Origin of the sequence: Blastococcus brunescens (assembly GCF_035320885.1) — a bacterium.
In the GTDB taxonomy this organism is placed as follows: domain Bacteria; phylum Actinomycetota; class Actinomycetes; order Mycobacteriales; family Geodermatophilaceae; genus Blastococcus_B; species Blastococcus_B brunescens.
The window spans coordinates 2,841,835-3,274,207 of record NZ_CP141261.1 but is presented as its reverse complement, the minus strand read 5'-3'; the positions used below and the strand labels follow the sequence as shown (position 1 = coordinate 3,274,207).

Below are 432,373 nucleotides of genomic sequence, written 5' to 3'. Positions count from 1 at the left end.
CCGGCCCGAGGACGGACCCCACGAGGGTCACGGGGACGACGAGGTCCGGCGAGCCGTCGGGGACGAGGTAGCCGACGTGCTCGCCGTCCGCGCGGCGGCGCACGGGGTGCCAGTCGGTCGGGATCACCGGGACCGGGTACCAGGCCGACCTGCCCCGCGTCGCAGGATTTCCGGGGCAGGGGCAGCCGCGCGAGCGGGGTGCGTGCTTTCATGGTCGCGATGCACACCGTCGGCACGATCATCATCAGCTAGCGCGCAGTTCACTCCCCGACTGCGCGCAGACCTCCCGTACCCGGGGGTCTTTTTCGTGTTCGCGCCGGATCACCGCTCCAGGAGTCCCCATGACCAGCACCGACTTCCACGTCTTCGACACCACGCTCCGCGACGGTGCGCAACGGGAGGGCGTGAGCTACTCCGTCGCCGACAAGCTGGCCGTGGCCCGCCTGCTCGACGAGATCGGTGTGGGCTTCATCGAGGGCGGGTGGCCCGGTGCGCTGCCGAAGGACACGGAGTTCTTCGCCCGGGCGCGCACCGAGCTCACGCTGCGGCACGCGCAGCTCGTCGCGTTCGGCGCCACCCGCAAGGCCGGCGTGCGGGTGGAGGAGGACCGTCAGGTCCGCGCGCTGCTCGACGCGGGGACGCCGGTCGTCTGCCTGGTCGCGAAGTCCGACGTCCGGCACGTCCGCGAGGCGCTGCGGACGACGCTGGAGGAGAACCTGGCGATGGTGGCCGACACGGTCGCCTTCTTCGTCGCCCACGGACGGCGTGTGTTCCTCGACTGCGAGCACTTCTTCGACGGCTACGCGGCCGACCCCGACTACGGGGTGCGGGTGCTGCAGGCGGCGTTCGACGCCGGTGCCGAGGTGGGGGTCCTGTGCGACACCAACGGCGGCATGCTGCCCATGGGGGTGGGCCGGGTCGTCGCCGACGTCCGCTCGCGGGTGTCGGGCCGGCTCGGCATCCACTGCCAGGACGACACCGGGTGCGCCGTCGCCAACTCCCTCGTCGCCGTCGAGGCCGGCGTCACGCACGTGCAGGGGACCGCGAACGGCTACGGCGAGCGGGCCGGCAACGCCGACACCTTCGCGCTCATCGGCAACCTTATGACCAAGATGGGGCTGCCCGTCGTGCCCGCGGAGTGCCTCTCCGAACTGCAGCGCGTCAGCCATGCCATCGCCGAGCTCGCCAACATCGCGCCGGACGACCACCAGCCCTTCGTGGGGGCATCGGCCTTCGCGCACAAGGCCGGCCTGCACGCCAGCGCGATCAAGGTCAGCCCGGAGCTGTACAACCACCTGGACCCCACCGTCGTCGGCAACGACATGCGCATCCTGGTCACCGAGATGGCCGGGCGGGCATCGGTGGAGCTCAAGGGGCGCGAGCTCGGCGTGGACCTCGCCGGTCAGGGCGACGCCATCGGCCGGGTCGTCGACCAGGTGAAGGTGCTCGAGGCCGACGGCTGGTCGTTCGAGGCGGCAGACGCCTCCTTCGAGCTGCTGCTCCGGGCCCAGCTGCCCGGTGCGCCGCCGCCATTGTTCGAGCTGGAGAGCTACCGGACCTCCGTCGAGCACTGGGGGAACGGCGTGGTGGTCAGCGAGGCGACCGTGAAGGTGCACGTCGTCGACGAGCACGGCAGGAGCGAGCGGATCATCACCACCGCCGAGGGCAACGGCCCGGTCAACGCCCTGGACAACGCGCTGCGCCAGGCGCTGGTCAGCCGGCACCCGGAGCTGGCGGAGGTCTCCCTCGCCGACTACAAGGTCCGCATCCTCGGCTGGAAGGGTGGCACGAGCGCCACCACGCGCGTGCTGATCAGCACGACGGACGGCGCGCGGGAGTGGACCACCGTGGGGGTGCACGACAACATCGTCGAGGCGTCCTGGCACGCCCTGGTGGATGCGCTCACCTACGCCGTGGTGAGCGGGCCGGCACCCGCGGGGTGACGCTCCGGAACCGTCCGTGAACGCCGGGGCGAGCGTTCGTCACGGTGTCATCACGCCCGTTTGACGTGACCTGGCGCACGAAATAGGTTCATAACGAGAACAAATGTTCGCGCTGCGAACATTCCGCTCGTCGTCGCTCGGCAAAAGGAGCCCCTCGATGCGTCGCCTGCTCAGCCCGCTCGCCGTCCTGGCGCTGCTGACCCCGATCGCTGCCTGCGGCAGCGACGACTCCTCCGGCGACGGCGGGGGTGGGGAGGCGGCGAGGAGGTCCGAGAGCTCCGCGTCGGCGTGATCCCGATCGTCGACGTCGCCCCCATCTACCTCGGTGTGGAGCAGGGCTTCTTCGAGGAGCGGGGCATGGACGTCGAGCTGGTCCCCGGCTCGGGCGGTGCCGCGGCCGTGCCGGGTGTCGTGTCCGGCGACTACGACTTCTCCTTCGGCAACGTGACCTCGATCCTGCTCGCCGGCTCCGAGGGCCTGCCGCTGCGGATGGTGGCCAACGGCGTCGCCACGACCGGTGATCCGGAGACGGACTTCTCCGGGGTGGTCGTGCCCGGGGACAGCGCCATCCAGGACGCCTCCGGCCTCCAGGGTCAGACCGTCGCGGTGAACAACCTGAAGAACATCGGCGAGGTGACGATCCGGAAGGCGATCGAGGACGCCGGTGGCGACCCGTCCGACGTCAACTTCGTCGAGCTGCCCTTCCCGGAGATGCCCGCCGCCCTGCAGGCCGGCAACATCGACGCGGCCTGGGTGGTCGAGCCCTTCCTCACCGTGTCCCGGAACCAGGGTGCGCGGTCGGTCCTGGCGCCGTTCGCCGAGCCCATCGAGGACCTGACGGTCGCCGTCTACTTCACCACCGAGCAGCTGCTGCAGGAGGAGCCGGAGCTGGTCGACGAGTTCCAGGCCGCCATGGAGGAGTCCCTGACCTACGCGCAGGAGAACCCCGACGAGGTCCGGCGGATCATCCTCACCTACACGCAGGTCCCGCCGGAGGCCGCCGAGGCGATCGCCCTGCCCGCCTTCCCGCAGGAGATCAACGTGGAGTCGGTGGAGACCGTCGCCGAGCTGATGGCCGAGTTCGGGATCACCCCGAGCCGGCCGACGTCGACTCGCTGATCGCGACCGACTGACCGGTGCCCGACGCCACGACCCCGAGGCAGGGGCGGACGTCGCCGGGGCGGCACCGACGGTCCGCGAGGCCACGCTGGACACGTTCCGGAGCCTGGGGCTGACCACGAATCTTCGCCAACCCGGGTTCCACGGAGGTGCCGTTCCTCACGGGCCTCCCGGACGACATCCGGTTCGTCCTGGCACTGCACGAGGGGTCCGTCGTCGGTATCGCGACCGGCTGGGCGATCGCCAACGAGCGCCCGGCACTGGTCAACCTGCACACGACGGCCGGGCTGGGCAATGCCGTGGGCGCTCTGGCCACCGCCCGGGTGAACCGGGCGCCCCTGGTCGTGGTGGTCGGGCAGCAGGACCGCCGGCACCTGGCCCTCGAGCCGTTCCTGACGGGGCGGCTCGAGGGCCTGGCCGGCGACTACCCGGTCTGGGTCAACCAGCCAGCCACCGCCCAGGACGTCCCGGGTGCGATCGCCCGCGGCTACCACGAGGCGGTCACCGCCCGCGGTCCGGCGATCGTGATCGTCCCCATGGACGACTGGGGCCGGCCCATGACCGGCGCCGGGCCGGCTGCCGCCCCCGCGCAGGTGCGGCGTCCCGCCGGGGTCGACGGGCCGACCGTCGACGAGGTCAGTGCCCTGCTGGACGGCGCGCGCTCACCGCTGCTCGTCGTCGGAGCGGGCGCCGACACCACGGACACCCGTGCGGCCCTGGTGACCCTGTCGGAGAAGCTCGACGCACCCGTGCGCCAGGAGGCGTTCGGCGCCCGCGCCGGCTTCCCCAGGACCATCCGAACTACCAGGGACTGCTCCCCGCCGCCCGGAGCCGGCTGCGCGGCGCCCTCGAGGGCACGACGTCGTGCTCGTCGTCGGGGCGCCGGTGTTCCGGCAGTACCCGTTCGAGCCCGGTCCCTTCGTCGCCGACGGCGTCCGCGTCGTCGAGGTGAGCCAGGACCCCGCCGAGGTGCACCGCAGCTCGGCCGACCTCGCCGTGCTGACCGACCCGGGGGTCTTCTGCGCCGCCCTGGCCGCGCGGGTCGCGCGCCGCGAACCCTCCGGCCGCCCGCCGCGCGTGGTGCCGACCGTGCCGCCGCCGGCAGCGGGCGAGCCGATGCGGGCGCCGCACGTGTTCGCGCTCCTGGCCGAGCGGACCGACCGCGACACCGTCGTGGTGGAGGAGACGCCGTCCACCCGGCAGGTGCTCGAGGAGATGCTGCCGTCGAGGGAGCCGCTGGGGTACCTGGGCGTGGCCATGGGTGGGCTGGGCTTCGGCATGCCCGCCGCGATCGGGGTCCGGATGGCCCGCCCGGACCGCCCGGTGATCGCGATCCTCGGGGACGGCTCCTCGATTTACGCCGTCCAGTCGCTGTGGACCGCGGCGAACTACGGCGTCGGGGCGCTGTTCATCGTGTTCGCCAACGGCGGTTACGCGATCATGGACAAGCTGGCCGAGCGGGCCGGGGGCAAGGCTCCGTGGCCCGGCTTCCCGAGGTGCGGCTGTCCGCCCTGGCCACGGCGCTGGGCTGCCCCGCCGAGCGGATCAGCAGCTACGAGCAGCTGCTGGAGACCTTCGACGACGTCCTCCCGCGCCTGCGCGGCCTGGACCGGCCGCTCCTCCTCGACATCGACGTCGCCCCCGAGCGGGAGTCCAACCCCTGAGCGGTCGGCCTCGGGCCGGATCTCGCCCATGGGTCCCCAGCCGGGGACGTCCGCGGCGTCGACGTGGATGATCTGCGGCTGCGCGGCCGCCTTACATGAGCCGCTGCGTCGCGCCTGCGCGGAACCCTCCGGGCTCCACTCGGCACGACCCTGCCGTCGTCCGTCACAGCGGGTCCAGGCGCCGGCGCAGCAGGCAGAACTCGTTGCCCTCCGGGTCGGCGAGCACGTGCCAGCCCTCGTCCCCGGTCTGGCCGACGTCCGCGAAGGTAGCGCCGAGGCCGAGCAGCCGCTCGAGCTCCGCGTCCTGGTCGCGGTCGGTGGCGTTGACGTCGATGTGTAGCCGGCGCTTGCCGGGCGTGGGGTCGTTGACCGGGCCGAACACCAGGGTGGGCGCGGCGCCGCCGAACCCGGCCTCGGAGCCGATCTCCACCGACCCGTCCTCCTCCCGGCCGAGGACCCGGTAGTCCAGGACGGCGGCCCAGAAGGCGGCGAGGGCCTCGGGGTCGCGGCTGTCGACGACGAGTTCGGAGAAGCGGCAGGCCATGGGCGCAACCGTAGGGCCGCCCGTGGCCGACTAGCCTCGGCCCGTGCGCATCGTTCGTTTCGCCTCCCCCAGGGCATGTCCTTCGGCGTCCTCGACGGAGACGGCCAGGTGGCCCAGATCGAGGGCCATCCCTTCGGCCGGATCTCCTTCACCGGCGCCCGGTTCGCGCAGGCGGACATCCGCCTGCTGTCGCCGATCCTGCCGAGCAAGGTGGTGTGCGTCGGCAAGAACTACGCCGCGCACATCGAGGAGATGAAGGGGCTCACCGGCGACGCGCCGACGGAGCCCCTGCTGTTCCTGAAGCCGTCGACATCGGTCGTCGGACCGGGGGACGCGATCCGCATCCCGCCGGGCAGCACGAACGTGCACCACGAGGCGGAGCTCGCCGTCGTCATCGGTGCCCGCGGCGCCCGCAACGTGACGCCGGAGCAGGCCGGCGCCAGCATCTTCGGCTACACGATCGGCAACGACGTCACCGAGCGGGACATGCAGAAGAGCGACGGGCAGTGGACCCGCGCCAAGGGCTTCGACTCGTTCTGCCCGATCGGCCCCTGGATCGAGACCGACCTCGGCGGGCTGGGTCTGGACCCGACCGACCTGGAGGTCACCTGCACCGTCGACGGCGAGCCGCGGCAGCAGGGCCGCACCAGCCAGCTCATCTTCGACGTCCCGACCCTCATCTCCTACATCTCGCAGGTGATGACGCTGCTGCCCGGCGACGTGGTCCTCACGGGCACCCCTCCGGGGTCGGCCCGATCCGGCCCGGCCAGCAGGTCGAGGTGACGATCCAGGGCCTGGGCTCGCTGACCAACAGCGTCGCGGCCGCCGAAGGCGTCTCCACGGCAGGCGGCGCCCGATGAGTGGTCGATCGACCCCGCCCGCCACGCCGACGACGATCCGCACCCGTTTCTGCCCCTCACCGACCGGCCTGGTGCACGTCGGTCTGATCCGCACGGCGCTGTTCAACTGGGCGCACGCGCGGCATGCCGGTGGCACCTTCGTCTTCCGGATCGAGGACACCGACGCCTCGCGCGACTCCGAGGAGTCCTACCGGCACCTGCTGGACAGCCTGCGCTGGCTCGGCCTCGACTGGGACGAGGGGCCCGAGGTCGGCGGACCGAACGGGCCCTACCGGCAGTCGGAGCGGCACGACGTCTACCGCGAGGTGGCCGCGAAGCTGCTCGCGTCCGGCCATGCCTACGAGTCCTTCTCCACCAACGACGAGGTCGACGCCCGTCGCCGGGCGGCCGGTCAGGATCCCAAGCTCGGGTACGACAACCACGACCGGTTCCTCACCGACGCGCAGAAGGCCGCCTTCCGCGACGAGGGCCGCACACCCGTCCTGCGCCTGCGGATGCCCGACGAGGACCTCACCTGGACCGACCTGGTCCGCGGCGAGGTGCGCTTCGCCGCCGGTGCCGTGCCGGACTTCGTGCTGGTGCGCGGGAACGGTGCGCCGCTCTACCCGTTCGTGAACCCCGTCGACGACGCCCTCATGGGCATCACCGACGTGCTGCGCGGGGAGGACCTGCTGCCCTCGACGCCGCGACAGCTCGCGCTGTACGCGGCGCTCACCGACATCGGCGTCGCCCAGGGCACTCCCGCTTCGGGCACCTGCCGCTGGTCACCGGCGAGGGGACGAAGAAGCTCTCGAAGCGCGACCCCACGTCCAACCTCGACGTGTACCGCGAACGCGGCTTCCTCCCCGAGGGCCTGGTCAACTACCTGGCACTGCTGGGCTGGTCGATCGCGGAGGACCGCGACATCTTCTCGACCGCCGAGCTGGTCGAGGCCTTCGACGTCGGCCGGGTCAGTGCCAACCCCGCGCGCTTCGACCTCAAGAAGGCCGAGGCGATCAACGCCACCCACCTGCGCGCCCTGCCGGTCGAGGCGTTCGTCGAGCGGATCACGCCGTACCTGGCCGGTGCCGGGCTGGTCGAGGAGCCGCCGACCGCGGAGCAGCAGTCCGTCCTGCAGGCCATCGCCCCGATGGCCCAGGAGCGGATGATCGTGCTCTCCGAGGCCGTGGGCCTGCTGCGGTTCCTCTTCGTCGAGGACGTCGAGATCGAGCCGGCGGCCGCCGAGAAGCAGCTGGCCGGAGCCGACGCCGCCGAGGTGCTGGACGCCGCGACGAGTGCGCTCAGCGTGCTGGCCGACTGGTCGACGGCTCGGATCGAGGACGCGCTGAAGGCGGCGCTGGTCGACGGGCTCGGACGCAAGCCGCGCCAGGCGTTCGGCCCGGTGCGGGTCGCCGTCAGCGGGCGCACCGTCTCGCCGCCGCTGTACGAGTCGCTCGAGATCCTCGGACGGGAGCGGACGCTGGCCCGGCTCGCCGCCGCCCGCGCCGTGGCCGGGACCGCCGGCGGGCCGACCGCCGGATGAGCGGACCGGACCGCGAGCCCGTCGTCGACGGGTACTCCGGGCCGCCGCCGACGCGCCGCCCCGAACCCTGGCAGCTCGGTCCCGTCGCCCCGCCCTGGGGCGGTCCCCCATGACGCCCGGTCCCTGGGGGCGCCACCCGGGCCGCCACCGGGGCCGCTCCCGTGGGGACCCCCGTCGGAGCCGCCGCCGGAGTGGGCGCTCGCGCGGTGGGGGCCGCAGGCCTGGGGGCCGGCCCCGGGTCCGTGGGCACCTGTTCCCTGGACGCCGCAAGCGCCGCCGGTGGTCCGGTGGGCACCGCCCCCGGCACACCGCCGCACGACCAGCCGACGACGTTCCTGCGGGCCATGCGCTCCCGCGACTGGGCGTGGTGGCGGCCCGTGCTGGGGTGCTCCTGCTCGCCGTGGTCTACGCGGCCCTCGCCGTGATGACCGCGGTGGCCGGGGTGCTCGGTCTGCTCGCCTCGGGCAGCGACCTCGGCACGCTCCCGGACATGGGCCTCGAGGAGTTCAGCGACCCCTGGGTGCTGCTGTTCCTCAACGCGTCCCTGATCGTCGCCATCCCGTCCGTCTGGATGGTCTGGGTTGTCGCCCACGGCATGCCCCGCGGATGGTCCTCGTCGGTGCTGGGGCGGCTGCGCAGGCGGTTGCTGCTGCCGTACACGCTCCTCGCGCTGGCCACCCTGGGCGTCGGCATCGGGCTGGCCGTGCTGCTCACCTTCACGGTGGGCGACGAGGAGATGACCGGGCCGGTGTCCTCCTACGGCTGGCTCCTGGTCGTCGTGCTGCTGACGACGCCACTCCAGTCGGCCGCCGAGGAGTACGTCTTCCGCGGGTACCTCAGCCAGGCGATCGCCGGCTGGATCCGCTCGCCGCGGGCCGGCGCGCTGGTCGCGGCGCTGCTGACGGCCGCCTTGTTCGCGGCGGCGCACGGTCCCCAGGACGTCCTGACGTTCCTCGACCGGTTCGCATTCGGCCTGGCCGCCTCGGCGGTCGTCTGGCTGACCGGCGGGCTGGAGGCGGCGATCGTGCTGCACGCGGTCAACAACGTCCTGGTGTTCGTGCTGGCCGGCACCCTGGGTGACGGTGTGGCGACCGCGGAGGTCCCCGCGGGGATCGGTCTCCTCTTCGCCGCGGTCAGCCTCGCGTCGATGGCCGCCTACGTCACCCTGGTCGCCCGGTCGCGACACCGGCTGCTCCCCGAGACGTGGACAGCCGCCGTCGACCTGCGGATGCCGGGCCCCGTGGCGCTCCCAGCCCGCTGACAGCGGACCACCCTTCCCTCACGGTCACCGCGCGCTCCGGAAGGATGGCCGTTCCGGTCCGCCACCGGGGGTGGTGCCACCCCGGCCGGACACGTCGGGTATCGTCTTCTGCGGCGCCGCGAGGTGCCACCCATGGGGTATGGGGTAATTGGCAGCCCGACGGTTTCTGGTTCCGTTAGTCTAGGTTCGAGTCCTGGTACCCCAGCGAGGACGCATCATCTCCTGGAGATGCACCTCTGCAGCACCGCACGGCCCCGTCGTCTAGCGGCCCAGGACGCCGCCCTCTCACGGCGGTAGCGAGGGTTCGAATCCCTTCGGGGCTACAGCGCACGAGAGCCCCCGGCCTTCCGGCCGGGGGCTCTCGCCGTCTCCAGGACATCCACCGCCACGCGCACGGTCGCGTCCTCCCTCAGCTGCGAGCGTCCTGATCCGAAAATGACTGGGGTAGGGCGAACGGGACCGTCGGCTCGGGGTAGGGCTGCGCCGAGTCGGGGACGGGCGAACGGTTGTGGGTCAGGCGGCCGGGGTGAGGGTGACGGTGTAGCCGAGCGCTTGGAGTTGGTGAACGTAGGCGCGGCGGCGGCGGTCGGGGTCGGTGCGTTTGGCGTGGAAGTCCGAGCCGAGGTCGATGAAGTGTGCGTCGGGATCGGACAGCAGATGCCAGATGATCACCAGCATGGAGCGGCCGACGGCGACGACGGCCCTCTTCCCTCCTCGGCGGCGGGCCAGGCGGCGATATCGCTCACCGAGGAAGGTGTCGGTCTTCGCCGCGCCAGCGACGGCCTCGCCGATGACCTTGGCCAGATAGCGGTTGCCGTGGCCGGTGCTGCCCGGTCCCTTCTTCTTGCCGGCCGATTCCTTGGTGGCCGGAGCGAAACGGGCCCAGGCGCACAGGTGTCCGGGGTGGGGAACCTGCCCATGTCCAAGCCGATCTCGGCCACGATCGCGCTGGCGGCGGCGCGGCCGATGCCCGGAATCTCATCCAGCTTCGCCACCGCGTGGCCGAAAGGGGCGACCATCTCCTCGATCATCGCCTCGAGCCCAGCAATATCGGCGGTCAGACCGTCGATGCGAGCCAGCATCGTGGTCAGCAGCCGCGCGTGGTGATCGGTGAAGTAGCCGGTGAACGCCTCTTCCAGATCGGTGAGCTTGCCCCGCATCCGCCCCCGGGCCAGCTGGGCCAGCACCTTGGGGTCCCGCTGCCCGCCGATCAGCGCGGCGAGCATGTCTCGCCCGGAGACGCCGAAGATGTCGCTGACCACCACCGACAGCTTGATCTGGGCGTCTTCGAGCAGCTTCTCCACCCGCTGCTTCTCCGCGGTACGCACCTCGACGAGATCGGCCCGGTACCGGGTGACATCCCGCAGCCGGCGGATCGGCGGCGGCGGCACGAAGCTGGGCCGCAGCATGCCGCGCTCGGCGAGCTTGCACAGCCACACCGCGTCCAGCTTGTCGGTCTTGGGCCGCCCGGGCAGGTGCTTGACGTCGCGGGCGTTGACCAGTTCAGGGTTCAGCCCGTGGGCCTCCAGCAGATAGAACGGAGGCTTCCAGTAGTCGCTGGTGGCCTCCATGACCACCTCGGTGACACCCAGCTCGGTCAGCCGGTCGACCATGACCAGCAGTGAGCGGGTCATCGTGCGGTAGGTGACCACCTCTTGCATCCGCCTGCCCGCGCGTTGCGGATGCGGCACTCGCACGCAGCACACCAGCTCGGCCTTGCCGATATCGAGCGCCGCGACCCGGGCGACGATCTCCTCGACCTGTTCGTCCTCGTTCAGCACCACGGCCTCCTCACCGGCGCCACCGTCACGGCGTCACCCGCGAGGACCGCTGGGCAAGAACTGCAATCTGATCCGCGTGCTCGAAGCGACAAGGAAGCGCCCACGACGCGGCCCTCGGCACCCTGCTCCCTCACGACCTCCCACGATCAAGGACAACCGGCGTCAGCGGGTGACCGACACATTTTCAGCGCGGAACGCGCGGCCGCCAAGGCCACCGATGCTCCCTCACCGTGGAGGCCGGGGGAGGATGCGCGATGATCAGGTTCCCTCGTCCCGGCCGTCCGGGGGCTGCGCAGCGGCTCGCGCCGCCGTGGCAGAATGGCTGCGCACCACGGCGCACGGCCCCGTCGTCTAGCGGCCTAGGACGCCGCCCTCTCACGGCGGTAGCGAGGGTTCGAATCCCTTCGGGGCTACACCGCGCGCGAGCCCCCGACCTGCACGGTCGGGGGCTCTCGCCGTTTCGGTGGACCTCCGCCCCGAACTGGCCGGTGATCGCGCAGCGGACTAGCTTCGGTGCGGCCCTCCGCGCCTGTGCGACGGCCGACTGGAGGGATGGGCAGCAGTGATCCGCACGAGCCGTCGCCTGGCCGACGGCCGGGAGATCCTCTACTTCGACCGGGAACCCACCCCGCGCGACGCCGCGGACACCCGCGATCTCCCTGCGGTCTCCAACCGGTCCCAGCTGCGCTACGACGCCCTCCTCGGCGAGTGGGTCGCCATCGCCTCGCACCGGCAGACGCGCACCTTCCTGCCGCCGGCCGACGAGTGCCCGCTGGATCCCTCGGGTCCGGGACGGCCCACGGAGATCCCGGAGAGCGGCTACGAGGTCGTCGTCTTCGAGAACCGGTTCCCGTCGCTGGCCACCGGCGTCGAGCGCGACGTGCCGCCCACCGCTCCCGGGGCTCCGCTGGCCGAGTTGCGGCCGGGGTTCGGTCGCGCGGAGGTCGTGTGCTTCACCGACGACCACGACCGGGTCTTCGCCGACCTGGGCCCCGACCGGGCCCGCCTTGTGGTGGACGTGTGGGCCGACCGGACCGAGACGCTGAGTGCGCTCGAGGGCATCGAGTACGTCTTCCCGTTCGAGAACCACGGCGAGGAGATCGGGGTGACGCTGTCCCACCCGCACGGGCAGATCTACGCCTACCCCTACCTCCCGCCGCGGGTGGAGCGGATCCAGGCCTCGGTCGCACGCCACCGCGAAGCGACCGGCGGCGACCTGTTCGCCGAGGTCCTGGCAGCGGAGCGGTCGGGTCCGCGGGTGGTCACCGCCAACGAGCACTGGACGGCGTTCGTCCCGGCCGCCACGCGCTGGCCCTACGAGGTGCAGCTGTTCCCGACCCGGCGGGTGCCCGACATCCCGGCGCTCACCGACGAGGAGCGCGACGCCTTCGTCGACGTCTACCTCGACGTGCTGGGCCGCTTCGCCCGCATGATGGACACGCCGATGCCCTACATCGCCTCGTGGAACCAGGCCCCGGTGCGCGCCGGGCGCGAGGACTGGTGGCTGCACCTGCAGGTGTTCTCGTTCCGCCGGGCGCCGGGAAGCTGAAGTACCTCGCCGGGTCGGAGTCGGGCATGGGCGCATTCATCACCGACACGAATCCCGAGGACATCGCCGAGCAGCTGCGGACCGTCGACGGAGTGGTCGAGGCGTGACCGACGACGACCAGGCGGCCGTTCGGGCGGCGGAGGCCTTCCGCGAACGGTACGGCCGGGACCCCGAGGGCGTCTGGGCAGCACCCGGACGGGTCAACGTCATCGGCGAGCACACCGACTACAACGACGGCTACGTGCTGCCCGTGGCCCTGCCGCACACCACGCGGGCCGCGGTCGGCCGGCGCACCGACGGCCGGCTGGCACTGGCCTCGCTGCAGGGCGACGGCGCCGTGGTCGAGCTGGCGATGGACGAGCTCGCCCCGGCCGTCCCGACGGCTGGGCCGGCTACCCCGCAGGCGTGGTGGCGGGCCTCCGGGACCGGCTCGGCGGCGGCCTGGACGTCCTGGTCGACACCGACGTCCCGGTCGGCGCCGGGTTGTCGTCGTCGGCGGCGCTGACCTGCTCGGTCGCCCTGGGGCTGGCGGACCTCGTGGCGCCCGAGCTGAGCCGCACCGACCTCGTCGAGCTGGCCCGCCGGTCGGAGAACGACTTCGTCGGGGCCCCCACCGGGATCCTCGACCAGTCCGCCTCGCTGCTGTGCACCTCCGGGAACGCGCTGTTCCTCGACACCCGGGAGCGTCGGACCGAGCAGGTGCCGTTGGACCTCGCCGCCGTGGGGCTGGAGCTCCTGGTCGTCGACACCGGCACGTCGCACACCCACGCGGACGGCGGCTACGGCGACCGGCGCCGCGAGTGCGAGCAGGCCGCGGAGCGGCTCGGGGTGCCGGCGCTGCGGGACGTCGCCGACGTCGCCGGGCTGGCCGCCCTGGACGACGACGTGCTGCTGCGGCGCGCCCGGCACATCGTCACCGAGAACGCGCGCGTCCTCGAGGTGGTCGCCGTCCTGCGCGCGGACGCCGACCCCGCGGCATCGGCCGGGTGCTGACCGCCGGGCACGCCTCGCTCCGCGACGACTTCCAGATCTCCACCGTCGAGCTCGACGCCTGCGTCGACGCCGCGGTCGAGGCCGGGGCGCACGGTGCCCGCATGGTCGGCGGTGGCTTCGGTGGCAGCGCCGTGCTGCTGGTCGACCGCGTCCGCGCCCGGGCCGTCGCCGACGCCGTCCGCGAGCGGTTCGCCCGCGAGGGCTTCGCCGCACCGCGCACGTTCGACGTCGTGCCGTCGGCCGGCGCCCGACGGATCGCCTGACATCCCGGAAGGAGCGTCGTGGAGGACTCCCTGAGGCTGGACGCCTCGTTCATCGACTACGCGCTGGTCGCCGTCTACTTCGCCGTCGTCCTGGGGATCGGGCTCGCCGCCCGCCGGCGGGTGTCGGACAGCCTCGACTTCTTCCTGTCCGGCCGCTCGCTGCCGGCCTGGGTGACCGGCCTGGCGTTCATCTCGGCCAACCTCGGCGCGGTCGAGATCATCGGCATGTCGGCCAACGGCGCGCAGTACGGCATGGCCACGATGCACTACTTCTGGATCGGCGCCGTCCCCGCGATGCTGTTCCTGGGCATCGTGATGATGCCCTTCTACTACGGCTCGAAGGTCCGCAGCGTCCCGGAGTTCATGCGCCGCCGGTTCGGCACCGGCGCCCACCTGGTCAACGCGATCAGCTTCGCCGTCGCGCAGGTGCTCATCGCCGGGATCAACCTCTACCTGCTGGCCACGATCGTCGGCTCGCTGCTGGGTTGGCCGCTGTGGGTGTCGCTGATCCTCGCCGCGGTCATCGTGCTCAGCTACATCACCCTGGGCGGGCTGTCGGCGGCGATCTACAACGAGGTCCTGCAGTTCTTCGTCATCGTCGCCGCGCTGCTGCCGCTGACCCTCATCGGGCTGAACAAGGTGGGCGGCGTCGGCGGGCTGATCGACGCCGTCCGGGAGTCGCCGGGGGTGAGGAGCAGCTGTCCTCGTGGCCGGCCACCGAGCTGTCCGGCTTCGAGAACCCCATCTGGTCGGTCATCGGCATCGTGTTCGGGCTCGGCTTCGTGCTGTCCTTCGGGTACTGGACGACGAACTTCGTCGAGGTGCAGCGGGCGATGGCGACCAAGTCGATGTCCGCGGCGCGGAGCACCCCGATCATCGGTGCGTTCCCGAAGATGTTCGTGCCGTTCATCGTCGTGATCCCCGGCATGATCGCCGGCGTCCTGGTCAGCGAGATGGTCGCCTTCAAGGCCGATCCCGCGGAGGGCGGCGACATCGACTACAACGACGCGATCCTGCTGCTGATCCGCGACGTACTGCCCAACGGCCTGCTCGGCATCGCGATCGCCGGGCTGCTCGCGGCGTTCATGGCCGGCATGGCGGCCAACATCTCCTCGTTCAACACCGTCTTCAGCTACGACCTGTGGCAGCAGTACGTGAAGAAGGACCGCCCCGACGACTACTACCTCCGGGTCGGCCGGTGGGCGACGGTCGGCGCCACGGCGGCCGCGGTCGGGACGGCGCTGATCGCCGCCGGCTACGACAACCTGATGGACTACCTGCAGACGCTGTTCGGCTTCTTCAACGCGCCGCTGTTCGCCACGTTCATCCTCGGCATGTTCTGGAAGCGCATGACGCCGACCGCCGGCTGGGTGGGGCTGGTGTCCGGCACGGCCGCGGCGATCACCGTGGACCGGCTGGTGGCCGCAGGGGTGTTCGACCTGCCGGGTCAGGGCGGCGCCTTCGTGGCCGCCGCCGCCGCGTTCGTCGTCGACATCGTGGTGAGCGTCGCGGTCACCCAGGTGACGGCACCGAAGCCGGTCGCCGAGCTGGCGGGGCTGGTCTACTCGGAGACGCCGAAGGAGCAGCGCACCGATCCGGAGGCGCACCGCCTGCCCTGGTACCAGTCGCCGGTGCCGCTCGCCGGCATCGCGCTGGCCCTGGTCGTCGCCCTGAACGTCATCTTCAGCTGAGTCAGGAGCACATCGGATGAGCACCGGGAAGCAGCCAGGCACGAAGCAGGCGGCAGGGGCGTTCGACGTCCGCAACGTCATCGCCGGCCTGATCGGGTTCTACGGCGTCGTCCTCGTGATCGTGGGGATCGTCGACCGGTCGGAGGAGGCACTGGCGAAGGCCGGCGGGGTGAACGCCAACCTGTGGGCCGGGATCGCGATGGTCGCCGTCGCCGTCGGGTTCGCGCTCTGGTCGCGGATGCGCCCGATCGTCGTGGAGACACCGGAGGAGCCCCGGGAGGACTAGGCCGGCAGCACCGTGACGGGGACCCGCTGGACGAGGTTGTTCGCCATGCCCTGGCGGTTCCACTCCTGCTCGACCGGCTGGGTGCCGTCCTCGTCGGTGGCCCGGACCAGCAGCTCCTGCGCGCCGGCGGACGCGGTCCAGTCGTAGCGCCAGGCCCGCCAGGCGAACGGGTGCCCCGGATCGACCGGGGCGACGGTGGCGTCGTCCCACGTCCGGCCGCCGTCGGTGCTCACCTCGACGCGCGTGACGGGCGCGCGGCCGGACCACGCCCGCCCGGACAGCGGCACGGCGCCGGCGCGGACGAACCGCTCCCGCGTCATGAAGTCCGGCCACCCGGGCGGGGCCACCAGCGCCCGTGGCCGGATCCGCGTGACCGGCTCGCCGGCCTCGTGGGCGTCCACCTTCAGCCGGTAGGCGGTGGCGTTCTGGTAGCCGGTGAACGCCTCGGTCAGGACGTCGATGCGGGTCAGCCACTTCACGTGCGCCATGCCGTACCAGCCGGGGATCACCAGCCGGAGCGGTGCGCCGTGCTGCGGCGGGAGCGGCTGCCCGTTCATCGCCCAGACCAGCAGGGCGTCCGGGCGCAGGGCCTCGGCCAACGGCAGCCCGCGGGCGTAGTCCTGCTCGACGCCGCGCTCCACGCCGTGGTCGGCACCGGTGAAGATGACGTCGACGGCGTCGGGGAGAGGCCCGCCTCCTCCAGCAGCGGCGCCAGCGGCGTGCCGGTCCACTCCGCCGTCCCGACGGCCTCCAGCAGCCACGGCTGGCTGACCGGGCGCGGCTCGAGGCGTGCCCGGCCGTTCCCGGCGCACTCGAGCAGCACGCGCGAGGTGACGGCGGGGCGGCGCACCACATCGTCCATCCCCAGGGTGAGCGGCCGGTCGACGGCGCCGTCGATGCGCAGCTCCCAGGTCGCGGCGTCGGCGGCGGGGATGTCGAAGTGGGTGAGGACGTAGTGCAGGCCCGGCGGGGTCACGTCGTACCGGAGGGCCTCCAACGGCAGGCCGTGGTTGCGGGTGGCCAGGGCGAGCTCGTCCAGGCCGATGCCCTCGCCGGGTCCGGCGACGCGGGCCCGTCCGGCCTGGGCGAGTTCGACCGGGGCGACGTCGGCAGTCATGCCGCGAGTGTGGCCCGGCGGACCGTTCGGGACCAGGGCCCTCAGCGGGCTGCGCGGGAGATGGCAGCCGCCGCGTCGAGCACCGCACCGACGATCTCGGGGCTGGGGCGGCGGCCCAGCCGCTCCACCGGGCCGGAGATGGAGACGGCGCCCAGGACCGTCCCGGAGCCGTCGCGCACCGGGGCGGACAGCGACGCGACCCCGGCTCGCGTTCGGCCACGCTGTGCGCCCAGCCGCGCCGGCGGACGTCGAGCAGGGTCCGGGCGGTGAAGCTGGCCGACGGCAGCAGGCGGGTGACCTCGTCGGCCGGCGTGAAGGCGAGCAGCGCATGAGCGGCCGACCCCGCCGTCATGGGCAGCCGCGCGCCGACGGGGACGGTGTCGCGCAGCCCGCTGGTGCGCTCGGCCGCGGCGACGCAGACGCGCGTTGCGCCGTCGCGGACGTAGAACTGGGCGCTCTCCCGCTGGCGTCGCGCAGGACGACCAGGTGCCGTCCGGCCAGATCGGCGAGGTCGGCACCGCCGCGGCCGAGCTCGACCAGGGCCGGCCCGGGAGCCCAGGCGCCCTCCTGGGTGCGCCGGACGAGGCGGTGCCCTCCAGGGCGACGGCGAGGCGGTGGGCGGTGGCGCGGGGCAGGCCGGTGCGGCTGACCAGCTCGGCGAGGGTCGCCGGCTCGTCGGCCACCGCGCGGAGGATGGTCACCGCTTTGTCCAAGACGGCGACGGGGTTAGGCTGTCCCATACAGCAATACTTGCATCCCAAACAGTGAGACGGCTAGTCCAGCGGGGTGCGAGCACTACCTCGGAAGGATCCACCGTGCCGAAGACCCTGGCGGAGAAGGTCTACGAGGCTCACGTGGTGCGCAGCGCCGCGGGCGAGCCCGACCTGCTCTACATCGACCTGCACCTCGTGCACGAGGTGACCAGCCCGCAGGCCTTCGACGGGCTCCGCGCGGCGGGCCGCACGGTGCGCCGTCCCGACCTGACGATGGCGACCGAGGACCACAACGTCCCGACCCTCGACATCCTGGCTCCCATCGCAGACCCGGTGAGCCGGGCGCAGATCGAGGCGCTGCGCACGAACGCCGCCGAGTTCGGCATCCGGCTGGCCCCGATGGGCGACCGCGACCAGGGCATCGTGCACGTCATCGGCCCGCAGCTGGGGATGACCCAGCCGGGGATGACGATCGTGTGCGGTGACAGCCACACCTCCACGCACGGGGCGTTCGGAGCGCTGGCGTTCGGGATCGGCACCAGCGAGGTCGAGCACGTGCTCGCCACCCAGACCCTGCCGCAGTACAAGCCCAAGCAGATGGCGGTGACGGTGGACGGGCAGCTGCCCCCGGGCGTCTCGTCGAAGGACGTCATCCTGGCGGTCATCGCCCAGATCGGGACCAACGGAGCCCAGGGGCACGTCATCGAGTACCGCGGCAGCGCGATCGAGGCGCTGTCGATGGAGGCCCGGATGACGATCTGCAACATGTCGATCGAGGCCGGCGCCAAGGCCGGGCTCATCGCTCCCGACCAGGTGACCCTCGACTTCCTCCGGGGCCGGCCCCATGCACCCGCAGGGGCCGACTGGAACGCCGCCGTGGAGTACTGGTCGACGCTGCGCACCGACGAGGGCGCCGTCTTCGACCGCGAGGTGGTGCTCGACGCCTCGACCCTGACCCCTTCGTCACCTGGGGCACCAACCCCGGGCAGGGCCTGCCGATCGACGGCATCGTCCCCGACCCGGCGGACATCGCCGACGAGGGCGAGCGCCGGGCCGCGCAGCAGGCGCTGGCCTACATGGGCCTCGAACCCGGGACGCCCCTGCGCGAGATCGAGGTCGACACCGTCTTCCTGGGCTCCTGCACGAACGGCCGCATCGAGGACCTCCGCATCGCCGCCGAGCTGCTGCGCGGCAAGCGGATCGACGCCGACACCCGGATGCTGGTCGTCCCCGGCTCGGTGGGCGTCAAGGCGCAGGCCGAGGCCGAGGGCCTGGACCGGGTGTTCCTGGACGCCGGTGCCGAGTGGCGGGGCGCGGGCTGCTCGATGTGCCTGGGCATGAACCCCGACCAGCTCAAGCCCGGCGAGCGCTCGGCCTCCACCAGCAACCGCAACTTCCAAGGCCGGCAGGGCAAGGGCGGGCGCACCCACCTGGTGTCGCCCTCCGTCGCCGCCGCCACCGCTCTCACGGGGAAGCTGACCGCCCCGGCCGACCTCACCCCTCCCAGCCGGCTGTCGTCTGAGACTGGAGCTCGTGACCATGGACGCCTTCACCACCCACACCGGCACCGCGGCCCCGCTGCGCCGGTCGAACGTCGACACCGACCAGATCATCCCGGCCGAGTACCTCAAGCGAATCACCCGCACCGGCTTCGCCGACGGCCTGTTCACGGCCTGGCGGACCAACGAGCCGGACTTCGTGCTCAACCAGCCGCAGTACGCCGATGCCTCGGTGCTGGTCGCCGGCCCGGACTTCGGCACCGGCTCTTCCCGCGAGCACGCGGTGTGGGCGCTCAAGGACGGCGGCTTCCGCGTCGTGATCAGCTCGCGGTTCGCCGACATCTTCCGCAACAACTCGACCAAGGACGGGCTGCTCACCGTCGTCCTCCCGCAGGCCGACGTCGAGGCGTTGTGGGCGGCGATCGAGGCCGATCCGACCACCCAGGTGACCGTCGACCTGCAGGCGAAGCAGGTCACGTACGGCGCCGTCACGGTGGCCTTCGACGTCGACGACTACACGCGCTGGCGGCTGCTCGAGGGCCTGGACGACGTCGGTCTCACCGAGCGCAACCTCGACGACGTCGAAACCTTCGAGGGCCGCCGCCCGGCCTGGCTTCCCCGGGCTCTCCCCGCCCTCCCCACGCGCTGAGCCACGGCCCAGGCATAGGTACCTATACATGCGTTCTCCGCCGCGAAACGCACGTATAGGTACCTATGCCGGGCCTGGGGCGTCGGGGTCCCCTGGGTAGCTATGCCGGGCCTGGGGCGTCGGGGTCGGGGTCGAAGTTCCGGAAGTAGTCGGCGCTCAACGCCCCCGGCCGCCCGCCCAGCACCCAGACGCTGCCCTTCGCGGCCGGCGGGTGCACGCGGACGCCCTCGACGTGCACGCCCAGGGCCAGGAGCACCGAGGGGATCGCCCCGCCCTGGCTGCAGATGACGGTCACGCCGGGCGCGGGCCGCGGGGCCAGGAGACGCTCGACCACGGCCAGGCCGGCCTGCGGATCGTCGGCGAACTCCTCCTCGCCGAGCTCCGTCACCGGCTCCACGGGCACGCCGATCCGCTCGGCGAGCGGGGCCACGGTCTCCTCGCAGCGCGTGCGCCTGGCCGAGAGCACCGCCGTCGGCGCGAACACCGGCAGGACCTCGGCCAGCCGGGCCGCCTCGCGCCGTCCGCGTCCGTCGAGCGGGCGGAGCTCGTCCGGGCCGTCCCAGTCGCTGCGGCTGCCGGCGTGCCCGTGCCGGACCAGCACCAGGGTGGGCATCCGCGGGGCGTCGTCCCGGAGCAGGTCGGCGACCACGGCGCGGTCGTGGTCGTGCGTGCAGAGTCCGGCCGCCTCCTGCGGGGGAGCCAGCGGAGGTCGTCGACCTCGTCGTTGGGCTCGAACTCGCCGCCGACCGCCTGCATCACCCAGTAGTCGACCCGCTTGAGCCCCTCGACGACCGGATAGCTGGTGCGAAGGGTGCGCCGGCCGACCACGACCGCGAGGCCGGTCTCCTCGCCCACCTCCCGCACGGCGGCGGTCAGCGGGTGCTCACCGCGGTCGAGCTTGCCCTTGGGCAGCGACCAGTCGTCGTAGCGCGGCCGGTGCGCGACGGCGACCTCCGGCCCACCGCCGTCCTCCCGTGGGCGCCAGACCACGCCACCGGCGGCGATGACGGTGTGGCGGGGCTCAGCCAGCGTGCTCACCGACCTGCGCCAGGCGCTGTGCCTGGTAGTCGGTCTCGCCGGTGCGGGTCCAGCCCCCGTCCCCGCCGAGCTGCCAGCTGCGGACATCGGAGGCCATGGCGTCGTCGAACATCCGGGCGAGCTGGCGGCGCGCGCCCTCGTCGCAGATCCGCAGCAGGACCTCGACGCGACGGTCCAGGTTGCGGTGCATGAGGTCGGCGCTGCCCAGCCACCACTCCCGGTCGCCGTCGTTCTCGAACGCCATGACCCGCGAGTGCTCGAGGAACCGGCCCACGATCGAGCGCGCCCTGATCGTCTCGGAGAGGCCGGGGACGCCCGGACGCAGCGCGCAGATGCCGCGGATGAAGAGCTCGACCGGCACACCCGCGGCGGACGCCTCGTAGAGCGCGTCGATGATCCGCTCGTCGACCAGGGAGTTGAGCTTGAACCGGATGCCGGACGGCCTGCCCTCGGCGGCGTGCCGGGCCTCCCGGCGGATCTTCTCGATCAGCCCCGCCCGGATGCCGTGCGGGGCGACCATGAGCATCCGGTAGTTGGTCTGCCGCGAGTACCCGGTCAGGGTGTTGAACAGGTCGGTCAGGTCGGCCCCGACGCGCGGGTCGGCGGTGAGGATGCCGAGGTCCTCGTAGATGCGGGCGGTCTTCGGGTTGTAGTTGCCCGTCCCGATGTGGCAGTACCGGCGCAGCACACCGTGCTCCCGGCGGACCACCAGAGCCGTCTTGCAGTGCGTCTTCAGGCCCACCAGCCCGTACACGACGTGGCAGCCGGCCCGCTCCAGCGACCGGGCCCAGGTGATGTTGGCCTCCTCGTCGAAGCGGGCCTTGATCTCCACGAGCACGACGACCTGCTTGCCGGCCTCGGCAGCCTCGATGAGGGCGTGCACGATCGGCGAGTCGCCGGAGGTGCGGTAGAGGGTCTGCTTGATCGCCAGGACGTTCGGATCCGCGGCCGCCTGCTCGATGAACCGCTGCACGCTGGTCGCGAACGAGTCGTAGGGGTGGTGGACGAGGACGTCGCCCTCGCGCAGGGTGGCGAAGACGCTCTTGGGCGTCTCGCCCTCCGACAGCCGCGGATGCGTGGCCGGCACGAACGGCTCGTCCTTGAGCTCCGGCTTGTCCAGGTCGTACAGCGCGATGAACGCCGCGAGGTCCAGCGGCCCGGGGACGGTGACCACGTCCTCCGTGCTGATCTCGAGCTCGGAGATCAGCACCTCCAGGATCTGCGGGTCCATGGAGTCGGTGACCTCCAGGCGCACCGCCGGGCCGAACCGGCGGCGGGCCAGTTCGCGCTCGAGTGCCTGCAGGAGGTCCTCGTCGCGGTCCTCCTCGACCTCGAGGTCGGCGTTGCGGGTGACCCGGAACAGGTGGTGGTCCAGGACGTCCAGGCCGGGGAAGAGCTGCGGCAGGTGCGCGGAGATGAGGTCCTCGAGCAGGAGGAACGTCGTCGTGCCGGCGGCGCCGACCGGGATGAACCGGGGCACGTTGTTGGGCACCTTGAGCCGGGCGAAGCGTGGGTTGCCGGTGTCGGGATCGCGCACCGAGACGGCGAGGTTGAGCGACAGCCCGCTGATGTAGGGGAAGGGGTGTGCGGGGTCGACCGCCAGCGGGGTGAGGACCGGGAACACCTGGTCGCGGAAGTACTCCCGCAGCCGTCGGGCGTCGTCGTCGGCGAGGTCGGCCCAGTGCACGATCCGGACGCCGACGTCCTCCAGCCGCGGGGCGACGTCCTTGATGAAGACGTCGGCGTGCCGCTGGACGAGCTCCTGGGTCCGCTCGGTGATCAGTTCCAGCTGCTCGCGGATCGTGAGGCCGTCGGGGGACCGGACGGAGAGCCCGGTCGTCTGCCGGCGCTTGAGCCCGGCGATGCGGACCATGAAGAACTCGTCGAGGTTGCTGGCGAAGATGGCGAGGAACTTCACCCGCTCCAGCAGCGGCGGTTCCGTGTCCTCGGCGAGTTCGAGCACCCGTGCGTTGAAGTCCAGCCAGGAGAGCTCCCGGTTGAGGAAGCGGTCGGAGGGCAGGGCTCGGGGCGGGCTCTCGGAGGGCACGGGGCCATCGTGCCGCACCGACGTGAACGGCGAGTGGTCAACTGCGGCCGCGGCCGGGGTCAGCGCGTCAGGCGCTGCACGACGGCCGTGGTGCGCGGCCCGGCGCCGAGACCGAGGGCCGCCCGCAGGTCGGCCTCGGTGTCCACGTCGCGCACCAGCCCGGGCCAGCTGCCCGCCAGCGCGACCGCCCCGCCGGTGCGGTGTGCCTCGGCCGAGCCGGGGCCGAAACGAGGCCGCAGGTCGGTGCCGACAGCGGTCAGCAACGTCGTCCCGGTGCCCTGGGCGTCGGCGACGAACGCGCGAGCCGTACCCGCCGCGGCGTCCAGCGCGGCGGCGAGCTCATCGGGCCGCAGCGCCGGCAGGTCGGAGGAGAGTGCTGCGACCGCCGGTCCCGGGACCGTGCGTGCCCCGTGCTCGAGCGCGGGGTTGAGCCCGCGGTCGGGCTCGTCGGCGACGGTCGTGGCACCGAGCGCGCGGACCACGTCGGTCGCGTCCGGGTCGTCGGTGACCACCACGACCGCCTCGACCACGGAGCACGCGATCGCCGCGTCGACCGTGTCGGCCAGCAGCGCCAGGACCAGCTCGCGGTGGGCGGCTCCCGCATCGTGCCGCTCCGCGGTCAGCGGACGCAGCCGCGTCTTGGCGACGTCGAGCCGCTTGGCGGGGACGACGACGGACCAGGGGGCACGGACCCATGTCAGCACACCTGGTCCGGCCCGCCGCCCACACGGGGGACCCCGGTGCGCGTCGGGGGACGTGGAGGGTCGATCATGGGCAGGATCACAGGGATGACGGGAGGCCAGCCGGTGGGGGAGCAGACGTCCTCGGGCCAGGCGGGAGCGCGGGCTTCCGCGGTCGCGCGGCGCGTCCGGACGCACCCGGCGAAGTGGCGCACCCGCGGGCGGCTGACGTACGGCATGGTCGCCGCCATCGTCGTGATCTACCCGGTGTCCTCGCTCATGTTCCGGCTGCGCTACCGCCACGGCGGCCGGTTGCCGGCGAACGGCCCCGTCCTGCTCGTCGCGAACCACATCTCGATCCTCGACCCGCTCGCCTGCGCGCGGCTGGTGTTCGACAACGGGCGGCTGCCGCACTTCCTGGCCAAGGAGTCGGTGTTCACCGGCTTCGCCGGCACCCTGCTGCGCAGCGCGGGCCAGATCCCCGTCGCGCGCTTCTCCGATTCGGCGCACGAGGCGCTGGAGGCGGCGACGGCCGACCTGGACGCCGGCAACGTCGTCGTGATCTACCCGGAGGGCTCGGTCACCCGGGATCCGGACTGGTGGCCCATGCAGTCCCGCACGGGTGTTGCCAGGCTGGCCCTGACCACCGACGCGGTCGTCCTCCCGGTGGCCCAGTGGGGCCCCCAGGAGGTGCACGACTACCACCGCCGGCAGCTGCGGCTGCGCTTCCGGGCGCCCGCCGACTACCTGGTCGGCGAGCCGGTGGACCTCGCCGACCAACGGTCCCGCGTGCGGGCCGGGCATCCGCTGACCGCCGAACTGCTGAGGGAGACGACCGACCTGATCATGACCCGCGTGCGCGAGGGACTGGCCGAGCTCCGGGACGAGCCCGCACCGCCGACCTTCCACCCACGTCCGCGCCGCGAGCTGCCCGGCGACGTCTCCGGGAGCGCGGCATGACGCGCGCCGCGGTCCTCGGGGCCGGGTCGTGGGGGACGACGTTCGCGAAGGTCCTCGCCGACGCCGGGTGCGACGTGGCGCTGCACGCGCGGCGCCCGGAGCTGGCGAAGGCCATCACGGAGGACGGCGAGAACCGGGACTACCTGCCCGGTGTGCGGCTGCCGACCGCGGTCCGCGCGACGGCGGATCCGGCCGAGGCGCTGCTCGACGCCGACGTCGTCGTCCTCGCCGTCCCCTCGCAGTCGCTGCGCGGGAACCTCACCGACTGGGGTCCGCTGCTGCCCGGCGACGCCACGCTGCTCTCGCTGATGAAGGGCATCGAGTTGGGGACCACCAAGCGGATGAGCGAGGTGATCTGCGAGGTCACCGGGGCCGGCACCGACCGCGTCGCGGTGCTCTCCGGCCCGAACCTGGCCCGGGAGATCGCCGAGGAGCAGCCCGCCGCGACCGTCATCGCCTGCCCCGACGCCGAGCGGGCCGGCCGGCTCCAGGCCGCCTGTCACACGCCCTACTTCCGGCCGTACACCAACCCCGACATGGTGGGCTGCGAGCTCGGCGGGGCGGTCAAGAACGTCATCGCCCTTGCCTGCGGGATCGCGGAGGGGCTCGGCTTCGGCGACAACACCCGCGCCTCCCTGATCACCCGCGGGCTGGCCGAGACGGCGCGGCTGGGCATGGCGCTCGGCGCGGAGCTGACCACGTTCGCCGGGCTCGCCGGGCTGGGCGACCTGGTGGCCACCTGCAGCTCGCCGCTGTCCCGCAACCGAACCTTCGGGGAGAAGCTGGGCCGTGGGATGTCGGTCGTCGAGGTGCAGGAGAGCACCCGGCAGACGGCGGAGGGCGTGAAGAGCTGCCGCTCGGTGCTCGACCTCGCCCGGGCCCACGGCATCGACGTGCCGATCACCGAGGCCGTCGTGCGCGTCTGCCACGAGGGTGAGGCCCCGGGGCAGATGGTGCGGGAAATCATGTCCCGCGAGGCGAAGCCGGAATGAGGTCGTCCGCCTCCTGGGGCGACGGGACCCGGTCGGTCCGGGCCGGGGAGGGAGAACCGGTCGCCGGGGCCCCGCTGCGGCCCTCGCCGGTGTTCGCCGCGCCTTTCCACCTCGCCGACCTGCCGCCGAGAGCGGGTGGTGCGGACGCCTACGCCCGCACCGAGCAGCCGACGCTGCGCGACTTCGAGTCCGCCGTCGGCGAGCTGGACGGCGGCCGGTGCCTGTCCTTCGCCACCGGGATGGCCGCGCTCACGGCCGCCGTGCTCTCCTGCGCCGGCTCCGGGGACCGGGTGGTGCTGCCGTCGGACGGCTACTACACGACCCGTCTGCTCGGAGGCGAGGAGCTCGCGCGGTTCGGGATCGACGTCGAGTACGTGCCGACGACCGGCGTCGAGGCGTTCGCCGCCGACGGCGGGCTGGACGGCGTCCGGCTGATCCTGCTGGAGACCCCCAGCAATCCGCAGCTCGACGTCTGCGACATCGCCGCGGTGGCCCGCGCGGCCCGCACCGAGGGCACGTTGGTGGCGGTCGACAACACGACCGCCACGCCGCTCGGGCAGCGCCCGCTGGAGCTGGGCGCGCACATGACCGTCGGCAGCGACACCAAGGCGCTCACCGGGCACAGCGACCTGCTCCTCGGCCACGTCACCACGGCCGACGAGGAGCTCTTCGCGCGGGTCAAGGGCTTCCGCGACCGGACGGGCAGCACGCCCGGCCCCTTCGAGGCGTGGCTGGGCCACCGCTCGATGAGCACGCTGGACCTGCGGCTGGCCCGTCAGGCCACCAACGCGGCCGCGGTCGCGGAGGTGCTGGCCGGCGCCCCGGCGGTCACCGGCGTCCGGTGGCCGTGGCGGGCGGCGGACCCGTCGTTCGAGCTCGCCTCCCGGCAGATGCTGCGCCCCAACGGTGTGGTCTCCGCCGAGCTGCCCGACGCCGACGCGGTGGCCCGGCTGCTCGCCGGAACCCGGCTCTGGACGGCGGCCACCAGCTTCGGCGGCGTGCACAGCTCGATCGACCGGCGGGCGCAGTGGGGCGCGGACGCGGTCGCTCCCGGCTTCGTGCGGCTTTCGTGCGGCATCGAGGACACCGCCGACCTGGTCGAGGACCTGTCAGTCGCCCTGGCTGCCCTCGACTGAGCGGGCCACCCGGCGGGCGTGCGCGCCACGGGCCGTCATCCACAGGCTGAGCCCGTAGTAGTAGGCGATGTAGCCCAGGGACAGCCCGATCACCCAGGGGTTCGGGTCGGGCAGCTGGACGACGAGGACCGCGTAGGTGACCAGCCAGACGAGGGTGAGGGTGAGCGTCAGGCCCTGCAGGGCCCGCGTGCGGGAGGGTACAGGTAGCGGATCGGCACGAAGACCAGGACCGCGAAGACGACGATCGTGACCCCGGTCACCAGATCGCTGACGTCGAGCACGATCACGTAGAACGCGACGATGTTCCAGTAGCTGGGAAACCCCAGGAAGAAGTGGTCGGACGTCTTCGCGTCCACCCGGCAGAACTGGTAGCACGACGCCAGGAGCGGCAGGGACGCGAGGACCCAGCCGAGCGCACCTCCGGGGAAGTAGCCGGTGGTCCACAGCAGGACGACCGGGGCGAAGACGTAGGTGAGGTAGTCGACGATGTCGTCCATTCGGGCGCCGTCGAACCAGGGGATCGTCTCCTTCACGCGGAACCGGCGAGCCAGCATCCCGTCGGTGCCGTCGATGAACAACGTGGCCAGGCCGAGCCAGAGGGCCGCCTCCACGTCGCCCTCGAAGGCCGCCAGGACGATCAGCAGGCCCAGGACGGAGCCACTGGCGGTGTAGAGGTGCACGGCCGCGCCCGCCAGCCGCAGTCCCACGGGGAACCGGGGGGCGACGCGTCGGTCTCCGTCGCCACGGCGTTCTCGTGCACGCGACGAGGTTGTCACACCCGCTCCACTAGGGTCGCGGTGATGAGCGGGATGGCGGGGCAGGGATCGGACGGCGCGGGGTCGGGCAAGCTGCGGATCGCGGTCGTGTTCGGGGCCGCAGCGCCGAGCACGCGATCTCCTGCGTCTCGGCGGGGAGCGTGATCGCCGCCCTCGACACCGAGCGCTACGAGGTCGTGCGGGTCGGCATCACCCCGGACGGCGGCTGGGTGCTGGCCGATCCCGACCAGCGCCTGGCGATCGCCGACGGGAAGCTGCCCGAGGTCACCGGCGGCACCGCCGTCTCCCTCGTCGGCGACCCGGCCGCCCGGGGGCTCGCGGTGCTCGACCCCGGAACCGCGGTGGGGCCGGCGCTCACCGGCGTCGACGTCGTCTTCCCGGTGCTGCACGGCGCCTACGGCGAGGACGGGACGATCCAGGGCCTGCTCGAGATGGCCGGGCTGCCCTACGTCGGGTCCGGTGTGTTCGCCAGCGCCGCCTCGATGGACAAGGAGTTCACCAAGAAGCTGCTGGCCGCGGCCGGGCTGCCGCAGGGGACCACGTCGTCCTGCGGGACGCCACCGGGGCGATCAGCGCCGACCCCGGGCTGCTGGACGAGGTGGCCCGGGAGTGGCTGGGCCTGCCGGTCTTCGTGAAGCCCTCGCGGGCCGGGTCGAGCATCGGCATCACGAAGGTCACCGACTGGGCGCAGTTCCCCGAGGCGGTCGCCACGGCCGCGGCCGTCGATCCGAAGGTGATCGTGGAGGCCTCCGTCCCCGGCCGGGAGATCGAGTGCGGCGTGCTCGCCGGCGCGGGCGGCGGCCTGCCGGAGGCCAGCCTCCCGGCCGAGATCCGGCTGCGTCCGGGTGTCGACTGGTACGACTTCTCGGCCAAGTACCTCGACGATTCCGTGGATTTCGACGTCCCGGCCGAGCTGACCCCGGAGCAGACCGCCGCGGTGCAGGAGGCATCGGTGCGGGCCTACCAGGCGATGGACTGCCAAGGGCTGGCGCGGGTCGACTTCTTCCTGGGCACCGCCCCGACGGCGCGGAGCGCCTGGTCATCAACGAGGTGAACACGATGCCCGGCTTCACCCCGATCTCGATGTTCCCGCGCATGTGGGCGGCCAGCGGCGTCGCCTACCCCGAGCTCGTGGACCGGCTGGTGCGGTCCGCAGTGGACGGCGGCTCCCGGATCGCTCGGTGATCCCCGGGCGGCGGCCCCGGCTCCGCCGGGGAGCCGTCCTGCTCGCCGTGCTGCCGTGCGTCCTGACCCTGACGGGCTGCACCCGCGCGGTCGACGGCGTGCCCACGGCCGGAGCGGCGCAGGCGCTCCCGGCGTCCCCGAGGAGCTGGAACCGCTGCTCGTGACCGAGGTGCCCTCCGGTCTGACCCGGCTCGCGGACGACGCGCTCGAGCCACCGGCCGGGGCCAAGCGCGTCGAGGACGTCGCGGCCTATGCCGACGACCCGGTGCGCGAGCGCGAGGTGCTCGAGGACTACGGCTACCGGTTCGGCTGGGAGCGGTTCTGGGGTGCCGGCCCGGCCGTCATGACCGGCGTCTTCGTGGACCAGTTCGAGACGAGGTCCGGGGCGTCGGCCTACGCCGAGGACCTCGCCCGCAACGACGCGGCCCACTACGCGGGCACCCTCGACGAGGACCCGCGTGGCCTGCCGGGAGGCTGCCGGCTGCTGTCGGTGGAGGATCCGGAGACGGGGCGCGGGCTGACGGGCCCGGCCAGCTTCGTCTGGTGCGGCCACGGGGTGTTCAGCGTGGGGGTGACCGCCGTGGCCGATTCGGTCGAGGCCGCCGAGGAGGAGGTGCGTGCCGTCCTGGCCGAGCAGCTCGACCGGCTGCCGCCGACGTGAGGCACGCATCACTCTGCGGGGTCGGGCTCCTGGTACGGCAGCGCCGCGGCGATCTGCGGCGTGAGCGCGGTGACCGGGGCGCTGTCCACGGCCGGCGGCAGGGTGATCTCCACGTACACCGGGCGGTCGACGGTCGTCCACACCGTCGCATCGGGGTCGGAGGTGTCCACGTACCACTGGACCCCGTTGATCTGGATCGCGGAGACGCCGGCGACGAAGCCGGCGGGACGGTCGACACCGCAGACCAGGACGATCGCCGGGTCGCCCCAGGCGTAGGCGTAGGGCGTGTCCGAGTCCACCCGCCGGGACGGTTCACCGGCCAGCTCCAGCGGCAGGGTCCCCATCAGGGCGGGGCAGTTGGCGTCCGCCTCGGGGGTCGCCGGCGGCACCTCGACGGGGAGGACGGGGAGGTCCTCCCGCTGCGCCGGGGCACCGCCGTCGATGGCCGCCGGGCGGTCGTCGTCGCCGCCGAGGACGTTCGCCAGCACGACCAACGCGACGACGACGGGCACCAGGACGGCGGTCGCGATCAGCGCGATCCGCCGCAACGGGTCCTCCGGCGGGGCCCCGGGGGTGGGACGTCGTCGGTCAGGGAGCTGCCTCAGGAGGCACTCAGATGTTCACGACCGGACAGGTGAGCGTCCGGGTGATGCCGTCGACCGACTGGACGCGGGCCACGACCAGGCGGCCGAGCTCGTCGACCGACTCGGCCTCGGCCCGGACGATCACGTCGTACGGGCCGGTGACATCCTCGGCCTTGGTCACCCCGACGATCTCGCCGATCGTCGCTGCTACCTGGGCGGCCTTGCCGACTTCGGTCTGGATGAGGATGTAGGCGTGGACCACGGGAGACCCCTTCTCGGGCAACACTGCCTCGGGCAACACTGCCGGTTCGTCGTCCCCGCCGGGTGGCGGTCAGTTCGGGAACCTACCTCAGCACCGGAAGGGAACCGATGACTCGCCCCCGCCCGCTCGTTCCCAAGGGCGACCCCGCCGACACCGTGAAGGTGGTCGGGGAGTTCGGGGTGATCGACCGCGTGCTCGCCCAGGCCGGTACCGCGCGCGTCGCCCAGGTGGGCCCCGGGGACGACGCCGCCGTCCTCCGCACCCCGGACCGGCGGGTGGTCGCGACCACCGACGTCCTCGTGGAGGGCCGGCACTTCCGGCGCGACTGGTCCTCGGCCGAGGACATCGGGCACAAGGCGGCGGCAGCCAACCTGGCCGACGTGGCGGCCATGGGCGGGGTGGCGACGGCGCTGCTGGTCGGCCTCGCGTGCCCCTCGTCCACGCAGACGGCCTGGCTGGAGGGCGTGGCGGCCGGGCTGGCGGCGGAGTGCGCCCCGCTGGGCGCGGCGGTCGTGGGCGGTGACCTGGTCGCCTCGGCCGCCGACAGCGCGTCGGTCGTCCTCTCCGTGACCGCGCTGGGCGACCTCGGGGGCGTGCCCCGGTTCTGCGTTCGGGCGCACGGGCGGGGGACGTCGTCGCGCTGGCCGGCCGTCTGGGCTGGTCGGCCAGCGGTCTCGCCGTCCTGCGCCGGGGGTTCAGCAGCCCGATCGCGGTGGTGGCGGCGCACCGGCGGCCGACCCCGCCGTACGCGGCCGGCCCCGGCGCGGCCGAGGCCGGGGCCACGGCGATGTGCGACGTCAGCGACGGCCTGCTCGCCGACCTCGGGCACATCGCCTCCGCCAGCACGGTGGTCATCGACATCGACCGGGCCGCGCTCGTCCGCGCCTGCCTGGACGACGCCGCGCCGCTGCAGCAGGTCGGCTCGGCGCTGGGGGTCGACCCGCTGGCCTGGGTGCTCACCGGTGGTGAGGACCATGCCCTGGTGGCCACCTTCCCGGCCCGGGCCGCCCTGCCCGTGGGGTGGACCCCCATCGGTCGGGTGCGCAAGGGGCGGGCGGCCGGTGTCCTGGTCGACGGGCAGCCCGCCGGGGACGTCGCCCGCGCGGTCGGTGCGGAAGGATCGGGGCATGTGCACTTCGGCTAACCGGGCGGCTCCGGCACACGGGGGCACGAGCGGCGAACGGCCCGCCCGGAGCGAGGGGGTGCTGCGGGACGGGACGGTGGCGACGCTGCGCGCGCTGCCCTACGACGACCCGCTGGCCCAGTACCTGGTGGAGGCCGTCCAGCAGGAGTACGTGCAGCGCTACGGCGGCCGGGACGCCTCCGTGGTGGACCCCGCGGAGTTCCTGCCGCCGCGGGGCATCTTCCTGGTCGTCGAGGTGGACGGCGTCCCCGCCGGGTGCGGTGCGTGGCGGGCGCTGCCGGCGGGCGTGGCCGAGATGAAGCGGGTGTACGTCGAGCCGGCCTTCCGGCGGCGCGGCGTGGCCCGGCTGGTGGTCGCGGCCCTGGAGCAGGGCGCCGCCGCGGCGGGCTACCCGCAGATGGTCCTCAACTCGGGCCAGGAGCAGCCCGAGGCGCTCAGGCTGTACGCCGGACTGGGCTACCGCCCGGTGCCCGGGTACGGCGTCTACGCGTGCGCACCCGAGGCCGTCTTCCTGGGCCGGTCGCTGACCACCCGGGACGAGGACGAGGAGCCGTCGTGGGCGTCGTGACCATCTCGGCTGCCTACGGGGCGGCCGGGGCCGAGGTGGCGCCGGCCGTGGCGCGCCTGCTGGGCCTGCCCTTCCACGACCGGGCGATCCCCGCCCAGGTCGCGGGGCGGCTCGGCGTACCGGTCGAGGAGGCCGAGGCCAACGACGAGACCGTGGTGCGGGGCATCTGGCGCCTGGTGGCGTCGCTGGGCACCATGCCGGACCCGGTAGGGGAGTCCTGCCGACCTCGGCCCTGCCGGACGCGCGGGCCTACCGGGAGCAGACCGAGCGCGTGCTGTCCGACATCGCCTCCGGCGACGGGGGAGTGGTCCTGGGCCGGGCCGGCGCGATGGTGCTGCGCGACCGCCCCGACGTCCTGCACGTGCGCCTCGACGGACCTCGCGAGCGACGGTTCGAGGCGGCCGTCGCGCGGTCGGGGCGCTCGCCGGAGGAGGTGCTGCGCGAGATGGAGGCCAACGACCGCTCCCGGGAGGCCTACGTGCGGCACTTCTACCGCTGCGATCCGGCCGATGCGCGGCACTACCACCTGGTGGTCGACGGAACGGCGCTGCCGGTGCAGACCGTCGTCGACCTCGTGGTGACCGCGGCACGGGCGCGGGGGATCGGCGCGGTCGGGACCTGAGTCGTCGCTGCACAGTCCCCCGCTCCGGTCCCGCCGTCCTCACCCCTGGAGTCGCGTCCTCACGGTGCAGCGCAAGGATGGCGAGCCGACGGTGAGTCCGGCGCAGGCGTCTCCGCCTCGTGCGCACACGAAGAAGCCCGGAGGTCGGTGACCTCCGGGCTTCTCTGGTTCAGCGCACGCCTGGATCAGGCGCGCACGACCTTGCCGGCGCGGATGCACGAGGTGCACGCGTTGATCCGGCGACGGTTGCCGGGGCGATCAGCGCCCGCACGGACTGGATGTTCGGGTTCCACCGGCGCGGCGTGCGGCGGTGCGAGTGCGACACCGACATACCGAAACCGGGGCCCTTGCCACACACATCGCACACGGCAGCCACGGTTGAATCACTCCCAGAGAATCGTTCACAGACGGCGGGGCAAGGCAGCACCCGCAGCAAGACCGTCCAGCAGTCTAACCGCTCGCGGCCGCCCGTGTTGCCGGCCCCTCCCGGAGCGTCCCGGACGGGTGTCCTCTCCCGTCTGACGCCCGATCCTGTCCCTTCCCACAGGTACCCTCCGGCCGTGGTGGAGGCGCTGGACGACGCCGCGGTCGGGCAGTGGCACCGGACCGCGGTCGAGGTCCTGTCCGAGGCCCGCGGCCGGCTGGACGACCTCAACGTCTTCCCCGTGCCCGACGGCGACACGGGCACCAACCTCCTCCTCACCGCCCAGGCCGCCGTCGCGGCGCTCGATGCGGAGGCTCTGCGCACGACCGAGTCCGCCTGGTCGGTCCTCGCCCGGGGAGCGGTCCTCGGTGCACGGGGCAACTCCGGCACCATCCTGGCCCAGCTCCTGCGCGGCCTGGCCGACCAGCTCGCCGGGCAGTCCCCTGCTGACGGTCCGGCCTTCGCGGCCGCGCTGCAGAAGGCCGCCGACTCCGCGTACGGCGCGGTGGCCGATCCCGAGGAAGGCACCTTCCTCACCGTCGCGCGCGCCGCGGGCGAGGCGGCCGTCGCGGCGGTCGACGCGGGGCGGACGGAGCTCGCCGACGTCGTCGGTGCCGCTGCCGACGGGGCGTGGGCAGCCCTCGAGGCCACCCCCGGCCAGTTGGCGGTCCTGCGCGAGGCCGGGGTGGTCGACGCCGGTGGCGCCGGCCTCTGCCTGGTCCTCGATGCCCTGGTGACGACGGTGACCGGCGTCGAGCCGGCCCGCCCCCGCTGGCCCGCCGCGACCACGGCCACACGCGGGGCCATGCGCACTCCGGGGAGCACCTCCCGCACGCGCCGCCGGCCGGCCCGGGCAGCGAGGTGCAGTTCCTGCTCGCCGACGCCGACGAGGACGCCGTGGCCCGGCTGCACGAGCGGCTGGCAGCTCTCGGCGACAGCCTCGTCGTCGTCGGCGTCGACACCCCGACCGGCCGGGAGTGGAACGTCCACGTGCACTGCGCCGACGTCGGCGCAGCGATCGAGGCAGGCATCGAGGCGGGGCGCCCGCACCGCATCTCGGTGACCCCGCTCGCTCCCGTCCAGCCGACGGCTCCTCGCCCGGGCACCCGTGCGGTGGTGGCCGTCGTCTCCAGCGAGGGGCTGGCTGCCCTGTTCGGCGGCGAGGGCGTCCGGGTGGTCACCTGCGGCCCCGAGGGCGTGCAGGAGGACGACGTCCTGGAGGGGTGCTCGGCTCGACCGCCCACGAGGTCGTCGTGCTGCCCAACGACGCCGCGCTCCTCCCCGTCGCGGCACGGGCGGCCACCCGTGCCCGTGAGGCCGGCCGGGAGGTCGGCGTGGTCCCCACCCGGTCCCCGGTCCAGGGCCTGGCCGCCATCGCGGTGTCCGACCCGGCGCGCCGGTTCGGCGACGACGTCATCGCCATGGCCGAGGCCGCGGCAGCGACCCGCTGGGCCGAGGTCACCGTCGCCGAGCAGGAGGCCCTGACGTCGGCGGGCCGGTGCCAGCCCGGCGACGCGCTCGGTTCCGCCGAGGGCGACGTCGTCGTCATCGGCAGCGAGCTGGCCGGCGTCGCGTGCGAGCTGCTCGACCGCCTGCTGTCCGCGGGCGGCGAACTGGCCACGCTGCTCGTGGGCGAGGACGCCGAGCTCGGCGACACCGTCTGCCGGCACCTGGCCCGGGCCCACCCCACCATCGAGGTGAGCCGGTACGGGGCGGCCCCGTGCACGTCCCCCTGCAGATCGGGGTCGAGTAGCGCCATGCGGGTGAACACATGGCGGTGACCCTCGAGACCCCGCTCTCCCGGGTGCTCGGCCCGAAGACGGCGACGAGCATGGCCGAGCAGCTCGCCCTGCACACGGTCCGCGACCTGCTGCGCCACTACCCCCGCCGCTACGCCAGCCGCGGCGAGCAGGCAGATCTCGCCGACGTCCAGGTCGGCGACCGCGTCACGGTCCTGGCGCAGGTCCGCAGCGTCACCACCCGCCCGATGCGCAACCGCCGGGGCAGCCTCACCGAGGTCGTCGTCGGTGACGGCAGCGGCCGGATGAAGTTGGTCTTCTTCAACCACCGGCACGCCGCGCTCAAGGTCGACGCCTGGGGGATGTTCGCCGGGACGGTGGGGAGTACCGCGGCGAGAAGCAGTTCGCCCACCCGGACTTGCACCTGCTGGACGGCGACAGCGGCGAGGACGACTGGGCCCGCGCGCTCATCCCGATCTACCCGGCGAGCAAGGACGTCTCCAGCTGGGTCATCCAGAAGTCGGTGAAGCTGCTGCTGGGTCCCGCCGGCAACCTCGCCGGCCTGGTCGAGGACCCGTTGCCGGAGGAGATGCGCAGGCGGCACGGGATCCTCCCGCTGGCCGCGGCCCTCCTCGACATCCACCGCCCCACCACCATGGACGACGTCGAGCGCGCGGCACACCGGCTGAAGTGGGACGAGGCGCTGATCCTCCAGCTCACCCTCGCGGCCCGTCGTCGCGCTGCGGCACTCGAGCCGGGCCGGGCCCGGCCGCGGCGCACCGGCGGCCTGCTCGACGCGGTCGACGCCGCCCTGCCCTTCGCGCTGACCGACGGCCAGCGCGCGGTGGGGATGAGCTGGCCGCGGAGCTGGACCGCGATCAGCCGATGCACCGGTTGCTGCAGGGGAGGTCGGCTCCGGCAAGACGGTCGTCGCGCTGCGCGCCATGGCCCAGGTCGTCGACGCCGGCGGCCAGGCCGCGCTGCTGGCGCCCACCGAGGTGCTGGCCGCTCAGCACGCCCGCGGCATCCGGCAGCTGCTCGGTCCGCTGGGCCGGGCCGGGGAGATCGACGGCGACCCGGCCGGCACCCGGGTCACGCTGCTCACCGGCTCGCTCAAGGCGGCCGCGAAGCGGGAGGCCCGCGCGGAGGTGGCCGAGGGCCGCGCCGGCATCGTCATCGGGACGCACGCGCTGCTGCAGGAGGGGTGGACTTCGCCGATCTCGGTCTGGTGGTGGTCGACGAGCAGCACCGCTTCGGCGTGGAGCAGCGCGACGCCCTGCGCGCCAAGGGCGCCCGCCCGCCGCACGTCCTGGTCATGACGGCCACGCCGATCCCGCGGACCGTCGCGATGACGGTCTACGGCGACCTCGAGATCTCGACCCTCCGCCAGCTGCCCAGCGGCCGTGGCGGGGTGTCGAGCTCGGTGGTGCCGGTGAGGGAGAAGCGGGCGTGGCTCGACCGCGCCTGGGAGCGGCTGCGCGAGGAGGTCGCCGCCGGCCGCCAGGCCTACGTGGTCTGCCCGCGGATCGGCGAGGAGGCCGGCGCCGACGACGAACCCGAGGACGTCGACGGCGCCCCCGAGGACGAGCCGACGAGCGACCGGCGCCCGCCCTGGCCGTCCTCGACATCGCCGAGCTGCTGCGCAGCGGCCCGCTGGCGGGGCTCCGGCTCGACGTGCTGCACGGCCGGCTGACGCCGGAGGAGAAGGACGCCCGCATGCGCGCCTTCGCCGACCGCGAGATCGACGTCCTGGTGGCGACCACGGTGGTCGAGGTCGGCGTGGACGTCCCCAACGCCACGGTCATGGTCGTCATGGACGCCGACCGTTTCGGCGTCAGCCAGCTGCACCAGCTGCGCGGCCGGGTCGCCCGCGGCCGGCACGCCGGGCTCTGCCTGCTGGTCACCGATGCGCCCTCCGCCTCGCCGACCGGTCAGCGACTCGCCGCCGTCGCCGCGACCTCGGACGGCTTCGAGCTGGCCCGGCTGGACCTGGAGACCCGGCGCGAGGGGACATCCTCGGCGCCGCCCAGTCGGGACGACGCTCGGGTGTGCGGATGCTGTCGCTGCTGGAGGACGAGGAGCTGATCGCCGCCGCCCGGGCCGAGGCCACGGCGCTGCTGGAGACCGAACGCGGTCTGGCCGACCACCCCGGTCTCGCCGCCGAGGTCGCCCGGCTGGCCACCGACGAACGTGCCGACTACCTGGAGAAGGCGTGAGAAAGGACCACCCTTCCCCCACGCCTCGCAGGCTCGGCGCGGGCCCCTGGAGGATGGCCGTTCCATCCGGTCGGGCAGCCTCTGGACGGGGCCATGACGAGACTCATCTCGGGGACCGCCGGTGGACGTCGGCTCAAGGTCCCGAAAGCCGGTGTCCGGCCCACCGGCGACAAGGCGCGCGAGGCGCTGTTCAACGCGCTCGGGCACCTGACCGACCTCCGCGGCGCCGCCGTCCTGGACCTCTACGCGGGCACCGGGGCGCTGGGCCTCGAAGCACTCTCCCGCGGGGCCGGGACCGTCGTCTTCGTCGAGTCCTCCCCGGCGGTGCTGCCCGTCCTCAAGGAGAACCTGGCGGCCGTGGGGCTGCCGGGCGGACGGGTGGTGAAGGGTTCCGTGCCCACGGTCGTGGCAGGCACGCCGCCTGCGGCGTTCGACGTCGTCCTGGCCGACCCGCCCTACGACACCCCGGTCGACGAGGTGCTCACCGTGCTCGGAGCGCTGGTGAGCGGCGGGTGGCTGGCGCCCGAGGCCGTCGTCGTGGTCGAGCGCAGCAGCCGCGAGGAGCCCTGGGAGTGGCCGACACCGCTGATCGGGTTGCGCGACCGCCGCTACGGGGAGGCCCAGCTCCGGTACGGTCGCTCCCCGTGAGACGTGCTGTGTGCCCGGGCTCCTTCGACCCGGTGACCAACGGGCACGTCGACGTCATCACCCGGGCCGCAGGCCTCTACGACGAGCTCGTCGTCGCCGTCCTGGTCAACCCCGGCAAGGCCGGGCTGTTCTCCGTCACCGAGCGCATGGAGCTCCTGCGCGAGTCGGTCGCCGACCTGCCCAACGTGACCGTCGACAGCTTCGAGGGCCTGCTCGTCGACTACTGCCGCGCCCACGACATCCCGGTGATCGTCAAGGGGCTGCGCGCGGTGAGCGACTTCGAGTACGAGCTGCAGATGGCCCAGATGAACCGTGAGCTGGCCGCGGTGGAGACGCTGTTCGTCCCCACCGCCCCGCAGGTCGGCCACCTGTCGTCGAGCCTGGTCAAGCAGATCGCGACGTTCGGCGGCGACGTCTCCCGGCTGGTGCCCAAGGTCGTCGACGACCGGCTCCGCGAGCGCACGCGGCGAGAGGGCCCCCGTGACCGAGGTGGTCTACCGGCTGTACGAGACCGTCGACGAGCTGACGACGGTCATCGAGAACGCCCGCAGCGTCCCGATGTCGGGCTCGTGCATGGTGCCGCGCGACCACCTGCTGGACCTGCTCGACGACCTGCGCGAGTCGTTGCCCGAGGACGTGCAGGCCGCCGGCGCGATCGTCGAGCAGCGCACCGAGATCCTCCAGCAGGCCCAGGCCGAGGCGGAGCGGCTCACCGGCCGGACCCGGGGAGAGCGAGCAGCTGCTGGACTCTGCGCGGCGGCAGCGCGACGAACTGCTCGGCACCGCACGCCGCCAGCGCGACGAGCTGCTCGCCGCAGCCCAGGCCGACGCCGACGACATCCTCGCCGAGGCCGAGGCGGAGGCCGAGCGGCTGGTCGCGGAGGGCATGGCCCACCGAGAGGCGCTGCTGGGCGACGCCCAGGCGCAGCACGCCCAGATCATCGCGGCCGCGCACGCCGAGCACGAGCGGCTGATCACCGAGACCGAGGTATACCGCGGCGCCGTGTCCCGCGCCGACGAGCTGGGCGCCCAGGCGCACGCCGACGCCGCGCGCACGCGCGCCGAGGTCGACCAGTACGTCGACAGCCGCCTCGCGGACTTCGAGACGACCCTCGAGCACATGCTCCTCTCGGTGGAGAAGGCCCGGACGACGCTGCGCGAACCCTGAGCCGGGACTGGCCCCGCTGAGCCGCTGCGCTCCCCGACGGCCCGATCCGCTCATCGGGTAGTCTCGATCCCTGGTCCGGCCGCCGCTCGTTCCATCGCACGTGGTCCCGGCCGCCCTTTCCCCACTGCCTACCGCGAGTACTGACATGTCTGCCGCTCCTCCGCTCCGCTCAGGCGCCGCGTCCTCCGGCCTCCGGCCGCACGACGCCCGGCGTCCCGCAGCCAACCCCTGGCGCGTGGACCTCCGCGAGCTCGGTCGTCGCGCGGGATCGATGCAGGAACTCGACCGCACGGCCCCCGCGCCCGAGGACTGGCGGGTGGAGCTGATCGGCGTCCCCGCCGGACACGACGTGCACCTGCGGCTGCGGCTGGAGTCGGTCATGGAGGGCGTGCTCGTCAGCGGTGAGATCGACGCACCGGTCACCGGCTCCTGCGCCCGCTGCCTCGAGCCGATCGAGGACACCATCTCCCTCGACGTCCAGGAGCTGTACGCCTACGAGGGCAGCACCACCGAGGCGACCAGCGAGGAGGACGAGGTCCGCCGCATCGAGGGCGACTACCTCGACCTCGAGCCGCTCGCCCGGGACACCATCGTCCTGGCGCTGCCCCTGGCGCCGGTCTGCACCGAGGACTGCGCCGGCCTGTGCGCCGGATGCGGCCAGCGGCTCGACGACCTGCCCGACGACCACGCGCACGAGATCGTCGACGCCCGCTGGGCCGGTCTCGCCGCGAAGTTCGGCACCCCCACGTCCTCGCCGGGCGCCCCGGCGAGAGCCCCACCACCGAGGAGAACTGACCGTGGCTGTCCCGAAGCGGAAGATGTCCCGCGCCAACACCCGTTCGCGCCGTTCGATGTGGAAGGCGACCGCGCCGACCCTGTCGCCGTGCCCGAACCGCGCCTGCGGCGAGCTCAAGCCCCCGCACCAGGCGTGCCCGACCTGCGGCCAGTACGACGGCCGCCAGGTTCTCTCGGTCTGATCGCGGCGATCCACGGTGGGCACGGTCGCCGGGGCGCGCTCCTCCGGGAGCGTGGCTGACGGCCGTCCACCGGGCGGTCCCGAGCACGCCGAGCGGTCCGCGGCCTGGCTCCGCGACGCGCTCGGCGTCGAGCTGCCCGACGGGCTGCTCGGACTGGCGCTCACCCACCGGTCCTTCGCGTACGAGAACGGCGGGCTGCCGACCAACGAACGCCTGGAGTTCCTGGGCGACTCGGTGCTCGGGCTGGTCGTCACCGACGAGCTCTACCGCAGCCAGCCGGACCTCCCCGAGGGCCAGCTGGCCAAGCTGCGTGCCTCGGTGGTCAACATGACCTCCTCGCCGGCGTCGCCCGACGGCTCGGCGACGGTGGCGTGGGGCCCCATCTGCTGCTCGGCCGGGGCGAGGAGACCACCGGCGGCCGGGAGAAGGACTCGATCCTCGCCGACGCCGTCGAGGCCCTCATCGGAGCCGTACACCTCGGCTGCGGCCTGGACAGCGCCGCCGCCATCGTCCACCGGCTCTTCGACCCCATGCTGGTCGAGGCCGCGACCCGCGGCGCCGGCCTGGACTGGAAGACCAGCCTCCAGGAGCTGGGCGCCGCCCGCGGACTGGGTGCGCCCAGCTACCAGGTGGTGGACGAGGGTCCCGACCACGCCAAGACCTTCGCCGCCTCGGTGCTCCTCGCGGGCACCGTCTACGGAAGGGCAGCGGCCGGACCAAGAAGGCCGCCGAACAGGAGGCCGCCGAGGCGGCCTGGCGGGCGCTCACGACGGAGGTCTGACGACGTGCCGGAGCTTCCCGAGGTCGAGGTGGTGCGGCGGGGCCTGGAGCAGTGGGTGGCCGGGCGCACGGTCGCCACGGTCGAGGTGCATCACCCGCGGGCGGTCCGCCGGCACCTCGAGGGCGCCGACCACTTCGTCGCGGCGCTGACCGGGCGCACGCTCACCGCCGCACACCGTCGCGGCAAGTACCTGTGGCTGCCGGTGGCCGAGCCGGACGGGGCGCCGTCAGGCCGCTCGCTGGTCGCCCACCTGGGCATGAGCGGGCAACTGCTGGTGGAGAAGCGCACCCAGCCGGACGAGACGCACCTGCGCGCCCGCTTCACCTTCACCGACGGCGGCCGCGAGCTGCGCTTCGTGGACCAGCGCACCTTCGGCGGGCTGGCCGTGGAGGAGAGCGGGCCGGACGGGGTCATCCCGCCTCGCCTGGCACACATCGCCATCGACCCCTCGATGAGGCGTTCGACGTAGAGGCCTTCACCGCGGCCCTCCGACGGCGGCGCACCGAGGTCAAGCGGGCGCTGCTGGACCAGACGCTCATCGGGGGCGTCGGCAACATCTACGCCGACGAGGCGCTGTGGCGGGCCCGGCTGCACGGTGCCCGCCCGACGGACAAGCTGACCCGCGCCCAGGTCGCCGACCTCCTCGACGGCGTCCGCGACGTGCTGGGGAGGCGCTGGCGCAGGGCGGTACGTCGTTCGACTCGCTCTACGTGGACGTCAACGGGCAGAGCGGCTACTTCTCCCGCTTCCTCGCCGTCTACGGGCAGTCCGACCGGCCCTGTCCCCGCTGCGGGACCTCCATCCGCCGGGAGTCGTTCATGAACCGCTCCAGCTACAGCTGCCCGCAGTGCCAGCCACGCCCGCGAGCGCGGCGGGCATGAGCCGCCGGGCGGTGGCCCTGGTCTCGGGGCACGTGCAGGGGTGGGCTACCGCTGGTTCGTCCGGGGGCTGGCCGGCGACGCGGATCTGGCGGGCTACGCGCGCAATCTGCCCGACGGCCGCGTCGAGGTGGCGCTCGACGGCGACGACGACGCGGTGGCCGCTGTCCTGGCCGCGCTCGACGGTCCCCGCGCCCCCGGTGCCGTGGCCGCCGTGGACGTGCGGGACGAGCCGGTTCGAGGTGGATCGACGTTCACCACGGAGTGACGAACGCGACATCCACCCGACACGGGGAGTAGGCACACTTCGCGTTGACCTGCGTGTCGGGGCCTGTCACCCTGGGGATACCACAGCTCGCGCCGACCGTCACCCGGGGCGCCGGGCTCACCTCCTCGCTCGGAAAGGCCCGTGCAGTCATGGCCAAGGCCCTGTTCGGTCACGTCGTAGCACCCGCGGAACTCCGAGTGGTCGAGGAGAACGCGATCCTGCGGGCCAAGGTGCGACGGCTGGAGCGGGAACTCGAGGAGCTGCGCGCGCAGCGCGACGCCGCCATCGCCCACGAGCTGCTGTCGATGGCCGGCGAGAACGCCGAGCCCGCGCTCGCCTAACTAGCGGGTCCCGGTACCGAACCCCTCCGTCACACCGGCACCAATACCCGGCGGATCCCGGATCCGGGGCTTTTCCTGGGCTAGGGTCCCCGTTCTGTGCACCTCTCCAGCCTGACGCTCAAGGGCTTCAAGTCCTTCGCGTCCGCCACCACGTTGCGGCTGGAGCCCGGTATCACCGCCGTCGTCGGCCCCAACGGGTCCGGCAAGTCCAACGTCGTCGACGCGATCGCCTGGGTCCTGGGCGAGCAGGGCGCGAAGAGCCTGCGCGGCGGCAAGATGGAGGACGTCATCTTCGCCGGCACCGCCGGCCGCCCCGCCCTGGGCCGGGCCGAGGTGACGCTGACGATCGACAACTCCGACGGCGCGCTGCCGATCGAGTACACCGAGGTCTCGATCACCCGCCGCATGTACCGCTCCGGTGAGAGCGAGTACGAGATCAACGGCGACAAGGTCCGGCTGCTCGACGTCCAGGAGCTGCTCAGCGACTCCGGCATCGGCCGCGAGATGCACGTCATCGTCGGCCAGGGCCAGCTCGATGCCGTCCTCTCGGGCCGCCCCGAGGACCGCCGCGCCTTCATCGAGGAGGCCGCCGGCGTCCTCAAGCACCGCAAGCGCAAGGAGAAGGCCCTCCGCAAGCTCGAGGGGATGACGCACAACCTCGACCGGCTCGGCGACCTCACCGTCGAGCTCCGGCGTCAGCTCAAGCCGCTGGGCCGGCAGGCCGAGGTGGCCCGCCGCGCCGCGGGAGTGCAGGCCGACCTCCGCGATGCCCGCCTCCGGCTGCTGGCCGACGACCTCGTCCAGCTCCGCGACTCCCTCGACAAGGACGTCGCCGACGAGACGGCTGCCCGCGAACGGAGAGCCGTCGTGGAACGGGACCTCTCCGGGGTCTCCCGCCGGGAGGCCGAGCTGGAGGCGTCGCTCGCCGCGAGCGCCCCGCGGCTGCAGGCCGCCTCGGACACCTGGTACCGGCTCTCCGCACTCGGAGAACGCTTCCGCGGGGTGGCCTCGCTCGCGGCCGAACGGCACCGTCACCTGTCGGCCGAAGCGCCGGCGTCGGCACCCGGTCGCGACCCCGACCAGCTCGACGCGGAGGCCGACCGGGTCGCCGCGACGGAGACCGAGCTCGCCGCCGGGCTGGAGACCGAGCGGGCACGCCTGGCCGCCGTCGTCGCCCAGCGCGCCGAGCTGGAGACGGCGCTGGCGGCGGAGGAGCGCGCCTGGGTCGCCGCGGCCCGGGCGCTGGCCGACCGTCGCGAAGGCCTGGCGCGACTGTCCGGTGAGGTCGCCGCGGCGCGGTCCCGCGTCACGGCCGGGCAGGCCGAGATCGAGCGGCTCACCCTGGCCGCCGGCGAGGCCGCCGACCGTGCCGAGGTCGCCGCGGACCGGCTCGCCGAGCGTCGCGACTCGGTGTCCGATCAGGCGGACGGCGACCTGGCCCTGGAGACCGCCCACCAGGAGGCCGTCGCCGCCCACGCGGCCGCCGCCCGCCTGGTCACCGAGCTGACCGGAGCCGAGCGCGCCGCTGAGCGGGACCGGGCCTCCTGGCAGGCGCGCAGGGATGCCCTCGCCCAGGGCCTCACCCCGGTGGACGGGGCGGCCGCCGTGCTCGCCTCGGGTCTGGCCGGCGTGCTCGGTCCGGTGGCCGACCGGCTGACCGTGCGCCCCGGCGACGAGCTGGCGGTCGCCGCCGCCCTGGGCGGGATGGCCGACGCCGTCGTGGTCTCCGGGGTCGTCGAGGCCGCCGCCGCACTCGCCCACCTGAAGGGCGCCGACGGAGGGCGGGCCGGTCTCCTGGTCACGGGCGGTCTGCCGCCGGTGCCGCGGGACGGCTGGCCGGTCCTCCCGGAGGACGCGCGATGGGCGCTCGACGTCGTCGAGGCCCCCGAGGAGCTGCGTCCGGCGCTGGCGCGCGCACTGGAACGGGTCGCGGTGGTGCACGACCTGGAGGCCGCCGTCGCACTGGTCGGTGCGCATCCCCGGGTGCGCGCCGTGACCGCCGCCGGTGATCTCGTGGGTGCCGACTGGGCGGTCGGCGGGCAGACCGACGCGCCCTCGAACCTCGTCGTCCGGGCGCGCGTCGACGAGGCGGCGGCGGAGCTCCGAGCCGCCGAGGCGCGGGCGACGTCGCTCGCCGAGGAGCTCGCCGCCGCGCGCGAGGCCGCCACGCTGCGCTCGTCCGACGTCGATGCGGCGCTCGTCGCCCGTCAGGCGTCGGACCGCTCGCGCTCGGCGGTGGCGGCCGAGCTCGCCGAGCTGGGCGCCGCCGCGCGGTCCGCCGAAGCCGAGGCGCAGCGGTCACTCGCCGCCCGGGTCCGTGCCGAGCAGGCCCTGGAGCAGGTGCTGTCCGAGCTGGCGGGGCTCGAGCAGCGGCTGGCCGAGGCCGAGGCCGCCCCGGTGGAGGAGGAGCCCTCGACCGAGGTCCGCGACCGCCTGCGGGCCGACGTCGCCGCGGCCCGGCAGGCGGAGACCGAGGCCCGGCTGGCGGTCCGGACCGCCGAGGAGCGGGCGCGGGCCCTGCACGGACGGGCGGAGTCGCTGCGCCGGCAGGCCCGGCAGGAACGAGCCGCCCGGGAACGGGCGGCCGCGGCCCGGGTGGCCCGGGAACGGGGGCGTCGGTGGCCGCCCGCGTGCGCGACGACGCCGCCACGGCGCTCGAGGTGCTGGCGACCTCGCTGACCCGGGCAGCGTCCGAGCGCGACGAGCTGGCCGGATCCCGCGCCGCCGCCGAGGCCGAGCTCCTCGAGGTGCGGGCCCGCGTCCGCGCGGCCACCGCCGAGCTGGATCGCCTGACCGACGAGGTGCACCGTGACGAGGTCGCCCGCGCCGAGCAGCGCCTGCGCATCGAGGCCCTCGAGGGACGGGCCGCCGAGGAGTACGGCGTCGACCTGCCGACCCTGCTCGGGGAGTACGGCCCCACGGCGCCGGTGCCGCCCACGCCGCAGCAGGTCGCCGCCGCCGAGACGGCCGGGGAGCCCGAGCCCGATCCGTTGCCCTACGACCGCGCCGTCCAGGAACGCCGGGCCGCCCAGGCCGAGCGCGACCTCGCCACCCTCGGCAAGGTCAACCCGCTGGCTCTGGAGGAGTTCGCGGCCCTGGAGGAGCGGCACGGCTTCCTGGCCACCCAGCTCGAGGACCTCAAGAACACCCGCCGGGACCTGCTCACCGTCGTCCGCGAGGTCGACGAGCGGATCCACGACGTCTTCGCCGCCGCGTTCGCCGACGTCGCCCGCGAGTTCGAGGGCGTCTTCGCGACGCTGTTCCCCGGCGGCCAGGGCCGGTTGGTGCTCACCGAGCCCGACAGCATGCTCACGACCGGCATCGAGGTGGAGGCGAGGCCGCCCGGCAAGAAGGTCAAGCGGCTGTCGCTGCTGTCCGGTGGGGAACGCTCGCTGACCGCCGTCGCGCTGCTCGTCGCGATCTTCCGGGCACGGCCGTCGCCGTTCTACGTCCTCGACGAGGTCGAGGCCGCACTCGACGACATCAACCTCGGCCGGTTGCTCACCCTGATCGAGCAGCTGCGGTCGACGTCGCAGCTGATCGTCATCACCCACCAGAAGCGCACGATGGAGATCGCCGACGCCCTCTACGGGGTGAGCATGCGCGGCGACGGCATCACCGGCGTGATCAGCCAGCGGCTCCGGGAGCTCGAGGCATCCTGACCCGAGGGCCGCCCGGCGGCCGCTTCGACGAGCCGGTAGCCCGTCGCGGTACCAGAGTGGACCCGTGGGCCGCGACGATCACTCTGGTGCACGGCGTCCGCTGACGACGACCGAGCGGGCGCTGCTCGACGCGCTGCTCGACCACGAGTTCGACGGCGTGGAGGAGCTCCGGGCGCAGGCGCGGCGAGCGACGGCCTCGACCGGCTGCGAGTGCGGGTGCGTCACCATCGACCTGCACGTGCCCGAGGACGTCCCCGGCTCGTCCGCCGTCGGCCCGACGCCGGTCGAGGGCGCCGTCGTCGACGCGGCGGGCGAGCCGATCGGCGGGGTGCTGCTGTTCATCCGGCACGGCCGGCTATCGGGCCTGGAGGTCCACTCCTCGACGAGCCACTGCCGATGCCCGCGCCCGAGCGGATCAGCTGGGAGGCCTGGGACGCCCCGTCGGCCGACGAGCGCCCGTCGTGGTGGCGACGCCTCCGCTCGGGATGACGCCGGTCGCTCCCTAGCTAGACGCCGGAGGTGACGCGCATGTCGACCATGAACGGCAGGTGGTCCGAGGCCCCGTCGGCGTCCAGCACCTGGGCCGAGGCGACGGCGATGCCCGAGGACACCCAGGCCTGGTCGATGCGCCGGTGCGGCGAGCGCGCCGGGTGGGTGTGCCCTCGTCGCGCTGCCAGAAGCGCCAGCCGGCCTGGTCCCCGCGGTCCTCGGCCAGCTCCCAGGCGTCGGTGAACCGCTCGCGGAGCGGGTGCAGCTCCGGCGCGTCGGGGCGGGCGTTGAAGTCACCCACGAGGACGCCGGCGGCCATGTCGTCGGTGTGCAGCGCGGCCAGCGCCGCGACCTGGTCGGCCCGCTCCTGCGGCGACCGGGTGGTCAGGTGCGTGGCGGTGACCCACAGCGTCCCGCCATCGAGCTCGAGCATCGTCCGCAGGGCGCTGCGCGGTTCACCGCTGCCGGGCAGCGGGTGCACGTCGCTGACCAGGATCGGCAGGCGGGAGAGCAACGCGTTGCCGTACTGGCGCGGGGGCTGGTCGCCCGGGCGCGGTTCGTCGATGGCGGGGCCCCACGCCAGTTGCATGTCCAGGGCGCGGGAGAGCAGCAGCGCCTGGTCGACGTCCTCGCTGCGGTCGCCGAAGTGCCGGTCCACCTCCTGGAGGCAGATCACGTCGGCGTCGGCCGAGGCCAGGAGCGTGGCCAGCCGCGGCAGGTCGTGCCGGGCGTCCTCACCGACCCCGTGGTGGGTGTTGAACGTGACCAGCCGCACCGGGATGGGGGCTGGTCGGGACCAGGGGCGGGCCGCACCCCGTGCGCACCAGTCATGCGTCCAGCCTGTCACCCGTCCGACAACGGGCTGTCGAGCACCTGCCGCAGGTGCTCGTCGCCCTTCTCCGACACCGACAGCAGGAAGCGGGCCTCCCGGCCGTGCAGCACCAGCTCCCCGATCTGGTTGCCGAAGAACGGTCCGGCCTGCTTGTCCCACTCCAACGCGGTCGAGTCGGCCTGGACCCACCGGGCCAGTCGCTCGGTCAGCCGTCGTGCCCTCCTGCTCCAGCCGATCTTGAAGCCGAGGCGGATGGGGTGCGGCGCCTGGTTGTGCAGCGGGGAGACGGTGAGCTGGTGCACGCGGCTGATCAGATCGCCGGGCTGCACCAGTTCCGCGGCGTAGGCGTGGTGGACGTCGCCGGAGAGCACCAGGGTCGTGGACGGTGCCCGGCCGTGCTCTCCCGCGCCACCCGCGTGACCGCCTCGCCCAGTCGTTCGAAGGAGTGCCCGAACGCCGCCCAGTGCTCGAGATCGGATGCCTGGCGCACGACCTCGGAGATCCGCCCACGCCACCGGCCGTGGTGTCGCACGTTGAGGGTCTCGTTCCACCGCTCCAGGTTGTGGATCGCGTGCGGCAGCAGCCAGGGCAGCGAGGTGCCGAGGATCAGGTGCTCGACACCCTCGTCCACCGCGCGGCGCATCGCCGCCTCCACCCAGGCGAACTCGTCCTCGTCGAGCATCCGGCGGTGCTGCTCTTCCAGGACCCGGCCGGCCCTGGTGTCGACCATGATCAGCCGCGCGTCACCCCAGTGCCGCACGTAGCTCCACCGGATCGTCGCCGGTTCGGCGTCGGCCAGCTCGGCCATCTCGCGCAGCATCGGCTCGGCGTCCCGGGTGGCGTCGTCGGCAGCCATGCCCTGGATCGCCTGCCACGTCTTGTTCGCCGCCAGCTCCTGCGGGCTGAGGTTGCCCAGGTGCTGGTAGACCCAGTAGCTGACCAGGCCGCCGATGATCCGCCCGGACCACCACGGCTGCTGCGACGCCGTGGCCCGCCAGGCCGCCGAGGTGTTCCAGTCGTCGATCATCTCGTGGTCGTCGAAGATCATCGACGACGGGATGGTGGACAGCAGCCACCGCACCTGCGGGTCCTGCCAGGACTCGTAGTACAGCCGGGTGTACTCCTCGAAGTCCACCACCTGGTCGTCCATCGTCCTGTCCCCTCCGGTCCGGTCCCGTCGGCGGTGCAGCAGCGACTTCGTCTGCTTCGTGAGCTCGTCGGCGTAGACCTGGTCGCCCAGGAGGACCAGCGCGTCGGGCCACCGGTCCTCCGGCAGGGACGCCACCTGGCTGGCGTACAGGTCCAGGGCGTCGGGCGGGATCCCCTCGGAGGCCTCGACGGTGCCCGGGCTGGCGTAGCGGCAGGAGCCGAAGGCCAACCGGAACGCCCCGGACCACCCGGCGTCCGGATCCGGCTGGCCGGGAACGTCGAGTCCTCGGGCGGCCACACCCGGACGTCGTCCAGGCGCACCTCGTACGGCGTCGTGCTGCCGGGTTCGAGGTCCTCCACCACGACCAGCGCGTAGTGGTGGTCCCCGACGCAGAAGGTGCGCGCGCTCCGGCCCAGGACGTCGACCGTGCACGGCCGGTCGGTCTCGACCCAGACCGTGGCGGAGACCGGGTCGACGTGCCGCAGCAGGGGGCCGAGCAGGAGTGCCGGTGAGGACCGGTCGGGGGCGGGCATGCCCCCAGCCTGACCCATCGGGCTGTGCGCCGCCGCAGCGTCGGCTGTGAGGTCGGCTGTGAGGTCCGGTGTGAGGTCGGGGTCAGGACTGGGAGACTCCCACCATGGAATTCGTCCTGATCGCCCTCGCGATCCTCGTCGTCGCACTCATCGCCGGGGTCGGCCTGCTGGTCGGCAAGGGCCGCCGGACCACCCGTCTGGACGACGACGCGGCAGCCGGGACGACGCTCACCCGGCCGCGCCCCCGGCGGAGCGACCCGCTCCTGTCGTCGACCAGCCCGACGCCGTCCAGCCCGAGTCGCCCGCCGAGGTCGAGCTGCCCCCGGCCGAGCCGGAACCCGGTCTGGTCTTCGAGACGCCCCCGCCGTCGGCGGGCCGGCTCGTGCGGCTGCGCTCGCGGCTCGCCCGCTCGCAGTCCTCGCTCGGCCGCGGGCTGCTCACGGTGCTCGCGCGCGAGAAGCTCACCGAGGACGACTGGGAGGAGGTCGAGGAGACCCTCCTCGCCGCAGACGTCGGCCTCGCGGCGACGACCCAGATCGTGGAGCGGCTGCGCACCCAGACGATGGTGCTGGCGACCGCGTCGGGGCCCCAACTGCGCGAGCTGCTCGTCCGCGAACTGACCGCCGTCCTCGGGCCGGACATGGACCGCACGCTGGGCACGACACGGCACGAGGGACGGCCCGGGGTCGTCCTCGTCGTCGGCGTCAACGGCGCCGGCAAGACGACCACGGTCGGCAAGATCGCGCGCGTGCTCGTGGGAGACGGCAAGAGCGTCGTCCTCGGTGCGGCGGACACCTTCCGCGCTGCGGCGGCCGACCAGTTGGAGACCTGGGGGAGCGGGTCGGCGTGCTGACCGTGCGGGGCCGCGAGGGCGGCGACCCGGCCTCGGTCGCCTTCGAGGCGGTGCGCACCGGCGTCGAGGGGAGGTCGACGCAGTCCTCGTCGACACCGCTGGCCGGCTGCACACCAAGTCGGGCCTGATGGACGAGCTGGGCAAGGTCAAGCGGGTCGTCGAGAAGGTGTCGCCGGTGACCGAGGTGCTGCTCGTGCTCGACGCGACGACCGGCCAGAACGGCGTCGTGCAGGCGCGGGTGTTCACCGAGGCCGTCACCGTCACCGGCATCGTGCTCACCAAGCTCGACGGGACGGCCAAGGGCGGCATCGTGGTCTCCGTCCAGCGCGAGCTGGGCATCCCGGTGAAGCTGATCGGGCTCGGCGAGGGTCCGGACGATCTGGCGCCCTTCGAGCCGCGCGCGTTCGCGGAGGGGCTCGTCGGCGGCGAGGAGTCCGCGGCCGCCTGAGGTCCTGCGTCAGGCGCGCGTGGGGTCGAAGCCGTAGGGCAGCTCCAGCCGGTGCCGGCCGAGCAGTTCGGTGTCGGCCAGGAGCTCGCGGGTGGGCGCGTCGGCGACCACCACACCGCCGTCGAGGACCACCGACCGCGGGCACAGCTGCAGGGCGTAGGGCAGGTCGTGGGTGACCATCAGCAGGGTCACCGGCAGGGCCTGGAGCACCTCGGCCAGCTCGCGGCGCCCGGCGGGGTCGAGGTTCGAGGAGGGTTCGTCGAGCACCAGGATCTCGGGGTGCATCGACAGCACCGTCGCGACCGCGACCCGGCGGCGCTGCCCGAAGGACAGGTGGTGCGGCGGCCGGTCGCCGCACCACGACATCCCCACCTGCTCGAGCGCCTCGGCGACGCGGGCGGCCACCTCGTCCTCGGGCAGCCCGAGGTTGCGCGGACCGAACGCCACGTCCTCGCCGACCGTCGGCATGAACAGCTGGTCGTCGGGGTCCTGGAAGACGATCCCCACCCGCCGCCGGACCTCCTGCAGGGAGGACTTCGTCACGGGGAGGCCGGCGACTGCGACCCGGCCCCGGCCGGCGCGCAGGATGCCGTTGAGGTGCAGCACCAGGGTGGTCTTGCCGGCCCCGTTGGGGCCGAGCAGGGCGACCCGCTCGCCGCGGCCGATGCGCAGGTCGACACCGAACAGCGCCTGGTGCCCGTCGGGGTAGGCGAACGCCAGGTCCTCGACCAGCAGGGACGGCGGGGTGCTCACGCGATCGCCACGGACAGCAGCAGGAGCCCGGCGGTCAGCGGCAGGGCTGCCCCGTCGCCCACTGCCGGCCGCCGGGGGCGCTGCTCGCGCCCTGCGGCAATCGGCCGGTGTAGCCGCGGGACAGCATCGCCAGGTGCACCCGCTCGCCGCGTTCGTAGGACCGCACGAACAGCGCACCGGCCGCCGGGCCCAGCACCCGCAGGGCGCCCACGTGTCGCGCCCGGAACCCGCGCGACTCCCGGGCGACGCGCATGCGCTGCAGCTCGCCACCGACGACGTCGGCGTAGCGGATCATGAACATCAGGATCTGGACCAGCAGCTGCGGGAGCCGGAGCCGCTCCAGCCCACGGAGCAGCTCGCGGGGCTCGGTCGTGGCGGCCAGCACCGTCGCGGCGAGCACGGCGACGGTGGCCTTGGCCAGGATGCCCCCGCCCGTGGCCAGCCCGTTCTCGGACAGGGACAGCCCGAGCACCTCCACCCGCGGCCCGCGGGCCACGAAGGGCAGCAGGAGGGCGAAGGCCACGAACGGGATCTCGACCACGAGCCCGCGGGCGAGCCGGCCGGTCGCGATGCCGGCCGTGGCGGCGACCGCGAGGACCAGCAGCAGGTCACCGGCGTAGACCACCGGCGCCCACGGCGCGTGCACCGGGGTGGCGACGACGACCAGGGCGAAGGCCAGCACGGCGACGAGCTTCACCTGTGGCGCGAGCCGGTGGACGGGGCTGGTGCCGGCGACGTACCGGGCGCTCAGGGCCCCGCAGGGGCGGCGGCCACGTCAGTCGCGGACCGGGGCGGTGGGACGTCCGCGGCGACGGACCACCAGCGCCAGGCCCCCGCGAGCACGAGGGTCACGACGACCCCGATGACTCCCGCGGCCCCGCCGGACAACGCGCCGTCCTGGCCACCGAGGGCGTAGTCGGCCAGGGGTGACCCGGCCACAGCGCTGTCCTCGGCGGTGTGCCCGAACCCGGCGTCCTCGGCGGCCCGCTCCAGGCCGTCGGGGAGGAGCTGGCGAAGCCGCTCAGGACGGCCGCGACCAGCAGGGTCACCACGATGCCGGCGACCCAGAACCAGCGACGGCGGCTCATCGGGCGGCCCCGCCGGCTGGAGCCCGGGACGGCGGTCCAGAGCGGCGTCCTTCCGGAGGTGACCCGCGGCGTGCACGAGGTCGGGCCGGGCGGCGAGCACGGCACCCAGGACGGCCACGGTGATCGCCGCCTCGCCCAGGCCGATGAGCAGGTGCACGCCGGTCATCGCCCCCGCCACGGTGCCCAGCGGGACGTCGGCGACCCCGCCGAGGCCGAACAGGCCCACGAAGGCCAGGGCGGCCACCGGGACCGACAGGAAGGCGCCGATCCCGGCGGCGCCCAGCAGCGAGGTGCGGGTGCGCGGCAGGACGGCGGTGAGCGCCCGGACGATGCCGTAGCCGACCACCACCGCGACCACGCCGAGCAGCGTGACGTTGGTGCCCAGCGCGGTGAGCCCGCCGTCGGCGAAGAGCACCGCCTGGACGAGCAGGACGACGGTCATGCTCAGCACCGCCGTCCACGGGCCCACCAGCAGCGCCGTCAGCGCGCCGCCGATGAGGTGGCCGCTGGTGCCGGCCGCGACCGGGAAGTTCACCATCTGCACCGCGAAGACGAAGGCGGCGGTGAGGCCGGCCATGGGCGCGGTGCGGTCGTCGAGCTCCTCGCGCGCCTTGCGCAGCGCGACGGCGACGGCTCCGGCGGCGAGGACGCCGGTCGCCACGGAGGTGGGGGCGTCGAGGAACCCGTCGGGAACGTGCACGGTGCCTCCTGGGCGGTTGAGCGTCGGTGGACGCACGGTCGTCGGAGGCCGGCGTTGCAGGCCGTCCGCCACGAGCACCTTATTGCACATCGTTCGCAACTGGCTCGCCCGGGCGGTGCCCGCGGCGTGCAGCGGCTCACCCGGACGAGCGTCGGCAACACGGCCGCAACGCGGGGGCGGGACACGCGGCGCGGAGTTCACCGCGCCGAAACGCGACGACGAACGCCCCGGAAACACGACGACGGCACGGTGAACGCCACGTCGCCGCTCGTCCGAGCGTCGGATTCCCGCACCGGCCGCAGGCCGACGACCCACTCAGGAGGTTGCCGTGGTCAACACCGGCGACACCGCCTGGATCCTCACCAGCGCGGCCCTCGTGCTGCTGATGACGCCAGGTCTCGCGCTCTTCTACGGCGGCATGGTCCGCGCGAAGAGCGTGCTGAACATGATGATGATGAGCTTCGGGGCGCTGGCACTGATCAGCGTCCTGTGGGTTCTCTACGGCTACTCCATGGCCTTCGGTGACGACGTCGGCCTCGGTCTGCTCGGGAACCCCGGCGAGTTCTTCGGGCTGAACGGCCTGATGGAGGACACCACCAGTGAGGAGGGCGGCCTGCCCGTCATGGCGTTCGTCGGCTTCCAGGCCGTCTTCGCCATCATCACCGTCGCCCTCATCTCCGGTGCGATCGCCGACCGCGCCAAGTTCGGCGCCTGGATGGTCTTCGCCGGCGTCTGGGCGACGGTCGTGTACTTCCCGGTCGCCCACTGGGTGTTCGCCTTCGACGGTGACGACGTGGTCGGCGGCTGGATCGCCAACGACCTGCTGGCCCTGGACTTCGCCGGCGGCACCGCGGTGCACATCAACGCCGGTGCGGCCGGTCTGGCGCTGGCCTTCGTGCTCGGCAAGCGTCGCGGGTTCGGCCGCGAGGCCATGCGGCCGCACAACCTGCCGCTGGTCATGATCGGCGCCGGGCTGCTGTGGTTCGGCTGGTTCGGCTTCAACGCCGGCTCGGCGCTGGCCGCCAACAACACCGCGTCGGTCGCCTGGGTGAACACGCTCGCCGCCACGGCCGCCGCCGTCCTGGGCTGGCTGATCGTCGAGAAGTTCCGCGACGGCCACTCGACGTCGCTGGGCGCGGCCTCCGGTGTCGTCGCCGGCCTGGTCGCCATCACCCCGGCCTGCAACGCGGTCTCGCCCATCGGGGCGATCATCCTCGGCGCGATCGCCGGTGTGCTGTGCGCCCTGGCCGTGGGCCTGAAGTACACGCTGGGCTACGACGACTCGCTCGACGTCGTCGGCGTCCACCTCGTCGGCGGGCTCTGGGGCACCATCGCCATCGGCTTCCTCGGCTCGGCGGCCTCCCCGGCGGGTGTCGACGGACTCTTCTACGGCGGCGGCGTCGACCAGCTGTGGCGCCAGGTCGTCGGGGCGGTCGCCGTCCTGGCCTTCTCCTTCATCCTTACGCTGGTGATCGGCATCGTCATCCAGAAGACGATGGGCTTCCGCATCACCGAGGAGGACGAGGTCGCCGGCATCGACAACGTCGTGCACGCAGAGTCGGGCTACGACTTCGCCTCGCTCGGCAGCAGCGGTTCCACTGCACCACTGGCCGGCCAGGCTCGCGCCGAGGCCCGTAGCACGGAAGGAAGCCGGGCATGAAGCTCGTCACCGCGATCGTCAAGCCGTTCAAGCTCGACGACGTCAAGAACGCCCTCGAGCTGATCGGCGTGGCCGGTCTCACCGTGAGCGAGGTCCAGGGCTTCGGCCGTCAGCGTGGCCACACCGAGGTCTACCGGGGCGCGGAGTACCAGGTGGACTTCGTCCCGAAGGTGCGCATCGAGGTCGTCGTCAGCGAGCTCGACGCCGCCCGGGTCGTGGATGCGGTCGTCGAGGCCGCCTCGACGGGCCAGATCGGCGACGGCAAGGTGTGGGTGACGACGATCGACGAGATCGTCCGGGTCCGCACCGGTGAGCGCGGCGACGACGCGCTCTAGGCGCGGGGCCGTCGAGTTCCCGCACTGATCACTCCGTCGGCCGGGGTGGTGGCATCCACCGCCACCCCGGTCGACGCCGTTCCGAGGGGCGTCCGTGCTCGACCTCGAGGCACTGCCCGGTCTGACCCGCTCGGAGCGGGTCCGGGCCATCGACACCTGGCTGGGCGGTCTGCTCGCCGACGCGGTCGCAGGCACGCCCCCGCCGAAGGCGCGCCGGGGCGGACCCCACCGCTGACCGGGACCGACGGCGTGGCGCTGGTCGCGGTGGGCAGCCTCGGCCGGCGGGAGCTCCCGCCGCAGGGAGACCTCGACCTCGTGCTCGTCCACGAGGGCCGGCCGGAGATCGCCGCCATCGCCGACGCGCTCTGGTACCCCGTCTGGGACACCGGCCTGCGCCTGGACCACTCGGTGCGCTCGGTGTCCGAGGCGATCGCGGTCGCCTCCACCGACGTCAAGGCCGGTCTGGGCCTCCTCGACGCCCGCCTCGTGGCCGGTGACGCGGACCTGGCCGCACGGCTGCGCACCGCGACCCTGGCCAGCTGGCGGCAGTCGGCGTCGAAGCTGCTGCCGCAGTTGCGCGACCTGCGCCGCGAGCGCGCACGTCAGGTGGGAGAGCTGGCGTTCCTGCTCGAGCCCGACCTCAAGGAGGCCTACGGCGGGCTCCGGGAGGGGCAGGTCCTGCGTGCGGTCGCCGCCGCCCAGCTCGGGGACGAGCCGGGACCGGAGCTGGAGCGGGCGTACGCGTTCCTGCTCGACGTGCGCGACGAGCTCCGCCGGCGCACCGGCCGGCCGCACGACCTCCTGGTCCGGCAGGAGCAGCGCCCGGTCTCGGTGGCCCTCGGCCTGCCCGACGAGGATGCGCTCCTGCGCGAGGTCAGCCTCGCCGGGCGACGACTGGCCTTCGTCGCCGACGAGACGTGGCGCCGGGTGGAGGCCACGCTGGTCCGCCGTCCCCGCGGCCGGTACCGGCGGGTGCGGCGCGAGCCGCTCGCCGAGGGTGTCGTCCGGCAGGGGGACGAGGTCGTGCTGGCGCAGGGTGCCCGGCCGGCCGCCGACCCGGGCCTGCTGCTGCGCGCCGCCGCCGCCGCGGCGCGGGCCGACCTGCTGCTCTCGCCCTACACGCTGAAGGTGCTGGCGGTGCACACCCCGCCGGTGCCCGAGCCGTGGCCCGCCGAGGTCCGCTGGTCCTTCCTGCGGCTCCTGGCCAGCGGGCGGTCCGCCGTCCCGGTCCTCGAGCAGCTGGACCAGGAGGGGCTGCTCGCGCGACTGATCCCGGAGTGGGACCGCGTCCGCTCCCTGCCGCAGCGGCATCCGTGGCACCGCTTCACGGTGGACCGGCACCTGGTCGAGGCAGCCGCGGCCGCAGCAGAGCTCACCCGCGACGTCGACCGTCCCGACTTGCTCCTCGTCGCGGCGCTGCTCCACGACATCGGCAAGGGCTGGCCTGGCGACCACAGCGAGGTCGGCGAGCCCATCGCGGCGGAGATCGCCGGGCGGATGGGCTTCTCCGAGTCCGACGTCGCCGTGGTGGCCATCCTCGTGCGCCACCACCTGCTCCTCCCGGCGACGGCCACGCGGCGGGACATCGACGACCCCGCGACGATCGACCGGGTGGCGGTGACCATCGGCTCCGACCCCGCCGTCCTCCAGCTGCTGCACGCCCTCGCCCAGGCCGACGGCGCAGCCACCAGTGCGTCGGCCTGGTCCCCCTGGAAGGCCCACCTGGTCGCCGCCCTGGTCGCGCGTGTCCAGGGGCGCCTGCGCGGGACCGCCGGTCCGGAGCCGGAACCGGTGCTGCACCCCAGCGAGGCCCAGGTGACCGCGCGCCCGTTGAGCACCGCCGGGGCGGAGGGATCGGTGACGGTCGGCATCGAGGACGTCGCCGACGGCCAGCAGGTGACCATCGGGGCCCCCGACCGACCGGGGCTGCTCAGCACGTGCGCGGGGTGCTGGCGCTGAACCAGCTCGACGTCCGCGCGGCCAAGATGTCGGTGGCCGACGGCTACGGCACCGGTGTCTTCGCCGTCCGCCCGCGCTTCGGCCGTGCTCCGGTGCCGGAGATCCTCGCCGACGCCGTCCGGGCGGCCCTCGAGGGGACGCTGCCGCTCGCCGACCGGCTGCGGCAGCGCGAGGCCGACTACCGGCAGGACGGCAGCCGGAGCGCGCCCCCGCGCATCTCCTGGCACAACAGCGAGGTCAGCGGCGCGGCGACCGGCATCGTCGAGGTGCGGGCCAGCGACCGCGCGGGTCTGCTCTACCGGCTCACCTCGGCGATCACGCAGGAGGGGCTGGACGTGACCTCCGCCCGGATCGAGACCCTGGGCGCCGATGCGGTCGACTGCTTCTACGTGTGCAACCCCTCGGGCTCTCCGGTCGAACCCGAGCAGCGCCGGCGGGTCGACGACGCGCTCGTCTCCGCGACGGTCGGAGGAGGAGTTGCCGGCGAGTCCCGCAAGGCCGACACGCCGGGTCGGTTCCGGTGAACTGTCGGTAGGGCGTGCGACGGTCGAGCGGACGGGGACGGAACGGTCCCCCTGCCGAGAGGAGCCCACGTGGACAGCCGGCTGTGGCCCTGCCCCCGTGCGGGGAGCTGACCGTGTTCGTGCAGCCCCCGTGCGCCGACGGGCACACCGACGACGGCGGCGACTGCCCCGAGTGGGCGTGCGTCGACTGCGGCTCGGCCGTGGTGCTGGGCGAGCTGTCCGTGGTGAGCCACGTCGTGCGCACCCGCATCGCGGCGTAGCAGCAGTCGATACCCTGGGGTCAGGTGGCGCGGGTCTCCCGCGCCCGTGACAACTGCTGAGGACGTGCTGTGTTCGAGACCCTCTCCGACCGCCTGGACAAGGTCTTCACCGGCCTGCGTGGCAAGGGTCGGCTCACCGACGCCGACATCGACGCCACCGCGCGCGAGATCCGCATCGCGCTGCTGGAGGCCGACGTCGCGCTGCCCGTCGTCCGGGCCTTCATCGAGTCCGTCAAGGAGCGCGCGCGGGGCGCCGAGGTCTCCGGCGCCCTGAACCCGGCCCAGCAGGTCATCAAGGTCGTCAACGAGGAGCTCATCGGCATCCTCGGCGGCGAGACCCGCCGGATCCGCCTGGCCAAGCAGTCGCCGACGGTGATCATGCTCGCCGGCCTGCAGGGCTCCGGAAAGACGACGCTGGCCGGGAAGCTCGGGCGCTGGCTGAAGGAGCAGGGGCACGCCCCGCTGCTCGTTGCCTGCGACCTGCAGCGCCCCAACGCCGTCAACCAGCTCTCGATCGTGGCCGGGCAGGCCGGGGTGGACGTGTACGCCCCGAGCCGGGCAACGGCGTCGGTGACCCGATCCGGGTCGCCGCCGACTCCATCGAGCACGCCCGCCGGACGATGCACGACGTCGTCGTCGTCGACACCGCCGGCCGCCTCGGCATCGACGCCGAGCTGATGGCCCAGGCCGCCGGCATCCGCGACGCCGTGCAGCCCGACGAGACGCTGTTCGTGGTCGACGCGATGATCGGTCAGGACGCCGTGAACACCGCGACGGCGTTCCAGGAGGGCGTCGGCTTCAGCGGCGTCGTCCTGACCAAGCTCGACGGCGACGCCCGTGGTGGTGCGGCGCTGTCGGTCCGGTACGTGACCGGCCAGCCGATCATGTTCGCGTCGACCGGCGAGAAGCTCACCGACTTCGACGTCTTCCACCCCGAGCGGATGGCCTCGCGCATCCTCGGCATGGGCGACGTGCTGACGCTGATCGAGCAGGCCGAGAAGACGTTCGACGCCGACCAGGCCGAGCGCATGGCCGGCAAGCTGGCCTCCCGGGAGGGCTTCACCCTCGAGGACTTCCTCGAGCAGATGATGGCCATCCGCAAGATGGGCCCCATCGCCAACCTGCTCGGCATGCTCCCCGGCGCGGGGGCGATGAAGGAGCAGCTCAAGCAGGTCGATGACCGCGACCTCGACCGGACCGCGGCGATCATCCAGTCGATGACCCCGGCCGAGCGGGCCAACTCGAAGATCATCAACGCGTCGCGGCGGGTCCGGATCGCCAACGGCTCCGGCGTCAGCGTGACCGACGTCAACCAGCTGCTGGAGCGCTTCGTCCAGGCGCAGAAGATGATGAGCCAGATGGCCGGCAGCATGGGCCTGCCGGGCGTGGGCCCCATGTCGAAGAAGCAGCGTGGCCGTCAGATGCAGGCCCAGTCCAAGAAGGGCAAGAAGGGCAAGGGCGGCAAGGCCAAGGGTGGGCCCGCGCGGCGGCCCGCCGGCGCCCCGGGGTTACCTCCGGGCGCCGGCTTCCCGGGTGGCGGCCTGCCCGGCGGGATGCCCCAGCTGCCGCCCGGCATGGGTCAGGGGATGCCCGACCTGACCAAGCTGAACTTCGACCAGTTCAAGGACGACCGGCCCGGCCGGTGAGCGCGCAGCCGCTCCACCTCGCCGGCGTGGTGCTCCCCGAGGGGAGTACCACGACGTCTGGGTGCGCGAGGGGCGGTTCACCTTCGAGCCGGTGCCCGGCGCCGAGACGGTCAGCACCGGGGCTGGCTGCTCCCGGGCCTGGTCGACGCCCACTGCCACGTCGGCATCGGGGCCGGCGGGGCGCACGTCACCGACCTCGAGGGGTTGCGGGAGCAGGCGCTCGCCGAGCGGGCGGCGGGAGTGCTGGCGCTGCGCGACTGCGGCTCGCCGGTCGACACCCGGGCCCTGGACGACGAACCGGACCTGCCCCGCATCATCCGGGCGGGGCGGCACATCGCCCGCCCCCGGCGCTACATCCCCGGCCTCGGCGTCGAGCTCGAGCCCGAGGACCTGGCCGCGGAGGTCCGCGTGCAGGCCGGTCGGGGCGACGGCTGGGTGAAGCTCGTGGGTGACTGGATCGACCGGTCCGTGGGCGACCTCGCACCGGAGTGGCCGCGCGAGGCCCTGGAGGCCGCGATCGGCGCCGCGCACGAGGCGGGTGCCCGGGTCACCGCGCACACCTTCGGCACCGACGCGCTGCCGGACCTGATCCGGGCCGGCATCGACTGCATCGAGCACGGCACCGGCCTGACCGAGGAGCTCGTCGGCGAGATGGCCGCCCGCGGCACCGCCGTCGTCCCGACGCTGGTCAACGTCGAGAACTTCCCGGGCTTCGCCGACGCAGGGGAGAAGAAGTTCCCCGCCTACGCCAGCACGATGCGGCGGCTCTACGCCGACGCCGGCGCCGTCGTGCGGGCGGCGTACGAGGCCGGCGTCCCGGTGTTCGCCGGTACCGACGCGGGCGGAGGGATCGAGCACGGCCGGATCGCCGACGAGATCAGGGCGCTCCACCAGGCCGGCCTCCCGGCAGCGGCGGCGCTCGCCGCGGCCTCCTGGTCCGCGCGGGCCTGGCTCGGACTGCCCTGCATCGAGGAGGGCGCACCGGCCGACCTGGTCGTCTTCGACGCCGACCCGCTCGCCGACCTCGACGTCCTCTCCCGGCCCGGCCTCACGATCCTCGGCGGCCGCATCCTCGGCTGAGACCCCTGATGATCAGGTTCCCTGATCACCAGGGGTCCTCCCTCGCGGTCGACCGTGGGGAGGACCCGAAACCGTGAGGGACGACGGTGTTCTCCTGGGCCCCGTAGGTCCTGCTGCGGCCTCCTGGGACACTCCTGCCGTGCTGTTGCGGATGTCGACCCTGTTCCTGCGGACCCTGCGTGACGACCCGGCCGACGCCGAGGTCCCGAGCCACCGCCTGCTCGCGCGCGGCGGCTACATCCGCCGCGCCGCGCCCGGCGGGTTCACCTGGCTGCCGCTGGGTTTCCGGGTGTTCCGCAACGTCGAGCGCATCGTCCGCGAGGAGATGGACGCGATGGGCGCGCAGGAGGTGCACTTCCCCGCGCTGCTGCCCCGCGAGCCCTACGAGGCGACCAACCGGTGGACCGAGTACGGGCCCAACCTGTTCCGGCTCAAGGACCGCCGCGGCAACGACTTCCTGCTCGGCCCCACGCACGAGGAGATGTTCACGCTCCTGGTGAAGGACCTCTACGGCTCCTACAAGGACCTGCCGCTCTCCCTGTACCAGATCCAGACGAAGTACCGGGACGAGGCGCGGCCCCGGGCGGGCCTGTTCCGCGGCCGCGAGTTCACGATGAAGGACAGCTACTCCTTCGACGTCGACGACGCCGGCCTGGACCGTTCCTATGCCGCGCACCGGGCCGCCTACATCAAGATCTTCGACCGGCTGGGGCTGGAGTACGTCATCGTCTCGGCGATGTCGGGCGCCATGGGTGGCTCGAAGAGCGAGGAGTTCCTGCACCCCACGTCGATCGGGGAGGACACCTTCGTCCGGTCGGCCGGCGGCTACGCGGCCAACGTCGAGGCGGTGTCGACCGTCGTCCCCGACGCGATCCCGCTCGGGGGCTGCCCGAGGCGCACGTCGAGGACACCCCGACACCCCGACCATCGAGACGCTGGTCGCCGTCGCGCAGCAGATGTTCCCCGATGCCGGGTACACCGCCGCGTCGACGCTGAAGAACGTCGTCGTCACGCTCGTGCACCCCGACGGCAGCCGGGAGCCGCTGGTCATCGGCTTGCCGGGCGACCGGGAGGTCGACGCCAAGCGGCTCGAGGCGCAGGTCGCCCCCGCCGAGGTCGAGCCGTTCACCGATTTCGCCGGGAACCCGGGGCTGGTCAAGGGTACATCGGCCCCCAGGTGCTCGGCGCGGATGCTGAGTCGAAGATCCGCTACCTCGTCGACCCACGCGTGGTGCCCGGCAGTCGCTGGATCACCGGCGCCAACGAGCCCGGCAAGCACGTGTTCGACCTCGTGGCCGGGCGTGACTTCACCTGGGACGGCGTCATCGAGGCCGCCGAGGTGCTGGCCGGCGACCCCGCGCCCGACGGGTCCGGCCCGCTGGAGCTCGCCCGAGGCGTGGAGATGGGGCACATCTTCCAGCTGGGCCGCAAGTACGCCGAGGCGCTCGACCTCAAGGTGCTCGACGAGAACGGCAAACTCGTCACCGTCACCATGGGCTCGTACGGCATCGGGGTCTCCCGGGCCGTGGCCGCGATCGCCGAGTCCACCCACGACGAGCTGGGCCTCGTCTGGCCGCGCGAGGTGGCACCCGCCGACGTGCACCTCGTCGCCACCGGCAAGGACGCGGCCGTGTTCGAGGCGGCCGAGGCGCTGGCCGCCGAGCTGGTCGCCGCCGGGCTCACCGTGCTCTACGACGACCGGCCCAAGGTCTCACCGGGGGTGAAGTTCAAGGACGCCGAGCTGCTCGGCATGCCGACGATCGTCACGGTCGGCCGCGGCCTGGCCGAGGGCGTCATCGAGGTGCGCGACCGGAGGACCGGCGAGCGCGAGGAGGTGCCGGTCGCCGACGCCGGCGCCCGCGTGCTGGCGGCGGTCAAAGGCTGAGCAGAGGCCCGTCCGTCCGTCTGGCACAATGGCGGGTCGAACACGGCGGGCGCGGCCCTCTCACCGTTTCCGACCGTGTCCATCGCTCCGCCCCGGCGTAACCCCACACGTCGCCCGGCGAGCAACCACACAGCGTTCGAGGAGTACACCACCCACCGTGGCCACCAAGATCAAGCTCATGCGCCTGGGCAAGATGCGCGCGCCGTACTACCGCATCGTCGTCGCCGACGCCCGGACCAAGCGTGACGGTCGTTCGATCGAGACGATCGGGAAGTACCACCCGAAGGAGGACCCTCCTTCATCGAGGTCGACGCCGAGCGCGCCGCCTACTGGCTCGGCGTCGGCGCCCAGCCGACCGAGGCCGTGGCCGCCATCCTCCGGGTGACCGGTGACTGGCAGAAGTTCAAGGGCGAGCCGGCTCCCGCCCCGATGCGGGTCGCCGAGCCCAAGCCGGACAAGAAGGCCCTCTACGAGGCCGCCGTCCGCGCGGGCATGGACGAGCCGACGACGGACGCGACCACCGCCAAGAAGAAGGCCGCCCCCAAGAAGGCCGCTCCTGCCGACGAGGCGCCGGCTGCCGAGGCCCCCGCCGCTGAGGCTGCGACCGAGGCTCCCGCCGCGGACGCTCCCGCAGAGACGCCTGCCGAGTAAGACGTGCTCGAAGACGCGCTCGAGCACCTGGTCAAGGGCATCGTCGACCACCCGGAGGAGGTGACCGTCGATCTGCTCGCCAACCGCCGCGGCAAGACCCTCGAGATCCGGGTGCACCCCGACGATCTCGGGAAGGTCATCGGCCGCGGCGGGCGCACCGCCAAGGCGCTGCGCCAGGTGATGACCGGCGTCGGCGGGCGCGGCCTGCGGGTCGACGTCGTCGACACCGACGGGCGCTGAGCACGACTCCCTTGCCGGGATCCCCGCACGACACCGACACCGTGGTGGTCGGCCGCATCGGCCGACCCCACGGTGTCCGTGGCCTGGCCACCGTCGAGGTGCGCACGGACGACCCCGACGACCGGTTCGCCCCGGGCAACGTGCTGATCACCGATCCGCCGAAGCGCGGTCCGCTCACCGTCGTGGACAAGCGCTGGCACAGCGGCACACTGCTGCTGCAGGTCGCCGCGCCGACCGGTGACGTCTACGGCACCCGCGAGGACGTCGACGCCCTGCGCAACACCCTCCTGCTGGTGCCGGTGGCCGATCTCCCGGAGATCGACGAACCCGACTCCTACTACGACCACCAGCTCGTGGGCCTGTCCGCGCGGCTGGCCGACGGCTCGGTGGTCGGCGAGGTGACCGCGGTCCGGCACGAGGCCCAGGACCTGCTGGTCCTGCGCCGCACGGACGGCGGCGAGGCGCTGGTGCCCTTCGTATCGGCGATCGTCCCCACGGTCGACCTCGCCGGGGGCTTCGTGCTCCTCGACCCGCCCGAGGGACTCCTGGAGCTGTGAGCGACCCGGTGGCACAGCGCGCGCCTTTCCGCGTCGACGTCGTCACGATCTTCCCCGAGTACCTCGCCCCGCTGGGCCAGTCGCTGCTGGGCAAGGCCGCCGAACGTGGCCTGGTGTCCATCGGAGTGCACGACCTGCGGCAGTGGACCGACGACGTGCACCGCACCGTGGACGACGCCCCGTACGGCGGCGGCCCGGGCATGGTCATGAAGCCGGAGCCCTGGGCGCTGGCGCTCGAGGCGGTGCGCCTGCCGGGGACGCGGCTGGTCGTGCCCACGCCCGCGGGCCGCCCGTTCACGCAGACGACGGCCGCGGAGTGGGCCGCCGAACCGGGGCTCGTCTTCGCCTGCGGCCGCTACGAGGGCATCGACCAGCGGGTGGCCGACTGGGCCGCCGACGCCGGCCCCGTGTCGGAGGTCTCGATCGGCGACTACGTGCTGGCCGGCGGTGAGTCCGCGGTCCTGGTGATGGTCGAGGCGGTCACCCGGCTGCTGCCCGGCGTCGTGGGCAACCGCGAGTCCGTCGAATTCGACTCGCACGCCGACGGGCTGCTGGAGGGCCCCTCCTACACCCGCCCCGCGTCCTGGCGCGGCCACGACGTGCCCCCGTCCTGCTCTCGGGCGACCACGCCGCGATCGCCCGGTGGCGGCGCGCGGAGTCGCTGCGGCGCACGGCCGCCCGGCGTCCCGACCTGCTCTCCCCGGCCGCCCTCACCGACGCCGACCGGACCCTGCTCGACGGTGCCTGACCGGGCGTGGGTCCGGCCGACCGCCCGGGTCGTGGTCCTCGACCCGGCGGGGCGGGTGCTCCTGCTCGGCGCCCGCCTCACCGACCCCGCCGTGCCGCCCGGGGACGTCCTGTTCTGGTACACGCCCGGCGGGGAGTGGAGGACGGCGAGAGCCTGCACCAGGCCGCCGTCCGGGAGCTCGAGGAGGAGATCGGCCTGCTCGTGGGCCCGGCCGACCTCGAGGGGCCGGTGTGGTTGCGCCGCCACGTGGGGGCCTTCGCGGGGATCGACATCGATTCCCGGGAGACCTTCTTCGTCCTGCGCGACGTCGTCCACGAGGTGGACCCCCGGGGGCGCACGGAGCTCGAGCTGCTGGGTGAGGAACCGCACCGCTGGTGGTCGGCCGCCGAGATCGCCACGAGCGAGGAGGCGTTCGCGCCGGGCGACCTCGCCGATCGGCTGCCGGAGCTGCTCGCGGGCCCGTGGACGGGGCCGCCGCGCATCGTCGCCTGAAGATGTGGCACAGTAGAGAGCTGCTGCAGACCTCCGGCGCCGCCGGTGGGAGCTCCTCCGCAGGAGCCGCAGCTCCCCGGGACCGGACAGCCGGGGCGTTCCGCTGTCCGCACCGAGAACGAGCCATCTGAGACTGAGGACTGCCGAGATGAACACCCTGGACGCACTCGACGCCGACTCGTTGCGCGACGACATCCCCGATTTCCGCCCGGGTGACTCCGTCAAGGTGCACGTGCGCGTCGTCGAGGGCACCCGCTCGCGTATCCAGGTCTTCCAGGGCGTGGTCATCCGGCGCCAGGGCGGCGGCATCCGCGAGACCTTCACCGTGCGCAAGGTGAGCTTCGGCGTCGGCGTCGAGCGCACCTTCCCGGTACACACCCCGGTGGTCGAGAAGATCGAGGTCCTGACCCGCGGCGACGTGCGCCGCGCCAAGCTGTACTACCTCCGTGAACTGCGCGGCAAGGCTGCCAAGATCAAGGAGAAGCGCGACGCGGTCGCTCGCTGAGTGACCGTGCGCTGACACGCTGACAGCCGGTCACGACCGGCTGTGCTCGCGGCGGGTCCGCCGGGCCGTAGGCTGCTCCCTGATGAGCAGCGATCGGACCGGGGGCCCGCCGGCGTCGTTCCGGGCGACGACCACGGGGACGACGACTCCACGACCCACGAGGCGGCCGGCCGGGGCTCGCGCCGCGCGCGTCGCGAGAAGCCCGCGAAGAAGGGCTCCCTGCTGCGCGAGCTGCCGGTGCTCCTGCTGATCGCGTTCGTGCTCGCGCTGATCGTCAAGACCTTCTTCGTCCAGGCCTTCTTCATCCCGTCGGGGTCGATGGAGCAGACGCTGCACGGCTGCACGGGGTGCACCGGTGACCGCGTGCTGGTGAACAAGGTGCCGTACTGGTTCGGCGAGCCCGAGCCCGGCGACATCGTCGTCTTCAAAGGCCCTGACACCTGGACGCCGGAGGTCTCGGTCGCGGAGCCGACCACCTGGTTCTCCGGGGCGATGCTCTGGCTCGGGCGCACCGTGGGCGTGGCGCCGCCGAGCGAGGACGACTTCGTCAAGCGGGTCATCGCCGTCGAGGGCCAGACCGTCCAGTGCTGCGATCCCGAGGGCCGGCTGACCGTCGACGGCGAACCGCTGGACGAGCCCTACATCTTCGAGAACACACCCATCGAGGACCGGGCCTTCGGTCCGGTGACCGTGCCGGAGGACCGGCTCTGGGTGATGGGTGACCACCGCTCCGCCTCGGCCGACTCCCGGTCGCACGTGAGCGACCAGTACGGCGGCACGATCGGCGTCGACGACGTCATCGGCAAGGCATCGGTCATCGTCTGGCCGGTGAGCCGGTTCGGACTGCTCGATTCGCCCGACATCCAGGCCGCGGAGGCTGCCGCGGCCGAACGGGCCGGTCTGACCGGGTCGACGGTGACCCCGTCGGCCGTGGCGCCGTGGGCCATCGGGGTGGCCGGCGCCCTCCCGATCACCGCGTGGTTGCACCGGCGTCGAGCCGGCGCGGCCTGACTGCCGCCATTCCCTGCCTGCTCCTGACGGACCCCGGCGCCGCCCTGACCAGGGCGGCGCCTTTCCGTCGTGCGACTGCTGCGCGTCGTGCTGTTACGCGTGGGACGGCGACTGGACCATTGCTCGCTTCCCAGTAGCAATCAAGAAAAGATCGAAAAAGTATTCAAGCAACCGTTTCACCCTTCCGATGGAGACATTGCAAGTTCCCGGAGTCGAAACGGAGTCAGTTGTGTCTGCACCTATGGCGAGCAATGTCCGCGGGGTCACCCGTGTGCTCCTCCTCGCTGATGCGCCCGTCCTGCGCCGCGGTCTGGTCAGCATGATCAACGAGACCGCCGGCATGCAGTCGGTGGGGACGCCCGGCGAGTTGCGCCGCGCCCTGACGCTGGCCGAGTCGGCCCGTCCGGACGCCGTCGTCGTGGAGCTCGGCTCCGGTCTGGCCGCCACCCTCAACGCCTGCCGCGACCTGCGCCGCCGCTTCCCCGTGTCGCGATCGTCGCCCTCGCCACCTCCGAGGACCCTCGGTCGTGAACGAGGCCCTCGCTGCCGGCGTCCGCGGCTACCTCATGCTCAACACCTCGCCGACGCTGCTCGGCTGGGCGATCCTGGCCGCCCGTGCCGGCCGGACCGTCGTCGATCCGCAGATCCGTCGGGTCGAGCCGTCGGCCATCCCGCCGGCGAAGCCCTTCACGCCCGAGGTGCCCTTGACCCGGCGCGAGTCCGACGTGCTCGACGAGCTGCTGCTCGGCCAGTCCAACCGGCAGATCGGGCGGAACCTCTTCATCAGCGAGGACACCGTCAAGTCCCACGTCAAGGCAATCCTGCGCAAGCTGGGTGCCCGCGACCGGGCCCACGCGGTCTCCCTGGTGCTGTCCAACCGGCAGCCCGGCTGCACCTGCGGTGCCCACGGTCTGTCCTCGGCCGCCCAGGCCGAGACTGACCTGTCCAGCCCCGACATGGGGCTCGCCGAGATCTGATCTCGACTCTTCCTCCGGCAGAACGGGCCGGCCCCACCCGGGGCCGGCCCGTTCTGCCGTTCCGGCCGGTGTCGGCGACCGGAGCGTCGCGGTGTCGTCGTAGTGTCGGACGGCGATGGCCCCCGACCCACGCGCCCCACGCACTCGACCTCGAGTGCGGCCGTGCGCGCCCGGCGCTCGATCGCCGAGGATGAGCGTCCCGACGCGCTGTGGGACATGGAGCGTTCGTTGCGCCGGCGCGGGTTCGAGGTGGTGGCCGGGGCCGACGAGGCCGGCCGAGGGGCCTGTGCCGGTCCGCTGGTGGCCGCCGCCTGCGTCCTCCCGTCCGGTCGACGCGGCCGGGTGCCCGGCCTGGCCGACTCCAAGCTCCTGACGGCGGCCGCCCGCGAGCGGGTCTACGCAGAGGTCGTCGAGCGGGCGCTCACCTGGTCGGTCGTCGTGATCCCGGTCGGTGAGCTGGACGCCCGGGGCATGCACGTGACCAACATCGAGGCGCTGCGGCGCGCGGTCAGCGCCCTGGACCCCTCCCCGGACTACGTCCTCACCGACGGCTTCCCCGTGCCCGGTCTGACCCGTCCGGGCCTGGCGGTCTGGAAGGGCGACCGGGTGGCCGCGTGCGTCGCGGCCGCCTCCGTGCTGGCGAAGGTCACCCGCGACCGGATGATGCTCGAGCTGCACGAGAAGTGGCCGCAGTACGACTTCGCCGGCCACAAGGGCTACATCACCGACGTGCACAGCGCCGCCCTGGAGCGGCACGGACCGTGCCCCGAGCACCGGATGCGGTTCGTCAACGTCCGCAGCGCGCGCGACTCCTTCGCCGCGCGGGCGGCCCGGCTGACCGGCGTGGCCGCGATGGTCGATGATGGGGCCATGCCCTTCTCGCCGTCCCCAGCGCTGGGCCCCGTCCCCGGAGAGGTTCGATGAGCACCGAGGACCTCGAGAAGTACGAGACCGAGATGGAGCTGCAGCTCTATCGTGAGTACCGGGACATCGTCCGCCAGTTCACCTACGTGGTGGAGACCGAGCGGCGGTTCTACCTCGCCAACTCCGTCGACCTCCAGGTTCGTGAGGCCGGGGGCGAGGTCTACTTCGAGCTGAAGCTCTCCGACGCGTGGGTCTGGGACATGTACCGGCCGGCCCGCTTCGTGCGCAACGTGCGGGTGCTGACGTTCAAGGACGTCAACGTCGAGGAACTCGACAAGCCCGACCTCGAGCTGCCGGAGAACCCGCGGATCACCTGATCGGCCGCGCACGTGAGGCCGTTTCGTGCGCCGCGCAGCAGCTGATTGTCGGCATCCTGCGAGATCCCTACGGTCTGGGTTCCGGCCCGCGAATCGGAGGGAATCCCATGCGCGCAACACGAGTTCTGCTCGGTCTCACGATCGTCGTCGCACCCCTGGTGGCCGCGACACCGGCGATGGCCGCGTCGCCGGCGGTCCCGCCCGACTGCGCGGTGCCGCCTGATATCGACCTCAGCCAGTACAACGTGATCATCGGGACCAACGGCTCCGACGTCCTGCGGGGCACCAGCGGCCCCGACGCCATCTGCGGCCGGCTGGGCAACGACGTGATCCACGGCGGTTCCGGGGACGACCTGATCCTCGGTGACACGTCGACCTTCTTCGGCAACGTCGGCGCGGCGGGTGGCAACGACGTGATCGACGCCGGCTCCGGGAACGACGAGGTGCTGTCCGGCCCCGGGAACGACCGGGTGTCCGGAGGGTCCGGCGACGACTTCCTCGCGCTGGCCGTCGGCAACGATGTCGGCGACGGTGGCTCCGGGGACGACGTCATCCAGGGGGCTTCGGTCGCGACACGATCGATGCCGGCTCCGGGAACGACTTCGCAGCGGGCGGCTTCGACGCCGATGTGCTCCGGGGCGGCTCGGGGAACGACGCACTGTTCGGCGAGATCCCGCCCGACTCGCCGCCGCCGCCGCCGGGCGTGCCGCTGCCCGGGCCCGCACGCGACACCTGCCAGGGCGGTTCGGGAACCGACTCCGGCCTCGACTGCGACGTCAGCGACTCGATCGAGGCCTGATCGCCCGCAGGACCTCCTCACCTGGTCGTCCACAGGGCGATCCGCTCTCCACAGATCCGGTGGCCTCCTGCCCGGGGGCCACCGGACCGGTGAGGGTCGGTCCGTGTCCACCACTACCGAGCTCGGCCTCCGTGGCGAGCAGATCGCCGTCGCCTTCCTCATCGACCGCGGCCTCCGGGTGCTCGACCGCAACTGGCGCTGCCGCGAGGGTGAACTCGACATCGTCGCCCGCGACGGCGACGCCCTGGTCTTCTGCGAGGTGAAGACGCGGCGGGGCGTCGGCTTCGGCCATCCCGTGGAGGCGGTGACCCCCACCAAGCAGCGCCGGCTGCGCACCTGGCCCACCGCTGGCTCGCGGTCCACGACGAGCACGCCCCCGAGCTGCGCTTCGACGTCGTCGGCGTCCTGGTGCGCCCGGCGCGGCCGGCGCTCGTCACACACCTCCGGGCGGCCTTCCTGTGACGCTCGCCCGCACCTGGTCCGTCGGCCTCGCCGGCGTGCACGGCGCCATGGTGGAGGTCGAGGTGGACATGGCCAACGGCGTGCCCCACGTGGCGCTGGTCGGCCTTCCCGACGCGGTGGTGCGCCAGTCCGTCGACCGCGTCCGGGCCGCGGTGGTGAACGCGGGCGCGAGCTTTCCGCAGCGGCGGATCACGATCGGGCTCTCGCCGGCCTCGATGCCCAAGCAGGGAAGCGGGTTCGACCTGGCCCTGGCCGCGGCGGTCCTCGCGGCGTCCGGGACGGTCCCACCGGAGTCGGTCGACCGGCTCGTGCTCCTGGGTGAGCTGGGCCTCGACGGATCGGTGCGCGGCATCCGCGGGGTGCTGCCCGCCGTCCTCGCCGCAGCCCGGGCCGGTCATGCCCACGTGGTCGTACCCGCTGCCAATGCCGAGGAGGCTGCGCTGGTCGACAGCGTCGAGGTGCTCGCCGCGCGCACGCTCGGCGAGGTCCTCGCCCACCTCTCCGGGCGTGAGCGGCTGACCGCGCACGTCCGTGGCCCGCTGCCGGAGCTCCCACCGCCGCTCGACCTCGGTGACGTCGTCGGGCAGGCGGCGGGACGGCGGGCCGTCGAGGTGGCGGCCGCGGGCGGGCACCACCTGTACCTCGCCGGTCCTCCGGGGGCGGGGAAGACCATGCTCGCCGAGCGGCTGCCGGGTCTCCTCCCGCCCTCGATGAGCACGCGGCGCTCGAGGTGACCGCCATCCACTCGGTAGCCGGGACCCTGCCGCCGGGAGCGCCGCTGGTCACCCGGCCGACGTTCGAGGCGCCGCACCACTCCGCCACCATGGCCGCCCTCATCGGCGGTGGGTCGGGTCAGATCCGGCCCGGCGCCGTCTGCCGGGCCCACCGCGGGGTGCTCTTCCTGGACGAGGCGCCCGAGTTCCCCCGCGCTGTGCTCGACACGCTCCGGCAGCCGCTCGAGCGGGGACAGGTGACGATCCAGCGCGCGGCCGGCTCGGCCACGTTCCCCTGCCGCGCCCAGTTGGTGCTGGCCGCCAACCCCTGCCCCTGCGCGAGCGCTGCCGGCGACACCGCGTGCACCTGCAGCCCGCTGGAGCGGCGGCGCTACCGGTCCCGGTTGTCGGGGCCGTTGCTGGACCGGATCGACCTGCGGGTCGATCTGCCGCCGGTCACGCGCGCCGCCTGGCTCGACGGTCTCGCGACACCCGAGACGACGGCCGAGGTGGCCCGGAGGGTCGCCGCCGCCCGGGTCGCGGCGGGGAGCGGCTCGCAGGCACCGGCTTCTCGGTCAACAGCCAGGTGCCCGGCCGGCTGCTCCGGGAGCGCTGGGCGGTGCCGCGCTCGTCCCTCGGGTTGGCCGAGCGCGCGCTGGAGCGGGGCGCGCTCTCCGTCCGCGGGTTCGACCGGGTCCTGCGCGTCGCCTGGACCGTCGCCGACCTGGCGGGGCGCGCGGTCCCCTGTGCCGACGACGTCGCGGAGGCCCTGGGCATGCGGCTGCAGCGAGCGGCGGCATGACCAGCAATCCGCGGTCGCTGATGCGATCAGTGCTGGCTGTGTCCGTCCCGACAGATATCCGCCTCCACCTCCCCGCGTTCCGTGAGGACGAGGACCACGGGATCGGCGAGATCGCTCGGAACCCAGACGTCATACGTCTTCAGAACCGCCGGAACGTCGTGACGCTGGATCGGGACGAGCGTTGCCCCGTCGGACGAGGGCAAGGTGCCATCCCAGGCCCCGCGGTGAAGAGAAACCAGGTCCGCATCGACAAGGTCTCGGACCACCCGCTCAGCCAGTGCAAGGCGATCGCTGATCGCCATGTCGGGGAAGAGCCCGTTGGCGTGCCACCACGCCACCCAAACCCCGGCGAGGTCTTCGCATGCGTCGACCAGGACGGCGCACCTCAGGACGGAGAAGGGTTCGCTCATCCGCTCATGATGACCGTCCGCCGCGACGCCCAGGTGACACGCGGTGCAGGTCAACACCGGCGGAGTCGGGGAGGCCCGGCCAGGTGCAGACAGGAGGACTGCCGAACCGGTGTTCTGCGAGTCGCGTGGACGCTCGCCGACCTGGCGGGGCACGCGGTCCCCTGTGCCGACGACGTCGCGGAGGCCCTGGGCCTGCGGCTGCAGCGGGCGGCGGCATGAGCCTCGACGAGGACCTCGAGGAGGCCGCGGCCGCTGGCGCGGGTGCGCCGACGCCCGGCCTGCGTCGGGCCCGGGCGTGGCTGAGCCGCGCCGTCGAGCCGGGGACGATCGACGTCTGGCGCTACGTCGAGGACGTCGGCCCCGTCCAGGCCGTCCGCCGGATCCGCTCGGGCCGGGCCCCGGAGCGGATCCGATCGCTGGTCGGCGCGCGGGCCGAGCAGGACGCGACCCTGACCGACCTGATGCGCGCCGAGCGCTGCGGCGGCCGGCTCGTCGTCCCCGAGGACGACGAGTGGCCGGCGCTGCCGCTGCACGCGCTCACCCTCGCTCTGAGCGGCGAACCGGTCGAGCCGGCCGGGCAGTCGGACCGCACGAAGGCTCCTGTGCCGCCACTCGCCCTGTGGGTGCGCGGCACGGCACGCCTGGACGAGCTGGTCGACCGTTCGGTGGCGATCGTCGGGTCCCGTGCCTCCACCGCGTACGGCGAGCACGTGGCGGGCGAGCTCGGGCACCAGCTGGGGAACGGGGCTGGACGGTGGTCTCGGGCGGCGCCTTCGGGATCGACGGCGCAGCACACCGGGGAGCGCTGGCCGCGGAAGCCGCGACGCTCGCCGTCCTGGCCTGCGGGGTGGACCGGCCCTACCCGGCCGCCCACGGCGCGCTGTTCCACCGAATCGCCGAGACCGGCCTGCTGGTCAGCGAGTGGCCGCCCGGGTGTGCGCCGCTGCGGCACCGGTTCCTGGTCCGCAACCGGTTGATCGCCGCGCTGACGCGGGGAACCGTCGTCGTCGAGGCGGCCGCCCGATCCGGGGCCCAGGCGACGGCGCGTCGAGCGCAGGGTCTCGGTCGCCAGGTCCTGGTCGTGCCCGGACCGGTGACGTCGGCGATGAGCGTGGGATGCCACGAGCTGCTCCGCGACGAGGACCTGCGCGCAGTGCTCGTGACCTCGGCGGCGCAGGTCATCGAGGCCGTCGGGCGGATCGGCGACGACCTCGCTCCGCCGGTGTCGGGGCCGTCGTCGCCGCGGGACGGGCTCAGCGACCTCGCGGCCCGGGTGCTGGACGCCTGCCCGGTGCGCACGGGGGTCAGCCCGGAGCGGTTGGCCGCCATCGCCGGCTGCGACGCCCTGGAGGTGCTCCGCGTGCTCCCGGCCCTCGAACTGGCCGACCTGGTGGAGTGGACGGGCACCGGGTGGCGGCTGGCGGCACCTCCCGGGCGGTGGGGAGGTCCCGGCGCGGCGGCTTGACGGGTGGGGGTCGCCGTCGGACGGTTCCCGGGTGACCACGGGGACAGCGGAGGTGCGGGCGGCGCTGCCGTCCCCGCTGGCCGCGGCACTCGAGGGCTACGAGGCCCACCTGCGCACCCAGCGCGACCTGTCGGACCACACCGTCCGCGGGTACGTGACGGACGCAGTCGCCCTCCTCGACCATCTGTACCGGCGTGGGGAGCACAGGTGCACGACCTCGACCTGGCCACCCTGCGCAGCTGGCTGGCGCAGGGCGCGCCCGCGGGCACAGCCGCGCCACGACCGCCCGCCACGCGGCGTCGGCCCGGTCGTTCACGGCCTGGCTGCGCCGGGCCGGGCTCACCCCGGAAGACGTCGGACTGCGGTTGGTCAGCCCCAAGGCGCACCGCACGCTGCCGGGTGTGCTCGCCCCTGACCAGGCGCGTGCGGTCGTCGAGTCGACCTCCGGTGCCGACGAGCCGATCGGGCTGCGCGACGCGGTGGTGATGGAGCTGCTCTACGCCAGCGGGATCCGGGTCAGCGAGCTGGTCGGGCTGGACGTCGACGACGTGGACCGCGGCCGCCGGTTGCTGCGGGTCCTCGGCAAGGGGAACAAGCAGCGCAGCGTCCCCTACGGCGTCCCTGCCGAAGTCGCCCTCGACGCGTGGCTCACCCGCGGCCGGCCCGCACTCGCGACCCCGGACTCCGGGCCCGCGCTGCTGCTCGGCCGGCGTGGCCGCCGACTGGACGCCCGCGAGGTCCGGCGGACAGTCCACGCCGTGGTCGCCGGAACGGACGGCGCTCCGGACATCGGACCGCACGGCCTGCGGCACAGCGCGGCCACCCACGTGCTCGAGGGGGCGCGGACCTGCGGTCGGTCCAGGAGTTGCTCGGCCACGCTAGCCTCGCGACGACCCAGATCTACACGCACGTGACGGTCGAGCGGCTCCGTGCGGTGCATGCGCAAGCGCATCCCCGTGCCTGAGAGAGTGACTGCCAGCCGGGACGATCGGCGGCAGTCATGACGGGCAGGACCACATGGCAGGACCGACCACCAGTACCGAGGAGCGCGACCGTGCCTGAGGCCACCATCCACCGGCTGGACGAGTACGACGAGTCCCGCGAGGACACGGACGCGCTGCTCGTCCAGCTGTGGACCGACTACGTCGCCGGGCGGGACGCCGGGCTGCGGGACCGGCTGATCCTCCACTACGCACCGCTGGTGAAGTACGTCGCCGGCCGGGTCGGCAGCGGCCTGCCCGCGCACGTCGAGCAGGCCGACCTCGTCAGCTACGGCACCTTCGGTCTGATCGACGCGATCACCCGCTTCGAGCCGACCCGCGAGGTCAAGTTCGAGAGCTACGCGATGGCGCGCATCCGCGGCGCGATCATCGACGAGCTGCGCAACACCGACTGGATCCCGCGGTCGGTCCGCATGAAGGCCCGTCAGTTCGAGCGCACCGTGGCCGAGCTGGAGGCCAAGCTGCACCGAACCCCGACCGACGAAGAGGTCGCGGACGAGATGGACATGGATGTCGAGGACATCCGCAAGTTCCTCGGCCAGCTGTCCCTGGTCAACGTCGTCGCCCTCGACGAGCTGCTCACCGACGACGACGGGGTTCGCCCCGCCTCGGCGACACCCTCCAGGACTCCAGCGCCCTCGACCCCCAGGCCATGGCCGAGCACGGGGAGGCGCGCCAGCTGCTGGCCCGCGCCGTCGAGCAGCTGCCGGAGCGGGAGAAGGTCGTCGTCAGCCTCTACTACTTCGAGGGGCTCACCCTGGCCGACATCGGCCGGGTGCTGGGTGTGACCGAGAGCCGGATCTGTCAGCTGCACACCAAGGCCGTGCTGCACCTGCGCACGAAGCTGGCCGACATCGCCTGACGCCTGAGGTCGTCCGGAGGATCGACGACTGCGAGAGTTGCATCGCGTCCGAGCGCTATCATCGCCGCGTGACGATGAAATTGGCGGATCCAGGCGTTGCCCGGTCGGCATGCGACGAGACCGCTGCGTTGTCGGCGGCGGCATGCATGTTCCGCAGCCTCGGCGACCCCGCTCGCCTCGCGATCCTGCGCCACCTCGCACTGGGAGAGCACAAGGTCGCCGACCTGACCGCCCACCTGGGCCTGGCGCAGTCCACCGTCTCCGCGCACCTCGCCTGCCTGCGCGACTGCGGCCTGGCCATCTCCCGGCCCCGGGGGCGCGCGTCCATGTGGTCGCTGGCCACCGCCCTCACCTGCTCGACCTGCTCGCCGCCGCCGAGCGGCTGCTCGCGGTCACCGGTGACGCCGTCGTCCTCTGCCCTGCCTACGGCGAGGAGGCGGGGCGGTGACCGCCGTGCACGCGCACCCGACCCTGACGGCGTCCGAGCGCTCCCGGCTCGGCCGTCGCGCACGCCTGCTGGCCGGCGCGTCGGTCAGCTACAACGTCGTCGAGGCGATCATCGCGGTCACCGCCGGCGTCGCCGCGGGATCGGTCGCCCTGATCGGTTTCGGCCTCGACTCGGTCGTCGAGGTCTCCAGTGGGCTGATCATCCTGTGGCAGTTCCGGCACCGGCTTCCGGAGTCCCGGGAGCGGCAGGCGCTGCGGCTCATGGCCCTGTCGTTCTTCGCCCTCGCGGCCTACGTGACGGTGGAGTCCTTGCGAGCTCTCGTCCTCGGTGCTGACCCGGAGCCCTCGCCGGTCGGCATCGGCCTCGCGACCGCCTCGTTGCTCGTCATGCCTTTCCTGTCCTGGGCACAGCGGCGAACCGGCCGTGCTCTGGTCTCGCAGGCGGTCGTCGCCGACTCCACGCAGACGCTGCTCTGCACCTACCTCTCCGCGGTGCTCCTCGTCGGCCTCCTGCTCAACGCGACGCTGGGGTGGGGCTGGGCCGACCCGATCGCCGGGCTGATCATCGCCGCTGTGGCGGTCCGGGAGGGCGTCGAGGCGTGGAAGGGCGAGGGCTGCTGCGCGCCCGGCCACACCGACGACGCCCGGGGCGCCGACGACGGGTGCGGCTGCGCCGATGCCGGCTCGAACTCCTGCTGCGACCCCGAGGTCACGCCAGGACCGCAGACCGTCGACATCGCCCGGCCTCCGGGAACCCGCTGACGACGTCCGATCGGGTCGGCGCGGCTGCCGGGCGCAAGGCTTCACGCCGCTTCGCGACAGGGGGCCGGGTGTCTGCCACGTCGAAGCGGACCACCGGCCAGTTCTCGTCAGCTCTGGGCGGCCGGCCGGAGGGCTTCGCTGACGACCCGCCGCACGTCGTCGTCACTGACGCCGAGGAGCCGGGCGTGCCGCACGAACGCCTCGGCCTGTTCGCGCAGGCTGCGCCGCGCCTCCGCCGGTGACCGCCGGGCCGCCGACGCGGCCACGCGGGTGCCGCCGCCCCGGCGCGACGTCACGAGGCCGGCAGCCTCCAGTTCGCGATAGGTCCGTGCGACCGTTCCGAGGGCCAGGCCGAGGTCGGCAGCCAGTTGACGCAGCGGAGGCAGCCGGTCGTCCGGGCCGAGGACGCCGGATGCAATCAGCTCGGCGAGCTGTCGGCGGAGCTGTTCGTACGGCGGCGTCGGGTCGGTCGTCACGACCCGCAGGGACGGGGCGGTCACCGGGCCGCCGGACCGCGACCGACGGCGGCCGGCACCCCGGCGCGCGCCGGGAGCACCAGGACCGTGGCGCACCACGCGGCGAGCGCCCCCATGGCGGGGACGAGCAGCCCGAGCGCCACCGTGGGCACGCTCCACCAGCCCGGCGCGCAGTCGAGGTTGCCCAGGGCGTGCGCGGCGACGAAGGCGACCCCGCCCGACGGCACCGCGACCAGCAAGCCACAGCCCGCCGCCACGGCCTCGGCGGCCTGCCGGCGGAGCGCGTCGTCGGGCACGGTGTCGCCGCCGGAGCGGGGCGGTGCACCACCCACCGCAGCGCGAGCCCGGCCAGCAGCAATCCCGACAGGACGACCACGGCCAGGGGCACCGTGTAGAAGGACCCGGGCCAGGGCCCCACGGTCTGGCTCAGGACGGCGCTGCACTGGCGAGCGAGCGACCGACCGGCCCGCCTCAGGTCGTCGGGGGATCCGGCGAGGGTGGTGAGCGCCAGGAGTACCGCCAGCGTTCCGGTCGCCGCGAGCACCACGGCGCCGAGGCGCGGGGGACGTAGTCGCGGATCCGGCGGACCTCCAGCACGGCACTGCGCACGGGCTCCGACGGGGCGGTCACCCGCAGCTCGCCGATCACGACCCCACCCAGGAGGCACAGCGCGCCCAGGGGGCGGCGAGCAGCAGTCCGCGGCCCAGCGCGTCCTGCTGGGCGGACGCCACCGCCACCACGACGCCGCTCCCGAGCCCGGCCAGGCGCCACCGCATGGTCGTCAGCGCGGTGGCCCGCAACGGACCGGACGCCGGGACGCGGGGCTCGCGGCCCGCCCGGCGCAGCCGCACCCCTGCCGTCACCGCAGCGGCGGCGACTCCGAGGAACAGGAGGACGACGGCGGTCATGCGGACCCCTTGTGTCAGATGACTGGAACAAACGAACCATGACGCCGGAGCCCGCTTGTGTCAAGCACATGGAACAACTGGCGAGTCGGCGGCGGCCCTCGTCCGAGGTCCCGCCCGCCCTGACCGCCAGCCCCGTTGGACAGAACCGGCGTGCGGCCGCCCGGTCATCGGGCGGTCGGCGCCGAGGCGCTCTCCCGCTGCAGCACCGGCAGCAGCCGGACCCGCGGCGGTCGCAGGAGCAGCAGTGGATCGAGGTAGGTCTCGCCGCGGCGCAGGCCCCAGTGCAGGCAGGCCTCGCCGGGGCATCCGGCATGGCCGGTTCCCAGCGCGCCGATCGGGGAGCCGCGCGCCACCTGCTGCCCGGCACCCACCAAGGGGTCGACCGGCTCGTACGTCGTCCGCAGGCCACCGGAGTGGTCGATGCTCACGACCGGGCGGCCGGCGACCAGGCCGGCGAAGACGACCACTCCTGCACCCGCAGCCAGCACCGGCTGGCCCGGCCGGCCCGTCAGGTCCGCCCCGCGGTGCCCGGCGGCATAGGGATGGGGCAGCTGGTCGAAGGGGCGGGTCACCGCCAGGTCGCCCCGGAGGGGCGGCTCCCAGAGGCTCTCCGGGGCGGCCGGGGCGGCCGGGGCGGCCGGGGCGGAGGTCGGACGGGCCGGCCCGGCTGCCGCGGCTGCCGGCAGGAGGGCGAGGCCGGCGCAGAGCACGGCGAGGACGACGGCGCGGGGACGCATGCGGGGACCATGGACGGAGAACGCACGTGGGACCGCGGCTCCATCGCGGTTGTGGACGCCCGCCACCGTCGGGGAGAGCGCCGTCCCGCCTGGCGTATGCTGTCCGGTGCGACCCGTCGTGATGGGTCGACTTCGCGCGTCCTCTTCCCGCCGCATTCGGCGGGGCAGTCGCCACCTCGGTCCTGACGGGCAACCGTCGGGGGTGTGGCGCGGCCGGACGCCAGGGCGGTGCACCACCCGGTGCGCAGCGACAACCGAGACCAGCGCGGCTCCGGCCACGCGGACACAGAGAGGCTGCAATGGCAGTCGTCAGCATGAAGCAGCTGCTCGACAGCGGCGTGCACTTCGGGCACCAGACCCGCCGCTGGAACCCGAAGATGAAGCGATTCATCTTCACCGAGCGCAACGGCATCTACATCATCGACCTGCAGCAGACGCTGGGGTACATCGACAACGCCTACGAGTTCGTCAAGCAGACGGTCGCCCACGGCGGCTCGATCCTGTTCGTCGGCACCAAGCGCCAGGCGCAGGAAGTCGTCGCCGAGCAGGCCACCCGCGTCGGCATGCCCTACGTCAACCAGCGCTGGCTGGGCGGCATGCTCACCAACTTCCAGACCGTCTTCAAGCGGCTGGAGCGCCTCAAGGAGCTCGAGGACCTCGAGCAGACCGGCGCGCTGGTCAGCCTCTCCAAGAAGGAGCAGCTGGTCCTCAGCCGCGAGAAGGCGAAGCTCGAGCGCTCCCTCGGCGGTATCCGCGACATGAAGAAGGTGCCCAGCGCCATCTGGATCGTGGACACCAAGAAGGAGCACATCGCCGTCGGCGAGGCCCGCAAGCTGAACATCCCGGTGGTGGCGATCCTCGACACCAACTGCGACCCCGACGAGGTCGACTACAAGATCCCGGGCAACGACGACGCGATCCGCAGCATCACGGTGCTCACCCGGGTCATCGCCGACGCCGTCGCCGAGGGCCTCATGGCCCGCTCCGCGGCGCAGGCCGACGCCGGTCGCGGCGAGGCCGCCGAGCCCGCCGTCGGTGCCGGTGAGCCTCTCGCCGACTGGGAGCGCGAGCTCCTGACCGGTGGCGACGCCGCTGCTGCTCCCGCCGCTGCTGCTCCCGCCGCCGAGGCGGCCGCGCTGCCGGAGACCCCGGCGGAGGCCCCGACCGTCACCGCCGACGAGGTCGCCCCGGTCGAGGGCGTCCCCGCCACCAGCGGCGGCAAGGACGTCAACGCCGTCTGAGAAGGGACCCCGTCCAGAGGCTCGGGCCGAGCCTCTGGACGGGGCCGTCGATCGCGCTCTCCGCACCACCACACTCAGAAGGAAGTGACATGGCTGAGTTCACCGCAGCCGACGTCAAGCGTCTCCGCGACGCCACCGGCGCCGGCATGATGGACTGCAAGAAGGCCCTGACCGAGGCCGACGGCGACTACGACAAGGCCGTCGAGCTGCTGCGCGTCAAGGGCGCCAAGGACGTCGGCAAGCGCCTGGAGCGCTCCACGACCAACGGCATCGTCGTCAGCAAGGACGGCGCACTGCTCGAGCTCGACTGCGAGACCGACTTCGTCGCCAAGAACGCCGACTTCATCACGCTGGCCGAGCGCCTGCTCGAGATCGGGCTGCAGAGCAAGGCGGCCGACGCCGAGGCCCTGCTGGGCTCCGACGTCGACGGCCAGACCGTCGCCGCGCTCGTCGAGGGCGAGTCGGCCCGCATCGGCGAGAAGCTGGTGCTCAGCCGGTTCGCCGTCTTCGAGGGCACCACCGCCACCTACCTGCACAAGCGGGCCACCGACCTGCCCCCGGCCATCGGTGTTGCCGTGCAGTACAGCGGTGGCAGCGAGGACGCGGCCCGCAGCCTGGCGATGCACATCGCTGCCGCGCGCCCGCGCTACCTCACGCGCGAGGAGGTCCCGGCCGAGGCGGTCGAGACCGAGCGGCGCGTCGCCGAGCAGACGGCCAAGGAGGAGGGCAAGCCCGAGCAGGCGATCACCAAGATCGTCGAGGGCCGGGTCAACGCCTACTACAAGGACTTCGTCCTGCTCGAGCAGCCGTCGATCACCGAGCCCAAGCGCACGGTCAAGCAGATCGTCGACGAGGCCGGCATCACCGTCGAGCGGTTCGCCCGCTTCGAGGTCGGCCAGGCCTGAACAGAAGGACCACAGTGATGAACGGCCTCGTTCCCGTCAGGGAGCGGGGCCGTTCGTTCGTCCATGTGGGGCCACCCCGCCCATGCGGCAGGATCAGACAACCGAAGTCGAACGAGGGATGACGCGTTGACCGACACCACACCCCCGCTGTCCGCTCCCACCGCCTTCCAGCCGGCCGACGGCAGCGGCTACCAGCGGGTGCTGCTGAAGCTCTCGGGGAGACCTTCGGCGGCGGCAAGGTCGGCGTCGACGCCGACATCGTCCGCGGCATCGCCGAGCAGCTGGCCGAGGTGGTCGCCAAGGGCACCCAGGTCGCGGTGGTCATGGGCGGTGGCAACTTCTTCCGCGGCGCGGAGCTCAGCCAGGCCGGCATGGACCGCACCAAGGCCGACTACATGGGCATGCTCGGCACGGTGATGAACTGCCTCGCCCTGCAGGACTTCTGCGAGAAGGCCGGTCTGGAGACGCGCGTGCAGTCGGCGATCACGATGGGCCAGGTGGCCGAGCCCTACATCCCGCGCAAGGCGATCCGGCACCTGGAGAAGAACCGCCTGGTCATCTTCGGCGCCGGAGCCGGCATGCCCTACTTCTCCACCGACACCGTCGCCGCTCAGCGGGCGCTGGAGATCGAGTGCCAGGTGCTCCTCATGGGCAAGAACGGCGTCGACGGCGTCTACGACGACGACCCGCGCACCAACCCGGACGCGGTCATGTACGACGACCTCGACTACGCCACCGTGCTCGCCAAGCAGCTCAAGGTCGCCGACGCCACGGCGATCAGCCTGTGCATGGACAACCAGATGCCGATCGTGGTGTTCAACCTCCTGCGCGACGGCAACATCGCTCGGGCGACCGCAGGTGAGAAGATCGGCACGCTGATCAGCAACCCGGCCTGACCGTGGCAGGACGAACGACAGCGAAGACGATGACGGTGGGCGCCGACGCCCACCGCCGACGGAGGGAAGACCCGTGATCGACGACACCCTGCTCGATGCCGAGGAGCGGATGGACAAGGCCTTGTCCGTCGCCCGCGAGGACCTCGGCTCGGTGCGCACCGGCCGGGCGGCACCCTCGATGTTCAGCAAGATCATGGTCGACTACTACGGCGCCTACACGCCGGTGCCGCAGATGGCGTCGATCACCGTGCCCGAGGCCCGCATGGCGGTCATCAAGCCCTACGACATGAGCCAGCTGGCGGCCATCGAGAAGGCCATCCGCGACAGCGACCTAGGCGTCAACCCGACCAACGACGGCCAGATCCTGCGCGTGGTGTTCCCGCAGCTGACCGAGGAGCGGCGCCGCGACCTGGTGAAGCAGGCCCGCGCCAAGGGCGAGGACGCCAAGGTCGCGATCCGCAACATCCGCCGACGGGCCAAGGACGAGCTCGACCGCATCGCCAAGGACGGCGAGGCCGGCGAGGACGACGTGCGCCGCGCGGAGAAGGAGCTCGACCACCTCACCGAGCAGCACGTCCAGGGCATCGACGAGGCCATGAAGAACAAGGAGACCGAGCTGCTCGAGGTCTGACCCCGACGGCCCGTCACCCCATGACTGGTTCCTCATGACCGGACCCTCCGCCGCCGACCGTCCCGGGAAGTCCGGGCCGGGTACCGAGCCGTTGCCCCGCTACGGCTCGGCGGCCGCGCAGTCGGCGGACACCCTGGGCCGGTCCGCCTCCTCCTGGCCGCGCCGACCGCGGCAGGAGCAGCCCGGGGCGGGACCGACCGGTCGGGAGACGACACCGGCCCGGTGCCGATCGTCGGTGACCGTCCCGCGCCACCGGTGCGGCCCGCCGACGGAGCCCCGTCGGCGACCGAGGAGGTGCCCACGGCGACGGCGGCGCCGGCGCCGCCCGAGGTGCAGGAGCTGCCGACGACCGAGCGGCCCGCCGGAGGCCGCGCCGGACGCGACCTCCGGGCCGCGATCGGGGTCGGCGTCGGTCTCGTCGCCGTCATCGTCGCGTCGCTGTTCGTGTGGCGCCCCGCCTTCCTCGCCGTCCTCGTCACCGCGATCCTGGTCGCGGTCGCGGAGCTCACCCGGGCGCTGGGGGCCGGCCGGCTCGGTCCGCCGTTGGTCCCGCTGCTGGTCGGGACACTGGCCATGGAGGGCCTGGCCTGGAGTCGCGGGCCCACCGGGCTGGTCGTCGGCTTCCTGCTCACCGCGCTCGCCGTGCTCCTGTGGCGGCTGGGGCACGGGCCGGCCGGTTACCTCGAGGACGCCGCCGCCGGGGTGCTGGTCGCGCTCTACGTGCCCCTGCTCGCCGGCTTCGCCGTCCTGCTCCTGGTGCCGGACGACGGCGCCGTCCGCGTGCTGGCCTTCATCGCCACCGTCGTCGCCAGCGACGTGGGCGGGTACGCCGCGGGTGTCCTGTTCGGCAAGCACCCGATGGCGAAGTCGATCAGCCCCAAGAAGTCGTGGGAGGGCATGGTCGGCTCGGTGGTGGCCTGCATGCTCATGGCCACCCCGTTCCTCGTGCTGTGGCTGGACGCCCCGTGGTGGAGCGGTCTGGTCTTCGGCGCCGCGCTGGCAGTCTCGGCCACGGTCGGCGATCTGGGGAGTCGCTGATCAAGCGCGACCTGGGCATCAAGGACATGGGCAACCTGCTGCCCGGCCACGGCGGGATCATGGACCGCCTCGACTCGCTGCTGCCCTCCGCGGCGGTGGCCTACCTGCTCCTGTCGGTGCTCGCCCCGGTCTGAACCTAGGCGGGGCGGTCGACGCTCCACGTCGAGCCGATCGCCTCGAAGCCCCGCCGGGCGTACCAGTGCCGCGGCCAGTCGTCGGCCGCGGCCTCCAGCACGACCAGATCGCAGCCGGCCCGGCCGGCGAGGTCCAGGCATAGGGCGAGCACGGCGTCGCCGTGGCCGCGCCCTCGGGAGTCGGGCTCGGTCAGCACCGAGTCCACCGCGGCGGTCGCCCCGTCGACGCGCAGCTGGCCAGCGGCCACCACCCGGCCCTCCTCGCGGACGACGACGTCGCTGACGGAGACCACCCGGTCGTTGAGCTGCTCGCGACCGATCAGCTGCGCGACGACGTCGTCCAGGCGCTCACCGAGCTCGGCCAGGTCCCTGCGCCACGACCGGTCCCACAGCGGGTGCACCTCGCGCTGGTCGACCACGGCCGCGCCCTCCGCACCGGGCAGGGCGCCGGGACGACGGGCCATGAGCAGCAGCTCCTCCACCTCCCAGCCCGACCGCGCCAAGGCACCGGCCACCTCCGCCGCTCCCGGCCAGAGGAGGGCCACTGCCTGGTGCGGCCAGCCGGCGTTGCCGGCCACCTCGGCGGCCACGCTCGCGATCGTCGCGGCGTCCACCGGTTCGGTGAGGACCAGCCGGTTGTTGTCGCGGGAGTGCGGCACGTCGGGGTCGAGGACGGCGACCCTCCCGGGACGTCACCCACGCCGACGGCCCGCCGCACCGGTAGGGCGGCGTAGAAGGCCACCGCCCGGCCCAGCAGGTCGTCGGGGGCCGGGAGGAGCGGCGGCACCGGTGGCCGGTAGGGGACGGCGGCCACGACGGCGCTCACCGGCAGCGGTCCGTACAGGTGCGGGAAGAGCCGTCCACCGGGGTCCGCCGGTACACCCGGCTCGACGCGCACCGGGTCGGGGAGGCGCGCCGGGTCGACGACGAGCAGCACCAGGTCGCGCCGCCCCGGGTACAGCGCCTGCGCCGGGAGGTGGACCTGCTCCGGCGTCGACAGGTGGACGAACCCGGCGGAGCGCAGCGACGGGGGCGCACCGCGCCCTCGGTCAGGGCGGCCCGCCAGTCCCGGGGCTCGATGAGGTGGAGGAGGACGCCGCTGCGCACCCTGCGATCCTGCCCGCATGACCGACGACGACCGGACCCGGACCGTCCGGCAGTACCGCCGCTTCGCCGAGGTGGAGGCGGTCGACACCTCACCGCTGTACGCGGAGCTCGCGGCCGCCGTGGCCGGCGACGAGGAACTCCTGGACTTCCTGCTCGCGCTGCCGGCGCCGAAGCGCCAGCCGAACCTGCTCTTCGCCGCCGTCACGTTCCTGCACGGCACGCCCAGGGGACCGGCGGAGCTGCGGGGCCGGGTGCGGGACGACGGCGAGCGGGTCCGGGCCACGATGCTGGCCCGGTTCACCCAGACCAACGAGCCGGGGCGGTGCGCGGCGCTGGTGACGGCCCTCGGCGCGGTCGAGGGGCCGGTCGGCCTGATCGAGGTGGGATCCGCGGCCGGGCTGTGCCTCTACCCCGACCGGTACAGCTACGACTTCGACGGCCGGTTCGTCGGCCGTCGCAGCGCCGTCCACCTGACCTGCTCGACGACCGGCCCCGTGCCGGTCCCGGACGACGTCCCGGAGGTCGTGGCCCGGGTCGGGGTGGACCGCAATCCGCTCGACCCCGCCGACGCGGGCGACCAGGCCTGGCTGCGTGCCCTCATCTGGCCCGGGCCGAGCGAGGGCGCGCGGCTCGACCGTCTGGCCGCCGCGGCGGAGCTGGCCGCGCAGGAGCCACCGACCGTGCTGCGCGGGGATCTCGTGGACCGCCTGCCGGAGGCGCTCGCCCTGCTGCCGGCCGGGTGCACGCCGGTGGTGTTCCACACCGCCGTCCTCATGTACCTCGAGCGCGCCCGCCGAGAGGAGTTCGTCGCCCTGGTCCGGTCGCTGGAGGTGCGCTGGATCGCCCAGGAGATGCCGGGCGTCCTCCCGGGAGCGGCCGGGAGCGTCGGGGCGCCGGGCCGTTTCGTCCTCGCGCTCGACGGGCGGCCGCTGGCGGTGACCGCCCCGCACGGCGGGCGCATCGACTGGCTGACCGGTGGATGAGCCGGGTCAGGACAGCGGGGGTCCGCGTCGATGCCCCGTGCCCGCAGTGCTGTCTCGATCGCCGCGCAGACGGTGCGGACCACCTCGACGCGGGCCCACCACTTGTCCTCGCCCGCGACGACGTGCCAGCGGCCGCAGGCATGGTCGGTGCGCTCGAGCATCTCCTCCACGGCCGCTTCGTAGGCGCCGCGCTTCTCGCGGTTGCGCCAGTCCTCGTCGGTCAGCTTCCACGCCTTGTACGGGTCGGCCTGTCGGGACTCGAACCGCTGGAGCTGCTCCTCGGGGAGAGGTGCATCCAGAACTTGACCAGGATCGTGCCCTCGGCCGCCAGCGTCGTCTCCAGGTCGACGATCTCGGCGTAGGCCCGCTGCCAGTCCTCATCGCCGGCGAAGCCCTCGACCCGCTCGACCAGCACCCGCCCGTACCAGGTCCGGTCCAGGACGGTCATGCCTCCCCAGCCCGGCAGCACCGGCCAGAACCGCCAGAGGAAGTGGTGCCGCTTCTCGTCGTACGTGGGCGCGGCGAACTGGGCCACGCGGACGTGCCGCGGATCGAGGTGATCGACCAGGCGCTTGATCGCCCCTCCCTTGCCCGAGGCGTCCCACCCTCGAAGAGCACGCACAGCGGCGGTCCCAGCTCGCCTGGGCCGATCTGCCCACCGAGGAGCAGCCGGAGGTGGACCAGCCGGTCCTGGGCCTCCTTCAGCTGCGCCTTGCCGTCCTTCTTCGAGAGGCTGACGGAGAGGTCGACATCGGCGAGACGGCTCATGGTGGAGAGCCTCACCCAGCCATGCGGGTCTTGTCGCGCCGAGTGGTGCCTGGACGGTCGTCCGGAGGACGACGTCAGACAGCGTGCTGCCTGATCCAGGCGTGCATGGCGATGCCGGCCGCGACGCCGGCGTTGATCGACCGGGTGGACCCGAACTGGGCGATCGAGAGAACTCCGTCCGCGGCGTCGCGGGCCTCGTCGGAGAGCCCGGTGCCCTCCTGGCCGAAGAGCAGCACGCAGGCCCGCGGCAGCTCCGCGGTCTCCAGCGGCTCGGCCCCGGCGAGGTTGTCGACGGCCAGCAGCGGCAGCCCGTTCTCGCCGGCCCAGGCCACCAGCCCGGCGACGTCGGGATGGTGGCGCACGTGCTGGTAGCGGTCGGTCACCATCGCGCCGCGGCGGTTCCAGCGCTTCTTCCCGACGACGTGCACGGCCTCGGCGAGGAACGCGTTCGCCGTCCGGACGACGGTCCCGATGTTGAGGTCGTGCCGCCAGTTCTCGATGGCCACGTGGAAGGGATGACGGCGGGTGTCGAGGTCGGCGACGATCGCCTCGACCGTCCAGTAGCGGTAGCGGTCGACGACGTTGCGCCGGTCCCCGTGCTCCAGGAGCTCGGGGTCGAACCGGGGTCGGCCGGCCACGGCCCGCTCCACGGGCCGACCCCGACGGAGTCGAGGAGGGCCTCCGGCGGGGTGAGGTCCGTCTCGGGCTGGGTCACCCGGCGCACGGTAGTGGGACCATGGACGACGCCATGACTGCCCTTCCGCTCGTCTTCGACGCCCCCAAGCGGGGGATGCCCCGCGCCACCTCGCCGATCTCACCCGTGAGGAGGCGCGCGCAGCGGTCACCGAGCTGGGGCAGCCGGCCTTCCGCGCCGACCAGCTGGCCCGGCACTTCTACCGCGGGGTGACCGACCCGGCGCAGATGACCGACGTCCCGGCCGACGCGCGCGCGGCGCTCAGCGAGGCGCTCCTGCCCGGGCTGCTCACCGTCGTCCGGCACCAGACCGCCGACGACGGGCGCACCCGCAAGACCCTGTGGCGGCTGCACGACGGCGCGCTCGTGGAGAGCGTGCTCATGCGCTATCCCGGCCGCGCCACGGTCTGCATCTCCAGCCAGGCGGGGTGCGGCATGGCCTGTCCGTTCTGCGCGACCGGTCAACAGGGCCTGACCCGCAACCTGTCGGCCGCCGAGATCATCGGCCAGGCGGTGGCGGCGGCCGCCGCCATGGCGAACGGCGAGATCGACGGTGGGCCGGGCCGGCTGTCGAACGTCGTCTTCATGGGCATGGGGAGCCCCTGGCCAACTACGCCCGCGTCCGCAAGACCCTCGACGCGCTGCTGGCGCCGGCCCCGCACGGGCTCGGGCTCTCGCAGCGCTCGGTCACGGTGTCGACGGTGGGGCTCGTGCCGGCCATCCGTCGGCTCACCGAGGAGGGGCGCAACGTCACCCTCGCGGTCAGCCTGCACGCGCCGGACGACGAGCTGCGCGACACCCTGGTGCCGATCAACACCCGCTGGAAGGTCGGCGAGGTCGTCGACGCCGCCGACGCCTACGCGCGGAAGACCGGGCGGCGGTACTCCATCGAGTACGCGCTCATCCGCGACGTCAACGACCAGCCGTTCCGGGCCGACCTGCTGGGCAAGCTCCTGGCCGGCAAGCTCGCGCACGTCAACCTCATCCCGCTCAACCCCACGCCGGGCAGCAAGTGGGACGCCAGCCCGCTGCCGGCCCAGCGCGAGTTCGTGGCCCGGCTGCGCGCCGCGGGCGTCGCGACCACCGTGCGTGACACCCGGGGCCAGGACATCGACGGAGCCTGCGGTCAGCTGGCCGCGTCGGACAGCGTGAGCGTTCCGAGCGTCGCCCTGCCCGCGCCGTCGGTCGAGCCGCCGGTCGAACTGGGCGCCGAGGGCGACGAATGACCGCGGCCGTCCCCGAGGCGGAGGCGCACGAGCACAGCCACGCCGACGTCTCCGGCGGCTGGCTGCGGGCGGCGGTCTTCGGCGCCATGGACGGCCTGGTCACCAACACCGCGCTGGTCGCGGGCGTCGGCGGCGGCGGGGCGGCGCCGCGTGCCATCGTGCTCGCCGGCACCGCGAGCCTGGTAGCCGGTGCGATCTCCATGGCGCTCGGCGAGTACACCTCGGTGAAGACCCAGAACGAGCAGCTCGACCTCGAGGTCGAGAAGGAGCGCCGCGAGCTCGAACGCAATCCCGAAGGGAGCTCGCCGAGCTCACCGAGATGCTGCGGGTGCGCGGCGTGGACGACCGGCTCGCCCACCAGGTCGCCGTGCAGCTGTCTCGCGACCCGCAGACGGCTCTGCGCTTGCACGTCGTCGCCGAGCTCGGGCTGAGCCCGGAGGACAAGCCGTCGCCGATGACGGCGGCCGTCTCCTCGTTCCTCACGTTCGGTACCGGGGCCCTGCTGCCGCTGCTGCCCTACCTGCTCGGCTTCTCCGTGCTCTGGGCCGCGCTCCTCCTCGGCGGGCTCGGGCTCCTGGTGGCCGGCGCCCTGTCGTCGCGGTTCACCCCGCGCCCGTGGTGGTTCGCCGGTCTGCGGCAGCTGCTGTTCGGCGCCGCGGCAGCCGGCATCACCTACGCGATCGGCTCGGCGATCGGCGTCGCCGTCGCCTGAGCTCCGTCGGCCGGTGCCTCGTGCGAGGAGCGGCTTCGACGGCGGACGGCCACGACGGCGCCGGCACCCACCAGGACGACGCCGACGCCACCGAGCACGAGCAGCAGGGTGCGGTCCTCGTCCGCAGGCGCCGACGGGGCCGCGAGCTCGCGCACCTCGGCAGCGGCGAGCCGGAGTTCGACGACGTGGTCGCCGGTCACCGGACCCGAGAACGTGAGCGTGTGGGGGCCGGACTCCGCGTCGGCCGGCACCGTGATCTCCGCAGTCACGACGCCGGCCGCGTCGGCGATGAACGTGCCCAACTCGACGGGCGTCGACCGCATCACGACGGCGATCGGCTCACCCGGCTGGAAGCCCGCGTAGGCCAGGGTCAGCGCCTGGCCGGCCGTCACGGGCGCGCCGCCGGTCAGCGTCGCGCAGTCCGCGCAGCCCGGGGCTGCGCTCGGGGCGACGGGAACGGCCGCGGTCGTGGAGGTGGCGGACGTCGTCGCGGCCGCGGACGGGTCCGGGGCCGTAGTGCGTGGGGCGGTCGACGAGGGTGTCCGGGGTGCGGCCGTCGCGGCGGTCGACGGCGGAGCGACAGGGGCGGGGGCCGGCACCGGAGGCGGCACGGTCACCCACATCTTCGGGTAGTCGAAGATGACGCCGCTCGAGATCCGGCACCACGGCACGACCGAGAACATGCCCGGGTGCCAGCTCGGCGGCACCTGGACGGTGACGGACCAAGCGCCGCCGCTGGCCGCCGTCATCTCGACGGCCCCGGGTCCGCCCACGGTGGCGCCGGAGCTCGCGGTCCACTCGTACGGAAAGTGGACGTCTGGGTCGAAGTCGGGGTCCCAGCAACCGGTGCCGGAGACGGTGAAGGACTCGCCGGGCCGGACCGTCGAGGGAAAGACGGTGGCGGTGGGTGCGGCGGACGCGTCGGGGGCCTGTACCGACAAGATCGCTGCCGCGGCGGCGACCGTGAGGAGGACGGCGAACGGTCGGGGCATCGGATCTCCGTCTCGGCTGGGCCCGGACGACCCGAACCTGGACGAAGCGTGTCTACCCCGAGACCAGTCACACGTCATTGCAGCGGGTAATGACACGCCGTGCGAGACGCGCGGGTGAGACGTCTCGACGGCCCGCGCGGAGGGCGGACCGGATCAGCTCAGCGGCTGCGCCAGGCGTTCTTCCGACGGCGCATGTCCCACAGCAGGATCAGGACCATGACGAGGGCGATGCCGACGACCCAGAGGTCCTCCATCCGGCCCTCGTGGTTCCCGAGCACGTAGCTGAGCAGCGCCAGGACGGCGAACCAGGCGCCGATGCGGCCGGCCTTGCCGGTCTCGCCGTGCCAGCCCCAGTCCTCGGGCTGCTCGTGCTCGACAGGGTGGGCACCGACGCGGACGACGCCCTCTTCCCGGCCGGGCTGGTTGACCCGCTGCGTCTCGCTCACGCGTTTCTCCTCGCTGGCGCTCGTCGACCGCCGTGGCCGCACTGCTGTCTCCTCCGCCCGCGCGCTCGCGGGCACCGACATTCTGGCAGGCACCCGGGCACGACACCGGGCGAGGTGGCCCGGCGACGGCGCGCCGTCGTCTCAGGAAGGATGCTTCGCGTGAGTCCACCCCGTGAGGTCACGCTGCTCGGCTCTACCGGCTCCATCGGCCGGCAGGCGATCGCGGTCGCCCAGCAGAACCCCGAGCGCCTCCGGATCACCGGCCTGGCCGCCGGGGGAGGGACGTGGCCCGGCTGGCCGAGCAGGCGCTGGCCCTCGGCGTCCGCACCGTTGCCGTCGCGCGGGCGACCGCGGCGCAGGACCTGCAGCTGGCGTTCTACTCCGCGGCCTCGAAGCGCGGCTGGGCCAAGGGCGAGTACGCGCTCCCCGAGATCCTGGCCGGCCCGCGGGCGGCAGAGGAGCTGGCCGCCCGCCCCGCCGACGTCGTCCTCAACGGCATCACCGGCTCGATCGGGCTGCGGCCCACGTTGTCGGCGCTGCGGGCCGGCCGCACGGTGGCGCTGGCGAACAAGGAGTCGCTGATCGCCGGGGAGCGCTGGTCACGGAGGCTGCGGCGCCCGGACAGCTGGTCCCGGTGGACTCCGAGCACTCCGCGCTGGCCCAGTGCCTGCGCGGGGGGACCGCGACGAGGTGGCCCGGCTGGTCCTGACCGCCAGCGGGGACCGTTCCGCGGCCGCTCGGCCGAGCAGCTCGCCGACGTCACCGTCGAGCAGGCCATGGCCCACCCCACCTGGGACATGGGGCCGGTGATCACCATCAACTCCGCGACCCTGGTCAACAAGGGCCTGGAGCTCATCGAGGCGCACCTGCTGTTCGGCGTCCCGTACGCGGACATCGACGTCGTGGTGCACCCGCAGTCGATCGTGCACTCGATGGTCACGTTCGCCGACGGCGCGACGATCGCCCAGGCCAGCCCGCCGGACATGCGGCTGCCGATCGCGCTGGCGCTCGCCTGGCCCGACCGGCTCCCCGTCGTACAGCCGGCCCTGGACTGGTCGACGGCGAGCACCTGGGAGTTCGCCCCGCTCGACCAGGTGGCCTTCCCCGCGGTGCGCCTTGCCCGGCTGGCCGGGGAAACCGGTGGCGTCGCCCCGCCCTCTACAACGCCGCGAACGAGGAGGCGGTGGCCGCCTTCGTGGCGGGTCGACTCTCGTTCCGGGGCATCGTCGATCTCGTCGCGCGTACCCTCGACGACGCGCCGGACCTCGGCGCCCCCACCTGCGTCGAGGACGTGCTGGCGGCGGAGAAGTGGGCCCGGGAACACGCCCGGGTCGTCATCGCCGGAGGCGGACACTGAGCGGGATCCTGCTGAGCATCCTGGGGATCGTCGCCTTCGCGATCGGCCTGCTCTTCTCGATCGGCTTCCACGAGGCCGGCCACTTCTTCTGGGCGCGGAAGTTCGGCATGCGGGTGCCGCAGTTCATGGTCGGCTTCGGCCCGACCATCTGGTCGCGCACCCGGGGCGAGACCGAGTACGGCCTCAAGGGCATCCCGCTCGGCGGCTACATCCGCATCGTCGGGATGATCCCGCCGGCCGAGGAGGGCGAGAGCAAGCGCGCCACCCGGATGCGCAGCTTCATCGCCGAGGTCCGCGGCCAGGCTCTGAACGACGTCCTGCCCTCCGACGGCGACCGCGTCTTCTACAAGAAGCCGTGGTGGCAGCGCGTCATCGTCATGTTCGCCGGGCCGTTCAACAACCTGGTGCTCGCGGTCCTGTTCTTCACGATCGTGCTCACCGCGTTCGGCATCCCCGAGCCGTCGACGACGCTGGCCCGGGTGCCGGGTGCGTGCTGCCGGCCGGCGCCGACACCGCCACCCGCGAGGACGCCTGCGAGGTCCCGCTGGTGCAGAGCGGTGCCGACGCCGGGCAGGTCTGCGAGGAGGGGACGGCGAACTGCGCTCTCCCGCCCCGCAGCCCCGCGGCACGGGCCGGACTGCTGCCGGGCGACACGATCGTCGCCCTGGACGGCGAGCCGATCTCCCAGGAGACCGAGGTGGGTTGGACCGCCATCCAGCGGACCATCCAGCAGAGCCCCGACGAGCCGGTCGTCTTCACCGTCGAGCGCGAAGGCCAGCGGCGCGACCTGACCGTCACCCCGATCGAGAACGTCGTCTGGGCCGATCCCGAGGCCGGGACGACGCAGGTCGTCGGCTACGTCGGCATCGGCCCCGACCAGCCGTACGTGCAGCAGCCGGTCACGGCCGTTCCCGGGTTCCTCGGCGACTACGTCGTCCGGGCGGTCGACCGGCTCGTGGAGATCCCGGAGCGGATCCCGGCGCTGGCCCGGGCCGCCTTCCTGGGAGAGGAGCGCGACCCGAACGGCCCGATCGGTGTCGTGGGCGTGGGTCGGATCTCGGGGAGATCTTCGCGTTGGAGGACTTCACCACCACCGAGAAGATCAGCACGTTCTTCCAGCTGCTCGCCGGGGTGAACCTGGTGCTGTTCCTGTTCAACCTGCTGCCGATCTACCCCTCGACGGCGGGCACGTCGCCGGAGCGCTCTACGAGAAGGTTCGGTCGACCGTCGCGCGGCTGCGCGGGCGGCCCGATCCCGGCCCCTTCGACATCGCGCGGCTGATGCCGGTGGCCTACGTCGTGGCCGCACTCTTCCTGGCGCTGTCGGCCCTGCTGTTCATCGCCGACATCGTCAACCCGATCACGCTGGGCTGACCTCTCGGCGCACGCCCCCGTCACGGCCGCCGACATGCGCAAGGCCGCGTTCATCGCGTCCACATGCACGCCGGGATGCGGATGAGGGTGCATGCGACGCGCCGCTCGAGTGACGTCACAGTCGCCTCGGCGGCGCGGATCGGTGATCAGGGGATACTGGCTGTCATGGCGATCCCCGTCGGTCTCGGCATGCCGGCTGCACCCCTCCCGTTCTCGCCCCCGGCGGAAGACCCGACAGCTCGACGTCGGCGGTGTCGGGGTCGGCAGCGACTTCCCGGTCAGCGTGCAGTCGATGTGCACCACGAAGACGGCGGACATCAACGCGACCCTCCAGCAGATCGCCGAGCTGACCGCGTCCGGCTGCCAGATCGTGCGCGTGGCGGTGCCCGACACCGACGACGCCGAGGCACTGCCGGTCATCGCGAAGAAGTCGCAGATCCCGGTCATCGCCGACATCCACTTCCAGCCCCGCTACGTCTTCGCGGCGATCGAGGCCGGGTGCGCGGCTGTCCGCGTCAACCCGGGCAACATCAAGAAGTTCGACGACAAGGTCGGCGAGATCGCCCGGGCGGCCAAGGCGGCGGGCACCCCGATCCGGATCGGCGTCAACGCCGGCTCGCTGGACAAGCGGTTGCTGGCCAAGTACGGCAAGGCCACCCCGAGGCGCTGGTCGAGTCCGCGCTCTGGGAGTGCTCGCTCTTCGAGGAGCACGACTTCCGCGACATCAAGATCTCCGTGAAGCACAACGACCCGGTGATCATGGTGCGCGCCTACGAGCTGCTGGCCGCGCAGTGCGACTACCCCTGCACCTGGGCGTCACCGAGGCCGGCCCCGCCTTCCAGGGCACCATCAAGTCGGCGGTCGCCTTCGGTGCGCTGCTGTCCCAGGGCATCGGGGACACCATCCGCGTCTCGCTCTCCGCTCCGCCGGTGGAGGAGGTCAAGGTCGGCAACCAGATCCTGGAGTCGCTGAACCTGCGCCAGCGGGGCCTGGAGATCGTGAGCTGCCCGTCCTGCGGCCGGGCGCAGGTCGACGTCTACAAGCTCGCCGACGAGGTGACCGCCGGGCTCGAGGGCATGGAGGTCCCGCTGCGGGTCGCCGTCATGGGCTGCGTCGTCAACGGCCCGGGCGAGGCCCGCGAGGCCGACCTGGGCGTGGCCTCCGGCAACGGCAAGGGGCAGATCTTCGTCAAGGGCGAGGTCGTCAAGACCGTCCCGGAGTCGCAGATCGTGGAGACGCTGATCGAGGAGGCCATGCGCATCGCGGCGGAGCAGACCGCTGCCGGGACGCCGTCCGGCGCTCCCGTCGTCAGCGTCAGCTGACCCCGGCCCGTCCCGTGCTCCGAACGCCCACCGCCCGCGTCCTCGACGAGGGCGACGAGGCGGCCGTCCACCGGCTGCTGGCCAGCGACCCCGTCGCCGCGTGCGTCCTCGCCGGACGGGTGGAGACGTCGGGCACCGCGCCGTCCTCGCTCGGTGCGCCGCTGTGGGGTTTCGGTGCCGGCAGCGAGCTGGAGGCGGTCTGCCTCGCCGGTGCCAACCTCATCCCGTTCGCCGTCCCCGGCGCCGAGCACGCCGCGGCCGCGGCCTTCGCCGACCGGGCCCGCCGTGCCGGCCGGCGCTGCTCGACGATCGTGGGACCGGCGGCCTCGGTGGCCCCGCTCTGGGAGCTGCTGGCCCCGTACTGGGGCCCCGCCCGGGACCACCGGCCGCGTCAGCCGCTCATGGCCGTCGACGGACCCCGGCGGTGGCACCGGAACCACGGGTGCGCCCGGTCGTCCCGGCCGAGCTCGACACCCTGCTGCCGGCCGCCGTGGCGATGTTCACCGAGGAGGTCGGGGTCAGCCCGCTGCGCGTCGACGGGGGAGCCGGCTACCGGGCCCGTGTGGCGGAGCTGGTCCGTGCCGGGCAGTCCCTGGCGTGGATCGAACGGGGCGAGGTGCTGTTCAAGGCGGAGATCGGCGCCGTGTCCCGGTCGGCCTGCCAGGTCCAGGGCGTGTGGGTGGCGCCGGCGCACCGCGGGCGCGGGCTCGGGACGGCGGGAACGGCCGCGGTCGTGGAGTACGCGCGGTCCGCCATCGCGCCGGTGGTCAGCCTGTACGTCAACGACTTCAACACCGCGGCCCGCGCCGCCTATCGCCGGGTGGGCTTCCAGGAGGTCGGGCAGTACGCCAGCGTGCTGTTCTGACGGCCCCCGCAGCCTCGCGGCGAGCCCAGCGCGGCGCGAGAGGGCCGGGACCCCTCTCTGGAAAGCTGACCTGGTGCTGCAACGGGGACCCGCGCTCGCCACCGCGCTCCTGCTCCTGACCGCTCCGGTCCTGGCTGCCTGCTCCGGCACCGCCGAGGACGACGCCCGCGCCGCGGCCGAGGCGTTCCTGGACGACTGGTCCGGTGGCGACACCGCCGCGGCCGCCGGGGCGACGACCGACCCCGACGCAGCCACGGCCCTGCTCGAGCAGACGGCGGAGGACCTGCCCGGGGCCACCGTGGACGCCGAGCTGGGCGAGGTCACCGTCGAGGACGGCACCGCCTCGGTCGGCTGGACGGCGACGTGGGACCTGGTTGCTGCCCCCGAGTGGAGCTACGAGTCGACGCTGCGCCTGGAGGAGGGCGACGACGCGTGGCAGGTCGTCGCGGAGCCGGCCCTCGTGCACCCGGAGCTGGCCGACGGCCAGCACCTGGAGCTCACCCGCAGCCTGCCCGAACGCGCCCCCTCACCGATGCGGCCGGAGCGCCGCTGTTCACGCCCACGGAGGTCGTCAACGTCGGCATCGATCCCGGCCAGGTCACCGACCTGCCGGCGCTGGCCGCGGGGCTGTCCGCGGCCACCGACATCCCGGCGGAGGACATCGTCGCCGACGTCCAGGCCGAGACCCAGGGCCGGTTCGTCCCGGTGATCACCCTGCGCCGGCCGCAGTTCGAGGAGATCCGCGCCCAGGTCTTCGACCTGCCCGGCGCCGTCTTCCCCACGGCCACCCGGTTGCTCGCGCCCAGCCCCCGCTTCGCCGAGGCGCTGCTGGGCCGGGTCGGCGAGGCGACGGCCGAGGTCATCGAGGAGTCCCAGGACGACGGCGAGGTGCGCTACGCCGCCGGCGACCAGCTCGGGCTCTCGGGGTTGCAGCGCGCGCTGCAGGTGCAGCTCGCCGGGACCCCTGGCTTCACCGTGTCGGTCGTCAGCACCGACGAGACCACGGGGGACACGGGCGTGGAGATCGCCGCGGTGGCACCCGAGCCGGGGACACCGGCGCAGACGCCGCTGGTCCCGGCCCTGCAGAACGCCGCCGATGCCGCCGTGGCCACCCAGCAGCTGCCCACCCACCTGGTCGTCGTCCGTCCGGGCACCGGCGAGCTCCTGGCGGTGTCCTCCAACGAGGTGGCCGACGCGGGCAACGCGCTCACCGGCCAGTTCCCACCGGGGTCGAGCATGAAGGCGATCACCGCGACGGCGCTGCTGTCGGCGGGCGCCGTGACCCCGGCCACCGCGGTCGCCTGCCCCGGCACCACGGTCGTCGAGGGCCGGGAGTTCGAGAACCAGGACCAGTTCGACCTCGGCACCGTCCCGTTCACCGAGGCCTTCGCCCAGTCGTGCAACACGACCTTCATCGAGCTGGGGCTCGAGCTCCCCGACGAGGCGCTGGCCGAGGCGGCGACGTCCTACGGCGTCGGCACCGACTGGCAGCTCCCGGTCGGCGTCTTCGGCGGCAGCGTGCCGGCCGACAGCACCGGGACGACGAAGGCGGCGAACGCGATCGGCCAGGGCGAGGTCCTGATGAGCCCCGCGCAGCTGGCGCTGGTCGCTGCAGGCATCGCCAGCGGCACGCCGGCCGCGCCCGTCGAGGTGGTGGACGCCGAAGCCGCCGGTCCGGCTCCTGCCGGTCCGGCACCGGCGGTGCTGGACGCCCTGCGGCCGTTGATGCGCCAGGTGGTGCTGTCCGGCACGGCCACGGCGCTGTCGGACCGGGGGAGGTCTACGGCAAGACCGGGACGGCCGAGTACGGCAGCAACACCCCGCCGGACGCGCACGGCTGGTTCATGGGCTACCAGCTCGCCGGCCCACAGGGCGACATCGCGTTCGCGGTCCTCGTGGAAGGTGGGCAGTCCAGCAGCGCGGCGGTGGCCGTCACCGACGCCTTCCTCGGCAACCTCTGATCCGGCCCCGTCCAGGGGCCCGACCCGAGCTTGCGAGGGTTGGGGAGGACGGGGTCCTTTCTCAGGTGGCGGGGAGGCCGGGAAAGGGGCGGGTGACCGGGGTCTGACCTGCGGCGCCCCGCCAGCCCACCGCGCGCACCTCCGTGGCGCTGAGGATGCCGACCGCGAGTTCCCGGGTGGTCCGCTCGACGGACTGGTCCAGGACGCGCACCCACGCCGCCGCGACGCCGTCCTCCAGCACCACGGCCAGCGCGGCTGCATCGGTGGCGGAGAGCACCGGGAAGGGCAGCGAGTAGCCGCCCTCGGCGCCGACCGGCTCGGTGTCGCGCTCGGCGAGGAGGGTGAGGACGCGGTCGCGGGCGTCGCGATGGGCCACCTCGGACGCCGTGGCCAGGCCCTGGGCTTCCGCGGCGAGCGCGGCTCCGACGACGCCATATCCCCAGATCGCGGCGTGCTCGGCCGCCAGGGCCTCGGCCAGAGCGGCGTTCTCCGTGCGCAGGTTGAGCGCACCTGGGTCCGCTGCCTCGTCAGCCATGCCTGTTCTCCGTCATGCCAGTCTCCCGTCCTGCCCGGCGAGGCCCGCGGCGATCGATCCCAGGAGGGCCGCACGGGCACCGGACTGCCCGATGCACGCTGCGGCGTGGGAAGCGGCGGCTGCGGCGACCTGTCCGCGGAGCCAGGCGCGCGTCTCCGGCGCCGGCGGGGCGCCGCCGGACGGCGCGGCCGTGGACGTCGGGCTGCCGGGCGCCGCGGCTCGGAGACGGGTCAGCTGCGCGCCGGCCTGCTCGGCGAGAGCGGCCACCTCCCCGGCCAGCGCCGGATCGGCCGCACCCGCCGCGGCGAAAGCCGCCACCACGGTCTCCTGGACCGCGACCTGGGCGCTCAGCGCGTCGGCCTGCTGGCTGGTGACCTGCTCCCGCTCGTCCGCGGTCGTCGACGTGCACCCGGTCGCCAGGACTGCCAGCCCGGCGGCGGAGGCCGCCAGGAGGGTGCGCCTGGAGAAGCCCCGAGGGCAGGAGGGGAGGAGGGAGACATCGTGGCCATTCTCGCAGTCGGGACGCCGCGGGGCCGGTAGTGCACCCAGGCGCGTCCGGCCCGGTCCCGTCCGCCCCTCCCGTCCCCGGTGCCGGCCGCCGGTGCGTGGTCGGACGCCCCGCCGCGGGGCGGTAGCCTGACCTCTTCCCTCCACCCGGGCCCGACCTGCGCCGAAGGCCGGTCGGCGCCGGAGCGGCGGGGGATCGCGTTCCGCACCAGGCGGCCGCCCGAGCCCGAGGAGGAGACCGTGTCCACCTCTCACGGCACGCAGCGCACGGACCCGGCCACCGCCCGGCTGGCGGGCTGGATCGAGCCCGTCGTCGGCGCGGCCGGGTACGACCTGGAGGAGCTGGTCGTGACCCCGCAGGGCGGCGCAGCGTCGTCCGGGTCGTCGTCGACCGGGACCATGGCGTGACCCTCGACGACATCGCCGAGGTCAGCCGCGCGGTCTCGGAGGCGCTCGACCAGAACGACGACGGGATGGGACGCACCCCTACGTGCTCGAGGTGACCAGTCCTGGCGTGGACCGCCCGCTGACCGAGCAGCGGCACTGGCGCCGCAACACCGGTCGCCTGGTGACCGTCGCCGTCGGTCCGGCGGGCGCGGCGCAGGAGGTCACCGCCCGCATCACCGCCGTGGACGCGGCCGGTGTGACCCTCGCCGTCGAGGCGCAGGGCAGGCCCGGTGCCAAGAAGAAGGCGCCGACACCGCGGAACGTGCCGTGGGCGGAGCTCGGCAGCGGCCGGGTGCAGGTGGAGTTCGGCCGCCCCGGTCGCGACGACGGCGCCGCGCTCGACGACGGGTCCGGCGACGACGCGTCGCTGGACCACGTCGACGACGATCTGATGGACGACCCCGAGCTCGACGACAGCGAGCCCGGCACCGCGCCGCGGGCGCGAGGAGGAGCACAGTGAACATCGACGTCACCGCGCTCAAGGCGGTGGAGCGGGAGAAGGGCATTCCCGCCGACACGGTGATCGAGGCGATCGAGTCCGCGCTGGTGACGGCCTACCGGCACGCCGACGGGGCGGCCAAGCACGTGCGCGTCCACGTCGACCGCAAGAGCGGCGAGGTCGCCGTGCTGGCCCTGGAGCTGGGCCCCGACGGCGAGGTCGTCCGCGAGTGGGACGACACCCCCACCGACTTCGGTCGGATCGCGGCCAGCACCGCCAAGCAGGTCATCGTCCAGCGGCTGCGCGACGCCGAGCACGAGCAGACCTTCGGCGAGTACGCCGGCAAGGAGGGCGACATCGTCAGCGGCATCGTGCAGGCGCACGACCGCCGCAACGTGCAGGGCACGGTGCTCATCGACATCGGCAAGGTGGAGGCCGTCCTGCCCCAGGCCGAGCAGGTACCCGGGGAGGAGTACACGCACGGCAACCGGATCAAGGCCTATGTCGTGTCGGTCGCGCGCACCTTCCGCGGACCCCAGGTCACCGTGTCGAGGACCCACCCCCACCTGGTGCGCAAGCTCTTCGCCCTCGAGGTCCCCGAGATCGCCGACGGCAGCGTCGAGATCGTGGCCGTGGCCCGGGAGGCGGGGCACCGCTCGAAGATCGCCGTCCGGACGAAGGTCCCCGGGCTGAACGCCAAGGGCTCGTGCATCGGCCCGATGGGCCAGCGCGTGCGCAACGTCATGAGCGAGCTGCACGGCGAGAAGATCGACATCGTCGACTGGTCGGACGACCCGGCCACGTTCGTCGCCTCGGCGCTCAGCCCGGCGAGGGTCAACAGCGCACGGGTGGTCGACCCGCAGGCCAAGGCCGTCCGGGTGATCGTGCCGGACTTCCAGCTGTCGCTGGCGATCGGCAAGGAGGGGCAGAACGCCCGCCTGGCCGCGCGCCTGACCGGCTGCCGGATCGACATCCGCAGCGATGCCCAGCCCGACGACGACGCGGCGACTCCCTCTCCCGGGGTGGGTCGTCCGCCGCTGCGTTCCGGCGTTCCGGCGGGCTCCGAAGGTCGTCCAGGCGCCCAGCGACCCCCGGCGCACCGCCCACCGTCCCGACGCGCGGAACATCCGGGCTCCGCCACGCGCTAGAGTGCAGGGTGGTCGAAACGTCGAAACCGGTCCGCACCTGCGTGGGGTGCCGGAAACGCGCTCCGGCCGCTGATCTGCTGCGTGTCGTCGTGCGCTCCGGGGCCCTGGTCCCGGATCCGCGACGGCGGCTCCCCGGGAGGGGGCATCGGTGCACCCCACTCCGGGTGCCTGCATGCAGCGGAGCGACGCCGGGCCTTCGCCCGGGCGCTGCGCCTCCCCGGGGGCGGCAGCGGCCCGCTGGAGGTCGGTTCGCTCCGGGCCCATGTCCTCGGTTCCTCCCCGGAGGAGACGGAGCACGGTCCGGGAGCGGGCAGGTGACCGTGGTCCCGACCGCGCGAACCATCAGAAGTTCCACAGTCGGATCGGCAGCAGGCCGGTCCGCACGTCGACAGGACATCGTCGGATGACTCAGCCGTGAAGTTCTCACGATGACCATGCGCCACTAACGACGAGGTCGAGCGGGCAAGCCGCCGGCCTCACCCATGAGGAGACCCGTGCCAGGCAAAGCCCGCGTACACGAACTCGCCAAGGAGTTCGGTGTCGACAGCAAGACCGTGCTCGCCAAGCTCAAGGAGCAGGGCGAGTTCGTGAAGTCCGCGTCCTCCACCGTCGAGGCCCCCGTGGCCCGTCGGCTCCGGGAGGCTCTCGGCAACGAGTCCGGTAACGGTTCGGCGGCCCCCACGCCCGCCGCCCGCCCGAGCGCCCCTGCGGCTCCGGCGGCTCCGGCGCCCGCCGCTCCGGCCCCCGCCGTCCAGGCCCCGGCCGCACCCGCGTCCGCCGCTCCCGCGGCTCGCCCGGCCGCACCCGCCCCGGGACCGCGCCCGGCCGCGCCCGCTCCGCAGGCCCCTGCGGCGAGCGCACCGGCCCAGCCCGCCCCCGCCCGTCCGGCTGCGCCCCGTCCGGCACCTGCCGGCGGGTCGGCCCCGGCCGGCGCCGGTCCGCGCCCCGGACCGCGCCCCGCGCCCCGTCCGGGTAACAACCCGTTCAGCTCCCCGCGGCCGGCCGCGCCGCCGGCGGCTGCTCCCGGTGCCGGTCCCGGCGCCGGTCCCCGGCCTGGTCCGGCTGCACCCGGTGCGCGTCCCGCGCCCGGCGGGCCGCGGCCTGCTGCCGGTCCGGGCGGCCCCGTCCCGGTCCGGGTGGCCCGCGTCCGGCTCCCGGCGCCGGCGGACCCCGCCCGGCGGCCGGCCCCGGCGGGCCGCGCCCCAACCCGGGGATGATGCCGCAGCGCCCGTCGCCGGGCATGATGCCCGGCCGACCCGCAGGTGGCGGTCGCCCCGGCGGTGGACCCGGTGGTCGTTCGGGTGGTCCCGGCGGCGGTGGCCGTCCGGGAGGTCCCGGCGGTGGCGGTGGCTTCCGTCCCGGTGGCGGCGGCGGTGCCCCCGGTGCCGGCGCGCCTGCCGGTGGTGGCTTCCGTGGTGGCGGCGGTGGCCGCGGCCGTGGCCGTGGTGGCTCGGGTGCCGGCACCGCCGGTGCCTTCGGGCGTCCCGGCGGCCGCGGTCCGGTCCGTGGCCGCAAGAGCAAGAAGCAGCGGCGTCAGGAATTCGACTCGATGGCGGCGCCCAGCATGGGCGGCGTCTCGTTGCCGCGCGGCAACGGGCAGACCGTCCGGCTGCCCCGGGGCGCCTCGCTGACCGACCTGGCCGAGCGGATCAACGCCGAGCCGGCCGCGCTGGTCACCGCTCTGTTCCACCTGGGCGAGATGATCACCGCGACGCAGTCGGTCAACGACGACACGTTGCAGCTGCTCGGTGCCGAGATCGGCTGGGTCATCCAGGTCGTCAGCCCCGAGGACGAGGACCGCGAGCTGCTCGAGGACTTCGACCTCACCTTCGGTGACGAGGAGGGCGACGAGGAGGACTGGTCGTCCCGCCCGCCGGTGGTGACCGTCATGGGTCACGTCGACCACGGAAAGACCAAGCTGCTGGACGCCATCCGGCACGCCAACGTGGTCTCGAAGGAGGCCGGTGGGATCACCCAGCACATCGGCGCCTACCAGATCGTCACCGAGCTCGAGCACAACGAGCGGCCGATCACCTTCATCGACACCCCGGGTCACGAGTCGTTCACCGCGATGCGTGCCCGAGGGGCGAAGGTCACCGACATCGTCGTGCTGGTCGTGGCCGCCGACGACGGTGTCATGCCGCAGACGGTCGAGGCGCTCAACCACGCCCAGGCCGCCGAGGTGCCGATCGTGGTCGCGGTCAACAAGGTCGACAAGGAGGGGCCAACCCCGCCAAGATCCGCCAGCAGCTCACCGAGTACGGCCTGGTGGCCGAGGAGTACGGCGGCGACACCATGTTCGTCGACGTCTCCGCGATCAACCGCCAGGGCCTCGACGAGCTGCTGACGGCGATCCTGCTGACCGCCGATGCCTCGCTGGACCTGCGCGCGAACACCGAGCAGGACCCGCAGGGTGTGGTCATCGAGGGCAAGCTGGACAAGGGCCGGGGCCCCGTCGCCACGGTGCTGGTCCAGCGGGGAACCCTGCGCCAGGGCGACTCGATCGTGGCCGGCGACGCCTACGGTCGCGTCCGGTCGCTGCTCGACGAGCACGGCAACAAGCTCAAGGAAGCCCTGCCCGCGCGTCCGGTCCAGGTCGTCGGCCTGACCTCCGTGCCGCGTGCCGGGGACACCTTCCTCGTCGTCGAGGAGGACCGGGTGGCCCGGCAGATCGCCGACCGCCGCCAGGCCCGCATCCGCAACGCGCAGAACGCCTCCATGCGCAAGCGGATCAGCCTCGAGGACCTCGACGCAGCGCTCAAGGAGACCCGTCAGCTCAACCTGATCATCAAGGGCGACAACTCGGGCACCGTCGAGGCGCTCGAAGAGGCGCTCATGAAGATCGAGGTCGACGACGACATCTCGCTGCGGGTCATCCACCGCGGCGTCGGTGGGATCACCAAGAGCGACATCGACCTGGCGCTGGCCGACGACGTCATCGTCCTGGGCTTCAACGTCCGGGCCGAGGGCCAGGCCACCGAGCTGGCCAACCGCGAGGGCGTGGACGTCCGGTACTACACGGTCATCTACCAGGCCATCGACGAGATCGAGGCCGCGCTGAAGGGCATGCTCAAGCCCGTCTACGAGGAGGTCCAGCTCGGCACGGCGGAGGTCCGCGAGGTCTTCCGGGTGCCAAAGATCGGCAACGTCGCCGGTTCGCTGGTCCGCAGCGGCACGATCGTCCGCAACTCGAAGGCGCGGCTCATGCGTGACGGTGCCGTGGTCGCCGACAACCTGTCGGTGGAGTCCCTCCGCCGGTTCAAGGACGACGCGACCGAGGTCCGCGAGGGCTACGAGTGCGGTATCGGCCTGGGGTCGTTCAACGACATCAAGGTCGACGACGTGATCGAGACCTTCGAGATGCGCGAGATCCCGCGCACCTGAGTCGGCTCAGGTCCCCTGATGATCAGGTCTCCTGATCATCAGGGGACCTCCCTCACCGTCGACGGTGAGGGAGGACCCCATACGGCGAGGGAGGACGTCGACCGAGCGGATGTGGGACGGAGGCGAATGTTCACCGGAACCCTCACCGCCGACCTGCTGCTCGGCGACGTCCACTCGCTGAAGGGAAGCGCGCCGTGGTGCGGCCGATCGTGGCCGAGCTGCGACGGCGCTTCGCCGTGGCCGCCGCCGAGGTGGGTGACCAGGACCTGCACCGTCGCGCGCAGATCGGCGTCGCCACGGTCGCCGGTGATGCCGGCCAGGTGACCGACGTCCTCGACGCGTGCGAGCGGTTGCTGGCCGAGCGGCCGGAGGTGACGCTTCTGTCGGCGCATCGCCAGCTCGTCAGCGACACCGATTGAAGAAGGACCCCTCGCCCCCACCGCTCGCAGGCTCGCGGCGGGGCCCTGCGAGAGGGACGTTGCATCTAGTCACCTGGAGGTCCGATGGCCGATCCGGCCCGCGCACGCAAGCTGGCGGTGCGCATCCGTCAGATCGTCTCCGCCGCGATCGAGACGCAGATCAAGGACCCCGCCTGGGCATGGTGACGGTGACCGATGCCCGGGTCACCGGTGACCTCCGCGAGGCCACGGTGTTCTACACCGTGTACGGCGACGAGACGCAGATCGCCGACTCGGCCGCGGCGCTGACCAGCGCCACCGGTGTGCTCCGCTCCACCGTCGGCAAGCAGACCGGCATCAAGTTCGTGCCGACGCTGGCCTTCGTCGCCGACATCGTCCCGGACACCGCCCGGGAGCTGGAGGAGGCGCTGGAGCGGGCCCGGCACGCCGACGCGGAGCTGGCACGTGCCCGCGAGGGCGCGACGTACGCCGGGGAGGCCGACCCCTACAAGAAGCCGGCGGAGGACGAGGACGGCGAGGACGAGGACCTGCTCGCGTCCGACACTGCCGATGACACCTCCGACGATCCCGCAGCCACCAGGAGTGCGCCGTGAGCGAGAACGACCCGGACCCGTACGAGCCCGACGAGGGGCAGGGCACGTCGATGCTCGGTGGACGCCGTGCCCCGACGCCGGTGATCCGACCGACGGCGGGAAGCACGGCGAGCTGGGGATGCGCCGAGCATCACCTCCGACGAGCCCGACGACGGCTCCACCTACCCGGTGGGCGGGGGTCCGTCGACGAGGAGGAGAACGCCCCGCCGGTCGCCGACCCGGGCCCGGACGCCTGATCGACGTGGCGCTCACCTCACGAGGTGCGGCCGTCCCCGTGCGCCGCACCGCCGCTTCGGTGCTCGCCGAGGCCGCTGACAGGCGGGCCACCGTCGTCCTCTCCGGTCACGTGCAACCCGATGCGGACGCACTGGGCAGCACGCTGGCCCTGGCCGAGGGCCTGCGCCGCCGCGGCGCGCGCGTGCTGGTCACGTTCCCGGACCCCTTCACGCTGCCGGCGTCCCTCGGCTGGCTGCCCGGGGCCGAAGGGCTCGTCCCGTCGTCGGCCGTGCCGTCCTCACCCGACGTGTTCGTCAGCCTCGACGCCGCATCGCCCGGGCGTCTGGGCGAGCTGGCCGTGCTGCTCGACGCCGCCGGCACCTCCGTCGTCGTCGACCACCACGCCAGCAACCCCGGCTTCGGCGACGTCCGGCTGATCGACGGCGGGGCTCCGGCCACCGTCACGCTCGTCGCGGGCCTCCTCGACGAGCTCGGCGTGCCCCTGGACGCCCAGCTGGCGACCCTGCTCTACGCCGGCCTGGCCGCCGATACCGGCTCCTTCCGCTTCGGCAACACCCGGCCGGAGACCCACGAGCTCGCCGCTCGGCTGCTGGCGACCGGCATCGACCACTCCGACATCAGCCGGCGCCTGTTCGACACCGCCCCTTCGGCTGGCTGGGCCTGCTGTCGGTGGTCACCGGGCGCGCCGTTCTCGAGACCGATGTCGGCGCCGGGCTGGTGTGGACCTGGTCCAGTGCCGCAGAGGCCGCCGAGCACGACCTGCCCGCCGAACAGCTCGAGGCGCTGGTCGACGTGGTGCGGGCCACCGAGGAGGCCGACGTGGCCTGCGTCCTCAAGGGTCAGGACGACGGATCCTGGTCGGTGTCGCTCCGCTCACGGGGGCCACCGACCTCGCCCGCGTGGCCACGGCTCTCGGCGGCGGGGGACACGTCCTCGCCGCCGGCTACAGCTCCTACCTCGATCGCGACAAGACCATCGAGGCGTTGCGGGCCGAGCTGTCCGCCTGATCCCGTGACGCCTCCCGTCGCGCGGACACCGCGGTCCGTCCTCTCCCTCGCACTCCCGGCGCTGGTGGTGCTGGCCGCCGAGCCGCTGTACCTGCTCGTCGACACCGCCGTCGTCGGCAACCTCGGCACCGTCCCGCTCGGCGGGCTGGCGGTCGGCGGCGGGCTGCTCGCCTGGTCCGCGGCCCTGCTGAACTTCCTCGCGTACGGCACCACCGCCCGCGCCGCGCGCCGGGCCGGGGCCGGTGACCGGCCGGGCGCGGTCGCCGAGGGCGTCCAGGCCACCTGGCTCGCGCTCGCGCTGGGCCTCGCCGTGCTGCTGCTCTTCCAGCTCCTCGCCGGGCCCCTGACCCGCCTGCTGGCCGGCGGACCGGGGCCGGTCGCCGAGGCGGGGAGCAGTGGCTCCGCGTCGCTTCCCTGGGTGCGCCCCTGCTGCTGATCTCGCTGGCCGGCAACGGCTGGCTGCGTGGTGTGCAGGAGCTGCGGCGACCGGTGCGCTTCGTGCTGGCCGGCAGCCTGCTGAGCCTCGTGCTGTGCCCGCTGCTCGTGTACCCGGCCGGTCTCGGGCTCGTCGGTTCGGCGGTCGCGAACGTGGCCGGTCAGACGCTGACGGCGGCGCTGTTCGTCCGGGCGCTCACCCGGGAGGGAGTGGTCTGGCGGCCGCGGCCGACGGCGCTGCGCAACCAGTTGGTCATCGGCCGGGACCTCCTGCTGCGTGCCGCGGTGCTGCAGCTGTCCTTCCTCGCCGCGGCCGGGGTCGCCGCCCGCGCCGGCACCGCGTCGCTGGGGGCGCACCAGATCGCCCTCCAGCTCTTCTTCTTCCTCGCCCTGGTGCTCGACGCCTACGCCATCGCCGCACAGACCCTCGTCGGGCACGCACTCGGGAGGAACCATCCGGCCGAGGCGCGCGCCACCGCCACCCGCGTCGTCCTGTGGGGTCTGGGCACCGGAGTGCTGGTCGGGGCGGCGCTGCTCGCGCTGCGCGACGTGCTCCTCCCGCTGTTCACCGACGACCCCGCCGTCATCGGTCAGGCCGAGGTCGTGTGGTGGTTCCTGGCCGGGATGCAGCCCCTGGCCGGTGTCGTCTTCGCCCTCGACGGGGTGCTGATGGGAGCCGGGGACGTCGGTTACCTGCGCACCGTCACGATCGGGTCCGCGGTGGTCGGGTTCCTGCCGCTGTCGCTGCTGTCCGGCCCGCTCGATCTGGGGCTCGCCGGCGTGTGGACCGGGCTGTGCCTGTTCATCGGCCTGCGGCTGGCCGGCGTGCTGGTCCGGGTGGCGGGTGACCGCTGGCTGACGGCGCCTGCAACGGTGGGGACGTGAGCAACGCGAGAACGACGCCCGAGCGAGCATCGCCCCAGGCTGGGGGCGCTTCCCGCGTGCGGGGGACAGTGACCGAGGAGCGGAACGAGGGCGGAGTCGAGCAGTGAGTCGACGACCCGACGCCGACGTCCCGCCCGGTCTCCTGCTCGTCGACAAGGCGGGGGCATGACCTCGCACGACGTCGTCGCCCGGGCGCGGCGGGTGCTGTCGGTGCGGAAGGTCGGTCACGCCGGGACGCTCGACCCGATGGCCACAGGGTTGCTCGTGCTCGGCGTCGGCGCGGCCACCCGGCTGCTCGGGTACGTCGGCGGCCACGACAAGACCTACGAGGCGACCATCCGGCTCGGCCGGACGACGGTCACCGACGACCGCGAGGGCGACGAGCTGGCCACGACCTCGACCGCCCACCTCGACGACGACGCGGTCCGGACGGCCCTGACGGCCCAGACCGGTCCCCTGCAGCAGGTGCCCTCGTCGGTGAGCGCCGTCAAGGTCGAGGGACGCCGGTCCTACGACCGGGTGCGGGCGGGGAGGCGGTCGAGCTGGCGCCGCGCCCGGTCACCGTCCACCGGCTGGACGTGCACCGGATCGAGCGACCGACACCGGACCTGGTGGACGTCGCGGTGACGGTGTCGTGCACCGCCGGCACGTACATCCGGGCGATCGCCCGCGACGCGGGCGCGGCGCTCGGCGTGGGCGGCCACCTCACCGAGCTGCGCCGCACGGCCTCCGGTCCGTTCTCCGTCGAGCGCGCCGCGCCGGTCGAACAGGCCGGCGCCGCCCTGGCCGCCGGAGGAGGGGAGGGTTTCCTGCCGCTGACGCAGGCCGCCACCACCGTCTTCCCGGCGCGGATCGTCACCGCCGAGGAGTCGCGTGCGCTGGGGTACGGCCAGCGCATCCCCGCCACCGGCGCGCCCGGCCTGCACGCGGCCGTCGACCCCGAGGGACGGCTCGTCGCGCTCCTGGAGGACTCCGGGTCCACCGCGCGGGTGGCCGTCGGGTTTCCGTCGGCGTGAGAGCCTGCGCCAGGTGAGCACCCTCGACGCACGCATCTCGGCCCTGGAGGCCGAGTTCCGTCCCCTGAGCGGCGTGCTGGTGGCCTTCTCCGGCGGAGTCGACTCCGGCGTCGTCCTCGCGGCCGCCGTCCGGGTGCTCGGCACCGGTCGCGTGGTCGCGGCGACCGCCGTCTCCCCGAGCCTTCCGGCGTCCGAGCGGGACCAGGCGATCGCCTTCGCCGGGTCGCTGGACGTCCGCCACGAGCTGCCCCGCACCGATGAGCTGTCCCGTGACGGGTACCGGGCCAACGCCGGGAACCGGTGCGCCTTCTGCAAGACCGAGCTCGTCGAGGTCCTGACCCCGTTGGCCGCGTCCCTCGGCATCGGCGACGTCGTGACCGGGACCAACGCCGACGACCTGAAGGCGGGCTTCCGGCCCGGGATCCGGGCCGCCGCCGAGCGTGGGGCCTGGGCGCCCCTCGCCCGGGCCGGCATGACCAAGGACGACGTCCGGTCCACGGCCCATCGCTGGGAACTGCCCCTGGCCGACAAGCCGGCCGCCGCCTGCCTCGCGAGCCGGATCGCCTACGGAGTGCCCGTGTCCGCCGAAGGACTGGCACGGGTGGAGGCGGCCGAGGCGTCGCTGCTCGCCGCCCTGGACGACGCGGGCCTCGCGGTGCGCGACCTGCGGGTGCGCGACCTCGGCGACGACACGGCCCGGGTGGAGGTCGACGCCTCGCTGGTGGAGCGGATGGCGGGGCGGCGCGACCTGCTCGCCGCCGTCGTCGGCTTCGACCGGGTGGAGCTCGACCCGCGCGGGTTCCGGTCGGGGTCGATGAACGAGCTGCTGCCCGACCCGGTCCGCTACCGCTGACCCCTGGCCCCTACCGGTGGGCACCCCGCGCGATCCGGGCTGCGGCGACGCCGGCGCCGAATCCGTTGTCGATGTTCACCACCAGCACACCGGGCGCGCACGCGGTGAGCATCGTGAGCAGCGCGGCGAGGCCCTCGAAGGCGGCGCCGTAGCCCACGGAGGTGGGTACGGCGACGACGAGGCGGTCGGTCAGGCCGGCCACCACGCTCGGGAGCGCCCCGTCCATCCCCGCCACGACGACCACCACGTCGGCCGCCGCGATCTCCGGCGCCACCGCGAGCACGCGGTGCACCCCGGCCACGCCGACGTCGTCGACCCGCGTGCAGCCCACGCCGCTGGCGGCGAGCGTGGCCGCGACCTCGGCGGCGACCGCACCGTCCGAGGTCCCGGCGGTGAGGACCAGGACGTCGCCGACGGGGGCGGCAGCTCGCCCACGAAGGCGCACCGCGCCTCGGTGTCGACGACCGCGTCCGGCCACCGCTCGCCGATCGCCGCCGCCGTGGCGTCGTCCACCCGCGTCGCCCAGGCGAGTGCGGAGCCTCCGTCGAGCAGGGCGGCGAGGCAGGCGACGGTCTGGGCCGGCGTCTTCCCACCGGCGTAGACGACCTCGGGGGTGCCGGTGCGCTCCGCCCGGTCGAGGTCCAGCCGGGCGAAGCCCAGATCGGCGGTGCGCTGCGGACTCACGCCGTCCAGGGTGCCCCATCGGGTGGATTGACCGATGAGCGAGGCGGGAAGGGGTGGGCCATGAGCGTCGTGAAGATCAATGCGGTGACCGTCCCCCGGACAAGCAGGCGCGCTTCGAGGAGCGTTTCCGTGGCCGGGCCGGTGCGGTCGAGAAGACTCCCGGCTTCGAGTGGTTCGAACTGCTCCGCCCGCTGGAGGGCACCGACCAGTACCTGGTCTACACGCGGTGGAGCAGCGAGGAGGCCTACCGGGAGTGGCAGTCAGGGCAGGACTTCGACCGCGCCCACGACGGGGAGGGGACACCCTCGCGCCCGCGGCCGCCGGCTCCTCCCACCTCTGGTCCTACGAGGTGCTGGAGTCCGCCGGGCCGCACGCCGGCCAGGACCAGCAGGCCTGAGCCCACGCCGGGAGCGGTCGGCTCATGGCCGCCGCCCCCGGCGGGGATAGTGTGCAAACGGTCCCGGCGGTCGCCGGGGTCACCGGAGCACGTGCACTCGCAGGTGGGAGCCATGACCGACACGCTCGCCGACAGCCGTACCTCCTCGCGGATGTTCACCGAGGGTGTGCCGCTCGTGGTGGAGGACGTGACGCGTCGCCCGGCGGCCGAGCGCGCCGAGATGCTGGCCGACCCCGGCTTCGGCCGGTACTTCACCGACAGCATGTTCGTGGCGCGCTACCAGGCGGGGAAGGGCTGGTACGACGCCCGGCTGACCGCCTACGGCCCGCTGCAGATGGACCCGTCGACGGCGGCGCTGCACTACGCGCAGTCGATCTTCGAGGGCTTGAAGGCCTACGCCCAGCCCGACGGCAGCGTGGCCACGTTCCGCCCGGAGGCCAACGCCGCCCGGTTCGCCCGCGGCGCGAAGCGGCTGGCGATGCCGCCCGTCCCCGAGGACGCGTTCATCGCGGCCGTGGACGCGCTCGTCGACACCGACCGCGACTGGGTGCCGACCGGCCCCGACCAGACCCTCTACATCCGTCCGTACATGCTGGCGAGCGAACCGTTCCTCGGTGTGCGGCCGGCGTCGGAGTACCTGTTCCTGGTCATCGCCAGCCCGGCCGGGGCGTACTTCCCGCGTGGCGTCCACCCGGTCTCGGTCTACCTCTCCGAGGACTACATCCGGGCCGCCCCGGTGGCACCGGCGACGTGAAGTGCGCCGGCAACTACGCCGCCAGCCTGCTGGCCCAGGAGCAGGCCATCGCGGCCGGCTGCGACCAGGTGGTCTGGCTCGACGCGGTCGAGAAGCGCTACGTCGAGGAGATGGGCGGGATGAACCTGTTCTTCGTCCTCGGCTCCGGGGACGACGCCGAGCTGGTCACGCCGGAGCTCACCGGCACGCTCCTCCCCGGCATCACCCGCGACAGCCTGATCGAGGTCGCCCGAGCAACGGGGCACCGGGTCACGGAGCGGAAGTTCTCCGTGGACGAGTGGCGCCACGGCGTGGCCGACGGCACCGTCACCGAGACCTTCGCCTGCGGGACGGCCGCCGTGATCACACCGGTCGGTGAGGTCAAGGCGCGCACCGGCGACTTCGTCGTCGGCGACGGCACCCCGGACCGCTGACCATGGCGCTGCGCGAGTCGCTCCTGGACATCCAGCACGGGCGGGTGGCCGACACCCGCGGCTGGCTGCACCGGGTCGCCTGAGCGACGAGCTGTCGCGTGCTGCGCTGGCGGGGGCTGGAGGCCACCCCGGGTGATCTCGGGCGGACGGTGGTCACGATCGGGATGTACGACGGCGTCCACCGGGGGCACCAGAAGCTGATCGGCGCCGCCGTCGACCGGGCCCGGGCGATGCGCCGGCCGTCCCTGCTGCTGACCTTCGACCCGCATCCGGCCGAGGTCGTGCGCCCGGGCTCGCACCCGGCGATCCTCACCTCGCTGGACCGCAAGGCCGAGCTCGTGGCCGGCCTCGGCGTCGACGCCATGTGCGTGCTCCCGTTCACCGCGGAGTTCATGCGGCTCTCGTCGGAGACCTTCACCCACACGGTGCTGGTGGAGCACCTGCACGCGGCCCAGGTGGTGATCGGGCAGAACTTCACGTACGGCCACCGGGCCGCCGGCACGGTCGACTCGCTGATGGCCGAGGGGCGGCGGTTCGGCTTCGCGGTCGAGGGCGTGCCGCTGGCCAACGTGGGGCAGCGCGGGAACGGTGAGGAGGGTGACGGCCCGGTCCCGGGGAGGAGGACGTCACGATCTCCTCCACCTACATCCGGGCGTGCGTCGCCGCAGGGGACATGGACCCGGCGGCCCGCGCCCTCGGCCGCCCGCACCGGGTGGACGGCGTCGTCGTGCGCGGCGACCGGCGCGGCCGCGACCTCGGCTACCCGACCGCGAACGTGGAGTGCCCGCCGTTCACCGCCATCCCGGCCGACGGCGTGTACGCCGGGCACCTGGTGACCCGCGACCCCCGCAGCGGTGCGAGCAGGAGCGGTTCCCGGCGGCCATCTCGGTGGGCACCAACCCGACGTTCCAGGGCAGCCGCCGGACCGTCGAGGCCTTCGTCCTCGACTTCGAGGGCGATCTGTACGGCGAGCACGTCGGCGTCGAGTTCGCCCGCCGGCTCCGTCCGATGGCGGCTTTCCCCGACGTGGCCGCCCTCGTCGCGGCGATGGACACGGACGTGGCCGACACCCGCCGGATCCTCGGGCTGCAGGACTGAGTCGTCTCGCCGACGGGACTGGAAGGCCACTCGGCGCGACCACGATCACGCCGCTGGTAGCCTGGTTGCTTGCTGGGACAACCCGGCTGTGTGAGACCTGCCCTCGTGATTCAGACCGGGGCCACACGTGACCCGCCCCGGAGGCGAACCATGGCGCTCGACAGCGCGCTCAAGAAGCAGATCATGACCGAGTACGCCACGGTCGAGAACGACACCGGCTCGCCCGAGGTGCAGGTCGCGATGCTGACCAAGCGGATCAGCGACCTCACCGAGCACCTCAAGATGCACAAGCACGACCACCACAGCCGGCGGGGCCTGCTCCTGCTGGTGGGTCGTCGTCGCCGCCTGCTGAACTACCTGGCCAAGACCGACATCAGCCGCTACCGCTCGCTCATCGAGCGGCTGGGTCTGCGCCGCTAAGCACGACGAGGGGCCGCTCCGGGACATCCCGGACGGTCCCCTTCCTCGTGCGGCACCCGTCGTACGAGGAGAAACCGGCCCGCCGCCGGACGCGTCCCCGCAAGGGCCGGTCCTCGGTAGTGGCCCCCGGGCACGCATCGGTCGCCCCGCAACGGGGAACCGGATCCCGAGGGCTTCGATCGAGCACCGGTCGCCCCGGACGCAGGACGGCTCATCACCAGACGAGCGGGTCGTCAGAGGAGTCGCAGGTCGGCACGAGGCCGCTGCGACGAAGAAGAGAGAAGGACACGTGTCCGCACCCACCATCACCGCTGAGTTCGACGCCGAGGACGGCGTCACCACCGCCACGGCGGTCATCGACAACGGCAGCTTCGGCAGCCGTTCCATCACCTTCGAGACCGGCCGGCTCGCCCGTCAGGCCGCCGGCTCCGTCGTCGTCACCATGGGCGACACCATGCTGCTGTCGGCCACCACGGCCGGCCGTCAGCCGAAGGAGCAGTTCGACTTCTTCCCGCTGACCGTCGACGTCGAGGAGCGGATGTACGCCGCCGGGCGCATCCCCGGCTCGTTCTTCCGCCGCGAGGGCCGCCCCTCCGAGGACGCGATCCTCACCTGCCGGCTGATCGACCGCCCGCTGCGCCCGACGTTCGCCAAGGGCCTGCGCAACGAGGTCCAGGTCGTCATCACGGTCATGGCGCTGGACCCCCAGCACCTCTACGACGTGATCGCGATCAACGCCGCCTCGGCGTCCACCCAGCTGTCGGGTCTGCCGTTCTCCGGCCCGGTCGGTGCCACGCGCGTCGCGCTGATCAACGGTCAGTGGGTCGGCTTCCCGACAGAGACCGAGCTCGAGGACGCCGTCTTCGACATGGTCGTGGCCGGCCGCGTCCTCCCCGACGGCGACGTCGCGATCATGATGGTCGAGGCCGAGGCCACCGAGAAGACGATCGAGCTCGTGGCCGGCGGCGCTCCCGCCCCGACCGAGGAGGTCGTCGCCCAGGGCCTCGAGGCCGCCAAGCCCTTCATCAAGTCGCTCTGCGACGCCCAGGCCGCGATGGCCGAGAAGGCCGCCAAGCCGGTCGCGGAGTTCCCCGCTTCCTGGACTACCAGGACGACGTCTACGCCGCCGTCGAGGCCCACCTCGGCGACAAGCTGGCCCAGGCGCAGCAGATCGCCGGCAAGCACGAGCGCGAGGACGCCACCGACGCGCTCAAGGACGAGGTCAAGGCCGCGCTGGCCGGCCAGTTCGAGGGCCGCGAGAAGGAGATCTCCGGTGCCTTCCGCGCGCTGACCAAGAAGGTCGTCCGCCAGCGGATCCTGCGCGACAAGGTCCGCATCGACGGTCGCGGTCTCACCGACATCCGGCCGCTGTCGGCCGAGGTCGAGGTCATCCCGCGCGTGCACGGCTCGGCGCTGTTCGAGCGCGGCGAGACGCAGATCCTGGGCGTCACGACGCTGAACATGCTCCGCATGGAGCAGCAGCTGGACACGCTCTCCCCGGTGACCCGCAAGCGCTACATGCACAACTACAACTTCCCGCCGTACTCCACCGGCGAGACCGGGCGCGTGGGTTCGCCCAAGCGCCGCGAGATCGGCCACGGTGCGCTCGCCGAGCGCGCGCTGGTCCCGGTCCTGCCCAACCGCGAGGAGTTCCCTACGCGATCCGGCAGGTGTCGGAGGCGCTGGGCTCCAACGGCTCGACGTCCATGGGTTCGGTCTGCGCCTCGACGCTGGCCCTGCTCAACGCCGGTGTGCCCCTCAAGGCCCCCGTCGCGGGCATCGCCATGGGCCTGGTGTCCGACGAGGTCGACGGGAAGACCGAGTACGTCGCGCTGACCGACATCCTCGGCGCCGAGGACGCCTTCGGTGACATGGACTTCAAGGTCGCCGGCACCAAGGACTTCGTCACGGCCCTCCAGCTGGACACGAAGCTCGACGGCATCCCCTCCGACGTCCTCGCCGGTGCGCTGACCCAGGCCCGCGCGGCCCGGCTGCACATCCTCGATGTCATGGGCGAGGCCATCGACGGCCCCGACGAGATGAGCCCCTACGCCCCGCGGGTCACCACGGTGCGCATCCCGGTCGACAAGATCGGCGCGGTCATCGGCCCGAAGGGGCAGATGATCAACGCGATCCAGGACGAGACCGGCGCCGACATCACCATCGAGGACGACGGCACGATCTACGTCGGCGCGTCCGACGGCCCGTCGGCCCAGGCCGCGGTCGACCGGATCAACGCGATCGCCAACCCGACGCTGCCCAAGGTCGGCGAGCGCTTCCTCGGCACGGTCGTCAAGACCACGCCGTTCGGCGCCTTCGTCTCCCTGCTGCCCGGCCGCGACGGTCTGGTGCACATCAGCAAGCTCGGTGGGGGCAAGCGCATCGGCAAGGTCGAGGATGTCGCGAACGTCGGCGACAAGATGCAGGTGGAGATCACCGACATCGACGCCCGCGGCAAGATCAGCCTGGTGCCGGTCGCCGAGGGCGACACCGGCGGCGCGGCTGCCGAGGCGCCGGCCGAGGCCGCTGCACCCGCGGGTGAGTGATCACGTCTGACATCACGGGGACCGGGGCGGGTGCTGATGCACCCGTCCCGTTCCCCGTCGGGCAGACCGAGCTGCTCGACCTCGACGAGGTCGGCGGCCGGGTGGAGCGCACCGAGCTCCCGGGCGGCCTGCGGGTCCTCACCGAGACGATGCCTGGCGTCCTCTCGGCGACGCTGGGCATCTGGGTCGGCGTCGGCTCCCGGGACGAGAGCCCGGCGGTGGCCGGCTCGTCGCACTTCCTCGAGCACCTGCTGTTCAAGGGCACGGCGACCCGCAGCGCCCTGGAGATCGCGACGGCCATGGACGCCGTCGGCGGTGAGATGAACGCCTTCACCGCCAAGGAGCACACCTGCTTCTACGCGAACGTGCTGGCCTCGGACCTGCCGCTCGCGGTGACCCTGCTGTCGGACCTGGTGACCGAGGCGCGCAACACCGTCGAGGACCTGGAGTCCGAGCGCACGGTGGTGCTCGAGGAGATCGCCATGCGCGACGACGAGCCTTCCGATGCGGTGCACGACCTGTTCTCCGAGACGCTGTTCGGTGACACCCCGCTCGGCCGCTCGGTGCTCGGCACCGTGGAGTCGATCGAGGGACTGACCCGGGACGACGTCGACGGCTGGTACCGAGGGCGGTACACCGTGCCCTCGATCGTCGTCACGGCGGCGGGCCGGGTCGACCACCAGCAGGTGCTCGGTCTCGTCGAGGCGGCCTTCGCCGGTCGGCTCGGCGGGGACACCCGGCCGGCGCCGCTGCGCACGGGGAGGAGGGCGCGGTGCACAAGCCGGCCCGCTCCGCCGGCCTGATCGCCCGCAGGACGGAGCAGACCCACCTGCTGCTGGGCACACCGGCGATGGGGAGGCTCGACGAGCGCCGGTACGCCGGCGCCGTGCTCGACGCCGCGGTGGGCGGGGGATGAGCTCGCGGCTGTTCCAGGAGATCCGGGAGCAACGCGGTCTGGTCTACAGCGTGGGGTCGGCGCTGTCGCACTACGCCGGGGTCGGTTCCTTCTCGGTGTACGCCGGATGCTCCAAGAAGCGCGTGCCCGAGGTGCTGCGCCTGATCCGCGCCGAGCTCGACCGCGTGGCCGCCGACGGCATCACCGCCGAGGAGGTGGCGCGCAGCCGCGGTCAGCTCAAGGGCGGTGTGGTGCTCGGGCTCGAGGACACCGGATCCCGGATGAGCCGGCTCGGCAAGAGCGAGCTCTCCTACGGCGAGTACCTGCCGGTGCGAGAGGTGCTGGCGCGGCTGGACGCGGTGGACGAGGACCAGGTGCGCGGCGTGGCGGCCGAGCTGTTCGGCCAGGACACCTGTCTGGCCGTCGTCGGGCCCTACCGCGAGTCCGACCTCGACCGTCTCTGATCGACCGGTGCGCGATGCCCTGCAGGTGCACGGCGCCCTCTCGCGCGGGGTGCTCGCCGTCGTCGTCCTGGTCTCGCTGGCGGTCCTGTTCGCCCCGGCCTCCGACGTACCGAGTGCGCCCCGGGAGTCGACAAGCTCGTCCACGTGGCCCTCTTCGCGGCCCTGGCCCTCGCCGGACGCTGGGCCGGGCTCGGTGCCGGTGCGCTGGTGGTGCTGCTCCTCGGCTACGCCGTGGCCAGCGAGCTGATCCAGGGCTTCACGCCGCTGGCGCGCAGCGCCTCGCCGGCGGACGCGCTGGCCGACGCGCTCGGCGTCGGCATCGGACTGCTCGCCTGGGTCCCGATCGGCCGCCGGCTCCCGCCGGTCCCCTGATCCGGCGGCTTGCGGATGGGCGGCGGTGCGGGAAGCCTGGCGGCGTGACCACCAGCACCTCCACTCCCGACCAGCAGGATCCGACGACGGCGGCACCCGAGGTGCCGCTCCTCAACGTGGGGGTCCTCGGCGCCCGGGGCCGGATGGGCACGGAGGTGGTCAAGGCGGTCAACGCCGCCGACGACCTCGAGCTGGTCGCCATGGTCGACGACGGTGACTGGGTGTTCGACATCGCCAACGCCGGTGCGCAGGTGGTCGTGGACTTCACCCGCCCCGACGTCGTGATGGACAACATCCGGTTCTGCATCGACAACAACATCCACTGCGTCGTCGGGACGACGGGCTTCGACGAGGCCAAGCTCGCCACCATCGCGGAGTGGCTGGAGCCGAAGCCGGAGATCGGCGTGGTGATCGCTCCCAACTTCGGCATCGGGGCGGTGCTCCTGATGAAGTTCGCGCAGGAGGCGGCCCGCTTCTTCCCGTCGGTGGAGGTCGTCGAGCTCCACCACCCGAACAAGGTCGACGCGCCGTCGGGCACGGCGGTGCGGACGGCCCGTCTCGTGGCCGCGGCCCGTCGGGCGGCCGGCCTCCCGGCATCGCCGGACGCCACCACCGACTCCCTGCCGGGCGCGCGCGGTGCCGACGTCGAAGGGGTGGCCGTGCACGCGGTGCGGCTGACCGGCTTGGTCGCGCACCAGGAAGTCCTCATGGGGGCGGCGGGGAGACCCTGACCCTGCGCCACGACTCCTTCGACCGCGCTTCCTTCATGCCCGGAGTCCTGCTGGCGGTGCGCGAGATCGGCCGGCACCCGGGTCTGACGGTCGGGATCGAGAGCTTCCTGGGCCTGGAGTAGCGGCAGATCCGGCCCCGCCGGCGCCGTCCTCGAGCCCGGCGGGGGACCCCGTGCACGGCCTCCTGAGGTCGTGTATGGTTCTCCATGCGCCGCGCGGACCGGGAGGTCCGCCGGTCCAGGTGCCCCGCTGTGGCGGGGGCTGGAAACCGGCGTAGTGTTGGACATCCAGCCAGCAGGGAAGCCCGTGAGGGTGGAGTTGTTGCGCGTCCGCTCTTTGAGAACTCAACAGCGTGCCGAAAGTCAGTGCCAAGTATTACCCCGTGCCGGGGCCCTTCGGGTTCTGGTTTGGGATTCCTTTGGTTGATTGATATCGCGAGTGTCAGCTCGCGGTTCTCAGCCGGTTCAAATTCATCTACGGAGAGTTTGATCCTGGCTCAGGACGAACGCTGGCGGCGTGCTTAACACATGCAAGTCGAACGGTGAACTCCGCTTGCGGGGGATCAGTGGCGAACGGGTGAGTAACACGTGGGCAACCTGCCCTCAGCTCTGGGATAACTCCAAGAAATTGGGGCTAATACCGGATATGACTGCTGACCGCATGGTCTGGTGGTGGAAAGATTTATCGGCTGGGGATGGGCCCGCGGCCTATCAGCTTGTTGGTGGGGTAGTGGCCTACCAAGGCGACGACGGGTAGCCGGCCTGAGAGGGTGACCGGCCACACTGGGACTGAGACACGGCCCAGACTCCTACGGGAGGCAGCAGTGGGGAATATTGCGCAATGGGCGGAAGCCTGACGCAGCGACGCCGCGTGGGGGATGACGGCCTTCGGGTTGTAAACCTCTTTCAGTAGGGACGAAGCGGAAGTGACGGTACCTACAGAAGAAGCACCGGCCAACTACGTGCCAGCAGCCGCGGTAATACGTAGGGTGCAAGCGTTGTCCGGAATTATTGGGCGTAAAGAGCTCGTAGGCGGTTTGTTGCGTCGGCTGTGAAATCCCGAGGCTCAACCTCGGGTCTGCAGTCGATACGAGCAAACTAGAGTGTTGCAGGGGAGACTGGAATTCCTGGTGTAGCGGTGAAATGCGCAGATATCAGGAGGAACACCGGTGGCGAAGGCGGGTCTCTGGGCAACAACTGACGCTGAGGAGCGAAAGCGTGGGGAGCGAACAGGATTAGATACCCTGGTAGTCCACGCCGTAAACGTTGGGCGCTAGGTGTGGGGCTCATTCCACGAGTTCCGTGCCGCAGCTAACGCATTAAGCGCCCCGCCTGGGGAGTACGGCCGCAAGGCTAAAACTCAAAGGAATTGACGGGGGCCCGCACAAGCGGCGGAGCATGTTGCTTAATTCGATGCAACGCGAAGAACCTTACCTAGGCTTGACATGCACGGAAATCCTCCAGAGATGGTGGGTCCGTAAGGGTCGTGCACAGGTGGTGCATGGTTGTCGTCAGCTCGTGTCGTGAGATGTTGGGTTAAGTCCCGCAACGAGCGCAACCCTCGTCCTATGTTGCCAGCACGTGATGGTGGGGACTCATAGGAGACTGCCGGGGTCAACTCGGAGGAAGGTGGGGATGACGTCAAATCATCATGCCCCTTATGTCTAGGGCTGCAAACATGCTACAATGGCCGGTACAAAGGGCTGCGATACCGTGAGGTGGAGCGAATCCCAAAAGCCGGTCTCAGTTCGGATTGGGGTCTGCAACTCGACCCCATGAAGTTGGAGTCGCTAGTAATCGCAGATCAGCAACGCTGCGGTGAATACGTTCCCGGGCCTTGTACACACCGCCCGTCACGTCACGAAAGTCGGTAACGCCCGAAGCCGGTGGCCCAACCCTTGTGGAGGGAGCCGTCGAAGGCGGGATCGGCGATTGGGACGAAGTCGTAACAAGGTAGCCGTACCGGAAGGTGCGGCTGGATCACCTCCTTTCTAAGGAGCACTGGCCGCTCTCCTCGTGAGGGTGGTCCAGAGCCGCGCCCAGGACGCGATGGCCCGTCACTACCGATGGGTCGGGTGTTTCTGGGGTGGTGCTCGAGGGTGGAACGCTGACCAGTTCGGCCGCCGGCTTCGGTCGGTCCTCAGTACGGCGTCGCTTCGGTGGCGTGTGGAAGTGGATCGCGTGGAGTGCGGGGGTCGTAGGCGCGCTGTTGGGTCCTGAGGGAGCGGGCGACCGTTTGCTCATGTCGGGGCCGGTCTGCATCTCATACCGTCGTCGCCCTGTGGGGTGGTGGGTCTGGTGGGGTGGGGGTGATCGGTGTCTGGTCGTACGTTGAGAACTGCACAGTGGACGCGAGCATCTTTTGACTCTGATTAGCAGAGTTCTTGTAGGCCCGCCCGTCTTTGTTCCTTCCGGGGCAATGGTGGGTGGGATTTTTGTGTGGCCAAGTTGTTAAGGGCGCACGGTGGATGCCTTGGCACCAGGAGCCGATGAAGGACGTAGGAGGCTGCGATAAGCCTCGGGGAGCTGTCAACCGAGCGTTGATCCGAGGATTTCCGAATGGGGGAACCCCGCACCAGTCATGTGGTGTGACCCGCGCCTGAACACATAGGGCGTGTGGAGGGAACGTGGGAAGTGAAACATCTCAGTACCCACAGGAAGAGAAAACAACCGTGATTCCGTGAGTAGTGGCGAGCGAAAGCGGATGAGGCTAAACCGATCGCATGTGATAGCCGGCAGGCGTTGTGTGGTCGGGGTCGTGGGACCGTCTGGAGTGTTCTGCCGAGCACTCGGGGAGTGAGAAAACAGCGTCGTTAGTGGAAGGCCTCTGGAAGGGGTCGCCGTAGAGGGTGAGAGCCCCGTACACGAAAACGCGTTGTCTCCCTTGGGCGTGTTCCCAAGTAGCACCGAGCCCGTGAAATTCGGTGTGAATCTGGCGGGACCACCCGCTAAGCCTGAATACTCCCTGGTGACCGATAGCGGACAAGTACCGTGAGGGAAAGGTGAAAAGTACCCCGGGAGGGAGTGAAATAGTACCTGAAACCGTGTGCCTACAAGCCGTGAGAGCCTTATGTCGCTTCGTGCGATGGGGGTGATTGCGTGCCTTTTGAAGAATGAGCCTGCGAGTTAGTGGTACGTGGCGAGGTTAACCCGTGTGGGGTAGCCGTAGCGAAAGCGAGTCCGAACAGGGCGAGTCAGTCGCGTGCCCTAGACCCGAAGCCGAGTGATCTACCCATGGCCAGGTTGAAGCGCGGGTAAGACCGCGTGGAGGACCGAACCCACCAGGGTTGAAAACCTGGGGGATGAGCTGTGGGTAGGGGTGAAAGGCCAATCAAACTCGGTGATAGCTGGTTCTCCCCGAAATGCATTTAGGTGCAGCGTCACGTGTTTCTTGCCGGAGGTAGAGCACTGGATGGCTGAGGGGCCCCACAAGGTTACTGACGTCAACCAAACTCCGAATGCCGGTAAGTGAGAGCGTGGCAGTGAGACTGCGGGCGATAAGGTTCGTAGTCGAGAGGAAACAGCCCAGATCATCGGCTAAGGCCCCTAAGCGTGTGCTAAGTGGAAAAGGATGTGGAGTCGCAGAGACAACCAGGAGGTTGGCTTAGAAGCAGCCATCCTTGAAAGAGTGCGTAATAGCTCACTGGTCAAGTGATTCCGCGCCGACAATGTAGCGGGGCTCAAGCACACCGCCGAAGCCGTGGCATTCATGCAACAGCCTGTCGCCGGCCTCGAGCCGGCGGCCAGGTGTGTGGATGGGTAGGGGAGCGTCGTGTGGCGGTGGAAGCGGCGGAGTGATCCAGCCGTGGACGCCACGCGAGTGAGAATGCAGGCATGAGTAGCGAGAGGGGAGTGAGAACCTCCCCGCCGGAAGACCAAGGGTTCCTGGGCCAGGCTAATCCGCCCAGGGTGAGTCGGGACCTAAGGCGAGGCCGACAGGCGTAGTCGATGGACAACGGGTTGATATTCCCGTACCCGCGAAGGAACGCCCATGCTGAACCCAGCGATGCTAACCGCCCGAACGCCCGTGACCGATCCTTTCGAGGTGAGGCGTGGGTTCTAGCGCGGGACCCGGACTGGTAGTAGGCAAGCGATGGGGTGACGCAGGAAGGTAGTTCTACCGGTGAGTGGTAGTACCGGGGCAAGGGTGTGGCCCGCGACGTAGGTAAATCCGCGTCGCACGAGGGTGAGACCTGACGCATAGCCGAATGAGGCGAATTGGATGATCCTATGCTGCCGAGAAAAGCCTCTAGCGAGTTCCGAGCGGCCCGTACCCCAAACCAACTCAGGTGGTCAGGTAGAGAATACCGAGGCGATCGAGCGAACTGTGGTTAAGGAACTCGGCAAAATGCCCCCGTAACTTCGGGAGAAGGGGGCCACTTCCTGTCAACACCTTGACGGTGGGCAGCGGGGGTGGCCGCAGAGACCAGTGAGAAGCGACTGTTTACTAAAAACACAGGTCCGTGCGAAGTCGTAAGACGATGTATACGGACTGACGCCTGCCCGGTGCTGGAACGTTAAGGGGACGGGTTAGTCCTTCGGGGCGAAGCTCAGAACTCAAGCGCCAGTAAACGGCGGTGGTAACTATAACCATCCTAAGGTAGCGAAATTCCTTGTCGGGTAAGTTCCGACCTGCACGAATGGCGTAACGACTTCTCAGCTGTCTCAACCACAGGCTCGGCGAAATTGCACTACGAGTAAAGATGCTCGTTACGCGCGGCAGGACGGAAAGACCCCGGGACCTTTACTATAGCTTGATATTGGTGTTCGGTTCGGCTTGTGTAGGATAGGTGGGAGACTGTGAAGCGGGCACGCCAGTGTTCGTGGAGTCGCCGTTGAAATACCACTCTGGTCGAATTGGATGTCTAACCTCGGTCCGTGATCCGGATCAGGGACAGTGTCAGGTGGGTAGTTTAACTGGGGCGGTTGCCTCCCAAAATGTAACGGAGGCGCCCAAAGGTTCCCTCAGCCTGGTTGGCAATCAGGTGTCGAGTGCAAGTGCACAAGGGAGCTTGACTGTGAGACCGACGGGTCGAGCAGGAGCGAAAGCTGGGACTAGTGACCCGGCACCGGCATGTGGAAGCGGTGTCGCTCAACGGATAAAAGGTACCCCGGGGATAACAGGCTGATCTTCCCCAAGAGTCCATATCGACGGGATGGTTTGGCACCTCGATGTCGGCTCGTCGCATCCTGGGGCTGGAGTAGGTCCCAAGGGTTGGGCTGTTCGCCCATTAAAGCGGTACGCGAGCTGGGTTTAGAACGTCGTGAGACAGTTCGGTCCCTATCCGCCGTGCGCGTAAGAGACTTGAGAAGAGCTGTCCCTAGTACGAGAGGACCGGGACGGACGAACCTCTGGTGTGCCAGTTGTACCGCCAGGTGCACTGCTGGTTAGCTACGTTCGGCAGGGATAACCGCTGAAAGCATCTAAGCGGGAAGCTCGCTTCAAGATGAGGTCTCTCACCGGGTCAACCGGGTAAGGCCCCCGCCCAGACCAGCGGGTTGATAGGCCGGAAGTGGAAGCACCGCGAGGTGTGCAGCTGACCGGTACTAACAGGCCGAGGGCTTGACCACACACACCCCCTCTTTCTTCGACCGGGGGTGCGGGAACACTGGTCAGAGTCGTTTACGAAGATTGCTTCGCGTCCACTGTGCGGTTCTGAACGCACGACCACTCCGGTTTCCCCACCGGAGGTGTGGTCGGCAGCGTTCTTCCGGTTCCCCACCGGAGGTGCGTTGATATGTTCACAGAGTTACGGCGGCCATGGCGAGAGGGAAACGCCCGGCAACATTCCGAACCCGGAAGCTAAGCCTCTCAGCGCCGATGGTACTGCCCTGGAGACGGGGTGGGAGAGTAGGACGCCGCCGGACAACCATTCCCGAAGGGGCCCCAGCATTCATGCTGGGGCCCCTTCGTCATGCCCCGACCACATGTGCCCGTGCCGTGCGGACACAGTCTCCGCGGCAGGAGGACACGGGACGGCGCCGGGCCCTCCAGCGGGAGGCGCTCGTCAGCGGCGGCGGGGCTCCTTCGTCGTCGGCCCCACGTTGTCGTCCAGCCAGGCGTTCAGGACGACCAGGTCACGCCAGGCGCTCCGGACCTCGTCCAGGGCCCGGCGGGTGTGCAGCCACTCAGCCGGCTCCCATGTGCGGGTGGCGTGGAGGGCCTTGTGCTTGAGCAGGTCCATCCGTGCCGTGTCGGGGGCGAAGCCGGTGGGCGCGCGGATCAGGCGGTCCCCTTCGATGGTCCAGTCGGCGGCTGACAGGCGGTCCACCTCGGCCTGGAGCCGCGGTCCCTGCACGTCGTCGGCGACCGCCCGTCGGTACCGGGAGACCTGATCGCTCTCCAGGCGCCAGCACCCCCGGAGACCCGGAGGCCGTCCGCCGAGATCTGCACGTACCAGGCACCCGCCCGGCCTTCGGGATGGATGACCGCGCCCTGGTGCGTCTTGTACGGGGTCTTGTCGTGGCTGAAGCGGACGTCGCGGTAGGGACGGAAGACCTTGGGCGTGCCGAACTCGGGTGCGATCTCGGCCAGGAGCGCCTGCAGCGGGAAGCGCACGTGCTCGTCGTAGGCCGCCTTGTTGCGGCTCCAGTAGGTCTTCGAGTTGTCGGCTTCCAGCCCCTCGTAGAAGACCAGCCCTCGTCGGGGAACCCCTCGAAGGTCACCGTGCTCCTTCCGGCGTGTCGTCGAGCAGTGCGTGCCAGCGGATCTCCCGCAGCGGGTTCCCGCCCGTGTCCAGCGTCCGGGCCCAGCCGTCGGGCCCCCAGCCGGCCGACTCGTAGAAGGCCTGGCTCACCCGGTCCTCGTCGAGCAGCCACACCTGCAGGCGGGCGGTGCCGCCGGAGCGGGCCACGTCGCTGACCGCCGCCAGCAGCCGGCTGCCGTGGCCGCGCCGCCCCCAGCGGGGCTCTACGAGCAGGGTGCTCAGCTCGGTGGTCGGGCCGGCCGCGTCGGGCATCTCGCCGGGCGTCAGCTCGGCCGGCCCGAAGGCCGCGAAGCCCACGACGGTGTTCCGCTCCAGCGCGACGAGAACACCGTGCCCGGGAGTGGGGGAGACACGATGGCCGACGCCCAGCTGGCGGTCGCGGCATCGGCGTCCCAGTCGTCGAGCACCTCCGGCGGCAGGGCCGCGCGGTAGGCGGTGCGCCAGGTGACCAGCTGGACGCGCGCCACCTCGGCGGCGTCCTGCGGCACGGCCGGGCGGACGGACGCGTCCGCGGACCCGGTGATGCGCGGGAAGCCCGCCTCAGGATTCACCCGGGCAGCGTAAGCGTGGCCGTCCTCGCGACGGGCGTCGTACCTGCCGGGCAGGATCGAGGCCGTGAGTGCACCTGCGATCGACCGCCTGCCCGCCGGGCTGGCCCGCCGGATCGCCCTCGCGGCCCAGGGCTTCGCCGACCCCCGCCCGTCGGCCGACATCGGAGTCCGCCAGCTGCGCCGGGTCGTCGACCGGCTGGCCGTCGTCCAGATCGACTCGGTGAACGTGCTGTCCCGTGCCCACTACCTCCCAGCGTTCAGCCGGCTGGGGAGCTACCCACGCGCCGCGCTGGACGACCTGACCGCCCGGCGCCACGCGGTCTTCGAGTACTGGGCGCACGAGGCGTCGTTCCTGCCGGTACGGCTGCACCCGTACCTCCGCTGGCGGATGGCCGCGGCCGAGCAGCACGCCTGGGGCAACATGGTGCGGTTGCAGCGCGAGCGGTCCGGCTTCGTGGCCGAGGTGCTCGAGCGGGTCCGTGCAGAGGGGCCGCTCAAGGCCGGAGAGCTGCTCGAGGGCAGGCGTGAGCGCTCCGGCGAGATGTGGGACTGGCATGCGGGCAAGGTGGCCCTCGAGTGGCTCTTCTTCACCGGGGCGGTCACCGCGACGCACCGGACGACGAGCTTCGAGAAGGTCTACGACCTCACCGAGCGGGTGCTGCCGGCCGCGGTGCTGCAGGCACCCACGCCCGAGCCCGCCGACGCCGTCCGCGAGCTGGTCCGAACCGCCTCGCGGGCCCTCGGCGTCGCGACCGAACGGGATCTGCGCGACTACTTCCGGCTGAAACCCGCGGCGGCCCGGACGGCGGTGCAGGAACTGGCCGATGCAGGTGAGCTGGTCCCCGTCGAGGTCGCCGGCTGGGGGTCCCCGGCCTGGCTCGACCCGGAGGCGCGGCGGCCTCGTCGGATCCGGGCGCAGGCGCTGCTGAGCCCGTTCGACTCCCTCGTCTGGGAACGCCCCCGGGTCGAGCGGATCTTCGGTTTTCGCTACCGGCTGGAGATCTACACCCCCGCCGCCAAGCGGGTGCACGGGTACTACGTGCTGCCGTTCCTGCTCGGCGACCAGCTCGTCGCGCGTGCCGATCTCAAGGCCGACCGGAAGGCCGGCGTCCTGCGGGTGCAGTCGGTGCACGGGGAACCGGGCATCGACCGGCCCACGGTGGCGGCCGCATTGGCGGAGGAGCTGCGGCTCATGACCGAATGGCTGGAGCTCGACGAGGTCGGGGTCACCGGCGCCGGCGACCTGGCGTCCGACCTCGCCCGCGCGTCAGGGACCGCGCGGACCGACGTCGCGATCTGACCCCGCGGGCAGCCCGGCCAGCCGCCGGACCACCGCCAGCCCGGCCCCTCCGCCGGGCCACGCCCGCGACAGGGCTTCCTCGCCCGCTGCCCGCACCACCGAGCGCAGCGCCAGGGCCACCACGACGACGTCGTCCGCGTAGCCCAGGACCGGGACGACGTCGGGCACGAGATCCACGGGGAGAGCAGGTAGCCCAGCAGCAGCCAGAGCCGCACGCGGACACCGCGGGGAGCGACCGGTCGACGGCCAGCCGTCGCACCAGCCGGACCAGGTCGGGGAGCAGGCGCAGCGCCTCGCGCACGGTGAGCTCTGCCGGCCGGGCGCGCCAGAGCAGCACGAGCAGGACCGCCCAGAGCAGCAGGACGCCGCCCGCGACGGCGAGCACGGTCTGCCACCAGTCCACGCGAGGAGTCTGCCGGGAGCCGGTGGGCGCCTGGTGCGGGTGTGGTCCGGGCGCTCCCCGCGTCGGTGGCCGCACGTAGTCTCGGGCCCGTGGAAGGCGCACCGATCGACACCCAGTACGAGGACCTCCTCCGCCGCATCCTGGAGCAGGGAGCCCCCAAGGAGGACCGCACCGGCACCGGCACGGTGAGCCTCTTCGGGGAGCGGCTGCGGTACGACCTGTCCGAGCGCTTCCCGCTGGTGACGACGAAGAAGGTGCACTTCAAGTCGATCGCCGTCGAGTTGCTGTGGTTCCTGCGCGGCGACAGCAACGTCGGGTGGCTGCGCGAGAACGGCGTCACCATCTGGGACGAGTGGGCGTCCCCCGAGGGGGAGCTCGGACCGGTCTACGGCGTCCAGTGGCGGTCGTGGCCGACGCCCGACGGGCAGCAGATCGACCAGATCTCGAACGTCCTCTCCACGCTGCGATCCGACCCGGACTCCCGCCGGATGATCGTCTCGGCCTGGAACGTCGCCGCCCTGCCGGAGATGGCGCTGGCGCCCTGCCACGCGTTCTTCCAGTTCCACGTCGCCGACGGGCGGCTCTCCTGCCAGCTGTACCAGCGCAGCGCGGACATGTTCCTCGGCGTGCCGTTCAACATCGCCAGCTACGCGCTGCTGACCCGCATGGTCGCCGACCAGGTGGGCCTCGCGCCCGGTGACTTCATCTGGGTCGGGGGCGACTGCCACGTCTACAGCAACCACACCGAGCAGGTCCGCGAGCAGCTCTCCCGCGAGGTGCTGCCGTTCCCGACGCTGGAGCTGGCGCCGGCGCCGTCGCTGTTCGACTACACCTACGAGCACTTCACGGTGAACGACTACCGGCACCACCCGGCGATCCGGGCGGCCGTGGCGGTGTGAGCACCGTCGCGATGATCTGGGCACAGGCCCGCCACGGGGTCATCGGCGCCGGCGGAGGTCTTCCGTGGCACCTGCCCGAGGACCTGAAGCTCTTCCGCGCCCGCACCACGGGCTCGACGGTCGTCATGGGTCGGCGCACCTGGGAGTCGCTGCCCGAGCGGTTCCGCCCGCTGCCCGGTCGCACGAACGTCGTCCTCACCTCCGATCCGGACTGGACGGCCGAGGGGCGCGCCGCGCCGCGTCGGTCGCCGAGGCGCTCGGCGACCACGAGCCCCTCTGGGTGATCGGCGGCGGGGCGGTCTACGCCGCGTTCCTGCCGCACGCCGACCGGCTCGTGGTCACCGACGTCGACGTGGATGTCGAGGGCGACACCTGGGCGCCCGCGATCGGCCCCGCATGGCGCCGGGTCGGGCGGACGCCGCACGAGGGCTGGGACTGCTCGCCGTCGTCCGGGCTGCGCTACGCGGTGTCGGAGTACACGCGGGACCCCGTCGGTACCGCTGGGTAGATTCTCCCCATGACCAGTGACCCCGCTCGGCCCTTCGGGCGTGTGCTCACGGCGATGGTGACCCCGCTGGCCGAGGACGGTTCCATCGACCTCTCGGGTGCCCAGGAGCTGGCCGCGCACCTGGTCGACCGGCAGTCGCACGACGGGCTCGTCGTCTTCGGGACGACGGGGAGTCGCCGACGATCAGCGACGGCGAGCAGCACGCCGTCCTCGAGGCCGTGATGGACGCCGTGGGAGATCGGGCGACCGTGGTCGCGGGCGTCGGCACCAACGACACGGCGCACTCGATCGAGAAGGCGCAGTCGGCCGCCCGGCTGGGCGTGCACGGCCTCCTGGTCGTCACCCCGTACTACAACCGCCCACCGCAGGCAGGCCTGCTGCGGCACTTCACCGCGGTCGCCGACTCCACCGACCTGCCGGTGATGCTCTACGACATCCCGCCCCGGTCGTCGATCCCGATCGAGGTCGAGACGTTGGTCCGCGCGGCCGAGCACCCGCGGATCGTCGCGGTGAAGGACGCGAAGGCAGACCTGGGCGCGGTTGCGTGGACGCTCGCCCGCACCGACCTCGCCTACTACTCCGGCGAGGACATGCTCAACCTGCCGCTGCTCGCACTCGGCGCCGTCGGTGTGGTCAGCGTGGTCGGGCACGTGGTCGGCCCGCGGCTGGCGGAGCTGATCGCCGCTGTCGAGAACGGTGACCTGGCCACGGCGCGGCAGCTCAACGACAGCCTCCTCCCGGTCTACACCGGGATCTTCCGCACCCAGGGCGTGATCATGGTGAAGGCGGCGCTCAAGGAGCTCGGCCTCCCGGCCGGCCCCGTCCGTCCGCCGCTGGTGGACGCCACCCCCGAGCAGATCACCCAGCTGCGGGAGGACCTCGCCGCCGGAGGCATCGAGCTGTGAGCGGTCAGGTCACCCAGCCGCACCTGGAGTTGAAGGCCCCGCCGCCGCTGCCCGAGGGCGGGCTGCGCGTGATGGCGCTGGGCGGCCTCGGCGAGATCGGCCGCAACATGGCCGTCCTGGAGTTCGACGGCAGCCTGCTGGTCATCGACTGCGGTGTGCTGTTCCCCGAGGCCGAGCAGCCGGGCATCGACCTGATCCTCCCCGACTTCGGGGTCATCGAGCACCGCCTCGACGACATCACCGCCGTCGTCCTCACCCACGGGCACGAGGACCACATCGGAGCCATCCCGTACCTGCTGCGGCTGCGGGAGGACATCCCGCTGGTCGGCTCGCGGTTCACCCTCGCGCTGGTCGCGGCGAAGCTCCGGGAGCACCGCCTGGACCCGACGCTGGTCGAGGTGGCGGCGGGGAGGACCACCTGACCGGGCCGTTCCACTGCGAGTTCATCTCGGTCAACCACTCGATCCCCGACGCGCTCGCCGTCGCCGTGCACACCCCGGCCGGGGTCCTCGTGCACACCGGCGACTTCAAGATGGACCAGCTGCCGCTGGACGGCGTCCTGACCGACCTGGGCGCCTTCGCGCGGCTGGGCGCCACCGGCATCGACCTGCTGCTGTCTGACTCCACCAACGCCGAGGTGCCGGGCTTCGTCACTCCCGAGCGCAGCATCGGCCCGGTGCTCGACGACGTGTTCGCCCGGGCGTCGCAGCGGCTGATCGTGTCCAGTTTCGCCAGCCACGTGCACCGCATCCAGCAGGTGCTCGACTGCGCCGAGACGCACGGCCGGAAGGTCGCGCTCGTCGGCCGGTCGATGGTCCGCAACATGGGCGTCGCCCGCGACCTCGGGCTCCTCCGCGTGGCGCCCGGGCTGATGGTGTCCCTCGACGACGCCGCCGCGATGCCGCCCGAGCACGTGGTGCTGGTGAGTACCGGCTCCCAGGGCGAGCCGCTGTCGGCGCTCGGCCGCATGGCCCGCGGCGACCACCACCAGGTGACCATCGAGGCCGGCGACACCGTCGTCCTCGCGTCGTCGCTGGTGCCCGGCAACGAGACGGCCGTCTACAAGGTGATCAACGGCCTGGCCCGCCTGGGGGCCACCGTCGTGCACAAGGAGACCGCCCGCGTGCACGTCTCCGGCCACGCGCCGGCCGGCGAGCTGCGCACGCTGCTCAACGTCGCCAGGCCGCGGTACCTGATGCCGGTGCACGGGGAGTGGCGGCACCTGCGCGCCCACGCCGCACTGGCGGAGGAGACCGGGATGTCCGCCGACCGGGTGCTCCTGGCCGAGGACGGCGTGGTCGTGGACCTGGTCGACGGCAAGGCCGCGATCGTCGGCAGCGTGCCGATCGGGAACGTCTACGTCGACGGGCTCAACGTCGGCGACGTCGGCGAGGAGTCGCTGCAGGCGCGTCGGATCCTCGGCGACGAAGGCTTCGTGGCGCTCACCGTCGTCATCGAGCCCTCGACGAGGACGATCGTGCGTCCGGTGCACCTGCACACCAAGGGCTTCTCCGACGACCCGGCCGCTTTCGACGAGGTCCTCGCCATGGTCGAGGACAACCTCAAGCGCGCACTCCAGGACGACGAGGTCGACTCCCACCGGCTGTCGCAGATCGTCCGGCGGACCGTCGGCAAGTGGGTGTCGGACACCCACCGCCGCCGCCCGATGATCATCCCCACCGTCCTCGAGGTATAGCAGCAGCCGACGTGCTCCGGCCGGTCCGGGAGCCCGGGAGTTCGGGGTGTCTGCCGCCGGTCCTCCGCTCGGCGGGGGACGTCGATCAACCGTCTCCACGGACCGAACGCCCCTCGGGCCACGTGACTCATCGTGACTCCCCGATCGGCGACCGTGAGCACGCGCGCGGTTCCGGCCGGTGCGGCGCTGATCGTGCGCGAAAGCCGATCCGATCGTCGAACGGCCGGCCCGGAGCTGCGTATCTCCCAGCGTCCGGTGCTCGTCGGCCGGGCCCTTGGCATCCCTCGAGAAAGGGCAACTCATGCGCACCAGAACACTGGCCGGAGCCGGCGCGACTGCGCTGGCGCTCGGCGTGCTCACCAGCGGACCGGCACTGGCCCACGACGATCAGAAGCACCGCGTAGGCCAGAACAGCACCGAGGTCACGACCACGAAGGACACCGCCGACGTTGATCCGGCCGACGGGAAGTGCGCGGACGCATGGGGGCAGTGCTCGCTGCGGGCAGCGATCCAGCACGCCAACGCCTCCGGTGGCGGCACCATCGACCTCGACGGGGGCACCTACCACCTGAAGATCGCCGGTCGGGACGACGACAGCGGCGCGACGGGGGACCTCGATGTCGGCTCCCGCATCACGCTCGACGGCGACGGCGCGACCATCGACGCCCAGGGCGTCGACCGGGTCCTGCACGTGCTGGCCGGTGCCTCGCTCCGGCTCGACGAGCTCACGGTGACCGGCGGCGACGCGCAGGGGAGACAGCCTCCGGCGCCTCCGGCGGTGGCGTGCTCAACGCCGGAGAGCTCGACGTGGACCGCAGCACCGTCACGCACAACCGCGCGGTGCGGGCCGGCGGCGGCATCGAGGCCGAAGCCGGATCGCGGACGACGGTCGACCGGTCCACGTTGTCGGGGAACACCACCGGCGCGGGGCCCGGTAACGGCGGGGGTCTGCACCTCACCGGGGCGGGCACCGTGCACGTCGACCGGTCGCACGTCGTCCACAACATGGCTGCGGCCGAGGGTGGCGGCCTGTGGAACTCCTCGGCTGGGACGATGACGGTCACCCGCACCACGGTCTCGGGCAACACCGCCAGCGGTGACCAGGCGGAGAACGGGGGTGGCGGGCTCTACAACGACGGCGGCTCGTTGACCGTGGAACGCTCCAAGGTCGAGCACAACGTGGCCGACGGCGAGGCGGGCTCCGGCGGCGGGATCCTGAACAACGGCGGCACCCTGGTGGTCGAGCGCACCGCGCTGCGCGGCAACGACGCGCAGCGCGCCGGTGGCGGTATCGAGGCCGCCGCGGGGGACACGACGGTGAGCCGGTCGGACATCACCGGGAACGAGACCGGGCCCAACCCGGGCAACGGCGGTGGCGTCCACCTCGGTGGCGACGGGGTCGTGCGCTTGGACCGCAGCTCGGTCACGCGCAACCAGGCCGCCGGCGAGGGCGGCGGTCTGTGGAACTCCGAGGCGGGGACGTTCACGGTGACCCGCACCGACATCAGGAACAACTCCGCGCCGGTCGGGCCGGACGTCTACCAGGACGGGAACGGCGACGGCTTCACGATCGACAGGCAGACGGTGCCGGCCGCGGGGAGCTGATCGGGGAGCTCCGGCCGTCGTCCTGACCGGCGGGAGCTGAACAGGGACCTTCGGGCCCGGCCTCGGGAGGGCCGGGCCCGAAGGATGCTCAGAACCGCGAGACGAGCACGACCTCGCCAGCGGCATCGAGCACGGTGAAACCCACGGCATCCTCCCGGAGCACCGAGGAGTTCAGGTTGCAGTCCAGCTGGGCCGGTCCCACGCCCAGGAACTCCCCGGCCGGGACGGCGTCGCCGTCCCCGTCGGTGACCGTGACCCGATAGACCTCCCCGGCAGTGAATCCCTCACCGGAGAGCTTCACCTCGACGCCCCAGGTGTGGGCCACCAGGTCGGCGGTCGCCGCGATGTCCGCGTCGGCGATCTGGACGGGAACCGCCTCGAGCGGCACCGGATCGGGCACCGGCCGCGCCAGCCACCCCACGCCGAAGGCAGCCGCGGCGATGCCCACGGCGGCCGTGGCGGCCAGGGAGCGGCTCTCCGGCGGTGGATCGGCCGGGCCGGCCGGATCCGCTCCTGAGCCGCGATCCGGGCCAGGACGGCGTCGCCCAGGCCCGGCGGGACGGGTGGCACGTCATCCAGGTGGTCGGGGTTCACGCCCGACAGGCGTTCTCGCAGCGGGACCAGCGCGGCCAGCTCCGCGCGGCAGGCGGCGCAGCCGTCCAGATGGGCCCGGACGGCGGCCTGCTCCGCCGAGGTCCCGTGTCCCAGGGCGTAGACGCCCACCTGCTCACGCAGTTCGCGGTGGTCGTCCCGCGGAGGCTCGCTCACGGTTCCACCCCCATCTCCTCCATCGCCAGGCGAAGGGACTTCAACCCGTAGAAGACCCGGCTGCGCAGTGTGCCCACCGGGATGCCGAGCTCGGCCGCCACCTCGTCGTGCGGACGGCCGCGCAGGTGGGTCTGCACGATCGCGGTCCGGTGGTCGGCCCCGATCCGGCGCAGCGCCTCCTCGACCACCCACGCGTCGACGAGCTGTTCGTCGATGCCGTTCCCGGGGAGAGCTGCTCGGCCCGCGGCTCGGACAGCTGAGCCTGCCACGGGCGGACGGCCAGCCGGCGGACCTCGTCGACGACGACGTTCCGGGCGATCGCGAACAGCCAGGTGCGCAGACTGGCCAGCTGGGGGTCGAAGGAGTCGGCCGCGCGCCAGGCGCGGAGGAAGACCTCCTGGACGACGTCCTGTGCCGCTCCACCGTCCCCCAGTTGGCGCAGGGCGAAGCGGTACAGCTCGGGTCCGTGGGCGGCGTACGCCGCCCCACGTCGAGCTCGCCGCTCCGTGTGACACCGCGGCCTCGCCGCATCGGCGGTCCTCCCTGGACGGGTCCTCAGCAGGTGTACGGACGAGACCCTGGCCGCGTTCAGTGCGCGGAGGTGCCGGTGGTTCCCTGCCCTGACCGTCCGGCGCGGACGACATCGATCGGCTCGATTCCCTCCTCGGCGGGGAGCTCGAAGCCCCAGACCTGGGCGTAGAAGGACAGCTCGCCGTCCAGGGCGGCACGGATGTTCTCCGCCTTGCGGAAGCCGTGCTGCTCGCCGGCGAACAGCAGGTAGGCGTGCGGCACGCCCTTCTCCCGCAGCGCGGCGACGATCGCCTCGGCCTGGTCCGGCGGCACGACCGCGTCCTCGTCGCCCTGGAACACCGCCAGCGGGGTGTCCAGAGCATCGACGTGGTTGATGGGGAGCGCTCGGCGTACACGTCAGCGCCCGAGGGCCATGGTGCGACGAGCCCGTCGAGGTAGCGGGACTCGAACTTGTGGGTCTCCGCGGCGAGGGCGCCCAGATCGGCGACGCCGTAGTGGCTGGCGCCGGCGGTGAAGACCCCCGGGCGCATGGACAGCGCCGCGAGGGTGGTGTAGCCGCCTGCCGAGCCCCCGCGGATCGCCATCCGTGCCGGGTCGACGCGTCCGCTGTCGGCGAGGAAGCGCGCGCAGGCGACGACGTCGTCCAGGTCCACCACACCCCAGCGGCCCTGCAGCGCGTCGCGGTACCGGCGGCCGTAGCCCACGGAGCCGCGGTAGTCGACGTCGGCGACGCAGAAGCCGCGCGAGGTCCAGTACTGGATGTCCAGGTTCAGGACCGGGACGGCGGCCGCGGTCGGCCCACCGTGCACCACCACGAGCAGCGGGGGCAGGTCGCCGTCCGGGGCGCTCGCATCGAGATTGGTCGGCGGGTAGACCAGCGCGTGCGCCTCGCCGATCCCGGTGCCGGCGTCCTCGGTGGGGAACGTGATGTGCTCGGGGAGGAGAACCAGGCGGGCTCCAGCCCGAGGTCGCGCGCCGGGCGCAGCAGCTCCTGCTCCCCGCTGTCGACGTCGACCCGAAGCACCACCGGCTCGCTGGACGGGCTGCCGGCGACGCACACCACCGCCGTCCCCTGCGCGGTGACGTAGCGGTACGTGCCCCACGGCAGGTCCAGCTCGCGCAGAGCCCCGCCCTCGAGGACGGCGAGCCGGTCGGCCCCCGCACGGCCGTACGCCAAGACGATCCGCCCGTCGGACAGCAGCGCGTAGCGGCTCTGCCCGAACCGCCACTGCGGTCCACCGATGTCGCTGCCGACGTCGACGGCGAGTTCCACCTCGCCGTGCGGTCGCTTGCGGTACAGCGACCAGACGTCGGTGCGGTCGCAGAGGAACCAGAGGGTCCCGTCGGGTGCCCAGGTCGGCTGCACGACGGACTCACCGGGGCCGCCGGCGATCGCGTGCTCCCGACCGTCGGCGCCGCGGACGACGAGCCGTGCGGCGTCCCAGGGCATGTGCGGGTGGTCCCACTGCAGCCAGGCGAGCGCGTTCCCTTCGGGGAGAGGCGGGGGTCGGAGACGAAGTCCGGCCCGGAGACCAGCACCTCGGCGCCGTCGGGCCCCACCCGGACGAGCTCGTTCACCACCTCGGCCGCTCCGCCGGAGGCGGGGTGCGTCTCGCGGACCGCGACGGCGACCCCTCCCGGACCCGCAGGTCGGCGTGGCGGACGCCGGCCGGGACGGGGGCTCCGGCGTGACGGCGACCGGAGCGTCGCTGCCGGCGTCGAGCCGGTACAGCCGCTGGTCGGTGAACTCCGTGAACCACAGCGTGCCGGCCGACACCGTCCACGCGGCGCCGCCGTACTCGTGCACCCGGGTGCGGGCGTTCCAGGGTGGGGGAGGACGTCGGCGACCGTGCCGTCCGCCGCGCGCCGGACGATCACCTCCCGGCCTCCCTCGGCCGGCCGTGACTCCGACCACCAGACGTCCGCGTCATCACCGAGGCCGTCCACGACCACCTCACCGGGCCGCGCGGCCGCCCGGACGACGAGTTGCGAGGTGACGGGGGTCGGCCAGGAGCCGTGGGGAGGGGCGCGGAGACCATGCGTGTGACGTTAGGGCCCCGAGGCCGGGGAAGGGACACGTGCTCCGACCTGCCCCATGCGAGCCCGAAAGGCGATTACCGTCCGACGCATGCCTGCCCGCACCACGTCGACGCGTCGACCGGCGGGGACCTCCCGAGATCCCGCGCTGGTTCCGGTTCGACGGCTGCGAGCAAGAAGCGGCCGCCCGCCAAGCGCGGCTCCACCGCGAGCCGCCGTCCCGCCGCGAAGAAGAAGAGCTCACCCGGCCTCTGGGGGTCGTCGCCGGCGGCTGGAACCTGCTCGCCCGTGGCGCGGGAGGGCTCGCCCGGTCGGTCGCGAAGCCGGAGGAGGCCGAGCCGCTCGCCCCGGAGCACCGCAGGGACGGCGTGGGTCTCGCCGTCCTCGGTCTGGCGATCGTGCTGGGCGCCGCTGCCTGGAGCAACGGGATCGGCCCGGTCGGCGAGGCGCTGACCGCGGGTGTTCGCTGGGTCGTCGGCTCGCTGGTCATGGTCCTGCCGGTCGTCCTGTTCTTCGCGGCGATCCGTCTGCTGCGCCGTGGTCCGCGGCCCGAGGCGCGCGGCAGGCTGGCGATCGGATGGCTGTGCACGATCGCGGCGGTGCTCGGGATCGCCCAGGTGGTCGGCACCCCGCCGATCCCGCGGCGAAGGTGCCCGGCTCCGGTGGCCTGGTCGGCTGGGGCGTGGGTGTCCCGCTGGAGGCCGGCGTCGGCATGGCGGTGGCCATCGTCCTGCTGGTGCTCGTGACCTTCTTCGGCCTGCTGGTCATCACCGCCACTCCGGTCCACCAGATCCCCCAGCGTCTCGGCGACCTCGGCGACTGGCTGCTCGGCCGTGGCGAGGACTACGACGAGTACGACGACGAGGAGTACGAGGAGGAGCCCGAGGAGCCGCAGAGCCGGCGGTCCCGGCGCAAGTCGCTCTCGGAGGACCTGCTCACCACCGGGCCGATCGACCACGCCGCCTTCGAGGCCGCGGCCGAGGCCACCCTGACCACCGAGCCCGAGCACACGGAGCTGCGCCCCGCCCCGCCGCGCCCCCGGTCATCGACCGGACGCTGCCGGCCGACGACCTGCCGCCCATCACCGAGCCGCAGCAGCTGTCCATCCAGCCGGTCGAGGGCAACTACGTCCTGCCGGCGCTGTCCATGCTGCGACCGGGAGACCCGCCGCGGGCGCGGTCGAAGGCCAACGACGTCGCCATCGAGGCGATCAGCGGGGTCCTCGACCAGTTCAACATCGACGCCGCCGTCACCGGGTTCACCCGCGGTCCGACGGTCACCCGTTACGAGGTCGAGCTCGGGCAGGGCGTCAAGGTCGAGAAGATCACCCAGCTCACCAAGAACATGGCCTACGCGGTGGCCAACGACAACATCCGCATCCTCGCGCCGATCCCGGGCAAGTCCGCCGTCGGCATCGAGGTGCCCAACACCGACCGCGAGAAGGTCAGCCTGGGCGACGTCCTGCGGTCCGGGGCGGCCAAGCAGGACCCGCACCCGATGCTGGTCGGCCTGGGCAAGGACATCGAGGGCGGGTTCGTCTGCGCCAACCTCGCGAAGATGCCGCACCTGCTGGTCGCCGGCGCCACCGGTGCCGGTAAGTCCAGCTGCGTCAACTCGATCCTGACCTCGCTGCTGCTGCGGGCGACCCCGGACCAGCTGCGGATGATCCTGGTCGACCCGAAGATGGTCGAGCTGACGCCCTACGACGGCATCCCGCACCTGATCACGCCGATCATCACCGACCCGAAGAAGGCGGCCACCGCGCTGGCCTGGCTGGTCGAGGAGATGGAGCAGCGCTACCAGGACATGAAGTCCACCGGCGTCCGCCACATCGACGACTTCAACCGCAAGGTCGAGAAGGGCGAGATCACCGCCCCGCCCGGCAGCGAGCGGGTCTACCGCCCCTACCCGTACATCCTCGCGATCGTCGACGAGCTCGCCGACCTGATGATGGTGGCTCCCCGCGACGTCGAGGAGCACATCGTCCGCATCACGCAGAAGGCACGTGCGGCGGGCATCCACCTGATCCTGGCGACCCAGCGTCCGTCGGTCGACGTCGTCACCGGTCTGATCAAGGCCAACGTGCCCTCGCGGCTGGCGTTCTCCACCTCCAGCCTCACCGACAGCCGGGTCATCCTCGACCAGCCGGGCGCGGAGAAGCTCATCGGCATGGGTGACGCGCTCTTCATGCCCATCGGTGCCGGCAAGCCGATGCGCGTGCAGGGCGCCTTCGTCACCGACGCCGAGATCGAGGCGGTCGTCGAGTTCACCAAGCGGCAGGCCGAGCCGGAGTACCGGGAAGAGGTCTTCACCGCCGGTGGCGCGGGCGGCGAGAAGAAGGAGATCGACGAGGACATCGGCGGTGACCTCGACCTGCTCGTGCAGGCCGTCGAGCTCATCGTCACCAGCCAGTTCGGCTCGACGTCGATGCTGCAGCGCAAGCTCCGCGTCGGCTTCGCCAAGGCCGGTCGGCTCATGGACCTCATGGAGAGCCGCGGCATCGTCGGGCCCTCCGAGGGATCGAAGGCCCGCGACGTCCTCATCAAGCCCGACGAGCTGGAGTCGGTGCTGTTCACCCTTCGCGGCGGCGGCGGCTGAGCACGCCGACGGCCGCGCAGAGGGGCGAGGACGTCGCCCGGCTCACCTCCCGGGGTGGCGGCGGCGACTCCTGAGACAGCCGCCACGGCTTTCCGGCGGGCAGGGACCGTAGGGCCGACTACGATGGCCCGGTGACAGCTCTGCCCCGCCCTGCCCACGCCTCAGGGTCCGATCCCCGCGGGCGGACGGTGGCGGTGGTGACGCTCGGCTGCGCGCGCAACGAGGTCGACTCCGAGGAGCTCGCCGGGCGGCTGGCCGCCGAGGGCTACGAACTGGTCGACGACGCCGACGGTGCCGATGCGGTCCTCGTGAACACCTGCGGGTTCATCGAGACGGCGAAGAAGGACTCCGTCGACGCGATCCTGGCGGCCACCGACTCCGGCGCCTCCGTCGTCGCGGTCGGCTGCATGGCCGAGCGGTACGGGTCCGAGCTGGCGGGCGCGCTGCCCGAGGCGACCGTCCTGGGCTTCGACGACTACGGGGCCATCGGGGACCGGCTCGACGACGTCCTCGAGGGCCGCCCGCTCGTTCCGCACACCCCCGCGACCGTCGCACGCTGCTGCCGATCAGCCCCGTGCAGCGAACCGCCGCGACGGCGGCGGCGGACGCGCCGTCCATCCCCGGCCACGACTGGCTGCGCCGCAAGCGGCTGGCCTCGGGTCCCACCGCCGCCCTGAAGCTGGCGTCCGGCTGTGACCGCCGCTGCGCCTTCTGCGCCATCCCGACCTTCCGCGGCGCGTTCGTCTCCCGGCCTCCGGCCGAGGTGCTGGGCGAGGCGGAATGGCTGGCGTCACAGGGTGTCAGCGAGCTGGTGCTGGTCAGCGAGAACTCGACGTCCTACGGCAAGGACCTCGGTGACCTGCGTTCGCTGGAGAAGCTGCTGCCGCGGCTGGCTGCCGTCGAGGGCATTGCGCGGGTGCGGGTGGCCTACCTGCAGCCGGCCGAGCTGCGCCCCGGGCTGCTCGAGATCATCGCGGGGACCGACCGGGTGGCTCCGTACTTCGACCTCTCCTTCCAGCACTCCTCGCCGACCCTGCTGCGACGGATGCGTCGCTTCGGCGGGACCGACGACTTCCTGGGCCTGATCGCGCGGGCGCGCGACCTCGCTCCGACGGCGGGCTTCCGCACGAACGTCATCCTCGGCTTCCCGGCGAGACGGAGGCGGACGTCGCCGAGCTGGAGCGCTTCCTCGTGGAAGGTCGCCTCGATGCGGTCGGCGTCTTCGGCTACTCCGACGAGGAGGGCACCGAGGCGATGACGCTGGACGGCAAGCTCGACCAGGCCGAGATCGACGCGCGCGTCCGGCGGATCACCGACCTCGTCGAGGAGCTGACCGCCCAGCGCGCCGAGGACCGGATCGGGGAACGGGTCGAGGTGCTGCTGACCGAGGATCTCTCCGCGGAGGAGGGGCCCGGTGTGTGGTCCGGCCACGCCGCCCACCAGGACCCCGACGCCGACGGCACGACGACCGTGGCCGGCGTGCCCGCCGACGCGGTCGCCGGGCAGCTCCTGGCCGCCGAGGTGGTGGGCACGGAGGGCATCGACCTCGTCGCCCGGGCCCTGGCCCCCGCGTTGTCGACCGGCCCGGCCGGGCGGTGACCTCCGTGACCGACGTCGCCCCGGACCCCGCCGCCACCCCGCCCTCGTCGGTCAAGCTGGTGAACCTGCCGAACGCGCTCACGGTGCTCCGGCTGGCCGTGGTGCCGCTGCTCGCCGTCCTCCTGCTCCAGCACGGCGGGGTCGCCGACGCCGACCGGTACTGGGCGACGCTGGTCTTCGCGCTCGCGATCATCACCGACCGCTACGACGGGATGATCGCCCGCCGCACCGGTCAGGTCACCGAGTTCGGCAAGCTCGCCGATCCCATCGCCGACAAGGCACTGACCGGAACGGCGCTGATCGGGCTGTCGGTGCTCGAGCTGCTGCCGTGGTGGGTGACGGCGGTGATCCTGGTCCGCGAGGTGGGGGTCACCCTCCTGCGCTTCTGGGTGATCCGGCACGGCGTGATCGCGGCCAGTCGGGGCGGCAAGCTGAAGACCGTCGTCCAGTCGCTGGCGATCGGCCTCTACATCCTGCCGCTGACCGGGCTGCTCGCTTCCGGGCGCTGGTGGGTGATGGCCGCGGCGGTGCTGCTCACCCTGCTGACCGGGCTGGACTACGTGTACCGCGCGCTGACCCTGCGCCAGACCTCCGCTCGCGCGATGCGGGCGGCTGCCGCCCGGCGGGCAGCCGGCCCCAGCGGGGCCAGCGGGGCCCGGACCGACACCGCCGCCTGAACCACCTGACGGGTGCCGCCGCGAGCCTGCGGGTGGTGGGGCCAGGGGCGGTTCAGCCACCGCTGGCGAGCTCGCGATGGGCCTCTGGGCGGAGCCGGCCGGGACGGGGCCGCAGGGGCATGGGGACCGGCAGACGACGCCGGGACGCGGTCGCGACGGCGGTCAGCTCGGGGCTCGGCTCGACGCCGACCTCACGGCGCAGGATCCGGCGGAAGGCGTCGAACTGCTGCCGTGCCACCGCCCAGTTGCCGGCCGCCTGATGGGCCTCGATCAGCGCCCGCTGACCGCTCTCGCGCAGCGGCTCGGCCTGCACGGCGAGCTGCACCGCCTCGACCGCGGCGAAGTGACGGCCGGACCGCCGCAGCAGGAGGCTGAGCTCCTCCAGCGCGTGCACCCGGCGCAGGTGCACGCGCTCGCGCACGGTCAGCACCCAGTCGTCGTACCAGCCCGGGAGCAGCTCCTGGTCGGCGATCGGCCCGGGGTCGACGGCGAGGTCGGCGGGCGTGGCGTGCCCGGAGAGGACCCGGCCGGCCCAGGCCTCGAAGTGCGCGAGGTCGGTCTCGACGTGCTCCCGGAGGCCGAGCGTGGCATGGTCCGCGCGCACCAGGGGACAGCCGACCTGCTGCAGGCGCCACAGTGCCGAGCGCAGGTTCCCGGCGGCCCGGCCGTCCTCGACGGTGGGCCACAGCACGCCGGCCGCGCTGCGGCGGTCGACCCCGCGGGATGCAGCGCCAGGTAGGCGAGCAGGCGGTGGCTGCCTGCCGGGAGCGGGGTGCGCCGTCCGTCGTAGTGCACCGCCAGCCCGCCGATCAGCCGCACCAGCGGGATCGAGGGTTCGGTGTGGTGGTCCATGTCCGGCGCCTTCCGGGTGGGCGCTCAGGCTCCGGTGGCAGCCCGATGCGCACTCTAGGGAGGCGGGGCGGCGCCCGGTAGGTACAGCTGCGCGACCGTCCGGCCGGGAAGCCGGTTCGCTGCCCGGGTGTTACGCCATCAGCGGACGTGCGCCGGTCGGCCCGGCTCCGGTGGCGTGCGCCGCGTACCGTGAGCGCACGGCGCCCGCCGACGTGCCGCCCCAAAGAGTGCTATTGCCCCGCTCGCAGGACAGGAGACGGCCATGACGCTGCTGCGCACCCAGCTCGGGAACACGCTGCGTGGCCACCGGCTGCGTCAGCGCCGCACGCTGCGCGACGTGTCCGGAGCCGCCCGGGTCAGCCTCGGCTACCTGTCGGAGGTGGAGCGGGGCCAGAAGGAAGCGTCGTCGGAGCTGCTGGCGTCCATCTGCGACGCCCTCGACGTCGAGCTGGCGGACCTGCTGGCCGAGGTCAGCCTCGAGCTCCGGGTCGCCGGCGGTGCCGCCGTCCGCCCGCTGGCGCCCTCCGCCGACGTGCCGGCCGCCCAGGAGCAGCCGGCCGCCGAGCAGCCTGCGGTCGCCGCGCCGGTCGCCGAGCCGGCGCTCGCCCTCGTCGGCGCTCCGTCCCGCTCGTCCCTGCGTCGTGGCGAGGCGGTCACGCTCGCCGCCTGACGGGGCCGACACGCCGTCGGCCTTGACGGACCCGCAGGCCGGATGCGAGACAGGACCCATGCCCCCGTTCCTGGCCGGTCCGTCCGCAGCCCGTCAGGGTCCCGTCCACCTCCCGGGAGCGCACACGCGGAGCGGGAACGCGATGGGGCGGACCCGGCTCGGCCTGCTCGCCGGTGCGGCCCGGGCGTTCGCCGAGCACGGGCCCCGCCGCAGCACGATGCAGTCGATCGCGGCCGCGGCGGGGGTCGCGAAGGCGACCCTCTACAACCACTTCCGGACCAAGGACGAGGTCGTGGTGGCGTTGCTGGCGGCGGAGCTGGACCGGCTGACGGCCGTGGCTGCCGGACTGCCCCTGCCCGAGGCGCTGGCCGCGCTCTCCGACGAGCTCGGTGCGCACCCGGTGCTGCGGCGCCTCGCGGTCAGCGAGCCCGAGGTGCTCACGGCGTTGCTCGCCGTGGACGCGGACCGGTGGGCCGAACTGACCGGGCGCCTGGCGCAGGCACTGGCGGTCGACGACGACAGCGCCGAGCTGGCCGCCCGGTGGCTGCTCGGCGTCGTCCTGCAGCCTGGCCGGTCCACGACACGTCACCGGCACGCGGCCCGCCTGGCCGCCCTGCTCACCGATCCCTGAGGCCCTGCTCGGGTCGGGGCAGCGAACGGGTGTAGAGCACCCGGTCGGCACCCGGGCCGGCGTGTCCGGGCGAGGGAGCCTCGGAGGCGCCGACCCGCCGCGCCACGGCGCGCACGACGACGTCCCCGGGCGGGGCGGCCGCCTGCACGGCGTGGGCCCCACCGACGCCGCCACCGCGAGGAACCGCTCGACCAGCCGGACGGCGACGCCGCGCCCGCGCCATTCCGGCCGGACCGCGACCGCGTGCACGACGCCCAGCCGGTCGGCGCTCACCAGGCCCAGCAGGTAGGCGGCGTCCTCGCCGTCCGGCGTCCGTGCCACGGCGCCGAACCCCCGAGCTGGTGGAAGAAGAGCGGGTCGTGCAGTGCCCGGACGGCCTCGTCGTCGAGGCCCGAGCCGGACCAGAAGTGCGTCCGGTCGGCGAGCAGCCGGTCCCGGAGGGTGCCGGCCGCGAGCTCCTCGATACCGACCAGGCGCAGCTCCGCGGTCATCGGCGGCGGCGCGCGGCCTCGAGCTCCGCGCGCGTGGGCGGGTCGGCGCCGACCCGGGTGCAGTTCAGCGCGGCGACGAGCGCGGCGTCGTCCACCAGTGCGAGCAGCCGGTCGTCGGGGAGCGCCTCCAGGTGCGCACGCGTGGTGACGCCGGCGTCCAGCAGCCCGGTGAGCAGACCGGCGGCGAGCGAGTCGCCGGCCCCACGGTGTCGACGACGGTCACGGTGGGCGGCGTGCGGTGCAGCACGGGCCGGCCCGGTCGGGCGATCCGCAGCGGACCACCACCGTCGGTGAGCAGGACCAGCGACGGCCCGCGACGGGCCCAGTCCGTGGCGGCGGCGTCGAGCTCGCCCGCCCCGTCCAGCCAGGCGAGGTCCTCGGCGCTGACCTTGACGACGTCGGCCTGCTCGACCAGCCGGTGCAGACGTGCGCGGACGACGGACGCGGTGTTGCCGAGCACCCTGCCGACCGGACCGTCGGCCAGCATCGGGCGGATGTTCGGGTCGACGCTGATGAGCGTGCCGCCCTCGACGTGCAGCCGGGTGACGAGGCGGGCGATCGCGTCGGCCCCGGGGGCCGTCCAGCTGGAGATGGAGCCGACGTGCAGGACGCCGGTCCTCGGCGGGAGCACGCGGTCGAGCTCCGCGTCGGTCCACTGCCAGTCAGCGGCCCCGAGCACGTGGAACCCGTAGTCGGCTGAACCGTCGGGGCCCAGACCGACGACGGCCAGGCTCACCGGCTCGGTGGCGTCGACGAAGCCGGTGACGTCGACCCCGGCCAGCTCGGCGTGCCGGCGCAGGTTCACCGCCAGCGGCCCGGCGCCCAGGCGGGCCATGAGGCGGACCGGCGCACCCAGCCGGCCGGCCGCGACCGCGACGTTGAGGGCATTGCCGCCGGGGCGGGCCACGTACTGCGGTGCGGTCCCCTGGTCCCCGGAACCTGCTCCGGGAACGGGCAGGAGGTCGACCACCAGCTCGCCCAGCACGGCGAGCACGGGGGAGTCGGGCACGGGGAAACCCTAGCCGCGGGAGGGGACCGCGGCCCGCGTTGGCTCCGACGGTGCATCACCTGGGACGATGAGGCGACGTCGTCGAGATGCGGAGCATCACCGGGCCGGCCGCTGCGCCGGAGCAGGAGGACCCATGCCCAATCCGTTCGTGAAGCTGTGGAAGTACCTCACGGCGTCGGCCAACGCGCAGATCGACCAGCGGGCCGATCCCAAGATCCAGATCGCGCAGGCGATCGAGGCCGAGCAGCAGCGGCACCAGTCCCTGGCCAACCAGGCCGCCGCGGTCCTCGGCAACCAGCGCCAGCTGGAGATGCGGCTGAGCCGTCAGCTCGGCGAGGTGGAGAAGCTCCAGGCCTCCGCCCGGCAGGCGCTGACCCTCGCGGACAAGACCCGGACGGCCGGTGACGCGGCCAAGGCGACGGAGTACGAGAACGCCGCACAGGCCTTCGCCACCCAGCTGGTCGCCGCCGAGCAGTCCATGGAGGACCTCAAGCGCAGCCACGACGAGGCGCTGCAGGCGGCCGAGCAGGCGCGTGGTGCCGTCGAGCAGAGCCGCATGCGGCTGCAGACGACGCTGGCCGAGCGCACCAAGCTCATGTCCCAGCTGGAGCAGGCGAAGATGCAGGAGCACGTCGCCTCGTCCATGCGCCAGGTCAACGAGCTGTCCGCGCCGGGCAACACCCCCAGCCTCTCGGAGGTGCGCGACAAGATCGAGGCCCGGTACGCCAACGCGCTGGGGCAGGCGGAGCTCGCGCAGAGCTCGGTCGAGGGCCGGATGCTCGAGGTGGAGAAGGCCACCCTCGACGTGGCCGGGGCCTCGCGGCTGGACCAGATCCGGGCCTCGATGGGCGGCGGTGCGCCCGCGGTCGAGGGCGCGCAGCCGGCGCAGGCCATCGAGCAGGAGCGCCGTCGGCGACCCAGCCGGCGGTCGAGCAGCGCGAGGCGCAGCCCGCCGAGCGCCCCGACCAGCAGTAGGAGGGCCCTCCTGCCCCACCGCTCGCAGGCTCGCGGCGGGACCCTGCAGGAGGGCCGGAGGGGAGCGGCATGTCCGGCCCGGGCTACCCGCCTGACCGCTACACCGGTGGCGCCGGTGAGGTGAACGCCGCGCTGCGTCGCGCGGACACACCGGCCGAGCTCGCCCTCGGGGGCGGCGGCGCGGCGCACTACCTCGCGACCGGTCTCACCACCGGAGGTGCGTTCGGCCTCTACCGGTGGGAGATGGGCGCCACGCCGACCGGACCGGGTCCGCACTTCCACCGCGGCCTCACCGAGTCCTTCTACGTGCTCAGCGGCACGGTCAAGCTCTTCGACGGCGCGCGCTGGCTCGACGGGGAGCCCGGTGACTTCCTGCACGTACCCGAAGGCGGCATCCACGGCTTCCGCAACGAGTCGGGCGAGCCGGCGTCGATGCTGCTGCTGTTCACCCCTGGGGCACCCCGTGAGGACTACTTCGAGACCCTCGCCGACGCCGTGCGGCGGGACGCGATGACGCCGGAGGACTGGACGGAGTTCTTCCTCCGTCACGACACCTTCTGGGTGTGAGGCTCAGCGGTAGAGGGTCACCGGGGGCGGTCGGTCCGGCTCACCCGTGCGCGCCAGCGGGTCGATCGGGGACGCCGCCGCCTGGCACCGCGGACACCACCAGGTGACCCGTTCCTGGGTGGGCGGCCCCTGCTCGCCCAGCAGGATGGGCGTCCGGCACCGCAGGCAGGGCCGTCCCTTCCGCCCCGCCACCCAGTGGTCCCGACCTCGGCGGGTGTCGCCGGTGGTGCTCTGCTCCGGGTGGTGGCGGTTGGCCTGCATCAGTGTGCGAGCACGCTCGACGAGGGTCGCCAGGTCGGGCACGTCGGCGACCCGCGCCCAGGGGTGCACACCGACGAGGAACAGCGACTCGACCTTGTAGAGGTTGCCGATCCCGGCCAGGTTCCGCTGATCGAGTATGGCGACGCCGATCTGCTCGTCCGGGTCGGCGCGCAACCGGCGCAGGGCCTCCTCGAGATCCCAGTCGGGCCCCAGCACGTCGGGACCGAGGTGGCCGACCAGCTGCTCCTCGTCGGCCGTGGCGACGATGTCGACGTCGTGCAGCCGGTAGCCCACGCACTCCCAGTCGTCGGTCGCGAGGACGACGCGGATGTCGTAGGCGGGACCTCCTCGCCACCTCGCGCCCGGGCGGTAGATGTGCCAGCTGCCGTCCATGCGGAAGTGGGTGCGCAGCGTGCGTTCGTCGGCCAGGCGGATGAGCAGGTGCTTGCCGCGCGGGACGACCTCGCGGACCGTGGCGCCGCCCAGATCGAGGGCCGCCAACCGGGGAGCCGGAACTCGCCGCGGCGGAGGGTGGCGCCGGCCAGCGCGGTGTTCATCCGCTGTGCGGCGAGCCACACGGTGTCTCCCTCGGGCACGAGCCCAGTGTCCCCGTCCAGGGTCCGTCCTGCTCACGAGGTGTGAGACCACCGACAACCGGGATGACCGGCACGGCGTGACGCGCTGCAGTGCCCGTGAGCGTGCCCCTGCGACTGCGTGCCCGGTTCGGTGGCGACGACTCCTCGGCGCCGAATGCCGAGCCGGTCACTGTCACGGTGGCCCGCGTGGTCCGCCCGGACCAGCGCGAGGCCTTCGAGCGGGAGGCGACCGCCGCCCTGCGGATCGCCGCCGCCTTCCCGGGCAACCTGGGCGCGACCCTGCTGCGCCCGGGTCCCGACAGCTCCGAGTACCACCTGGTCTACCGGTTCGCCGATGATGAGTCGCTGGCCGCCTGGGAAGGCTCGGCCGAGCGCCGGGAGTTCCTGAGCCGCCTGCGGGGATCGTGGAGGACGAGCGCTACGCCCGGGTCACGGGGTTGGACAGTTTCTTCACCCGGCCGGCGACGCCGGGCCCGCGCTGGCGGCTGACCGTGCTCACCATCGCCGCGGTCTTCGCCGTCACCTCGTTGTTCCAGCTGCTGGTCGCGCCGCATCTGGCGGGCTGGCCGGTGGCGGCGCGGTCGCTGCTGTCGGCGTCGCTGGTCGTGGTGCTGCTCGGGCACGTCGTGATGCCGGCGCTGACGCGGGCGCTCGCCCGATGGCTGCGGCCCGCCGACGACTGAGGGCCCCGCGGGCGGCGTACGTCAGTAGTAGGCGTGCGGTGGCCCACGGTGATGTGCGGAGGCCAGCGCCACGCTGGCCGTGCCGGCGATGACCAGCATGCCGAGCAGCGACAGGACGAAGAGTTCCGGTACGGCCGCCCCGATAGTGACGAGTGCGACGCCGACGGCCAGCAGGACGAAGAGCAGTGTGCGCATGAGGGTGTGCCTCCTTGGTGCGCTCGTGTCCTCCACCATGCCCCTGGACGGTGATCGGTTCACCCGTCCGGGCGTATCGCCACGGGACCGTCACGTTGTGACGGAGGCTCGTCGGATGCCCGCACTCCGGTCGTGGTGAGGCGGTACCGCGCTCAGGAGCGCAGGCGCAGTCCGCGCGGCGTAGCGGCGAATCCGGCGGCCTGGAGAGCCGCGGAGAGCGGCGTGGACTCGTGCACGGACGCGCCGTCGGCCTTCTGCACCACCATGCGGCCCAGGGCCCCCGCCGACACCGCTCCGGAGAGGACGGTCGCCGCCTCCTTGAGCACCTGCTCCTCCTCGGTCCACGACAGCAGCGTCTTCCCGCCGCGCTCGACGTAGAGCACGAGCTCGCCGTCGACGAGCACCACGAGCGCGCCGGCCTTGCGGCCCGCGCGGTGCCCGGTCGCGGTCCTGCGCCCGGCTCCCGTGCCCTCCCCGACGTCGACCACCTCCGGCTCACCGGCTGTCGGCCGGTCCGGCCACGGCAGGGCGGCACCGTAGACGTTCGCCGGGTCGGTGGCGGCGAGGACGACGGCCCCGGCCGGCACCCGGTCCGGCGATGCGAAGGTGCGCAGCCGGTCGATCGAACCCGGCGTGCCGAACTGGGCTGCGCCGAGGGTCTCGACGAAGTAACCGCGGCGGGCCCGGCCGTTCTCCTCGAACGCCCGCAGCACCGGGTAGACCGCCGAGAAGCCCCCGTCACCTGTTCGGCCATGACCGCGCCGCGGGTGAGCACGCCGTGCCGCTCGAGCAGCGCCTCGGCCCGCGCCGTCGTGCGGCGGGTGCCGTTGGCCTCGCGGTCGGGCAGCCGCGACCAGCGCCCGGCGACGGTGGGCGGCCCGGTGCGGGTCGGCATGGCCGGGCGCCCGAGGCGCGCCCGCCCGTGTCTGCCGCGGTCGATCCGGGCGCGGGGCGCCTGCGGTCGGCTGCGATGGGTGCCGCTACCGCCGAGGCGGGTGCGCAGGGGCGCCAGCGTGTCGTTGGTGAGGATGCCCGCCCACACGAGGTCCCAGACGAGGTCGGCCATGGCGGTGTCGTCGGTGGCCCCCACCAGGTCGGACAGACCGCGGAAGAACAGGGCTTGGCCGCCGGCAAGCTGCTCCAGGACCGGGCCACCCTCGTCGGGCACGTCCAGCGGTTCCGGTAGCAGGAGGGGAGCGAGGTCGGCCGGCACCAGGCTCACCCAGCCGTCGCCGCCGGGCAGCCCGCCCGCACCGGCCCACAGGACCTCACCGGCGCTGGTGAGCTCGTCGAGCATGGCGGGGGAGTAGTCCCGGACGCGCGACGGCAGCACCAGGGACTCCAGCGCGCTGGCCGGCACGAGCGCGCCGGCGAGCTGTTCGACGACCGCGAGCACGCCGTCGGCCCCGCGCAGCCGCCCGCCGACACCCTGCCAGGACGGGGTGAAGCGGGCCAGCGTCGCGGTGGGGACCGGCTCCACCTCCTGCCGCAGCTTGGCGAGGCTGCGGCGGCGGATCGACCGCAGGACCTCCGCGTCGCACCATTCCTGACCGCTGCCGCCGGGCCGGAACTCCCCGCTGACCAGCCGGCCGGTGCTGGTCAGCCGGTGCAGGGTGGCGGTGACCACGGCGACGCCGAGCCCCAGCCGGGCCGCCGCCTCGGCCGGCTGGAAGGGACCGTGGGTGCGGGCGAAGCGGCCGATGAGGTCGCCGAGCGGATCGGCCACGGGCTCGGTGAACACCTCGGGGACGCCGACCGGCAGTGCGGTGCCCAGGGCATCGCGCAGCCGTCCGGCGTCCTCGATGGCGACGTGGCGCTCCTCGCCGGCGATCCGGACCTGCAGGGCGCGGCGGGTGGCGACGAGCTCGTCCAGCCACTCCGGGGGCACACCGCGCGCGGCCGCCTCCGCTGCGGTGAGGTCACCGATCCCGCGCAGCAGGTCTGACGCGCCGTCGACGTCACGGGGGTGGCGCTGCGCGGGCAGGCGCTGGAGCTCTGCCTCGATCTCGGCCATCGCATCGCCGTCGAGCAGTTCGCGCAGCTCGGTGCGCCCGAGCAGCTCGGCGAGCAGACCGGTGTCGAGGGCGAGCGCCTGCGCCCGGCGCTCGGCGAGCGGCGCGTCCCCTCGTAGAGGAACTGGCCGACGTACCCGAACAGCAGCGACTGGGCGAACGGGGAGGCGGAGTCGGTCTGCACGTCGACGACGCGCACCTTCCGGGAGCGGACATCGGTCATCAGCTCGACCAGCCCGGGCACGTCGTAGACGTCCTGCAGCACCTCGCGGGCGGCCTCGAGGGTGATCGGGAACGAGGAGAACTCGCTGGCCACCGAAAGGAGCTGGGCCGCCCGCTGCCGCTGCTGCCAGAGCGGCGTGCGGCGGCGTGGATCGCGTCGGGGAGCAGCAGGGCGCGGGCGGCGCACTCGCGGAACCGGCTGGCGAACAGCGCCGAACCGCCGACTTCCGCGGTCACCTCGCGTTCGACGTCGTCCGGGTCGAGGACGGCGAGGTCGGCCTCCGGTGGCTCACCGGTGGTGTCGGGCAGCCGCAGCACGATGCCGTCGTCGGAGTGCATCGAGGCGACATCCACGCCGTAGCGCTCGCGGAGCCGGGCCGCCAGGACGAGCGCCCAGGGGGCGTTGACCTGCGCACCGAAGGGGAGTGGACGACGAGCCGCCAGTCGCCCAGCTCGTCGCGGAACCGCTCGACCAGCAGCGTTCGGTCGTCCGGGAGGTGGCCGGTGGCCGCCTTCTGCTCGGCGAGGTAGGCCTGCAGGTTCGCCGCTCCCCACTCGTCGAGCCCGGCCGCCCGCGCCCGCTCCAGGCCGGCCTCCGGGGTGGCGGAGCCCACCTCGCGCAGGAAGGCGCCGAGCGCCCGGCCGAGCTCGAGCGGCCGCCCCGGGGCATCGCCGTGCCAGAACGGCATCTTCCCGGGCTGCCCGGGCGCCGGCGTGACGAGGACGCGGTCGTGGGTGATGTCCTCGATCCGCCAGGACGACGAGCCGAGCAGGAAGACATCTCCCACGCGGGACTCGTAGACCATCTCCTCGTCGAGCTCGCCGACCCGCCGTCCTCCTGTGCCCTCGGTGCCCACGAGGAAGACGCCGAACAGGCCACGATCGGGGATGGTGCCGCCGCTGGTGACCGCCAGCCGCTGCGCCCCGGCCCGGGCGGTGAGGGTGTCGGTGACCCGGTCCCAGGTGAGCCGCGGGCGGAGCTCGGCGAAGGCATCGGAGGGGTAGCGGCCGGCGAGCATGTCGAGCACTGCGTTCAGCGCCGAGTCCGGCAGCGACGAGAAGGCCGCCGACCGGCGCATCACCGCGGCGACCTCGTCGACCGTCCGCGGCCGCTCGGACACCATCGCGACGATCTGCTGCGCGAGGACGTCGAGCGGGTTGCGCAGGTAGCGGACCGACTCGATCGCGCCGGCCTTCATGCGCTCGGCGACCAGCGCGCACTGCACGAGGTCGCCGCGGTACTTGGGGAAGAGGACCCCCGGCTCACGGCGCCCACCTGGTGGCCGGCCCGGCCCACCCGCTGCAGGCCGCTGGCGACGGTCGGTGGTGACTCGACCTGGACGACGAGGTCGACCGCGCCCATGTCGATGCCGAGCTCGAGGCTGGAGGTGGCGACGACGGCGGGCAGCCGGCCCGATTTGAGGGCTTCCTCGACGATGGCGCGCTGCTCGCGGGAGACCGAGCCGTGGTGGGCCGCGGCGACCGGCTGGACGCCCTCCGGGACGCCGCCACCGGACCCGGCCTGGGCCATGAGCGCGGCGGCGTTGGTGCCCGGCGGTACCGGCTCGCCCGTCGCCCGCTCGTAAGCGAGCTCGTTCAGGCGGCTGGTGAGCCGTTCGGCCAGCCGTCGCGAGTTGGCGAAGACGATGGTGCTGCGGTGCGCTTGGACCAGGTCGAGCACCCGCTCCTCGACCGCCGGCCAGATCGACGTCCGGGGCTGGTTGCCGGCCGCGGACCCTCGAGCTCTCCGGTGGGCTGGCCGAGCTCGCTCATGTCCTCGACCGGGACGACCACCGAGAGGTCCCACTCCTTGGTCGAGGGCGGGGCGACGATCTGCACGGGCCGCCCGCCGGCGAGATAGGTGGCCACCTCCTCGATCGGCCGGACCGTCGCCGACAGCCCGATGCGCTGCGCGGGCCGCTCGAGCAGCTCGTCGAGCCGGTCGAGGGAGACCGCGAGGTGGGCGCCGCGCTTGGTGTCGGCCACCGCGTGCACCTCGTCGACGATCACCGTCTCGATGCCACGCAGCGCCTCGCGCGCGGCGCTGGTGAGCAGGAGGAAGAGCGACTCGGGAGTGGTGATGAGGATGTCGGTGGGCCGGCGGGTGAACGCCCGGCGCTCGTCGGCCGGGGTGTCGCCGGAGCGGATGCCGACACGGATCTCCGGGCGTTCCAGGCCGAGCCGGGCGGCGGCCTGTCCGATGCCGGTCAGCGGCGCGCGCAGGTTGCGCTCGACGTCCACGGCGAGGGCCTTGAGCGGCGACACGTAGAGGACGCGGCAGCGCAGCTGCTCCTCGGCGGGAGGCGGCACCGCGGCCAGCCGGTCGAGGGACCAGAGGAAGGCCGCCAGGGTCTTGCCCGACCCGGTGGGCGCCACGACGAGGGCGTGCTCACCGCTGCTGATCGCCTGCCACGCGCCTTCCTGGGCGGCGGTGGGCCGGACGAAGGCGCCGGTGAACCAGGCCCGGGTGGCCTCGGAGAACCGGTCGAGAGCGGACACGCAGCCAGTGTCCCCGGCAGGTACGACAGTCCGCCGGTCCGGGACGGGCGGCCGGGACGGGAACGCCCGTCCGTGGCGGCCGGTCGGGCAGACTGCGCCCGTGCAGCAGAGCTCGCCGACCGGGGTGGTCGGTCCCGGCGTGGCCCCCGAGGTGGTCCAGCGACGGACGGTCGCCGTCCTCAGCGGATCGGTGGCGCTCGCCGGCCTCGGCGTGACCGTGGGCATCACCGTCGGCGGGCTGCTCGCCCGCGACGTCGCGGGCACGGACACCGCCGCCGGCCTGGGACAGACGGCCGGGGTGCTGGGGGCCGCGGTGATCGCCGTGCCCTCGCCCGGATCAGCGACCGGGCCGGCCGCCGGGCCGGGCTGGCGACCGGGTACGTCGTCGCCGTCCTCGGCGCCGTGGTCAGCGTGGTGGCCGCCGTGCTCTCGAACCTCCCGCTGCTGCTCGCCGGGCTCTTCGCGTTCGGCGCGTCCACGGCGTGCGGGCTGCAGGCCCGCTACGCCGCGGCCGACCTCGCCGCCCCCGCCCGCCGCGGCCGCGACCTGTCGCTGGTCGTCTGGGCGACGACGGTCGGTTCCGTGCTCGGGCCCAACCTCGCCGAGCCCGGCGCGCACCTCGGCCGGGCACTCGGTCTCCCCGCCCTCGGCGGTGCCTTCGTCGTCTCGGCGGTGGCCTTCGCGGTGGTGGCCGCCGGACTGCTCCTGCTGCTCCGGCCCGATCCCCTGCTCCTGGCCCGGCGCCTCGGGGAGTGGTGACCGGCCCCCGGCCGCGCCGAGCGACGGCGGGCGCCGTCCGGGCGGTCTGGGCCTCCCCGGACGGCCGGCTCGGGCTGACCGCCGTCGTCGTCGCGCACTCGGTGATGGTCGGCGTCATGGTCATGACCCCGGTGCACATGGGGCACGCCGGCGGCTCCGAGGGCGCGACGCTCCGGGTCATCGGGCTGGTGATCAGCGTCCACGTGGCCGGGATGTACCTCTTCTCACCGCTGGTCGGGATGCTCGCCGACCGGGCCGGTCGGCGGGCGACGGTCGCGGTGGGCGGGCTGCTGCTGCTCGCTGCGGCCGGTCTCGCCGGTACCGCCGCGCCGGGCGCTGCGGTGCAGCTCGGCGTCGGGCTCCTGCTGCTGGGGGTGGGCTGGTCGTGCGGCCTGATCGCCGGGTCGACGCTGGTCACCGAGTCCGTCGGGGCGGACCTGCGTCCCACGGCGCAGGGCGGAACCGACCTCCTGATGGGCCTCGGCGCCGCCGTGGCCGGAGTCATCGGCGGCCCGCTGCTGGCCGTCGGCGGGTTCGGGCTCGTCGCCGCCGTGTCGGCCGCGCTCGTGCTGCCCCTGGCCGTCGTGTGGCTGGCGGGTGCCCGTCCCGTCAGCGGTCCCGGTAGTTCTTGATCATCAGGATGATCGCCACCAGCATCGCGAGCACGATCGCGAGCTGGAGGACGGCGTCCCAGCCCGCCGAGCCCGTACCTGGGATCATGCCGCCAGCCTAGGCCGGCTGCGGCGGGGGAGGTCGGGCACGGGTTAGCGTCGATCCGTGCGCCTGCAGGAGTTCTGGTCCCGTCTCGACCGTCAGTTCGGCCCCATGCGTGCCCAGAGCGTGGCCCGCGACCACGTGTTCTCCGCGCTCGGGGGCCGCAGTGCCGTCGACGCGATCGAGGCCGGCGTGTCGGTGCGCAAGGTGTGGCTGGCCATCTGCGAGGAGTACGAGGTGCCGCCGAAGGAGCGGTGACGCCCCGGCCCGGCACCGGCGGCGTGTCGCCCTGGCGATCGAACACCTGTTCGCCCTACAGTGGCGTCCACAGGCCGATCGGCTCTCCACAGCTCCGCTCGGAGACCAGAAACTGTCGGTGCCTCGTCCTAGCGTCGGTCCCGACCCGCTTCCCGCGAACCGAAGGTGTGCACCATGGCAACGCTTGACCGCGACAAGGCCCTCGACATGGCCCTCGCCCAGATCGACAAGCAGTTCGGCAAGGGCTCGGTCATGCGCCTGGGTGACAGTCCCGAGGTGGCCATGAAGGTCATCCCGACCGGCTCGATCGCCCTCGACATCGCCCTGGGCATCGGCGGACTGCCGCGCGGCCGGGTCGTGGAGGTCTACGGCCCGGAGTCCTCCGGTAAGACGACGGTCGCGCTGCACGCGGTGGCCAACGCGCAGGCCGCCGGCGGCATCGCCGCGTTCGTCGACGCCGAGCACGCGCTGGATCCGAGTACGCCCGAGCGATCGGCGTCGACACCGACGCGCTCCTGGTCAGCCAGCCCGACACCGGAGAGCAGGCGCTCGAGATCGCCGACATGCTGATCCGCTCCGGCGCCCTCGACATCATCGTCATCGACTCCGTGGCTGCCCTCGTGCCGCGCGCGGAGATCGAGGGCGAGATGGGCGACAGCCACGTCGGCCTCCAGGCGCGCCTGATGAGCCAGGCGCTGCGGAAGATCACCGGCGCCCTGAGCAACTCCGGGACGACGGCCATCTTCATCAACCAGCTGCGCGAGAAGGTCGGCGTCGTGTACGGCTCGCCCGAGGTCACCACCGGTGGGCGCGCTCTGAAGTTCTACTCGTCCGTCCGGCTCGACGTCCGTCGCATCGAGACCCTCAAGCAGGGCACCGACGCGGTCGGCAGCCGCACCCGCGTCAAGGTCGTCAAGAACAAGGTGGCCGCCCCGTTCAAGCAGGCGGAGCTGGACATCCTCTGGGGTCAGGGCTTCAGCCGCGAGGGCGGGCTCATCGACGTGGGTGTCGAGCAGGGCATGGTGAAGAAGTCCGGTGCTTGGTACACGTACGAGGGCGACCAGCTCGGTCAGGGCAAGGAGAACGCCCGCAACTTCCTGAAGGACAACCCCGACCTCGCCGACGAGATCGAGAAGCGCATCAAGGAGAAGCTGGGCATCGGGCCCACGCTCGATGCCCCCGTGGACGCCGTCCCCGCCGACTTCTGAGCCGGCCGGTGTCCGGCTTCCAGTCCACCCGCCGACGCGGCCCGGGTTCTCGCCCGGGCGCGCGTCGGTCGGGTAGCTCCTGGCACGACGATCCCGTGAACCCGGACGTCGTGGAGGGACCGCCGGAGGAGATGGACGACCCCGAGTCGGTGGCCCGGGGGATCTGCCTGCGGGCGCTGACCGGAGCACCGAAGACCCGGCAGCAGCTCGCCGACCTGCTCGCCGGGCGCGGTGTGCCCGACGATGCGGCAGAGACCGTGCTCGACCGCTTCACCGAGGTCGGCCTGATCGACGACGCCGCCTTCGCCCGCGCCTGGGTGAGCTCCCGGCAGGCCGGACGCGGCCTCGCCCGGCGGGCGCTCAGCGCGGAGCTGCGCGCCAAGGGCGTGGATCCCGAGGTCGCCGCCGAGGCGGTCGAGGAGGTCGACGACGAGGACGAGCGCGCCGCCGCCCGGCGGCTCGTGGAGCGTCGCGCCGGAGCGATGCGGCGGCTCGACCGTGCCACCGCCACCCGTCGACTGATGGGCATGCTGGCCCGCAAGGGCTACAGCGGCGGCCTTGCGGCGGCCGTCGTGCGGGAGGTGCTCGACGACGTCGCCGTGGACGACGCGGCCGGCGACGAGTTCGACGACCTCGACGTGGACAGCCTGCTGCCCTGAGCGCGCCGCAGGCCCGAGCGGAACGGTGCGTCGCACCCGAGAGGCCCGGAACCATGACGGTTCTGAGCCCCTCCGGCAGGCCTGCCCGGTGCAGGGGTCAGGGGACCTTTCTCAGGTGGGGTCGGGGTCGCGTGGGCCCTGCCGGGCCCCCGGTCGCCACCCGTGACGGCGTGGTCGACATAGGGCTCGTGCTTGCGGCCGGCATGCGCCTCCGCCTGGAGCCGGTCGACCAGATGCGGGTAGTGCGCCTCGAACGCCGGCCGCTCCGAGCGGATCTTCGGGATCTCGACGAAGTTGTGCCGCGGCGGCGGGGACGACGTCGCCCACTCCAGCGAATTGCCGGCGCCCCACGGGTCGTCCCGCGCCGCCAGCTGCCCATACGTCCACGAGCGCCGGATGTTGTAGAGGAACGGGATGATCGAGGCGCCGAGGACGAACGAGAAGATGGTGGAGACCACGTTCAGCGCCACGAACTCGTCGGTGGGCAGGTAGTCGACGTACCGGCGCGGCATGCCCTCACTGCCCAGCCAGTGCTGCACCAGGAACGTGCCGTGGAAGCCGACGAACGTCATCCAGAACTGCAGCTTCCCCAGTCGCTCGTCGAGCATCCGGCCGCACATCTTCGGGAACCAGAACGCGATGCCCGCGTTCGCCGCGAACACGACGGTGCCGAACACGACGTAGTGGAAGTGCGCCACCACGAAGTACGAGTCGGTGACGTGCCAGTCGAGCGGGGGCTGGCCAGCAGCACACCCGTGAGCCCGCCGAGCAGGAAGGTGACCATGAAGCCGATCGACCAGAGCATCGGCGTCTCGAACGTCAGCTGTCCGCGCCACATTGTGCCGATCCAGTTGAAGAACTTGAGCCCGGTGGGCACCGCAATCAGGTAGGTGAGGAAGGCGAAGAACGGCAGCAGAACCGCGCCGGTGGCGTACATGTGGTGCGCCCACACGGCCAGCGACAGGAAACCGATGGCCATCGTGGCGCCGACCATGCCCTTGTAGCCGAACAGCGGCTTGCGGCTGAACACCGGGATGATCTCGGTGACGATGCCGAAGAACGGCAGCGCGATGATGTAGACCTCCGGGTGGCCGAAGAACCAGAACAGGTGCTGCCACAGCATCGGCCCGCCCATCTCATCCGAGTAGATGAGGGCGCCGAGGTTGCGGTCGGCCAGCAGACCGAAGAGCGCGGCCGTCAGGATCGGGAACGCCAGCAGGATCAGCAGGCTGGTGATGAGAGCGTTCCAGACGAAGATCGGCATCCGGAACATCGTCATGCCGGGGGCGCGCAGGCAGATGATCGTGGTGATGAAGTTGACGCCACCGAGGATCGTGCCCAGGCCGCTCACTGCCAGGCCGCTGATCCAGAGGTTTCCACCCGGCCCGGGGAGTTCACACCGTTGGACAACGGCGTGTAGGCGGTCCACCCGAAGTCCGCCGGCCCGCCGGGGGTGAGGAAGCCCGACACCGCGATCAGGCTGCCGAAGAGGAACAGCCAGAACGAGAAGGCGTTCAGCCGCGGGAACGCGACGTCGGGGGCGCCGATCTGCAGCGGCATGATCAGGTTGCCGAAGGCGAAGAAGAGCGGCGTCGCGAACATCAGCAGCATGACCGTGCCGTGCATCGTGAACAGCTGGTTGTACTGCTCCGGCGACAGGAACTGCAGCTCCGGCTGGGCCAGCTCGGCTCGGATGAGCATGGCCATGATGCCGCCGGCGATGAAGAACGCGAACGACGTGGCCAGGTACATCAGGCCGATCGTCTTGTGGTCGGTGGTCCGCAGCAGGTTGGTCAGCCGGGAGCCCTTGGCCGGCGTGTGCGCGGGACTGGGCCGGCTGACGATCGGCTGCGGCGCGATGGCGGTCATGCCGCGCTCCGCTTCCGGCTCGTGCTCGGCCCGACGGACCCCGTCGGAGAACTCCCACGGTGCGGGACATGAGCGGCTCCCCGGTCGTCTGCGCTGGGCGCAGGCCTGCGATTCGCACGCCGCTCGCCGGCCCGGGAGCGACACCGCCATCGTGGCCCATCCGGAGGCAGAGGGAAACCCGGGAGGAAGTCCCTCGGCAGTCGACTTCGCGAGGGTGCCGGGCGGCCTGCGCGGGAAGGTGGCGCAGGGGCACGCCCCAGCCGGTCAGGCCGCGGCGAGCCAGGCGCTCAGGTCCACCGCGATGCCGTCGGGTGCGTCCGGATCGGTGACGAGCCAGGCGTCCTCGCGGCGCTGCCCGGCCTTCAGCCAGCGGCGGATCTGCCGGTCGAAGCCGTGCCGCGTCGGCGACCCGGGAAGCCCTGCGGAGCCGAGGAAGGTCACGTCCACCTCGGCCTCGTCGGCGTACCGCAGCACCAGGCGGCACCGGGCCCGGCGGTGGCGCGCCGGAGGGACCGCCTCCCGCACCACCGCGGACTCCGCACCCGCCGCCTCGGCGAAGTCGGCCGCGGCCGCACGCAGGCGCGCGACGAACTGCTGGGCGAGGTCGAGCTCACGAGGTCCGGGAACCTCCGGCCGCCGTCGCTCGGGCGCGCCGTCGTCCGTCCCGGCCGGTGCGGGCGCCGGGGTGCCGGTCGCCCCGCCGGTGGTGCCCTCCGTCAGCTCGTCCGCGCCCACCGTCCGCTGCTCGCCGGTCGTCAGATCGACGACGAAGCGCTCGGTGGGGGTGTCGGACTCCTCCTCCGCGACCGGGCCGTGGGGCGGCGCCGGGATCGGCTCCGCGGTCGTCCGGGGTACGGGCGGGAGGGTGCGCCGTCCGGCGGCGTGCATCGTCTCCATGGTGGAGGTCAGTCTCGCCCGGATTCCTTCGGCGTGTCGTACGCGGCGCGCCGCCAGTGGTGCGAGTGGGGCGGGTGCGCAGAACTGGTCCGCCCGTCCCGCCCGCAGGTGTCAGGCACCGCCGCCCACGGGAACGTTCGCGCCTGCATCCGTCGTGTCCGCCACGCGCGTCGCCGCCCGGCCCTGACGGCGCTGGACGTACTGCGCCAGCCGCCCGAGCAGGTAGTTGATCGCGATGTAGAGCAGCGCGATCACCGTGAACGTCTGGATCGGGTTGTCCAGGTTCCGCACGATGCTCTCGCCCTGGCTGAGCAGTTCGTCGTAGTTGGCCACGAAGGTCACCAGCGAGGTGTCCTTCAGCACGACCACGAGCTGGCTGATGATCGCCGGCAGCATGATGCGGAACGCCTGCGGTAGCAGGACGATGCGCATGGCCTGCCCGTTGGTGAGACCGGTCGCGAGCGCCGCCTCCCGCTGCCCGCGCGGCAGGGACGCGACCCCGCACGGACGACCTCCGCGAAGATCACCATGTTGTACGCCGTCAGCCCGATGATCAGGCCCCAGAACACCTGACCGCCGGGCCAGTCGCTCAGGTCGACGCCGACGTCGGGGAGCGCCCGCACGCACAGGTACACCAGGACGACGACCGGCAGACCCCGGAGTACCTCGACGAGCCCGATGAGCGGGATCCGCGCGAACCTGCCGAGGGAGAGGCGGGCGACGGCGATCAGCGTGCCGATCACCACCGACAGCGTCATCGCGATCAGCGCGGCCTTGATCGTGTTGACGATGCCTTCGCCGATGACGCCCCAGACGAGCTCGAAGGACTCGTTCCCGGGGTTGATGAGCGGCCCCCACAGCTCCATGGAGAACTGGTTCTGTTCGGCCAGGCGCAACACCACCACGACCGCGAGGCCGATCAGGAGCAGGACGGCGACGGCCGTGCCGATCGCCGTCCGGCGACGGGCCTTCGGCCCCTGCGCGTCGTAGAGCACGGTGTCCTGCTGGCTCATCGCGCGATCGCCACCTTCCGCTCGATGATCTGCAGGACTGCGCCGGCGGGAAGCGTGATGAGCAGGAATCCGATCGCCACGCCGATGAAGACCGGCAGCGTCTCGTACCCTCGCGCGCTGGTCAGCGTCTGGCCGGTGCTCCAGAGGTCGCCGCCCACGCCGAAGGCGCCGACCACGGCGGAGTTCTTGAACATCGCGATGATGACGCTGCCCAGCGGTGGCACCACCGTGCGCAGCGCCTGCGGCAGGACGACGAAGCGCAAGCCCTGGGTGAAGTTCAAGCCGATGGACCGGGCCGCCTCCGCCTGGCCCGCGGATACGGAGTTGATGCCCGACCGCACCGCCTCGCAGACGAACGCAGAGGTGTAGAGGATCAGGCCGAGGACGCCGAAGAAGTAGAAGGTCCGGTTGATTCCCAGTTCGGGCAGACCGAAGGCGCAGAAGAACAGCACCACCGACAGCGGGGTGTTGCGGAAGGTCGAGACCCAGAACGTGCCGAACGCGCGCAGCGGCGGAACCGGTGAGACCCGGCAGGCCGCGATCAGCAGCCCCAGCAGCAGAGAGCCGACCATCGCCACCACGATGATGCTCAGCGACGTCAGGAAGCCGTCGACGTACAGGTCGAAGTTCTCGAAGACCGGGTCCACGTGCCCCCTCAGTGCCGGCGGTGACGGTGCTTGCGGTGCTGCGCTGCGGCCGTCGGCGACCGGCCGGCCGTCGTGGCCGGCCGGTCGCTGTCGGGCAGGAAGATCAGACGCACTCGGCGGGCTCGGGGAGCTCGGGCGTCTGCGTGCCCTCGATCTGACCCGCGGTGGCCTCCCAGGCCGCCACGTAGGCGTCCTCGTTGTCCGCGAGGGTCTGGTTGATGAACTCGCAGAACTCGACGTCGCCCTTCTCGATGCCGATGCCGTACGGCTCCTCGGTGAACTGCTCACCCACGAGCTTGAACTCGCCGTCGGACTCCGAGACGAACCCCAGCAGGATCACGTTGTCGGTCGTCACGGCGTCGACCTGGCCGTTGGCCAGGAGTCGGCGCACTGCGAGTACTCGTCGAAGAGCGTCAGCTGGCTGCCGGGGTCGGCCAGGTACTGCCTGATCTGCTCCGACGGCGTCGAGCCGGTGACCGAGCAGACGGTGAGGTCCGGGTTCTCGGTGAACGACTCGGGGCCGGTGATCTCGTCGTTGTCGGCCGCGACCATGATCTGCTGGCCGGCTTCGTAGTACGGCCCGGCGAAGGTGATCCGCTCGGCCCGCTCGTCGTTGATCGTGTAGGTCGCGACGACCATGTCGACCTCGCCGCCCTCGATCACCTCCTCGCGCACCGCCGACGGGGTCTGCTCCCACTGGATGTCCTCGGGGGCGATGCCGAGCTCGGCGGCGATGATCTTGGCGACCTCGACGTCGAAGCCCTCCAGCTCGCCGTCCAGCGTCTCCAGGCCGAAGCCGGGCTGGTCGAACTTCGTGCCGATGGTGATCGAGCCAGATTCCGCGATCTCGGCCATCGTCGTGCCGGCCTCGAACTCGGGGGCGTCGGCGACCTCGGGCTCGGGCGCGGCGCTGTCGTCGCCGCCGCCGCAGGCAGCGGCGGTCAAGGCGACCACGGACAGGGTGGCCACCAGGGCGCTGCGTCGGAAACTCATGGAAGGGGTCCTCTCGCTTGACGGTCTCGTGTGATCAGTGGGTGAGGATCTTGGACAGGAAGTCCTTGGCGCGCTCCGACTTCGGAGCGGTGAAGAAGGTCTCGGGCTCGGCGGTCTCGACGATCCGGCCCTCGTCCATGAACACGACGCGGTTGGCCGCCCGGCGGGCGAAGCCCATCTCGTGCGTGACGACGACCATCGTCATGCCGTCCTTCGCCAGGCCGACCATGACGTCGAGGACCTCGTTGATCATCTCCGGGTCCAGCGCCGAGGTCGGCTCGTCGAACAGCATCACCTTGGGCTCCATCGCCAGCGCCCGCGCGATCGCGACGCGCTGCTGCTGGCCGCCGGAGAGCTGCGCGGGGTACTTGTCCACCTGGGCGCTGACGCCCACCCGGTCGAGCAGCTCGCGCGCACGCTTGTCCGCGTCGGCCTTGGACTGCTTGCGCACCTTGACCGGCCCGAGGGTGACGTTCTCGAGGATCGTCTTGTGCGCGAAGAGGTTGAAGCTCTGGAACACCATGCCGACGTCGGCTCGCAGGCGGGCCAGTTCCTTGCCCTCGTCGGGCAGGCGCACCCCGTCGATCGAGATCTCACCCTTCTCGATCGGCTCGAGGCGGTTGATCGCGCGGCACAGCGTCGACTTGCCCGACCCCGACGGGCCGATGACGACGACGACCTCCCCGCGGGCGATGTCCAGGTCGATGTCCTGCAGCACGTGCAGTTCGCCGAACCACTTGTTGACGCTGGACAGGCGGACGAGAGGCTCTCCGTTCGGACGGCTGGTCACCCCTGGGACCCTAGGGGCATGTGACACGGTGCGTGATCGAGTCGATCACGAAGGCGTAACGAAGCAGGAGAGCATCGTCGGGAACCGTGACTCCCCGTAGGCGGGCGAGTGGCGCCGTACCCTCGCTGCTGTCATGAGCAGCGCAACCGAGGTCCCCGCTCCGCGTACGTACCGCGTACGTACCTACGGGTGCCAGATGAACGTCCACGACTCCGAGCGGCTCTCGGGCCTCCTCGAGCAGGCGGGCTACACCGCGGCACCCGAGGACGGCGACGCCGACGTCGTCGTCCTCAACACCTGCGCGGTGCGGGAGAACGCCGACAACCGGCTCTACGGCAACCTCGGGCACCTCCGGCCGGTCAAGGACGCCCGTCCCGGCATGCAGATCGCGGTCGGCGGCTGCCTGGCGCAGAAGGACCGCGGCGAGATCGTGCGGCGGGCCCCTGGGTGGACGTCGTCTTCGGCACGCACAACGTCGGCTCGCTGCCGGCGCTGCTGGAGCGGGCCCGGCACAACGCCGAGGCCCAGGTGGAGATCGTCGAGTCCCTCGAGGTCTTCCCGTCGACGCTCCCGGCGAAGCGGGACTCCGCCTACGCCGGCTGGGTGTCGATCAGCGTGGGGTGCAACAACACGTGCACGTTCTGCATCGTCCCGGCGCTGCGCGGCAAGGAGAAGGACCGCCGGCCCGGCGAGATCCTGGCCGAGGTGCAGGCGCTCGTCGACCAGGGCGTCCTCGAGGTGACCCTGCTCGGGCAGAACGTCAACGCCTACGGCGTGGAGTTCCGCGACCGCGGCGCCTTCGCCGACCTCCTGCGCGCCACGGGGGCGATCGAGGGCCTGGAGCGGGTGCGCTTCACCAGCCCGCACCCGCGCGAGTTCACCGACGACGTCATCGAGGCCATGGCCGAGACGTCGGCGGTCTGCCAACAGCTGCACATGCCGCTGCAGTCCGGGTCGGACGACGTCCTGCGCCGGATGCGCCGCGGTTACCGGCAGGACCGCTACCTCGGGATCATCGACCGGGTCCGGACCGCCATGCCGGACGCGGCCATCACCACCGACATCATCGTCGGCTTCCCGGGGAGACCGAGGAGGACTTCCAGCAGACCCTGGACGTCGTCCGGCGGGCGCGCTTCGCCGGCGCCTTCACCTTCCAGTACCCAAGCGCCCCGGGACGCCGGCGGCGGAGATGGACGGGCAGCTCCCGAAGGACGTCGTCCAGGAGCGGTACCTCCGCCTGACGGCGCTGCAGGAGGAGATCAGCTGGTCGGAGAACCAGGCGCAGGTCGGCCGCCGCGTCGAGCTCCTGGTCGCCGCCGGCGAGGGCAGCAAGGACGCGGCCACCGGCCGGCTGTCCGGCCGCGCCCGCGACGGGCGCCTGGTGCACGTCACGGCCGCGCCGGGGTGCGTCCCGGGGACGTCGTCGAGACGGTCGTGACCGACGCGAAGCCGCACTTCCTCGTCGCCGACGGCGCGTTGCTGTCCCACCGACGCACCCGCGCCGGCGACGCCGGGGAGGCGGGGAGCCGGCCCACGACGCCCGGTGTGTCGCTCGGGATGCCGCAGATCGGCGTCCCGGACCCGCTCCCCGCCGTCACCGGCAGCTGCTGACGGACGTCGGCACGCGTGAGCCGGCCGGCCGCTCCAGGCCCACCAGGCCGGGCCGCGGATCGCACGCCGGACGGTCGACGAGCCGGTAACCGCCGAGCATCCGGCGGATGACCGCGTGGTCCCCGTCCGTGGCCCGGCGGATCCGCACGTCCGGCATGCGCCTGCTCCGGTGCGTCAGCGGCGGGCGGACTTCTCCGCCTCGGCCAGCCACTCGCGGCGGGTCGTCAGATTGGCCTTCGCCTCCGCGATCCGCTTGACGTCGCCGGCGGTCTCGGCCTTGGCCAGCTGTTCCTCTGCCTTGGTCACCGCCGCGCGCATCGAGGTGACCATCGGGTTCTCCGGCGTGGTCCGGATGCGGGTGGAGTCCGCCGCGCCGCGGACCTTCTGCTCCACGGCCTGCATGCGGTCCTCGAGCTGGCGCATGACGCCCCGCGGCACGTGGCCGATGGCGTCGTAGCGCTCCTGGATCTTGCGCAACGCGTTCTGGGCGCCCTTGAGATCGCTGGCGGGGTCGAGCTTCTCGGCCTGGGCGAGGAGCTCCTCCTTCTGCTGCTGGTTGGCCTGCTCCTCGCCGGTGCGCTTCTTGTCCGACTCGGCGCGGGCCGCGAAGAAGACGTCCTGGGCGCCGCGGAACTCCTTCCAGAGGTCGTCGTCGCCCTCCCGTCCGGTCCGCGGAACGGCCTTCCAGCGGTCCATCAGTGCTCGCATCGCCGCACTGGTGGGCCCCCACTCGGTCGAGCCGGCGAGCTTCCGGGCCTCCTCGATGAGCTCCTGCTTGGCGGCGCGTGCCTCGCCGCGCTGGGAGTCGAGAGAGGCGAAGTGGGCGCCGCGGCGCCGGCCGAAGGCGTCGCGGGCCGCGGCGAAGCGCGTCCACAGGGCGTCGTCGGTCTTGCGGTCGATGCCGCGGATGGTCTTCCACTCCTCGACGATGGCCTTCAGCCGGTCGCCGGCCGCCTTCCAGGACGTCGACTCGGCGGCGAGCTGCTCGGCCTCGGCGGCGAGCGCCTCCTTGCGGGCCACCTGTGCCGCGCGGGCGGCCGCCTTCTCCGCCCGGTACTCCGCAGCCGCGGAGTCGGCGGTCTCCACCATGGCTCGCGCGCGGGCGGCGAGGCCGTCGAGGTCTCCGACCGCCGCGGCGGTCGGGATGGTCTCGGCGAGGCCCTGTGCCTTGGTGCGGATCTCCGACGGATTGCCGGTGTGCGCCTTGAGACGCGCCTCCAGCAGGACCACCTCGGTGGCCAGGTCGTCGTAGCGACGCCCGTAGTGAGCGAGACCCTCGGCGGGCGCGCCCGCCTGCCAGGAACCGACGGCGCGTTCGCCGTCAGCCGTGCGCACGTAGACCGTGCCCTCCTCGTCGACGCGGCCCCACTGGCTGGGGTCGCTGGCGGGGACGGCGGGCACCTCGACGGCCGGCTCGGGCGTCGGGGCGGCCACCGCAGGCTGGGGCATGGGGCGCGGCACCGGACGGGGCGCCATGGGACGCGGCTTGGGCGGGGCGGGAACCGGTGCGTCGGCCGTCGGGTCGGCGACCGCGGCGTCGCCCGGCGTGGGCGCCTCCGGCGTCCCGGCCTCCGGGGTGACTGCCTCCGGGGTGACTGCCTCCGCGGCGCGGTCCCCGGGTACCTCCGGCTCGGGCGCCGTGATCTCCGACGCCGCGGCCGCAGGTGTCGCGGCCTCGGGTGTCGCGGCCTCGGGTGTCGCGCCGTCGGCCGGCGACGTCGACGGCTCCTGCGCCTCGGCCGCGACGGCCTCCGAGGCCTCCTCCGCCGGGGTGGCTCCCTCCGTTGGTTCGCTCACCGCCTCCGCGGGAAGGATCTCCGGGTTCTCCGCAATCGGCGAAGAGTCCTGCTGCGCCCCGTTGCCGGGGTTGTCCGTGCTCGACACGTCGGGCAGTGTCCCACGTCGCATCCGGGAGACTGACCGGCGTGATCGCCGTTCCCCCAGGGCCGCCCCGCCGGGCGCCCGCGCCTCGGTCGCCGTGGCCTTCTGTCCCGCGCCGCCGCTCCTGCTGCCCGCCGTCGAGGTGCGGGCGGACGCCGGCACGACCGCGCTCCGGGACGCTTGCGCGTCGGCCGTGACCGAGCTCCTCACCGCCCGACCCGAGGTCGTCGTCGTGGTCGGGGAGGCGACCGTGCCGGCTGAGCGCATCGGGGCCGGCGACGTCGGCACGCTGCGCGGCCTCGGCCTCGACCTCGAGATCCCGTTCCAGGGACGCGTGCGGCCCGGCAGCCGACGGGTACCGCTGCCGCTCGCGCTCGGCGCGTGGCTGCTCGAGGAGGCCGGCTTCGCCGGCACGCGCGTCGGCGTCGGACCGGCGGACCTCGCGCAGCTCGTCCGCGACCTGCCCGCGCCGCTGGGGATCCTGGCGATGGGCGACGGCTCGGCCCGTCGGAGCCTCAAGGCGCCGGGCTATCTCGACGAGGCGGCCGATCCGTTCGACTCCGCCGTGGCACGGGCGTTGTCCGACGGGGACGCCGCGGCTCTGGCTGCACTCGACCCGGCCGAGGGGAGCGACTCCTGGCCGCCGGGGTGCCGGTGTGGCGGGCGGTGGGCGCCGCCCTCGACGGCCGGACGATCACCGCGCGGCTGCACCACGAGGCGGCGCCGTTCGGGGTCGGCTACCTCGTCGCGACATGGGTGGCGGCGTGACCGCCCCGCCGGTGGTGGCGGTCGTGGGGCCGACGGCGACCGGCAAGACCGCCCTGGCCGTGGCGCTGGCCCACCGCCTCGGCGGGGAGGTGGTCAACGCCGACTCGATGCAGCTCTACCGCGGCATGGACATCGGCACCGCGAAGCCCGATCTCGCCGAGCGCGACGGCGTCCCGCACCACCTGCTCGACCTCTGGCACGTACGCGAGGCCGCGTCCGTCGCGGAGTACCGGGACCGGGCGCGCGCCGAGATCGACGACCTCCGCGCGGGAAACGTCGTCCCGCTGCTGGTGGGCGGATCGGGTCTCTACCTCCGCGCCGTCCTGGACGAGCTCGACTTCCCCGGAACCGACGCGGCCGTCCGCGCCCGGCTCGAGGAGGAGCTCACGGCAGTCGGCCCCGCTGCGCTGCACGAGCGGTTGGCCGTCGTCGACCCGGCGGCGGCCGCAGTTGTGCTGCCGAGCAACGGACGCCGGATCGTCCGTGCGCTCGAGGTCATCGAGCTGACCGGGGAACCGTTCCGCGCGCAGCTGCCCGAGCCCCGTCCGCACTACCGGGCTGTGGTCGTCGGCCTCGATCGGGAGCCGGCCGAGCTCGACCTGCGGGTGGCGGCGCGGGTGGACCGGATGTGGGCGGCCGGCTTCGTCGAGGAGGTGGCGCGCCTGGCCGAGGACGGCCTGCGGGACGGCCCCACCGCATCCCGTGCGCTCGGCTACGCCCAGGTGCTCGCCCAGTTCGACGGCGACCTGAGCGCCGCGGAGGCCCGGGAGCGCACGGTCACCACGACGCGGCGGTTCGTGCGCCGGCAGCGGTCCTGGTTCCGTCGTGACGCAACGATCAGCTGGTTCGACGCGGGGCGGGCGGACCTGGTCGACGCCGTCTCCGCGGTGATCACCGCCCGTACGATCGACCCGTGACTTCCCTGATCGCCCCCGGGTGCTCGTCGGGCACGGCACGGAGAACGACTTCGTGGTCCTGCCCGACCCGGACGGCAGCCTCTGGCCGGACGACCGGCTCGACGCCGCGCTCGTCCGCCGGTTGTGCGACCGGCGCGCCGGGCTCGGCGGCGACGGGGTGCTGCGCCTGGTGCGCAGCGTCCACGTGCCCGACGCCGCGGCCGTACTGGGCGGGCACCTGGGGAGCTGCGAGTGGTTCATGGACCACCGCAATGCCGACGGCACCACCGCCGAGATGTGCGGCAACGGGATCCGGCTCTTCCTCCACGCGCTGGTCGGCGAGGGGTTGCTGGACCGGGCCACCTGCGAGGCCGGCGTGCTGGTGGGCACGCGCGGTGGCCCGCGCCGGGTCGGCGCGACCGCTGACGGGAACTACTGGGTGGACATGGGGCCGGCCCGTGAGTTCGGCGCCGGGGAGACCCGGCTGGCCGGCCGGACGTTCGGCGGGATTGCCGTCTCGATGGGCAACCCCCACCTGGCCTGCCTCACCGACGCCGCCGTCGACACGCTGGACCTGACCGGGACGCCGGAGGTCGATGCGGTGCTGTTCCCGGACGGCGTCAACGTGGAACTCGTGAACGTGGTGGAGCCGGGTGCGCACGTCCGGCTGCGGGTCGTCGAGCGCGGCGTGGGGAGACGCGGTCCTGCGGCACCGGCGCCTGCGCGGCCGCCTACGCGGCGCTCACCGCCGAGGGACGGACCGAGGGGACGGTCCTCGTGGACGTCCCCGGGGGTCGCCTGTCGGTGCAGGTGACCCCGGCACGACCGTGCTCACCGGGCCCGCGGTGCTCGTGGCCGCCGGCGAGCTGTGCCCCGAGTGGCTGGCCGGCTGAGCTGACCGCCGACCGCTCAGGCGCGGTCCTCGTCCTCGGTCGGCGATTCCGGCATCATCGACTGGCCCTCGATGCCCGGCTGCGCGTCGGGTTCACCGCGCCCGCTGTCCTGGTCCGGGCCGCCGCCCATCGGGTTGCGCGGCGGTCCCCGAGCCCCTTGGGGTCGCGGCCCGGGTCGTCGATCTCGCTGTGCGAGCCGAGCCTGCTGGATCCTGTGTCGCTCATCCGAACCTCCTCGTCGCGTGGTTCCCTCGTCCGGCCCCTACCCGGGAACGGGTGGGATGCATGCGGCCCGCGCGAGCGTTGTACCGGGCGATGCGCACAGAGATGCAGACAACTCAGGTGACCCCGACGACGGGGCATGCCACATTGGAGACGATGACGACCGCTCCTGACGTCCCCTTCGACGACCAGACCCGACCCGCGCCCGCCGGGCAGTGGGACGCGCCCGACGACACCACCGGTTCCTACGCGCTCGAGGCGCGCGGAGCGCTGCGCCGCGTCGCCGGCCTGTCCACCGAGCTCGCCGACGTCACCGAGGTCGAGTACCGGCAGCTGCGCCTCGAGCGGGTCGTGCTCGTGGGGGTGTGGACCGAGGGCACCCAGGCCGACGCCGACCGGTCCCTCGCCGAGCTCGCCGCGTTGGCCGAGACGGCCGGCTCCCAGGTGCTGGAAGCGGTCAGCCAGCGGCGTGACAAGCCGGACGCCGCCACGTACGTCGGATCGGGCAAGGCCAACGAGATCCGCGACATCGTCGGCGCGACCGGCGCCGACACCGTCATCTGCGACGGTGAGCTCACGCCCGGTCAGCTCAACCAGCTGGAGAAGATCCTCAAGGTGAAGGTCGTCGACCGGACGGCGCTGATCCTCGACATCTTCGCCCAGCACGCCAGCAGCCGGGAGGGCAAGGCGCAGGTCGAGCTCGCCCAGATGCAGTACATGCTGCCGCGGCTGCGGGGTGGGGTGAGTCGCTGTCCCGGCAGGCGGGTGGCCGGGTCGCCGGCGGTGGCGGCATCGGAACCCGTGGTCCCGGTGAGACCAAGATCGAGACCGATCGACGACGCATCCGGGCGCGCGTGAGCAAGCTGCGCAAGGAGATCGCCGGCATGGCGACCGCCCGGGCCACCCAGCGGTCCGGCCGCGACCGGAACGCGACTCCGAGCGTGGCGATCGCCGGGTACACGAACGCCGGGAAGTCGAGCCTGCTGAACGCGCTCACCGGCGCCGGGGTGCTGGTGGAGGACGCGTTGTTCGCCACCCTGGACCCGACGGTTCGCCGCGCGGAGTCGCCCGACGGCCGGGAGTACACGCTCACCGACACGGTGGGGTTCGTCCGGCACCTGCCGCACCAGTTGGTCGACGCGTTCCGTTCCACGCTCGAGGAGGTGGCGGCGGCAGACCTGCTGCTGCACGTGGTGGACGGCTCCGATCCCGACCCGCTGGGCCAGATCGACGCCGTCCGGGTGGTCCTGGGGAGATCGATGCGGCATCCGTGCCGGAGGTCATCGTCGTCAACAAGGTCGACGCCATGACCGAGGACGACGTGCTGACCCTGCGGCGGGCGCTGCCCGGCGCGGTCTGGGTGTCGGCCCGGACCGGCGCCGGCATCCAGGGTCTCCGCGAGCTGATCGCCGGACGGTTGCCGCACCCGGACGTGGACGTCGACGTGCTGGTGCCCTACGACCGGGGTGACCTGGTCGCCCGGGTGCATCGCGACGGAGAGGTGCTCAGCGAGCGGCACGAGGACGCCGGGACCCGGTTGAGCGCCCGGGTGGACGGCGGACTCGCCGCGACGCTCGAGCAGTTCGCCGATCCGGTCGCCTGACCCCGGGGGCGAGGAACCGGCTCGTCCGGATCACGGACAGGTCACGGCCCGGTACGGTGACGGCGTGACGAGCGGCGTGGTGTGGGACGCCGGCGTGCCCGAGCAGACGCGTGTCGTCTCCATCGGCCGACCGCCATGGTGGCTGATGCTGCTCGCGTTCGTGGTGGGCGGCCTCATCACCGTCGACCTGCTCGCCGGCGGCGTCCTCGAACGGACCGACCTGCGCGTCTCGGAGATCATCGGTGGGTGGGGCCTGCGGGACTCGTCCGCCTACCCGGTCGTCTGGGCGATCACCCAGCTCGGCGGCCGCGCCACCATCCTCGTGGTGCTGGCGATCCTGGTCGGTTACCTGGCCTGGCGGCGGCGCACCTGGCTCCCCTGCTCCGCGTCCTGCTCGCCCTCGGCACGCTCACCGTCGGGGTGTACGCGCTGAAGTTCGGCACCGGCCGGACGGCGCCCGGACACCCCGACGAGCTGTTCTTCCACGCCGACGGCGCCTCGTTCCCGTCGGGTCACGTGGCCAACGCGGTGATCATGTGGGGCGTGGCGCGCTGGCTGGCCGTGGAGTTCGAGCTCCCCGCCCGTGTGCAGCGCGCGTTCTGGTGGCTGAGCCTCGCCGGGCCCGTCGCGACCGGCATCTCGATGGTGTCGCTGGACTTCCACTGGATCACCGACGCGATCGTCGGCGCCGCGGTGGGAATCGTCCTGTTGGGCGTGGTTCACCGACTCGATGCAATCGTTCTGTCACGCTGGGTACGTGCCCGAGGCCGGCAGACCGCGTAGCGGCGTGCGGGGACGGTTGCTGGTCGCCGGGGAGCCCTCGGGACCGGCCTCGTCCTCGGGTCCGCCCTGCCCGCGTACGCCGAGAACGGGGTCGCGACGACGGCCGTCCAGTGCCAGGTCAGTGACCCGCGGCTGGCGGAGATCTCCGGGATCGTGGCCGTCGACAGCGGCGTCCTGGCCATGAACGACGGCGGCGAGGAGCTGGCCGTGCACCTGCTGGACGCCTCGTGCCAGGTCGTCGACTCGCACACAGCCGCGCTGGACCCCTACGACCCCGAGGACATGGCGGTCGGTCCGGACGGGACCGTCTGGCTGGCCGACACGGGCGACAACAACGGCACGCGGACGACCGTGGCGCTGCTGGCCCTCCGGCCCGACGGTTCGACCGGCATCTTCCGGCTCACCTATCCGGACGGGCCCCACGACGCAGAGGCCCTCCTCCTCGCGCCGGACGGGACCCCGTACGTGGTGACCAAGGAGGTGCTCGGCGCGAGCGGGGTGTACAGCCCGACGACGGCCCTCGTGGACGGCGGCACCGTGGCGTTGGCGAAGGTCGCCGGCGTCTCCATGACGCTCACCGGGACGGCGGGCGGGCCCGTGGGCAGCGTCGGGCAGTTGCTGGTCACCGGCGGTGCGGTGTCAGCGGATGGTCAGCGCCTGGCCCTGCGCACGTACACAGATGCCTATGTCTGGCCGCTGACCGGCAGCGATGTCGTCGGCGCCCTCTCGGGCGAACCGTCGGTCATCCCGCTGCCGACCTCGCCCCAGGGCGAGGCGATCACCTTCGCGGCGGACGGGCAGAGCCTGCTGGTCACCAGCGAGGGGCTGCCCGCCGATCTCACCCGCGTCGCCCTCGCCCCGGCGACCGTCGAGGCCACGACGCCGGCCCCCGAGGGGGCGGTCCTGAGCTTCAGCGACCTGACCAGGTCGGGGATGTCGCCCTGGACCTCGGCGCTGATCGCGGCAGGCGTCGCGACGGTGGTCGTCTGGATCGGTGGGATGCTGCGCCGCCGGCCCTGAGGCGCGTGGCCCCGTCAGGAGGCTCACCGCGAGCGTGCGAGCGGTGAGCGGGACGGGGCCCGCTGTCAGACGCGGCGCAGGACGCTGACGACCCGGCCGAGGACGGTCGCGTCGTCGCCCGGGATGGGCTCGTAGGCAGGGTTGTGGGGCAGCAGCCAGACATGGCCGTCGCGTCGCTTGTAGGTCTTGACCGTGGCCTCGCCGTCGATCATCGCGGCGACGATCTCGCCGTTCTCGGCGGTCGGCTGCTGCCGGACCACCACCCAGTCCCCGTCGCAGATGGCGGCCTCGACCATCGAGTCGCCGACCACCTTCAGCATGAAGAGCGTTCCCTCGCCGACGAGCTCGCGCGGGAGGGGAAGACGTCCTCCACGGCCTGTTCGGCGAGCACCGGCCCACCGGCGGCGATGCGGCCGACCAGCGGGACGTACGTCGGGGCCGAGAGCTGCGCGTCGTCCCCTGGGTGAGCTCTGCGGCTGCCGGGAGGTGGTGCGGGGAGTCGCCGGGCAGCCGGACGTCGAGGGCGCGGGGCCGGTTGGGGTCGCGCCGCAGCCAGCCCTTCTTCTGCAGGACGGAGAGCTGGTGGGCGACCGAGGAGGCCGACGACAGGCCGACCGCCTCGCCGATCTCGCGGACCGAGGGGGATAGCCCCGCCGCTCGATCGAGTCGCGGATGACCTCCAGGACCCGGCGCTGGCGCTGGGTCAGGCCGTCGCCGTCGGCACCCCGGTCGGGGAACGAGCGGACCGCTGCCGTTCCCGCCGTCGCGCCGGCGTCCGCCCCCGCCTTGCGGCCGCCTGAGCTCCCGCTCTTCTCCGCCACGTCGCCTCCTCGTCCGCCGCTCGCGCAGCGCCTGTGTCCGTCCATCGGACGGTAGCGCTTCTCGCGGCATCGATCAAACACATGTTCGAAGTCGCAGGTCGTGTCCGGTGGCTTTCGTCGGACCCATGCGGTACACATCGAACAGTCGTTCGATTCGAACAGGCGTTCGACCAAAGGTCGAGCACGAGAGGTGAGGAGGACAGGTCATGGGAAGTGTCGCGCAGGCCGTGCTGGAGTTCGACGAGGAGGTCCAGGCGCCGTGGCGGCCCCGCCTCGTGGTGGTGCACGCCGGCGCCGGGGCCGTCGCCTCCTCGCGCGCCCCCTCGCCCGGCCCTCACGCCGCAGCCCGTCGCGCGTGGGTGTCTGCCGGCCTCCCTCACCCCGGCGCCTCCTGCGCGCCGGATCTCCGCGCCGCGGCCGGAGGGGATGACGGTCCGAGCAGCGGGGTCCGGCGGGGTCGCCCGGCGAACGGTCCCGACGAGGGCCCCTCGGTGGGCCTGCGGCTGACCCGTCGTGCCCGGCGGCTCGCCGTCGTGATGGCACTGGCTCTGGGCGTGGCGCTGGGCTCCTGGGTGGGTCCGCTCCTCGGTGGCGGATCCGACGGGTTGCGGCTGGCGGGGGAGCAGTGTCGTGGTGCAGCCGGGCGACACGTTGTGGTCGATCGCCTCCTCCCTCGAGGTCGACGGTGACGTGCGGTCGGTGATCGACCGGATCCAGGAGCTGAACGGCCTCCGGAGCGCCGACCTGGTGCCGGGGCAGGAGCTCCTCCTCCCGTGATGCAGGGTGTGCGCTCCGCTCGGCGTCTCCGCCTGGTCCGCTCTCCTGACCAGCACGAACGCTGGGCAGAGGTGGTTACGACACCTCTGGCCCGCCGCGGCGATCGCGCCACGGCAATAGGTCCACAACGTCGGGGCGCGACTTCGTCAACCCTCAGTGCGGGCGTCTTCACACTCAGTGGTCACTCCAGCGCTTACGGTCGTCCCGTGTCAGGCGCCATGGAGAACCGAGCAGCTGTGTTCACCAGTCAACCCCAGGCTGTCGAGGTGTATCAGGCAGGAACGTGGTGGGCGGGCGAGCTCCTCGGCTGGCGGCACGACGCCAGTGGCTCCTGCCAGGTGTGGGTGCGGGTCGTCCTGGGGGTGTCGAGGAGACGGCGTGGACCGATCTGGGGTCACTGCGCCTGCCGGAGCGGCACCTCGCCGTGGCGGCACGGCCCGAGCGTCGGGCGGCGTTCGGTCCCGGAACGCAGGAGATGTCCGTCGCGCGGCACCCGTCCGGCCGCCGTAGTCGCTCGGCAGATGCCGACGGAGCCGTCACGGCCGGACTGCCGATGGTGCGCGACCTCTCCGTCGTCCGGGATCTCCCGCCGGCCGGTGGGCGCCGGACCGCTGACGAGACGGCGCAGTTCGCCTCCGTGGGCCGCCGCCGGGCGCCGGAAGAGGCGGAGCAGCAGGCTACCGGGCGCCGCCGCGCCCCGAGACGGCTGAGTCCCCGGCGGTCGGGCGTCGGCGCGCACCGGAGACCGGCGAGGCTCCGGCCGTCGGCCGTCGGCGTGCTCCCGAAGGAACCCCGGCCCGTTCAGCGGCGCCGGCGGTTCCGGGCCGGCACCGTGCGGCCGGAGACCTCGGGCAGCAGCGGCCGGCCGACACGGGCCTGCGTCGGACCGCGTCCGAGGGCGCGTCGGCCACGGCTCGCGTGTCCGCCGGCCCCGTCGACGGTCCGTCGAGGTCGCGTCCGGCGGTTCGGCCGGAGGATTCCGCGCCGCGTGCCGGCTGGACGGCACCCGACGGTCTCGAGCCCGAGCTGCTGACGCGTCCGATGCGTCTCAGCGACCACGTGCCCCACGCCCGCCGTCCCCGCGTCGACGGGTCCGTCCGCGGCGTCTGATTTCCAGGTCTCGGCGCGTTCTCCTCGCGCGCCACGCCGGCTCCCGCCGGCGGACCTCGGGGCGCGGCGCGGCCCTCCTTCCCGCCTTCGGACGTGTGCCGACGGTCGGCTGCCGGCGAGCGACCGCGGGAGCGTCCGCGGTCGGCAGCGAGGCGCCGCACGGGTCGTGCTCTCCGGTCGCCGGAGCCGGAGTCGGTCCGACGGCGCCCGCATCCTGCGGAGGTGATCGGTGATCGCAGGCGAGCTTCCGGCGGCCTCGTCGTCGGGCCGACCCGACGCCCCGGCGCGTCCTCCCGGCGTGTCGTGTGACTCGTGGGGAGCGATGTCCTCCCTGGTGACAGCAGTGTCTGGACGGAACACGCCGAGCGTCGGATCGCTTGCACATCTTGTGTGGCTCGGCCTAGGGTTCCCCTACATCTAGTAGTTACAGAGTTGTAAGCCTGTCCACAGGCTGGTCCCCAGGTTCTCCCGGGACGTCCACCGGATGTCCCCAGGAGGGTCCACAGGACCGGCCGTCGGACGGCCCCGACTGGTCGGAAGGAGGTCTCCGCGATGCGCTGCCCGTTTTGCCACAACGCCGACAGCAGGGTCATCGACTCGCGGGAGGCCGACGAGGGAGCGACGACACGTCGTCGCCGCTCCTGCCCCACGTGCGGGCGCCGGTTCACCACGGTCGAGGAGGCCGTGCTCGCCGTCGTCAAGCGCAGCGGGGTGAGCGAGCCGTTCAACCGCTCCAAGGTGGTCGCGGGTGTCCGTCGCGCCTGCCAGGGGCGGCCGGTCGACGAGGACCAGTTGCAGAAACTCGCGCAGCAGGTCGAGGACGCCATCCGCGCCACCGGTGTCGCAGAGGTGCCCGCCAACGAAGTGGGGCTGGCCATCCTCCGGCCCCTGCGGGAGCTCGACGAGGTCGCCTACCTGCGCTTCGCCAGCGTCTACCGCTCCTTCACCTCGGTGGCCGACTTCGAGAAGGAGATCGCCGAGCTCAAGGCCCGGCAGCAGCAGGTCGCCGAGCCGCCCGGATCCGTCTCCTCGGGCACCCTCACCGGCGCCTGAGAACTGTCAGTACCACCAGCTAGACACGAGTTCGACGCAGAGCACCAGGACAGGCAGAGAACCAGCACCGAACGATCGCGGCTCTTCCCCGGCCCTCCGATCCACCCATCGCGCAGCACCGCACCGCGCACACGACACAGCGAATGACGATCAGGAGAGCTCCACACCATGACCGAGACCGACGACCGCTTGGCCGGCTCCCGCACCCGACGCACGGCCAAGGCGCCGAGCCGGGGCAAGGGCCTGAAGATCAAGCGAGTCTTCACCACCGCCGGTGTGCACCCCTACGACGAGGTGACCTGGGAGCGCCGCGACGTCGTCATGACCAACTGGCGGGACGGCTCGATCAACTTCGAGCAGCGCGGTGTGGAGTTCCCCGCCGAGTGGAGCATCAACGCCACCAACATCGTCACCACGAAGTACTTCCGTGGCGCCGTCGGCCAGCCCCAGCGGGAGAGCAGCCTGCGTCAGCTGATCGACCGGGTGGTGCTCACCTACGGCGCCGCCGGCCGCGAGCACGGCTACTTCGCCAGCGAGGGTGACGCCGAGATCTTCGAGCACGAGCTCACCTGGATGCTGCTGCACCAGGTGTTCAGCTTCAACTCCCCGGTGTGGTTCAACGTCGGCACGAGCGCCCCGCAGCAGGTCAGCGCGTGTTTCATCCTTGCCGTCGACGACGAGATGGACTCGATCCTGAACTGGTACCGCGAGGAGGGCCTGATCTTCAAGGGCGGCTCCGGTGCCGGCCTCAACCTCTCCCGCATCCGTTCCTCCAAGGAGCTGCTCTCCTCCGGTGGCACCGCCTCCGGACCGGTCAGCTTCATGCGCGGTGCCGACGCCTCGGCCGGCACCATCAAGTCCGGTGGCGCCACCGCCGCGCGGCGAAGATGGTCGTCCTCGACATCGACCACCCCGACATCGAGGAGTTCATCGAGACCAAGGCCCGCGAGGAGAACAAGATCCGCGCGCTGCGCGACGCCGGCTACGACATGGACCTCGGCGGCAAGGACATCACCAGCGTCCAGTACCAGAACGCCAACAACTCCGTGCGCGTCTCCGACGAGTTCATGCGCGCGGTGGACGAGGGCACCGAGTTCGGCCTGCGTGCCCGCATGGACGGGTCGGTCATCGAGACCGTCGACGCCAAGACGCTGTTCCGCAAGGTCACCCAGGCCGCCTGGGAGTGCGCCGACCCGGGCATCCAGTACGACGACACGATCAACGACTGGCACACCAACCCCGAGACCGGCCGGATCAACGCGTCCAACCCGTGCTCGGAGTACATGAGCCTGGACAACAGCTCGTGCAACCTGGCCTCGCTGAACCTCATGAAGTTCCTCAAGGCCGACGGCACGTTCGACGCGAAGACCTTCGTGAAGTCCGTCGAGCTGGTCATCACCGCGATGGACATCTCGATCTGCTTCGCCGACTTCCCGACCGCGCCGATCGGTGAGACCACTCGCGCCTACCGGCAGCTGGGCATCGGCTACGCCAACCTGGGCGCGCTGCTCATGGCGACCGGCCACGCCTACGACTCCCGCGGCGGTCAGACCCTCGCGGCGGCCATCACCTCGCTGATGACCGGCACGGCCTACCGCCGGTCGGCGGAACTCGCCGGCATCGTGGGTGCCTACGACGGGTTCGCCCGCAACGCGACGGCCCACGCCCGGGTCATGCGCAAGCACGCCGCGGCCAACGACGCCATCCGGCCGGTCGGCGCCGACGACGCCGACGTGCTGAAGGCGGCCACCCAGCAGTGGCAGGAGTGCCTGGAGATCGGCGCCGACAACGGCTGGCGCAACGCGCAGGCCTCGGTGCTGGCACCCACGGGCACCATCGGCTTCATGATGGACTGCGACACGACCGGCATCGAGCCGGACTTCTCGCTGGTCAAGTTCAAGAAGCTGGTCGGCGGCGGCTCCATGCAGATCGTCAACCAGACCGTGCCGCGGGCGCTCAAGAGCCTGGGCTACCAGGAGGAGCAGATCGAGGCGATCGTCGAGTACATCGCCGAGCACGGCCATGTCGTCAACGCGCCGACCCTGCGCCCGGAGCACTACGAGGTGTTCGACTGCGCGATGGGGGAGCGGGCCATCTCCCCGATGGGCCACGTGCGCATGATGGCCGCGGTGCAGCCGTTCATCTCCGGCGCGATCAGCAAGACGGTCAACATGCCCGAGTCGGCGACCATCGAGGACGTCGAGAAGATCTACTTCGAGGGCTGGAAGCTCGGCCTCAAGGCGCTGGCGATCTACCGCGACAACTGCAAGGTCGGCCAGCCGCTCTCTGGCGGCAAGGGCAAGAACGACGGCACCAAGGAGGAGGTCGCGGCCGAGGCCACCGCCCCGGGCGCGCTGTCCCACCCGGTCCGCAAGCGGCTGCCGAAGAAGCGGACGAGCGTCACCACGTCCTTCAGCGTCGCCGGCGCCGAGGGCTACATGACCGCCGGCATGTACGAGGACGGCAGCCTCGGCGAGGTCTTCCTCAAGCTCGGCAAGCAGGGCTCGACGCTGGCCGGCGTGATGGACGCCTTCTCCATCTCGCTGTCCATCGCGCTGCAGCACGGTGTGCCGCTGGAGACCTACATCCAGAAGTTCACCAACATGCGCTTCGAGCCGGCCGGCATGACCGACGACCCGGACATCCGGATCGCCCAGTCGGTGATGGACTACATCTTCCGTCGCCTGGCGCTGGACCACCTGCCCGTCGAGAAGCGTGCCGGACTGGGCATCTTCACCGCCGAGGAGCGCGCCGCGCAGGTCTCCGGCTACGGCACCTCCGCCTCGACCCCGACTGTCACCGAGGAGGAAGAGGTCGACCTGGAGCAGCTGCGCAACTCCGCGCCGATCGAGACCGCCAAGGTCGAGGAGAAGGTCACCCCGGAGGGCCCGCAGTCGGTCAAGGAGGCCCACTCCTCCGCCGAGCTCCTCGAGCTCGTCACCGGCACCGCCACCGACGCGCCGCTCTGCATGACCTGCGGCACGAAGATGCGCCCGGCCGGTAGCTGCTACGTCTGCGAGGGCTGCGGCTCCACCAGCGGCTGCAGCTGATGGCGAGGCTCGCCGGGATGTCAGCGGGATTCTCGCTGAATGTCCCGGCGGGCTTGCCGGAATGTCATCGCGGCTTGCGCTGACATTTCTTGCCAAGGTCGGCAACTCGCGCGAGCTTGGCAAGTCGCTTCCAGCCGCCCCGGCACTCTTCGGAGGGTCGGGGCGGCTCTGCATGGGACAGGAAAGGACAGGCGCGTGACCCAGCCCCCGTCACCGCCGCGGCGACCGCGCTCGGTCGCGGGTACGACGGCCGGCGCCCGACGCGCCCGCAGCGGCGGCCGGGTCGCCGGCACCGCGTACGCGCCGCCGTCGCCAGCCGACGCGGGCGCGGGCGCGCGGTTCCCGTACCGCGACTACTCCGGCGTCGAGCCGCGGTCGCTGCGCGAAAGCTACGAGTGGTGGCAGGACATCGCCCGCGACGTCGCCGACCGACGGCGGGCACGCCGGTGGGAGCAGAACGACGTCGCCGACGCCGCGCGCGTCTCGGTGAACACGGTGCAGCGCATCGAGCGGGGCCAGTGGACGGCGGTGCACAACCTGTTCGCCGTGTGCTCGGTGCTCGGCCTGCGCGTCGAGCAGATCGTCGACGTGACCGACCCGCGGTCGCCGGCACCGGCCGACCGGGCGGCCCGCCGCGCGCTGTCCCGGCCAGCGGCCTCCGACCGGGTCGCCACCCGGGAGGAGGTGATGGCCGGGCGCCGGATCGTGGCGGAGCTCGCAGCCCACCACCAGCTGCTCGAGCCGCGCATCGACCTCGACGGCACCGTGTACGTCCGGGCCGGCCGGCCCGGGTACGGGCCGCTGTGGCGGTTCGCCGCCGTGGTCTCTCAGACCCTGGGCGTGTGGGTGAACGTCTCCGGCGACGAGGCGGCCGCCATCCGCAACGAGGCGGACCTGCTGTGAGTGCCCCGCACGCGGTGGTCGGCAGCGTCATCCAGCTCGCACGCCGGTGGACGCTCGGACCGCAGATCGGCCAGGGCGGGTTTGGCGGGGTCTTCGCGGCCACCGCGGACGACGGGTCACCGGCGGCCGTCAAGCTGGTCCGGAAGGCGCCCGGCGCATCCCGCGAGCTCCTCCTCGTCGAGGGGTCGCCGGCGCCCGCAACATCGTCCCCGTGCTGGACTCCGGGAGACGGCAGATGCCTACGTCATCGTCATGCCGCTGGCCGAGGAGTCCTTGCAGGACCGGCTCGACGCCGCCGGCGGTCCGCTGCCGCTCGAGGACGCCTTGGCCGTGCTGACCGACGTCGCGACCGCGCTCGCGGACCTCGACGGACGGGTGGTCCACCGCGACCTCAAGCCGGCGAACGTCCTGCTCGTCGACGGCGCCTGGTGCCTCGCCGACTTCGGCATCTCCCGCTACGCCGATGCCACGACCGCGCCCGACACCCGCAGGATGGCGATGTCGCCGCCGTACGCGGCACCGGAGCGCTGGCGGGCCGCACGCGCCACCGCCGCTGCCGACGTCTACGCCGTGGGGGTGATGGCGTTCCAGCTGCTGAGCGGAGACCTTCCGTTCCCGGGTCCGGGATGGGAGGACTTCCACGACCAGCACCTGCACGCCGAGCCGCCGGCGCTGGCCACGGCGTCCCCCGGTTGGCCGCGCTCATCGAGGAGTGCCTGTACAAGGCCCCCGCGGCCCGGCCGGTGCCGGCGAACCTGCTCGCCCGGTTGCAGAAGGCCGCGGAGAGCACCCCGACGCCCGGCATGGCAGCCCTGGCCGGGGCCTACCAGCGCCACGCCGAGCAGCGTCGGGCTGACGAGGTCGCCGCATCGCGCGCGGAGACGGAGCAAGAGCGCCGTCGCCAGCTCGCCGACTCGGCTGGCCGGTCACTCCAGCGGACCTCCACCGCGATGCTCGAGACCGTCACCGACCTCGCCCCCGGCGCCGTCGTCCGGCGTCGCACCGAGGGTTGGAGCGTGGAACTCAACGGGGTGCAGGTCGGGCTGTCCACGTCGGTCCCGATCGACGATGTGAACTGGGGCCAGTGGCCTCCGCCGTTCGACATCATCGCCGCGGCGACCGTCTCTGTTGTCATCCCGGCTGACCGCAGTGGCTACGCGGGCCGCAGTCACTCGCTGTTCTACTGCGACGCTCAGCGGCCCGGGGTGTACGGCTGGTTCGAGACCGCCTTCATGGACACCCCGTTTAGGCGTCGGGTCGGTCCGGGCCAGGACCCGTTCGCTCTCCACCCCGCTGACCCCTACGGAACGGGGAAGCTGTCGGGAAGGCGCTGGCGAACGCGATCACCCACTACCAGGTCGCATGGCCCTTCACCGAGCTCGTCACCGGGGAGGCGGAGGAGTTCATCGACCGGTGGGTCGGCTGGTTCGCAGCCGGCCTGGAGGGGCAGCTGTCACGTCCCTCGACGATGCCGGAGCGCCCGCCGGCGGGGTCGTGGCGGCGGTCGTGATCGGGGTGTTCGGAGTCATCGCCACGCTCACCGGCGTTGCCCTCGGAGCCCCACTCGGTGCACGAACTGAGCAACGGCAGTGGGCCGCGCAGCGGAACGGCTCCGCCCGGTGAGCGGGGATGGCGGCGACCGTGACGAGTTCGAGGTGTGGGTCAACCGACAGCCAACCCGCCCGGGACACTTCGGCTACCGGACCGCGTGGCTGAAGGACGGGCCGCAGGTGGCCAAGACCGTCACCTACGCAGAGTTCGGTGACCCGACCAGCGGCGAAGTCAAGAACAGGGAGCTGCGCTTCCGGACGTCGCCGCGGCGGGCGGGCCAGTGGGACTTCGACACGCCCAACAAGACATGGGCGTGCCAGAACGACGAGCTGGACAAGCTACTGGCCTTCCTGCAAAGCGAAGTCGGCACTGGCCACTACCGGCTCGTCGACCGCGACAGCCCACAGGCCGCGCTGGTCGACCTGCTGTCGTCCGGCGACGTGGACGTCGACACGCTGGTCGCCGCGCTTGTGGCCGGCGGCAACGCCGTCGAGCTCGGGCTGGCGCTGGCCCGGTCGGCCGGCGGCCTGGTCGCCGCGGAGACGGCCGTGCTCGAGCAGCGCCGCGCGCTGATCGCCCGTCTTCGCGCGATGGCGGCGGACCCCAAGACGACCGAGACCAACATGCAGCACGTCATGGGTGACAGCTACTGGCTATTCGGCGGCCGGTACGTCGGCATCGCCGACCGGCGAAATCTCGTCCCGCTCGACCAGCACGACGTCCCGCTCGTCGGCGCCGACGGCACCCTGCACATCGTCGAGCTCAAGGGGCCGTCCGTGCCGCGCCTGGTGCGGCGCCACCGGAACCACCACATCGTCGGCAACGAGGTCCACGAGGCGACGTCGCAGGCCACCAACTACCTGGCCAACCTCGACAAGCACGGCGCCGCGCTGACCACCATGTACCGCGACAACTTCGGGCTCGAGTACGACATGCACAGGGTCTTCGCGACCGTGGTCATCGGCCACCCGGCGCACGTGGACGGCGTCACGGCCCGGCAGGTCGAGCAGACGCTGCGCACCTACAACTCCCACCTGTCCCGGGTCGAGGTCATGACCTGGGCGATGCTGCTGGACGCGGCCGAGCGCGCTCTCAACTTCGAGCAGGAGACCGTGGACGGCGAGCCAGGGCCACCGCCCGCCGAGCCGGATCCCTGGGCAACCCCGTCCACGCCAGGTGACGCGGACCCCTGGTCGGGGACGGCGACGTCCGCCTGGGACGACGACGAGCCGCCGTTCTGAGCTGAGTCCGCGGGAGGTCACGCATGAGGTTCAGCGAGCTCGTCTCCGTCGAGCACCGCGAGGACGACGACTGGTTCAACCCGGTCCTCACCGAGGACACCCCGCTCTACGTCGACCCGTTCCTGGTGTTCGAGGACGACGACACGCTGTTCGCCGGCGCGCAGGCCCAGATCGTCAGCTTCTTCGGCATCTGCCGGGACCTGGTCCGCCGGGCCGGCGGGGACACCGCCTCCCCGCACTGGAAGAAGGCGCTACGGCTGCTGACCTTCCCCGAGCCGAAGGAGTTCGCCCTCGGCCTGTCGATGGGCTCCCCGAACGGCGCCGGCACCGGTGGCGACCTGGCCGCGCTGATGGCCGACGCGCTGGAGGTGATGACCCGCGCCGTCGAGCGCGGCGTGAGCTATGTCGACGTGTTCGCGGTCTTCGTGCCCGGGCTCGGCGTCGACCGGATCAGCGACATGTTCTGCAACATCATGAAGGCCCGGTTCATCGCCTACACGCAGCGCATCTGCGCCGAGCGTGGCATCGGCACCGAGGTCATGACCGTCCGCAACGCCGCCTGGCAGGCGTCGGCCGGCCGCTGGTCGGACGCGCGGGTCGCGCTGCCCCGCAGCCCGGTCACCGGCGGCGGCGTGCTGCTCACCCCGGAGCGCTTCCTGCAGGACATCCCGCAGCGGGTGACCGCCAACGGGTTCTGGGACTGGGCCGACGCCCGCATCGGCATGGAGCTGCGCGCCGACCTCAACTACGCGATCGGCGAAGAGCTGTCCCGCGCGGAGAAGCGTGAGCTGGGGCGGCGCCTGGCCCGGCGCAGCCCGGACACCGCGTTCGAGTACGTCGACGCGGAGGCCGAGCGGGAGCACCAGCCGTACGACGTGCGCACCGACCCCGACCTGCTCGTCGGCTGGTTCGAACCCGGTCGCGCCGCCGCCCGCATCGACACCGCGGAGAACGGTGTCTTGCCGCAGCCGGCCGACGGCGAGTTCTGCACCTGGGTCGGCAACCTCATCGACCGGTTCACCCACGTCGTGGAGGACACCGACGTGTGGCGGGTGCTGTGGAACGACGACCTGACCAAGCCCCGGCAGGAGAAGATCGTGCAGGCCGTCGCCGCGGCGATGTGGATTGAGTCGTGCCGGGCCGCCGGAGTCGACTTCAGCCGAGAGACCAACGTCGGACGCGGCCCGGTGGACTTCAAGTTCTCGGCCGGCTGGCAGCAGCGGGCGTTGATCGAGGTCAAGCTCGCCCGCAGCACCAAGCTCATCCAGGGTGCTGCGGCTCAGCTGCCGCAGTACCTGCGCAGCGAGCAGATCCAGTGCGGCTACTACGTGTGCATCGGCTTCACCGACGACGAACTGTCCGAGGAGCGCATCGCCCGGGTCACCGAGACCTGCGAAACGCTGTCGGGGCAGACGCCGGGGTGGACGATGGCACCGCGGTTCATCGACGCCCGCCCGAAGAAGTCGGCGTCCAAGCTGTAGCGGAGACAGCTTGGGACGGCCCGGTCACCTGCCGCCGTGGGAGCAGATGGTCCTGTTGAGCCGGTTGTCGTCCTCGCGCCCCACACCGAAGGAGCCGCGGGCGTGGCCGGCGACGGCACCCGCACACCGGCGTCGACCGACTGAACGGTCGGGTCCGGCCGCTCCCAGTGCCCAGGGCACGTCGGTCATGGCTGCGTCTTCCGCTGCTCGTACCACTCCCAGATCGCGGCCAGGCCGAGGGAAGGCTGGTCGGCTGGGCAGGCGACCTGGGTCTCGGGACCGGGGATGCCGCTACGGACGACCACGAGGAACCACTGGTCGCCAGGGATGCGCTCGACTGCCGCGTTGTGGTCAACGAGCAGCGACAGGATGAGGTCGTCTACGAACGTGCGGTCGGTGACCTCGCGTGCCCTCAGCTCAGTGCTGCCGCGGGCCAGGCCAGCCTTGACGCGCTGGTAGAGGGCCTCGCCCGCGGCTGCCCGTTCGGGACCGCACGTGCACACCATTGGCAGGTGGTGCCGCTCGGCGGGGTCGCCGGTCCGGCTCATCGGGCCTCCTTACGGGGTCGGGTGCGGTCGCAGGGCCGCTCAGGGGCGTCAGCGGGGTTCCCGCTCCGGGGCGGCAGTCGGCGTGGACGCTGCAGGTTCGTGCGTCAGCGCGGCGATGGTGTTTCGCCGTCCGTATCGAGGCTGCGGTGCTCGTCGTGGGGCAGTGGCAGCAGGCACGGGGTGTCGTCGGCCAGCAGCACCGAGCACAGCCGCTGGACTGCCTCGGACTCTCCTGCCTGTTCGTGCCGGACACGTCGGGTGGCGCGGAGCGCGGCGAAGATCCGCATGGCCTCGTCGGCCTGCTCGAGGCTGAGTCCTTCCGCGAGGTGGATGTCGTACTGCTCGGCATCGTCCCGCTCCTCCCCACCCGGCCCCTGGGTAGTCATGGCTTCTCCTCGGTGGTCTCGTCGGACTCGGATCGTTCGGCGCGCTCGGACTGCAGGCGGGCTTGGCAGTCGCGCAGCTGCGCCTCGGCGTCGTGCAGCTCTTGGAGTTCGGCGTAGGCGTCCTGGGTGTCGGCGAGCAGTCCAGTGAGTGCGCGGTCGTCGAGCTGCAAGAAGTGCGGGCCGGGCGGCAGACCGCCGCGGACGACGCGGGGCCACTGGCGGGAGGTGAGCAGCTGCCGGAGCTCGTCGAGCGCGGCCCGGCCGTCGCGCGCCACCTCTGCCTGTCGTTCCGGGGATCCGGCGGTCGCGAAGGTCAGGCAGAGCTGTAGGACGTCGAGGAGCTCGGCCGCGCGGTCGCTCACGGCGTGCTCCGGGAGCGCCAGGCCGGCGCGGTGGCGAGCGGCCACGTCCGGCCCGTAGTTGCTGCATCGGTCAGGCGGTGCGTCATCGGTTCTCCTTGAGGCAGTCGGCGGGGATGCCGACGAGCGGTGAGGTCGTCACGGTGGGTCACAAGCCGTCCCAAGCAGGCGTGTTTCGTCGGTCCCGCGCATCGACGAAACGGAGACTGCGGCCGTGGGTCGTCGACGGGTGTGCGCGGGGTGCAAGGCTCCTCTGGAGCACGCTGGCACCGGCCGGCCCCGGGAGTTCTGCGGGCAGCGGTGCCGCCAGGCGGTGTGGGCCCGACGTCGTCGCACCGAGCAACGCCGGCAGACGGTGGCTGACCGGTCGCAGTGGTGGACTCCCGTGGAGATCCGCAAGCGCGTGCTCGACACCTGGGACATCGGCCTGGACTCCGCTGCGTGCAATGAGAGCGCGCTTGTCGACAACTGGCTCGGCCCAACGCACCCAGATCCGGAACGCCGGGATGCGCGCACGGTGGTGTGGGCCGACCTCGTCGAGCCGGGTGAGGTCGTCTACTGCAATGCGCCCTACTACCCGGCGAGGTTGCTCGGCCAGTTCCTCGAGCTCTGCGTGGACAGCGCACGCCGTGGCGTCGGGGTCACCGGGCTGATCCCAGCGTCGCCGTGCACCGGCTGGTGGGTGCGCTGGGTCGCCGACGGTGGCGCCGACGTCACCTATTTGCCCGGCCGCCTTGCCTATGCGGGTCCGTTCGCGGTGCAGGGCGGGGTGGCCCCTTCGGTGCGGCGCTGGTGCACTGGCCGGCGCAAGGCTGACCGGTGCGTCTGGAGCCGGACCCTCACGAGGGGTGCTCCTGTGTCAGCACTGCGCAGGCGCAGTCGACCAGGTCATCCCCGCTGCCTGACCAGCCGTTCTCGGTCAGCCGCGAGGCGACAGCGGCTGCTGCCGGCTCGTTCGCGAGTGCACGGAGCGCGTGGCCGAGTGCGTTCAACCGGTGGATCTGCCGGTCGCAAGTGTCGACCTGACGCGCGAGGCTGGCACGCAGACGTTGGCAGCCGGCCAGCATTTCCTCCACGTCGCGGATCTGCGGCACGACCTCGAACAGGTGGCCGTCCGCGGGGCCCTGGGTCACTGCGTCGCCTCTCGATTTGGGACGAGCAGGGACAGCGCGGCGTCGGGATGTAGCGCCAGGTCGCCGACGTCGTCGGTGGTGAGGATGCGGGCCCCGATGAGGGCCGCGGCGGCGACCTTGTCCGGGTTGGACTTCGCGAGCATGTGCGGGCCGCCGCGCCGGCTGGCCGGCTGGACTGCGCGGGTGAGCGCGGCGTGCACCAGTCGCGCCTGAGTGGTGTTCAGGCCGGTGCGGGCGGCGTCGTAGCGCATCACCGCCGCCAGGTCGTCGCCTGGCAGAGCGTCGGCCGCACGGACCAGCGACACCCGGTTCTGCAGTCGGTGCACGCGCAACCCCGCCGCCGGCGCGGTCTGCGCGAGCAACTGCAGGGCCGCGTCCAGTCGTGTCGCATCGAAGGACAGCACGTCGGCCAGCGCCTCGACCGACACGAGAACGCCCAGGGCGTGCAGCGCCGCACCGACCCGGCGCGCATCCTCGGCGATGCCGCTCCCCGGGCCGGCGTCTGCCGCACCGGCGTCGGTCATCCCACGGGTCGCAGGCTGCGCACCACGACCGGCCCGGGGAGCAGGTCGGCGAGGTCGAGCGCGAGCAGGTCGGCCAGGCGGAGCAGCAGGGCCAGAGGCTGCTCGCCGTGGTTCACGCCGGACTCCAGTCGACTGACCGTCGCGTTGGTGACGCCGAGGTTCTTGGCGACGTCGCGGCGCGACATGTGCCGCTCGATCCGGCGACGGCGCAGCAGTTCGACGTCGAGCAACGGGGAGTTGGGGGTGGGGTCACCGCCTGGTCGGTGGTGACGGGCGCATCGCCGGCGGAGGTCGTCATCGGCACGCCGGGCACCGGCTCTCCGATGCCTGTCACCGTGACGCCCCAGCGGCGCAGGGTGGTGGCTCCGCCGGGGGCTGTGCGTTCGACGAGCCTACTCGTGACGATCACGCCAAGCTCGGCCCGCGCTTGGGACAGCAGGCGGGCCAGCCCTTGTCGGTCAGCGGGGTGCCTGTGCTCTTGGCGAGCAGTGGGGCGGTTGGCGGTGTGCCTGTCGCCAGGCGCAGCAGCCGTTGGGCGGCGACGTACTCGGCGGCGTCGGGCTCGATCGCGACGGTGCGGCCGTCGACGATCACCGAAGTCCCGTCGGCGGCGGTGTCGGCGAGCGTCACTGCGCAGATAGGGGCGGCGCCGAGGCGGGCCGCGGCGAGCGCGCAGGCCGCGCCGCGGACCGGAAGGCGGTAGGCGCGCAGCCGCTGCCACACCTCGGGGGTGCGGCCGGACGCTGACGGCGCGGCCGAGGCCGTGCCCAGCAGCGCCGGGATGTCGACTTGCACCAGCAGCCCGCGCCACAGGCCGGCGATCTGCAGGCCGCGGACGTCGGTGAGGAACTGGGTGAGCGTGCCGGCGGTGTCGTAGCAGTCGAGCAGCCACTGCGCGACGCGGTCGGTGACCTCGCCGGGCGCGGGGCCGTCGGTCAGCGGTCGCAGGGAGTCGGCGACGGCTGCGCGCAGCCGCTCCTCAACCCAGGTCGCCTCGGCGGCTGACAGCAGCCGGCGGCAGGCGGCCAGCAGGGTGGTGGCGTCGACCAGGTGCAGGTTGCGCGGCTCGGCGGGCGGACTCTCGGCAGCGAGGTGCTGCCCGGGTGCTCCGCTGCGGGCAGCGGGGTCCGGACCGTCGGTGCTGAGACCAGGCCAGTGCGTCGCGGCCTCAGCCACGGTCACCTCAGCGGCGCACCAGTCGGCCAGCGTCGTGGTCAGTGACTCGGTGACCGGAGGAGTGGTCACCACCCAGAGTCGGGCGCCGGCCGCCGCCGCGAGCAGCATGAGGTCGGTCAGCATGCCCGGGGTGAGCGACTGGGCTCCGTCGACGAGAACGTCGGTGATGCGTCCGCCGATCAGTCGCACCGGCAGCAGTTGCAGGTTCTCGTCGGCGTTGCGGCCGCCGCCGGTGACGTCGAAGTCGACGCCGAGCGCGGCCAGCAGGTCCCTCGTCAGCCAGTCCACCCGGCGCATGCCCGGGCGGACCTGCACGGCGACGCGGCCGTGGGCGGGGTCGTTGGCGCGAACGGCGTGCAGGACGGCGTCGTCGTTGTTGACGACGTGCAGCACGGTGAAGCCGGTGTGCCGGGCCGGGGCCGTCGGCACCGGGGTGGGCGGGCTCATGCCGGCACCTCCCAGGCGTCGAATCCGGCGATCGCCACGGCGCTGCCGACGAGCTTGGTGGTCAGGGTGGAGTAGGTGTCCTTGCCCCGGTCACGCAGTTCCTGGTTGGCCTTCTGGGCGGCACGAACGAGGTTGGCCCAGTCGCGGAAGTTGCCCGCGCAGTAGCGGTCATCGACGCGCTGCAGCAGCTGTGGGTCGGCATCGCGGAGCAGCGGATGCCAGGCGCGCAGGGTCGCCAGGAGCTCGGCTCCCTGCAGGGGTGTGAACTGGGCGGTGCGACCCCGGAGTCGGCTGCGCACGCCGGGAACGCGGGCGACGGCGGAGGAAGCTCGCTGCCGATCAGGACGAGAGTCCACTCCGGCGCCGTCTCCTTCAGGAACACCAGCTGGTCCAGCCCCGGCTCTGCGCCCGGTGGGCCTCGTCGACGACGACCACCGGCGAGTGCTCCTCGAGAAGCTCGGCGAGGTCATCGGTGAGGTGATAGCCCTCGCCCGAGGGCCGGCCGCCGGTGAGCTTCTGCAGCAGCCGGACGGTCATCAGGGTGTGCGTGGCGGTGACGTCGGACTGCAGGAAGATCGCCCGTCGGCCGCTTGCCGCGACAGCGTCGAGGAAGGCAAGCGCGCAGAACGTCTTCCCGGTCCCCGGCTGGCCCAGCAGCGCGGCCAGCTCGTTGTCGGCGGCCGCGTGCCGCAGCATCATCGTCGCCCGCTGGAACGCCAGCGTGCGTACGTCGGCGGCGTCGGTGAGGCCGCGCAGGTGCCGGGCGATCACGGCAGCACCGCCGCGTCGGCCAGATCGTCGTCGGCGGCGGGAGCATCGAAGAGGTCGTCGACGTCGGCGCCGAGCTCGTCGCGGGCGTAGGTGGCGGCGTTCTGCCCGTAGGTGGTCTCGGCCCCGTCGGTGGCCCGGGTGCGGGCGGCGACGTCGCGGCGCATCCGTGCGCCTTCCTTCTCCGCGGTGCGCAGCAGCTCGTACTGACGGCGACGCGTGGCCAGCAGCGCGGTCCGCTGTTCGGCGGTGAGGGTGTGCGACGGGTAGGCGGTGCACACCCACTCGTCGCCGGCGAACACCTCGACGAACAGCCGCTCGAGCTCGAGGTTGGGCAGGTAGCGGACGCTGACCTTGCGGCCGACGAGCCGGTTGAGCTCGGCGGCGACGTAGTCGATGCCCTCGAACCGGATGCCGTTCTTGTTCACCGTCCGCAGGTGCTTGGTGCTCAGCATCGCCGGCATCAGCTGCTCGCGGGTGGCCTGGCGCAGCTGGTTGGTGTCGGCCGCCCAGCTGCGCAGCGGGGTCATGTCGAGCTTGCCGTGGACGCGGTTGGCGTTGTACTCCTCCAGCGCCCACTGCTCGCCTTGGGCGATGAGCAGTTCCTCGCTGAACAGGTGAGCGCCGCTGGTGTGGTCGCCCCAGTAGCGGTGACCGGTGAACGACGCCGGGCCCTCGGTGTAGCCGGGCATCGTGCTGTAGCACTCGTGCTGGCTGGTGGCGTGCCAGGACTCGATCTTGCCCTTCTCCCAGCCGGCGTACGGGGTCACAGCCGACCCCATGGTCGCCAGCGAGACGACCAGTGCGGTGACCAGTTCGGCGAGGTTGGACTTGGCGTTGTCCCACACGATCTCGTCGGGGATGCCGCCGACCCACACCTCCCGCCCGTCGAGCGAGTACGGCCGGCCCTCCACGCCGCGGGCGATGCACGCCGCCACGTCCTCCGCGCGCGGCGGGCCGGGGTGAACACCGTGGCCATCACCATCCGGTGCTTGGACTCGATGACGGTCGTCTGGTGCAGCTTGACCGGCTTCGTTCCCCGCGAGGGGACGACGAAGACCGGGACCTCCTGGCTGTCGAGCTCCCAGCGGGCGTTGCGCTCGCTCACCTCGACGGCCAGGTACATCCGCGAGCCGATGAGCGTCCGCGCACCGTCGCCCTTCACCGCGCGGGCGATGCCGTTGTCGGAGTAGTTGCGCAGGGCCGCGGTGAACGCCGGGTAGGAGGGCGTCGCCGGGTCTGTGTCGCGCAGCTGCTGCCACGCGCGCTTCAGCGTGCTGTTCGCGGTGATGACCGCGAGCACGCGCGGCGTCACCTCCCACCCTGTCCGCGGCTGCGGGTCCGGGATGTTCCGGGCGCCAGCGACCCCATCGGCGAGGTGCGGCGCGTGGGCCGTGACCCACCGCCGCACCTGCCGGGCGGTCACACCGGCAGCGGTGGCGGCGCGGCGGACCGCGTCCTCGGGCACGCTGCCGTCGGGCCGCCGGGCGGCGATGACGGTCGCCAGAGCGGCGCGGCGCTTCCAGCCGGCGGTCACCGGGTCACCCCGGTCGGCGCGCTCAGCTGGCCGCCGAGCGCAGTTCCGGCGAGCGGCTGCAGTCCCGTGCCCAGCACCTGCAGCAGCGAGGTGGTCGGCGCCGACAGCGCCAGCACCCGGACGCCGGCGAGGGCGACCCCGTGGGCCTGGGCCCACGAGGCCAGTTCGGACAGTCGCGAGGTGGTGTCGACGTCGACGAGCGGGTGGCTCGGGGAGCGGTCCGCACGACGTCGATGACGATGCTGTCGTCGGCGGTCGTCCAGGTCAGCGGTGCGCCGGGAGCCGGAAACGGGCTCAGTCGACAGGCGTCGGGCAGCCGGAAGAATCGGTCGTACACGCCGAGGAAGCCGGCCAGCTGCTGGCGGGCGGCGGCGTGCCGTGCGGGCATGCCGTGGACGGCGACGACTCGGCCGGCCAGCGCCAGGGCATCCGCAGCGCGAGCCCATGCGGGGCCGGAGCCGGGGACGGCTAGGTGCTCGGCGAGGGCGATCTCGCAGCGTTCGTTGAGGGCGGGGTGGAAGCCCCGGTAGCCCTGACCGGTGCCCTGCGAGCCGGGGCGGGGGCGGCCCGGGTGGGCTCGGCCGCGCGGGGGCGGTCGATGACGGCGTTCACGTTCGTGGTCCTCTCGGTTGCACGCATTGCCGGACGGCTCTGCGGATGAGGACCGTGCTCACGCCCCCGAGCACAGGCGGTCGTCATCCGCTACCGGTTGGCCCCCGAGGGAAATCGCTCGACGCGACGTTGGACCTACGTCCCCGCCGCCTCGGGCGTCGGAGCGCCACGAAGTCGATCAGGTGTTCGAACGCATGTTCGATCAAGATCGACAGAAGCGCAAGATCAAGAACAGCGGCCAGGTTGGCGGCGAGGACGGCGGGCGCTCCGTTCCGCCCGCCGGATGGGTGACGTCCCGCCCGGCGGTTCGCACGGTGAGCGGCATGGACCAGACGGCGACCGATGAGCGAACCTTCGGGTAGATGCTCGAGGCGGGCGCCGGTGGGCTCACCGGCGACCAGTGCACCGCGCTCATCCAGCTGGGCGCCTGCCACCGGTCCTCCGAGCCCGGGGTGAGGCGAAAGAGTGGGTTTTCCGCCTCGACTTGCCCGTCGGTGCCGTCCGAGCCGCGATGCGCGGGCTCGCGACACCACGACGGCGCGTCTACGCCGAACAGCGCTCCGGCTGTGCGGATTCAGGTGGTGGACTGTGAGGCGGCCGCCCGGCCGGTTGACCCCGCCGGCGCTGACCCCGCCGGCCGCGCAGGCCGGGCCGCCCGCAGGCTGGTACCCCGATCCGCACACGTCCGACCAGTGGCGCTGGTGGAACGGCGTCGAGTGGGCCGGCGATCTTCGTAGCGGCTGACAGGGGCGCTGCCGCTGCGTCGCCGATGACCTGCCGGGCGTGGTCGACCATCAGGTGCAGTACTGGCTGGGCGCGGCCACGAGTGCACGTACACGCCACCCTGGCACCATGCCCCGCGTGGTGAACGCGGATGACCAGGGTGCCGAGCCGGCGAAGCGGCGGGTCAGGAAGGAGCGGCCCGCCCGCAAGGGGCGCTGCTCAGAGAGCTGCCAGTCCTGCTGGTGATCGCCTTCGTCCTGGCGCTGTTGGTCAAGACGTTCCTGGTGCAGGCGTTCTTCATCCCCTCTGGGTCGATGGAGACGACGCTGCACGGCTGCACAGGCTGCACCGGTGACCGGGTGCTGGTGACCAAACCCCGTACTGGTTCTCCGACCCTCAGCCCGGGGACGTCGTCGTCTTCAAGGGCCCCGACACCTGGGCACCGGAAGTGCAGGGCACCGCGCCGTCGAACGCGTTCGCCGGTGCCCTGACCTGGGTCGGCCGCCAGATCGGCGTCGCCCCGCCGGCCGAGGACGACTTCGTCAAGCGCGTCATCGCCGTCGGCGGCCAGACGGTGGCCTGCTGCGATGCCCAGGGGCGCGTGACCGTGGACGGCGAGCCGTTGGATGAGCCGTACATCCACGAACCGAAACCCATCGAGACCCGCGCGTTCGGGCCGGTGACCGTGCCCGAGGGCCGGCTGTTCGTGATGGGCGACCACCGATCCGAGTCGGCGGACTCGACGGCGCACATCGACGATCAGTACCGCGGGACCATCGCCGTCGATGACGTGATCGGCAAGGCGTCCCTCATCGTGTGGCCGCTCAGCCGCTTCGGCACCATCGGCTCACCCGACATCCAGCAGTCGCCGTAGCGGTCATGAGATGCCCGCGCAGGTCCGCGGTCGATCGCCGAACAGCTGGGATACCGCAACCCCATCGCCAAGCGGCTGGCGCAGATCCGGAGGCAGCCGGCGGTCTTCTTCGACCTCGACGGTCAGTGAGTTCCGCAGCAAGCAGCGACCTGGGCTGTGGGCGTCCGCCCCGCGCTGGGCTGGGCGCAGGTCAAGGCGGCGGGGGCTCACAGGCCGCCGGTGACGAGGAGCTGTTGGAGGAGGTCCGGAGCCGAGACGAGCAGGAAGCCGACCAGCGCCGCGGGGACGGTGCAGCCAGCCACCAGTGTCAGCTGGCGCCACGAGCGGACTGTCACGGCGAGGACCGCAACGGCGGCGAGGGTCGCGAAGGTCACGACCACAGGGGCATCAGCCGGATAGTTGGTCGACCGTCGGTAGGCGTCGGCGACCAGCAGACCGATCACCGCGGCCGTGCCGGCCACACCGACGCCACCGGGACGCCCCGCCCAAGAGAAGGCCCACCCGAGGACGGCGCCGGCGACGACAGCCAGGACCAGCCACGTCATCAGCTCGGAGATGTTGATGGAGTACGGCATCCCGGGGTAGTCGACGCCGTACATGGTCTTCTTGCCGACGAAGAAGGCGATCACAGCGGCGGCCAGGGCCAAGCAGGCGTGCGCCATGGCTCGCCGAGGCTGCTGACCGGCGCTGAGCAGCGCCAGCATGGCGATCCACAGTCCGAAGGTGTGCGCGAGCGGACGGAGCTGGTCGTCGTAGTAGGCCCACGCCGCGAAGCCGCCCGTCAGCACCCCTGCGGCGAGCGCCACCACGGCACGGGACTTGCTCAGGAAAGCCTGGCCGCTCGCCGCTGCTTCCGGTACTCGGGTCGACAACACAGTCCCCTTCGGGTCGGACGAGCTCATCGCTACACCGGGCGCAGCGTTGCAGACCGGCGGCGACCAGGACAGATGCCGGCGGGAGCCGGACCTGGGCGGTTGGGTCTACGGCGGGATTCTCCAGCCGGGCACACCGCGCTGCGTGTACGGCACGTCGGACAGCCTGCACATCCTGTGCCGCCGGCGTCGACAGGTTCGCCGCCGGCGCCACCCGGTCGGACGACCCAGCTACGGCCGAGGGTGTCCGCAGGCCGCTCACCACGGGTCAACCGGTGCTACCGCGAATGTACGTGAGCGGCCCGTTTCGTCGACGACACGCGTCGACGAAACCCGGGTCGGACGGGAGCTCAGGCGCGGGGCAGCCAGGTCCACAGGGCGACATCGAGGACGCGCAGCGGCACCGCGTCGCAGCGCACCCCGTACGCGGTCTGCACCTGCTGGGTGAGCTCATCGAGCCGCTGAACGATGTCCGGCTCCCCGATCAGGAACGCGAACACCTGCCAGTCGACCCGGCGGGTTCCGTACCGCCGGATGGCGGTCCCGTACAGCCCCAATCCCTCGCAGACCACGCGGTCACGTACGGGGAACAGCCGAGGGCGCTTGCGGGTGCACAGCTTCGCCGAAGTCACCCACGGATTGGGTGCGGCCACCCACGGGTCGCAGCACCCGGCGTGGACCGCCTGCGCCAGTGCCTCCATCGCCTCGAACGTCGAGCGGTCCGCGGCGGCGAGGTCGACATCGGTCGGTAGCCCCGCCAAGGCCTCGTCGATGCCCGCTCGGATGGCGGAGTCGGACAGCAACCGGCGGGTGATCAGCGCCCCTACAGGCGCGTTGAGCACCGTCAGCGCGTGCAGATCAGCGGCGGTGATGGTGGACGGGTCGACCGGGGAAGTTCGAGGAACGTCGTGCCAGCGCCCCGCCTGGCCGGGTCGTAGTGCCCGGCGAGCCGCTCCGTGGCCGGGCGGGCGGTGTCATCGGAGAGCGCTTCGGTGGCCACCCGCCGCGCGTACTCCAGCTCACTGGGTTCCGGCCGCGGCCAGTCTTCGGGAACGTCGGGTGGGGAGGGGTGGTCACGGCGCCGGACCGTAGCGGGCCCACCAGGATGGTCCTGGGATGCGGGGCGGTCGGGGCGTCGGGGGCGGCAGGTGCGGCCGGTGGTGGACGATGCTGCGGTGATCGACTGGCCGGGGGTCTGGGCGGCGGTGGCGGCGCGGGTAGCGGCGCATCGGGCGGCCGGCCGCGGACACCTGCTGACCGAGGACACCGTGCGGCTGGAGACGGTGCTGGTGCTCGAGCAGTTCGGTGTTGCACCGGGCCGGCTGGCCGCCGAGGTGCCCGCGCCGGAGCTCGCCGGCGGCAAGCTCGACCTGGCCGTGGACTTTCCCGGCGGCGCCGTCGTGGAGCTGAAGTACCCGCAGGACAGTCGCACCGGCATCTCTCCGGACACGATGACCTTCGGGGAGCTGCTGCGAGACTTCCTGCGCGTGGCCGCCGTGCCGGCCGGTGACCGGTGGGTGGTGCAGCTGCTCAACGACCGGCTCGTCCGCTATGTGGCCAGCGCCGGCGTCCGGCACGGGCTCGGCTGGGCCGAGTCCGTGGGCGACACCGTGACGCTGCCTGCTGCGGTGCTGTCCGCGCTACCGGCGACGGCCGCCCGCGCGATCGGTACCGCCGCGGTGCCCGGCACCGTGACGGCCACCTGCGCCGTCCTCGCGCCCGTCGGCGACGGGCTGAGCCTGTACGCGTTCCGGGTCGACGGGCTACCCGTCGGCGAGCCGGTCGCCGGACCGGAGGGCTCCGTCGCGCCGCCTCCCGACGCGGTGGGCGCCGATGCCGCGCCCCGCGGTGCGACGCGGGACGGTGCGCGCGTGAAGATCCTCGCGGCCGCCCACGCCGTCGTAGCACGCAGCGGGCAAGCGGCCTTCACGATGCCGGAGGTCATCGCGGAGATGCGTCGCCGCGGCACCGGGTACGCAGACAGCACCATCCGGACGATGATCGCCGCCCACCTGTGCGCCGACGCCACCGGCGAGGGCGTCGCGGGCTACGCCGACTTCACCCGGGCAGGCCGGGGGCAGTACCGCTTCACCGGAACTCACGGGCGTGATGTCGGTGGTCGCTCGTAGCCTGCGCCCGTGACCGTCGAGCCGACCGCAGACGACGCCGAGCTTGCTCGGCGCATCGCTGCCACGGAGACGCTGATGCGCGCCGCCGGTCTCGTCCCCGAGGCGTTCTGGCCCGTCGATGAGGATGACGACGAGCAGGAGCAGCGGTGACAGGACCGCGCCGGCCAGCCGGTGACGACATCGGCACCGGCGTCATCGACGGCCTCGCCGCCACACTGCGAGAGCTCGCCGCCTCGCACGGGGACGGCGAGCAGCTGCTGGAGCAGGGACTGGCTGCGGTGGCCGAGCTGCAGCGGCAGCTAGGCGCGGCAGTCGCGTCGCTGCACACCGCGGAGGAGGTCGTGGTCCGGCAGAAGGCGCTGCTGGAGACCGCCACGGAGATGATCTCCGAGGCTCGCCGCTGGGCGCGGTCCCTGTGGGACGACGGGCCGGCGTCGGAGGAACCGGTGGTGCTCAACGAGCCGGAGTTCGCGCCGGCGTGGTTGACCGCCGACGGCCCCCGACACCCCGCCCGTCCGCCGGACACTCTCGGCGGCGTCGAGGCGGCCGCGGCCACGCACGAGCTGCGGCTTGCCGCGCTGGACCGGCTGATCGCCGACGTCGAGGAGGAGTGGGGCCCGATCACCGCGGAGGAGATCGCCACCGCGGCCGAGCGGCTGAGGATGCGAGCCCAGACGGAGGCCTGACGGGCGGTACCGGCGGGGCTGCCGGTGTGCGCGGTGCACCATCCCGCGGCTCCTACCCGAACCGGCCGGTGGCTACGGCTACCTTCGGCCCGTGCGGGGAGAGGGCTGCTTGCGGTGGCGGCCGTCTTGGTCGTCGTCGGGGCCTGCAACGACGACGACGCCGACTCCGAGCCAGCGGCCGAGAAGCGTTCGGTCTCGTCCACCTCGGCCCCGTCTGAGTCGCCGTCGGCAGAGTCAGCGCCGTCGCGCTCGCTCTCAGCGTCGGCCACTCCGACCCACTCGGCGGCCCCGAGGCCTTCGACACCGCCTCCTCCGCCGCCGGTGACCGTGCAGCCCTTCACGTTCGTGACCGATGTCGAAGACGAACCGCTCCAGGCCCCGCTGCCTGACCTGCCCACTACGCCGGGCGCATCCGCAACGCTGACCGTAAGCGCCGGCTGGACTGGTGGGCTGCAGACGTCGGGACCGCAGGCCGCTCCGTTCGTCCGGTGCCAGGTCATCCATGCGACTCCGCGGATGGGCGGTGACCGTCTCTGGTACGAGGTCAGCTCCGACGGGGAGTTCTCGCAGTTCGTCGATGTCGGCGAGTACTACGTGAGCATCGTCCGCCGTGCCGGCAGCGGGGACTGGCCCATCGCGACCGAGGTCAACCTCTGGAGTAGGACGGCCACCGACGAGCACTACGAGATGTGGGACAGCACCGGGGTCGTCGACCTCGACGAGCAGCAGATCTCCGTCTCATCCTCACCGGACAACCGCACGTTCGCCTTCTCGGCGGTCACGGTTCCCATGACCTACCACTGGACGATCGACCCGGACGCCGCGGTCACCTGGGCCCTGGTGCAGGGGACCGTGGGGTGCCCGGTATCGCCCGGCGCGATCCCAGGCGTCTAGCCGGGTGGGCTGGGTCGCTGTCCGGCGACGAGACAGATGCTGATGGAGGGTCTGAGGTGAGCTCAGCGGAGGAGGCCGCGCAGTGGTTCGTCGACGTCTGGGCTGACGAGGTCCGCGCGCGGGTTCGCGACGTACGGGAGGACCGCAAGCGGTTCGACGACCTCGACCGCGCCTACGAGCGCGGGAGTGGACCATCACGGAGCAGGACCTGCTGATGCGCGGGCAGCGGTTGTGGGTAGCGCAGCATCATCTCGTGTGGGCCACGAATCAGCTGGAGCAGTGGGTTCGCCGCCTGGCTCGCGAACAAGGCGGGCCGGAGCCGGAGCCTGACCCGGTGCTCACAGCACTCCGTGATGCCCTTGAGCACCTTGACGACGCGGTCCTCGACGAGGACATCGCATCAGCGGGCCCCGGCAAGGGGAACCGTGCCCTGCGCAAGCTGCCGGAGAGTCAGCTGTACATCGGCACCTTCGGCAGCCATCGCATGTTCGGCCTCGTCGACCCCGAAGACATCGAACGCCGAGCCCTCGCCATCGTCACGACCGCCGACCGCCTCGAGCAGCAGGCCGAGGACTACGTCCACGACCTGATGGCCCGCGGCGACTGGCCGCCGCGGGACGGCGACATCGACGAGGAGCCCTGACCCACCGGGGCGATCGGGCCAGTCAGCGGGTGTCGTCCCAGCGCGCCAGCAGCCTCCTCGCGGCGCCCAGCTCCTCCTCGAGCCTCATGAACGGTCCCGTCGACGGCCAGCATCGGGACAAGTCCGCCTCCGGAGCAGCTGTTCAGCCATCGGCTGGTGTTGTCCGGCGCCACCGCACCGGACGCTCGTCTCGAACGCGCACGAGGTAGTCCAGCTCCTCGAGGCGCTTCAGGATGTTGGTCGCGTTCGACGGCGTGTACCCCAGCGCCTGTGCAACCTCGCTGGCCGCCAGCCCGAGCTCCGCGCCCAAGCCGCCGAGACCGAGGACCGCCATCTGTCGCTCACCGAGCGGTTGGGCCCGCCGGATGTCGACCGGCGCCGCCCCCGGCGGCGCGGCCGCCCGGTCCGCGGCCTGCTCGCCCACGTGAAGTGCGCGCAGCCTCGCCGACAGCCGCATCAGCACGCGCGCGCCCTCGTCCAACGCGTCTGCGAACGCTGCATCCCGCTCACGGTCCGCCGGCGCGGCGCCCTTCCGGTCACTTGCCACACTTGCCAACATAGCCTGTTTTCTCGGCAAGTCGTGGGATCTTGGCAAGGAATGTCATCGGCAAGTCTCGGACTGACACTTGGACGAGTCTCGCCAGCTGAGCTCGCCGCCGGGTGTCAGGCCGCGAGGTCCCAGACTCTGGCGGTGCGATCTGAGCGATCTGTCATCGGAGGCCTCCGCGGTCCGCAACCGGTGACGGCGTAGTAGGAAGGGCGGGCGACCACATGGTCGCCCGCCCCTTCCGCTCGTTCGCAGGTGACCCGCGCTGTGGTGGTCCACGGCACCGCACGCCGCATAGGACATAGCAGGAAACGGTGGTCCCGGGCCCACTCGGGTCCGCCCACCGCCTGGGCCCGCGCCGCCGGCCGTGGAGCGGCGGCCGGGCATCGGTGCCCGTGGTCAGGCTTGCGGACGAGGCCGCGCCGACGATCCCTGGACCGCTCGCACGGGCGTTCGCCTGCCGCCAGCGACAGCGTGGGAAGCGGGCGACTACTCGTCGTCCGGGCCCACCTGGGCGTTGTCATAGGTCACGGTGACCCGGTCCGGCTCATCGACGACGATGGGCAGCACGTCGGTCTGCACGTTGAAGGTCGTCGCCCGGCAGTCGCGGCGGTCGAAGCAGATGGTGGTCACGACATACGGATCGCTCGCGGTGCCTGCGCCGCTGTTGACGAGCACGGGGACGGTTCCGTCGTCAGCGGCAGCCGCGTCCAGGTCCAGCTGACTCCAGAGCTCTTCCTGAGCGTTGCCCGCGGCCTCGGGGATGTAGGCGATACTGCCGGCCGCGACGATGTCGTCGGCCGCCTCTGCTGCCTCGTCCTCGTCCTCGGCCGGGGTGGACAGGGCGATGCTGAAGGTCAGGATGCCCAGGGCGGCCACGGCGCCGAGTGCACCGATCAGCCAGCGGTGTCGCGGGCTGCCGAGGAGGCCGTGGACGTGGTGGAACTCGGCCTCGTCGAGCACGCGGGTGATCGCCCCGTCGTACGTGGCCAGGTTCGCTTCCGCGATCGTCAGCTGATCCCGGATGAAGCGTTGCCGCTCGACGAGCTCCTCGGGGGCGGACGGCTGTGCGTCGGCGATATCGCGGGTGACCGTGGTCAGCTGCGTCTTGAGGGTCGGAACGGCGGTTCGGTAGTTCGCGTGGCGCGGCAGCAAGTCGGCCACGGTCCGCGCCCCGGCGGGGAGGTAACGGCTGCGTTCGGCGTCGATGGCGCGGACGAAGGTGGCGTCCAGGGTGGGCATGGTCAGACGAGCCGGTTGGAGCACTCGCGCGATGAGGATGATGAGCGCGACGTTGGCGACGACGCTCAGCGCGCCGCTGGCGAAGGCGACGACGAGTTGCGTCCGATGCTCGGGATCACCCCAGTCCAGCGCCGGCCGGAGGAGGAGCGGGCCCGCTCCGAAGATGGTGACCGTGGCGGCGGTCAGCGTGGTGATCAGCCACTTGGCGGTTTCGCGGGTCTCCTTCGTCGCCGCGATCGGCCGGGAACGGTCCTCGGCAGGCCCGCCGTCGGGCTCGTCCGGTGCTGCCGGATCGTCCGGCGCGGCAGGTTTGTCCGGTGCGGCAGGTTTGTCGGGTGCGGCAGGGGCGCCCGCACCTGCTCGAGGGCCGGCCATCAGCGGTCGACGTCACGGATGTCGTCGATCGCCTCCTTGTGCAGCGGTGGCCGACGGGCGTGATCCCGGTCGAACTCCAGCATGAGATTGCCGACCCACTGGCTCAGATTGGGGTCCCAGACCCAGTTGCGGCCACCGTGGCTCACGACCTGCCCGGCGACCCCTGCGTACGGTGGTTCATCGGCCATGTTGCCCTCCCGCGGAAACGGCTGCATCGCAGCACACCGGGTGGGGTCGCCGATGTGCGCGGGACGCGGGCGGGATGAACCATTGCGCTCCCTGACCGTGCGTAGAGGGTCCGTCACCACGAGCTGCTTCGCGACGGCACGACCGAGACGACCGGCACGGGGTTCGCCCCGGGCGCTCCGGGCGGTGGCGGTCAGGGGGCCGTCGACGTCAGCTCGGTGACGACGGAGGCCGAGCTCATCGCGCTGATCCAGGAGGCCTACGGCGACGGCAGCCTCGACCTGCACCGCGGGCACCAGCCGGTCCAGGACGTGCTCGACGAGGTGCTCGGGATCAGCCACGACGAACTGCACGTCCGCATGCAGGAGCAGGACCTGGCGACCGTCGCGACCGACATCGGGGTGGACCCGCAGACGCTGATCGACGCACTCGTCGAGTACTGGAGCCCCGCCATCGACACCGTGCTCGCCACCGGCGAGATCACCGAGACGGAGGGCGGGCAGTACCGGGAGGCGCTGGAGGAGGCGTTCGAGTTCCGCGTGACCTGGGACGGCCAGGAAGCCATGCCGACGTTCGCCGGCCTCAGCGCCTGACCCGGGACAGCGGCCCGCAGCCCCCGTGCGGACGCAGCGCCGGGGCCCCGGCCCAGGAACGTCCTGGGCCGGGGCCCCGGCGGCCGCGACGATCAGCGGCGGCCGCAGGCGGTGAGGTTCACCCGCAGCTGCTGGCCGCGGTCGATCACCACCGGCACCCGCTCGACGACGCGTCCGTCGCGCTCGCAGGTCAGCGTCCAGTTCTCGACCAGCCCAGGCACGGTCGAGGTCTCGGCGACGAACAGTGAGGCGGTCAGCGTCCAGCTGGGCGCCACCGAGGCGAAGTTGATCGCCCGCAGCACGTAGGTGCCCTGCTCGGGGTCCTGCAGCAGCACCCGCTCCTTCTCGCCGACGAAGTTCCCGGAGCTGCCCACCTGGGTCAGCGAGCCGTCCGCGGCCTTCCGGTACACCTCGAGATCCATGTCGTCGGGCGTCGGCCAATCGAGGACGACCTCGAACAGATCGGCGTCCTGGGCGATCGTGAACTCCTGGTCGGTGCTCTGCGTGGGCAGCGTGGTCCCGGTCCAGGACTCCTGCGCCACGGGCTCACCCGAGACCGTCTCGACCTGCCGGTCCATCACGACGGGACGGGTCGAGGGGTTGACGTGCCAGGTGTACCGGCCGTCGGGCCCGACGTTCATCGTGGTGTTCAGGGTGTCCTCGATGACGCCGTCCCAGGTCGGGGTGGCGAAGTTCTTCTGCAGCCGCAGGGTGGCGCCGGCCGGTGCCTTCCCGGTGAGCACCGAGTGCGTGGTCGGGTCGACGGCGTTCTCCAGGGCGAGCAGGTACGCCTCGCGGTTGCCCTTGCCGGCGTACTCGCCGGCGCCGAGGTACTCGTCGACCACCTCGGGGAACGGCGGGTGGAACTCGTGGGCGCCGATCTCGAAGGTGTAGCCGAAACCGCCGGTGGCGTTGTACGACCAGTCCTCCGTCGAGCCGGTGGTGTCGTAGAGCTCCCACGCGTGCTGGCTGGTGTAGCCGTTCTGTGCGGCCATCGCGTCGCCGAGCGCCTTCAGCGCCGCCTCGTCGTAGGGGTCGCCCAGCGGCACGCCCTCGCTGGACGGCACCAGGTCCGGAGCCGCGCCGTTCGGGCGCAGCACCAGGTTCGAGAAGGTGTGGTTGGTGATCAGCGTGGTCACGTGCCGCCCGCTCACCAGCTCGCGGATGTTCTGCGTCTCCGGCTCGGAGAACGCCGCCGCGCCCCGGTAGGTGGGGTCGGCCAACAGGTCCGAGGCCCCGGGGCCGCCCCAGTAGCCGCCGTAGTTGCGGTTGAGGTCGACGCCGGCGCCGTAGCCGCCGTTGCTGGTGGCGGCGAGGGCGCAGGTCCCGTCCGGGGTGTCCTGCCCGTCGACGAGCCGGCAGTTCTTGCGCATGTAGGCGCTGCCGGGCGTGCCGAGGATGGTCGCCGTGCCGCCGCGGTCGACCTCGCGCAGGTCGATCAGCCCGCCGTCGGTGCGGGACTTCTGGAAGCCGTCGACGTTGACGACCGGCACGACGACGACGCGGGAGCGGTTCACCAGGTCGGTGATCCGATCGTCGGTGCCGTAGTTCTTCACCAGGTCCACCGCGAACTCCATCGCGTGCTCCCCGGACGGCCACTCCCGCGCGTGGTGCACGCCGAGCATCAGGAACGTGGGCAGCCCGGTCTCGGGCCCGCGGACGTCCCGGCCGATCTCCACGCCGTGGATCTGCTTGCCGTCCAGCGACGCGTGCGGCAACGCGAAGCGCTCCACGAGGTCGGGGTGGTCGCGCTCGAGCGCGGCCATCTCGGCGTCGTAGTCGTCGAGCGTGCGGTAGCTGTCCCGGCCCGACGGCAGCGGGGAGGTGGCCGTGGCTTCCGCGTAGGCCTCGTTCACCTGGTTGTTCTCGGCCTCCCGCAGCAAGAGGTCGGGGATGCGGACGTCGAAGTCCAGCCCGGCACCGGTGAGGGCGGCGACGTCGGCGAGGCTGTGCAGCACCACCTCGACGTAGTCGTGGCCGGCGTGCTCGGTGAGGTCGAGGCCGAGGGTCTGCAGCAGCGCCTTGTCGGCGCGCGTGGGGGTGTCGACGGTGACCAGCTGCGGCTGGAAGAGGTCGGATTCCGCGCCGGCGGGCGGCGGAGCGCCGGTGGTGGTCAGGCCGACCAGCACGGCGGTGGTGACGCCGCACAGGGCGACGCGGGAGCGAAGGGAGCGGAGCATCGAGGAGCCTCTCCTGTCGGACCAGGGGTCGGTCAACTGCCGACGAGAACGAGCTCGCCGCCGAGAGGTCACGCCTCACCTGGGTGTTCTACGTCGACCGGCGGCCGTCCCCGGGACCACGCGTCACGGCCGGACGACGGTGGAGCAACTCCTCGACCGGCCGGCAGGTCACGCCGCCGTACCGCAGCGACACGACCCGTCCGCCGGCGTCCCGCTCGAGCGGGATCAGCTCGCCCGCCGGCCCGAAGCCCGGCTGCGCGGCGACCCGCAGCGTCGCGGCGTCCAGGACCTCGAGCTCCTCCACGGCCGGCAGGGGTCGGGCACGGTCGGCCGCACCAGCACCAGCCGCCCGCCGAGCTCGGCGACGTCGAGCACCCCCAGAGCGAAGCGAACCGGCCGGTGAAGGTGGCCAGGGGCGGCGTTCCCGCAGGCGGCGCCGCTACCTCCGCCCGCGGTTTCAGCGCGACGTCGATCAGCTTCATCAGGCCGACGGCGAGGTCCTCGGCCGGTCCGTCGATCGCGTTGGTGAGCACGCTGACGACGAGTGTCGCGGCCGGGTCGACCAGGGTCAGCGTGCTGTGGCCGGGGTAGCCGCCGCTGTGCCCGACGAGCTGCCGCTCACCCACGGTCTGCAGCGCCATGCCCATGCCGTACCGGCCGATCTCGCTGCCGTACGCCGTCACCACGGACTCCAGCCGCTGCATCAGCCGCTTGGAGTCGTCGGTGAGCAGCCGGTCGTCGCCCGGGCAGTGCGCCGACCCGTAGACGGTGAGCTCCTCGGCGGTCGAGTAGAAGCCGGTGGCGGGGGCCATCGCGCGGGTGTCGACGTGCCCGATCGTCCGCCGGGCGTCCTCGCCGAGCAGCAGCCCGGTGTGCCCGGCCGCGAACTCGACGGCCCGGGCCGGCTCGTACTCCGGCCCCGTCCGGGTCAGCCCCAGCGGCTCGAGGACGGCGGCGCGCACCTGCTCGGCGTAGGACCGGCCGGTGGCCGCCTCGATCGCCAGCCCGACCAGGGCGTAGCCGATGTTGGAGTACTTGAAGTGCTCGTTGCGCCGGTGGACGACGCCGCCGCGCAGCACCTCGGCCACCACGCCGTCCCGGTCCGGGAACGGCTGCTCCAGCTGCCAGAAGTCCGCGTGCTCGCCGTCGCGGACGACGCCGGACTGGTGCCCGAGCAGTTCCCGGAGCGTGGCGCGCGCGATCGGTGACCCACCGTCGGCGAGCTCGGGCACGTACTGCCCGATCGGGTCGTCCAGCCGCATCCGGCCGGCCTCGACCAGCTGCAGGACGACCGTCGCGGTGAACGTCTTGGAGTGGGAGGCGATGCGGAACAGGTGCTCGGGAGTGAGCAGCGTGCCCGCGTCGGCGTCCGCCACCCCGACCGCCGCGGAGAGCACCAGCTCGTCCCCGGAGCGGACGGCCACCTGCACACCCGGCACGCGCCGGTGCGCGGCCTGCGCCTCCACCCATGACCGCAGGTAGCCGGCGGCGGAGCGGATGGTGTCGGTCGCGCTGGTCACGGCCGGTCAGCCTAGGGAGCTCATCCTCCCGCCCTGGACGCGGCCGGGCCCTGGACGTGCGGACCGCCAGCCGGTAGACCCACGGGGTGACGACGTCTCTCAGCGACCTGGACATGCCCGTCGTGCTGCCGCGCTGGGTCTCCTCCGGCGCGGTCGAGGTCGTGTCGACGGGGAAGGGCCGGGCCGTCGCCGGCGGTCCCGAGTACTGGGACGACATCAGCATCGGGCCGGTCGGGCATCGCGGTGGTCCACGGCCGTGGACCGTGCGCACCCTCGCCCGCCGCGGCTGCCGTCCGCGATCCGACGGCCGCTGGACCGGCGACCCGTCCCTCGACCGCGCCGCAGCGACCGCCGTCGTCCAGTTGCTCCTGCAGCAGATCCCCTCCGGGCTGCCGGCGGAGTCGATCAGGCGACTGGTGAACGAGGCCGGTGATACCGGGGACAGGGTCGGCCGGCGGCTGATGGACCAGCGCACCTGGACGCGAGGCGAGGCCGACGTCGACGGTCACCCGTTCGTGCTGTGGCTGCACCGCCGTCCCGAGGGCTTCGCGGCCGTTGCCGACCTGGGTCTGTCCGTCCTCCTGGTGCACGGACAGGTGCCACCCGACGTCTGGGTGTTCGCCCTCCTGTGGCCGGAGCAGGCGCGAGCCGTCCTGGACAGGCAACGGCGCGCTGGACAAGGGGTCGGCCGTGCGTGACGCTCCCGGCATGACGGAGCAGCGCTACTCCATCCCGGTCGACGACCTCGTATCGAGCGCCCGGGTCCCGGTCGCCGAGCAGGTGGAGGTGCAGGCGGAACCGCAGCGCCCGGCGACCGACTGGTCGGCCGGCGTGCACCCGCACGGCGACGGCATGTCCGGCGACGCCGACGGCGACTGAGCGCCCGGTGGACGAGATGGTCGACGAGACCGACGACTGGGCCGCTCTCCTCGAACGGTGCTCCCGGAGGTGGCGGCTCTCCTGACGGCCGCCGACGAGCTGGTCCGGCGGACCGATCCCGAGGTCGTCCGCATCGTGTGGCCACACCAGAAGACGGTCGGTTACGGCGTGGGGCCGAGGAAGATGTCCGAGCACTACGCCTACCTGGCGTCCCACCCGCGGCACGTCAACCTGGGCTGCAACTACGGCGCCCGTCTCGACGGCGGCGGGCTGCTCGAGGGAACGGGGCAGAACATGCGGAAGACGACCCTGCGATCGGTCGACGACCTGGCCGACCCGCGCCTGGTCCCGCTGCTGCGCGCGGCCCGTCAGGAACGACTGACGGCCCTGGGCCGCGCCTGACGGGTCACCGCCCGCGGGGAAGCGCCGGGTCGTCCTTCCGCTTGTTCCAGCCGATCGCGGCGGTGGCCACGAAGAAGAGCAGACCGACCACGGTGAGCCAGAACAGCCCCTCGATCACGGCGCCGATGATGCTGACCGCCAGCCAGATGACCAGCAGCAGCCCGAGCAGGCGGAGCATCGCGATCTCCCTGGGTCGAGGTACGGGTACCGGCCCAGCCTAGAGGCGTCAGCAGCCGACGTCGGCGATATCGTCGTCCACCGCCCGTCCGGACGCCGTCGCGACGTCGTGGCCGGAGCAGAAGGAGAACGACAGGTGCGCGGCCCGGTCCGGCGTCACCGGCCGCCACGTCCCGGTGGCGTCGGCTCCAGGTAGGACAGCGACGTGCCGAGCAGGACGTCGTCGGCGGCCGGGTCGTGCTGCAGGTCCTTCGCCAGCCACGCCTGCGTGTAGACGCTCGACAGCGCCCACTTCCGGTTACCGTCGGTAACCCCTATCCGCCGGACGTCGTGGGGCGAGCACATCGGGGTTCATGGAGCTGCCCGGCGCCCGGCCTGCCCGGCGGGCCCCACGCCGACCGGGGACGATGCGGGCATGACGTACCGCGCGAGCGAGGCCCGCTACGACTCCATGACCTACCGCCGGACCGGCCGCAGCGGGCTGGACCTGCCCGCGATCAGCCTCGGCCTGTGGCACAACTTCGGCGACGACATGCCGTTCGACCGGCAGCGGGACATCCTGCGCCGCGCGTTCGACCTCGGCATCACGCACATCGACCTGGCCAACAACTACGGCCCGCCCTACGGCTCGGCGGAGACGAACTTCGGCCGCCACCTGGCCGACGACTTCGCGCCGTACCGCGACGAGCTGGTGATCTCCACCAAGGCGGGTTACGACATGTGGCCCGGCCCCTACGGGCAGGGCGGGGGCTCGCGGAAGTACCTGACGGCGAGCCTGGACCAGTCGCTGCGGCGGATGCGCCTGGACCACGTCGACATCTTCTACAGCCACCGGCCCGACCCGACGACGCCGCTCGAGGAGACGATGGGCGCCCTCGACACCGCCGTCCGCTCCGGCAAGGCGCTCTACGCCGGCATCTCGTCCTACTCGCCGCAGGACACCGCGAAGGCCGCCGCGATCCTCGCCGACCTCGGGACGCCGTTGCTGATCCACCAGCCGTCGTACTCGATGCTCAACCGCTGGATCGAGACCGAGGGGCTGCTCGACACCCTCGAGCACGTGGGCGCCGGCTGCATCGCGTTCTCGCCGCTGGCCCAGGGGATGCTCACCGGCAAGTACCTCGACGGCGTCCCGGAGGGTTCCCGCGCCACGCAGGGCAAGTCGTTGTCGGCCGACCTGCTCACCGGCGAGGCGCTGGACCACATCCGCGCGCTGGACGAGATCGCCAAGGGGCGCGGGCAGAGTCTCGCCCAGATGGCGCTGGCCTGGGCGCTGCGCGACCCCGGATGACCACGGTGCTGATCGGGGCCAGCAGCGTCGGCCAGCTCGAGCAGAACGTGGCGGCGCTGGACGCCCTGACCTTCGGCGACGACGAGCTCCGGGCCATCGACGAGCACGCGGTCGACAGCGGCATCGACCTCTGGGAAGGGCCTCGCACGGCATGACCGATGACTTCCAGGGACACCTCGACCGGTACCTCGGGGATCGAGACCCGGCCGCTCGCTACTCGTCGTTCGACTACTGCTTCAACTGGTTCCAGGGGCACCGCGAGGAGGGCCGGCTCGCAGAGCTGACCGAGCCGGCAGCTCTGCAGGTGACATGCCTCCACCTCGGCTTCTATCTCGCGAGCTGGGGGATGTATCGCGGTGGCGCACAACTGCTCCGGCACAGCGCCAAGTCCCTGGAGCCAGTCGTCCGTGCCGTCGTCGAGGCACCGCAGGAGATCTGGGACGTCGACCTGGACGGCTACAGCTCGGACGGGATGCGTCTCGTGCTTCGTGTCGGCGGCACCGTCCGTCAGTCCTTCCCGGGCCGGACGTCGGACACCCTGGTCACGAAGGCGATGCTGGGCGTGTTCGGCTGCGTGCCCGCCTACGACCGGTTCTTCCGTCAGGGGTTCGGGGTGTCCTCGTTCGGTCAGAAGTCGCTGCAGCGCCTCGGGCGGTTCTGGGCCGACCACCAGGACGTGATCGAGCGCAACCGTGTGAACACCCTGGACTTCGACAGTGGACGCGAGACTCGGCGCCGATACACCCGAGCCAAGGTCGTCGACATGCTCTTCTTCATGAAGGGCGGCGGCGGGCCGGCGGTCGCCGCCGCCACCTGATCGCGCCAGACTGAGGACCCTGCCGACGGATCAGTGGGGAGACGACATGCGGGCGGACGAGATCAGGGACGCATCGGGGCTGGCGCGGCTGACCCTGCGCGGCAGCACCACCCGCATCCACGAGCTGCACCGGGGCATCGCCGACCGCGCCTTCCGCTACGTCGGGCCCGCCGGGCGGCCGGTGCAGGTCGTGCACGACACGATCTCCGACGCGGCCTACTCCGGCGTCCGGTTGTCTCTCGGTGCGGGCGCCAGGGTCGCCGGCGAGGCGGCGGCCCTGCACGCCGGCGGGCGGGAGCTCGACGACGTCCGGGCGGGCCGGGTGGCGATCGCGATCCTCAACGGCGCCCACGGGGACCTGGTCCGCCGGGAGGCTCCGGCCCTGGCGCTGGAGATGGCCGTCCGGGTGGCCGGGCGGGCGGTGCCGGCCGAGCCCGGGGCGCTGCGGGAGGCGTTCCCGGGGGCGACCGGTCGGCTGGTGGTCTTCCTGCACGGCCTCACCGAGACCGAGGTGTCGTGGACCTACGGCGCCGAGCGCCGCGCCGAGCCCGGCGTCACCTACGGCACGCGGCTGCGCGAGGACCTCGGGCTCACCCCGGTGTACCTGCGCTACAACACCGGGCTGCACATCTCCGACAACGGGCGGGCCCTGGACACCCTGATGGCGGCCCTGGTCGACGCCTGGCCCGTGCCGGTCCAGGACGTCGTCCTCATCGGCCACTCGATGGGCGGGCTGGTCGCCCGCAGCGCGCTGCACCAGGCGCACGGCGGGACGGCGGAGGCGCGGGACTGGACCCATCTCGTGCGCGACACCCTCACCCTGGGCTCACCGCATCTCGGGGCGCCGTTGGAGCGCGGGGTCCACCGCCTGGCAGCGCAGCTGGCCCGGCTGCCCGAGACCCGGCCGCTGGCGCGACTGCTGTCGCTGCGCAGCGTCGGCATCAAGGACCTCCGGCACGGCACGCTGGTCGAGGCCGACTGGACCGACCGCGACCTCGACGCCCTGGGCGCGGCCCCGCACACCCACGTGCCGCTGCACGACGGCGCCCGGCACTTCGTCGTCCTGGCGACCCTGAGCCGCAACCCGTCGGGGCGCCTCGCGGACCTGCTCGGGGACTGTCTGGTGCCGCCACGCAGCGCCAGCGGCGACACCGGGGACGACGACCGGCTGGCATTTCCCCCGATCACGTGCACCGCCTCGGCGGCCTGCACCACTTCGACCTGCTGAACCACGCGCGCGTCTACGAACGCATCCGCAGTTGGCTCGTGGACCGCCCGGAGGGCCCCGTCCCTCGGCACCTGACGAGCGTCCGACGTCCTGACCAGGCACCCTGTCGCGGATCGCGCGTGACCCGGAGCACGTTCGGCCGTTGTCCTCCTGAAGACGAGGGAGATCCCGTGGCTGACGATGCCCAGCAGGACCAGAACATCCTCCAGCGACTGATCACGTGGCGGGTCGGAGCGGCGATGGAGCCGCAGCCGCCGAACGAGACGCTGCTGAAGGTGCAGCAGCCCTTCTACGACGTGCTGAACAAGTACTACTTCCGGCTCGAGGTCGACGGCTGGGACCGCGTGCCCGACGAGACCAGCCTGGTCGTCGGAGTGCACTCCGGTGGGGCACTGACGATGGACGCCTGGACGCTTGTCAACGCCTGGCACGTGCACTTCGAGGGAAGCGCCACCTGCGGGGCACGGCGCACGACGTCCTCATGGCCACGCCCGGCCTCGGCGACTACTTCCGGGCCGTCGGCGTCATCGCCGCGAACCGGAAGAGCGTCGGCGCGGCGCTCGCGCAGGGCGAGGACGTCGTCGTCTGGCCGGGTGGCGAGGTCGACGCGATGCGCAGCTGGCGCAAGCGCGACGTGGCCACCCTCGGCGGACGGACCGGTTACGTGAAGCAGGCCATCCGGTCCGGCGTCCCCATCCTGCCGGTTGCCACGGTCGGGGGCACGACACCGTCTTCGTGCTGTCGGAGGGCAAGTGGCTGGCCGACGCGGTGGACAAGCTGACCGGGCTGAAGAAGACCCTGCGCGGCGCGAACCTGCCGATCATCGCCGGCTTGCCGTTCCCCTCGCCGTCGAGATCCTGCCCGCGCACGTCCCGCTGCCGGCCAAGATCCGCACCGAGATCCTGGATCCGATCGAGGTGGACCACGACCCCGACCGGGCCGACGACGCCGCCTACGTGCAGAAGATCTACGACCAGGTGGCGGCCGACATCCAGGCCGGCATGGACCGGCTGGCCGCCAAGCGGACCCTGCCGATCCTTGGCTGAGACTCCTCCGCTCGACGCCGGACCCCGACCTTGGCAGGGTGGGCGGGGACGGCCGACGACGACGGACGGAGCGCAGCATGGCAGCCCGGTACGAGTACACGGTCGCGGAGATCCGCGAGGGCATGATCGGCGGCAAGATGTCCGGCGACAAGCTGGAGAAGGTGCTCAACCAGCACGCCCGCGAGGGTTGGCAACTCAAGGCCATCACGTCGGTCGAGGTCAAGGGCCGGATCGGGCCGGGCGGCGTCGAGGGCGTGCTGGTCACGTTCGAGCGACCCGTGGCGTGACCACCATCGCGCAGCTCAGCGACGAGGCGGCGGCCTCCTGGCTCGAGTCGCACCGCGACGGCGTCGGCGCGGAAGAGGCACTGGCCTTCTTCGACGGGCTCCCACCCGTGCCGGTGGGGGACATGCTCGGCCGCTGGCGCGGGAGCGGGCTGCCGACGGGTTCGCGACTGGACGGGCTGCTCGAGGCCTACGGCTGGTACGGCAAGGAGTTCCTGGGTGCCGAAGCCGTCCACCCGCTGCTCTTCCGGAGCCGCGGCGGACGGCCGCGGCCGGTCGATCCGGCGTGGATCCCGCTGCCGCTGCTGCGCGACCACTCCGGCCTCGCCCGCCTGTGGCCGGTGCGGACGGCGTTCGGCCGGATCAGGCCACTGCTGCACACCCACCGGCCCAGGCGCGGCTGCGCACCATCGAGCACCGGGGCGTGAGCACCGCGGCGATGGTCTACGACGCGCTGCCGGTCATCGACGTCTTCCGGCGGGTCGGCCCCGACGTCGTCGTCGGCGCGATGGACATGCGCGGGCTGCCCGCGCCGTTCTTCTTCCTGCTGGAGCGGGAGCCCGGCTAGCGGACGGGGACCTCGAGCTCGGCCAGCAGCCCGCGGATGCGCTGCTCGATGTCGTCCCTGATCGGCCGGACGGAGTCCACGCCCTTGCCGGCCGGGTCCTCCAGCTGCCAGTCGAGGTAGCGCTTGCCCGGGAAGATCGGGCAGGCGTCGCCGCAGCCCATGGTGATGACGACGTCGGAGGCCTCGACGGCGTCGGTCGTGAGGACCTTGGGCCGCTGGTCGGAGATGTCGATACCGACGTCGGCCATCGCCTGCACCGCGGACGGGTTGACCTGGTCGCCCGGCACGGAGCCGGCCGAGCGGACCTCGACGGCGTCCCCTGCCAGGTGCCGCAGCCAGCCGGCGGCCATCTGGGAGCGGCCGGCGTTGTGTACGCAGACGAACAGCACGCTGGGCTTGTCGGACACGGAGGGCCTCTCGATCAGGGGTCAGGCGGGGGCGGGCTGGAGCTCGGCGAGCAGCGCGCGGACCCGGGAGTCGATGTCGTCGCGGATGGAGCGCACCTCGCCGATGGTGAGGCCGGCGGGGTCGCGCACCTGCCAGTCGAGATAGCGCTTCCCCGGGTAGACCGGACAAGCGTCACCGCAGCCCATGGTGACGACGACGTCGGCGGCGCGGACGACGTCGTCGGTGAGCGGCTTCGGAAAGGCCTGGCCGAGGTCGACGCCGGCCTCGGCCATGGCGGCGACCACGGCGTCGTCCACGGAGGCGGCCGGCTGGGACCCGGCCGAGCGGACGTGCACCCGGTCGCCGCCGCGCAGCTGCAGGAGGCCGGCGGCCATCTGCGAGCGGCCGGCGTTCTGGACGCAGACGAAGAGGACCTCCGGCACGTCGTGCGCCACCGCTCCCTTCGCCTGGGCCAGCGCAGTGAGCCGCTCGGTGGCGAATCGGGTGGTGAGGGCCGGCAGGTGCGCGGTGACCCGCGCCGTGCGAGCGAGGGCGGTGTAGGACTCGAAGACGTACCGGTCGACGGTCTCCCGGGCGAAGACGCCGGCGAAGCGAGCGGCCAGGTCGTCGGCCAGCCGGTGCAACGAGGCCTCCGGCGTGAGCAGACCGGGCAGGGCACTGTCGTTCATCGCGCGCTCCGGGCGGGGACGGGAACGGTCGGGTCGCCGGGGAACCAGCGGCGGGCCGCCCAGAGGGACACGTAGACCAGTGCCACCAGCACCGGCACCTCGATCAGCGGCCCGACGACGCCGGCGAGTGCCTGCCCGCTGGTGACCCCGAAGGTTCCGATGGCGACGGCGATGGCCAGCTCGAAGTTGTTGCCGGCGGCGGTGAAGGCCAGCGTGGCCGTCTTGGCGTAGCCGAGCCGCAGTCGCATGCCGAGCAGGAACGAGCCGCCGAACATGAGCGCGAAGTAGGCCAGGAGCGGCAGCGCGATGCGGGCGACGTCCCAGGGCTGGGAGGTGATCGCCTCGCCCTGCAGCGCGAAGAGCATGACGATGGTGAACAGCAGCCCGTAGAGCGCGACGGGGCCGATGCGGGGAGGAAGCGCTCCTCGTACCAGGCCCGGCCCTTGCGGCGCTCGCCGAGAGTCCGGGTGAGGAAGCCGGCGACGAGCGGGATGCCGAGGAAGACGAGCACCGACACGACGATCGCCCAGAAGCTGAAGTCGGCCGAGGTGGTGGACAGGCCCAGCCAGCCGGGCAGCACCTGCAGGTAGAACCAGCCCAGCGCGGCGAACGCGACGATCTGGAACACGGAGTTGATCGCGACGAGGACGGCGCCGGCCTCGCGGTCGCCGCAGGACAGGTCGTTCCAGATCAGCACCATCGCGATGCAGCGGGCCAGGCCGACGATGATCAGGCCGGTCCGGTACTCGGGGAGGTCGGGCAGCAACAGCCAGGCGAGGGCGAACATGAGCGCCGGCCCGAGCACCCAGTTGAGCACCAGGCTCGCGCCCAGGAGCTTCCGATCGCCGGTGACCCGGTCGAGCTCGGAGTACCGGACCTTGGCCAGCACCGGGTACATCATCAGCAGCAGCCCGATCGCGATCGGCAGGCTGACGTTGCCGACCTCGACCGCGGACAGGGCGTCGTCCAGGCCGGGGACCCACCGGCCCAGCGCCAGCCCGAGCGCCATCGCGGCGATGATCCACACCGGCAGGAACCGGTCGAGCGTGGACAGCTTCTGCAGGACCGGCGCGTCGGCCGGGGCGCCGGGACGGGCGTACTCGTGAACCGTGTCGCTCATGCCGGCGTGAGGGTGAGCGCGGTGCGGCCCGTCGTGTCGAACAGGGTGGCGACGGCGGTCAGCGCCTCGGGCCTCACCGCGTAGTAGACCCACACGCCGCGCTTGTCGCGGTCGAGCAGCCCGGCCGAGTGCAGCACCTTGAGGTGGTGGCTGATGGTGGCCTGGGTGAGGTCGAAGGCGTCGTTGAGGTCGCACACGCAGGCCTCGCCGCCCGCGCTCGCCGCGATCAGGCTGACCAGACGCAGTCGCACCGGGTCGGCCAGCGCCTTCAGCAGCGGGGCGACCTGCTCGGCCTGCTCGGCGGACATCGGGGTGCCGGTCAGGGGGTGCAGCAGGCCAGACCTGGGTCGCTCATGGGGCTCTCCTCGCGTCGGACATCGTCGCCCATCGTAATGACGATCGTCGTATTGACAAGTGTCGATGTCCGGTGTTCATTCGGCGTTCAGACATCGACGTCCGTCGATGTCCCGATCGAAAGGGTGCTCACCATGTCCCGCGTCCAACTCGCCCTCCGCGTCGCCGACCTCGACGCCGCCGTCGACTTCTACTCCCGCCTCTTCGACGCCGTTCCCGCCAAGCGCCGTCCCGGGTACGCCAACTTCGCCATCGCCGAACCGCCGCTGAAGCTGGTCCTGCTCGAGGGCGGGGCCGGCGAGGCGACCCGCATGGACCACCTGGGCGTCGAGGTGCCCTCCACCGACGAGGTCACGGCGTCCACCAACCGGCTGGCAGAGGCCGGCCTCGCGACGCGCATCGAGGACAACACCACCTGCTGCTACGCCGTCCAGGACAAGGTCTGGGTGACCGGTCCGGGCGGAGAGCCGTGGGAGGTCTACACCGTCACCGGCGACGCCCGCCCCGACCTGGAGGGGAAGACGGACGCCGAGCTGTCCGCCGTCGCCGGCGACGGCACCTGCTGCAAGCAGGAGGGCTCCGACACCGACGCCCGAGTCGCCGCCTCCTGCTGCTGAGGAGCCCGAGTGCTACGAACTCGTGGTGATCAGGGGCTGATCACCACGAGTTCGTCGCAGTCGCGGAGGTGCGGGATGGATCTGGACGAGGTGGCCGACGAGCTCTACGCGGTGCCGCCGGACCAGTTCATCGAGCTCCGGAAGGCCCGGCAGGACGAGGCGAAGGCCGACGGCGACAAGGCGCTGGCCAAGGAGATCGGCGGGCTGCCCAAGCCGTCGGCCGCCGCCTGGGCGTGCAACCTGCTGGTGCGGGAGCAGCGCGCCGAGATCGAGGGCCTCGTCGAACTCGGGGACCTGCTGCGGGAGGCACAGGAGAACCTGGCCGGTGACCAGCTCCGGGCCCTCGACGTCCAGCGCCGTCAGCTGCTCACCGCCCTCACCCGGCAGGCCCGCTCGCTGGCCAACGGGGAAGGACACCCGGTCAGCACCTCGGTGGCCACCCAGATCGAGGAGACCCTGCGCGCCGCCATGTCCGACCCGGAGGCAGGACAGGCCCTGCTCACCGGCCGGCTCACCTCGCCGATGTCCTACAGCGGCATGGGGACGACGGTCGCCAAGCCCGACCTCCGGCTGGTGCACCCGCCGAAGCCGGCGCGCGACGAGAAGCCCGCGAGACCGGCGAGCACCGCCGCCCCGAAGAAGGCGACCGGGGAGTCGGCCGCCGAGCGACGGGCGCGCGAGCAGGAGGAGCGACGTCGGGCCGCGGAGGAGAAGCGGGCGCGCGAGCTGGCGCGTGCCCGGGAGGCGGCCGAGGCGGCCGTCGTCGCTGCCGAGGAGGCCGAGAACGCGGCCGAGGAGCAGCGCCGGGAGGTCGAGGGGCTGGAGGACCGGCGCACCGAGCTGCAGGAGCGGGTGGAGGAGCTGGCCGAGCAGCTCGCCGACGCCGAACGCGCCGCCGGGGACGTCGCCGCCACGCTGAAGCGCGCGCAGCGCCGGCTCACCGCCGCCCAGCACGAGGCCGACGAGGCGGCCGAGGCGCGGGACCGCGCCGTCGCGCACGCCGACTCCCTGGCCGAGGGGACTGACCTCGCCCGCCACTTGCCCCCGCGCCGGGTGAGGTCGACACTCGCGCCACCTGCCCCGATGCCCCACCTTCCGATGCTGTGGAGGACACCATGAGCTCACCCGAGGACGCGGACATCGAGCGCACGTCACCTGACCACTCCCGCAGCGGCGACGACATCGCCGAGGCGATCGAGGTCGCCGAGCGTGACAGCTCCGTCCAGGAGGTGCACGACCGCGGCACCGAGAACACCACCGGCGAGGCGCCCGTCGAGCAGCGGTACGGCGACCCGGAGATGACCGAGGGCCAGGTGGTGCTCGGCGACGGCGAGCCCGGTGGTCACCGATCCGTCGGGCTCGATCCCGAGGCGGGGTCCTCGGGTGCCGCCCAGTCGGAGCCCGGTGCCCGGATCTCCGACCGCGTCGCGGCCGGCGAGGAGCCACCACCGGACCCGTCGGCGAGCTGACCGCTCAGCTCCACAGCTCCACGCGGACGGTCGGCCGGGCGCGATCCTGGCGGGCCGGCCGGGACAGCAGGGCGCTCGTCGCGTCCGGCGTCGTCAGGAACCGCTGCAGGGCGCGCGCCGCGCTCGTCGCGCGCCCGTCGCCGGGGATCGTCGCCCACCACAGGCCGGAGACCGGCGTGCCCTCCACCGGCAACCGCACCAGGCTGCCCCGTCGGAGGTCGCCGGCGACGGCGTGACCCAGGGCGAGCTGGACCCCCGCCCCGGCGCGGACGGCGGTCAGCGCCACGGCCTCGCTCCCGTGCTGCTCGACGTCGGGCAGCAGGTCCACCCGGTCCGCCCAGCGCTCCTCCTCGCTGCCGGCCTCGATCCCGCCGGGACCGGTGTGCCACGAGCAGCCCGCCAGGTCGGTGACGCGCAGGCAGGTGCGCGCGGCCAGCGGATGCGCCGGTGCCGCGACCACGATCCGCTCGTACCGCAGGAAGGGCACCGAGTCCGGTACGGGACCGGCGGCGGGCCCGGGGCGGACGCCCAGCACGATGTCGGCGAGGTCGTCGTCCAGGGCGGTGCCCGCGCAGTCGCTCGTGCCCACCGTGAGGTCGACGGCGGTCCGGTTCACCCGCCGGGTGAACGCCGCCACCGCCGCGCCGGCCGCGTGCTCCGCGCAGGCCGCCGTCGCGAGCACGCGCAGCTGCCCGGTCGACGACGCCTGGCTCACCTCGCGCCGGGTGCGGTCGGCCAGCCGGACGAGCTCCCGGGCGCGCGTGGCCAGCGCCCGTCCGCCCGGGGTGAGGCTGATCCCGGCGCCGGTGCGCCGGAAGAGGGGTCGCCGAGGTCGGCCCGCAGGGCCGCGACGGCGGAGGACACGGCCGGTTCGCTCACCCCGAGTGCGGCCGCCGCTGCGCGCAGCGACCCCAGCTCGGCTACGAGCGCGAAGGTGCGGAGCTGGGTGAACGTCAACGTCGGAGCCCTCATAACCGGTCGGTTATGACGATGTTGACAGTGACCCAGGTCACGGACAAGGTCCTCGGCACCAGGTCCCCGACTGCGGGGTCCGTGGGAAGGGGTTCCCCGTGCAGGTACCGGCTCCGTTCGACTACGTGCGGGCGACCAGCGTGGAGCACGCGCTGGAGCTGCTCGACAGCCACGGCGAGGAGGCGCGGATCATCGCCGGCGGGCACAGCCTGCTGCCGATGATGAAGCTCCGGCTGGCCCGGCCCGACTGGATCATCGACATCAACGACGTCGCCGAGCTCGACCACGTCACCGAGGACGGCGACCGCCTGCGCATCGGCGCGCTCACCCGGCACGCGACCCTGCTCTCCTCGGAGCTGATCGGCCGGCTCTTCCCGATCGTGCACGACGCGGAACGGGTCATCGCCGACCCCGTGGTGCGCAACCGCGGCACCATCGGCGGCTCCCTGGGGCAGGCCGACCCGGCCGAGGACCTCACCACCGTCTGCGACGTCCTCGGCGCCGAGGTGGTCATCGCCAACCGGAGCGGCACCCGTGTCGTCGACATGGCCGAGTTCCACCGCGGCCCGTACGAGACCGCCTGCGCGCAGCACGAGCTGGTCACCGAGATCCGGCTGCCGATCCGGGCGGGCCAGGCCAGCGCCTACGAGAAGGTGGAGCGGCGGGTGGGTGACTGGGCGGTCGCCGCCGCCGGCGCCTCGCTCGTGCTGGCCGACGACGGCACGATCGCCGACGCCGCCATCGGGCTCACCGCCGTCGGTCTCGAGGGCCTCGCCGTCGAGGCCGCCGCGGTCCTGATCGGTCAGCTGCCGGGCGAGGAGATCTTCGCCGACGCCGGCCGGCTCGCCGCCGAGGCCAGCTCCCCGGTGGAGGACGGCCGCGGCCCCGTCGACTACAAGCGGCACCTCGCCGACGAGCTCACCCGCCGGGTCCTGCGCACCGCCGCCACGCGGGCCGGGGCCCTCGCCGACGTCTGAAGGAGAGCGACCATGCAGGTCACGATGACCGTCAACGGGGCCGAGGTCACCCGCGACGTCGAACCCCGGCAGCTGCTCGTGCACTTCCTCCGCGAGACCCTCGGGCTGACCGGCACCCACTGGGGCTGCGACACCAGCAACTGCGGCACCTGCGTGGTGCTCGTCGACGGGGAGCCGGTGAAGTCCTGCACCCAGCTGGCCGCGATGACCGCCGGGCACGAGGTCCGCACGGTCGAGGGCCTGGCCGACGGGCAGACCCTCGACCCCGTGCAGCAGGGCTTCATGGAGGAGCACGGACTGCAGTGCGGCTTCTGCACCCCCGGGATGATGCTGACCGCCCGGGCGCTCCTGGACCGCAGGCCCGATCCGGACGAGGGCGAGATCCGGGAGGCCATCTCCGGCCAGATCTGCCGGTGCACCGGCTACGCCACGATCGTCCGGTCGATCCAGTGGGCCGCCGCCCACCCGGCGGCCGCGACCACCGACCAGGAGGTGCGGGCATGACGACCGTCCAGGAACGCTCGCCCATGCCGCAGGAGCGCGAGCCGAACCCCGCCGCCTCGGCCACCGACCGGCCGATCGGCTACGGCCGGATCCAGCGCAAGGAAGACCCGCGCTTCATCCGCGGCAAGGGCCGCTACCTCGACGACATCGTGCTGCCGGGGATGCTGCACGGCGCGATCCTGCGCTCGCCCTCGCGCACGCCCGGTTGGTCTCCATCGACACCACCGAGGCCCTCGCGCACCCGAAGGTGCACGCCGTCATCACCGGCAAGGACCTCGAGGGGCTCAACCTCGCGTGGGCGCCGACGCTCTCTGCCGACGTCCAGGCCGTGCTGGCCACCGACAAGGTGCGCTTCCAGGGCCAGGAGGTCGCGTTCGTCGTCGCCGAGGACCGGTACTCCGCCCGCGACGCCCTCGAGCTGATCGACGTCGAGTACGAGGCCCTGCCCGTCGTCGTCGACGTCCGGAAGGCCATGGACCCCGGCGCCGCGGTGATCCGCGACGACAAGGAGGGGCAGACCGACAACCACATCTTCGACTGGGAGGCCGGGAACGCGGCCGAGACCGACGCCGTCTTCGCCCGCGCCGACGTCGTCGTCAGCGAGGAGGTGGTCTACCCCCGCGTGCACCCGGCGCCGATGGAGACCTGCGGCGCCATCGCCGACTACGACTCGATCGACGGCAAGCTGACGCTCTACGAGACCACGCAGGCCCCGCACGCCCACCGCACCCTGTTCGCGATGGTCGCCGGCATCCCCGAGCACAAGATCCGCGTCGTCTCGCCCGACATCGGGGAGGGTTCGGCAACAAAGTCGGCATCTACCCCGGCTACATCCTCGCCGTCGTCGGCTCGATCGTGACCGGGAAGCCGGTCAAGTGGGTCGAGGACCGGTCGGAGAACCTGATGTCGACGTCGTTCGCCCGCGACTACCTGATGCGCGGCGAGGTGGCGGCCACCAAGGACGGGAAGATCCTCGCCGTCCGCACGAAGGTGCTGGCCGATCACGGCGCCTTCAACGCCACCGCCCAGCCGACGAAGTACCCGGCCGGCTTCTTCTCCATCTTCACCGGCAGCTACGACCTCGAGGCCGCGCACTGCTCGGTGACCGGCGTCTACACCAACAAGGCGCCGGGCGGCGTCGCCTACGCCTGCTCGTTCCGGGTCACCGAGGCGGTCTACCTCGTCGAGCGGATGGTCGACGTCCTCGCCCAGAAGCTCGAGATGGACCCGATCGAGCTGCGGATCAGGAACTTCATCAAGCCCGAGCAGTTCCCGTACGCGAACAAGACCGGCTGGGAGTACGACTCCGGCGACTACGAGCCGGCCATGCGCATGGCCATGGACCAGATCGGCTACGCCGACCTGCGGCGGGAGCAGGCCGACAAGCGCGCCCGCGGCGAGCTCATGGGCATCGGGGTCTCGTTCTTCACCGAGACGGTCGGCGCCGGCCCCCGCAAGCACATGGACATCGTCGGCCTCGGCATGGCCGACGGCGCCGAGGTGCGGGTGCACCCCACCGGCAAGGCCGTCGTCCGGCTGTCGGTGCAGAGCCAGGGCCAGGGCCACGAGACGACGTTCGCCCAGATCCTGGCCGAGGAGCTGGGCATCCCGCCCGAGGACATCGACGTCGTCCACGGCGACACCGACAACACCCCGTTCGGCCTGGGCACCTACGGCAGCCGGTCCACGCCGGTCAGCGGGGAGCGGTCGCGCTGGCCGCCCGCAAGGTCAAGGACAAGGCGCGGGCGATCGCCGCGGCGATGCTCGAGACCCGGCCCGAGGACCTCGAGTGGGAGAAGGGCCGCTGGTACGTGACGGGTGACCCGAGCGTCGGCAAGACGATCGCGGAGATCGCGCTCGGGGCCCACGGCACCGTGGCGCTGCCCGAGGGCATCGACGGCAACCTCGACGCCGAGGTCACCTACGACCCGCCCAACCTGACCTTTCCCTTCGGCGCCTACATCTGCGTCGTCGACGTCGACCCCGGCACCGGCAAGGTGCACGTCCGCCGGTTCGTCGCGGTGGACGACTGCGGCACCCGGATCAACCCGATGATCGTCGAGGGGCAGATCCACGGCGGGCTGGCCGACGGCGTCGGCATGGCGCTCATGGAGTTCATCGGGTTCGACGAGCAGGGCAACTGCCTGGGCGGCTCGTTCATGGACTACCTGATCCCCACCGCGATGGAGGTCCCCGACTGGGAGACCGGCTACACGGTCACCCCGTCGCCGCACCACCCGATCGGCGCCAAGGGCATCGGGGAGTCGGCCACCGTCGGCTCGCCGCCGGCGGTGGTCAACGCCGTCGTCGACGCGCTCGCCCCCTTCGGCGTCACCCACATGGACATGCCGTGCACGCCGGCGCGGGTGTGGGAGGCCATGCAGGGCCGCGCCACCCCGCCGATCTAGGAGGTGCCGATGACGGTTCCCGACAAGGTGGCGGAGCTGACCCGGACGCGCGAGCCGTTCGTGCAGGCCACCGTCGTCCGGGCGCAGAAGCCGACCAGCGCGCATGCGGGCGACACCGCGCTGGTCCGTTCCGACGGCTCCATCGACGGGTTCGTCGGCGGCACCTGCGCCGAGGCGTCGGTGCGCGAGTACGGGTTGATGACGCTGTCGACCAACCAGCCGCTGCTGCTGCGGATCGTCCCGGGCGACGTGCGGCCGCAGAGTAGGGAGGAGGGGCGGTCACCGTGGCCAACCCGTGCCTGTCGGGGGAGCGGTGGAGATCTTCCTCGAGCCCCGCGTGCCGGCTCCGCGTCTGCTGGTGGTCGGTGACAGCCCGGTCGCCGAGGCGCTCGCCGAGCTCGGTCGGCCACTCGGTTTCGACGTCGAGCTCGTGGCCGGTGAGCAGGCGGCTCCGGCAGCGGACGACGCAGCCCTGGTGGTGGCCTCGCACGGGCGGGGCGAGGAGCCCGCGCTCACCGAGGCCCTGCGGCTCGGCGTCCCCTACGTCGGCCTGATCGCCAGCCGGATCCGGGGCGCCGGCGTGCTGGCCGCCCTCGACGTCCCTGACGAGCAGCGGGCCCGGGTGCACAGCCCGGCGGGGCTGGACATCGGCGGCCGGACGGCGGCGGAGATCGCGCTGTCGGTGCTCGCCGAGCTGGTGGCCGAGCGGCGCGCGGCGGAGAAGCACGCCCCGGCCGCTCCAGCGCCGGCGAGCGCCGTCGATCCGGTCTGCGGCATGACGGTGGCCGCCGTCGACACCACCCCGCACGTCGAGGTCGACGGGACGACGACGTGGTTCTGCTGCCCGGGATGCCGGACGGCGTTCGTGGCCGAGCCGGACCGGTATGCCCCCGCCACCTGACGGAGCGTCCGGCTCGGCCGCGCGGGTCGGGGCCGAGGACGACGTCCGGGCCCGGATCCCGGACGTCGAGTCGCTGGCCGCCGCCCTCGACGAGGTCGACTACCTGGCCGACCCAGGCCTGGCGACCGCGCTGTTCCTCGCCATGCGGCTGCCGCAGCCACTGCTGCTCGAGGGAGAGCCGGGCGTCGGCAAGACCGAGACCGCCAAAGCGCTCGCCCGCGTCCTGGACACCCCGCTGTACCGGCTGCAGTGCTTCGAGGGCATCGACGCCGCCGAGGCGCTCTACGAGTGGAACCATCCGCGTCAGCTGCTCGGCATCCGGCTGGCCGAGGCCCGCGGCGCCTCGCTGGCCGAGGACGACCTGTTCGGTGCCGACTACCTGCTCCGCCGGCCGCTGCTGCAGGCCATCGAGCACCCAGGCCCCCGCCCCGCGGTGCTGTTGCTCGACGAGATCGACCGCGCCGACGCCGAGTTCGAGGCGTTCACCTTCGAGGTGCTCGCCGAGGCCGCGGTCACCGTGCCGGAGCTGGGCACCCTCCGGGCACAGCACCCGCCGGTGGTCGTGCTCACCTCCAACCGCACCCGCGACCTGCACGACGCGCTCACCCGCCGCTGCCTCTACCACTGGATCGACTACCCCACGCCGGAACGGGTGGCCGAGATCGTGGCCCGGCGCGTGCCCGGGAGCGCCGAGCCGCTGGCGGTGTCCGCGGCCGCCGCGGTCGCCCGGCTGCGCTCGCTGGACATGGTCAAGCCCCGGGCATCGCCGAGGTCATCGACTGGGTGGCGGCGCTCGACCTGCTCGGCCTGACCCGGCTGGACGCGGCCGCGGTCGAGCGCACGTGGGGCACCGTGCTGAAGAACCGCGACGACCAGGAGCTGGCCCGCGCCCGAGGGGCGGCCTGGCTGGCCGGTGCCTGAGCTCGGGATGGGCGGGCAGGTCATGGTCGGGCCCGGCCCCTGGCCGTGGGGCTGACGACGGCACTGCACCGCGCCGGCCTGCCGGCGCCGCCGGAGCGGGCGGCCGGTCTCGCCCGGGCGCTGCAGCTGGTGCCGCCGCTCGACCGGCCGGCCCTGTACTGGACCTGCCGGATCGCGCTGGTCACCGACCGGGCGCAGCTGCCGGTGTTCGACGCGGTCTTCTCCGCGGTGTTCGACGGCCGGCTCGACCCCGCCGACAGCCGCGGCGAGCCGACCGCCCCGCCACCGATCGGCAGCGAGCCGCGCACCCGGCCTGCGCCCCCGGACGAGCGGCCGGCCGAGCCGGGGAGTCGGCGGCCTCGGCCGGGTCGGCAGGGGAGAGGACGAGGGGACGCCGGGCGAGCGCGAGGTGCTGCTCGCCGCGGCGTCCACCGAGGAGCGGCTGCGGCACACCTCCTTCGCCGACCTGGACGCCGACGAGCTGGCCGGGATGCGCGAACTGGTGCGGCGGCTCGTCCTCAGCACCCCCGTCCGGCGGAGCCGCCGCAGTCGCGCCTCCCGCCGGGCGGGAGACCGGCTGGACCTGCGGCGAACGGTCCGGGCGGCCCAGCGCACCGGCGGCGACCCGGTCCGGTTGGTGCACGCGGTCCGCCGGACGACGCCCCGCCGGCTGGTGCTGCTCTGCGACGTCTCCGGCTCGATGGAGCCCTACACGCGGATCTACCTGACCCTGCTGCAGGGCGCGGTCGCCGGGGCGCGGGCGGAGGCCTTCGTCTTCTCCACCGGCCTCACCCGGCTGACCCGCCAGCTCGCCGTCCGGGACCCCGACCAGGCGCTGGCCCGCGCCGGCGCGGCGTCGTCGGACTGGGCCGGCGGCACCCGGCTGGCCGAGGGGATCGGCCGGTTCGTCGCCGACCACGGCCGACGGGGGCTGGCTCGGGGTGCGGTCGTCGTCGTGCTGTCCGACGGGTGGGCCCAGGACGATCCCGACGACGTCGGCGACGCGATGCGGCGGCTGCGCCGGCTGGCCCACCGCATCGTCTGGGTGAACCCGCGCAAGGCCGCACCGGGGTACGCCCCGCTGGTCGGCGGGATGGCGGCCGCGCTGCCGTACTGCGACGCGTTCGTCAGCGGCCACAGCCTGGCCGCTCTGGAGCAGGTCGTCGCCGCCGTGCGCGGGGCCGCGCGCCGCTGACGGGGACGCGTCATCAGTGGACACCTCGGCGTCCCCTGACCGTCACACCCGGTGCCTAGCGTCCGATCCGTCGGCACGGCATGCGAGCAGTCGGTCGACCGGTTGCTCGACGGCCGCCTGGCCGCCCGACGGGCGGTCGGGCGTCACCGGCCGGACTTCCGGGGACCGTATCTCGATTCGGTTGCGGTCCCACGCGTGCTCTGGGTCACACCTTAGCGCTGAGGTAAATCTGTCCCCACTTCACCGATCCCGAGGATGGTGCCCGCTCATGCGATCTGCCCGACTCTCCGCAACCGCCCTCGGCGCCGCGATGCTGCTGACCCTCACTGCCTGCGGCGGGGAGGGTGACGCCGGCGGGAACGGGGCGGTGCCGCCGGCGGCGACGACGCGCCCCGGATCGCCGCCATCTTCTCCGGCACCACGACCGACGCCGACTACACCTTCCTCGGCCTGCAGGCCCTCGAGGCCGCCGAGGAGGAGCACGGCGCCGAGGTCACCTACCCGAGAGCGTCCAGGTGCCCGACGCGGAGCGGGTGCTGCGGGAGTACGTGGCCGACGGCTACACCGTCGTCTGGACGCACGGCAGCCAGTTCTACGACGCCACGGTCGCCGTCGCGGCCGAGAACCCCGACGTCGTCTTCATCGCCGAGCAGGACACCGAGCCCGAGGACGTGCCGGAGAACGTCTGGGTCCTGGACCGCAACTTCCACCTGGCCTTCTACCCGCTCGGCGTGCTGGCCGCGTCGGCGTCGCAGAGCGGCCAGATCGCCTACCTCGGCGGGGTCACCCTGCCGTTCTCCTACTCCGAGGTGCACGCCGTGGAGCAGGCCCTCGAGGACACCGGTTCCGACGCGACGCTGACGTCGGTGTGGACCGGTGACTTCAACGACCCGACGCGGGCGCAGCAGTTCACCAGCCAGCTGCTCGGCGCGGGCAACGACGTCATCCTGACCTCGCTCAACCTCGGCGTCGTCGGTGCCTTCGAGGCGATCAGCGACGGCCCCGCGGGCGCGCTCATGACCGCGAAGTACACCGACAAGTCGAACCTCTCGCCCGAGCACTACCTGACCTCCGTGCTCTACGACTTCGAGGTCATGCTCGACGAGATCCTCACCTCGATCGAGGCCGGCGAGACCGGCGGCTACCTCGGCATGGACTACGAGCAGGGCATCTCGCTGCAGACGCCGCAGAACGTCGACCAGGCCGTCATCGACGAGGTCAACCAGGTGGTCGAGCAGCTCGCCGCCGGCGAGATCGAGGTCGACCGCGACGTGACGCCGGTCGAATGAGCGATCCGGCAGCCGCCGGGCCGGTCGGGAGGCACTCATCCGAGGAGGCCCTCGACCAGGCCCGGCCGCTCACCATGACCGGCATCAGCAAGTCCTTCGGGCCGGTCCGGGCCCTCGTCGACGCCGACTTCGAGCTGGCGCGCGGCGAGGTGCACGGGCTGGTCGGCGGCAACGGCGCCGGCAAGACGACGCTGATGAACGTCCTGTACGGCCTCTACCGCCCCGACGCGGGCGAGATCCGGATCGACGGGCGCGAGGTGCACGTACGTTCGCCGCGCGACGCCATCGGCCTCGGGATCGGCATGGTGCACCAGCACCTGCTGCAGGTGTCGACCTACTCGGTCGTCGAGAACGTGGTGCTGGGCACGAGCGGGTCCTCCGGAGGGTTGCGCAACGCCGCCCGCCGGATCTCGGAGCTCTCCGACCGGTTCGGGCTCGCGGTCGACCCCCGTGCGCGGACCGACCGATTGTCGGTCGGCGCTCGGCAGCGGGTGGAGATCCTCAAGGTGCTCTACCGCGGCGCTCGGGTGCTGATCCTGGACGAGCCGACGACCAACCTGACCCCGCAGGAGGTGGAGGGGCTGTTCGCCTCGCTGCGCGAGATCGTCGCCGAGGGGACGAGCATCGTCTTCATCTCGCACAAGGTGCGCGAGGTGCTGGCCATCTGCGACCGCATCTCGGTGATGCGCGACGGGCGCCGGATGACCACCGTGCGCCGTGCCGAGACCGACGCGACCGGGCTGGCCTCGCTCATGGTGGGCGAGCTCGCGGAGCCGTCCTCCGACGTGGTCGCAGCGCTCGGGCTCGGGGCGGTCGGGGAGGTGGCGCGCGCCGAGGAGCGGGCCGTGGACGCGCCGGGGTCGAGCGCCCCCTGCTGGAGGTGTCCGGGCTCGTCGCGCGCAACGACCAGGGCGTGCCTGCCCTGCACGGCGTCGACCTGGCCGTCGGTGCGGGCGAGGTGCTGGGCGTCGCGGGCGTGGCCGGCAACGGCCAGGTGGAGCTGGCCGAGGTCCTGGCCGGCGTGCGGCCGGTCCACGCGGGGAACGTGGCGGTCGACGGTGCCGACCTGGCCGGACTGCCGACCCGGCAGTGGCTGGACACCGGGGTGGCGTACGTCCCGGAGGACCGGCACCGCGACGGCATCCTCGGTGCCGCCTCGGTCACCGACAACCTGCTGCTGGGGTCGCAGCGCGACAAGGCCCATCGCCGGGGCGGGCTGATCCAGTGGCGGCGGGTGCGGGAGCACGCAGTGGCGACGATCGACAGGTACACGATCAAGACGCCCGGTCCCGACGCGCCGGCCGGCAACCTCTCCGGCGGCAACATCCAGCGGCTGATCCTCGCGCGCGCGTTCGACCGCGAGCCGTCGGTCCTGGTCCTGCAGAACCCGACCCGCGGCCTCGACCTGCGATCGGCCCGGTTCGTCTACGAACGTGTCCAGGAGGCGCGCGACCGTGGCTGCGCGGTCGTGCTGATCTCCGAGGACCTCGACGAGCTCAGCCTGCTGGCCGACCGGATGGTGGTCCTCTACTCGGGCCGGATCGTCGGCGAGCGCCGGCGCGGCGACTACGACGCATACGCGCTGGGCCGTCTCATGGCCGGCGTCCAGGAGACCGCATGACGTCCCCCGTGCTCACCGAGCCCGACGCGGTCGCGCCGGCCGCGCCGAGCCTGGCCGCGCGACTGCTGCGCGGGCTGCTGCCCTACGTCCTCGCGCTCGTGGCCGCCTTCCTGGTCTCCGGCGTCGTCATCGCCGCGCTGGGCTACGACGTCGTCGGGGCGTTCCGGACCATCCTCACCACGTCGTTCCGGACCGGCTTCGGCTTCACCGAGACACTGACCAAGTGGGTGCCGCTCGCCCTGCTGGCCCTCGGCTTCACCATCCCCTTGGCGGTCGGCCGATTCAACATCGGCGGCGAGGGTCAGCTGCTGGTCGGTGCCACTGCGGCGGCCGGCGTCGGGATCGTCTACGCCGACCTCCCGATGGCCGCGCTGATGCCGCTGCTGATCGTCGCCGGTGTGCTGGCCGGCGTGGTCTGGGCCGGGATCGCCGCGTTCCTCATGGGCCGGTTCGGGGTCAACGAGATCCTCAGCACGGTGCTGCTGAACTTCGTGTCCTTCCAGGTCCTCGACTACGCGGCCACCGAGGTGTGGTCCGACCCGGCCGCCGGGGTCGCCGCGACCCAGCGGGTCGGAGAGGGCGCGGTGCTCCCCGATATCGGCGGGCCGCCCGGCGTGCACGCGGGCATCCTGCTGGCCGGCCTGGTGGCGCTGGCGACGATCGTGGTCACCCGGGGCACCGCGGCCGGCTTCGAGCTGCGGGCGGCCGGCACGAACCCGCGGGCGGCGGGGATCAACGGCATCCGCGTCGAGAAGGTCGCCGTCCTCGCGCTGATCGTCGGCGGCGCGCTCGGCGGCCTGGCCGGCGCCCTGGAAGTCGCCGGCGTGCACGGCCGGGCCCTCGAGGGCATGCAGTCCAACTTCCTGCTGCTCGGCATCATCATCGGGCTGATCGCGCGCGGCAGTGCCCTGTGGGTGCCCGTGGTGGCCTTCGGCATCGCCATCCTCGAGGTCGGAGCCAGCTCGATGCAGCGCACCGTCGGGGTCCCGGCCGAGATGGTCCTGATCATCGAAGCGCTGATCCTGATCTTCCTGCTGCTCTCCGACGTGATCGCAGCCCGGCTGACGAGGAGAGTCGCATGAGCGAGTTCACGTCCTTGGCCCAGCTCACGGTGGTCGCGATGGTCCCGTTCCTGCTGGCGTCCCTGGGGACCATGCTGGGCGGGCTGACCGGTGTCTTCAGCGTGTCCCAGGAGGGCGTCATGCTGCTGGGCGCCTCGGTCGGCTTCCTCATCAGCTTCTCCACCGACAGCAGCGCCCTGGGCATCCTGCTCGCCGCCGGCGTGGGCGCCGTCTTCGGGTTCGCGCTGGGGTGGGCGACGACCATCCTCCGGCTGGACCAGTTCGTGGTGGGTCTCGCGCTCTTCTTCGCCGCCACGGGACTGGCAGGCCTGCTGTACCGGGTGGTCATCGGGCAGTCCGCCACGACGCCGCGCACCGACACCCTGCCCCGGGTGGAGATCCCGCTGCTCAGCGACATCCCCGTCCTCGGCACCGTGCTGTTCTCGCACAACGTCCTGGTGTACTTCGCCGGCTTGCTCGCCGTCGGGCTGTACGTCTTCCTGTACCGCACGCGGGCAGGGCTGGACCTGCGCTCGGTGGGGAGAACCCCGGGCGGCCGACAGCCTCGGCATCAACGTCGTGCGCACCCGGCTCTGGACGACGGCGGCCGGTGGCGCGCTGATGGGCATGGCCGGGGCGTTCCTGCCCCTGGTGTTCACCGGCACCTTCACCGAGGGCATCGTCGGCGGCCGCGGGTGGCTGGCCATCGCGCTCACGTTCTTCGGCGGCTGGCGTCCGCAGTTCATCGCGGCGGGTGCGCTGTTCTTCGCGGCGATGGACGTGATCGCGCTCCGCACGGAGATCGCCGGCACGGACATCCCGGGTCAGGCACTGATCGTCATCCCCTACGTGGCGACGCTGATCGTGATGATCTTCGCGTTCCGGTGGGCACGGGTGCCGCAGTTCCTGGGCCGCAACTACGACAGGGAGAGCCGGACCGGGTGAGCGCCGCCGTCGCCGAGTCGGCCCCGTCCAGAGGCTCGCCCCGAGCTCGCGAGGGGTGAGGAGGACGGGGTCCTTACGCCATCGTCTTCTGACCGTCGAGGGACTCGCGGAGGATGTCGGCGTGCCCGGCGTGCTGCGCGGTCTCGGCCACGATGTGCAGGAACACCCGCCGGGCCGACCGGACAGCGCCCGGCTCGAACCACGGAGCCTCCGGCAGCGGGTGGGAGGCGTCGAGGTCGGGCAGCGTCCGGACCAGCTGGTCCGTGCGCTCCGCGACCTGCGCGTAGTGGGCCAGGACATCGGCGAGCGTCTCGTCGGGTCCCATGCGGAACTCCTCGGCCCACTTCTCGAAGCCGGCCGCGTCGGTGGGGGTCGCCATCGCCGACGGCCCTCGAGGACGAACCGCACCCAGCCCGCCTCCTGGTGCGCGACGTGCTTGACCAGCCCGCCCAGCGTGAGCTCGCTCGCGGTCGTTCGCTGCCGGGCCTGGTCGTCGGTCAGCCCCTGGACGGTGTGCCGGAGGAAGTGCCGGTGGGCAGCCAGGGTCTGGAGCAGGTCGGCCCGCTCGGCGGTGAGAGGGTGGTCGCGCTGGTCATGGGACTCGCCTTCCGTCGTCCGATCCGTCACGGACGACGCTAGCGACGATCGGTGCCACTTCCTGACCGCGATGAGGAAGAGTCTCGTCGCATGGCCGACTCGACCGCTCGCGCACTCCGCCTGCTCTCGATGCTGCAGAACCGCCGCTACTGGGGCGGCTCCGAGCTCGCCGACCGCCTGGGCATCTCGGTGCGCACGCTGCGACGCGACATCGACCGGCTGCGCGAACTGGGCTATCCCGTGCAGGCGCGCCCTGGTGTCGACGGCGGTTACGAGTTGTCACCCGGCGCGGTCCTGCCCCCACTGGTCCTGGACGACGACGAGGCGGTCGCGCTCACCGTCGGACTGCAGGCGGCGGCGCAGTCACCGGTCGCCGGGACGGCGGAGGCGTCGGTGCGGGCGCTGACCAAGATCGTGCAGGTCCTGCCGGCGCGGCTGCGACGGCGCGCGGAGGCGCTGCGCGCGGTCACCGTGCCGGCGGCCTGGACGCCGAGCCGCGCGGAGATCGACCCCGAGGCGCTCACCGCCGTCGCGCAGGCCTGCCGTGACACCGAGCGGCTACGCTTCCGTTACCGGACCGCCTCCGGGGAGGCGGCCGAACGGTTCGTCGAGCCCTTCCGGCTGGTCGCGCTGGGCCGGCGCTGGTACCTCGTGGCCTTCGACCTGGACCGCGGCGACTGGCGGAGCTTCCGGCTCGACCGGCTCAGCGACCTGCGGCCGACCGGTGCCCGGTTCGCCCCGCGCACGGTGCCGGGAGGGGATGCCGCGGAGTTCGTCCGGGCCGGCATCACCTCCCGCTACCCGACCCACCACGTGGAGGTGGAGGTACGGGCACCGGCGGACGACGTCCGGGCCCGCATCGGGCAGTGGTCGACCGTCGAACCGACAGCTGCCGGCAGCTGCCGCGTGCGGATGGAGGCCGACGACCTGGTCTGGCCGGCGCTGGCCCTCGGGATGGTCGGGGCAGAGTTCGCGGTCGTCTCCCGCCGGAGCTCGGTGAGCTGCTGGAGGAGTGGAGTCGGCGCTTCGGCCGCGCGACCGCCGAGCAGCCCTCGACCGTCGGCGGGTCCGCCGCGACATGACGCGGCGGTGCCGAGCGCCACGATGACGCCACCGGAGCTCCCGCGCACGGCCACCAACGTCCGTGGCCGGTACGCCTAGCGTGACCCCATGACCGAGAGCAGCGGACGCGTCGCCATCATCACCGGATCGGAGTCGGGGATCGGCCGGGCGACAGCGGTCGCCCTCGCCGAGCAGGGCTGCGATGTCGGCATCACCTGGTTCCGCGACGAGGCGGCGGGGAGGCGACCGCCGCGGAGGTGCGGGCACGAGGACGACGGGCGGAGGTGCGCCACCTGGACCTGACCGCGTTGCCGGACGCCGCCGACGTCGTGGACGAGCTGGCCGAGGCCCTCGGCGGCGTCGACGTCCTGGTGAACGATGCCGGCACCGGCCACATGACGCCGCTGCTCGACCTCGACCTCGGCACCTGGCGCGAGGTCCTGGCCACTGATCTGGACGGCGCGTTCCTCTGCCTGCAGCGTGCCGCCCGGCGCATGGTGGCCACCGGTCGCGGCGGGCGGATCGTGAACATCACCAGCGTCCACGAGCACCAGCCCCGCGTGGGCGCGGCCGCCTACTGCGCCGCCAAGGGCGGGCTGGGCCTGCTCACCCAGGTGGCGGCCATCGAGCTCGCCGAGCACGGCATCACCGTGAACGCCGTGGCGCCCGGCGAGATCGCGACGCCGATGACCGGCCAGGAGGACGAGGACCCCACCGCACCCGGGCACGAGCGGCCCGGGATCCCGCTCGGCCGTCCGGGCGACGCGCGCGAGGTGGCGGCCGTCGTCGCCTTCCTGGCCTCGCCCGCTGCCGGCTACGTCACCGGCGCGTCCTGGGCCGTCGACGGCGGCATGCTGCGGATGGGCCCCATGGCCGGCTCCCATCTGACGGCGGACGACTGGCGCCGTCCCTGACCGTCAGCCGGTGGTGCGACGGCTGTGCTTGCGCAGGTACAGGTCGGCATCGGCGCGGCCCAGTACGGCGGTCAACGTGTCGCCGGGCTGCGCGGTCGCGGTCCCGACCGTCCAGGCGAAGGCGTGGGTGGCGTCCAGCTGCTGCAGGATCTCCCGGGCGCCCTCGCTGTTGGTGGCGGGCAGGCACAGCACGAACTCGTCGCCGCCGTAGCGGCCGAGCAGGTCCGCCTGCCGCAGCCGCGCCGACCAGCCGGCCGCCAGGTCCTGCAGCAGGGCGTCGCCCGCGCCGTGCCCCTCGCGGTCGTTGACCTCCTTGAAGTCGTCGAGGTCGAGGATCGCGAAGCTCAGCGGCTCACCGGTGCGCGCCGCACGGGCCAGGTGCCGAGCTGCCTCCGCCTCCCACGCGCGTCGGTTCGCCACCCCGGTCAGCGGGTCGGTGGTCGCGGCCGTGCGCAGCGTGCGGGCGAGGCGGCCCTGCACCTCGGTGAACGCGACGATCGAGACCATGATCGCCGTCCAGGCGACGGCGAACTGGTCCGGCTCGGCCGCGACGGCTCCCGCCGTGCTCAGCACCACGAGCAGGCCGGCGTGCAGCCGGGCGGCCGTCAGGTCGAAGAAGTGCGCCGCGTAGAGGCCGATGGCGATCAGGGCGGGACCGAGTCCGACGACGCCGACCCGCGTCGCCGACTGCCAGGCCAGGACGGAGACGAGCACGCTGGCCATAGCCACCGCGGCGTGCATGCCCAAGGTGCTCAGCCGCCGGCGCAGGAGCCAGATGGCGGCGCCCCCGCCACCGCCGACCGCGCCGAGCGTCCACAGCAGCGGCATCGGCGTGTCGGGGTGCAGCGGCCAGATCGCCGTCGCCATGCACAGCGCCCCGCAGACGGCGTACAGCACCGCCAGCAGCAGGGCCGGGGTGCGCCGGTCGACGAGCATGGTGTCCATCCTGCATGGGAAACGACTCCGTCCGCGTTCGGTTGCCCCGATGGGATGGCGGGTCCAGCCTCCGGAGCGGGGTGCGGGGACGGCCCCACCGCCTACCGTCAGCAGCACGGCTGGCCATCAGCCGGCCCCGCGTCCGGGGAGGCCGGCGACCCCGCGTCGCCTCGCTGCACAGGAGCGCGTGTGGAGCTGGCCGACGGTACGGGGCCGCCGGGGACCGAGCGCCCGTCCGCCGGCGCGACGTTCGGCGTGGAGGAGGAGTTCCACCTCGTCGACCCGGCGACCTACCGGCTGACCCGCAGCCCCGCGCTGGCCGCGGCCGTGCTGCGGGAGGAATCGGGGCCGCACCTGCACGCGGAGATCACCACCACGCAGCTGGAATCGGCGACCGGGATCTGCTGCAGCCTCGAGGAGCTGCGCGCCGAGCTGGTGACCACGCGGGCCGAGGCGGCCGGCGCCGCCGCGCGGGCCGGGGTGCGGATCCTCGCGTCCTCCACCCATCCGTTCGACAGCTGGCAGCAGCAGGACATCACCCCGGCGCCGCGCTACGAGGCGATGGTCACCCGGTGGGCCGGCCTGGCGCAGCAGCAGGACATCGTCGGCTGCCACGTGCACGTCGGCGTGCCCGACCTGGGCGTGGCCGTCGCGATCATGGACCGGGCCCGCCCCTACCTCGCGGTGCTGCTCGCCATGACCGGCAGCTCGCCGTTCCACGACGGGGTCGACACCGGGCACGAGAGCTACCGCACCATGTGGTGGTCGCGCTGGCCGACGACCGGGCCACCGGAGTACCTCGGTGACGCCGAGCGCTTCAGCGCCGTCGTCGACGGGATGGTGGCGTCCGGCGTGATCGCGGACGCCTCGCACCTCTACTGGGACCTGCGGCCCTCGTCGCACCTGCCCACGCTGGAGTTCCGGCTGGCCGACGTGTGCACCGAGGTCGACGACGTCGTCCTGCACGCGGCGCTCGCGCGCTCGCTGGTCCGGGTCCTCGCCGGGCGGGCCGAACGCGAGGAGCCGTGTCCCCGGCCGCGCGCGGAACTGTTGCGGGCAGCGCGGTGGCGGGCGGCCCGGTTCGGCCTGGGAGGCGAGCTGTTCGATCCGCTGCGCTGCGAACTCGTGCCCGCCCGGGTCGCCGTCCGACGACTGCTGACCGAGCTCCGCGACGACCTGACCGAGCACGACGAGTGGACCGTCGTCGTCGATCTGGTGGAAGGCCTCTTCGAGCGGGGTACGTCGGCGTCCCGGCAGCGCGAGACGTGGGTGCGCAGCGGGAACTGGCGCGAGGTCGCTGCCCGGATCGTCCGGGAGGGCACCGCGCTGGAGAACAGCTGACCACGGGCGGGGAGGACCCATGACCAGTGACGACGACGTACGAGCCCTCGCCGGTCCGTTGCGGAGCGAGGCCCATCTCGACCCGCTCCTCGAGCGGATCGGGGACGCGCGCATCGTGGCCATCGGGGAGGCCAGCCACGGCACCCACGAGTACTACGCCTGGCGGGCAGCCCTCACCCGGCGGCTGGTCGAGGAGCGGGGCTTCCGGTTCGTGGCTGTCGAAGGCGACTGGCCCGACTGCTACCGGGTCAACCGCAGCGTGCGGCTCCGGCCGGGCGCGGACGAGGACCCGCGGGACGCCCTCGACGCCTTCGTGCGGTGGCCGACGTGGATGTGGGCCAACGACGACGTCGTGGACTTCTGCCGCTGGCTGCGCGGGGTCAACGCCGCCCGCCCGGAGCCGCAGCGGGTCGGGTTCTACGGCATCGACGTCTACAGCCTCTGGGACTCGATGCACGGCCTGGTCGAGTGGCTGCGCGAGCACGAGCCCCAGCACGTGCAGACCGCCGTGCAGGCGCTGCGGTGCTTCGAGCCGTTCGGGGAGGACGGCGCCGAGTACGCGTTCGCCAGCCGCTTCGCACCGACCTCGTGCGAGCAGGCGGCGGTCGACCTGCTGCGCACGCTCTGCGAGGAGCGCGGACGCCGGGAGTTCGAGGGCGACCCCGAGTCCCGGTTCTCGGCGGAGCAGAACGCCGCCGTCGTGGTCGACGCGGAGCGCTACTACCGCGCGATGATGGGCGGCTCGGCGCAGTCGTGGAACGTCCGGGACGTGCACATGGCCGACACGCTCGACCGGCTGCTCGCCCATGCCGGCGGCAAGGCGGTCGTGTGGAGCACAACACGCACATCGGTGACGCGCGGGCCACCGACATGGCCGGCTCCGGCATGACGAACGTCGGACAGCTGCTGCGCGAGCGGCACGGCAGCGACGACGTCGTCCTGGTGGGGTTCGGCGGGCACCGCGGCGCGGTGATCGCCGGGCAGAGCTGGGGCGCACAGATGGAGCGCATGCCGGTGCCGCCGGCCCCCGGGCAGCCTGGAGGACCTGCTGCACCGGGCGCTGGGGAGGACTCCTGCTGATCGTCCCGCGGGGCGAGCGGCCTGCCTGGCTCGACCACCGTCTCGACCACCGAGCGATCGGCGTCGTCTACCGGCCGGGTCGTGAGCGGTGGGGCAACTACGTGCCGACGGTCCTCGGTGAGCGGTACGACGCCTTCCTCCACCTCGAGGAGACGACCCCGCTGCAGCCGCTGCACCTCGAGCGCGCCGACGAGCATGTCCCCGTCGCGTCCGAGGCGGTGTGAGCGAGAGCCCCGCTTCCTCCCACTGCCCGCACGCCGGCGGCGGGATCCTGCACCGGGGCCGTCAGGCGGATTCGCGCCCGGTGAGGTCCTCGTCGACCGGAGCACCCTTGGGTCCGCCGGTCTTCGACGCCTCGAACTCCGGCCCGAGCTTCTCCAGGGCCAGTCGGCCGAAGACCTGCTGCTGGGTGGCAACCCGCTGCGACCGGCCGCGGCCCATGAAGCTGACCAGCCAGTGCAGGACGGTCGTGATCCGGCTCTTGAAGCCGACGATGTAGAAGAGGTGGATGACCAGCCAGATCATCCAGGCGAGGAAGCCCTCGAACTTGAACTTCCCGATGTCGGCCACCGCGTGGAACCGCGAGATGGTGGCCATCGAGCCCTTGTCGAAGTAGTGGAAGGGGCCCTCGGGCTCTTTGCCGGCCAGCCGTCGCTGGATCTGGTCGGCGGCGTAGCGGCCGCCCTGGATCGCGACCTGCGCGACGCCGGGCAGCTTGTCCAGCGCCATCATGTCGCCGACGACGTGCACCTCGGGGTGCCCGGGGAGGGTCAGGTCGGGCTGCACCGCCACGCGGCCCGCACGGTCGACCTCGGCGCCGGACTGCTCGCCCAGGGTGCGGCCGAGCTCGCTGGCCTGCACACCCGCCGCCCAGATCTTGGTGGCGGCGTTGAGCCGGCGGACCTGGCCGTCGGAGTCCTTGATGTCCAGGCCGTCGGCATCGACGTCGGTGACCATCGCCCCGAGCTGCACCTCGACGCCGATCTCGTTGAGCTGTCGCCGGGCGCGGCCACCGAGCTTCTCGCCGAACGCCGGGAGCATGGTCGGGGCGGCGTCGAGCAGGACGATGCGGCTGGTGCGGGGGTCGATGTTCCGGAAGTCCCTCTTCAACGTGCGGTGGGCGAGCTCGGCGATCTGCCCGGCCATCTCCACGCCGGTGGGGCCGGCCCCGACGACGACGAAGGTCATCAGCCGGTCGATCTCGGCCTGGTCGGTGGCGAGCTCGGCCAGCTCGAAGGCACCGAAGATCCGCCCGCGCAGCTCCAGGGCGTCGTCGATGCTCTTCATGCCGGGGGCGAACTCGGCGAAGCGGTCGTTGCCGAAGTAGGACTGGCCGGCACCGGCCGCGACGATCAGCTCGTCGTAGGGGTGCACCATCGTGCGGCCGAGCACGGTGGAGGTCACGGTGCGGGCGGCCAGGTCGATGTCGGTGACCTCGCCGAGCACCACGCGGGCGTTCTCCTGCCGGCGGAGGATCTCGCGGGTGGCCGGCGCGATCTCCCCTCGGAGAGGATGCCGGTCGCCACCTGGTAGAGCAGCGGCTGGAAGAGGTGGTGGCTGGTCTTGCCGATCAGGGTGACGTCGACGTCGGCCTTCCGTAGCCGCTGCGCCGCGAAGAGGCCACCGAAGCCGGAACCGATGATGACGACGCGCGGTCGGGCGCCGGGCGTCGCGTCGACGGCAGGGGCACTCGCTCGTGATGTCGTCATGATGACTTGATCCTTCCACTCCGGTCCGTGCCAGGCCCTCGGGGTCCCTCGGTGGTTCCGTGCGATCCACCACACTGTGCCCGCTGAGTCTTCGGCTCGCGGCTCGTCCGGGGGCCGGTAGACCGGTCGAGATGGCCCTGCCCCCTCCGGTTCGTCCTCGTACCCGGTCTCGGCCTGGACGAACGCTCCTCGCGCCGGGTTCGCGCCCGGGTCGCCGCCGCGGTCGTCCTCCTGCCCGGCATGGGGCTGGCGGAGCCGGTGCCGCCGCTGGATGAGCTGGCCGACCGGCTGCTCGGTGAGCTGGGCGACGGCCCGGTCGTCCTGGTCGGTCACTCGCAGAGCTGCCAGGTGGTCGCGGTGGCCGCGGCTCGGGACGCGCGCGTGGTCGGTGCCGTGCTCCTCGGGCCGACCACCGATCCCCGCCTGCGGTCGACCCCCGGTCTCGCGTGGCACTGGTTGCGGACGGCGCTGGCCGAGCCGTGGTGGCAGGTGCCCCTCGTCCTGGCCCAGTGGTGGCGGACCGGGCCCCGGGCGATGGCCGCGCTGTGGCGTACCGCTGCGCCCGACGACACCGACCGGAGGCTGCGCGACGTCGCCGTCCCGGTGACGGTGGTCCGGGGACGCGGGACCGGCTCTGCCCGCACGACTGGGCCGCCCGGCTCGCCGCGGCGGCGCCGAAGGGCCGGGCGGTCGAGCTGCCCGGTGCCGCGCACATGACGCCGATGACCCATCCCGACGCGGTGGCGGCGATCCTCCGCGAGCTGGTGACGTGATGGACCGGCCGGCCCCTGCAGGGGCCCGCCGCGAGCTGGTGACCAGAAGGACCCCGTCCCTCTCACCGCTCGCAAGCTCGCGGTGAGCCTCCGGACGGGGCCGTTACTGGCCGTCGGTGCGGCTGCGCACCTCCGCGTACCGCTCGCGCACGCCGGTCGCCGGGGCTGCCTCGAACGCCTCCAGCCCGGGCTGGGGCCACTCGGGCGGCTCCGCGGTGCCCGACAGCGCCCAGGCAGCCTGTCGTGCCGCCCCGTCGGCGACGTACTCGCCCGGGGGCGGCACCAGAACCGGGCGACCGAGGATCCCGGGGGCGAGCTGCTGGACGGCGGGGAGCGCGCCGCGCCGCCGATCAGCAGCACGCGGTCGACGGCGACGCCGTGCGCGACGACCGCCTCGATGCCGTCGGCGAGCCCGCAGAGCAGGCCCTCCACGGCGGCCCGGGCGAGGTGTGCGGGGGTGGCCGTCCGGAGGGTCAGCCCGTGCACGGCGCCTGTCGCGGAGGGAGGTTCGGCGTCCGCTCGCCCTCGAGGTAGGGGACCAGCACGAGGCCGTCCGCGCCGGAGGGGCCGAGATCGCGAGGTCCGACAGCGTCGCGTGGTCGACGCCGAGCATCGCCGCCGCCGCGTCGAGCACCCGCGCGGCGTTCATCGTCGCGACCAGCGGCAGGTGCCTGCCGGTCGCGTCGGCGAAACCGGCCACCGTGCCGGTGACGTCGGCGACGGCCGTGGTGGTGACGGCCGAGACCACGCCGGAGGTGCCGATCGAGACGATGACGTCGCCGGGGCGGGCGGCCAGGCCGAGCGCGGCGGCGGCGTTGTCGCCGGTGCCCGGACCGAGCGCTGCCGATCCGCCGGCGAGGACGCCGACCTGCTCGGCCGGCCCGGCGACGCGGGGAACGGCGGGCCGGCGGCCGCGCAGAGCCAGCTCCAGCAGGTCGAACCGGTACTCGCCGGTGCGGGCGGACCAGTAGGCGGTGCCGCTGGCGTCGCCGCGGTCGGTGACGAGGGTGTCCAGGCGGCGGTCGGCCGACAGCCGCCAGGTGAGCCAGTCGTGCGGGAGGCAGACGGCGGCGGTGCGGTCGGCGTTCTCCGGTTCGGCGTCGGCGAGCCAGCGGAGCTTGGTCGCGGTGAACGAGGCCACCGGCACGACGCCGACCGCGTCGGCCCAGGCCCGCCGACCGGCGGTGTCGTCGCCGTTCCCCAGCTCGGTGATCAGGTCGGCCGCCGCGCCGGCGGAGCGGACGTCGTTCCAGAGCAAGGCGTCGCGGACGACGGCGCCGTGCTCGTCGAGACAGACCATGCCGTGCTGCTGCCCGCCCACGGACAGGGCGGCGACGTCGGCGAGGCCACCGGCTGCCTCGGCCGCGGCGGTGAACGCCTCCTCCCAGGCGCTGGGGGCACCGCGGTGCCGTCCGGGTGGGCAGCCCGGCCGGAACGGACGAGCTCACCCGTCGCGGCGTCGCGGATCACGACCTTGCAGGCCTGGGTGGAGGTGTCGACGCCGGCGACGAGGGTGCGGGCGGTGCTCATCGCACCGCAACGGTGAGGGTGGTCACGGCCGGGACTGTAACCACGGCCGGGTCATGTCGGCGGGTCGGTCAACTGAAGGCGGCCAGGACGGGGCGCCTCGGTCGGGACGGGGCGACGGAGGCGACCTTGACCACACCGCATCCCCGTCAGTAATTTGTTGACGCGACCGACAAATGAGTGCGACGAGGCGCTCGGAGGGGTGATCAGGCGCGTGTTCGACGAACGCCGGCTGTACGACGGCGCCACTCGCCGGCAGGGCCCCGCCGATCAGGCGACCGTCCGGCGCAGCAACCTCGGACTCGTCCTGCGGCACCTCCGGGACGCCGGCCCGCGGTCGCGGGCCCGCATCGCCCAGGAGACCGGGCTGAACAAGGCCACCGTGTCCAGCCTCGTCGCGGAGCTGGCCGACCGTCGGCTGATCACGGCCGGGGACGTCGACCGCGGCGGCTCCGTGGGCCGGCCGGGGCTGATCGTCCACCTGGACGGCCGTGGCGTCTGCGGCGTCGGGGTGGAGCTCAACGTCGACTACGTCGCCATCCTCGTCCTCGACCTGCGGGGAGGTGCTCTTCGAGCACCGGACGGCGCTCGACGTCCCCGAGCTCGGGGCCGAGGGCACGCTCGATGCGGTGGCCCGCCTCGTGCACCAGGCCCTCGCCGCGGCCGCTACCCGGGGCGCGGTCCCGGTCGGGCTCACCGTCGCCGTCCCCGGCCTGGTCCGGAGCGGTGACGGCGTCGCCACCTACGCGCCGAACCTCGGCTGGCACGACGTCGCCGTGCTCGACGGTCTGCGCGCCCGCGTCGACCTCGACTGCCCCATCCGCGTGGAGAACGACGCCAACCTGTCGGCGATCGCCGAGTGGGCGATGGGCCCGGAGGCGCGCACCCCGACCTCGTCTACCTGACCGGTGAGGTCGGCGTCGGCGGAGGACTGATCGTCGACGGCCGGCTGCTGCGCGGTGCGGGCGGGCTCTCGGGGAGGTCGGGCACACCTCGCTCGGCGACCCCGACCTCGTGTGCGGCTGCGGCCGACACGGTTGCTGGGAGACCGTCGTGGGGCTGTCCGCGCTGCTGCGCGCGGCCGCCGACCCCGGCGACCCGGTGCACGACCACGGTCGCGATCTGGAGACCCGGCTCGCCGAGCTCGCCGCCCGGGCCGACGCCGGCGACCGGCGCACGCTCGACGCGCTCACCCAGGTCGGCACGGCCCTGGGCACCGGCGCCGCCGTCCTGATCAACGTGTTCAACCCGCAGGTCGTGCTGCTGGGCGGCTACTTCGCCGTCCTCGGCCGGTTCCTCACCGAGCCGATGGCCGCCGAACTGCGCGCCCGGGTGTTCGGCCCCGACCTCGCCGGAGCGCGCATCGTGCTGTCCACGCTGGGCTTCACCGCCGCCGTCCTCGGGGGCGCGCACGTCGCCCTGGAGGCGGTGTTCGACGACCCGACCCTCGTCCCGGTGGCCGGTGACGACGGCGTGAGCCCGGCCATCGGCTCCTGAGCCATCTCCCGCACTGCCCATCCACCGACCCGGACGGAGATCCCCGCATGACCGACTACACCCCGACCAAGGACGACAAGTTCAGCTTCGGCCTCTGGACGGTGGGCTGGCAGGGCGTCGACGTGTTCGGTGGACCGGTCCGCCCGGTCCTGGACCCGGTGGAGGCCGTGCACCGGCTGGCCGAGCTCGGCGCCGCGGCCATCACCTTCCACGACGACGACCTGGTGCCCGACGACGCCACCCGGGACGCGACCCTCGAGCGGTTCCGGAAGGCCCTCGCCGAGACCGGCATGGGCGTGGAGATGGCGACGACGAACCTCTTCGGCGCCCCGGTGTTCAAGGACGGCGGGCTGACCGCCAACGACCGGGCCGTCCGCCGGTACGCGATCGCCAAGGTGCTGCGCAACATCGACCTCGCGGCCGAGCTGGGGGCGAAGACGTACGTCCTCTGGGGCGGGCGCGAGGGTGCGGAGTCCGGCGGGACCAAGGACGTCGCCGCCGCGCTGGACCGCTACAAGGAGGGCCTGGACCTCCTCTGCGGCTACGTCCGCGACAAGGGCTACGACATCCGGTTCGCCCTCGAGCCCAAGCCCAACGAGCCGCGTGGCGACATCCTGCTGCCCACGATCGGCCACGCCATCGCGTTCATCAACGAGCTCGAGGAGCCCGACCGCGTCGGCCTCAACCCCGAGGTGGGGCACGAGGAGATGGCCGGGCTGAACTTCGCCCAGGGCATCGGGCAGGCGCTGTGGCACGGCAAGCTCTTCCACGTCGACCTCAACGGTCAGCACGGCCCCCGGTTCGACCAGGATCTCCGCTTCGGCGCGGGCAACCTGCGCGGCGCGTTCTGGACCGTCGACACCCTGCTGGGCTCGGGCACGGGCAGGGCCTACGACGGCTACCTGCACTTCGACTACAAGCCGCCGCGGACCGAGGACATCGAGGGCGTGTGGGAGACCGCGCGGGCCTGCATGCGCAACTACCTGATCCTCAAGGAGAAGGCCCAGGCCTTCCGGGCGGACCCCGAGGTCGCCGAGGCGCTCGAGGCCGCGCGGGTCGCGGAGCTCGCCGTGCCCACGCTGGGCGCGGGGAGTCGCTGGACGACCTGCGGGCCGAGCAGCACGACCCGCAGGCGCTGGGGGAGCGCGGACTGCAGTTCGAGCGGCTCGACCAGCTCGCCATGGAGCACCTGCTCGGCGTGCGCTGAGCCATCGGACCGGGGTGGGCGGGCGGGGACACGGCCCTCCCGCCCCGGTCAGGCGCGCCGCCGGGAGGCGAGGACGGCGAGAACAGCGAGGACGACGACCGCGGCGCTCTCCACGCAGAACGACTGCCACCAGAGCGATGCGGATGTCGTCTCGGTGAAGCCGAACAGCCCGACGGTGGTGGACAGCAGCAGGCCGGCCAGGGTCCCGGCCGCGGTCAGCGCACCGAGGGCGGCCACCCAGCCCACGACGGGCCGGGGGTGACGAGCAGCAGGGCGGCGAGGCCGAAGCCCGCGACGGCGTTCAGCAGGAACGCCGGCCCGATCACGTCGATCGTCCGGTAGCCGTCGTTCCAGAGGTCCAGGTGGATCCAGGCCATGGCCGCGAGCAGGGCGGCCCCGGCGATCCGCAGGGCCCACAGCAGCGCGGGCGCCGGTGGGCGGTGGTGGCGGGCGGTCGCCGGTGCGGACGTCCGGGAACCCTGGTCAGGAGACACGGATCGTCGTCTCCATGCCCATCGCGCGGTGGTTGGCGATCGAGCAGTAGACGACGTACTCGCCGGGTTCCAGGGCCACCGTGAGCGTCGTCGTCCCACCGGGGTCGATCGCGTCCGAGGCGGCAACGGTCTCGCCGTCCCGTTCGACCACGAAGTCGTGGGTCGAGCTCCCTCGTTGGCGATGGTGAACTCGTGGGGGCCCGCGGAGAAGCTGTCCTCGTCCAGTTCGACGGCGAAGTCGACCAGCGCGGCGCCGACCGCCTCCGTCTCCTGCTCGCCCGGGGAGGTCGATGCCGAGGTCTGGCCGGAGTCGCCCGGCTGGCTCGGCAACGATTGGGCGGGATCGGTGACGACGGTGGACTCGGGCTCGGACCCGGGATCGTCGGATCCGCCGCACGCGGTGAGCCCCGCGGCCAGCAGGGCCGCGACGCCGAGCCGGGCGGGACGGGTCCGATGGGTCACGGCGGCCTCCTGGGAGGAGGACGGTCGCCCCAGGGTGGCGCGACCGCGCTCGACCGGATGCTCCAACATTTGAGTACCCGGGGAAGGCCTGTCGTCGTGCCCGTCAGCCGAGGCCGGTGATCTCGCGGCACCACCGGACCACGGTGCCCAGCAGGTCGGCGTCCACGGGCTGGCGCAGTTCCCGTCGATAGGCGCCCATCGACGGCGGCCCCGGCTGGCGGCGCAGGGTGTGGGTCAGGTCCGGGGGCAGCGCGGTCGTGGCGCCTCCCGGCACGGTCGCCTCGATGGTGGCCAGGTGTGCCGGGTCCACCTGAAGGTCCTTTCCGCCGGTCAGTGCCAGGACCGGGACGGTCAGGCGGCGGAGGTCCTCGCGCGGGTCGTGCGCCAGGAACTCGCGGTGCCAGCGCGCGTTGATCCTCGCCCCGCCGATCCGGGCGACGTCGCCCGTGGTGGCACGGATCCGGTCGTGGTTGCCGGCGACCTTCCGCTCCAGGTCGACCCGGAGCAGGCGCAGCAGCCCACGGACCGGGCGGGGCAGGGTCGGGGCGATCCGCCGAGCCTGCCAGCGCAGCAGCTCGGCCCCGGGGGTGGCGCTCATCGACAGCAGCACGAGACCCGCCGCCGGGACCCCGCGGGCGGCGAGCGCTGCCGCCAGGATCGCCCCTTCGCTGTGGCCGGCCAGCAGGATCCGGTCGGCGTCGACCTCCGGACGGGCGGCCAGGGCGTCCCGGGCCCGCGCGAGGTCGTCGACGTTGTCGTGCAACCCCACCGTCCGCCAGTCGCCGGGGCTCTCCCCGACGCCGCGCTTGTCGTAGCGGAGGGAGGCCAGGCCACCGGCCGCCAGCGCCGCGGCCAGCTGGTGGGCGACGTCGAACCGCGCGCGGCGGTGGTTGGAGTCGCGGTCGAGCGGTCCCGAGCCTGACGCGATGACCACCGCGGGGGCGGGCAGGCGGCCGTCGGGCAGCGTCAGCGTGCCGTTCAGCGGGTACTCGCCGGCAACGTGCAGTGGCAGCTCGCGCACGGTTCAGGCCGCCGGGTCGAGGGCCTCGACGAGCGCCGCGGCGTCGTCGGAACCCAGCAGCAGGGTGTCGTACCGCGCGCCGACCAGCTCCACCCGGACCGCGGGCTGATCCCGGCGCACGCAGACGAGGGTGCGCTCGCCGGGGCGTCGCAAGGTGCCGATCTTGCGCAGGCCCGGGAGTCCCAGCCCGGGTGCGCGGATCCCGCGCGTGGCCGCGAGGGGATCGGGCACCAGCTCGGCGCCGCGAACGGCGTCGCGAGGGAAGGTGACGTCGCGGAGGAGTCCGGCGATCTTCTCCGCACGGGTGAAGCGCACGGTCGCGGTGGTGGGCGTCAGTTGCACGGTGGCCATGCACCCCACTATTCTCGATGCTGAGAATGCTGTCAAACATGAGAACGGTCGAGAGGGGGCATCGTGCCGAGCGCGGATCTGCTGCTCCACCCCGTCCGCCTGCGCGTCGTGCAGGCGTTCCTCGGTGACCGGACGCTGACGACGTCCGACCTGCGTGCGGAGCTACCGGACGTGCCGACCGCGTCGCTGTACCGGCACGTCGGCGTGCTCGCCGACGCCGGCGTGCTCACCGTCGTGGGGAGCGGAAGGTGCGAGGTGCGGCGGAGCGCAGCTACCGGCTCGATGTCGCCGCGGCGTCGGTCGAGGACGCCGCGACGATGACGGCCGACCAGCACCGCCGGGCGTTCACCAGCTTCGCGGCTGCGCTCATGGCCGACTTCGACCGTTACGTCACGCGCGCCGCCGACGACGGAGGGGCACCGGACCTCGCCGCTGACCGGGTGGGGTACCGGCAGGCCGCGGTGTGGGTCACCGACGACGAGTTCGACGAGATGGTCGCCGACCTGGGGAACGTCCTGCGCGGGCGGCTGGACAACCGGCCGGACGGGCTCCGCCGCCGCCGCACGGTCACCACCGTGCACCTGCCGGCGGACTGATCCGCGGTCTCAGCGCGCGTCGCGGCGGGCCTGGCGAGCGGCCGCCTTCGCCTCCTTCTTCGCCAGCTTGTTGGCCTTCTTGACCGTCACCCGCGGCCGGCGCTCGATCAGCCCGCGGGTCATCAGCCCGATCCCGATGCCGACCAGCCAGCTGTCCTTCGCGATGGACAGGCCCTGCTCGGTCGGCGCGAGGCTGCCCGGCTTCCGCATGCCCGGCGTCCTCAGGTAGAGCCCCAGGAGGCCGCCGGAGAAGGCGGTCAGGGCAGCACCGGCCGCGAAGGTCGGCACGAAGGGCGTCAGCAGTGCAGCGCCCAGCACGATCTCTGCCGTCGCCAGCCCCTGCACGAACTGCTGTGGCGGAACGGACTTGAGGAACGGATAGGTGCCGGCGGCGAAGCCGTGCATCCCGGCCGCGGCCTCGGCGTCCGCGCCGCGCTTGCCGAGTCCGCTGTTGAGGATGAACGCGCCGGCGGAGATCCGGGGAGCGATCTCGGACAGGGTGATGGGCAGACCCATGGCAGTACCTCGCAATGTCGTTGAGCGTGCGACCAGGTGGTGCGTCGTCCCGGACAGTGCCCACCGGTCCGCCGGCCAACCGTTCACGGCGGGCCCACCTCGTCGAGGTGAGCGACCCCCGAGGGCGTCGGTGCCGCGGCTCCCGCGTGCCACTATGGCGCCGTGGCGTCCACCTCTGCCTCGGCCGGCGCACTGCTGCGGCACGTGCGGACCGGGCGTGCCCGCAGCCGCGCCGAGCTCGTCGCGCTGACCGGCGCCTCCCGGAACACCGTGAGCGCGCGGGTGGACCAGCTCATCGCGGCCAAGCTCCTGGAGGAGGGCGGCCGGGGCTGGAGCACCGGTGGCCGTCCGCCCACCCTGCTGCGGTTCAACAGCGGTGCGGGCTGTGCCCTGGCCGTGGATCTGGGAGTGACCAGCGTCGACGTCGCGGTCACCGACCTGTCGGCCCGCATCCTCGCCACCGTCGGCCACCCGATCGACATCGCCGACGGGCCGGGCGTCGTCCTGGCCGAGGTGGACCGGCTGGCCCAGCTCGTGCTCGCCGAGGCCGGGCTCACCCCCGCCGACGTCTGCGCGGTCGGCGTCGGAGTCCCCGGGCCGGTGGAGTTCTCGACCGGGCGGCCCTCCCACCCGCCGATCATGCCGGGCTGGCACGACTACCCGATCCCCAGCGCGTTCGGGCGCTACGAGTGCCCCGTGTACGTCGACAACGACGTGAACGTCATGGCGCTGGGCGAGATGGGCATCGCCGGTTCGGTCCAGGACGTCCTCGTCGTCAAGGTCGGGACCGGCATCGGCTGCGGGGTGATCGTCGACGGGCGGGTGTACCGGGGGCGCAGGGCAGCGCCGGGGACATCGGCCACATCTACGTGCAACCCGCCGACGGGCGCACCGTGCTCTGCCGCTGCGGCAACGAGAACTGCCTCGAGGCGATCGCCGGCGGCGGGGCGCTGCTGCGCGACGCGACCGCCGCGGGCCTGCCGGTCAGCAGCACGCGGGACGTCGTCGAGCTGGCCGCCCAGGGCGACGGTCCCGCGCTCGAGCTGGTCCGGGATGCCGGCCGGACGATCGGCACCGTGCTCGCCGCGCTGGTGAACTTCTTCAACCCGCACCGCATCGTGATGACCGGCGGGGTCGCCCAGGCCGGCGCCCCGCTGCTGGCCGGCATCCGGGAGGCGGTCTACCGCCGTTCCATGCCGCTGGCCGCCCGCGCGCTGGAGATCACGGTGAGCGACGCCCCCGACCTCTCCGGGCGGGTGGGCGCGGCCCTGATGGCCATCGAGGAGTACCTCGACGAGGACTCCGTCGTGGACGCCCTGGCGCGGTAGGTCCGCAGGACGGCACGGCGGCTCGGTCGCTGGGCACGGTCGCGCCGAGTGCCCCGGAGGGGTCCGCGCAGGCGCGACGCAGCGGCTCGACGCACCAGAGGGCGGCACCTGGCCGCGGTGCGGTACGGAGGACCGCAGTGTCATCGCATCTCGGTTCGGTAACCCCGGTCCTGCACCCTTGACCCGCTGTGACGTCGGACATATGTTCACGCCTGCGCCGACTAATGGTCAACGATGAGCAAAAGTCCCGGGTGGTGACGTGAACGACGTACTGGCTGACCGCAGGGTCGCCGCGCAGTCGTGGGCAGGGGCCGGCTGGTGACCGCCCCGCTGCTCGAGATGCACGGCATCGTCAAGACGTTCCCGGGCGTCCGCGCCCTGGACGGCGTCGACCTCGACGTCCGGTCCGGCGAGGTGCACTGCCTGCTCGGCCAGAACGGCGCCGGCAAGTCGACGCTGATCAAGGTGCTGGCCGGTGCCCACCAGCCCGATGCGGGCACGATCACCTGGCGCGGCGAGCAGGTGCAGCTCAAGAACCCCCAGGTCGCGATGTCGCTGGGCATCGCCACCATCTACCAGGAGCTGGACCTGGTCTCCGGCCTCACCGTGGCCGACAACATCTTCCTGGGGCGCGAGCGCTCGCGGTTCGGCATCGCCCGCCCGGCACCGGCGAACGAGGCCGCCGGTGCGCTGCTGACCCGCCTCGGCCACCCGGAGATCCGGCCCACCGCCGAGGTCGGCTCACTGCCCGCCGCCGCCCAGCAGATGGTCAGCATCGCCCGGGCACTGTCCCAGGACGCCAAGTTGATCGTCATGGACGAGCCCTCGGCCGTGCTCGACAACGAGGAGGTCCAGCACCTGTTCGAGGTCATCCGGGACCTGGGACGCGACGGGGTCGCGGTCGTCTACATCTCCCATCGGCTGGAGGAGATCCGCCAGGTCGGCGACCGGATCACCGTGCTGAAAGACGGCCGGACGGTGGCCACCGGACTGCCGGCGCAGGACACGCCCACCCGCCGCGTCATCGAGCTGATGACCGGCCGCGACATCGAGTACGTCTTCCCCGAGCGCCGGGCGGTCGCTGCGGCCGAGCCGCTGCTCTCGGTCCGCGACCTCGGCCTGAGCGGTACCTTCCACGGCGTCTCCTTCGACGTCGCGCCGGGCGAGGTGGTCGGGCTCGCCGGGCTCGTCGGATCGGGACGCTCGGAGATCCTCGAGACGATCTACGGCGCGCGCCGGGCGACCGGCGGCACGGTCTCGGTGGCCGGCCGGCGGCTGCGCGCGGGCAGTGTGGCGGCCGCGGTGTCGGCCGGGGTGGGGCTCGCCCCCGAGGAGCGCAAGAGCCAGGCGCTGCTGCTCGGCGACGCCGTCTACCGCAACATCAGCATCGCCAGCCTGGCGCGGTTCGCCCGGGGCGGCTTCCTCACCGGTGGTGCGGAGAAGGACGCCGCGCGCGAGCAGGTCCAGGCCCTCGACGTCCGCCCGGCCGACGTGACCCGCGAGGTGCGGACCCTGTCGGGCGGCAACCAGCAGAAGGTCGTGCTCGCCCGCTGGCTGCTGCGCGAGTGCCGGGTGCTGCTCCTCGACGAGCCGACCCGTGGCGTCGACGTCGGCGCTCGCTCGGAGATCTACGCGCTGATCCGCGAGCTGGCCGACCGCGGGGTAGCCGTGGTCGTCGTCTCCAGCGAGATCCCGGAGGTCCTCGGCCTCGCCGATCGTGTGCTGGTGATCTCCGACGGCGCCGTGGTGGCCCAGGAACCGGCCGATGCGCTCGACGAGCACGCCGTGCTCGACCTCGTCATGGAGGGAACGGTCGGCCCCGCCATCGGGGCGACCGGCAGCAGGCCACCGCACAGCCGCACGAAGGGGACGTGGCATGACCGGCAGCACCGCGACGACCGGGGAGCGGACGCACCCGCGTCGCCGGAGGGCCGCGCGCCCGAAGGAACGAACGGCAAGGGGCCCGGCTTCATGGCCGGGCCCGCGGGGCGGCTCATCGGTCTCGTCGTGGCCCTGGGCCTGCTCTGCATCGTCGGCGCCGTCACCGCTCCCGACCGCTTCGTCGACATCGACAACGTCCTCACGATCCTGCGGCTGGCGGCCGTCGTCGGTGTGGTCAGCATCGGCATGACCTTCGTGATCATCGGCGGCGGCATCGATCTGTCGGTGGGCGCGCTGGTCGCGCTCTCGTCGGTCTGGGCGACCACGCTGGCCACCCAGCAGATGGCCGAGGACTTCCACTGGATCGTCATGGTGTTCACCGCGATCGCCGTGGGCGCCGGGGCGGGACTGATCAACGGCATCATCATCGCCTACGGGCGGCTGGTGGCCTTCATCGCCACCCTCGCCATGCTCGTCTCCGCCCGCGGACTGGCCGAGATCATCGCCAACCGCCGGACCCAGATCGTGCAGGACCGCGGCTTCCGCGAGTTCTTCGGCGGCGACGTCTTCGGCGTCCCGGGACTGGTGATCATCTGGGCGCTGGTGTCGGTCGGCGGCTGGATCCTGCTCAACCGCACCACCTTCGGCCGGCACACCTTCGCCGTCGGCGGCAACGCCGAGGCCGCGCGGCTGGCCGGCATCCGCGTGCAGTGGCACACCCTCAAGCTGTACGTGCTCTCCGGCGTCACCTGCGGCATCGCCGCGGTGATGCTCATGGCGCGGACGACGACCGGCAGCTCGACCCACGGCACGCTGCTGGAGCTCCAGGCGATCGCCGCCGTCGTCATCGGCGGCACCCTGCTCGTCGGTGGCCGGGGCACGATCGTCGGCACCGTCCTCGGCGTGCTGATCCTCATCACGCTGGGCAACGTCTTCGTGCTCAACAACCTGTCCAGCTCCGCCCAGGCCGTCGCCCAGGGCCTGATCATCGTGCTCGCCGTCCTGCTGCAGTCGCGGCTGGCCGAGGGCGCGGCGGCGGTTTCGGCTGGCTGACCGGTTCCAAGTCCGGCGAGTCGTCATCCGGCGGAGCGGTCGCCGGGGGCACCCCGGCCGGCTCGGTGTCCGGCGGCTCCAGCGTTCCCGGCGCTCCGGGCGGCGACCGCCCCGGCACCGGCTCCACCCCTGACCTCCACCCGTCCCAACCGAACCTGCCGGCGACCCGCCGGAGAAGGCATATCGAGGAGAGATACATGTCTGCAGCGAGGCAGCGCCCCTACCGTCGCCTGATGTCCACCGCGGTCGCCCTGGCCGGCGCCGGCGTGCTCGTCGCCGGCTGCACCAGCAACGAGCCGGAGAGCTCCGGTTCCGACGGCGGCGGTGAGAACGTGGCCAGCTCCAACGACGAGACGGGCGAGACCGTCCGCATCGGCTTCTCGGCACCGGCGGCCGACCACGGCTGGATGGCCGGCATCACCGAGGCCGCCCGCGCCGCGGCGGAGGAGTACGACGACATCGACCTCCAGGTCGCCGAGGGCACCAACGACGTCAGCACGCAGATCAGCCAGGTGGAGACCTTCATCAACGAGGGTGTCGACGCCATCGTGCTGCTGCCCTTCGACGGCGCCGCGATGACCCCGGTCGCGCTGCAGGCGATGGAGGCCGGCATCCCGGTCATCAACGTCGACCGCGAGTTCAACAGCCCGTTCGCCGCCCGCGCCACCATCCTGGGCGACAACTACGGCATGGGCGTCTCCGCGGGCACCTACGTCTGCGAGCAGGTCGGCGACAACCCCGACGCCGTCGTCGCCGAGATCGCCGGCATCGACTCGCTGCCGCTCACCCAGGACCGCAGCCAGGGCTTCGCCGACGCGCTGTCGGACTGCGGCCTCGACGTCGACAACCGCGTCGCGGCGGACTTCACCGTGGAGGGCGGCGAGGAGGCCGCGGCCAACCTGCTCCAGGCCGCCCCGCAGCTCGACGCGCTGTGGAACCACGACGACGACCAGGGCGTCGGCGTTCTGGCCGCCATCGAGAACGCCGGCCGCGACGAGTTCGTCATGGTCGGCGGTGCCGGCTCGGCGAACGCCATGCGCGCGATCCAGGAGGGCGGCTCCGTTCTGCAGGCGACCGTCATCTACCCGCACACCCAGGCCGCCGACGGCATCCGCCTGGCCCGGCTGATCGCGCAGGGCAAGGGCCTGTCGGACCTGGTCTCCCAGGGCGTCCCGCGGGAGATCGTGCTGAACGCCCCGGTCGTCACGGCCGAGAACGTCGAGGACTACATCGACCGCGCGTTCGAGTCCTGATCCGCCGACGGAGCAGCAGGGGAGCGCGCGCCGTTCCCCTGCTGCTCCATCCCTCCGGGAGAAGCACATGACCTCCACCCTCGGCATCGGGCTGATCGGCTACGCCTTCATGGGCGCGGCGCACTCGCAGGCCTGGCGCACCGCCCCCACTTCTTCGACCTGCCGCTGCGGCCGGACCTCGCCGTCCTGGTCGGCCGGGACCGCGCACGGCTCACCGAGGCCGCCGGCAAGCTCGGCTGGCGCGAGACCGAGACCGACTGGCACCGCCTGCTCGAGCGCGACGACGTCGACCTGGTCGACGTCTGCACCCCGGGTGACACGCACGCCGAGATCGCGATCGCCGCGCTCGAGGCCGGCAAGCACGTGCTGTGCGAGAAGCCCCTGGCCAACTCGGTCGCCGAAGCCGAGGCGATGGCCGACGCCGCCGCGAAGGCTGCGGCCCGCGGGGTCCGCTCGATGGTCGGCTTCACCTACCGCCGCGTGCCGGCGATCGGCCTGGCCCGGCAGCTCGTCGCCGACGGCCGGCTCGGCGACATCCGGCACGTCCGGGCGCAGTACCTGCAGGACTGGATCGCCGACCCCTCCGCCCCGATGTCGTGGCGGCTGGAGAAGGACAAGGCCGGCTCGGGCGCGCTCGGCGACATCGGCGCGCACGTCGTCGACCTCACGCAGCACATCACCGGGCAGGCGCTCACCGGCGTCAGCGCGACGTTGGAGACCTTCGTCACGGAGCGGCCGCTGCCCGCGTCGGCCGGCTCGCTGTCCGGCGTGGGGGTGAGGGCACCGGCACCGTGACCGTGGACGACGCCGCCGTGTTCCTGGGCCGGTTCACCGGCGGGGCGCTGGGCGTCTTCGAGGCGACCCGCTTCGCGCTCGGCCGGAAGAACGCCATCCGGATCGAGATCAACGGCTCGCGCGGCAGCCTCGCGTTCGACTTCGAGGACATGAACGTCCTGCACTTCTTCGACGGCGACGAGCCCGCCGAGACCGCAGGCTTCCGCCGCATCGTGGTCACCGAGCCCGGGCACCCCTACGTCGGCAACTGGTGGCCGGCCGGGCACGGCCTGGGGTACGAGCACGGCTTCACCCACCAGGTCGTCGACCTGGTCACCGCCATCGCCGCGGGCGAGGACCCGGCGCCGTCCTTCGCCGACGGGCTGCAGGTGCAGCGGGTGCTCGACGCCGTCGAGCGCAGCGCAGCCGACAGCTCCCGCTGGACCGAGATCCGAGGAGACTTCTGATGCCCCGTCCCGTCACCCTGTTCACCGGCCAGTGGGCCGACCTGCCGTTCGAGGAGATGTGCCGGCTGGCCTCCGGGTGGGGCTACGACGGCCTGGAGATCGCCTGCTGGGGCGACCATCTCGACGTCGAGCGCGCCGTGAACGACGACTCCTACGTGCAGGAGCGCCTGGAGCTCTTGAAGCGGCACGACCTGCAGGTCTTCGCGATCTCCAACCACCTCAACGGCCAGGCCGTGTGCGACGACCCGATCGACGAGCGGCACCGCGGCATGGTGCACCCGCGCGTCTGGGGCGACGGCGACCCCGAGGGCGTCCGGCAGCGGGCGGCCGAGGAGATGAAGCTGACCGCCCGCGCGGCGGCCCGGCTGGGCGTGAAGACGGTCGTCGGCTTCACGGGGTCGAAGATCTGGAAGACCGTGGCCATGTTCCCGCCGGTGCCCGAGTCGATGATCGAGGACGGCTACCGCGACTTCGCCGACCGCTGGAACCCCATCCTGGACGTCTTCGACGAGGTCGGTGTGCGGTTCGCGCACGAGGTGCACCCGTCGGAGATCGCCTACGACTACTGGACGACGGTCGCGACGATGGAGGCCATCGGGCACCGGGAGGCGTTCGGCCTCAACTGGGACCCGAGCCACTTCGTCTGGCAGGACCTCGACCCGGTCTCCTTCATCTGGGATTTCAAGGACCGGATCTACCACGTCGACTGCAAGGACGCGAAGAAGCAGGTGGGCAACGGCCGCAACGGCCGGATGGGCTCGCACCTGCCCTGGGCCGACCCGCGGCGCGGCTGGGACTTCGTGTCCACCGGTCACGGCGACGTCCCGTGGGAGGCCTGCTTCCGGATGCTCAACACCATCGGCTACGACGGGCCGATCTCGGTGGAGTGGGAGGACGCCGGCATGGACCGGCTGGTCGGTGCGCCCGAGGCGCTGGAGTTCGTCCGCCGGCTGGCGTTCGACCCGCCGTCCGCGGCGTTCGACGCCGCCTTCGCCAGCGGCAACTGACCCGCCGGCCCCGTCGATGATCAGGTTCCCTGATCGTCAGGGGTCCTCCCGCACGGTCGACGGTGCGGGAGGACCCCATACGGTGAGGAGGAGGGTGTGGGGCGGGTCAGGAACGGCGTCCGCGCCACGCCAGGACGGCGAGAGCGGTGAGGACGACGGTGGCCGCGGCCTCGACCCAGAAGGACTCCCACCACAGCTGCGCCTGGGTGGACTCCACGAAGCCGAAGAGTCCGACGGTGGTGGAGAGCACCAGCGCGCCCAGGGTGCCCAGGGCCAGCGCCGCACCGGCCGCGGCGGCCCAGGGCAGCAGCCGGCGCGGCGCCAGGAGGACGGCCAGCGCGCCGAGGATCCCGAGCACCGTATCGAGCACGAACGCCGGCCCGATCACGTCGATGCTGCGGTAGCCCGCCTGCCAGAGGTAGCCGTGGATGACGGCGATGCCGATCAGGAGTGCGGCGCCGCCGATGCGCAGCACCGTGATCGCCGTCCCGGACCGGGCCCGTGGGTCGAGCGTCGCGGCGGGCATCAGCTGACCGTCACGGGAAGTTCCATGCCCATTCCCCGGTGGTTGGCGATCGAGCAGTAGAAGACGTACTCGCCGGGCTCGAGGGTCACGGTCAGGGTCTCCGAGGCGCCGGGCTCGATGACCGCGGTGCGGGCGATGTCCTCGCCGTCCTGCTCGATCACCAGGTCGTGGGAGGCACTGCCCTCGTTGCGGACCTCGATCTCGATCTCGCCGGCGGACAGCGTCTCCGCGTCCACGGAGATGCTGAAGTCCTCCTCGACGGCGGTGACGGTCTGCACGTCGCCCTCGGCCGCCGGTGCCGAAGGTGCCGAGGGTGCCGCCGGTGCGGCCTCGCTCGGCTGGGCCTGCGTGGTGGGGGCGCTCGCGCCATCGGTGTCCGGGCTGTCGCTGCCGCCGCAGGCGGTCAGCGAACCCAGCGCGACGGCGAGGAGGACGGCCGGCAGCCGGCGCCGGGAACCGGGACGGATGACGTTCGGAACGGACACGTGGGCTCCCTGGAGGTCGATGGCGGCGGTTCCCGCTCATCGGTCTTCGTCCGCCGGCCGCCTTCCGGACGTGTCGGGCCGGAAGAGGCTCGGTGGAGCGCTGACCGACCGAGGCGGCCCGACGTCCCTTGTCGGGTCGGCGATCCGCCGCCAGACGGCGCTCCATCGCACTCCCGGAAGGGAGCTCCGTGGACGACGTCGACGCGTTCCTGGCCCAGGTCCTGCCCCTGATGGTCGACGAGGTCGTCGGCATCCATGACGGCGACGCCACCGCGCGGGTGGCGCTGTAGTCGCGCGACGAGCCGGTGACCCTGTTCGGCGCAGCGCTCCGCCCCGGAGGATGCCCTGCGCGTGACGACCCTCTTCAGGGGAGCGGGCGACGCATGGAGGGTCGTCCAACGGCACGGGGACGGCTACACGAGTCCAACGCCCGGCCGTCGTCGGCGGGCTGAGTGCCGGCCCGTCGCCGTCCGTGCGACGGCGACGGGCGAGATGCGAGAGGTCAGCGACCGCCGCGGCGGGAACGGGCGCTGAAGGACGCGGCCGACGAGCTGCCGGCGCGAGCCGCCAGCTCGGCGCGCGTGCGGGCCGGGCCGGACGCGCGGCCCGAACCGCCGGTCTTGGCCGCGCCGGAACCGCTGCGACCGCCCGAGGACGACGCCCCGCCCGAGGAACCGCGACCGGAGCCGCCGCTGCGACGACGTCCGCCGCCGCCGGTGCCCTGCGGCTGCTCGACGACGGGCGCCGGCTCGACGTAGGGGCGGCCGGGCCGGTCAGCGCCTCGATCTCGGGTGCACCCGGGCGGACAACGCTGACCTTCGGGGTGATCCCGGCCTGGCGGGCCAGGCTGCGGACCTCGCCGGCCTGGTCGGGCGTCGAGACGGTGACGACGGCGCCCTCGGCCCCGGCGCGGGCGGTGCGGCCCGAGCGGTGCAGGTAGGCCTTGTGCTCCGACGGCGGCTCGACGTGGACCACCAGCGCGACGTCGTCGACGTGGATGCCGCGGGCGGCGATGTCGGTCGCGCACAGCACCCGGCTGGCGCCGGTGGTGAACGCCTCGAGGTTGCGCTCGCGGGCGTTCTGGCTGAGGTTGCCGTGCAGGTCGACCGCCGGGATGCCCTGGGCGGTCAGCTGCTTGGCGAGCTTCTTGGCCTGGTGCTTGGTGCGGGTGAACAGCACGCTGCGGCCCAGCCCGGAGGCGAGCTGGCGCACGACCTCTGCCTTGTCGGCGCTCTGCACCTGCAGCACGTGGTGCGTCATCGTGCTGACCGGGGCCACGGCCGGGTCGACCGAGTGCGTGACGGGGCTGGACAGGTAGCGCTTGACCAGGACGTCGACGCCGTTGTCCAGCGTGGCGGAGAACAGCATCCGCTGGCCGACCTTCGGGGTGCGGTCCATGATCCGCTTGACCCCGGGCAGGAAGCCCAGGTCGGCCATGTGGTCTGCCTCGTCGAGGATGGTGACCTCGATCGCGCCGAGGTCGCAGTGGCCCTGCTGGATCAGGTCCTCGAGCCGGCCGGGGCAGGCGATGACGACGTCGACGCCCTGCGCGAGCGCCTGGACCTGCGGGTTCTGGCCGACGCCGCCGAAGATCGTCGTCGTCTTCATGCCCAGGGCGCGGGCCATGGGGTCGACGACGGCGGCGACCTGGTTGGCCAGCTCGCGGGTCGGCACCAGGATGAGCGAGCGCGGCCGCTTGGCCTGCCGCTTGCTGTCGGAGGCGGAGAGGCGGGCGACCAGCGGGAGGCTGAAGGCCAGCGTCTTGCCGGAGCCGGTGCGGCCGCGGCCGAGCACGTCGCGGCCGGCGAGGCTGTCGGGCAGCGTCGCGACCTGGATCGGGAACGGGGCGGTGATGCCGCTGCCGGTCAGCACCTCGACCAGCGGCGCGGGGACGCCGAGCGCCTCGAAGGTGGTGTCCGTGGGCAGGACGGTGGCATCGGCGCCCACGGGGACGACGACGGGAGCGGGGCGGCGGGCGCCGGGCGGTGCTGGTTCTGGCCCTGCTGGTCGCCGGCCGGGCGGGTGCCGCGGCCGCGTCCGCCGCGACGGCGGCGGGGAACGCCGTCGGAGGAGGCGGGGGAGTTGCTGATGGAGGAGGTCACGGGGTCCTTCGGCGTTCGAGTGGCCGCACGAGCACCGCAGTCGAGCGAGCGCCGGCACGTCTGCACGGGGGCAGGGCGGGCTCGCATCGTCGGCGAGACGTCGGTCAGCCGGGCGCACCAAGGTGGCGCAGCCTCAGCCCGACGTCGTTTCCTGCCGCTCCGGATGAGCGAGGGCGGCGCCGGTACGTAGTACTCAACCAGAGATGCGCGCCGCGTGGTCCCACCCTGGGGAGTCGCCGGTCACATCGGGTGAGTGGCCGGCCCCGGTAGGTGCGGCGGTAGGCGAGCGGTGCGACGCCGATCGCGGCGTGCAGGTGCTGGCGCATCGAGGCCGTGGTGCCGAAGCCGGACTGCTGGGCGACCCGCTCGACCGGGATGTCGGTCGACTCCAGCAGCCGGCGGGCGAGGGCGACCCGCTGCTGCACCAGCCAGCGGCTGGCCGAGAGCCCCGTCTCCTCGCGGAAGCGCCGGGTGAAGGTGCGGACGCTCATCCGCGCGTGGGCGGCGAGGTCGGCGAGGGTGAGCGCATCCCCAGGTGCTCGGCCGCCCACGCGCGCGTCGCCGCCGTCCCCGAGTCGCCGCGCTCGGGCACCGGCCGCTCGATGAACTGCGACTGACCGCCGTCCCGCCACGGGGCGACGACGCTGCGCCGGGCGACGCGGCTGGCCACCTCGCCCCCGTGGTCGCGGCGGATCACGTGCAGGAGGAGATCGATGCCCGCCGCGTTGCCGGCGGAGGTCAGGACGTCGCCGTCGTCCACGAACAGGACGTCGGGGTCGAGGCGCACGCGGGGAAGAGGGCGGCGAAGGCCGGGGCGTGCAGCCAGTGGGTGGTCGCCGGCCGGCCGTCGAGCAGGCCCGCCGCTGCGAGGACGAAGGCGCCGGTGCAGATGGAGACCAGGCGGGACCGCTCCGCGGTGCGGCGCAGCAGGTCGGCCAGCTCGTCCGGAACGGTCCCGTCGGTCATGGCGGAGGTGCCGTGGATGCCCGGGAGGACGACGGTCTGCGCGGTCTCCAGGATCGAGGCGTCGTGCTCGGGGAGCAGCGAGTAGCCGGCCGAGGTGCGCACCGGCCCGCCGTCGAGGCTGGCCACGCGCACCCGGTAGAGCCTGGTGCCGTCGGCGTCCACGGCGCTGCCGAGGAACTGGTGGGGCAGCCCGACCTCGTAGGCCATGGTGCGGGGCAGGGCGAGGACGGCCACCTCGTGCGGGGCCGATCGCCCACCGGGGGACGGCATGGCCGGATCCTTGCACATGTTGGCTGCCCGGCCACTCACTCGGCCCGTCCGCCGTGCGCCATGCTCTCCGCCGTGACCGCCCTCGCCCCACCGCGCACGCACCGGATCCATCCCGCCTGGTGGGTGGCCGCCGTGACCTTCCTGGCGCTGGTAGGTGCCGCTGCCTTCCGCGCCGTGCCGGGTGTGCTGATCGACCCGCTGCGCGCGGAATTCGGCTGGTCGGTGTCGACCATCTCGGCGGCGGTCGCGATCAACATGGCGCTGTACGGGCTGACCGCGCCCTTCGCCGCCGCCCTGATGGAGCGGTTCGGCATCCGCCGCGTGGTGATGGCCGCGCTGCTCGTGGTGGCGCTCGGCAGCGGGCTGACGGTGTTCATGACCGCGAGCTGGCAGCTGGTCCTGCTGTGGGGTGTGCTGGTCGGACTGGGCTCCGGCTCGATGGCGCTGTCGCTGGTCGCGACGGTGACCGGCCGCTGGTTCGTCGCCCGGCGCGGGTTGGTCTCGGGCATCCTCACCGCCGGCGGCGCGGCCGGGCAGCTGGTCTTCCTGCCGCTGGTGGCCTGGATCGACTCGGAGTGGGGCTGGCGGGCGGCGTCGCTGGGGACGACGGCGGCCGCGCTCGCCGTCCTGCCGCTGGTGGCCTGGCTGCTCCGCGACCGGCCGCGGGACCTCGGCGTCGTCCCCTACGGCGGAACGGCGGCCGACGACGTCGACCCCGTCCGTACCGGTGCGGGCCGCGCGGCGGTCCAGGGACTCGTCCTCGCCGCGCGGTCGCGCCCGTTCTGGCTGCTGGCGGCCGGCTTCTTCATCTGCGGGATGTCGACCAACGGCCTGGTGCAGCCGCACTTCATCCCGGCCGCGCACGACCACGGCATGCCGGTGACGACGGCGGCCGGGCTGCTGGCGGTGGTCGGGCTCTTCGACATCGCCGGCACGGTCTTCTCCGGCTGGCTCACCGACCGCGTCGACCCGCGGGTGCTGCTCCTGGCCTACTACGGGTTGCGCGGCCTGTCGCTGTTCGCGCTGCCCACCCTGTTCGGGCCGGACCTGCACGTCAGCATGATCGCCTTCATCGTCTTCTACGGGCTGGACTGGGTGGCCACGGTGCCGCCCACGCTGGCGCTGTGCCGGGAGCACTTCGGCGCCCGCGCCCCCGTCGTCTTCGGCTGGGTCTTCGCCTCCCACCAGGTCGGCGCGGCGGTCGCGGCGTTCGGCGGCGGGGTGATCCGCGACGTCACCGGCTCCTATGATCTCGCCTGGTTCCTCGCCGGCGGGCTCTGCATGCTGGCGGCGGCCGCCTCGATCTCCATCCGCCGCAACCTTCCCCGCCCGCGGAGACGGCCTCGCCGACCGACCGCGAGGAAGCCGCAGCCGCCCAGGCGCACGGCTGACCCCGTCGGGCGGACATGGCCATCTCTGCCCTCGGGATCAGCCGGCGGCGGCAAGGGCGGGGTCGACGGTGCGGCCCAGGATCAGGTCGGCGGCGCGCTCGGCGATCATCATCGTCGGTGCGTTCGTGTTGCCCCGCACCAGCGTCGGCATGACCGAGGCGTCGACGACCCGCAGGCCCTCGATGCCGCGCACCCGCAGCTGCGAGTCCACGACCGCCTGCTCGTCGGTGCCCATCCGGCACGAGGACACCGGGTGGTACAGCGACTCCAGGGTGTTCTTCACCGACTCGCGCAGCGCGTCCCGGCCCTGCACCGCGGCGCCCGGCGACCACTCCTCGTCGAGCACCGAGGCCAGCGGGCCGACCGACGCGATGTCCCGGGCCTTCTCGACGCCGGACACGAGGGCGTCGAGGTCCCGCTCGTCGGTGAGGTAGCCGGCGTCGATGACCGGCGACCACGTCGGGTCGGCCGAGCGCAGCCGCACCGAGCCGCGCGAGTGCACGTGCACCAGCACGACCAGGGTGCTGAAGGCCTCGGCGTCCGGGTCGATCTCCGCCTGCTTCCAGAACTTCACCGGCAGGAAGTGGAACTGCAGGTCCGGCTCGGCCAGCCCGGGGTCGGACCGGGTGAACAGCCCGGCCTCGGCGAGGTTGGAGGTCAGCGGGCCCCGGCCCGCGACCTTCCACATCGCCATGTTGCCCGGCGACTCGGCCAGCCGGAGCGACTTCCCCGACCGCACGGTCGACACGATCGGCACGAGCGGGTGGTCCTGCAGCCCGCCCCCGACGCCCGGCAGGTCGTGGACGACGTCGACGCCGACCTCGCGCAGGTGGTCGGCCGGGCCGATCCCCGAGAGCATCAGCAGCTGGGGGCTGTTGATGGCGCCACCGGAGAGCACGACCTCCCGGCTGGCGCGCGCGGTGTGCACCCGGCCGCCGGCGCGGTACTCGACGCCGGTCGCCCGGCCGTTCTCGAGCAGCACCCGAGTCGTGAGCGCCCCGGTCCGGACGGTCAGGTTCGGCCGCTGCTCGGCGGGGTGCAGGTAGGCGGCGGCCGAGGACCAGCGGCGGCCGCGCCGCTGGGTCACCTGGTACGGGCCGACGCCCTCGAGGGTGGCACCGTTGAAGTCGTCGTTGCGCGGGTAGCCGGCGGCGACGGCGGACCGGACGACGGCGCGGGTCCACGGGTGCGGTGAGCGCAGGTCCTCGACCCGGAGCGGGCCACCCACCCCGTGGAAGCGGTCGGCGCCGCGGGCGTTGTCCTCCATGCGGCGGAACAGCGGCAGCACGTGGTCGTAGGACCAGGACGGATCACCGGTGAGCTCGGCCCACTCGTCGTAGTCGGCTGCCGCGCCGCGCATGTAGATCATCGCGTTGATCGACGACGACCCGCCCAGCAGCTTGCCGCGCGGCCAGAACAGCCTGCGGCCGTCGAGGCCCGGCTGCGGCTCCGTCGTGTAGTTCCAGTCCAGCCGGGTGCGCCAGGTCTTGTAGAGCCCGGCCGGGATCTGCACCTCGAGCACGTCGTCGGAACCGCCGGCCTCCAGCAGCAGCACCCGCAGCGTCGGGTCCTCCGACAGCCGGCCGGCGACCGCGCACCCGGCCGACCCGGCGCCGACGACGACGACGTCGAACTCGTCGCCCACGTCGGGGGCGCTCACCGGTGGCGCCCGTGGAGCATGCCCATGACGCGGGCGACGGCGTCGGTGGCCGAGGCGGGGCGGCTGAAGCTCATCAGGTTCACCGGCAGCGCGTACTTCTGGCGGGTGATCGCCTTGGCGCGGGTGAACTCCTTGAGCCCGTCCTCGCCGTGGATCCGGCCGAAGCCGCTCTCGCCGACGCCGCCGAAGGGCAGGGCGGGGATCGAGGCGAAGGTGAGCACCGAGTTCACCGACGTCATGCCGCTGCGCATCCGGCGGGCGAGGTCCATCGCCGTCGCCTTGGAGCCGGAGAAGACCGAGCCGGCCAGGCCGTAGGACGTGGCGTTGGCGCGCTCCAGCGCCTCCTCGGCGTCGCGCACCTTGGTGATGGCCAGCGTCGGCCCGAAGGTCTCCTCGCAGATCGCGGGGAGGAGTCGGGGACGTCGAGCAGCACGGCGGGGGCGAGGTAGTTCTCGTTGGGGAAGAGGCTCGGGTCGGCCTCGCCGCGGACCACCCGGCCGGTCACCTCGGCATCGGAGACGTGCCGACGGACGATGTCGCCCTGCGAGGCCATGGTCATCGGGCCGTAGGTGGCCTCGGCGTCCGAACCCGGGCGCAGCGTGCGGACCTGGGCGGTGACCTCGGCGACGAACCGGTCGTAGACGGCGCTGGTGGCGTAGACGCGCTCGATGCCGATGCAGGTCTGCCCGGCGTTGCTCATCGACCCCCAGACGGCGGCGTCGGCGGCGGCGACCACGTCGGCGTCGTCGTCGACGATCATCGCGTCCTTGCCGCCGAGCTCCATGAGCACGGGGGTGAGGGTCTCCGCGCAGGCGGCCATGACCGTGCGGCCGGTGGGGGCGGACCCGGTGAAGGCGAGCTTGCCGACGCCGGCGCGGCACAGCGCGGCCCCCGTCTCACCGAAGCCGGTGACGACCTGGAACGCGTCCTCGCAGTCGGGGACGGCGGCCCGCCAGGCGGCGGCCAGCCAGGCGCCCACGGCGGGGTGTGCTCCGACGGCTTGAAGACGACGGCGTTGCCGGCGGCCAGCGCGTAGGCGATGGAGCCCATCGGCGTGAAGACCGGGTAATTCCAGGGGCCGATCACGCCGATGACGCCGAGCGGCTGGTACTCCAGGTAGGCGGCGTGGTTGGCGGCCAGCAGCCCGGCCTTCACCCGGCGCAGGCCGAGCGACCTGCGCGCGTGCGCGCCCGCCCACGCCAGGTGGTCGATCGCCAGGGTGATCTCGAGGATCGCGTCGGCGTGCGGCTTGCCGTTCTCGCGGTGGACCAGGTCGGCGAGCTCGTTGATGCGCCGGGCGAGGTAGCCGCGGTAGGCCGACAGCCGCTCCTTGCGCCCGTCGAAGCCGAGCTCGGCCCAACGGGCGGCGGCCGTGCGGGCGCGCTCCACGGTCTCGGCCACGGCGTCGGTGTCGTGCACGGGGAAGACGCCGACGACCGCGCCGGAGGCGGGGTTCGTGGACTCGAAGGTCTGGGTGGTGGCGTGGCGGTCGACGGTGCCGGCGGAAGCGTCGGTGACCGTGTCCATCTGCTCGACGAGCGACATGTGGCGCAGGTTACCCGCGGGTCACTTGGCGGGCAGGAGGAGACCCGACCGGGCGACCCAGCTCGCCGGACACGGGTCGGCCACCGTGGAGCTCAGCACCGGCCGGGCGCTGCACCGGGCCCCGGTCGAGTCCTGCTCAGTCGGCGTCGATCACTGCCCAGACGGTCTTGGTGCTCCGGTTCCCGAACCAGCCGTGCCGGGCGGACAGATCGGCGACCAGGTAGAGGCCGAAGCCGCCGAGGCTGGGATCACGGCCCTGGGCCGGGGTGGGCGGCACCTCGGTGGAGGAGTCGCTGACGGCCAGCAGCCACTGGTTGCCGGTCCGGCTCAGCGCCGTGGCCACGGGGGCACCGCCGTGCCGGAGTGCGTTGGAGGTGAGCTCGTCGGCGATGAGCACCAGCCGCTCCGACCAGTGCTCCCGCTCGGGGTGGACGACGGTCGGGCTGCCGGTGAGAGTGGACCGCAGGCGGGCGCGCAGCTTCGCGAGCTCGGCGAGCGAGTGCAGCTCCTGGCACCACAGCTCGCGGAACCCGAACGGGGACGGCGCGGACTGCCAGAGCGCCACTGCCACCGCCTCGTCGTCGGGCCGAATTCCTCCGGTCCACCCCTGCCACGCCGTGGTCTCGGTCGTGGTCGTGCCCCGCTGCCGTGCCCGTTCCCGGAGGGGGCGAACCTCCATATCACCCGGTAGTTGGAGACGGCCGGTGACACCGCCGAACTAGGGTCCATGCCCGGGAGGGCTCGCCGGGCCCGCAGGGAGGGTCGGAGCATGTCGACGGCCACCGATGGCGACCCCTTCGGCACCGCCGGGATCCGGCAGCGGGTGCTGTCGGCGTGGCGAGAGGACCCGGCCCGGTTCCGCGAGGACGCCAACGCCGAAGAGGACCTCGTCCGGGGCGGCTACCGCGACCGGCTGCTCGTCGAGCTGGCCCAGAACGCGGCCGACGCGGCCGTCCGGGCGGGCGTCCGGGGGCAGCTGCGGCTGGAGCTGCGGGGGACGACGCTGTGCGCGGCGAACACGGGTGCGCCCCTCGACGCAGCCGGGGTGCAGGGGCTCGCGACGCTGCGCGCCTCGGCGAAGCGGGACGAGACGGCCGCCGTCGGGCGCTTCGGCGTCGGCTTCGCGGCGGTCCTCGCCGTCAGCGACGAGCCGGCCCTGCTGTCGACGACGGGCGGCGTCCGGTTCGGCGCCGACCCGACGCGCAAGCAGGTCCTCGCGGTGCCGGCCCTCGCTGCCGAGGTCGCCCGCCGGGCAGGCGGGGTGCCGGTGCTGCGGCTCCCGTGGCCCACCGCGGACCGGCCTCCGGACGGGTACGCGACCGAGGTCGTCCTGCCGCTGCGCGACGGCGCCGTACCGGTCGTCGCGGCGGCGCTGGCCGACCTCCGTGCCGACGTGCTGCTCGCCCTGCCCGGCCTGAGCGCGGTCGACGTCGTCGTCGACGGCGTCGTGCGCGGCCTGCGGATCGAGCGCACGCCGGGCTCGGCCCGCCTCACCGACGGCCCGGGGACGACGACGTGGGCGGTGGCCGAACGCTCCGGCGAACTGGCCGCGCAGCTGCTGGCCGACCGGCCGGTGGAGGAACGGGCCCGTCGCGCCTGGACGGTCACCGCTGCGGTGCCCCTGGACGACGACGGGCGGCCCGCACCGCTCCCTCCCGGCCAGGTCGTCCACGCGCCCACGCCGAGCGACGAGCCGCTGTCGCTGCCGGTGCGGCTGATCGCGCCGTTCCCGCTGGATCCCGACCGCCGGCACGTCGCTGCGGGGCCGGTCACCGACGCCCTGGTCGAGTCCGCCGCCGCCACCTGCGCCGATCTGGTGGCCGGCCTCCCCGCCGACCCGGCGGTGCTCGCGCTGGTGCCCCGGGTCGGGCTGGCCGGCGCCGAGCTGGACGCCGCGCTGTGCGGCGCCCTCCTCGACCGCCTGCGGGCGCTCGCCTGGCTGCCGGTGGCGGCCGACCGGGAGGCGCGGCAGACGCCGGAGCGCGCGACGGCGCTGGACGACCCGACCGAGGAACGGGTGGCTGCGCTGGGCGACGTCGTCCCGGGTCTGCTCCCGGCCGGCTGGTCCCGGCGCTCGGACGCGCGCACGCTCACCGCGCTGGGGGTGCGCCGGATCGGGGTCGCCGAGGCGGTGGAGGCCGTGCGGGGCGTGGCGCGACCGGCGTCGTGGTGGGCCGGGTTGTACGCGGCCCTGGACGGCGCGGACCGCGAGGAGCTCGCCGCCCTGCCGGTTCCGCTCGCCGACGGCCGGACCGCGCACGGCCCGGCCGGTGTGCTGCTGCCGGATGCGGAGCTCCCCGTCCACCGGCTCGCTCCGCTCGGCCTGCGGCTGGCCGAGCCCGACGCGGTGGCGCCCGCCGAGGCCCGCCGGCTGCTCGAACGGCTCGGCGCCCAGCCGGCCACCGCCCGGACCGTCTTGGCCGACCCGGCCGTGCGCGCCGCCGTCGGGGCCTCGATGGACGCCGTCGACGACCCGCTCGAGGGGCGCCCGAGCCGGACGAGCTGGCCGAGGCCGTGCTCGCGCTCGTCGCGGCGGCGCGTCCGGCGGCGGGGAGCTGCCCTGGCTGGCCGAGCTGGCGCTACCCGACGCCGACGGGGCTGGGCGCCGGCCGGTGAGCTCGTGCGGCCCGGGTCGGTGCTGGCCGACGTCCTCGCCGAGGGCTCGCTGGGGGTGCTGGACGACGACATGGCCGCGACCGCGGACCCGGATGCCCTGCGGGCCGTCGGCGTGCTCGACACGTTCGGGCTGGTGCACGCGGAGGACCCCGACGACCTGGACGTGGACGATGCGGACCGATGGGTGGACGAGGTGCTCGACCGGCTGCCCCCGGACGGGCCGCCACCGCGGTGGCCGGCGCTGACCGCCGTCCGGGACCTCGAACTGGTCACCGACTGGGACCGCGCGCTGCCGCTCGTGGCCGCGCTGCCGGCCGGGGCCTGGGCGGACGTCGTGCTCGACGGCGTGGCAGTCCCGGGCTACCTGCGCTGGTGGCTGTCGACCCATCCGGTGCTGGCAGGGGAGCGACCCGATCGGCTGCGCGACCCGGGGAGCACCGAGCTACAGGGACTGTACGAACCGGCAGCGGCCGCGCCGGAGGTCCTCGCGCTGCTGCGGCCGCCGGCGTCGGTGGCCGACGTCCTGGCCGACGTCGATGCGGCGATCGACCTGCTCGACCGGCTCGGCGATCCGGTCCGGACGGTCCGGCCCGACGTCCTGCGCACGGTCTACGCCCGGCTCGCCGGGGCCCTGGACGGGATCGATGTCGACCCGCCCGAGCGGGTGCGGGTCGCGCCGGACCGGGTGGTGACGGACGCGGTCGTGCTGGACCTGCCGTGGTTGCAGCCACTGGTCCGAGTGCCCGTGGTGCCGGCCGGGGGCGCCCCGGGGGCGGTCGCGGACCTGCTGGACCTGCCGCTGGCGAGCGAACGGGTGCGCGGCGGTGTGACCGCCCAGGGCGACCGCCGCCCGTGGGCCGGGCTGCCCGGCGCGGCGCTGGCCGCCGCCCGGTTGGGCGCTGAGGGTTGACCGGCGACGTCGTCCTCCACGACGACCTCCGGGTCGACGGGCAGCGGGTCGCCTGGTGGCCCGCGCAGGACGGGGACCACGTCGACAGCAGCCCCGAGGGCCTCGGGCGCGCGCTGGCCTGGCGGGCCGGGGCGTGGTCGCGACGGCAGGCGCTGGCCGAGGCGTTCGCCTTCCCCGATCGCGCCCTCGACCTGGCGGCCGAGGACGCGATCGGCTGACCGAGGCATAGGTACCTTTACCCCCGTCCGGGGCGCCCGGAAGGGGGTAAAGGTACCTATGCCTCCCGCTCACTGGCCCCAGCGGGGATGGCCGCGGCGCCGGGCGCGTGACCGTGCGTGGACGGCCGCCTCCCGGAACGGCCACCGGGTGGAGGCGGCCCGGGCGCGCGGGAGGCATGGCGCCAGCATTCGTACAACGCAAGCCACTGCGCCGCGGTGAGAGCGGTCGGCCGGGTGGTGGGCGGCAGTCCTTCCTGGCGCAGCCACCGGACGCCGGCGGTGCCGGGCAGCTGGGCCCGGAGCAGCGGCCCCAGCGGGGCGGACGGTGACGCCAGGACGGCGCCGGCGAGCCGGTCGAACGCCGCCGTGGCGGACTCCGGCACCGAGGAGCGGGCGGCGGCCGCGGGGCCGTCGCTGATCAGGGACGGGCGTGACAAGGGGAACCTCCGGGCGTAGCGATGCGGGTGCCCGCGGGCGTGCAGGGGCCCGGGACGGGCTGGGGACGAGCAGCGCCCGGAACGTTCACGGGCGCGGACGGCGGGCGGCGGGAACCGCTCCGAGGGGCGTCAGCTCAGACGGTGCGCAGGCGCACGAAGTACCGCATGGCGGGGACGCTAAGACGTCGACCCCAACGGGTCGAGCGAATATCCACGGCGGGCACTACTGCCCCCGCGCGGAGTCCTTCGCCTGCTGGCGGGCGCGGTGGGCCTCCCACTTCGCGCGGTCGCGCGCGCGGGCGTCCGCGCCGCGCTCCCACTTCTCCTTGCGCCGACGGGCGCGCTCCAGCTCGCGCTCCTCGAACGTCGAGTGGTCGTCCCAGTTGCTCGCGAGGACGCCGATGACCGCGACGGTCCCCAGCATGATCGCCACGAACGCGGCGAGGACCGGATCGAGGAGGAGGAAGGCCGCGACCGACCCGAGAACCGCGAGTGCACCGCCCAGGAGCCACCGACCCGACACGGGGACGAGTATCCGCCGTCCTCCCGGGGAACCGGTGCCGCCTCCCCGTGTGACGACTGGGACACGTGTGATCGTCAGGGTCTTGCGGAGCAACCATCCGGTCCCTACCGTCGGGGCCAGCGGTTCAACCAGTCAGCCGTCTCGCCAGTTCCGCCGCCCTCCCGAGGGCTCCGTCACTGGTCCGGATCAGGCCCGAGAGGCAGCCCGTGACCGCATCGTCGCTCGAACCCTCCACCACCGAGCTGGTCTCCGTGGCCGTCTCCGGCTCCGGCCCGGTCGTCTGCGTCACCGCCACCGGCGAGGTCGACTCGACCTCCGCGCCCGTGCTGCGCCAGGAACTGGACGCGCTCCTCGACGGCGACGTCCGGGAGCTCACCGTCGACCTCGGCCGGGTCACCTTCCTCGACTCCGCCGGGCTCTGCGTGCTCGCCGCGGCCCACCGGCGCGCCGTCCGCCAGGACGTGACCATGCGGGTGCTCGCCTCCTCCCGCGCGGTCATCCGTCCACTGCAGATCACCGGCCTGTGGGACCTGCTGAAGGCCGAGCGGGTCGACGACGCGTCCACCCTGCCCACCCAGCAGGGTGTCGCCTGATCCGCTGGACCTGATCGGCACGGCCTGATCCGCACGGTCTGATCGTCCGGTCCTGACCCCTCCTCCACGGGGCGCTCGTCCGGGCGCTCGCGCGCGCCACGCAGCCGGGGTGGAGACTCGGTGCCGCCCTCCTCATCGGACGGGGCGGGCTCGGTCGTGGAGCAACAGGGAGGGCCATCGTGCGAGATGCGGTCATCTGCGAGCCGCTGCGGACCCCGGTCGGGGGTTTCGGCGGATCGCTTCGGGACGTGCCGGTGCAGGAGCTCGCCTCGACGGTGATCCGTGCGCTCGTCGAGCGCACCGGCCTGCCGCCGGAGTCGGTCGAGGACGTGATCCTCGGGCACTGCTACCCGACGATGGACGCGCCGGCGATCGGCCGCGTGGCGGCGCTGGACGCCGGGCTCCCGGTCACCGCCTCGGGCATCCAGATCGACCGGCGCTGCGGCTCGGGCCTGCAGGCGGTCCTCTACGCGGCCATGCAGGTGCAGTCGGGCGCCTCCGACCTCCTGCTCGCCGGGGGTGCCGAGTCGATGAGCAACGCGCCCTTCTACTCGACGGCGATGCGCTGGGGGTCAAGGCCGGCCCGGGCGTGCTGCTGCAGGACGGCCTGGCCCGCGGTCGCGTCACCGCCGGCGGCCAGAACCACCCGGTCCCCGGCGGCATGCTCGAGACGGCGGAGAACCTGCGCCGGGAGTACACGGTCTCCCGCGAGGAGCAGGACGAGTACTCCGTGCGCAGCCACCAGCGGGCGGCCGCCGCGGTCGAGGCCGGCCGGTTCGCCGACGAGATCGTGCCGGTCACCGTGAAGGGCCGGAAGGGCGACACCGTCGTCGACCGGGACGAGCACATCCGCCCCGACTCGAGCGTCGAGACCCTCGCCAAGCTGCGCCCGATCATGGGCCGGGACGACCCGGAGGCCACCGTCACCGCCGGCAACGCCAGCGGCCAGAACGACGGCGCCGCGATCGCGATCGTCACCACTCCGGAGAAGGCCGCCGAGCTGGGGCTGCGGCCGCTGGCCCGGCTGGTCTCGTGGGCCGTCGCCGGCGTGCCGCCTGCGACCATGGGCATCGGCCCGGTCCCGGCCACCGCGAAGGCGCTGGCCCTGGCCGACGTGAAGCTCTCCGACGTCGACCTGATCGAGCTCAACGAGGCGTTCGCCAGCCAGGTGCTCGCGGTGACCCGCGAGTGGGGCTTCACCGACAGCGACTTCGAGCGCACCAACGTCAACGGGTCCGGCATCTCCCTCGGCCACCCGGTGGGGGCGACCGGTGGGCGGATCCTCGCCACGCTGCTGCGCGAGATGGACCGCCGCGAGGCCCGCTACGGGCTGGAGACGATGTGCATCGGCGGCGGCCAGGGCCTGGCCGCGCTGTTCGAGCGGGTGTCCTCGTGACGGCCCGCGTCGCGATCGTCACCGGGGCGGCCCGCGGGATCGGGGCGGCCACCGCGCTGCGGCTGGCGTCCGACGGCTTCGCCGTCGCGGTGCTCGACCTGAAGGAGGACGACGCCCGCGGCACGGTGGAGGCGATCGAGGCCGCGGGTGGCCGGGGCCTGGCGGTGGGCGCCGACGTCGGTGACGAGGCGCAGGTGGAGGCCGCCGTCGAGCGGATCGCCGCCGAGCTCGGCCCACCGGTGGTGCTGGTGAACAACGCCGGGGTGACCCGGGACAACCTGCTGTTCAAGATGAGCGACACCGACTGGGACCTGGTCATGCACGTGCACCTGCGCGGCTCGTTCCTGATGACCCGCGCGGCGCAGAAGCACATGATCGACGCGCGGTGGGGCCGGATCGTGAACCTGTCCAGCACGTCCGCGCTGGGCAACCGCGGCCAGGCCAACTACGCCACGGCGAAGGCGGGGCTGCAGGGCTTCACGAAGACGCTGGCCATCGAGCTCGGCAAGTTCGGGGTCACCGCCAACGCCATCGCGCCCGGCTTCATCGTCACCGACATGACGAAGGCGACCGCCGAGCGGATCGGCGAGGAGTGGGAGCCGTACGTGGCCAAGCGGGCCGCGGCGATCCCGGTGGCACGGGCCGGGCAGCCCGAGGACATCGCGCACACCGTGTCGTTCCTCGTCAGCGAGGGCGCCGGCTTCGTGTCGGGCCAGGTCGTCTACGTCGCCGGCGGCCCGAAGAACTGAGCGCGGGCGGCGCCGGTCACGAGGAAGGGTCGCGGTCGGGGTAGCGGGCCCGCGCGAGGGCGTAGACGCCGAACGCGGCGAAGCCGGCCGCGATCGCCGTGAGCAGCCACGGCCCTGCCCGCACCCCGGCGATCGCGGTCATGGCGCCGTCGAGGCCGGTCGCCGTCGAGACGTCGGCCGAGAGGGCCGCCCGCCAGAGCAGCACGCCGACCAGGCCGAACGCGATGCCCTTGGCGACGTACCCGATCCGGCCGATCCCTCGATCAGCGGCTCCCAGCGGTCCGGAGCGGCCGGCAGGTCGATGTCGCGCATGAAGCCCGCGGTGAACCCGCGCACGAGCGTGTAGAGCCCGACGGCGATCACCCCCAGGGCGACGACGACGACCAGCGCCGCCCCGCCGGGGATCAGCAGGGTGTCGTCGGTCAGCTCCTGCAGCCGCTCGTCTGCCTCGTACCCGGCGCCGGCCGCGAAGAGCAGGGCGGTTCCTCCGAGCACGCCGTACACGGCCGCTTTCGCCAGGCACTTGACGCAGACGACGGCGGTGCGCAGCCGGTGCGACCGGTCGAGCAGGCCCCGCCACCACAGCAGCACCTCACCGGCCTGCCACAGCGCGAGGAGAGCATCCCGAGGCCGATGGCCCACAGGAGCACACTGCCGCCGGGGCCGTCGGCGACCGTCTGCAGCGCGCCGGTCTGGTCGGCGTCGGCGCCGCGCAGCCGCCAGGCGATCCGTACCGCGAGGTAGGCGATCAGCAGGTGCATCGCGCCGTAGGCGATCAGCCCCGCGCGGGCCAGGTGGGTGAGCACCGGGTGGTCGGTGACGGTCCGGGCCCGCTCGACGACGTCGTGCACGCGGTCGAGCGCGGAGCGGACTAAGGGCACGGGGGCATCCTGCGCGACGCGGGGACCGGGAGCGACCGGGGAGGGGACGTCCCTGACCTCCTGGACGACCCCGGCGTCCTACGTGCCGTGCCGACGGCGGACCATCTCGGTGATCCAGATTGGCGCGAACGGGGACGTGCAGCCCGGCGGCGTCGGGTAGTCCTCGAGGACCCCGAGCCGTTTCCCGATGTCGAGCGCACGGGTCCGGAGCTCGGCGTGCTCGATGCCGATCTGGGCCAGGCAGGTGTTCATCGCCCACTGCAGACGGTCCGGGGCCTCCGTCATCCGTGCCTCGATGACGTCGAGCAGACCCGCGAGGTCGAGGCCTTCCGGCGACTTTCTCACCCGTTCGCTGGTGAGCGCCCAGCCGGCACTCGCGACCACCGGATCCGGATCCGCCCACCAGGCAGTCCGCAGCTCTTCGCTGTGCGGGCTCTTCTTCACCACGTAGTTCACCAGCCAGTCGTGCACCTTCGGGACGCGGGCCTGGCGCACCATGGCATCGAGCTCGTCGCGCTCGAACGCCTTCGGGCGGCAGATCAGGAGCGAGAGCAGCCTCGCCGCGGTGTCGCCGGTCGCCCAGAGTTCCCGCGCGAGGTCCTGCTGCGTCCTCAGCCGCTTCGCCAGCGCGCGGAGGTTGCCGAGGTTGACGCCGTGGTCGTCACCGTGTCGCTCGTTCACGGCGCGCACCCTCGGGTCCTCGAGCGCGGCCAGGTCGGCCATCACCTCGGGCACCGTCGTCCCTGCGCCCGTCGTCCCTGCCGTCGTGGTGCCTGACATCTGCGACTCCTAGGTGCGTTCGGGGTAGCGGGCCCGCACCAGGCAGAAGGCGCCGAACGCGGCGATCCCGATGGCGACCAGGGTCAGCAGGATCTGGCCGAAGGGGAGGTCGAGGATCGTGTGCAGCGCCCCGTCGAGGCCCTGCGCCTTCGACGGGTCGAACGTGATCGCGGCGTAGGCGAACAGCCCGCCGACCGCCGCCAGTGCGATGCCCTTCCCCGGGAAGCCCACCTGGCCGAGCCGCGTCACGAGCCGCACGGCCGAGTGCGAGCAGTCGGTGGTGTCGATCTCCTTGAGGAAGCGCTTCGTCACACCCTTGTAGACGTGGTACGCGCCGACGCCGATGACCACGAGCCCGGCGATACCCACGAGCCACCGGCCGCCCGGCCAACCGAAGACCCCGGCCGTCGTCTGCTGCTCCGACTGGGAGCTGGACTGCCCGCCGCCGGTGGCGAAGCGGATGGCGAGCACGGCGAACGCGGCGTAGATGACCGCCTTGACGATCGCCTTGCCGGTCCTCGTGAGGGCCGTCGTGCGGGTCTTCCCGGACGCGGACCAGCCGTGCCGCCAGCGCAGCACCTCGGCAGCCTGCCAGGCAGCCAGGGCGATCAGCCCGGCGGCGACGACCCACAGGAGCGGCTTCCCGACCGGCGACTCGGCGAGGGTCTGCATGGCGCCGGACTGGTCGGCGGACTCGCCGCCGGAGCCGCCGAACCACGCCAGCTGCACGGCCAGCCAGGCCACCAGCAGGTGGACCACGCCGTAGGCGATCAGGCCGACGCGGGCCAGGTGCTCGAGGGCGTCGCTGTCACCGGCCTGACGGGCGCTCCCGGCGGCGGAACGGGCCGTTCCCTGTGCGCTCATGACCGGTTCCTTCTTCGGGGGACAGCAACGGCTCAGCGTGGCACACGGCGCGGTCCCGGTGCCTGCCGAAGGACGGGCCCGCGTGGGGGACACTGGAGGAGTGGCGAGCGCAACCGGCATCCTGACCAGCAGCACCGAGTCCATGGACCCCCAGGTGGCCAGGCGCACGTGGCCCCGGTGGATCGGTCTCGGGGTGCTGATGGTCGTCGTCGCGGTCACCGCCGTCCTGTGGGACGACGCCGGCGCCCGGCTGGTGCTGGGCACCGCGGGGCTCTTCCTCGTCGTGCGCGGGGCCTTGCTCCTGCGCGGGGCCGGATCGGGGGCATGAGCACCGCGGTCGCCGGACGCGCGCGCGGCCTGGGCACCGCCGCCCTCGCGGGGGCGTGGTCGCCCTCGCGTGCGTCCCGGTGTCGGAGGCGGCGGCCGCCACGGTTCTCCTGGTGGCCGTGCCGCTGCTCCTGCTGGCCGGTGGTGCCGGACTCGTCGGCCGCGGGGGCCTCGCCCGGCGCGGCGGACAGGCGCTGCTGGTCTGGGCCGCGCTCGTCACCGGCCTGCTGATCGCCACCGGGCTCGGGCAGAGCTGGGAGCGGGCGGCCGACGTCGCCACCGTGACCGCTGCCCTCGCTCTCGCCGTCCTCGCCGTGCCCGTCCTGATCGGCGCCTCGGTCCTGCGCGCGGTCGCGGCCCGACCCGCGCCGGCTCCCGCCCGCACCGTCCCGGCCGCGTGCGCCGGATGCGCCTGCGGCGCGGGCGGCTGCGGCGCCTGATCCGGACCGGCCGTGATCCGGCCGGCACGCGGGTAGGACCCCGCGCACGAGCGGTCACGTCTTCGTCGTCGGGGCCGACCTGACACGCCTGTCGTGCGACGACGTGCTCGTGCCGACGGGCCGGACGCTGCGGGTGGCCGCGAGCTGGTCCTCGCTGCTGCCGCCGGAGCTGGTCCCCGGGCACGTCGACGACGACGCCTGCGTGGCCCTGCAGTGGGCCGCGCGTCGGCTCGAGGTGCTGCTGGACCTCATCGGCTGCCTGTCGACCCCGCCCACCGGCTACCTGCTCGACCCGGCCTACCGCGGGTTGCTGGACGAGGAGGAGTGCGCGCTGGCGGATGCGCTCGACCGAGCCGCCGGCGCGGTGCGGGAGGACTCCGCGTCCACGGCGGCGCAGGAGGTGGTCGCCCTCCTGCGCCGGCTGGGCCACGGAGGGTCGGCCGGCGACCGGCGGACGGGTCGACGCGGGCCCAGGACGACCGGATGCAGGAGCAGCGCCCCGGCTGAGGGTGGTTGCCCGGGAACCGCGCTGGGCAGGGGAGCCGCATGCCTGGACGGAAGCCGCGCCGCCCCGAGAACGCCCTGCAGCTGCTCACCCGCGGGTACGGCTGGCTGCCCGACCGGCGCCGGGCGACCGGCTCCCGGACGGTGGGGGCGCGGCTCGGCGGCCTGCCGGTCACCGCGATCGAGGGCCCGGACGCCGCCCGCTTCCTCTACGACGAGGACCACGTGCGGCGCGCGCACGCCATCCCCGAACCGGTGCAGGGCACGCTGTTCGGCAAGGGCGCCGTCCACACGCTGGACGGCGAGGCCCACCGCGTGCGCAAGGCGATGTTCGTCGGCCTGCTGATGCACGAGGACGGCATCGCCTCGCTCGTGCAGCAGGTGACGGCGGCCTGGGACGACGCGGTGGAGGGGTGGACCCGCCGGCCGGACATCGTGCTGTTCGACGAGGCGGGGCATGTCGTCGCCGGCGCCGTCTGCCGCTGGGCCGGGATCCCGGTCGCCGACGACGAGGTGCCGGGGTCGCCCGCGACCTGCTGGCCATGGTCGACGGGTTCGCCACGGGCGGGCCGCGGCACCTCCGGGCCCGGCGGGCGCGCGGCCGGCGGGAGGCCTGGCTCGGCCAACTCGTCCGCGACGTCCGCAGCGGGGTGCGCACGGTGCCCGAGGGATCCGCCGTCGCCGTGGTCGCCGCGCACCGCGATGCCGGCGGCGAGCAGCTGGAGTCCCGGGTCGCCGCGGTGGAGCTGCTCAACATCGTCCGGCCGACGACGGCGGTGGCGTGGTTCGCGGCCTTCTCCGGGCACGCGCTGATCCGCTGGCCGGAGAACCGCAAGCGGCTCGCCGACGGGGACCCGGAGTTCGCCCTGGCCTTCGCGCACGAGGTGCGGCGCTTCTACCCGTTCGCGCCCTTCATCGGCGGCCGCGCACCCCGCGAGGTGGAGTGGGACGGCGTCCGCATCCCGGAGAACTCGATGGTGCTGCTGGACCTCTACGGGCAGAACCACGACCCCGCCCTCTGGGACGACCCCTACGCGTTCCGGCCCGAGCGCTTCCTGGACCGGGAGATCGGCGCCTACGAGCTGGTTCCCCAGGGCCGCGGCGACCCGCGCACCAATCACCGCTGCCCCGGCGAGCAGCTCACCGTCGCGCTGGTGGCGGCTCTCGCGACCAGGCTCGCCCGCCTGGACGTCGACGTCCCGGAACAGGACCTGACGATCTCGCTGCGGCGCATCCCCGCGCGGCCGGCCAGCGGCGTCGTCCTGCGGGTGCGCGGCAGCGTCAGCCAGGGGTAGGGCCGAGCCCCGCGTCGCGCGCCAGGGCCACGGCCTCGGCGCGGCTCGCCGCGTGCAGCTTGGTGAGCACGTCGGACACCCGGTTGCGCACCGTCTTCTCGCTCAGGAAGAGGCGGGCCGCGATCGCGGCGTTCGACAGGCCGTACGCCACCAGATCCAGCACCTCGCGCTCGCGGTCGGTGAGCTCGGGGAAGGGCACTACGGCCGCGCGCGCCCGGGAGTTGGCGAAGAAGGCCAGCACGCGGTCGGCGATGCGCGGGCCGAACACCGCCTCCGACCGGGCGGCGGCGCGCACGGCCCGGGCGATGTCGGCGCCCTCGCTCTCCTTGAGCAGGTAGCCGCGGGCGCCGGCCCGCAGCGCGGCGAACACCGAGTCGTCGTCGTCGCTCATGGTGAGGACGACGACGGCGGTGGCCGGCTGCGCGGCGGCGATCGCGGCGGTGGCGGGCACCCCACCCATGCCCGGCATCCGGAGGTCCATCAGGACGACGTCGGGGCGCACCTCGGCGACCACCGCGACCCCGTCTCGCCGGTGGCGGCCGTGCCCACGACCTCGATGTCGTCGGCGTCCCCGAGGGCGTCGGCGACCCCTCGCGGTAGAGGGGTGGTCGTCGACGACGACCACCCGGACCGTCCCGCTCACCGGGCGGCCAGCGGGATCCGGGCGCGCACGGTGGTGCCCGCCCCGGAGGCGGACGTGACGTCCAGCGCCCCCCGAGCTCCGCGGCCCGCTCGCGCATGCTGGTCGAGCCGACGCCGGGCACGGCGTCGGCGGGCACGCCCCGGCCGTCGTCGGTGACCTCCACGAGCAGATCGTCGCCGGAGAGCCCGAGCCGGACGGTGCAGGCAGCGGCGCCGGCGTGCCGGACGGCGTTCGCGACCGCCTCGGTCGCGATCCGGTAGGCGGCCACCTCGACCGCCGCCCGCAGCGGCGGCAGCGGACCGGCGGTCACGGTGACGGGCGCGTCGTCGGGGCCACCGGCGGTGCCCGCCGGGACGGGCAGCCGGTAGGCGGCGACGTGCTCGCGCAGGGCCTCCACCAGGCCGAGCTCGTCGAGCGTGGGCGGGCGCAGGTCGTCGACGGCGCGGCGGACGGCGGCCACGGTCCGCCGCATCTGGTCGCGCAACCGGCCGGCGAGGGCGGCCAGGTCGGGGTCGCCGGAGAGCTTGCCGGCCAGCCGCTCGAGCTGCAGGGCCATGCCGGCGAGCTCGGGGCCGACCCCGTCGTGCAGGTCGTGCCGGAGCCGCCGGCGCTCCTCCTCGCGGCCGGCGACGATGCGCTCTCGGCCGGCCTGCAGGTCGGCGACCAGACCGGCCGCCCAGACCAGCGCCGCGGCGCGGCGGGCGACGTCGTCCAGGGACGCCTTCTCCGAGCGCCGCCACCGTTCCCCGGGGTGCCGGTGGGTGACCGAGAGCAGGCCGACGTCGCGGCCGAGCGAGACCAGCGGGAGCACGTCCACGGGGCCCTCCATCCGGAGTTCTCCGGCCGAGGCGACCGTGGGCAGCCGCGGATCGGCCGGCCGGATCTCGACCCGCGGCAGCCGCAGCGCCCGGGCCGTCTCGTCCGCCAGCGCCTGGAGCGCCTCGGCGGGGGCGGCGGCGGAGTCCAGCGTCGTCCCGAGCCGGGAGGCGATGGCGAGCGGGTCGCGCCGCTCCCCGTAGAGCAGCCGGTCGACCGCGCGCTGGGCCCGCTCCCAGCCGGCCGCGGCGGCCAGCGCCGCGAGCGCGGCGGCGGCGACGGCGATCCGGCGTTCCCCGGCGGTCAGCTCGCCGACGATCGCGACCAGCGCCCCGTAGCCGAGCAGCAGCAGGCCGGACAGCACGGTGAACACCACGGCCCGGCTGACCACCTGTCCGACGTCGAACAGCCCGTGCCGCAGGACGGCCACCGCGACCGCCAGCGGCAGGGCGGCGAACCCCACGGCGAACAGGGCGCTGGAGATCACCGGGAGGTCGATGACGACCGAGGCGATCGCGCAGACGACGAGCACCGACTCACCGAGCAGCAGCCACTGCAGGCGGGTCCGCGCCACCCCGAGGCGCCCCGCATCCGCACCAGCTGGGCGGCGATCCCGACTGCGCCACCGACGACGAACGCGGTGAACGAGCACACCAGCAGGACGGCGTTGAGCCCGTTCCCGGGCAGCGCCCAGGGGTTGGTCAGCTCCGGCGCGTAGTCCAAGGGACCGTTCCGGAACATCGCGGCGACCGTGCCGAGGACGACCGCCGCGCCCAGTGCCCGCGCGATCGGGCGCCACCGCGGGGAGGGCAGCGTGCCGTCGGGGAAGTACAGCGGGACGAGCGCGACGATGACGTAGTACGGGACGAACCCCCAGGCGGACAGCCATCCGGCGAAGGACGGCAGCAGGCCGTCGGTGGTCCCGGTCAGCACCACGTACTGGGCGGCGAGCAGGTACGGACCTGTGATGACCGTGACCATGAGCAGCCAGCCGACGCGGGCACCGGACCGCCGGGCCAGGACCAGCGCGGCCACCAGCGGGTAGAGCAGGCCGAGGGTGGCGTCGCCGGCGTCGACCGGACGGGCGGCGTCGACCAGGGCACCGATCGCGATCGCCGTGACAGTGCAGCCGACCCCGAGCGCGACGAGCAGCCCCGGCACCCAGCGGGGCACGCCGGGCGCGGGGAGCGGCGGTCGGTCACGCCCGGCACGGGCGACATCCTGCCCCGGCCGGGGTCGCCGGGACAGGCCCCGGTGCGCCACGCCTGCCGAGTGCGACGACGTGGTGGCCATCGGCCGCTGATGGCCCCCACTGTGTCGCACTCGCCTCCGGCGACGGCCGTACCCGCGTATCCCAGTCGGCTTTCAGCGGTCTCCAAGTGGTGACCGAGACAGTTGTCGCCAGCCGGCCGGCAGGCGGCCGCCCACGAGAGAGAACACCCGAGATGACCCGCACCTCCACGCAGGGCCAGCTGACGCTCCCCGGCCAGGCCGCCGCTCCCGACGGCCCGGTGGACCTGACCCCGATGTTCCTGATGCACCATGCGTTCCGCCGGGACCTGACCGCGTTCGCCGGCGCGGTGCGCGGGACACCGGTCGCCGACCGGGAGACCTGGCGGGCGCTGGACCTGCGCTGGCGGCGGTTCGCCGAGGTCCTGCACCACCACCACAGCGGCGAGGACCATTACATCTGGCCGGAGCTGATCAGGGCCGTCGACAGGGGCGGTTCGCCCGAGGACCGGGCGACGCTCGAGGCGATGGAGGCCGAGCACGCCGATATCGACCCGATGCTCGAGGCCTGCGCCCGCGGTTTCGCCACGCTCGCGCAGCGGAGGACGAGACGGTCCGCGCCGCGCTCGGGGCGGACGTGACCAGGACCCGCGACCGGCTCGCCGCGCACCTCGGCCACGAGGAACGGGACGCGCTGGTGCTCGTGCAGCGCTTCCTCACCGCCGAGGACTGGGCCCGCATGGACAAGCAGATCGGGTCGGACTACCCCGCGCGGCTGATCCCCTTCAGCCTGGCATGGCTGATGCACGGGCTGCCCGAGCACGGCCGCGCGGCCGCTGCCGGCTTCCTCGGCAGGCCGGCGCTCGCGCTGTGGTCGCTGGCCTTCCGGCGGCCCTTCGAGCGCAAGGAGCGGGCTGCGTTCCGGTACGTGACGGGCTGAGGCCGGCGCGCCCGACCAGGGACGGCCGGCGCCCGGGACTTCGGGACGGCCGTCCCTGGGACCGGGGACACCGGGCGCACGAGGGTTCTCCCTGACCCCGAGAACCCTCCCCGGAAGGACCCGATCCCATGACCGCCACCACCGAGCCGACCCCGACGGCGGCACCGGCCGCCGAGCTCAAGCCGGGCGCCCGCTTCCGTCGCCTGGGCGGTGCGCTCTCGCTCCTGGGCGCCGGCACGCTGATCTTCGCCAGCCTGCTGATGATCCCGTACGAGAACGAGACCCACGCCGAGTACCTGCAGACCGGGGTCGACCACCAGTCGAACATCCTGTGGGCCGCCGTGGTGCTGCACTTCGGCTTCCTGCTGCTGGTCCCGGCCGCGTTCACCCTCGTGCGGATGGCCCGCCGGGGCAGCCCCGGACGTCGCTCGTGGCGATGCTGCTCGCCGGGCTCGGCTCGGGCCTGTCCGGCATCGTCGTCGTCGACTTCTATGACGTGGCCCTGGCCAACGCCCTCCCGGCCGACCAGGCCCTGGAGATCTTCACCCTCGCCGGCAGCTACGGCCAGGGCGCGATCATCGCCGCGACGAGCGTGTTCGGCATGGCGCTGGGCATCAACCTGGCTGTCTACGCCGCCTGGCGGGCCAAGGCCATCCCGGTCTACCCGGTCGTCCTCAACGTGGTCGGCTGGCTGGTCTTCACGATGTTCTCCGGTGACCCGTGGCTGCCCTCGCTCGGCACCGCCCTGGTCGCGGTCGGGCTGGGCTGGGCCGGACTGGTCGTGCTCCGCACCCGCGACGAGGTGTGGGACCGGCTCTGACCGAGCCCGGGCCCCGTCGCACCCAGGTATAGGAACCTTTACCCGCGTTCTGCCAGCCGGGACGCAGGTGAAGGTTCCTATACCCTGCGTGCTCAGCGGGGTGTGTGTGCTCAGCGGGGCTCGAGCCCGGCCAGCATCGGTGGCAGGTCGCCCGGGTGGACGACGCCCAGCCGCTGGGTCGCCCGGGTGAGGGCGACGTAGAGGTCGTTGTGCCCGCGCACCCCTCGTCGACGATCGCCACCGGGTCGACGACGAGGACCGAGTCGAACTCCAGACCTTTCGCGCTCCCCGGGGCCAGGACGACGGCACCTGCGGTCAGGTCGCCGTCCGCGGTCGCCTCGGGCAGCCGCAGGCGGACGGCGTCGGCGACCGCGGCGAGCCGCGAGCGGGGGACGACGACGGCGAGCGTCCCGTCCTCCTTGTCGAACTCCGCCGCGGCGTCGGCGACCGCCTCGGCGAGCCCGTCCTCGTCCACCCGCTCGGCCCAGGGCGGCACCCCGGTGGAGCGCACCGCCTGGGCCGCCGTCCCACCGGAGCCTCCGGCGGCGAGCACCTGGTCGGCCACGACCATGATCTCGGCCGGGGTGCGGTAGTTGACGGTGAGCTCCTCCAGGCGCCAGTGCCGCCCCAAATGCGGGGTGAGGACCTCGGCCCAGCTGGCGGCCCCGGCGGCCGAGCCGGTCTGGGCGACGTCGCCGACGACGGTCATCGACCGGGTCGGGCAGCGCCGCAGCAGCAGCCGCCACGCCATGGCCGACAGCTCCTGCGCCTCGTCGACGATCACGTGCCCGTAGGTCCACGTGCGGTCGGCGGCGGCCCGCTCCGCGACGCTGCGGGTGTCGGCGACCTCGTGCCGCTCGGCCAGGCCCTCCGCGTCGAGCAGGTCGCCGGCGGAGAGCTCCTCGGACTCCTCCTCGGTCTCGCTGTCCTGCGAGCGGGAGCCGTGCAGCTGGTCCAGGGTGTCCTGCGCGCGCCGCAGCCGGCGCTCCTTCTCCCGGCGCGCCTGCGCGCGCTGCGCGCTGTCGTCGACGCCGAGCAGCTCGTCGGCCTCCTCGAGCAGCGGGACGTCGGCTGCGGTCCATGGCGCCGTCGCAGGCCGGTGCAGCAGGGCGCGCTCGTCGTCGGACAGGTCCGGGCCGGCGGCCGCGAGCCGGGCGGGGAGGCGAGCAGGTCGGTCACCACCCGCTCCGCGGTGAGCCGGGGCCACAGCCGGTCGATCAACCGGTGGACGGCGGGCTCGGCGGCGACCTCGCGGCGCAGGGCCGACACGTCGCCGTCGGTGAGCAGGTTGGCGCCGCCGAGGACGTCGCTGCCCAGCTTGTCGGCGTACTTGCGCGCGACCAGCCCGATGACCGCCTGGGCGACGGCCGGGCGGGCCTCGTTGTGCAGCCGGGAGGCGCTGCGCGCACGGGAGCGGATCCGCGCGGCGTCGGCCTTCGTGAACCGCAGCGGCGTGCCGTCGATCTCCAATTCCACCGGCCCGTCGAGGACGGCCTGCCGGGCGCGGACGGCGGCGGCGATCAGATCCGCCATCACGAGGCGGCCCTTGATCTCGGCGACCTCCGGCGACTCGACCGCGTCCGCCCGCAGCCCCGGCCGCAGCCCACCCAGGTCGGCGAGGACCACGCCGGTCTCGCCGAGGGAGGGGAGCACGTCGGCGATGTAGCGCAGGAAGGTGGGTGTCGGGCCGACGACGAGCAGGCCGCTGCGGGCCAGCCGCTCGCGGTGGGTGTAGAGCAGGTAGGCGGCGCGGTGCAGCGCGACGGCCGTCTTGCCGGTGCCGGGACCGCCCTGCACGACCACCACGCCGGCGGCGTCGGACCGGATGATGCGGTCCTGCTCGGCCTGGATGGTGCGGACGATGTCGCTCATCCGGCCGGTGCGGGAGGCGTTCAGCTCGGCCAGCAGCACCGCCTCGCCGGTCAGCGTCGACGCACCCGCGGCGCCCGAGGCGTCGTCGAGGTCGAGGGTCTCGTCGGAGACGGACACGACGGTGCGGAGCCGGGTCCGGATGTGCCGACGGCGGCGGACACCGAGGTCGTGCAGCGGGGTGGCGGTGTAGAAGGGCTGTGCCGCGGGTGCGCGCCAGTCGACCAGCAGCGGCTCCTCGTCGCCGTCGTCGGCCGACAGCCCGATCCGGCCGACGTAGCGCGGCACATCGGCGTCGTGCCGGTCCAGCCGGCCGAAGCACAGCCCGCTCTCCGCGGCGTCGAGCGCGACGATGCGCTGGGTGTGCCACTCCACCTGGGCCTCGCGCTCGCCGATGGCCTGCGGGTTGTGCGGCACGATCGCCAGCTGCTCGTCCAGCCGGCGCACGGTGCGGGCCCGGATCTCGTCCAGGCGGGTGTAGAGCCCGCTCACGTACCGCTGTTCCGTCGCCAGGTCGGCCGCCTGCGCAGCCTCGGGGCCTACCGTCGACAAGCTGTTCTCTTCCTGCTGAGCGGGCCGCGCGCGCGGGAGATGCCGCGGGCGGAACCGCCCATTGTGCCCGCCGGTCCCGGTGACGGCGCCGCAGCCGCCAGCGTGGCGCCAGGGGAGTCGGTGCCCTCGTCGTGCTCACCCTGCCGCGCTGCGGGTGGCACGGACGTCGTCTCCGCCGCCCCTGTTCCCGGGCGTGGCGCACGACCTCGGGGAGCAGCGGGTGCGGGAGGTCCGCCGCGACGACCTCGCCTACATCGACCGCAGGTAGCCCTCGAGCCGGTCGGCCAGCTCGACCGGCCGGCTGAGGGCGGCGCAGTGACCTCCGGGGACCTCGTCCACCTCCAACCCCAGCCGCTCGGCGGCGACCTTCCGCTGGAACTCGAGCGGGAACAGCCGGTCCTCGCGGCCGGCGACCACGCGGGTCGGGACGTCCGGCCAGCGGTCCAGCGGCCAGGGGTCCTCGAACGGCCGTCCGGACTGGGCGAACTCCTGGTCCATGTACCGCGCGGCGACATCGGCCGGGACGTCGTGGACGTACGTGGCGTCGTCGTCGAGCTCCTCGGGCAGGCCGAGCTGCTGCCGGTACGCGGCGGCGGCCGGCCCCTGGCCAGTGGCGGTCCACCACTCGCCGCCGGTCTCACCGGGCCGCGGGACCATCGCGTTGAGCAGCACGAGCAGCTGCACCGGCACGCGCTCGCAGACCAGTGGCGCGGTGAGCCCGCCCATCGACTGGGCGACGAGGGCCACGGGGAGCGGTCGCCGATGGCCGCCACCACCGCGTCCGCGTAGGTGGCCAGGCCGGCCGAGTCGTCGCGGACCGGCAGCTCCACCGGCAGGGCCCGGTGCCCACGGCTCTCCAGCTCGGCCACGAGGCGGTACCAGAACTGGGTGTCGCCGCCGGCGCCGGGCACCAGTACGAAGGTGGTCGTCACACCGGTTCCGACCGCCGTCGCGCCGGGAACTCATCGCCCCGGAGCGCAACTCCGCGGACACCTCGCGGACACAGCGGCTACCTACCGTGGTCCCCGACCGAGGGAGACGACCATGAGCACGACGACGACGGAGCGGACCACGTGGGTCTGCGACAACTGCCAGGGCGTGACGGCGACCGACCGCAAACGCTGCCGCGACTGCAGGACCTCCCGCTTCTGAACGCCGGTCAGGCCGCCGGCGGGGCGCCGCGCAGGCGCACGACGGCGGCTCGGTAGAGCCGGGCGCCGTACAGCCGCCACGCCGTCCGGACGGACCACGGCAGCCCCCGAGCAGTCGCGCCCGGTCACCCGCGCAGGCGTCCTCGAGCGCCAGGCCGAGCACGAACAGCTGCTCGGGGCCGGAGAGCCGGCAGTGCGACGAGGCGGCGATCGCGGCCCAGTCCTCGGCGGCGAGGTGGTCGGCGAGGAGCGGGAGGAGGGTCCGCTCCTCCTCGAGCGTCTGCGCCTCGACGATGTCGGCCAGCGCCCGGCAGGCGGAGGCGAAGGCTCGTCGCGCGGGGTCGGTGCCGGCGACCTGCCACTGCCGGGCGGCGGTGGCGACGTCGCGGAGCATGTGGTCGATCCGGGCGCACCGGCTGGTCCAGTCCTCGACGGCGTCGCGTGCCGGCACGGGGGCGGCGCGGAGCAGCGCCGGCCACACGGCCTCCCGCTCGACGGCGTGGTGGTGCAGCAGGACGCGGCTCACCAGGTCGGCGTGCCGGGTGAGCGCTCCGGTTCGCTCCGCCTCGTCGGCCGGTGCCCAGGTGGTGAGGTCGGCCAGCAGCCGCAGCTCGCGCCGGACCAGCTGGTGCAGCACCCGCTGGTAGGACACCGCGCGACAGGCGGCACCGGGTCCGACGACCTGCGCGGCGTCGTCCGGTGCGGTGCGGGGGCGGGGATCAGGCCGGTGGGCCGGACCGCGGTTGCGGTCATGGAGCACCTCGTTCGGTGGTCGTGCCGGGGCGCCGGCGGTCCTGCCGGGGCGATGCGGGGGACGGTAGGGCTCCAGGGCCGGGGCCGACAGGGCTTTTGGACCCGGGCGGTCCTGCCCCGACCCGGCATCCCGGCGCGCCGTCCCGGCGCGTAGCGGAACGGGTCCGCAGCGGCCCGGGGACCCCTGCCACCACAGGCAGGCGTCGCCTAGGGTCGAACGGTGGCCACCGTCCTGGAGCGCAACTGTGTCCGTGTCAGTGGCGTCACGGACGGGCGGCCCGTCGTCTTCGTCCACGGTTTCGGGTGCGACCAGGCGATGTGGCGGTTCGTGACGCCGGACTTCGAGGTCGACCACCGCGTCGTCCTGCTGGACCTGGTGGGGTCGGGGAACTCCGACCTGAGCGCCTACGACCCGGACAAGTACTCCTCCCTGCGCGGCTACGCGAGCGACATCGTGGAGATCTGCCGGGAGCTCGGCCTCGCCGACGTCGTGCTCGTGGGGCACTCGGTGAGCGCGATGATCGGCGCCCTGGCCTGGAAGGAGGCGCCGGAGCTGTTCGGCGCACTGGTCATGGTCGGCCCGAACCCCCGGTACATCGACGACGGCGACTACGTCGGTGGCTTCAGCCGCACCGACATCGCCGGCCTGCTCGACGCGCTGGACGCCAACCACCTCGGCTGGTCCACGCAGATGGCGCCGGTGATCATGGGCAACCCCGATCATCCGGAGCTGGCCGAGGAGCTCACCAACAGCTTCTGCCGCACCGACCCCGACATCGCGCGCCAGTTCGCCCGGGTGACCTTCCTGTCGGACAACCGGGCGGACCTCCCCGGCATCACCATCCCCGTGCTGGTGCTGCAGTGCAGCGAGGACGCCATCGCGCCCGAGGTCGTGGGCCGCTACGTCCACGAGTGCATCCCGGGCAGCACCTTCACGCTGCTGGTGGCGACCGGGCACGTGCCGCACCTCAGCGCGCCGGAGGAGACGACGGCCGCCATCCGGGCATTCCTGACGGGGTGAGCGGCACGGATCCGATCGGCAACCCGGGGCAGGACCCTCGTGCGCAGCTGGGCCGGCTGCTCGAGGAGGACCCGGCCGACCTGTACGAGAACGCGCCCATGGGCTATCTCTCGACCCTGCCCGACGGGCGGATCGTGAAGGTGAACCGCACGTTCTGCGCGTGGACCGGCAGGCGGCCCGGGGAGCTCATCGGCACCCGGTTCCAGGACCTGCTCAGCGTCGGTGGGCGGGTCTTCCACGAGACCCACCTCGCGCCGCTGCTGCGCATGCAGGGGCGGTGCGCGAGATCGCCCTCGACGTCGTCCGCGTGGACGGCTCGCTGCTGCCGTGCCTGCTGAACGCCGTCGAGCTCCGGGACGAGTCCGGGGCCCCGGTGCTCATGCGGGCGACGCTGTTCGAGGCCACCGCGCGGCGGCGCTACGAGCGCGAGCTGCTGGCCGCCCAGCGCATGGCGGAGGAGTCGGAGGCGCGGTCGCGGGTGGTCCAGCGGGTCGTCTCGGACCTGGCGGCGGCGACCACCGTGGAGGATGTCGCGACGGTGATCGTCGAGCGCAGCCGGGCCGCGATGCGCGCGAGCGGGGCCGCCCTGGTGCTCGTCGAGGAGGGCGACCCGGGGATCCGGAATCGGTGCCGCGGCTGCGCGCCGTCCGGTCGGCGGGGCTGTCGGCCGAGCTGATGCGGGCCCTCCAGGAGGCGGCGGGAGGCACGCTGGCGCTCGAGCTGGCCCAGGGGTCCGGACGGTGGACCTCGACGACCGCATGCGGGCGTCGCAGCCGGCCGTCGCCGACGCGATGGCGGAGGACGGTCTGAGCGCCCTGGTCACCGTGCCGGTGTCGGCCGACAGCCGGCGCCTCGGCGCGCTCGTGCTCGGCCTGGGAGGTCGGCAGGACGACGGGTTGATCAGCCTGGACGAGCCCGGTTCTCCACGGGCCACCGATCCGGCCGAGATCGACCTGCTGTGGACGCTGGGCCGGCAGGCCGGGCAGGCGCTGGAGCGGGCGCGGCTGTACGAGGAGACGGCCCGGCAGGCCGAGCGCTCGGCGTTCCTGCTGGAGGCGGCCCGGCTGCTGGCCGGCGCCGCAGACCTGCCCGAGACCGTCGAGCGCCTGGCTGCGCTGGCCGTCGAGCACCTGGCGGACCTCTGCGTGATCGACCTGGTCAGCGAGCACGGCATGGTCCGTCCGGCGGCCCGGCACCGCGATCCCCGGCTGCAGCACCTGGCCGACGAGGTGCGGGTCCGCCCCTGACCGCCGGCCGGGAGTCGCATCCGAGCGTCCGGGCGCTGCGCGAGGGCCGTACCCACTGGGTGCGGCACATCCCCGCCGAGTACCTGACCGAGATCGCCGCGGACGTTCGGCACGCCGAGGTGGCGCAGAGCCTGGACCTGACCAGCATCGTGGCGGTGCCGCTCGTCGCCGAGGGCCGCCGGCTCGGCGTCGTCACGCTCTGCGCGGACCGTTCCCGCGGCGCATTCACCGAGGCCGACGTCGACGTCGCCGAGCAGCTGGGTCTGCAGGTGGCGCTCGCGGTGGCCAAGGCGCAGCGCTACGAGCTCGACGTCCTGACCTCGCACACGCTGCAGGCCAACCTGCTGCCGCCCGACCCGCCGGACCTGCCCGGGCTGTCGACGGCGGTGCGGTACCTGGCCGCGACGCACGGCGTGGAGGTGGGTGGCGACTTCTACGACGTCGTCCGGCTGCCCGGCGACCAGGTGGCGCTGGCGGTCGGCGACGTGGTGGGCCACGACATCACCGCCGCTGCCACGATGGGGCAGCTCAACTCGGTGTACCGGGCGTTGCTGGTCGACGGGCCGGCGCCGAGCGCGATCATCGACCGGCTGCAGGCCAGCTGGTCGCTGCTGGGCCTGCAGCGGATGGCGACCGCGCTCTTCGCCACGCTGGACCCGGCGACAGGCCAGCTGCGGATCGCCTCGGCCGGGCACCTGTCGCCGCTGATGATCACCGCCGGGCACGCGGAGTTCCTGCCGGTGACGCCGAGCCGGATGCTCGGTGCGCCCCCGGCGCCGGCGCCCGCCGTGGAGTGGGCGGGGGTGCTGCCGGCCGGGGCGACGCTGGTGTTCTTCACCGACGGCCTGGTCGAGAGCCGGTCGGCGGACCTCGACGAGGGCTGGCCGCGCTGCTCGCGGTGGCGGTCGACGCCGGGACGACGGACCCCGACGAGCTGTGCGACCGGCTGCTGGCCGAGCTCACCGGAGCCCACCGTGCCGACGACATCGCTCTCCTCGCGCTGACCCGTCTCGGCTGAGCGGGGCTCTTCCCCGCGGCGCGGTCGGGGTCACCATGGAGGTGCACCCCTGCGCTGGAGGCATCCATGGATTCGTCGGGCAACCCGGTGACGGCAGCCATCGACGGAGCGACCGGCGACTGGTCGATGTCGGGAGATGCGATGCGCTGGTCACCGGAGCTGGCCGAGCAGCAGGACTCCTCCGGGGAGCTGCGCGGGATCGACATCGCGGCCGGGCTGGGCGCGGGTCTCGGGCTGGACATGAACGGGGTCCGGCGGCTGGTGTCGGGCGCGCTGACCTCGCTCGGTGCGGTCGCCACCGACGTCGTCACCGAGTTCCGCCAGCTGACCCGCGGCGCGGCCGAGCAGGACGACGAGGAGGACGAGCGGGCCTGAGCCTCTCGTCCCGCTGCTCGAGAGCGCAGTGGTGGTCGGTGACACGCGCCGCCACGCCGCCCGGGACGACCAGAAGCGCTCACTCGACGCCGTCCCGGCCCGGCGCCGGACCCGCCGAGCGGTGCTGCTCGGGCAACGGGTACAACCGACCGGAGCACGGCCACACCGACGTGGGGAGTCGCATGAGCAGCAACTCGTTGACCTTGGCGCCCGCGCCGCGGTCGGAGGCCGCGGAGCAGGTGCGGGCGGAGGTCCGCGAGTTCCTCGCCGCCGAGCTGGCCGCCGGCACCTTCCGGACCCACGTGGACACCTGGCTGTCCGGCGTCGACCCGGACTTCTCCAGGAAGCTGGGGAGCGCGGCTGGCTGGGCATGACCTGGCCGAAGCAGTACGGCGGGCACGAGCGCTCGGCGATGGAGCGCTACGCCGTCACCGAGGAGCTGCTGGCGGCCGGCGCGCCGGTCGCCGCGCACTGGATCGCCGACCGGCAGTCCGGGCCGAACCTGCTCACCTACGGCACCGAGGAGCAGCGGCAGGAGATCCTGCCGCGCATCGCCGCAGGCGAGTGCTTCTTCGTCATCGGGATGAGCGAGCCCGACTCCGGCTCCGATCTCGCCTCCATCCGGACGAAGGCCGTGCGCAACGGCGACGGCGACTGGGTGGTCAACGGCGCCAAGGTCTGGACGTCGAACGCGCACCACTCGCACTACGGGATCGTGCTGGTGCGCACCTCCCCGTCGGACTCCGCCCACCGGCACGCCGGCATGTCGCAGCTGCTGATCGATCTGTCGCTGCCGGGCATCACGATCAACCCGATCCGCATCCTCGACGGCGGCCACCACTTCAACGAGGTGGTGTTCTCCGACGTCGTCGTCCCGGGCGACATGCTGCTCGGCGAGGAGGGCAACGGCTGGCACCAGGTGACCGCCGAGCTGGCGTTCGAGCGGTCGGGCCCGGAAAGGTTCTTGTCGACATATCCACTTGTCGCCGAGTTCGGACGGCGGGTCGCCGCGACCGGTGACCCGGCTGCGCTCGCGACGCTGGGCCGGTTGTCGGCGCGGATACTGGCGCTGCGGCAGATGTCGCTGCGGATCGCTGCCGCCCTGGACCGGGGCGAGCTGCCGAACATCCCGGCCGCCCTGGTCAAGGACGTGGGGACGACGTTCGAGGGCGACGTGATCGAGGAGATCCGGAAGGTGGTCGACGTGACGCCGTCGCTGGACTCGCCCGATCCACTGGGCCGGGCGCTGGCCGAGGCGCAGCTGCACGCGCCGGGCTACACGCTGCGCGGCGGGACCAACGAGATCCTGAGAGGGATCGTCGCTCGTGGATTGGGCCTGCGCTGATGAGTGACCAGGACCTGGTGGTGGAGACCGTCCGGGACATCCTCGGTGGCTTCGAGCCGTTCGCCCTGACGGCGGAGCGCCGCTGGGACGCCGGGTTGTGGGGCGCCCTGGCCGAGGCGGGCCTGACCGGCGTCGGGCTGCCCGAGGAGGCCGGCGGCTCGGGCGGCGAGCTGGCCGATGCGGTGGCGATCGTGCGCACGCTGGCGGCCGGCGCCGGCGCGGTCCCGGTGGCCGAGCAGTTGCTGGTCGCGGGCCCCGCGCTGGTGGCGGCGGACCTCGAGCTGCCGTCCCTGGAGCAGCCGACCACGTTCGCGTTCGCCGACACGGTGGCCGTGCACCCGGTCGACAACGGGGACGGGCCGGGGCGGTTCACGCTCACCGGCACGGTCCCCGACATCGCCTGGGCCGGCGTGGCGTCCTCCGTCGTCGTCCTGGCGCCCGCTCCGGCCGGGATCGACGGCGCGGTCCTGGCGCTGGTGGACGCGTCGTCCCTGCCGGCGACGGACGCGTTCAACCTGGCCGGCGAGCCGCGTGGCTCGCTGGTGCTGGACCAGGCGGGCTGCTCGGGTTCCCTGCTGACCGGAGCGCAGGCCCAGGAAATACGGGCGCGGTACGCCGTGGCGCGGGCGGTGCAGCTGGCCGCCGCGCTGGAGCAGGTGCTGGCCTGGACCGTGCAGTACGCGGGGAGCGGCACCAGTTCGGCCGGCCGCTGGGCAAGTTCCAGGCGATCCAGATGCAGCTCGCCGAGATGGCCGGTGAGGTGACGGCGGTGACGGCGCTGACCGACGCGGCCGTGCAGGCGCTCGACCGGGGCGAGAACGTCGTGCTCGCTGCTGCGGCGGCGAAGGTGCGGGCCGGTGCGGCGGTCGAGGTGGTCGCGAGGTTGGCGCACCAGGTGCACGGCGCGATCGGCTTCACCCAGGAACACAAGCTGCACCACCTCACGCGGCGGCTCTGGTCGTGGCGGGACGAGGCCGGCAGCGACCTGGCGTGGGCGCGGGTGCTCGGCGCCGGCGTGCTCGCGGACGGCCCCGACGCGCTCTGGCCGGCGCTGACCCGCGTGGTCTGACCGTGCGGTCCTCGTCGGCGGTGGCGGGGGTGGGAGAGCGGTCGCCGGGATCGCGGCTCGATGAGCGATCGGCGCGGCCGCGAGACCGCACGCGCCACCCTGCGGGCCTTGACCGTCTCGGTCATCGGGGTGTTCCCGGCATTCCTCGTCGGCGCGCTCGCCGTCCAGATCCGGGCCGAGCTCGGGATCGGGCTGGCGTTCTTCGGGTTCGCGACCGCGACGCTGTTCGCGGTGTCCGGTCTGCTGGGCCGCTCCGGCGGGCGCCTGGTGCAGCGGCTCGGCCACCGGAGGGGACGGTCCTGGCGGCAGCACTGGCCACGCTGTCCCTCGCCACGCTGGCCTCGGCGCAGTCGGCCGGCATGCTCGTGGCCGCGCTCGCCATCGGCGGTCTCGCCAACTCCGTGGCACAGCCGTCGGCCAACCTCGGACTCTCCCGGTGGGTGACCGACCGGCGTCTGGGTCTGGCGTTCGGCATCAAGCAGTCCGCGATCCCGACGGCCACCCTGCTCGGCGGGCTCGCCGTCCCCGGGGTCGCCCTGGTGTTCGGCTGGCGGTGGGCCGTGGCCGCCGCGGCGGTGCTCGCCGCCCTGGTGCTGGCGGGCTCGGTGGCCGGTCGACGTGGCTCCGGTGCGGCCGGCCCGCCCGGGACGTCGGACGACCCCGACCGGGGCATGCCGCGGGGCGGACTGGTGGTGCTGACCCTCGGTGGCTTCTTCGCATCCGCGGCCAGTTCTCCGATCGGTGTCTTCCTCGTCGACTCCGCCGTCGCCGCGGGCATCGCGTCGGGTACGGCCGGGCTGCTCTTCGCGGGCTGCTCGGCGCTCATGCTGGTCAACCGGGTGGGCTTCGGGTGGCTGGCCGACCGGCACCCCGGACGGAGCCGATTCCTGTTCATCACCTACCTGCTCACCGGTGGTGCGGTCGGGTTCGGCCTCCTGGCAACGGGCGGGGTCCCACTGTTCGTCGTCGGTTCGGTGCTCGCCTGCGGCCTCGGGTGGTCCTGGCCCGGGCTGTTCCAGTTCGCCGTCATCCGCGAGAACCGGACGACGGCCGCGGCGGCGACGGGCTTCATGCAGACCGGCCTGTCGCTGGGTGCGGCGGCCGGGCCGGTGCTGTTCGGCGTCCTCGCCCAGAACCTGTCCTACACGGCGGCCTGGCTGGCGGTGGCGCTGCTGAGCCTGGCCGGCGCGGTCACGATCCGGATCGGTCGGCGCATGATCCGCCGATCGCGCGGCCTGCCGGTCGCGACGCTGCGCCGCCACCGGCCACCGGTGGCGGCGCCGGCCGGTGACGCGGGCGGAGGAGCACCGCGGCGCTGAGTCGGCGTCAGCCGACCAGCCGGAACGGGACGCACCCGGTGGCGGGCAGCCCGCTGGCCGCGCACCACGCCTGGACGTCGGCCTCGGACCCGAAGCCCTGCTCGACGACGGTCAGCCACGAGCTCTGCCGAGGTCGCCGCTGACGTCGTCCCCGCGCACCAGCACTGCCGGGAAGCGTGCCGCCCAGTCGCGGTGCCGGGCGGAGAACGCGGTGGCGGCGTCGTCGTCGGCCACCTCGGCGGCGGCCAGCTGGGGCACCCAGGCTCCGCCCAGGTCGTCGACCGCCGACGAGTCGGCGGACCGGGTGCTCTGGAGCCCGGCGACGTCCTGGGGCGGGCCGGCCGGCCCGAGCCCGCTCTCCTGCACGTTCGCGATCACGGCTCCGCCCGCGATCAGCAGCAGGGTGAGCACCAGCCCGGCGCCGATCATGCCGGCGGCGTTCCCGTCCCGCCGCCGGCGCCCGCCTCGTCCGGCGACCGCCAGTGCGCAGCACCGCTCACCGCGAGCCCGAACGCGAGCAGGCAGACGAGGCAGACCGGCACCAGGTGCCAGAGCCGGGAGTTGACGACGTCGAGCGTCGCCCAGGCCGCGCGCGCCGTCGTGACCGCGAGGACCGCGCCGAGCACGAGGACGACGAGGTCCGGCAGCCGGACGGCGAGCAGCGCCAGGACCACCAGGACAGCACGAGGATGCTCCGAGCCGCCGCGGTCCGCTCGGTCGGACCGACACCGGAAGGACGGCTGGAGCACGGACGGGTCACGGGCCGATGGCCCCTGACCCGGAGCGGGCCGGCACCCGCGCTGCGATGACGGCGGGTACCGGCCCGGCTCTCGGGACGGCGGTCAGACCGTCTCGGGGACCCGCAGATGGGCGAGCACGACGTCGTAGGCGGCGACGTCAGTGATGTCCATGCCCATCTCGCTGCTGAACTCCTGCCGCATGGCCATGCCGGGCCGCTCCGCCTCGGCCATCGACTGGCGGCTGTCGTAGCTCACCGCCGTCGCGCTGCGTCCGCTCTGCCGGTCGACCATGACGCTGACGCTCACGAACCCGGGCAGCTCCTCGATCCGCGGGATGAGGCGCATCCGGAAGGTGTCCAGCATCCGGTCCAGCTGAGCCGGGTCGCCCTGCGCCCAGATCACGCGGGCGCAGGCGCCGTGGTGCGTCTCGTGCTTGCGGTGCATGACCGCGATCTCCCACTCGGCCACCTCGGCGTCGCCGCCGAGCATCTCCGCGGCCCGCTGCCGCATCTCCGTGACGCTGCCGGCGCTGCGCTGCATGGCGTCCGCATCGCCCCACGACGTGGTCACGATGCAGCGGCCGGTCTCCTTGTCGCAGAGCATCGACAGCCCGATGCAGCCGTCCATCTCCCGCACCGCGGGCATGACCGTGTCGCGGACGTAGGCGATCCCGTCGTCCATGGCCTGCGGGTTTCCACGAATGGTGGTGGAACGGGCATACATGCCACCACTCCTCTCCAGAGCGGGCGGTACCCCTGCGGCGCCGCCGCACCTCCGACTGTCCTCGCGAGCGGTCCGCGGGGTCAACGGCTACCGGCGGGTCGGGCGCGGGGTCACTGCGGGGAGCCGGCGGGCGCGGCGTCGGGATCGGCCCAGTCGCGCAACTGGGCGGTCAGCGCCTCGATGGAGCCGATCGTCGCGGTGGTCTCTGCGACGGCGGCAGTGGCGCGTTCGCGCATCTCGCCCAGCGACACCAGGGTGCTGCGGCGGATCGGGTAGCCGGTGGTGTCGGGCTCCGACGATGCCGCCAGCAGCACGTCGGCGGCTGCCGCGACGGCACCCCGCACGTCGGCGGCCTCCTCCCCGCGCAGCGCCTCGTCGAGCCGGACGACGACGTAGGGAGCGGACCGCCCCAGTCGTCCTTGGAACGCTGGAGCTGGGTCCGCAGGTAGAGCCTGATGATCTCCGCCCGGTTGTCCCAGGAGACTGCGTTGTCCCAACCGTCCGGCATGAACTCGGGAAGCCAGGAGAGCTCGTCCCGACCGGTGGGGACGAGAGCGTCCAGGTTCTTGTGCGCCAGGCTCAGCACCTCGTGCTGCGCGAAGTCGTCGCCCTTCGCGAAGGCCGCCTCCATGATCCAGACGGCGGTCTGGACGTCGACGGCCGAGCTGTTCGGCCAGGCCGCAGCGAGGCAACGGAGCGCGATGATCGGGTGCCCCAGCTGCACGAGCGTGGTGAGCCCCCGGCGACGGCGGCGGGCGTGCTGTACTGCGGCCCCTCTCCCAGCAGCTTGAGGCCGGCGATGACGGTGTCGAGGGACAGGCGTTGATCGGCCTGCCGCTCCGTCTCACGCTTCGCCTGCTCGACGCTCTCCTGGAAGGCGAGGGTCCGGATGTTGTGGGACCGCGTCAGCAGCAGGCCGGTCGCCGTCACCGCGGCGGCCACGGCAGCGCCGACGAAGCCCCAGGCGGCGCGTGCGTCGTCGGCCGAGAGCTCTGCGTCGGCGGAGAAGTCGAACAGCCCGGCCCGAACTGCGAGCGAGGCGGCCATGACGTAGATCGGGGCGACGACGAGGACGGCGATCAGGGCGTACGCGACGGCGGGACGCCGGAGGCCACTGCTGCGCGAGGGTGGTGCGGCAGGCGGGACCGCCGAGACTCCGGGCCCCGCATCCTCCACCCCAGGGAAGCTAGCACCGCCGGGACGGGCGGCCGGGCACCTCTCGGTCCACTCCGGCGCGGTGGCCCTGTTCCCTCGGCGTGGTCGGGGGCAGCATGCGGGCGTGACCACCGAGACCCATCACGGGCACACCCATCGCCTCGACCTCGCCGACTCCACCGTCCGGGAGTGGGACGCGACGGTGCTCTCCGCCGATCCGGAGCAGGGCATCGTGCTCGACCGGTCGGCCTTCTACCCCGGCGGTGGCGGGCAGCCACCGGACGAGGGGTGCTGCTCTGGGGCGGCGTCCGCACCCGCATCGCCGGGACGCGCAAGGGCGACGAGCTGTACCTGCTCCCGGTCGAGGGCGATCCGCTGCCGCCGGTGGGGACGGCGGTCCGCGGTGCGCTGGACGACGAGCGGCGGACACGGCTGATGCGCACCCACTCAGGGCTGCACGTGCTCACCGGCGTCGTCTTCCGCGACTTCGGGGCGCTGGTGACCGGCGGCAACATGGAGCCGTTGACCGCGCGGATGGACTTCGACCTGGCCGAGGTGCCGCCCGACTTCAAGGACCGCATCGCCGAGTCGGTGAACGCGGAGATCGCCGCCGACCGGCCGATCGAGGTGAAGACGCTGCCGCGCGAGGAGGCGTTCGCGATCCCCGACATCATCCGGACGGCGACCAACCTGCTGCCGCCGGACATCGAGGAGGTGCGGATCGTCGACATCGTCGGTCTGGACACCCAGGCCGACGGCGGAACGCACGTCGCGTCGACGTCGATGGTGGGCCGGGTCGAGGTCGTGAAGATGGAGAACAAGGGCCGCGGGTTCCGCCGGCTGCGGATCCGGATCGTCTGACCGGACCGCAGCCGCCGTGCCTACTCGCCGCCGGCGAACGTGTGGGCCAGGACCCAGGACGGGAAGGACGTGATCTTGGCGTCGATGACGAGCGGTGTGTCTCGCGGACCGTCGACCCAGTCCCTGACGCCCGTCAGGTCCTCCTGGCGGCGCACGGTGACCCCGGTGCACCCGAAACCGCGAGCGATCGCCGCGATGTCGGTCTCCGGGAAGACGACCGTGTCCAACGGCGCCCCTCCGGTTCGAAGTGGTGCACCTCGGCACCGTAGGCGTCGTCGTTGTAGACGACCACCACGAGCGGCAACCGGAGGCGCACGGCGGTGTCCAGCTCGGTGAGGCTCATCATCAGCCCGCCGTCGCCGACTCCGGCGATGGCCACCCGGCCCGGCTGGGCGACGGCCGAACCGATCGCGGCGGGCAGCGCCAGCCCGATCGACTGGAACGCCAGGGGTAGGCAGTACCCCCACTGGTCGGGGACGTCGAAGAACATCGCCGGGTAGCCGTTGAAGTTCCCGCCGTCGGGCACGACGACCCGCTCGGCCGGCAGCAGGTCGTCCAGGGCGATGGTCAGCGTGCGTGGGTCGATCCGCTCGCTGGTCCCGGTGTCCTCGAACGGCACGTCCTGCCAGCGGGTGCCCTTCCGGATCCGCTCGCCGACGGCATCCCCGCGGTACCCGTCTGCCGCTCCCGCCCGGCCCTCGAGCTCGGCGGCCACGGCGGCGGCCACCGCCGCGGAGTCGCCGACGACACCGAGGTCCGCCGGGCGGTGGTGGCCGAGGGCCTCCAGATCGAGGTCGACCTGCACCACCGTCGTCCCCGGACGTACGAGGGTGCCGTTCCGGGTTGTCCATCGGTTCAGGGCGGCTCCGAAGGACACGAGGACGTCGGCGTCCTGGATCAGCTCGGCGACGGCGTCGGTGGCGAACCCGCCCATGACGTCGAGGCTCCAGGGATGCCCGGCGAACAGGCCACGGGCGACGGCGGACGTGGCCAGCAGGGCGCCGCAGGCGTCGGCCAGGTACTCCAGTTCCCCGCGGGCGCCCAGCGCACCCCGCCCGCCGACGAGCACCGGCCGCTCGGCGCCGGCGAGCAGGTCGGCGAGGCGGTGCACCGCCTCGGGCGCCGGACCGGGGAAGAGCCGCTCGGGCGCTTCCTCGACCAGGGCCGGCGTCCACTCGACGTCGGCCTCCTGGACGTCGAGTGGCAGGTTGAGCAGCACTGTGCGCCGCTCCAGCAGCGCCCGCCGGAAGGCGCGGATGGCGTCGGCCACCGCCGTCTCCGGGGTGTGCACGCTCTCCACCTCGGCACCGAGCGCCGCCACCGCGGTGGACTGATCGATCCAGAAGTTCGACGTCTTCAAGGTGCGCGGGGTGTCCCCGGAGACGACCAGCACCGGGGTGCGGCTCTTGGCCGCCTCGGTGATGCCGGTCATCGCGTTGGTGAGACCGCATCCTTGATGGAGGCTCACGACCGAGACGCGTCCGGTGCTGCGCGAGAAGGCGTCGGCCATCATCGCCGCACCGTTCTCGTGCCGGGCGGCGACGAACTGCGCACCGCCCGCCATCAACGCGTTGGTGACGTGGAAGTTGCCGCTCCCCACGACGCCGAACACCTGGTCGACGCCGAGCCGGGCGAGCGTGCGCCCGACGGCCTCGGCCACCTTCACCGGTTCCTCCTGTGGACGGGACGGGTGCTCATGCGGTCCGGTACCGGTTCCAGGTCGCGTCGGTGAACTGGACGCCGTGACCGGGGCGGTCGGGCACGAGGATGTGGCCGTCCGCGTGCTCGAGCGGCGTCTCGATGAACTCGTCCAGGAATGGGAAGTACTCGAGGTAGGTCGTGTTCTTCAGCGCGGCCGCGAGGTGGATGTGCAGCTCGCTCATGAAGTGTGGGGCGAAGCCGAGGCCGTGGGCCGCCGCCAGCTCACCGATGCGGATGCCCTCGGTGTAGCCGCCCACCATGCAGATGTTGGGCTGCAGCACGTCCAGCGCCTGCGCGTTCACGAACGGCACGAACTCCCGGCTGCTGCACAGGTGCTCCCCGCCGACGATCGGCATCGGCAGGGCGCGGGCCAGCCGCTGGTGGGCGTCGACGTCGTCGCTGATCACCGGCTCCTCGAACCAGTAGATGTCGAAGTCGGCGAGCTTGTTCCCCAGCCAGAGCGCGGTCGGCAGGTCGAGCCGCTCGTTGGCGTCGCACATGATCCGGACGCCGTCCCCGAGGGCGCGCCGCACCTCCCGCACCCGCTCGACGTCGGCCGCCGGGTCCACTCCGACGCGCACCTTGACCGCCGAGAAACCGTCGGCGACGTAGCCGGCCGACAGCTCGACGAGCTCCTCGACGCCGAGAAGCGGTGACCCCTTGCCCGACCCGTAGGCGGGAACGCGATCGGTCACCTGTCCCAGCTCCTGGGCCAGGGAGTGCCCGTTGCCGCGGGCCCGCAGGTCCCACAGCGCGATGTCGATCGCGGCGATCGCGAAGGAGTTGACGCCACGGCCCAGGCGGTGGGTGATCCACCACAGCTCGTGCCAGATCTTCTTGCCGTCGTACACCTGCCGGCCCTGCACGCGGGGAGGAGCACGTCGTCGAGGAGGGCCTTGACCGCGACGCCGCCACCGAAGTCGGTCACGAACGCGAAGCCGGTGCCGGTCTGGCCGGTGTCGGTGTGGAGGGTGACGCCGATGAGCTCGTGGTGAGCGTCGTCGAAGTCACGGCTGGTCCGCACGAACGGCAGGCGCAGGATCCAGGACTCGGTCTTGATGATGTGCACGGGCGAAATTTCCTCTCTCGAGGGCACGCGTGGATGCGACCCGAAGGTGTGGTGCTCAGTGGGCTGAGTTAATGGGCAACGCGCACACCGAGCAGCCGGCGGGCGATCAGCACCACGCCGAGGTTGATGACGAGCATGACGACGGAGAGTGCGCCCATGAGCTGGAACTGCGACTCCGACGCCAGGTTGTAGAGGATCACCGGGGCGACGTTGTTGGACCCCGTGTAGAGGAAGATCGAGACGTCGAGCTCGCGGAAGAGCAGGACGAAGTTGAGCACCCCGATCGAGAGGATCGGCCCCGCAGCAGCGGGATCGTGACCCGCCGCATGGACTCGCTCCAGGACGCGCCCAGGACCCTGGCCGCTTCCTCGGTCTCCACGTTGACCTGCTTGAAGCCGGCATGCACGTAGGTGAACGACTGCGGCACGACCCGGATGAGGTAGGCCAGCAGCATGATCGTGAGCGTGCCGCCCAGCCAGTACGGGGAGCCGCTGTAGGCGATCACCATGGCGATGCCGAGGATGGCCCCGGGAAGGCCAGCGGAGCCAGCATGAATGGCTGGATGAACGGGCGCAGCCGGGTGCGGCTGCGCTCGAGGAGCCAGACCGCCAGGACCGCCACGATGAGGCTCGCCAGCGTGGCCACCAGGGCGATCCACAGACTGTTCCAGAACGACTCCAGGATGGCGGGCCGTTCCACGAGCGCCGTGTAGTTGTCGAACAGCACCAGGTTGTCCCAGGTGAGCGGAAGTCCCACCGCCTTGCGGAACGAGGTCAGCAACAGGACGCCGAACGGCAGCACGATGCTGAAGAGCAGGACCACGAAGCCGAAGAACCACGCCGCCCAGCGCCACACGCCGAGGTGGACCGTGCGCTTCTGGCCGGGCTTGCCGCCCACGGTCGTGTAGGCCCGCCGTCCGTACAGCTTGCGCTGGAGGTACAGGAGGACGCCGAGCGCGAACAGGACGGGAAGGCCCAGGACGGCCGCGTACTCGATCCGCGGCGGGAACGTCATCAGCTCCAGCATGGCGGTGGGGATCGTCTGGAACCCCACCGGCCCGCCGAGCAGCGCGACCGGCCCGAAGATGACGAACGCGCTGATGAAGACCAGCAGGCTGCCGGAGAAGATCGGCGGCAGCATCAGCGGCAGCGTCACCTTCCGGAGGGTGTGCCCCCGCGTGGCCCCTGCCGACTCCGCGGCCTCCTCCAGCCGGCTGTCCATGTTGTCCAGCGCGTCGGTGACGGGCAGGAAGATCAGCGGGTAGAGGAAGAGAGTCAGCACCAGGATGATCCCCTGCGCGCCGAAGATGTCGAACGCCGGCAGCCCGAGCGGAACGAGGATGTACTCGTTCAGCAGGCCCCCGCGTGGCCCGAGCAGCAGGATCCAGCCCATCGCGGCGATGAAGCTCGGCGCCGCGAAGGTGAGCACCGCCACCGATCGGAAGAACTTGCGACCGGGCATGTCCGTGCGGCTCACCAGGAAGGCGAACGGGACCGCGATCAGCAGCGCCCCCACGGTCGTGGCGGTGCCGATCCAGAAGGAGTTGAAGATGGCCTCGAGCACGTCGCCCTGGGAGAGCACCTCGCCGTAGTTGTCGAGACCGCGGGTCCCGGTGTCCGGCAGCTCGAGGCTCTTCCAGAGGAGTGAGCCGACCGGTACGACGACCAGGAAGAAGGTCGCCGCGACCCAGAGCCACGGTGTGAGGGACTCCGCGCCGCGCCAGCGGCTGAATCTGCGCCCGGAGCGGGGCGGGGATGAGTCCCCGCCCCGCGGGGCGGGGAATCCGTCAGGACTCCCTGCATCGTCAGACCCCCATGGCTTCGGAGAACTTGGCCAGGAGCTCGTCCTTCTGCGCGGACAGCTCCTCGGCCTGGATGACGACCAGGCGGTCCTCGCTGAGCTCCTCGGCGCCCGCGGGCACATCGGCGCCGGTCAGGACGGCGCGGGAGCCGATCCCGGCCTGGATGTTCTGGAACTCCTCGCTCAGCTGGTACTGCACGAGCAGGCGGGCGGCCGCCGGGTGCGGCGAGTCGGCCAGGGGGCGATGAACGAGGTGAGCACGCCGATCTCGCCCTCGGGGTACCCCATGGCCAGCGGCTCGCCGGCGTTGGCCGCGGTGGCGACGTCGGCCTCGATGCCGGGGATGCCGAAATCGGCCTCACCGGTGGCGACCAGCTGGGTGAGCGCCAGGGCGGAGTCCGAGATCAGGGTCTCGCCCTCGCCGAGCGACGGCAGGAACTCCGGGTCGATCTGCTCCATGGCCGCCACGAAGGTCAGGGCTGCGCCGGAGGAGTTGGGGTTGGCGACGGCGAACACGCCGGGCTGTTGGGCCAGGTCCGCCCACGTCGTCGGCAGCGACGCCGGGTCGGACGAGGCCTCGTTGTAGGAGTAGCCCATGGCCGCCCAGGTGAACGGCACGTGCGCCGCGTCCTCCGGCGTCGCCAGTGGCTCGAGGATCTGGTCCCGGTTCTCGAGCTCGGGGTCGGCGAGCACCCCTCCTCGCTCCAGCCGGCCAGGGTCGCCTCGTCGTTGAGGCTGATGACGTCGAACTGCAGCGCCTCGGCCGAGAGCTGGGCCTGCACCTGCTGGGAGATGTCACCCCACTGGCCCGGACGAACGTGACGTCGATGCCGTACTCCTCCTCGAAGCTCTCGGCGAGGAGCTCGACCTGCTCGCGGGTGTGGCCGCCGGCGCCGATGGAGACCTCGCCCTCCTCCTGCGCCGCGGCGATCAGCTCCTCCTGGTCGGTGGGCAGGTCCTCGGCGCTCTGCGACGACGACTCGGGGGCGCTGCACCCGGCGATGGCGGCGACCAGCACCGCGGCCGCGGCGAGTCCGGCCGCGCGCGGGCGGAGGGTGGTACGGGACATGGACGTGTCTCCTCAGGTGTAGGGGAACGTGCGGGAACTGCTCAGGCGGAGGTCAGGGCCCAGATCAGGACGTGGCCAGGCTCGAGAGCTCGGCGCTCTCGGCCGTGGGCGGTGCAGCGAGGACGTCGGCCGGCTCGTCGATCAGGTTGCCGACGCCGCGGTCGACCAGAACGGTCACCCGCGTGCCCCGGTCCATCGGGCGCAGGGTGCGCTGGACGATGCGGACGGGGTCCTGGAGGCCGTCGACGTCGACGATGTAGTGCGTCTCGTCGCCGAGGAACACCGCCTCCCGGACGGTGCCACCGGCTGTCTCGGCGTCCTCCCGCCGGCGCTCGATGCCGATGTCGGGCGGGCGGACGCAGACCAGGACCTTGTCGCCGGTCGCGCGGATGATGTCCGGAGGCGTGTTGACCCCGACGACCTGACCGGTCTCCAGGCGGACGACGACCTCGTCCCCCAGGACTGCACGGTGGCCGGGATGAAGTTCGCGGGCCCCAGCGACAGGGCGACGAAGCGGTTCCGCGGGTTCTGGTAGAGCTGCTCCGGCGGCCCGATCTGCTGGGTCTCGCCGGTCTTGAGTGCGACGATCCGGTCGGCCAGGGCGAGGGCCTCCGTGCGGTCGTGGGTGATGTAGATCATCGTCACGCCCGACTCGCGCTGGATGTTGCGGATGGCCAGGCGCATGTCCTCGCGGAGCCTCGTGTCCAGGTTGGAGAGCGGCTCGTCGAGGAGCAGCACGCGCGGCTGGGTCACCAGCGCGCGGGCCAGTGCGACCCGCTGCTGCTGACCACCGGACAGCTCGTGCGGGTACCGCTTGCCGAGCCCGTCGAGCTGCACCTGCTCCAGGGCCGCCTGCACCCGGCCGGCGATGCTGGCGCGGCCGCCGTCGAGCGTCTTGCGCCGCCGCCGGACGGTCAGGCCGAAGCCGACGTTGTCGTTGACCGTCATGTGCGGCCAGAGCGCGTAGCTCTGGAAGACGACGCCGACCTCGCGCTGGTCGGGCGGGACGAAGGTGCCGGGCCCGGCGACGACGGTGCCGCCGATGGTGATCAGCCCGCTGGTCGGCCGCTCGAAGCCGGCCACCATCCGCAGCGTCGTGGTCTTCCCGCAGCCGCTCGGGCCGAGCAGCACGATCGACTCGCCGGACTCGATGTGCAGGTCGAGGTCGCGCACCGCGAGGGCCTCGCCGAACGCCTTGCAGAGTCCTTCGATCTTCAGGTCGGACAAGCGACGCACCTTTCGGTTTGTGCCGTGACGTGGCACAGTAGTTCGTGACGTGGCACACTTGACCTTACGGTCGAAAGTGACGGAGTCAACAGCCGTCACGTGATCGGTATGAATTCAGTAGAGAGTGGGGTGCGATGCGCGTCGTCGCGACGGCGTTCCAGGTGCTCGAGCAGGTCGCGACCCACCAGCCGGTCGGGGTCAGCGACCTGGCGCGCTCGATGGGCCTGCCGAAGAGCACCATCCAGCGTGCGCTCGTCTCGCTGCACGAGGTGGGCTGGGTCGAACAGGCGCCGGGCGGCGACCGCCGCTGGATGGTGACGACGAGGCTGCTGGTGCTCGCGAGCCGGGCCGGCGGGCTGGACTTGCGCGAGCAGGCCATGCCGGTCATGCGGGAGCTCCTGGCGATGACCGACGAGAACGTCCACCTGGCCATCCGGAGTGGCCGCGACGGCGTCGCGATCATCGAGAAGCTGGACAGCGGCAAGACCGTCCGGCTGTTCGACCCGCTCGGGGTGGTGGCGCCGATCCACGCCAGCTCCAGCGGGAAGGCGATCCTGGCCTGGAGCGACGACAGCGACATCGACCAGCTGCTGGCCGAGTCCCTCGAGCGCTACACCGGGCGGACCGTCGCCGACGGTGACGCGCTGCAGGAGGAGCTCCGGACCATCCGCAAGAACGGGTACGCGGTCAACCGCGGGGAATGGCGCGACGAGGTACGCGGTGTCGCCGCCCCGATCCTGGATGCGCAGGGCCGGGCCCGGGCCGCCATCAGCGTGGCCGTGCCCGCCGCCCGGCTGCCCGAGCGGCGGATCCCTGCGCTCGGCCGCCTGGTCGCCGACACCGTCTCCCGGCTGAGTCTGAGCGACGGGCACGTCGGCGAGACCCGGGCCGGCGCATGACGGGCGTGGACGGACGGCCGACGATCGGGTTGGTCGTGCCGCCCGCGGCAGGAGCTGTACCGGGCGACGCGGCCGTCCTCTACCCTCCGGGGTCGACTTCGTCGCGACCGGGCTGGGGCTGACGGACATGGCCCCCGACGACTACGCGCGGGCCCTCGGCGGCCTGGAGGACGCCGTCGGCCGGCTGGTCGACGCCGGCGCCGATGCGGTCTCGCTGATGGGCACGTCGCTGAGCTTCTACCTCGGCTCCGAGGCGCACGGGGCCCTGCTCGACCGGCTCTGCGGGGCGGCAGGGGAGCGACCGGTCTCGACGATGGCGCTGGCCGTCGTCCGGGCGCTCCGCTCCGTGGGTGCCGAGCGGGTGTGCGTGCTCTCCGCCTACACCGGCACGGTGGCCGGAGCACTCACCAGCTTCCTCGATGGGGCGGGCATCGACGTGGTGTCCGCGGCGCAGCTGGACATCACCGCTATCGACCGGCTGACCGAGGTGCGCACCGACACCCTCGTCGAGCTCGGGAGCAGGCTCCTGGACGAGTTCCCTGCCGCGGAGGCGCTCCTGCTCTCCTGCGGGGGCCTGGACACCCTCGATGCCATCCTGGCGCTCGAGCAGCGCTGGCAGCGCCCCGTCGTCTCCAGCTCCCAGGCCGGGCTCTGGGACGCCGTCCGGCTGATGGCGGACGTCCCCGTTCCCAGCACCCCAGCCGGCTCCTCCGCGGGGAGCGCTGAGGGTCACCGCACGCCGGTGAGCGAGCCATCGGCTCCCAGTGCCTCGGCCGACGGCGCGTCGAGCGCGACCACGCCGGACCGCAACGCGGACACCTCGCGGACGCCCAGCAACTGCATCGTCCGCACGAACTCCTGCCGCAGGAGTGCCAGCGAACGACGCACGCCGGCCTCGCCGCCGGCCATGAGGCCGTACAGGTAGGCGCGTCCGATCAGCACGGCGTCCGCTCCCAGCCCGACGGCGGCCGCGACGTCGGCGCCGCTCCGGATGCTGCCGTCGATGTACAGCTCGGTCGAGTCCTGCAGCCGGTCGCGCACCCGGGGAAGCAGGGTGAGCGGTGCCTGCGTGCGGTCGAGCTGTCGCCCGCCGTGGTTGGACAGGACGATCCCGTCGACGCCGGCGTCGGCGACGCGCACGGCGTCGTCGACCCGCTGGATGCCCTTGACCACGATGGAGCCGGACCAGTTCTCACGGAGCCAGCCGAGGTCGTCGAAGGTGACGGCCGGATCGAACATGCGGGTGATCGTGTCGGCGACGCTGCTCGGTGCGGCGCTCATCGTGGCGAAGGTCAGCGGCCCGCTGGTGAGCATGTTGAGCCACCAGGACGGGTGCATGCCCATGTCCACGATCGTCTTGGCGCGCAGGGTCGGCGGCATGGTGAACCCGTTGCGCTGGTCGCGCAGCCGTCCGCCCGAGACCGGGACGTCGACGGTGAGGATCAGCGTGGTGAAGCCGCTGGCGGCCGCCCGCTGGAGGAGGTCCTTGCCCGCTGCCCGGTCACGCCAGAGGTAGAGCTGGAACCACCGGTCCGCCGTCGGCACCTCGGCGGCGAGTTCTTCGATCGACGTGGTCCCCATCGTCGAGAGCGCGTACGGCAGCCCGGCGTCCCGGGCGGCCCGGCCGACGGCGAGCTCGCCCTCGTGGTGCATGGCCTTGGTCAGTCCGGTGGGTGCCAGCACCACCGGCAGGGCGGCCGGCCGGCCCTGGATGGTCGTGCCGGGATCGGCCGCGCTGACGTCGCGGAGCACGTGCGGGGCGAACTGCACCGCGTCGAGTGCTGCCCGGCTGCGCGCCATGGTCAGCTCCGACTCCGCGCCGCCGTCGACGTACTCGAAGACGGCGCGCGGCGCCCGGCGCCGGGCCAGGGTGCGCAGGTCGTCGATCGAGTAGGCCCGGGCCATGCGCCGCTCGACCGGGCTGCCGGTGGGCCGCTCACCCACCAGCATCGGCTTCAGTTCCGACCACCGCGGCAGCTGCCGTCGTGGTCGGGCGGGGCGGGCGTGCTCGGTCATGCGAGATCTCCGATCAGGTGGCGTGACACCGGTTCCGTGCCCGGTTCCGTGACGTCGGACGGCTGCTCGGGATGGGGCAGGGCGTCCAGGACCGCCTGCCGGCCGGTGTGCAGGTCCTCTTCGAGTGCGGCGACGGCCTGCTCCCCGCCGCAGCGGATCCCGGCGACCAGCCGCGTGTGGAGGGCCGCCAGGCGGCCCGCGGTGAAGTCCGGCCGTACGGTGGAGACGATGTAGCGCAGCTCTTCCTCGCACCGGAGGTACGCCGCCAGGAGTCGGTCGTTCCCGGCGGCGACCATGAGGCTGGTGTGGATGGCCTGGTGGGTCTCCACCACGTCGATCCACGGCGCGTCGTCGGGCAGCGCTTCCAGTGCCTGCGTCGCGGCGACGACGGGGCCGAGGTCGGCACCGTGCTGGAGGGCCAGCCGCAGCGCGCCGACCTCGAGGATCTCGCGGTAGGCGGAGACCTCGTGGACGCGGTCGGGGAGAGCAGCGGGACGACGGCCCCACGGTTGGCGCGGTGGTCCAGCAGCCCGCTGCCGACCAGCATCGCGACGGCCGCCCGGACGGTGTACCGGCCGGCGCTGAAGCGCGCGGCCAGCTCCTCTTCCTTGAGCCGTTCCCCGGGCGGGTAGCGCCCGGACAGGAGCTCCTCCCGCAGCTGGGCCGCGAGCCGACCGGCCGCGTTGCCGGCCTCGGCCTCCCCGCTGGGGGAAGGCCGGCCTGCCCGGTGCGACGGCCGTGTGGTCAGGCACCGGGGTCAGCTTCAGCCGCGGGCGCCGGAGGCCCTCCTGCAGTTCCTCGGCACGCTGCAGGGCGCGGGCGGCGTTGGCGCGCTTGACGTCCTCGTAGCCACGGATCATGTCGGGCAGCTCGGCGATGGCCACCGCGGTGTCCATCGTGCTGGGGCGCAGTTGCTGGGTCGTCTCCTGGAGGAGTTCGCGGTACCACTCGATGAGGGCGCGCTCCTCGCGGCGGGACTCCAGCAGGCGGAAAGGGTCCGCGGCGCTGCCGCGCAACCGGCGGGCGGCCCGGAGCGCGCGGAAGGTGGGCCCGGCCACGGTCTCGGGCACCCGCAGCTTGTGCGGGAAGAACCGCCGGGCGAGCGGTGGCTGGAGGTTGTGCACCAGCTTCACGTCGCCCTCGAACGTCGCCGCGACGTGCTCGGCGAAGTCCGGCTTGAGGTAGAGCCGGGCGACCTCGTACTCGTCCTTGAACGCCATGAGCTTGTAGAGGTAGCGGGTGACCGCCTCGGTCAGGCGGTGTGAACCCGGATCGACCGCTGCCTCGCGGGCGGCGACCCGGAGGACCTCGTCCACGTAGGGGCGGCGTAGGCGCCGTCCTGGTAGTCGACGAGCTCGGGGATGCGCACGGCCAGCAGCCGGCGAATCGGCTCGGGGAGCTGTGCGGCGCGCTGCCACAGCGCCTGGGCCGCCGCCCGGCGGCGGCGGTCGAGCCGCTGCACCCGTCGGCCGAACTCGGTGACCGCATCGGTCTCGGGCGGCGCGATGAGCGCCTCGATCCGCGCCCGGTCGGCCACCCACAGGCGCCCGTGCCGGAACGCCTGCTTGTTGGCCTCGACGGCGACCCCGTTCAGCTCGATCGCGGCCTCGATGGCCGCGGCGGAGAGGGGAGGAGACCGTTCTGGTAGGCGGCACCGAGGGCGACGACGTTGGTCAGCATGTAGTCGCCGAAGACCTCCTCGGCGATCCACCGCGCACGGACCTCGACGACCTCGCGGCAGTAGCTGGCGATGGTCTCCCGGAGACGCTGGGTGTCGACGACGGCGTGGACGTCGCGGACCTGCTCGCCGGTCGGGAACAGATCGGTGTTGGTCACCGCGACGGTGCGCTCGGGAGCGCACCGGTCGAGGTTGGCGGGGAACAGGCGCCGACCTCGTCGAGGGCCAGGTAGAGGTCGGCCTTGCCGACGCCGACCTTGCTGGCCGGTGCGACGGTTCCCGTGGGCATGAGGGTGAGGCTGCTGATGACCGGGCCCCACTTCTGCGCGGCGCCGGTCTGGTCGAAGGAGGTGACCTCGTAGCCGTCGAGGAGACCGGCCACCGACAGGACGCCGTTGAGCGTCAGCACGCCGGTGCCGCCGACCCCGGGCATGTACAGGTTGAACGGCTCGGTGGGTGACGGGACCCGGACCGCCGGCAGCTCGTCGTCGGCGAGTGGCCGGACCGTCTTCTTCGGGTAGCCCTTGCCCTCCTCGGTGAGCACGGTGGTGAACGACGGGCAGTCGCCCTTGACGCAGGAGAAGTCCTGGTTGCACGACGATGTGTGGATGCGGGTCTTGTCACCGAACTCGGTCGGCGTCTTCTGCAGCGACATGCAGTTGCTGGCCGCGCCGCAGTCGCCGCAGTTCTCGCAGACGTCCTCGTTGATGACCACGTACTCGGTCGGGCGGGCGAGCTTGCCGCGCTTCTGCAGCCGGCGCCGCTCGTTGGCGCAGGACTCGTCGTAGACCAGCACGGTCACGCCCGGGACCCGGGAGAGCTCGTCGGCGGTCTCCACCATGCGGTGGGCCGGACGGATCTCGACCCCGGCGCCAGCCGCTCCCGGCGGTACCGCTTGGGCTCCTTGGTCATGACGACGATTCGGGCGACGCCCTCGGACTCCAGGCCCCGGGTCAGGCTGGCCAGCCCGCGGGAGCCGACGGCGTCCTGCGCGCCGGTGTTGGCGACCACGCCGTTGTAGAGCAGCTTGAAGGTGATGGTGGCGCCGGCGGCCACCGCCCAGCGCACGTTGAGGTAGCTCGAGTGGTAGATCGAGCCGTCGCCGATGTGCTGCACCATGTGCTCGCGGTCGGTGTAGCGCGACAACCCGATCCAGGGCAGGCCCTCGCCGCCGTACTGGGTCATGACGTCGATGTGCCGCTCGGGCTGCTCGATCACCGTGTTGAAGCAGTTGCAGCCCGGCGCGCCCATGGCGATCTGCCCGGGCGCGAGCACCGTCGACGTGCTGTGCGGGCAGCCGGAGCAGAAGTTGGGCGTGCGGGCGGCCAGCGCCTCGTAGTTGCGCTTGCGGACTGCGGCGATCTCCTCGTTCCGCGACCGCAGCGGCAGGTCGGGGAGCACCGGCGTCAGCAGCGGGACCAGGCGCTCGGCCACCGAGTCGGCGTCCATCCCGCCCTCGATGGGGAACAGGGGGCGCCGCGCTCGTCCCGCTTGCCGACGACCTGGATGGGCCGGCCCAGGGGCTGCAGGGCGGAGCGGACCTGCTGCTCGAGGAAGTCGCGCTTCTCCTCGACGACGACGACCCGGTCGAGGCCGGCGGCGAACTCCTGCACCCGCTGCTCGTCGAGGGGTAGACCAGGCCGACGTTGAGCATGCGGACACCTGCGGCGCGGAGGTCGTCGTGGCTCAGCCCCAGGTCGACGAGGGCCTGCTCGACGTCGGTGGCCGACTTGCCGGCCGTGATGATTCCGACGGTGTCGGCCGGACCGGAGACGACCGTGCGGTCCAGGCCGTTGGCCCGGGCGTAGGCGCGCACCGCCAGGTGCTTCTCCTGGTAGAGGTGTCGCTCGGTCTCGATGTTCTTGCCGGGGAAGAAGGAGAAGTCGGTGCGCTTGACGAACGGCTTGCCGTCGATGGTCAGGTCGGGGATCACGACCTCGGGTTCGCCGGGGGTGTAGGTGACCGACTGGCCGGCGTCGCAGAGCGCGCTGGTGAGCTTCATGGCCACCCAGCAGCCGGAGTACCGGGACAGCCGGATCGCGTGGATGCCGAAGGAGCGGAACTCCTCGACCGTCGCCGGGTACAAGATCGGGATGCCGGCGGAGACGAAGGCGTAGTCCTGCTGGAAGGGCATGGTCGAGGACTTCGCCTCGTGGTCCTCGCCGGAGAGGATCACCACCGCGCCGTGGGTGGAGGTGCCGGCGAAGTTGCCGTGCTTGAGCGCGTCGCCGCTGCGGTCGACACCGGGGCCCTTGCCGTACCAGATACCGGTCACGCCGTCCCACCGGCTGTGCGGGTGGTCCTCGAGCATCTGGGTGCCCATGTGCGCCGTGGCCGCCTGCTCCTCGTTGCCGGCCGGCACGAAGCTGACGTCGTGGTCGGTCAGCAGATCCGGCACGCGGCTCAGTGCGAGGTCGTAGCTGCCCAGCGGTGACCCCGGATAGCCGCTGATGAACGTGCCGATCCGCAGGCCGGCGGCGCGATCGCGCCGTGCCTGTTCCAGCGGGAAGGCGACCAGTGCCTGCAGGCCGGGGACGAAGTGCTGTCCCGAGTCCTGCGTGAGGCGGTCACCGAGGCTGGCAACGGGACGCGTCGATCGGGTGCTCTGGGTCACATGCAGATTGTGACACAACTTTTGCGTGGGCCGGGACGTCCGCCGGAACCGGACTGTTGTCGTCCGATGCGGACCCGGTTCCTTGCCGTGGGGCGCCGCCGGTGCACCTACTGTTGCGGCCGCCGCACCGACCGCCGGGGTCGTCCGCGGGCGACAGGAGGCACGTGCATGGGTGGCCGGCTGGGTCGGATAGCGGTCGCGCTCGGGGCGGCCGCGGTGCTCACGACGTCGTGCTCGTCGGACGACGCGTCGTCGGAGTCGTCGGCTTCGAGCAGTTCGGCGGCCCCGACCGGTGCGGCAGCGGACGCGGGCGCGTACCTGGCGCTCGGTGACTCGGTGCCGTTCGGCTTTCGGGGTGGCGCGACCGCGGAGTTCTCCGACGCGGGCAACTTCGTCGGCTACCCGGAGCTGGTCGCCGAGGAGCTCGGCCTGGAGGTGCTCAACGCGGCCTGCCCGGGCGAGACGACGGCGAGCTTCCTCGACAGCGCCGCGCAGAGCAACGGCTGCGACAACACACTGACCTCCGGCTTCGGGTACCGGACGGCGTATCCGCTGCACGTGCTCTACGACTCCGTCGACCAGTCGCAGCTCGACTACGCGGTGAGCACGCTCGAGGAGAACGACGACATCGAGCTGGTGACGCTGCAGATCGGCGCCAACGACGCCTTCGTCTGCCAGCAGTCGACGCCGAGCCGGTGCTCGGACCCCGCCGACCTGCACACCCTGGCCCAGACAGTGCAGACCAACCTCGGCACGATCCTGTCCGCGCTCCGCACCGAGGCCGGATACGACGGCCAGATCGTCGTGGTCACGTACTACGCCCTGAACTATGCGGATGCGTTCGGCGCGGCGACGCAGGTTCTCGGTGGCGGGATCGCGCAGGTGGCCGCGGCGGCCGGGGCGGACGTGGCGGACGGCTTCGAGGCGTACCGCGAGCGGGCGAGCGAGGCCGGCGGCGACTCGACCGCGGCCGGGCTGGTACTGCCGAACGACGTGCACCCGACCGAGGAAGGGCAGCGACTGCTGGCCGACGCCGTCCTCGCCGTCGTCGGTTGACGACCACCGGTGCAGCCGTCGGCCGGGGGAACGGTGCCACGCCGGTCGCCGTTGGCCGGTGCATGAGGTCGCGAGTGGTCAGATCGTTCGTGACGCCCGCGGCCGGGGTCGTCCTGCTGCTGTCAGGCTGCGGCGGTTCGGCGGATCCCGCGGCCGGCGCCTCGGAGGTTCTCGCCGCCGAGCAGGTGTTCGTCGACGAGCCGGTCGTGGTGCCCGACGCGTCGGGGACGTCCGCCACGTTGCGCGTCTCGACCGAGTTGGACATGGCTTGCGCCGTCGTCTTCGGACGGGACGAGTCGCTCGGTGACGGCATCGCGACCGACGCGGACATGGGCGGTGGGGCGCACACCGACCATCAGGCGGTCATGGGCGGGCTGCAGCCCGACACCGAGTACTTCTACCGGGTCCAGGGGTCTGGGGCCGACGGCAACCTGTACCGCAGCGAGCTGATGACCTTCCGGACGCCGGCGGCCGATGGCGGTGCCCCTGGCGAGAACGTCGCCAGCGGCGCGGACGTCGCGGACGTCAGCTCCGAGTTCTCCGATGCGTTCGCTGCGGGCAATGCCGTCGACGGCGACCTCACCACGGAGTGGTCGAGTGACGGGGACGGCGACGACGCCTCGATCACGGTCGACCTGGGGCGTCGAGCCGATGTGGTCGGCGGACGCTGCGCAGCCGGTCGATGAGTGACGGCTCGTCCGTCGTCGAGACCTTCACCGTGACCGTCGACGGCGGCGAGACCTACGGGCCGTTCGACGCCGGCACCGCGATCGTGCTGAACGAGGTCGAGTTCACCGGCCAGGTGCTGCAGTTCGACGCCGAACGGACCAGCGGGGGCAATACCGGAGCGGCCGAGATCGAGGTCTACGAGGCGTCCTGACCGCTTGCGTTAGTTGTACGGGTTGGTGAGGACGGGCCGGGCCTGGAGGATGTCGAAGGTGACCGGTGGGCCGTCGGTGGTGGTGGTTCCGGGGACGTCGGCTTCGGCGCTGCCGTCGACGGTGAACGTCGCGCCCCAGGTGACGGTCAGGTAGGCGGTGTAGGTGCCGGACCGGTAGGAGTGCTCGATCGTCTGGTCCGGGTAGGGCCGGCCAGGGTCGGTGGTGACGATCTGACCGGTCGCGTCGCCGGTGTGCCAGGTGAAGCTCTCGGCGGTGGCCTCGATGACGACGCTGAAGCCGCGGATGTCGACCGTGAAGGTCTGCGTCGTGGGGAGTCCGTGTAGAAGATGACCGGCAGCCCGGTGAGGCCGTCACCGGGGGTTGGTGCTGGGTGGTCAAGGTCGGCAGCGGCAACCGCTCGAAGTAGCTGAACACCTCCGCACCCGACGGCGGCGGATTCAGCGGGGTGATGTCAATGCACCCTTGACGCACGGACGTCCAGTTGCCCACCGGATCGCCAGGTTGGAAGCCAATTGGGACCGGGCCGTCGACGGAGGTGAGGTCAGGACGAACTACGGCACGGCGTTGTACAACGAGGTATCGGACGACCCGTCCTGGTTCTTGTGGGCAAGCCTGAAAATCAAAGGGAGAGCAGGTGCCCTCGGTTTCATCCGCGATTGCGCATAGATCTCGAAGGCGCCAGATGTAGTCCGCTGCCTCTTCGGGACTTCCGGCGACGATCGTACCGACCCCTGCCCCTGAGAACTCGACGGTGGCATCCCCGCCTCCGAGTCCAGGAGTAGGGCACCGTTCCAAGTTGCATGCCGCAGCGGCGGTAGCGGAGTCCCCAAGGGCCAGCGCTCCGGCGCCCATGCAGACCAGCAGTGATCGGATCGCGGCGCGTTTCATCCGATGTTGAAGCCCGTCGCGCGCCATACCTTGTCGTCGGGGCTCCACGACAGCGTAATGCCGGAGGGAAGATTCGCTTCCGCCGACAATCCTTCGAGTACAACGCCGTTCCGGTCCACGAGGGCTAGCGCCGATTGGGCAGCCCCGAAGTTGATCGTCGCCACGTCGCCATTCAGGACCGGGCTCGGGACATCATTCAGGGTCAGCTCTCCGCCCTCGAAGCGCTGGCCTTCTGCAGCAGCATCGTCGTAGACCTTGGCGATTCGCAGGCACTCGTCGCATTCGAGGCCGAGATCACGCAGCGGCTGACCCGCTGGGATGGCGCGCTGATGATCGATGAGCTCGATCCAGTAGCGAAGGAACGCCTCGGCACCTGCGGCGTCCTTGGTCCGGGCCTCGTCCGGGACCGGGAAGTCAGCGGGGCCGAGCTGCGGCAGTGCCTCGCTCGTCTCGGCGGCGCTCGACGAGGGCAGGGTGTCGTTCGCTTCCTGCTTCTCCGAACAACCGGTCAGCAGCGCCGTCCCGACCAGGACGCCGGCCACCGCGCGACGCAGCCCCCGAAGATCACGCACAGCGGGAGAGTAGCCAGTCCGAGACCGCATCTCCTCGCTCGCTGTGGACAGTGGGCCGCCCACCGCCGGATCGGGTGAACGGCCACTGCCACGAGCGCGACCTACCGCGACCACACCCACGACGGCGCCTCGACGAGCGGCACGACGCTCCCACCGGCAGCCAGGTACAGGCTCCACGAACCCTCGATCTGGCCGTCGTCCAGCGCCGACCGCAGGCCCTCGGCCCACTCGTCGTCGTCCTCGGTGATCCGGGGATCACCGGGCCGGCAGAGCGCCATGGCGAGATGTCCGTCGCCGCCCAGATGCTCCTCGACGATCGAGTCGTGCACCTGGCGCAGGCCCATGATCATCGCGGGCTCGGGCACGAGTGGGATGTCGTCCACCGGCACGACGACCGGCAGCATGCGGCCGTCGGTGCCGAACCAGGACAGCCACAGGCTGCGAGCGCCGAACACCGGCGGGTCGAGCAGCATGGTCCAGCGGCGGGTCAGCTCGTCGGCGGAGCGGATTGAGACATCGGCGAGCGGGGGTGTCGTCGTCATGCCGAGCACCGTGGCAGCCGTCACGGGACGGCTCAGCGGTTGTCCACAGGCGGTCAGCGGTGCGGGATGCCTCCGGAACCGTGGTCGTCCGGGACCTCCTCGCCCGCGGCCACGGGGCCCGGGGAGTGCCGTCGCCGAACGGCTGGTCGCCGAGCTGGTCGCGGCCGTGCGCCATCAGCCAGCCGGAGGTGTCCGGCCCCGACGGGATGATCTGCGTCGGATTGATGTCGGCGTGGACGACGTAGTAGTGCTCCTTGATCTGCGGGAAGTCGATCGTGTCGCCGAATCCCGGGGTCTGGAACAGGTCGCGCGCATAGGCCCACAGCACCGGCATCTCCGACAGCTTGTGCAGATTGCACTTGAAGTGGCCGTGGTAGACGGGGTCGAACCGCGCCAGCGTCGTGAACAGGCGGACGTCGGCCTCGGTGATCTGCCCACCCATGAGGAAGCGCTGGTGCTCCAGGCGTTCCTCCAGCCACTCCAGTGCGGTGAACAGCCGCTGGAAGGCCTTGTCGTACGCCCGCTGCGAGCCGGAGAACCCGCACCGGTACACGCCGTTGTTGACCTCGGTGTAGACCCGCTGCATCACCTCGTCCATCTCGTCCCGCAGTTGCTCGGGGTAGAGATCGGGCGCGCCGTCGCGGTGGTGGGCGGTCCACTGGGTGGAGAAGTCGAGGGTGATCTGCGGGAAGTCGTTGGTGACGACGCCGCCGCTCGGGACGTCGACGACGGCCGGCACGGTGACGCCGCGGGAGTAGTCGGGGTCGCGGGCGAGGAAGGCCTCCTGCAGCCGCTCGTAGCCGAGCACCGGGTCGCGGCCGCCGGGATCGAGGTCGAACGTCCAACTGCGCTCGTCGTGGGTTGGCCCGCACAGGCCCAGCGAGATCGCCGATTCCAGGCCCAGCAGGCGCCGCACGATGATCGTGCGGTTGGCCCACGGGCAGGCCCGAGCTGCGACGAGGCGGTAGCGCCCCGGCTCGACGGGCCATCGGCTCGACGCGTCGGCGGTGATCCGGTCGGAGAGGTACTGGGAGTCACGCTGGTACTCGGACTCGACGTAGCCGGAACCGCTGTTGTCTTCACTCACTGCTCCACCGTTCCCGATGCCGGTCGGACTCACACCACGGGAGCCATTGCGTTCGGGTAACACGCAGGTCTATCTTTCGCGTGTCAGAGACTCCTTACACGTGATGGAGCGGCATGACACTGGACCGGCCGAGCGGCGACCACCTGGTCGAGATGCTGGCGGCCCTGGCCAACCCCATCCGGCTGCGCATCCTCGCCACCCTCACCGGCGGCCGCGACTACGTGAGCCACCTGGCGCGCGAGATCGGCATCAGCCGGCCGCTGCTGCACATGCACCTGCAGCGGCTCGAGGCCGCCGGTCTCGTCGTCGGAACGCTCGAGCTCTCCGACGACGGCAAGGCCATGAAGTACTTCGAGGTCGCCGACATCGACCTGCACCTCACCGCGGAGTCGCTGGCCGCCGCGGCCGCGACCTCACCCGTCCGGACCCCTCCACGGGGCCGGCAGACAAGGAGAAGCGCCGATGAACGCCGTCGACAGCGGCACCACCTGGCCGGAGGCGGTCCTGATCCTCGGGATCGTCTTCGCGGTCCTGCTCCTGATCGGTGGCGCAGCAGCCACCGTCCTGGAGTCCCGCAAGGCGAAGGTCGCCGCGCAGCAGGACGCCGACCTGCGCCAGCTCGTCGGCCGCTACGAGCAGCTGGCCGAGAAGACCCTCGACGCCCAGCAGCGCACCGCCGCCGACGTCTCCGAACTGCGCTCGCGCACGGCGTCCATCGAGCAGATCCTGCGTACGGTCGACTGATGAAGGCCATCGTGCAGGAGACGTACGGGCCGCCGGAGGTCCTGCGGCTGGGCACCGCCGACGAACCGGCCATCGGCGACGGCGACGTGCTGGTGCAGGTGGCCGCGGCCGGGGTCGACCAGGGCGTCTGGCACCTGGTCGCGGGTCATCCGCGGATGGTCCGGCTCGTCACCGGCGTCCGGAAGCCGCGGAACCCGGTGCCGGGCATGGACGTCGCCGGTGTGGTGACGGCGGTCGGAGCCGGCGCGACCCGCTTCCGGCCCGGGGACGAGGTGTTCGGCAGCGGGACGGGCACCTACGCCGAGTACGCGAAGGTCCCGGAGAAGAACCTGATGCCCAAGCCGGCGAACGTGTCCTTCGTCGAGGCCGCGGCCGTCCCGATCTCCGCGCTCACCGCCCTGCAGGGGCTCCGGAAGGGCACGGTGGCTGCCGGGCAGCGCGTGCTGGTCATCGGTGCCGGTGGGGAGTCGGGTCCTACGCCGTGCAGTTGGCCGTGGCGGCCGGCGCAGACGTCACCGGGATCTGCCGCACGGAGAAGATGGACTTCGTCCGGTCGCTCGGCGCCGACGACGTCCTCGACTACACCCGCGAGCAGATCACCGACGGCGGACGGCGCTACGACCTCATCCTGGACACCGGCGGCAACCGCACCCTCCGCGAGCTCCGCCGTGCCCTCACTCCCCGCGGCACGCTGGTGATCGTCGGGGCCGAGGTCGGCGGCTTCATGGCAGGTCTCGGCCGGTTGCCCAGGGCACTCCTGCTCAACGCGTTCATCACGCAGAAGCTGCGCGTCTTCACGTCCACGTCGAACCCCGCGGACCTGCACACGCTGGCGGACCACCTCGCCGACGGGACGGTGCGCCCGCCGGTCGACCGCACCTTCCCCTGGCCGACGCCGGCGCCGCGATCCGGTACATGCGCGACGGCAAGGCCAAGGGCAAGGTCGTGCTCACTGTCTGACGTGAGCGACGAGCTCGAGGAGTCGGTTGTGGCTGGTGGCGGTGAGGTATCGCCAGCTGAAGAAGAGCGCGAACACCGACCAGAGAGCGGCGGCCGCGATGGACCCCTCGGGGGTGTCGGTCGCAGCCTCGTGAACGTTGATCGCTACTACCCCGAGACAGAGGAGCGCTGCCACGAGCCGCAGCGCGGCGAAACGTCGCTTTGGCAGATCCGCGTGGGCGACCCTGGTGCGTTGGGCGGTCGAAGCCTTGCAGGTCCATGCGCCGCCGGACTGCGGGGCCGGCACGCGTTGGGACTCCGTGACGACCCGTGCGGTGCGACGCCGCGCTGCCTCGGCGCGCTCGTCAGCAGCGCGGCGCGCTTCGGCGAAGGCGCGAGCATCGGCGGCGCGGCTCTCCTCCACGGGTCGGGCGTCCGTCGTCAATCGGACTCCCACGACCTTTGGGCGCCTTCCTCGGGGCGGCGCCGCCCCGCTGAGTCGCGACCGGTAGCGGCGACCCTTTCGGTGGGTGGCTCCGGTTCTGACGCCTGTCGGGTCCGGGCGGCATCGGCTACCCCGGCACGACGGGCGACGGCTTCTCGCTCCACGGCGGCACGGCGCTCCGCGGCCCTTTGTGCCGTTGCGCGTTGTTCCTCGGCGGCCCGGGTCTCCGCAGCGGCAGCCTCCTCGCGCGCCCGCACCACGGCGGCTTCGCGTTCCTCCACGTTCCGGAGAAGGATCCGCGCTGCGCTGCTCACCGGCGTCATCTCGCCGCTCATCGCGTACTCGAAGAGGGCGATCCGCTCCCTGTCCGCGTACTCGACCGCGGGCTTGGTGAATCCGATTCCGGTGAAAAATAGGATGGCTCGGTTGTTCGCGGAGCCCCGTGCGCCGGCGAGCCGCTGCACGTCCGGGCGCCCGACCTGTGCCGCCTTGAACTTCACCTGGGCGATGGCCGTGGTCGCGAGCACGTCGATGCCGCCGTCGGCCCCCGTAGGGGTGACTCTGGCGTCGGCAAAGCCCCACCAGCGCATCCAGGCGGCCGCGTTCTCTTCGGCCTGCTGCCAGGTCTTGATGTGGACCTCTGGTGGTAGCGGCACTGAATCTCCCTGGACTCCGACGTTCGCCGCGGATGGTAGGTCGGCGTGTCGAAGGGTTTTGGGAGGTACCCACTTGCGGCGTGACTCCTCCGTCCGGAGGGGTTCATGGGTTGGGTGAGGCCGGTCTGGGTCGACGGGATACCGAATCCAACGGTTGGCTCAGGCCGCCGGCGGGGCGCCGCGCAGCCGGACGACGGCGGCGCGGTAGTTGCGGCGGCCGACGACCCGCCACGCGGTGCGGGTGGCCGGGGCGAGCCCGGCGAGCAGGCGGGCCCGGTCGATGGCGCACGCGTCCTCGAGCGCGAGGCCCAGGAAGAGCAGCTGCTCGCGGCCGGACAGGGTCGTCGTCGCCACCCGGCTGACCGTCGTCCACTCGGCGTCGGTGAGGTACTGCCCGACGAGCGGCAGCAGGTCGCGCTCCTCGGCGGTGAGGTGCGCGTCCACGTTGTCGGCCACCCGGGCGCACGCGCGGGCGAAGGCGTTGCGCGAGGGCGGCGTCGCGGCGACCGCCCACTGGCGGGCCACGGTGGAGAGGTCGCGCAGCATGTGGTCGAGGAGGGCGGCCCGGCTGGTCCAGTACGCGACGGCGTCACGGGCCGCGTTCTCCTCGCGCGCCGGGAGCCCGCGGAAGAGCGCCGGCCAGAGCAGCTCGCGCTCGGTGGTGTGGTGCTGGAGCAGGACCCGGGCGAGCAGGGCGGCGTGCCCGGTGAGGTCGGCGGCCCGGCCGGCGTCGTCGGCCGGCGCCCAGCTCGCGAGCTCGGCCAGCATCCGGAACTCGCGGCGCACCGCCTGGTGCAGCACCCGCTGGTAGGCGATGGCGGGGAGCGGCGCGGGGTGTTCTCGGCGGACGTCCGGGGTGACGGGATGAGCGGGCGGGTGAGGACGGCGGTCATCGGGGCACCTCGGACTTCGGCTGGTTCGGACGCGTTCACGTTAGGAAGAGACGTGTCCCGGCCGACAGGTACAGCTGTCCCGCACTTCCTGGGACTCTTCCCGCACGCAGCCCGTACAACTCGGGTGCCGGGCACGTCAGCCGGGTGGTGCTGACGGCGTCGTCCGTCTACGGCCGGGGCCCGCGCAGCCCGAGCCGGGCCATGGCGATCGCGCCGGCGAGCCCTTCCGCGTACCCCGAGGTGTCGAGCAGGCCGCCGTGCCCGGCCACAGCGGCGACTCGCGTTCCGACGAGGCTGGACTAGAGCCGGCCGACCGTCGCGTCGTCCTCGATGCCGCCGAACCAGTGGTCGAGCACCTCGCGGAACACCGGCTGGGCCGGGTCGGCGTGCGCGAACAGCGTCATCGACGAGCGCAGCTTCATCGCGTCGACCGGCCCGAAGACGCGCTCCGGATCGGTGGTGTCGAGGGCGGTGAGCGCCCGTGCGCACTCGACCAGCCGGCGGCCCAGCGTGGGGTGGGCCAGGTAGGCGCGGGCCTCGTCGAGCCCGGAGACGGCGAACCGCTGCGCCATCCCGCTGCGGCCGAGCCCGGCGACCTGCGGGAACACGAACCACATCCAGTGCGTGCGCTTCTCGCCGGCACGCAGCTCGGCCAGCGCCTGGTCGTAGGTGTGCGCCTGGGCGTCGAGGAACCGCTGGAGGTCGAAGGTCACGCGGACGAGCCTCGCACCCGCGATGACTTCGGGACGGCGGGACCGTCTGACCTGCATGCAGACGACGACGCTCGACCTCGGACCCCAGGCCGCCGAGACGTCCCGCATCGTGGCCGGGGTCCGGGACGACCAGCTGTGCCATCCGACCCCGTGCCCCGACATGAACGTGGCCGCGTTGCTCGACCACCTGGTCGGGCTGACGGTCGCCTTCCGGCTGGCCGCGGAGAAGACGGCGTTCGACGGCGGACCGTCGGCGGACGCGGAGCATCTCGCGCCCGACTGGCGTACCCGGCTGCCCGAGCAGCTCGCGGCCCTGGCCGCCGCCTGGCGCGAGCCCAGCGCGTGGGAGGGCGAGGCCGAGGTCGCCGGGGTGCGGATGCCGGCGACCGCGATGGCCGCGGTCGCCCTGGACGAAGTGCTGGTGCACGGCTGGGACCTCGCCGTCGCCACCGGGCAGCCCTACCGGCCCGACCCCGTCGCCGTGCAGGCCTGCCGGGAGATGATCGGTGACCGCACCGATGCCACCGACGAGCCGGACGGCCTGTTCGGACCCGTTTTCCCGGTGCCCGCGGACGCCCCTGACCTCGACCGGCTGCTCGGCCAGACCGGCCGCGATCCCGGCTGGTCGGCCTGATCAGACCGTCTCGGGTACCCGCAGGTGGGCGAGCGCGAGGCCGAACTCGGCCACATCGGTGATCGAGCCGCCCAGCTGCCGTGCGAAGTCTTCGCGCAGCGACTGAGCCATGCCGGTCGCGGCGTGCATGGCGGCACGGCTCTCGTGCACCACCGCCGCCGCGGTCCGCCCGGTCTCGCCATCGGTCAGGACGCTGAGGCTGCAGAAGCCGGGCAGGTCCTCGATCTGCAGCAGCACGGTCGTCCGGACGACGTCCGCGATGCGCTCGACGTCGGCCGGTTCGCCCTGGAGCCAGGTGACCTCGCACAGGCGCCGTCGGGCGCGTAGTGCAGCCGGTGCAGCACCGCGATCTCCCACTCCTGCACCTCCGCGCGGCCGCCGAGGATGTCCGCGTACCGCAGCCGCAGCGCGTGCAACGGCGACTCGCTGTCGTGCATGGCCTCCTCGGTCGCCCAGGAGGTCGTGGCGATGCACCGGCCGCCGGCGCGGTCGCTCAGCAAGGACAGGCCGACGAAGCCGTCCAGTCCGTACAGCGCCGGCATCACCTTGTCGCGGAGGTAGGCCACCGCATCCTCGACGGACGTCGGCCGTCCGGGCACCGTGGTCGATCGGGCGTACATGCCACCACTCCTCTGCGGAGCCGGCGGTGACGGCGCTGCTGCGTCACCGAGGAGCACTGTGCCCGCCGTGCCGCCGGAAGGGCAACGATGTGCTGCGCGGTCAGACCGGCCGCGACCCCGCCTGGAGGGCCTGGCCGAGCGCCACCGCGTGGGTCAGCCGCAGGCTGCCGCTGAGCCACAGAAGGACGTCGTGCAGCCGGAGGAGGGTCAGCGGCGTATCGCCGTCCAGCAGCCCGGCGGCCGCCTCGGCCAGCACGGCGAAGGCGGCCCGGTTGGCCCGCAGTTCCCGGTGGATCACCGCCTCGACGCCGCTGTCTCCCTCGCGCACGTGCGGGAACAGCTGCCAGCGGGTGGTGCGGCTCAGCAGCGGGAACAGCGACGGACGACGGTGGTGCAGTGCTGCGGTGACGTGCTGCGCCGAGACCCCCGGGACGTCGGAACAGTGCTGCCAGATCCGGCGCAGCCCCGCGCCCACGGTCCCGGGCTCGGCGAGGACGGAGAACTCGTCGTCCGGGAGCTCGACGAACGGCCGGCCGGCGGCCCGGTCGGCGGTGGCGTCCGCCAGCGGCGCGACGTCGTCCAGCACCGCCTTCATCGCCGCCCAGGACTCGGGGTCCAGCCGGCCGTGCAGCCCCTCGGCGGTGAGGATGTCGGGCTCGCCGAGTGGCTCGGCCGAGCCCATCCGCCGGTCGAACCGGTCGTAGGCGAAGGCGGGGATGTCCACCCACCGGCCGGTGCGGGCGTTGGGTGCGCGGTAGTGGAAGGGCCGCCGTCCCCGGGCGTAGCCCAGGACGGCAGCCAAGGCCACGCCGACGGGCAGCGGGTCGGGACCGGCGCTGGGCAGGACGAGCTCGCCGTCGTCCACCGCTGCCCCTCCTCGACGACCTCCATCGTGGCAGCCGATCGGGGAGAACGGGTCAGGAGGCGGGGCTCGCGTGCCGGTCGCCCTCGCTCCGGCCCAGATGTCGATGCGGTGTCATTCGTCGCCGTTCCGCATCCCGATGAGGCTCCGGGGCAGGCAGGAGCAGGACACGATGCCCGAGGAGGAGCCATGAACAGGACACGACGGATGGTCGCCGGGGCCGCCCTGGCCATCGGGCTGGGCCTGACCGGCTGCGGCGACACCGAGCAGATCACCGACGACGACGCGGGGGTCACCGAGGAGGAGTTCGAGTCGGGCGAGGTCGACGGCGGCGAGGAGGACGCGGACTCCGTCGACAAGGGAACCGGCGGCATCGACGACGACGACAACACCGGCGGGGAGGAGGACACACCCGCCGACGACGACGCCGACATCGACGACGAGACCGGCACCGACGGCTGACCTGCCGGCGCCGGCGCCGGCCTCGGGTGAGGCGGGCGCGGCGTCCGTCAGGCGCGGGAGAGCACCGGCCGGGTCTTGGCCCAGGTGAGGAACCGCGTCGCCTGCTGGAGGTCGGCGATGTCGTTGCCGATCAGCGAGCGCAGCAGGTCGTTGCTCCACACGGCCAGCCGCCCGATCGTCCAGGCGACCTTCTCCGCCGGCGGCAGGTCGAGCTCGAAGACCAGCTTGACGATCTCCTTCTTGCCGTCGGTGGGGGCGGAGTACTTGAGGATCGGCAGGAAGCGCCCGGGCTCGACGACGCAGAGCACCTTGGTGAGCAACGGCTCCTTGTTGAACGAGGGAAGCCCACCTTCTTGCCGTCGATCAGCTGGGTGAGCCGGTCCTCCAGGCGCAGGCTCTCGGGGCCGTACAGCAGGAACTCGATCGACTCGCGGACCTTCTGCGCGGCCGTGTCCGCGCCCTGGGTCTTCCACGCGCGGTTGAGGCCGGACATGTTGCCGGCGCCGGCGATCGTGTCGGTCAGGGCGAACTCGAGCAGGTCGTCGGGGTTCGCGTTCGGCAGCCCTCGCGGCTGAACAGCTCCTGGTACTTGGCGCGGTAGTCCTCGACCTCGGGGACGGGGCCGTGCTGGGTCGTCTGGAACTCCGACACCAGCATCGCGACCCGCTCGCGGACGTCGAGGCGCACGTCCAGCGTCGTCGGGAAGCCGGCGTGCAGGGAGTCGATGGTCTGGACGGCGGGACGGCTCGGGTCGCGCCGCGCCTCACCGCGCAGCCACTCGTGGCCGCAGTCCTCGCAGTGGATGAGCAGGCGGCTGTCGGCCTGCGGCGTGCCGTTGATGTCCTCGGAGTTGCACTTCGGACAGGCGATCAGAGGCATGTGGGTCCCGTTCGTTCGGTTGGTCCGTGCACGAGCACCGGCCGGCCCAGCCGCGCCTCGGTGTCGTCGAGGCCATCGGGAGAACGGCGAGCCCTCGCTGGGGCGCGTCGCCGTCGGTCAGATGGCTAGAGCTTCCCATGCCGGGCGCGAGGGACGGTTCGACCGCGAGGTCCGTCACGTTCGCGGGCGCGACCGGCCTGCCGATAAGACCTGGTGAGGCGACGGATCCCCGCTACCCCGGCGCCTCGGGGGTGGAGTGACGTGAAGTTCCGACGAGGGCGGATCGGCAACGGCCTGGCCGTGCTGGCCGGCGCGCGTCCGGACGTGCTGGCCGCCGCGCCCGGGGCCCGCGCCAAGTTCGTGGCGCTGGGCGGCGTGCTGCTGAGCACGGGCGGGCTGGCGCTGGTGTCGATGGCCTTCGCGGTGCAGATGGCGCTGGGCGTGTGGTGGCCGTTCGCGCTGCTCATCGGGCTGGGCTGGGGCCTCGTCGTCGTCAACCTGGACCGGATGCTGCTGGTCGGCATGGCGCACGACGCCTCGCTGAAGCGGAACCTCGTCCTCGCCGTCCCCCGGGTGGGGCTGGCGCTGATCCTCGGCGTCGTCATCGCGACGCCGTTGACCATGCAGGTGTTCGCCAAGGAGATCGACACCGAGATCGTGACGATGCAGGCCGAGCAGGGCGACGCGTACCGGGCCTCCCTGGCCGACGACGCCCGGTTCGCGCACCTGCCGGAGCTGGAGGCCCGCATCGCGACCGCGGAGGCCGTGGTGGCCAGCGGCGGGCGGGCGGACGACGGGCTCGCCGTGGTGCGGGCCGACGTGCTGGCCAAGCAGGCGGCGCTGGACGCGGAGCTGGCGCTGGCGCGGGAGCTGGACGCCAAGGCGCAGTGCGAGCTGGACGGATCGTGCGGCACCGGTGACGCCGGGACGGGCCAGGCGTACCTGGAGGCGCGGGCGGCGGCCGACGCGCAGGCGGCGGTCGTGGTGTCGGCGCGCTCGGCCCTGGACGACGCCGTGGCCGCGGCGTCGGCGGCCGAGGGCGCAGCGCGGGGCTGGCGGCGTCGTCGCTGGAGACCGACCGCGCCGAGCTGACCCGGCTGGACGAGGAGCAGGACCGCCTGCAGGCCGCGTTCGACGCCACCAACACCGGCGCCGGCGGGCTCCTGATGCGGCTGGAGGCGCTGGACCGGCTGGGCGACCGCAACGGAACGCTGGCCGCCGCGCAGTTCATGCTCTCGTTGCTGTTCATGAGCGTGGAGGTCCTGCCGGTGCTCATGAAGCTGCTGCTGAACTTCAGCCCGCCGACCGCCTACGACAAGCTGGCCGCGATGCGCGACCGCGGGGACGTCGACATCGAGGAGCTGGCGCAGGAGTCGCGCAGGACCGTGGCGATCGCGAAGGAAGAGCTGCTGGTGATGGCCGAGAAGGAGCGGGTCGACCGGCAGAAGGAGGCGATCCTGGCGCGGCGGAAGGCTGCCCTGGCGGAGGTGGCGGCACGCACCCAGGCCGGCGTCCAGGCGCCGGTCGCGGCCGAGGCCCCGTCGGAGGCGGCGCGGCAGATGTGGGACACCGGCCCGATCCGCGAGCTGGCCCGCAACGCCGCGATCCGGACGGTGCGCAGCGTCCGCCGTCGTCCCGAGGACCGGGTGCCCACGTCGGTCTGACGTCACCTGGGCGGGTGAACGACGGGGCCGGTCCTCAAGCCCGGACCGTTCCGGGCCGATGTCGTTCTGGTGAGCGGGTCGGGGACGTCGGACGTGGCGACGCCGCGCACGATGGCGGCGAGCCTGGCGATCTTCTACGCCTTCGGCGGGGCCACCGGGCTGCTCGTCGTCCTCGGCGCCGATCCGGCCGGGTACGGCCGCGAGGCGCTGGCCGGCCTGATGGTGACGGCCTTCGCGGTCGGGGCCGTCGTCGCCCGGTGGGGCGCCCGCTGGCCCCGCGCGGTGTTCCACGGCCTCGTCGCGGCCGGGACCGCGCTCATCTCCACCGCGGCGATGCTCAGCCCTGACACCGCGACGGCGATGGTGTGCGGCGCGCTGATGTCGTTCATCGCCGTCGACGCGTTCTTCTTCTTCCGCCGGCGGGCCGCCGTCCTGCACATGGTCGCGGCGGTGGTCGCCATCACGACTGCGCTGCAGGTGCGCGGCGACGTCCCCTGTTCACCGCCCTGGCCGTCGACGCCGTCATCGTCGCCCTGGGCGTCGCGACGCGGGGCCTGGTGCTGCTCGCCTCCCGGGCCACCCGTGACCCGCTGACCGGGCTGACCAATCGGCGCGGCTTCGACGCGGCGCTGGAGGAGCTGATGGCCGCGGCGGCCCGGACGGCGCAGCCGCTGTCCGCGGTGCTGCTCGACCTCGATCACTTCAAGCAGATCAACGACTCGGGCGGGCACCAGGCCGGGGACCGGGTGCTGTGCCGGGTGGCGGACATCTGGCGGCCTGCGCTCCCGTCGACCGCCGTGTTCGCCCGACACGGCGGCGACGAGTTCGCGCTGCTGCTGCCCGGGACGACGGGGAGGAGGCCCTCGCGCTGGTGCGCCGGGTGACCCCGAGCACGCCGACATCGGCATGTCCTGCGGCGTGGCCGAGCACCAGCCCGGCGACTCCGCGGCCCAGCTGATGCGCCGCGCCGACCACGCGCTCTACATGGCCAAGGCCGCCGGCCGGGGCCGCGCCGAGCTCGACGGCGGCGGTTCGTCCGAGCTCTCGCGCGACCTCGCCGCCGCGCTGGCCGCGGGTGACGTGCACGTGCACTTCCAGCCGGTCGTCGACCTGCCGTCGGGCCGGATGACGGGTGTGGAGGCGTTGGTGCGCTGGACGCACCCGCGGCTCGGCCCGGTGTCGCCGGAGCGGTTCGTCGCCGTCGCGGAGGAGAACGGCCTCATCGCCGCGCTCGGCGAGCAGGTGCTGCGCACCGCCGTGACCCAGCTGACCCCGCTGCGCCTGGCCGCCGGGGGATCGTTGGGGCTGGGAATCAACGTCTCCGGCCGCGAGCTGTGCGACCCCGGCTACCCGACGCGGGTGCGGGCCGTCCTGGAGGAGAGCGGATGGCCGGCGAGCGACGTCGTCCTCGAGGTGACCGAGAGCCTCCTCGAGGGGCAATCGTCGGCTGCCGTCGCCGCCCTCCACGTGCTGCGCGCCGGCGGCCTGCGGATCGCCATCGACGACTTCGGCACCGGCTACTCCTCGCTCAGCCGGCTGGACACCCTCCCGGTCGACATCCTCAAGTTCGACAGCTCGTTCATCGCGACGATCGCGACATCGCCACGGCGGGCCCAGATGCTGGAGAGCATGGTCGGCATGGCCGGTGCCCTCGGCCTCTCCGTCGTCGCGGAGGGCGTGGAGACCGATGCCCAGGACGCGGTGCTGAAGCGCGTCGGCTGCACGTACGCGCAGGGCTGGCTGTACGGGCGCCCCATCCCGGCCACCGAGCTGGTGGCTCCGCGGGACCTGGCCTACGCGACCGTCCTCCGGTGAGACGCGCGGCACGGCCACCGGGCGAGCGGTGGAGGGTCACGACCGGCCTACGGGGTCAACCGCACAGGAGATCGAGAGCCGCCTGACCGTTCCGGCGGGCGTCCCCGGGGAGCTGCAGCCACGTCGGCGCGGTGGGATCCGAGAGGTGCTCGCGGAGATGCAGCAGCCGCGACCGGTCGCTGCCGGACGGGGCTCGCTCCTCGAACGGGTCGACGCAGGCCAGCAGGACGGCGGCATCGGTGAGGTGTCGGTCGCGGACAGCGGTACCGCCGCAGCGAGCTCCGCGACGTCGGGCCACGGGCGACCCCAGCCGCCGGCTGGTGTCGGTGGCCGGAGAACCTCAGCCACGCAGTGCGCCGATCGCCCGCTCGAGGATCCGATGGCCCGTGGAACGCTCCCGGGCGTCGGTCGAGCCGGCCAGGTCGAGTCCGGCGAGCGCGTGACGACGTCCGCCCGCGAGCTCGGTGACCACCTCCGATGGCATCTCGGTCGTCCGCAGGGTGACGTTGCCCGACGGGTCGGGGTCAGACGGTAACGCTGCGTCACGCGGCGCAGCGCGGAGAGGGCGACGTATCCGTCGAGCCGGTCCGTCGCCGCGGTCAGTTCGCCGACGCCATGGGTGGCACCGGACTCGACGACGTCGCGGGCAAGGTGTCCGAGCCCCTCGGGTGCGCGTGGAGGCGGTGGACCTCGGCCCGGTTTCGGGTGCGCGCGGTGAGCTCGACGGCGGTGGCATCGGCGAGAGCCGACCGCAGCCGGGAACGTTGCGACTGCCCCAGCCATGGGCTCGGCAGGCCCTCCAGCAGTGCGACTGCAGCCCACGCCGTCGGTTCCTCCCATGCGCGGGGGCGGCTGCCGTGCCGCTGGGTCATCCACTGGGCGACGGAGTCGGCGTCGATCCGGTCCGGGCCGATGGCGACCAGGCCGCCACCCGCTACCAGCCGCTGCACGTGCCGGACCGAGACACCGATCCGGTCGGCAGCCTGCCGTGTCGTCAGGAGAGCCATACGGACAGCGTCGTCACAGCGACACTGTCCATCAAGCCGAAATCCCGGACGTCGACCCCTGGGGCGCTGTGGGCAGGTCCTGGAGGGGACTCGCCCGCAGACCGATCGAGCGCCGGGGTGGTCGCATCGGTTAGACAGTGCACATGACCGAGCTGACGACGCAGACCGGTGGCGGCATGCTCTCCCGCGAGGAGATGGACGCCGCGCGCGAGCGACTGCCCATCGTGTACGTCGACGTGGTGCCGGTGCGGGTGGACGACCACGGCACCGTGATCGCCGTCGGGCTGCTGCTCCGTGCCGGTGAGGACGGGCAGATCAAGTGGGCGCTGGTCTCCGGCCGGGTGCTGTACCACGAGCGGATCCGGGCGGCGCTGCTCCGGCACATGGAGAAGGACCTCGGCCCCTGGCTCTGCCGCGGGTGCCGCCCGCGCCGCAGCCGTTCACCGTCGCCGAGTACTTCCCGACGCCGGGGGTGACGCCGTTCCACGACCCGCGGCAGCACGCGGTATCGCTGGCCTACGTGGTGCCGGTCGAGGGCGACTGCGCGCCGCAGCAGGACGCGCTGGAGCTGACCTGGTTCTCGCCGCTCGAGGCCCGCGACCCGGCCGTCCTGGCCGAGCTGATGAACGGTCAGGCCACCCTGCTGCTGCAGGCGCTGGCGCACCTGGGCGTCTGATCGCGCCCGGCGCACGCAGGCGTGACGGCGAGGACACTCGAGGCTGGGTGGCACCGACGGTCCCGACGGTGATCGCCGTGTCTCACGTCCTCAGAGTTCACCGGCCAGGGTCTGCCGTATGGCGTCGTGCGAGAACCTGAATGACTCCCACGCCATCTGGATGATCGACGCGCGACGAAGCCCCTCGACGAGCACGTCGTCCATTGCGATCGTTCCGCTGTCGATGCGCAGCGACTCGAGTACGTGTCGCTCACACCGCTTGCTGGCGACAGCCCACGCTCGGTACAAGAGGTACGTCGCACCAAGGGCGAAGAGTCCGGCAACAAGGCCTGCCAGGACGCACCACGCGACGGGCCGTTCGATGAAGAGGTGTCCGAGTGGTGCCGACCCGAGGCGGTCCTGGATGGCCGCAACAACGGTCGAGCGCAGGCCCGTGCCCAGATCGACGGTCGCGGCGATGTCCACGAAGAAGACCCGGACCAGCACGGCGATCACCGCGCCCGCGACGAAACCGATGCCGACGACGACAGCGAGGAGGTGCCAGATCTTCGTCGCCACGAGGGTGCGCCGCCCCTTGTCGCCGATGACCGGCTCCCGTCGAACGAACAGGGCCAGCAACAGGACAGAGACGAAGAGGATGCCGAAGCAGCCCAAGATGAGATTGACGGTCGGATGCCCCTGGGGTTGAAGAAGCCAGGGGCGACGCGGACGAGGAAGACGACGATGCCCGCTGCGGCCACGACGGTGACGACTCGAGTCCAGGGGTGAGTCTTTCCCAGCTCGGCTTTCCCATGACGAATCTCTTCGGGTACTCGTATTCCGCGACGTCGCCGGTGACCTGTAGCCACCTGGCGGTGTAGAGCGCGAAGCCGAGAACGGTTGCGATGACGACCGCAGGCGCCATCGCCGCGCCTGTGCCGCCGATGAACGGCCAGAGGGCCGACAAGGACAACAGGAAGCCGATACCCGTGACGACCGAGCACATCGTCAGGAGGAGACGTCGCCCCCAGGTCGGATCGACCATGCCGAAGTCATAGGCGCCGATGAAGAAGTACTCGTGTTCTCGTCGGTCGAGAACGTGGGTCAGCCACACCAGGTACCTGTGGAGTGCCAGGGCCCCTCGGCTGTCCCCGGTGACACGGTCCAGAGAGTCTGCCAGGTAGCGCTCCATGATCACGGTCGCGGTTATGTGGTCGCCGGCAGGCGCGATGGGCGACCCGTCGTAGTACGCGAGCATCGCCGCGTTGCAGAAGATCGGCCTGCCCAGAATTCGTGCGATGTGGCCGTCGGCCTGTACCAGTTCCGTCAGTTTCAGGTGCCGGCCGGTCGAGGCGAGATGATGTACCACGTCGGCCTTCGACGCAGGCAGGAGGTCGATGTGCCGGAGCGCCTGGAACTTGACCTTGCACGACTCCAACGTCTGTCTCTGCGCTGCCACGGCGATCGTGCACTCGAGGCGGGTGGACGTGAAGCCGTTGACGGCCGTGATGAGGCGCTGGACGGCACGTTCGTCGAGATTGTCCAGTCCGTCGAGGAGCACGACAGCCTGATCTCGCTCGAGCCAGGACCGGATGGCCGCGGGGTCCGTATGGAACCGCTTGGATGCGTGATCGACGAGCCACGTCAGCAGGGAGTCGGAGCCGTCGTAGGAGGCGGCGTCTGCAAGAAGTGGTACGGGTACCGCCGCGTCAGCCCACCCCGCGTCGATGAGCCGCGTCGCAATCTCGTGGAGCTGACTCGACTTCCCGATGCCACTGTCGCCCACCAACACCATTTTCCCTCGTGTGGCACCGAACAGCTCGACCACATCGAATTCCAGGGGTGCACGGGGAAGGTTCGTCGACTGGATGTCCAACTCGGACAGTGCCCACTCGATGCGGAGGGATCGGTTGACAGCGAAGTAGGTGCGAACGGCTCCGCCAGTGGTTTCCGACTGCTGTCCGACCATCTCGTCGCGCAGCATGTGCAGTATTCGGGCGCGGCTGGATGATGAGTCCTTTTCTGGATCTCCATGAGATGCAGTCGTCATGAAGGCGACGACTGAGGCGACCACGACGGCTGCACACGACGCGACGATCCAGGGCCAGCCGTGGTGCAACTCGTTGACGAGGGCGCTGATGATCGCGCCGAAGACGACCGACGAAGCCGCGGCTGCTTTGGCGGCACGGGGATGCGTCAATGGCGACCTCGAGTCCGATCAGTTCGTCCGGGGCGAAGTGATGACCTGCCGTCATCTCGCGGGTCGAAGTCTCCACTCCGTCTCTGCCGTGCGCAGGCCGGCCGGCGTGGGCCCGTCAGCTTCCGTCTCCGACGGCTGGAGCGCTTGTTCCAGGCGTCGTCCGATCACGGCCCGGGGGTGGTGCGCAGCTCGGCGGGCTCGACAGCTCGACCGAGGGAATCTCCGATGTCGAAAGTCCCTGGTCGGGGCCCCGCGCAGGGGCAGTCTTCCGCTAGCGTTGCATCATGCGCAACGGGGTGGACGGCGACGGGCATCCTCCGCTGGTCCAGTCCGTCGACAGGGCGCTGGCGATGCTGTCCGTGCTCGCCGACCGCGGCAGCGCCGGCGTCACCGACCTCGGCGCCGAACTCGGCGTGCACAAGTCCACCGCGTCCCGGCTGCTGGCCACGCTGGAGGCCCACGGCCTGGTCGAGCAGCTGGGGAGCGGGGCACCTACCGGCTGGGGTTCGGGCTGGTGCGCCTGGCCGGGGCCAGCGCGGCGCAGCTGGACCTGACCCGGCTGGGCCGCGAGGCGTGCGAGCGGCTGGCCGCGGAGCTCGACGAGACGGTCAACCTCGCGGTCCTCGACGGCGACAGTGCGGTCAACATCAGCCAGGTGCACGGGAGCGCCTCGGTGGGCGTGCTGAACTGGGTCGGCCGGCGCACGCCGCTGCACGCCACCTCCAGTGGCAAGGTGCTGCTCGCCTTCGGGCCGGCTGCCGCCCGCCGGGTCCTGCCTGCCGCCCCGTTCGAGCGGTACACGCCGGCGACGATCACCGACGCCGCAGCGCTCGACCGGGTGCTCGCCGAGGTCCGCACGCAGGGCTGGGCGGCGACCGAGGGCGAGCTCGAGCTGGGGCTCAACGCGGTGGCCGCGCCGGTGTGCGCGCCGGACGGCGGCCTGGTCGGCGCGCTCAGCGTCTCCGCCCCTCCTACCGGCTGCCTGCCGAGCGGTTCGCCGCGGTGGCCGAGCGGCTCTGCGCCGTCGCCACGGAGACCGGTCGGCAGCTCGGCTGAGCGTCGGTCGGCGGCGTTCCGTGTCGGCATCGTTAACACCGCGTCAGGACTTGCTGCGACGCGCCGTCGCCTCTTGACGAAGCCGCGCACCCTTCGCAGGCTGTTGCGCATTCCGCGAGCCGTTGCGGGAGTCGCAACAACCGAAGGGCGGGGTCATGGCTCCTCGCAGCCCCCGTGTCGTCGTCATCGGCGCCGGCATCGTCGGTTGCTCGCTGGCCGACGAGCTGACCGCTCGCGGCTGGACGGACGTCACGGTGCTCGACCGCGGCCCGCTGTTCGCGGCCGGCGGATCGAGCTCGCACGCCCCGGGCCTGGTCTTCCAGACCAACCCGTCGAGGACGCTGACCGAGTTCGCGCGCTACACGGTCGGCAAGCTGGGCGGCCTCGAGCTGGACGGCGCCCCGGTCTTCCGGCCCGTCGGCGGCCTGGAGGTGGCGACGACCCCCGAGCGCTGGGCCGACCTGGCTCGCCGGCACGGGCTGGCCACCTCCTGGGGGATCGAGGCCCGGCTGGTCGACCCCGGCGAGTGCGCCCGGCTGCACCCACTCCTCGACCCGGGTGCCGTGCTGGGCGGGCTGCACGTCCCGAGCGACGGTCTCGCGCACGCAGTCCCGGCCGGGGAGGCGCAGGCGCGGCGGGCGATCGAGCGGGGCGCCCGCTTCCTCGCCCGGCACCGGGTCACCGGCGTCGCGCAAGCGCACGGCCGGGTCAGCGGCGTGGAGACCGACCAGGGCTTCGTGCCGGCCGATGTCGTCATCTGTGCCGCGGGCTTTTGGGGGCCGGACGTCGGCGCGCTGGCCGGGCTGACCGTGCCGCTGCAGCCGCTGGCGCACCAGTACGCCACCACCGCGCCGGTGCCGGCCCTGGCCGGCGCAGTCCAGGAGGCGAGCGCGCCGATCCTGCGGCACCAGGACGCCGACCTGTACTACCGCGAGCACGGCGACCGGATCGGCATCGGCTCCTACGGCCACCGGCCGATGCCGGTGACCGCAGCCGAGACCGAGGCGCACGAGAACAGCTGCCTGCCGTTCACCCCGGACGACTTCGCCGACGCCTGGAAGCAGAGCCTCGCCCTGCTGCCCGGGCTCGCCGAGACGGAGGTGTCCGCCGGCATCAACGGCGTCTTCTCCTTCACCCCCGACGGCATGCCGCTGCTCGGCGAGCACCGCGACCTGCCCGGCTTCTGGGTCGCCGAGGCGGTGTGGGTGACGCACTCGGCCGGCGTGGCCAAGGCGCTGGCGGAGTGGCTGGTCGAGGGGCAGCCGCGGACCGACGTGCACGAGTGCGACCTGCACCGGTTCACCGACGTCCAGCTGTCGCCGGAGTACGTGGCCGGGCGCGGGGCGCAGCAGTTCGTCGAGGTCTACGACGTCGTCCATCCGCTGGCGCCGCCCGCGGTGCTGCGCCCGCTGCGCACCAGCCCGTTCTACCCGCGGCAGCAGGAGCTCGGTGCCGTGTTCGGCGAAAGCGGCGGCTGGGAGCGGCCGCTGTGGTTCGAGGCGAACGCGCCGCTGGCCGAGGGCCTGGACCTGCCGGACCGGGACCCGTGGGCTTCGCGGTGGTGGTCCCCGACCGTGGCGGCCGAGGCGCTGGCCACCCGGAGGCACGGAGCGTTGTACGACCTGACCCCACTGACCCGCATCGAGGTCACCGGTCCGGGAGCGCCGGACTTCCTGCAGCTGCTCACCACCAACGACGTCGCCAGGCCCGTCGGCCGGGTCACGTACACGCTGCTGCTGGACGCCGCGGGCGGGGTCCGCAGCGACCTGACCGTGTCCCGGTTGGGGGAGCAGCGGTTCCTGGTCGGGGCCAACGGCCCGCTCGATCTGGACTGGTTCCGGCAGCACGCCCCGGACGACGGATCGGTGCAGCTGCGCGACACCACCGCGGGCACCTGTGGCATCGGGCTGTGGGGGCCGCGGGCGCGCGAGGTGCTCCAGTCGCTGACGCCCACCGACGTCTCGCACGCGGCGTTCGGCTACTTCCGGGCGCGGGAGCTGTTTGTCGGCGGTGTGCCGGTGACCGCGCTGCGGGTCTCCTACGTCGGCGAGCTCGGCTGGGAGCTGTACACCGACGCGGCCACCGGGCTGCGGCTGTGGGACGTGCTCTGGAAGGCCGGTCGTCCGCACGGGCTGGTCGCGGCCGGGCGCCGGGCCTTCGACAGCCTGCGGCTGGAGAAGGGCTACCGCGCCTGGGGCATCGACATGTCGACCGAGCACGACCCGGTCGAGGCGGGGCTGTCGTTCGCCGTCCGTCAGGACAAGGACTTCGTCGGCAAGGAGGCGCTGGAGCGCCGTCCGCACGACCGGCGGCTGGCCTGCCTGGTCCTCGACGACCCGGCGACGACGGTGCTGGGCCGGGAGCCGGTGCGGGTCGACGGGCGGCCGGTCGGCCACGTCACCAGCGCCGGCTTCGGCACCACGATCGGCCGGACGGTCGCCTACGCCTGGCTGCCGGCCTCGCTGGGGGACCCCGGCACCGCGGTGACCGTCGACTGGTTCGGGAAGCCGCTCGCGGCGACCGTCGCCGCCGAGCCGCTGGTCGACCCCTCCGGCGCCCGGATGCGGTGCTGACATGGGCCGGAGCAAGAGCTGGGACGTCATCGTGCTGGGGCTGGGCGGCATGGGCAGCGCGGCCGCCGCGCATCTCGCCGCCCGCGGGCAGCGGGTGCTCGGGCTGGAGCGGTTCGGGCCGGCGCACGACCAGGGGTCCAGCCACGGCGGCTCGCGGATCGTTCGGCAGGCCTACTTCGAGGACCCCGCCTACGTGCCGCTGCTGGTGCGGGCCTACGAGCTGTGGGACCAGCTGTGCGCCGACTCCGGCACCGACGTGCTGGTGCGCACCGGCGGGGTGTTCCTCGGCCGTCCCGACAGCCGCACCGTCGCCGGCAGCCTGCGGGCCGCCCGGGAGTGGGGGCTGGCCCACGAGCTGCTCGACGCGGCGGAGGTCCGCCGGCGGTTCCCGACGCTGACGCCGGCCGACGACGAGGTGGGGCTGGTGGAGGCCGCCGCCGGGTTCGCCCGCCCGGAGGCGACCGTGGCCGCGCACCTCGACCTGGCCTTCTCGCGGGGCGCCGAGCTGCGGTTCCACGAGCCGGCGCTGCAGTGGTCGGCGACCCCGGGCGGCGGGGTGCGGGTGCGCACGGCCGCGGGGAGGACGAGGCCGGTGCGCTGGTGGTCAGCCCGGGGTCGTGGGCGCCGGAGGTGCTCGCCGATCTGGGGATCCCGCTGACCGTGGAGCGGCAGGTCATGTACTGGTTCCAGCCGACCGGCGGCACGGAGGCCTGGACGCCGGACCGGCACCCGATCTACATCCACGAGGCGGCCGACGGCACGCAGGTCTACGGCTTCCCGGCGATCGACGGCCCGGTCGGCGGGGCGAAAGTCGCCTTCTTCCGGCGGGGCGTCCCGTGCACCCCGGAGACGATCGACCGGGAGGTGCACCCCGAGGAAGCCGTGACCATGGCCGGGCGCCTGGCCGGGATCCTGCCGACGCTGCCGGGGACGCTCCTCAAGGCCGCGACCTGCATGTACACGACGACGCCCGACGAGCACTTCGTCATCGCACCGCATCCCGAGCACCCGCAGGTGACCGTGGCCTGCGGCTTCTCCGGGCACGGCTTCAAGTTCGTGCCGGTGGTCGGCGAGATCCTCGCCGACCTCGCCACCACGGGTTCGACGACGCACCCGATCTCCCTGTTCGACCCCCGCCGGCCCGCACTGGAGGCCACCCCGTGACCGCGACCCTCCCCGCCCGTACCTCCAGCCTGATGTCCACCCTGCCCGGGCGGTACTACACCGATCCGGCGCTGTTCACCCGCGAGCAGGAGCGGGTGTTCGAGGTGATGTGGCAGTGCGTCGCCCGCACCGACGAGGTCGCCACCCCCGGCAGCTTCCGGCGGGTGCAGGTCGGCCGGGAGAGCGTGCTGGTGGTGCGCGGCCGGGACGGCGTACTGCGGGCGTTCCTCAACGTGTGCCGGCACCGCGGCGCGCAGCTGTGCACCGAGGAGTCGGGCCAGGTGAACCGGACGCTGCGCTGCCCGTACCACGCGTGGTCGTTCGGGCTGGACGGTGCGCTGGTCGCCGCACCGAACCTGGCGCGGATGCCCGACGTCGACCGGGTGGCCAACGGGCTGGTGCCGGTGCACCTGCGCGAGTGGCTGGGCTACGCGTGGGTGTGCCTGGCCGACGACCCGCCGTGCTTCGAGGACGACGTCGTCGGCGCGGTGACCGAGCGGCTCGGCGACCCGGCGGCGATCGAGGAGTACGACGTCGGGCGGCTGGCCCTGGGCCGGCGGATCCGCTACGACGTCGCGGCGAACTGGAAGCTCGTCGTCGAGAACTTCATGGAGTGCTACCACTGCGCGACGATCCATCCCGAGCTGACCGACGTGCTGCCGGAGTTCAGCCGCGGCTACGCCGCGCAGTCCTACGTCGGGCACGGGGCGGAGTTCGCGGCGTCCGCCAAAGGCTTCACCGTCGACGGCGGCGCCGGCTTCCCGCGCTGCCGGGGATCGACCCGGACCGGGACCGGCGCTACTACGCGGCCACCATCAAGCCGGCGGTGTTCCTCAACCTGGTGCCCGACCACGTGATCCTGCTGCGGATGACCCCGCTGGCCGTGGACCGCACCGTGATCGAGTGCGACTGGCTGTACGCGCCGGAGGTGGTCGCCGCGGGGCTGGACGTCTCCCGGTCGGTGGAGCTGTTCCACCGGGTCAACCAGCAGGACTTCGCCGCCTGCGAGCGCACCCAGCCGGGGATGAGCTCGCGGGCCTACGCGGCCGGCGGCGTGCTGGTCCCTGTCGAGCACCACCTCGCGCTGTTCCACGACTGGCTGCGCGGGCGGCTCGGCGAAGGCTGAGGTCCTCCGCGGACGGGTGGGCACGATCGGTGCCCGGGACCGGGCGGCCTCTTGAGTACCTGTTAACTGGATACTGCTATCGCCTTTTGTGAGAACTGCTCCGCCCCTCGTCGCACCCTTGTTCCGCTCGGACGGGCAGGCGCGGCTGCTGGCCGAGCTGTTCCTGTCCGGAGCGGACGAACTCAACCTGAACGAGCTCGCCCAGCGCGCGGGGCTCGCCTACGGCACGGTGCACCGAGAGGTGCGCAGGCTGCTCGACGCGGGTCTGCTCAGCGAACGGCGGGTCGGTCAGGCCCGGTTCGTCCGCCCCAACCCCGGGTCGCCGCTGAGCCGACCGGTACGGGACCTGCTGCTGGTCTCTGCCGGGCCGGTTCCGCTGCTGGCCGCCGAGCTGCGTGAGATCGCGGGCGTGCAGGGCGCCTTCCTCTACGGCTCGTTCGCTGCCCGGATGTGCGGTGAGCCCGGCGATGCACCGAACGACATCGACGTCATGGTCGTGGGCACACCCGACCCCATGGCGGTCTACGACGCGTCCCGACGCGTCGGCGACCAGGTCGGCCGCGAGGTCAGCCCGACGATCATGACCCCGGACGAGATCGGGAAGCGTAGCGGCTTCCTCGCCCAGGTCCGGAGCAGCCCGACCGTGCCCGTCATCGGAGACCTGCCGTGGCAGTGACGCCGCTGTCCCTCGCGCAGCAGCGCGCTGTCGATGCGCTCATGGCGGCGCGGCGGCTCGAGCGGGTCCCGGTCGACGAGCGTCGCTGCGCGGCGTTCCTGGAGCAGGCCGAGACGGCGCTGGCCGATCTGCCGAACGACCGGCACGCGCAGAACCGGTAGAACCTCGCCTACGACGCCGCGCACGACGTCGGCGAGCCGGGCAGGTGTGGACGGTCGGGCTTCGCGACGGTCGGCGTCGCTAGCCTCGGGCCGTGCTCGAGGACCTGCGTCCGATGCTCGCCGACGCCGTCATTCGTCGGTCGGTCGGCGACGACGCGTGGCGGCGCGGTGCCGCGTACGCCCGCGAGGGCCGGGTCTCGGAGATCTCCTACGCCCGCTCGACCGGTGAGCTCGGCGCCCTGGTGGTCGGCAGCCAGCGGCGCGTCTACCAGACGGTGGCGGTGTTCGACCGCGCCGACGCCCGGTGGTGGGGCGAGTGCAGCTGCCCGGTCGGCGAGGACTGCAAGCACGCCGCCGCGGTGCTGGTGGCTGCCCGGCAGGCCCTGCTGGCGACGCCGGCGGCTCCCCGGGCGCCGGACTGGGAGTTCGCGCTGGCCGCCCTGGTGGAACCGACGTCGTCCGGGTCCGGGTTGACCCCGGTCGGACTGCAGTTCGACGTCGAGCAGCCGGGCGGACGGGGCGCGTCCGAGGCGTCGGTGCGGTTGCGCCCCGTCGTGCCGGGCGCAAAGGACGGTGGGTGCGGACCGGGGTGTCCTGGCGGAACCTGGAGCACGACTACTCCGGCCGGCGCGATCCCGCGCACGTGGCCGCACTGGTCGCGCTCCAGCAGGCGCACCGGGCGGCCGACGAGGGCACCGGCTACTACTACCGCTCCGCCGAGGTGCCGGTCCGGCTCGAGGAGTTCGGGCCCGCGCTGTGGCCGGCCCTGCAGCGGGCCACGGACGACGGGGTGCCCCTGCTGACCACGCGGGGCGCGCCGGTGCGGATCGCCGACCGTCCGGGCGCGGTCACCGTCGACGTCCGCCAGGGCGAGGACGCCGGTCTGCGGGTGCGGGCGGTGCTGGAACTGGCCGACGGCGTCCGCATCCCGGTCGAGTCGGTGCGACTCCTCGGCAGCCCGCCGCACGGGGCCGCGCTGACCGCGACGGCCGACGGGCTCCCCGCCGGCACCGCCCCGGACGGCGGGCTGCTGCTCCTCCTCCCGCTGCAGCGGATCCCCGGAGCGTCGAGCGGTTCGTGACCGGTGGGCCCGTGCACGTGCCGCCGGCCGACCGGGACCGCTTCCTCACCGTGTTCTACCCCGCGCTGCAGCGGGCGCTGCCGGTGCGCTCGTCCGACGGGTCGGTGGAGCTGCCGGAGGTGCTGCCGCCGCAGCTGTGCGTGCACGTCGAGCACGCCGCCGGGCACCGGGTCCGCCTCACGTGGTCGGTGCGCTACCGCGCGGGGGACTCCGTCCGGCAGGTGCCGCTGGCATCCCCGGGCGGTGCCGCGGACGCGGTCCGTGACCTCGCCGCCGAGGATCGGGTGCTTCGGGCGCTGCCGGAGCCGCCCGACCGGCTGCTGCGGATGTGGCGCGTCGCCCCGAAGGCGGGGCCCATGCCGGTCGCCGAGCTGTCGGGCGTGGACGCCGCCGTCCTGACGACCGACTTCCTGCCCCGGCTCGCCGACGCGGGGGTGCTCGTCGAGGTGACGGGGAGCCGCCGGAGTTCCGGCGGACGGACGCCGTCCCGGTGGTCGAGGTGTCGGCCACCGACGGCGGGGACTCCGACTGGTTCGACCTGGGCGTCACGGTGAGCGTGGACGGCGAGGACATCCCGTTCGCCCCGCTGTTCGCGGCGCTCGCGGCGGGGAGGAGCACCTGCTGCTGCCCAGCGGCACCTGGTTCGACGTCCGCCGGCCGGAGTTCGACCGGCTGCGGAAGCTGATCGAGGAGGCGCGGGCGCTGCAGGACGCCGACCGGTCGGGCCTGCGGATCAGCCGCTACCAGGCGGGGTTGTGGGACGAGCTCGTCGAGCTGGGCGTGGTGGCCGAGCAGAGCGAGCGCTGGTCGCGCGACGTCCGGGAGCTGCTCGACGTGGACGGCGCGGCACCGGCGCCGTCGCCGGCCGGGCTGGCCGCGCAGCTGCGCCCGTACCAGCTGCAGGGGTACCAGTGGCTGTCGGTGCTGTGGGACGCCGGGCTCGGCGGCGTGCTCGCCGACGACATGGGGCTGGGCAAGACGCTGCAGGCCCTGGCCCTGGTCTGCCGGGCGAAGGCGGCCGGGGAGCTGACCGCGCCAATGCTGGTCGTGGCACCGACGAGCGTGGTGTCGAACTGGGCGCGTGAAGCGGAGCGGTTCGCGCCCGGCCTCGCCGTCCGGGTGGTCACCGCCACCGGCCGCAAGCTGGGCATGCCACTGGCCGAGATGGTCGACGGCGCCGACCTGGTGGTCACCTCCTACACCCTGCTGCGGCTGGGTGAGGAGGACTACCTTGCGCTGCCCTGGAGCGGGCTGGTGCTCGACGAGGCGCAGTTCGTGAAGAACCACCAGGCGAAGACGTACGCGGCGGCGCGGCGGCTGCCGGCCCGGTTCAAGCTCGCGATCACCGGGACGCCGGTGGAGAACAACCTGATGGACCTGTGGGCGATGCTCTCGATCGTCGCGCCCGGGCTGTTCCCGAGCCCGCAGCGGTTCACCGAGCACTACCGGATCCCGATCGAGAAGGCCGGCGACCCCGAGGTCCTGGCCGCACTGCGCCGCCGGATCCGGCCGCTGATGCGCCGCCGCACCAAGGAGCAGGTCGCCGCGGAGCTGCCGCCCAAGCAGGAGCAGGTGCTCGAGGTGGTGCTCAACCCCAGGCACCGCAAGATCTACGACACCCACCTGCAGCGGGAGCGGCGCAAGGTGCTCGGCCTCGTCGACGACCTGCAGCAGCACCGGTTCACGATCTTCCGGTCGCTGACCCTGCTGCGGCAGCTGGCGCTGGATGCGTCGCTGGTCGACGACGAGTACGCCGGCGTCCGGTCCAGCAAGGCCGATGCGTTCCTGGAGCACCTGCAGGAGGTGGTCGCCGAGGGCCACCGGGCGCTGGTGTTCAGCTCGTTCACCGGCTTCCTCGGGACGGTGCGCGCGCAGCTGGACGCCGCCGGGCTGCCGTACGCCTACCTGGACGGGAGCACGCGGGACCGGCAGCAGCGCATCGAGGAGTTCCGCGACGGGCGGGCGCCGGTCTTCCTGATCAGCCTCAAGGCCGGCGGGTTCGGGCTGAACCTCACCGAGGCCGACTACGTGTACGTGCTCGACCCGTGGTGGAACCCGGCGGCGGAGGCGCAGGCGGTCGACCGCGCGCACCGGATCGGCCAGGACAAGACGGTGATGGTCTACCGGCTGGTCGCCGCGGACACCATCGAGCAGAAGGTGGTGGCGCTCCAGGCGCGCAAGCGGGACCTGTTCGCCCGGGTGCTGGACGACGACTCCGGCGCCCTGTCGGGGCAGTTGACGGCCGACGACATCCGCGGCCTGTTCACCTGAGCCGCTCTCGCGGAACTCAGCGGGGAAGCGGCAGCTCGTCGAGGTCGAAGGCTGCGTGCAGAGCTGCCGTGAGGACGTGTTCCTGTTCGGGCAGCAGTCGGCCGATCTGCCGGCCGAGCGCCGCCGTCGGAATGGTGACGACGTTGTCGCAGCTGACCACGCTCGGATGGTCCAGCCCGTTGTCCGGTCCGACCGGGACCTCGGTGGACAGCCCGCGGACGGTGCTGGTGATCGGGGCGACGGTGACGCGAGCGAGGTGAGGGCGCACCAGCTCCCGGGTCAGGACCAGGACGGGCCGGGTCTTGTCCAGCGTGGCGAGGTGGATCGGCCGCATCAGTCGAGGTCGTCCAGCGGAACGCGGGCCGCGTGCTCGGCGAGCGCGTCGAGATCGTCGTCCTCGCCGTCGGCAGCAGCGAGGATTGCGGCGTCGCGTGCCGCGATGTCGCGCCGGCGTTCCCGTTGCAGCGCCTGGCTGACGACGGCGGCCCGGGACGCGGCGCGGCCGTCGGACACCAGGCGGTCGATGAACTCGACCAGTTCCTCGGGCAGTCGAACGGCGATCTGGGTGCTCACAGGAAGTACGGTACCGATACGGGATGCACATGGGTACCACGGCGTGCTCAGTGTTCGTGCGGTCGCATTCCCTACCCCGGACGACACGACGCTGCACCGGCTGGAACGGCGGCCGGAATCGCTGTGCGGACGGACTGATGAACGGGCGGAGCACGCTGCTCGAAGGCCATGGCGCCCCTCGGCGTCGGCGCCGGCGGACCGCCGCGGTCAGGTCAGGAAGCCGCGCAGCAGCGCCGCGGTGCCGGCCAGGTGCTCGGCCATGGTCCGCCGGGCGCCGGCCGGGTCGCCGGCCAGGATCGCGGTGACGATCGCCGCGTGCTGGCGGTCGGAGTGCTCGATGTTGGGCGCCAGCAGTGGGATCGCGTCGAGCAGCTCGTTGACCCGCGACCGGATGTCGACGACCGCCGTCGTCAGGGACGGGGAGCCGGCGACCTCCGCGACGGCCAGGTGCAGCCGGGAGTCCAGGCGCCGGTAGTCCGCCGGGCCGGCGCCGGTGCACTCGGCCAGCCGGGTGGAGAGGTGCTCGCGGTCGGCGCGGGTGAGCGAGCGGGCCGCCGCGGCCTCGGCCGCACCCGACTCGAGCACCTGCCGGTAGGCCAGGACGTCGTCGATCTCCGCCGCGGAGCGGCCGCCGGGGCCGGGCCCGGAGCCGGGCGGCGGGGTGGCGACGACGAAAGTGCCGCCGTAGCGGCCGCGCCGGGACGCCAGGTACCCGGCGGTCTGCAGGGTGGCCAGCGCCTCGCGCAGGGTCGCCCGGCTCACCCCGAGGCGGGCGGACAGCTCCCGTCCCGGGGGCAGCCGCCCGCCGGGGGCGACGACGCCGAGCCGGAGCGTGGACAGCAGCCGCTCGACGGTCTCCTCGAACGCGTTGCCGCCGCGGATCGGGCGGAACAGCGCCTCGTCGGCGCCGCGGACGGCCGGCTCCGTCGGGGGTAGGCCCTCCCGGTCGGGCACGGCCAGGGTCCGCACGGGATCAGTCGCCGGCGAGCTCGGCCTCGGCCCGGCTGACCGCCTCGAACTCCTCCTCCGGGGCGTTGGCCACCAGGCGGTGCCGGCTGTAGAACCAGAAGTAGGCGAGCGCCGCGACGAAGATGGCCGCGGTGATGCCGGCGGCCTTGACGTCGACGAAGAAGGTGGCCACGACGGCGGCCGCGGCGAGCACCAATGCGATGCCGGTGGTCACGACCCCGCCGGGGGTGCGGTACGGCCGGGGAGGTCGGGCTCCCGCTTGCGCAGCACGATGTGCGACAGCGTCATCAGCACGTAGGACACCGTCGCCCCGAACACCGCGATGTTGATCAGCAGTGCGCCGTCCTGGGTGATCGCGGCGAGCAGGAAGCCGATCGTGCCCGGCACGATCAGCGCCAGGTACGGCGTCCGGCGGGAGCTGGTGCGCGACAGCCAGCGCGGTAGGTAGCCCGCCCGCGAGAGCGCGAACAGCTGTCGCGAGTAGGCGAAGACGATGGAGAAGAAGCTCGCCACCAGCCCGGCCAGCCCGGCGTAGTTGACGAAGTCCGCCATCCACGGGTTGCCGCCGTAGGCCTCGCGCAGCGCCAGGGGCAGCGGGTTGTCCGAGTCGGCGATGGCGGCGGCGCCGGCCCCGCCGGGGGCGGTGAGCAGGATGAGGGCGGCGAAGACGAGCAGCACCATCATCGCCGCGATGATCCCGCGGGGCATGTCCCGCTTCGGGTCGCGCGACTCCTCGGCGGCCAGCGGGACGCCTTCGACGGCCAGGAAGAACCAGATGCCGTAGACGAAGGCGGCCAGCACCCCGGCGAAGCCGAACGGGAGGAAGTCGCTGGCGCCCGCGGCGCGGTCGGCTCGATGTCGAACAGGTTGGACGCGCTGAACTGCGGGATCATCCCGATGACGAACACCGCGAGCGCGACGACGGCGATCGCGGTGATGCCGAACATGAGCTTCAGCGCCTCGCCCACGCCGTACAGGTGGATGCCGACGAAGATCGCGTAGCAGACCAGGTACACCGGCCAGCCGCTGGTGAGGCCGAACAGGCCCAGCGCCTCGACGTACCCGCCGATGAACACGACGATGGCCGCCGGGGCGATGACATACTCGATGAGGATCGCCGTGCCGGTGGCGAAGCCGGCCAGCGGGCCCATCGCCCGGCGGGCGAACCCGTAGCCGGCGCCGGCGACCGGCAGCGCCGAGGCGAGTTCGGCGAGGCCGAAGACCATCGCGGTGTACATGATCGCCATCAGGACGGTGGCGATGAGCAGGCCGCCCCAGCCGCCCTCGGCGAGGCCGAAGTTCCAGCCCGCGAAGTCGCCGGAGATGACGTAGGCGACGCCGAGCCCGGCCAGCAGCACCCAGCCGGCGGCTCCCGACTTGAGCTGGCGCTGGTGCAGGTAGTCCGCGCCCATCTGCTCGTAGTCGGCTCCGTGCACGTGTCGGCGATCGGCCATGGGCTCTCCCGGCTGCGGGCCCGCCGGGCGGCGGGCAATGGGGCTCGAGGTGGACCTTTGGAGCAGATGCGTGGCCGGAAGCGTGGTGCTCGGCCGCTGTGGTGTCAAGAGTCGGCGTTGACGGCGGACCCGAACGCGCTGTTCCATGCACTCCTATTGGGCTTCGGTTGGCCCGTTGCAGGCTGCGGTCGTCCTCGGGGACGACGCACCGCCCGAGGAGGCGACGTGGAGCGACCCCCGGCACCGCTGACGGTCGAGGAGCTGACCAGGCTCGTCGAGGGCGGCGATGTCGACACCGTGCTCGTGGCCATGACCGACATGCAGGGGCGGCTGCAGGGCAAGCGCTGCGGTGCGCGGTACTTCATGGAGGAGGTGCTGGCGCACGGCGCCGAGGCGTGCAACTACCTGCTCGCCGTCGACGTCGAGATGAACACCGTCGCCGGCTACGCCATGACCTCCTGGGACACCGGGTACGGCGACTTCGCGCTACGCCCCGACCTCAGCACGATGCGGCTGATCCCGTGGCACCCCGGAACGGCGATGGTGCTGTGCGACGTCCTGTGGCTCGACGACCGGCCGGTCGAGCCGTCACCCCGACAGGTGCTGAAGAAGCAGCTGGACCGGCTGGCCGAGCGCGGCCTGGCCGCGTACGTCGGCACGGAGCTGGAGTTCTTCGCCTTCATGACGTCGTACGAGGAGGCGTGGCGCCGCGGCTACCGCGACCTCGAGCCGGCCAACCAGTACAACGTCGACTACTCCCTGATCGGCACGGGGCGGATCGACGGGCTGCTGCGCGGCATCGCCCGCGGGATGACCGGGGCGGGCCTCTACGTCGAATCGATCAAGGGGAGTGCAACCTCGGCCAGCACGAGATCGCCTTCCGGTACAGCGACGCGCTCTCGACCTGCGACAACCACGTCGTCTACAAGACCGGCGCCAAGGAGATCGCGGCGCAGCAGGACATGAGCCTGAGCTTCATGGCCAAGTACGACGCGCGGGAGGGCAACTCCTGCCACATCCACCTGAGCCTGCTCGGGGACGACGGCAGCACCGTGCTGGCCGGGGACGGCGAGCACGGGTTCAGCCCGCTGATGGAGCACTTCCTCGCCGGCCAGCTGGCCTGCCTGCCGGAGCTGACCGCGTTCCTCGCGCCGAACATCAACTCCTACAAGCGGTTCGCCGAGGGCAGCTTCGCGCCGACCGCGGTGGCCTGGGGCGTGGACAACCGCACCTGCTCGCTGCGGGTCGTCGGGCACGGCGCGTCGCTGCGGTTCGAGAACCGGCTGCCCGGCGGTGACGTGAACCCCTACCTGGCCGTGGCCGCGCTGATCGCGGCCGGGCTGCACGGGGTGGAGAACGAGCTGCCGCTGGAGGAGCCGGTGACCGGCAACGCCTACACCTCGGACAAGCCGCGGGTGCCCTCGACGCTGCGCGACGCGGCCGCGCTGCTCGAGGGCAGCGAGGTGGCCCGGACGGCGTTCGGCCAGGACGTCGTGGACCACTACGTCAACGCCGCCCGGGTCGAGGTCACCGCCTTCGACGCCGCGGTGACCGACTGGGAGCGGGTGCGTGGCTTCGAACGCCTCTGACCGGCGCCGCCCCGGATCGGGGTGACGACCTACCTCATGCCCGCCCGGCACGGGGTGTGGGACCACGAGGCGGCGCTGATCCCGCGGGACTACCTCGACGTCGTCGTCCGGGCCGGAGGGACGCCGCTGCTGCTGCCTCCGCTGCCGGAGGTGGATCCGGACGTGCTGGACGTGCTCGACGGGCTGGTGCTCAGCGGGGGCGGGGACGTCGACCCGGCGCGCTACGGTGCGCAGCCGCACCCTCGGACGGGCGGGACCTCCGTCGTCCGGGACACCGCCGAGGAGACGCTGCTGCGGGCGGCGCTGGCCGCCGACGTCCCGGTGCTCGGGGTGTGCCGCGGCATGCAGGTGCTCAACGTGGCGCTCGGCGGCACGCTGGTGCAGCACCTGCCGGAGGTGGTCGGGCACGAGGCGCACCGGCCGGCGCCGGCGACCTTCGGGCGCACCCGGGTGCGGCTCGACGCGGACAGCCTGCTGGGCGGGCTGCTCGGCGACGAGGTCGAGGTGGAGTGCTACCACCACCAGGCGGTCGGCGAGCTGGCGGCGGACCTGGTGCCCGTCGGCCGCGCCGAGGACGGCACAGTGGAGGCGGTGGAGCTGCGCGGGCCGCGGTTCGCCGTCGGGGTGCAGTGGCATCCCGAGCAGACGGCTGAGGACCTGCGCCTGTTCCGCAGTCTGGTCGACGCCGCTTCGGCGGACATCCGTATCGAGGGAACGCGTGACGAGCACCATCCAGCTGGTGAACCCGGCCGACGAGCAGGCCCTGCAGGAGGTGGCGCTGACGTCGGCGGGGAGGCCGACGACGCCATTTCTCGCGCCTCGGCGGCCCATGCCGCCTGGCGGCGGGTGGCCCCGGCCGACCGGGCCTGGCTGCTGCGCCGCTTCGCGGCCGCGGTGGACGCCGACGTGGAGCACCTGGCGTCGCTGGAGGTGCGCAACAGCGGGCACCCGATCGGCGCGGCGCGGTGGGAGGCCGGGCACGTGCGGGACGTGCTCGAGTACTACGCCGCCGCACCCGAGCGGCTGTTCGGCCGGCAGATCCCGGTCGCGGGCGGGGTGGACATCACCTTCCAGGAGCCGCTCGGTGTCGTGGGCGTGATCGCGCCGTGGAACTTCCCGATGCCGATCGCGGTGTGGGGCTTCGCGCCGGCGCTGGCCGCGGGCAACTGCGTGCTGCTCAAGCCGGCCGAGGTGACCCCGTTGACGGCCATTCGACTGGGCGAGCTGGCGCGCGAGGCCGGGCTGCCGGAGGACGTGTTCCAGGTGCTGCCGGGCAAGGGCTCGGTGGTGGGGCAGCGGTTCGTCGACCACCCGCTGGTGCGCAAGGTGACGTTCACCGGATCGACGGCGGTGGGCAAGCAGGTGATGGCCGGCTGCGCGCAGCAGGTCAAGCGGGTGACGCTGGAGCTCGGCGGCAAGAGCGCCAACATCGTGTTCGCCGACGCCGACCTGGAGAAGGCGGCGGCGAGCGCGCCGGGCGGGGTGTTCGACAACGCGGGGCAGGACTGCTGCGCGCGGTCGCGGATCCTGGTGCAGCGGTCGGTGTTCGACCGGTTCCTGGAGCTGATGGAGCCGGCGGTGACCGGGCTGCGGGTGGGCGACCCGGCCGATCCGGCGACGGAGATGGGGCCGCTGATCTCGGCGTCCCACCGCGACAAGGTGGCGTCCTTCGTGCCCGACGACGCGCGGGTGGCCTACCGGGGAGCGCGCCGTCCGGCCCGGGGTTCTGGTTCCCGCCGACGGTGCTGACCCCTGAGGCGGGCGACCCGGTGCTGCGCGAGGAGGTGTTCGGCCCGGTGGTCGCCGTCGTCCCCTTCGACGACGAGGACGACGCCGTGCGGATCGCCAACGACTCCGAGTACGGATTGAGCGGCTCGATCTGGACGCGGGACGTGGGCCGGGCCTTCCGGGTCTCGCGAGGTGTGGAGGCCGGGAACCTGTCGGTCAACTCGCACTCGTCGGTGCGCTACGCGACGCCGTTCGGTGGCTTCAAGCAGTCGGGGCTGGGCCGGGAGCTTGGCCCGGACGCGCTGGCCGCGTTCACCGAGACCAAGAACGTCTTTCTGGCGACGGAGGAGTAGGACATGCAGCGTCTGGACGGCCGGGTCGCGGTGATCACCGGCGGCGGCAGCGGGATCGGGCTGGCGTCGGCCCGCCGGCTGGCGTCGGAGGGGCGCGGGTCGTCGTCGCCGACGTCGACGAGGCGGCCGGGGCTGCGGCGGCGAAGGAGGTGGACGGCACGTTCGTGCGCACCGACGTGACAGTGGAGGACGACGTCGCGGCGCTGTTCTCCGCCGCCTACGACACCTACGGCTCGGTGGACGTCGCGTTCAACAACGCCGGCATCTCGCCGCCGGACGACGACTCGATCCTGGACACCGGCCTGGACGCCTGGTGGCGGGTGCAGCAGGTGAACCTGACGTCGGTGTTCCTGTGCTGCAAGACGGTGATCCCGTACATGCAGCGCCAGGGCAAGGGCTCGATCATCAACACCGCGTCGTTCGTGGCGGTGATGGGGGCTGCGACGTCGCAGATCTCCTACAGCGCCTCCAAGGGCGGGGTGCTGTCGATGAGCCGGGAGCTGGGCGTGCAGTTCGCCCGCGAGGGCATCCGGGTCAACGCGCTGTGCCCGGGGCCGGTGAACACCCCGCTGCTGCAGGAGCTGTTCGCCTCCGACCCGGCCCGGGCCGCCCGCCGGCTGGTGCACGTGCCGCTGGGCCGCTTCGCCCAGCCGGAGGAGATCGCCGCGGCGGTCGCCTTCCTCGCCAGCGACGACTCGTCGTTCATGACCGCGTCCACGTTCCTGGTGGACGGCGGGATCTCGGGGGCCTACGTCACGCCGGAGTAGGCGCGCTCCCGGCGTCGTAGCCGGGCAGCCACCGGCGCGCCTCGGCGTCCACCGGAACCGTGGCGCCGAGCGAGCACAGGACCCCGGCCAGCCCCGAGGCGACGCGCTGCAGCAGCAGGTGGCGGGGCGGGATGGTCAGCCGGCGCTGGGTGCGGGCGGTGCTGCTCAGCGGGTCGGAGGCGCGCCGGGTCTGCTCCTGCAGCCAGCTCCGGGTGAACCGGTACTCGGGCCTGCGTAGCGGCTCGAGGTAGGGGTCGAGCAGCGCCATCAGCGCGGCGGCATCGACCCTGCCCGGCTGCAGCAGGCCTGCGGCGGCGGCGATGCGGTGCAGCTCGGCCGCGTCGCCGTCCCGGCCGGCGGCCAGCAGTGGGCCGAGCCGGGTGGGCCAGCCGGTCGGCATGGGCTCGGTGGCGCCGAAGTCGAGGACGCCGAGCCGCCCGTCGGGCAGCAGCCGGAAGTTGCCGGGGTGCGGGTCGCCGTGCAGCCGGCGGGTGCGCACCGGGGCGGAGAGCAGCAGGCGCACCAGCACGAGCCCGGCGCGGTCCCGGTCCGCCGGGGCGCCGGTGGCGATCACCCGCGACAGCGGGGTCCCGTCCTGCCAGCGGGTGACCAGCACGACGTCCTCGGCGGCGAGCACGTCCGGGACGGCGATGTCGGGGTCGTCGCGGTAGGCGTCGGCGAACGCGGTCTGGCTCTCGGCCTCCCGGGCGTAGTCGAGCTCATCCACCAGGCGGGCGCGCAGCTCGGCGATCAGCTCGCGGACGTCGAGCCCGGGCATCGCGGCGGAGATGACCGGGGCGAGCGGCTGCAGCATGCCGAGGTCGGCGACCAGCGCGTCGGCGGCGCCGGGGTACTGGATCTTCACGGCGACCGGCGTGCCGTCGGACCAGGTGGCGCGGTGCACCTGGCCCACGCTGGCCGCGGCGACGTGCCGGTCGTCGAAGTCGCGCAGGTGCCGCTGCCAGCCGCCCGGGAAGGCGCGGTCGAGCTGCGCGTGCACCATCGCCGTCGGCATGGGCGGCGCCGCCTCCTGCAGCCGCACCAGCGCCTCGCGGTAGGGACCGACCAGCTGCTCGGGCAGCGCAGCCTCCATCGCCGACATCGCCTGACCGACCTTCATGGCGCCGCCCTTGAGCTGGCCGAGGGTGGCGAACAGCTGCTCCGCGGTGCGCTGCTGCACCTGCGCGGCGACGGCCTCGGCAGGGCGGCCGCCGATCCGCCTGCCGAGGCCCACCGCGGAACGTCCGACGTGCGCGGCCGGCAGCGCGGCCAGCCGGGCCGCCCGCGCCAGGCGGCTGCGCGGCGGCCGACCGCCCGGCGCGTCGGAGTGCACGGGCGGACGGTAGCGCCGGGAACGCCCGCGCGGCGGAGCTCAGTAGGCGCTGACCCCCATGACGTCGGCCATCCTCCGGGTGTCGGCGTACTGCTGGAAGCGGACCAGCTTGCCGTCGCGCAGATCCCAGATGTGCACGGCCTGGGAGTCCAACGGCTTGCCCGTCGCCCGGTGCTGGGCGGCGGAGTAGCGGACCTCGACGACGACGGTGTCGCCGTCCGCCAGGAAGCGGCGGCAGTCGATCCGGAAGTCCTCGTACTCCTCGGCTATCCGGGCGAACACCCCTCCACGACCTGCTGCGGGCCGACGAAGGCGTGCCCCGGGTGCCAGGGGCTGCCCTCGGCCTCGTTCCACTCGATGTTCTCGTCCATCGCCCCGACGACGGTGGGGATGTCACCCCGTCCGAATGCGTCGTACAGACTCTTCATGAGCTGGACGCTGGTCATGGCTGTCTGGGTCATGGCGACCTCCTCGGGCGGATGATCGCGGCACAGTAGTGAGCTGCCGCTCAGCGCGGAACGGGGCGCGACGTCCCGCTGCTCCCGCCGTGGGAGGGCCCGGGCGCGCCCCGACGGTGGGTATGCCGGGTGCGCCTCCGAGTGGCCTGCGGAGCTGGGTGGGTCAGGCCGGGGCGCTCCCGGTGCGCCGACGGGCGACCACGCGGGGCACGACCTCGGCACCCGTGGCGCCGACGACGGCCGAACCGAGCACCACCGACCAGGACAGCGGGTCCAGCGGCGTGCAGCCGAAGAAGCGGCTCAGGCCGGGGGTCTGCACGATGACGACGAGGATCGCGAGCGATCCGGCCACGGTGGCCAGCACCAGCGGGCTGCGCCGGCCCATCCACGCCGTCTGCGCCAGCTGGGTGGCGATCAGCGCGGCCAGGCCCATCGTGCTGGCCCGGCCGGGAAGACCGGGGTGGCCTTGCCGACCGCCCAGGCGCCGGTCGCGCCGGCCGTCGTCGCCGCGCCCCGGACGAGCACCATGCGCCGCACGGCGTCGGTGAAGCCGCGGTGCGGGCCCGCCCGCAGCACGGCCGCGAGCGGGTGCCCGGCGAGCGGACCGTCGTCGTCCTCCACCGGGACGGTGCGCGGGGCGGCGACCGCGACCGCCAGCGCCGGGAACATGTCGGTGAGCAGGTTGACCAGCAGCAGCTGGCGGGTGCCCAGCGGCGCCCGCCCGCCGATCGCGGTGCCCAGCACGGTGAAGGCGACCTCGCCCGCGTTGCCGCCCACGAGGATCGACACCGCGTCCCGGACGCGCGACCACATGGCCCGGCCCTCGGCGATCGCGTCGACGAGCCGGGTGAGGTCGAGGTCGGTGAGCACCAGGTCGGCGGCGGTGCGGGCGGCCGGCGACTCCGCGCCCTCGACCCCGACGCCGACGTCGGCCAGCCGGATCGCCGCGGCGTCGTTCACCCCGTCGCCGGTCATGGCGAGCGTCGCGCCCGCCTTGCGCAGCGCCGTCACCAGGGTGACCTTCTGCTCGGGGAGAGGCGGGCGAAGACGGCGGCCTCGGCGACCATCCGGGCCCGCTCGGCGTCGGAGGCGCGGGCCAGCTGGCCGCCGGTGACGATCCGGTCGGCGTCGGGCACGCCCGCCTCGGCGGCGATGGCGCCGGCCGTCTCCGGGTGGTCGCCGGTGGCGACGACGACCCGGACGCCGGCCGCGCGCAGCTGCTCGACCGCGCGGACGGAGGACTCGCGCAGCGTGTCGGCGAGGCCGATCAGCCCGCGGAGGGTGAGGTCCTCCGCGGCCTCGTCGAGGTCGTCGGGCGTGCCGCCGACCTCGCGGTCGGCGACGGCGAGCACCCGCAGCCCGTCGGCGGCCAGCTCCTTGACGCGGTCGCGGACGTCGGGGGCATCGGCACACCGCCGCAGCACGGTCTCCGGGGCGCCCTTGACCACCAGCCGGCCGTCGCGGACCGCGGCGGAGAACCCGCGGCCGGCGGCGAAGGCCAGGCTCGCGTCGGGTGCGGTGTCGTGGGCGGCGTCGCGCTCGGTGGCGGCGTCGAGGACGGCGCGGTCGGTCTCGTGGGCGGTGTCGTCGCCGTTGCCCATGCCGGCGGCGGCCAGCCGGAGCAGCTCGTCCTCGCTCGTGCCGCCGTCCAGGGGCGCGAGCCGGGCGACGCGCAGCCGGTTCTCCGTCAGCGTGCCGGTCTTGTCGAAGCAGACGGTGTCGACGCGGCCGAGCGCCTCCAGCACCCGCGCGCTGCGCACCACCGCGCCGCGCCGCGACAGCCGCCGGGCCGCGGCCTGCTGGGCGACGGTGGCCACCAGCGGCAGGCCCTCGGGGACGGCGGCCACGGCGATGGCGACGCCGGCGGCCACCGACTCGCGCAGCGGGCGGCCCCACAGCACGCCGAGGACGGTGACCGCGCCGCCGCCGGCGAGGGTGAGCGGCAGGACGGCGCGGGTCAGCTCGGCCAGCCGGGCCTGGACGCCGGCCGGGGAGCGGCGCGACCGGCGGCGCGGGCGGCGCGACCGGCCTGGGTGGCCTGGCCGACGGCGACGACGACGGCCCGGCCGCGGCCGGCCACCACCGTGGTGCCGTCGAAGAGCATGCAGGTGCGGTCGGCGACGTCGGCGCCGGGCGTGGCGGGCACCGACTTGGCGACCGACAGCGACTCCCCGGTGAGGCCGGACTCGTCGACCTCCAGGTCCGATACCTCCAGCAGGCGGGCGTCGGCGACCACGACGTCGCCGGGCTCGACGAGGACGACGTCGCCGAGGCGGAGCGCGCCGGCGGGGACCTCCTCGCTGTCGCCGTCGGTCTCCCGGCGCACGCAGCTGTCCTGCTCGAGCAGCAGCGACTCCAGCGCCGTCTCGGCCCGCAGCCGCTGCAGGCCGCTGACCAGCGCGTTGATGACGGTGACGCTGCCGACCAGGATCGCGTCGGTGACGTCGCCGAGCACGGCGGTGGCCGCGGCGCCGGTGGCGAGCACCGGGGTGAGCGGGTCCGCGAGCTCGGCGCTGACCGTGCGGGCGAACCGGGCGGGGACGTCGACGACGGGCAGCGCGGCGACGCGGCCGACCGCGGCGGCCGCGCGGTTCGGCCGACGCTCCTCGTCGCCGGGCAGGTCGGTCAGCCGGCGGAGGACGTCGTCGGGGTCGAGCGCGTGCCAGGGCGTGTGCGCGGTGGGGGCCGGCACCGGGCGGCCGGCGGTGCGGACGGCGGCCCACGTGCCGGTGGACATGGTGGTGAACGTGGCCCACTTGCCCGGCGTCGTGGCCTTCCGCTGCCCGTAGCGTGCGCTGCCCACGCCGGCGAGCAGGGCGCCGAGGACGTTGCCGGTCAGGGCGGTGCCGGCCGCGCGCCGGCTGAACGCCCTCGCGTCGGCGGTGGCGGCGACGATCCGGCAGGCGTCGGCGAGGCCGGAGCCGGTGACCAGGTCGGCGCCCCATGCCGGTGCGTGGCCGTCGAGGACGGGTGCGACCGCGACGTCGGCGGCCATCAGCGCGGGGCCGTCGACGGCGGAGACGACCAGGACGCCGTGCCGGTCGGGCTGTTGCCGCCGGACGGTCTCGACCAGCGGCTCGTCGGCCGGGGTCACCTCGTCGGCCAGGCCGGCGATCTCGCGGGTGCCGGTGTGCGGAGTGAGGACGAGCCGGAGGCCGGCGTCGGTGGCGGTGCTGAGCAGCGCCTCGGCGTGCGGGTCGAGCTCGGGGGCGATGGTGACCGTGCCGACCCTGCGGCGGCCCTGGAGCAGCGAGCGGACGTCGCCGCCGGGTTCGGTGGTCGTGCGGGGTGGGCCGAGTCGCAGGCGGGCGCCGTTCTGCTGTGGGTTCGCGCCGCCGTCGTCGGTGAGCAGGCGGGTGGCGGCGGACCAGACGGCGGCGTCGTCCCACCCGTCGGCCTCTGCCGTGGCCTCGACCACGACCGGCGGGCCGGTGCACAGCGCGGCGCCGTCGACGACGACGGTGTCGACGCGGTCGAGGCGCCGGTAGGCCGAGCCGTCCATGGGCAGGATGCCGCGGCGGGAGAGCAGCAGGTCCAGCGACGCGGCGAAGGACTCGCGGCCCTGGACGGCGGCCTTGGGGGTGAGCGCCTTCATGAGGTCGGCGGAGCGGCCGGGGCGGCGGGTGAGCGCCAGCAGGCCGAGGGAGGCGGCGAGCTCGGTGGGGTCGAGGCGGGCGCGGTAGGTCTCGATCGGGCCGTTCGGCAGGGATCCGGGGCGGGGGCCGGGGGCTGCTCGGGCTCGGCGTCGTCGTCCGGCTCCGGCCGGCACAGCTCGCGCTCGCGGCGCCGCCAGACCTGGCGGCGGGCACGCATCTCCAGGGCCCGCTGCAGCGCGGCGGCGGCGTTGAGCGCCGGGATGGTGGGGCTCTGGGTGAGGGAGTGCAGCAGCGCGCCGGTGCCCTCGAAGACGAGGTCGGTGCCGACCGCGCCGATGCGGCTCTCGAGGCCCCGCTTGAGCCACTGCTGGGTGTCGAGCAGCGCCATGAGCAGGGTGGCGTGCCGGGTGACGGCCGGGATGGGCAGCACCTTGGCGGCGGCGGCCACCCCGACGGCGGTGGCGTCGACCGCGGCGGCGAGGACTGCGGCCAGCAGCGGCTCGAGATCGGCCGGGTGGTCGGGGCGCTGCGGGAAGACACCCTTTCCGCCGCGGGCCTGCTCGATCTCGGTGACGACGCCGACGACGTCCTCGGCGGTGACCCGGCGGGCGTCGACGACCACCATGACCCGGCCGACGACGTCGTTGACCGTGGCCCACTGGACGCCCTCGAGCCGCTCGAGGTGCCGGCGCAGGGCCGTCCTGGCCTCCGGGGTCTCTTCGTCGGCCGGGGCCTCGACCTCGATCTGCAGGCGGTCCCCGTCCGCCCAGACCCGTCGCGTGTGGCGGGCCTCCGGCGGCTCGACCATGCCCTTGGCGGCGTCGAGCAGGTCGTGCAGGTGCCCGCCGGGGAGCGGATCGGCGCCGGTGACCAGGGTGCCGACGGCGCGGGTGCTCTGGACCACCGCGGTCTTCGCCAGGTGCGCGGAGCCCGTGGCGACGTCGACCCCGGCCCGGGCGACGCGCCTGGTGAGGGTGGCGGATTCGGTCAGCAGACCGACGCCGACCACGGCCGGGAGGGCGGCCAGCGCAGCGGTGCCGGCGGCCAGGCGCGCGGCCTCGTGCCCGGCTGCGTGCGCGGCACTGCCGGCGGATGCGATCCGGCGGAGCAGAGCCATGGAACCCCCGGGTGAGGACGGTTACGCGAGAACCGTACGTCTCCGGGCCGCTATCGGCAGGGGTGAGTGCACCCCTCACCCGCCGGGGCCGGCGGGACGGGTGAGCCACGAGTGCACCGGCGGGCCGAGCGGTGCGTGTCGCGTTCCCGAGGGACGACGCGCCGCCGCTACCTTCCCGCTACCCCGGGGCTGGCTCGTGGTGGGCGACTGGAGCAGGCATACATGAGATCACTCGCGAGGGCGGCGCTGGCCGGGGCGCTCGGTGCCGGGATGGTCGGCGGGGCGATCGTGGGCGTCGCGCAGGCCGCGCCGCCGGACGACCAGGCCGGCCAGCGGAGCTACATCGTCCGCGTCGAGCCCGGTGCGGACACCCGTGGCCTCGCACGCGCCCTGTCGATCTCCCCGATTCATCTACAGCGAGGTCTTCGACGGCTTCGCGGCCGACCTCACGCCGGGACAGGTCAACGCGCTGCGGCGCAACGGTTCGGTCCGCGGGGTGGAGGTCGACCGGGTGGCCACCGTCGTCCCGTTGGGGAAGCCGACCAAGCCGGGCGGTGGCGGCTCGACCGAGCCCACCCCGCAGCCCGATCCCGTGGACGGGACGCAGGAGCTACCGGCCGACGGCAGCCTGTGGGGGCTCGACCGGATCGATGCGGCCGGGCTGGACCAGCTCTACAGCTACGCGACGACCGGGACAGGGACCGGCGTGACCGCCTACGTCGTCGACACCGGCATCTCCACCGCCCACCCGGACTTCGGCGGCCGGGCGACGCTGGCCTTCGACAACGCCGGGGGCAAGCCCGCCCGGGGCGGCGACTGCAACGGTCACGGCACGCACGTCGCGGGGACGATCGGTGGCACCACCCACGGCGTCGCCAAGCGCGTGCAGCTGCGCAGTGTCCGGGTGCTGGACTGCAACGGTTCGGGCGCCTACAGCGGCGTCATCGCCGGCCTGGACCACGTGCTGAAGAACCACCCGGGCCCTCGGTGGTCAACCTGAGCCTCGGCGGCCCCCGCTCCGATGCGCTGAACGACGCCGTCACGGCGCTGGTGGACGACGGCGTGTTCGTCGCGGTCGCCGCCGGCAACGAGACGGCGGACGCCTGTGCGACGTCCCCGAGCTCGGCGGCGACAGCTGTCACCGTGGCCGCCAGCGACTCGGGCGACAGCCTCGCGCCCTTCAGCAACCACGGGACGTGCGTGGACGTCGTGGCACCGGGTGTCCAGGTCACCTCCGCCTGGCTCAACGGCGGCGTGAAGAGCATCAGCGGCACGTCGATGGCGGCCCCGCACGTCGCCGGTGCCGCGGCGGTGTACCTGGGCTCGCGGACCGCCGCCGCGCCCGGCGAGGTGGCGAGCTGGATCGGCGACCAGGCGGTCGGTGCCGTGGTGGGCGGGGAGTCCACGGGCACCACGAACCTGCTGCTCAACCTCGGAGTGCCCGTCGAGTGACCCAGCAGGCGTCGTCCTGCTGTTCGTGCCGACGTTGACGGGTCCGGGACGACGGCCGGCGCAGGGGAGACCCGCGCCGGCCGCCGTCCGTCAGGCCATCTCGGGTACGCGCAGGTGGTGGATGGCCATCTCCATCTCGGTCACCTCGGTGATGTCGACGTCCATCGCGCTGCTGAACTCGGCGCGCATGCGGTCGCCGATCTCCCGTGACCGTTCCATCGCCTCGCGGCTGTCGAAGCACACGGTGCTCACGCCGCGGCCGGCGGCCCGGTCGACCATGACGCTGACGCTGGAGAAGCCGTCGAACTCGTCCAGGCGCGGGAGGATCTGAGCCTTCCATGCCTCGATGACGCGGTCGGCCTGAGCGGCGTCACGGAGCTGGCTGAAGATGAGCCGGGCCCAGCCGCCCTCGCCCATGGTGTGGGCACGGTGCATGACCGCGATCTCCCATTCCTGGACGTCGAACGCGCCACCCATCACCTCGGTGGCGCGCTCGCGCATGGGCATGACCGCGTCCCTGCTGGCGCTCATCGACTCCTCGGAGTCCCAGCTGGCAGTGACGATGCACCGGCCTGAGTCGCGGTCGCAGAGCATGGACAGCCCCATGCAGCCGGGCATGCTCTGCACCGCGGGCATGACCTCGTCGCGGACGTAGGCGATGCCGTCGTCGATGCGCTGCGGGTCGGCGTGGACGGTGGTGGAACGGGCGTACATGACGCCCTCCCTTCCGGGGACAGGCGCGGCGCCCCTGCGGCGTCGCCGCGCAGGCCATGCTTCTCGGCGCCGGGGTGCTGTCAATGGGTGCCGACGCGTCCTGAACTCAGACCGGGACGAGCTCCGGCTGCTCGACGGGGCTGGGGGCCGGCGTCCTGTGGACGACGCCGGCGGCGACCACCAGGGCCGCCGCGAGAGCCGGTGCGGCGAGCGCGGCGGTCGCGCCCAGGGAGTCGACGACGACGCCGGTTCCCGCAGAGGCGTCGGACTTACCCCGGCGCCCACCGCCTCACCAGGCTGAGTGCCGACGTGCTGCACCCTCACGACAACGGCCGGCGCCCCGCAGTGGGGACGCCGGCCGTCGGGTGTGCGGGGAGCGGTCAGGCGGTCGGCGCCTCGCCGATGCCGAACTGCACGCGGCCCTGGTCGTCGGAGCCGGCGTCGAGCACCTTGTCGTCGAGCAGCTGCGCGGCCTGCTCGTCGAGGAACACGCGCGCGCCACCGGCGTCGACGACCGTGTCGTCCTCGGCCGGGACGGCGGCGAGGCTGAGCGCGAGGGCCTGCTGCTCGGCGTCCTTGGCGATGCGCAGGCCGCCGGCCTCGCTGGGGACCTCGGAGGCCTCGACGATGGCGCGGACGGCCGTGGCGGCGACGGGAGTGATGGTCAGCATGGTGCAGTCCTCTCGGTGGTTCGGGTGCGCCGCAACCGGCTGTGGTCTGCGTTCGGAAGGTTGCGGCGGATGTCTGGACGGCCCGCCCGGGCGCCGCTGAGCGGTCGGCCGGTCCGGCGTGAAGCCGGTGGCGGGGACGTGATGCCTGCAGCTCCCACGGTTCTCGTCCCGGTCCGATCCGTCAAACAGAGATCACGATCCGATAACGCTGCTGGGTGACGGCAGGGGGTCCCGGTACCTGCTCAGGGCGTCGACGAGTTCCCGAGCCGGCGCGGCCGGCCGCGGGGCGGGCGCCCGGTGGGCGAGGCCTGCGGCGACGACGAGCGCAGCGGCGAGGGCGGGGGCGGCGAGCGCGGCAGTCACGCCGAGGGAGTCGACGACGACGCCGGTTCCCGCGGAGGCGAGCGCCTGGCCCACGATCACCGCAGAGCCGAGCATCGTCATGGTGGTCGCCGAGCGTCCCGCGGGGCTGAGCCGCGCGGCCAGGCTGTAGAGGGTGACAAGCGTCGGGCCGATGCCCAGCCCGAGGACGGCGAGGGCGAGGACGAGGCCCCCGACGGACCGCGCGCAGGCGTAGCCGATCGCCGCGGCGAGCAGCAGCGAGCCGAAGGTCCGCCAGCGCGCCCGGAGGGTGAACCGGGCCGGGAGTGCGGCCGCGCCCAGGGCGAGGACGGCCGACCCGATGCCCATGACGCCGTAGAGCAGGCCGGCGCGGTCGCCGGTGCCGTCCTGGGCGAGGAAGCCGGTGAGGGAGGTCAGCGTGGCGCCGAAGAAGAGGCCGACGCCGAGCGTGCCCACCACGACGGTGAGCAGAGGGAACCGGACGAGCTCGCGGGCGGGCGCCGGGGCTTGCGGGGCCTTCTCGGGGTCGGGGTCGACGCGGCCGGTGGGGTGCAGGGCGAACGCCGTGACGAACACGAAGGTGAGGACGGCGGCGCCGGCGATGGCCACCCACGGGGCGATCGCGCTGGCGAGCAGCCCGACGAGGAACGGGCCGACGATGAAGACGGTCTCGTCGGCCGCGGACTCGTAGGCCATGGTGCCGCTGAGCACCTTCTCGCGACGGTTGGGTGCGATGGTGCGCCCGATGAGGGCGACCAGCCGGGTGCGCGACAGCGGGCCGACCTGCGGCGCGCTGGCGCCGATGAGCACCGACAGCGCGAGGACGGCGACGTCCGGAGCGGTGCCGGCGACGACGAACGGGAAGGCGCCCAGCAGGGCGGCGTTGAGCAGGCCCACGGGGACGAGGACCCGCCGCTGCCCGAACCGGTCGACGGCGGCGCCGAGGAGCGGGCCGGCGAGCGCGGTGCCGATGCCGGCGGCGGCGGAGTTGAGCCCGCCCAGGGTGACCGACCCGCGCTCGGCGACGACGAGCGTCAGCACGCCGACCACCATCATCGCGAAGGGCAGCCGCGCGACGAAGGCGAGCGGGAAGTAGGCGCGTCCGGCGGAGCGGACGAGCGGGGACTCGGTGAGTCGGGGAGCGTCATGACCTCGGTGCTTCTGCGGATCGGGCGTGCCGCCTTGATCCGCCGGCGAGGCCGACAGCAGGTAGTTACACGTACTGAACGCCGTCGAGTGTAACGGGGCCGGACGTGCGGCGGGCCTGACACCGGTGGGGAGTCAGGTGGTGGCTGCTCCTGCCGGGTCCCGTGAGAGAGAAGTGGTTCGGCGCCACCCGAGCGGCATCGCCGGTAGGCGGTTCTCCGTGCTTACGGTCCCAGCCGTGGTCGACGAGGTGCAGTACGAGTTCACGTCCGTGCAGACGATCCGCGGCGGCGAGGCCAAGACGATCGCGAAGTGGAGGACGGACGGCTGGGAACTCGACAGCCGGGACCAGGGGCTGCTGCGGACCGAGCTGACCTTCCGCCGCGTCAAGCCGACGACGTTCGCTTCCCGAGCCCGAGTGGCCTTCGGCCGTCTGCAGCCGAAGGCGCAGTTGAGTGTGGTGGCCGGGGCGGGTGTGCTGGTCCTCTGCCTGATCGGCGGCGGTGTCGTCGCCGGGACGCAGGCGGGGGAAGCACTCCCACGCTGGCCGCGTCCGCGACAGATGCCGCAGCTGACGCCGAGCCGAGTGAGAAGCCGTCCGAAGCTGCTGTCCGAGCGCCGGCAGCAACCACGTCGGCGGTTCCGACGATCGCGTCTCCGGCACCCGAGACTCTGACTCCGGCACCTGAAGCGCCGAAGCCGCAGACCTCTGCGCGCGTCGCGCCGAAGCCGCAGACTCCTGCGCCCGTTGCGCCGAAGCCCCCGGTCCCGGCGCCCGCGCCTGCTCCGCAGGTGGTGGCGCCCCCGGTGGCGAACCCGCCGGCCAGCACCCCTTCCCGAACTGCAGCGCCGCCAAGGCTGCGGGAGCCGCGCCGGTGCGGATCGGGGACGCCGGCTACGGCCCGCACCTGGACACCGACGAGGACGGCGTCGGTTGCGAGAGCTGATCTTTTCGATGAGCTGGTCTGGCCCCGCCCTGTGGGCTGGCGCTGACGAAGTGTGCAAGGCGAAGGACGCGCTGTTGGCCGGGGTCGCGCCGGCCTGATTCCGACACGTCAACATCACGAGCGATCTGCAGCTCTCGGGGCGGGACATCCCCGACACGATCGGCGCGGGGAACAACGTGCGCATCGTCGCGCGGGTCGGCGACCACAACAGCACGCAGGAGCTCTTCTTCCTCGAGCTCCACCCAGGTGCGGGAGATCCGTTCGTCACGACGGCCCGGTGGCCATGGCTCGGTCCTGTCACAGCGAGCACCACACCCGCACGAACCATCGGCTCTTCTCCGGAGTCCGACGTCACGAGGAGCGCCCATGAACCAGCAGTCACCGCCGTCGTCCCGGCAGTTCGAAGCCCACGCCGGCGGTCCCGCCCAGGGCAGTACGACGTCGGTCCCCGGTCGGTTCGCGAACGGCCGCTGGTACTTCTACGTCACGGTCTTCACCGCCGGCTTCCTGGCCGCGCTGCCCTTCTGGCACGCAGCGCGGCGGCTCGACCGCCCGTCGGTGCGTCGCCAGGCGTGGATCTTCACGGCGGCCGGCGCATTCCTCGTCGGCCTCATGGCACTGACCCCGGAAGCGAACCCGGACGGATCGTCCGGGAACTCCACCGTCAGCACGATCGGCGGCATGGCGGTCGTAACGGTCGTGGTGATCGCCTGCTACCAGCTCGTCGGCCTCCGGCGGGGGTCTACGGGGGCGTCCGTAACGGCGTCCCGACGTCGTCCGCCGACGTCCTCGCCCGCGCCGTCGCCACCCGGCAGCGTCGCCAGGACGCGCGTCGACTGCACGAGCAGGACCCCGCCCTGGCGCGGGAGCTCGGGATCGGACGCCCCGATCTGGCGCGTGGCTACGACGACGGCGGTCTGGTGGATCTGAACACGGCATCGGCGGCGGTCATCGCGACGGTGAGCGGCATCGATCGGGAGCACGCCGACGCCGTCGTCGCCGCCAGATCAGCCCGGGCGGCACGTACCTCGCCGTGGCCGAGGTGTTCATCGAGGCGCACCTGCCCTCGCACGTGCAGGACCAGGTGCGCGAGCACGCCGTCGTCTGAGCCGCCGAGCCTGCGCGTTCGAGGACGGCACGGGTGGGTGCGTCGCTGTCTACGCAGGACGGCGTGGAGCCCGTGGCGGACGTCGATCCGGCCGACGCCGACGTCGAGGAGCCCGTCGAACTGTCGGGCCTGGCTTGTAGACGTGCGTATCTGGCGCTGCGGTCAGGCGTCCTCGATGAGCTCCGGAACGGTCGCCAGGAACGCGGGTGCCGCGGCGTCGACGGCCGCTAGCGCGGCGGTGGTGAGCGGCGGCCGCAGGCCCGCTCGGCGTGGCCGTAGCGGATCAGGTCGCGGAGCAGGTCCGGTGCCCGGTCGAGATGCGGGGTCAGGTCGTCCAGGACGCGGAGTTGCGGATCGAGCAGCTTGCGCACGTTGTCCGGGCTCCAGACCAGCGGATCCCCGATGCCGTTGGCGCTGCCCGCGACCACGACCTCGTCGACCAGCGGTCGGAGATCCTCGTCGGTCCACGCCGGCCCGAACGGGCTGGCGAGGAAGCCCTCGGCGATCCCGTCCAGCTCGTCCTCGGACAGCTCCCGCAGCACGTCGGCCTCGCCGCCACCCGGCAGCAGCGACACCATCCACTCGACCAGCGGTCGCGACTCCGCCAGCTCTCGTACCCGCCCGTCCCGGGGCCCATGTCCAGTTCGACCAGAGCCGCCTCGATGCGGGCACGTGCGTCCGCCGTCGGGATGTCCCGCACCCGGACGTCCGGGTCGGCGTCCTCGAGCAGCAGCGGAACCACGTCCTCCAGCGGGGACTGCAGGACGTAGCCGTCGGCCGCAAAGGCACCCAACTCGTTGTCGACGAGGACGACGGCGGTGAGGGGATGCCCACCAGGCACGGTGGCGCCCACCAGCAGCTGGTCGGCGTCCCGGTACACGGTGCTGATCTCGACGGCCAGGTCGAGCGGCTCGGTGCGCTCGAGCTCGGCGAGCCAGCGGGGCAGCACCTGCCCACGGTCGGCCAGCTCCCGGCGGACCCTCCGGCGCAGCTCCGCGTCGCCGGTGAGGGTCGCGATCGCCAGGGCTGTGGCCGACGCCTCGACCCGCCCCTGGCCGGACAGGCCCTCGACCAGCTCCGCGAGGGTGCCGGCCGGATCATCGGGACCGGTCGCGATGCTCAGGATCAGACCCGCCACACCGAGCAGCGGACCCGGAGCAGGGCTGTCGAACGCGGCGCGCAGGGCTTCGTCGAACTCGACCTGTGGCGGCGTCGGGCGCTGGTTCGGGCGGCGCTGGGGGCGCTTCTTCTTGCTCTTCGGCATGGTGGACGGACGGTACTGCGCCCCACCGACGCGCACGGGCAGCGTGGCAGGCCCGAACGTCTCGCGGCCGTGCGGCACGGTGCCTGCAGAGGAGGCCGGCGGCGGAGGGCGGCGGGAGCTGGCTGTCAGAGGCTGATGACGCGGAGGTCGCTGATCTTGGCGAGGACGTCGAAGTCGGCGTCCTGGGTGACGACCGGGACGTCGTGAGCCAGTGCCGTGGCGGCGATCCAGGAGTCGTTGACGGTCATCCGCCGGCCCAGTGTGGCGAGCGCCAGGCGCAGCCGCGCCCACTCGTCGGCGACGGTCGTGTCGATGGGCAGTGGATTGAGGTCGGACACTGCCTGGAGCGTCGTCAGCCTGCGGGAGCGCACGGCCACGTCCGACGCTGCCAGGACGCCGGCACGGAGTTCGCCGTACGTGACGATCGAGACGGCAACCTCGTCGGGGAGCGCGGAGCCATCCAGCTGCCGGCCCTCCTGTGCGATGAACACGCTGGTGTCCAGCAGGCCTCGGGTCACGCGATCGGGCCGAGCTCGTCGTCCCCGCCGGATATGGCGCGCAGCTCCTCGCGGAGGGCCGGATCGGCCTGGACCCGGCTCAGCCGCTCGACCAGGGCGGCGCTGCTCGTCCAGTGCGAGCGGCGCCCCCGGAGCGGCCCCAGTTCGGCCACCGCCTTACCGTTGACCGTGATCTCCACGGACTCCCCGGCGGCGGCGCGCCGGAGCACGCCGGCAGTGTCATTGCGCAGTTCGCGTGAGGCCACCTTCACGGCTACGACTGTAGCCGTGGTGTAGCACAGATGAAAGGAGTGCACGTCGCCGGTGCCGCGACGGTTTACCTCTGTTCGCGGCCCGCCGCCGCTCCGGGCGATGCGGCGAGCTCGGACCGGCTACCGGACGTTCGGTGCCGTGGAGGGCGGGAGAGTCTTCGGGGACCCGAAACCTGCTGCTCGACCTCGGAGTGCCTGTGGCTGACCTCAGCAGGCGGCGTCCTGCTCCGGGTGGACGACAACGTTTGGGAAGGCCCGCGGCCCCGACGTCGCGACCGTGCGTGCGTTCTCGCCGAACTCGCCCTTCGCGAACATCGTGTTGGCCAGGTAGCTCACGTTCTGACCGAAGGCCTTGCATCCGCCGGAGCCCGGGGCTGCCGACGCGGTGGCCGCCGGGGCGATCAGGAGCGCGGCGGCCGCGGCGGTCGTGATCAGTGGACGTCGAACGGACATGAGGGCCTCCTGCGTCATGGCTGGCTTCAGGTACGGCGGCGATGCTGGCCCGCGGCCGGCTTGTCGCCCAGGCGTCCCGGCGGGGCGGGCGACGGGGCGGGCGAGGCGGCACGCTCTGTCGCCCCTGCGACGGTGCACCGTCACCATGCGCACAGCGGGACGGACCTCGTCGGACGTCGATCGGCACCGTGCGGGACTGCCGCGGTGCCGTGGATCGATGGGCCCACGCCGGGCCGAGCGGTCGCCCGGACGGGTGACTCCTCCGCCTCCGTGAACACGAACCTCGCAGTCGTGTCGGTGGCGTCCGCTACTCACTGAGCGAGGCACCGTGGTTCGGACGCGTCCGGCAGGCTGCCGACGACGGCGATCGGGAGGAACGGGCGATGCAGCGACTCGACGGGCGGCTGGTGCTCAGCCCGACCGACCTGACCGCCCATCAGGAGTGCCGGCATCTCACCCGGCTCGACCTCGGCGTGGCCGCGGGGAGTGGGCGGGGCCGGACGTCGAGACGACGGAGGAGTTGCAGTTCGTCTTCGACCGGGGCCTCGAGCACGAGAAGAAGTACCTGGCCTCGCTGGTGGCGGCCGGGAGGTCGGTCGCGGAGATCGGGACTGCGTTCGACGTCGAGGGTCGCCGTCGGGCTGAGGCCGAGACCATCGAGGCGATGCGTCGCGGGTTCGACGTCGTCTACCAAGGGACGTTCTTCGACGGCGCCTGGGGCGGGCAGGCCGACTTCCTGCTCCGCGTGGAGACGCCGTCGCTCTTCGGCGACTGGTCGTACGAGATCGCCGACACCAAGCTCGCGCGGAAGCTGAAGGTCGCCGCGCTGCTGCAGATGGCCACCTACGCCGAGCGGCTGACCGTCCTGCAGGGCGTGGCGCCGGAGTTCGTCCACGTCGTCACCGGCGACGGCGAGTCGCGGCCGTGGCGGCTGATCGACGTCGCGGCGTACGCCCGCCGGGCGCGGGCCCGGCTGGAGACCTTCGTCGATGCTCCGCCGGCGACCGGTCCCTCGCCCATCGGCTACTGCGAGCAGTGCCGCTGGGCGGAGCGGTGCAACGGCGAGCTGTGGCAGTCCGACGACCTCGGCCTGGTCGCGGGCATGCGCGGCGACCACCGCGACCTGCTGCGGGCGGCGGGCATCCCGACGTTGGAAGCACTGGCCACGGCGTCGCTGGAGCAGCTGAAGTCCTCGGGCATCGGCGCCGACGCGCGCACTCGGCTGCAGCAGCAGGCGGCCGAGCAGCTCAAGGAGCGGACGACGGGGAGTCGTCGCGGACGCTGCTGCCGCCGGTGACCGGCCTCGGGCTGCTGCGGCTGCCGCCGCCGAGCGCCGGCGACCTCTACCTCGACTTCGAGGGCGACCCCTGGTTCGAAGACGGCGCGGGCATCGAGTACCTCGCCGGGCTGGGGGACCGGTCGGGCGGGTTCACGCCGCTGTGGGCGCACGACCGGCCGGCCGAGAAGCAGATGGTCGCCGACCTGATCGACCGGATCGTCGCCGCCGTGCAGGCCGACCCGGCGATGCACGTCTACCACTACGCGCCCTACGAGGTGACCGCGCTCAAGAAGCTGACCGGCGGCTACGGCGTCCGCGAGGCGGAGCTGGACCAGCTGCTGCGCGAGGAGCGGTTCGTCGACCTCTATCCCGTCGTCCGGCAGTCGATGCGGATCAGCAAGGAGTCGTACTCGATCAAGAAGGTCGAGGCGTTCTACGGTCGGTCGCACGAGGGCGAGGTGGCCAGCGGGCTCGGCAGCGTGCTCGTCTACGAGCAGTGGCTGGCCGACGGCGACGCCGCGAAGCTGGCCGCGATCGAGTCGTACAACGAGGAGGACGTCGCCTCTACCCGCGAGTTGCACGACTGGCTGGAGCAGCAGCGCGCCGAGCTGGAGGCGCTGCACGGGGAGCTGCCCCGGCCGACGCTGATCTCCTCGGCGCCAGACGCGAAGGTCACGGATGCGCAGGCCGCGGAGCTGGAGCTGACCGAGCGGCTGCACGAGGCCGGGCACGAGCTGCTCGGCGACCTCGTCGGCTGGCACCGCCGCGAGGACCGGCCGGCCTGGTGGGAGGTCTACCGCCTCCAGGACCTGGACGCCGAGGAGCTCGAGCGGGACGGCACGGCGCTGGGCGGGCTGTCCTTCGTCCGGTACCTGGGGCCGGAGAAGCGGAGCTACCTGTACGAGTACTCGTTCCCGGTGCAGGACACGAAGGTCTCCACCGGTGAGGGGCTCGACGTGGACACCGCGAAGAAGGTCGGCGAGGTCTTCGAGTTCGATGCCACGGCCGGGCGGCTCGTGCTGAAGACGACGGCTGCGGAGCCGCCCCGCCCGCGTGGACTCGGGCCGGGTGGGCCGCTGAACACGAAGAGCCTGCGCGAGGCGATCCAGGCGACGGGCGACGACGTGCTGGCCGGCCGCGACTGCCTGGGTCAGGCGCTGGTCGAGCGCCGCGTTCCCGCGGGAACGCAGCTGCGCGAGGGCGAGACAACGACCGATGCGATCGTGCGGCTCGGCCTGGCGCTGGACGGCGAGGTGCTGGCCATCCAGGGCCCGCCAGGGAGCGGAAAGACGACGGCCGCGGCAGAGTTGATCCGGCAGCTGCTGGACGCCGGGAAGAAGGTCGGCGTCACGGCGACCTCGCACGCGGTCATCGGCAACCTGCTGAAAGCGGTCGGTCGACCAGCGCTGCAGAAGTGCGACGAGAGCCAGCACTGCGGTTCGGACAACGTCGAGTGGTCAGCCGACAACGGTTTCGTAGCCGGGAAGCTGCTGGGCGGCGACGTGAACCTGGTCGGCGGGACGGCGTGGTTCTGGACCCGCGCGGACGTGGCGCAGGCCGTCGACGTGCTGGTGGTCGACGAGGCGGGGCAGTTCTCGCTGGCCAACGCCGTGGCGGTGGCGCGGGGTGCGCGGGCGATGGTGCTGCTCGGCGACCCGCAGCAGCTCGCCCAGCCGACCCAGGCGGTGCACCCGGGGAGTCGGGTGCGTCAGCGCTGGAGCACCTCCTCGACGGACACGCCACGATTCCGCCGGAGCGTGGGGTGTTCCTCGACCGCTCGTACCGGATGCACCCGGACCTGACGGCGTTCGTCTCCGACCTGGCGTACGAGGGTCGGCTGGAGGCGGCGGACGGCCGCGAGCGCGTGGCGGTGCTGGGGAGGGGCCGCTGTCGGGGAGCGGCCTGCGGGTGGTTCCGGTGCGGCACGAGCTGACGGCGGCGGACAAGAGCCAGCAGGAGGCCGACGTCGTCGCGCGGCTCTGGCAGTCGGCGCAGGGCCAGACCTGGCGGAACCACCTGGGTGAGGAGGCGCGGATCGGGCCGTCGGACGTGCTGGTGGTCGCGCCGTACAACGCGCAGGTGGCGCTGATCAAGGCGGCCCTGCCGTCGGGCGCGCGGGTGGGGACGGTCGACAAGTTCCAGGGCCAGGAGGCGCCGGTGGTCATCTACTCGATGACCAGCACCAGCGCCGCCGACGCACCTCGGGGCGTCGGGTTCCTGTACGACCTGAACCGGCTGAACGTGGCGGTGTCGCGCGCCCAGGCGCTGGCGTGCGTGGTGCTGAGCCCGCTGCTGCTCGATGCACCGGTGCGGACGCCGGACCAGCTGCGGCGGGTGAACGCGCTCTGCCGGCTGGTCGAGTCGGCGACCGTGGTCGCGGGCGTCTGACCGCGTGCGCGGGCAGGGTCGGGCGCGTGGTCTGATGCCTGTCAGAGGTTCGTGGCCGGCGTCGGGGCCGGTCCGCTCGGCAGGAAGGTGGGCTCGTGGCCGGATCCGGAGAAGTGCTGCTCGAGGTGGACGGCGGCGTCGCGATCGTGACGCTGAACGCCCCGGACCGGCGCAACGCGTTGACGCCGGCGATGGCCGACGAGCTGATCGCGACGTTCGACGAGGTGGACGCCAAGCCGGGGGTCGGCGCGCTGGTGATCCGGGCAGTCGGGAAGTCGTTCTGCGCGGGTGGGGACATCGCGACGCTGACCTCGGCCGGCAAGGACCCGGCGGCGCCCGAGGCGTACGAGGGCATGGGCAAGATCTACGACTCCTTCTACCGGCTGGGCCAGGTCAGGGTGCCGACCGTTGCCGCCGTGCGCGGCTCGGCGGTGGGCGCCGGCATGAACATGCTGCTGGCGGCGGACCTGCGGATCGTGGCGAAGAACGCTCGGCTGCTGTGTGGCTTCCTGAAGCGCGGGATGCACCCGGGCGGCGGGCACTTCGTCATCCTGTCGCGCCTGATTGGTCGGGAGGCCGCGGCCGCGATGGCTGTGTTCGGCGAGGAGATCAACGGCGATAAGGCCGTCGACCTCGGCTTGGCTTGGGAGTCGCTGGACGACGCCGCGGTGGAGGACCGGGCGCTGGAGCTGGCTCAGCGAGCGGCGGCCGACCCGGAGCTGGCGCGAGTGGCGGTGGGCAACTTCCGTAACGAGGTCGTGAACGGCGCGGTGGCCTGGGACGTCGCCATGCAATCCGAGCGCCCCGCCCAAATGTGGTCGATGCGACGTTCTACGAAGTAGGTCCGCCGAAGTGGTCTCGACGAATCCGAAACGTGACCGCGTGACGTCTTCAGTGACAGATCCCGCTGACGCTCACGGCTCTGCTCAGGGAGGCGCGCATGGGATCGGGCGTATGGGGCTTTGTAGGCGTGATTGTGGGTGGCCTGCTGACTGTTGGCGGTCAGACCATCGCTGAGCTCCTCAAGGCACGCGCAGCAGGAACCGAGCGAAGCGAGCGACGGGCTCAACTGTCGCGAGAGTTCCAGCGGTCGACGCTGATCGAGCTCCAGGTGGCGATGGCCGCCTATCGTGCCGCCCTCGCCGAGGACGCTCGTCAGTCCCTTCCCGGGCGCGATCTCGAAGAGCTATTGGCGGCGGCGCGCAGCCGCTACCAGACGCTGCTGCACCGCGTTTCCTCATCAGAGGTGCGGGACGCAGTGCAGGGCTGGGAAACCCAGGCTCTTCTGTGGTTCCAGCGAGACGACCGCGCCTCGGCCAGCGATGAAGCTGGCGCTTGGCTCAGCGCGGTCCGCTCCGCGGGAGAAGCCATCCGCGCTACCGAATAGCCTGCGCATCCAGTCAGGAGATCAGCAGGCGTTCCGAGACGCCGTGGTCTTTCGCGGCCTCGAGCAAGTACTCGCCGAGTTCGCTGCTGACATGCTTCACCTGCAGGGCCGACGCGCCGCCGCGAGCCAGGACCATCTCGACCAGCTCGTCAGCGAAGGATGGCGTACCGGCCACTGTTCGCTTGAAGTCGAGGATGACCACGGCACCAGCAAGACGGTTTTCGACCTCATGCATCAGGGCACGAGCGCGTTCGCGGCCGCCAGTCAGTTGAGGCACTTCGATCGGGGAAGCACTGTTGTCATCGGTCTTGCCTCCTACAGGCTCAGTCGAGCGACGGCGAGCGTACCGGGGTGGGGTGACAACACGTCTGCAAATTGGGGTTTGGGTTTCCATTGCGGAACACTCCGCAAGCTCCTCCGCTGAGCAACATCACTTCTCTCTGCGAGTGCCTGTTACCGCGATAACGCGGGCGATACCGCGCCCGCGTCCTGGCTTGTCCATGGTTGAAACATGAGTTTGGGCCGCTCGAGCGATAGCGACCCGATCGTTAGGTATTTGGTATCTCTCGCTCAGGCGGCTCCTCAGCCCGACGCCAGCGTCTCCGACCGCGAAGGCAACATCGCCTCGTCCGGGGAATCGCTGCAGCGCCGCATAACCGTGCGCGCACCCACTGTGCTGTACGACATTGCTGGCAATTTCGTGCAAAGCGGTATAAAGCGGTTGAACGCTCTCGGGGTGCTCATCAATGAAGGTGTGAACCAGTGCTTCGACAACTCGCTCGAGTCCTTCCGAGCCGTCGAAGCGATGCAGCTCCACGAGGCGTGGACCGACGTCTCGCTCTTGAACGGACGGCAACTGGTGCGGGACCTGGAGCCGGTCCAACTGTTCGCCGAGCCTCATGCGAGCTAGATAGGTGGCAACATCTGGATGCCTGGGCTCAACGAACGCAATACGACGGCCCGCCGTCGTGGCGGCTTCCGCGATGACTGCAAGACTCACGAGTCCCGATGGCTCAATGAAGCTCAACCTTGTGAGATCCAGTTGTACTGGTCCGTCCGGCGACAGGCGTAGGTGCTTCCCCAGGTCCGTCGCGTTGAGCCGGCCGTCTCCACGCACGACCACGTCAACGCATGGCGCTCGTGGTGTTGAAGTCATGATGCCGCGACCCTATGCCGTGCTGACGGCATGCTTGCGCCGTGCTGCCTTCCACGTCTCGACGCTGATGATCTTCTGGACGGCGTCGGCAAGGTCTCGTTCTCCAGTAGCGCCTTCAGCAGCTTGTTCGAGCTCTCCTGGTTCTGGAAGAGGGCGCCGGCGATGTCGTCCTTCTTGATGGTTAGCGAGAACTGCTCCTCGGTGTTGTCTGCAGCGCGCTGCTGGACGTCCTCGTCGTCGGAAAGGTGGCTAGGGACGCCGACGTAGATGAGCAAGCTCTCAGCCTGGCTGAGGTCGATGCCGTGCGTGGCGTTGAACGTCTGGATCAGCTCGGAAAGCTTGATCATCAGCGCTTCCTCGACGGTGCTGCCCCGGCCCTCGCCGGTGTAGGTCTCGAGCTCGCCGCTGCTCTCGTCCGGCGTGTTGCTGCCGCTGGTCTCGATGCCGGCCTGGTGGCCGACGAACGCCAGCGCGGTGTCCCCGAGGTCGATCGCTCCCGACTCCGTGGGGGACTCCTTGAGCTTTGCGAGCAGCAGCTTCCCGTAGAGGTAGAGGCTCTCCAGCTCCTCGTCGGTGAACTTCATGACCTGGCCGAGGAAGGCGTAGGCGCGGACGAACGCCTTGAGGGCGTCACGCAGGTCGGTTAGCTCGTGCTCGGGCAGGTTGCCCGCGCGGAGGACGGCGGGGTCGACGTTCGCCGACACCGTCGCGTGCGTGGCCGCGTTGCCCAGCAGGAACGCCGTCACCGCCTTCTGCTGCTCCTCCGGGTCGATGATGTGGTGGTTCTCGATCCGGGTCTGGAGGTTGTAGAGCAGGTTGGGGTCGGTCTCCTCCGTCCAGCTGCTCTCGTAAAACGGTGCGAACTGCTCGCGCATCTCCTCGGCGGTGTTCCGGAAGTCGAGGACGAAGGTGTCCTCCTTGCCGGCGTGGATGCGGTTGAGCCGGGAGAGGGTCTGCACCGCCTTGACGCCCTCGAGCTTCTTGTCCACGTACATGGTGTGCAGCAGCGGCTCGTCGAAGCCGGTCTGGTACTTCTCCGCGACGATCAGCAGCTGCCCTCGTCGTGGAAACGCTGCTTGGTCTGCGTCTCGGGAAAGCCGTTGAGCGCACTCTCGGTCACGGCGTCACCGGGGACATCAGGATCGACGAGGCTGCCGGAGAACGCGACCATGGCTCGGATGCCGGTGAGCTGCTTCTTCTCCAGGTACCGCCGGACGGCGGCGAGGTAGCGGGCGGCGTGCAGCCGGCTGCCGGTCACCACCATCGCCTTGGCCTGGCCGCCGATCTTGCCCGCGGTCACGGTGCGGAAGTGCTCGATAATGATCTCGGCGCGCTGGTCGAGGTTCGAGGGGTGCAGGTCGACGAAGCGGGCGAGCGCCACCGCCGCCTTGCCCTTCTCCACCTCGGGGTCGTCGCTGGTGAGCCCGTTGGCCAGCCGGTAGTAGCGCTTGTAGGTCACGTAGTTGGCCAGGACGTCGAGGATGAAGCCCTCCTCGATCGCCTGCCGCATCGAGTAGAGGTGGAACGGCTCGTAGACCGTGGTCCCGGCCTCCTCGCGCGGGGTGCCGAACAGTTGCAGGGTCTTGCCCTTCGGTGTCGCCGTGAAGGCGAAGAACGACAGGTTCGGGCTCCGGCCGCGTGAATCGGCGGACCCGGTGAGGACGGAGGCTAGGACGTCCTGCTCGTCGGGTTGCGCGGCCTCGGCGCTGGTCGCCTCGGTCTCCGCGGCGGCGAGCGGGTCCGCGCCGGCTCCGAGGACCTTCTTCAGCTTCTGGGCGGCGTCACCGGTCTGCGAGGAGTGCGCCTCGTCGACGATCACCGCGACCCGCTTGCCGACGACGGCGGCGCCCTGGGCGATCACCGGGAACTTCTGCAGCGTGGTGATGATGATCTTCGTCTGAGTGTCGGCGAGCGCTGCCTTGAGCTGCTGGGAGTCCTCGTCGATCCGCTTGAGCAGCCCCTGGACGTGCTCGAAGCCGGAGATCGTGGCCTGCAGCTGAGCATCGAGGACGCGCCGGTCGGTGATCACGACGACTTTGTCGAACACCAGCTCGTCGGTGCCGATCCCGGCGCCGGGGGCGAGCCGCGCCGCGTCGCCGGGGAGTGTAGGTCGGCGAGGCGGTGCGCCAGCCAGGCGATCGAGTTGGACTTGCCCGAGCCGGCGGAGTGCTGCAGCAGGTAGTTCTGCCCGCCGCCGTGGACGGCGGCGTGCAAGGTGAGCCGCTCGACGACGTCCCACTGGTGATACCGCGGAAACAGGATGGAGCGGCCGCCCTGCTTGGGAACGTCTTCCTGGACGTAGCGGTGCAGCAGGTCCAGCCAGGTGTCCCGCGCCCACACCTGCTCCCACAGGTAGGCGGTGCGGTGGCCGTGCGGGTTGACCGGGTTGCCCTTGCCGCCCTTGCGGCCGGGACCGTCCGAGCCCTGGTTGAACGGCAGGAACACCGTCTTCGACCCGTTGAGCCGGGTGGTCATGAAGACGACGTCGGGGTCGACGGCGAAGTGCGCCAGCGCCCGGCGGGCGAAGATCCGGTCGGCGGGATTGCGCTGCTTGGGATCCCGGTACTGCTTCTTCGCGTGCTCGACGGTCTGGCCGGTGAAGGGGTTCTTCAGCTCCGCGGTGGCGACCGGGATGCCGTTGACCGCGAGCATCAGGTCCAGCGACTGGTGCGGGCTGCTCTCGCTGTGGTGCAGCTGCCGGTAAACCAGCAGCCGGTTCTTCGCGTAGTTCTCGACCAGCTCCGGGCTGAGCCCGTGGGTGGGGCGGAAGAAGGCGAGCTGGATGCGCTGGCCGCGCTCCTTCACCCCGCGGCGGAGCACCTGGACGACGCCGTGCGCGTCGATCTCGTCGGCGATCCGCTTAGTCACCTTTGCGACGACAGCCGAGCCATGCTGCTGGCTGAGGTTGGCCCACACATTCGGCTGGGTCTCCTGGACGAACTCGATGAGCCGAACCGGGTCGAGCCCGAGCGGGACGTCGTAGTCGGTGGGGAGCCGTGCCGCCAGCCGTTAGCGATAAGATGCGCCTCGATAGCGGCCTCGAAGTCCGATTCGGTGTGCCCCGCCATCACGCCACCGCCCGAGCCGTCGTGACGTCGATTTGTCCGGTAATCGCAGCCGTGATAGTTGCTCGCCTTCGCTCCTCGATCAGGGTGAGCGCTCGAGTCATTGACTCGCGCGTGCAACCTTCCGCTTCGAACAGTAGGCGGACTTCTCTGCCGATATCCGCTGTCAGAGACCGGGAAACTGGCGTGGTGACGGGAAAACGCACGATATCGCCCATATTCAACGTCGCCTGCGCCGTTCCTGAACCTGTTGCCCGTGCAGCTGCGGTCAAGTATCGCTTGGTCCCCAGGTAGCCGCGGATGAACCAAGGGTCAATACCGGCACCCGGTTGAAGGCGGGCCACAGCGCGCGCGATGTTGGCGCCGGCAGCCTTCGCTGGAACGACGGCGGAGAGGCCCAAACTTCCGACTACCGATGTTAAAACGTCACCCTCCGACAGGACCGTGCGTCGATACTCGAGGCTCTGCGTCGGGTCAATGTGAATGTCGGGGAGTGAGCCTCGCTCCAAATCGAGGAGTGAGTTGATTCGACAAAACGGGATCCCATCGGAAACAAACCGAGGCATCAGAACGCCATAGCAGGGCGGGCGCGCGAGGAGTCGCCCAAGCGGTACCGTCTCTCGTTCCTGGTGTGAAGCGTCATAGAGCGTGTCGAGGGCGCCAGCTGAACGCTCCTCCAGCAGGTCGGCTTGGCGCCTGCGCAACCTGGCTGCGAAGTCCAGTCTCTCGATCTGATCGTCGAGAAAATTTGCGATGCGTCGCTGTTCGTCCGACGGTGGTAGCGGCATTCTCAGCGCTTCTAGATCTGGCATGTAGATCGTGAGGTGAGTGGAGCCATGTGCTAGGCGAAACAGTTCTGGACGCAGGGCGGCGAGGACGTACAGCAAGTACCGGGGCAGCACATGCGGCCCTGCTGTCCATGTGACGAATGCCTGCGTCGTCGCCATAGGTCTTCCGGTGATGGTCAGCAGGCCCACGGAAGCGGTGCGGCAGAACATAACCGTTCCCGTGGGGTGAACCACCGCCGCGGAGTTGGCGACTCCGAGTGAGCTCACCTTTGGGCCGTATCCATGAGCGGCGCGAACTCGGTGTCCCGCTGGCTTAGGTCAGCCGCAGTGACCCATGGAACATCACAGTCAATCCAGTACTCTGGCCGCGTTCGGTCAGGAGTGTGTCCCGTGCCTAGGAGGCCACTCGACGTATTGGGGTAATCGACCAATGAGATGGCATGCGATGTGACCAGTCATCCATTAGGTTCACCGCTTCAGCCCTGCAAGGACCTGTTGTATTTGGGCCTCCACGCGCTCCAGATCGGCGTCGATCTCCGCGAGCGGCCGAGGCGGGACGTACTTGTAGAAGAAGCGCGTGAACGGTATCTCGTAGCCGATCTTTGTCTTGGTGTGGTCCACCCAGGCGTCCGGCACGTGCGGCAGCACCTCGCGCTCGATGTAGGCGTCGACGTCCTCGACCAGGGGCACGTTCTCGTTGTCGCGGAGGTCGGCGTCTGGGAGGGGTCGCCCTTCTTGTCGACCACGACAGGCGCGTCAGGATCGCCGACCGCGGCCGCCGCGAGCACGGCCTTCTTGATCGCCGGCGGAAGGCCGACCTGCTTGCGCGCGGTGCACGCGTTGAGCAGCAGCTTCGTGAACGCCTGCTCCGTGTCCTCCGTCGTCCCCACCAGGTCGGTGAGCGCGCCGAGGAGCGCCTCCTGGGTCCGTCGTGCGTCGTCGTCCCCGATCGACAGGGCGACCACCGGCTTGGCCTCGCGGACCGCCTCGATGGTCTCCTCGGTGACCGTCCAGCGGCGGCGGAGCGGGCGCTCGACGGTGATCCGGCGGAAGCCGAAGGCGTCGTCGTCGAAGACCTTCACCCGTTCGTCCACGCCGTCCAGTTGCGGGGCGTCGTGGTAGAGCCGGGTGATCTCCTCGATGTGAGCGTCGTCCAGGAACTTGCGCTTGTCACCGAGGCTCTTGCGCATCTTCGACCACTCGCCGCGGGCGTCGATCAGCGCGACCTTTCCCTCGCGCTCGGGGCGCTTGCGGTTGGTGACGATCCAGACGTAGGTGCTGATCCCGGTGTTGTAGAAGAGCTGGTCGGGCAGCGCGACGATGCCCTCGAGCCAGTCGTTCTCGATGATCCAGCGGCGGATGTTGCTCTCGCCCGATTCCGCCGCCCCGGCGAACAGCGGGCTGCCGGAGAAGACGATGGCGACCCGGCTGCCGCCGTCCTCGGCCGGCTTCATCCGCGCGATCATCTGCAGCAGGAACAGCAGCGAGCCGTCGGAGACGCGAGGGAGCCCCGCGCTGAACCGCCCGCCCGGCTGGCCCGCCTCGGCCGTGATCGCTGCCTTCGACTTGTTCCAGTCGACGCCGAAGGGCGGGTTCGCCAGCAGGTAGTCGAAGCGTTTGTCCGCGTGCCCGTCCGCGGTGAGCGTGTTGCCCAGCACGATCCGCTCGGGGTCCTGGCCCTGGATCAGAAGGTCCGACCGCGCGATCGCCCACGTCTCCGGGTTGAGCTCCTGGCCGAACATCTCCAGCCGTGCCTTCGGGTTCAGGCGGGTCAGGTACTGGTCGGCGATGTTGAGCATGCCGCCGGTGCCGCAGGCGGGGTCGTAGATCGACCGCACGGGTGCGGTGCCGATGAGCACGTCGGAGTCCTCGCCGAACAGCAGATTCACGATCAGCCGGATGACCTCGCGCGGGGTGAAGTGCTCACCCGCCGTCTCGTTGGAGAGCTCAGAGAACCGGCGCAGCAGCTCCTCGAAGATGTAGCCCATCGCGTGGTTGGGCACGATCTGCGGACGCAGGTCCAGGTCGGCGAACTTGCCGAGCACCAGGTAGAGCAGCCCGGCGTCGTCCAGCCGGCTGATCTGCTCGTCGAACCGGTACTTCTCCAGCACCTGCGCAGCACCGGGGAGAAGGCGCCGATGTAGGAGCGCAGCTGCTGGGCGAGGTTGTTCGGGGAGTCCAGCAGCTTGCTGAAGGTCAGCGGGCTGACGTTGTAGAACGGCACCCCGGCGGCCTGGCGCAGCAGTAGGTCGGGGTTGTCGGTAACGCCCTTGAGCTGCTCGGCCCTAGCCAGCACCTTGGGCTTGGTCTCCTCGAGGACAGCGTCTAGCCGGCGCAGTACCAGCAGCGGGAGGATCACCCCGCGGTACTCCGCCGGCTTGTAGTCACCGCGCAGCAGGTCGGCGACCTGCCATACGAACTGGACCTTGCCCTCGAAACCATCCACGCGCTCTGCCCCGTCTCGCAACTGCGTCTGACTCTGCCTGTTCGCAAGTCGACATAGAAGGGTCTACCTGAAGACTTCGCTCGCGCGGGACACCGACTCAGTCCTGGGACGACTGAGCAGTGCGTGGCGGACCTGTTGTCACTCGGTGCGGTGTGAGCGCCGTTACGGGGCCCTGGCCTACGTTGAGGGCGACGACGTACTGACGAGACGGGCCAGTTCTTCGACGGGGGACGCGCAGTGGTGGCAGCGAGCGAAACGAACCTGCAGGAGCTACTCGAGGGCGCTCGGCAATACCGGGTCCCGCTGTACCAGCGCACATACGCATGGACCGCCGTGCAGCTTGAGCGGCTCTGGAACGACCTCGTCCAGATCGCGGAGGATCGGGCCGCGGACCACCGAGCCAGTCACTTCATCGGGTCGCTGGTCCTGGCGCCCAGCCCTCGAACGGGCCGACGGGCGTCCCCGAGTTCCTGGTCGTGGACGGTCAGCAGCGCTTGACCACCCTCACCGTGCTGCTCGCGGCTATTCGGGACCATCGGGTCGCAACCGAATCGCCGGAAAACCGGGAGCGCATCAACGAGCTGTACTTAATCAACAAGTTCAAGCCCGAAGCCCAGCGCATCAAGCTGGTCCCGACGCAGGCCGACCGGCCGCAATACAACGCGGTCATCGACGGGATTCCAGCCACAGGCGGTAGCGCCGTGCTCGACGCGTACCGCTTCTTCAGAAGCCGGCTCGTTGCTGCTGATGACCCTGAGGATCCTCACGACATCGAGCGGCTCGAGGACGCCGTGCTCCGCGGGCTCGCCCTGGTTTCGGTGACGGCGCAGGCCGGGGACAACGCGCACCGCATCTTCGAGTCGTTGAACAACACGGGTCTGCGCCTAACTCAGGGCGACCTGCTCCGCAACTACCTCTTCATGCGACTGCCGACGCGTGGGGAGCAGGTCTACAAGTCGACTTGGTTGCCTCTGCAGGAGTCCCTGACGAGTGACGAGTTGGAGCTGCTCTTCTGGCTGGACCTGGTCCAGCAAGACCCTGCCCACCGACAGGCCGATACGTACGCAGCGCAGCAGCAGCGGCTGAACAAGCTCCATGACGAGAAGGACATCGAGGCGGAGGTCCTACGGTTCCGACGACTTGGTGGGCTGATGAGGGTCATCGTCGACCCTCGCTGGAGGAGCACCCGGGCGTGCGCCTACGCCTGGACAGGCTGAAGGCCTGGGGAACCACGACTGTCTACCCGCCCTGCTGCGCCTGCTGGACCTGCGGGACAGGGGCGAGGCGACGTCGGAGCAGGTCGCTGCGGCCGCGCTGTACGTCGAGAGCTACTTGGTTCGCAGGCTCATCGTCGGACGGGCCACGCAGGGCCTCAACCGCATCCTCCTGGCAACCGTCCACGAGATGCCGCAGGACCTGCCCGTTGAGGAAGCCGTCCGTGTGTACCTGTCGACCGGACGCAAGCACTACGGATCGGATGCCGATGTCGCAGCCGCAGTGGCGACCGCGCCCTTCTATCTGACTGGACGACCGAATCAGCGAAACCTTGTTCTGCGCTGGCTCGAGGAGTCATACGACAGCAAGGAGCCGGTGGCGCTGGGCGGACTGACGATCGAGCACGTCCTGCCCCAGACGTTGACGGACTCCTGGATCTCCGAGCTCGGCGTCGCTGCGGACGAGGACCCCGAGCAGGCCCACGCCGAGCTCGTCCACACCCTCGCAAACCTGACCCTGACCGGCTACAACAGCGTCCTCAGCAACAGCCCGTTCCATGTCAAGCGCGAGCAATTGGCAACGAGCGGTCTTCGGATGAATCAGGAGATCGCCATAGAGGAGCACTGGGGCGTCTCACAGCTCAAGGCGCGGGCCAACCGACTGGCTGCCCGAATCACGGAGACCTGGCCGGGTCCCGTCGCCGGCGCCTTGCCCGCGGGCGGACCGAACTGGCCGCTGCTGGCGACCGCGCTGGCGGCGCTCCCAGCAGGGTCCTGGACCAGTTACGGGGATCTCGCGGCGCTCATTGGCAGTCATGCCGTGCCGGTGGGCCAGTACATCGCCGGCAACCCGGTGCCGAACGCTCACCGCGTGCTCAAGGCGGCCGGTGTGGTGTCGCCCGACTTCCGCTGGCTGGAGCCGGGGCGGACCGACAGTCCCGAACAGATGCTGCGTGACGAGGGCGTCGAGTTCGACTCAGGCAGAGCATCAAAGGCTCAGCGCTTCACGAGCAGCGAACTTGCCGCGTTGGTAGGGCTCGAGCCGGAGACGCTGCCCGCCGAGCTGTCGGTGCCTGCCGCAGACACACAGACCGAGCTGCGCGACACCTTCATCTCCCAACTCGGGGAAGCGCAGAGCCCCGAGACGGTTCATGGCGTCCTTGCCCTCCTGGACGGATGGACTCGGCTGGGCGGCCGACTCGAGTTCGGCGAAGCCGGCGAAGTGTCGTGCTACCTGATGGCCACCGACGCGACCCGGCTGAGCGACAAAGTCTGGCCCTTCACGATCTACCCGTCAGGCAAGGTCGAGGTGGTCTTCCAGTACATGCTGTACCGGTCCCCGTTCGACAGCTGGGAGCTCCGTGACGAGTTCCGCCGTCGTCTCAACGAGGTGTCGGGCGTCGACCTACCAGTCGCCAAGGTGTCGATGCGCCCCGGCTTCCACGTCGATGTAACCGTCACGCAGTCAGCCCGCGACTGCCTCCTTCGTGGTCTCGAGTGGTTCAGGGGTCAGGCGGTCGGCCTCAGCGACGACGTCCAGCACGGCTGAGGGGCCGCTTACTCGCGGATGGGAGCTTGCGCGGGTGTCCGGCGAACGGGTCAAGCTTCCATGTCGGACGTGTTAGCTCGCCGCGAGGAACTCTCGGTAGCGCTGATCGAGGTTGTCTCGATCGGGTTGTGCCGCCCGCTGGCGAGGTGCGGTCAGCCGCTCGCCGGCCATCGCCTGGATGCCGTAACGCAGCATCGGGCCGTCCACCTCGTCCAGGATGTCTTGGCGCACTTTGACGACCAGGTCGGGAGTGACGCCGAGGAAGTTCCGGTCGTAGGCGGCGTGGTGGATCTTGCACAGCGACAGGCCGTTGGGGACCACCGGCAGGCCGCCCTCGTCGGCATCCCGAATGATGTGTGCCGCGTCGAGCAGGTCGGGATGCCGCAGCCGGCAGATAGCGCACCGAGACTCGTACGCCTGTAGCACCCGAGCTCGGAAGACCGGCTGATGCAAGCGAATGCGGGTGAGGCGCTCCATGTATGACCGCCGGTCGGGGGTGAGGCTTGCGACGAGTTCCGGGTCGATCAATCGCTGGGCTTCATCCACCGCGATCAAGAAGGCGTGCTCATCTGCCCGTTCACCGACGACGTACACCGGGAACTGAGCTTGGTAGACGCCCTGGGCCACGCCGATGAAGTACGCGAGCGGCAGCTCCTCGCGCATGGCGGTGCGCAGCGCCCGGTTGTCCGAGTGGTTGCCGTCCGTCCCCCGGTACGCGTACTTGACGAGGCCGCCAGCGGAGATGTCGTCCTCGTATGGGGGCAGCTGATTTGGCGCGGTATACGTCGTCCGGATGGTCAGCGCTCCGGACAACTCTGCCGGCTTCCAGATACCTGGCTGCACCACCAGTTTGAGCGGGCGACCGCCGACAGCGAATTTGTTGAGCTCCGACGACGGCAATCCCTCGGGGTGCCGCAATGTGAGGTCTTGCAGGTAGCCGAACATCGCCGCGCGAACTTGAGCATCGACCAGCCCGGTGACCACGTGTTGTCTCTACCACGTTGGCCACTGGGAGAGCCTGCAGCAGCGTTGCGATCCCAGGCGAGTCGATCAGCCCGGCCTGGTCGCGGGGCGTCTCCCGGAGCAGGCGGGGAGGCGCGCACGGGTGCGATGGGGCTGATGAGGCAGGAGCGGACCGGCTCGGTCCGAAACACACGGTTTCGTCGTCCATCCGTGTCATGGTCGCCGGCGTTCGTACTCCCCGGTCGACGTACGACCCCCAGGGAGGCGCGGCTCCTGGAACTCACCGATGCGCCGCTGAACCTGCGAGTCGTCCCGCCGACGCACCTGCGCAGCCAGCTGAAGAGGCTCCGGGGTCCGTCAGAAGCCAGTAGGCGCAGTCATCGACGGGATCGGTGCGACACGCGTTGCCGGCAACGCCTGACGGGCGGATCGGCTGTCGGGATCGGTCAGCGACTCCCCGAGCAGCTCTTCGGGGTCGGTCGGCCGCATCCCAGCTGCCTTGCCCTCCATCCACGTGACCACGTCCAACACGCGCAGGGCGGACACGTGCGGTCCCAGACCGGCTTGCTGGCGCAGATCGAGCAGTCGGTCGTGGAGGCCGTCGGCTCGCAGGGCCTGACGCAACGGCTCCCAGTGGTGGTCGCCGATGCCACTGATGCGCGCCACCACCGAGTCGTAGATCGGTACCAGCCGCGGACGCTTGCGCGCCAGCAGCTTCGTCCCGATGGTGCGGCCGACACCCGGCAGGCGTCGGACTGCCCGATACATCTGGGAGGCAGGCTCGTGTTCGGTTACCCCTCGGCCTGGTCCGCGAGGTCGCGGTCAGGACCCACCTGGCGCAGTAGGGCAGCGAACTCGGCGGCCTGCACATCGAGCAGCTGGCGGGCGGCCAACGGGGGCACGACGACCGACAGGAAACCGACCGCCAGGAGATCGTCGGGGGTGAATGCGTTCGGGTCGTTCTGCGCCGGAGCCCAGGTGTCGAAGTACGCGCCGGTGTAGGGCTGCCCGTAGTAGGTGCGCAGGTTGCTCAGGGCCTGACTGGAATCCGGGCCCTGGAGGCACTGCGGAAGGCGGAAGGTCAGGGCGCCATCCTGGCCGTACCGCGCCATGAGCAGCGGCAGATGCCGAGCACGGCGGGCCGCATTCCGCGCGAAAGGGGCGCTGCTCGGTCGCTGGAAACGATGCGGCGCCCGGGCAGGGGCCGAAGTCTCGGCAGCGCGGCGCCGTCGTCTCTTCCGCTGCCGCTGCGTCGAACCGCGCGATGAGTCGACCTGTCGAGAAGTCGACTTATCGACCCCATCCGCCCCGCCGACCCCATCCGTCCGTGACGCCTTACTTGCGTCCCGCGCCGAACCGGTTCCGCTTCGTACCATGACGTCATGGCTAGGCACTTCGTCGACGAGACCGCTGAGTTCAAGATGCCCAAGTTGGGGCGGCATGCCGTTGCTGACACCGGTGAGCTGGAGATGACCCAGCGCTTCGACCCTGGCTTCTCCCGGCAGCGGCCAACCGCGCCGGCCGTTCCGTCGAGGGACGACGAGAGCCGCTGACTCACGCGCGGCTCAGCCGGGGGATGCCGATGCTGACGTTCAACGACCTGCTGTCCCTCGAGGGTGTCGACCCGGCTCAGGTCCGCCTGGTCCGGCACCAGGACAACCGGTTGAAGCCCGGCCGGCTCTACGAGGCCTGGCGCAACGACAGATCCTCGTTCGAGCGGTACCAGAGCGTCCAGCAGCGCAACGTGTTCGACGTGGGCGACCGGCTCGCCAGCTTCACCGTGACCGAGACCCGCAAGACCGTGCTCGTCGGCCTGTACGAGGTCGCCGACATCAGCAGCTCCCCGGCCGGCACCGTCGACACCCTGACCGGCGGCGACGTGTCCGGCTACCACAGCTACGACCTGCGGCTGCTCGAGCAACTCGGCGACTACACCGACAAGGTCGTCATCGACTGGGGCGCCGGCACTCGGAGCTGGGTCCAGCGAGCCGCCAACCAGCCCAAGCCGGTCCTCGAGATCACCGAGCAGTACGAACCCCGTTTCCCCGGCTTCCGCGAGTTCGTCCGACCGGTCGACGACATCCCCACCCTCCCGCACGGCTGGCAGCAGGTTCTGCGCGCCGTGAAGGGGTGTACCTGCTGGTCGACGTCGAGTCCGGACAGCAGTACGTCGGCTCCGCGAAGGGAGCCGACAGCCTGCTCGGCCGCTGGCTGGAGTACGCCAACGGTGGTGACGGCGGCGACGTCCGCCTCAGGGCCGTCGCTCGCCACGGCCGCCGGCGCTACCAGGTCTCGGTGCTGGAGGTCGTCGACGGCAACACCCCGACGACACCATCGAGCAGATCGAGTCGTATTGGAAGTCCAAGCTGCTCACCCGGCAGTTCGGCCTCAACGCCAACTAGCCAGAAGCGTCAGTTGCACCTCCGAGCAGCCGGAACCACGTCAGCGGTCGGACCGGCGTTCGAAGTCAGCGCACCCGTGCGGCGAGCCGTTCCAGCGCGGCGGTGAAGCTGGCGTTCCAGAGGCCGAGGTGCGGCCAGCGCTCGGCGACGTGAGCCGTCGCCTCGTCGACCGACATCCGCTTTTCGCGCACCAGCCAGCCGCGCAGCACCAGGCCGGTGCGCGACGCGCCGCCGTGGCAGTGGACGAGCACCTGGTGCCCCTCCGCCCGTAGCGCGGACAGATCGTCCAGGACGTCGGCCAGCACGGCATCCAGGTCGTGGTTCCACTCGTTGTCCGCCACGTAGGCCATCCGGTGAACCTCGTGCGGGAACGGGTCGCCGAGGCGGCACAGGGAGATGACGGCGAAGTCTTCCTCGCTGTACCGGGCGCCGTCGAGGTTGCCCGCCCAGATTCCTGGCAGCATCTCCGTCGGGCCGATCCGCGGAATCACGCCGGGGAGTAGTGCACCAGCGGCTTTCCGTCGAGCGCAGCTGCCAGCTCCTGCAGGTCCGCCAACCCCCACCGCTTGTCGCCGAACCCGGGCACCCGTCCGTGCACCGCTGACGACCATCGCATCGGGATGCCGCCCATCCCGATCACCGCGCCGGCCAGCCCGCCCGCCACGCAGGCCACCGTGTCGGTGTCGCCGCCCAGGTCGATCACCAGCCGCATCACCTCGGCGAAGTCGCGCCCGTGCCGCAGCGCCCACACCGCCTGGCCGAGCGTCGGCCAGACCGCGCCGTTCGACTCCGTCGCGTCCGCCGGCGTCCACGACGGCTCCATCACCGTCGCCCACCGCTGTCGGTGCTCGTCAGCGACCAACGCCAGCGCCGACGGAGCAGCCGTCAGCGGGTCGCCGCCGTCCAGCGCCACCCGCATCAGCTCGTGCAATATCGCGCAGCCCTCACCGGCCGCCGGGTCGCCGTGCGTCAGCGACGAGATCCGCCGGGCGGCGTCCATGGTCGCCTCGGTGCCGCCGCGGGAGAAAATGATCGCAGCGGGCGTCGTCCGCATCAGGGAGCCGTTGCCGGCGGCATGGCCGGACCGGGCGAAGTGCTCGGCCGCGGCGGCGTCCCACGGCCGGCCCGACCGCAGCACCGCGCGCGTCTGGTTGCCGATGTCCGGCGGCTCCGCCTCGGCCCACCGGACGAACCGGGCGAAGAGGTCGGCCTCGTCCAGGCCGTCCCGCTCCAGCAACGAGGAAGCCACGATCAGCGCCAGCTGGGTGTCGTCGGTGAACTCGCCCGGCTCCCAGCCCACCGAGCCACCGCCGCACATCTCCGTCGTGGCGCCGCGCGCCGGAACGGGGAAGCGAGCGGAGAACTGCCCCGGCGGACCGAACTCGAACGGAGCCCCGAGCGCGTCGCCGACGGCGGATCCGACGAGCGCGCCGGCGACGCGGTGAGAGCGGTGCATGGGGGTCATCCAAGCCTCCTGCGCGGCGGCGCCGCGACGGCGGGTGGGCCGCCGCGGCGCGGTGCGACCCGACCTCAGCCGACGGCGACGCCGGACCCGACAGGTGCTCCCGACGGCGCCGCGACGTTGCTGCGCACCGCGGCCGCGGCGGCCGGCGCGAGGCCGGCGATCATCGCCACCATCCAGAGCCCGGTGCTCCACGGCGTCGAGCCGATGACGAGGAACACCACGGTGCCCACGACGACCGAAGCCATGGCCCAGGTCGGGATGACCCGTGCCCGGCGCAGCCCGACTGCCTGCGGCACGAAGCCCAGCCAGCCCACGAGGAAGGGCAGGAAGAGGGCCAGGCTGAACGGCTCCCGCTCCAGAGCCGTCATCAGCTCACCGGTCCAGGGCTGGCCGGCGAACTCCGCGACCGCCAGGTTGGTGGCGTAGTAGCCCTGCAGGTGCACCATGTGGCCGAGCACGCCCAGCGTTACGAGCACCGCACCCGCCCAGGCCCACCGCGGGGAACCGCCCACGGACACCCGCCAGATGGTCACCAGCGCAGGAACCAGCAGCAGCGCCCCGCATAGGTCAGCGCCCCCGCGGCGGCGTACGCACCGGAGGCGGCCGCGACCTGCTCGAGGTACTGCGCGGCCTGCTCGGCCCCGTACTCGCTGTCCACCATCCCGGCGGACTCCGACCGCACCACCTCCGCCATGCGAAGCTGATCGCCCAGCCCGATCAGCAGCGGCGCAGCGACGATGCTCCCCGCGCCGAACCACGTCGTCTTCCGTCCCATGACGGCCTCCCTCGTCCCGGTCCGGCGGGTGCTCCGCCGGTGCGGTCCGAGCCTGTCCGCGCCGGTCGACGCCGCGCGTCCCCGCGGCGCACCGCCCTGCCTCGCGCATCGGATGACCTGTGGGTCCGTCCGCAGGGGATCCCAGGAGCGCGGCGACGGCTTACCGTTCGCGGCATGAGCCTGGTCCGGGGCTGGAGCGCGGAGATCGGGATCGCGCTCGCCTGCGCGATCTGGGCGGTCCTCTTCCTGACCGAACCGGTGCAGGCGCTCGTCCTCGGACCGGCGACGGTCGTCACCGTCGTCCCGTTCCGTCGCCGGCCGTTGCTGGCCGGGTTGGCTCTGATCGCCCTCGAAGCGATCGCCTGGGCGGTCGGTGTTCCACCGGAGAACGCGGCGCTGCTCCCGCCGCTGCTCGTGGTCGCCTTCGCGCTCCGTCGCTACGACACCGGCCGGTGGGGCCTCGCCGTGCTGGCCACCGTCGCCGCAGCGGGCGTCGCCCGGGACCCGAGCATCCCTGACCTGATCTTCGTCGGAATCGTCGTCGGCGGTACGGCCGCGTTCGGGGCGGCGATCCGCCGACGGGAGCGGGAAGCGCGCACGGCCCAGGACACCGCCGCAGAACTCCGGGCGCAGGACCCGGCCGAGGTCGCCCGCCGCGTGGTCGCCGAGGAGCGTTCCCGGCTCGCCGGCGAGACGCTGGACGTCGTCCGCCAGGCCGTGCGGACCATGCGCGCTCACGCGGGAGCAGCAGAGCAGTCCCTCTCGAGTCCCGACCTCGAGGCCGTCGGCATCGTGGGACGGCGGGCGGTGGCCGAGCTGCGGCGGCTGCTCGGCCTGCTGCGCGAGGAGGCTCCCGCGCCGCGGCCGCCGGAGGAGCAGTCCCGGAGTGGGAACCGGGCCGGCTGGGTGGATGTCGGCAGCGCGGCGGCACTGGCCGCCCTGGCCGCGATCGAGGCGATCGCGCTGACGTCGGCCGGGGAGATTCCGGAGACCGGTGTCCTCGGGCTGCTGCTCGTGGCGGCTGTCGGCGGCTGCGTGGCGCTGCGCCGGGTGGACGCAGCCCTGGCCTGTCTGCTCGCCGCGCTCCCCGGTGGTGGCGTTGGCCGCCGGGTTCCCGCTGCCCGCGAGCATCGCCAGCATGGTGGCGTGGGCGTTGCTGTCCTGGTCGGCGGGTGCGGACGGCCGCCGGTGGACCCTCGCGGCGTTGGCCGTGCTGGCCGCGACCACCACGGCCGACACCTACCTGCACGCCGCGGGCAACGTGCCCATCACCGTGGCGACGTTCGCGGTGCCCGCCGTCGCCGGGCTGCTGTGGATGTCCCGCGACCGGGCCGGCCGGGCGGCCGAGGCCACCGCGACCAGCCTCGAGGCCACGCAGCAGGCGACGTCGGCGCACGCAATCCGGGCCGAGCGGCAGCGGCTGGCGCGCGAACTGCATGACGTGGTGAGCCACGCGATCTCGGTCATGGTCGTCCAGGCCGGCGCGGCCCTGGCGCTGCGCGGCACCGATCCCGCCCGGGCGCGGCAGTCGGTACGGGCCGTGGCCGATGCCGGCGCCCGGGCGCTGGCGGAGCTCGACGTGCTGTTCGGCCTGCTCGACGGCGGCGCCGTCGGCGCGGAAGGGCATGCCCTGCCGGTCCGGCCGCCGACCCTCGCCCGCGCGCTGGGCGAGCTCGCCGCCCGCATCGAGGCCGCCGGCGTCACCGTGCGGCTGCGCGTGCCGGAGGACCTGCCCACCGACGACGCCGTCGCGGAGACCGTCCACCGGATCGCCCAGGAGGCGCTCACCAACGCCGTCCGGTACGCGCCGGGCAGCTGCGTCGACGTCACGGTCGCCCGGCCCGACGGTCGGCTGACGGTCACCGTGGTGGACGACGGCCCGCGGACCGCGCCGCCGGCGCCGCCGTCCTCCGGTTTCGGGCTGGTCGGGCTCTCCGAGCGGGTCCGGGCGCTCGGCGGGGAGCTCGACGCGCGGTCGGAGCCGTCCGGCGGGTTCCGGGTGACGGCGACCCTGCCGGCAACGCCGGTCGGTGTGCGCCCGTGATCCGGGTGGTGGTGGCCGACGACCAGGACCTCGTCCGCGGCGGGCTGAGCGCGATCCTCGCCGCCGAGCCGGACATCGCCGTCGTGGCGGAAGCGGCGTCCGGCGCCGAGGCGGTGCGGGAGGTCGTCGCGCACGAGGCGGACGTCGTCCTCATGGACGTGGAGATGCCCGGCAGCGACGGCATCGCCGCGACCGCGGCCGTACTGGCCGCCCGTCCGCAGTGCCGGGTGCTGGTCCTCACCACCTTCGACCTCGACGAGTACGTCGCGGGTGCGCTCCGCGCAGGAGCGAGCGGCTTCCTGCTGAAGACGTCGGCCCCGCGGAGCTCGCCGCGGCGATCCGCGCCTGCCACGAGGGGAGCTGCTGTTCTCGCCGACGATCACCCGCCGGCTGGTCGAGGCATACCTCGCCGGTCCGGCCGCGCGCACCGGCTCGGCGGACCGCCTGCGGTCGCTCACCGAGCGGGAGACCGACGTGCTGGCCGCCATGGCGCAGGGGCTCAACAACGCGGAGATCGCGGCGGCGCTGTACCTCGGCGAGGCGACCGTGAAGACGCACGTCACCCGGGTCCTGGCCAAGCTCGGGGTGCGGGATCGGGTGCAGGCCGTCGTGGTGGCCCATCAGAGCGGGCTGGTACCTCCGGCCCGGTGACGGGCCGCCCGTATTGCGACGGTTCTGGTCGGGAGCCGACCGTCATCCGGTCAGGACGGCGACCGCACGGGAAGACCCAGCTCGGTCGCGGCGGCGGCCAGCTCATGGTCATAGGTGACGAAGTCCGTCAGTTCGGATCGGAAGGCTTCAGCAGTGGACAGGTGGATGGCGTCCAGCGAACCGAGGTCGCGAGTGCGGTACGCCTTCGCGCGGGCGAGGACTGTACTGGTGAGGTCTACCGCGTAGAGGCCGCGCAATGCCTGACCCACCACGTACGGCACCCGCTGGTGGTCGATACCGGCGCGCAGCAGGGTGCGGGTGATCTCCAGGTCGGCCAGCTCGCTGGTCGCCAGCTCCGTGCCGGGGAAGCCGGGCGCGCCAGCTCCGCAACTCCTCCGACTCCGACTCCCGCTTGACGAACTTCACCAGTGCACTGGAATCGAAGTAGATCAACGGCCGGGCTCACGCGTGCGGTCGGCGATCAACAGCTCCGCCAGACTGTCCACCCCGGGAGCCAGGTCGGGGATCAACTCCGGCATGCCCTGGTCGACCGGAGCGGTCGCCTGCCCCGAGGCCACGAGCTCGTGGAGCATGCCTGGCTGTTCGGTTTCGGGAACCATGCGCAGGATCGGGCGGCCACGATCGGTCACGACGACCGTCACGCCGGCCCGGACGCGTGCCACCGCCTTGGAGGGTTCTGGTTCAGCTCCCGCAAGCCGATCGTTTCCATGACGGCAATGTACCTACGTGAACTAGGTACATCAACCGTTACGGCGCCAGAAGTGCCGCGTGCGAGCATCGCCGGATGGCCGAATCTTCCCGCCTGCTGATCGCCAACCGCGGGGAGATCGCCGTCCGTATCGCCCGCGCCGCGGCGGCCGAGGGATGACCAGCGTCGCCGTCACGGCGGCCGATGAGCCCGACGCCGCCCACCTCGCTGCCGCCGACGAGAGCTACGTCCTCCCGGGCAACGGCCCGGCGGCGTACCTCGATGCCGACGCGGTCGTGCGGGCGGCCGTTGCCACCGGCTGCGATCTGCTCCACCCCGGCTATGGCTTCCTCTCCGAGAGCTCCGACCTTCCGGATGCCTGCGCGGACGCCGGTAGCGGGCGGGGCGCGCCGCTCGTCTTCGTCGGACCCAGCGCGAAGGCCCTCGTGGTCCTCGGCGACAAGGTGCTCGCCCGCGGACTTGCGGAGAAGGCCGGGATCCCGGTCCTCGAAGGCCTCGGCGTCGAGGTGGACGTCGCCGTCGTCAGGAGCCTGATGGAGGCGGCGGGCGCCGTCATGCTGAAGCCCCGCTTCGGCGGGGGCGGCCGCGGCACCCGCATCGTCCGCCGTGGTGACGACGTCGCAGCGGCCATCCACAGCGCCGGCGCCGACGCGCGCGCCGCCTTCGGGAACCCCACGCTCCTCGCCGAGGCGCTCCTCGACCCGGCCCGGCACATCGAGGTCCAGGTGCTCGGCGACGTTCGGGGAGACGTCGTCGTCCTCGGCGACCGCGACTGCTCGCTGCAGCGCTCCCGGCAGAAGATCGTCGAGATCGCCCCCGCGCCTAACCTGTCCGACTCCGTCCGCACCCAACTGCACGGCGCCGCCACGAAGCTGGCGACGGCGGTATCGCTCCGCGGCCTCGCCACCGTGGAGTTCCTCGTCGCCGCCGACGACCCCGAGCGCTTCGTCTTCCTCGAGTGCAACCCGCGCCTACAGGTCGAGCACACCGTCACCGAGGAGACCACCGGCCTCGACCTCGTCCGGCTGCAGCTGCGCGTCGCCACCGGCGACACGCTCGCCGACCTCGGCCTCGCCGACGGCACACCGGAACAGCGAGGCTGGGCGGTCCAGGCCCGCGTCAACGCCGAGACGGTCACCGCCGACGGCGCCCTCGTCCCGTCCGCCGGCACCATCACCTCGGTCACGCTCCCCGGCGGCCCCGGCGTCCGCGTCGATACCGCGGCCCGCCCCGGCACGGAGCAGAGCCCGCGCTACGACTCGCTGCTGGCGAAGGTCGTCGTCCACGAGCGGCAGGGCGACCTCGGCGACGCCCTCCGCCACCTGCACAGAGCACTGGCCGAGGTCGAGGTCCGCGGCGTCGCCACCAACACCGCCTTCCTCCGCGCCGTTCTCACCGACCCCGACGTCCTCGCCGGACCGGCCACCACCACGCTCGTCGACGACACCGCCGCCGACCTGGTCGCGAAAGCGGGGACGCCCGGGCCGGACAGCACCTCGACCCCGACGAGGACGCCCTCCGTGCACCCGTCCCCGGCACCGTCGTCGCCATCGAGGCGACGGAAGGCACGACGGTCGAGCCCGGGGAGCGGTCGTCGTCCTGGAGGCGATGAAGATGGAGCACGTCGTCGAGCTCCCGGCCGGCGGCACCGTCCTCCGCCTCGCCGTCGAGGTCGGCGACACCGTCCAGCAGAGCGAGTTGCTGGCCACCGTCGAACACTCCGACGGGGAGGCCGAGCGGGACCTAGGCCAGATCGACCTCGATGCCCACCGGGCAGACCTCGCGGAGGTGTCCCGACGCCACGAGCAGGGCCTCGACGAGCACCGCACCGAGGCGGTCGCCAAGAGGCACGCCCAGGGCCGGCGCACCGCCCGCGAGAACCTCGCCGACCTCGTCGACGAGGGCAGCTTCCTCGAGTACGGGTCGCTGGTCTTCGCCGCCCAGGAGCGCCGCCGCTCCAAGGAGGAGCTGCAGGAGCGCACCCCGGCCGACGGAGTCGTCGGCGGCCTGGCCGACATCAACGGGGACATCATCGGCAGGGCCAACAGCGCAGCCGTCGTCGTCTCCTACGACTACACGGTCCTCGCCGGCACCCAGGGCATGCGCGGCCACCTCAAGAAGGACCGGCTGTTCGAGCTGGCCGAGAAGCGCCGGCTGCCCGTCGTCCTCTTCGCCGAGGGCGGCGGCGGCCGGCCCGGGGACGTCGACCACCCGGTCGTCTCCGCGCTCGACACCGCGGCGTTCACCCTGTTCGGCCGGCTGTCCGGGCTCGTCCCGACCGTCGGCATCGCCAGCGGCCGCTGCTTCGCCGGGAACGCCGCGCTGCTCGGCACCTGCGACGTCGTCATCGCCACCGAGGACGCCAACATCGGCATGGGCGGCCCGGCGATGATCGAGGGCGGCGGGCTCGGCGTGGTCGCGCCCGAGGAGATCGGGCCGATCGACGTCCAGCACGCCAACGGGGTCGTCGACATCCGGGTCGCCGACGACGAGGCCGCCGTCGCCGCGGCGAAGAAGTACCTCTCCTACTTCCAGGGGCCGATCGCCGACTGGACGGCGCCCGACCAGCGCCTGCTCCGCCACCTGGTCCCGGAGAACCGCAAGCGGGTCTACGACATGCGCGCCGTCCTGCACGCGTTCGCGGACGAGGACAGCGTGCTCGAGCTCCGCGACGGCTGGGGCGCCGGCATGGTCACCGCGCTCGCCCGGGTCGAGGGCGCGCCGATCGGGGTGATCGCCAACGTGCCGACGCATCTCGGCGGCGCCATCGACGCCGACGCCGCTGACAAGGCTGCCCGCTTCCTGCAGCTCTGCGACGCCCACGGACTGCCGGTCGTCTCGCTCTGCGACACCCCGGGCTTCATGGTCGGCCCCGAGTCGGAGAAGACGGCCACCGTCCGCCACTTCTCCCGGTTGTTCGTCATCGGCGCCAACCTGTCGGTCCCGATCGGCACCGTCGTCGTCCGCAAGGCCTACGGCCTGGGCGCGCAGGCCATGGCCGGCGGAAGCACGAAGGTCCCGCGGTTCACCGTCGGCTGGCCGTCCAGCGAGTTCGGCCCGATGGGCCTGGAGGGCGCCGTCCGCCTCGGTATGCGCCGGGAGCTGGAGGCGATCGAGGACGACGCCGAGCGCGCCGCCGCCTACGACGCGGCGGTGGCCGCGGCGTACGAGAACGGCAAGGGCCTCAACGTCGCCGCCCACTGGGAGATCGACGATGTCATCGACCCCGCCGACACCCGCCGGTGGATCACCACCCTGACGCGCGAGTCGGCGGCCACGCCGCGCCCGCCGGGGCGGCGGAGATCGAACGTCGACACTTGGTGACCACCGGCCCTACGGTCGCCGAGATGCCCACGACGACGGCCCGCACGCTCGCCCAGGTGTACCGCCGCTTCGGTGAGGTGGACGCCACCGGAACGCTGTACGAGCGCGTCGCGGTCGCCCTGAGCGAGTCCGATGAGGCCCTGCGCGCCATCGAGGCGGCGCCAGCCCGCAAGCGGCAGCCGGCGCTGATCTTCGCCGCGCTGCACGACCTCGCCCTCGCCGGACGCGCCCCGGCGCTCGCCGCGGCCTACGACGTAGCGGACGGCGAGGCGGCCGCCGCCGCGGCGATCGACACTCTGCTGCGCTCGACCGGCGCGGTCGTCGCCATCGCCGCACGACGGCGGACGCAGAGCGTCGACGCAGCACGCTGCGCCGTGCTCTACCCGGCCATCGCCGAGGCGGCGCGACGGACCGGCGCCGACGCGGTCGGGCTGACCGACGTGGGGCACTCGCCGGGGCTGAACCTGCACGTCGACTGCGTCGGCATCACCTACAGCGACGGCCAGACGCTCGGCGACCCGTCATCACCGGTCCAGCTGTCCGCGAGGGTCGTGGGCGATCGGCCGGTCCCGGCGCGGGCGATGCCGGAGGTCGTGGCACGGATCTGCGCCGACCCGGACCCGGTCGACCTGACCGACCCGGACAACGCCCGGTGGCTGCGCGCCTGCCTGCCGCCGGATAAGCCGGAGCGGGCCGCCCAGCTCGACGCCGAGCTCGCGCTGGCGGCAACGTTCCCTCCGCTGCTGCTGCGCGGGGACCCCGTCGAGCTCCTACCCGATGCCGTCGCCCGCGTGCCCGCGGACGTCCTGCCCGTCGTCACCACGACCTGGGCGCTGTCGCGCTTGCCGCCCGAACGGCGCCGGCGCCTCCTGCACACCCTCGAGGAAGCAGCGGGCGGCCGGGCGGTGGCGTGGGTGTCAGCGGAGGGAGTCGGCGTCGCGCCGTCGATACCGACGTTCGGGGACCGCCGTGCCTCCGGCCACAGCATCATCGGCCTTGCGGTAGCCGATGGGGCGGGCCTGCGTGGCGAGGCGATCGGCCGCTGCTGGTCGCGGGGCCGGCTGCTGTCCTGGCTGACGCACTCCTAGGCAGCGCGGCGAGGCCGCCACGTGCATCGTGTCGACGAGGTCGGCGTCGAGGAGCTCGCGGATGGCGGTGACCCCGCCGCCGAGCCGGACGTCCTTGCCCTCCGCCGCCTCCCGCGCCCCTCGAGCACCTCGGCCGGCTCGCCGGACACGAAGGAGAACGTGGTGTCCGACAGCGTCAACGACGGCCGCGGGGTGACGGGTCAGCACGAACACGGGGGTGTGGAACGGGGGCTGGTGCGCCCACCCTCGTGTCGATCAAGGCACGTCGGGAGCATCCGCGATCGGACGCGCCGCACGGATCCTGACCCCAGCGCCCCATCGGCAGGCCGTCGGCGAGTCCTGGTCCTGCGGCCACTGGTGGCCCTCGTCGATCGCGACCACCGTCTCCCAGGCAGGGCCCACACCGAACCGCACGACGTCGTCGAGATCACCGGTGAGCACGACGACGCTGGTCGCGGTCAGCTCCTCCAGCACCGGGACGCAGCCGGCCGACCCGCAGGCGCACTCGCCGTCGTCCTCGAAGCCCGCCGTGACCGTGGCGGTGATGCGATCCCCGGGGACCGTGCGGTGCAGCCGGTGCTCCTTGCCGAACTTCCCCGCAGCCGACTCGTCGACGAACGAGCCGTCCGCGGCGAGCACCTCGACCCGGCACACCACGCCGTCGGGGACCCCCATGCCCCTGCCCGGGCCGTGCAGCACCCGCAGCGTGCCGCCCGCACCGCTGTCGACGAACCTGCGGTCGTCTGCGTCGGTGTAGTCGTACGGGTACTTCCCGGCCTTGCGTCGCCGCCCCATCGCCCCTCCCATGCCGATCGACGTCACCGAGTCTGGCCCCGAACTGGCAGGCTCGGGCGACATGAGCCCCGACCTCGTCGAACTTCTCGACGGGCTCCGCGCCGCAGACCGCCCGCGGCTGGTGCGCGTCGTCGAGTCCGCGGGCCTCGACGGTCGGGCACCCGCCCCGGAGCCCGACGTCGTCGAGCCCTACCGGTGGTTCCTCGCCCGCCTGGGCGACGGCGTTCCGCTCACCGGTGCCGGCTACCTGCCCCCGGCGCTCGTCGCCGAGACGATGCACGCCCTCGGCTAGGACGCCGACTGGTTCGGCGCGGCCAACCGGGAGGACACCACCCGCCCCGTCGCCGAGCTACGCGACACCGCACGCCGGCTCGGCCTCGTACGCGTGCACCGCAGGCAGCTGCGACCGACCGCCACCGGACGGCGGCTCGCCGACGATCCCGTCGGACTGTGGCAGCACATCGCCGCCCGGCTGCCCCTCGGCCGAGGAGAGGCCGACCGGGTCGCCGGTCTGCTGTGGCTGATCGGGATCGCCGCCGGCCGTCCGCACGCCGAAGACGTCGTCGCCGAGGGCATGAACGCACTCGGGTGGGCGTCCGGTGAGACGGGGGAGCCGCTCGACCGTTCTACCGCGTTCCTCGCCGTCCGGGACACCGTCTGGACGGTTTTCGACCGCCTCGGCGTCCTCGGCAGGCGGAGGGACCGGGACCAGCCGCCGACGCCATCCGCGATCGCCCTGGCGCGCGCGGCCCTGCTGCACGAGGAGCCGCCGGCCCCTACCAGGCCGGTGCCGGCGGTCGAGCTCACCGTCACCCTCCGGGGCGTCGACCCGCCGGTATGGCGCCGCATCGCCGTCCCCGAGCGGACGACGTTGCGCGAGCTGCACGGCCTGCTCCAGGCCGCCATGGGCTGGCAGGACACGCACCTGTCGATGTTCGAGGTCGACGGCCGCAGCTACGGCGACGTCGAGGACATGGAGGACCTCGGTGATCCTCGCGCGGTCACCGTCGGCTCCCTTCCGGACGGCACGCTGCTCCGCTACGACTACGACTTCGGTGACGGCTGGGAGCACGACATCCGCATCGACGGCCGCACGACCGCCGACGCTCCTGTGTGCTCGGACGGTGCCCGCGCCTGCCCGCCGGAGGACAGCGGCGGCCCGGGCGGCTATGCCGAGATGCTGGAGATCGTGGCCGATCCACGGCATCCCGAGCACGCCGACGTCGCCGAATGGCTGGGTGGCCCGTTCGATGCCGAGGCGTTCGACGCGGGCCGGGCCACGTGGCGCATGCGGACCCGTGCCAGCCGGTCGCGATGACCCCGGAAACAGGTACCGGGCTCGGGAGCGTTCGCGTGGCGGCGGCGAGTCCGGCGAGGTCTGTGGACAAGACCGAACGGGGCGGGTCATCGGTGCCAGCCTCGCTCTGTGCACCGCCACTGGTCTGCGCCACCGCGTCCTGCGGCCCTCTGGTCGGTCGGCACGGAGGCAGCCCTCCCGACCGAGCCGCCGGAGGCCGGTGAGCCGGGGCAGCTGCCCGCCGCAGGTCTTGTGCGGATCGGCCGCCTCCCGCTCGGTCCAGGGCGGCCGGTCGTCGCACGCTCCGGTGACGGGGAGCCGCCGGCCGCCTCCCTGTGGGTGACCGACACCGTCGTCCCCGACGCCGGCGCCAGGTGGGCGGCCCTGACCGCCCGTTTTCCGACGACGGGGCTCTGGCCCCTGCTGCTGCAGTCGCTGTACGACGGCACCGAGCGCCCATGGGACAGCGGCGAGTTCGCCCCCACGACCGAGACCGAGATCGACGCCACCGACGCGCCGACCGTCCTCGAGGACGGATGGCGAGGCAGCCTGGTACCGATCGACGACCCGTGGGCGCCCGGCACGGGGCCCTTGCTCCGTTCCATCCGACCTTCCCTGGTCTCGCCCCGTCGCAGCCGCCGGTGGACGAGCTGCTCGTCGCCACCGGCGGCGGCAGCTCACGCATCGGTCTGGTGAGCTGCCGGCGTCCTGCCGATGCGATCGGCGTCATGGGGTGGCTGGGGGCGATCAACGTCCGCCGGCCCGCAGAGGTCTCCGCCGTGCTCCGCTCGTGGGAGGACCGCCTCGGCGCGGTGGTCGTCGGGCTCGGCTTCGCCACCATCAGGCTGCTGGTGACCCGCCCGCCGCAAACCGACGACGCCGCCCTGCAGGTTGCCGCCGAGGTCGCGGCACTGTGCCCGGACGCGCTGTGGCAGCCTGCGGAACAGCCTCCCTATCAACCGCGAGACGCCACCCTCGAGGCGATGAGCCGTCACCTGGTCCGCGAGTCCGTCTGGCGCCTGTGGTTCGACTGAGCCGAGGGCAGCGTGCGATCAAGCCCCTCTCGATGCGATCGAGGCCCATGTCGGCCGCGGGAACGTCTCGGACGGCCTCGTGTTCGATGCGGTGCGCGTGCGCCTGATCGAGATCGGCGAGGCGGTCAAGGCGCTGCCGCGGGACCTCCTGGACGCCGAGCCCGAGCTGCCCTGGTCGGAGATCGCCCGCATGCGCGCCGAATCGGCGGCGGGTGCAGCCGTGGCACACCTTCGGTGTCGGTGGCTCAGGCGGTGCCCTCCGCCTCGATCAGCTCGGTGATCTCCTCGGGCGCGGACGTGCAGTCGTCGTCCGAGGGTGGCTGCTCGGAGGCGAGCCCTCGATACCGGCGTCCTCGACGGGCTGGAAGCCGAGCCGGTCGAGGTGGACCGGCACCCGGTTCTGGGCGTTGACCACGTGCGAGCGCGACAGCCAGCCCATGCCGTCGTCCACCTCGAAGTCCATGCCGCCGCCGGGTGCGCGCTGCACGTGTCCGGGGAGGGGAGCAGCCCGACCAGCTGCACGGCCTGGGCCTGCGACAGCTCGCCCGGTGGGGAGTCGAAGTAGTACCACGAGGCCGAGCAGACGCCGTAGATGGTCGGGCCGAACTGCGCGTAGTTGACGTAGAGCTCGAGCATCCGGCGGTCGTCGATCAGCCAGGCCATCTCCATGGACAGCCCCGCCTCGAGCCCCTTGCGCCAGGCGCTGAGCTCCTGGTTGAGGAACATGTTCTTGGCGACCTGCTGCGGGATCGTCGAGCCCGACGGGTCCTCCTCGCCGCTGATGTGGGCGTACGCGCGGCTCCACAGCGCGCTCCACTCGAAGGCGCCGGCGCGGTAGGGGAGCGCGGCGTCCTCGTGCGCGATCACCGCGGCCAGGAAGGTGCGCGAGACGTGCTCGACCGGCACCGACTCCTGGATGGAGCCTTCGGGGTTGGCCGCCATGAACGCCGTCGTCGGTGGGTCGACCCAGCGCAGCGAGAGCACGAGCAGCGCCTGCGCGATGACCAGCGCCGCCACCACGGTGAGCACCCGGCGGAACAGCCGCCTACGGGGACGCCGCCCGTGGACGTCACGCCGGCCCCGGCGCCCCCGTACAGGTCGGGGAGGCGGCGTCGGGCGCTGCGGCGCGGCCGGGGAAAGTACCGGTCCGGCGCGGGCCGGCCCCACGGGTCGCGCGGCTCTTCCTGCCACGGCGGGCGCGCGACCGGCTCCGGCGGGGCGCCGTACCAGTCGTTCCCGGCCGGCGGCGGACGGTCGAACCGCGGACGACGGGGCGGCTCCACGTACCGCGGCTGCGGCTGCGTCGACTGCCGAGGCTGCGGATCCGTGGGCGGGTCGGCGGGACGACGACGGAGCCAGCGGGTCGTCCGGGAATCGGGCGGGACGGAGGCCATGAGGCGGTGCTCCCCTGGTCGGCGTCGAGAAGCCAGGGTACGACGGCAACCTGTGAGCCCCGCCCGCGCCGAGGTCAGGACGGCTCGTCGAGCCAGGCCTCCACCCGGTCCAGCTCGGCGTGGGTGAGCCCGGCGAGGTAGTCCGGTGCGACGACCAGCACGTGCCCGTTGGCGGCGAGCCACTCACCGGTGTCGGCCGCCTGGTGCGCGAGGTCGTCGTCGATCCACACGATCCGCCGCCCGGGCTCGGCGTCGGCGACCGCCCGCGCCGCATCGAGCTTCCACCACCCGGCGTCGGCGCCCCACCGGCCGGCGAAGCCGGTGGACAGGACGCCGTCCCGGCTGTGGGTGCGCAGCCCGCGGGGAGGCCCATGGGCTCGGCCAGCAGCTGGTCGGCCCGCTCGGTCCAGGTGGTCAGCCACTGCAGCTCCACCCGGCCCGACTCGTGCCACCCGCGCAGCCGCGCGGTGACCGACGGGTCCCACGACAGCACGAAGCCGTTGTAGGTCCCGCGCCGCCAGTCCTCCGGCAGCTCGGGCTGCAGCGCGTTGAGCACGCCGTCGACGTCCAGCAGCAGGACGGGTGGGGGAGCGGTCATGCAGCCGGTCTACCCCACGAGCCCGGCAGCGCCGCGACCGGTTCGCTCAGAGGTCGAGCGCCGCCCGCACACCGGTCACGAACGCCTCCGGCACCTCCCAGGCTGCGAAGTGCCCACCGGCCTCCGGCTCCTGCCACACGCGCAGGTCGAACAGCTGCTCGGCGAGCGGGCGCGGGGCGCGGACCAGGTCGTGCGGGAACTGGCTCACCACGGTCGGGACGTCGACCCGCTCCGGCGTCGGGCTCAGCCTCGCGTACGGCGCGAACGAGGTGCCGATGGCGCCGGTGACCCAGTAGGCGGTGATCCAGGTCAGCACGTCCTCCCGGGCGAAGACCGATTCGACGTCCCCGCCGCTGTCGCTCCAGTCGCGCAGCTTCTCCACGATCCAGGCGGCGAGCCCGGAGGGTGAGTCGCCGAGGGCGACGGCGAGCGTGTGCGGCCGGGTGCGCTGCGCGAGCAGGTAGGCGCCGTTGCTCATCAGCCAGCCCGAGGCGGACGTGCGGTGCTCGAGCTCCTCGTCGCTCGGCGGGCCGGCCCCGGGGCGCGGAGCGAGCGGGAGATCGGTGACGTGCAGCGCTGACACCCGCTCGCGGTACTCCGTCGCGAGGCCCAGCGCGGTCATCCGGCCGATGTCGCCGGCGGAGACGACGTAGCGCTCGTACCCCAGCTCGGCCATCGCCGCCGCCACGTGCTCCGCCATGCCCGCCCCCGAGAGGTCGCGGTCCTGCAGCGGCGCGGCGAACGGGTAGCCCGGCAGCGCCGGGACGACGACGTGCACGTCGGTCAGCAGCGGCAGCACCCGCTCGTAGCGCAGCACCGAGTCGGGCCAGCCGTGCAGCAGGACGACGGCGGGGCGTCCGGGTCCGCGGCGCGCTGGTGCACCACGCGCAGCCCGCCGGCGAGCGCCCACGGCAGGGCGCGGATCCGCTGCTCGTGCTCGCGCCAGTCGTAGTCCTCCGCCCAGGTGGAGACGAGGTCGGCCAGGTAGCCGGGATCGGTGCCGCGCTCCCAGCCGTGGTCGCCGGTCAGCTCGACCGGGCGCCAGGCCCGCAGCCTGGCGCGCAGGTCGTCGAGCACCGCCTGCTCGACCACCGGGGGCGCGGCGTCGTTCGTCGTCATCACGGCATCCCGGCGTGCGGGACGGCGACCTGCGTCGACACCAGCACCGCCTCGCGCACCGGCGCGCGGGTGTGCTCGTAGAAGTCCGGCGCGCAGCACAGCAGCAGCGTCCGGCCGTCGTCCCCACCGAGCGCGCAGGCGAAGACCCCCATGCCCTCCGGCGCGGCGATCTCCTCGACGATCGCGCCGCCTTCGGCCACCCGCAGGACCCGGGAGTTCAGCCCGTCGGCGACCCAGACGTGGCCCTCGGCGTCCAGGGTGCAGCCGTCGGGGGCGACGACGACCTGACCGATGAGCTCCTGGACGGAACCGCCCTCCGGCACGGGCCCGAGTTCTGCCCAGATGCGCCGGTTCGTCAGCGAGCCGTCCGGCGCGACGTCGAACGCGGTGAAGCGGTTGCCCCAGGTCTCGCCGACGATCAGCGTGCCGCCGTCGGGGGTGATCACGGAGCCGTTCGGGAAGCGCAGGTCCTCGGCCACCACGGTCACCGTGCCGTCGGGGTCGACCCGCTTCAGCGAGGCGGAGGCCGGGGCGCCGCCGCCCATGAGGTCGAACCCGAAGTCCCCGACGAAGGCGCGGCCGGAGGAGTCCACGACCATGTCGTTCATCAGGCCGGTGCAGGCGCCGGACAGGTCGGCGTGCGTGGTGACCTCGCCGTCGGACACCCGGAGCAGCCGGTGGTCCTTCATGGAGACGACGAGCAGTGAGCCGTCGGGCAGCCAGCCCAGCCCCGAGGGCTGGTTCTCCACCTCCAGGACGACGGTCTCGCCGCCCTCGGGCGCCACCCGGCTGACGGTGTGCCGGTAGAAGTCCGACGCCCACCAGGCGCCGTCGTGCCACCGCGGGCCCTCGAAGTACGAACCACCCTCCAGCACCGTCCGGAACGCTCGCTCAGCCATGGCCCGGACGCTACGGCCTGCCGCGTGTCAACACGAGGCGAGGTTCTGTGGACAAGCGTCTGACCTGTGGATTCGCGCTGCTGGAGACGCCGATCTCCGGTATTCTTCGTACACGCGTTCGATCGATCAGGAGGTGGTCATGGGCGAGCTGCAATCGGCGCTCGACGCCCTGGCCGCCGAGGACGTGCAGGGTCGGACCCCGCGTCAGAACCTCGACGAGATCGCCGTGCTGCTCGAGGCGCGCAACCGCATCGACGCCCAGTTGACCCGCCGGGTCCGGGCCGCCGAGCTCCAGCAGGCACCGGAGGAGGACGGCCAGAAGTCCATGCGGTCGTGGCTGCGAGGGCACGGCCGGATCACCTCGGCCGCGGCCGGGCAGCTGGTCCGCAACGGCCGGGCGCTGGGGTGTCTGCCCGCGGTGGAGGCCGCCTTCGCCATGGGTGCGGTCACGGCCGATCAGGTCGCCGTGATCGCTCCCGTGGCGAAGGCCGACCGGCAGGCCGCGGCCCTCGAGCAGGGCATCGACCTCGCCGCGGTCGACCGCACCTTCGCCGCCGTCGCCGCAGAGCACCGCGTCGAGGAGCTGTCCCGGCTGGTGCACCACTACCTCGCGCTGCTGGACCCCGACGGGCCGGAGCCCGATCCGACGGACGAGCGGTCGCTGACGCTGTCCACGCTCTCCGACGGCACGGTCGTGCTGCGGGGCCAGCTCGACGCCGTCGGTGGCGAGAAGTTGCTCACGGCACTCGAGGCGATCGTGCAGGCGGACCGGCCGAAGGGTGATCGCCGGACGCGCGCCCAGCAGAACGCCGACGCGCTCGTGCAGCTGGCCGACAACCAGCTGGCCTCGGGCGGCCTTCCGATCCTGCGCACGGTGAAGCCGAACGTCGTCGTCACGATCCGGGACGGCGACCTGGCCGACCGCGGCGCCGGTCGGGCTGCGGCGACCACCGGATTCGGCGGCCTCGTCTCGGCGGAGACGGCGCGGATGCTCGCCTGCGACGGCAGCATCACCCCCGTCCGGATCGACGAGCACGGCATGCCGCTGAACGTGGGCCGCACCAAGCGCGTGGTGCCACCGCACCTGCGCAAGGCCGTCGAGCTGCGTGACCAGACCTGCATCTTCGCCGGCTGCGGAGCCCCGAAGTACTGGTGCGACGTCCACCACCTGATCCACTGGATCTTCGGCGGGGAGACGTCGCTGGAGAACTCAGCTCTCCTGTGCGAACGGCACCATACGAAGGTCCATCACGGGTTCCGGGTCGAGCGGGATCCCGGCGGACGATGGCGGACGTTCCGGCCCGACGGCAGCGAGATCGTCATCGGCGCACCGCTGCTGATCTGAGCCGTACCGCTCACTGAGCGGAGCGCCGCCCCATCGCGAACCTCACGCACGGGTCCGCCGACCGTGCGCGCGGTCGGCGACCCCTGCGTCCCCGGGCACGCGTGGACCGGGGACGCAGGGGAGCAGCGTATGGATCAGACGACGCGTCGGGCGGTGTTGTAGCCCCACATCGAGTCGACCGGCACGACCGCGACCGGGTTGCCGTAGGTGGAGGAGTGCACCATCTGGCCGTTGCCGATGTACATGCCGACGTGGCCGACCGGGTCGTAGAAGAAGATCAGGTCACCGGGCTGCAGGTCGGCCTTGGCGACAGGAACCCCCGCCGTCGACTGTGCGCGCGACGTGCGCGGGATCGATACGCCGGCCGCCTGGTAGGCGGAGTAGGTGAGGCCCGAGCAGTCGTAACCGCCGGGGCCGGTGCCGCCCCACACGTAGGGCTTGCCCTGCTGGGCCAGCGCCGTGTCGACGGCGACCTGTGCGGCGGAGTTCGGCGCCACGACCGGAGCAGCGGCCAGGGCGACCGGCGCCGAGGCCACGGGCGCGGGGCCGCCGGCGTTCGCCGAGGCGGCAACGGGAGTGAGCGCGATGCCCGCGCCCGTGACGAGGGCGAGCGCCGCCCCGCGGAAGGAACGGCGGGTGATCGTGGACGTGCGAGTAGTCGTCATGGACGACGGGTTCTCCTGTTCTCCATCAACCGCCTACCGAGTTAGCTGACGGGTTCGGGCGGGGAGATCGCCCGGCGGAACCGGCGGAACCGGCCTCGCTTCACCCCAGGACTGCGGTGGGTCCCCGGTCCGGCACCGGAGACTCCGGTGCCGGTTCGGCGGTGTCCGGCCGGGTGTCACCGGAGGCGGTGACGAGGGGGCCCCGAACGGACGGCGACGACGCTAGGTCCGTCATCCAGTCGTCACAAAGCGTCCGCCGCGGGCATCGGGAGCTCCGTCGGGACGTGCGGCGAGTGGGTCCGGACAAGCGACTCGCGACGCCACCACCACCGATCCCGCTGCCGGTTCCGGACCGAGCGCGAGCCGCATAAACGGAACGCGATCGCCCGCTTACTTCCGCGCGGCGGCGTGGCGGCACGGAGCGTCCGCGTCCGATCCCGCGAGCCGCTGAGGTGTCGATCGCGCGACGGCGTCGATCGCGCGACGGCGTCGACCGTCGCCACTGCGTTGACCGTCGCGACCGCAGCGTGCTGTCGTGGCGGCGATGACCGATGACGTGATCTACGACGACGGGCGGGTCCGCCTCGACCGCGAGGCGCTGACCCTGCGGCGCTACTACTTCCCGCTCGCCAGGAGCAAGCGCATCCCGTACTCCGACATCCGCGGCATCGAGGTCCGCCCGCTGACCTGGCTCACCGGCAAGGGGCGCCTCTGGGGCTCCGCGCACCCGCGGTACTGGCTGCCGCTGGACCGCGCCCGCCTGCGCAAGGACACCGCGCTGGTGCTTGACGTCGGCGGTCGCGTCCGGCCCGCTTTCACCCCGGACGACCCCGCGCGCGTGGCGGACCTGCTCCGCCGCTGCATCGGCTGAGCCGCCCCGGACGCCGTACCCGGTCAGAGCCGCTCCCGGCCGGATCAGGACCGGCGCCTCACGACGCCGGGACACGTCCCGTCCGACCGTGGTCCTCGCCCGCCGGGAGGGACCCGGCCGGCGTTGGAGGTGGACCCATGACCGCTGAGCCCGTGACCCCGGCTCTGTCGGGACCGATCACTCGAGACGCGCCGAGCGCCCGCCCGGCGCCCATCGGCCGGCGGACCGCAGTCGTGTGCCTGGCCGTCGGAGCCACGCTCAACCTGGCCGAGGCGCTGATCGGCCGCGTCGTCGGCCAGAGCGGCTCGGTCGCCGGCAACCTCGACGCCTGGGCGGCGCGCCCGACGCTCGCCACGGTCGGCCTCGTCGCCGGCACGGTCGCCGTCCCGTTCCTGCTGCTCGGCCTCGTCGCCATGGCGCAGCTGGTCCGCCCGCGGATGCCGCGGCTGGGCACGACCGCCATGGTGCTCGCGTACGTCGGTGGGCTCGGCTTTCTGGGCATCCACGCCGTCTCGATCGTCGACCACGCAGCCGTCGACCAGCCCGACCGCGACGCCATGGTGGCGCTGCTCGAGTCCGCGCAGAGCAGCTCGCTCGCGCTGCTGATCCTCCTGCCCTTCCTGCTGGGGATGGCCGGCTCCGTGCTGCTCACCTCGATCGGCTACCTCCGCACCCGCGTGGTGCCGGTCTGGATCCCCGTCGTCCTGGTGCTGTTCCTGCTGCTCGACTTCGGACCCTTCTCGACCGGTCCGATCGACCCGCACTGGCTGTTCGTCGCCGCGTCCGTCGGCCTGGCCGTCGTGGTGGCCCAGCGGACCGACCAGCAGTGGTGGACCGGGCGTACTCCCGGCGACGCGACCTCCTGACCAGCGGTCCTCCGATCGGTAGCGTCGCGCGCGAGGTGGACGAACCGGTGTTCAGAGAGCGCGCAGCCCAGGGCAGCCGGGCCACCGTGGTGGCCCGGCTCTCCGCCGCGGCCGCGGTGGGATACGCGGCCGTCGGGCTGATCGCGCACATCGCCACCCCGGCGGCCGACCGGGAGAACCTCTTCGGCAGCCCCGAGCCGGTCGTCGGCCCGGCCATGGCGATCGTCGGTGCGGTCCTGCTCGGCCGGGTGCCCGGGCACCGGGTCCTGCAGCTCATGACGGTCATCGGCTGCTTCGCCTGCGTGTTCGCCGGCTCGCTCGGTCTCGCCGTGTACGGCTTCTCCGGCAGCGACGACCCGGCTCCGGTCTTCCGGATCGCCGCCTGGCTGACGCTCTGGACCTGGGTGCCGTCGTTCGTCTCCTTCGCCACCCTGCTCCCGCTCCTCTTCCCGGACGGCCGGCTGCTGTCCCGCCGCTGGCGCCCGGTCGCGATCGCCGCGGTCGGCCTGATCGCCACGATGTCGCTGCTGACCGCGTTCACCGACATCCAGCCGGAGGGGACCCAGCCGGCGAACCCGGTCGCGATCGGTGTCCCTGAGCCGGTCCTGGACGCCGTCCAGACGGTCCTGAACCCGCTGGTACCCGGTCTCGCGCTGCTCGGGCTGGCGAGCCTGATCCTGCGGTTCCGCCGCGCCGACCCGCAGGGCCGCCGGCAGATCGCCTGGGTCGGGTACGCGCTGGCCCTGGCGGTCGTGGCGGCGTTCCTCGCCCCGGCGCCGGTCAACGTGGTGGTCACCGCCGCCGTGCCGGTCGCCATCGGCGTCGCCGTCGTGCGCTACCGGCTGTTCGGCATCGACGTGGTCCTCAACCGCACCCTGGTCGGGACGGCGCTGCTGGCCTCCTCGGCGCTGGTCTACGTCGCCGTCGTCGGCTGGCTCGGCGGCCTCGCCGGTGCCCCGACTCGGTCATCGGCTTCATCGGAGCCGTGGCCGTCGCCGCCGTCTTCCACCCGCTGTACGTGCGCATCCAGCGCGCCGTGGATCGGCTGCTGCACGGCTCGCGCGGCGACCCCTATCGCGTGCTCGGCCACGTCACCGAGGTGCTCCGCGACGCCGCTGCGCCGCGCCAGGCTCTCGCCCGGGCCGTCGCGACGATCGCCGTCGACCTGAAGCTGCCCGCGGTCGCCGTGCAGGTCGACCGGCCCGGCGCCCCGCCGGTCGTCGAGTCGGTGGGGAGCGGGCCCTCGCCGTCCACGCCGTCCCGCTGCACTGGCACGACGCCGTCGTGGGCACGCTGCACGTCGCCCCCGCGCGGGCACCGACCGCCTGGACCCGGTCGACGAGTCGCTGCTGACCGACCTCGCCGCCCAGCTCGCCGCCGTCGGCTTCGCGTTGCGGCTGGCCACCGACCTGGAGCGCTCGCGCGACCGGCTGGTCACCGCACGGGAAGAGGAGCGCCGACGGATCCGCCGCGACCTGCACGACGGCCTCGGCCCGCAGCTCGCCTCGGCGGTCATGGCCCTCGACGTCGCGACGCGCGCGCTCGGGCAGGAGCCGGCCCGGGCCGTGCCCCTGGTGACGACGGCCCGCGACCAGCTCCAGGACGCCGTCGCCGACGTGCGCCGCATCGTGCACGGCCTGCGTCCACCGGCGCTCGACGACCTCGGTCTCCTCGGCGCGCTCCAGGCGACCGGACCCGGCCTGCTGCCCGAGCGCGACGGCGCCCCGCGCATCCGGATCAGCGGCAGCGGACAGCTGTCGGACCTGCCCGCCGCCGTGGAGGTCGCGGCCTACCGGATCACCCAGGAGGCCATGACGAACGCGATCCGGCACGCCTGCGCGGAGCACATCGCCGTGCGGCTGGACGGCGGTCGGGAGGCCGTCGGCATCGAGGTCGTCGACGACGGCCGCGGCTGTGCCGAGGACTCACCGGCCGGGCTGGGCCTCCGGTCGATGCGCGACCGCGCCACGGAGCTCGGCGGCAGCTGCCGCATCTCGCCCGAGCCCGGCGGCGGCACCCGGGTCTCGGCCGTCCTGCCGCTGGGAGGAGATCCGTGACCCGCGTCGTCATCGCCGACGACCACCCCGCCTTCCGGGCGGGGCTGCGCCTGCTGCTGCAGGACAGCGGTCTCGACGTCGTCGCCGAGGCCGCGGACGGTCCGGCAGCCGTCGACGCCGTCGTCGCGCACCGTCCGGACGTCGCCCTGCTGGACCTGCAGATGCCGGGCCTCACCGGGGTCGAGGTGACCAGGCGGCTGCAGGAGGTCGCGCCGGGGACGCGGGTGCTCGTGCTGACCATGATCGAGGCCGACGAGACGGTGCTGGCGGCGATCCGCGCCGGCGCCTGGGGCTACCTGCTCAAGGGGGCCGGGCAGGAGGAGATCGAGCGGGCCGTCCGGTCGGTGGCCGACGGCCAGGTGGTCTACGGGTCGGGCGTCGCCGAGCGGGTGATGGCGCTCTTCGCCGCCCGGTCAGCGGCCGTCGGGCCCTTTCCGCAGCTCTCGGAGCGGGAGCGGGAGGTGCTGTCGTTCGTCGCGGAGGGGCGGGCCAACGCCGAGATCGCCCGCCGGCTGTTCCTGTCGGAGAAGACCGTCCGCAACCACGTGTCCAGCATCTTCACCAAGCTGGGTGTCACCGACCGCGCCTCCGCGGTGGCCCGCGCCCGCGACGCCGGCCTCGGCGGGTAGCCCCGATGGGCTGAGAACGGGCACGCCTGCGGTTGGCCGACCGTTCCCCGGGGCACCGGGGAGTCAGACCGACAACGAGGAGGCGAACATGGCCGGATTGATCCGGAAGCTGATGGTGTCCGGGGTCGCCGCGAAGGTGATCCAGGAAGCCAAGAAGCCGCACAACCAGGCGAAGATCAAGAAGTTCATCTCGGACTTCCAGAACAAGCAGGGCAAGGGCGGCGCCGGCAGGGGCCGCGGCCCCGTCCGCTGACCTGACACCGCGACAGCGCCCCTCCCCGGATCCCGGGTGAGGGGCGCTGTCGCATGACCGGAGTTGGCCCGATGGAGTCATGCCCGGTTGCCGCCCCTTGAGCGGAACCGCCCCGTGCCGGTAGACCAGGAGCGCGGAACGGCGGAGGGGACGGTTGGACGGGCCTTCCCCAGGCGTACCCGCGGGCCTGCCGACGTCTCCCTCCGGTCGCGTGCCGCAGTGGGTGCTCGACGAGGCCGCGGGTGCGCAGCGGCCCCCGATGAGTGGCGGACGTGGTCCCCGGCGGGCCAGGCGCCGCGCCGGCGGTTCCGGCTACGGTCTCTGCTGATCGGTGTCCTCGTCGTCGGGCTGACTCTCGGCGCCGCGATCGTGGCCCGCCCGGCCCTCCTGGATCCCGTTCAGGCACTGACCGGTGGTGGCGCCCATGCCTTCCTCGCTCACCAGTCCGACGGCAGGACACCGGTCGCCTACGACCCGTGCCAGCCGATCCACTACGTCATCCGGCCGGACAACGCGCCCGACGGCGGCGCGGAGCTCGTGCACGAGGCCTTCGCCCGGGTCGCCGACGTCACCGGGCTGACCTTCGTCCACGACGGCGGGGCCGGCGAGCAGGCGTCCAGGACGTGGGACGTCGACCGCTACGACAGGCCGTGGTCGCCCGTCCTGGTGACGTGGGAGACCACCGAGGAGGAGCCCGAGTACCTCACCGACGTCGTCGGGCAGGCCGGCAGCGACTCCCTACCGATCGACGGTGTCCTGATCTACACCACCGGGACCGTGAGCCTGTCGGCTTCGGCCTTCGACAGGATGCTCGCCTCGTCCTGGGGGCCGAGCGCGCCCGGGCCGTCGTGCTCCACGAGATCGGCCACCTCGTGGGCCTCGACCACGTCTCCGACCGGACCCAGTTGATGTACCCGTCGGCCGGCCACACCCTGGACTTCGCATCCGGCGACCTGGCCGGGCTCGCGGCCCTGGGCGACGGAGAGTGCATGACGGACGAGTTCTGACGCCACAGCGCCCCCTACCCGGGGCGGCCCCGTCCTTACCCGGCGTCCCGGCGCAGCAGCGACCAGCCGCCCGAGGCCAGCGCGACCCCCGCCCAGCCGACCAGCAGCGCCGCCGCCTGCGCCGCCGTCATGTCCGGCTCACCGAGCAGCGTCCAGATCGCTCCCGACCCCGGCAGCAGCTCGCCGAGGTCGGCCATCCACTGCACCCCGAACGCCGGCAGCAGGAACGGCAGGACGAGCTGGAGCAGGAAGACCGTCGCCAGCGCCCCGGCCGTGCTGCGCAGCAGCAGGCCCGCACCGACGGCCAGCACACCGCCGGCCAGGAGCACCGCGGCGACCCGGCCGAGGCTGTCGGTCACATCGGCGAAGGTGAGCGTCAGTCCCGGCTCGATCAGCCGGGCGGCGACGTCGGCGACCAGCGCGAGCAGGACGCCGGCCACCGTGGCGGCGACGACCGGCACGGTGACCCGCGCGGCCAGCAGCACACCGCGCCGCGGCGTCCACTGCAGGGTCGGGCCGATCGCCCCGCTGGCGTACTCCTGCGTCACCGCGAGCAGCACCATCACCAGCAACGCGAACTGCCCCAGCAGCACGCCGAACTCTCCGGCCGACGTCGCCGGCGGAAGTCGCCGGTCGCCGTCACGTTCTCCGCGTCGAACGCCATGACCACGCCGATGCCGACGATCGTCACCGTGGCGGCCAGCAGGCACCACAACGTCGTCCGCACGGTCCGCAGCCGCACCCACTCGGCGGACGCGGCCCGCGCGAACACGGTCGCGGCGCCGGGCTCCGCCGTCCGGACGGCGAGCGTCGCCGCGCTCATCGCCGCACCAGCTCGGGTGCGTCGGCCACGCGGTACTGGACGCTGTCCCCGGTGAGGTCGAGGTAGACCTGCTCCAGCGAGGACCGGTCCTCGGCCAGCCGGTGCACCGCGACACCCACCTCGAGCGCCACGTCGCCGACCGTCGCGGCCGTCGCGCCCTCGACCAGCAGGTCGCCGTCGCCGGTGGGGTGCACCCGCAGCTTCCGGCGCAGCAGGGCGCCGGCCAGCTCGTCGACGGACGGTGTCCGCACCCGCACCTGCCGGGACGTGCCCCCGCCGCGCATCACGTCCTGCATCGACGCGTCGGCGATCAGCCGGCCGCGGCCGATGATCACCAGGTGGTCGGCGGTCTGCTCCATCTCGCTCATCAGGTGGCTCGACAGGAGAACCGTGCGGCCCTCGTCGGCCAGCCCGCGCACGAGGCGGCGGATCCACCGGACCCCGTCGAGGTCCAGACCGTTCATCGGCTCGTCGAACAGCAGGACGGCGGGGTCGCCGAGCAGTGCGGTCGCGATCCCCAGCCGCTGGCGCATGCCGAGCGAGTAGCCCTTGACCCGGCGCCGGGCCGCGGGGCCGAGCCCCACCTGGTCGACGACCTCGTCCACCCGCCGCAGCGGGATCCCGTTCGCCCGGGCGGCCACCCGCAGGTGGTCGCGGCCGCTGCGGCCGGGGTGCACGGCGCCGGCGTCGAGCAGCGCACCGGCCGCGCGCAGCGGCTCGGCGAGCGTGGCGAACGACCGGCCGCCCACCGCCGCCGAGCCGGCGGTGGGCCGGTCGAGGCCGAGGATCATGCGCATCGTGGTGGACTTGCCCGCGCCGTTCGGCCCGAGGAAGCCGGTCACCTTGCCCGGCGCGACGTCGAAGCTCAACGAATCGACGGCGCGGACGGCGCCGTACTGCTTGGTCAGCCCGCGGACCTCGATCATGCGAGCCGCCGGGAGAGGGGTGGAGTCATGCCACGGAGCGTGTCGCGGGAACGGACCCCGCGGATCACCCCGCAGCGCCGACCTGGGTCCCCCGTGCGGGGAGCGGGAGAGCGCGCTCGCGGGGAATCGCCGGGGACCGGGACGCGCCAGGATCGATCCGTGCCCCCGACGACGACGTTTCCCAGCTCAGCGGGCGAGATCGCCCTCCGGGTGCGGGCCGTGCTGGCCGCCGCCCGCCCGGGCTGGCCCGGCCGCGCGCTGTACGCGCTGGCGAGCCTGCCGCTGGGGGCGCTGTACCTGGCGCTCTTCTTCGGCCTCTTCGGGTCGGTCGTCGCGGTGATCTACGGCGTCGGCGTGCTGCTGATCATCCTGGTCCTCGCCCTGACCCGCGGGTTCGCCGGTCTCGAGCGCCGGTTGGTCCGCACCCTGCTCGACGTCGACGTCCCGGCCGGCGGGCGGGTGCTCGACCAGCGCGGCGTCGTGCGCCGCTTCAACCGGCTGGTGCTGGGCTCCGACACCTGGCGCGCGCTCGGCTGGCTCGGCGCGCGGGTGCTCATGGGCGCCGCCACCCTCGCCACCCTCTTCTTCGGCTCCGTCGGGTTGGCCGCGCTCGTGTGGGGCGCGGAGTGGAACGCGCTCACCGCGCTGCCGCTGCTCGCGCTCATGGCGGCGGACGTCGTCGTCACGCTGGTCGTGCTCGAGCTGCTGGTGCGGCTCGCGGGAGCGGTGGCGCCGCGGCTCCTCGGCACCGCGCCCGAGGAGCAGATCGCCGCACTCCAGCAGACCAGCCGGCGGCTGGCCGACCGCAACAAGCTGGCCCGCGACCTGCACGACACCATCGGACACGCGCTCACCGCCAGCCTGCTGCAGGCCGCCGCCGCGCGGCGCACCCTGACGCCCGCCGACGACCGGCCCCTGCAGCCGGACTTCGCCCGCCAAGCGCTCGGCCACATCGAGACCAACACCCGCGCCGCGCTCGCCGAGCTCGACCGGGTGCTCACCGTGCTCCGCGCCGAGGACGGCGGCCATGACCCCGCCCCGTTCTCGGCGCCCTCGCTCGACGACCTCGAGGACCTGCTGGCCGGTCTGCGGGACGGCGGCCTGCCGGTCGCCCTCGTGGTGGACGGCGACGTCGACGACGTGCCCCCGGGCGTGCAGGAGCTCGCCTACCGGGTGGTCCAGGAGGGGACGACGAACGTGCTGCGGCACGCCGGCACCCCGCTGACCGTCGCCCAGGTGGTGCGCAGCGGCGACACCCTCGTCGTCCGCGTGTGCAACGAGCGGGCCTCCCAGCTCGACAGCCGACCCGGCCCCGGCGGTGGGCGCGGGCTGGCGGGTCTGCGCGAGCGGACGGCCGCCGCGGGCGGCACGCTCGCCGCCGAGCCGACGCCCTCCGGCGGCTACGAGCTGTGCGCCACCCTGCCGTTGTCGGGCGCCGCGTGACGGCCCTGCGGCTGCTGCTGGTGGACGACGACGTGCTCGTCCGGTCCGGGCTGCGGGTGATCCTGGAGAGCGAGCCCGACATGACGGTCGTCGGAGACGCCGGCACCGGTCGCGAGGCGCTGGAGGTGGCGGCCCGGACCGACCCGGACGTCGTCCTCATGGACGTCCGCATGCCCGATCTGGACGGCATCGCCGCGACCCGCGAGCTCGTCGCCCGGGATCCGCAGCGCCCGCGCGTGCTGGTGCTCACCACCTTCGAGGACGACGACTACCTCTTCCGCTCGCTTCAGGCCGGCGCCAGCGGCTTCGCCCTGAAGCGCTCGGACCCCGACGAGCTGGTCGACGCCATCCGGGTGGTCGCGCGCGGGACCTCGCTGGTGCTGCCCGACCTGACCCGCCGGCTCATCGCCTCGCACGCGCCCTCCCGCGCACGGGGCGCCGCCGCCCTGCCCGAGCTGACCGGCCGCGAGGCCGACGTCCTGCGGCTGGTGGCCGGCGGGCTCTCCAACGCCGAGATCGCCACCGAGCTGTTCCTCAGCCGGGAGACGGTGAAGACCCACGTCAGCAGCGTGCTGCTCAAGCTCCGCGCGCGGGACCGCACACAGGCCGTCATCGCCGCCTACGAGAGCGGGTTCATGACGGCCTGATCGGCGGGCTCACCGGCAGCAGGGCATGTGCGGCGTTAGCGTGCGGGGAGTGAAGACACGGGAGGAACGCTGGCAGGAGCGGCTCGCCCTGCCCGTCCTCGTGGCGGCGCTCGCGTCGATCCCGGCCATGTTCCTCACCGTCGCGGAGGGCACGCTCGCCACCGCGGGTCACGTCGTCGACATCATCAGCGGTGCGGTGCTCGTCGCCGAGACGGTCATCCTCCTGGTGGTCGCGGAGAACAAGCGCGCCTGGATCCGCGGCCATCTCGGGCTGATCGCGCTGACCCTCGCCGTGGTCGTCGCCGTCGTCCTCGCGCTCGGGCCGGTGCAGATCCTCCGGCTGGTCCGCACGGTGGGTGCGCTGCGGATCCTGCGTGCCGGCCGGATCGTGAAGGCCGCCCGCAGCGTGAGCGACCGCATGGGGTTCACCGGCCGGCTGGCCCACGTCGCCGCCGCCGGGGCGGGGTTGCTCGTCGCGGTGTTCGTCGGCGTCGTCCTCGCCGACCCCACCTCGCGCTCCCGCGACCTGGTCAGCGCCGTCCTCGGCGACGTCAGCACCCCGGTCATCGTCGTCCTGTCCGGGGTGGCCGGCGTGATCCTCGGCGTCGCGACCTACCTGCTGGCCCGCGATCCCGGCAGCGGTCCGGACGCGGAGGACGACGGCGCCGTGCGGGCCTGACCGGCGCCGACAGCGGTCATGACACTTCCGTGACGGTCCGTCCCGAACGGGTTGCCATCGCCACCCCCGGGCACGGACAGGGACATCCCGACACCAGGAGGCCACCATGGGACTGCTCAGCAAGCTCACCAAGGCCGGCGTGGCGAAGAAGGCCGTGGACAAGGCCCGGGAGCCGCAGAACCAGCGCAAGATCAAGGACGCGGTCTCGAAGCTCACCGGCAAGGACAAGAACACGGGCACCGGACGCGCCTGACGCACCGACGCTCGTCAGCCGGAGCGCTGCGCGGCCCGCACGCCTTCCGCGTGCGGGCCGTCCGCGCGTCGGCTAGACCGTGGACATGCACCGCATCGCCGTCCTCGACGACTACCAGTCCGTGGCCGCTGACCTCTGCGACTGGTCCCGGCTCCCGGAGCCGGCCCAGGTCGTGGAGTTCCACGACTCCGCGGCCGACACGGACGCGCTGGTCGCCCGGTTGCACCCGTTCGACGTCGTGATCGCGATGCGCGAGCGCACCAAGTTCCCGCGCGAGGTGCTCGAACGGCTGCCCAACCTGCGGTTGCTGGTCACCACCGGCATGCGGAACAGGTCCATCGACGTCGCGGCCGCCGCCGATCTCGGCATCCCCGTCTGCGGGACCACGTCGGAGACCACGGCGACCGCCGAGCTGACCTGGGCGCTGATCCTCGCGACCCTCCGGCACATCCCGCAGGAGGACGCGTCGATGCGCGCCGGCGGCTGGCAGCAGACGATCGGCGGCGACCTCGCCGGCGGCACCCTCGGCGTCGTCGGGCTGGGCCGTCTCGGTTCGCGGGTCGCCCGCATCGGCGCCGCGTTCGGCATGGACGTCGTCGCCTGGAGCCAGAACCTCACCGACGAGCGCGCCGCCGAGGTGGGCGCGCGCCGGGTGGACAAGGACGAGCTGTTCGCCACCTCGGACGTCGTGACGGTCCACGTCGTGTGGTCCTCGCGCACCCGCGGCCTGATCACCGCCGACGACTTCGCCCTGATGAAGCACACCGCCGTCTTCGTCAACACCAGCCGCGGCCCGATCGTCGAGGAGGCCGCGCTGATCGACGTCCTGCGCGAGGGCCGGATCGCCGGTGCCGGCATCGACGTGTACGACCGGGAGCCGCTGCCGCGCGACCACCCGCTGCGCGAGCTGCGCCGCGCCGTCCTCACCCCGCACCTCGGCTACGTCACCCGGGGCAGCTACGAGATCTACTACCGCGAGGCCGTCGAGGACGTCGCCGCCTGGATGGCCGGCGACCCGATCCGCGTCCTGACCTGAGCGGAACGGCTACTCGCAGCCGATCCCGTCGCCGTCCCGGTCCAGGTGCGTGCCGTATCCCGGCTGTCCGGCCCGGACCGGAGCCGCGCCTGCAGCGCGGGCTGCATCGCAGTTCTTGTAGTACGCGCTCGGAGCGGGAGCGGGAGCGGGAGCGGGAGCGGGCCCGGGTGCCGGGGCGGGGGCTGGCGCAGGGGCGGGAGCCGGCTTGGGAGCGGGGGCCGGACGAGGAGCCGGGACCGGTGCGGGGGAGGAGTCGGCTGCGCCCGCTCGGGCACGTTGGCGACCACACCGCCGGGCAACGGCTCGTTCGGGCAGGTGCTGAGCACCGTGGCGATGGCGTTCTTCTCCGCCTGGGTCATCCACAGCTGGTAGCTGACCTTGACCGCCACCTGGCGCGCCACGTAGGCGCAGCGGTACGCCTGGTTCGGCGGCAGCCACGTCGCGGCGTCGCCGTCGCCCTTCTGCATGTTGAGCGGGCCGTCGACGGCGAGCAGGTTGAGGGGTCGTTGGCGAATGCCGTGCGCCGGCTCGAGCTCAGGCCCTGCGCACCCTTCTGCCATGCGTCGGAGAGGGCGACGACGTGGTCGATCTGGACGTCGTCACTCGTGCCCTGCCCGCGCTGGAAGCCGATCGTGCGCGCCGAGTACGGGTCGGTCAGGCTGCCGGTCAGCACCACGCAGTCGCGCGTACCGGCCTTGAACGTCTCGTTCGCGAGGTCGCGGGCCAGCATGTCGTTGCGGGTGTCGCAGCCGTTGCGGTCGACGTCCACCCAGCCGGAGCCGAAGTTGTCCCGGTCGTAGCCGGTGCGCGGGGCGCGGCCCTTGACCTCGACCGCGGAGAGCGCGGCCAGCGCGGTCGTCCGCTCGGCGGCGCCCACCGCCGCCTGGGTGTCGACATCGCTCAGCAGACCGGTCGGGGTCCCCGTCGGCACTGCACGTTCCGCCGTCTCGACCTCGGCCAGCGCGGCTTCTGCCTGCGCGGCAGCCTGCTCCGCCAGCTCCTCCGCGGAAGGGGCGATCGTCTCGGCGCTCCGGGTCGCCTGGGGCTCCGACGCGGCGGAGGTCTCGCGGGTGGGAGTGGTCGTCGCGCCGCTGACCATGACGGCGACGAGACCCGCGGCCGCGACGGTGCCGGCCACCCGGCGGGTAGGAATTCGTGCCCAGCGTGCCCGCCCCGTCATCGCGGCGACGCCGACGAACAGCGCGGCCAGCCCGAGGATGGACAGCCCCCGGAGACGCCGTTCGTCGCGACACCGGCGACGACGAGCAGGAGGAGCAGAGCGCCGACGACGCCGAGCGCCACCTGTCGGGAGGTGGGAGTCGAGCGATCAGCCATGTGGTTCCCCGGAAACGAGACGCCAAGAATCCGGAAGCTAGGACGGCTGCATGCCGCTGACCCGCTCCGACACGGGAAGGGACCCCCTGCGTCCCAGGCGGAACAGCCGACCCTTGCGACCGCCGGACGTCGCGGGCGACCTCGCTGCGGGCACCGGGTCGGGCGGCGCCTAGGTTCTGACCCGTGACCGAGAAGCGGACGGAGCCGGCCTCCGACACGGCGACGAGATGGTGGCGCGACGGTGAGCGGGTCGTCGGCGGCCTCGTCGAGCGGCTGACCGACGACGAGCTGGCCGGCGGGTCAGCGCTGCCGGGCTGGTCGCGCGCCCACGTCGTGGCGCACCTGGCCCGCAACGCCGACGCCCTGGTGAACCTGCTGGAGTGGGCCCGCACCGGCGTCGATACGCCGATGTACCCCTCGCGCGCGGTCCGCGACGCGGACATCGAGGCCACCGCCGCCCGACCGGCCGCCGAGCTGCGCGCGGACTACGTCGACGCCTGCGGCCGGCTGGCGCGGGCGATCGAGACCACGCCGGTCGAGGCGTGGAGGGCGGAGGTGCGCAACGGCCAGGGCGTGACGGTGCCGGCGTCGCTGGTGCCGTGGATGCGCGGCAAGGAGGTGTGGGTGCACGGCACCGACCTCGACGCCGGGCTCTCCTTCGCCGACCTCCCCGCCGAGTTCTGCGCCGCGCTCGTCGACGACGTCCTCGGGCTGTTCGCCGCCCGCGATCAGCAGCTGGACGTCACGGTCGTCGCCACCGACGTCGACCGGACGTGGGGAGCGGCGCCGTGCGGATCGACGGCCCGGTGTGCGCCGTCGCCGCCTGGCTGACCCGCTCCGACGCCTCCGGGCTGACCGGCGACGTGCCCGCGCCGCCGGCCTGGCTCTAGCGCGTCGTAGGGCCCGGCGGCTTCAGGTCGCCGGCGGGTGCTCAGCGATGCAGAACAGGTTGCCCTCCGGGTCGGACAGCGTCGACCACTGAACCCACGGCACCTCGTCGAGCACGTCCCACCGGTGCGTGGCCCCCAGGGCGACGGCTCGGGCGACCTCCGCTTCGCGTGCTCCCCAGGGCACGGTGAGGTCGAGATGCTGGCCTTGCCGGTCGGGACGTGGGTCCGAGCGCCGCTGGAAGAACATGGCGAAGCCGCCTGGCTCCCGGGCGGACACGAAGGCGAATCCGTCGTTCTCGGCACCGACCGCGCCGCCCAACAGCTGCGCCCAGAACGTGGCCAGCGCACGGGGCTCGTCCGCTTCGACGTTCACCGCCCCCAGGGTGATCGCAGGTCCAGAGCTCATGCTGCGGAACCTACGTCCGGGTACTGACACGGAAGGAGGCAGCCGCCCTGGACGAGGCTCTGCTACACCAGGAACCGGTAGGCCGCGGTCCCCGGGGCGACGAGCTGGATGCGCAGCGGGCTGGCCTCGATCCGCTCCAGCAGTCCCGGCAGGCCGTCGGCCGAGCCCAGCTCGATGCCGGTGAGCGCCGCACCGGTCTCGCGGTTGTCCCGCTTCATGTACTCGAAGAGCACGATGTCGTCGTCGGGCCCCAGCACCTCGTCGAGGAAGCGGCGCAGGGCGCCTGGTTCCTGGGGAACTCGACCAGGAAGTAGTGCTTGAGCCCGCGGTGCACCAGCGACCGCTCGACGACCTCCGCGTACCGGCTGACGTCGTTGTTCCCGCCCGACAGCAGGCACACCACGGTCTGCCTGGGCTCGACGGTCACCTGTCCGCCGCTCAGCGCCGCCGTCGCCAGCGCTCCCGCGGGCTCGGCGATGATCCCGTCGGTCTGGTACAGCTCGAGCATCTCGGTGCAGATCTGCCCTTCCGGCACCGCGAGCAGCTCGGCGCCGGAGTCGCGGACCAGGGGATAGGTGACCGCACCCGCCCGGCGGACGGCGGCGCCGTCGACGAACGTGTCGATCTCCGGCAGCTCCACCGGCTCCCCGGCCGCCAGCGCGGCGGCCATGTTCGCCGCACCCGCGGGCTCGACGCCGACCAGCCGGGTGGCGGGGAGTGCTCGCGCAGCCAGGTGCCGCAGCCGGCCAGCAGCCCGCCGCCACCGACCGGCAGGACGACGACATCGGGTGCCGCGCCCAGCTGCTCGAGGATCTCGACGGCGACCGTCGCCTGGCCGGTGACGGTCGTGAGCGCATCGAAGGCCGGGACGAGCGTCGCGCCGGTCATCCGCGCCGACGCGTCCGCGGCGGCCGCCGCCTCGTCGTAGGAGTCGCCGGTGACGACCAGCTCCACCATGTCACCGCCGAGCGAGGCGATCCGCTCGCGCTTCTGCCGCGGTGTCGTGCCGGGCACGAACACCCGGCCGCGCACCTGCAGGGCCCGGCAGGCGTAGGCGACGCCCTGCCCGTGGTTGCCGGCGCTGGCGCAGACGACGCCGGCGGCGCGCGCCTCCGGGGAGAGGCGGCTGATCGTGTTGTAGGCGCCGCGGATCTTGTAGGAGCGACCGACCTGCAGGTCCTCGCGCTTGAGCCAGACGTCGGCGCCGGTGAAGCCGGACAGGCGGGCGTTGCGCTGCAGCGGCGTCCGCTCGGCCACCCCGGCGAGCCGGCGCCCCGCTTCCTGGACGGCGGTGCTGAAGGCGGCGGGCGAGGACGTCACGCCGTTCATCCAAGACGACCGCCCCGGCCGCGCCGCGAGAGCCCCCACGGACGGGGGTCCGGCTCTACCGTCGGCGGCCCAGCCACGGAGGGAGGGAGCGACCCATGGCCCGAGCCCTGGTCGTCTACGAGTCGGTGTTCGGCGACGCGAAGCAGATCGCCCTGGCGATCGCCGAGGGCCTGGCCACGCGCCTGCCCGTCGACGTCGTCTCGGCGCGGGACGCGCCCGCCCAGGTGCCGGCCGAGGTCCGGATGCTGGTCGTCGGCGGACCGACCCACGCCTTCGGCATGCCCGAGGAGGCGACCCGCGAGAGCGCCATCGAGGACCACGGCGCCGAGATCCCCGACACCAGCTTCGGGCTGCACGAGTGGCTCGACACGGTCCAGCTGCCGCCGCACATCAACGCGGCCGCCTTCGACACCCGCATGGACCACCCCACGCTGATCACCAAGCTCGACCACGCGGCGCGGATCGAGGAGAAGCTGCTGCGCGGGCTGGGCGCGGCCCTTGCCGCACCGGCCGAGCACTTCGTCGTCGTCGACCCCGAAGGTCCCCTCGCCGACGGCGAGGAGGACCGTGCCCGCCGGTGGGGCACGGCGCTCGGCGAGCTGGTCGCCGCCCGGCCGGCGAACGCCAGCGGCTAGGTCAGGTCGGCAGCAGCCGCAGCTGCGGTGAGGTGACCAGCCGCTTCTCCAGGTGGACGCCGTGCCGGCCATCCTCGGTGTGCCGGAAGTCCAGCCGGTCCATCAGCGACTGCATCATGACCAGGCCCCGGCCGCCCTCGAACGGTGAGCCCGATGGGGCGGCGGCGGCCGCCTGGACGTCGAACCCGTTCCCGTGGTCGAGCACGGTGATCCGGCAGACGTGGTCGTCGATGCTGACGTCGACCTGGTACTCCTCGTGCTCGCCCGCGTGCTGGACGACGTTCGCGCACGCCTCCGACAGCGCCAGCAACACCTCGTCGATCCCGGTGGCCGCCACCCCGAGGTGCTGCAGCGCCTGCCGGACCAGTCCGCGCACCAGGGGAACGCTCTGCGCGTCCACCGGAAGCCGGACGCTGAACGCTACGTCCACCGGCGACTCACCTCCTCGAGATCGTTGCCATTACCCTCATCGCAGCAGTGTGCCGCCGACGAGGGAGCCCGTACGTGCTGTTCGACGTTGAGCGCACCACCCTCGCCGGACGCCCGTCGCTCACGGTACGGGGAGAGCTCGACCTCGCGACGGCCCCACAACTCGCCGAGGCCGTCGACGCCCAGTTGGCCGCCGGACCGGAGGCGTTCCTCGTCGACCTGACGCACACCGTGTTCATGGACTCCTCGGGAGCCCGGGAGCTCGCCCGGACCGCGCGCAAGGCCCTGGCCGCAGGCGTGGGGATGCACGTGCTGGCGCCGCACCGCCACGGGGCCGTGCGGCTGACCATCGACCTGCTGGAGCTCGGCTCGGCGATGCCCATCGTGGACTCGGCGGCGGCGATCGGATTCGTCGAGCGCGACGCCACCCCGTGAACCCCCGGCGGTGAGCGACACCGACGCCGGCGCCGTCCCCGACGAGGCGCTGCTGCGCTGCGCCGACGAGCCGATCGCGGTCCCCGGCGCCGTCCAGCCGCACGGCGTGCTGCTGGCCGTCACCGAGCCGGACTTCGACGTCGTCGTCGCCTCCGCCAACGCGGCCGAGCTGTTCGGCCGGGCGGTCGAGACCCTGGACCAGGTACTCGGCGGGGTCGACCTCGGCGCGCTGCGCGCCGGGCTGGCCGGTGACCTGGCCGAGGTCAGTCCGCTGCGCGTCCAGGTGGCCGGTGCCGACGTCGACCTCGTCCTGCACCGCGCCGACGGGCTGCTGCTCACCGAGTGGGAACCGGTCCGGGGCGCCGAGCAGGCGGGCGCCGCGTGGCACCGCCGCCTGCCGACCGTGCTGCAGCGGCTCTCCGCGACGGCGACCCTCGACGAGCTGACCGCCGTCCTCGCCCGCGACGTCCGCACCGTGACCGGCTTCGACCGCGTGATGGTCTACCGCTTCGACGCCGAGTGGAACGGTGAGGTGATCGCCGAGGCCCGCCGCGACGGCCTCGAGCCGTTCCTCGGGCTGCGCTTCCCGGCCAGCGACATCCCGGCCCAGGCCCGCGCCCTCTACGCCACGAACTGGATGCGCATCATCCCCGACGCGGGCTACCGGCCGATCCCACTCGACCCTGCGGTGACCCCGTCCACGGGCCGTCCGCTGGACCTCTCCGGCGCGATGCTGCGCAGCGTCTCGCCGGTGCACCTGGAGTACCTGGCCAACATGGGCGTCGTCTCCTCGATGTCGATCTCGCTGATCGACGACGGGCGGCTGTGGGGTCTGATCGCCTGCCACCACTACGCCGGGCCGCACCGCCCCTCCTACGCCGACCGGGTCGCCGCCGAGTTCCTCGGGCGCACCGCCTCGCTGCTGCTGCCCACGACGATCGTGGCGGGTGAGCAGACCGGAATCGTCGAGGTGGCCCACCGTCAGGCCCAGCTGGCAGCCGTCGTCGGCCGCACCCCGCGGGAGCTGTCCGCGGCGCTGGCCGACGGGGACGTGACCGCGCTGGACCTGCTGCCGGCCGGCGGTGCCGCGGTCCGGCTCAACGGCCAGCTGCGGCTCCTGGGGACGACGCCGCCCGCCGACCGGGTCGAGCCGCTGGTGCGGGCCCTGCTCGCGGCCGGGACGCCGGTGACCGACGCGGTCAGCCGGGTGGTTCCCGGAGGAGCCGACCTGGCCGCCACCGCCAGCGGCGTGCTCGCCGTCGAGGTGCCCGGCGGCCGGGACGACTTCCTCGCCTGGTTCCGGCCCGAGACGATCCGGGAGGTCACCTGGGGCGGCAACCCCTACGCGTCGAAGACCGCCCAGACCGACGCCGGCCCACGGCTGAGCCCCCGGCGGTCGTTCGAGGCGTGGAGCGAGACGGTCCGGGAGACCGCGCAGCCCTGGCGGGAGCACGAGGTCGCCGCCGCGCGCGCACTGGCCGGCGACCTCGCCGACGCCGCCCTGAGCCGGGCCGCCGAGGACGACCGGCTGATCACCGCGCTGCAGCGCACCCTCCTGCTCGAGGAGCTGCCGAAGGTCGCCGGCGTCGCGCTCGCCGCCCGGTACCTGCCTAGCGCCGACGACGTCGTCGGCGGCGACTGGTACGACCTGGTGCCGCTGCCCGGAGGCGCCGTCTCGCTCGTGCTCGGGGACGTCGCGGGTCACGGGCTCGCCGCGGCCGCGGTCACCGCGCAGCTCCGGCACGCGCTGCGGGCGCACCTGCTGCGGGCGCCGGGTCCGGGTGCGGCGCTGGACGGCCTCAACGAGGTGATCGCCGCCCTGCTGCCCGGGGAGATGGCCACCGCGGTCGTCGTCCAGCTCGACCCGGCCACCGGCGAGGTCGTCGTCGCCAACGCCGGGCACCTGCCGGTGCTGCACGCGACGCCGTCGGGCGCGGAATTCCTGGCCGACGGGCGCGGACCGGCGCTCGGCCTGCTCGACGCCGCCGGCTACCGGGAGACAAGGGTCCGGCTCTCCGGCGAGGACCGGCTGCTGCTGTTCAGCGACGGTCTCGTGGAGCGCGGCCGTGACGGGCTGGCATCCGGCCTGGAGAAGCTCCGGGCGGCGGCCGCCGCCGCACCGGCCGAGCCGCAGGCGCTCCTGGACGCGGTCCTGGCGGCGCTCGACCCCCGGCGACCGACGACGTCACCCTGCTGGGCATCGCCCGGACCTGACCGGCGGGCGGGCGGGCGTCGACCGGTCTAGAGGTAGCCACCCAGGCCGGGTTCGCGGGGGCTCCCGACGTCGGCCCGCTGCTCGCGCTGCGCGAAGAGCGAGGCGAGCGTCATCGGCGCCTCCGGGGCGGACGCGTCGTCGCCGAGCCAGGCGTGCGCCTCGGCGGGGGACAGCGGCTGGAACTCCACCTGGCTGAGGCAGCGACCGGGGCGGGTGATCGCCGGGTGCAGCCGCCCCACCTCCTCGTTCGTCGTGAGCAGGACCAGCACCTTCAGCCCGTGCCCGAGGATGCCGTCGCAGAGGTTGAGCAACCGGCCCAGCGAGGCACCGGACCGCAGCTTCGCATCGGCGGCCAGGTACTCGTCGCAGTCCTCGGCGACGACCAGCCGCCACCGGTCGTCGTCGCTGTCGTCGTCGTCACCGTCGGCGCCGGCGACCTCCAGGACGTAGTTCGGCTCGGCGAACAGCTTCTCCGGGTCCATCACGTAGTGCGGCCGGCACCAGTCCACCCATTCCCGGCTCAGCGCGCGGACGGCGGTGGTCTTGCCGGTGCCCGGCTCCCCGTGCCACAGCACGAGCCGTCCGGCGCGTTCGTCGACCCGGCGCAGGGACATGAGCGCCGCGAGGCCTCCGCCGTCCGGCGCGTGTAGTTCCCCGACGCCTCCGCCCACGTCGGTGCGGTCACCCGGCGGGTCGACATCCGGCCGAAGCCGTCCCCGTAGGCCCAGAAGCCCATCCGCAGCGAGCCCTCCGGCTCCTCCACCAGGCGCCGCGCCGTCGCCGACGCGGTGTCCACGAGTCCCTGCACGGTCGGCAGGTCCCGGCCGACGACGGACAGCCGGGTCACGCCGTCTCCCGCGCTGATCGCCGTGAGCGTGTTCGCAGCCTCGACGACGAGCGTCCGTGCGCCGTGGTCGTCGCGCTGGTCCAGCCGGCAGATCCCGTCGGCCGGCACCAGCTGCTGCAGGTCGGCGACGGTGCCGGCCACCTCCACGGAGCGCAGGTAGGGCATGCCGTCGTCCCACTGGGCCCGAACGAGCAGCGCGGTGGCGACGTCGTCCGGCTGGTGCAGGTGGACGATCGGCCGCACACCGCGGGCGGACGGCTGCTCGGCGCTGGACACGTTTCTCCTCTGACTCGCGATGGGATCGGGACGGTACGGCGCACCGGTGACAGACGCCCGGGCCGGCGTCCCGCAGGGGAACGCCGGCCCCTGGTCAGTCGCCCTTGACGTTGACGATCTGACGCAGCGTGTGCCGCACCTCGACCAGGTCGGCGGCGTCGGCCATCACCTGGTCGATCGGCTTGTACGCGTCGGGGTGCTCGTCGAGGAACGCGTCCGAGTGCCCCCACGCGATGCCCGTCATCCGAGCGTCGAGGTCCTTCCGCGTGAACCGCTTCCGGGCGGCCGAGCGCGAGAAGTTGCGGCCCGCGCCGTGCGGCGAGGACATCAGCGAGGGCACGTTGCCCCTGCCGACGACGACGTAGGACGCCGTCCCCATCGAGCCGGGGATCAGGCCCGGCTCGCCTGCCCGCGCCGAGATCGCGCCCTTCCGCGACAGCCACACCTCGCGCCCGTAGTGCGTCTCGCGCTCGGTGTAGTTGTGGTGGGCGTTGACCGTCTCGTGGCGCTCCACCTCCGTGCCCAAGAAGCGGCCGAGCTGGTCGACGCAGCGGTCCATCATCTCCTCGCGGTTGAGGTAGGCGAACCGCTGCGCCCAGCGGAGTGCCTCGATGTAGGCGTCGAACTCCGGCTCGCCCTCCACCAGGTAGGCGAGGTCGCGGTCGGGCAGCTGGATGTGCCGGCGACGGCACTGCTCCTGCGCGATCCGGATGTGCTTCTGCGCGAGCTTGTTGCCGACACCCCGCGATCCGGAATGGAGGAACAGCCAGACCCGGTCGATCTCGTCGAGGCTCAGTTCGGCAAAATGGTTCCCGCTCCCGAGCGACCCCAGCTGCTGCGGCCAGTGCGCCACCGCGGCGTCGGCCTGACCCACGCCGGGCGTCTCGCGCAGTTCGGCGATCCGCGGCTCGGCGCTCGCCCGGATCTTGGTGTTCCGGCCGCCGGCCGACAGCGGGATGGACCGCGAGATCTGGCCGTGCAGCACGGACAGGTCGCGGCGGGCGACGTCGTCAGCGGTGAACTGGGTGCGGACGGCGATCATGCCGCAGCCGATGTCGACGCCGACGGCGGCCGGGATGATCGCGCCGTCGGTGGGGATCACCGAGCCGACGGTCGCGCCCATGCCCAGGTGGGCGTCCGGCATGAGGGCCAGGTGCGGGTAGATGAACGGCATCGCCGCGGTGCGCTCGGCCTGCTCGCGGGTGGTGTCCTCCAGGATCGACGCCCAGTTCAGCAGGCGTCCGTTGATCTTCTCCATCGTCCTTTCGATTCGCTCGGGTGCGGTCAGGGTGCTGCACAGCCGGTGCAGTCAACACGCGGGACCGGAACCGCGCAGCTCCATTACCCGGGCGAGCGGACTCCGACCGTCCGGAGCGACACCGCTCGCGACGACGCCGCCTCCGGTACCTGTCCCGAGGACGTCGCCTGCCGTGCCAGGCTGGAGCCGTGGTCGACGACCTGCTGGTGGCGCGCAACCCCGATCCCGACTCCGCCCTGCCCTACCTGGTGCGCATCCCCTGGGACCGGCCGGCGTCGTCGTGAAGGCCAAGGAGCCGTGGCCGCGAGCGGCCAAGGTCTACTGCCACCGCGCCGTGGAGTGGCCGGTGGACGCGGAGATCGTCGAGCGGCACGCGGTCCGCTCCTGCACGCGGCGCGGCCCGGCCATCGACCTGGTGCTGGCCCGTGCCCGGGAGAACCGCTCACAGCTCGTCGTCACCCGGGCCCGCGGCCGGGAGGCGATCTTCTGGCAGTCGCCACGGACGACGAAGCAGGCCCGCCCCGGCGTCCACCTGCCGACGGCCCGAGCGTCCGGCCAGGTGCTCGACATCGTCGTCGACACGGGCGAGAAGTACCCGTACTCGTTCGGCCACCAACAGGCCACCACGCGTCGGCGGCGGCTGGCCGCGGGGGACTACGCCGTCGAACTGGACGGTGCGGTGGTCGCCGCTGTCGAACGCAAGACGCTCGAGGACCTCGCCGGGAGCCTGCTCTCCGGCCGCTTGACCTACGCACTCGCCGACCTGACGGCGCTCCCACGGGCGGCCGTCGTCATCGAAGACCGCTACAGCCGCCTGTTCAAGCTCCCACACGCTTCCGGTGCCCGCCTCGCGGAGTCGCTGGCCGAGATACAGGCCCGATTCCCGTCGGTGCCTGTCGTCTTCTGCGAGAGCCGGCCGCTCGCCCAGGAGTGGACCTACCGCTGGCTCGGCGCCTGCCTCACCGAGCTGGCCGCCGCCGGCTCGACCGCAGGCCTCGAGAGCTCCTTCGCACCGGGCGGACCGGTGCCGGTCGCGCCACCGTCGTCCGCCGAGATCCGCGCCTGGGCACGGGCACGGGGCATCGAGGTCAGCGACCGCGGCCGGATCCCTGCCGACATCGTTCACGCGTACTCCGAAGCAGCGGGTGGCAGTCGGTCGTGACGACGCGGCCGATGCTGATTGACATGTATCGCTGCTAGATTGCATGCATGCCTGTGTCGATGACCATCCGCGACGTGCCCGACGAGACGCGCGGTGAGCTGGCCGCCCGCGCGGCCCGCGCCGGCATGTCGCTGCAGGAGTACGTGCGAGCCGAACTCGTGAAGCTCGCCGAGCAGCCGGATCCCGCCGAGTTCTGGGACCGGGCACGCCATCGCGTGCGAGCGACGGGCAGTCGCCTCTCGGCCGAGGAGATCCTGGCGGCCAAGGAGGCCGATCGCGCGTGACTCTCGTCGTCGACTCGTCGGCAGTGGTCGCGGCGCTGGTCGACGAGGGTCGCGACGGCGAGTGGGCCGTGGTTCGACTGAGGGAAGGCCGCTGGCGGCCCCAGCTCACCTGCTCGTCGAGGTGTCGAACGTGCTCCGCCGTGCCGTCCTCGCCGGCTCGCTCAGCCCCGAGGTCGCGGTCCTGGCCCACGAGTCGCTCCCACACCTTCGCGTGACGATGTTCGACTTCGGCATCGTCGCGGCACGCGTGTGGGAACTGCACCCGAACGTCACGGCCTATGACGCCGCCTACGTTGCTCTCGCAGAGGAGCTGGGGGCACCCCTGGTCACCCTCGACCGCCGGCTCGCTCGCGCCAACGGCCCGATCTGCACCTTTCTCACCCCGCCGGACTGACGGCCGTCCTCCTCGTCGTTCGGGGTCCTCCCGCGCGGTCGACGGTGGGGAGGACCCATGATGACCAGGGGACCTGATCATCGGGAGCGGGCTCAGACGGTGAGGAGACCCGACGGCTGCTCGACGAGGCGGCCGCGGTGCAGCGCCAGCTTCAGCGCCGCCTCGAGCGCGGGCGTGATGGCCGGCGTCCGCCGCTTGTAGCCGAAGATCGCCGCCGCCTGGGTGAGCAGCTCGTCGGCTGCCATCCCGGCGCTCGCCCGGCACAGCGCCGCCATCGCGTTGCCGATCTCCTCGGGTGCCACGTGGTCGATCGGCCGGTCGGTGCTCGACGTCTGCCGGCGGAACCCGTCGAACGTGTCGGGGAGACGCCCTCGGGCCACAGGTAGCCGTCGACCACCGCCGACGGTGGCAGCAGCGAGAGCAGCGTCGTCTTCCGGCCCTCCGACGCCCGGTTCAGCCCGAACGCGTTGACGGTGAGCTTGGCCAGCCGGTCGGCGTGGATCGGCCCTCGGCCTTGATGCCCGCCGCCAGCACCCGGCGCACCGCCCGCGCGGCCTTCGACGCGGGCAGCTCGTCGAGCACCGCCTTGTCGCCGGCCGGCTTGGGCAGCCACGGCACGAACGGGGTCTCGCCGTCCAACGCCGCCGGTCCGGCCGGCTTCTTCGCCGTCGCGGCCCGGGGCGCCGGCTTCGCCGGAGCGGCGGGCACGGCCACCGACGCCGTCACCGACGAGCGCAGCGCGGCCACGCCCTTGAACGACTCCTGCGCGGCGGTCGGCAGCTGGATCGGCTCGGCGACCGGAGCGGTCGGGAGGGCATCCACCGCCTCGACCAGCCGGTCGACGACGGCGGCGCGGTCGGCCAGCCACGTCGGCAGCCACACCCGCTCGACGAGCGGCCAGCGCAGCATGTCGCCGAGCACCTCGACCGGCAGGCCGTCCCGGTCGCCCACGGTTCCGCGGCGGGCCCACGCCGGACCGTCGAGCAGCACGGCCATCAGCGGTGAGTCCGGGTCTGCGGAGCGTGACACCGCGAGGTCGACCTTGAAGTCCGACAGCCCGACGTCGGTGCGCACCACGAGCCCGCGCTCGCGCAGCTGCGCGGCGATCTCCTCGCGGTGCCGGTCCACGACGACGGCCGACCGCGCGTCGCGGGGCAGCACGTCGGTCCCCTGCGCCGCCATGTCGAGGTAGGCCCGCAGGTGCTTGATGCCCACCGACGACGTCTCCTCGGCCCGCAGCTGCTCCGGGTCGAAGGACGAGAAGACGACGACCTGCCGCCGCGCGCGGGTCACCGCCACGTTCAGCCGCCGCTCGCCGCCCACCCGGTTCAACGGCCCGAAGTTCAGCGGCAGCTCGCCGGCCGCGTTGGGGAGAAGCCGGTGGAGAAGAAGACGACGCCGCGCTCGTCGCCCTGCACGTTCTCCAGGTTCTTGACGAACAGGCCTTCGCCGTCCGTGCGGTCCAGAGCCGCGGCCAGCCGCTCGTCGTCGGCGTCGCGCAGCAGCGCCTCGATGTAGGCGCGCTGCTGGGCGTTGAACGTGACGACGCCGATCGAGGGCACCGCGTCGACGCCGTCCCACTTCGGCACCGCGTCGAACCGGCGGCGGATCTCGGCGACGATCGCCGTCGCCTCGATCGGGTTGGTGCGCAGCAACCGGCCGGCACCGGAGCGGTGGAACGTGCCGGGCACCCGGACCAGGGAGACACCGCGCCCGTCGGGCTCGGACGAGGGCCGACCGTGCGTCGGCGCCGGGAACGAGGACAGCCGGTTGCCGTAGTACTGGGCGTTGGAGAACGCGATCAGCGACTCGTCCTGGCTGCGGTAGTGCCACGACAGCCACTGCCGCGGCACCCGTGCCTGCACGCACTCCGACAGGATCGACTCCTCGTCCTCCACCGCGGTCTCGGCGAGGTCGCCCGCGTCGTCGGACACCGACGACGGCTCGGCGAAGGACGTCGGCGGCATCTGCTTGGAGTCACCGACCACGACGGCGGCCTTCGCCCTGCCCAGCGCACCCACGGCGTCGGCCACCCGGATCTGGGACGCCTCGTCGAAAACCACCAGGTCGAACAGGCCCGAGACGGCCGGGAAGAACCGGGCCACCGAGTCCGGTGAGACCAGCACGCACGGCATCACCTGGGTGATCAGCTCGCCGTAGGTCGCCAGCAGCTGCCGGACGCCGAGCCCGCGGCGCTGCTTGGCCAGCTCCCGCTGCAGCGCGCCCACCTGGCCCGATCCGGATGCCGCGTCGAACGGCCGGGCCTCGAGCACGCGAGCCGGCAATGCCGTCGTCAGGTGCTCGCGCACCGACCGCGAGGCCCGGGTGAACCGGCGGATCGCCTTCTCGTGCGCGCCGGCGTCGAACAGGTCCAGGCCGGTCGCGTCCAGCCGCTCCGCGACCGAGGCCATGGCCAGACCGCGGTCGAACGCCCGCACCGCGTCGTCGGCCTTGACCGCCCCTGTGACGAGCAGCGCGCGGGCGTCGAACAGCCCGGCGAAGCGCAGCGGCTCGAGGGTGTCGAGGAAGGAGACCCAGCGGCGCAGCGACATGAGCACCGAGCCGTCGCCCCTCGCTCGGGGCGGGTCATCGACCAGCGCAGCACGAAGCCGTCGTCCCCGGCCCAGGTGGCCAGCTGGTGAGAGGTGGTCCGGCAGGCGGCGACCAGCGCGGCGACGGCGTCCCGCAGCCGGGCCACGGCTTCGGCCGCCGCCGTGCCCGCGGGCAGCCCGGCGACGATCAGCTTGCGCAGCTGGACGTGGAACTGCGTCGAGCCGTCGACGGCCGCCCCGGCCCGCCGCAGCCAGTCCACCTGCTGCGCCAGGAGGTCGCCGTCGAGGAACGGGTTCCAGCCCTCGGGCACCGAGAGACCGGAGATCGAGTCCGCGCGGGTGGCGATCGCCTGCACCGCGGTCTGCACCCGCCACAGGTTCTCGACGACGACCGGGACGTCCTTGGGCTTCACCTTCGCCTCGGGACGGAGGTAGGGCGCCAGGGAGTCACGGACGGCGATCAGCTTGCGCCGCCGTCCCCACCAGGAGGACGCCGCCGCTGTCTGCGCGGCCACGTAGATCTCGGCCAGCGGCAGCTGCAGCACCTCGGGCGTGCACACGTCGAGGCCGGGGTGGCGGAAGGCGGTGAACGCGGCGATCTCGCCGAGCACCGCCGACGTCGCCGCCGTCCAGAAGGCGCCGAAGGTCTCGTCGAGGACGTCGAGCCCGATCCCCGGCCCGCTGAGGACGTGCACGAGGGCGTCGAGCTCGTCGACCGTGCTGGTGCGGCGCAGCACCCCGGCCAGCTCCGGCACGGCCTGCACCTCGCGGACGGCGGCGTCCACCGCGGACGCGGCCGCCTGGGTGGCCGGGAGGTCGATGTCGGGGAATCGACGAACGCCCACGGGTGCCGGGGCGACGGGCGGGTCAGGTCCGCGATGTCGGGCAGCAGCGCCAGCTCCACGCGCACCGAGCGCAGCACCTCGGCCGGGGCGTTGGCAGCGAACGGCAGCGGCACCGGCAGCGGCGATACCTCCGTGCCGCCCGCGAGCTCCGACGTCCGGGCCGAGTACAGCGAGAGCCCGACCGCGTTCGGGTCGTGCAGGCGGTCGGTGTAGCGGGCCAGCATCCGGCGCGCGGACCGCAGCGACTCGCCGTCGGCGGCCAGGCCCTGCTCGTCGACGGTGACGGCGTGCTCCAGCGCCAGCCGGATCTGCGCCCGCACCATCGAGGCCCGCGAGCCCTTGTCGTGCAGGTCGAGGGCGAACATGCCCATCCCGACGGCGTCGAGCCGGCGCGCGACGACGTCGAGGGCCGCGCGCTTCTCGGCGACGAAGAGCACCCGCTTGCCCTCGGCGACCGCCCGGACGAGCAGGTTGGTGATCGTCTGCGACTTGCCGGTGCCGGGCGGGCCCTCGAGCACGAAGGTGCGCCCGGCGGTGGCCTCGGCGATCGCCCGCAGCTGGGAGGCGTCGGCGGGGGCGGGCAGCTCGGCGGCCAGCTCGTCGAGGTCGGTGTAGGAGCCGGTGTCGCGGGCCGGGTCCTCGAACGCCTCGGTCGGCTCGTGCACCAGGTGGGAGACCAGCGGGTTGTCGGTGAAGTCGGCCCAGTGCTCGTCCAGGTCCTTCCACAGCCGGAACTTCGCGAACTGCAGGATCGCGAGGTCGGCGGTCGACTCGACCCGGTAGGGCAGCCCGTGCCCGACCAGCGCCGACCGCATCGCCTCGAACGCGGCGTCGAGGTCGAGCGTGCCGTCGACCGCCTCGGTCAGCGTCGGCACGGTCAGCCCGTGCAGCTGGCGCAGCTTCTCGAGCAGGCAGTAGTTGGGCGTGCTGGACCCGGACTCGTCCAGGGAGAGCCGGTAGGAGCCGGTGCGGCCCATGGGCGCGAGGACCACCGGGATGAGCACCAGCGGAGAGCGCAGCGGGCGGCCGTCCAGCTCCCACACCAGGCTGCCCAGGGCCAGGTAGAGGTTGTTGGCGCCGGTCTCCTCGAGCACCGTCTTGGCCTTGTAGGCCAGGTTGCGCAGCTTCGGCAGGTAGCCGGCGCCGGAGACGTCGACGTGCAGTTCGCGCCGCTCGACCAGCAGCTCGGTCAGCTGCTCGTCGGGCAGCTCACGCGCGGTGGTCACCCCCGCTCGGCCTGGACGGCGGCGAGCTGGTCGGCCGGCAGCAGGCTGACCGGCGTCCCGTCGTGGACGAAGTTCTCCAGGGCGCCCAGCGCCGTGCCCGGGATCGTCAGCGCGAGCCCGGAGCGCTCGGTGTAGTTGATCAGCCGGTTGCGCAGGCTGAGGTCGAGCAGCGCGTTCTTCCACTGCTGCACCCGCGCCGGCGCCTCGGGCTTCGACGACGACGCCGGGGTGGGCGGCTCCGCCTTGGTGGGGGCGCTGTGCAGCGCCGGCCGGTACTCGACGACCTGCAGCACGCCGGCCTCGTCCCGCGCCCGGGCCGGCAGCGGGTAGATGCCGTCCTTGCGCGCCCGGTGGACGTCGGTGACGCCGAGGATCCGGTCGAGGTCACCGGCCAGCCAGTCGCCGTAGGCCGGGGTGTGCAGGTCTGCGGCGAGCTCGCCCGAGCTGGTGAGCAGGATCGTCTCGACCAGGCCGACCAGCCCGAGGTCGACCAGGTTGACCAGGGGAGCGGCGTCGGTGGTCGCGGCCGATTCGGCTGACCGTTCCTCCCGCCAGTAGCCGAGGAAGGAGTGCCCGTCGGCCAGCCACAGCAGCGGCCGGACGCCGGCCTGCTCCAGCGCGGCGGCCATGACGACGACGAGGTCGAGCGGGGTGCCGACGCGCCAGGTGAGGACGTCGCCCGGCGAGCGCACCTGCTGGCCGAGGTCGGACCAGCTGACCGGCGGCTCGCTGTAGCGGATCCCCCGGCGCTGGAGGACGGCGGCGATCGCGGAGACGATCTCGTCGACCCGCTCGGGGCCGTCGGCGTAGCCCTGGATCGAGCCGCGGCCGGTCCGCTCCTCCAACAGGTCGGCCGCCTCGCTGACCACCGCGGTGACCGCCGGGTGGTTGGGCAGCACGTGGGCGGCGAGCATCTCCAGCGCCAGGGGACGGGAGTGGCCAGCCACTGCTGGGCGGCGAGCACCTGGACGACGCGGCTGCTCTCGCCGAGCACCGTGGTGCCGTCCGGGCCCTCGGTCAGCACCTCGACGTCGATGACGCCCGGGCGCTGTTCCTCGACGTTCAGCATCGCGGCCGGGTCCATGACCAGGCCGAGGTCGGTGAGCACCGTCGTCCGGCCCTCGTCGAGGTCGGCCAGGAGCTCGACCGTCCGGGCGATCGGGCCCTCGGCGTCGCGGACGCCGAGCCGCACCGTGGCCGCCCGCACCGGGCTCCCGAGGTTGGTGAGGGCGAGCCGCGACACCACCGGGACCCGGTTGTGGGCCAGCGCGTAGCTGAGGACGGGCGTGGACGTGATCTCGATGGAGACCGCCGCCCGCGGGGCGACGACGTCGCCCACCTGGATGTCGGCAGTGCTCTCCATGTCACCTGTCTACCGGAGCGGACCGATCGGTCACTCCATGCTCCCCGACGGAAGGGGCGCGTGTGACGGTTGGGCCGGTTCGTTGCCCCGGATCACAACGGGGCCCGTGGCCGACGGTACCGAGCGGACCGCCGCCTGCCGATCGGGGCGGCCCCCGCAACCGGTGTCCACCGAAGGTGCGGACTTCCGTGCGCACCGGTTCCGGGCGCCCGGAGGCGGGGTTAGCGTCCGCGGATGAGCACCTCAGGGCTGCCCACGATCTGGGAGCTGGTCGCCGAGGGCGCGGCCACGCTGCCGGAGCCGTTCACCCGGGCCGCGCTCATCAACTGGGTCAGCGCCCGCCGCCCCGACGTCGGCGTCTCCTCGATCGCGACGCACATCCAGCTGGCCACCGGCAACGCCGGATCGCCGCCGTCGGGGCGGGCGCCGCTGCTGCACCGGGTCGACCGCGGTCGCTACGTCCGCCACCGCGAGGTGCGGACCCGGGCCGGCGTCGTCCTCGGGACGCGGCTGGTCCTCATCGGGTCCTCCGGGGGACGGCGGCCGAGCCGCTGCCGGTCGCGCGGATCTTCGCCAGCCCCGGCTTCGCCCGGGCCCGCGACGCTGCGGTCCGCGCCGGCCTCCCGTGGTTCGTGCTCAGCGCCGCGCACGGCGTGCTCGACGCCGACGACGTCGTCGGCCCGTTCGACCCCAGATCGGCGACCGGTCCACCGGCTACCGCACGGCCTGGGGCGAGTGGGTGGTGGCGCAGCTGGCCGAGCGGGCCCGCCTGGACGGCGTCACGGTCGAGGTGCACGGCGGCGTCGACTTCGCCCAGCCACTGCGCCAGCCGCTCACCGCCGCGGCGCCACGCTGGAGATCCCGCTGCCCGGCGCATGGCAGGAGAGCGACGACGAGGTCCGGTCGCGGGACGGCGATGCGGGTGAGGCGCCGGTGCGGATCGCGCTCGGCCGGCTCCGCGACCTGGTGGTCCGTCACCGGGCGTCGTAGACGTCAGGGCTGCGGCGCGGGGCCGTCCTCCATCGCGCGCAGGGTCGCCTCGGTGACCATCCCGAGGGCGACATGCCCGACCAGTCCTCGGACGTGGGCGATCAGCGGGTAGGCGTTCGGTGCCCCGGCGAGGTGGAGCAGGGGAGCGGCCAGCTCGTCGTCCACGACGAACAGGAGCAGCCCGTACAGGGCGCCGCCGCCCGTGCGCACCCACCGCCGCCGCTGGACGGCGTACACCGCTCCCGGACCCATCCCGAGCCGGTAGTGGACGGCGATCCCCGCACCGTTCGGTTCATCGGAGCCCGCGTCGCTGCCGACCGCTCGGGTGACCTGCCGGACCACCGCGTGGGCGGTGTCCTTGCCGAACACGCGAGCACGCTTCTCCCGGAGCAGGTCGCGACTGCTCTCCCGCCGGAACATGGCCCAGGTCGCCACGTCCATCGCGAGGACGCCCACCGCGCCTGCCGCCGCTCCCCGCGCAGCTGCCGTCGGCATCGGTCCGACCTTCCGACCTGTCCCGCGCACCGCGACCCGGCGCGCTGGTCCTCGCCCGGCCCTACCCGGTGCGTTTCCGCGCACCGTCGGGGCGCGGCCGTCAGCAGCAGGGCGCCCCGGTGAGGAGACGCCCGCGACGCCTGTGACGGCTGCGGCGCGTCGACGCCGTGCCGTCACCCGCCGGTGCCGACCAGGCCGGATGCTGCCGATGGCCACTGCGAGAGGTCGTCTGGGGAGGGTGAATGTTCGGGGTCCCGATCGAGGTCCTGGTCGGTGCATCGGTGATCGGCGGACTGCTGCTGCTGGCCGCGCTGTTCCTGGCGGAGCGTGCCTCCGGCCGGCGGGCGGCCCGGCGCCGGCAGGCCGCCCCCAGGGGCGCGCTGCCGGTCCCGCCATCCCCGCACCCCGGCGCCCCGTCGACCTGACCGAGCTGGTGGGGCCGGTCGCGTTCGCCGAGCCGGGGATGCGCGGGCGGCTGTTCCAGTACGGCGGCGACGGCCCCGGGTTCCCGGTCGACGCGCCCTTCGCCGTCGTGTCGGTCGAGACGACCGGGCTCTCGCCGGCCACCGGCGACCGCATCGTCGAGATCGCCGTCGTCCGGGTCGACGACCGCGGCCGCACCGAGGACGAGTACGTCACCCTGCTCGCCCCCGGCCACGACGTCGGCCCGGCGTTCGTCCACGGCATCTCGCCCAGCGAGGTGCGCGACGCCCCGTCGTTCGAGGACGTCGCGGGCGAGCTGCTGGACCGCCTGGACGGCGCCGTCGTCGTCGCGCACAACGCCGCGCTCGTGGAGCGCTTCCTCGCCGCGGAGTTCACCCGGATCGGCGTGACGCTGCCGCTCAACCCCGGGCTCTGCACGTCGTGGCTCGCCCGCCGCACCCTGCGCGCTCCGAATCATCGGCTGGACACGCTGGCCCGGGTCGTCGGCCTGCCGGTCGCGGACCCCCGCACCGCCCTCACCGACGCCCGCACCGTCGCGGCGCTGCTGCCGCGGCTGCTGGCGATGCAGGCGGAGCCGCCGCGCTACCTGACCGGTCTGCGGCCCATGCCCGAGCTCGACGTCGAGGTGGAGCCGACGACCAGGTTCGGCGAGCTGAGCCCGAGGACCGACGGCTGGATCGCGTCGATCGTCGACCGGCTGCCGCGAGCGGTCGTCGACGCCCCGAACGCCGCCGCCCAGCGCTACGTCGACACGCTGACGTGCGCCCTGGGCGAGGGCCGGATCCTCGGCGGTGAGGGACAGCTGCTCGCCCGCCTCGCCGCCTCCGCGGGCATCACCCCCGAGCAGCTGCTCGCGCTGCACCGCCGCGTCCTGGGGCACCTGCGCGCCTGCGCCCTGGAGAACGCCATCCTCACCACCGCGGAGCTCCGGCAGCTCAAGACCGCCGCGAGCGGGCTGGGGCTGCCCGACGCCTTCGACGACCTGCGCCCGACCTCGCCGCAGGACCTGATGGCGGCCCGGCTGCGCTGAGCGAGCCGATCCGACCCGTTCCGCGAACGGTGCCGGCGTGCGACGATTCGGCATGACCACGGCACGCCACCTCCGGGTCTCCGACGCCGAGCGGCAGGCCGCCGCAGCACGGATCGGTGCCGCCTGGGCCGAGGGCCGGCTCGACGACGCCGAGTACGACCGGCGGCTGGCGCAGGCCTTCGCCGCGGTCACCTACGGCGATCTCGACCAGCTCTTCGCCGACCTGCCCGGCCCGCGGCCCGTCCAGCCCCGCCGCAGTTCGGGCCGCCTGCTCCCGCCTACCGCCCCATGCCCGGCGTCCGGGCGCCCGCGCGGAGCTGGGTCCCGACGGGCGCGGTCGGGCAGGTGCGCACGACCCGGCTGCAGATGCTGCTGTTCGTCGTCACGTTCGGCATCTGGGGATACGTGTACTTCTTCCAGACCCACGACGAGATGAAGCGGCACACCGGCGACGGTCTCGGCGGCGTGCTCGCGCTGCTGCTGGCGGTGGTGTTCTGGCTCGCCTCGCCGTTCCTGCTCAGCCACGAGGTGGGCCGCCTCTACGAGAGCCGCGGTCAGCGCAGCCCGGTCAGCGCGCTCACCGGGCTCTGGTTCTTCCCCGGGATCTTCCTGCTCGTCGGCCCGCTCGTCTGGTTCGTGCTGACCAACCGGGCGCTCAACGGCTACTGGCGCAGCCTCGGCGCACGCTGAGGCGGGACGCCGCCTGGCGAAGCGCCCGGCGCACCGGTCCGGTCGCTGACGGTGGCGCGCCGATCCGGCGGCGGGGTGGGGTCCGCGTGACCCCGGGACCCGAGGGACGACGCGGGCACGTCGGTGACGGCAAGACGGCGCCACGGCCCAGCGAGTCCCCTACGTTCCGCATGCCCGCGGATGCACCGGGGGCGCGAACACGGAAGCGGGGGCCATGACAACGTCCGAGAACTATGCGCCGCAGCAGCAGGTGCAGCCCTACCCGGGCCAGCAGCACGGCTACGGGCAGCCGATGCCGGGGGTCCCGGCCCACGCGCAGCACGCGCAGCCGCAGGGCCCGATCGGTCGGGTGCGTGGCACGGGCATCACGATGCTGCTGTTCGTGGTCACCTTCGGGATCTGGGGGTTCGTGTACTACTACCAGACCCACGAAGAGATGAAGCGGCACAGCGGTGAAGGCATCGGCGGGGTCCTTGCCCTGGTGCTGAGCATCTTCGTCGGGATCGCGTCTCCCTACCTGCTCAGCCACGAGGTCGGCGGTCTGTACGAGCGACGCGGCCAGCACAAGCCGGTCAGCGCTGTGACCGGACTCTGGGTCTTCCCCGGCATGTTCATCCTCGTCGGTCCGATCATCTGGTTCGTCAAGACCAACGGCGCCCTCAACGCGTACTGGCGCAGCCTCGGCGCACGCTGACGCCCACCGCCTGCGCTCCCGGCCGTGCCGCGCCCGACGGGCGCGGCACGGCCGGATCCGTCGGTGGTGTCCGCACGTCCGTGGGCCGGTGGGCGTCCGCCCCCACGGGAAAGCGTCCGCCGAACCGGTCCGGTCGCTGACGCCGTTGACGTCGCCGCCCCGACGCGCCACCGTGGCGGACTGGGGGCCAGGCGAACCTCGGGGGTGCGCGATGACCGTGCTCGAACCGGGCGAGGGTTCCGGCTGACCGCCTTGGGGTCCACGTACACGACCAAGGCCGCGTCCGCCGAGACGCGCGGCGCCTACTGGCTGGTCGAGGAGGAGTTCTTCGGCGACAGCACGCCGCTGCACGCCCACACCGTCGCCGAGGAGGCCTTCTACGTCCTCTCCGGCAAGGTCGCGGTCTGGATCGGCGATGCGGAGACCGTCGCGCGGCCGGGCGCCTTCCTGCTCGTCCCGCGCGGCACGCCGCACGCGCTGCGGCGACTCGGCGAGGAGTCGGTGCGCATGCTGACCCTGGTGTCGCCGTCGGGGATGGAGGACTTCTTCCGGGCGGTCGCCCGCGAGGGGAGGAGTGGCTGCTCGAGGACCCCGAGCGACTCGTCACCCTGGCCG

Annotated in this window: 518 protein-coding genes, 3 tRNA genes, 3 rRNA genes, 99 pseudogenes and 1 riboswitch (1 of these 624 cut by a window edge); of the genes and pseudogenes, 381 read left to right on the top strand and 242 right to left on the bottom strand. The window is 72.9% G+C overall.

The features are described 5' to 3' along the window. Positions 1-341 precede the first annotated feature (341 nt). The 4 genes and pseudogenes from cimA to U6N30_RS22045 form a co-directional block, all read left to right on the top strand. A complete protein-coding gene (cimA, locus tag U6N30_RS22060; RefSeq protein ID WP_324273967.1) occupies positions 342-1,943 on the top strand; it encodes a citramalate synthase in 1,602 nt (533 codons plus the stop codon). 157 nt (positions 1,944-2,100) lie between these two features. Continuing rightward, entirely contained in the window at positions 2,101-2,235 is a 135-nt protein-coding gene (locus U6N30_RS22055) for a hypothetical protein (protein ID WP_324273966.1), read from the top strand. After that, positions 2,232-3,062, top strand: coding sequence for an ABC transporter substrate-binding protein (locus U6N30_RS22050; protein ID WP_324273965.1), 831 nt, complete (start codon positions 2,232-2,234; stop codon positions 3,060-3,062). Before U6N30_RS22055 ends, U6N30_RS22050 begins: the two co-directional genes overlap by 4 nt. Positions 3,063-3,184: 122 nt before the next feature. Beyond that, positions 3,185-3,430 (top strand): annotated as a pseudogene (locus U6N30_RS22045) (thiamine pyrophosphate-binding protein); the annotation flags it as partial. Positions 3,431-3,549: 119 nt separating this feature from the next. Here the strand turns inward: U6N30_RS22045 and U6N30_RS22040 are convergent. Together U6N30_RS22040 and U6N30_RS22035 are read right to left on the bottom strand one after the other, a co-directional pair. After that, positions 3,550-3,768 (bottom strand): hypothetical protein, encoded by a 219-nt coding sequence (locus U6N30_RS22040; RefSeq protein ID WP_324273964.1) that lies wholly within the window; start codon positions 3,766-3,768, stop codon positions 3,550-3,552. A gap of 95 nt (positions 3,769-3,863) precedes the next feature. Further along, a complete protein-coding gene (locus tag U6N30_RS22035) occupies positions 3,864-4,037 on the bottom strand; it encodes a hypothetical protein (RefSeq protein ID WP_324278604.1) in 174 nt (57 codons plus the stop codon). Positions 4,038-4,178: 141 nt separating this feature from the next. Here U6N30_RS22035 and U6N30_RS22030 point away from each other — a divergent pair. Both U6N30_RS22030 and U6N30_RS22025 read left to right on the top strand, forming a co-directional pair. Continuing rightward, positions 4,179-4,523 (top strand): annotated as a pseudogene (locus U6N30_RS22030) (thiamine pyrophosphate-dependent enzyme); the annotation flags it as partial. A gap of 17 nt (positions 4,524-4,540) precedes the next feature. Further along, positions 4,541-4,726 carry a hypothetical protein gene (locus U6N30_RS22025; protein ID WP_324278603.1) on the top strand — a complete coding sequence of 62 codons (186 nt, stop codon included), beginning with the start codon at positions 4,541-4,543 and terminating at the stop codon, positions 4,724-4,726. A 163-nt stretch (positions 4,727-4,889) separates the two neighbouring features. Here the strand turns inward: U6N30_RS22025 and U6N30_RS22020 are convergent, their stop codons facing one another. Next, positions 4,890-5,270, bottom strand: a complete 381-nt coding sequence (locus U6N30_RS22020; RefSeq protein WP_324273963.1) for a VOC family protein — start codon at positions 5,268-5,270, stop codon at positions 4,890-4,892. 75 nt (positions 5,271-5,345) lie between these two features. Here U6N30_RS22020 and U6N30_RS22015 point away from each other — a divergent pair, with 75 nt between their 5' ends. The 7 genes and pseudogenes from U6N30_RS22015 (at position 5,346) to U6N30_RS21985 (ending at position 9,236) form a co-directional block, all read left to right on the top strand. Continuing rightward, positions 5,346-6,053 (top strand): fumarylacetoacetate hydrolase family protein, encoded by a 708-nt coding sequence (locus U6N30_RS22015; RefSeq protein WP_324273962.1) that lies wholly within the window; start codon positions 5,346-5,348, stop codon positions 6,051-6,053. A gap of 73 nt (positions 6,054-6,126) precedes the next feature. After that, positions 6,127-6,786: pseudogene (locus U6N30_RS22010) on the top strand (glutamate--tRNA ligase); the annotation flags it as partial. A 98-nt stretch (positions 6,787-6,884) separates the two neighbouring features. Further along, positions 6,885-7,652, top strand: coding sequence for a glutamate--tRNA ligase (locus U6N30_RS22005; RefSeq protein WP_324278412.1), 768 nt, complete (start codon positions 6,885-6,887; stop codon positions 7,650-7,652). A 161-nt stretch (positions 7,653-7,813) separates the two neighbouring features. Next, entirely contained in the window at positions 7,814-8,077 is a 264-nt protein-coding gene (locus U6N30_RS22000; RefSeq protein WP_324273961.1) for a hypothetical protein, read from the top strand. Beyond that, positions 8,038-8,913, top strand: coding sequence for a CPBP family intramembrane glutamic endopeptidase (locus tag U6N30_RS21995; protein WP_324273960.1), 876 nt, complete (start codon positions 8,038-8,040; stop codon positions 8,911-8,913). The genes U6N30_RS22000 and U6N30_RS21995 overlap by 40 nt, the downstream gene beginning before the upstream one ends. A 133-nt stretch (positions 8,914-9,046) precedes the next feature. Next, a tRNA-Gln gene (locus tag U6N30_RS21990) sits at positions 9,047-9,118 on the top strand. Positions 9,119-9,163: 45 nt separating this feature from the next. Beyond that, positions 9,164-9,236, top strand: a tRNA-Glu gene (locus U6N30_RS21985). A gap of 190 nt (positions 9,237-9,426) precedes the next feature. Here the strand turns inward: U6N30_RS21985 and U6N30_RS34415 are convergent. Next, positions 9,427-10,697 (bottom strand): annotated as a pseudogene (locus U6N30_RS34415) (IS110 family RNA-guided transposase). Between the two features lie 337 nt (positions 10,698-11,034). On the opposite strand from U6N30_RS34415, the gene U6N30_RS21965 reads away from it, so the two are divergent. From U6N30_RS21965 to U6N30_RS21925, 9 genes are all read left to right on the top strand, one after another. Continuing rightward, a tRNA-Glu gene (locus U6N30_RS21965) sits at positions 11,035-11,107 on the top strand. Positions 11,108-11,256: 149 nt separating this feature from the next. Then, entirely contained in the window at positions 11,257-12,243 is a 987-nt protein-coding gene (gene galT / locus U6N30_RS21960; protein ID WP_324273958.1) for a galactose-1-phosphate uridylyltransferase, read from the top strand. Continuing rightward, a complete protein-coding gene (locus tag U6N30_RS21955) occupies positions 12,195-12,350 on the top strand; it encodes a hypothetical protein (RefSeq protein ID WP_324273957.1) in 156 nt (51 codons plus the stop codon). Before galT ends, U6N30_RS21955 begins: the two co-directional genes overlap by 49 nt. Continuing rightward, on the top strand, positions 12,347-12,748 hold the full coding sequence (locus U6N30_RS21950; RefSeq protein ID WP_324273956.1) for a galactokinase family protein: 402 nt from the start codon (positions 12,347-12,349) through the stop codon (positions 12,746-12,748). Before U6N30_RS21955 ends, U6N30_RS21950 begins: the two co-directional genes overlap by 4 nt. Beyond that, on the top strand, positions 12,649-13,236 hold the full coding sequence (locus tag U6N30_RS21945) for a galactokinase (RefSeq protein WP_324273955.1): 588 nt from the start codon (positions 12,649-12,651) through the stop codon (positions 13,234-13,236). The genes U6N30_RS21950 and U6N30_RS21945 overlap by 100 nt, the downstream gene beginning before the upstream one ends. After that, positions 13,230-13,499 carry a hypothetical protein gene (locus tag U6N30_RS21940; protein ID WP_324273954.1) on the top strand — a complete coding sequence of 90 codons (270 nt, stop codon included), beginning with the start codon at positions 13,230-13,232 and terminating at the stop codon, positions 13,497-13,499. The genes U6N30_RS21945 and U6N30_RS21940 overlap by 7 nt, the downstream gene beginning before the upstream one ends. 18 nt (positions 13,500-13,517) lie before the next feature. Further along, positions 13,518-14,417 (top strand): sodium:solute symporter family transporter, encoded by a 900-nt coding sequence (locus U6N30_RS21935; RefSeq protein ID WP_324273953.1) that lies wholly within the window; start codon positions 13,518-13,520, stop codon positions 14,415-14,417. Further along, positions 14,333-15,190 carry a sodium:solute symporter family transporter gene (locus U6N30_RS21930; protein WP_324278411.1) on the top strand — a complete coding sequence of 286 codons (858 nt, stop codon included), beginning with the start codon at positions 14,333-14,335 and terminating at the stop codon, positions 15,188-15,190. The genes U6N30_RS21935 and U6N30_RS21930 overlap by 85 nt, the downstream gene beginning before the upstream one ends. Positions 15,191-15,206: 16 nt before the next feature. After that, positions 15,207-15,476: a hypothetical protein gene (locus U6N30_RS21925; protein WP_324273952.1), complete on the top strand. Its 270-nt coding sequence runs from the start codon at positions 15,207-15,209 to the stop codon at positions 15,474-15,476. Here the strand turns inward: U6N30_RS21925 and U6N30_RS21920 are convergent. The 4 genes and pseudogenes from U6N30_RS21920 to U6N30_RS34410 all read right to left on the bottom strand — a co-directional run. Beyond that, entirely contained in the window at positions 15,473-15,796 is a 324-nt protein-coding gene (locus tag U6N30_RS21920; protein WP_324278410.1) for a molybdopterin-binding protein, read from the bottom strand. The two genes, U6N30_RS21925 and U6N30_RS21920, sit on opposite strands and share 4 nt — an antisense overlap. A 168-nt stretch (positions 15,797-15,964) precedes the next feature. Next, positions 15,965-16,593: pseudogene (locus tag U6N30_RS21915) on the bottom strand (molybdopterin-dependent oxidoreductase); the annotation flags it as partial. 41 nt (positions 16,594-16,634) lie between these two features. Beyond that, a pseudogene (locus U6N30_RS21910) lies at positions 16,635-17,152 on the bottom strand (IclR family transcriptional regulator domain-containing protein). A gap of 46 nt (positions 17,153-17,198) precedes the next feature. After that, a pseudogene (locus U6N30_RS34410) lies at positions 17,199-17,333 on the bottom strand (helix-turn-helix domain-containing protein); the annotation flags it as partial. Positions 17,334-17,357: 24 nt separating this feature from the next. Between U6N30_RS34410 and leuC the strand changes: the two are divergent. Both leuC and leuD read left to right on the top strand, forming a co-directional pair. Further along, positions 17,358-18,718: pseudogene (gene leuC, locus U6N30_RS21905) on the top strand (3-isopropylmalate dehydratase large subunit); the annotation flags it as partial. A 127-nt stretch (positions 18,719-18,845) separates the two neighbouring features. Further along, on the top strand, positions 18,846-19,454 hold the full coding sequence (gene leuD, locus U6N30_RS21895) for a 3-isopropylmalate dehydratase small subunit (RefSeq protein WP_324278409.1): 609 nt from the start codon (positions 18,846-18,848) through the stop codon (positions 19,452-19,454). A 100-nt stretch (positions 19,455-19,554) separates the two neighbouring features. On the opposite strand, the gene U6N30_RS21890 is transcribed toward leuD, so the two are convergent. The 5 genes and pseudogenes from U6N30_RS21890 to cofC all read right to left on the bottom strand — a co-directional run bounded on the left by U6N30_RS21890 (position 19,555) and on the right by cofC (position 23,243). Beyond that, positions 19,555-19,857: a hypothetical protein gene (locus U6N30_RS21890; RefSeq protein ID WP_324278602.1), complete on the bottom strand. Its 303-nt coding sequence runs from the start codon at positions 19,855-19,857 to the stop codon at positions 19,555-19,557. Positions 19,858-19,875: 18 nt separating this feature from the next. After that, a pseudogene (locus tag U6N30_RS21885) lies at positions 19,876-20,067 on the bottom strand (histidine phosphatase family protein); the annotation flags it as partial. A gap of 137 nt (positions 20,068-20,204) precedes the next feature. Continuing rightward, positions 20,205-20,579: pseudogene (locus U6N30_RS21880) on the bottom strand (NUDIX hydrolase); the annotation flags it as partial. Further along, a complete protein-coding gene (locus U6N30_RS21875; protein ID WP_324273950.1) occupies positions 20,476-22,539 on the bottom strand; it encodes an RNA degradosome polyphosphate kinase in 2,064 nt (687 codons plus the stop codon). The pseudogene U6N30_RS21880 and the gene U6N30_RS21875, both read right to left, overlap by 104 nt. A 59-nt stretch (positions 22,540-22,598) precedes the next feature. After that, the gene (gene cofC / locus U6N30_RS21870) at positions 22,599-23,243 is read right to left on the bottom strand and encodes a 2-phospho-L-lactate guanylyltransferase (protein WP_324273949.1); all 645 of its coding nucleotides are present in this window, start codon (positions 23,241-23,243) and stop codon (positions 22,599-22,601) included. A 66-nt stretch (positions 23,244-23,309) separates the two neighbouring features. Between cofC and U6N30_RS21865 the strand changes: the two genes are divergently transcribed. The 3 genes from U6N30_RS21865 to U6N30_RS21855 are packed head-to-tail and all read left to right on the top strand — an operon-like array spanning position 23,310 to position 26,307. Then, positions 23,310-24,179 (top strand): lysophospholipid acyltransferase family protein, encoded by an 870-nt coding sequence (locus U6N30_RS21865; RefSeq protein ID WP_324273948.1) that lies wholly within the window; start codon positions 23,310-23,312, stop codon positions 24,177-24,179. Then, the gene (locus tag U6N30_RS21860) at positions 24,176-25,171 is read left to right on the top strand and encodes an NAD(P)H-dependent glycerol-3-phosphate dehydrogenase (protein ID WP_324273947.1); all 996 of its coding nucleotides are present in this window, start codon (positions 24,176-24,178) and stop codon (positions 25,169-25,171) included. Before U6N30_RS21865 ends, U6N30_RS21860 begins: the two co-directional genes overlap by 4 nt. Next, a complete protein-coding gene (locus U6N30_RS21855; protein WP_324273946.1) occupies positions 25,168-26,307 on the top strand; it encodes a cystathionine gamma-lyase in 1,140 nt (379 codons plus the stop codon). The genes U6N30_RS21860 and U6N30_RS21855 overlap by 4 nt, the downstream gene beginning before the upstream one ends. Positions 26,308-26,474: 167 nt before the next feature. On the opposite strand, the gene U6N30_RS21850 is transcribed toward U6N30_RS21855, so the two are convergent. Then, positions 26,475-27,014, bottom strand: coding sequence for a CDP-alcohol phosphatidyltransferase family protein (locus U6N30_RS21850; RefSeq protein ID WP_324273945.1), 540 nt, complete (start codon positions 27,012-27,014; stop codon positions 26,475-26,477). A 190-nt stretch (positions 27,015-27,204) separates the two neighbouring features. On the opposite strand from U6N30_RS21850, the gene U6N30_RS35655 reads away from it, so the two are divergent. From U6N30_RS35655 to U6N30_RS21825, 4 genes are read left to right on the top strand one after another with little or no spacing between them, the layout of a single operon-like run. Continuing rightward, on the top strand, positions 27,205-28,137 hold the full coding sequence (locus U6N30_RS35655; RefSeq protein WP_479690624.1) for a D-alanine--D-alanine ligase: 933 nt from the start codon (positions 27,205-27,207) through the stop codon (positions 28,135-28,137). A gap of 5 nt (positions 28,138-28,142) precedes the next feature. Beyond that, the gene (locus tag U6N30_RS21835; RefSeq protein ID WP_422678136.1) at positions 28,143-28,268 is read left to right on the top strand and encodes a hypothetical protein; all 126 of its coding nucleotides are present in this window, start codon (positions 28,143-28,145) and stop codon (positions 28,266-28,268) included. After that, positions 28,265-28,432, top strand: coding sequence for a hypothetical protein (locus U6N30_RS21830; RefSeq protein ID WP_324273941.1), 168 nt, complete (start codon positions 28,265-28,267; stop codon positions 28,430-28,432). The genes U6N30_RS21835 and U6N30_RS21830 overlap by 4 nt, the downstream gene beginning before the upstream one ends. Continuing rightward, positions 28,429-28,929 (top strand): hypothetical protein, encoded by a 501-nt coding sequence (locus U6N30_RS21825; protein ID WP_324273940.1) that lies wholly within the window; start codon positions 28,429-28,431, stop codon positions 28,927-28,929. Before U6N30_RS21830 ends, U6N30_RS21825 begins: the two co-directional genes overlap by 4 nt. Before the next feature lie 8 nt (positions 28,930-28,937). On the opposite strand, the gene U6N30_RS21820 is transcribed toward U6N30_RS21825, so the two are convergent. Next, complete coding sequence (locus tag U6N30_RS21820) at positions 28,938-29,477, bottom strand: DUF3515 domain-containing protein (RefSeq protein ID WP_324273939.1); 540 nt, start codon at positions 29,475-29,477, stop codon at positions 28,938-28,940. Between the two features lie 64 nt (positions 29,478-29,541). Beyond that, on the bottom strand, positions 29,542-29,775 hold the full coding sequence (locus U6N30_RS21815) for an Lrp/AsnC ligand binding domain-containing protein (RefSeq protein ID WP_324273938.1): 234 nt from the start codon (positions 29,773-29,775) through the stop codon (positions 29,542-29,544). 107 nt (positions 29,776-29,882) lie between these two features. On the opposite strand from U6N30_RS21815, the pseudogene U6N30_RS21810 reads away from it, so the two are divergent. The 5 genes and pseudogenes from U6N30_RS21810 to U6N30_RS21790 form a co-directional block, all read left to right on the top strand. Continuing rightward, positions 29,883-30,296, top strand: a pseudogene (locus tag U6N30_RS21810) (thiamine-phosphate kinase); the annotation flags it as partial. 83 nt (positions 30,297-30,379) lie between these two features. Beyond that, on the top strand, positions 30,380-30,919 hold the full coding sequence (locus U6N30_RS21805) for an AIR synthase-related protein (RefSeq protein ID WP_324278408.1): 540 nt from the start codon (positions 30,380-30,382) through the stop codon (positions 30,917-30,919). Positions 30,920-30,977: 58 nt separating this feature from the next. Next, positions 30,978-31,487 carry a GNAT family N-acetyltransferase gene (locus U6N30_RS21800; protein WP_324278407.1) on the top strand — a complete coding sequence of 170 codons (510 nt, stop codon included), beginning with the start codon at positions 30,978-30,980 and terminating at the stop codon, positions 31,485-31,487. Then, positions 31,409-31,597, top strand: a pseudogene (locus U6N30_RS21795) (cytidylate kinase family protein); the annotation flags it as partial. The gene U6N30_RS21800 and the pseudogene U6N30_RS21795, both read left to right, overlap by 79 nt. 161 nt (positions 31,598-31,758) lie before the next feature. Beyond that, positions 31,759-32,109 carry a cytidylate kinase-like family protein gene (locus U6N30_RS21790; RefSeq protein WP_324273937.1) on the top strand — a complete coding sequence of 117 codons (351 nt, stop codon included), beginning with the start codon at positions 31,759-31,761 and terminating at the stop codon, positions 32,107-32,109. 169 nt (positions 32,110-32,278) lie between these two features. Here U6N30_RS21790 and U6N30_RS21785 read toward each other — a convergent pair whose 3' ends face one another. Beyond that, a complete protein-coding gene (locus tag U6N30_RS21785) occupies positions 32,279-32,440 on the bottom strand; it encodes a large ribosomal subunit protein bL28 (RefSeq protein WP_479690527.1) in 162 nt (53 codons plus the stop codon). Between U6N30_RS21785 and U6N30_RS21780 the strand changes: the two are divergent. From U6N30_RS21780 to U6N30_RS21765, 4 genes and pseudogenes are all read left to right on the top strand, one after another. Beyond that, positions 32,388-33,209 (top strand): annotated as a pseudogene (locus U6N30_RS21780) (DAK2 domain-containing protein); the annotation flags it as partial. The gene U6N30_RS21785 and the pseudogene U6N30_RS21780 sit on opposite strands and share 53 nt — an antisense overlap. Then, positions 33,164-33,544 (top strand): annotated as a pseudogene (locus U6N30_RS21775) (hypothetical protein); the annotation flags it as partial. The pseudogenes U6N30_RS21780 and U6N30_RS21775, both read left to right, overlap by 46 nt. Before the next feature lie 212 nt (positions 33,545-33,756). Further along, the gene (locus U6N30_RS21770) at positions 33,757-34,314 is read left to right on the top strand and encodes a hypothetical protein (RefSeq protein WP_324273936.1); all 558 of its coding nucleotides are present in this window, start codon (positions 33,757-33,759) and stop codon (positions 34,312-34,314) included. After that, positions 34,305-34,799, top strand: coding sequence for a hypothetical protein (locus U6N30_RS21765; RefSeq protein ID WP_324273935.1), 495 nt, complete (start codon positions 34,305-34,307; stop codon positions 34,797-34,799). The genes U6N30_RS21770 and U6N30_RS21765 overlap by 10 nt, the downstream gene beginning before the upstream one ends. On the opposite strand, the gene U6N30_RS21760 is transcribed toward U6N30_RS21765, so the two are convergent. After that, positions 34,750-35,163 (bottom strand): hypothetical protein, encoded by a 414-nt coding sequence (locus U6N30_RS21760; RefSeq protein WP_324273934.1) that lies wholly within the window; start codon positions 35,161-35,163, stop codon positions 34,750-34,752. The genes U6N30_RS21765 and U6N30_RS21760 overlap by 50 nt on opposite strands. A gap of 14 nt (positions 35,164-35,177) precedes the next feature. Between U6N30_RS21760 and U6N30_RS21755 the strand changes: the two are divergent. The 18 genes and pseudogenes from U6N30_RS21755 to U6N30_RS21670 all read left to right on the top strand — a co-directional run. Next, a pseudogene (locus U6N30_RS21755) lies at positions 35,178-35,591 on the top strand (DEAD/DEAH box helicase); the annotation flags it as partial. Next, complete coding sequence (locus U6N30_RS21750) at positions 35,501-35,965, top strand: hypothetical protein (protein ID WP_324273933.1); 465 nt, start codon at positions 35,501-35,503, stop codon at positions 35,963-35,965. The pseudogene U6N30_RS21755 and the gene U6N30_RS21750, both read left to right, overlap by 91 nt. Further along, positions 35,947-36,357 (top strand): helicase-related protein, encoded by a 411-nt coding sequence (locus U6N30_RS21745; protein ID WP_324273932.1) that lies wholly within the window; start codon positions 35,947-35,949, stop codon positions 36,355-36,357. The genes U6N30_RS21750 and U6N30_RS21745 overlap by 19 nt, the downstream gene beginning before the upstream one ends. Beyond that, positions 36,327-36,488 (top strand): hypothetical protein, encoded by a 162-nt coding sequence (locus tag U6N30_RS21740; protein WP_324273931.1) that lies wholly within the window; start codon positions 36,327-36,329, stop codon positions 36,486-36,488. The genes U6N30_RS21745 and U6N30_RS21740 overlap by 31 nt, the downstream gene beginning before the upstream one ends. A gap of 93 nt (positions 36,489-36,581) precedes the next feature. Next, positions 36,582-37,136, top strand: coding sequence for a 16S rRNA (guanine(966)-N(2))-methyltransferase RsmD (gene rsmD / locus U6N30_RS21735; RefSeq protein WP_324273930.1), 555 nt, complete (start codon positions 36,582-36,584; stop codon positions 37,134-37,136). Continuing rightward, the gene (gene coaD, locus U6N30_RS21730) at positions 37,061-38,110 is read left to right on the top strand and encodes a pantetheine-phosphate adenylyltransferase (RefSeq protein ID WP_324273929.1); all 1,050 of its coding nucleotides are present in this window, start codon (positions 37,061-37,063) and stop codon (positions 38,108-38,110) included. The genes rsmD and coaD overlap by 76 nt, the downstream gene beginning before the upstream one ends. Continuing rightward, positions 38,023-38,304 carry a hypothetical protein gene (locus U6N30_RS21725; protein ID WP_324273928.1) on the top strand — a complete coding sequence of 94 codons (282 nt, stop codon included), beginning with the start codon at positions 38,023-38,025 and terminating at the stop codon, positions 38,302-38,304. Before coaD ends, U6N30_RS21725 begins: the two co-directional genes overlap by 88 nt. A gap of 145 nt (positions 38,305-38,449) precedes the next feature. Beyond that, positions 38,450-38,971 (top strand): annotated as a pseudogene (locus U6N30_RS21720) (YceD family protein); the annotation flags it as partial. Between the two features lie 151 nt (positions 38,972-39,122). Continuing rightward, complete coding sequence (gene rpmF / locus U6N30_RS21715; protein WP_479690623.1) at positions 39,123-39,281, top strand: 50S ribosomal protein L32; 159 nt, start codon at positions 39,123-39,125, stop codon at positions 39,279-39,281. A gap of 15 nt (positions 39,282-39,296) precedes the next feature. Beyond that, positions 39,297-39,739: pseudogene (locus U6N30_RS34405) on the top strand (ribonuclease III family protein); the annotation flags it as partial. Positions 39,740-39,811: 72 nt separating this feature from the next. Beyond that, the gene (locus U6N30_RS21705) at positions 39,812-40,531 is read left to right on the top strand and encodes a DNA-formamidopyrimidine glycosylase family protein (protein WP_422678135.1); all 720 of its coding nucleotides are present in this window, start codon (positions 39,812-39,814) and stop codon (positions 40,529-40,531) included. A 35-nt stretch (positions 40,532-40,566) separates the two neighbouring features. Then, positions 40,567-40,674, top strand: a pseudogene (locus tag U6N30_RS21700) (bifunctional DNA-formamidopyrimidine glycosylase/DNA-(apurinic or apyrimidinic site) lyase); the annotation flags it as partial. Between the two features lie 98 nt (positions 40,675-40,772). Further along, positions 40,773-40,943, top strand: a complete 171-nt coding sequence (locus tag U6N30_RS21695) for a zinc finger domain-containing protein (protein WP_324273926.1) — start codon at positions 40,773-40,775, stop codon at positions 40,941-40,943. Positions 40,944-40,983: 40 nt separating this feature from the next. After that, complete coding sequence (locus U6N30_RS21690) at positions 40,984-41,208, top strand: acylphosphatase (RefSeq protein WP_324273925.1); 225 nt, start codon at positions 40,984-40,986, stop codon at positions 41,206-41,208. Positions 41,209-41,357: 149 nt separating this feature from the next. After that, positions 41,358-41,549 carry a hypothetical protein gene (locus tag U6N30_RS21685; protein WP_324273924.1) on the top strand — a complete coding sequence of 64 codons (192 nt, stop codon included), beginning with the start codon at positions 41,358-41,360 and terminating at the stop codon, positions 41,547-41,549. 96 nt (positions 41,550-41,645) lie between these two features. After that, positions 41,646-44,228, top strand: a complete 2,583-nt coding sequence (smc, locus tag U6N30_RS21680) for a chromosome segregation protein SMC (RefSeq protein WP_324273923.1) — start codon at positions 41,646-41,648, stop codon at positions 44,226-44,228. Beyond that, a complete protein-coding gene (locus U6N30_RS21675) occupies positions 44,168-45,211 on the top strand; it encodes an AAA family ATPase (RefSeq protein WP_324273922.1) in 1,044 nt (347 codons plus the stop codon). The genes smc and U6N30_RS21675 overlap by 61 nt, the downstream gene beginning before the upstream one ends. Before the next feature lie 64 nt (positions 45,212-45,275). Continuing rightward, complete coding sequence (locus tag U6N30_RS21670; RefSeq protein WP_324273921.1) at positions 45,276-45,734, top strand: hypothetical protein; 459 nt, start codon at positions 45,276-45,278, stop codon at positions 45,732-45,734. Here U6N30_RS21670 and U6N30_RS21665 read toward each other — a convergent pair. The 4 genes and pseudogenes from U6N30_RS21665 to U6N30_RS35650 form a co-directional block, all read right to left on the bottom strand. Then, complete coding sequence (locus U6N30_RS21665; RefSeq protein ID WP_324273920.1) at positions 45,714-46,475, bottom strand: endonuclease/exonuclease/phosphatase family protein; 762 nt, start codon at positions 46,473-46,475, stop codon at positions 45,714-45,716. The two genes, U6N30_RS21670 and U6N30_RS21665, sit on opposite strands and share 21 nt — an antisense overlap. A 68-nt stretch (positions 46,476-46,543) precedes the next feature. Beyond that, complete coding sequence (locus U6N30_RS21660) at positions 46,544-46,903, bottom strand: hypothetical protein (RefSeq protein ID WP_324273919.1); 360 nt, start codon at positions 46,901-46,903, stop codon at positions 46,544-46,546. Continuing rightward, positions 46,843-47,979 carry an alkaline phosphatase D family protein gene (locus U6N30_RS21655; protein ID WP_324273918.1) on the bottom strand — a complete coding sequence of 379 codons (1,137 nt, stop codon included), beginning with the start codon at positions 47,977-47,979 and terminating at the stop codon, positions 46,843-46,845. Before U6N30_RS21655 ends, U6N30_RS21660 begins: the two co-directional genes overlap by 61 nt. A 20-nt stretch (positions 47,980-47,999) precedes the next feature. Further along, positions 48,000-48,215 (bottom strand): annotated as a pseudogene (locus U6N30_RS35650) (DUF7800 domain-containing protein); the annotation flags it as partial. 382 nt (positions 48,216-48,597) lie between these two features. Here U6N30_RS35650 and U6N30_RS21650 point away from each other — a divergent pair. From U6N30_RS21650 to U6N30_RS21640, 3 genes are read left to right on the top strand one after another with little or no spacing between them, the layout of a single operon-like run. Further along, on the top strand, positions 48,598-49,068 hold the full coding sequence (locus U6N30_RS21650; RefSeq protein ID WP_324273917.1) for a signal recognition particle receptor subunit alpha: 471 nt from the start codon (positions 48,598-48,600) through the stop codon (positions 49,066-49,068). Next, positions 49,062-49,196, top strand: a complete 135-nt coding sequence (locus U6N30_RS21645; protein ID WP_324278601.1) for a hypothetical protein — start codon at positions 49,062-49,064, stop codon at positions 49,194-49,196. The genes U6N30_RS21650 and U6N30_RS21645 overlap by 7 nt, the downstream gene beginning before the upstream one ends. Then, positions 49,175-49,516 carry a hypothetical protein gene (locus U6N30_RS21640; RefSeq protein ID WP_324278406.1) on the top strand — a complete coding sequence of 114 codons (342 nt, stop codon included), beginning with the start codon at positions 49,175-49,177 and terminating at the stop codon, positions 49,514-49,516. Before U6N30_RS21645 ends, U6N30_RS21640 begins: the two co-directional genes overlap by 22 nt. A gap of 9 nt (positions 49,517-49,525) precedes the next feature. Here the strand turns inward: U6N30_RS21640 and U6N30_RS21635 are convergent, their stop codons facing one another. Genes U6N30_RS21635 through U6N30_RS21625 form a run of 3 tightly spaced genes read right to left on the bottom strand, consistent with a single transcriptional unit; the run spans position 49,526 to position 52,057 of the window. Continuing rightward, positions 49,526-50,269 (bottom strand): energy-coupling factor ABC transporter ATP-binding protein, encoded by a 744-nt coding sequence (locus tag U6N30_RS21635; RefSeq protein WP_324273916.1) that lies wholly within the window; start codon positions 50,267-50,269, stop codon positions 49,526-49,528. A gap of 34 nt (positions 50,270-50,303) precedes the next feature. Next, positions 50,304-50,966, bottom strand: a complete 663-nt coding sequence (gene cbiQ / locus U6N30_RS21630; protein ID WP_324273915.1) for a cobalt ECF transporter T component CbiQ — start codon at positions 50,964-50,966, stop codon at positions 50,304-50,306. 50 nt (positions 50,967-51,016) lie between these two features. Then, on the bottom strand, positions 51,017-52,057 hold the full coding sequence (locus U6N30_RS21625; protein ID WP_324273914.1) for an energy-coupling factor ABC transporter permease: 1,041 nt from the start codon (positions 52,055-52,057) through the stop codon (positions 51,017-51,019). A gap of 328 nt (positions 52,058-52,385) precedes the next feature. On the opposite strand from U6N30_RS21625, the gene U6N30_RS21620 reads away from it, so the two are divergent. The 26 genes and pseudogenes from U6N30_RS21620 to U6N30_RS21495 all read left to right on the top strand — a co-directional run bounded on the left by U6N30_RS21620 (position 52,386) and on the right by U6N30_RS21495 (position 70,604). Next, a complete protein-coding gene (locus U6N30_RS21620) occupies positions 52,386-53,717 on the top strand; it encodes an ammonium transporter (RefSeq protein WP_324273913.1) in 1,332 nt (443 codons plus the stop codon). Continuing rightward, positions 53,714-54,052, top strand: a complete 339-nt coding sequence (locus U6N30_RS21615) for a P-II family nitrogen regulator (protein ID WP_091980408.1) — start codon at positions 53,714-53,716, stop codon at positions 54,050-54,052. The genes U6N30_RS21620 and U6N30_RS21615 overlap by 4 nt, the downstream gene beginning before the upstream one ends. A gap of 94 nt (positions 54,053-54,146) precedes the next feature. Then, positions 54,147-54,287: a hypothetical protein gene (locus U6N30_RS21610; protein WP_324273912.1), complete on the top strand. Its 141-nt coding sequence runs from the start codon at positions 54,147-54,149 to the stop codon at positions 54,285-54,287. A gap of 14 nt (positions 54,288-54,301) precedes the next feature. After that, the gene (locus U6N30_RS21605) at positions 54,302-56,011 is read left to right on the top strand and encodes a [protein-PII] uridylyltransferase (RefSeq protein WP_324273911.1); all 1,710 of its coding nucleotides are present in this window, start codon (positions 54,302-54,304) and stop codon (positions 56,009-56,011) included. Further along, the gene (locus U6N30_RS21600) at positions 55,999-56,535 is read left to right on the top strand and encodes a hypothetical protein (RefSeq protein WP_324273910.1); all 537 of its coding nucleotides are present in this window, start codon (positions 55,999-56,001) and stop codon (positions 56,533-56,535) included. The genes U6N30_RS21605 and U6N30_RS21600 overlap by 13 nt, the downstream gene beginning before the upstream one ends. A gap of 83 nt (positions 56,536-56,618) precedes the next feature. Continuing rightward, on the top strand, positions 56,619-56,795 hold the full coding sequence (locus tag U6N30_RS21595) for a hypothetical protein (RefSeq protein WP_324273909.1): 177 nt from the start codon (positions 56,619-56,621) through the stop codon (positions 56,793-56,795). A gap of 69 nt (positions 56,796-56,864) precedes the next feature. Further along, positions 56,865-57,473, top strand: coding sequence for a signal recognition particle receptor subunit alpha (locus U6N30_RS21590; RefSeq protein WP_324273908.1), 609 nt, complete (start codon positions 56,865-56,867; stop codon positions 57,471-57,473). Beyond that, on the top strand, positions 57,416-58,441 hold the full coding sequence (locus tag U6N30_RS21585) for a hypothetical protein (protein ID WP_324273907.1): 1,026 nt from the start codon (positions 57,416-57,418) through the stop codon (positions 58,439-58,441). Before U6N30_RS21590 ends, U6N30_RS21585 begins: the two co-directional genes overlap by 58 nt. A gap of 57 nt (positions 58,442-58,498) precedes the next feature. Next, positions 58,499-59,521 carry an amidohydrolase family protein gene (locus U6N30_RS21580; protein ID WP_324278405.1) on the top strand — a complete coding sequence of 341 codons (1,023 nt, stop codon included), beginning with the start codon at positions 58,499-58,501 and terminating at the stop codon, positions 59,519-59,521. Between the two features lie 151 nt (positions 59,522-59,672). Further along, positions 59,673-61,406 carry a proline--tRNA ligase gene (gene proS, locus U6N30_RS21575; protein ID WP_324273906.1) on the top strand — a complete coding sequence of 578 codons (1,734 nt, stop codon included), beginning with the start codon at positions 59,673-59,675 and terminating at the stop codon, positions 61,404-61,406. 157 nt (positions 61,407-61,563) lie between these two features. After that, complete coding sequence (gene rpsP / locus U6N30_RS21570) at positions 61,564-61,791, top strand: 30S ribosomal protein S16 (protein ID WP_324273905.1); 228 nt, start codon at positions 61,564-61,566, stop codon at positions 61,789-61,791. Next, positions 61,770-62,057, top strand: a complete 288-nt coding sequence (locus U6N30_RS21565) for a hypothetical protein (protein ID WP_324273904.1) — start codon at positions 61,770-61,772, stop codon at positions 62,055-62,057. Before rpsP ends, U6N30_RS21565 begins: the two co-directional genes overlap by 22 nt. Before the next feature lie 3 nt (positions 62,058-62,060). Beyond that, a complete protein-coding gene (locus tag U6N30_RS21560; RefSeq protein ID WP_324273903.1) occupies positions 62,061-62,297 on the top strand; it encodes an RNA-binding protein in 237 nt (78 codons plus the stop codon). Between the two features lie 41 nt (positions 62,298-62,338). After that, positions 62,339-62,854, top strand: a complete 516-nt coding sequence (gene rimM, locus U6N30_RS21555) for a ribosome maturation factor RimM (protein WP_324273902.1) — start codon at positions 62,339-62,341, stop codon at positions 62,852-62,854. Continuing rightward, positions 62,851-63,405 (top strand): annotated as a pseudogene (trmD, locus tag U6N30_RS21550) (tRNA (guanosine(37)-N1)-methyltransferase TrmD); the annotation flags it as partial. The gene rimM and the pseudogene trmD, both read left to right, overlap by 4 nt. 203 nt (positions 63,406-63,608) lie before the next feature. Then, positions 63,609-64,094 (top strand): NUDIX domain-containing protein, encoded by a 486-nt coding sequence (locus tag U6N30_RS21545; RefSeq protein ID WP_324278404.1) that lies wholly within the window; start codon positions 63,609-63,611, stop codon positions 64,092-64,094. A gap of 148 nt (positions 64,095-64,242) precedes the next feature. Further along, entirely contained in the window at positions 64,243-64,599 is a 357-nt protein-coding gene (gene rplS, locus U6N30_RS21540) for a 50S ribosomal protein L19 (protein ID WP_324273901.1), read from the top strand. Positions 64,600-64,641: 42 nt separating this feature from the next. After that, positions 64,642-65,610, top strand: coding sequence for a signal peptidase I (gene lepB / locus U6N30_RS21535; RefSeq protein ID WP_324273900.1), 969 nt, complete (start codon positions 64,642-64,644; stop codon positions 65,608-65,610). 527 nt (positions 65,611-66,137) lie between these two features. Continuing rightward, positions 66,138-66,587 carry a response regulator transcription factor gene (locus U6N30_RS21530; protein WP_324273899.1) on the top strand — a complete coding sequence of 150 codons (450 nt, stop codon included), beginning with the start codon at positions 66,138-66,140 and terminating at the stop codon, positions 66,585-66,587. A 162-nt stretch (positions 66,588-66,749) separates the two neighbouring features. Then, positions 66,750-67,511, top strand: a complete 762-nt coding sequence (locus tag U6N30_RS21525) for a ribonuclease HII (protein ID WP_324273898.1) — start codon at positions 66,750-66,752, stop codon at positions 67,509-67,511. Further along, entirely contained in the window at positions 67,508-67,828 is a 321-nt protein-coding gene (locus tag U6N30_RS21520) for a DUF2469 domain-containing protein (protein ID WP_092196408.1), read from the top strand. The genes U6N30_RS21525 and U6N30_RS21520 overlap by 4 nt, the downstream gene beginning before the upstream one ends. A gap of 107 nt (positions 67,829-67,935) precedes the next feature. Beyond that, positions 67,936-68,316 (top strand): annotated as a pseudogene (locus U6N30_RS34400) (calcium-binding protein); the annotation flags it as partial. Positions 68,317-68,396: 80 nt separating this feature from the next. Beyond that, a pseudogene (locus U6N30_RS21515) lies at positions 68,397-68,627 on the top strand (hypothetical protein); the annotation flags it as partial. Positions 68,628-68,730: 103 nt separating this feature from the next. Then, a pseudogene (locus U6N30_RS21510) lies at positions 68,731-68,904 on the top strand (YraN family protein); the annotation flags it as partial. Between the two features lie 232 nt (positions 68,905-69,136). After that, positions 69,137-70,206, top strand: a pseudogene (locus U6N30_RS34395) (YifB family Mg chelatase-like AAA ATPase); the annotation flags it as partial. 182 nt (positions 70,207-70,388) lie between these two features. Then, the gene (locus U6N30_RS21495; protein ID WP_324273896.1) at positions 70,389-70,604 is read left to right on the top strand and encodes a magnesium chelatase subunit ChlI family protein; all 216 of its coding nucleotides are present in this window, start codon (positions 70,389-70,391) and stop codon (positions 70,602-70,604) included. A 26-nt stretch (positions 70,605-70,630) separates the two neighbouring features. Here the strand turns inward: U6N30_RS21495 and U6N30_RS21490 are convergent, their stop codons facing one another. Continuing rightward, the gene (locus tag U6N30_RS21490) at positions 70,631-71,014 is read right to left on the bottom strand and encodes a hypothetical protein (protein ID WP_324273895.1); all 384 of its coding nucleotides are present in this window, start codon (positions 71,012-71,014) and stop codon (positions 70,631-70,633) included. 6 nt (positions 71,015-71,020) lie between these two features. Between U6N30_RS21490 and U6N30_RS34390 the strand changes: the two genes are divergently transcribed. From U6N30_RS34390 to U6N30_RS21460, 8 genes and pseudogenes are all read left to right on the top strand, one after another. Then, entirely contained in the window at positions 71,021-71,233 is a 213-nt protein-coding gene (locus U6N30_RS34390; RefSeq protein WP_422677968.1) for a magnesium chelatase subunit ChlI family protein, read from the top strand. Further along, positions 71,230-71,691, top strand: a pseudogene (locus U6N30_RS35645) (DNA-processing protein DprA); the annotation flags it as partial. The gene U6N30_RS34390 and the pseudogene U6N30_RS35645, both read left to right, overlap by 4 nt. Then, positions 71,634-72,479 (top strand): DNA-processing protein DprA, encoded by an 846-nt coding sequence (locus U6N30_RS35640; protein ID WP_479690526.1) that lies wholly within the window; start codon positions 71,634-71,636, stop codon positions 72,477-72,479. The pseudogene U6N30_RS35645 and the gene U6N30_RS35640, both read left to right, overlap by 58 nt. Before the next feature lie 194 nt (positions 72,480-72,673). Continuing rightward, positions 72,674-73,443 (top strand): annotated as a pseudogene (locus tag U6N30_RS21480) (tyrosine-type recombinase/integrase). A 36-nt stretch (positions 73,444-73,479) separates the two neighbouring features. Next, positions 73,480-73,974: pseudogene (locus U6N30_RS34385) on the top strand (sigma-70 family RNA polymerase sigma factor); the annotation flags it as partial. A gap of 158 nt (positions 73,975-74,132) precedes the next feature. Next, positions 74,133-74,342: a sigma-70 family RNA polymerase sigma factor gene (locus tag U6N30_RS34380; RefSeq protein ID WP_422677966.1), complete on the top strand. Its 210-nt coding sequence runs from the start codon at positions 74,133-74,135 to the stop codon at positions 74,340-74,342. A 74-nt stretch (positions 74,343-74,416) separates the two neighbouring features. Further along, positions 74,417-74,626, top strand: a pseudogene (locus U6N30_RS35635) (ArsR/SmtB family transcription factor); the annotation flags it as partial. Positions 74,627-74,786: 160 nt separating this feature from the next. Next, the gene (locus U6N30_RS21460; RefSeq protein WP_324273892.1) at positions 74,787-75,551 is read left to right on the top strand and encodes a cation diffusion facilitator family transporter; all 765 of its coding nucleotides are present in this window, start codon (positions 74,787-74,789) and stop codon (positions 75,549-75,551) included. A gap of 107 nt (positions 75,552-75,658) precedes the next feature. On the opposite strand, the gene U6N30_RS21455 is transcribed toward U6N30_RS21460, so the two are convergent. The 5 genes from U6N30_RS21455 to U6N30_RS21435 all read right to left on the bottom strand — a co-directional run bounded on the left by U6N30_RS21455 (position 75,659) and on the right by U6N30_RS21435 (position 77,672). Beyond that, on the bottom strand, positions 75,659-76,051 hold the full coding sequence (locus U6N30_RS21455) for a GntR family transcriptional regulator (protein WP_324273891.1): 393 nt from the start codon (positions 76,049-76,051) through the stop codon (positions 75,659-75,661). Beyond that, positions 76,048-76,323: a hypothetical protein gene (locus tag U6N30_RS21450; protein WP_324273890.1), complete on the bottom strand. Its 276-nt coding sequence runs from the start codon at positions 76,321-76,323 to the stop codon at positions 76,048-76,050. The genes U6N30_RS21455 and U6N30_RS21450 overlap by 4 nt, the downstream gene beginning before the upstream one ends. Positions 76,324-76,498: 175 nt before the next feature. After that, positions 76,499-76,675, bottom strand: coding sequence for a hypothetical protein (locus U6N30_RS21445; RefSeq protein ID WP_324273889.1), 177 nt, complete (start codon positions 76,673-76,675; stop codon positions 76,499-76,501). Further along, a complete protein-coding gene (locus tag U6N30_RS21440; protein WP_324273888.1) occupies positions 76,672-76,935 on the bottom strand; it encodes a hypothetical protein in 264 nt (87 codons plus the stop codon). Before U6N30_RS21440 ends, U6N30_RS21445 begins: the two co-directional genes overlap by 4 nt. A 164-nt stretch (positions 76,936-77,099) precedes the next feature. After that, positions 77,100-77,672, bottom strand: a complete 573-nt coding sequence (locus tag U6N30_RS21435) for a M23 family metallopeptidase (RefSeq protein WP_324273887.1) — start codon at positions 77,670-77,672, stop codon at positions 77,100-77,102. 299 nt (positions 77,673-77,971) lie between these two features. Here U6N30_RS21435 and rpsB point away from each other — a divergent pair, with 299 nt between their 5' ends. From rpsB to U6N30_RS21405, 6 genes are all read left to right on the top strand, one after another. Continuing rightward, positions 77,972-78,913, top strand: coding sequence for a 30S ribosomal protein S2 (gene rpsB, locus U6N30_RS21430; RefSeq protein WP_324273886.1), 942 nt, complete (start codon positions 77,972-77,974; stop codon positions 78,911-78,913). 89 nt (positions 78,914-79,002) lie between these two features. Continuing rightward, complete coding sequence (gene tsf / locus U6N30_RS21425) at positions 79,003-79,818, top strand: translation elongation factor Ts (protein ID WP_324273885.1); 816 nt, start codon at positions 79,003-79,005, stop codon at positions 79,816-79,818. A gap of 257 nt (positions 79,819-80,075) precedes the next feature. Next, the gene (gene pyrH / locus U6N30_RS21420; protein ID WP_479690622.1) at positions 80,076-80,714 is read left to right on the top strand and encodes a UMP kinase; all 639 of its coding nucleotides are present in this window, start codon (positions 80,076-80,078) and stop codon (positions 80,712-80,714) included. A gap of 73 nt (positions 80,715-80,787) precedes the next feature. After that, positions 80,788-81,345, top strand: coding sequence for a ribosome recycling factor (gene frr / locus U6N30_RS21415; protein ID WP_324273884.1), 558 nt, complete (start codon positions 80,788-80,790; stop codon positions 81,343-81,345). A 222-nt stretch (positions 81,346-81,567) separates the two neighbouring features. Further along, the gene (locus tag U6N30_RS21410; RefSeq protein ID WP_324273883.1) at positions 81,568-82,383 is read left to right on the top strand and encodes a phosphatidate cytidylyltransferase; all 816 of its coding nucleotides are present in this window, start codon (positions 81,568-81,570) and stop codon (positions 82,381-82,383) included. A 26-nt stretch (positions 82,384-82,409) separates the two neighbouring features. After that, positions 82,410-82,517: a phosphatidate cytidylyltransferase gene (locus U6N30_RS21405; RefSeq protein ID WP_324273882.1), complete on the top strand. Its 108-nt coding sequence runs from the start codon at positions 82,410-82,412 to the stop codon at positions 82,515-82,517. Positions 82,518-82,519: 2 nt separating this feature from the next. On the opposite strand, the gene U6N30_RS21400 is transcribed toward U6N30_RS21405, so the two are convergent. Beyond that, the gene (locus U6N30_RS21400) at positions 82,520-83,176 is read right to left on the bottom strand and encodes a GNAT family N-acetyltransferase (protein WP_324273881.1); all 657 of its coding nucleotides are present in this window, start codon (positions 83,174-83,176) and stop codon (positions 82,520-82,522) included. Between the two features lie 209 nt (positions 83,177-83,385). Then, positions 83,386-83,643 (bottom strand): annotated as a pseudogene (locus tag U6N30_RS21395) (DUF952 domain-containing protein); the annotation flags it as partial. Between U6N30_RS21395 and U6N30_RS21390 the strand changes: the two are divergent. Beyond that, positions 83,642-84,607 carry a DUF2332 domain-containing protein gene (locus tag U6N30_RS21390; RefSeq protein ID WP_324273880.1) on the top strand — a complete coding sequence of 322 codons (966 nt, stop codon included), beginning with the start codon at positions 83,642-83,644 and terminating at the stop codon, positions 84,605-84,607. The pseudogene U6N30_RS21395 and the gene U6N30_RS21390 sit on opposite strands and share 2 nt — an antisense overlap. 107 nt (positions 84,608-84,714) lie before the next feature. Here the strand turns inward: U6N30_RS21390 and U6N30_RS21385 are convergent. Both U6N30_RS21385 and U6N30_RS21380 read right to left on the bottom strand, forming a co-directional pair. Further along, positions 84,715-85,229, bottom strand: a pseudogene (locus tag U6N30_RS21385) (polyphosphate kinase 2 family protein); the annotation flags it as partial. Positions 85,230-85,449: 220 nt separating this feature from the next. Further along, entirely contained in the window at positions 85,450-86,025 is a 576-nt protein-coding gene (locus U6N30_RS21380) for a TrmH family RNA methyltransferase (protein ID WP_324273879.1), read from the bottom strand. Positions 86,026-86,224: 199 nt separating this feature from the next. On the opposite strand from U6N30_RS21380, the pseudogene U6N30_RS35630 reads away from it, so the two are divergent. Then, positions 86,225-86,281: pseudogene (locus tag U6N30_RS35630) on the top strand (hypothetical protein); the annotation flags it as partial. A gap of 248 nt (positions 86,282-86,529) precedes the next feature. Here the strand turns inward: U6N30_RS35630 and U6N30_RS35625 are convergent. Further along, a complete protein-coding gene (locus U6N30_RS35625) occupies positions 86,530-86,661 on the bottom strand; it encodes a hypothetical protein (protein ID WP_479690525.1) in 132 nt (43 codons plus the stop codon). Between the two features lie 108 nt (positions 86,662-86,769). Here U6N30_RS35625 and U6N30_RS35620 point away from each other — a divergent pair, with 108 nt between their 5' ends. Both U6N30_RS35620 and U6N30_RS34370 read left to right on the top strand, forming a co-directional pair. Next, complete coding sequence (locus U6N30_RS35620; protein WP_479690524.1) at positions 86,770-87,294, top strand: hypothetical protein; 525 nt, start codon at positions 86,770-86,772, stop codon at positions 87,292-87,294. Then, positions 87,291-88,006 (top strand): annotated as a pseudogene (locus tag U6N30_RS34370) (VIT1/CCC1 transporter family protein). Before U6N30_RS35620 ends, U6N30_RS34370 begins: the two are co-directional and overlap by 4 nt. Here U6N30_RS34370 and U6N30_RS21360 read toward each other — a convergent pair. Beyond that, positions 87,967-88,998, bottom strand: coding sequence for a hypothetical protein (locus U6N30_RS21360; RefSeq protein ID WP_324273876.1), 1,032 nt, complete (start codon positions 88,996-88,998; stop codon positions 87,967-87,969). The pseudogene U6N30_RS34370 and the gene U6N30_RS21360 sit on opposite strands and share 40 nt — an antisense overlap. A 158-nt stretch (positions 88,999-89,156) precedes the next feature. Next, entirely contained in the window at positions 89,157-89,444 is a 288-nt protein-coding gene (locus U6N30_RS21355; protein WP_324273875.1) for a DUF2631 domain-containing protein, read from the bottom strand. A gap of 150 nt (positions 89,445-89,594) precedes the next feature. On the opposite strand from U6N30_RS21355, the pseudogene U6N30_RS34365 reads away from it, so the two are divergent. From U6N30_RS34365 to U6N30_RS21305, 11 genes and pseudogenes are all read left to right on the top strand, one after another. Continuing rightward, positions 89,595-89,675 (top strand): annotated as a pseudogene (locus U6N30_RS34365) (hypothetical protein); the annotation flags it as partial. A 53-nt stretch (positions 89,676-89,728) separates the two neighbouring features. Continuing rightward, positions 89,729-90,801, top strand: a pseudogene (locus tag U6N30_RS21350) (1-deoxy-D-xylulose-5-phosphate reductoisomerase). After that, positions 90,753-91,259: pseudogene (locus U6N30_RS21340) on the top strand (site-2 protease family protein); the annotation flags it as partial. The pseudogenes U6N30_RS21350 and U6N30_RS21340, both read left to right, overlap by 49 nt. Then, entirely contained in the window at positions 91,157-91,936 is a 780-nt protein-coding gene (locus U6N30_RS21335; protein ID WP_324278403.1) for a PDZ domain-containing protein, read from the top strand. The pseudogene U6N30_RS21340 and the gene U6N30_RS21335, both read left to right, overlap by 103 nt. After that, positions 91,876-92,082, top strand: a complete 207-nt coding sequence (locus U6N30_RS21330) for a hypothetical protein (protein ID WP_324273873.1) — start codon at positions 91,876-91,878, stop codon at positions 92,080-92,082. The genes U6N30_RS21335 and U6N30_RS21330 overlap by 61 nt, the downstream gene beginning before the upstream one ends. 183 nt (positions 92,083-92,265) lie before the next feature. Further along, positions 92,266-93,064 (top strand): annotated as a pseudogene (locus tag U6N30_RS35615) (flavodoxin-dependent (E)-4-hydroxy-3-methylbut-2-enyl-diphosphate synthase); the annotation flags it as partial. Positions 93,065-93,103: 39 nt separating this feature from the next. Continuing rightward, on the top strand, positions 93,104-93,496 hold the full coding sequence (locus U6N30_RS35610; RefSeq protein WP_479690621.1) for a hypothetical protein: 393 nt from the start codon (positions 93,104-93,106) through the stop codon (positions 93,494-93,496). A 14-nt stretch (positions 93,497-93,510) separates the two neighbouring features. Next, positions 93,511-93,870: pseudogene (locus U6N30_RS21320) on the top strand (DUF4081 domain-containing protein); the annotation flags it as partial. A 50-nt stretch (positions 93,871-93,920) separates the two neighbouring features. Then, positions 93,921-94,361, top strand: a complete 441-nt coding sequence (locus U6N30_RS21315; RefSeq protein ID WP_324273872.1) for a GNAT family N-acetyltransferase — start codon at positions 93,921-93,923, stop codon at positions 94,359-94,361. 73 nt (positions 94,362-94,434) lie between these two features. Next, positions 94,435-94,788, top strand: a pseudogene (locus tag U6N30_RS21310) (NTF2-like N-terminal transpeptidase domain-containing protein); the annotation flags it as partial. Further along, positions 94,725-96,322 (top strand): annotated as a pseudogene (locus U6N30_RS21305) (penicillin-binding transpeptidase domain-containing protein). The pseudogenes U6N30_RS21310 and U6N30_RS21305, both read left to right, overlap by 64 nt. A gap of 61 nt (positions 96,323-96,383) precedes the next feature. Here U6N30_RS21305 and U6N30_RS21300 read toward each other — a convergent pair. Beyond that, entirely contained in the window at positions 96,384-96,857 is a 474-nt protein-coding gene (locus tag U6N30_RS21300) for a ferritin-like domain-containing protein (RefSeq protein WP_324273871.1), read from the bottom strand. Positions 96,858-96,869: 12 nt separating this feature from the next. Further along, positions 96,870-97,175 (bottom strand): hypothetical protein, encoded by a 306-nt coding sequence (locus tag U6N30_RS21295; RefSeq protein WP_324273870.1) that lies wholly within the window; start codon positions 97,173-97,175, stop codon positions 96,870-96,872. 429 nt (positions 97,176-97,604) lie between these two features. Between U6N30_RS21295 and U6N30_RS21290 the strand changes: the two genes are divergently transcribed. The 17 genes from U6N30_RS21290 (at position 97,605) to larE (ending at position 108,227) form a co-directional block, all read left to right on the top strand. Further along, the gene (locus U6N30_RS21290; protein ID WP_324273869.1) at positions 97,605-97,772 is read left to right on the top strand and encodes a hypothetical protein; all 168 of its coding nucleotides are present in this window, start codon (positions 97,605-97,607) and stop codon (positions 97,770-97,772) included. Then, positions 97,769-97,867: a hypothetical protein gene (locus U6N30_RS21285; RefSeq protein WP_324273868.1), complete on the top strand. Its 99-nt coding sequence runs from the start codon at positions 97,769-97,771 to the stop codon at positions 97,865-97,867. The genes U6N30_RS21290 and U6N30_RS21285 overlap by 4 nt, the downstream gene beginning before the upstream one ends. After that, positions 97,864-98,271: a ribosome maturation factor RimP gene (locus U6N30_RS21280; protein WP_324273867.1), complete on the top strand. Its 408-nt coding sequence runs from the start codon at positions 97,864-97,866 to the stop codon at positions 98,269-98,271. Before U6N30_RS21285 ends, U6N30_RS21280 begins: the two co-directional genes overlap by 4 nt. Continuing rightward, complete coding sequence (gene nusA, locus U6N30_RS21275; RefSeq protein ID WP_324273866.1) at positions 98,268-99,398, top strand: transcription termination factor NusA; 1,131 nt, start codon at positions 98,268-98,270, stop codon at positions 99,396-99,398. Before U6N30_RS21280 ends, nusA begins: the two co-directional genes overlap by 4 nt. An 8-nt stretch (positions 99,399-99,406) precedes the next feature. Continuing rightward, positions 99,407-99,805, top strand: a complete 399-nt coding sequence (locus U6N30_RS21270; protein WP_324273865.1) for a YlxR family protein — start codon at positions 99,407-99,409, stop codon at positions 99,803-99,805. Between the two features lie 75 nt (positions 99,806-99,880). Continuing rightward, positions 99,881-100,615, top strand: coding sequence for a translation initiation factor IF-2 N-terminal domain-containing protein (locus tag U6N30_RS21265; RefSeq protein WP_324273864.1), 735 nt, complete (start codon positions 99,881-99,883; stop codon positions 100,613-100,615). Positions 100,616-100,947: 332 nt separating this feature from the next. Continuing rightward, complete coding sequence (locus U6N30_RS21260) at positions 100,948-101,745, top strand: translation initiation factor IF-2 N-terminal domain-containing protein (RefSeq protein WP_324273863.1); 798 nt, start codon at positions 100,948-100,950, stop codon at positions 101,743-101,745. Beyond that, complete coding sequence (infB, locus tag U6N30_RS21255; RefSeq protein WP_324273862.1) at positions 101,667-102,782, top strand: translation initiation factor IF-2; 1,116 nt, start codon at positions 101,667-101,669, stop codon at positions 102,780-102,782. Before U6N30_RS21260 ends, infB begins: the two co-directional genes overlap by 79 nt. Positions 102,783-103,018: 236 nt before the next feature. Continuing rightward, positions 103,019-103,201, top strand: a complete 183-nt coding sequence (locus U6N30_RS21250) for a DUF503 family protein (RefSeq protein ID WP_324273861.1) — start codon at positions 103,019-103,021, stop codon at positions 103,199-103,201. A gap of 188 nt (positions 103,202-103,389) precedes the next feature. After that, complete coding sequence (locus tag U6N30_RS21245; protein ID WP_324273860.1) at positions 103,390-103,794, top strand: ribosome-binding factor A; 405 nt, start codon at positions 103,390-103,392, stop codon at positions 103,792-103,794. After that, positions 103,791-104,030 (top strand): hypothetical protein, encoded by a 240-nt coding sequence (locus U6N30_RS21240; protein ID WP_324273859.1) that lies wholly within the window; start codon positions 103,791-103,793, stop codon positions 104,028-104,030. Before U6N30_RS21245 ends, U6N30_RS21240 begins: the two co-directional genes overlap by 4 nt. A 38-nt stretch (positions 104,031-104,068) precedes the next feature. After that, positions 104,069-105,046, top strand: coding sequence for a DHH family phosphoesterase (locus U6N30_RS21235; RefSeq protein WP_324273858.1), 978 nt, complete (start codon positions 104,069-104,071; stop codon positions 105,044-105,046). Beyond that, positions 105,043-105,474 (top strand): MATE family efflux transporter, encoded by a 432-nt coding sequence (locus tag U6N30_RS21230; RefSeq protein WP_324273857.1) that lies wholly within the window; start codon positions 105,043-105,045, stop codon positions 105,472-105,474. The genes U6N30_RS21235 and U6N30_RS21230 overlap by 4 nt, the downstream gene beginning before the upstream one ends. Beyond that, positions 105,453-106,358, top strand: coding sequence for an MATE family efflux transporter (locus tag U6N30_RS21225; protein WP_324278402.1), 906 nt, complete (start codon positions 105,453-105,455; stop codon positions 106,356-106,358). The genes U6N30_RS21230 and U6N30_RS21225 overlap by 22 nt, the downstream gene beginning before the upstream one ends. 165 nt (positions 106,359-106,523) lie before the next feature. Further along, positions 106,524-106,985, top strand: a complete 462-nt coding sequence (locus U6N30_RS21220; RefSeq protein WP_324273856.1) for a hypothetical protein — start codon at positions 106,524-106,526, stop codon at positions 106,983-106,985. Beyond that, positions 106,982-107,374: a hypothetical protein gene (locus tag U6N30_RS21215; protein WP_324273855.1), complete on the top strand. Its 393-nt coding sequence runs from the start codon at positions 106,982-106,984 to the stop codon at positions 107,372-107,374. The genes U6N30_RS21220 and U6N30_RS21215 overlap by 4 nt, the downstream gene beginning before the upstream one ends. A gap of 13 nt (positions 107,375-107,387) precedes the next feature. Beyond that, on the top strand, positions 107,388-108,227 hold the full coding sequence (gene larE, locus U6N30_RS21210) for an ATP-dependent sacrificial sulfur transferase LarE (RefSeq protein ID WP_324273854.1): 840 nt from the start codon (positions 107,388-107,390) through the stop codon (positions 108,225-108,227). A gap of 10 nt (positions 108,228-108,237) precedes the next feature. Here the strand turns inward: larE and larB are convergent, their stop codons facing one another. Further along, on the bottom strand, positions 108,238-108,672 hold the full coding sequence (gene larB / locus U6N30_RS21205) for a nickel pincer cofactor biosynthesis protein LarB (RefSeq protein ID WP_324273853.1): 435 nt from the start codon (positions 108,670-108,672) through the stop codon (positions 108,238-108,240). A gap of 292 nt (positions 108,673-108,964) precedes the next feature. Here larB and U6N30_RS21200 point away from each other — a divergent pair. From U6N30_RS21200 to rrf, 20 genes and pseudogenes are all read left to right on the top strand, one after another. Next, positions 108,965-109,141 (top strand): annotated as a pseudogene (locus U6N30_RS21200) (antibiotic biosynthesis monooxygenase family protein); the annotation flags it as partial. Between the two features lie 23 nt (positions 109,142-109,164). Beyond that, positions 109,165-109,308, top strand: coding sequence for a hypothetical protein (locus U6N30_RS21195; protein ID WP_324278600.1), 144 nt, complete (start codon positions 109,165-109,167; stop codon positions 109,306-109,308). Positions 109,309-109,420: 112 nt separating this feature from the next. Beyond that, positions 109,421-110,062 (top strand): branched-chain amino acid aminotransferase family protein, encoded by a 642-nt coding sequence (locus U6N30_RS21190; protein WP_324278599.1) that lies wholly within the window; start codon positions 109,421-109,423, stop codon positions 110,060-110,062. Further along, on the top strand, positions 110,059-110,475 hold the full coding sequence (locus U6N30_RS21185; protein WP_324273852.1) for an aminotransferase class IV: 417 nt from the start codon (positions 110,059-110,061) through the stop codon (positions 110,473-110,475). The genes U6N30_RS21190 and U6N30_RS21185 overlap by 4 nt, the downstream gene beginning before the upstream one ends. A 164-nt stretch (positions 110,476-110,639) precedes the next feature. Further along, a pseudogene (locus tag U6N30_RS21180) lies at positions 110,640-110,987 on the top strand (bifunctional riboflavin kinase/FAD synthetase); the annotation flags it as partial. A gap of 161 nt (positions 110,988-111,148) precedes the next feature. After that, positions 111,149-111,259, top strand: a pseudogene (locus tag U6N30_RS21175) (riboflavin kinase); the annotation flags it as partial. A gap of 104 nt (positions 111,260-111,363) precedes the next feature. Beyond that, positions 111,364-111,573 (top strand): riboflavin kinase, encoded by a 210-nt coding sequence (locus U6N30_RS21170; RefSeq protein ID WP_324273851.1) that lies wholly within the window; start codon positions 111,364-111,366, stop codon positions 111,571-111,573. 150 nt (positions 111,574-111,723) lie between these two features. After that, positions 111,724-111,993: a 30S ribosomal protein S15 gene (rpsO, locus tag U6N30_RS21165; RefSeq protein ID WP_324273850.1), complete on the top strand. Its 270-nt coding sequence runs from the start codon at positions 111,724-111,726 to the stop codon at positions 111,991-111,993. A 289-nt stretch (positions 111,994-112,282) separates the two neighbouring features. Continuing rightward, positions 112,283-112,882: pseudogene (locus U6N30_RS21160) on the top strand (polyribonucleotide nucleotidyltransferase); the annotation flags it as partial. Beyond that, a pseudogene (locus U6N30_RS21155) lies at positions 112,813-113,280 on the top strand (hypothetical protein); the annotation flags it as partial. The pseudogenes U6N30_RS21160 and U6N30_RS21155, both read left to right, overlap by 70 nt. 111 nt (positions 113,281-113,391) lie before the next feature. Next, positions 113,392-113,829, top strand: coding sequence for a hypothetical protein (locus U6N30_RS21150; protein ID WP_324278401.1), 438 nt, complete (start codon positions 113,392-113,394; stop codon positions 113,827-113,829). Beyond that, positions 113,745-114,539, top strand: a complete 795-nt coding sequence (locus tag U6N30_RS21145) for a S1 RNA-binding domain-containing protein (RefSeq protein WP_324273849.1) — start codon at positions 113,745-113,747, stop codon at positions 114,537-114,539. The genes U6N30_RS21150 and U6N30_RS21145 overlap by 85 nt, the downstream gene beginning before the upstream one ends. Further along, positions 114,536-115,342 (top strand): M16 family metallopeptidase, encoded by an 807-nt coding sequence (locus U6N30_RS21140; protein ID WP_324273848.1) that lies wholly within the window; start codon positions 114,536-114,538, stop codon positions 115,340-115,342. The genes U6N30_RS21145 and U6N30_RS21140 overlap by 4 nt, the downstream gene beginning before the upstream one ends. After that, positions 115,312-115,455, top strand: a complete 144-nt coding sequence (locus U6N30_RS21135; protein ID WP_324273847.1) for a hypothetical protein — start codon at positions 115,312-115,314, stop codon at positions 115,453-115,455. The genes U6N30_RS21140 and U6N30_RS21135 overlap by 31 nt, the downstream gene beginning before the upstream one ends. Beyond that, on the top strand, positions 115,452-115,898 hold the full coding sequence (locus tag U6N30_RS21130) for a M16 family metallopeptidase (RefSeq protein WP_324273846.1): 447 nt from the start codon (positions 115,452-115,454) through the stop codon (positions 115,896-115,898). Before U6N30_RS21135 ends, U6N30_RS21130 begins: the two co-directional genes overlap by 4 nt. Positions 115,899-116,042: 144 nt before the next feature. Next, positions 116,043-116,270, top strand: coding sequence for a VanZ family protein (locus tag U6N30_RS21125; protein ID WP_324273845.1), 228 nt, complete (start codon positions 116,043-116,045; stop codon positions 116,268-116,270). Positions 116,271-116,413: 143 nt separating this feature from the next. Further along, positions 116,414-117,123 (top strand): annotated as a pseudogene (gene dapB, locus U6N30_RS21120) (4-hydroxy-tetrahydrodipicolinate reductase). A gap of 351 nt (positions 117,124-117,474) precedes the next feature. Then, a 16S ribosomal RNA gene (locus tag U6N30_RS21110) occupies positions 117,475-118,991 on the top strand. 450 nt (positions 118,992-119,441) lie between these two features. Then, positions 119,442-122,571, top strand: a 23S ribosomal RNA gene (locus U6N30_RS21105). 180 nt (positions 122,572-122,751) lie between these two features. Then, positions 122,752-122,868 (top strand): 5S ribosomal RNA (rrf, locus tag U6N30_RS21100). The 16S, 23S and 5S rRNA genes sit together here, the layout of an rRNA operon. A 140-nt stretch (positions 122,869-123,008) precedes the next feature. Here the strand turns inward: rrf and U6N30_RS21095 are convergent. From U6N30_RS21095 to U6N30_RS21085, 3 genes and pseudogenes are all read right to left on the bottom strand, one after another. Beyond that, a pseudogene (locus U6N30_RS21095) lies at positions 123,009-123,619 on the bottom strand (DUF2461 domain-containing protein). Positions 123,620-123,662: 43 nt separating this feature from the next. Further along, a complete protein-coding gene (locus U6N30_RS21090) occupies positions 123,663-124,004 on the bottom strand; it encodes a GNAT family N-acetyltransferase (protein ID WP_324273843.1) in 342 nt (113 codons plus the stop codon). Beyond that, on the bottom strand, positions 123,971-124,258 hold the full coding sequence (locus U6N30_RS21085) for a hypothetical protein (protein WP_324273842.1): 288 nt from the start codon (positions 124,256-124,258) through the stop codon (positions 123,971-123,973). The genes U6N30_RS21090 and U6N30_RS21085 overlap by 34 nt, the downstream gene beginning before the upstream one ends. 64 nt (positions 124,259-124,322) lie before the next feature. Between U6N30_RS21085 and U6N30_RS21080 the strand changes: the two genes are divergently transcribed. Further along, complete coding sequence (locus U6N30_RS21080; RefSeq protein ID WP_324273841.1) at positions 124,323-125,558, top strand: winged helix-turn-helix domain-containing protein; 1,236 nt, start codon at positions 124,323-124,325, stop codon at positions 125,556-125,558. Here the strand turns inward: U6N30_RS21080 and U6N30_RS21075 are convergent. Continuing rightward, positions 125,526-125,735 (bottom strand): YkvA family protein, encoded by a 210-nt coding sequence (locus tag U6N30_RS21075; protein WP_324273840.1) that lies wholly within the window; start codon positions 125,733-125,735, stop codon positions 125,526-125,528. The genes U6N30_RS21080 and U6N30_RS21075 overlap by 33 nt on opposite strands. 315 nt (positions 125,736-126,050) lie before the next feature. Between U6N30_RS21075 and U6N30_RS21070 the strand changes: the two genes are divergently transcribed. From U6N30_RS21070 to U6N30_RS21035, 8 genes and pseudogenes are all read left to right on the top strand, one after another. Then, complete coding sequence (locus tag U6N30_RS21070) at positions 126,051-126,860, top strand: thymidylate synthase (protein WP_324273839.1); 810 nt, start codon at positions 126,051-126,053, stop codon at positions 126,858-126,860. Beyond that, on the top strand, positions 126,857-127,144 hold the full coding sequence (locus tag U6N30_RS21065) for a dihydrofolate reductase (RefSeq protein WP_324273838.1): 288 nt from the start codon (positions 126,857-126,859) through the stop codon (positions 127,142-127,144). Before U6N30_RS21070 ends, U6N30_RS21065 begins: the two co-directional genes overlap by 4 nt. Then, on the top strand, positions 127,141-127,368 hold the full coding sequence (locus U6N30_RS21060; RefSeq protein ID WP_324273837.1) for a dihydrofolate reductase: 228 nt from the start codon (positions 127,141-127,143) through the stop codon (positions 127,366-127,368). The genes U6N30_RS21065 and U6N30_RS21060 overlap by 4 nt, the downstream gene beginning before the upstream one ends. A gap of 9 nt (positions 127,369-127,377) precedes the next feature. Further along, positions 127,378-128,273, top strand: a pseudogene (dapA, locus tag U6N30_RS21055) (4-hydroxy-tetrahydrodipicolinate synthase). After that, positions 128,270-128,695 carry an MBL fold metallo-hydrolase gene (locus tag U6N30_RS21050; RefSeq protein WP_324273836.1) on the top strand — a complete coding sequence of 142 codons (426 nt, stop codon included), beginning with the start codon at positions 128,270-128,272 and terminating at the stop codon, positions 128,693-128,695. The pseudogene dapA and the gene U6N30_RS21050 overlap by 4 nt, the downstream one beginning before the upstream one ends. A gap of 65 nt (positions 128,696-128,760) precedes the next feature. After that, on the top strand, positions 128,761-129,969 hold the full coding sequence (locus U6N30_RS21045) for a ribonuclease J (protein ID WP_324273835.1): 1,209 nt from the start codon (positions 128,761-128,763) through the stop codon (positions 129,967-129,969). 301 nt (positions 129,970-130,270) lie between these two features. Continuing rightward, positions 130,271-130,459: pseudogene (locus U6N30_RS34360) on the top strand (hypothetical protein); the annotation flags it as partial. After that, on the top strand, positions 130,450-131,574 hold the full coding sequence (locus U6N30_RS21035) for a right-handed parallel beta-helix repeat-containing protein (protein ID WP_422677965.1): 1,125 nt from the start codon (positions 130,450-130,452) through the stop codon (positions 131,572-131,574). The pseudogene U6N30_RS34360 and the gene U6N30_RS21035, both read left to right, overlap by 10 nt. 88 nt (positions 131,575-131,662) lie before the next feature. Here the strand turns inward: U6N30_RS21035 and U6N30_RS21030 are convergent, their stop codons facing one another. From U6N30_RS21030 to U6N30_RS21010, 5 genes and pseudogenes are all read right to left on the bottom strand, one after another. Continuing rightward, entirely contained in the window at positions 131,663-132,022 is a 360-nt protein-coding gene (locus tag U6N30_RS21030) for a hypothetical protein (protein WP_324278598.1), read from the bottom strand. Positions 132,023-132,338: 316 nt separating this feature from the next. Next, a complete protein-coding gene (locus U6N30_RS21025; protein WP_324273832.1) occupies positions 132,339-132,611 on the bottom strand; it encodes a sigma factor-like helix-turn-helix DNA-binding protein in 273 nt (90 codons plus the stop codon). Positions 132,612-132,679: 68 nt separating this feature from the next. Continuing rightward, a pseudogene (locus U6N30_RS21020) lies at positions 132,680-132,775 on the bottom strand (sigma factor); the annotation flags it as partial. Positions 132,776-132,930: 155 nt separating this feature from the next. Then, positions 132,931-133,682 (bottom strand): annotated as a pseudogene (locus tag U6N30_RS21015) (S9 family peptidase). Beyond that, the gene (locus U6N30_RS21010) at positions 133,643-134,323 is read right to left on the bottom strand and encodes a TolB-like translocation protein (protein ID WP_324273831.1); all 681 of its coding nucleotides are present in this window, start codon (positions 134,321-134,323) and stop codon (positions 133,643-133,645) included. Before U6N30_RS21010 ends, U6N30_RS21015 begins: the two are co-directional and overlap by 40 nt. 628 nt (positions 134,324-134,951) lie before the next feature. On the opposite strand from U6N30_RS21010, the gene U6N30_RS21005 reads away from it, so the two are divergent. The 6 genes from U6N30_RS21005 to pgsA all read left to right on the top strand — a co-directional run bounded on the left by U6N30_RS21005 (position 134,952) and on the right by pgsA (position 139,784). Further along, positions 134,952-135,656 carry a hypothetical protein gene (locus U6N30_RS21005; protein WP_324273830.1) on the top strand — a complete coding sequence of 235 codons (705 nt, stop codon included), beginning with the start codon at positions 134,952-134,954 and terminating at the stop codon, positions 135,654-135,656. Positions 135,657-136,056: 400 nt separating this feature from the next. Continuing rightward, on the top strand, positions 136,057-137,508 hold the full coding sequence (locus U6N30_RS21000; protein ID WP_324273829.1) for a DNA translocase FtsK: 1,452 nt from the start codon (positions 136,057-136,059) through the stop codon (positions 137,506-137,508). Between the two features lie 131 nt (positions 137,509-137,639). After that, positions 137,640-138,185 (top strand): hypothetical protein, encoded by a 546-nt coding sequence (locus U6N30_RS20995; protein ID WP_324273828.1) that lies wholly within the window; start codon positions 137,640-137,642, stop codon positions 138,183-138,185. Continuing rightward, positions 138,083-138,766, top strand: coding sequence for a radical SAM protein (locus U6N30_RS20990; protein WP_324273827.1), 684 nt, complete (start codon positions 138,083-138,085; stop codon positions 138,764-138,766). Before U6N30_RS20995 ends, U6N30_RS20990 begins: the two co-directional genes overlap by 103 nt. After that, positions 138,700-139,107: a hypothetical protein gene (locus U6N30_RS20985; RefSeq protein WP_324273826.1), complete on the top strand. Its 408-nt coding sequence runs from the start codon at positions 138,700-138,702 to the stop codon at positions 139,105-139,107. The genes U6N30_RS20990 and U6N30_RS20985 overlap by 67 nt, the downstream gene beginning before the upstream one ends. A 5-nt stretch (positions 139,108-139,112) precedes the next feature. After that, positions 139,113-139,784, top strand: a complete 672-nt coding sequence (gene pgsA / locus U6N30_RS20980) for a CDP-diacylglycerol--glycerol-3-phosphate 3-phosphatidyltransferase (RefSeq protein WP_324273825.1) — start codon at positions 139,113-139,115, stop codon at positions 139,782-139,784. A 52-nt stretch (positions 139,785-139,836) separates the two neighbouring features. Here the strand turns inward: pgsA and U6N30_RS20975 are convergent, their stop codons facing one another. Next, the gene (locus U6N30_RS20975; protein WP_324273824.1) at positions 139,837-140,475 is read right to left on the bottom strand and encodes an AfsR/SARP family transcriptional regulator; all 639 of its coding nucleotides are present in this window, start codon (positions 140,473-140,475) and stop codon (positions 139,837-139,839) included. Between the two features lie 423 nt (positions 140,476-140,898). Here U6N30_RS20975 and U6N30_RS20970 point away from each other — a divergent pair, with 423 nt between their 5' ends. Further along, the gene (locus U6N30_RS20970; RefSeq protein ID WP_324273823.1) at positions 140,899-141,306 is read left to right on the top strand and encodes a helix-turn-helix domain-containing protein; all 408 of its coding nucleotides are present in this window, start codon (positions 140,899-140,901) and stop codon (positions 141,304-141,306) included. A 142-nt stretch (positions 141,307-141,448) separates the two neighbouring features. Next, the gene (locus tag U6N30_RS20965) at positions 141,449-141,937 is read left to right on the top strand and encodes a TetR/AcrR family transcriptional regulator (RefSeq protein ID WP_324273822.1); all 489 of its coding nucleotides are present in this window, start codon (positions 141,449-141,451) and stop codon (positions 141,935-141,937) included. On the opposite strand, the gene U6N30_RS20960 is transcribed toward U6N30_RS20965, so the two are convergent. The 3 genes from U6N30_RS20960 to U6N30_RS20950 form a co-directional block, all read right to left on the bottom strand. Continuing rightward, entirely contained in the window at positions 141,924-142,085 is a 162-nt protein-coding gene (locus tag U6N30_RS20960; protein WP_324273821.1) for a hypothetical protein, read from the bottom strand. The genes U6N30_RS20965 and U6N30_RS20960 overlap by 14 nt on opposite strands. 121 nt (positions 142,086-142,206) lie before the next feature. After that, positions 142,207-142,428: a hypothetical protein gene (locus U6N30_RS20955; RefSeq protein ID WP_324273820.1), complete on the bottom strand. Its 222-nt coding sequence runs from the start codon at positions 142,426-142,428 to the stop codon at positions 142,207-142,209. 64 nt (positions 142,429-142,492) lie between these two features. Continuing rightward, positions 142,493-143,437 carry a PfkB family carbohydrate kinase gene (locus tag U6N30_RS20950; protein ID WP_324273819.1) on the bottom strand — a complete coding sequence of 315 codons (945 nt, stop codon included), beginning with the start codon at positions 143,435-143,437 and terminating at the stop codon, positions 142,493-142,495. Positions 143,438-143,570: 133 nt separating this feature from the next. On the opposite strand from U6N30_RS20950, the gene U6N30_RS20945 reads away from it, so the two are divergent. Both U6N30_RS20945 and U6N30_RS20940 read left to right on the top strand, forming a co-directional pair. Further along, positions 143,571-144,536, top strand: coding sequence for a PspA/IM30 family protein (locus tag U6N30_RS20945; protein WP_324273818.1), 966 nt, complete (start codon positions 143,571-143,573; stop codon positions 144,534-144,536). Beyond that, positions 144,533-144,979 carry a cupin domain-containing protein gene (locus U6N30_RS20940; protein WP_324273817.1) on the top strand — a complete coding sequence of 149 codons (447 nt, stop codon included), beginning with the start codon at positions 144,533-144,535 and terminating at the stop codon, positions 144,977-144,979. The genes U6N30_RS20945 and U6N30_RS20940 overlap by 4 nt, the downstream gene beginning before the upstream one ends. A 3-nt stretch (positions 144,980-144,982) precedes the next feature. Here U6N30_RS20940 and U6N30_RS20935 read toward each other — a convergent pair whose 3' ends face one another. Further along, entirely contained in the window at positions 144,983-145,741 is a 759-nt protein-coding gene (locus U6N30_RS20935) for a DNA-formamidopyrimidine glycosylase family protein (RefSeq protein WP_324273816.1), read from the bottom strand. 191 nt (positions 145,742-145,932) lie between these two features. On the opposite strand from U6N30_RS20935, the gene U6N30_RS20930 reads away from it, so the two are divergent. Together U6N30_RS20930 and U6N30_RS20925 are read left to right on the top strand one after the other, a co-directional pair. After that, positions 145,933-146,325, top strand: coding sequence for an antibiotic biosynthesis monooxygenase family protein (locus U6N30_RS20930; RefSeq protein ID WP_324273815.1), 393 nt, complete (start codon positions 145,933-145,935; stop codon positions 146,323-146,325). 2 nt (positions 146,326-146,327) lie between these two features. Further along, positions 146,328-146,519 carry a putative antibiotic biosynthesis monooxygenase gene (locus U6N30_RS20925; RefSeq protein WP_324273814.1) on the top strand — a complete coding sequence of 64 codons (192 nt, stop codon included), beginning with the start codon at positions 146,328-146,330 and terminating at the stop codon, positions 146,517-146,519. Positions 146,520-146,540: 21 nt separating this feature from the next. On the opposite strand, the gene U6N30_RS20920 is transcribed toward U6N30_RS20925, so the two are convergent. Next, positions 146,541-146,753 carry a hypothetical protein gene (locus U6N30_RS20920; protein WP_324273813.1) on the bottom strand — a complete coding sequence of 71 codons (213 nt, stop codon included), beginning with the start codon at positions 146,751-146,753 and terminating at the stop codon, positions 146,541-146,543. Between the two features lie 113 nt (positions 146,754-146,866). Beyond that, a pseudogene (locus tag U6N30_RS34355) lies at positions 146,867-148,728 on the bottom strand (Lhr family ATP-dependent helicase). On the opposite strand from U6N30_RS34355, the gene U6N30_RS20905 reads away from it, so the two are divergent. Next, on the top strand, positions 148,681-148,845 hold the full coding sequence (locus U6N30_RS20905) for a hypothetical protein (RefSeq protein ID WP_324278596.1): 165 nt from the start codon (positions 148,681-148,683) through the stop codon (positions 148,843-148,845). The pseudogene U6N30_RS34355 and the gene U6N30_RS20905 overlap by 48 nt on opposite strands. Positions 148,846-148,940: 95 nt before the next feature. Here the strand turns inward: U6N30_RS20905 and U6N30_RS20900 are convergent. From U6N30_RS20900 to U6N30_RS20890, 4 genes and pseudogenes are all read right to left on the bottom strand, one after another. Continuing rightward, positions 148,941-149,503: pseudogene (locus tag U6N30_RS20900) on the bottom strand (hypothetical protein); the annotation flags it as partial. A gap of 191 nt (positions 149,504-149,694) precedes the next feature. After that, positions 149,695-150,147: pseudogene (locus tag U6N30_RS34350) on the bottom strand (hypothetical protein); the annotation flags it as partial. Beyond that, complete coding sequence (locus U6N30_RS20895) at positions 150,144-150,629, bottom strand: helicase-related protein (RefSeq protein ID WP_324273811.1); 486 nt, start codon at positions 150,627-150,629, stop codon at positions 150,144-150,146. The pseudogene U6N30_RS34350 and the gene U6N30_RS20895, both read right to left, overlap by 4 nt. Then, the gene (locus tag U6N30_RS20890; RefSeq protein ID WP_324273810.1) at positions 150,545-151,447 is read right to left on the bottom strand and encodes a DEAD/DEAH box helicase; all 903 of its coding nucleotides are present in this window, start codon (positions 151,445-151,447) and stop codon (positions 150,545-150,547) included. The genes U6N30_RS20895 and U6N30_RS20890 overlap by 85 nt, the downstream gene beginning before the upstream one ends. A 402-nt stretch (positions 151,448-151,849) precedes the next feature. Here U6N30_RS20890 and U6N30_RS20885 point away from each other — a divergent pair, with 402 nt between their 5' ends. The 5 genes and pseudogenes from U6N30_RS20885 to U6N30_RS20865 all read left to right on the top strand — a co-directional run bounded on the left by U6N30_RS20885 (position 151,850) and on the right by U6N30_RS20865 (position 155,045). After that, complete coding sequence (locus U6N30_RS20885; RefSeq protein ID WP_324273809.1) at positions 151,850-152,206, top strand: hypothetical protein; 357 nt, start codon at positions 151,850-151,852, stop codon at positions 152,204-152,206. Continuing rightward, positions 152,200-152,838 carry an MFS transporter gene (locus tag U6N30_RS20880; protein ID WP_324273808.1) on the top strand — a complete coding sequence of 213 codons (639 nt, stop codon included), beginning with the start codon at positions 152,200-152,202 and terminating at the stop codon, positions 152,836-152,838. The genes U6N30_RS20885 and U6N30_RS20880 overlap by 7 nt, the downstream gene beginning before the upstream one ends. 145 nt (positions 152,839-152,983) lie before the next feature. Further along, a complete protein-coding gene (locus U6N30_RS20875) occupies positions 152,984-153,178 on the top strand; it encodes a DUF3046 domain-containing protein (RefSeq protein ID WP_324273807.1) in 195 nt (64 codons plus the stop codon). 174 nt (positions 153,179-153,352) lie between these two features. After that, positions 153,353-154,386, top strand: a pseudogene (recA, locus tag U6N30_RS20870) (recombinase RecA). Between the two features lie 95 nt (positions 154,387-154,481). Next, positions 154,482-155,045 (top strand): regulatory protein RecX, encoded by a 564-nt coding sequence (locus tag U6N30_RS20865; RefSeq protein ID WP_324273806.1) that lies wholly within the window; start codon positions 154,482-154,484, stop codon positions 155,043-155,045. Here the strand turns inward: U6N30_RS20865 and U6N30_RS20860 are convergent. From U6N30_RS20860 to U6N30_RS20820, 9 genes and pseudogenes are all read right to left on the bottom strand, one after another. Beyond that, positions 154,931-156,396: pseudogene (locus tag U6N30_RS20860) on the bottom strand (cbb3-type cytochrome c oxidase subunit I). The gene U6N30_RS20865 and the pseudogene U6N30_RS20860 sit on opposite strands and share 115 nt — an antisense overlap. After that, on the bottom strand, positions 156,393-156,914 hold the full coding sequence (locus U6N30_RS20855; protein ID WP_324273805.1) for a cbb3-type cytochrome c oxidase subunit I: 522 nt from the start codon (positions 156,912-156,914) through the stop codon (positions 156,393-156,395). The pseudogene U6N30_RS20860 and the gene U6N30_RS20855 overlap by 4 nt, the downstream one beginning before the upstream one ends. A gap of 264 nt (positions 156,915-157,178) precedes the next feature. Further along, complete coding sequence (locus U6N30_RS20850) at positions 157,179-157,811, bottom strand: hypothetical protein (protein ID WP_324273804.1); 633 nt, start codon at positions 157,809-157,811, stop codon at positions 157,179-157,181. A 111-nt stretch (positions 157,812-157,922) separates the two neighbouring features. Beyond that, a complete protein-coding gene (locus tag U6N30_RS20845; RefSeq protein WP_324273803.1) occupies positions 157,923-158,438 on the bottom strand; it encodes an ABC transporter permease subunit in 516 nt (171 codons plus the stop codon). Further along, positions 158,375-158,569: pseudogene (locus U6N30_RS20840) on the bottom strand (ABC transporter permease subunit); the annotation flags it as partial. The gene U6N30_RS20845 and the pseudogene U6N30_RS20840, both read right to left, overlap by 64 nt. A gap of 251 nt (positions 158,570-158,820) precedes the next feature. Further along, entirely contained in the window at positions 158,821-159,471 is a 651-nt protein-coding gene (locus U6N30_RS20835; protein WP_324273802.1) for an amino acid ABC transporter permease, read from the bottom strand. Between the two features lie 103 nt (positions 159,472-159,574). Next, on the bottom strand, positions 159,575-159,826 hold the full coding sequence (locus U6N30_RS20830; protein ID WP_324273801.1) for a type 2 periplasmic-binding domain-containing protein: 252 nt from the start codon (positions 159,824-159,826) through the stop codon (positions 159,575-159,577). Then, a complete protein-coding gene (locus tag U6N30_RS20825) occupies positions 159,823-160,464 on the bottom strand; it encodes a transporter substrate-binding domain-containing protein (protein ID WP_324273800.1) in 642 nt (213 codons plus the stop codon). The genes U6N30_RS20830 and U6N30_RS20825 overlap by 4 nt, the downstream gene beginning before the upstream one ends. 34 nt (positions 160,465-160,498) lie before the next feature. Next, the gene (locus U6N30_RS20820) at positions 160,499-161,254 is read right to left on the bottom strand and encodes an amino acid ABC transporter ATP-binding protein (protein ID WP_324273799.1); all 756 of its coding nucleotides are present in this window, start codon (positions 161,252-161,254) and stop codon (positions 160,499-160,501) included. 133 nt (positions 161,255-161,387) lie between these two features. Between U6N30_RS20820 and U6N30_RS35605 the strand changes: the two are divergent. Both U6N30_RS35605 and U6N30_RS20815 read left to right on the top strand, forming a co-directional pair. Beyond that, a pseudogene (locus U6N30_RS35605) lies at positions 161,388-161,639 on the top strand (tRNA (N6-isopentenyl adenosine(37)-C2)-methylthiotransferase MiaB); the annotation flags it as partial. Between the two features lie 62 nt (positions 161,640-161,701). After that, a complete protein-coding gene (locus U6N30_RS20815; RefSeq protein WP_479690523.1) occupies positions 161,702-162,865 on the top strand; it encodes a MiaB/RimO family radical SAM methylthiotransferase in 1,164 nt (387 codons plus the stop codon). Here the strand turns inward: U6N30_RS20815 and U6N30_RS20810 are convergent. Both U6N30_RS20810 and U6N30_RS20805 read right to left on the bottom strand, forming a co-directional pair. Continuing rightward, on the bottom strand, positions 162,849-163,022 hold the full coding sequence (locus U6N30_RS20810) for a hypothetical protein (RefSeq protein WP_324273798.1): 174 nt from the start codon (positions 163,020-163,022) through the stop codon (positions 162,849-162,851). The genes U6N30_RS20815 and U6N30_RS20810 overlap by 17 nt on opposite strands. A 17-nt stretch (positions 163,023-163,039) precedes the next feature. Next, positions 163,040-164,749, bottom strand: a complete 1,710-nt coding sequence (locus tag U6N30_RS20805) for a DUF349 domain-containing protein (RefSeq protein WP_324273797.1) — start codon at positions 164,747-164,749, stop codon at positions 163,040-163,042. Between the two features lie 761 nt (positions 164,750-165,510). Between U6N30_RS20805 and miaA the strand changes: the two genes are divergently transcribed. From miaA to U6N30_RS20765, 7 genes and pseudogenes are all read left to right on the top strand, one after another. Continuing rightward, complete coding sequence (gene miaA / locus U6N30_RS20800; RefSeq protein ID WP_324273796.1) at positions 165,511-166,431, top strand: tRNA (adenosine(37)-N6)-dimethylallyltransferase MiaA; 921 nt, start codon at positions 165,511-165,513, stop codon at positions 166,429-166,431. 19 nt (positions 166,432-166,450) lie between these two features. Beyond that, positions 166,451-167,224, top strand: a complete 774-nt coding sequence (locus U6N30_RS20795; protein ID WP_324273795.1) for a diaminopimelate epimerase — start codon at positions 166,451-166,453, stop codon at positions 167,222-167,224. 364 nt (positions 167,225-167,588) lie between these two features. Beyond that, positions 167,589-168,832, top strand: a pseudogene (locus U6N30_RS34345) (HflX-like GTP-binding protein); the annotation flags it as partial. Beyond that, complete coding sequence (locus U6N30_RS20780; protein WP_324273793.1) at positions 168,796-169,128, top strand: HflX GTPase family protein; 333 nt, start codon at positions 168,796-168,798, stop codon at positions 169,126-169,128. The pseudogene U6N30_RS34345 and the gene U6N30_RS20780, both read left to right, overlap by 37 nt. Positions 169,129-169,192: 64 nt before the next feature. Continuing rightward, positions 169,193-169,561, top strand: a complete 369-nt coding sequence (locus U6N30_RS20775) for a hypothetical protein (protein ID WP_324273792.1) — start codon at positions 169,193-169,195, stop codon at positions 169,559-169,561. Next, complete coding sequence (locus U6N30_RS20770; protein ID WP_324273791.1) at positions 169,549-169,911, top strand: phosphatase PAP2 family protein; 363 nt, start codon at positions 169,549-169,551, stop codon at positions 169,909-169,911. The genes U6N30_RS20775 and U6N30_RS20770 overlap by 13 nt, the downstream gene beginning before the upstream one ends. A gap of 153 nt (positions 169,912-170,064) precedes the next feature. Continuing rightward, positions 170,065-170,931, top strand: coding sequence for a hypothetical protein (locus tag U6N30_RS20765; protein WP_324273790.1), 867 nt, complete (start codon positions 170,065-170,067; stop codon positions 170,929-170,931). 65 nt (positions 170,932-170,996) lie between these two features. On the opposite strand, the gene lexA is transcribed toward U6N30_RS20765, so the two are convergent. Together lexA and U6N30_RS34340 are read right to left on the bottom strand one after the other, a co-directional pair. Next, positions 170,997-171,593 (bottom strand): transcriptional repressor LexA, encoded by a 597-nt coding sequence (gene lexA / locus U6N30_RS20760; protein WP_422678134.1) that lies wholly within the window; start codon positions 171,591-171,593, stop codon positions 170,997-170,999. Next, positions 171,514-171,822, bottom strand: a pseudogene (locus tag U6N30_RS34340) (hypothetical protein); the annotation flags it as partial. The pseudogene U6N30_RS34340 and the gene lexA, both read right to left, overlap by 80 nt. A 560-nt stretch (positions 171,823-172,382) precedes the next feature. On the opposite strand from U6N30_RS34340, the gene U6N30_RS20755 reads away from it, so the two are divergent. From U6N30_RS20755 to U6N30_RS20720, 8 genes and pseudogenes are all read left to right on the top strand, one after another. Then, positions 172,383-172,529 carry a LysM peptidoglycan-binding domain-containing protein gene (locus U6N30_RS20755; RefSeq protein ID WP_324273788.1) on the top strand — a complete coding sequence of 49 codons (147 nt, stop codon included), beginning with the start codon at positions 172,383-172,385 and terminating at the stop codon, positions 172,527-172,529. A 1,662-nt stretch (positions 172,530-174,191) separates the two neighbouring features. Next, positions 174,192-174,692 carry a transcriptional regulator NrdR gene (gene nrdR / locus U6N30_RS20750; protein WP_324273787.1) on the top strand — a complete coding sequence of 167 codons (501 nt, stop codon included), beginning with the start codon at positions 174,192-174,194 and terminating at the stop codon, positions 174,690-174,692. Positions 174,693-174,860: 168 nt separating this feature from the next. After that, positions 174,861-175,502 (top strand): annotated as a pseudogene (locus tag U6N30_RS20745) (vitamin B12-dependent ribonucleotide reductase); the annotation flags it as partial. Between the two features lie 77 nt (positions 175,503-175,579). Next, the gene (locus tag U6N30_RS20740) at positions 175,580-177,742 is read left to right on the top strand and encodes a vitamin B12-dependent ribonucleotide reductase (RefSeq protein ID WP_324273786.1); all 2,163 of its coding nucleotides are present in this window, start codon (positions 175,580-175,582) and stop codon (positions 177,740-177,742) included. Positions 177,743-177,937: 195 nt separating this feature from the next. Continuing rightward, entirely contained in the window at positions 177,938-178,645 is a 708-nt protein-coding gene (locus U6N30_RS20735; RefSeq protein ID WP_324273785.1) for a helix-turn-helix transcriptional regulator, read from the top strand. Further along, positions 178,646-179,719 (top strand): protein kinase domain-containing protein, encoded by a 1,074-nt coding sequence (locus U6N30_RS20730; RefSeq protein WP_324273784.1) that lies wholly within the window; start codon positions 178,646-178,648, stop codon positions 179,717-179,719. Between the two features lie 545 nt (positions 179,720-180,264). Then, a complete protein-coding gene (locus tag U6N30_RS20725) occupies positions 180,265-181,437 on the top strand; it encodes a Shedu anti-phage system protein SduA domain-containing protein (RefSeq protein ID WP_324273783.1) in 1,173 nt (390 codons plus the stop codon). 23 nt (positions 181,438-181,460) lie between these two features. Next, positions 181,461-182,918, top strand: coding sequence for a hypothetical protein (locus U6N30_RS20720; RefSeq protein WP_324273782.1), 1,458 nt, complete (start codon positions 181,461-181,463; stop codon positions 182,916-182,918). A 185-nt stretch (positions 182,919-183,103) separates the two neighbouring features. Here U6N30_RS20720 and U6N30_RS20715 read toward each other — a convergent pair whose 3' ends face one another. The 12 genes from U6N30_RS20715 to U6N30_RS20660 form a co-directional block, all read right to left on the bottom strand. Next, positions 183,104-183,466 (bottom strand): hypothetical protein, encoded by a 363-nt coding sequence (locus tag U6N30_RS20715; protein ID WP_324273781.1) that lies wholly within the window; start codon positions 183,464-183,466, stop codon positions 183,104-183,106. Between the two features lie 104 nt (positions 183,467-183,570). Next, positions 183,571-183,852, bottom strand: coding sequence for a hypothetical protein (locus U6N30_RS20710; RefSeq protein WP_324273780.1), 282 nt, complete (start codon positions 183,850-183,852; stop codon positions 183,571-183,573). Continuing rightward, positions 183,849-184,259 (bottom strand): hypothetical protein, encoded by a 411-nt coding sequence (locus U6N30_RS20705; RefSeq protein ID WP_324273779.1) that lies wholly within the window; start codon positions 184,257-184,259, stop codon positions 183,849-183,851. The genes U6N30_RS20710 and U6N30_RS20705 overlap by 4 nt, the downstream gene beginning before the upstream one ends. Positions 184,260-185,050: 791 nt before the next feature. Then, a complete protein-coding gene (locus U6N30_RS20700) occupies positions 185,051-185,344 on the bottom strand; it encodes a hypothetical protein (RefSeq protein WP_324273778.1) in 294 nt (97 codons plus the stop codon). After that, positions 185,341-185,868 carry a hypothetical protein gene (locus tag U6N30_RS20695; RefSeq protein ID WP_324273777.1) on the bottom strand — a complete coding sequence of 176 codons (528 nt, stop codon included), beginning with the start codon at positions 185,866-185,868 and terminating at the stop codon, positions 185,341-185,343. The genes U6N30_RS20700 and U6N30_RS20695 overlap by 4 nt, the downstream gene beginning before the upstream one ends. Further along, complete coding sequence (locus U6N30_RS20690; RefSeq protein WP_324273776.1) at positions 185,865-186,098, bottom strand: helix-turn-helix domain-containing protein; 234 nt, start codon at positions 186,096-186,098, stop codon at positions 185,865-185,867. The genes U6N30_RS20695 and U6N30_RS20690 overlap by 4 nt, the downstream gene beginning before the upstream one ends. Before the next feature lie 175 nt (positions 186,099-186,273). Beyond that, positions 186,274-187,491, bottom strand: coding sequence for a hypothetical protein (locus tag U6N30_RS20685; protein WP_324273775.1), 1,218 nt, complete (start codon positions 187,489-187,491; stop codon positions 186,274-186,276). After that, positions 187,488-187,790 carry a hypothetical protein gene (locus U6N30_RS20680; RefSeq protein ID WP_324273774.1) on the bottom strand — a complete coding sequence of 101 codons (303 nt, stop codon included), beginning with the start codon at positions 187,788-187,790 and terminating at the stop codon, positions 187,488-187,490. Before U6N30_RS20680 ends, U6N30_RS20685 begins: the two co-directional genes overlap by 4 nt. A gap of 73 nt (positions 187,791-187,863) precedes the next feature. Then, the gene (locus U6N30_RS20675; RefSeq protein WP_324273773.1) at positions 187,864-188,262 is read right to left on the bottom strand and encodes an AAA family ATPase; all 399 of its coding nucleotides are present in this window, start codon (positions 188,260-188,262) and stop codon (positions 187,864-187,866) included. Beyond that, entirely contained in the window at positions 188,259-189,137 is an 879-nt protein-coding gene (locus U6N30_RS20670; protein WP_324273772.1) for a Mu transposase C-terminal domain-containing protein, read from the bottom strand. Before U6N30_RS20670 ends, U6N30_RS20675 begins: the two co-directional genes overlap by 4 nt. Further along, complete coding sequence (locus tag U6N30_RS20665) at positions 189,026-189,796, bottom strand: hypothetical protein (protein ID WP_324273771.1); 771 nt, start codon at positions 189,794-189,796, stop codon at positions 189,026-189,028. Before U6N30_RS20665 ends, U6N30_RS20670 begins: the two co-directional genes overlap by 112 nt. 22 nt (positions 189,797-189,818) lie before the next feature. Continuing rightward, positions 189,819-190,184, bottom strand: coding sequence for a hypothetical protein (locus tag U6N30_RS20660; protein ID WP_324273770.1), 366 nt, complete (start codon positions 190,182-190,184; stop codon positions 189,819-189,821). A gap of 406 nt (positions 190,185-190,590) precedes the next feature. Between U6N30_RS20660 and U6N30_RS20655 the strand changes: the two genes are divergently transcribed. The 3 genes and pseudogenes from U6N30_RS20655 (at position 190,591) to lepB (U6N30_RS20640) (ending at position 192,005) form a co-directional block, all read left to right on the top strand. Beyond that, entirely contained in the window at positions 190,591-190,770 is a 180-nt protein-coding gene (locus U6N30_RS20655; protein ID WP_324273769.1) for a hypothetical protein, read from the top strand. A 226-nt stretch (positions 190,771-190,996) separates the two neighbouring features. Then, positions 190,997-191,152 carry a DUF2510 domain-containing protein gene (locus tag U6N30_RS20650; RefSeq protein WP_324273768.1) on the top strand — a complete coding sequence of 52 codons (156 nt, stop codon included), beginning with the start codon at positions 190,997-190,999 and terminating at the stop codon, positions 191,150-191,152. A gap of 221 nt (positions 191,153-191,373) precedes the next feature. Continuing rightward, positions 191,374-192,005, top strand: a pseudogene (gene lepB / locus U6N30_RS20640) (signal peptidase I). A 206-nt stretch (positions 192,006-192,211) separates the two neighbouring features. Here lepB (U6N30_RS20640) and U6N30_RS20635 read toward each other — a convergent pair. From U6N30_RS20635 to U6N30_RS20625, 3 genes are all read right to left on the bottom strand, one after another. After that, positions 192,212-192,814 carry a DUF6518 family protein gene (locus tag U6N30_RS20635; protein WP_324273766.1) on the bottom strand — a complete coding sequence of 201 codons (603 nt, stop codon included), beginning with the start codon at positions 192,812-192,814 and terminating at the stop codon, positions 192,212-192,214. 413 nt (positions 192,815-193,227) lie between these two features. Further along, positions 193,228-193,719: a DUF6308 family protein gene (locus U6N30_RS20630; RefSeq protein ID WP_422677964.1), complete on the bottom strand. Its 492-nt coding sequence runs from the start codon at positions 193,717-193,719 to the stop codon at positions 193,228-193,230. A 2-nt stretch (positions 193,720-193,721) separates the two neighbouring features. Further along, a complete protein-coding gene (locus U6N30_RS20625; protein ID WP_324273765.1) occupies positions 193,722-193,877 on the bottom strand; it encodes a hypothetical protein in 156 nt (51 codons plus the stop codon). A gap of 175 nt (positions 193,878-194,052) precedes the next feature. On the opposite strand from U6N30_RS20625, the gene U6N30_RS20620 reads away from it, so the two are divergent. From U6N30_RS20620 to U6N30_RS20595, 6 genes are all read left to right on the top strand, one after another. Continuing rightward, positions 194,053-195,006, top strand: coding sequence for a DUF7669 domain-containing protein (locus tag U6N30_RS20620; RefSeq protein ID WP_324273764.1), 954 nt, complete (start codon positions 194,053-194,055; stop codon positions 195,004-195,006). A 9-nt stretch (positions 195,007-195,015) separates the two neighbouring features. Then, complete coding sequence (locus U6N30_RS20615) at positions 195,016-195,156, top strand: hypothetical protein (RefSeq protein WP_324273763.1); 141 nt, start codon at positions 195,016-195,018, stop codon at positions 195,154-195,156. Then, positions 195,153-195,692: a hypothetical protein gene (locus U6N30_RS20610; protein WP_324273762.1), complete on the top strand. Its 540-nt coding sequence runs from the start codon at positions 195,153-195,155 to the stop codon at positions 195,690-195,692. Before U6N30_RS20615 ends, U6N30_RS20610 begins: the two co-directional genes overlap by 4 nt. A 516-nt stretch (positions 195,693-196,208) precedes the next feature. After that, positions 196,209-196,586, top strand: a complete 378-nt coding sequence (locus U6N30_RS20605; protein WP_324273761.1) for a hypothetical protein — start codon at positions 196,209-196,211, stop codon at positions 196,584-196,586. A 56-nt stretch (positions 196,587-196,642) separates the two neighbouring features. Then, positions 196,643-196,801, top strand: coding sequence for a hypothetical protein (locus U6N30_RS20600; protein WP_324273760.1), 159 nt, complete (start codon positions 196,643-196,645; stop codon positions 196,799-196,801). After that, positions 196,801-197,229 carry a hypothetical protein gene (locus U6N30_RS20595; protein ID WP_324273759.1) on the top strand — a complete coding sequence of 143 codons (429 nt, stop codon included), beginning with the start codon at positions 196,801-196,803 and terminating at the stop codon, positions 197,227-197,229. The genes U6N30_RS20600 and U6N30_RS20595 overlap by 1 nt, the downstream gene beginning before the upstream one ends. A 142-nt stretch (positions 197,230-197,371) precedes the next feature. Here U6N30_RS20595 and U6N30_RS20590 read toward each other — a convergent pair whose 3' ends face one another. From U6N30_RS20590 to U6N30_RS20580, 3 genes are all read right to left on the bottom strand, one after another. Continuing rightward, positions 197,372-197,686: a MarR family transcriptional regulator gene (locus tag U6N30_RS20590; RefSeq protein WP_324278397.1), complete on the bottom strand. Its 315-nt coding sequence runs from the start codon at positions 197,684-197,686 to the stop codon at positions 197,372-197,374. A gap of 579 nt (positions 197,687-198,265) precedes the next feature. Beyond that, positions 198,266-199,393 carry a hypothetical protein gene (locus U6N30_RS20585; protein ID WP_324273758.1) on the bottom strand — a complete coding sequence of 376 codons (1,128 nt, stop codon included), beginning with the start codon at positions 199,391-199,393 and terminating at the stop codon, positions 198,266-198,268. After that, positions 199,393-199,581 carry a hypothetical protein gene (locus tag U6N30_RS20580; RefSeq protein WP_324273757.1) on the bottom strand — a complete coding sequence of 63 codons (189 nt, stop codon included), beginning with the start codon at positions 199,579-199,581 and terminating at the stop codon, positions 199,393-199,395. Before U6N30_RS20580 ends, U6N30_RS20585 begins: the two co-directional genes overlap by 1 nt. Before the next feature lie 216 nt (positions 199,582-199,797). Here U6N30_RS20580 and U6N30_RS20575 point away from each other — a divergent pair, with 216 nt between their 5' ends. Further along, complete coding sequence (locus U6N30_RS20575; protein ID WP_324273756.1) at positions 199,798-200,172, top strand: hypothetical protein; 375 nt, start codon at positions 199,798-199,800, stop codon at positions 200,170-200,172. A 92-nt stretch (positions 200,173-200,264) separates the two neighbouring features. On the opposite strand, the gene U6N30_RS20570 is transcribed toward U6N30_RS20575, so the two are convergent. Together U6N30_RS20570 and U6N30_RS20565 are read right to left on the bottom strand one after the other, a co-directional pair. Next, complete coding sequence (locus U6N30_RS20570) at positions 200,265-202,352, bottom strand: M14 family zinc carboxypeptidase (protein ID WP_324273755.1); 2,088 nt, start codon at positions 202,350-202,352, stop codon at positions 200,265-200,267. A 68-nt stretch (positions 202,353-202,420) separates the two neighbouring features. Next, positions 202,421-203,872 (bottom strand): serine hydrolase domain-containing protein, encoded by a 1,452-nt coding sequence (locus U6N30_RS20565; RefSeq protein ID WP_324273754.1) that lies wholly within the window; start codon positions 203,870-203,872, stop codon positions 202,421-202,423. Positions 203,873-203,958: 86 nt separating this feature from the next. Here U6N30_RS20565 and U6N30_RS20560 point away from each other — a divergent pair, with 86 nt between their 5' ends. The 3 genes from U6N30_RS20560 (at position 203,959) to U6N30_RS20550 (ending at position 205,153) form a co-directional block, all read left to right on the top strand. Continuing rightward, positions 203,959-204,570, top strand: coding sequence for a hypothetical protein (locus U6N30_RS20560; protein WP_324273753.1), 612 nt, complete (start codon positions 203,959-203,961; stop codon positions 204,568-204,570). Further along, positions 204,563-204,751, top strand: a complete 189-nt coding sequence (locus U6N30_RS20555; RefSeq protein ID WP_324273752.1) for a hypothetical protein — start codon at positions 204,563-204,565, stop codon at positions 204,749-204,751. The genes U6N30_RS20560 and U6N30_RS20555 overlap by 8 nt, the downstream gene beginning before the upstream one ends. A gap of 69 nt (positions 204,752-204,820) precedes the next feature. After that, the gene (locus tag U6N30_RS20550; RefSeq protein ID WP_324273751.1) at positions 204,821-205,153 is read left to right on the top strand and encodes a hypothetical protein; all 333 of its coding nucleotides are present in this window, start codon (positions 204,821-204,823) and stop codon (positions 205,151-205,153) included. 4 nt (positions 205,154-205,157) lie between these two features. Here U6N30_RS20550 and U6N30_RS20545 read toward each other — a convergent pair whose 3' ends face one another. Next, positions 205,158-205,331: a hypothetical protein gene (locus U6N30_RS20545; protein WP_324273750.1), complete on the bottom strand. Its 174-nt coding sequence runs from the start codon at positions 205,329-205,331 to the stop codon at positions 205,158-205,160. Positions 205,332-205,486: 155 nt separating this feature from the next. Beyond that, positions 205,487-205,675 (bottom strand): hypothetical protein, encoded by a 189-nt coding sequence (locus U6N30_RS20540; RefSeq protein WP_324273749.1) that lies wholly within the window; start codon positions 205,673-205,675, stop codon positions 205,487-205,489. Between the two features lie 70 nt (positions 205,676-205,745). Here U6N30_RS20540 and U6N30_RS20535 point away from each other — a divergent pair, with 70 nt between their 5' ends. The 9 genes from U6N30_RS20535 (at position 205,746) to U6N30_RS20495 (ending at position 210,564) form a co-directional block, all read left to right on the top strand. Beyond that, on the top strand, positions 205,746-206,621 hold the full coding sequence (locus U6N30_RS20535; RefSeq protein ID WP_324273748.1) for an aldo/keto reductase: 876 nt from the start codon (positions 205,746-205,748) through the stop codon (positions 206,619-206,621). After that, positions 206,618-206,776 (top strand): hypothetical protein, encoded by a 159-nt coding sequence (locus U6N30_RS35600; protein WP_324273747.1) that lies wholly within the window; start codon positions 206,618-206,620, stop codon positions 206,774-206,776. Before U6N30_RS20535 ends, U6N30_RS35600 begins: the two co-directional genes overlap by 4 nt. Further along, the gene (locus U6N30_RS20525) at positions 206,773-207,438 is read left to right on the top strand and encodes a hypothetical protein (RefSeq protein WP_324273746.1); all 666 of its coding nucleotides are present in this window, start codon (positions 206,773-206,775) and stop codon (positions 207,436-207,438) included. The genes U6N30_RS35600 and U6N30_RS20525 overlap by 4 nt, the downstream gene beginning before the upstream one ends. A gap of 46 nt (positions 207,439-207,484) precedes the next feature. Next, positions 207,485-208,666 carry a lipase family alpha/beta hydrolase gene (locus tag U6N30_RS20520; protein WP_324273745.1) on the top strand — a complete coding sequence of 394 codons (1,182 nt, stop codon included), beginning with the start codon at positions 207,485-207,487 and terminating at the stop codon, positions 208,664-208,666. Between the two features lie 481 nt (positions 208,667-209,147). Next, positions 209,148-209,447 (top strand): 1-acyl-sn-glycerol-3-phosphate acyltransferase, encoded by a 300-nt coding sequence (locus tag U6N30_RS34335; RefSeq protein WP_422677963.1) that lies wholly within the window; start codon positions 209,148-209,150, stop codon positions 209,445-209,447. Then, positions 209,419-209,712, top strand: a complete 294-nt coding sequence (locus U6N30_RS20510; RefSeq protein ID WP_324273743.1) for a hypothetical protein — start codon at positions 209,419-209,421, stop codon at positions 209,710-209,712. Before U6N30_RS34335 ends, U6N30_RS20510 begins: the two co-directional genes overlap by 29 nt. 77 nt (positions 209,713-209,789) lie before the next feature. Then, on the top strand, positions 209,790-209,999 hold the full coding sequence (locus tag U6N30_RS20505; RefSeq protein ID WP_092196109.1) for a DUF4177 domain-containing protein: 210 nt from the start codon (positions 209,790-209,792) through the stop codon (positions 209,997-209,999). Then, positions 209,996-210,424 (top strand): GXWXG domain-containing protein, encoded by a 429-nt coding sequence (locus U6N30_RS20500; RefSeq protein ID WP_324273742.1) that lies wholly within the window; start codon positions 209,996-209,998, stop codon positions 210,422-210,424. The genes U6N30_RS20505 and U6N30_RS20500 overlap by 4 nt, the downstream gene beginning before the upstream one ends. Further along, positions 210,421-210,564 carry a DUF4334 domain-containing protein gene (locus tag U6N30_RS20495; RefSeq protein ID WP_324273741.1) on the top strand — a complete coding sequence of 48 codons (144 nt, stop codon included), beginning with the start codon at positions 210,421-210,423 and terminating at the stop codon, positions 210,562-210,564. The genes U6N30_RS20500 and U6N30_RS20495 overlap by 4 nt, the downstream gene beginning before the upstream one ends. Here U6N30_RS20495 and U6N30_RS20490 read toward each other — a convergent pair. From U6N30_RS20490 to U6N30_RS20475, 4 genes are all read right to left on the bottom strand, one after another. Next, positions 210,561-210,971, bottom strand: a complete 411-nt coding sequence (locus U6N30_RS20490; RefSeq protein WP_324273740.1) for an arsenate reductase ArsC — start codon at positions 210,969-210,971, stop codon at positions 210,561-210,563. The genes U6N30_RS20495 and U6N30_RS20490 overlap by 4 nt on opposite strands. Positions 210,972-210,992: 21 nt before the next feature. Continuing rightward, the gene (locus U6N30_RS20485; RefSeq protein WP_324273739.1) at positions 210,993-211,640 is read right to left on the bottom strand and encodes an arsenate reductase ArsC; all 648 of its coding nucleotides are present in this window, start codon (positions 211,638-211,640) and stop codon (positions 210,993-210,995) included. Between the two features lie 103 nt (positions 211,641-211,743). After that, entirely contained in the window at positions 211,744-212,760 is a 1,017-nt protein-coding gene (locus U6N30_RS20480; RefSeq protein ID WP_324273738.1) for an arsenic resistance protein, read from the bottom strand. Continuing rightward, positions 212,757-213,068, bottom strand: coding sequence for a metalloregulator ArsR/SmtB family transcription factor (locus tag U6N30_RS20475; protein WP_324273737.1), 312 nt, complete (start codon positions 213,066-213,068; stop codon positions 212,757-212,759). Before U6N30_RS20475 ends, U6N30_RS20480 begins: the two co-directional genes overlap by 4 nt. Positions 213,069-213,248: 180 nt before the next feature. Between U6N30_RS20475 and U6N30_RS20470 the strand changes: the two genes are divergently transcribed. The 3 genes from U6N30_RS20470 to U6N30_RS20460 all read left to right on the top strand — a co-directional run bounded on the left by U6N30_RS20470 (position 213,249) and on the right by U6N30_RS20460 (position 215,200). After that, the gene (locus U6N30_RS20470; RefSeq protein ID WP_324273736.1) at positions 213,249-213,731 is read left to right on the top strand and encodes an ArsI/CadI family heavy metal resistance metalloenzyme; all 483 of its coding nucleotides are present in this window, start codon (positions 213,249-213,251) and stop codon (positions 213,729-213,731) included. A gap of 75 nt (positions 213,732-213,806) precedes the next feature. Continuing rightward, positions 213,807-214,850 (top strand): hypothetical protein, encoded by a 1,044-nt coding sequence (locus tag U6N30_RS20465; RefSeq protein ID WP_324273735.1) that lies wholly within the window; start codon positions 213,807-213,809, stop codon positions 214,848-214,850. After that, the gene (locus U6N30_RS20460; RefSeq protein ID WP_324273734.1) at positions 214,847-215,200 is read left to right on the top strand and encodes a hypothetical protein; all 354 of its coding nucleotides are present in this window, start codon (positions 214,847-214,849) and stop codon (positions 215,198-215,200) included. Before U6N30_RS20465 ends, U6N30_RS20460 begins: the two co-directional genes overlap by 4 nt. A 4-nt stretch (positions 215,201-215,204) precedes the next feature. On the opposite strand, the gene U6N30_RS20455 is transcribed toward U6N30_RS20460, so the two are convergent. Together U6N30_RS20455 and U6N30_RS20450 are read right to left on the bottom strand one after the other, a co-directional pair. Then, positions 215,205-215,915, bottom strand: coding sequence for a LysR substrate-binding domain-containing protein (locus U6N30_RS20455; protein ID WP_324273733.1), 711 nt, complete (start codon positions 215,913-215,915; stop codon positions 215,205-215,207). Continuing rightward, positions 215,912-216,157 carry a helix-turn-helix domain-containing protein gene (locus U6N30_RS20450; protein ID WP_324273732.1) on the bottom strand — a complete coding sequence of 82 codons (246 nt, stop codon included), beginning with the start codon at positions 216,155-216,157 and terminating at the stop codon, positions 215,912-215,914. The genes U6N30_RS20455 and U6N30_RS20450 overlap by 4 nt, the downstream gene beginning before the upstream one ends. 113 nt (positions 216,158-216,270) lie before the next feature. On the opposite strand from U6N30_RS20450, the gene U6N30_RS20445 reads away from it, so the two are divergent. The 7 genes and pseudogenes from U6N30_RS20445 (at position 216,271) to U6N30_RS20405 (ending at position 221,883) form a co-directional block, all read left to right on the top strand. Then, entirely contained in the window at positions 216,271-217,149 is an 879-nt protein-coding gene (locus tag U6N30_RS20445) for an FAD binding domain-containing protein (protein WP_324273731.1), read from the top strand. Positions 217,150-217,161: 12 nt separating this feature from the next. Continuing rightward, the gene (locus tag U6N30_RS20440; RefSeq protein WP_324273730.1) at positions 217,162-217,653 is read left to right on the top strand and encodes a (2Fe-2S)-binding protein; all 492 of its coding nucleotides are present in this window, start codon (positions 217,162-217,164) and stop codon (positions 217,651-217,653) included. Between the two features lie 205 nt (positions 217,654-217,858). Continuing rightward, positions 217,859-220,061: pseudogene (locus U6N30_RS34330) on the top strand (aerobic carbon-monoxide dehydrogenase large subunit). Between the two features lie 9 nt (positions 220,062-220,070). Further along, complete coding sequence (locus tag U6N30_RS20420) at positions 220,071-220,430, top strand: XdhC family protein (RefSeq protein ID WP_324273727.1); 360 nt, start codon at positions 220,071-220,073, stop codon at positions 220,428-220,430. Further along, on the top strand, positions 220,399-220,962 hold the full coding sequence (locus U6N30_RS20415; protein WP_324273726.1) for an XdhC family protein: 564 nt from the start codon (positions 220,399-220,401) through the stop codon (positions 220,960-220,962). Before U6N30_RS20420 ends, U6N30_RS20415 begins: the two co-directional genes overlap by 32 nt. Then, positions 220,946-221,773 carry an AAA family ATPase gene (locus U6N30_RS20410; protein WP_324273725.1) on the top strand — a complete coding sequence of 276 codons (828 nt, stop codon included), beginning with the start codon at positions 220,946-220,948 and terminating at the stop codon, positions 221,771-221,773. Before U6N30_RS20415 ends, U6N30_RS20410 begins: the two co-directional genes overlap by 17 nt. Beyond that, entirely contained in the window at positions 221,746-221,883 is a 138-nt protein-coding gene (locus tag U6N30_RS20405; RefSeq protein WP_324273724.1) for a hypothetical protein, read from the top strand. The genes U6N30_RS20410 and U6N30_RS20405 overlap by 28 nt, the downstream gene beginning before the upstream one ends. A 20-nt stretch (positions 221,884-221,903) precedes the next feature. On the opposite strand, the gene U6N30_RS20400 is transcribed toward U6N30_RS20405, so the two are convergent. Next, the gene (locus U6N30_RS20400) at positions 221,904-222,191 is read right to left on the bottom strand and encodes a hypothetical protein (protein WP_324273723.1); all 288 of its coding nucleotides are present in this window, start codon (positions 222,189-222,191) and stop codon (positions 221,904-221,906) included. 101 nt (positions 222,192-222,292) lie between these two features. Between U6N30_RS20400 and U6N30_RS20395 the strand changes: the two genes are divergently transcribed. The 6 genes and pseudogenes from U6N30_RS20395 to U6N30_RS20370 all read left to right on the top strand — a co-directional run bounded on the left by U6N30_RS20395 (position 222,293) and on the right by U6N30_RS20370 (position 227,994). Next, on the top strand, positions 222,293-223,078 hold the full coding sequence (locus U6N30_RS20395) for a vWA domain-containing protein (protein ID WP_324273722.1): 786 nt from the start codon (positions 222,293-222,295) through the stop codon (positions 223,076-223,078). Positions 223,079-223,593: 515 nt separating this feature from the next. Then, positions 223,594-224,367 (top strand): BMP family ABC transporter substrate-binding protein, encoded by a 774-nt coding sequence (locus U6N30_RS20390; RefSeq protein ID WP_324273721.1) that lies wholly within the window; start codon positions 223,594-223,596, stop codon positions 224,365-224,367. Then, positions 224,364-224,909: pseudogene (locus tag U6N30_RS20385) on the top strand (ATP-binding cassette domain-containing protein); the annotation flags it as partial. The gene U6N30_RS20390 and the pseudogene U6N30_RS20385, both read left to right, overlap by 4 nt. Before the next feature lie 338 nt (positions 224,910-225,247). Continuing rightward, positions 225,248-225,988 (top strand): ATP-binding cassette domain-containing protein, encoded by a 741-nt coding sequence (locus U6N30_RS20380; RefSeq protein WP_324273720.1) that lies wholly within the window; start codon positions 225,248-225,250, stop codon positions 225,986-225,988. After that, positions 225,985-227,070, top strand: a complete 1,086-nt coding sequence (locus U6N30_RS20375) for an ABC transporter permease (RefSeq protein WP_324273719.1) — start codon at positions 225,985-225,987, stop codon at positions 227,068-227,070. The genes U6N30_RS20380 and U6N30_RS20375 overlap by 4 nt, the downstream gene beginning before the upstream one ends. Next, positions 227,067-227,994: pseudogene (locus U6N30_RS20370) on the top strand (ABC transporter permease). The gene U6N30_RS20375 and the pseudogene U6N30_RS20370 overlap by 4 nt, the downstream one beginning before the upstream one ends. 73 nt (positions 227,995-228,067) lie before the next feature. Here U6N30_RS20370 and U6N30_RS34325 read toward each other — a convergent pair. Then, positions 228,068-228,621: pseudogene (locus U6N30_RS34325) on the bottom strand (DinB family protein). A 60-nt stretch (positions 228,622-228,681) separates the two neighbouring features. On the opposite strand from U6N30_RS34325, the gene U6N30_RS20360 reads away from it, so the two are divergent. Then, complete coding sequence (locus tag U6N30_RS20360) at positions 228,682-229,752, top strand: helix-turn-helix transcriptional regulator (RefSeq protein WP_324273717.1); 1,071 nt, start codon at positions 228,682-228,684, stop codon at positions 229,750-229,752. Between the two features lie 9 nt (positions 229,753-229,761). After that, positions 229,762-230,567, top strand: a pseudogene (locus U6N30_RS20350) (SDR family oxidoreductase). A gap of 3 nt (positions 230,568-230,570) precedes the next feature. Here the strand turns inward: U6N30_RS20350 and U6N30_RS20345 are convergent. After that, the gene (locus tag U6N30_RS20345) at positions 230,571-231,503 is read right to left on the bottom strand and encodes a GGDEF domain-containing protein (protein WP_324273714.1); all 933 of its coding nucleotides are present in this window, start codon (positions 231,501-231,503) and stop codon (positions 230,571-230,573) included. Positions 231,504-231,692: 189 nt separating this feature from the next. Here U6N30_RS20345 and U6N30_RS20340 point away from each other — a divergent pair, with 189 nt between their 5' ends. The 4 genes and pseudogenes from U6N30_RS20340 (at position 231,693) to U6N30_RS20325 (ending at position 234,148) form a co-directional block, all read left to right on the top strand. Then, complete coding sequence (locus tag U6N30_RS20340; RefSeq protein WP_324273713.1) at positions 231,693-232,844, top strand: carboxylate-amine ligase; 1,152 nt, start codon at positions 231,693-231,695, stop codon at positions 232,842-232,844. Between the two features lie 19 nt (positions 232,845-232,863). Beyond that, positions 232,864-233,924 (top strand): annotated as a pseudogene (locus tag U6N30_RS20335) (erythromycin esterase family protein). After that, positions 233,918-234,019, top strand: a pseudogene (locus U6N30_RS20330) (hypothetical protein); the annotation flags it as partial. The pseudogenes U6N30_RS20335 and U6N30_RS20330, both read left to right, overlap by 7 nt. A gap of 6 nt (positions 234,020-234,025) precedes the next feature. Beyond that, positions 234,026-234,148: a hypothetical protein gene (locus tag U6N30_RS20325; RefSeq protein WP_324273712.1), complete on the top strand. Its 123-nt coding sequence runs from the start codon at positions 234,026-234,028 to the stop codon at positions 234,146-234,148. A 61-nt stretch (positions 234,149-234,209) separates the two neighbouring features. Here U6N30_RS20325 and U6N30_RS20320 read toward each other — a convergent pair whose 3' ends face one another. After that, positions 234,210-235,373 carry an NAD(P)/FAD-dependent oxidoreductase gene (locus tag U6N30_RS20320; RefSeq protein WP_324273711.1) on the bottom strand — a complete coding sequence of 388 codons (1,164 nt, stop codon included), beginning with the start codon at positions 235,371-235,373 and terminating at the stop codon, positions 234,210-234,212. After that, the gene (locus U6N30_RS20315; protein WP_324273710.1) at positions 235,325-235,633 is read right to left on the bottom strand and encodes an FAD-dependent oxidoreductase; all 309 of its coding nucleotides are present in this window, start codon (positions 235,631-235,633) and stop codon (positions 235,325-235,327) included. Before U6N30_RS20315 ends, U6N30_RS20320 begins: the two co-directional genes overlap by 49 nt. A gap of 162 nt (positions 235,634-235,795) precedes the next feature. Between U6N30_RS20315 and U6N30_RS20310 the strand changes: the two are divergent. Beyond that, a pseudogene (locus U6N30_RS20310) lies at positions 235,796-236,350 on the top strand (alpha/beta fold hydrolase); the annotation flags it as partial. A gap of 443 nt (positions 236,351-236,793) precedes the next feature. On the opposite strand, the pseudogene U6N30_RS20305 reads toward U6N30_RS20310, so the two are convergent. Together U6N30_RS20305 and U6N30_RS20300 are read right to left on the bottom strand one after the other, a co-directional pair. After that, positions 236,794-236,892: pseudogene (locus U6N30_RS20305) on the bottom strand (hypothetical protein); the annotation flags it as partial. Positions 236,893-237,304: 412 nt separating this feature from the next. Further along, positions 237,305-237,706, bottom strand: a pseudogene (locus U6N30_RS20300) (FGGY family carbohydrate kinase); the annotation flags it as partial. 429 nt (positions 237,707-238,135) lie between these two features. Between U6N30_RS20300 and U6N30_RS34320 the strand changes: the two are divergent. The 4 genes and pseudogenes from U6N30_RS34320 to xylA form a co-directional block, all read left to right on the top strand. Continuing rightward, positions 238,136-238,312 (top strand): annotated as a pseudogene (locus tag U6N30_RS34320) (hypothetical protein); the annotation flags it as partial. A gap of 112 nt (positions 238,313-238,424) precedes the next feature. Then, a complete protein-coding gene (locus U6N30_RS20295; protein ID WP_324273709.1) occupies positions 238,425-238,838 on the top strand; it encodes an ROK family protein in 414 nt (137 codons plus the stop codon). A gap of 109 nt (positions 238,839-238,947) precedes the next feature. Beyond that, on the top strand, positions 238,948-239,430 hold the full coding sequence (locus U6N30_RS20290; protein ID WP_324273708.1) for an ROK family protein: 483 nt from the start codon (positions 238,948-238,950) through the stop codon (positions 239,428-239,430). A gap of 47 nt (positions 239,431-239,477) precedes the next feature. Next, the gene (gene xylA, locus U6N30_RS20285) at positions 239,478-240,899 is read left to right on the top strand and encodes a xylose isomerase (protein ID WP_324273707.1); all 1,422 of its coding nucleotides are present in this window, start codon (positions 239,478-239,480) and stop codon (positions 240,897-240,899) included. Here the strand turns inward: xylA and U6N30_RS34315 are convergent. Next, positions 240,853-241,131: a hypothetical protein gene (locus tag U6N30_RS34315; RefSeq protein WP_422677962.1), complete on the bottom strand. Its 279-nt coding sequence runs from the start codon at positions 241,129-241,131 to the stop codon at positions 240,853-240,855. The genes xylA and U6N30_RS34315 overlap by 47 nt on opposite strands. Next, a complete protein-coding gene (locus U6N30_RS34310) occupies positions 241,121-241,210 on the bottom strand; it encodes a cupredoxin domain-containing protein (RefSeq protein ID WP_422678133.1) in 90 nt (29 codons plus the stop codon). Before U6N30_RS34310 ends, U6N30_RS34315 begins: the two co-directional genes overlap by 11 nt. A gap of 96 nt (positions 241,211-241,306) precedes the next feature. On the opposite strand from U6N30_RS34310, the gene U6N30_RS34305 reads away from it, so the two are divergent. Beyond that, positions 241,307-241,666 (top strand): hypothetical protein, encoded by a 360-nt coding sequence (locus U6N30_RS34305; protein WP_422677961.1) that lies wholly within the window; start codon positions 241,307-241,309, stop codon positions 241,664-241,666. 30 nt (positions 241,667-241,696) lie between these two features. On the opposite strand, the gene U6N30_RS20275 is transcribed toward U6N30_RS34305, so the two are convergent. Both U6N30_RS20275 and U6N30_RS20270 read right to left on the bottom strand, forming a co-directional pair. Further along, positions 241,697-242,614, bottom strand: coding sequence for an alpha/beta hydrolase (locus U6N30_RS20275; RefSeq protein ID WP_324273705.1), 918 nt, complete (start codon positions 242,612-242,614; stop codon positions 241,697-241,699). A 3-nt stretch (positions 242,615-242,617) separates the two neighbouring features. Beyond that, entirely contained in the window at positions 242,618-242,965 is a 348-nt protein-coding gene (locus U6N30_RS20270; RefSeq protein WP_324273704.1) for a hypothetical protein, read from the bottom strand. Positions 242,966-243,028: 63 nt separating this feature from the next. Here U6N30_RS20270 and U6N30_RS20265 point away from each other — a divergent pair, with 63 nt between their 5' ends. Continuing rightward, positions 243,029-243,286, top strand: a complete 258-nt coding sequence (locus U6N30_RS20265; protein WP_324273703.1) for a helix-turn-helix domain-containing protein — start codon at positions 243,029-243,031, stop codon at positions 243,284-243,286. Next, positions 243,283-243,561, top strand: coding sequence for a hypothetical protein (locus U6N30_RS20260; protein WP_324273702.1), 279 nt, complete (start codon positions 243,283-243,285; stop codon positions 243,559-243,561). Before U6N30_RS20265 ends, U6N30_RS20260 begins: the two co-directional genes overlap by 4 nt. 9 nt (positions 243,562-243,570) lie before the next feature. Here the strand turns inward: U6N30_RS20260 and U6N30_RS20255 are convergent, their stop codons facing one another. Next, a complete protein-coding gene (locus U6N30_RS20255; protein ID WP_324273701.1) occupies positions 243,571-244,077 on the bottom strand; it encodes a hypothetical protein in 507 nt (168 codons plus the stop codon). Between the two features lie 162 nt (positions 244,078-244,239). On the opposite strand from U6N30_RS20255, the pseudogene U6N30_RS34300 reads away from it, so the two are divergent. From U6N30_RS34300 to U6N30_RS20220, 6 genes and pseudogenes are all read left to right on the top strand, one after another. Next, positions 244,240-245,405: pseudogene (locus U6N30_RS34300) on the top strand (ROK family protein). A gap of 318 nt (positions 245,406-245,723) precedes the next feature. Then, positions 245,724-248,339, top strand: coding sequence for an ATP-binding cassette domain-containing protein (locus U6N30_RS20240; protein ID WP_324273700.1), 2,616 nt, complete (start codon positions 245,724-245,726; stop codon positions 248,337-248,339). A gap of 233 nt (positions 248,340-248,572) precedes the next feature. Beyond that, on the top strand, positions 248,573-249,592 hold the full coding sequence (locus U6N30_RS20235) for a substrate-binding domain-containing protein (protein WP_324273699.1): 1,020 nt from the start codon (positions 248,573-248,575) through the stop codon (positions 249,590-249,592). Positions 249,593-249,640: 48 nt separating this feature from the next. Beyond that, positions 249,641-250,387, top strand: coding sequence for a Gfo/Idh/MocA family protein (locus tag U6N30_RS20230; RefSeq protein ID WP_324278394.1), 747 nt, complete (start codon positions 249,641-249,643; stop codon positions 250,385-250,387). After that, entirely contained in the window at positions 250,384-250,833 is a 450-nt protein-coding gene (locus U6N30_RS20225) for a Gfo/Idh/MocA family oxidoreductase (protein ID WP_324273698.1), read from the top strand. Before U6N30_RS20230 ends, U6N30_RS20225 begins: the two co-directional genes overlap by 4 nt. Beyond that, the gene (locus tag U6N30_RS20220) at positions 250,833-251,840 is read left to right on the top strand and encodes a sugar phosphate isomerase/epimerase family protein (protein WP_324273697.1); all 1,008 of its coding nucleotides are present in this window, start codon (positions 250,833-250,835) and stop codon (positions 251,838-251,840) included. Before U6N30_RS20225 ends, U6N30_RS20220 begins: the two co-directional genes overlap by 1 nt. A 106-nt stretch (positions 251,841-251,946) precedes the next feature. Here U6N30_RS20220 and U6N30_RS20215 read toward each other — a convergent pair whose 3' ends face one another. The 6 genes from U6N30_RS20215 to U6N30_RS20190 all read right to left on the bottom strand — a co-directional run bounded on the left by U6N30_RS20215 (position 251,947) and on the right by U6N30_RS20190 (position 256,189). After that, positions 251,947-252,366: a hypothetical protein gene (locus tag U6N30_RS20215; RefSeq protein ID WP_324273696.1), complete on the bottom strand. Its 420-nt coding sequence runs from the start codon at positions 252,364-252,366 to the stop codon at positions 251,947-251,949. After that, positions 252,366-252,851, bottom strand: coding sequence for a cupredoxin domain-containing protein (locus tag U6N30_RS20210; RefSeq protein WP_324273695.1), 486 nt, complete (start codon positions 252,849-252,851; stop codon positions 252,366-252,368). Before U6N30_RS20210 ends, U6N30_RS20215 begins: the two co-directional genes overlap by 1 nt. A 36-nt stretch (positions 252,852-252,887) precedes the next feature. Then, on the bottom strand, positions 252,888-254,798 hold the full coding sequence (locus U6N30_RS20205; RefSeq protein WP_324273694.1) for a DEAD/DEAH box helicase: 1,911 nt from the start codon (positions 254,796-254,798) through the stop codon (positions 252,888-252,890). A gap of 259 nt (positions 254,799-255,057) precedes the next feature. Beyond that, the gene (locus U6N30_RS20200) at positions 255,058-255,444 is read right to left on the bottom strand and encodes a helix-turn-helix domain-containing protein (RefSeq protein WP_324273693.1); all 387 of its coding nucleotides are present in this window, start codon (positions 255,442-255,444) and stop codon (positions 255,058-255,060) included. Further along, positions 255,441-255,713, bottom strand: a complete 273-nt coding sequence (locus U6N30_RS20195; protein WP_324273692.1) for a hypothetical protein — start codon at positions 255,711-255,713, stop codon at positions 255,441-255,443. The genes U6N30_RS20200 and U6N30_RS20195 overlap by 4 nt, the downstream gene beginning before the upstream one ends. Next, positions 255,692-256,189, bottom strand: a complete 498-nt coding sequence (locus tag U6N30_RS20190; RefSeq protein WP_324273691.1) for a DJ-1/PfpI family protein — start codon at positions 256,187-256,189, stop codon at positions 255,692-255,694. The genes U6N30_RS20195 and U6N30_RS20190 overlap by 22 nt, the downstream gene beginning before the upstream one ends. Positions 256,190-256,249: 60 nt before the next feature. On the opposite strand from U6N30_RS20190, the pseudogene U6N30_RS20185 reads away from it, so the two are divergent. Further along, positions 256,250-257,428, top strand: a pseudogene (locus tag U6N30_RS20185) (MFS transporter); the annotation flags it as partial. Positions 257,429-257,617: 189 nt separating this feature from the next. Here the strand turns inward: U6N30_RS20185 and U6N30_RS20175 are convergent. The 4 genes and pseudogenes from U6N30_RS20175 to U6N30_RS20165 form a co-directional block, all read right to left on the bottom strand. Then, positions 257,618-259,240: a GMC family oxidoreductase gene (locus U6N30_RS20175; protein WP_324273689.1), complete on the bottom strand. Its 1,623-nt coding sequence runs from the start codon at positions 259,238-259,240 to the stop codon at positions 257,618-257,620. Further along, positions 259,237-259,599 carry an aldehyde dehydrogenase family protein gene (locus U6N30_RS34295; protein WP_422677960.1) on the bottom strand — a complete coding sequence of 121 codons (363 nt, stop codon included), beginning with the start codon at positions 259,597-259,599 and terminating at the stop codon, positions 259,237-259,239. The genes U6N30_RS20175 and U6N30_RS34295 overlap by 4 nt, the downstream gene beginning before the upstream one ends. A 107-nt stretch (positions 259,600-259,706) precedes the next feature. Next, a pseudogene (locus tag U6N30_RS35595) lies at positions 259,707-260,767 on the bottom strand (aldehyde dehydrogenase family protein); the annotation flags it as partial. Between the two features lie 154 nt (positions 260,768-260,921). Next, entirely contained in the window at positions 260,922-261,356 is a 435-nt protein-coding gene (locus tag U6N30_RS20165; RefSeq protein WP_324273688.1) for an ATP-binding protein, read from the bottom strand. A gap of 198 nt (positions 261,357-261,554) precedes the next feature. Here U6N30_RS20165 and U6N30_RS20160 point away from each other — a divergent pair, with 198 nt between their 5' ends. Beyond that, positions 261,555-264,311: a sacsin N-terminal ATP-binding-like domain-containing protein gene (locus tag U6N30_RS20160; protein WP_324273687.1), complete on the top strand. Its 2,757-nt coding sequence runs from the start codon at positions 261,555-261,557 to the stop codon at positions 264,309-264,311. Beyond that, a complete protein-coding gene (locus U6N30_RS20155; protein ID WP_324273686.1) occupies positions 264,308-264,529 on the top strand; it encodes a hypothetical protein in 222 nt (73 codons plus the stop codon). The genes U6N30_RS20160 and U6N30_RS20155 overlap by 4 nt, the downstream gene beginning before the upstream one ends. 56 nt (positions 264,530-264,585) lie before the next feature. Here U6N30_RS20155 and U6N30_RS20150 read toward each other — a convergent pair whose 3' ends face one another. Together U6N30_RS20150 and U6N30_RS20145 are read right to left on the bottom strand one after the other, a co-directional pair. Beyond that, positions 264,586-264,966 (bottom strand): hypothetical protein, encoded by a 381-nt coding sequence (locus U6N30_RS20150; protein ID WP_324273685.1) that lies wholly within the window; start codon positions 264,964-264,966, stop codon positions 264,586-264,588. A gap of 223 nt (positions 264,967-265,189) precedes the next feature. Continuing rightward, the gene (locus U6N30_RS20145) at positions 265,190-265,489 is read right to left on the bottom strand and encodes a hypothetical protein (RefSeq protein WP_324273684.1); all 300 of its coding nucleotides are present in this window, start codon (positions 265,487-265,489) and stop codon (positions 265,190-265,192) included. A 206-nt stretch (positions 265,490-265,695) separates the two neighbouring features. Here U6N30_RS20145 and U6N30_RS20140 point away from each other — a divergent pair, with 206 nt between their 5' ends. From U6N30_RS20140 to fabG, 4 genes and pseudogenes are all read left to right on the top strand, one after another. Then, complete coding sequence (locus U6N30_RS20140; RefSeq protein ID WP_324273683.1) at positions 265,696-266,082, top strand: STAS domain-containing protein; 387 nt, start codon at positions 265,696-265,698, stop codon at positions 266,080-266,082. A 179-nt stretch (positions 266,083-266,261) separates the two neighbouring features. Next, positions 266,262-266,597 (top strand): annotated as a pseudogene (locus U6N30_RS20135) (thiolase family protein); the annotation flags it as partial. Between the two features lie 146 nt (positions 266,598-266,743). Continuing rightward, entirely contained in the window at positions 266,744-267,478 is a 735-nt protein-coding gene (locus U6N30_RS20130; protein WP_324273682.1) for an acetyl-CoA C-acyltransferase, read from the top strand. After that, positions 267,475-268,227, top strand: a complete 753-nt coding sequence (fabG, locus tag U6N30_RS20125; protein WP_324273681.1) for a 3-oxoacyl-ACP reductase FabG — start codon at positions 267,475-267,477, stop codon at positions 268,225-268,227. Before U6N30_RS20130 ends, fabG begins: the two co-directional genes overlap by 4 nt. Positions 268,228-268,243: 16 nt before the next feature. On the opposite strand, the gene U6N30_RS20120 is transcribed toward fabG, so the two are convergent. The 5 genes from U6N30_RS20120 to U6N30_RS20100 form a co-directional block, all read right to left on the bottom strand. Beyond that, the gene (locus U6N30_RS20120; protein ID WP_324273680.1) at positions 268,244-268,432 is read right to left on the bottom strand and encodes a DUF1206 domain-containing protein; all 189 of its coding nucleotides are present in this window, start codon (positions 268,430-268,432) and stop codon (positions 268,244-268,246) included. Continuing rightward, positions 268,366-268,722 (bottom strand): DUF1206 domain-containing protein, encoded by a 357-nt coding sequence (locus tag U6N30_RS20115; RefSeq protein WP_324273679.1) that lies wholly within the window; start codon positions 268,720-268,722, stop codon positions 268,366-268,368. Before U6N30_RS20115 ends, U6N30_RS20120 begins: the two co-directional genes overlap by 67 nt. Further along, positions 268,650-269,108: a DUF1206 domain-containing protein gene (locus U6N30_RS20110; protein ID WP_324273678.1), complete on the bottom strand. Its 459-nt coding sequence runs from the start codon at positions 269,106-269,108 to the stop codon at positions 268,650-268,652. The genes U6N30_RS20115 and U6N30_RS20110 overlap by 73 nt, the downstream gene beginning before the upstream one ends. 78 nt (positions 269,109-269,186) lie before the next feature. Then, the gene (locus U6N30_RS20105; RefSeq protein ID WP_324273677.1) at positions 269,187-269,888 is read right to left on the bottom strand and encodes a DNA alkylation repair protein; all 702 of its coding nucleotides are present in this window, start codon (positions 269,886-269,888) and stop codon (positions 269,187-269,189) included. Between the two features lie 9 nt (positions 269,889-269,897). Beyond that, positions 269,898-270,752 carry a DUF1206 domain-containing protein gene (locus U6N30_RS20100; RefSeq protein WP_324273676.1) on the bottom strand — a complete coding sequence of 285 codons (855 nt, stop codon included), beginning with the start codon at positions 270,750-270,752 and terminating at the stop codon, positions 269,898-269,900. A 100-nt stretch (positions 270,753-270,852) separates the two neighbouring features. Here U6N30_RS20100 and U6N30_RS20095 point away from each other — a divergent pair, with 100 nt between their 5' ends. The 4 genes from U6N30_RS20095 (at position 270,853) to U6N30_RS20080 (ending at position 273,318) form a co-directional block, all read left to right on the top strand. Continuing rightward, the gene (locus U6N30_RS20095; protein ID WP_324273675.1) at positions 270,853-271,080 is read left to right on the top strand and encodes a hypothetical protein; all 228 of its coding nucleotides are present in this window, start codon (positions 270,853-270,855) and stop codon (positions 271,078-271,080) included. A gap of 55 nt (positions 271,081-271,135) precedes the next feature. Continuing rightward, on the top strand, positions 271,136-271,519 hold the full coding sequence (locus U6N30_RS20090) for a hypothetical protein (protein WP_324273674.1): 384 nt from the start codon (positions 271,136-271,138) through the stop codon (positions 271,517-271,519). Between the two features lie 546 nt (positions 271,520-272,065). Further along, the gene (locus tag U6N30_RS20085) at positions 272,066-272,836 is read left to right on the top strand and encodes a cytochrome P450 family protein (protein WP_324273673.1); all 771 of its coding nucleotides are present in this window, start codon (positions 272,066-272,068) and stop codon (positions 272,834-272,836) included. Beyond that, positions 272,764-273,318, top strand: coding sequence for a cytochrome P450 (locus U6N30_RS20080; protein WP_324273672.1), 555 nt, complete (start codon positions 272,764-272,766; stop codon positions 273,316-273,318). The genes U6N30_RS20085 and U6N30_RS20080 overlap by 73 nt, the downstream gene beginning before the upstream one ends. Here the strand turns inward: U6N30_RS20080 and U6N30_RS34280 are convergent. The 3 genes and pseudogenes from U6N30_RS34280 to U6N30_RS20070 all read right to left on the bottom strand — a co-directional run bounded on the left by U6N30_RS34280 (position 273,305) and on the right by U6N30_RS20070 (position 275,950). Then, a complete protein-coding gene (locus U6N30_RS34280) occupies positions 273,305-273,943 on the bottom strand; it encodes a response regulator (RefSeq protein WP_422678132.1) in 639 nt (212 codons plus the stop codon). The two genes, U6N30_RS20080 and U6N30_RS34280, sit on opposite strands and share 14 nt — an antisense overlap. Positions 273,944-274,040: 97 nt before the next feature. Continuing rightward, a pseudogene (locus U6N30_RS20075) lies at positions 274,041-274,790 on the bottom strand (sensor histidine kinase); the annotation flags it as partial. Between the two features lie 470 nt (positions 274,791-275,260). Beyond that, positions 275,261-275,950: a hypothetical protein gene (locus tag U6N30_RS20070; RefSeq protein WP_324273671.1), complete on the bottom strand. Its 690-nt coding sequence runs from the start codon at positions 275,948-275,950 to the stop codon at positions 275,261-275,263. A gap of 272 nt (positions 275,951-276,222) precedes the next feature. Between U6N30_RS20070 and U6N30_RS20065 the strand changes: the two genes are divergently transcribed. From U6N30_RS20065 to U6N30_RS20045, 5 genes are all read left to right on the top strand, one after another. Next, a complete protein-coding gene (locus tag U6N30_RS20065; protein ID WP_324273670.1) occupies positions 276,223-276,648 on the top strand; it encodes a hemerythrin domain-containing protein in 426 nt (141 codons plus the stop codon). After that, complete coding sequence (locus U6N30_RS20060) at positions 276,645-276,947, top strand: hypothetical protein (protein ID WP_324273669.1); 303 nt, start codon at positions 276,645-276,647, stop codon at positions 276,945-276,947. Before U6N30_RS20065 ends, U6N30_RS20060 begins: the two co-directional genes overlap by 4 nt. A 430-nt stretch (positions 276,948-277,377) precedes the next feature. Further along, positions 277,378-277,767 (top strand): hypothetical protein, encoded by a 390-nt coding sequence (locus U6N30_RS20055; protein WP_324273668.1) that lies wholly within the window; start codon positions 277,378-277,380, stop codon positions 277,765-277,767. A gap of 209 nt (positions 277,768-277,976) precedes the next feature. Further along, positions 277,977-278,360, top strand: a complete 384-nt coding sequence (locus U6N30_RS20050; RefSeq protein ID WP_324273667.1) for a hypothetical protein — start codon at positions 277,977-277,979, stop codon at positions 278,358-278,360. A gap of 45 nt (positions 278,361-278,405) precedes the next feature. Continuing rightward, positions 278,406-278,561 carry a hypothetical protein gene (locus U6N30_RS20045; RefSeq protein WP_324273666.1) on the top strand — a complete coding sequence of 52 codons (156 nt, stop codon included), beginning with the start codon at positions 278,406-278,408 and terminating at the stop codon, positions 278,559-278,561. On the opposite strand, the gene U6N30_RS20040 is transcribed toward U6N30_RS20045, so the two are convergent. Both U6N30_RS20040 and U6N30_RS20035 read right to left on the bottom strand, forming a co-directional pair. Continuing rightward, on the bottom strand, positions 278,548-280,188 hold the full coding sequence (locus U6N30_RS20040; protein WP_324273665.1) for a HelD family protein: 1,641 nt from the start codon (positions 280,186-280,188) through the stop codon (positions 278,548-278,550). The two genes, U6N30_RS20045 and U6N30_RS20040, sit on opposite strands and share 14 nt — an antisense overlap. A 249-nt stretch (positions 280,189-280,437) precedes the next feature. Continuing rightward, positions 280,438-282,099 (bottom strand): hemerythrin domain-containing protein, encoded by a 1,662-nt coding sequence (locus U6N30_RS20035; protein WP_324273664.1) that lies wholly within the window; start codon positions 282,097-282,099, stop codon positions 280,438-280,440. A 213-nt stretch (positions 282,100-282,312) separates the two neighbouring features. Between U6N30_RS20035 and U6N30_RS20030 the strand changes: the two genes are divergently transcribed. The 12 genes from U6N30_RS20030 (at position 282,313) to U6N30_RS19975 (ending at position 289,486) form a co-directional block, all read left to right on the top strand. Then, positions 282,313-283,113, top strand: coding sequence for an alpha/beta fold hydrolase (locus tag U6N30_RS20030; protein ID WP_324273663.1), 801 nt, complete (start codon positions 282,313-282,315; stop codon positions 283,111-283,113). After that, entirely contained in the window at positions 283,110-283,451 is a 342-nt protein-coding gene (locus U6N30_RS20025; protein WP_324273662.1) for a PAS domain-containing protein, read from the top strand. Before U6N30_RS20030 ends, U6N30_RS20025 begins: the two co-directional genes overlap by 4 nt. Further along, complete coding sequence (locus U6N30_RS20020) at positions 283,391-283,789, top strand: hypothetical protein (protein ID WP_324273661.1); 399 nt, start codon at positions 283,391-283,393, stop codon at positions 283,787-283,789. The genes U6N30_RS20025 and U6N30_RS20020 overlap by 61 nt, the downstream gene beginning before the upstream one ends. 64 nt (positions 283,790-283,853) lie before the next feature. Beyond that, positions 283,854-284,360: a hypothetical protein gene (locus U6N30_RS20015; RefSeq protein ID WP_324273660.1), complete on the top strand. Its 507-nt coding sequence runs from the start codon at positions 283,854-283,856 to the stop codon at positions 284,358-284,360. Further along, positions 284,255-285,364, top strand: coding sequence for a PP2C family protein-serine/threonine phosphatase (locus U6N30_RS20010; RefSeq protein WP_324278393.1), 1,110 nt, complete (start codon positions 284,255-284,257; stop codon positions 285,362-285,364). Before U6N30_RS20015 ends, U6N30_RS20010 begins: the two co-directional genes overlap by 106 nt. An 80-nt stretch (positions 285,365-285,444) precedes the next feature. Further along, positions 285,445-285,753 (top strand): hypothetical protein, encoded by a 309-nt coding sequence (locus tag U6N30_RS20005; RefSeq protein WP_324273659.1) that lies wholly within the window; start codon positions 285,445-285,447, stop codon positions 285,751-285,753. Between the two features lie 38 nt (positions 285,754-285,791). Next, positions 285,792-286,127 (top strand): hypothetical protein, encoded by a 336-nt coding sequence (locus U6N30_RS20000; protein WP_324273658.1) that lies wholly within the window; start codon positions 285,792-285,794, stop codon positions 286,125-286,127. Then, on the top strand, positions 286,124-287,098 hold the full coding sequence (locus U6N30_RS19995) for an acyl-CoA dehydrogenase family protein (protein ID WP_324273657.1): 975 nt from the start codon (positions 286,124-286,126) through the stop codon (positions 287,096-287,098). Before U6N30_RS20000 ends, U6N30_RS19995 begins: the two co-directional genes overlap by 4 nt. After that, the gene (locus U6N30_RS19990; RefSeq protein WP_324273656.1) at positions 287,098-287,862 is read left to right on the top strand and encodes an acyl-CoA dehydrogenase family protein; all 765 of its coding nucleotides are present in this window, start codon (positions 287,098-287,100) and stop codon (positions 287,860-287,862) included. Before U6N30_RS19995 ends, U6N30_RS19990 begins: the two co-directional genes overlap by 1 nt. Next, on the top strand, positions 287,763-288,167 hold the full coding sequence (locus tag U6N30_RS19985) for an acyl-CoA dehydrogenase family protein (protein WP_324278392.1): 405 nt from the start codon (positions 287,763-287,765) through the stop codon (positions 288,165-288,167). The genes U6N30_RS19990 and U6N30_RS19985 overlap by 100 nt, the downstream gene beginning before the upstream one ends. A gap of 60 nt (positions 288,168-288,227) precedes the next feature. Then, on the top strand, positions 288,228-288,611 hold the full coding sequence (locus tag U6N30_RS19980; RefSeq protein ID WP_324278595.1) for a hypothetical protein: 384 nt from the start codon (positions 288,228-288,230) through the stop codon (positions 288,609-288,611). Beyond that, positions 288,503-289,486, top strand: coding sequence for an MFS transporter (locus tag U6N30_RS19975; protein WP_324278391.1), 984 nt, complete (start codon positions 288,503-288,505; stop codon positions 289,484-289,486). The genes U6N30_RS19980 and U6N30_RS19975 overlap by 109 nt, the downstream gene beginning before the upstream one ends. Before the next feature lie 111 nt (positions 289,487-289,597). Here U6N30_RS19975 and U6N30_RS19970 read toward each other — a convergent pair whose 3' ends face one another. The 5 genes from U6N30_RS19970 to U6N30_RS19950 form a co-directional block, all read right to left on the bottom strand. Next, the gene (locus tag U6N30_RS19970; RefSeq protein WP_324273655.1) at positions 289,598-289,915 is read right to left on the bottom strand and encodes a hypothetical protein; all 318 of its coding nucleotides are present in this window, start codon (positions 289,913-289,915) and stop codon (positions 289,598-289,600) included. Continuing rightward, positions 289,912-290,160, bottom strand: coding sequence for a hypothetical protein (locus U6N30_RS19965; RefSeq protein WP_324273654.1), 249 nt, complete (start codon positions 290,158-290,160; stop codon positions 289,912-289,914). The genes U6N30_RS19970 and U6N30_RS19965 overlap by 4 nt, the downstream gene beginning before the upstream one ends. 168 nt (positions 290,161-290,328) lie before the next feature. Next, positions 290,329-290,949, bottom strand: a complete 621-nt coding sequence (locus U6N30_RS19960; RefSeq protein ID WP_324273653.1) for an antibiotic biosynthesis monooxygenase — start codon at positions 290,947-290,949, stop codon at positions 290,329-290,331. Positions 290,950-291,059: 110 nt separating this feature from the next. Beyond that, positions 291,060-291,293 carry a hypothetical protein gene (locus U6N30_RS19955; RefSeq protein WP_324273652.1) on the bottom strand — a complete coding sequence of 78 codons (234 nt, stop codon included), beginning with the start codon at positions 291,291-291,293 and terminating at the stop codon, positions 291,060-291,062. Between the two features lie 235 nt (positions 291,294-291,528). Continuing rightward, positions 291,529-292,125, bottom strand: coding sequence for a hypothetical protein (locus tag U6N30_RS19950; protein ID WP_324273651.1), 597 nt, complete (start codon positions 292,123-292,125; stop codon positions 291,529-291,531). Positions 292,126-292,392: 267 nt separating this feature from the next. On the opposite strand from U6N30_RS19950, the gene U6N30_RS19945 reads away from it, so the two are divergent. After that, complete coding sequence (locus tag U6N30_RS19945; protein WP_324273650.1) at positions 292,393-292,965, top strand: alanyl-tRNA editing protein; 573 nt, start codon at positions 292,393-292,395, stop codon at positions 292,963-292,965. Positions 292,966-293,098: 133 nt separating this feature from the next. Here the strand turns inward: U6N30_RS19945 and U6N30_RS19940 are convergent, their stop codons facing one another. The 8 genes from U6N30_RS19940 to U6N30_RS19905 all read right to left on the bottom strand — a co-directional run bounded on the left by U6N30_RS19940 (position 293,099) and on the right by U6N30_RS19905 (position 298,228). Continuing rightward, positions 293,099-294,631, bottom strand: a complete 1,533-nt coding sequence (locus U6N30_RS19940; RefSeq protein ID WP_324273649.1) for a thiamine pyrophosphate-binding protein — start codon at positions 294,629-294,631, stop codon at positions 293,099-293,101. A 28-nt stretch (positions 294,632-294,659) separates the two neighbouring features. After that, entirely contained in the window at positions 294,660-295,430 is a 771-nt protein-coding gene (locus U6N30_RS19935; RefSeq protein WP_324278390.1) for a mandelate racemase/muconate lactonizing enzyme family protein, read from the bottom strand. Next, entirely contained in the window at positions 295,358-295,735 is a 378-nt protein-coding gene (locus tag U6N30_RS19930) for a hypothetical protein (protein WP_324273648.1), read from the bottom strand. Before U6N30_RS19930 ends, U6N30_RS19935 begins: the two co-directional genes overlap by 73 nt. A gap of 68 nt (positions 295,736-295,803) precedes the next feature. Beyond that, entirely contained in the window at positions 295,804-295,935 is a 132-nt protein-coding gene (locus U6N30_RS19925) for a hypothetical protein (protein ID WP_324273647.1), read from the bottom strand. After that, a complete protein-coding gene (locus U6N30_RS19920) occupies positions 295,932-296,243 on the bottom strand; it encodes a hypothetical protein (protein WP_324273646.1) in 312 nt (103 codons plus the stop codon). Before U6N30_RS19920 ends, U6N30_RS19925 begins: the two co-directional genes overlap by 4 nt. Further along, the gene (locus U6N30_RS19915; protein ID WP_324273645.1) at positions 296,237-297,316 is read right to left on the bottom strand and encodes an ABC transporter permease; all 1,080 of its coding nucleotides are present in this window, start codon (positions 297,314-297,316) and stop codon (positions 296,237-296,239) included. Before U6N30_RS19915 ends, U6N30_RS19920 begins: the two co-directional genes overlap by 7 nt. Positions 297,317-297,539: 223 nt before the next feature. Continuing rightward, positions 297,540-297,734, bottom strand: a complete 195-nt coding sequence (locus tag U6N30_RS19910; protein WP_324273644.1) for a hypothetical protein — start codon at positions 297,732-297,734, stop codon at positions 297,540-297,542. Continuing rightward, a complete protein-coding gene (locus U6N30_RS19905; protein WP_324273643.1) occupies positions 297,719-298,228 on the bottom strand; it encodes a substrate-binding domain-containing protein in 510 nt (169 codons plus the stop codon). The genes U6N30_RS19910 and U6N30_RS19905 overlap by 16 nt, the downstream gene beginning before the upstream one ends. A gap of 125 nt (positions 298,229-298,353) precedes the next feature. Here U6N30_RS19905 and U6N30_RS19900 point away from each other — a divergent pair, with 125 nt between their 5' ends. Further along, the gene (locus tag U6N30_RS19900; protein ID WP_324273642.1) at positions 298,354-298,626 is read left to right on the top strand and encodes a hypothetical protein; all 273 of its coding nucleotides are present in this window, start codon (positions 298,354-298,356) and stop codon (positions 298,624-298,626) included. 198 nt (positions 298,627-298,824) lie between these two features. On the opposite strand, the pseudogene U6N30_RS34275 reads toward U6N30_RS19900, so the two are convergent. After that, positions 298,825-298,941: pseudogene (locus tag U6N30_RS34275) on the bottom strand (TOBE domain-containing protein); the annotation flags it as partial. Between the two features lie 389 nt (positions 298,942-299,330). Continuing rightward, positions 299,331-299,777: pseudogene (locus tag U6N30_RS34270) on the bottom strand (ABC transporter ATP-binding protein); the annotation flags it as partial. Between the two features lie 188 nt (positions 299,778-299,965). On the opposite strand from U6N30_RS34270, the gene U6N30_RS19890 reads away from it, so the two are divergent. Together U6N30_RS19890 and U6N30_RS19885 are read left to right on the top strand one after the other, a co-directional pair. Continuing rightward, positions 299,966-300,730: an IclR family transcriptional regulator gene (locus U6N30_RS19890; protein ID WP_324273640.1), complete on the top strand. Its 765-nt coding sequence runs from the start codon at positions 299,966-299,968 to the stop codon at positions 300,728-300,730. A 97-nt stretch (positions 300,731-300,827) separates the two neighbouring features. Continuing rightward, positions 300,828-301,394: pseudogene (locus tag U6N30_RS19885) on the top strand (aspartate racemase/maleate isomerase family protein); the annotation flags it as partial. 65 nt (positions 301,395-301,459) lie between these two features. Here the strand turns inward: U6N30_RS19885 and U6N30_RS19880 are convergent. From U6N30_RS19880 to U6N30_RS19850, 9 genes and pseudogenes are all read right to left on the bottom strand, one after another. After that, entirely contained in the window at positions 301,460-302,746 is a 1,287-nt protein-coding gene (locus tag U6N30_RS19880) for an alpha-hydroxy acid oxidase (protein ID WP_324273639.1), read from the bottom strand. Further along, positions 302,743-303,201: pseudogene (locus U6N30_RS34265) on the bottom strand (FCD domain-containing protein); the annotation flags it as partial. The pseudogene U6N30_RS34265 and the gene U6N30_RS19880, both read right to left, overlap by 4 nt. 98 nt (positions 303,202-303,299) lie before the next feature. After that, positions 303,300-303,389 (bottom strand): annotated as a pseudogene (locus tag U6N30_RS34260) (GntR family transcriptional regulator); the annotation flags it as partial. 214 nt (positions 303,390-303,603) lie between these two features. Beyond that, a pseudogene (locus U6N30_RS34255) lies at positions 303,604-304,062 on the bottom strand (DUF6537 domain-containing protein); the annotation flags it as partial. Next, complete coding sequence (locus U6N30_RS19870; RefSeq protein WP_324273637.1) at positions 303,999-304,283, bottom strand: hypothetical protein; 285 nt, start codon at positions 304,281-304,283, stop codon at positions 303,999-304,001. The pseudogene U6N30_RS34255 and the gene U6N30_RS19870, both read right to left, overlap by 64 nt. 53 nt (positions 304,284-304,336) lie before the next feature. After that, a complete protein-coding gene (locus U6N30_RS19865) occupies positions 304,337-304,582 on the bottom strand; it encodes a hypothetical protein (protein WP_324273636.1) in 246 nt (81 codons plus the stop codon). Then, positions 304,579-305,265 (bottom strand): 2-oxoacid:acceptor oxidoreductase family protein, encoded by a 687-nt coding sequence (locus U6N30_RS19860; protein WP_324273635.1) that lies wholly within the window; start codon positions 305,263-305,265, stop codon positions 304,579-304,581. Before U6N30_RS19860 ends, U6N30_RS19865 begins: the two co-directional genes overlap by 4 nt. After that, a complete protein-coding gene (locus tag U6N30_RS19855; RefSeq protein WP_324273634.1) occupies positions 305,223-305,873 on the bottom strand; it encodes a hypothetical protein in 651 nt (216 codons plus the stop codon). The genes U6N30_RS19860 and U6N30_RS19855 overlap by 43 nt, the downstream gene beginning before the upstream one ends. Beyond that, positions 305,831-306,037, bottom strand: coding sequence for a hypothetical protein (locus U6N30_RS19850; protein ID WP_324273633.1), 207 nt, complete (start codon positions 306,035-306,037; stop codon positions 305,831-305,833). The genes U6N30_RS19855 and U6N30_RS19850 overlap by 43 nt, the downstream gene beginning before the upstream one ends. A gap of 345 nt (positions 306,038-306,382) precedes the next feature. Here U6N30_RS19850 and U6N30_RS19845 point away from each other — a divergent pair, with 345 nt between their 5' ends. The 5 genes from U6N30_RS19845 (at position 306,383) to U6N30_RS19825 (ending at position 308,974) form a co-directional block, all read left to right on the top strand. Further along, entirely contained in the window at positions 306,383-306,541 is a 159-nt protein-coding gene (locus tag U6N30_RS19845) for a hypothetical protein (RefSeq protein ID WP_324273632.1), read from the top strand. A gap of 15 nt (positions 306,542-306,556) precedes the next feature. Further along, a complete protein-coding gene (locus U6N30_RS19840) occupies positions 306,557-306,844 on the top strand; it encodes a hypothetical protein (RefSeq protein WP_324273631.1) in 288 nt (95 codons plus the stop codon). Positions 306,845-307,206: 362 nt separating this feature from the next. Then, positions 307,207-308,094, top strand: coding sequence for an SGNH/GDSL hydrolase family protein (locus U6N30_RS19835; RefSeq protein WP_324273630.1), 888 nt, complete (start codon positions 307,207-307,209; stop codon positions 308,092-308,094). Between the two features lie 74 nt (positions 308,095-308,168). Beyond that, positions 308,169-308,780 (top strand): fibronectin type III domain-containing protein, encoded by a 612-nt coding sequence (locus U6N30_RS19830; RefSeq protein ID WP_324273629.1) that lies wholly within the window; start codon positions 308,169-308,171, stop codon positions 308,778-308,780. Next, positions 308,777-308,974 (top strand): hypothetical protein, encoded by a 198-nt coding sequence (locus tag U6N30_RS19825; RefSeq protein ID WP_324273628.1) that lies wholly within the window; start codon positions 308,777-308,779, stop codon positions 308,972-308,974. Before U6N30_RS19830 ends, U6N30_RS19825 begins: the two co-directional genes overlap by 4 nt. Before the next feature lie 906 nt (positions 308,975-309,880). Here U6N30_RS19825 and U6N30_RS19820 read toward each other — a convergent pair. The 3 genes from U6N30_RS19820 to U6N30_RS19810 form a co-directional block, all read right to left on the bottom strand. Continuing rightward, positions 309,881-310,426: a hypothetical protein gene (locus U6N30_RS19820; RefSeq protein WP_324273627.1), complete on the bottom strand. Its 546-nt coding sequence runs from the start codon at positions 310,424-310,426 to the stop codon at positions 309,881-309,883. 131 nt (positions 310,427-310,557) lie between these two features. Continuing rightward, entirely contained in the window at positions 310,558-310,734 is a 177-nt protein-coding gene (locus U6N30_RS19815) for a hypothetical protein (protein WP_324273626.1), read from the bottom strand. Beyond that, complete coding sequence (locus U6N30_RS19810) at positions 310,712-312,085, bottom strand: glutathione S-transferase family protein (protein ID WP_324273625.1); 1,374 nt, start codon at positions 312,083-312,085, stop codon at positions 310,712-310,714. The genes U6N30_RS19815 and U6N30_RS19810 overlap by 23 nt, the downstream gene beginning before the upstream one ends. 113 nt (positions 312,086-312,198) lie before the next feature. Between U6N30_RS19810 and U6N30_RS34250 the strand changes: the two are divergent. The 4 genes and pseudogenes from U6N30_RS34250 to U6N30_RS19795 form a co-directional block, all read left to right on the top strand. After that, a pseudogene (locus U6N30_RS34250) lies at positions 312,199-312,333 on the top strand (hypothetical protein); the annotation flags it as partial. A 214-nt stretch (positions 312,334-312,547) separates the two neighbouring features. After that, entirely contained in the window at positions 312,548-312,829 is a 282-nt protein-coding gene (locus tag U6N30_RS19800; RefSeq protein ID WP_324273623.1) for a hypothetical protein, read from the top strand. Further along, positions 312,829-313,113: pseudogene (locus tag U6N30_RS34245) on the top strand (alcohol dehydrogenase catalytic domain-containing protein); the annotation flags it as partial. The gene U6N30_RS19800 and the pseudogene U6N30_RS34245, both read left to right, overlap by 1 nt. Positions 313,114-313,310: 197 nt before the next feature. Continuing rightward, a pseudogene (locus tag U6N30_RS19795) lies at positions 313,311-313,658 on the top strand (zinc-binding dehydrogenase); the annotation flags it as partial. 120 nt (positions 313,659-313,778) lie between these two features. On the opposite strand, the gene U6N30_RS19790 reads toward U6N30_RS19795, so the two are convergent. The 4 genes from U6N30_RS19790 to U6N30_RS19775 all read right to left on the bottom strand — a co-directional run bounded on the left by U6N30_RS19790 (position 313,779) and on the right by U6N30_RS19775 (position 316,475). Then, positions 313,779-314,192 (bottom strand): hypothetical protein, encoded by a 414-nt coding sequence (locus U6N30_RS19790; protein ID WP_324273622.1) that lies wholly within the window; start codon positions 314,190-314,192, stop codon positions 313,779-313,781. 17 nt (positions 314,193-314,209) lie between these two features. Next, a complete protein-coding gene (locus U6N30_RS19785; RefSeq protein WP_324273621.1) occupies positions 314,210-314,869 on the bottom strand; it encodes a restriction endonuclease in 660 nt (219 codons plus the stop codon). A 159-nt stretch (positions 314,870-315,028) separates the two neighbouring features. Further along, positions 315,029-315,670, bottom strand: a complete 642-nt coding sequence (locus U6N30_RS19780) for a hemerythrin domain-containing protein (RefSeq protein ID WP_324273620.1) — start codon at positions 315,668-315,670, stop codon at positions 315,029-315,031. A gap of 391 nt (positions 315,671-316,061) precedes the next feature. Continuing rightward, entirely contained in the window at positions 316,062-316,475 is a 414-nt protein-coding gene (locus U6N30_RS19775) for a DUF1810 domain-containing protein (protein WP_324273619.1), read from the bottom strand. 55 nt (positions 316,476-316,530) lie between these two features. Here U6N30_RS19775 and U6N30_RS19770 point away from each other — a divergent pair, with 55 nt between their 5' ends. Further along, on the top strand, positions 316,531-317,109 hold the full coding sequence (locus U6N30_RS19770) for a TIGR03086 family metal-binding protein (RefSeq protein ID WP_324273618.1): 579 nt from the start codon (positions 316,531-316,533) through the stop codon (positions 317,107-317,109). Here U6N30_RS19770 and U6N30_RS19765 read toward each other — a convergent pair whose 3' ends face one another. From U6N30_RS19765 to U6N30_RS19755, 3 genes are all read right to left on the bottom strand, one after another. Further along, a complete protein-coding gene (locus U6N30_RS19765; protein WP_324273617.1) occupies positions 317,110-317,346 on the bottom strand; it encodes a hypothetical protein in 237 nt (78 codons plus the stop codon). Next, positions 317,295-317,729 carry a hypothetical protein gene (locus U6N30_RS19760; RefSeq protein ID WP_324273616.1) on the bottom strand — a complete coding sequence of 145 codons (435 nt, stop codon included), beginning with the start codon at positions 317,727-317,729 and terminating at the stop codon, positions 317,295-317,297. Before U6N30_RS19760 ends, U6N30_RS19765 begins: the two co-directional genes overlap by 52 nt. Before the next feature lie 100 nt (positions 317,730-317,829). After that, positions 317,830-318,594 (bottom strand): DUF6308 family protein, encoded by a 765-nt coding sequence (locus tag U6N30_RS19755; protein WP_324273615.1) that lies wholly within the window; start codon positions 318,592-318,594, stop codon positions 317,830-317,832. Positions 318,595-318,780: 186 nt separating this feature from the next. Between U6N30_RS19755 and U6N30_RS19750 the strand changes: the two genes are divergently transcribed. Further along, positions 318,781-319,053 (top strand): hypothetical protein, encoded by a 273-nt coding sequence (locus tag U6N30_RS19750; protein ID WP_324273614.1) that lies wholly within the window; start codon positions 318,781-318,783, stop codon positions 319,051-319,053. A gap of 47 nt (positions 319,054-319,100) precedes the next feature. On the opposite strand, the gene U6N30_RS19745 is transcribed toward U6N30_RS19750, so the two are convergent. Together U6N30_RS19745 and U6N30_RS19740 are read right to left on the bottom strand one after the other, a co-directional pair. Then, complete coding sequence (locus U6N30_RS19745) at positions 319,101-319,373, bottom strand: hypothetical protein (protein WP_324273613.1); 273 nt, start codon at positions 319,371-319,373, stop codon at positions 319,101-319,103. A 199-nt stretch (positions 319,374-319,572) separates the two neighbouring features. After that, positions 319,573-319,932 carry a hypothetical protein gene (locus U6N30_RS19740; protein WP_324273612.1) on the bottom strand — a complete coding sequence of 120 codons (360 nt, stop codon included), beginning with the start codon at positions 319,930-319,932 and terminating at the stop codon, positions 319,573-319,575. A 261-nt stretch (positions 319,933-320,193) separates the two neighbouring features. Between U6N30_RS19740 and U6N30_RS19735 the strand changes: the two genes are divergently transcribed. From U6N30_RS19735 to U6N30_RS19715, 5 genes are all read left to right on the top strand, one after another. Further along, positions 320,194-321,024, top strand: coding sequence for a DUF4407 domain-containing protein (locus U6N30_RS19735; protein ID WP_324273611.1), 831 nt, complete (start codon positions 320,194-320,196; stop codon positions 321,022-321,024). Continuing rightward, a complete protein-coding gene (locus U6N30_RS19730) occupies positions 320,985-321,596 on the top strand; it encodes a DUF4407 domain-containing protein (protein WP_324278389.1) in 612 nt (203 codons plus the stop codon). The genes U6N30_RS19735 and U6N30_RS19730 overlap by 40 nt, the downstream gene beginning before the upstream one ends. Positions 321,597-321,665: 69 nt before the next feature. After that, on the top strand, positions 321,666-322,190 hold the full coding sequence (locus U6N30_RS19725) for a hypothetical protein (RefSeq protein ID WP_324273610.1): 525 nt from the start codon (positions 321,666-321,668) through the stop codon (positions 322,188-322,190). Beyond that, the gene (locus U6N30_RS19720) at positions 322,154-322,480 is read left to right on the top strand and encodes a GGDEF domain-containing protein (RefSeq protein ID WP_324273609.1); all 327 of its coding nucleotides are present in this window, start codon (positions 322,154-322,156) and stop codon (positions 322,478-322,480) included. The genes U6N30_RS19725 and U6N30_RS19720 overlap by 37 nt, the downstream gene beginning before the upstream one ends. 22 nt (positions 322,481-322,502) lie before the next feature. Beyond that, positions 322,503-323,411: a putative bifunctional diguanylate cyclase/phosphodiesterase gene (locus U6N30_RS19715; protein WP_324273608.1), complete on the top strand. Its 909-nt coding sequence runs from the start codon at positions 322,503-322,505 to the stop codon at positions 323,409-323,411. Positions 323,412-323,466: 55 nt separating this feature from the next. Here the strand turns inward: U6N30_RS19715 and U6N30_RS19710 are convergent, their stop codons facing one another. The 3 genes from U6N30_RS19710 to U6N30_RS19700 all read right to left on the bottom strand — a co-directional run bounded on the left by U6N30_RS19710 (position 323,467) and on the right by U6N30_RS19700 (position 324,418). Further along, the gene (locus tag U6N30_RS19710) at positions 323,467-323,709 is read right to left on the bottom strand and encodes a hypothetical protein (protein ID WP_324273607.1); all 243 of its coding nucleotides are present in this window, start codon (positions 323,707-323,709) and stop codon (positions 323,467-323,469) included. Positions 323,710-323,751: 42 nt separating this feature from the next. Beyond that, complete coding sequence (locus U6N30_RS19705; protein ID WP_324273606.1) at positions 323,752-323,883, bottom strand: hypothetical protein; 132 nt, start codon at positions 323,881-323,883, stop codon at positions 323,752-323,754. A 127-nt stretch (positions 323,884-324,010) separates the two neighbouring features. Beyond that, entirely contained in the window at positions 324,011-324,418 is a 408-nt protein-coding gene (locus U6N30_RS19700) for a helix-turn-helix domain-containing protein (RefSeq protein WP_324273605.1), read from the bottom strand. Between the two features lie 143 nt (positions 324,419-324,561). On the opposite strand from U6N30_RS19700, the pseudogene U6N30_RS34240 reads away from it, so the two are divergent. Beyond that, positions 324,562-325,094 (top strand): annotated as a pseudogene (locus U6N30_RS34240) (DUF4916 domain-containing protein). Positions 325,095-325,184: 90 nt separating this feature from the next. Here the strand turns inward: U6N30_RS34240 and U6N30_RS19685 are convergent. Then, positions 325,185-325,712 (bottom strand): hypothetical protein, encoded by a 528-nt coding sequence (locus tag U6N30_RS19685; RefSeq protein ID WP_324273602.1) that lies wholly within the window; start codon positions 325,710-325,712, stop codon positions 325,185-325,187. Between the two features lie 661 nt (positions 325,713-326,373). Here U6N30_RS19685 and U6N30_RS19680 point away from each other — a divergent pair. From U6N30_RS19680 to U6N30_RS19610, 14 genes and pseudogenes are all read left to right on the top strand, one after another. Beyond that, the gene (locus U6N30_RS19680) at positions 326,374-327,084 is read left to right on the top strand and encodes a hypothetical protein (protein ID WP_324273601.1); all 711 of its coding nucleotides are present in this window, start codon (positions 326,374-326,376) and stop codon (positions 327,082-327,084) included. Between the two features lie 473 nt (positions 327,085-327,557). Then, complete coding sequence (locus tag U6N30_RS19675) at positions 327,558-327,827, top strand: helix-turn-helix domain-containing protein (RefSeq protein ID WP_324273600.1); 270 nt, start codon at positions 327,558-327,560, stop codon at positions 327,825-327,827. Then, positions 327,788-328,186, top strand: a pseudogene (locus U6N30_RS19670) (IclR family transcriptional regulator); the annotation flags it as partial. The gene U6N30_RS19675 and the pseudogene U6N30_RS19670, both read left to right, overlap by 40 nt. A gap of 298 nt (positions 328,187-328,484) precedes the next feature. Further along, complete coding sequence (locus U6N30_RS19665; protein ID WP_324273599.1) at positions 328,485-330,902, top strand: GcvT family protein; 2,418 nt, start codon at positions 328,485-328,487, stop codon at positions 330,900-330,902. Between the two features lies 1 nt (position 330,903). Beyond that, complete coding sequence (locus tag U6N30_RS19660; protein WP_422677959.1) at positions 330,904-331,560, top strand: FAD-dependent oxidoreductase; 657 nt, start codon at positions 330,904-330,906, stop codon at positions 331,558-331,560. Next, positions 331,533-332,066 carry an FAD-dependent oxidoreductase gene (locus tag U6N30_RS19655; RefSeq protein ID WP_422677958.1) on the top strand — a complete coding sequence of 178 codons (534 nt, stop codon included), beginning with the start codon at positions 331,533-331,535 and terminating at the stop codon, positions 332,064-332,066. Before U6N30_RS19660 ends, U6N30_RS19655 begins: the two co-directional genes overlap by 28 nt. A gap of 32 nt (positions 332,067-332,098) precedes the next feature. Then, positions 332,099-333,192 (top strand): annotated as a pseudogene (locus tag U6N30_RS34235) (aromatic ring-hydroxylating oxygenase subunit alpha). Positions 333,193-333,310: 118 nt separating this feature from the next. Then, a complete protein-coding gene (locus U6N30_RS19640; RefSeq protein ID WP_324273596.1) occupies positions 333,311-333,868 on the top strand; it encodes a winged helix-turn-helix domain-containing protein in 558 nt (185 codons plus the stop codon). Continuing rightward, the gene (locus U6N30_RS19635; RefSeq protein WP_324273595.1) at positions 333,859-334,029 is read left to right on the top strand and encodes a hypothetical protein; all 171 of its coding nucleotides are present in this window, start codon (positions 333,859-333,861) and stop codon (positions 334,027-334,029) included. The genes U6N30_RS19640 and U6N30_RS19635 overlap by 10 nt, the downstream gene beginning before the upstream one ends. Positions 334,030-334,121: 92 nt before the next feature. Further along, positions 334,122-334,832: an SWIM zinc finger family protein gene (locus U6N30_RS19630; protein WP_324273594.1), complete on the top strand. Its 711-nt coding sequence runs from the start codon at positions 334,122-334,124 to the stop codon at positions 334,830-334,832. Continuing rightward, the gene (locus U6N30_RS19625; RefSeq protein ID WP_324273593.1) at positions 334,820-335,110 is read left to right on the top strand and encodes a hypothetical protein; all 291 of its coding nucleotides are present in this window, start codon (positions 334,820-334,822) and stop codon (positions 335,108-335,110) included. The genes U6N30_RS19630 and U6N30_RS19625 overlap by 13 nt, the downstream gene beginning before the upstream one ends. Then, entirely contained in the window at positions 335,107-335,664 is a 558-nt protein-coding gene (locus U6N30_RS19620; protein ID WP_324273592.1) for a hypothetical protein, read from the top strand. Before U6N30_RS19625 ends, U6N30_RS19620 begins: the two co-directional genes overlap by 4 nt. Further along, a complete protein-coding gene (locus U6N30_RS19615; RefSeq protein ID WP_324273591.1) occupies positions 335,661-335,795 on the top strand; it encodes a hypothetical protein in 135 nt (44 codons plus the stop codon). Before U6N30_RS19620 ends, U6N30_RS19615 begins: the two co-directional genes overlap by 4 nt. 68 nt (positions 335,796-335,863) lie before the next feature. After that, the gene (locus U6N30_RS19610) at positions 335,864-337,381 is read left to right on the top strand and encodes a DEAD/DEAH box helicase (RefSeq protein ID WP_324273590.1); all 1,518 of its coding nucleotides are present in this window, start codon (positions 335,864-335,866) and stop codon (positions 337,379-337,381) included. Between the two features lie 16 nt (positions 337,382-337,397). Here the strand turns inward: U6N30_RS19610 and U6N30_RS19605 are convergent, their stop codons facing one another. From U6N30_RS19605 to U6N30_RS35590, 6 genes and pseudogenes are all read right to left on the bottom strand, one after another. Beyond that, entirely contained in the window at positions 337,398-337,715 is a 318-nt protein-coding gene (locus U6N30_RS19605; RefSeq protein WP_324273589.1) for a type II toxin-antitoxin system PemK/MazF family toxin, read from the bottom strand. Further along, positions 337,715-337,954, bottom strand: a complete 240-nt coding sequence (locus U6N30_RS19600) for a ribbon-helix-helix domain-containing protein (protein ID WP_324273588.1) — start codon at positions 337,952-337,954, stop codon at positions 337,715-337,717. Before U6N30_RS19600 ends, U6N30_RS19605 begins: the two co-directional genes overlap by 1 nt. Positions 337,955-338,161: 207 nt before the next feature. Further along, a complete protein-coding gene (locus U6N30_RS19595) occupies positions 338,162-338,923 on the bottom strand; it encodes a FadR/GntR family transcriptional regulator (protein WP_324273587.1) in 762 nt (253 codons plus the stop codon). Between the two features lie 4 nt (positions 338,924-338,927). Then, the gene (locus tag U6N30_RS19590; RefSeq protein WP_324273586.1) at positions 338,928-339,137 is read right to left on the bottom strand and encodes a hypothetical protein; all 210 of its coding nucleotides are present in this window, start codon (positions 339,135-339,137) and stop codon (positions 338,928-338,930) included. Beyond that, positions 339,134-339,724, bottom strand: a complete 591-nt coding sequence (locus U6N30_RS19585) for an amino acid permease (protein WP_479690522.1) — start codon at positions 339,722-339,724, stop codon at positions 339,134-339,136. Before U6N30_RS19585 ends, U6N30_RS19590 begins: the two co-directional genes overlap by 4 nt. 137 nt (positions 339,725-339,861) lie before the next feature. Then, positions 339,862-340,335: pseudogene (locus tag U6N30_RS35590) on the bottom strand (ethanolamine permease); the annotation flags it as partial. A gap of 108 nt (positions 340,336-340,443) precedes the next feature. On the opposite strand from U6N30_RS35590, the pseudogene U6N30_RS34230 reads away from it, so the two are divergent. The 5 genes and pseudogenes from U6N30_RS34230 (at position 340,444) to U6N30_RS19550 (ending at position 344,814) form a co-directional block, all read left to right on the top strand. Continuing rightward, positions 340,444-341,966, top strand: a pseudogene (locus U6N30_RS34230) (glutamine synthetase family protein). 21 nt (positions 341,967-341,987) lie between these two features. After that, the gene (locus tag U6N30_RS19565; RefSeq protein WP_324273583.1) at positions 341,988-343,715 is read left to right on the top strand and encodes an aldehyde dehydrogenase family protein; all 1,728 of its coding nucleotides are present in this window, start codon (positions 341,988-341,990) and stop codon (positions 343,713-343,715) included. Beyond that, positions 343,709-344,047, top strand: coding sequence for an aldehyde dehydrogenase family protein (locus tag U6N30_RS19560; protein WP_324273582.1), 339 nt, complete (start codon positions 343,709-343,711; stop codon positions 344,045-344,047). Before U6N30_RS19565 ends, U6N30_RS19560 begins: the two co-directional genes overlap by 7 nt. A gap of 3 nt (positions 344,048-344,050) precedes the next feature. Beyond that, positions 344,051-344,227 (top strand): hypothetical protein, encoded by a 177-nt coding sequence (locus U6N30_RS19555; RefSeq protein ID WP_324273581.1) that lies wholly within the window; start codon positions 344,051-344,053, stop codon positions 344,225-344,227. Beyond that, positions 344,197-344,814: a 3-oxoacyl-ACP reductase gene (locus U6N30_RS19550; RefSeq protein WP_324273580.1), complete on the top strand. Its 618-nt coding sequence runs from the start codon at positions 344,197-344,199 to the stop codon at positions 344,812-344,814. Before U6N30_RS19555 ends, U6N30_RS19550 begins: the two co-directional genes overlap by 31 nt. Here U6N30_RS19550 and U6N30_RS19545 read toward each other — a convergent pair. The 8 genes from U6N30_RS19545 to U6N30_RS19515 all read right to left on the bottom strand — a co-directional run bounded on the left by U6N30_RS19545 (position 344,801) and on the right by U6N30_RS19515 (position 351,318). Then, positions 344,801-346,147 (bottom strand): ABC1 kinase family protein, encoded by a 1,347-nt coding sequence (locus tag U6N30_RS19545; RefSeq protein WP_324273579.1) that lies wholly within the window; start codon positions 346,145-346,147, stop codon positions 344,801-344,803. The two genes, U6N30_RS19550 and U6N30_RS19545, sit on opposite strands and share 14 nt — an antisense overlap. 39 nt (positions 346,148-346,186) lie before the next feature. Beyond that, a complete protein-coding gene (locus U6N30_RS19540) occupies positions 346,187-346,429 on the bottom strand; it encodes a nuclear transport factor 2 family protein (RefSeq protein ID WP_324273578.1) in 243 nt (80 codons plus the stop codon). Beyond that, a complete protein-coding gene (locus U6N30_RS19535) occupies positions 346,414-346,608 on the bottom strand; it encodes a nuclear transport factor 2-like protein (protein WP_324273577.1) in 195 nt (64 codons plus the stop codon). Before U6N30_RS19535 ends, U6N30_RS19540 begins: the two co-directional genes overlap by 16 nt. 160 nt (positions 346,609-346,768) lie before the next feature. Continuing rightward, entirely contained in the window at positions 346,769-347,038 is a 270-nt protein-coding gene (locus U6N30_RS19530; RefSeq protein WP_324273576.1) for a cation transporting ATPase C-terminal domain-containing protein, read from the bottom strand. Beyond that, positions 347,020-347,616: an HAD-IC family P-type ATPase gene (locus U6N30_RS19525; RefSeq protein WP_324273575.1), complete on the bottom strand. Its 597-nt coding sequence runs from the start codon at positions 347,614-347,616 to the stop codon at positions 347,020-347,022. Before U6N30_RS19525 ends, U6N30_RS19530 begins: the two co-directional genes overlap by 19 nt. Beyond that, positions 347,613-348,506 (bottom strand): HAD-IC family P-type ATPase, encoded by an 894-nt coding sequence (locus U6N30_RS35585; protein WP_479690521.1) that lies wholly within the window; start codon positions 348,504-348,506, stop codon positions 347,613-347,615. Before U6N30_RS35585 ends, U6N30_RS19525 begins: the two co-directional genes overlap by 4 nt. A 56-nt stretch (positions 348,507-348,562) precedes the next feature. Beyond that, positions 348,563-350,200, bottom strand: a complete 1,638-nt coding sequence (locus U6N30_RS35580) for a P-type ATPase actuator domain-containing protein (RefSeq protein WP_479690520.1) — start codon at positions 350,198-350,200, stop codon at positions 348,563-348,565. Continuing rightward, complete coding sequence (locus U6N30_RS19515; RefSeq protein WP_324273574.1) at positions 350,197-351,318, bottom strand: hypothetical protein; 1,122 nt, start codon at positions 351,316-351,318, stop codon at positions 350,197-350,199. Before U6N30_RS19515 ends, U6N30_RS35580 begins: the two co-directional genes overlap by 4 nt. A 373-nt stretch (positions 351,319-351,691) precedes the next feature. Between U6N30_RS19515 and U6N30_RS19510 the strand changes: the two genes are divergently transcribed. Together U6N30_RS19510 and U6N30_RS19505 are read left to right on the top strand one after the other, a co-directional pair. Then, positions 351,692-352,318 (top strand): S8 family serine peptidase, encoded by a 627-nt coding sequence (locus U6N30_RS19510; protein WP_324273573.1) that lies wholly within the window; start codon positions 351,692-351,694, stop codon positions 352,316-352,318. Continuing rightward, positions 352,306-352,770: a S8 family serine peptidase gene (locus U6N30_RS19505; RefSeq protein WP_324273572.1), complete on the top strand. Its 465-nt coding sequence runs from the start codon at positions 352,306-352,308 to the stop codon at positions 352,768-352,770. Before U6N30_RS19510 ends, U6N30_RS19505 begins: the two co-directional genes overlap by 13 nt. 90 nt (positions 352,771-352,860) lie before the next feature. Here the strand turns inward: U6N30_RS19505 and U6N30_RS19500 are convergent, their stop codons facing one another. The 3 genes from U6N30_RS19500 to U6N30_RS19490 form a co-directional block, all read right to left on the bottom strand. After that, positions 352,861-353,484, bottom strand: a complete 624-nt coding sequence (locus tag U6N30_RS19500) for a hypothetical protein (protein WP_324273571.1) — start codon at positions 353,482-353,484, stop codon at positions 352,861-352,863. A gap of 380 nt (positions 353,485-353,864) precedes the next feature. After that, a complete protein-coding gene (locus U6N30_RS19495; RefSeq protein WP_324273570.1) occupies positions 353,865-354,155 on the bottom strand; it encodes a Fe-S cluster assembly protein HesB in 291 nt (96 codons plus the stop codon). Positions 354,156-354,347: 192 nt separating this feature from the next. Then, complete coding sequence (locus U6N30_RS19490) at positions 354,348-355,703, bottom strand: MFS transporter (protein WP_324278386.1); 1,356 nt, start codon at positions 355,701-355,703, stop codon at positions 354,348-354,350. Between the two features lie 160 nt (positions 355,704-355,863). Between U6N30_RS19490 and U6N30_RS19485 the strand changes: the two genes are divergently transcribed. The 5 genes and pseudogenes from U6N30_RS19485 (at position 355,864) to U6N30_RS19475 (ending at position 357,929) form a co-directional block, all read left to right on the top strand. Continuing rightward, positions 355,864-356,319 carry a hypothetical protein gene (locus U6N30_RS19485; protein ID WP_324273569.1) on the top strand — a complete coding sequence of 152 codons (456 nt, stop codon included), beginning with the start codon at positions 355,864-355,866 and terminating at the stop codon, positions 356,317-356,319. Positions 356,320-356,488: 169 nt separating this feature from the next. Further along, positions 356,489-356,590, top strand: a pseudogene (locus U6N30_RS34225) (excalibur calcium-binding domain-containing protein); the annotation flags it as partial. Positions 356,591-356,700: 110 nt separating this feature from the next. Next, positions 356,701-356,817: pseudogene (locus U6N30_RS34220) on the top strand (DUF4839 domain-containing protein); the annotation flags it as partial. 139 nt (positions 356,818-356,956) lie between these two features. After that, a complete protein-coding gene (locus U6N30_RS19480; protein WP_324273568.1) occupies positions 356,957-357,520 on the top strand; it encodes a hypothetical protein in 564 nt (187 codons plus the stop codon). A gap of 241 nt (positions 357,521-357,761) precedes the next feature. Beyond that, positions 357,762-357,929, top strand: coding sequence for a hypothetical protein (locus tag U6N30_RS19475; RefSeq protein ID WP_324273567.1), 168 nt, complete (start codon positions 357,762-357,764; stop codon positions 357,927-357,929). On the opposite strand, the gene U6N30_RS19470 is transcribed toward U6N30_RS19475, so the two are convergent. From U6N30_RS19470 to U6N30_RS19450, 5 genes are all read right to left on the bottom strand, one after another. Continuing rightward, positions 357,926-358,069, bottom strand: coding sequence for a hypothetical protein (locus tag U6N30_RS19470; RefSeq protein ID WP_324273566.1), 144 nt, complete (start codon positions 358,067-358,069; stop codon positions 357,926-357,928). The two genes, U6N30_RS19475 and U6N30_RS19470, sit on opposite strands and share 4 nt — an antisense overlap. Further along, positions 358,024-358,962 (bottom strand): hypothetical protein, encoded by a 939-nt coding sequence (locus U6N30_RS19465; RefSeq protein WP_324273565.1) that lies wholly within the window; start codon positions 358,960-358,962, stop codon positions 358,024-358,026. Before U6N30_RS19465 ends, U6N30_RS19470 begins: the two co-directional genes overlap by 46 nt. 125 nt (positions 358,963-359,087) lie before the next feature. After that, positions 359,088-359,480 (bottom strand): type II toxin-antitoxin system VapC family toxin, encoded by a 393-nt coding sequence (locus U6N30_RS19460; RefSeq protein WP_324273564.1) that lies wholly within the window; start codon positions 359,478-359,480, stop codon positions 359,088-359,090. After that, positions 359,477-359,725, bottom strand: a complete 249-nt coding sequence (locus tag U6N30_RS19455) for a type II toxin-antitoxin system Phd/YefM family antitoxin (RefSeq protein ID WP_324278385.1) — start codon at positions 359,723-359,725, stop codon at positions 359,477-359,479. The genes U6N30_RS19460 and U6N30_RS19455 overlap by 4 nt, the downstream gene beginning before the upstream one ends. A 213-nt stretch (positions 359,726-359,938) precedes the next feature. After that, positions 359,939-360,202, bottom strand: a complete 264-nt coding sequence (locus U6N30_RS19450) for a hypothetical protein (protein ID WP_324273563.1) — start codon at positions 360,200-360,202, stop codon at positions 359,939-359,941. A 502-nt stretch (positions 360,203-360,704) separates the two neighbouring features. Here U6N30_RS19450 and U6N30_RS19445 point away from each other — a divergent pair. The 5 genes from U6N30_RS19445 (at position 360,705) to U6N30_RS19425 (ending at position 365,238) form a co-directional block, all read left to right on the top strand. Continuing rightward, positions 360,705-361,481, top strand: a complete 777-nt coding sequence (locus tag U6N30_RS19445) for a TM0106 family RecB-like putative nuclease (RefSeq protein ID WP_324273562.1) — start codon at positions 360,705-360,707, stop codon at positions 361,479-361,481. Continuing rightward, complete coding sequence (locus U6N30_RS19440; RefSeq protein WP_324273561.1) at positions 361,478-363,265, top strand: TM0106 family RecB-like putative nuclease; 1,788 nt, start codon at positions 361,478-361,480, stop codon at positions 363,263-363,265. Before U6N30_RS19445 ends, U6N30_RS19440 begins: the two co-directional genes overlap by 4 nt. Before the next feature lie 115 nt (positions 363,266-363,380). Next, positions 363,381-363,851 carry a C-terminal helicase domain-containing protein gene (locus tag U6N30_RS19435; protein WP_324273560.1) on the top strand — a complete coding sequence of 157 codons (471 nt, stop codon included), beginning with the start codon at positions 363,381-363,383 and terminating at the stop codon, positions 363,849-363,851. A gap of 95 nt (positions 363,852-363,946) precedes the next feature. Then, entirely contained in the window at positions 363,947-364,693 is a 747-nt protein-coding gene (locus tag U6N30_RS19430) for an enoyl-CoA hydratase/isomerase family protein (RefSeq protein WP_324273559.1), read from the top strand. Between the two features lie 98 nt (positions 364,694-364,791). Continuing rightward, entirely contained in the window at positions 364,792-365,238 is a 447-nt protein-coding gene (locus U6N30_RS19425; protein WP_324273558.1) for a hypothetical protein, read from the top strand. Positions 365,239-365,251: 13 nt separating this feature from the next. Here the strand turns inward: U6N30_RS19425 and U6N30_RS19420 are convergent, their stop codons facing one another. Beyond that, positions 365,252-365,473 (bottom strand): hypothetical protein, encoded by a 222-nt coding sequence (locus U6N30_RS19420; protein ID WP_324273557.1) that lies wholly within the window; start codon positions 365,471-365,473, stop codon positions 365,252-365,254. 276 nt (positions 365,474-365,749) lie between these two features. On the opposite strand from U6N30_RS19420, the gene U6N30_RS19415 reads away from it, so the two are divergent. Beyond that, positions 365,750-366,148, top strand: a complete 399-nt coding sequence (locus U6N30_RS19415) for a hypothetical protein (RefSeq protein WP_324273556.1) — start codon at positions 365,750-365,752, stop codon at positions 366,146-366,148. 242 nt (positions 366,149-366,390) lie between these two features. Here U6N30_RS19415 and U6N30_RS19410 read toward each other — a convergent pair whose 3' ends face one another. From U6N30_RS19410 to U6N30_RS19385, 6 genes are all read right to left on the bottom strand, one after another. Then, positions 366,391-367,398, bottom strand: a complete 1,008-nt coding sequence (locus tag U6N30_RS19410) for a hypothetical protein (RefSeq protein WP_422678131.1) — start codon at positions 367,396-367,398, stop codon at positions 366,391-366,393. A gap of 41 nt (positions 367,399-367,439) precedes the next feature. Then, positions 367,440-368,441: a DEAD/DEAH box helicase family protein gene (locus tag U6N30_RS19405; RefSeq protein ID WP_324273554.1), complete on the bottom strand. Its 1,002-nt coding sequence runs from the start codon at positions 368,439-368,441 to the stop codon at positions 367,440-367,442. After that, the gene (locus tag U6N30_RS19400; protein WP_479690519.1) at positions 368,420-369,310 is read right to left on the bottom strand and encodes a type I restriction endonuclease; all 891 of its coding nucleotides are present in this window, start codon (positions 369,308-369,310) and stop codon (positions 368,420-368,422) included. The genes U6N30_RS19405 and U6N30_RS19400 overlap by 22 nt, the downstream gene beginning before the upstream one ends. Before the next feature lie 151 nt (positions 369,311-369,461). After that, a complete protein-coding gene (locus U6N30_RS19395) occupies positions 369,462-370,514 on the bottom strand; it encodes a restriction endonuclease subunit S (protein WP_324273552.1) in 1,053 nt (350 codons plus the stop codon). A gap of 209 nt (positions 370,515-370,723) precedes the next feature. Continuing rightward, complete coding sequence (locus tag U6N30_RS19390) at positions 370,724-372,235, bottom strand: HsdM family class I SAM-dependent methyltransferase (protein WP_324278384.1); 1,512 nt, start codon at positions 372,233-372,235, stop codon at positions 370,724-370,726. Further along, positions 372,139-372,693 (bottom strand): type I restriction-modification system subunit M N-terminal domain-containing protein, encoded by a 555-nt coding sequence (locus U6N30_RS19385; RefSeq protein WP_324273551.1) that lies wholly within the window; start codon positions 372,691-372,693, stop codon positions 372,139-372,141. Before U6N30_RS19385 ends, U6N30_RS19390 begins: the two co-directional genes overlap by 97 nt. Positions 372,694-372,930: 237 nt before the next feature. Here U6N30_RS19385 and U6N30_RS34215 point away from each other — a divergent pair, with 237 nt between their 5' ends. The 3 genes from U6N30_RS34215 (at position 372,931) to U6N30_RS19375 (ending at position 375,456) form a co-directional block, all read left to right on the top strand. Beyond that, positions 372,931-373,191, top strand: a complete 261-nt coding sequence (locus U6N30_RS34215; protein ID WP_422677957.1) for a DUF262 domain-containing protein — start codon at positions 372,931-372,933, stop codon at positions 373,189-373,191. Then, positions 373,164-373,910 carry a DUF262 domain-containing protein gene (locus tag U6N30_RS19380; RefSeq protein WP_422678130.1) on the top strand — a complete coding sequence of 249 codons (747 nt, stop codon included), beginning with the start codon at positions 373,164-373,166 and terminating at the stop codon, positions 373,908-373,910. The genes U6N30_RS34215 and U6N30_RS19380 overlap by 28 nt, the downstream gene beginning before the upstream one ends. 115 nt (positions 373,911-374,025) lie before the next feature. Then, positions 374,026-375,456, top strand: a complete 1,431-nt coding sequence (locus U6N30_RS19375) for a GmrSD restriction endonuclease domain-containing protein (RefSeq protein WP_324273550.1) — start codon at positions 374,026-374,028, stop codon at positions 375,454-375,456. Between the two features lie 72 nt (positions 375,457-375,528). Here the strand turns inward: U6N30_RS19375 and U6N30_RS19370 are convergent, their stop codons facing one another. The 3 genes from U6N30_RS19370 to U6N30_RS19360 all read right to left on the bottom strand — a co-directional run bounded on the left by U6N30_RS19370 (position 375,529) and on the right by U6N30_RS19360 (position 377,531). Beyond that, positions 375,529-376,440: an HNH endonuclease gene (locus U6N30_RS19370; RefSeq protein WP_324273549.1), complete on the bottom strand. Its 912-nt coding sequence runs from the start codon at positions 376,438-376,440 to the stop codon at positions 375,529-375,531. A gap of 336 nt (positions 376,441-376,776) precedes the next feature. Then, positions 376,777-377,187 (bottom strand): DUF6308 family protein, encoded by a 411-nt coding sequence (locus tag U6N30_RS19365; protein WP_324273548.1) that lies wholly within the window; start codon positions 377,185-377,187, stop codon positions 376,777-376,779. Between the two features lie 23 nt (positions 377,188-377,210). Beyond that, the gene (locus U6N30_RS19360; protein ID WP_324273547.1) at positions 377,211-377,531 is read right to left on the bottom strand and encodes a DUF6308 family protein; all 321 of its coding nucleotides are present in this window, start codon (positions 377,529-377,531) and stop codon (positions 377,211-377,213) included. 270 nt (positions 377,532-377,801) lie between these two features. Here U6N30_RS19360 and U6N30_RS19355 point away from each other — a divergent pair, with 270 nt between their 5' ends. Then, positions 377,802-377,972, top strand: a complete 171-nt coding sequence (locus U6N30_RS19355; RefSeq protein WP_324273546.1) for a hypothetical protein — start codon at positions 377,802-377,804, stop codon at positions 377,970-377,972. 914 nt (positions 377,973-378,886) lie between these two features. Here the strand turns inward: U6N30_RS19355 and U6N30_RS19350 are convergent. From U6N30_RS19350 to U6N30_RS19335, 4 genes are all read right to left on the bottom strand, one after another. After that, positions 378,887-379,171 carry a protein-tyrosine phosphatase family protein gene (locus U6N30_RS19350; protein WP_324278382.1) on the bottom strand — a complete coding sequence of 95 codons (285 nt, stop codon included), beginning with the start codon at positions 379,169-379,171 and terminating at the stop codon, positions 378,887-378,889. Positions 379,172-379,308: 137 nt separating this feature from the next. After that, positions 379,309-380,286: an ADP-ribosylglycohydrolase family protein gene (locus U6N30_RS19345; RefSeq protein ID WP_324273545.1), complete on the bottom strand. Its 978-nt coding sequence runs from the start codon at positions 380,284-380,286 to the stop codon at positions 379,309-379,311. A 65-nt stretch (positions 380,287-380,351) separates the two neighbouring features. Next, the gene (locus tag U6N30_RS19340; RefSeq protein ID WP_324273544.1) at positions 380,352-380,819 is read right to left on the bottom strand and encodes a hypothetical protein; all 468 of its coding nucleotides are present in this window, start codon (positions 380,817-380,819) and stop codon (positions 380,352-380,354) included. Then, positions 380,816-381,061, bottom strand: a complete 246-nt coding sequence (locus U6N30_RS19335) for a hypothetical protein (protein WP_324273543.1) — start codon at positions 381,059-381,061, stop codon at positions 380,816-380,818. Before U6N30_RS19335 ends, U6N30_RS19340 begins: the two co-directional genes overlap by 4 nt. Before the next feature lie 174 nt (positions 381,062-381,235). On the opposite strand from U6N30_RS19335, the gene U6N30_RS19330 reads away from it, so the two are divergent. From U6N30_RS19330 to U6N30_RS19315, 4 genes and pseudogenes are all read left to right on the top strand, one after another. After that, a complete protein-coding gene (locus U6N30_RS19330; RefSeq protein WP_324273542.1) occupies positions 381,236-382,501 on the top strand; it encodes a hypothetical protein in 1,266 nt (421 codons plus the stop codon). A 25-nt stretch (positions 382,502-382,526) separates the two neighbouring features. Beyond that, positions 382,527-383,105 carry a sensor histidine kinase gene (locus U6N30_RS19325; RefSeq protein WP_324278381.1) on the top strand — a complete coding sequence of 193 codons (579 nt, stop codon included), beginning with the start codon at positions 382,527-382,529 and terminating at the stop codon, positions 383,103-383,105. Further along, positions 383,102-383,365 (top strand): annotated as a pseudogene (locus U6N30_RS19320) (response regulator); the annotation flags it as partial. The gene U6N30_RS19325 and the pseudogene U6N30_RS19320, both read left to right, overlap by 4 nt. 214 nt (positions 383,366-383,579) lie before the next feature. After that, a complete protein-coding gene (locus tag U6N30_RS19315) occupies positions 383,580-383,756 on the top strand; it encodes a response regulator transcription factor (protein WP_324273541.1) in 177 nt (58 codons plus the stop codon). A gap of 50 nt (positions 383,757-383,806) precedes the next feature. Here the strand turns inward: U6N30_RS19315 and U6N30_RS19310 are convergent, their stop codons facing one another. Then, positions 383,807-384,109, bottom strand: coding sequence for a PIN domain-containing protein (locus U6N30_RS19310; protein ID WP_324278380.1), 303 nt, complete (start codon positions 384,107-384,109; stop codon positions 383,807-383,809). A 96-nt stretch (positions 384,110-384,205) separates the two neighbouring features. Further along, complete coding sequence (locus tag U6N30_RS19305; protein ID WP_324273540.1) at positions 384,206-384,418, bottom strand: hypothetical protein; 213 nt, start codon at positions 384,416-384,418, stop codon at positions 384,206-384,208. A 223-nt stretch (positions 384,419-384,641) separates the two neighbouring features. Here U6N30_RS19305 and U6N30_RS19300 point away from each other — a divergent pair. The 3 genes and pseudogenes from U6N30_RS19300 to U6N30_RS19290 all read left to right on the top strand — a co-directional run. Continuing rightward, positions 384,642-385,868, top strand: a pseudogene (locus U6N30_RS19300) (ATP-binding protein); the annotation flags it as partial. A 217-nt stretch (positions 385,869-386,085) separates the two neighbouring features. Next, positions 386,086-387,810: a carboxyl transferase domain-containing protein gene (locus U6N30_RS19295; protein WP_422678129.1), complete on the top strand. Its 1,725-nt coding sequence runs from the start codon at positions 386,086-386,088 to the stop codon at positions 387,808-387,810. Then, complete coding sequence (locus U6N30_RS19290; protein ID WP_324273538.1) at positions 387,807-388,898, top strand: DUF2332 domain-containing protein; 1,092 nt, start codon at positions 387,807-387,809, stop codon at positions 388,896-388,898. Before U6N30_RS19295 ends, U6N30_RS19290 begins: the two co-directional genes overlap by 4 nt. 255 nt (positions 388,899-389,153) lie before the next feature. Here U6N30_RS19290 and U6N30_RS19285 read toward each other — a convergent pair whose 3' ends face one another. Next, on the bottom strand, positions 389,154-389,693 hold the full coding sequence (locus U6N30_RS19285) for a hypothetical protein (protein ID WP_324273537.1): 540 nt from the start codon (positions 389,691-389,693) through the stop codon (positions 389,154-389,156). Between the two features lie 10 nt (positions 389,694-389,703). Between U6N30_RS19285 and U6N30_RS19280 the strand changes: the two genes are divergently transcribed. The 4 genes from U6N30_RS19280 to U6N30_RS19265 all read left to right on the top strand — a co-directional run bounded on the left by U6N30_RS19280 (position 389,704) and on the right by U6N30_RS19265 (position 392,024). Next, positions 389,704-389,985, top strand: a complete 282-nt coding sequence (locus U6N30_RS19280; protein WP_324273536.1) for a hypothetical protein — start codon at positions 389,704-389,706, stop codon at positions 389,983-389,985. 93 nt (positions 389,986-390,078) lie between these two features. Then, positions 390,079-391,011 carry a plasmid pRiA4b ORF-3 family protein gene (locus U6N30_RS19275; protein WP_324273535.1) on the top strand — a complete coding sequence of 311 codons (933 nt, stop codon included), beginning with the start codon at positions 390,079-390,081 and terminating at the stop codon, positions 391,009-391,011. A gap of 318 nt (positions 391,012-391,329) precedes the next feature. Beyond that, the gene (locus U6N30_RS19270) at positions 391,330-391,686 is read left to right on the top strand and encodes a hypothetical protein (protein ID WP_324273534.1); all 357 of its coding nucleotides are present in this window, start codon (positions 391,330-391,332) and stop codon (positions 391,684-391,686) included. Continuing rightward, positions 391,632-392,024 carry a DUF4253 domain-containing protein gene (locus tag U6N30_RS19265; protein ID WP_324273533.1) on the top strand — a complete coding sequence of 131 codons (393 nt, stop codon included), beginning with the start codon at positions 391,632-391,634 and terminating at the stop codon, positions 392,022-392,024. Before U6N30_RS19270 ends, U6N30_RS19265 begins: the two co-directional genes overlap by 55 nt. Positions 392,025-392,042: 18 nt before the next feature. Here the strand turns inward: U6N30_RS19265 and U6N30_RS19260 are convergent, their stop codons facing one another. The 5 genes from U6N30_RS19260 to U6N30_RS19240 all read right to left on the bottom strand — a co-directional run bounded on the left by U6N30_RS19260 (position 392,043) and on the right by U6N30_RS19240 (position 396,034). Continuing rightward, complete coding sequence (locus U6N30_RS19260) at positions 392,043-393,053, bottom strand: transglycosylase domain-containing protein (RefSeq protein WP_324273532.1); 1,011 nt, start codon at positions 393,051-393,053, stop codon at positions 392,043-392,045. A 439-nt stretch (positions 393,054-393,492) separates the two neighbouring features. Then, positions 393,493-393,840, bottom strand: a complete 348-nt coding sequence (locus U6N30_RS19255; RefSeq protein ID WP_324273531.1) for a hypothetical protein — start codon at positions 393,838-393,840, stop codon at positions 393,493-393,495. Between the two features lie 222 nt (positions 393,841-394,062). Then, a complete protein-coding gene (locus U6N30_RS19250; RefSeq protein WP_324273530.1) occupies positions 394,063-394,833 on the bottom strand; it encodes an alpha/beta hydrolase in 771 nt (256 codons plus the stop codon). Next, on the bottom strand, positions 394,800-395,135 hold the full coding sequence (locus U6N30_RS19245; protein ID WP_324273529.1) for an epoxide hydrolase N-terminal domain-containing protein: 336 nt from the start codon (positions 395,133-395,135) through the stop codon (positions 394,800-394,802). Before U6N30_RS19245 ends, U6N30_RS19250 begins: the two co-directional genes overlap by 34 nt. Continuing rightward, positions 395,135-396,034: an SMP-30/gluconolactonase/LRE family protein gene (locus tag U6N30_RS19240; RefSeq protein WP_324273528.1), complete on the bottom strand. Its 900-nt coding sequence runs from the start codon at positions 396,032-396,034 to the stop codon at positions 395,135-395,137. Before U6N30_RS19240 ends, U6N30_RS19245 begins: the two co-directional genes overlap by 1 nt. A 139-nt stretch (positions 396,035-396,173) precedes the next feature. Here U6N30_RS19240 and U6N30_RS19235 point away from each other — a divergent pair, with 139 nt between their 5' ends. After that, a complete protein-coding gene (locus U6N30_RS19235; RefSeq protein WP_324273527.1) occupies positions 396,174-397,379 on the top strand; it encodes an HNH endonuclease signature motif containing protein in 1,206 nt (401 codons plus the stop codon). Between the two features lie 134 nt (positions 397,380-397,513). On the opposite strand, the gene U6N30_RS19230 is transcribed toward U6N30_RS19235, so the two are convergent. Further along, positions 397,514-398,044 (bottom strand): C40 family peptidase, encoded by a 531-nt coding sequence (locus U6N30_RS19230; RefSeq protein WP_324273526.1) that lies wholly within the window; start codon positions 398,042-398,044, stop codon positions 397,514-397,516. Between the two features lie 15 nt (positions 398,045-398,059). Next, positions 398,060-398,215: riboswitch (cyclic di-AMP (ydaO/yuaA leader) on the bottom strand. A 373-nt stretch (positions 398,216-398,588) separates the two neighbouring features. On the opposite strand from U6N30_RS19230, the gene U6N30_RS19225 reads away from it, so the two are divergent. The 8 genes from U6N30_RS19225 (at position 398,589) to U6N30_RS34210 (ending at position 403,727) form a co-directional block, all read left to right on the top strand. After that, a complete protein-coding gene (locus U6N30_RS19225) occupies positions 398,589-398,915 on the top strand; it encodes a PH domain-containing protein (RefSeq protein ID WP_324273525.1) in 327 nt (108 codons plus the stop codon). A gap of 233 nt (positions 398,916-399,148) precedes the next feature. Beyond that, positions 399,149-399,781: a hypothetical protein gene (locus U6N30_RS19220; protein ID WP_324273524.1), complete on the top strand. Its 633-nt coding sequence runs from the start codon at positions 399,149-399,151 to the stop codon at positions 399,779-399,781. Positions 399,782-399,828: 47 nt separating this feature from the next. Continuing rightward, positions 399,829-400,950 carry a hypothetical protein gene (locus U6N30_RS19215; RefSeq protein ID WP_324273523.1) on the top strand — a complete coding sequence of 374 codons (1,122 nt, stop codon included), beginning with the start codon at positions 399,829-399,831 and terminating at the stop codon, positions 400,948-400,950. A 222-nt stretch (positions 400,951-401,172) separates the two neighbouring features. Further along, positions 401,173-401,838: a sensor histidine kinase gene (locus U6N30_RS19210; RefSeq protein ID WP_324273522.1), complete on the top strand. Its 666-nt coding sequence runs from the start codon at positions 401,173-401,175 to the stop codon at positions 401,836-401,838. Further along, positions 401,835-402,467 carry a response regulator transcription factor gene (locus U6N30_RS19205; RefSeq protein WP_324273521.1) on the top strand — a complete coding sequence of 211 codons (633 nt, stop codon included), beginning with the start codon at positions 401,835-401,837 and terminating at the stop codon, positions 402,465-402,467. The genes U6N30_RS19210 and U6N30_RS19205 overlap by 4 nt, the downstream gene beginning before the upstream one ends. A gap of 88 nt (positions 402,468-402,555) precedes the next feature. After that, on the top strand, positions 402,556-402,720 hold the full coding sequence (locus U6N30_RS19200; RefSeq protein WP_324273520.1) for a hypothetical protein: 165 nt from the start codon (positions 402,556-402,558) through the stop codon (positions 402,718-402,720). Positions 402,721-403,089: 369 nt separating this feature from the next. Next, positions 403,090-403,629, top strand: a complete 540-nt coding sequence (locus U6N30_RS19195) for a hypothetical protein (RefSeq protein WP_324273519.1) — start codon at positions 403,090-403,092, stop codon at positions 403,627-403,629. Next, a complete protein-coding gene (locus U6N30_RS34210) occupies positions 403,569-403,727 on the top strand; it encodes a matrixin family metalloprotease (RefSeq protein ID WP_422677956.1) in 159 nt (52 codons plus the stop codon). Before U6N30_RS19195 ends, U6N30_RS34210 begins: the two co-directional genes overlap by 61 nt. 35 nt (positions 403,728-403,762) lie before the next feature. Here U6N30_RS34210 and U6N30_RS19190 read toward each other — a convergent pair whose 3' ends face one another. From U6N30_RS19190 to U6N30_RS19180, 3 genes are read right to left on the bottom strand one after another with little or no spacing between them, the layout of a single operon-like run. After that, positions 403,763-404,320, bottom strand: coding sequence for a hypothetical protein (locus U6N30_RS19190; protein WP_324273518.1), 558 nt, complete (start codon positions 404,318-404,320; stop codon positions 403,763-403,765). Next, positions 404,290-404,550, bottom strand: a complete 261-nt coding sequence (locus U6N30_RS19185) for a hypothetical protein (RefSeq protein WP_324273517.1) — start codon at positions 404,548-404,550, stop codon at positions 404,290-404,292. Before U6N30_RS19185 ends, U6N30_RS19190 begins: the two co-directional genes overlap by 31 nt. Next, positions 404,547-405,476, bottom strand: a complete 930-nt coding sequence (locus tag U6N30_RS19180) for an ABC transporter ATP-binding protein (RefSeq protein WP_324273516.1) — start codon at positions 405,474-405,476, stop codon at positions 404,547-404,549. Before U6N30_RS19180 ends, U6N30_RS19185 begins: the two co-directional genes overlap by 4 nt. A gap of 159 nt (positions 405,477-405,635) precedes the next feature. On the opposite strand from U6N30_RS19180, the gene U6N30_RS19175 reads away from it, so the two are divergent. The 5 genes from U6N30_RS19175 to U6N30_RS19155 all read left to right on the top strand — a co-directional run bounded on the left by U6N30_RS19175 (position 405,636) and on the right by U6N30_RS19155 (position 409,534). Further along, positions 405,636-406,919 carry a sensor domain-containing protein gene (locus U6N30_RS19175; protein ID WP_324273515.1) on the top strand — a complete coding sequence of 428 codons (1,284 nt, stop codon included), beginning with the start codon at positions 405,636-405,638 and terminating at the stop codon, positions 406,917-406,919. Beyond that, complete coding sequence (locus U6N30_RS19170; protein ID WP_324273514.1) at positions 406,916-407,566, top strand: response regulator transcription factor; 651 nt, start codon at positions 406,916-406,918, stop codon at positions 407,564-407,566. Before U6N30_RS19175 ends, U6N30_RS19170 begins: the two co-directional genes overlap by 4 nt. Before the next feature lie 49 nt (positions 407,567-407,615). Further along, positions 407,616-408,245 carry a hypothetical protein gene (locus tag U6N30_RS19165; RefSeq protein WP_324273513.1) on the top strand — a complete coding sequence of 210 codons (630 nt, stop codon included), beginning with the start codon at positions 407,616-407,618 and terminating at the stop codon, positions 408,243-408,245. A 106-nt stretch (positions 408,246-408,351) separates the two neighbouring features. Then, a complete protein-coding gene (locus tag U6N30_RS19160) occupies positions 408,352-408,498 on the top strand; it encodes a hypothetical protein (RefSeq protein ID WP_324273512.1) in 147 nt (48 codons plus the stop codon). Positions 408,499-408,583: 85 nt separating this feature from the next. After that, positions 408,584-409,534, top strand: coding sequence for a D-2-hydroxyacid dehydrogenase family protein (locus U6N30_RS19155; RefSeq protein ID WP_324278379.1), 951 nt, complete (start codon positions 408,584-408,586; stop codon positions 409,532-409,534). Positions 409,535-409,543: 9 nt separating this feature from the next. Here U6N30_RS19155 and U6N30_RS19150 read toward each other — a convergent pair whose 3' ends face one another. From U6N30_RS19150 to U6N30_RS19140, 3 genes and pseudogenes are all read right to left on the bottom strand, one after another. Then, positions 409,544-409,897 carry an excalibur calcium-binding domain-containing protein gene (locus tag U6N30_RS19150; RefSeq protein WP_324278378.1) on the bottom strand — a complete coding sequence of 118 codons (354 nt, stop codon included), beginning with the start codon at positions 409,895-409,897 and terminating at the stop codon, positions 409,544-409,546. Between the two features lie 23 nt (positions 409,898-409,920). Beyond that, positions 409,921-410,264, bottom strand: a pseudogene (locus tag U6N30_RS19145) (HNH endonuclease family protein); the annotation flags it as partial. A 446-nt stretch (positions 410,265-410,710) separates the two neighbouring features. Then, complete coding sequence (locus U6N30_RS19140; RefSeq protein WP_324273511.1) at positions 410,711-410,869, bottom strand: hypothetical protein; 159 nt, start codon at positions 410,867-410,869, stop codon at positions 410,711-410,713. Between the two features lie 183 nt (positions 410,870-411,052). Here U6N30_RS19140 and U6N30_RS19135 point away from each other — a divergent pair, with 183 nt between their 5' ends. Next, positions 411,053-411,700 carry a maleylpyruvate isomerase N-terminal domain-containing protein gene (locus U6N30_RS19135; protein ID WP_324273510.1) on the top strand — a complete coding sequence of 216 codons (648 nt, stop codon included), beginning with the start codon at positions 411,053-411,055 and terminating at the stop codon, positions 411,698-411,700. 81 nt (positions 411,701-411,781) lie between these two features. On the opposite strand, the gene U6N30_RS19130 is transcribed toward U6N30_RS19135, so the two are convergent. The 3 genes and pseudogenes from U6N30_RS19130 to ilvA form a co-directional block, all read right to left on the bottom strand. Then, positions 411,782-412,165, bottom strand: a complete 384-nt coding sequence (locus U6N30_RS19130; RefSeq protein ID WP_324273509.1) for a VOC family protein — start codon at positions 412,163-412,165, stop codon at positions 411,782-411,784. 62 nt (positions 412,166-412,227) lie between these two features. Next, positions 412,228-412,443, bottom strand: a complete 216-nt coding sequence (locus U6N30_RS19125) for a hypothetical protein (RefSeq protein ID WP_324278377.1) — start codon at positions 412,441-412,443, stop codon at positions 412,228-412,230. Beyond that, a pseudogene (ilvA, locus tag U6N30_RS19120) lies at positions 412,380-413,494 on the bottom strand (threonine ammonia-lyase IlvA). Before ilvA ends, U6N30_RS19125 begins: the two are co-directional and overlap by 64 nt. Positions 413,495-413,589: 95 nt before the next feature. Here ilvA and U6N30_RS19115 point away from each other — a divergent pair. Then, positions 413,590-414,129: a flavodoxin family protein gene (locus tag U6N30_RS19115; RefSeq protein WP_324273508.1), complete on the top strand. Its 540-nt coding sequence runs from the start codon at positions 413,590-413,592 to the stop codon at positions 414,127-414,129. A gap of 1 nt (position 414,130) precedes the next feature. On the opposite strand, the gene U6N30_RS19110 is transcribed toward U6N30_RS19115, so the two are convergent. Next, entirely contained in the window at positions 414,131-414,559 is a 429-nt protein-coding gene (locus U6N30_RS19110; RefSeq protein ID WP_324273507.1) for an ATP-binding protein, read from the bottom strand. Between the two features lie 74 nt (positions 414,560-414,633). Between U6N30_RS19110 and U6N30_RS19105 the strand changes: the two genes are divergently transcribed. Both U6N30_RS19105 and U6N30_RS19100 read left to right on the top strand, forming a co-directional pair. Next, entirely contained in the window at positions 414,634-414,993 is a 360-nt protein-coding gene (locus U6N30_RS19105) for an STAS domain-containing protein (RefSeq protein ID WP_324273506.1), read from the top strand. A gap of 10 nt (positions 414,994-415,003) precedes the next feature. Continuing rightward, on the top strand, positions 415,004-417,238 hold the full coding sequence (locus tag U6N30_RS19100; protein WP_324273505.1) for a SpoIIE family protein phosphatase: 2,235 nt from the start codon (positions 415,004-415,006) through the stop codon (positions 417,236-417,238). Here U6N30_RS19100 and U6N30_RS19095 read toward each other — a convergent pair. From U6N30_RS19095 to U6N30_RS19085, 3 genes are all read right to left on the bottom strand, one after another. Continuing rightward, entirely contained in the window at positions 417,235-417,783 is a 549-nt protein-coding gene (locus tag U6N30_RS19095; protein ID WP_324273504.1) for a P-loop NTPase family protein, read from the bottom strand. The two genes, U6N30_RS19100 and U6N30_RS19095, sit on opposite strands and share 4 nt — an antisense overlap. Next, on the bottom strand, positions 417,729-418,331 hold the full coding sequence (locus U6N30_RS19090) for a DUF5925 domain-containing protein (protein WP_324273503.1): 603 nt from the start codon (positions 418,329-418,331) through the stop codon (positions 417,729-417,731). The genes U6N30_RS19095 and U6N30_RS19090 overlap by 55 nt, the downstream gene beginning before the upstream one ends. 94 nt (positions 418,332-418,425) lie before the next feature. Continuing rightward, a complete protein-coding gene (locus tag U6N30_RS19085; RefSeq protein ID WP_324273502.1) occupies positions 418,426-419,589 on the bottom strand; it encodes an RtcB family protein in 1,164 nt (387 codons plus the stop codon). 280 nt (positions 419,590-419,869) lie between these two features. Here U6N30_RS19085 and U6N30_RS19080 point away from each other — a divergent pair, with 280 nt between their 5' ends. The 3 genes from U6N30_RS19080 to U6N30_RS19070 all read left to right on the top strand — a co-directional run bounded on the left by U6N30_RS19080 (position 419,870) and on the right by U6N30_RS19070 (position 421,429). After that, complete coding sequence (locus U6N30_RS19080; protein WP_324273501.1) at positions 419,870-420,751, top strand: Lsr2 family DNA-binding protein; 882 nt, start codon at positions 419,870-419,872, stop codon at positions 420,749-420,751. Positions 420,752-420,798: 47 nt separating this feature from the next. Next, positions 420,799-421,035, top strand: coding sequence for a FitA-like ribbon-helix-helix domain-containing protein (locus U6N30_RS19075; RefSeq protein WP_324273500.1), 237 nt, complete (start codon positions 420,799-420,801; stop codon positions 421,033-421,035). Between the two features lie 121 nt (positions 421,036-421,156). Beyond that, positions 421,157-421,429, top strand: coding sequence for a type II toxin-antitoxin system VapC family toxin (locus U6N30_RS19070; protein WP_324273499.1), 273 nt, complete (start codon positions 421,157-421,159; stop codon positions 421,427-421,429). A gap of 92 nt (positions 421,430-421,521) precedes the next feature. Here U6N30_RS19070 and U6N30_RS19065 read toward each other — a convergent pair whose 3' ends face one another. The 6 genes from U6N30_RS19065 to U6N30_RS19040 all read right to left on the bottom strand — a co-directional run bounded on the left by U6N30_RS19065 (position 421,522) and on the right by U6N30_RS19040 (position 426,966). Then, entirely contained in the window at positions 421,522-421,809 is a 288-nt protein-coding gene (locus tag U6N30_RS19065; RefSeq protein WP_324273498.1) for a hypothetical protein, read from the bottom strand. Positions 421,810-421,882: 73 nt separating this feature from the next. Further along, on the bottom strand, positions 421,883-422,752 hold the full coding sequence (locus U6N30_RS19060) for a hypothetical protein (RefSeq protein ID WP_324278376.1): 870 nt from the start codon (positions 422,750-422,752) through the stop codon (positions 421,883-421,885). Positions 422,753-422,772: 20 nt separating this feature from the next. Beyond that, on the bottom strand, positions 422,773-423,396 hold the full coding sequence (locus tag U6N30_RS19055; protein WP_324278375.1) for a DEAD/DEAH box helicase: 624 nt from the start codon (positions 423,394-423,396) through the stop codon (positions 422,773-422,775). Between the two features lie 326 nt (positions 423,397-423,722). Further along, entirely contained in the window at positions 423,723-424,526 is an 804-nt protein-coding gene (locus U6N30_RS19050; protein ID WP_324273497.1) for a hypothetical protein, read from the bottom strand. Beyond that, on the bottom strand, positions 424,442-426,052 hold the full coding sequence (locus U6N30_RS19045; protein ID WP_324273496.1) for a DUF4011 domain-containing protein: 1,611 nt from the start codon (positions 426,050-426,052) through the stop codon (positions 424,442-424,444). Before U6N30_RS19045 ends, U6N30_RS19050 begins: the two co-directional genes overlap by 85 nt. Continuing rightward, positions 426,049-426,966, bottom strand: coding sequence for a DUF4011 domain-containing protein (locus U6N30_RS19040; protein WP_324273495.1), 918 nt, complete (start codon positions 426,964-426,966; stop codon positions 426,049-426,051). The genes U6N30_RS19045 and U6N30_RS19040 overlap by 4 nt, the downstream gene beginning before the upstream one ends. A gap of 21 nt (positions 426,967-426,987) precedes the next feature. Here U6N30_RS19040 and U6N30_RS19035 point away from each other — a divergent pair, with 21 nt between their 5' ends. From U6N30_RS19035 to U6N30_RS19030, 3 genes and pseudogenes are all read left to right on the top strand, one after another. Further along, positions 426,988-427,326 (top strand): hypothetical protein, encoded by a 339-nt coding sequence (locus U6N30_RS19035; protein WP_324273494.1) that lies wholly within the window; start codon positions 426,988-426,990, stop codon positions 427,324-427,326. Positions 427,327-427,649: 323 nt separating this feature from the next. Further along, positions 427,650-427,865 (top strand): annotated as a pseudogene (locus U6N30_RS34205) (DUF7669 domain-containing protein); the annotation flags it as partial. After that, positions 427,820-428,341, top strand: a complete 522-nt coding sequence (locus U6N30_RS19030) for a DUF6884 domain-containing protein (protein WP_422678128.1) — start codon at positions 427,820-427,822, stop codon at positions 428,339-428,341. The pseudogene U6N30_RS34205 and the gene U6N30_RS19030, both read left to right, overlap by 46 nt. Before the next feature lie 67 nt (positions 428,342-428,408). On the opposite strand, the gene U6N30_RS19025 is transcribed toward U6N30_RS19030, so the two are convergent. After that, a complete protein-coding gene (locus tag U6N30_RS19025) occupies positions 428,409-428,900 on the bottom strand; it encodes a hypothetical protein (RefSeq protein ID WP_324273492.1) in 492 nt (163 codons plus the stop codon). A 242-nt stretch (positions 428,901-429,142) separates the two neighbouring features. On the opposite strand from U6N30_RS19025, the gene U6N30_RS19020 reads away from it, so the two are divergent. From U6N30_RS19020 to U6N30_RS34200, 6 genes and pseudogenes are all read left to right on the top strand, one after another. Then, positions 429,143-429,325, top strand: coding sequence for a hypothetical protein (locus U6N30_RS19020; protein WP_324273491.1), 183 nt, complete (start codon positions 429,143-429,145; stop codon positions 429,323-429,325). Positions 429,326-429,333: 8 nt separating this feature from the next. Further along, complete coding sequence (locus U6N30_RS19015; protein WP_324273490.1) at positions 429,334-430,374, top strand: 3'-5' exonuclease; 1,041 nt, start codon at positions 429,334-429,336, stop codon at positions 430,372-430,374. A 52-nt stretch (positions 430,375-430,426) separates the two neighbouring features. Further along, on the top strand, positions 430,427-430,810 hold the full coding sequence (locus U6N30_RS19010; protein WP_324273489.1) for a DUF1707 SHOCT-like domain-containing protein: 384 nt from the start codon (positions 430,427-430,429) through the stop codon (positions 430,808-430,810). Then, positions 430,741-431,064 carry a DUF4234 domain-containing protein gene (locus U6N30_RS19005; protein WP_324273488.1) on the top strand — a complete coding sequence of 108 codons (324 nt, stop codon included), beginning with the start codon at positions 430,741-430,743 and terminating at the stop codon, positions 431,062-431,064. The genes U6N30_RS19010 and U6N30_RS19005 overlap by 70 nt, the downstream gene beginning before the upstream one ends. 214 nt (positions 431,065-431,278) lie before the next feature. Continuing rightward, on the top strand, positions 431,279-431,758 hold the full coding sequence (locus U6N30_RS19000; RefSeq protein ID WP_324273487.1) for a DUF4234 domain-containing protein: 480 nt from the start codon (positions 431,279-431,281) through the stop codon (positions 431,756-431,758). A 24-nt stretch (positions 431,759-431,782) separates the two neighbouring features. Next, positions 431,783-432,217: pseudogene (locus U6N30_RS34200) on the top strand (cupin domain-containing protein); the annotation flags it as partial. On the opposite strand, the gene U6N30_RS18995 reads toward U6N30_RS34200, so the two are convergent. Next, positions 432,136-432,373: the 3' portion of a hypothetical protein gene (locus U6N30_RS18995; protein ID WP_324273486.1), read on the bottom strand. Its footprint extends 8 nt past the window's final position; 238 of the gene's 246 nt are visible here — the last part of the coding sequence; its start codon lies beyond the right edge, outside the window; the stop codon is at positions 432,136-432,138. The pseudogene U6N30_RS34200 and the gene U6N30_RS18995 sit on opposite strands and share 82 nt — an antisense overlap.

Coding starts and splice junctions, on each gene's coding strand:
- cimA (WP_324273967.1), top strand. CDS start 342: ATGACCAGCACCGACTTCCACGTCTTCGACACCACGCTCCGCGACGGT.
- U6N30_RS22055 (WP_324273966.1), top strand. CDS start 2,101: ATGCGTCGCCTGCTCAGCCCGCTCGCCGTCCTGGCGCTGCTGACCCCG.
- U6N30_RS22020 (WP_324273963.1), bottom strand. CDS start 5,270: ATGGCCTGCCGCTTCTCCGAACTCGTCGTCGACAGCCGCGACCCCGAG.
- U6N30_RS22015 (WP_324273962.1), top strand. CDS start 5,346: ATGTCCTTCGGCGTCCTCGACGGAGACGGCCAGGTGGCCCAGATCGAG.
- U6N30_RS21930 (WP_324278411.1), top strand. CDS start 14,333: ATGGCGACCAAGTCGATGTCCGCGGCGCGGAGCACCCCGATCATCGGT.
- U6N30_RS21925 (WP_324273952.1), top strand. CDS start 15,207: ATGAGCACCGGGAAGCAGCCAGGCACGAAGCAGGCGGCAGGGGCGTTC.
- U6N30_RS21920 (WP_324278410.1), bottom strand. CDS start 15,796: ATGACGCGGGAGCGGTTCGTCCGCGCCGGCGCCGTGCCGCTGTCCGGG.
- leuD (WP_324278409.1), top strand. CDS start 18,846: ATGGACGCCTTCACCACCCACACCGGCACCGCGGCCCCGCTGCGCCGG.
- U6N30_RS21865 (WP_324273948.1), top strand. CDS start 23,310: ATGGGCAGGATCACAGGGATGACGGGAGGCCAGCCGGTGGGGGAGCAG.
- U6N30_RS21860 (WP_324273947.1), top strand. CDS start 24,176: ATGACGCGCGCCGCGGTCCTCGGGGCCGGGTCGTGGGGGACGACGTTC.
- U6N30_RS21855 (WP_324273946.1), top strand. CDS start 25,168: ATGAGGTCGTCCGCCTCCTGGGGCGACGGGACCCGGTCGGTCCGGGCC.
- U6N30_RS21835 (WP_422678136.1), top strand. CDS start 28,143: ATGCCCGGCTTCACCCCGATCTCGATGTTCCCGCGCATGTGGGCGGCC.
- U6N30_RS21785 (WP_479690527.1), bottom strand. CDS start 32,440: ATGTCGGTGTCGCACTCGCACCGCCGCACGCCGCGCCGGTGGAACCCG.
- U6N30_RS21765 (WP_324273935.1), top strand. CDS start 34,305: ATGGCGGTGACCCTCGAGACCCCGCTCTCCCGGGTGCTCGGCCCGAAG.
- U6N30_RS21740 (WP_324273931.1), top strand. CDS start 36,327: ATGCTGTCGCTGCTGGAGGACGAGGAGCTGATCGCCGCCGCCCGGGCC.
- rsmD (WP_324273930.1), top strand. CDS start 36,582: ATGACGAGACTCATCTCGGGGACCGCCGGTGGACGTCGGCTCAAGGTC.
- U6N30_RS21725 (WP_324273928.1), top strand. CDS start 38,023: ATGGCCCACCGAGAGGCGCTGCTGGGCGACGCCCAGGCGCAGCACGCC.
- rpmF (WP_479690623.1), top strand. CDS start 39,123: ATGTCCCGCGCCAACACCCGTTCGCGCCGTTCGATGTGGAAGGCGACC.
- U6N30_RS21705 (WP_422678135.1), top strand. CDS start 39,812: ATGCTGGTCGAGGCCGCGACCCGCGGCGCCGGCCTGGACTGGAAGACC.
- U6N30_RS21685 (WP_324273924.1), top strand. CDS start 41,358: ATGGCCAAGGCCCTGTTCGGTCACGTCGTAGCACCCGCGGAACTCCGA.
- U6N30_RS21615 (WP_091980408.1), top strand. CDS start 53,714: ATGAAGCTCGTCACCGCGATCGTCAAGCCGTTCAAGCTCGACGACGTC.
- U6N30_RS21585 (WP_324273907.1), top strand. CDS start 57,416: ATGCACGACGTCGTCGTCGTCGACACCGCCGGCCGCCTCGGCATCGAC.
- proS (WP_324273906.1), top strand. CDS start 59,673: ATGTCGACCCTGTTCCTGCGGACCCTGCGTGACGACCCGGCCGACGCC.
- rplS (WP_324273901.1), top strand. CDS start 64,243: ATGAACACCCTGGACGCACTCGACGCCGACTCGTTGCGCGACGACATC.
- U6N30_RS21520 (WP_092196408.1), top strand. CDS start 67,508: ATGAGCACCGAGGACCTCGAGAAGTACGAGACCGAGATGGAGCTGCAG.
- U6N30_RS21490 (WP_324273895.1), bottom strand. CDS start 71,014: ATGAGCGAACCCTTCTCCGTCCTGAGGTGCGCCGTCCTGGTCGACGCA.
- U6N30_RS34390 (WP_422677968.1), top strand. CDS start 71,021: ATGATGACCGTCCGCCGCGACGCCCAGGTGACACGCGGTGCAGGTCAA.
- U6N30_RS34380 (WP_422677966.1), top strand. CDS start 74,133: ATGGCCGAGCACGGGGAGGCGCGCCAGCTGCTGGCCCGCGCCGTCGAG.
- U6N30_RS21440 (WP_324273888.1), bottom strand. CDS start 76,935: ATGACCGCCGTCGTCCTCCTGTTCCTCGGAGTCGCCGCCGCTGCGGTG.
- U6N30_RS21435 (WP_324273887.1), bottom strand. CDS start 77,672: ATGCGTCCCCGCGCCGTCGTCCTCGCCGTGCTCTGCGCCGGCCTCGCC.
- rpsB (WP_324273886.1), top strand. CDS start 77,972: ATGGCAGTCGTCAGCATGAAGCAGCTGCTCGACAGCGGCGTGCACTTC.
- tsf (WP_324273885.1), top strand. CDS start 79,003: ATGGCTGAGTTCACCGCAGCCGACGTCAAGCGTCTCCGCGACGCCACC.
- U6N30_RS21405 (WP_324273882.1), top strand. CDS start 82,410: ATGGGCAACCTGCTGCCCGGCCACGGCGGGATCATGGACCGCCTCGAC.
- U6N30_RS21390 (WP_324273880.1), top strand. CDS start 83,642: ATGACCGACGACGACCGGACCCGGACCGTCCGGCAGTACCGCCGCTTC.
- U6N30_RS35625 (WP_479690525.1), bottom strand. CDS start 86,661: ATGCCCATGAAGACGACGTTCGACAGCCGGCCCGGCCCACCGTCGATC.
- U6N30_RS21360 (WP_324273876.1), bottom strand. CDS start 88,998: ATGCCCCGACCGTTCGCCGTCCTCCTCACGGTCGCCGCCGCGGCAGCG.
- U6N30_RS21300 (WP_324273871.1), bottom strand. CDS start 96,857: ATGGCTGACGAGGCAGCGGACCCAGGTGCGCTCAACCTGCGCACGGAG.
- U6N30_RS21265 (WP_324273864.1), top strand. CDS start 99,881: ATGAGGAGACCCGTGCCAGGCAAAGCCCGCGTACACGAACTCGCCAAG.
- U6N30_RS21260 (WP_324273863.1), top strand. CDS start 100,948: ATGGCGGCGCCCAGCATGGGCGGCGTCTCGTTGCCGCGCGGCAACGGG.
- U6N30_RS21220 (WP_324273856.1), top strand. CDS start 106,524: ATGACCTCGCACGACGTCGTCGCCCGGGCGCGGCGGGTGCTGTCGGTG.
- U6N30_RS21190 (WP_324278599.1), top strand. CDS start 109,421: ATGACCGACACGCTCGCCGACAGCCGTACCTCCTCGCGGATGTTCACC.
- rpsO (WP_324273850.1), top strand. CDS start 111,724: ATGGCGCTCGACAGCGCGCTCAAGAAGCAGATCATGACCGAGTACGCC.
- U6N30_RS21130 (WP_324273846.1), top strand. CDS start 115,452: ATGAGCTCGCGGCTGTTCCAGGAGATCCGGGAGCAACGCGGTCTGGTC.
- U6N30_RS21035 (WP_422677965.1), top strand. CDS start 130,450: ATGGGGGCAGTGCTCGCTGCGGGCAGCGATCCAGCACGCCAACGCCTC.
- U6N30_RS21010 (WP_324273831.1), bottom strand. CDS start 134,323: ATGCCCTGGGACGCCGCACGGCTCGTCGTCCGCGGCGCCGACGGTCGG.
- U6N30_RS21000 (WP_324273829.1), top strand. CDS start 136,057: ATGCTGCGACCGGGAGACCCGCCGCGGGCGCGGTCGAAGGCCAACGAC.
- U6N30_RS20970 (WP_324273823.1), top strand. CDS start 140,899: ATGACGCTGCTGCGCACCCAGCTCGGGAACACGCTGCGTGGCCACCGG.
- U6N30_RS20965 (WP_324273822.1), top strand. CDS start 141,449: ATGGGGCGGACCCGGCTCGGCCTGCTCGCCGGTGCGGCCCGGGCGTTC.
- U6N30_RS20955 (WP_324273820.1), bottom strand. CDS start 142,428: ATGACCGCGGAGCTGCGCCTGGTCGGTATCGAGGAGCTCGCGGCCGGC.
- U6N30_RS20945 (WP_324273818.1), top strand. CDS start 143,571: ATGCCCAATCCGTTCGTGAAGCTGTGGAAGTACCTCACGGCGTCGGCC.
- U6N30_RS20920 (WP_324273813.1), bottom strand. CDS start 146,753: ATGGTGGAGGACACGAGCGCACCAAGGAGGCACACCCTCATGCGCACA.
- U6N30_RS20855 (WP_324273805.1), bottom strand. CDS start 156,914: ATGACCGCCATCGCGCCGCAGCCGATCGTCAGCCGGCCCAGTCCCGCG.
- U6N30_RS20850 (WP_324273804.1), bottom strand. CDS start 157,811: ATGGAGACGATGCACGCCGCCGGACGGCGCACCCTCCCGCCCGTACCC.
- U6N30_RS20825 (WP_324273800.1), bottom strand. CDS start 160,464: ATGAGTTTCCGACGCAGCGCCCTGGTGGCCACCCTGTCCGTGGTCGCC.
- U6N30_RS20810 (WP_324273798.1), bottom strand. CDS start 163,022: ATGCCGGACGTGCGGATCCGCCGGGCCACGGACGGGGACCACGCGGTC.
- nrdR (WP_324273787.1), top strand. CDS start 174,192: ATGCGCTGCCCGTTTTGCCACAACGCCGACAGCAGGGTCATCGACTCG.
- U6N30_RS20740 (WP_324273786.1), top strand. CDS start 175,580: ATGGTCGTCCTCGACATCGACCACCCCGACATCGAGGAGTTCATCGAG.
- U6N30_RS20720 (WP_324273782.1), top strand. CDS start 181,461: ATGAGGTTCAGCGAGCTCGTCTCCGTCGAGCACCGCGAGGACGACGAC.
- U6N30_RS20715 (WP_324273781.1), bottom strand. CDS start 183,466: ATGAGCCGGACCGGCGACCCCGCCGAGCGGCACCACCTGCCAATGGTG.
- U6N30_RS20710 (WP_324273780.1), bottom strand. CDS start 183,852: ATGACTACCCAGGGGCCGGGTGGGGAGGAGCGGGACGATGCCGAGCAG.
- U6N30_RS20695 (WP_324273777.1), bottom strand. CDS start 185,868: ATGACCGACGCCGGTGCGGCAGACGCCGGCCCGGGGAGCGGCATCGCC.
- U6N30_RS20685 (WP_324273775.1), bottom strand. CDS start 187,491: ATGAGCCCGCCCACCCCGGTGCCGACGGCCCCGGCCCGGCACACCGGC.
- U6N30_RS20660 (WP_324273770.1), bottom strand. CDS start 190,184: ATGCCCGCACGGCACGCCGCCGCCCGCCAGCAGCTGGCCGGCTTCCTC.
- U6N30_RS20605 (WP_324273761.1), top strand. CDS start 196,209: ATGGGCGGTGACCGTCTCTGGTACGAGGTCAGCTCCGACGGGGAGTTC.
- U6N30_RS20595 (WP_324273759.1), top strand. CDS start 196,801: ATGCGCGGGCAGCGGTTGTGGGTAGCGCAGCATCATCTCGTGTGGGCC.
- U6N30_RS20590 (WP_324278397.1), bottom strand. CDS start 197,686: ATGCGGCTGTCGGCGAGGCTGCGCGCACTTCACGTGGGCGAGCAGGCC.
- U6N30_RS20585 (WP_324273758.1), bottom strand. CDS start 199,393: ATGGCCGGCCCTCGAGCAGGTGCGGGCGCCCCTGCCGCACCCGACAAA.
- U6N30_RS20580 (WP_324273757.1), bottom strand. CDS start 199,581: ATGGCCGATGAACCACCGTACGCAGGGGTCGCCGGGCAGGTCGTGAGC.
- U6N30_RS20570 (WP_324273755.1), bottom strand. CDS start 202,352: ATGCTCCGCTCCCTTCGCTCCCGCGTCGCCCTGTGCGGCGTCACCACC.
- U6N30_RS20545 (WP_324273750.1), bottom strand. CDS start 205,331: ATGCTCCGCCTGCTCGGGCTGCTGCTGGTCATCTGGCTGGCGGTCAGC.
- U6N30_RS20540 (WP_324273749.1), bottom strand. CDS start 205,675: ATGTGCTCGCCCCACGACGTCCGGCGGATAGGGGTTACCGACGGTAAC.
- U6N30_RS20535 (WP_324273748.1), top strand. CDS start 205,746: ATGACGTACCGCGCGAGCGAGGCCCGCTACGACTCCATGACCTACCGC.
- U6N30_RS35600 (WP_324273747.1), top strand. CDS start 206,618: ATGACCACGGTGCTGATCGGGGCCAGCAGCGTCGGCCAGCTCGAGCAG.
- U6N30_RS20525 (WP_324273746.1), top strand. CDS start 206,773: ATGACCGATGACTTCCAGGGACACCTCGACCGGTACCTCGGGGATCGA.
- U6N30_RS20520 (WP_324273745.1), top strand. CDS start 207,485: ATGCGGGCGGACGAGATCAGGGACGCATCGGGGCTGGCGCGGCTGACC.
- U6N30_RS34335 (WP_422677963.1), top strand. CDS start 209,148: ATGGCCACGCCCGGCCTCGGCGACTACTTCCGGGCCGTCGGCGTCATC.
- U6N30_RS20505 (WP_092196109.1), top strand. CDS start 209,790: ATGGCAGCCCGGTACGAGTACACGGTCGCGGAGATCCGCGAGGGCATG.
- U6N30_RS20485 (WP_324273739.1), bottom strand. CDS start 211,640: ATGAACGACAGTGCCCTGCCCGGTCTGCTCACGCCGGAGGCCTCGTTG.
- U6N30_RS20480 (WP_324273738.1), bottom strand. CDS start 212,760: ATGAGCGACACGGTTCACGAGTACGCCCGTCCCGGCGCCCCGGCCGAC.
- U6N30_RS20475 (WP_324273737.1), bottom strand. CDS start 213,068: ATGTCCGCCGAGCAGGCCGAGCAGGTCGCCCCGCTGCTGAAGGCGCTG.
- U6N30_RS20470 (WP_324273736.1), top strand. CDS start 213,249: ATGTCCCGCGTCCAACTCGCCCTCCGCGTCGCCGACCTCGACGCCGCC.
- U6N30_RS20465 (WP_324273735.1), top strand. CDS start 213,807: ATGGATCTGGACGAGGTGGCCGACGAGCTCTACGCGGTGCCGCCGGAC.
- U6N30_RS20460 (WP_324273734.1), top strand. CDS start 214,847: ATGAGCTCACCCGAGGACGCGGACATCGAGCGCACGTCACCTGACCAC.
- U6N30_RS20440 (WP_324273730.1), top strand. CDS start 217,162: ATGCAGGTCACGATGACCGTCAACGGGGCCGAGGTCACCCGCGACGTC.
- U6N30_RS20420 (WP_324273727.1), top strand. CDS start 220,071: ATGACGGTTCCCGACAAGGTGGCGGAGCTGACCCGGACGCGCGAGCCG.
- U6N30_RS20410 (WP_324273725.1), top strand. CDS start 220,946: ATGCCCCCGCCACCTGACGGAGCGTCCGGCTCGGCCGCGCGGGTCGGG.
- U6N30_RS20375 (WP_324273719.1), top strand. CDS start 225,985: ATGACGTCCCCCGTGCTCACCGAGCCCGACGCGGTCGCGCCGGCCGCG.
- U6N30_RS20360 (WP_324273717.1), top strand. CDS start 228,682: ATGGCCGACTCGACCGCTCGCGCACTCCGCCTGCTCTCGATGCTGCAG.
- U6N30_RS20345 (WP_324273714.1), bottom strand. CDS start 231,503: ATGCTCGTCGACCGGCGCACCCCGGCCCTGCTGCTGGCGGTGCTGTAC.
- U6N30_RS20315 (WP_324273710.1), bottom strand. CDS start 235,633: ATGACGACATCACGAGCGAGTGCCCCTGCCGTCGACGCGACGCCCGGC.
- xylA (WP_324273707.1), top strand. CDS start 239,478: ATGACCGACTACACCCCGACCAAGGACGACAAGTTCAGCTTCGGCCTC.
- U6N30_RS20270 (WP_324273704.1), bottom strand. CDS start 242,965: ATGGCCACCGTGCAACTGACGCCCACCACCGCGACCGTGCGCTTCACC.
- U6N30_RS20260 (WP_324273702.1), top strand. CDS start 243,283: ATGACGGCCGACCAGCACCGCCGGGCGTTCACCAGCTTCGCGGCTGCG.
- U6N30_RS20255 (WP_324273701.1), bottom strand. CDS start 244,077: ATGGGTCTGCCCATCACCCTGTCCGAGATCGCTCCCCGGATCTCCGCC.
- U6N30_RS20235 (WP_324273699.1), top strand. CDS start 248,573: ATGTCCACCGCGGTCGCCCTGGCCGGCGCCGGCGTGCTCGTCGCCGGC.
- U6N30_RS20220 (WP_324273697.1), top strand. CDS start 250,833: ATGCCCCGTCCCGTCACCCTGTTCACCGGCCAGTGGGCCGACCTGCCG.
- U6N30_RS20215 (WP_324273696.1), bottom strand. CDS start 252,366: ATGCCCGCCGCGACGCTCGACCCACGGGCCCGGTCCGGGACGGCGATC.
- U6N30_RS20200 (WP_324273693.1), bottom strand. CDS start 255,444: ATGAGCGTCCGCACCTTCACCCGGCGCTTCCGCGAGGAGACGGGGCTC.
- U6N30_RS20190 (WP_324273691.1), bottom strand. CDS start 256,189: ATGCCGTCCCCCGGTGGGCGATCGGCCCCGCACGAGGTGGCCGTCCTC.
- U6N30_RS20160 (WP_324273687.1), top strand. CDS start 261,555: ATGTCGACGGCCACCGATGGCGACCCCTTCGGCACCGCCGGGATCCGG.
- U6N30_RS20130 (WP_324273682.1), top strand. CDS start 266,744: ATGCTCGAGACGGCGGAGAACCTGCGCCGGGAGTACACGGTCTCCCGC.
- U6N30_RS20105 (WP_324273677.1), bottom strand. CDS start 269,888: ATGTCAGGCACCACGACGGCAGGGACGACGGGCGCAGGGACGACGGTG.
- U6N30_RS20100 (WP_324273676.1), bottom strand. CDS start 270,752: ATGAGCGCACAGGGAACGGCCCGTTCCGCCGCCGGGAGCGCCCGTCAG.
- U6N30_RS20085 (WP_324273673.1), top strand. CDS start 272,066: ATGCCTGGACGGAAGCCGCGCCGCCCCGAGAACGCCCTGCAGCTGCTC.
- U6N30_RS20065 (WP_324273670.1), top strand. CDS start 276,223: ATGACCCGCACCTCCACGCAGGGCCAGCTGACGCTCCCCGGCCAGGCC.
- U6N30_RS20005 (WP_324273659.1), top strand. CDS start 285,445: ATGGATTCGTCGGGCAACCCGGTGACGGCAGCCATCGACGGAGCGACC.
- U6N30_RS19995 (WP_324273657.1), top strand. CDS start 286,124: ATGACCTGGCCGAAGCAGTACGGCGGGCACGAGCGCTCGGCGATGGAG.
- U6N30_RS19990 (WP_324273656.1), top strand. CDS start 287,098: ATGAGTGACCAGGACCTGGTGGTGGAGACCGTCCGGGACATCCTCGGT.
- U6N30_RS19980 (WP_324278595.1), top strand. CDS start 288,228: ATGAGCGATCGGCGCGGCCGCGAGACCGCACGCGCCACCCTGCGGGCC.
- U6N30_RS19970 (WP_324273655.1), bottom strand. CDS start 289,915: ATGATCGGCGCCGGGCTGGTGCTCACCCTGCTGCTGATCGCGGGCGGA.
- U6N30_RS19960 (WP_324273653.1), bottom strand. CDS start 290,949: ATGTATGCCCGTTCCACCACCATTCGTGGAAACCCGCAGGCCATGGAC.
- U6N30_RS19920 (WP_324273646.1), bottom strand. CDS start 296,243: ATGGTGATCGCCTACAGCGGCTCCCCGTACTGGCTGGGCGGCACGCTC.
- U6N30_RS19890 (WP_324273640.1), top strand. CDS start 299,966: ATGCGCGTCGTCGCGACGGCGTTCCAGGTGCTCGAGCAGGTCGCGACC.
- U6N30_RS19880 (WP_324273639.1), bottom strand. CDS start 302,746: ATGACCGAGCACGCCCGCCCCGCCCGACCACGACGGCAGCTGCCGCGG.
- U6N30_RS19860 (WP_324273635.1), bottom strand. CDS start 305,265: ATGGTGGAGACCGCCGACGAGCTCTCCCGGGTCCCGGGCGTGACCGTG.
- U6N30_RS19855 (WP_324273634.1), bottom strand. CDS start 305,873: ATGGACGCCGACTCGGTGGCCGAGCGCCTGGTCCCGCTGCTGACGCCG.
- U6N30_RS19840 (WP_324273631.1), top strand. CDS start 306,557: ATGGTCGAGGACTTCGCCTCGTGGTCCTCGCCGGAGAGGATCACCACC.
- U6N30_RS19835 (WP_324273630.1), top strand. CDS start 307,207: ATGGGTGGCCGGCTGGGTCGGATAGCGGTCGCGCTCGGGGCGGCCGCG.
- U6N30_RS19825 (WP_324273628.1), top strand. CDS start 308,777: ATGAGTGACGGCTCGTCCGTCGTCGAGACCTTCACCGTGACCGTCGAC.
- U6N30_RS19815 (WP_324273626.1), bottom strand. CDS start 310,734: ATGGCGCTCTGCCGGCCCGGTGATCCCCGGATCACCGAGGACGACGAC.
- U6N30_RS19800 (WP_324273623.1), top strand. CDS start 312,548: ATGAACGCCGTCGACAGCGGCACCACCTGGCCGGAGGCGGTCCTGATC.
- U6N30_RS19770 (WP_324273618.1), top strand. CDS start 316,531: ATGCAGACGACGACGCTCGACCTCGGACCCCAGGCCGCCGAGACGTCC.
- U6N30_RS19760 (WP_324273616.1), bottom strand. CDS start 317,729: ATGTACGCCCGATCGACCACGGTGCCCGGACGGCCGACGTCCGTCGAG.
- U6N30_RS19750 (WP_324273614.1), top strand. CDS start 318,781: ATGAACAGGACACGACGGATGGTCGCCGGGGCCGCCCTGGCCATCGGG.
- U6N30_RS19740 (WP_324273612.1), bottom strand. CDS start 319,932: ATGCCTCTGATCGCCTGTCCGAAGTGCAACTCCGAGGACATCAACGGC.
- U6N30_RS19715 (WP_324273608.1), top strand. CDS start 322,503: ATGTCCTGCGGCGTGGCCGAGCACCAGCCCGGCGACTCCGCGGCCCAG.
- U6N30_RS19700 (WP_324273605.1), bottom strand. CDS start 324,418: ATGGCTCTCCTGACGACACGGCAGGCTGCCGACCGGATCGGTGTCTCG.
- U6N30_RS19675 (WP_324273600.1), top strand. CDS start 327,558: ATGCGCAACGGGGTGGACGGCGACGGGCATCCTCCGCTGGTCCAGTCC.
- U6N30_RS19665 (WP_324273599.1), top strand. CDS start 328,485: ATGGCTCCTCGCAGCCCCCGTGTCGTCGTCATCGGCGCCGGCATCGTC.
- U6N30_RS19660 (WP_422677959.1), top strand. CDS start 330,904: ATGGGCCGGAGCAAGAGCTGGGACGTCATCGTGCTGGGGCTGGGCGGC.
- U6N30_RS19605 (WP_324273589.1), bottom strand. CDS start 337,715: ATGCGGCCGATCCACCTCGCCACGCTGGACAAGACCCGGCCCGTCCTG.
- U6N30_RS19555 (WP_324273581.1), top strand. CDS start 344,051: ATGCAGCGTCTGGACGGCCGGGTCGCGGTGATCACCGGCGGCGGCAGC.
- U6N30_RS19535 (WP_324273577.1), bottom strand. CDS start 346,608: ATGACCCAGACAGCCATGACCAGCGTCCAGCTCATGAAGAGTCTGTAC.
- U6N30_RS19530 (WP_324273576.1), bottom strand. CDS start 347,038: ATGGGCCTGGCCGCGCTGATCGCCACCCAGCTGGCGCAGACGGCGTGG.
- U6N30_RS35580 (WP_479690520.1), bottom strand. CDS start 350,200: ATGAAGGCGCTCACCCCCAAGGCCGCCGTCCAGGGCCGCGAGTCCTTC.
- U6N30_RS19515 (WP_324273574.1), bottom strand. CDS start 351,318: ATGGCTCTGCTCCGCCGGATCGCATCCGCCGGCAGTGCCGCGCACGCA.
- U6N30_RS19500 (WP_324273571.1), bottom strand. CDS start 353,484: ATGTACGCCCGTTCCACCACCGTCCACGCCGACCCGCAGCGCATCGAC.
- U6N30_RS19495 (WP_324273570.1), bottom strand. CDS start 354,155: ATGCTGACCATCACTCCCGTCGCCGCCACGGCCGTCCGCGCCATCGTC.
- U6N30_RS19480 (WP_324273568.1), top strand. CDS start 356,957: ATGAACCAGCAGTCACCGCCGTCGTCCCGGCAGTTCGAAGCCCACGCC.
- U6N30_RS19465 (WP_324273565.1), bottom strand. CDS start 358,962: ATGCCGAAGAGCAAGAAGAAGCGCCCCCAGCGCCGCCCGAACCAGCGC.
- U6N30_RS19450 (WP_324273563.1), bottom strand. CDS start 360,202: ATGACGCAGGAGGCCCTCATGTCCGTTCGACGTCCACTGATCACGACC.
- U6N30_RS19425 (WP_324273558.1), top strand. CDS start 364,792: ATGGGATCGGGCGTATGGGGCTTTGTAGGCGTGATTGTGGGTGGCCTG.
- U6N30_RS19420 (WP_324273557.1), bottom strand. CDS start 365,473: ATGCATGAGGTCGAAAACCGTCTTGCTGGTGCCGTGGTCATCCTCGAC.
- U6N30_RS19415 (WP_324273556.1), top strand. CDS start 365,750: ATGAGTTTGGGCCGCTCGAGCGATAGCGACCCGATCGTTAGGTATTTG.
- U6N30_RS19390 (WP_324278384.1), bottom strand. CDS start 372,235: ATGGGCTACATCTTCGAGGAGCTGCTGCGCCGGTTCTCTGAGCTCTCC.
- U6N30_RS19365 (WP_324273548.1), bottom strand. CDS start 377,187: ATGTATCGGGCAGTCCGACGCCTGCCGGGTGTCGGCCGCACCATCGGG.
- U6N30_RS19360 (WP_324273547.1), bottom strand. CDS start 377,531: ATGGCGCGGTACGGCCAGGATGGCGCCCTGACCTTCCGCCTTCCGCAG.
- U6N30_RS19355 (WP_324273546.1), top strand. CDS start 377,802: ATGGCTAGGCACTTCGTCGACGAGACCGCTGAGTTCAAGATGCCCAAG.
- U6N30_RS19350 (WP_324278382.1), bottom strand. CDS start 379,171: ATGGCCTACGTGGCGGACAACGAGTGGAACCACGACCTGGATGCCGTG.
- U6N30_RS19345 (WP_324273545.1), bottom strand. CDS start 380,286: ATGACCCCCATGCACCGCTCTCACCGCGTCGCCGGCGCGCTCGTCGGA.
- U6N30_RS19335 (WP_324273543.1), bottom strand. CDS start 381,061: ATGGGACGGAAGACGACGTGGTTCGGCGCGGGGAGCATCGTCGCTGCG.
- U6N30_RS19330 (WP_324273542.1), top strand. CDS start 381,236: ATGAGCCTGGTCCGGGGCTGGAGCGCGGAGATCGGGATCGCGCTCGCC.
- U6N30_RS19325 (WP_324278381.1), top strand. CDS start 382,527: ATGGTCGTCCAGGCCGGCGCGGCCCTGGCGCTGCGCGGCACCGATCCC.
- U6N30_RS19285 (WP_324273537.1), bottom strand. CDS start 389,693: ATGGGGCGGCGACGCAAGGCCGGGAAGTACCCGTACGACTACACCGAC.
- U6N30_RS19280 (WP_324273536.1), top strand. CDS start 389,704: ATGCCGATCGACGTCACCGAGTCTGGCCCCGAACTGGCAGGCTCGGGC.
- U6N30_RS19245 (WP_324273529.1), bottom strand. CDS start 395,135: ATGACGACGAACGACGCCGCGCCCCCGGTGGTCGAGCAGGCGGTGCTC.
- U6N30_RS19240 (WP_324273528.1), bottom strand. CDS start 396,034: ATGGCTGAGCGAGCGTTCCGGACGGTGCTGGAGGGTGGTTCGTACTTC.
- U6N30_RS19235 (WP_324273527.1), top strand. CDS start 396,174: ATGGGCGAGCTGCAATCGGCGCTCGACGCCCTGGCCGCCGAGGACGTG.
- U6N30_RS19230 (WP_324273526.1), bottom strand. CDS start 398,044: ATGACGACTACTCGCACGTCCACGATCACCCGCCGTTCCTTCCGCGGG.
- U6N30_RS19225 (WP_324273525.1), top strand. CDS start 398,589: ATGACCGATGACGTGATCTACGACGACGGGCGGGTCCGCCTCGACCGC.
- U6N30_RS19200 (WP_324273520.1), top strand. CDS start 402,556: ATGGCCGGATTGATCCGGAAGCTGATGGTGTCCGGGGTCGCCGCGAAG.
- U6N30_RS19185 (WP_324273517.1), bottom strand. CDS start 404,550: ATGAGCGCGGCGACGCTCGCCGTCCGGACGGCGGAGCCCGGCGCCGCG.
- U6N30_RS19180 (WP_324273516.1), bottom strand. CDS start 405,476: ATGATCGAGGTCCGCGGGCTGACCAAGCAGTACGGCGCCGTCCGCGCC.
- U6N30_RS19160 (WP_324273512.1), top strand. CDS start 408,352: ATGGGACTGCTCAGCAAGCTCACCAAGGCCGGCGTGGCGAAGAAGGCC.
- U6N30_RS19155 (WP_324278379.1), top strand. CDS start 408,584: ATGCACCGCATCGCCGTCCTCGACGACTACCAGTCCGTGGCCGCTGAC.
- U6N30_RS19140 (WP_324273511.1), bottom strand. CDS start 410,869: ATGGCTGATCGCTCGACTCCCACCTCCCGACAGGTGGCGCTCGGCGTC.
- U6N30_RS19130 (WP_324273509.1), bottom strand. CDS start 412,165: ATGAGCTCTGGACCTGCGATCACCCTGGGGGCGGTGAACGTCGAAGCG.
- U6N30_RS19115 (WP_324273508.1), top strand. CDS start 413,590: ATGGCCCGAGCCCTGGTCGTCTACGAGTCGGTGTTCGGCGACGCGAAG.
- U6N30_RS19085 (WP_324273502.1), bottom strand. CDS start 419,589: ATGGAGAAGATCAACGGACGCCTGCTGAACTGGGCGTCGATCCTGGAG.
- U6N30_RS19075 (WP_324273500.1), top strand. CDS start 420,799: ATGCCTGTGTCGATGACCATCCGCGACGTGCCCGACGAGACGCGCGGT.
- U6N30_RS19055 (WP_324278375.1), bottom strand. CDS start 423,396: ATGCCGCCGACGTCCTTCGCCGAGCCGTCGTCGGTGTCCGACGACGCG.
- U6N30_RS19040 (WP_324273495.1), bottom strand. CDS start 426,966: ATGCTCGCCGCCCACGTGCTGCCCAACCACCCGGCGGTCACCGCGGTG.
- U6N30_RS19025 (WP_324273492.1), bottom strand. CDS start 428,900: ATGCCGACGGCAGCTGCGCGGGGAGCGGCGGCAGGCGCGGTGGGCGTC.
- U6N30_RS19020 (WP_324273491.1), top strand. CDS start 429,143: ATGTTCGGGGTCCCGATCGAGGTCCTGGTCGGTGCATCGGTGATCGGC.
- U6N30_RS19010 (WP_324273489.1), top strand. CDS start 430,427: ATGACCACGGCACGCCACCTCCGGGTCTCCGACGCCGAGCGGCAGGCC.
- U6N30_RS19005 (WP_324273488.1), top strand. CDS start 430,741: ATGCTGCTGTTCGTCGTCACGTTCGGCATCTGGGGATACGTGTACTTC.
- U6N30_RS19000 (WP_324273487.1), top strand. CDS start 431,279: ATGACAACGTCCGAGAACTATGCGCCGCAGCAGCAGGTGCAGCCCTAC.